The sequence below is a fragment of the Nocardiopsis sp. iso_25 genome (genome assembly GCF_056173305.1).
In genome coordinates, this window is record NZ_CM149667.1 from 3538907 (window position 1) to 4000279 (window position 461373).

380 protein-coding genes, 2 pseudogenes and 1 riboswitch (1 of these 383 running past the window's edge) are annotated in these 461373 nt (G+C 72.8%); of the genes and pseudogenes, 159 read left to right on the forward strand and 223 right to left on the reverse strand.

Annotation, left to right across the window (positions count from 1 at the left end; genetic code table 11):
* Both AC0VX6_RS15380 and AC0VX6_RS15385 read right to left on the reverse strand, forming a co-directional pair.
* Window positions 1-828 carry the 5' portion of a GntP family permease gene (locus AC0VX6_RS15380; RefSeq protein ID WP_475464831.1) on the reverse strand. The gene continues 579 nt to the left of window position 1, outside the view, so 828 of the gene's 1407 nt are visible here — the first part of the coding sequence; the start codon lies at window positions 826-828; its stop codon lies off the left edge, out of view.
* Window positions 829-846: 18 nt separating this feature from the next.
* Window positions 847-2217: a homoserine dehydrogenase gene (locus AC0VX6_RS15385; RefSeq protein ID WP_475464832.1), complete on the reverse strand. Its 1371-nt coding sequence runs from the start codon at window positions 2215-2217 to the stop codon at window positions 847-849.
* Between the two features lie 166 nt (window positions 2218-2383).
* Between AC0VX6_RS15385 and AC0VX6_RS15390 the strand changes: the two genes are divergently transcribed.
* The 3 genes from AC0VX6_RS15390 (at window position 2384) to AC0VX6_RS15400 (ending at window position 5476) form a co-directional block, all read left to right on the forward strand.
* Window positions 2384-3190 carry a DeoR/GlpR family DNA-binding transcription regulator gene (locus AC0VX6_RS15390; protein ID WP_475464833.1) on the forward strand — a complete coding sequence of 269 codons (807 nt, stop codon included), beginning with the start codon at window positions 2384-2386 and terminating at the stop codon, window positions 3188-3190.
* Window positions 3191-3578: 388 nt separating this feature from the next.
* A complete protein-coding gene (locus tag AC0VX6_RS15395; protein WP_475464835.1) occupies window positions 3579-4316 on the forward strand; it encodes a sugar phosphate isomerase/epimerase family protein in 738 nt (245 codons plus the stop codon).
* Window positions 4313-5476 carry a Gfo/Idh/MocA family protein gene (locus AC0VX6_RS15400; protein ID WP_475464837.1) on the forward strand — a complete coding sequence of 388 codons (1164 nt, stop codon included), beginning with the start codon at window positions 4313-4315 and terminating at the stop codon, window positions 5474-5476. The genes AC0VX6_RS15395 and AC0VX6_RS15400 overlap by 4 nt, the downstream gene beginning before the upstream one ends.
* A 142-nt stretch (window positions 5477-5618) precedes the next feature.
* On the opposite strand, the gene AC0VX6_RS15405 is transcribed toward AC0VX6_RS15400, so the two are convergent.
* The 3 genes from AC0VX6_RS15405 to AC0VX6_RS15415 all read right to left on the reverse strand — a co-directional run bounded on the left by AC0VX6_RS15405 (window position 5619) and on the right by AC0VX6_RS15415 (window position 8779).
* A complete protein-coding gene (locus tag AC0VX6_RS15405; protein ID WP_475464838.1) occupies window positions 5619-6347 on the reverse strand; it encodes a TetR/AcrR family transcriptional regulator in 729 nt (242 codons plus the stop codon).
* A 205-nt stretch (window positions 6348-6552) separates the two neighbouring features.
* Complete coding sequence (locus AC0VX6_RS15410) at window positions 6553-7083, reverse strand: hypothetical protein (protein WP_274973392.1); 531 nt, start codon at window positions 7081-7083, stop codon at window positions 6553-6555.
* Window positions 7084-7966: 883 nt separating this feature from the next.
* Window positions 7967-8779, reverse strand: coding sequence for an alpha/beta fold hydrolase (locus AC0VX6_RS15415; RefSeq protein ID WP_274973393.1), 813 nt, complete (start codon window positions 8777-8779; stop codon window positions 7967-7969).
* 203 nt (window positions 8780-8982) lie between these two features.
* Between AC0VX6_RS15415 and rpsR the strand changes: the two genes are divergently transcribed.
* Complete coding sequence (gene rpsR / locus AC0VX6_RS15420) at window positions 8983-9234, forward strand: 30S ribosomal protein S18 (protein ID WP_475464840.1); 252 nt, start codon at window positions 8983-8985, stop codon at window positions 9232-9234.
* Between the two features lie 46 nt (window positions 9235-9280).
* Here rpsR and AC0VX6_RS15425 read toward each other — a convergent pair whose 3' ends face one another.
* A complete protein-coding gene (locus AC0VX6_RS15425) occupies window positions 9281-9592 on the reverse strand; it encodes a threonine dehydratase (RefSeq protein WP_274973395.1) in 312 nt (103 codons plus the stop codon).
* Between the two features lie 240 nt (window positions 9593-9832).
* Here AC0VX6_RS15425 and AC0VX6_RS15430 point away from each other — a divergent pair, with 240 nt between their 5' ends.
* Entirely contained in the window at window positions 9833-10567 is a 735-nt protein-coding gene (locus tag AC0VX6_RS15430) for a class I SAM-dependent methyltransferase (protein ID WP_475464842.1), read from the forward strand.
* Here the strand turns inward: AC0VX6_RS15430 and AC0VX6_RS15435 are convergent.
* Together AC0VX6_RS15435 and AC0VX6_RS15440 are read right to left on the reverse strand one after the other, a co-directional pair.
* A pseudogene (locus AC0VX6_RS15435) lies at window positions 10564-11441 on the reverse strand (IS5 family transposase). The gene AC0VX6_RS15430 and the pseudogene AC0VX6_RS15435 sit on opposite strands and share 4 nt — an antisense overlap.
* Window positions 11442-11496: 55 nt before the next feature.
* Window positions 11497-12546, reverse strand: coding sequence for a LacI family DNA-binding transcriptional regulator (locus AC0VX6_RS15440; protein ID WP_302475359.1), 1050 nt, complete (start codon window positions 12544-12546; stop codon window positions 11497-11499).
* Between the two features lie 148 nt (window positions 12547-12694).
* On the opposite strand from AC0VX6_RS15440, the gene AC0VX6_RS15445 reads away from it, so the two are divergent.
* Genes AC0VX6_RS15445 through AC0VX6_RS15455 form a run of 3 tightly spaced genes read left to right on the forward strand, consistent with a single transcriptional unit; the run spans window position 12695 to window position 15884 of the window.
* The gene (locus AC0VX6_RS15445) at window positions 12695-13969 is read left to right on the forward strand and encodes an ABC transporter substrate-binding protein (protein WP_475464844.1); all 1275 of its coding nucleotides are present in this window, start codon (window positions 12695-12697) and stop codon (window positions 13967-13969) included.
* Entirely contained in the window at window positions 13966-14988 is a 1023-nt protein-coding gene (locus AC0VX6_RS15450; protein ID WP_475464845.1) for a carbohydrate ABC transporter permease, read from the forward strand. Before AC0VX6_RS15445 ends, AC0VX6_RS15450 begins: the two co-directional genes overlap by 4 nt.
* A complete protein-coding gene (locus tag AC0VX6_RS15455) occupies window positions 14985-15884 on the forward strand; it encodes a carbohydrate ABC transporter permease (protein ID WP_475464847.1) in 900 nt (299 codons plus the stop codon). Before AC0VX6_RS15450 ends, AC0VX6_RS15455 begins: the two co-directional genes overlap by 4 nt.
* A 121-nt stretch (window positions 15885-16005) precedes the next feature.
* Here the strand turns inward: AC0VX6_RS15455 and AC0VX6_RS15460 are convergent, their stop codons facing one another.
* From AC0VX6_RS15460 to AC0VX6_RS15525, 14 genes are all read right to left on the reverse strand, one after another.
* On the reverse strand, window positions 16006-16479 hold the full coding sequence (locus AC0VX6_RS15460; RefSeq protein ID WP_475464849.1) for a gas vesicle protein K: 474 nt from the start codon (window positions 16477-16479) through the stop codon (window positions 16006-16008).
* A 33-nt stretch (window positions 16480-16512) separates the two neighbouring features.
* Window positions 16513-16827, reverse strand: coding sequence for a gas vesicle protein (locus AC0VX6_RS15465; RefSeq protein ID WP_274973402.1), 315 nt, complete (start codon window positions 16825-16827; stop codon window positions 16513-16515).
* Complete coding sequence (locus AC0VX6_RS15470) at window positions 16824-17618, reverse strand: GvpL/GvpF family gas vesicle protein (RefSeq protein WP_475464851.1); 795 nt, start codon at window positions 17616-17618, stop codon at window positions 16824-16826. Before AC0VX6_RS15470 ends, AC0VX6_RS15465 begins: the two co-directional genes overlap by 4 nt.
* Window positions 17605-18069 (reverse strand): gas vesicle protein, encoded by a 465-nt coding sequence (locus tag AC0VX6_RS15475; protein ID WP_274973404.1) that lies wholly within the window; start codon window positions 18067-18069, stop codon window positions 17605-17607. Before AC0VX6_RS15475 ends, AC0VX6_RS15470 begins: the two co-directional genes overlap by 14 nt.
* Before the next feature lie 101 nt (window positions 18070-18170).
* Window positions 18171-19394 (reverse strand): SRPBCC family protein, encoded by a 1224-nt coding sequence (locus tag AC0VX6_RS15480; RefSeq protein ID WP_475464853.1) that lies wholly within the window; start codon window positions 19392-19394, stop codon window positions 18171-18173.
* Window positions 19378-20022, reverse strand: a complete 645-nt coding sequence (locus AC0VX6_RS15485; protein ID WP_475464855.1) for a hypothetical protein — start codon at window positions 20020-20022, stop codon at window positions 19378-19380. Before AC0VX6_RS15485 ends, AC0VX6_RS15480 begins: the two co-directional genes overlap by 17 nt.
* Window positions 20023-20043: 21 nt before the next feature.
* Entirely contained in the window at window positions 20044-20292 is a 249-nt protein-coding gene (locus AC0VX6_RS15490; RefSeq protein ID WP_061081336.1) for a gas vesicle protein GvpG, read from the reverse strand.
* A gap of 37 nt (window positions 20293-20329) precedes the next feature.
* The gene (locus AC0VX6_RS15495) at window positions 20330-21061 is read right to left on the reverse strand and encodes a GvpL/GvpF family gas vesicle protein (protein WP_274973407.1); all 732 of its coding nucleotides are present in this window, start codon (window positions 21059-21061) and stop codon (window positions 20330-20332) included.
* Entirely contained in the window at window positions 21058-21471 is a 414-nt protein-coding gene (locus AC0VX6_RS15500; protein ID WP_130398325.1) for a gas vesicle structural protein GvpA, read from the reverse strand. The genes AC0VX6_RS15495 and AC0VX6_RS15500 overlap by 4 nt, the downstream gene beginning before the upstream one ends.
* A gap of 70 nt (window positions 21472-21541) precedes the next feature.
* Window positions 21542-21844: a gas vesicle protein GvpO gene (locus AC0VX6_RS15505; protein WP_274973408.1), complete on the reverse strand. Its 303-nt coding sequence runs from the start codon at window positions 21842-21844 to the stop codon at window positions 21542-21544.
* Between the two features lie 353 nt (window positions 21845-22197).
* Complete coding sequence (locus AC0VX6_RS15510) at window positions 22198-23034, reverse strand: class II fructose-bisphosphate aldolase (RefSeq protein ID WP_475464857.1); 837 nt, start codon at window positions 23032-23034, stop codon at window positions 22198-22200.
* Entirely contained in the window at window positions 23031-23936 is a 906-nt protein-coding gene (locus tag AC0VX6_RS15515; protein ID WP_475464859.1) for a 1-phosphofructokinase family hexose kinase, read from the reverse strand. Before AC0VX6_RS15515 ends, AC0VX6_RS15510 begins: the two co-directional genes overlap by 4 nt.
* Before the next feature lie 82 nt (window positions 23937-24018).
* A complete protein-coding gene (locus tag AC0VX6_RS15520; RefSeq protein WP_475464861.1) occupies window positions 24019-24927 on the reverse strand; it encodes an ROK family protein in 909 nt (302 codons plus the stop codon).
* Entirely contained in the window at window positions 24924-25811 is an 888-nt protein-coding gene (locus AC0VX6_RS15525; protein ID WP_274973412.1) for an SIS domain-containing protein, read from the reverse strand. Before AC0VX6_RS15525 ends, AC0VX6_RS15520 begins: the two co-directional genes overlap by 4 nt.
* 285 nt (window positions 25812-26096) lie before the next feature.
* Between AC0VX6_RS15525 and AC0VX6_RS15530 the strand changes: the two genes are divergently transcribed.
* Window positions 26097-26882: a DeoR/GlpR family DNA-binding transcription regulator gene (locus tag AC0VX6_RS15530; RefSeq protein ID WP_212644414.1), complete on the forward strand. Its 786-nt coding sequence runs from the start codon at window positions 26097-26099 to the stop codon at window positions 26880-26882.
* Window positions 26883-26905: 23 nt separating this feature from the next.
* Here the strand turns inward: AC0VX6_RS15530 and AC0VX6_RS15535 are convergent, their stop codons facing one another.
* Window positions 26906-28486 (reverse strand): beta-N-acetylhexosaminidase, encoded by a 1581-nt coding sequence (locus tag AC0VX6_RS15535; protein WP_475464864.1) that lies wholly within the window; start codon window positions 28484-28486, stop codon window positions 26906-26908.
* 262 nt (window positions 28487-28748) lie between these two features.
* Between AC0VX6_RS15535 and AC0VX6_RS15540 the strand changes: the two genes are divergently transcribed.
* Complete coding sequence (locus tag AC0VX6_RS15540; RefSeq protein WP_475464865.1) at window positions 28749-30734, forward strand: ABC transporter permease; 1986 nt, start codon at window positions 28749-28751, stop codon at window positions 30732-30734.
* Between the two features lie 37 nt (window positions 30735-30771).
* Window positions 30772-32022: an extracellular solute-binding protein gene (locus AC0VX6_RS15545; protein ID WP_274973415.1), complete on the forward strand. Its 1251-nt coding sequence runs from the start codon at window positions 30772-30774 to the stop codon at window positions 32020-32022.
* 28 nt (window positions 32023-32050) lie between these two features.
* Here AC0VX6_RS15545 and AC0VX6_RS15550 read toward each other — a convergent pair whose 3' ends face one another.
* Window positions 32051-32890, reverse strand: a complete 840-nt coding sequence (locus tag AC0VX6_RS15550; RefSeq protein WP_274973416.1) for a helix-turn-helix transcriptional regulator — start codon at window positions 32888-32890, stop codon at window positions 32051-32053.
* A gap of 253 nt (window positions 32891-33143) precedes the next feature.
* On the opposite strand from AC0VX6_RS15550, the gene AC0VX6_RS15555 reads away from it, so the two are divergent.
* Entirely contained in the window at window positions 33144-34088 is a 945-nt protein-coding gene (locus tag AC0VX6_RS15555) for an SDR family oxidoreductase (RefSeq protein WP_475464868.1), read from the forward strand.
* 101 nt (window positions 34089-34189) lie between these two features.
* Here AC0VX6_RS15555 and AC0VX6_RS15560 read toward each other — a convergent pair whose 3' ends face one another.
* Window positions 34190-34855 (reverse strand): hypothetical protein, encoded by a 666-nt coding sequence (locus AC0VX6_RS15560; protein WP_274973418.1) that lies wholly within the window; start codon window positions 34853-34855, stop codon window positions 34190-34192.
* Between the two features lie 468 nt (window positions 34856-35323).
* Here AC0VX6_RS15560 and AC0VX6_RS15565 point away from each other — a divergent pair, with 468 nt between their 5' ends.
* Window positions 35324-36991, forward strand: coding sequence for an MDR family MFS transporter (locus AC0VX6_RS15565; RefSeq protein WP_475483694.1), 1668 nt, complete (start codon window positions 35324-35326; stop codon window positions 36989-36991).
* 78 nt (window positions 36992-37069) lie between these two features.
* Here the strand turns inward: AC0VX6_RS15565 and AC0VX6_RS15570 are convergent, their stop codons facing one another.
* Together AC0VX6_RS15570 and AC0VX6_RS15575 are read right to left on the reverse strand one after the other, a co-directional pair.
* Window positions 37070-38446 carry a sodium/glutamate symporter gene (locus AC0VX6_RS15570; protein WP_274973419.1) on the reverse strand — a complete coding sequence of 459 codons (1377 nt, stop codon included), beginning with the start codon at window positions 38444-38446 and terminating at the stop codon, window positions 37070-37072.
* A gap of 99 nt (window positions 38447-38545) precedes the next feature.
* Complete coding sequence (locus AC0VX6_RS15575; protein ID WP_475464870.1) at window positions 38546-39679, reverse strand: NAD(P)/FAD-dependent oxidoreductase; 1134 nt, start codon at window positions 39677-39679, stop codon at window positions 38546-38548.
* Between the two features lie 72 nt (window positions 39680-39751).
* Here AC0VX6_RS15575 and AC0VX6_RS15580 point away from each other — a divergent pair, with 72 nt between their 5' ends.
* The 3 genes from AC0VX6_RS15580 (at window position 39752) to AC0VX6_RS15590 (ending at window position 42964) form a co-directional block, all read left to right on the forward strand.
* Window positions 39752-40684, forward strand: coding sequence for a MurR/RpiR family transcriptional regulator (locus AC0VX6_RS15580; protein WP_475464872.1), 933 nt, complete (start codon window positions 39752-39754; stop codon window positions 40682-40684).
* Between the two features lie 88 nt (window positions 40685-40772).
* Window positions 40773-41576, forward strand: coding sequence for an SAM-dependent methyltransferase (locus AC0VX6_RS15585; RefSeq protein ID WP_274973422.1), 804 nt, complete (start codon window positions 40773-40775; stop codon window positions 41574-41576).
* A 182-nt stretch (window positions 41577-41758) separates the two neighbouring features.
* Window positions 41759-42964, forward strand: a complete 1206-nt coding sequence (locus AC0VX6_RS15590) for a zinc-dependent alcohol dehydrogenase (protein ID WP_475464874.1) — start codon at window positions 41759-41761, stop codon at window positions 42962-42964.
* A 13-nt stretch (window positions 42965-42977) separates the two neighbouring features.
* Here AC0VX6_RS15590 and AC0VX6_RS15595 read toward each other — a convergent pair whose 3' ends face one another.
* Window positions 42978-43724, reverse strand: coding sequence for a GNAT family N-acetyltransferase (locus AC0VX6_RS15595; RefSeq protein WP_274973424.1), 747 nt, complete (start codon window positions 43722-43724; stop codon window positions 42978-42980).
* 425 nt (window positions 43725-44149) lie between these two features.
* On the opposite strand from AC0VX6_RS15595, the gene AC0VX6_RS15600 reads away from it, so the two are divergent.
* On the forward strand, window positions 44150-44488 hold the full coding sequence (locus AC0VX6_RS15600; RefSeq protein ID WP_475464876.1) for a hypothetical protein: 339 nt from the start codon (window positions 44150-44152) through the stop codon (window positions 44486-44488).
* A 149-nt stretch (window positions 44489-44637) separates the two neighbouring features.
* A complete protein-coding gene (locus AC0VX6_RS15605; RefSeq protein WP_475464878.1) occupies window positions 44638-45978 on the forward strand; it encodes a hypothetical protein in 1341 nt (446 codons plus the stop codon).
* Window positions 45979-46077: 99 nt separating this feature from the next.
* On the opposite strand, the gene AC0VX6_RS15610 is transcribed toward AC0VX6_RS15605, so the two are convergent.
* From AC0VX6_RS15610 to AC0VX6_RS15625, 4 genes are all read right to left on the reverse strand, one after another.
* A complete protein-coding gene (locus tag AC0VX6_RS15610; protein ID WP_475464880.1) occupies window positions 46078-47601 on the reverse strand; it encodes a rhamnulokinase in 1524 nt (507 codons plus the stop codon).
* Window positions 47598-49688 (reverse strand): bifunctional aldolase/short-chain dehydrogenase, encoded by a 2091-nt coding sequence (locus AC0VX6_RS15615; RefSeq protein ID WP_475464882.1) that lies wholly within the window; start codon window positions 49686-49688, stop codon window positions 47598-47600. Before AC0VX6_RS15615 ends, AC0VX6_RS15610 begins: the two co-directional genes overlap by 4 nt.
* Window positions 49676-50854, reverse strand: a complete 1179-nt coding sequence (rhaI, locus tag AC0VX6_RS15620; protein ID WP_274973429.1) for an L-rhamnose isomerase — start codon at window positions 50852-50854, stop codon at window positions 49676-49678. Before rhaI ends, AC0VX6_RS15615 begins: the two co-directional genes overlap by 13 nt.
* A gap of 307 nt (window positions 50855-51161) precedes the next feature.
* Window positions 51162-51782: a LysE/ArgO family amino acid transporter gene (locus tag AC0VX6_RS15625; protein ID WP_475464884.1), complete on the reverse strand. Its 621-nt coding sequence runs from the start codon at window positions 51780-51782 to the stop codon at window positions 51162-51164.
* A gap of 72 nt (window positions 51783-51854) precedes the next feature.
* Here AC0VX6_RS15625 and AC0VX6_RS15630 point away from each other — a divergent pair, with 72 nt between their 5' ends.
* Together AC0VX6_RS15630 and AC0VX6_RS15635 are read left to right on the forward strand one after the other, a co-directional pair.
* Window positions 51855-52751, forward strand: coding sequence for a LysR family transcriptional regulator ArgP (locus tag AC0VX6_RS15630; protein ID WP_475464886.1), 897 nt, complete (start codon window positions 51855-51857; stop codon window positions 52749-52751).
* A gap of 260 nt (window positions 52752-53011) precedes the next feature.
* Entirely contained in the window at window positions 53012-53878 is an 867-nt protein-coding gene (locus AC0VX6_RS15635) for an LLM class F420-dependent oxidoreductase (RefSeq protein WP_475464888.1), read from the forward strand.
* A 143-nt stretch (window positions 53879-54021) separates the two neighbouring features.
* Here the strand turns inward: AC0VX6_RS15635 and AC0VX6_RS15640 are convergent, their stop codons facing one another.
* On the reverse strand, window positions 54022-54930 hold the full coding sequence (locus AC0VX6_RS15640) for a serine hydrolase (protein WP_475464890.1): 909 nt from the start codon (window positions 54928-54930) through the stop codon (window positions 54022-54024).
* The gene (locus AC0VX6_RS15645) at window positions 54927-55865 is read right to left on the reverse strand and encodes a LysR family transcriptional regulator (RefSeq protein ID WP_475464891.1); all 939 of its coding nucleotides are present in this window, start codon (window positions 55863-55865) and stop codon (window positions 54927-54929) included. The genes AC0VX6_RS15640 and AC0VX6_RS15645 overlap by 4 nt, the downstream gene beginning before the upstream one ends.
* Before the next feature lie 209 nt (window positions 55866-56074).
* Between AC0VX6_RS15645 and bla (AC0VX6_RS15650) the strand changes: the two genes are divergently transcribed.
* The 4 genes from bla (AC0VX6_RS15650) to AC0VX6_RS15665 all read left to right on the forward strand — a co-directional run bounded on the left by bla (AC0VX6_RS15650) (window position 56075) and on the right by AC0VX6_RS15665 (window position 59861).
* Window positions 56075-56992 carry a class A beta-lactamase gene (gene bla, locus AC0VX6_RS15650; protein ID WP_475464893.1) on the forward strand — a complete coding sequence of 306 codons (918 nt, stop codon included), beginning with the start codon at window positions 56075-56077 and terminating at the stop codon, window positions 56990-56992.
* Between the two features lie 62 nt (window positions 56993-57054).
* Window positions 57055-58008: a class A beta-lactamase gene (gene bla / locus AC0VX6_RS15655; protein WP_475464895.1), complete on the forward strand. Its 954-nt coding sequence runs from the start codon at window positions 57055-57057 to the stop codon at window positions 58006-58008.
* 321 nt (window positions 58009-58329) lie between these two features.
* Window positions 58330-58680, forward strand: coding sequence for a DUF3817 domain-containing protein (locus AC0VX6_RS15660; RefSeq protein WP_475464897.1), 351 nt, complete (start codon window positions 58330-58332; stop codon window positions 58678-58680).
* Between the two features lie 143 nt (window positions 58681-58823).
* The gene (locus AC0VX6_RS15665; RefSeq protein WP_475464899.1) at window positions 58824-59861 is read left to right on the forward strand and encodes a phosphatidylinositol-specific phospholipase C domain-containing protein; all 1038 of its coding nucleotides are present in this window, start codon (window positions 58824-58826) and stop codon (window positions 59859-59861) included.
* Between the two features lie 24 nt (window positions 59862-59885).
* On the opposite strand, the gene AC0VX6_RS15670 is transcribed toward AC0VX6_RS15665, so the two are convergent.
* A complete protein-coding gene (locus AC0VX6_RS15670) occupies window positions 59886-60362 on the reverse strand; it encodes a hypothetical protein (RefSeq protein ID WP_475464901.1) in 477 nt (158 codons plus the stop codon).
* A 445-nt stretch (window positions 60363-60807) separates the two neighbouring features.
* Between AC0VX6_RS15670 and AC0VX6_RS15675 the strand changes: the two genes are divergently transcribed.
* Entirely contained in the window at window positions 60808-61614 is an 807-nt protein-coding gene (locus AC0VX6_RS15675; RefSeq protein ID WP_475464903.1) for a peptidoglycan recognition protein family protein, read from the forward strand.
* 60 nt (window positions 61615-61674) lie between these two features.
* On the opposite strand, the gene AC0VX6_RS15680 is transcribed toward AC0VX6_RS15675, so the two are convergent.
* Window positions 61675-64860 carry an AfsR/SARP family transcriptional regulator gene (locus AC0VX6_RS15680; RefSeq protein WP_475464905.1) on the reverse strand — a complete coding sequence of 1062 codons (3186 nt, stop codon included), beginning with the start codon at window positions 64858-64860 and terminating at the stop codon, window positions 61675-61677.
* Window positions 64861-64967: 107 nt separating this feature from the next.
* On the opposite strand from AC0VX6_RS15680, the gene AC0VX6_RS15685 reads away from it, so the two are divergent.
* The 5 genes from AC0VX6_RS15685 (at window position 64968) to AC0VX6_RS15705 (ending at window position 68696) form a co-directional block, all read left to right on the forward strand.
* Window positions 64968-65729, forward strand: coding sequence for an SDR family oxidoreductase (locus AC0VX6_RS15685; protein ID WP_475464907.1), 762 nt, complete (start codon window positions 64968-64970; stop codon window positions 65727-65729).
* Window positions 65730-65801: 72 nt separating this feature from the next.
* On the forward strand, window positions 65802-66248 hold the full coding sequence (locus AC0VX6_RS15690; RefSeq protein ID WP_475464909.1) for a MarR family winged helix-turn-helix transcriptional regulator: 447 nt from the start codon (window positions 65802-65804) through the stop codon (window positions 66246-66248).
* A 122-nt stretch (window positions 66249-66370) separates the two neighbouring features.
* Window positions 66371-66880, forward strand: coding sequence for a hypothetical protein (locus tag AC0VX6_RS15695; RefSeq protein WP_274973444.1), 510 nt, complete (start codon window positions 66371-66373; stop codon window positions 66878-66880).
* Between the two features lie 101 nt (window positions 66881-66981).
* Window positions 66982-68067, forward strand: coding sequence for an S-(hydroxymethyl)mycothiol dehydrogenase (locus AC0VX6_RS15700; RefSeq protein WP_274973445.1), 1086 nt, complete (start codon window positions 66982-66984; stop codon window positions 68065-68067).
* A complete protein-coding gene (locus tag AC0VX6_RS15705; protein ID WP_475464912.1) occupies window positions 68064-68696 on the forward strand; it encodes an MBL fold metallo-hydrolase in 633 nt (210 codons plus the stop codon). Before AC0VX6_RS15700 ends, AC0VX6_RS15705 begins: the two co-directional genes overlap by 4 nt.
* A gap of 84 nt (window positions 68697-68780) precedes the next feature.
* Here the strand turns inward: AC0VX6_RS15705 and AC0VX6_RS15710 are convergent, their stop codons facing one another.
* Window positions 68781-69854: a hypothetical protein gene (locus AC0VX6_RS15710; RefSeq protein WP_475464914.1), complete on the reverse strand. Its 1074-nt coding sequence runs from the start codon at window positions 69852-69854 to the stop codon at window positions 68781-68783.
* A 582-nt stretch (window positions 69855-70436) separates the two neighbouring features.
* On the opposite strand from AC0VX6_RS15710, the gene AC0VX6_RS15715 reads away from it, so the two are divergent.
* From AC0VX6_RS15715 to AC0VX6_RS15725, 3 genes are all read left to right on the forward strand, one after another.
* Complete coding sequence (locus tag AC0VX6_RS15715) at window positions 70437-71810, forward strand: multidrug effflux MFS transporter (RefSeq protein ID WP_475464916.1); 1374 nt, start codon at window positions 70437-70439, stop codon at window positions 71808-71810.
* A gap of 59 nt (window positions 71811-71869) precedes the next feature.
* The gene (locus AC0VX6_RS15720) at window positions 71870-72382 is read left to right on the forward strand and encodes a pyridoxamine 5'-phosphate oxidase family protein (protein ID WP_274973448.1); all 513 of its coding nucleotides are present in this window, start codon (window positions 71870-71872) and stop codon (window positions 72380-72382) included.
* 140 nt (window positions 72383-72522) lie between these two features.
* A complete protein-coding gene (locus AC0VX6_RS15725; RefSeq protein ID WP_017567061.1) occupies window positions 72523-72732 on the forward strand; it encodes a hypothetical protein in 210 nt (69 codons plus the stop codon).
* Between the two features lie 159 nt (window positions 72733-72891).
* On the opposite strand, the gene AC0VX6_RS15730 is transcribed toward AC0VX6_RS15725, so the two are convergent.
* From AC0VX6_RS15730 to AC0VX6_RS15740, 3 genes are all read right to left on the reverse strand, one after another.
* A complete protein-coding gene (locus AC0VX6_RS15730) occupies window positions 72892-73611 on the reverse strand; it encodes a DNA alkylation repair protein (RefSeq protein WP_475464918.1) in 720 nt (239 codons plus the stop codon).
* 91 nt (window positions 73612-73702) lie between these two features.
* A complete protein-coding gene (locus AC0VX6_RS15735) occupies window positions 73703-74560 on the reverse strand; it encodes a SigB/SigF/SigG family RNA polymerase sigma factor (protein WP_274973450.1) in 858 nt (285 codons plus the stop codon).
* 499 nt (window positions 74561-75059) lie between these two features.
* Window positions 75060-75218: a hypothetical protein gene (locus AC0VX6_RS15740; RefSeq protein ID WP_274973451.1), complete on the reverse strand. Its 159-nt coding sequence runs from the start codon at window positions 75216-75218 to the stop codon at window positions 75060-75062.
* A gap of 21 nt (window positions 75219-75239) precedes the next feature.
* Here AC0VX6_RS15740 and AC0VX6_RS15745 point away from each other — a divergent pair, with 21 nt between their 5' ends.
* The gene (locus AC0VX6_RS15745; protein ID WP_302475401.1) at window positions 75240-75788 is read left to right on the forward strand and encodes an SDR family NAD(P)-dependent oxidoreductase; all 549 of its coding nucleotides are present in this window, start codon (window positions 75240-75242) and stop codon (window positions 75786-75788) included.
* A gap of 69 nt (window positions 75789-75857) precedes the next feature.
* Here the strand turns inward: AC0VX6_RS15745 and AC0VX6_RS15750 are convergent, their stop codons facing one another.
* Both AC0VX6_RS15750 and AC0VX6_RS15755 read right to left on the reverse strand, forming a co-directional pair.
* The gene (locus tag AC0VX6_RS15750) at window positions 75858-76784 is read right to left on the reverse strand and encodes a cation diffusion facilitator family transporter (protein ID WP_274973453.1); all 927 of its coding nucleotides are present in this window, start codon (window positions 76782-76784) and stop codon (window positions 75858-75860) included.
* Between the two features lie 176 nt (window positions 76785-76960).
* A complete protein-coding gene (locus AC0VX6_RS15755) occupies window positions 76961-77704 on the reverse strand; it encodes a TetR/AcrR family transcriptional regulator (protein WP_274973454.1) in 744 nt (247 codons plus the stop codon).
* 79 nt (window positions 77705-77783) lie between these two features.
* On the opposite strand from AC0VX6_RS15755, the gene AC0VX6_RS15760 reads away from it, so the two are divergent.
* The gene (locus AC0VX6_RS15760) at window positions 77784-79682 is read left to right on the forward strand and encodes a CPBP family glutamic-type intramembrane protease (RefSeq protein WP_274973455.1); all 1899 of its coding nucleotides are present in this window, start codon (window positions 77784-77786) and stop codon (window positions 79680-79682) included.
* Between the two features lie 22 nt (window positions 79683-79704).
* Here AC0VX6_RS15760 and AC0VX6_RS15765 read toward each other — a convergent pair whose 3' ends face one another.
* Together AC0VX6_RS15765 and AC0VX6_RS15770 are read right to left on the reverse strand one after the other, a co-directional pair.
* Entirely contained in the window at window positions 79705-81234 is a 1530-nt protein-coding gene (locus AC0VX6_RS15765; RefSeq protein WP_274973456.1) for an acyl-CoA synthetase, read from the reverse strand.
* Between the two features lie 112 nt (window positions 81235-81346).
* Entirely contained in the window at window positions 81347-82174 is an 828-nt protein-coding gene (locus tag AC0VX6_RS15770; RefSeq protein ID WP_274973457.1) for an alpha/beta fold hydrolase, read from the reverse strand.
* 259 nt (window positions 82175-82433) lie between these two features.
* On the opposite strand from AC0VX6_RS15770, the gene AC0VX6_RS15775 reads away from it, so the two are divergent.
* The 6 genes from AC0VX6_RS15775 (at window position 82434) to AC0VX6_RS15800 (ending at window position 88194) form a co-directional block, all read left to right on the forward strand.
* Window positions 82434-83354 (forward strand): ketopantoate reductase family protein, encoded by a 921-nt coding sequence (locus AC0VX6_RS15775; RefSeq protein WP_475464922.1) that lies wholly within the window; start codon window positions 82434-82436, stop codon window positions 83352-83354.
* Between the two features lie 86 nt (window positions 83355-83440).
* Window positions 83441-84883, forward strand: a complete 1443-nt coding sequence (locus tag AC0VX6_RS15780; protein WP_475464924.1) for a VCBS repeat-containing protein — start codon at window positions 83441-83443, stop codon at window positions 84881-84883.
* A gap of 137 nt (window positions 84884-85020) precedes the next feature.
* On the forward strand, window positions 85021-85440 hold the full coding sequence (locus AC0VX6_RS15785) for a spore-associated protein A (protein WP_212644092.1): 420 nt from the start codon (window positions 85021-85023) through the stop codon (window positions 85438-85440).
* 50 nt (window positions 85441-85490) lie between these two features.
* Window positions 85491-85904, forward strand: a complete 414-nt coding sequence (locus tag AC0VX6_RS15790; RefSeq protein WP_212644091.1) for a spore-associated protein A — start codon at window positions 85491-85493, stop codon at window positions 85902-85904.
* Between the two features lie 54 nt (window positions 85905-85958).
* Window positions 85959-86375, forward strand: a complete 417-nt coding sequence (locus AC0VX6_RS15795) for a spore-associated protein A (RefSeq protein WP_274973460.1) — start codon at window positions 85959-85961, stop codon at window positions 86373-86375.
* A 286-nt stretch (window positions 86376-86661) separates the two neighbouring features.
* The gene (locus AC0VX6_RS15800; RefSeq protein ID WP_274973461.1) at window positions 86662-88194 is read left to right on the forward strand and encodes an AfsR/SARP family transcriptional regulator; all 1533 of its coding nucleotides are present in this window, start codon (window positions 86662-86664) and stop codon (window positions 88192-88194) included.
* 64 nt (window positions 88195-88258) lie between these two features.
* Here AC0VX6_RS15800 and AC0VX6_RS15805 read toward each other — a convergent pair whose 3' ends face one another.
* Both AC0VX6_RS15805 and AC0VX6_RS15810 read right to left on the reverse strand, forming a co-directional pair.
* A complete protein-coding gene (locus tag AC0VX6_RS15805) occupies window positions 88259-88705 on the reverse strand; it encodes a Rossmann-fold NAD(P)-binding domain-containing protein (protein ID WP_475464926.1) in 447 nt (148 codons plus the stop codon).
* A complete protein-coding gene (locus AC0VX6_RS15810) occupies window positions 88702-89823 on the reverse strand; it encodes an IS630 family transposase (protein WP_212642420.1) in 1122 nt (373 codons plus the stop codon). The genes AC0VX6_RS15805 and AC0VX6_RS15810 overlap by 4 nt, the downstream gene beginning before the upstream one ends.
* Window positions 89824-89963: 140 nt before the next feature.
* Here AC0VX6_RS15810 and AC0VX6_RS15815 point away from each other — a divergent pair, with 140 nt between their 5' ends.
* Window positions 89964-91199: an IS701 family transposase gene (locus tag AC0VX6_RS15815; RefSeq protein WP_475464928.1), complete on the forward strand. Its 1236-nt coding sequence runs from the start codon at window positions 89964-89966 to the stop codon at window positions 91197-91199.
* A 214-nt stretch (window positions 91200-91413) separates the two neighbouring features.
* Here the strand turns inward: AC0VX6_RS15815 and AC0VX6_RS15820 are convergent, their stop codons facing one another.
* A complete protein-coding gene (locus AC0VX6_RS15820; RefSeq protein ID WP_274973463.1) occupies window positions 91414-91767 on the reverse strand; it encodes a hypothetical protein in 354 nt (117 codons plus the stop codon).
* A 42-nt stretch (window positions 91768-91809) separates the two neighbouring features.
* Window positions 91810-92202, reverse strand: a complete 393-nt coding sequence (locus AC0VX6_RS15825; RefSeq protein WP_475464930.1) for a hypothetical protein — start codon at window positions 92200-92202, stop codon at window positions 91810-91812.
* Window positions 92203-93034: 832 nt separating this feature from the next.
* Here AC0VX6_RS15825 and AC0VX6_RS15830 point away from each other — a divergent pair.
* On the forward strand, window positions 93035-103786 hold the full coding sequence (locus AC0VX6_RS15830; RefSeq protein ID WP_475464932.1) for a hypothetical protein: 10752 nt from the start codon (window positions 93035-93037) through the stop codon (window positions 103784-103786).
* 874 nt (window positions 103787-104660) lie between these two features.
* Here the strand turns inward: AC0VX6_RS15830 and folE are convergent.
* From folE to AC0VX6_RS15855, 5 genes are all read right to left on the reverse strand, one after another.
* On the reverse strand, window positions 104661-105239 hold the full coding sequence (folE, locus tag AC0VX6_RS15835) for a GTP cyclohydrolase I (protein WP_274973466.1): 579 nt from the start codon (window positions 105237-105239) through the stop codon (window positions 104661-104663).
* On the reverse strand, window positions 105236-105904 hold the full coding sequence (locus AC0VX6_RS15840; protein WP_302475402.1) for a 7-carboxy-7-deazaguanine synthase QueE: 669 nt from the start codon (window positions 105902-105904) through the stop codon (window positions 105236-105238). The genes folE and AC0VX6_RS15840 overlap by 4 nt, the downstream gene beginning before the upstream one ends.
* 325 nt (window positions 105905-106229) lie before the next feature.
* Window positions 106230-106961 (reverse strand): 7-cyano-7-deazaguanine synthase QueC, encoded by a 732-nt coding sequence (gene queC, locus AC0VX6_RS15845; RefSeq protein WP_274973468.1) that lies wholly within the window; start codon window positions 106959-106961, stop codon window positions 106230-106232.
* 152 nt (window positions 106962-107113) lie between these two features.
* Window positions 107114-109903, reverse strand: coding sequence for an AAA family ATPase (locus tag AC0VX6_RS15850; protein WP_475464935.1), 2790 nt, complete (start codon window positions 109901-109903; stop codon window positions 107114-107116).
* A 100-nt stretch (window positions 109904-110003) separates the two neighbouring features.
* Window positions 110004-110903, reverse strand: coding sequence for a class I SAM-dependent methyltransferase (locus AC0VX6_RS15855; protein ID WP_274973470.1), 900 nt, complete (start codon window positions 110901-110903; stop codon window positions 110004-110006).
* A gap of 1326 nt (window positions 110904-112229) precedes the next feature.
* Between AC0VX6_RS15855 and AC0VX6_RS15860 the strand changes: the two genes are divergently transcribed.
* The gene (locus AC0VX6_RS15860) at window positions 112230-112754 is read left to right on the forward strand and encodes a 6-pyruvoyl trahydropterin synthase family protein (protein WP_274973471.1); all 525 of its coding nucleotides are present in this window, start codon (window positions 112230-112232) and stop codon (window positions 112752-112754) included.
* 158 nt (window positions 112755-112912) lie between these two features.
* On the opposite strand, the gene AC0VX6_RS15865 is transcribed toward AC0VX6_RS15860, so the two are convergent.
* Window positions 112913-114403: an MDR family MFS transporter gene (locus tag AC0VX6_RS15865; RefSeq protein ID WP_274973472.1), complete on the reverse strand. Its 1491-nt coding sequence runs from the start codon at window positions 114401-114403 to the stop codon at window positions 112913-112915.
* Between the two features lie 374 nt (window positions 114404-114777).
* Window positions 114778-115227, reverse strand: coding sequence for a hypothetical protein (locus AC0VX6_RS15870; RefSeq protein WP_274973473.1), 450 nt, complete (start codon window positions 115225-115227; stop codon window positions 114778-114780).
* 349 nt (window positions 115228-115576) lie between these two features.
* Here AC0VX6_RS15870 and AC0VX6_RS15875 point away from each other — a divergent pair, with 349 nt between their 5' ends.
* Window positions 115577-116062, forward strand: a complete 486-nt coding sequence (locus tag AC0VX6_RS15875; protein WP_475464938.1) for a phosphotransferase family protein — start codon at window positions 115577-115579, stop codon at window positions 116060-116062.
* The gene (locus tag AC0VX6_RS15880) at window positions 116049-116489 is read left to right on the forward strand and encodes a hypothetical protein (RefSeq protein ID WP_475464940.1); all 441 of its coding nucleotides are present in this window, start codon (window positions 116049-116051) and stop codon (window positions 116487-116489) included. The genes AC0VX6_RS15875 and AC0VX6_RS15880 overlap by 14 nt, the downstream gene beginning before the upstream one ends.
* Before the next feature lie 50 nt (window positions 116490-116539).
* Here the strand turns inward: AC0VX6_RS15880 and AC0VX6_RS15885 are convergent, their stop codons facing one another.
* The 7 genes from AC0VX6_RS15885 to AC0VX6_RS15915 form a co-directional block, all read right to left on the reverse strand.
* Window positions 116540-117697 carry a glycerol dehydrogenase gene (locus tag AC0VX6_RS15885; RefSeq protein ID WP_475464941.1) on the reverse strand — a complete coding sequence of 386 codons (1158 nt, stop codon included), beginning with the start codon at window positions 117695-117697 and terminating at the stop codon, window positions 116540-116542.
* 193 nt (window positions 117698-117890) lie between these two features.
* Complete coding sequence (locus tag AC0VX6_RS15890; protein ID WP_274973477.1) at window positions 117891-119381, reverse strand: aminopeptidase P family protein; 1491 nt, start codon at window positions 119379-119381, stop codon at window positions 117891-117893.
* A 234-nt stretch (window positions 119382-119615) separates the two neighbouring features.
* Window positions 119616-120152 (reverse strand): GNAT family N-acetyltransferase, encoded by a 537-nt coding sequence (locus AC0VX6_RS15895; protein WP_274973478.1) that lies wholly within the window; start codon window positions 120150-120152, stop codon window positions 119616-119618.
* Between the two features lie 107 nt (window positions 120153-120259).
* Window positions 120260-120478, reverse strand: a complete 219-nt coding sequence (locus AC0VX6_RS15900) for a hypothetical protein (RefSeq protein ID WP_248770783.1) — start codon at window positions 120476-120478, stop codon at window positions 120260-120262.
* A gap of 112 nt (window positions 120479-120590) precedes the next feature.
* A complete protein-coding gene (locus AC0VX6_RS15905) occupies window positions 120591-121547 on the reverse strand; it encodes an oxygenase MpaB family protein (RefSeq protein WP_475464944.1) in 957 nt (318 codons plus the stop codon).
* Window positions 121548-121736: 189 nt separating this feature from the next.
* Window positions 121737-122438 (reverse strand): response regulator, encoded by a 702-nt coding sequence (locus AC0VX6_RS15910; RefSeq protein WP_475464946.1) that lies wholly within the window; start codon window positions 122436-122438, stop codon window positions 121737-121739.
* A complete protein-coding gene (locus AC0VX6_RS15915) occupies window positions 122405-123793 on the reverse strand; it encodes a sensor histidine kinase (RefSeq protein WP_274973481.1) in 1389 nt (462 codons plus the stop codon). Before AC0VX6_RS15915 ends, AC0VX6_RS15910 begins: the two co-directional genes overlap by 34 nt.
* 191 nt (window positions 123794-123984) lie before the next feature.
* Here AC0VX6_RS15915 and purB point away from each other — a divergent pair, with 191 nt between their 5' ends.
* On the forward strand, window positions 123985-125415 hold the full coding sequence (purB, locus tag AC0VX6_RS15920; protein ID WP_274973482.1) for an adenylosuccinate lyase: 1431 nt from the start codon (window positions 123985-123987) through the stop codon (window positions 125413-125415).
* A gap of 190 nt (window positions 125416-125605) precedes the next feature.
* Window positions 125606-125830 carry a histidine kinase gene (locus AC0VX6_RS15925; protein ID WP_274973483.1) on the forward strand — a complete coding sequence of 75 codons (225 nt, stop codon included), beginning with the start codon at window positions 125606-125608 and terminating at the stop codon, window positions 125828-125830.
* Window positions 125831-125897: 67 nt separating this feature from the next.
* Here the strand turns inward: AC0VX6_RS15925 and AC0VX6_RS15930 are convergent, their stop codons facing one another.
* Entirely contained in the window at window positions 125898-126857 is a 960-nt protein-coding gene (locus AC0VX6_RS15930; protein ID WP_274973484.1) for a threonine ammonia-lyase, read from the reverse strand.
* A 141-nt stretch (window positions 126858-126998) separates the two neighbouring features.
* Window positions 126999-127178, forward strand: a riboswitch (cobalamin riboswitch).
* A gap of 24 nt (window positions 127179-127202) precedes the next feature.
* On the opposite strand from AC0VX6_RS15930, the gene AC0VX6_RS15935 reads away from it, so the two are divergent.
* The 3 genes from AC0VX6_RS15935 to AC0VX6_RS15945 are packed head-to-tail and all read left to right on the forward strand — an operon-like array spanning window position 127203 to window position 130401.
* Window positions 127203-128243, forward strand: a complete 1041-nt coding sequence (locus tag AC0VX6_RS15935; RefSeq protein WP_475464949.1) for an ABC transporter substrate-binding protein — start codon at window positions 127203-127205, stop codon at window positions 128241-128243.
* A gap of 8 nt (window positions 128244-128251) precedes the next feature.
* A complete protein-coding gene (locus AC0VX6_RS15940; protein ID WP_475464951.1) occupies window positions 128252-129343 on the forward strand; it encodes a FecCD family ABC transporter permease in 1092 nt (363 codons plus the stop codon).
* Window positions 129340-130401, forward strand: coding sequence for a FecCD family ABC transporter permease (locus AC0VX6_RS15945; RefSeq protein ID WP_274973487.1), 1062 nt, complete (start codon window positions 129340-129342; stop codon window positions 130399-130401). The genes AC0VX6_RS15940 and AC0VX6_RS15945 overlap by 4 nt, the downstream gene beginning before the upstream one ends.
* Before the next feature lie 45 nt (window positions 130402-130446).
* On the opposite strand, the gene AC0VX6_RS15950 is transcribed toward AC0VX6_RS15945, so the two are convergent.
* Window positions 130447-131721 carry an MFS transporter gene (locus AC0VX6_RS15950; RefSeq protein ID WP_274973488.1) on the reverse strand — a complete coding sequence of 425 codons (1275 nt, stop codon included), beginning with the start codon at window positions 131719-131721 and terminating at the stop codon, window positions 130447-130449.
* Between the two features lie 262 nt (window positions 131722-131983).
* Here AC0VX6_RS15950 and AC0VX6_RS15955 point away from each other — a divergent pair, with 262 nt between their 5' ends.
* The 4 genes from AC0VX6_RS15955 (at window position 131984) to AC0VX6_RS15970 (ending at window position 135266) form a co-directional block, all read left to right on the forward strand.
* Window positions 131984-132703 (forward strand): class I SAM-dependent methyltransferase, encoded by a 720-nt coding sequence (locus AC0VX6_RS15955; RefSeq protein ID WP_274973489.1) that lies wholly within the window; start codon window positions 131984-131986, stop codon window positions 132701-132703.
* Window positions 132700-133491 carry a Rossmann-like domain-containing protein gene (locus tag AC0VX6_RS15960; RefSeq protein WP_475464954.1) on the forward strand — a complete coding sequence of 264 codons (792 nt, stop codon included), beginning with the start codon at window positions 132700-132702 and terminating at the stop codon, window positions 133489-133491. The genes AC0VX6_RS15955 and AC0VX6_RS15960 overlap by 4 nt, the downstream gene beginning before the upstream one ends.
* Before the next feature lie 92 nt (window positions 133492-133583).
* The gene (locus AC0VX6_RS15965; protein ID WP_274973491.1) at window positions 133584-134606 is read left to right on the forward strand and encodes a pyridoxal-phosphate dependent enzyme; all 1023 of its coding nucleotides are present in this window, start codon (window positions 133584-133586) and stop codon (window positions 134604-134606) included.
* Between the two features lie 66 nt (window positions 134607-134672).
* The gene (locus tag AC0VX6_RS15970; protein WP_248770792.1) at window positions 134673-135266 is read left to right on the forward strand and encodes a flavin reductase family protein; all 594 of its coding nucleotides are present in this window, start codon (window positions 134673-134675) and stop codon (window positions 135264-135266) included.
* 56 nt (window positions 135267-135322) lie between these two features.
* Here the strand turns inward: AC0VX6_RS15970 and AC0VX6_RS15975 are convergent, their stop codons facing one another.
* The 6 genes from AC0VX6_RS15975 to AC0VX6_RS16000 all read right to left on the reverse strand — a co-directional run bounded on the left by AC0VX6_RS15975 (window position 135323) and on the right by AC0VX6_RS16000 (window position 145323).
* Window positions 135323-135991, reverse strand: coding sequence for a maleylpyruvate isomerase family mycothiol-dependent enzyme (locus tag AC0VX6_RS15975; RefSeq protein WP_274973493.1), 669 nt, complete (start codon window positions 135989-135991; stop codon window positions 135323-135325).
* Window positions 135992-136091: 100 nt separating this feature from the next.
* The gene (locus AC0VX6_RS15980) at window positions 136092-137150 is read right to left on the reverse strand and encodes a lytic polysaccharide monooxygenase auxiliary activity family 9 protein (protein ID WP_274973494.1); all 1059 of its coding nucleotides are present in this window, start codon (window positions 137148-137150) and stop codon (window positions 136092-136094) included.
* Between the two features lie 207 nt (window positions 137151-137357).
* A complete protein-coding gene (locus AC0VX6_RS15985; RefSeq protein ID WP_475464956.1) occupies window positions 137358-138722 on the reverse strand; it encodes a cellulase family glycosylhydrolase in 1365 nt (454 codons plus the stop codon).
* Between the two features lie 202 nt (window positions 138723-138924).
* Window positions 138925-140364 carry an endo-1,4-beta-xylanase gene (locus tag AC0VX6_RS15990; protein ID WP_475464958.1) on the reverse strand — a complete coding sequence of 480 codons (1440 nt, stop codon included), beginning with the start codon at window positions 140362-140364 and terminating at the stop codon, window positions 138925-138927.
* A 72-nt stretch (window positions 140365-140436) separates the two neighbouring features.
* Window positions 140437-143121: a glycoside hydrolase family 48 protein gene (locus AC0VX6_RS15995; RefSeq protein ID WP_274973497.1), complete on the reverse strand. Its 2685-nt coding sequence runs from the start codon at window positions 143119-143121 to the stop codon at window positions 140437-140439.
* Window positions 143122-143556: 435 nt separating this feature from the next.
* A complete protein-coding gene (locus tag AC0VX6_RS16000; protein WP_475464960.1) occupies window positions 143557-145323 on the reverse strand; it encodes a glycoside hydrolase family 6 protein in 1767 nt (588 codons plus the stop codon).
* A gap of 502 nt (window positions 145324-145825) precedes the next feature.
* On the opposite strand from AC0VX6_RS16000, the gene AC0VX6_RS16005 reads away from it, so the two are divergent.
* Window positions 145826-146446 (forward strand): FMN reductase, encoded by a 621-nt coding sequence (locus AC0VX6_RS16005; RefSeq protein ID WP_274973499.1) that lies wholly within the window; start codon window positions 145826-145828, stop codon window positions 146444-146446.
* Window positions 146447-146468: 22 nt separating this feature from the next.
* Here the strand turns inward: AC0VX6_RS16005 and AC0VX6_RS16010 are convergent, their stop codons facing one another.
* The gene (locus AC0VX6_RS16010; protein WP_475464962.1) at window positions 146469-147077 is read right to left on the reverse strand and encodes an SDR family NAD(P)-dependent oxidoreductase; all 609 of its coding nucleotides are present in this window, start codon (window positions 147075-147077) and stop codon (window positions 146469-146471) included.
* On the opposite strand from AC0VX6_RS16010, the pseudogene AC0VX6_RS16015 reads away from it, so the two are divergent.
* Window positions 147043-147399, forward strand: a pseudogene (locus AC0VX6_RS16015) (LysR substrate-binding domain-containing protein); the annotation flags it as partial. The gene AC0VX6_RS16010 and the pseudogene AC0VX6_RS16015 sit on opposite strands and share 35 nt — an antisense overlap.
* A 136-nt stretch (window positions 147400-147535) precedes the next feature.
* Here AC0VX6_RS16015 and pdxA (AC0VX6_RS16020) read toward each other — a convergent pair.
* From pdxA (AC0VX6_RS16020) to AC0VX6_RS16035, 4 genes are read right to left on the reverse strand one after another with little or no spacing between them, the layout of a single operon-like run.
* Window positions 147536-148558, reverse strand: coding sequence for a 4-hydroxythreonine-4-phosphate dehydrogenase PdxA (gene pdxA / locus AC0VX6_RS16020; protein ID WP_274973501.1), 1023 nt, complete (start codon window positions 148556-148558; stop codon window positions 147536-147538).
* Window positions 148551-149873, reverse strand: a complete 1323-nt coding sequence (locus tag AC0VX6_RS16025; protein WP_475464964.1) for a four-carbon acid sugar kinase family protein — start codon at window positions 149871-149873, stop codon at window positions 148551-148553. Before AC0VX6_RS16025 ends, pdxA (AC0VX6_RS16020) begins: the two co-directional genes overlap by 8 nt.
* Window positions 149874-149883: 10 nt before the next feature.
* Window positions 149884-151290 (reverse strand): GntP family permease, encoded by a 1407-nt coding sequence (locus tag AC0VX6_RS16030; protein ID WP_475464965.1) that lies wholly within the window; start codon window positions 151288-151290, stop codon window positions 149884-149886.
* 20 nt (window positions 151291-151310) lie between these two features.
* Window positions 151311-152084, reverse strand: coding sequence for a DeoR/GlpR family DNA-binding transcription regulator (locus tag AC0VX6_RS16035; protein WP_274973504.1), 774 nt, complete (start codon window positions 152082-152084; stop codon window positions 151311-151313).
* Between the two features lie 232 nt (window positions 152085-152316).
* Between AC0VX6_RS16035 and AC0VX6_RS16040 the strand changes: the two genes are divergently transcribed.
* Together AC0VX6_RS16040 and AC0VX6_RS16045 are read left to right on the forward strand one after the other, a co-directional pair.
* Window positions 152317-153315, forward strand: coding sequence for a dihydroxyacetone kinase subunit DhaK (locus AC0VX6_RS16040; RefSeq protein WP_475464967.1), 999 nt, complete (start codon window positions 152317-152319; stop codon window positions 153313-153315).
* A gap of 38 nt (window positions 153316-153353) precedes the next feature.
* Window positions 153354-153995, forward strand: a complete 642-nt coding sequence (locus AC0VX6_RS16045) for a DAK2 domain-containing protein (protein WP_475464968.1) — start codon at window positions 153354-153356, stop codon at window positions 153993-153995.
* A gap of 86 nt (window positions 153996-154081) precedes the next feature.
* On the opposite strand, the gene AC0VX6_RS16050 is transcribed toward AC0VX6_RS16045, so the two are convergent.
* The 8 genes from AC0VX6_RS16050 to AC0VX6_RS16085 form a co-directional block, all read right to left on the reverse strand.
* Entirely contained in the window at window positions 154082-155548 is a 1467-nt protein-coding gene (locus AC0VX6_RS16050) for a glycoside hydrolase family 43 protein (protein WP_475464969.1), read from the reverse strand.
* Between the two features lie 595 nt (window positions 155549-156143).
* On the reverse strand, window positions 156144-157430 hold the full coding sequence (locus tag AC0VX6_RS16055) for an HNH endonuclease signature motif containing protein (RefSeq protein ID WP_475469372.1): 1287 nt from the start codon (window positions 157428-157430) through the stop codon (window positions 156144-156146).
* Window positions 157431-158083: 653 nt separating this feature from the next.
* Window positions 158084-158407 (reverse strand): putative quinol monooxygenase, encoded by a 324-nt coding sequence (locus AC0VX6_RS16060; RefSeq protein ID WP_475464971.1) that lies wholly within the window; start codon window positions 158405-158407, stop codon window positions 158084-158086.
* Window positions 158408-158534: 127 nt separating this feature from the next.
* A complete protein-coding gene (locus tag AC0VX6_RS16065; protein WP_475464973.1) occupies window positions 158535-159632 on the reverse strand; it encodes a peptidase C39 family protein in 1098 nt (365 codons plus the stop codon).
* Between the two features lie 37 nt (window positions 159633-159669).
* Complete coding sequence (locus AC0VX6_RS16070; protein WP_475464974.1) at window positions 159670-161772, reverse strand: iron ABC transporter permease; 2103 nt, start codon at window positions 161770-161772, stop codon at window positions 159670-159672.
* Window positions 161769-162824, reverse strand: a complete 1056-nt coding sequence (locus AC0VX6_RS16075) for an iron-siderophore ABC transporter substrate-binding protein (protein ID WP_475464976.1) — start codon at window positions 162822-162824, stop codon at window positions 161769-161771. Before AC0VX6_RS16075 ends, AC0VX6_RS16070 begins: the two co-directional genes overlap by 4 nt.
* Window positions 162821-163711, reverse strand: a complete 891-nt coding sequence (locus AC0VX6_RS16080) for an ABC transporter ATP-binding protein (protein WP_475464978.1) — start codon at window positions 163709-163711, stop codon at window positions 162821-162823. Before AC0VX6_RS16080 ends, AC0VX6_RS16075 begins: the two co-directional genes overlap by 4 nt.
* Window positions 163712-163887: 176 nt before the next feature.
* Window positions 163888-164808 carry a helix-turn-helix domain-containing protein gene (locus AC0VX6_RS16085; RefSeq protein WP_475464980.1) on the reverse strand — a complete coding sequence of 307 codons (921 nt, stop codon included), beginning with the start codon at window positions 164806-164808 and terminating at the stop codon, window positions 163888-163890.
* Window positions 164809-165225: 417 nt separating this feature from the next.
* Between AC0VX6_RS16085 and AC0VX6_RS16090 the strand changes: the two genes are divergently transcribed.
* On the forward strand, window positions 165226-166824 hold the full coding sequence (locus AC0VX6_RS16090) for a BCCT family transporter (RefSeq protein WP_475464982.1): 1599 nt from the start codon (window positions 165226-165228) through the stop codon (window positions 166822-166824).
* Window positions 166825-166934: 110 nt separating this feature from the next.
* Here the strand turns inward: AC0VX6_RS16090 and AC0VX6_RS16095 are convergent, their stop codons facing one another.
* Complete coding sequence (locus tag AC0VX6_RS16095) at window positions 166935-168044, reverse strand: LLM class flavin-dependent oxidoreductase (protein ID WP_475464984.1); 1110 nt, start codon at window positions 168042-168044, stop codon at window positions 166935-166937.
* A 280-nt stretch (window positions 168045-168324) separates the two neighbouring features.
* On the opposite strand from AC0VX6_RS16095, the gene AC0VX6_RS16100 reads away from it, so the two are divergent.
* Window positions 168325-168483, forward strand: coding sequence for a hypothetical protein (locus AC0VX6_RS16100; protein WP_475464985.1), 159 nt, complete (start codon window positions 168325-168327; stop codon window positions 168481-168483).
* 119 nt (window positions 168484-168602) lie between these two features.
* Here AC0VX6_RS16100 and AC0VX6_RS16105 read toward each other — a convergent pair whose 3' ends face one another.
* On the reverse strand, window positions 168603-168977 hold the full coding sequence (locus tag AC0VX6_RS16105) for an ADP-ribosylation/crystallin J1 (protein ID WP_274973517.1): 375 nt from the start codon (window positions 168975-168977) through the stop codon (window positions 168603-168605).
* 644 nt (window positions 168978-169621) lie between these two features.
* Between AC0VX6_RS16105 and AC0VX6_RS16110 the strand changes: the two genes are divergently transcribed.
* From AC0VX6_RS16110 to AC0VX6_RS16120, 3 genes are all read left to right on the forward strand, one after another.
* On the forward strand, window positions 169622-171064 hold the full coding sequence (locus tag AC0VX6_RS16110; RefSeq protein WP_475464987.1) for an amidohydrolase family protein: 1443 nt from the start codon (window positions 169622-169624) through the stop codon (window positions 171062-171064).
* A 138-nt stretch (window positions 171065-171202) separates the two neighbouring features.
* A complete protein-coding gene (locus tag AC0VX6_RS16115) occupies window positions 171203-172222 on the forward strand; it encodes a LacI family DNA-binding transcriptional regulator (RefSeq protein ID WP_475464989.1) in 1020 nt (339 codons plus the stop codon).
* 365 nt (window positions 172223-172587) lie between these two features.
* Window positions 172588-173790 (forward strand): MFS transporter, encoded by a 1203-nt coding sequence (locus AC0VX6_RS16120; RefSeq protein ID WP_274973520.1) that lies wholly within the window; start codon window positions 172588-172590, stop codon window positions 173788-173790.
* 118 nt (window positions 173791-173908) lie between these two features.
* On the opposite strand, the gene AC0VX6_RS16125 is transcribed toward AC0VX6_RS16120, so the two are convergent.
* The 11 genes from AC0VX6_RS16125 to AC0VX6_RS16175 all read right to left on the reverse strand — a co-directional run bounded on the left by AC0VX6_RS16125 (window position 173909) and on the right by AC0VX6_RS16175 (window position 184360).
* Window positions 173909-176167 carry a serine/threonine-protein kinase gene (locus AC0VX6_RS16125; protein WP_475464991.1) on the reverse strand — a complete coding sequence of 753 codons (2259 nt, stop codon included), beginning with the start codon at window positions 176165-176167 and terminating at the stop codon, window positions 173909-173911.
* A 161-nt stretch (window positions 176168-176328) separates the two neighbouring features.
* Window positions 176329-176736, reverse strand: coding sequence for a hydroxyphenylacetyl-CoA thioesterase PaaI (gene paaI, locus AC0VX6_RS16130; protein ID WP_013153503.1), 408 nt, complete (start codon window positions 176734-176736; stop codon window positions 176329-176331).
* Window positions 176733-177836 (reverse strand): 1,2-phenylacetyl-CoA epoxidase subunit PaaE, encoded by a 1104-nt coding sequence (gene paaE / locus AC0VX6_RS16135; protein WP_475464993.1) that lies wholly within the window; start codon window positions 177834-177836, stop codon window positions 176733-176735. Before paaE ends, paaI begins: the two co-directional genes overlap by 4 nt.
* A gap of 2 nt (window positions 177837-177838) precedes the next feature.
* Window positions 177839-178348, reverse strand: a complete 510-nt coding sequence (paaD, locus tag AC0VX6_RS16140; RefSeq protein WP_475464995.1) for a 1,2-phenylacetyl-CoA epoxidase subunit PaaD — start codon at window positions 178346-178348, stop codon at window positions 177839-177841.
* Entirely contained in the window at window positions 178342-179220 is an 879-nt protein-coding gene (gene paaC / locus AC0VX6_RS16145) for a 1,2-phenylacetyl-CoA epoxidase subunit PaaC (protein ID WP_274973524.1), read from the reverse strand. Before paaC ends, paaD begins: the two co-directional genes overlap by 7 nt.
* Before the next feature lie 43 nt (window positions 179221-179263).
* Window positions 179264-179581 (reverse strand): 1,2-phenylacetyl-CoA epoxidase subunit PaaB, encoded by a 318-nt coding sequence (paaB, locus tag AC0VX6_RS16150; RefSeq protein ID WP_061082429.1) that lies wholly within the window; start codon window positions 179579-179581, stop codon window positions 179264-179266.
* Window positions 179578-180552, reverse strand: coding sequence for a 1,2-phenylacetyl-CoA epoxidase subunit PaaA (gene paaA / locus AC0VX6_RS16155; protein ID WP_475464997.1), 975 nt, complete (start codon window positions 180550-180552; stop codon window positions 179578-179580). Before paaA ends, paaB begins: the two co-directional genes overlap by 4 nt.
* Before the next feature lie 98 nt (window positions 180553-180650).
* On the reverse strand, window positions 180651-181460 hold the full coding sequence (locus AC0VX6_RS16160) for an enoyl-CoA hydratase/isomerase family protein (RefSeq protein WP_274973526.1): 810 nt from the start codon (window positions 181458-181460) through the stop codon (window positions 180651-180653).
* Window positions 181461-181464: 4 nt separating this feature from the next.
* Window positions 181465-182358: a 3-hydroxyacyl-CoA dehydrogenase family protein gene (locus tag AC0VX6_RS16165; RefSeq protein ID WP_475465000.1), complete on the reverse strand. Its 894-nt coding sequence runs from the start codon at window positions 182356-182358 to the stop codon at window positions 181465-181467.
* Entirely contained in the window at window positions 182355-183128 is a 774-nt protein-coding gene (locus AC0VX6_RS16170; protein WP_475465001.1) for an enoyl-CoA hydratase/isomerase family protein, read from the reverse strand. Before AC0VX6_RS16170 ends, AC0VX6_RS16165 begins: the two co-directional genes overlap by 4 nt.
* Entirely contained in the window at window positions 183125-184360 is a 1236-nt protein-coding gene (locus AC0VX6_RS16175) for a thiolase family protein (RefSeq protein WP_475465003.1), read from the reverse strand. Before AC0VX6_RS16175 ends, AC0VX6_RS16170 begins: the two co-directional genes overlap by 4 nt.
* Before the next feature lie 240 nt (window positions 184361-184600).
* On the opposite strand from AC0VX6_RS16175, the gene paaK reads away from it, so the two are divergent.
* The 3 genes from paaK to AC0VX6_RS16190 all read left to right on the forward strand — a co-directional run bounded on the left by paaK (window position 184601) and on the right by AC0VX6_RS16190 (window position 187482).
* Window positions 184601-185953 (forward strand): phenylacetate--CoA ligase PaaK, encoded by a 1353-nt coding sequence (paaK, locus tag AC0VX6_RS16180; protein WP_475465005.1) that lies wholly within the window; start codon window positions 184601-184603, stop codon window positions 185951-185953.
* 231 nt (window positions 185954-186184) lie between these two features.
* The gene (locus AC0VX6_RS16185) at window positions 186185-186346 is read left to right on the forward strand and encodes a hypothetical protein (protein ID WP_475465007.1); all 162 of its coding nucleotides are present in this window, start codon (window positions 186185-186187) and stop codon (window positions 186344-186346) included.
* On the forward strand, window positions 186346-187482 hold the full coding sequence (locus tag AC0VX6_RS16190) for an rRNA adenine N-6-methyltransferase family protein (RefSeq protein WP_274973531.1): 1137 nt from the start codon (window positions 186346-186348) through the stop codon (window positions 187480-187482). Before AC0VX6_RS16185 ends, AC0VX6_RS16190 begins: the two co-directional genes overlap by 1 nt.
* A 22-nt stretch (window positions 187483-187504) precedes the next feature.
* Here AC0VX6_RS16190 and AC0VX6_RS16195 read toward each other — a convergent pair whose 3' ends face one another.
* Entirely contained in the window at window positions 187505-187876 is a 372-nt protein-coding gene (locus AC0VX6_RS16195; protein ID WP_475465009.1) for a VOC family protein, read from the reverse strand.
* Window positions 187877-187922: 46 nt separating this feature from the next.
* The gene (locus AC0VX6_RS16200) at window positions 187923-188462 is read right to left on the reverse strand and encodes a class IV adenylate cyclase (protein ID WP_274973533.1); all 540 of its coding nucleotides are present in this window, start codon (window positions 188460-188462) and stop codon (window positions 187923-187925) included.
* A 326-nt stretch (window positions 188463-188788) separates the two neighbouring features.
* Between AC0VX6_RS16200 and AC0VX6_RS16205 the strand changes: the two genes are divergently transcribed.
* A complete protein-coding gene (locus AC0VX6_RS16205) occupies window positions 188789-189286 on the forward strand; it encodes a hypothetical protein (protein WP_274973534.1) in 498 nt (165 codons plus the stop codon).
* Window positions 189287-189326: 40 nt separating this feature from the next.
* On the opposite strand, the gene AC0VX6_RS16210 is transcribed toward AC0VX6_RS16205, so the two are convergent.
* From AC0VX6_RS16210 to AC0VX6_RS16230, 5 genes are all read right to left on the reverse strand, one after another.
* Entirely contained in the window at window positions 189327-190526 is a 1200-nt protein-coding gene (locus tag AC0VX6_RS16210) for an L-talarate/galactarate dehydratase (protein ID WP_274973535.1), read from the reverse strand.
* A gap of 32 nt (window positions 190527-190558) precedes the next feature.
* A complete protein-coding gene (locus tag AC0VX6_RS16215) occupies window positions 190559-191884 on the reverse strand; it encodes an enolase C-terminal domain-like protein (protein ID WP_274973536.1) in 1326 nt (441 codons plus the stop codon).
* Window positions 191881-193530: an aldehyde dehydrogenase (NADP(+)) gene (locus AC0VX6_RS16220; RefSeq protein WP_475465012.1), complete on the reverse strand. Its 1650-nt coding sequence runs from the start codon at window positions 193528-193530 to the stop codon at window positions 191881-191883. Before AC0VX6_RS16220 ends, AC0VX6_RS16215 begins: the two co-directional genes overlap by 4 nt.
* Entirely contained in the window at window positions 193531-194436 is a 906-nt protein-coding gene (gene kdgD / locus AC0VX6_RS16225) for a 5-dehydro-4-deoxyglucarate dehydratase (RefSeq protein WP_274978161.1), read from the reverse strand.
* Between the two features lie 136 nt (window positions 194437-194572).
* Complete coding sequence (locus tag AC0VX6_RS16230) at window positions 194573-195466, reverse strand: LysR family transcriptional regulator (RefSeq protein ID WP_274973538.1); 894 nt, start codon at window positions 195464-195466, stop codon at window positions 194573-194575.
* 158 nt (window positions 195467-195624) lie between these two features.
* Between AC0VX6_RS16230 and AC0VX6_RS16235 the strand changes: the two genes are divergently transcribed.
* The 4 genes from AC0VX6_RS16235 (at window position 195625) to AC0VX6_RS16250 (ending at window position 201105) form a co-directional block, all read left to right on the forward strand.
* A complete protein-coding gene (locus AC0VX6_RS16235) occupies window positions 195625-196632 on the forward strand; it encodes a Bug family tripartite tricarboxylate transporter substrate binding protein (protein ID WP_274973539.1) in 1008 nt (335 codons plus the stop codon).
* 302 nt (window positions 196633-196934) lie between these two features.
* The gene (locus AC0VX6_RS16240; protein ID WP_475465013.1) at window positions 196935-197528 is read left to right on the forward strand and encodes a tripartite tricarboxylate transporter TctB family protein; all 594 of its coding nucleotides are present in this window, start codon (window positions 196935-196937) and stop codon (window positions 197526-197528) included.
* A 9-nt stretch (window positions 197529-197537) separates the two neighbouring features.
* The gene (locus AC0VX6_RS16245) at window positions 197538-199154 is read left to right on the forward strand and encodes a tripartite tricarboxylate transporter permease (protein WP_274973541.1); all 1617 of its coding nucleotides are present in this window, start codon (window positions 197538-197540) and stop codon (window positions 199152-199154) included.
* Window positions 199155-199818: 664 nt separating this feature from the next.
* Window positions 199819-201105, forward strand: a complete 1287-nt coding sequence (locus AC0VX6_RS16250) for an HNH endonuclease signature motif containing protein (RefSeq protein ID WP_475469374.1) — start codon at window positions 199819-199821, stop codon at window positions 201103-201105.
* Window positions 201106-201529: 424 nt separating this feature from the next.
* Here AC0VX6_RS16250 and AC0VX6_RS16255 read toward each other — a convergent pair whose 3' ends face one another.
* The 10 genes from AC0VX6_RS16255 to AC0VX6_RS16300 all read right to left on the reverse strand — a co-directional run bounded on the left by AC0VX6_RS16255 (window position 201530) and on the right by AC0VX6_RS16300 (window position 214360).
* The gene (locus AC0VX6_RS16255; protein ID WP_274973542.1) at window positions 201530-202552 is read right to left on the reverse strand and encodes a transketolase family protein; all 1023 of its coding nucleotides are present in this window, start codon (window positions 202550-202552) and stop codon (window positions 201530-201532) included.
* Window positions 202549-203424, reverse strand: a complete 876-nt coding sequence (locus AC0VX6_RS16260) for a transketolase (protein WP_475465015.1) — start codon at window positions 203422-203424, stop codon at window positions 202549-202551. Before AC0VX6_RS16260 ends, AC0VX6_RS16255 begins: the two co-directional genes overlap by 4 nt.
* 68 nt (window positions 203425-203492) lie before the next feature.
* Window positions 203493-204959, reverse strand: coding sequence for a GntT/GntP/DsdX family permease (locus AC0VX6_RS16265; RefSeq protein ID WP_475465017.1), 1467 nt, complete (start codon window positions 204957-204959; stop codon window positions 203493-203495).
* A 136-nt stretch (window positions 204960-205095) separates the two neighbouring features.
* Window positions 205096-205992, reverse strand: a complete 897-nt coding sequence (locus AC0VX6_RS16270; RefSeq protein WP_274973545.1) for an NAD(P)-dependent oxidoreductase — start codon at window positions 205990-205992, stop codon at window positions 205096-205098.
* 50 nt (window positions 205993-206042) lie between these two features.
* The gene (locus tag AC0VX6_RS16275; RefSeq protein ID WP_475465018.1) at window positions 206043-206765 is read right to left on the reverse strand and encodes a FadR/GntR family transcriptional regulator; all 723 of its coding nucleotides are present in this window, start codon (window positions 206763-206765) and stop codon (window positions 206043-206045) included.
* Between the two features lie 306 nt (window positions 206766-207071).
* The gene (locus tag AC0VX6_RS16280; RefSeq protein ID WP_274973547.1) at window positions 207072-208415 is read right to left on the reverse strand and encodes a transporter; all 1344 of its coding nucleotides are present in this window, start codon (window positions 208413-208415) and stop codon (window positions 207072-207074) included.
* Complete coding sequence (locus AC0VX6_RS16285) at window positions 208412-209317, reverse strand: hypothetical protein (RefSeq protein WP_475465019.1); 906 nt, start codon at window positions 209315-209317, stop codon at window positions 208412-208414. The genes AC0VX6_RS16280 and AC0VX6_RS16285 overlap by 4 nt, the downstream gene beginning before the upstream one ends.
* Window positions 209314-211518: a hydantoinase/oxoprolinase family protein gene (locus tag AC0VX6_RS16290; RefSeq protein WP_475465020.1), complete on the reverse strand. Its 2205-nt coding sequence runs from the start codon at window positions 211516-211518 to the stop codon at window positions 209314-209316. The genes AC0VX6_RS16285 and AC0VX6_RS16290 overlap by 4 nt, the downstream gene beginning before the upstream one ends.
* A gap of 133 nt (window positions 211519-211651) precedes the next feature.
* A complete protein-coding gene (locus AC0VX6_RS16295) occupies window positions 211652-213274 on the reverse strand; it encodes an FAD-dependent oxidoreductase (RefSeq protein ID WP_475465022.1) in 1623 nt (540 codons plus the stop codon).
* Window positions 213275-213286: 12 nt separating this feature from the next.
* Complete coding sequence (locus tag AC0VX6_RS16300) at window positions 213287-214360, reverse strand: LacI family DNA-binding transcriptional regulator (protein WP_274973551.1); 1074 nt, start codon at window positions 214358-214360, stop codon at window positions 213287-213289.
* A gap of 209 nt (window positions 214361-214569) precedes the next feature.
* Here AC0VX6_RS16300 and AC0VX6_RS16305 point away from each other — a divergent pair, with 209 nt between their 5' ends.
* Window positions 214570-215619, forward strand: coding sequence for a hypothetical protein (locus tag AC0VX6_RS16305; RefSeq protein WP_475465024.1), 1050 nt, complete (start codon window positions 214570-214572; stop codon window positions 215617-215619).
* Between the two features lie 164 nt (window positions 215620-215783).
* On the opposite strand, the gene AC0VX6_RS16310 is transcribed toward AC0VX6_RS16305, so the two are convergent.
* Window positions 215784-216584: an SAM-dependent methyltransferase gene (locus tag AC0VX6_RS16310; protein WP_274973553.1), complete on the reverse strand. Its 801-nt coding sequence runs from the start codon at window positions 216582-216584 to the stop codon at window positions 215784-215786.
* 98 nt (window positions 216585-216682) lie between these two features.
* Window positions 216683-217495 (reverse strand): SAM-dependent methyltransferase, encoded by an 813-nt coding sequence (locus AC0VX6_RS16315; RefSeq protein WP_475465026.1) that lies wholly within the window; start codon window positions 217493-217495, stop codon window positions 216683-216685.
* Between the two features lie 240 nt (window positions 217496-217735).
* On the opposite strand from AC0VX6_RS16315, the gene AC0VX6_RS16320 reads away from it, so the two are divergent.
* Window positions 217736-218509, forward strand: a complete 774-nt coding sequence (locus AC0VX6_RS16320) for a nucleotidyltransferase domain-containing protein (RefSeq protein WP_274973555.1) — start codon at window positions 217736-217738, stop codon at window positions 218507-218509.
* Between the two features lie 1379 nt (window positions 218510-219888).
* Here the strand turns inward: AC0VX6_RS16320 and AC0VX6_RS16325 are convergent.
* On the reverse strand, window positions 219889-220746 hold the full coding sequence (locus AC0VX6_RS16325) for a helix-turn-helix domain-containing protein (RefSeq protein WP_475465028.1): 858 nt from the start codon (window positions 220744-220746) through the stop codon (window positions 219889-219891).
* A gap of 116 nt (window positions 220747-220862) precedes the next feature.
* Here AC0VX6_RS16325 and AC0VX6_RS16330 point away from each other — a divergent pair, with 116 nt between their 5' ends.
* The 3 genes from AC0VX6_RS16330 to AC0VX6_RS16340 all read left to right on the forward strand — a co-directional run bounded on the left by AC0VX6_RS16330 (window position 220863) and on the right by AC0VX6_RS16340 (window position 224192).
* Complete coding sequence (locus AC0VX6_RS16330; RefSeq protein WP_302475360.1) at window positions 220863-221672, forward strand: SDR family NAD(P)-dependent oxidoreductase; 810 nt, start codon at window positions 220863-220865, stop codon at window positions 221670-221672.
* Window positions 221673-221852: 180 nt separating this feature from the next.
* Entirely contained in the window at window positions 221853-223664 is a 1812-nt protein-coding gene (locus AC0VX6_RS16335) for a hypothetical protein (protein ID WP_274973558.1), read from the forward strand.
* 354 nt (window positions 223665-224018) lie between these two features.
* Window positions 224019-224192 (forward strand): hypothetical protein, encoded by a 174-nt coding sequence (locus tag AC0VX6_RS16340; protein ID WP_017566809.1) that lies wholly within the window; start codon window positions 224019-224021, stop codon window positions 224190-224192.
* 24 nt (window positions 224193-224216) lie between these two features.
* On the opposite strand, the gene AC0VX6_RS16345 is transcribed toward AC0VX6_RS16340, so the two are convergent.
* The gene (locus tag AC0VX6_RS16345; RefSeq protein WP_368045839.1) at window positions 224217-224795 is read right to left on the reverse strand and encodes a TetR/AcrR family transcriptional regulator; all 579 of its coding nucleotides are present in this window, start codon (window positions 224793-224795) and stop codon (window positions 224217-224219) included.
* Between the two features lie 268 nt (window positions 224796-225063).
* On the reverse strand, window positions 225064-226470 hold the full coding sequence (locus AC0VX6_RS16350) for a GH1 family beta-glucosidase (RefSeq protein WP_274973560.1): 1407 nt from the start codon (window positions 226468-226470) through the stop codon (window positions 225064-225066).
* Window positions 226471-226724: 254 nt separating this feature from the next.
* Here AC0VX6_RS16350 and AC0VX6_RS16355 point away from each other — a divergent pair, with 254 nt between their 5' ends.
* Window positions 226725-228299, forward strand: a complete 1575-nt coding sequence (locus tag AC0VX6_RS16355; RefSeq protein ID WP_475465029.1) for a hypothetical protein — start codon at window positions 226725-226727, stop codon at window positions 228297-228299.
* A 14-nt stretch (window positions 228300-228313) separates the two neighbouring features.
* Window positions 228314-229081, forward strand: coding sequence for a DUF1266 domain-containing protein (locus AC0VX6_RS16360; RefSeq protein ID WP_475465030.1), 768 nt, complete (start codon window positions 228314-228316; stop codon window positions 229079-229081).
* A 13-nt stretch (window positions 229082-229094) separates the two neighbouring features.
* Here AC0VX6_RS16360 and AC0VX6_RS16365 read toward each other — a convergent pair whose 3' ends face one another.
* From AC0VX6_RS16365 to AC0VX6_RS16380, 4 genes are all read right to left on the reverse strand, one after another.
* Complete coding sequence (locus tag AC0VX6_RS16365) at window positions 229095-230114, reverse strand: methyltransferase (RefSeq protein ID WP_274973563.1); 1020 nt, start codon at window positions 230112-230114, stop codon at window positions 229095-229097.
* A gap of 22 nt (window positions 230115-230136) precedes the next feature.
* A complete protein-coding gene (locus AC0VX6_RS16370; protein ID WP_274973564.1) occupies window positions 230137-231309 on the reverse strand; it encodes a magnesium and cobalt transport protein CorA in 1173 nt (390 codons plus the stop codon).
* Between the two features lie 130 nt (window positions 231310-231439).
* On the reverse strand, window positions 231440-232150 hold the full coding sequence (locus AC0VX6_RS16375) for an alpha-ketoglutarate-dependent dioxygenase AlkB family protein (RefSeq protein ID WP_475465032.1): 711 nt from the start codon (window positions 232148-232150) through the stop codon (window positions 231440-231442).
* A gap of 71 nt (window positions 232151-232221) precedes the next feature.
* Window positions 232222-234024: a hypothetical protein gene (locus AC0VX6_RS16380; protein ID WP_274973566.1), complete on the reverse strand. Its 1803-nt coding sequence runs from the start codon at window positions 234022-234024 to the stop codon at window positions 232222-232224.
* Between the two features lie 189 nt (window positions 234025-234213).
* Here AC0VX6_RS16380 and AC0VX6_RS16385 point away from each other — a divergent pair, with 189 nt between their 5' ends.
* On the forward strand, window positions 234214-234636 hold the full coding sequence (locus AC0VX6_RS16385; protein ID WP_475465033.1) for a hypothetical protein: 423 nt from the start codon (window positions 234214-234216) through the stop codon (window positions 234634-234636).
* On the forward strand, window positions 234636-234956 hold the full coding sequence (locus AC0VX6_RS16390) for a transcriptional regulator (RefSeq protein WP_475465035.1): 321 nt from the start codon (window positions 234636-234638) through the stop codon (window positions 234954-234956). Before AC0VX6_RS16385 ends, AC0VX6_RS16390 begins: the two co-directional genes overlap by 1 nt.
* A gap of 10 nt (window positions 234957-234966) precedes the next feature.
* On the opposite strand, the gene AC0VX6_RS16395 is transcribed toward AC0VX6_RS16390, so the two are convergent.
* Window positions 234967-235953 (reverse strand): EamA family transporter, encoded by a 987-nt coding sequence (locus tag AC0VX6_RS16395; protein ID WP_475465036.1) that lies wholly within the window; start codon window positions 235951-235953, stop codon window positions 234967-234969.
* A 92-nt stretch (window positions 235954-236045) separates the two neighbouring features.
* On the opposite strand from AC0VX6_RS16395, the gene AC0VX6_RS16400 reads away from it, so the two are divergent.
* Window positions 236046-236948, forward strand: a complete 903-nt coding sequence (locus AC0VX6_RS16400; protein WP_212643996.1) for a LysR family transcriptional regulator — start codon at window positions 236046-236048, stop codon at window positions 236946-236948.
* Window positions 236949-237042: 94 nt separating this feature from the next.
* On the opposite strand, the gene AC0VX6_RS16405 is transcribed toward AC0VX6_RS16400, so the two are convergent.
* The gene (locus tag AC0VX6_RS16405; RefSeq protein ID WP_274973570.1) at window positions 237043-237972 is read right to left on the reverse strand and encodes a LysR family transcriptional regulator; all 930 of its coding nucleotides are present in this window, start codon (window positions 237970-237972) and stop codon (window positions 237043-237045) included.
* A gap of 284 nt (window positions 237973-238256) precedes the next feature.
* Between AC0VX6_RS16405 and AC0VX6_RS16410 the strand changes: the two genes are divergently transcribed.
* The 3 genes from AC0VX6_RS16410 (at window position 238257) to AC0VX6_RS16420 (ending at window position 242475) form a co-directional block, all read left to right on the forward strand.
* Window positions 238257-238799 carry a GNAT family N-acetyltransferase gene (locus tag AC0VX6_RS16410; RefSeq protein ID WP_274973571.1) on the forward strand — a complete coding sequence of 181 codons (543 nt, stop codon included), beginning with the start codon at window positions 238257-238259 and terminating at the stop codon, window positions 238797-238799.
* Window positions 238800-239020: 221 nt separating this feature from the next.
* Window positions 239021-240262: a hypothetical protein gene (locus tag AC0VX6_RS16415; RefSeq protein WP_475465039.1), complete on the forward strand. Its 1242-nt coding sequence runs from the start codon at window positions 239021-239023 to the stop codon at window positions 240260-240262.
* A 137-nt stretch (window positions 240263-240399) separates the two neighbouring features.
* Window positions 240400-242475, forward strand: a complete 2076-nt coding sequence (locus AC0VX6_RS16420; RefSeq protein WP_274978163.1) for an FUSC family protein — start codon at window positions 240400-240402, stop codon at window positions 242473-242475.
* Window positions 242476-242517: 42 nt separating this feature from the next.
* Here the strand turns inward: AC0VX6_RS16420 and AC0VX6_RS16425 are convergent, their stop codons facing one another.
* A complete protein-coding gene (locus AC0VX6_RS16425; RefSeq protein ID WP_274973574.1) occupies window positions 242518-243168 on the reverse strand; it encodes a cyclase family protein in 651 nt (216 codons plus the stop codon).
* A gap of 238 nt (window positions 243169-243406) precedes the next feature.
* Here AC0VX6_RS16425 and AC0VX6_RS16430 point away from each other — a divergent pair, with 238 nt between their 5' ends.
* The 6 genes from AC0VX6_RS16430 (at window position 243407) to AC0VX6_RS16455 (ending at window position 250291) form a co-directional block, all read left to right on the forward strand.
* Window positions 243407-244105 (forward strand): lysophospholipid acyltransferase family protein, encoded by a 699-nt coding sequence (locus tag AC0VX6_RS16430; protein ID WP_274973575.1) that lies wholly within the window; start codon window positions 243407-243409, stop codon window positions 244103-244105.
* Window positions 244106-244483: 378 nt separating this feature from the next.
* Window positions 244484-245830 carry an FAD-dependent oxidoreductase gene (locus AC0VX6_RS16435; protein ID WP_274978164.1) on the forward strand — a complete coding sequence of 449 codons (1347 nt, stop codon included), beginning with the start codon at window positions 244484-244486 and terminating at the stop codon, window positions 245828-245830.
* A gap of 377 nt (window positions 245831-246207) precedes the next feature.
* Window positions 246208-248574 (forward strand): penicillin-binding transpeptidase domain-containing protein, encoded by a 2367-nt coding sequence (locus AC0VX6_RS16440; RefSeq protein ID WP_475465041.1) that lies wholly within the window; start codon window positions 246208-246210, stop codon window positions 248572-248574.
* Window positions 248575-248967: 393 nt separating this feature from the next.
* Window positions 248968-249276 carry a hypothetical protein gene (locus tag AC0VX6_RS16445; protein WP_274973577.1) on the forward strand — a complete coding sequence of 103 codons (309 nt, stop codon included), beginning with the start codon at window positions 248968-248970 and terminating at the stop codon, window positions 249274-249276.
* Between the two features lie 87 nt (window positions 249277-249363).
* Window positions 249364-249612 carry a hypothetical protein gene (locus tag AC0VX6_RS16450; protein WP_047870821.1) on the forward strand — a complete coding sequence of 83 codons (249 nt, stop codon included), beginning with the start codon at window positions 249364-249366 and terminating at the stop codon, window positions 249610-249612.
* A 103-nt stretch (window positions 249613-249715) separates the two neighbouring features.
* The gene (locus tag AC0VX6_RS16455; RefSeq protein ID WP_274973578.1) at window positions 249716-250291 is read left to right on the forward strand and encodes a CAP domain-containing protein; all 576 of its coding nucleotides are present in this window, start codon (window positions 249716-249718) and stop codon (window positions 250289-250291) included.
* Window positions 250292-250396: 105 nt separating this feature from the next.
* Here the strand turns inward: AC0VX6_RS16455 and AC0VX6_RS16460 are convergent, their stop codons facing one another.
* The 6 genes from AC0VX6_RS16460 to AC0VX6_RS16485 form a co-directional block, all read right to left on the reverse strand.
* Complete coding sequence (locus tag AC0VX6_RS16460; RefSeq protein ID WP_274973579.1) at window positions 250397-250738, reverse strand: DUF3040 domain-containing protein; 342 nt, start codon at window positions 250736-250738, stop codon at window positions 250397-250399.
* A gap of 204 nt (window positions 250739-250942) precedes the next feature.
* On the reverse strand, window positions 250943-252025 hold the full coding sequence (locus AC0VX6_RS16465; RefSeq protein WP_475465043.1) for an ABC transporter ATP-binding protein: 1083 nt from the start codon (window positions 252023-252025) through the stop codon (window positions 250943-250945).
* Window positions 252025-252885, reverse strand: coding sequence for an ABC transporter permease (locus AC0VX6_RS16470; RefSeq protein ID WP_475465045.1), 861 nt, complete (start codon window positions 252883-252885; stop codon window positions 252025-252027). The genes AC0VX6_RS16465 and AC0VX6_RS16470 overlap by 1 nt, the downstream gene beginning before the upstream one ends.
* Window positions 252882-253688 carry a molybdate ABC transporter substrate-binding protein gene (gene modA, locus AC0VX6_RS16475; protein WP_475465046.1) on the reverse strand — a complete coding sequence of 269 codons (807 nt, stop codon included), beginning with the start codon at window positions 253686-253688 and terminating at the stop codon, window positions 252882-252884. The genes AC0VX6_RS16470 and modA overlap by 4 nt, the downstream gene beginning before the upstream one ends.
* Window positions 253681-254082 carry a TOBE domain-containing protein gene (locus AC0VX6_RS16480; protein ID WP_274973583.1) on the reverse strand — a complete coding sequence of 134 codons (402 nt, stop codon included), beginning with the start codon at window positions 254080-254082 and terminating at the stop codon, window positions 253681-253683. The genes modA and AC0VX6_RS16480 overlap by 8 nt, the downstream gene beginning before the upstream one ends.
* Window positions 254083-254286: 204 nt before the next feature.
* Window positions 254287-255906, reverse strand: a complete 1620-nt coding sequence (locus AC0VX6_RS16485) for a glycoside hydrolase family 10-like protein (protein WP_475465048.1) — start codon at window positions 255904-255906, stop codon at window positions 254287-254289.
* Window positions 255907-256231: 325 nt separating this feature from the next.
* Between AC0VX6_RS16485 and AC0VX6_RS16490 the strand changes: the two genes are divergently transcribed.
* Together AC0VX6_RS16490 and AC0VX6_RS16495 are read left to right on the forward strand one after the other, a co-directional pair.
* Window positions 256232-257512: an isochorismate synthase gene (locus AC0VX6_RS16490; protein ID WP_274973585.1), complete on the forward strand. Its 1281-nt coding sequence runs from the start codon at window positions 256232-256234 to the stop codon at window positions 257510-257512.
* Window positions 257513-257677: 165 nt separating this feature from the next.
* Complete coding sequence (locus tag AC0VX6_RS16495) at window positions 257678-258127, forward strand: GNAT family N-acetyltransferase (RefSeq protein WP_475465050.1); 450 nt, start codon at window positions 257678-257680, stop codon at window positions 258125-258127.
* 111 nt (window positions 258128-258238) lie between these two features.
* Here AC0VX6_RS16495 and AC0VX6_RS16500 read toward each other — a convergent pair whose 3' ends face one another.
* The 4 genes from AC0VX6_RS16500 to menB all read right to left on the reverse strand — a co-directional run bounded on the left by AC0VX6_RS16500 (window position 258239) and on the right by menB (window position 264489).
* The gene (locus AC0VX6_RS16500; protein ID WP_475465052.1) at window positions 258239-260263 is read right to left on the reverse strand and encodes a PhoX family protein; all 2025 of its coding nucleotides are present in this window, start codon (window positions 260261-260263) and stop codon (window positions 258239-258241) included.
* Window positions 260264-260772: 509 nt separating this feature from the next.
* On the reverse strand, window positions 260773-262485 hold the full coding sequence (menD, locus tag AC0VX6_RS16505; RefSeq protein ID WP_475465053.1) for a 2-succinyl-5-enolpyruvyl-6-hydroxy-3-cyclohexene-1-carboxylic-acid synthase: 1713 nt from the start codon (window positions 262483-262485) through the stop codon (window positions 260773-260775).
* Window positions 262486-262669: 184 nt separating this feature from the next.
* Window positions 262670-263653, reverse strand: a complete 984-nt coding sequence (locus AC0VX6_RS16510) for an o-succinylbenzoate synthase (RefSeq protein WP_475465054.1) — start codon at window positions 263651-263653, stop codon at window positions 262670-262672.
* A complete protein-coding gene (menB, locus tag AC0VX6_RS16515) occupies window positions 263650-264489 on the reverse strand; it encodes a 1,4-dihydroxy-2-naphthoyl-CoA synthase (protein ID WP_274973590.1) in 840 nt (279 codons plus the stop codon). Before menB ends, AC0VX6_RS16510 begins: the two co-directional genes overlap by 4 nt.
* A gap of 196 nt (window positions 264490-264685) precedes the next feature.
* Between menB and AC0VX6_RS16520 the strand changes: the two genes are divergently transcribed.
* From AC0VX6_RS16520 to AC0VX6_RS16535, 4 genes are all read left to right on the forward strand, one after another.
* The gene (locus tag AC0VX6_RS16520; protein ID WP_274973591.1) at window positions 264686-265942 is read left to right on the forward strand and encodes an AMP-binding protein; all 1257 of its coding nucleotides are present in this window, start codon (window positions 264686-264688) and stop codon (window positions 265940-265942) included.
* A 739-nt stretch (window positions 265943-266681) separates the two neighbouring features.
* Window positions 266682-268088 carry a sigma-70 family RNA polymerase sigma factor gene (locus AC0VX6_RS16525; RefSeq protein WP_274973592.1) on the forward strand — a complete coding sequence of 469 codons (1407 nt, stop codon included), beginning with the start codon at window positions 266682-266684 and terminating at the stop codon, window positions 268086-268088.
* 138 nt (window positions 268089-268226) lie between these two features.
* Window positions 268227-268586 (forward strand): hypothetical protein, encoded by a 360-nt coding sequence (locus AC0VX6_RS16530; protein ID WP_274973593.1) that lies wholly within the window; start codon window positions 268227-268229, stop codon window positions 268584-268586.
* 143 nt (window positions 268587-268729) lie between these two features.
* Window positions 268730-269977 carry an Nramp family divalent metal transporter gene (locus AC0VX6_RS16535; RefSeq protein ID WP_475465056.1) on the forward strand — a complete coding sequence of 416 codons (1248 nt, stop codon included), beginning with the start codon at window positions 268730-268732 and terminating at the stop codon, window positions 269975-269977.
* A 34-nt stretch (window positions 269978-270011) separates the two neighbouring features.
* Here AC0VX6_RS16535 and AC0VX6_RS16540 read toward each other — a convergent pair whose 3' ends face one another.
* Together AC0VX6_RS16540 and AC0VX6_RS16545 are read right to left on the reverse strand one after the other, a co-directional pair.
* A complete protein-coding gene (locus AC0VX6_RS16540) occupies window positions 270012-270374 on the reverse strand; it encodes a GntR family transcriptional regulator (RefSeq protein ID WP_047872006.1) in 363 nt (120 codons plus the stop codon).
* Between the two features lie 112 nt (window positions 270375-270486).
* Window positions 270487-270873, reverse strand: coding sequence for a hypothetical protein (locus AC0VX6_RS16545; RefSeq protein WP_475465057.1), 387 nt, complete (start codon window positions 270871-270873; stop codon window positions 270487-270489).
* A gap of 145 nt (window positions 270874-271018) precedes the next feature.
* On the opposite strand from AC0VX6_RS16545, the gene AC0VX6_RS16550 reads away from it, so the two are divergent.
* Together AC0VX6_RS16550 and AC0VX6_RS16555 are read left to right on the forward strand one after the other, a co-directional pair.
* The gene (locus AC0VX6_RS16550) at window positions 271019-271630 is read left to right on the forward strand and encodes a TetR/AcrR family transcriptional regulator (protein ID WP_274973596.1); all 612 of its coding nucleotides are present in this window, start codon (window positions 271019-271021) and stop codon (window positions 271628-271630) included.
* Window positions 271631-271905: 275 nt separating this feature from the next.
* The gene (locus AC0VX6_RS16555) at window positions 271906-272691 is read left to right on the forward strand and encodes a sporulation protein (RefSeq protein WP_274973597.1); all 786 of its coding nucleotides are present in this window, start codon (window positions 271906-271908) and stop codon (window positions 272689-272691) included.
* A gap of 59 nt (window positions 272692-272750) precedes the next feature.
* Here the strand turns inward: AC0VX6_RS16555 and AC0VX6_RS16560 are convergent, their stop codons facing one another.
* From AC0VX6_RS16560 to AC0VX6_RS16580, 5 genes are all read right to left on the reverse strand, one after another.
* Window positions 272751-274556, reverse strand: a complete 1806-nt coding sequence (locus AC0VX6_RS16560) for an ABC transporter ATP-binding protein (protein ID WP_475465059.1) — start codon at window positions 274554-274556, stop codon at window positions 272751-272753.
* A 73-nt stretch (window positions 274557-274629) separates the two neighbouring features.
* Window positions 274630-275643, reverse strand: a complete 1014-nt coding sequence (locus AC0VX6_RS16565; RefSeq protein WP_475465061.1) for an ABC transporter permease — start codon at window positions 275641-275643, stop codon at window positions 274630-274632.
* Window positions 275644-276144: 501 nt separating this feature from the next.
* Entirely contained in the window at window positions 276145-276312 is a 168-nt protein-coding gene (locus AC0VX6_RS16570) for a DUF397 domain-containing protein (protein WP_274973600.1), read from the reverse strand.
* A 3-nt stretch (window positions 276313-276315) separates the two neighbouring features.
* Window positions 276316-276486: a DUF397 domain-containing protein gene (locus tag AC0VX6_RS16575; protein ID WP_274973601.1), complete on the reverse strand. Its 171-nt coding sequence runs from the start codon at window positions 276484-276486 to the stop codon at window positions 276316-276318.
* Entirely contained in the window at window positions 276479-277294 is an 816-nt protein-coding gene (locus AC0VX6_RS16580) for a helix-turn-helix domain-containing protein (RefSeq protein WP_274973602.1), read from the reverse strand. The genes AC0VX6_RS16575 and AC0VX6_RS16580 overlap by 8 nt, the downstream gene beginning before the upstream one ends.
* A gap of 396 nt (window positions 277295-277690) precedes the next feature.
* On the opposite strand from AC0VX6_RS16580, the gene AC0VX6_RS16585 reads away from it, so the two are divergent.
* Window positions 277691-278143: an ATP-binding protein gene (locus AC0VX6_RS16585; RefSeq protein WP_274973603.1), complete on the forward strand. Its 453-nt coding sequence runs from the start codon at window positions 277691-277693 to the stop codon at window positions 278141-278143.
* Window positions 278144-278308: 165 nt separating this feature from the next.
* The gene (locus tag AC0VX6_RS16590; RefSeq protein ID WP_019608368.1) at window positions 278309-278521 is read left to right on the forward strand and encodes a helix-turn-helix domain-containing protein; all 213 of its coding nucleotides are present in this window, start codon (window positions 278309-278311) and stop codon (window positions 278519-278521) included.
* A 60-nt stretch (window positions 278522-278581) separates the two neighbouring features.
* Here the strand turns inward: AC0VX6_RS16590 and AC0VX6_RS16595 are convergent, their stop codons facing one another.
* The 8 genes from AC0VX6_RS16595 to AC0VX6_RS16630 form a co-directional block, all read right to left on the reverse strand.
* Entirely contained in the window at window positions 278582-279646 is a 1065-nt protein-coding gene (locus tag AC0VX6_RS16595; RefSeq protein ID WP_475465064.1) for a cobalamin B12-binding domain-containing protein, read from the reverse strand.
* Window positions 279636-280994, reverse strand: a complete 1359-nt coding sequence (locus AC0VX6_RS16600) for a PP2C family protein-serine/threonine phosphatase (protein ID WP_475465066.1) — start codon at window positions 280992-280994, stop codon at window positions 279636-279638. Before AC0VX6_RS16600 ends, AC0VX6_RS16595 begins: the two co-directional genes overlap by 11 nt.
* Before the next feature lie 386 nt (window positions 280995-281380).
* Window positions 281381-283192: an ABC transporter substrate-binding protein gene (locus AC0VX6_RS16605; protein ID WP_475465068.1), complete on the reverse strand. Its 1812-nt coding sequence runs from the start codon at window positions 283190-283192 to the stop codon at window positions 281381-281383.
* A gap of 70 nt (window positions 283193-283262) precedes the next feature.
* Entirely contained in the window at window positions 283263-284288 is a 1026-nt protein-coding gene (locus AC0VX6_RS16610) for an ABC transporter permease (protein WP_274973608.1), read from the reverse strand.
* 185 nt (window positions 284289-284473) lie between these two features.
* Window positions 284474-286165 carry an ABC-F family ATP-binding cassette domain-containing protein gene (locus AC0VX6_RS16615; RefSeq protein ID WP_475465070.1) on the reverse strand — a complete coding sequence of 564 codons (1692 nt, stop codon included), beginning with the start codon at window positions 286163-286165 and terminating at the stop codon, window positions 284474-284476.
* Between the two features lie 425 nt (window positions 286166-286590).
* Window positions 286591-287157, reverse strand: a complete 567-nt coding sequence (locus AC0VX6_RS16620; RefSeq protein ID WP_475465072.1) for a TetR/AcrR family transcriptional regulator — start codon at window positions 287155-287157, stop codon at window positions 286591-286593.
* Between the two features lie 586 nt (window positions 287158-287743).
* Entirely contained in the window at window positions 287744-289453 is a 1710-nt protein-coding gene (pgi, locus tag AC0VX6_RS16625; protein ID WP_274973611.1) for a glucose-6-phosphate isomerase, read from the reverse strand.
* Window positions 289454-289638: 185 nt separating this feature from the next.
* Window positions 289639-290487, reverse strand: coding sequence for an ion transporter (locus tag AC0VX6_RS16630; protein ID WP_274973612.1), 849 nt, complete (start codon window positions 290485-290487; stop codon window positions 289639-289641).
* A gap of 162 nt (window positions 290488-290649) precedes the next feature.
* On the opposite strand from AC0VX6_RS16630, the gene AC0VX6_RS16635 reads away from it, so the two are divergent.
* Complete coding sequence (locus tag AC0VX6_RS16635) at window positions 290650-290988, forward strand: hypothetical protein (RefSeq protein WP_475465074.1); 339 nt, start codon at window positions 290650-290652, stop codon at window positions 290986-290988.
* 126 nt (window positions 290989-291114) lie between these two features.
* Here AC0VX6_RS16635 and AC0VX6_RS16640 read toward each other — a convergent pair whose 3' ends face one another.
* Window positions 291115-291822 carry a FadR/GntR family transcriptional regulator gene (locus tag AC0VX6_RS16640; RefSeq protein WP_047871998.1) on the reverse strand — a complete coding sequence of 236 codons (708 nt, stop codon included), beginning with the start codon at window positions 291820-291822 and terminating at the stop codon, window positions 291115-291117.
* Window positions 291823-292135: 313 nt separating this feature from the next.
* Here AC0VX6_RS16640 and AC0VX6_RS16645 point away from each other — a divergent pair, with 313 nt between their 5' ends.
* The 4 genes from AC0VX6_RS16645 to AC0VX6_RS16660 all read left to right on the forward strand — a co-directional run bounded on the left by AC0VX6_RS16645 (window position 292136) and on the right by AC0VX6_RS16660 (window position 296507).
* Window positions 292136-292888, forward strand: a complete 753-nt coding sequence (locus AC0VX6_RS16645; protein WP_274973614.1) for a (Fe-S)-binding protein — start codon at window positions 292136-292138, stop codon at window positions 292886-292888.
* On the forward strand, window positions 292885-294312 hold the full coding sequence (locus AC0VX6_RS16650) for a lactate utilization protein B (protein WP_274973615.1): 1428 nt from the start codon (window positions 292885-292887) through the stop codon (window positions 294310-294312). Before AC0VX6_RS16645 ends, AC0VX6_RS16650 begins: the two co-directional genes overlap by 4 nt.
* Window positions 294309-294950 carry a LutC/YkgG family protein gene (locus tag AC0VX6_RS16655; RefSeq protein ID WP_274973616.1) on the forward strand — a complete coding sequence of 214 codons (642 nt, stop codon included), beginning with the start codon at window positions 294309-294311 and terminating at the stop codon, window positions 294948-294950. The genes AC0VX6_RS16650 and AC0VX6_RS16655 overlap by 4 nt, the downstream gene beginning before the upstream one ends.
* Window positions 294951-295295: 345 nt before the next feature.
* On the forward strand, window positions 295296-296507 hold the full coding sequence (locus tag AC0VX6_RS16660; protein ID WP_475465077.1) for an alpha/beta hydrolase family protein: 1212 nt from the start codon (window positions 295296-295298) through the stop codon (window positions 296505-296507).
* A gap of 99 nt (window positions 296508-296606) precedes the next feature.
* On the opposite strand, the gene AC0VX6_RS16665 is transcribed toward AC0VX6_RS16660, so the two are convergent.
* Complete coding sequence (locus tag AC0VX6_RS16665) at window positions 296607-298109, reverse strand: cytochrome P450 family protein (RefSeq protein ID WP_475465079.1); 1503 nt, start codon at window positions 298107-298109, stop codon at window positions 296607-296609.
* Between the two features lie 614 nt (window positions 298110-298723).
* Between AC0VX6_RS16665 and AC0VX6_RS16670 the strand changes: the two genes are divergently transcribed.
* From AC0VX6_RS16670 to AC0VX6_RS16685, 4 genes are all read left to right on the forward strand, one after another.
* On the forward strand, window positions 298724-300046 hold the full coding sequence (locus AC0VX6_RS16670; RefSeq protein WP_475469377.1) for a DUF2786 domain-containing protein: 1323 nt from the start codon (window positions 298724-298726) through the stop codon (window positions 300044-300046).
* Window positions 300047-300206: 160 nt separating this feature from the next.
* On the forward strand, window positions 300207-300992 hold the full coding sequence (locus AC0VX6_RS16675; RefSeq protein WP_274973619.1) for an RNA ligase family protein: 786 nt from the start codon (window positions 300207-300209) through the stop codon (window positions 300990-300992).
* Window positions 300976-302130, forward strand: a complete 1155-nt coding sequence (locus tag AC0VX6_RS16680; RefSeq protein WP_274973620.1) for an AAA family ATPase — start codon at window positions 300976-300978, stop codon at window positions 302128-302130. Before AC0VX6_RS16675 ends, AC0VX6_RS16680 begins: the two co-directional genes overlap by 17 nt.
* A 317-nt stretch (window positions 302131-302447) precedes the next feature.
* On the forward strand, window positions 302448-304013 hold the full coding sequence (locus AC0VX6_RS16685) for a hypothetical protein (protein WP_475465081.1): 1566 nt from the start codon (window positions 302448-302450) through the stop codon (window positions 304011-304013).
* Window positions 304014-304068: 55 nt separating this feature from the next.
* Here the strand turns inward: AC0VX6_RS16685 and AC0VX6_RS16690 are convergent, their stop codons facing one another.
* Window positions 304069-304524, reverse strand: coding sequence for a GNAT family N-acetyltransferase (locus AC0VX6_RS16690; RefSeq protein WP_274978166.1), 456 nt, complete (start codon window positions 304522-304524; stop codon window positions 304069-304071).
* Window positions 304525-304755: 231 nt separating this feature from the next.
* On the opposite strand from AC0VX6_RS16690, the gene AC0VX6_RS16695 reads away from it, so the two are divergent.
* On the forward strand, window positions 304756-306846 hold the full coding sequence (locus AC0VX6_RS16695) for a hypothetical protein (protein ID WP_274973622.1): 2091 nt from the start codon (window positions 304756-304758) through the stop codon (window positions 306844-306846).
* On the opposite strand, the gene AC0VX6_RS16700 is transcribed toward AC0VX6_RS16695, so the two are convergent.
* The 3 genes from AC0VX6_RS16700 to AC0VX6_RS16710 form a co-directional block, all read right to left on the reverse strand.
* Window positions 306810-308774, reverse strand: coding sequence for an ATP-binding cassette domain-containing protein (locus tag AC0VX6_RS16700; protein WP_274973623.1), 1965 nt, complete (start codon window positions 308772-308774; stop codon window positions 306810-306812). The two genes, AC0VX6_RS16695 and AC0VX6_RS16700, sit on opposite strands and share 37 nt — an antisense overlap.
* A gap of 628 nt (window positions 308775-309402) precedes the next feature.
* Complete coding sequence (locus AC0VX6_RS16705; RefSeq protein ID WP_475465082.1) at window positions 309403-310605, reverse strand: CaiB/BaiF CoA transferase family protein; 1203 nt, start codon at window positions 310603-310605, stop codon at window positions 309403-309405.
* A gap of 59 nt (window positions 310606-310664) precedes the next feature.
* Window positions 310665-312158, reverse strand: coding sequence for a carboxyl transferase domain-containing protein (locus AC0VX6_RS16710; RefSeq protein WP_475465083.1), 1494 nt, complete (start codon window positions 312156-312158; stop codon window positions 310665-310667).
* Between the two features lie 196 nt (window positions 312159-312354).
* On the opposite strand from AC0VX6_RS16710, the gene AC0VX6_RS16715 reads away from it, so the two are divergent.
* Window positions 312355-313059 (forward strand): FadR/GntR family transcriptional regulator, encoded by a 705-nt coding sequence (locus AC0VX6_RS16715; protein WP_302475361.1) that lies wholly within the window; start codon window positions 312355-312357, stop codon window positions 313057-313059.
* 161 nt (window positions 313060-313220) lie between these two features.
* Here the strand turns inward: AC0VX6_RS16715 and AC0VX6_RS16720 are convergent, their stop codons facing one another.
* Both AC0VX6_RS16720 and AC0VX6_RS16725 read right to left on the reverse strand, forming a co-directional pair.
* Window positions 313221-314594 (reverse strand): SLC13 family permease, encoded by a 1374-nt coding sequence (locus tag AC0VX6_RS16720; RefSeq protein WP_274973626.1) that lies wholly within the window; start codon window positions 314592-314594, stop codon window positions 313221-313223.
* Window positions 314595-314728: 134 nt separating this feature from the next.
* The gene (locus AC0VX6_RS16725; protein WP_274973627.1) at window positions 314729-315325 is read right to left on the reverse strand and encodes a histidine phosphatase family protein; all 597 of its coding nucleotides are present in this window, start codon (window positions 315323-315325) and stop codon (window positions 314729-314731) included.
* A 149-nt stretch (window positions 315326-315474) separates the two neighbouring features.
* Between AC0VX6_RS16725 and AC0VX6_RS16730 the strand changes: the two genes are divergently transcribed.
* On the forward strand, window positions 315475-316551 hold the full coding sequence (locus AC0VX6_RS16730) for a hypothetical protein (protein WP_475465086.1): 1077 nt from the start codon (window positions 315475-315477) through the stop codon (window positions 316549-316551).
* A 64-nt stretch (window positions 316552-316615) separates the two neighbouring features.
* Window positions 316616-317815, forward strand: coding sequence for a hypothetical protein (locus AC0VX6_RS16735; RefSeq protein ID WP_475465088.1), 1200 nt, complete (start codon window positions 316616-316618; stop codon window positions 317813-317815).
* 43 nt (window positions 317816-317858) lie between these two features.
* On the opposite strand, the gene AC0VX6_RS16740 is transcribed toward AC0VX6_RS16735, so the two are convergent.
* The 5 genes from AC0VX6_RS16740 to AC0VX6_RS16760 all read right to left on the reverse strand — a co-directional run bounded on the left by AC0VX6_RS16740 (window position 317859) and on the right by AC0VX6_RS16760 (window position 327709).
* On the reverse strand, window positions 317859-318491 hold the full coding sequence (locus tag AC0VX6_RS16740; protein ID WP_475465090.1) for a M15 family metallopeptidase: 633 nt from the start codon (window positions 318489-318491) through the stop codon (window positions 317859-317861).
* Between the two features lie 148 nt (window positions 318492-318639).
* Entirely contained in the window at window positions 318640-322944 is a 4305-nt protein-coding gene (locus tag AC0VX6_RS16745) for an SbcC/MukB-like Walker B domain-containing protein (protein WP_475465092.1), read from the reverse strand.
* Entirely contained in the window at window positions 322944-324437 is a 1494-nt protein-coding gene (locus tag AC0VX6_RS16750) for a DUF2398 family protein (RefSeq protein WP_475465094.1), read from the reverse strand. The genes AC0VX6_RS16745 and AC0VX6_RS16750 overlap by 1 nt, the downstream gene beginning before the upstream one ends.
* Window positions 324437-325966 carry a TIGR02677 family protein gene (locus AC0VX6_RS16755; RefSeq protein WP_248770922.1) on the reverse strand — a complete coding sequence of 510 codons (1530 nt, stop codon included), beginning with the start codon at window positions 325964-325966 and terminating at the stop codon, window positions 324437-324439. The genes AC0VX6_RS16750 and AC0VX6_RS16755 overlap by 1 nt, the downstream gene beginning before the upstream one ends.
* 258 nt (window positions 325967-326224) lie before the next feature.
* Window positions 326225-327709: a sodium/glutamate symporter gene (locus tag AC0VX6_RS16760; protein WP_475465095.1), complete on the reverse strand. Its 1485-nt coding sequence runs from the start codon at window positions 327707-327709 to the stop codon at window positions 326225-326227.
* Window positions 327710-328244: 535 nt separating this feature from the next.
* On the opposite strand from AC0VX6_RS16760, the gene AC0VX6_RS16765 reads away from it, so the two are divergent.
* Both AC0VX6_RS16765 and AC0VX6_RS16770 read left to right on the forward strand, forming a co-directional pair.
* On the forward strand, window positions 328245-328748 hold the full coding sequence (locus tag AC0VX6_RS16765) for a DoxX family protein (protein WP_475465097.1): 504 nt from the start codon (window positions 328245-328247) through the stop codon (window positions 328746-328748).
* 120 nt (window positions 328749-328868) lie between these two features.
* Window positions 328869-329684, forward strand: a complete 816-nt coding sequence (locus tag AC0VX6_RS16770) for a metallophosphoesterase family protein (protein WP_274973635.1) — start codon at window positions 328869-328871, stop codon at window positions 329682-329684.
* A 30-nt stretch (window positions 329685-329714) separates the two neighbouring features.
* On the opposite strand, the gene idi is transcribed toward AC0VX6_RS16770, so the two are convergent.
* The 4 genes from idi to AC0VX6_RS16790 form a co-directional block, all read right to left on the reverse strand.
* Window positions 329715-330314, reverse strand: coding sequence for an isopentenyl-diphosphate Delta-isomerase (gene idi / locus AC0VX6_RS16775; protein WP_475465099.1), 600 nt, complete (start codon window positions 330312-330314; stop codon window positions 329715-329717).
* Window positions 330315-330413: 99 nt separating this feature from the next.
* Window positions 330414-331274, reverse strand: a complete 861-nt coding sequence (locus tag AC0VX6_RS16780) for a geranyl diphosphate 2-C-methyltransferase (RefSeq protein WP_274973637.1) — start codon at window positions 331272-331274, stop codon at window positions 330414-330416.
* 104 nt (window positions 331275-331378) lie between these two features.
* Window positions 331379-332707, reverse strand: a complete 1329-nt coding sequence (locus tag AC0VX6_RS16785) for a family 2 encapsulin nanocompartment cargo protein terpene cyclase (RefSeq protein ID WP_475469379.1) — start codon at window positions 332705-332707, stop codon at window positions 331379-331381.
* A gap of 52 nt (window positions 332708-332759) precedes the next feature.
* The gene (locus tag AC0VX6_RS16790; RefSeq protein ID WP_444960265.1) at window positions 332760-334163 is read right to left on the reverse strand and encodes a family 2B encapsulin nanocompartment shell protein; all 1404 of its coding nucleotides are present in this window, start codon (window positions 334161-334163) and stop codon (window positions 332760-332762) included.
* 757 nt (window positions 334164-334920) lie between these two features.
* Here AC0VX6_RS16790 and AC0VX6_RS16795 point away from each other — a divergent pair.
* The 8 genes from AC0VX6_RS16795 (at window position 334921) to AC0VX6_RS16830 (ending at window position 347641) form a co-directional block, all read left to right on the forward strand.
* A complete protein-coding gene (locus AC0VX6_RS16795) occupies window positions 334921-335964 on the forward strand; it encodes a 2-keto-3-deoxygluconate permease (RefSeq protein ID WP_274973640.1) in 1044 nt (347 codons plus the stop codon).
* Complete coding sequence (locus tag AC0VX6_RS16800; protein ID WP_475465101.1) at window positions 335961-337160, forward strand: four-carbon acid sugar kinase family protein; 1200 nt, start codon at window positions 335961-335963, stop codon at window positions 337158-337160. Before AC0VX6_RS16795 ends, AC0VX6_RS16800 begins: the two co-directional genes overlap by 4 nt.
* A complete protein-coding gene (gene pdxA / locus AC0VX6_RS16805; protein ID WP_274973642.1) occupies window positions 337157-338185 on the forward strand; it encodes a 4-hydroxythreonine-4-phosphate dehydrogenase PdxA in 1029 nt (342 codons plus the stop codon). Before AC0VX6_RS16800 ends, pdxA (AC0VX6_RS16805) begins: the two co-directional genes overlap by 4 nt.
* A gap of 210 nt (window positions 338186-338395) precedes the next feature.
* Complete coding sequence (locus AC0VX6_RS16810; protein ID WP_475465103.1) at window positions 338396-339283, forward strand: GntR family transcriptional regulator; 888 nt, start codon at window positions 338396-338398, stop codon at window positions 339281-339283.
* Window positions 339284-339649: 366 nt separating this feature from the next.
* Window positions 339650-339946, forward strand: coding sequence for a lactococcin 972 family bacteriocin (locus AC0VX6_RS16815; protein ID WP_475465105.1), 297 nt, complete (start codon window positions 339650-339652; stop codon window positions 339944-339946).
* 73 nt (window positions 339947-340019) lie between these two features.
* Entirely contained in the window at window positions 340020-342089 is a 2070-nt protein-coding gene (locus AC0VX6_RS16820) for a hypothetical protein (protein ID WP_475465107.1), read from the forward strand.
* 17 nt (window positions 342090-342106) lie between these two features.
* Complete coding sequence (locus AC0VX6_RS16825) at window positions 342107-342754, forward strand: ABC transporter ATP-binding protein (RefSeq protein ID WP_274973646.1); 648 nt, start codon at window positions 342107-342109, stop codon at window positions 342752-342754.
* Between the two features lie 237 nt (window positions 342755-342991).
* Window positions 342992-347641: a hypothetical protein gene (locus AC0VX6_RS16830; RefSeq protein WP_475465109.1), complete on the forward strand. Its 4650-nt coding sequence runs from the start codon at window positions 342992-342994 to the stop codon at window positions 347639-347641.
* 185 nt (window positions 347642-347826) lie between these two features.
* On the opposite strand, the gene AC0VX6_RS16835 is transcribed toward AC0VX6_RS16830, so the two are convergent.
* On the reverse strand, window positions 347827-348561 hold the full coding sequence (locus AC0VX6_RS16835; protein WP_094803574.1) for an SDR family NAD(P)-dependent oxidoreductase: 735 nt from the start codon (window positions 348559-348561) through the stop codon (window positions 347827-347829).
* 292 nt (window positions 348562-348853) lie between these two features.
* Window positions 348854-349450 carry a TetR/AcrR family transcriptional regulator gene (locus tag AC0VX6_RS16840; RefSeq protein ID WP_475465111.1) on the reverse strand — a complete coding sequence of 199 codons (597 nt, stop codon included), beginning with the start codon at window positions 349448-349450 and terminating at the stop codon, window positions 348854-348856.
* 159 nt (window positions 349451-349609) lie between these two features.
* Here AC0VX6_RS16840 and AC0VX6_RS16845 point away from each other — a divergent pair, with 159 nt between their 5' ends.
* Window positions 349610-350401 (forward strand): SDR family NAD(P)-dependent oxidoreductase, encoded by a 792-nt coding sequence (locus AC0VX6_RS16845; protein WP_274973650.1) that lies wholly within the window; start codon window positions 349610-349612, stop codon window positions 350399-350401.
* Window positions 350402-350561: 160 nt separating this feature from the next.
* The gene (locus AC0VX6_RS16850; RefSeq protein ID WP_274973651.1) at window positions 350562-350855 is read left to right on the forward strand and encodes a hypothetical protein; all 294 of its coding nucleotides are present in this window, start codon (window positions 350562-350564) and stop codon (window positions 350853-350855) included.
* A gap of 133 nt (window positions 350856-350988) precedes the next feature.
* On the opposite strand, the gene AC0VX6_RS16855 is transcribed toward AC0VX6_RS16850, so the two are convergent.
* Window positions 350989-352242 carry a DUF5685 family protein gene (locus tag AC0VX6_RS16855; RefSeq protein ID WP_475465113.1) on the reverse strand — a complete coding sequence of 418 codons (1254 nt, stop codon included), beginning with the start codon at window positions 352240-352242 and terminating at the stop codon, window positions 350989-350991.
* A 325-nt stretch (window positions 352243-352567) separates the two neighbouring features.
* On the opposite strand from AC0VX6_RS16855, the gene AC0VX6_RS16860 reads away from it, so the two are divergent.
* Together AC0VX6_RS16860 and AC0VX6_RS16865 are read left to right on the forward strand one after the other, a co-directional pair.
* Window positions 352568-353536: an NAD(P)-dependent alcohol dehydrogenase gene (locus AC0VX6_RS16860; protein WP_274978168.1), complete on the forward strand. Its 969-nt coding sequence runs from the start codon at window positions 352568-352570 to the stop codon at window positions 353534-353536.
* Window positions 353537-353746: 210 nt separating this feature from the next.
* Complete coding sequence (locus tag AC0VX6_RS16865) at window positions 353747-354241, forward strand: hypothetical protein (RefSeq protein ID WP_475465115.1); 495 nt, start codon at window positions 353747-353749, stop codon at window positions 354239-354241.
* Between the two features lie 82 nt (window positions 354242-354323).
* Here AC0VX6_RS16865 and AC0VX6_RS16870 read toward each other — a convergent pair whose 3' ends face one another.
* A complete protein-coding gene (locus tag AC0VX6_RS16870) occupies window positions 354324-355013 on the reverse strand; it encodes an SMI1/KNR4 family protein (RefSeq protein ID WP_475465117.1) in 690 nt (229 codons plus the stop codon).
* Window positions 355014-355215: 202 nt separating this feature from the next.
* On the opposite strand from AC0VX6_RS16870, the gene AC0VX6_RS16875 reads away from it, so the two are divergent.
* The 6 genes from AC0VX6_RS16875 (at window position 355216) to AC0VX6_RS16900 (ending at window position 360882) form a co-directional block, all read left to right on the forward strand.
* Window positions 355216-356388, forward strand: a complete 1173-nt coding sequence (locus tag AC0VX6_RS16875; protein WP_475469381.1) for an AI-2E family transporter — start codon at window positions 355216-355218, stop codon at window positions 356386-356388.
* Between the two features lie 213 nt (window positions 356389-356601).
* Window positions 356602-357414 carry an alpha/beta fold hydrolase gene (locus tag AC0VX6_RS16880; RefSeq protein WP_274973655.1) on the forward strand — a complete coding sequence of 271 codons (813 nt, stop codon included), beginning with the start codon at window positions 356602-356604 and terminating at the stop codon, window positions 357412-357414.
* On the forward strand, window positions 357411-358745 hold the full coding sequence (locus AC0VX6_RS16885; RefSeq protein ID WP_475465118.1) for a PP2C family protein-serine/threonine phosphatase: 1335 nt from the start codon (window positions 357411-357413) through the stop codon (window positions 358743-358745). Before AC0VX6_RS16880 ends, AC0VX6_RS16885 begins: the two co-directional genes overlap by 4 nt.
* Entirely contained in the window at window positions 358742-359065 is a 324-nt protein-coding gene (locus AC0VX6_RS16890) for an STAS domain-containing protein (RefSeq protein ID WP_274973657.1), read from the forward strand. Before AC0VX6_RS16885 ends, AC0VX6_RS16890 begins: the two co-directional genes overlap by 4 nt.
* A gap of 100 nt (window positions 359066-359165) precedes the next feature.
* Window positions 359166-360449: a DUF3500 domain-containing protein gene (locus AC0VX6_RS16895; RefSeq protein WP_475465120.1), complete on the forward strand. Its 1284-nt coding sequence runs from the start codon at window positions 359166-359168 to the stop codon at window positions 360447-360449.
* A gap of 142 nt (window positions 360450-360591) precedes the next feature.
* On the forward strand, window positions 360592-360882 hold the full coding sequence (locus AC0VX6_RS16900; RefSeq protein ID WP_475465122.1) for a hypothetical protein: 291 nt from the start codon (window positions 360592-360594) through the stop codon (window positions 360880-360882).
* A 124-nt stretch (window positions 360883-361006) separates the two neighbouring features.
* On the opposite strand, the gene AC0VX6_RS16905 is transcribed toward AC0VX6_RS16900, so the two are convergent.
* Together AC0VX6_RS16905 and AC0VX6_RS16910 are read right to left on the reverse strand one after the other, a co-directional pair.
* A complete protein-coding gene (locus AC0VX6_RS16905; protein ID WP_475465124.1) occupies window positions 361007-361360 on the reverse strand; it encodes a hypothetical protein in 354 nt (117 codons plus the stop codon).
* Between the two features lie 450 nt (window positions 361361-361810).
* Window positions 361811-362821: a hypothetical protein gene (locus AC0VX6_RS16910; RefSeq protein WP_475469383.1), complete on the reverse strand. Its 1011-nt coding sequence runs from the start codon at window positions 362819-362821 to the stop codon at window positions 361811-361813.
* Window positions 362822-362937: 116 nt separating this feature from the next.
* On the opposite strand from AC0VX6_RS16910, the gene AC0VX6_RS16915 reads away from it, so the two are divergent.
* Window positions 362938-363594, forward strand: coding sequence for a TetR/AcrR family transcriptional regulator (locus AC0VX6_RS16915; RefSeq protein ID WP_274973662.1), 657 nt, complete (start codon window positions 362938-362940; stop codon window positions 363592-363594).
* Between the two features lie 127 nt (window positions 363595-363721).
* Here the strand turns inward: AC0VX6_RS16915 and AC0VX6_RS16920 are convergent, their stop codons facing one another.
* Window positions 363722-365113: a helix-hairpin-helix domain-containing protein gene (locus AC0VX6_RS16920; protein ID WP_475469385.1), complete on the reverse strand. Its 1392-nt coding sequence runs from the start codon at window positions 365111-365113 to the stop codon at window positions 363722-363724.
* Between the two features lie 178 nt (window positions 365114-365291).
* Window positions 365292-366194: a helix-turn-helix domain-containing GNAT family N-acetyltransferase gene (locus AC0VX6_RS16925; protein ID WP_475465125.1), complete on the reverse strand. Its 903-nt coding sequence runs from the start codon at window positions 366192-366194 to the stop codon at window positions 365292-365294.
* A gap of 95 nt (window positions 366195-366289) precedes the next feature.
* Here AC0VX6_RS16925 and AC0VX6_RS16930 point away from each other — a divergent pair, with 95 nt between their 5' ends.
* From AC0VX6_RS16930 to AC0VX6_RS16945, 4 genes are all read left to right on the forward strand, one after another.
* Entirely contained in the window at window positions 366290-367777 is a 1488-nt protein-coding gene (locus AC0VX6_RS16930; protein ID WP_475465126.1) for an NAD(P)-binding domain-containing protein, read from the forward strand.
* Window positions 367774-369003 (forward strand): MFS transporter, encoded by a 1230-nt coding sequence (locus AC0VX6_RS16935; protein WP_475465128.1) that lies wholly within the window; start codon window positions 367774-367776, stop codon window positions 369001-369003. The genes AC0VX6_RS16930 and AC0VX6_RS16935 overlap by 4 nt, the downstream gene beginning before the upstream one ends.
* A gap of 52 nt (window positions 369004-369055) precedes the next feature.
* Window positions 369056-370105, forward strand: a complete 1050-nt coding sequence (locus AC0VX6_RS16940) for a flavin-containing monooxygenase (protein ID WP_475465129.1) — start codon at window positions 369056-369058, stop codon at window positions 370103-370105.
* Between the two features lie 64 nt (window positions 370106-370169).
* Entirely contained in the window at window positions 370170-370469 is a 300-nt protein-coding gene (locus AC0VX6_RS16945) for a hypothetical protein (RefSeq protein ID WP_475465131.1), read from the forward strand.
* Between the two features lie 182 nt (window positions 370470-370651).
* Here AC0VX6_RS16945 and arsB read toward each other — a convergent pair whose 3' ends face one another.
* Complete coding sequence (gene arsB / locus AC0VX6_RS16950) at window positions 370652-371737, reverse strand: ACR3 family arsenite efflux transporter (RefSeq protein ID WP_475465133.1); 1086 nt, start codon at window positions 371735-371737, stop codon at window positions 370652-370654.
* Window positions 371737-372021, reverse strand: a complete 285-nt coding sequence (locus AC0VX6_RS16955; RefSeq protein WP_274978170.1) for an ArsR/SmtB family transcription factor — start codon at window positions 372019-372021, stop codon at window positions 371737-371739. The genes arsB and AC0VX6_RS16955 overlap by 1 nt, the downstream gene beginning before the upstream one ends.
* Window positions 372022-372116: 95 nt before the next feature.
* On the opposite strand from AC0VX6_RS16955, the gene AC0VX6_RS16960 reads away from it, so the two are divergent.
* Both AC0VX6_RS16960 and AC0VX6_RS16965 read left to right on the forward strand, forming a co-directional pair.
* Entirely contained in the window at window positions 372117-372770 is a 654-nt protein-coding gene (locus tag AC0VX6_RS16960; RefSeq protein ID WP_475465134.1) for an arsenate-mycothiol transferase ArsC, read from the forward strand.
* An 11-nt stretch (window positions 372771-372781) separates the two neighbouring features.
* Window positions 372782-373201: an arsenate reductase ArsC gene (locus AC0VX6_RS16965; RefSeq protein ID WP_475465136.1), complete on the forward strand. Its 420-nt coding sequence runs from the start codon at window positions 372782-372784 to the stop codon at window positions 373199-373201.
* Window positions 373202-373315: 114 nt separating this feature from the next.
* Here AC0VX6_RS16965 and AC0VX6_RS16970 read toward each other — a convergent pair whose 3' ends face one another.
* The 7 genes from AC0VX6_RS16970 to AC0VX6_RS17000 all read right to left on the reverse strand — a co-directional run bounded on the left by AC0VX6_RS16970 (window position 373316) and on the right by AC0VX6_RS17000 (window position 383834).
* Window positions 373316-373798 carry a hypothetical protein gene (locus AC0VX6_RS16970; protein WP_475465137.1) on the reverse strand — a complete coding sequence of 161 codons (483 nt, stop codon included), beginning with the start codon at window positions 373796-373798 and terminating at the stop codon, window positions 373316-373318.
* Complete coding sequence (locus tag AC0VX6_RS16975) at window positions 373779-375743, reverse strand: site-specific integrase (RefSeq protein ID WP_475465138.1); 1965 nt, start codon at window positions 375741-375743, stop codon at window positions 373779-373781. Before AC0VX6_RS16975 ends, AC0VX6_RS16970 begins: the two co-directional genes overlap by 20 nt.
* A 224-nt stretch (window positions 375744-375967) precedes the next feature.
* The gene (locus tag AC0VX6_RS16980) at window positions 375968-377866 is read right to left on the reverse strand and encodes a hypothetical protein (protein WP_475465139.1); all 1899 of its coding nucleotides are present in this window, start codon (window positions 377864-377866) and stop codon (window positions 375968-375970) included.
* 44 nt (window positions 377867-377910) lie between these two features.
* Complete coding sequence (locus AC0VX6_RS16985) at window positions 377911-379506, reverse strand: site-specific integrase (RefSeq protein WP_475465140.1); 1596 nt, start codon at window positions 379504-379506, stop codon at window positions 377911-377913.
* On the reverse strand, window positions 379415-381376 hold the full coding sequence (locus AC0VX6_RS16990; RefSeq protein WP_475465142.1) for a PHP domain-containing protein: 1962 nt from the start codon (window positions 381374-381376) through the stop codon (window positions 379415-379417). Before AC0VX6_RS16990 ends, AC0VX6_RS16985 begins: the two co-directional genes overlap by 92 nt.
* A gap of 350 nt (window positions 381377-381726) precedes the next feature.
* Complete coding sequence (locus tag AC0VX6_RS16995) at window positions 381727-382752, reverse strand: SMI1/KNR4 family protein (protein ID WP_475469386.1); 1026 nt, start codon at window positions 382750-382752, stop codon at window positions 381727-381729.
* Window positions 382644-383834 carry a hypothetical protein gene (locus AC0VX6_RS17000; protein ID WP_475465143.1) on the reverse strand — a complete coding sequence of 397 codons (1191 nt, stop codon included), beginning with the start codon at window positions 383832-383834 and terminating at the stop codon, window positions 382644-382646. The genes AC0VX6_RS16995 and AC0VX6_RS17000 overlap by 109 nt, the downstream gene beginning before the upstream one ends.
* Before the next feature lie 295 nt (window positions 383835-384129).
* On the opposite strand from AC0VX6_RS17000, the gene AC0VX6_RS17005 reads away from it, so the two are divergent.
* Window positions 384130-384609: an NUDIX domain-containing protein gene (locus AC0VX6_RS17005; protein WP_475465144.1), complete on the forward strand. Its 480-nt coding sequence runs from the start codon at window positions 384130-384132 to the stop codon at window positions 384607-384609.
* 281 nt (window positions 384610-384890) lie between these two features.
* Here AC0VX6_RS17005 and AC0VX6_RS17010 read toward each other — a convergent pair whose 3' ends face one another.
* The 7 genes from AC0VX6_RS17010 to AC0VX6_RS17040 form a co-directional block, all read right to left on the reverse strand.
* Window positions 384891-385718 (reverse strand): ABC transporter ATP-binding protein, encoded by an 828-nt coding sequence (locus AC0VX6_RS17010; RefSeq protein ID WP_475465145.1) that lies wholly within the window; start codon window positions 385716-385718, stop codon window positions 384891-384893.
* The gene (locus tag AC0VX6_RS17015) at window positions 385718-386863 is read right to left on the reverse strand and encodes a FecCD family ABC transporter permease (RefSeq protein WP_274973680.1); all 1146 of its coding nucleotides are present in this window, start codon (window positions 386861-386863) and stop codon (window positions 385718-385720) included. The genes AC0VX6_RS17010 and AC0VX6_RS17015 overlap by 1 nt, the downstream gene beginning before the upstream one ends.
* Entirely contained in the window at window positions 386860-387657 is a 798-nt protein-coding gene (locus AC0VX6_RS17020) for a class I SAM-dependent methyltransferase (RefSeq protein ID WP_475465146.1), read from the reverse strand. Before AC0VX6_RS17020 ends, AC0VX6_RS17015 begins: the two co-directional genes overlap by 4 nt.
* Complete coding sequence (locus tag AC0VX6_RS17025; protein WP_475465147.1) at window positions 387657-388688, reverse strand: ABC transporter substrate-binding protein; 1032 nt, start codon at window positions 388686-388688, stop codon at window positions 387657-387659. The genes AC0VX6_RS17020 and AC0VX6_RS17025 overlap by 1 nt, the downstream gene beginning before the upstream one ends.
* 196 nt (window positions 388689-388884) lie before the next feature.
* Window positions 388885-389535 carry a class I SAM-dependent methyltransferase gene (locus AC0VX6_RS17030; protein WP_475465148.1) on the reverse strand — a complete coding sequence of 217 codons (651 nt, stop codon included), beginning with the start codon at window positions 389533-389535 and terminating at the stop codon, window positions 388885-388887.
* 593 nt (window positions 389536-390128) lie between these two features.
* Entirely contained in the window at window positions 390129-392075 is a 1947-nt protein-coding gene (locus AC0VX6_RS17035) for a S9 family peptidase (protein WP_475465150.1), read from the reverse strand.
* A 127-nt stretch (window positions 392076-392202) separates the two neighbouring features.
* The gene (locus tag AC0VX6_RS17040; protein WP_274973685.1) at window positions 392203-392943 is read right to left on the reverse strand and encodes a MerR family transcriptional regulator; all 741 of its coding nucleotides are present in this window, start codon (window positions 392941-392943) and stop codon (window positions 392203-392205) included.
* Between the two features lie 267 nt (window positions 392944-393210).
* Between AC0VX6_RS17040 and AC0VX6_RS17045 the strand changes: the two genes are divergently transcribed.
* Window positions 393211-393444 (forward strand): (4Fe-4S)-binding protein, encoded by a 234-nt coding sequence (locus AC0VX6_RS17045; RefSeq protein ID WP_274973686.1) that lies wholly within the window; start codon window positions 393211-393213, stop codon window positions 393442-393444.
* A gap of 181 nt (window positions 393445-393625) precedes the next feature.
* Here the strand turns inward: AC0VX6_RS17045 and AC0VX6_RS17050 are convergent, their stop codons facing one another.
* Window positions 393626-394387 (reverse strand): SDR family oxidoreductase, encoded by a 762-nt coding sequence (locus AC0VX6_RS17050; RefSeq protein WP_475465152.1) that lies wholly within the window; start codon window positions 394385-394387, stop codon window positions 393626-393628.
* A 102-nt stretch (window positions 394388-394489) separates the two neighbouring features.
* Here AC0VX6_RS17050 and AC0VX6_RS17055 point away from each other — a divergent pair, with 102 nt between their 5' ends.
* Window positions 394490-395353 carry an MmyB family transcriptional regulator gene (locus AC0VX6_RS17055; RefSeq protein WP_475465153.1) on the forward strand — a complete coding sequence of 288 codons (864 nt, stop codon included), beginning with the start codon at window positions 394490-394492 and terminating at the stop codon, window positions 395351-395353.
* 206 nt (window positions 395354-395559) lie between these two features.
* Here the strand turns inward: AC0VX6_RS17055 and AC0VX6_RS17060 are convergent, their stop codons facing one another.
* Window positions 395560-395886, reverse strand: coding sequence for a thioredoxin family protein (locus AC0VX6_RS17060; protein WP_475465155.1), 327 nt, complete (start codon window positions 395884-395886; stop codon window positions 395560-395562).
* Window positions 395887-396255: 369 nt separating this feature from the next.
* Entirely contained in the window at window positions 396256-397449 is a 1194-nt protein-coding gene (locus tag AC0VX6_RS17065; protein ID WP_475465157.1) for a PucR family transcriptional regulator, read from the reverse strand.
* Window positions 397450-397581: 132 nt separating this feature from the next.
* Between AC0VX6_RS17065 and AC0VX6_RS17070 the strand changes: the two genes are divergently transcribed.
* The gene (locus tag AC0VX6_RS17070) at window positions 397582-398925 is read left to right on the forward strand and encodes an MFS transporter (protein WP_475465158.1); all 1344 of its coding nucleotides are present in this window, start codon (window positions 397582-397584) and stop codon (window positions 398923-398925) included.
* Between the two features lie 44 nt (window positions 398926-398969).
* Entirely contained in the window at window positions 398970-400253 is a 1284-nt protein-coding gene (locus AC0VX6_RS17075) for an ArgE/DapE family deacylase (RefSeq protein WP_475465160.1), read from the forward strand.
* A 116-nt stretch (window positions 400254-400369) separates the two neighbouring features.
* Here AC0VX6_RS17075 and AC0VX6_RS17080 read toward each other — a convergent pair whose 3' ends face one another.
* The 14 genes from AC0VX6_RS17080 to AC0VX6_RS17145 form a co-directional block, all read right to left on the reverse strand.
* Window positions 400370-400624, reverse strand: coding sequence for a glutaredoxin family protein (locus AC0VX6_RS17080; protein ID WP_475465161.1), 255 nt, complete (start codon window positions 400622-400624; stop codon window positions 400370-400372).
* Window positions 400625-400803: 179 nt separating this feature from the next.
* Window positions 400804-401523 carry an MBL fold metallo-hydrolase gene (locus tag AC0VX6_RS17085; protein WP_475465163.1) on the reverse strand — a complete coding sequence of 240 codons (720 nt, stop codon included), beginning with the start codon at window positions 401521-401523 and terminating at the stop codon, window positions 400804-400806.
* On the reverse strand, window positions 401513-402859 hold the full coding sequence (locus AC0VX6_RS17090) for an ATP-grasp domain-containing protein (protein WP_274973691.1): 1347 nt from the start codon (window positions 402857-402859) through the stop codon (window positions 401513-401515). Before AC0VX6_RS17090 ends, AC0VX6_RS17085 begins: the two co-directional genes overlap by 11 nt.
* Window positions 402856-404169, reverse strand: coding sequence for an MFS transporter (locus tag AC0VX6_RS17095; protein WP_274973692.1), 1314 nt, complete (start codon window positions 404167-404169; stop codon window positions 402856-402858). Before AC0VX6_RS17095 ends, AC0VX6_RS17090 begins: the two co-directional genes overlap by 4 nt.
* 5 nt (window positions 404170-404174) lie before the next feature.
* The gene (locus AC0VX6_RS17100; RefSeq protein WP_475465166.1) at window positions 404175-405395 is read right to left on the reverse strand and encodes a 3-deoxy-7-phosphoheptulonate synthase; all 1221 of its coding nucleotides are present in this window, start codon (window positions 405393-405395) and stop codon (window positions 404175-404177) included.
* Entirely contained in the window at window positions 405395-406582 is a 1188-nt protein-coding gene (locus tag AC0VX6_RS17105) for a class I adenylate-forming enzyme family protein (RefSeq protein ID WP_274973694.1), read from the reverse strand. The genes AC0VX6_RS17100 and AC0VX6_RS17105 overlap by 1 nt, the downstream gene beginning before the upstream one ends.
* Window positions 406579-406869 (reverse strand): acyl carrier protein, encoded by a 291-nt coding sequence (locus tag AC0VX6_RS17110; protein WP_274973695.1) that lies wholly within the window; start codon window positions 406867-406869, stop codon window positions 406579-406581. The genes AC0VX6_RS17105 and AC0VX6_RS17110 overlap by 4 nt, the downstream gene beginning before the upstream one ends.
* A complete protein-coding gene (locus AC0VX6_RS17115) occupies window positions 406866-407240 on the reverse strand; it encodes a hypothetical protein (protein WP_274973696.1) in 375 nt (124 codons plus the stop codon). Before AC0VX6_RS17115 ends, AC0VX6_RS17110 begins: the two co-directional genes overlap by 4 nt.
* A gap of 61 nt (window positions 407241-407301) precedes the next feature.
* Window positions 407302-409017 (reverse strand): prenyltransferase/squalene oxidase repeat-containing protein, encoded by a 1716-nt coding sequence (locus AC0VX6_RS17120; RefSeq protein WP_274973697.1) that lies wholly within the window; start codon window positions 409015-409017, stop codon window positions 407302-407304.
* Entirely contained in the window at window positions 409014-410300 is a 1287-nt protein-coding gene (locus AC0VX6_RS17125) for a phenylacetate--CoA ligase family protein (protein WP_475465167.1), read from the reverse strand. Before AC0VX6_RS17125 ends, AC0VX6_RS17120 begins: the two co-directional genes overlap by 4 nt.
* Window positions 410301-410323: 23 nt before the next feature.
* Window positions 410324-411334, reverse strand: coding sequence for a hypothetical protein (locus tag AC0VX6_RS17130; RefSeq protein ID WP_475465169.1), 1011 nt, complete (start codon window positions 411332-411334; stop codon window positions 410324-410326).
* Window positions 411335-411702: 368 nt separating this feature from the next.
* Complete coding sequence (locus tag AC0VX6_RS17135; protein ID WP_475465171.1) at window positions 411703-412887, reverse strand: AMP-binding protein; 1185 nt, start codon at window positions 412885-412887, stop codon at window positions 411703-411705.
* On the reverse strand, window positions 412884-413735 hold the full coding sequence (locus tag AC0VX6_RS17140; protein WP_475465172.1) for an ATP-grasp domain-containing protein: 852 nt from the start codon (window positions 413733-413735) through the stop codon (window positions 412884-412886). The genes AC0VX6_RS17135 and AC0VX6_RS17140 overlap by 4 nt, the downstream gene beginning before the upstream one ends.
* A 180-nt stretch (window positions 413736-413915) precedes the next feature.
* The gene (locus AC0VX6_RS17145) at window positions 413916-414638 is read right to left on the reverse strand and encodes an SDR family NAD(P)-dependent oxidoreductase (RefSeq protein ID WP_274973702.1); all 723 of its coding nucleotides are present in this window, start codon (window positions 414636-414638) and stop codon (window positions 413916-413918) included.
* A 776-nt stretch (window positions 414639-415414) separates the two neighbouring features.
* Between AC0VX6_RS17145 and AC0VX6_RS17150 the strand changes: the two genes are divergently transcribed.
* On the forward strand, window positions 415415-416221 hold the full coding sequence (locus tag AC0VX6_RS17150; RefSeq protein ID WP_274973703.1) for a DUF1684 domain-containing protein: 807 nt from the start codon (window positions 415415-415417) through the stop codon (window positions 416219-416221).
* Between the two features lie 55 nt (window positions 416222-416276).
* Entirely contained in the window at window positions 416277-416648 is a 372-nt protein-coding gene (locus AC0VX6_RS17155) for a nuclear transport factor 2 family protein (protein WP_475465174.1), read from the forward strand.
* Window positions 416649-416780: 132 nt separating this feature from the next.
* On the opposite strand, the gene AC0VX6_RS17160 is transcribed toward AC0VX6_RS17155, so the two are convergent.
* Window positions 416781-417989, reverse strand: coding sequence for a PLP-dependent cysteine synthase family protein (locus AC0VX6_RS17160; protein WP_475465176.1), 1209 nt, complete (start codon window positions 417987-417989; stop codon window positions 416781-416783).
* A 343-nt stretch (window positions 417990-418332) separates the two neighbouring features.
* Between AC0VX6_RS17160 and AC0VX6_RS17165 the strand changes: the two genes are divergently transcribed.
* The 3 genes from AC0VX6_RS17165 to AC0VX6_RS17175 all read left to right on the forward strand — a co-directional run bounded on the left by AC0VX6_RS17165 (window position 418333) and on the right by AC0VX6_RS17175 (window position 420206).
* Complete coding sequence (locus tag AC0VX6_RS17165; protein WP_475465177.1) at window positions 418333-418671, forward strand: hypothetical protein; 339 nt, start codon at window positions 418333-418335, stop codon at window positions 418669-418671.
* A gap of 14 nt (window positions 418672-418685) precedes the next feature.
* A complete protein-coding gene (locus AC0VX6_RS17170) occupies window positions 418686-419186 on the forward strand; it encodes a hypothetical protein (RefSeq protein ID WP_475465178.1) in 501 nt (166 codons plus the stop codon).
* Window positions 419187-419315: 129 nt separating this feature from the next.
* Window positions 419316-420206: a hypothetical protein gene (locus AC0VX6_RS17175; protein WP_475465179.1), complete on the forward strand. Its 891-nt coding sequence runs from the start codon at window positions 419316-419318 to the stop codon at window positions 420204-420206.
* Window positions 420207-420264: 58 nt separating this feature from the next.
* Here AC0VX6_RS17175 and AC0VX6_RS17180 read toward each other — a convergent pair whose 3' ends face one another.
* The 6 genes from AC0VX6_RS17180 to AC0VX6_RS17205 form a co-directional block, all read right to left on the reverse strand.
* Entirely contained in the window at window positions 420265-421635 is a 1371-nt protein-coding gene (locus AC0VX6_RS17180; protein ID WP_475465181.1) for a hypothetical protein, read from the reverse strand.
* Window positions 421636-421856: 221 nt separating this feature from the next.
* A complete protein-coding gene (locus AC0VX6_RS17185) occupies window positions 421857-422006 on the reverse strand; it encodes a hypothetical protein (RefSeq protein ID WP_475465182.1) in 150 nt (49 codons plus the stop codon).
* Window positions 422007-422872: 866 nt separating this feature from the next.
* Window positions 422873-423904, reverse strand: a complete 1032-nt coding sequence (locus tag AC0VX6_RS17190) for a ParA family protein (protein ID WP_475465183.1) — start codon at window positions 423902-423904, stop codon at window positions 422873-422875.
* Window positions 423904-425082, reverse strand: coding sequence for an ATP-binding protein (locus AC0VX6_RS17195; RefSeq protein WP_475465184.1), 1179 nt, complete (start codon window positions 425080-425082; stop codon window positions 423904-423906). Before AC0VX6_RS17195 ends, AC0VX6_RS17190 begins: the two co-directional genes overlap by 1 nt.
* 159 nt (window positions 425083-425241) lie before the next feature.
* Window positions 425242-425589 carry a hypothetical protein gene (locus tag AC0VX6_RS17200; protein WP_475465185.1) on the reverse strand — a complete coding sequence of 116 codons (348 nt, stop codon included), beginning with the start codon at window positions 425587-425589 and terminating at the stop codon, window positions 425242-425244.
* A 115-nt stretch (window positions 425590-425704) separates the two neighbouring features.
* Window positions 425705-426268 carry an ATP-binding protein gene (locus tag AC0VX6_RS17205; RefSeq protein ID WP_475465186.1) on the reverse strand — a complete coding sequence of 188 codons (564 nt, stop codon included), beginning with the start codon at window positions 426266-426268 and terminating at the stop codon, window positions 425705-425707.
* A 226-nt stretch (window positions 426269-426494) separates the two neighbouring features.
* On the opposite strand from AC0VX6_RS17205, the gene AC0VX6_RS17210 reads away from it, so the two are divergent.
* Both AC0VX6_RS17210 and AC0VX6_RS17215 read left to right on the forward strand, forming a co-directional pair.
* Window positions 426495-427358, forward strand: a complete 864-nt coding sequence (locus AC0VX6_RS17210; RefSeq protein WP_475465187.1) for a helix-turn-helix domain-containing protein — start codon at window positions 426495-426497, stop codon at window positions 427356-427358.
* Window positions 427355-427534, forward strand: a complete 180-nt coding sequence (locus AC0VX6_RS17215; RefSeq protein WP_475465189.1) for a DUF397 domain-containing protein — start codon at window positions 427355-427357, stop codon at window positions 427532-427534. The genes AC0VX6_RS17210 and AC0VX6_RS17215 overlap by 4 nt, the downstream gene beginning before the upstream one ends.
* A gap of 80 nt (window positions 427535-427614) precedes the next feature.
* Here AC0VX6_RS17215 and AC0VX6_RS17220 read toward each other — a convergent pair whose 3' ends face one another.
* The 5 genes from AC0VX6_RS17220 to AC0VX6_RS17240 form a co-directional block, all read right to left on the reverse strand.
* On the reverse strand, window positions 427615-430038 hold the full coding sequence (locus tag AC0VX6_RS17220) for a UvrD-helicase domain-containing protein (RefSeq protein WP_475465191.1): 2424 nt from the start codon (window positions 430036-430038) through the stop codon (window positions 427615-427617).
* Window positions 430035-436739 (reverse strand): DEAD/DEAH box helicase, encoded by a 6705-nt coding sequence (locus tag AC0VX6_RS17225; RefSeq protein WP_475465192.1) that lies wholly within the window; start codon window positions 436737-436739, stop codon window positions 430035-430037. Before AC0VX6_RS17225 ends, AC0VX6_RS17220 begins: the two co-directional genes overlap by 4 nt.
* Before the next feature lie 2 nt (window positions 436740-436741).
* Window positions 436742-441661, reverse strand: coding sequence for an Eco57I restriction-modification methylase domain-containing protein (locus AC0VX6_RS17230; RefSeq protein ID WP_475465194.1), 4920 nt, complete (start codon window positions 441659-441661; stop codon window positions 436742-436744).
* Between the two features lie 2 nt (window positions 441662-441663).
* Window positions 441664-444492, reverse strand: a complete 2829-nt coding sequence (locus AC0VX6_RS17235) for a helicase-related protein (protein WP_475465196.1) — start codon at window positions 444490-444492, stop codon at window positions 441664-441666.
* A gap of 120 nt (window positions 444493-444612) precedes the next feature.
* Window positions 444613-445662, reverse strand: coding sequence for a serine/threonine-protein kinase (locus AC0VX6_RS17240; protein ID WP_475465198.1), 1050 nt, complete (start codon window positions 445660-445662; stop codon window positions 444613-444615).
* Between the two features lie 328 nt (window positions 445663-445990).
* Between AC0VX6_RS17240 and AC0VX6_RS17245 the strand changes: the two genes are divergently transcribed.
* The 3 genes from AC0VX6_RS17245 (at window position 445991) to AC0VX6_RS17255 (ending at window position 447365) form a co-directional block, all read left to right on the forward strand.
* A complete protein-coding gene (locus tag AC0VX6_RS17245; RefSeq protein WP_475469389.1) occupies window positions 445991-446425 on the forward strand; it encodes a restriction system modified-DNA reader domain-containing protein in 435 nt (144 codons plus the stop codon).
* An 85-nt stretch (window positions 446426-446510) separates the two neighbouring features.
* Window positions 446511-446921, forward strand: a complete 411-nt coding sequence (locus AC0VX6_RS17250) for a restriction system modified-DNA reader domain-containing protein (protein WP_475465200.1) — start codon at window positions 446511-446513, stop codon at window positions 446919-446921.
* A 144-nt stretch (window positions 446922-447065) separates the two neighbouring features.
* Window positions 447066-447365 (forward strand): NIPSNAP family protein, encoded by a 300-nt coding sequence (locus AC0VX6_RS17255; protein ID WP_475465201.1) that lies wholly within the window; start codon window positions 447066-447068, stop codon window positions 447363-447365.
* Here the strand turns inward: AC0VX6_RS17255 and AC0VX6_RS17260 are convergent.
* From AC0VX6_RS17260 to AC0VX6_RS17270, 3 genes are all read right to left on the reverse strand, one after another.
* Complete coding sequence (locus tag AC0VX6_RS17260; protein ID WP_475465203.1) at window positions 447359-450883, reverse strand: nSTAND1 domain-containing NTPase; 3525 nt, start codon at window positions 450881-450883, stop codon at window positions 447359-447361. The two genes, AC0VX6_RS17255 and AC0VX6_RS17260, sit on opposite strands and share 7 nt — an antisense overlap.
* A 207-nt stretch (window positions 450884-451090) precedes the next feature.
* Window positions 451091-453256 carry a tetratricopeptide repeat protein gene (locus AC0VX6_RS17265; protein WP_475465205.1) on the reverse strand — a complete coding sequence of 722 codons (2166 nt, stop codon included), beginning with the start codon at window positions 453254-453256 and terminating at the stop codon, window positions 451091-451093.
* A gap of 195 nt (window positions 453257-453451) precedes the next feature.
* A complete protein-coding gene (locus tag AC0VX6_RS17270) occupies window positions 453452-454495 on the reverse strand; it encodes a sigma-70 family RNA polymerase sigma factor (RefSeq protein ID WP_475465207.1) in 1044 nt (347 codons plus the stop codon).
* Window positions 454496-455145: 650 nt separating this feature from the next.
* Between AC0VX6_RS17270 and AC0VX6_RS17275 the strand changes: the two genes are divergently transcribed.
* Genes AC0VX6_RS17275 through AC0VX6_RS17285 form a run of 3 tightly spaced genes read left to right on the forward strand, consistent with a single transcriptional unit; the run spans window position 455146 to window position 461323 of the window.
* On the forward strand, window positions 455146-458343 hold the full coding sequence (locus tag AC0VX6_RS17275) for a helicase-related protein (RefSeq protein ID WP_475465208.1): 3198 nt from the start codon (window positions 455146-455148) through the stop codon (window positions 458341-458343).
* Window positions 458340-460214 (forward strand): DrmB family protein, encoded by a 1875-nt coding sequence (gene drmB, locus AC0VX6_RS17280; protein WP_475465210.1) that lies wholly within the window; start codon window positions 458340-458342, stop codon window positions 460212-460214. The genes AC0VX6_RS17275 and drmB overlap by 4 nt, the downstream gene beginning before the upstream one ends.
* The gene (locus AC0VX6_RS17285) at window positions 460211-461323 is read left to right on the forward strand and encodes a DEAD/DEAH box helicase (RefSeq protein ID WP_475465211.1); all 1113 of its coding nucleotides are present in this window, start codon (window positions 460211-460213) and stop codon (window positions 461321-461323) included. Before drmB ends, AC0VX6_RS17285 begins: the two co-directional genes overlap by 4 nt.
* The last annotated feature ends 50 nt before the right edge of the window (window positions 461324-461373 follow it).

The following is a 461373-nucleotide window of genomic DNA, read 5'->3' on the forward strand; positions in this document are numbered from 1 at the left end:
CGGGAGCGCCGGACCGGCCAGGGAGGCGACGATGATGAGGACGATGGGGGCCAGGATCGGCACCAGGGAGCCGAAGAGGCCCACGTTGGCGGTGGACGCGGCGCCGTCGGAGGCGGTCTTGGGGCCGGTGTCGTCGGAGACCCCTGGGGCGCCTGTGGAGGGGGCGCCCGGGCCGCCCGCGCCCGCCAGGTGTTCGACGAACTCCGGCTTGGGCGGCACGTAGGTCTTGATGAAGGACAGGTAGACCGTCGCGGCGATGACGCCGGGGACGCCCACCATCAGGCCGTAGAGGATGGCCTCGCCCATGCTGACGCCGAGCAGCGACGCCGACGCGAGCGGGCCGGGGCCGGGCGGGACGACCGAGGTCATGATGTAGGCGCCGAGGTAGAGGATCGGGCCGAGCTTCATCATCGACATGCCCGTGCGGTAGGCCAGGGCGGAAACGATCGGGATGAGCATGACGACCGCGGTGTCGGCGATGAGGGGGATGCCCAGCACGGTCGAGGCCAGGGCGATCGCCCAGGGCACCCTCTTCTCCGCGAACAGGCTCAGGGCGGTCTCGGTGATCTTGGTGGCCGCGCCGCTCAGTTCGAGCATCCTGCCGAGCACGCAGCCGAAGATGACCAGGAGGCCGACGTCGGCGAGGGTGCCGCCGAAGCCCTCGGTGACCAGGCCGATGGTCTCGGTGCCGCCCATGCCCAGGACCAGGCCGAGGGCCACGACCACCATGAACAGCGTGGCCACGGGGTGGACCTTGAAGCGGGCGATGAGCAGTACGAGTACCGCGATGGCGGTGAGGAACGCCAACAGGGTGTAGATGTCCGACATGTCAGTGGGTCCGATCGTTCACAGGTGCGTGCGGGCGTGGCGCCAGGCGTCCAGGAGGGGGGCGCTGGCGTCGGCCAGGTCGTCCAGGCGCACCAGTGCGCCCGCCGCGACGTCGCGGCCCAGGGTGGCGTGGGCCGCCAGGTAGAGCGGTGCGACGTCGTCGGGGGCGTCGGCCGTGTCCAGCAGGACGGGGGCCACCCCCTGGACGTCGTGGTGGTGTCCGCCCATGTCCAGCCTGGTCCCGGCGGGGAGGTCGCGCCGGGCGCGCCCGGCCAGGACCGCGTGCGGGGCCGGGTGCCGGGGGGTCACCGCGCGGCGGCGGTCCACGGCGTCCAGCAGGCTCAGCGGGGTCTCCACGCCCATGAGGTGGTAGGGCAGGTACAGGCAGGCGTAGCGCCCCGAACGCGAGACCACGTGGCCCTTCTGCGCGAGCAGTGCCCAGGAGACGGGGTCGCCGGTGCGGACGACGGCGAAGACCCCTCCGGCGAAGGAGGCCTCCTCGGGCAGGCGGAGCACGCTGAAGACGTCCACGGCGCCGGGCCGGGAGAGGATTCCGCCGTCCTCGGCGAGGGAGTAGACGTCGGCGAGTTCGGCGACGCGCGCGACGGGGTAGTGCAGCGCCTCGGTGTCGGGCACCAGGCCCGTGTGGTTGGCGACGACCCCCATCTCGCAGTAGTCGGCGGCGGCCGAGCGCGACAGGCCCGCCACCGCGCGGGCGCGGGCGGCGAGCGTGGCGGGCACGTCCTCGCCCAGGGTGAGCAGACCGGCCAGGTCGGGGGCGTCGACCTCCTGGTCGAGCTGGCGCACGCGTCCCGTGTCCGGGTCGAAGACCAGGTCGTACTCGCCCGACTTGCCGATCGCGACGACGTCCAGGCCCAGCAGGCGGGTCCGCTCGTACCACTCGACGAGGTTGGCGGGCTGGTCGCCGATCCCGGGGGTGTAGACCACGCCCCGTTCCCGGGCGAGGTCGGCCAGCGCGATCCCGGAGACGGAGTCGACCTCCTTGGAGACCATGACCACGTGGCGTCCGGCCGCGATGGCGGTCCGCGCGGCCCGGGTGCCCGCCTCGGGGCTGCCGGTGGCCTCGACGAGCACGTCGTAGTCGGCGTGTTCGAGGAGGCCGGCGTCGGCGATCACCGCGATCCGCCCGTCGGCCAGCGCGGCCACCTCGTCCGCGCTGGAGCACACCGCCAGCGCGTCGGCGGGGTAGCCGAGTTCGGCGCACAGCGCGATCGTCCCCTCGGTGTCCAGGTCGCACAGGACCGAGGGCCGCAGCCGCTCCATCCGCGGGGTCTGGGCGAGCAGGGTGCGCGCGAAACCGCCGCGGGCTCCGGTGAGCGCGTAGCGCACGGGCGGTGGCGGCGCCGTGGTGGCGTCGGTGGCTTGCATGGGTTCTCCTTCTTCCGGCCTCGCGGGGGGCACGTGTGTGCCAGGCCGCTACGGCAACGCGCCATGTTTAACACCAGCGGAACATTAGAGTCAATAATTATCACGACTGGTACCATCTGGGAACACTCGTTACCATGGTGCCCATGAGCGGAACCGAGGGAGAGCGATGATTCCGGCGCAACGGCGTGAGCTGCTCGTGCGGGAGTTGCGCGGTACGGGCGTGCTGAGCGTGAAGGAGCTGTGCGAGATCCTCGACGTCTCGCACATGACGGTGCGTCGCGACATCATGACGCTGGAGGAGGAGGGGCGCGTCCGCTCGGTGCCCGGCGGCGTCGAACTGGTCTCGCAGGTGCGCTCGGAGCCCTCCTACCGCGACAAGTCGCGGGTGGACGTGGCCGAGAAGCGGGCGATGGCCCACGCGGCGGCGGCCCTGGTCGGCGAGGGGCAGACCGTCTACCTGGACGCGGGCACGACGCTGGGGCACCTGGTGCCGTCGCTGTGGAGCGTCACCGGCCTCACCGTCATCACCAACGACATCACGACCGCCGCCTCCCTCACCGACCACCCCGACGTGACCCTGTTCCTCATCGGCGGGCAGATCGACCGCGAGAACCGCTCCTCGGTCGGCGACATCGCGGCCGCCACCATCGAGGAATTCAACATCGACGTCGCCTTCGTCTCGACGAGTTCGTGGGACCTGAGCCGGGGCACCACCACGCCCTCGCGCGCGAAGGTCGCGGTCAAGCGCGCGGCCATGGCGGCGGCCTCGACGTCGGTGCTGGTCGCCGGGGCCGACAAGTACGGGGCCTTCGGCACGTTCAAGGTCGCCGCGCTCACGAGCTTCGCCTCGGTGATCACCGACGACCGCCTCGCCGAATCTTCCGTGCGCGCGATCCGGGAGCTGGGGGTGGGCCTGGAGGTCGTCACGCCCCAGCGGGAGGCCGATGAGGAGGCGGAGGCCCCTACCGCCTGACCCCCGCTCCGCCGGGGAGTGCCCGGGAGCCGGGCGCGCGTGCGCGTGGCCGGGTCGGCCCCCGCCGCGCCGGGGCGCCGCCCGGTCCTTCGGCGTGCCCTCCGGTCCTCCTGCGCGCGGGGTCGCGCCCGCCCGCGCCCCGTGTGCCGTTCGCGTGCCCGGACCGTGCGCGCCGATCGTGTACCCGGAGCGTGCTCCCCGATCGTGGGTCTGGAGCGTGCGCTCAGATCGTGGACCCCGATCGCGGGCTCGGATCGTACGCCCGGAAAACCCTGGACAAAATTCTTCCAATGTAAGAATCTGGGTGGGCGGCCCCGCCCCGCACCCTCGGGGGCGCGGCCGCGATGTGAGCGACAGGGCGACGCCCCAGCGAACGAAGGAGCCCCCCGTGCCGACAACATCCGTGCAGCTGTACTCGGTCCGTGACGAACTCGCCGACGGCCTGGAGAGCGCCGTGGCACGCCTGGCCGAGATCGGGTTCGCCCACGTGGAGCCGTACGCGTTCCACCTGGACACCGAGGAGTACGGGCGCGTGTTCGCCGCGACGGGCGTCACCGCGCCCTCCGGCCACGCCCCCGTGATCGACTCCCAGACCCCCGAGGCGGTCTTCGACGCGGCCGCCGAACTGGGCATCGCGACGGTCATCGACCCGTTGGTCCCGGCCGAGCGGTGGCAGACCGCCGACCAGGTGGCCGGACTGGCCGAGCGCGTGAACCGGCTGGCGGAGCTGGCCGCCGAGCGGGGCCTGGAGTTCGGCTACCACAACCACGCCTGGGAGCTGAGCTCCCGCATCGGCGACAGGCACGCGCTGGAGGTGTTCGTGGAGCACCTGGAGCCGCGGGTCGTGCTGGAGGTGGACACCTACTGGGCGGGGGTCGGCGGGGCCGACGCCGCGGCGCTGCTGCGGGCCTTCGGTGACCGGGTGCGACTGATCCACGTCAAGGACGGCACCCTGGACGGCGACGTGACACGGCAGCGGCCCGCGGGCGAGGGCGAGGTCGACGTCCGCGCGGTCCTGGAGGCCGCACCGCGGGCGATCCGCGTGGTCGAGTTCGACGCCTACGCAGGCGACGTGTTCGACGGCATCGCGCGGTCGCTGGCCTGGCTCGGGGAGAACGACCGATGACGCGCACCGGGACCGGGACCGCCGGGGTCGGCGGGGTCGGTGGGGCCACCGGGGTGGCCGGGGTCGGCGTCATCGGCGCGGGCAACATCTCGACCCAGTACCTGGAGAACCTGACCCGGTTCCCCGACGTCGAGGTCCGCTTCGTCGCGGACCTGGACCTGGCGCGCGCCGCCGCGCAGGCCGACGCGTACGGTGTTCCGGCGTCCGGGACCGTGGCGGAGCTGCTGGCGCGCGAGGACGTCGAGGTCGTGGTCAACCTGACCGTCCCGGCCGTGCACACCGAGGTCGGGCACCAGATCCTCGACGCGGGCAAGCACGTGTGGAGCGAGAAGCCCATCGCCCTGGACCACGACGCGGCCGCCGGGCTGCTGGCCAGGGCCGGGGAGGCGGGGCTGCGGGTCGCCTGCGCGCCGGACACGGTGCTGGGGGCGGGGACGCAGACCGCGCTGCGCGCGATCGCCCGCGGCGACATCGGGGAGCCGCTGACCGCGACCACGATGTTCCACGTGCCCGGGCCCGAGTCCTGGCACCCGGACCCGGACTTCCTCTTCGCCCACGGGGCGGGGCCCCTGTTCGACATGGGCCCGTACTACGTCACCGCGCTCGTGCACGTCTTCGGCGCCGCGACCCGGGTGCAGGCCGTGGCCTCCACCGGCCGCGCGACCCGCACGATCGCGAGCGGCCCCCGGGCGGGTCAGGTGTTCGAGGTGCAGGTGCCGACGCACCACGCCGCGCTGGTGGAGTTCGGCCCGGGCCGCTCCGCCCAGTCCACGTTCTCGTTCCAGCACGCGCTGCACAGGGCGGGAATGGTGGAGGTCAACGGCACCGAGGGCACGATCGTCCTGCCCGACCCCAACACGTTCGGCGGGGACACCACCCTGTGGCGGTGCGACCGGGACGAGCCGGTCACCATGCCCGCCGAGGGGCCCGTGTACGGGCGCGGGGCCGGGGTCGTCGACCTGGTCCGCGCGGTACGCGCGGGCGGGACCGAACGCGCGTCGGGGGCCGTGGCCTCGCACGTGCTCGACGTGCTGCTGGGCATCCGCGACGCGGCCGCCGGCGGAACGCCGGTGGAGATCACCTCGGCGGTGGAGCCGGTGGCTCCGCTCCCGCAGGGGTGGGACCCGGCCAGCCCGACGCTGGGTGCGGCGGGCGCCTGACGCGGGAGCGTTGGGTGCCTGATGCAGGGGCGGCGGGTGCTTGATGCGGGGGCGTTGGGCGTCTGAAGCAGGGGGCTCGGGTGCCTGACGCGGAGACCTCGGGCGTCGTCGCCGTGGGCGGGCGACGACGCCCGGGGCGCGTTCACGGGGTCTGGGCCGACGGGTCTCCCCCGCCGGCCCCGTCGGCTCCGGTTCCGCCGGTTCCGCTGACTCTGGCGTCTCTGTCCCCGACCTCGTCGCCCCATCCCCCACTGCCCTCTTCCCCGCCGGGCAGCAGCCGTTCCAGGACCTGGAGCGAGCGGTAGACGTCCACCTCCTGCGGGTCGAGCAGCCACTGCAACTGCAACCCGTCGGACGCGGCGATCACCAGGGCCGCCGCGTCGTCGGGGTCGATGTCGGCCGCGATCTCGCCGGAGCGCTGACCGGCGCGGACGCGCTCGGCGATGTCGGCGCGCAGCGCCCGGAACCGGGCCCGGACGAACTCCCGTGTCGCGGGGTGGCGCTGCTCCTGCAAGGCGTCCGTGGTCAGTGTCGCGTACAGCTCGACCAGGCCGGGGATGGAGCGGTTGCGCTCCGCGCTGCGTTCCATGACCGCGACCGCCGAGACGGCGTCCGGATCCGAGGGCTCGCGCCCCGTCGCCTCGTGCTCGCGGTAGACCTCCACCAGGAGTTCGTCGCGGGAGGCGAAGTAGTAGCGCAGCGCCGCGTGGGACACCCCGATGGCCTCACCGATCGCCCGTAGCGACGCGCCCACCCCGTGCTCGGCGAACACCTCGATCGCGCGCGACAGGATCTGTGACCGCCGCTTCTCGGCCTTCCGGTACGTCCGGCCGGAACCGCCCGTACCGCCCACACCATCCGCGCCACCCATGCCATTCGCACCATCCGCACCACCCACGCCATCCGCGCCACCGTTCACCACGCCCTCCTTCGACCCGGACCGCACGGTCGGCCGCCGCTGATGCGCGGCGGGACCGGTGCGGTTCTCTCCCTCGTGGACGCCTACCAGTGTGTCGGCATCGGCGCCGCGGCTCGTCCGTGACCGGGCCCGGGAGCCGGTCGGGACCACCGCCGGTTCAGGGGAGAGCGGACGCCAGGCCCAGGATCAACAGCGGGGGCGCGATCAGCGCCACGACGCGGACGACGGCTCCCGCGGAGGAGGAGAAGGTGACCGCCAGGCAGGCCCGGTGGACGAGGTAGCCGAACAGGCCGATGAAAAGGGAGGTGGCGATGATGAAGGCGTCGGGGCCCTCGGTGATCATCATGGACGCGGGGAGGAGGGCGTAGAGCAGGGCCGCGACGGCCGAGGGAGCGGCCTTGGTGGCCCGAAGCGTGGGGGTACTGCGGTCGGACGCGCGCCCGTGCTCGCACGCGCACCTGCGCTCGGACTTGCGTCTGCTGCCGAACGCGCGCCTGCGCTCCAGGAGGAAGGCGATCAGGCCGGGGAGCGTGGTGACCGTGAGGAGGACGGCGTAGGCAGTCGTGAGCACGGTGACGAGGAACCCGGGGGTGACGCCGTCCGCGATGGAGAAGGGCATCAGGAGGATCAGGAAGGCGTGGACGCCGCCGCCGGAGGCGATCCTGGAGACCGCTTCGGGAGCGGTCATCGCGTGTGCGGGCCCGGAGTCCGGGGACCTCGGCGCGCTACGGATGGTGTACGACAGCGGACGCGCGTTCTCAGGGGGTTTCGACCGCGGAGCCATACCGACATCCCACCACGGCGGAATCCGCTGTCGCCTCCGGCCCCCTGGGGCTCGGGACAACTGGAAGTTCCCCTTCAACCCTCTGGGGCTCGGGACCGTTGGAAGTTCCCCTTCAACCCCCTGGAGCTGAGCATCGCAGGAGACCCGATAACCCCCTGTACTTGCTGACGCAGGGACGCTCTACAACTTGCGGACCCCCTACGACGCGCGGTCACGCGCGGGGCTTCATGGCCGCTCTTGGTCTGAACCGTGTACCCCCGCTCACGGATGGCTGAGGGAGACTCCCGGTGGGCGTTCCCCCCGGCGACCTCCCGAACCCCTCCGTGACGCCCACCAGACACCTGTAATGATCGGCGTGCAGGGATCTCCTTCGGCAAGTTCGCCGGGCGAACTTGCTCTCAGTCGGTCCCCGCCCCCAGCACTGAACCTCGGAGCCAGTGCCCACCACGACCACCCACCCCCCAGGGGCTGACGGGGAACCCGCAACCTCCACGGGCGCGTGGCCGCCTTCACCAGCACGCTCTACGCCAACCCCCACGGGGGAACGGCCACAGGACGTTCCACCCCAACCCCCATGGGTGAACGGCCACCACACGTTCCACCCCAACCCCCACGGGTAAACGATCACCACATATGCGACTCCAACCCCCACGGGGGAACGGCCACCACATATGCCACCCCAACCCCCTGCGGCGCACCGCTGCTGTCCGCTCTACGGGCGGGTGGTTCGGCTTTGCGCAGGGCTCAACCCCTTGGGGACGGCTACAGGGTGCTGTGACGGAGCCGGTCAGAAGCCCTCGACGCGGGCTAGGAAGCGCAGCAGCCCGGCGTTGAAGGCGCCCGGCCGCTCCATGTTCACGGCGTGCCCGGCCTCGCGCACCACGGCCGCACCGGCGCGCGGGTTGGGCTTGGCGGCGGCCGCGGCGTGCTCGGCGGGCCACAGCTCGCTCTCGGCCCCGGCCACGAACAGGGCGGACACGTCGAGCCCGGCGACCGCGTCGCGCCAGTCGCGCCGGGCGTGGTCGCCCAGCAGTTCCAGCTCGGCCGGGGTGAGCTCGCGATCGGCGCCGCGCATCGCGCGCAGCGTCCTGACCAGGCGCACACCGCGCCGCCACAGGGGCGTGCCGTGGCCGGTGGCGGGGATGCCGTCGGCGAAGTAGGTGTCGGCGTTGCCCTCGTCGTAGCCGTAGAAGCCGTACGGCCAGTCCGCGGTGTTGAGCATCTTCGGCGTCTGGTCCACCGAGACCGCGCCCGCCAGGCGACCGGTGCCGTGCCCGGAGGTGTACGCCCAGACGGTGTTGGCACCCATGGAGCCGCCGACGAGCACGACGCCCTCCAGGTCCAGCCGCTCCAGGAGGACGTGGACGCAGTCGCCGCGCCGGTCCATGGTCATGCCCGGAGGCAGGGGCCCCGCGGCGCCGTGGCCTGGCAGGTCCACGGCGAGGACCCGGTATCCGGCGTCCGTGAGCGCGGGGACCTGGTGGCACCAGGAGGTCGCGGGGGCCTTGAACCCGGCCAGGAGCACGACCGGGCGCCCCCGGGGGTCACCGTGTTCGGTGCACTCGATGCCAAGCCCGTCGTCCGTGGTGATCAGCGTCATCGCCCCTCCCGAAATCCGGGGCCATCCTCGCACAGGCCCCGGGGGTCGCGCGCTCCGCCTGCGGAGCGTGTAGGATTTTGGGAACGATAATCGTTTTCAGTCACTGCGGGCGGCGGAGAGGGGGGTGCGCGTACCCGCTGCCCGGCAGAGAGGGCGCGCACGGTCTGTGCGCCCTCGGGAGTGCGAATCTCAGAAAGGTGAACATGCCCTCTTCAGCACGCCGTCAGCGCAAGCCCACGCGGAGTTTCGCCAATCCGCTGGGAGACATGGACTACATCGACTACAAGGACACCACTCTTCTGCGCAAGTTCATCTCCGAGAAAGGAAAGATCCGCAGCCGCAGGGTCACGCGGGTGACCGCACGCCAGCAGCGGCTGATCGCGGCGGCGGTCAAGAACGCGCGCGAGATGGCCCTGCTGCCCTACCCGTCCAACACTCCGACGCACAGGCCCTGAGGACCGGCCGAACCCGTCCGGGGGCTCCCCGGACGGGCCGTCGCGGTCAGGAGCGGTCGGGAGCGTGCTCGTCCCAGTGGCCTTCGTGCTCGCGGTGCAGGTGACCGTCGTGGACGTAGTCCACGTGGTCCTCGTGCGGCACGGCCACGTGCCCGCACCCGTGACCGTGCTCGTGCGCGTGCCCCTCGTGGACGGCGTGATCCCCCGCGGAGCACTCGTCCCAGTGGCCTTCGTGCTCATGGTGCAGGTGACCGTCGTGGACGTAGTCCACGTGGCCCTGGTGCGGCACGGCCACGTGCCCGCAGCCATGACCGTGCTCGTGCGCGTGCCCCTCGTGGACGGAATGCTGTGCGGCCATCTCTCCCCCTCGAAAACGACCAGCGGAAAAAGCGGGAACACATCCAGGACTATTCGATCAGCGATCGCGCATCAAGCGCCGCCGGGGCGGCGCACGGAGAATTTATCCGCCTCCCACCGGAATTTCGCACCGGACCCCGGAAAAACGATTGTGCTTTTCATTTCCGCCGCAGCGGCGGGGACTGCCAGGGTTCAGAAATGATTATCATTCCCTTCACCCACTACGGCGAGGAGACGCGCCATGCCTGAGTACGACGACCCCTACGCCCGCTCCGGGCAGTACCTGGACCTGATGATCGCCGGGTGGTGGGAGCACCACCGGAAGGTCCTGACCGAGGCACTGGCCTCCCTGCCCGGGGACTCCGGGCCCGTCGTGGACGCGGGTGCGGGCGGCGGCCACGGAACCCGGCTCATCGCCGCGGCCCTGCCCACGGCCCCCATCCTGGCCGTGGAGCCCTCCCTCCTGCTGCGGACGGTGCTGCTCTCCCGGATCGCCGACGATCCCGGCCTGCGCGGGAGGGTGACCGTGGACGGCGACGACCTGCTCTCGGCCCACCTGCCCGACCGGATCGGCGGCATGGTGATGGCCAACCTCATCGGCCACTTCAGCCCCCACGAGCGCGACCGGCTGTGGGAGGACCTGGCCCCGCGGCTGGTCCCGGGGGCCTTCGTCCTGCTCAACCTCGCCGCCCCGCTGGAGCCCGAACGCGTGGAGCGGGCGCAGATGAGCGAGGTCAGCGTCGGCGCCCGCTCCTACGTCGGCTGGGCCGCCGCCGAGCCCAGCGGACCCGAACGGGTCGAGTGGCACATGACCTACGAGGTCCACAAGCGGGACCGGGTCCTGGCTCGCGACGAGGTCCGCTACGACTGGTGGACGCTCACCGAGGACGCGCTGCGCGCCGAGACCGAGCCCCACCGCCTGCGGGTCCTGCCCCACGGTCCCGCCGGGGCCGGGCTGTACAAGGTCCTCCCCTAGGCACTGTTTTTTGAACGGGTCAGGTCTCGAAGCCAGATCCGGATCGAGGCCACCTGCACGGTCCCGTCGAAGATCACGGCCCGCTTGTCATAGCGGGTCGCGACCGCCCGGTTCTGCTTGAGCAGGTTGATGCACCGCTCGACAGTGTTGCGGTCGCGGTAGGCCGCCCGGTCGAAGGCCGGGGGCCTGCCGCCCGCCGAACCTTTGCGTTTGCGGTGCTCGCGCTGGTCGCGGGGTTGGGCGATGGTCGCTTTGATCCCACGCCGACGCAGGAGGGCCCGGTTGGCGCGGCTGGAGTAGGCCTTGTCGCCCAGGACCCGGTCCGGGCGGGTCCTGGGCCTGCCCACGCTGCGGGGCAACCGCAACGCGGCCATCAACGGCTCGAACATCGGGCTGTCCCCGCGCTGGCCCGGCGTGGTGGCCAGCACCAGGGGCCGCAGGCGGGAGTCGGCGAGCAGGTGGACCTTGGTGGTCAGCCCGCCCCGGGAGCGGCCCAGGGCCTCGGCCCCGTCCGGTTCGTCCCGCGCTATCTCCCCTTTTTCGCCGCTCCGGCGGCGTGCTGGTGGGCCCGCACCGTGGTGGAGTCGATGCCGACGATGAGTTCCTCGCCGCTGTTGGCGTCGATACGCAGCCGGTCGGCGATTCTCTGCCAGGTGCCGTCGATGGACCAGCGGCGGTGACGGCCCGCGACGGTCTCCCAGGGGCCGTAGCGTTCGGGCAGGTCCCGCCAGGGGATGCCGGTACGGGCGCGGAACAGGATGGCGTTGATGACCTTGCGGTGGTCGGCCCACTTCTTGCCCTTGTGAGGGTCGGCGGGCATGAGCGGGGCGAGCAGGGCCCACTCGGCATCGGAGAGTTCATGACGACCGGCCATGACACAACCCTGTCAGAGCAGGACCTACCACACACCCACTTCTACAAAACAGTGCCTAGCTCTCAGGGGGCGGGGCGCTGCTGCGTCTGACCACCAGGTCGGTGGCCAGGTCCAGGCGCAGGTTGGCGGGGGTGCCGCCGCGCGCCAGGGTGAGCGCCATCCGGGTCGCCTCCTCGGCCATCTCGGTGAGCGGCTGGCGCACGGTGGTCAGCGGCGGCCCCATCCAGCGGGCCACCGGCAGGTCGTCGTAGCCGACCACGCTCAGGTCCTCGGGGATGCGCACGCCCAGCTCGCGGGCGGCCTCGTACAGGCCCATGGCCTGGAGGTCGTTGCCCGCGAAGACGGCCGTGGGCGGGTCGTCCAGCCGGAGCAGCTCCCGGCCCCGGTCGCGCCCGCTCTCCACGTGGAAGTCGCCGTAGCGCACGAGCGCGGGGTCGGCCGTCAGCCCGGCCGAGTCCAGCGCGGAGGCGTAGCCGTCGATGCGGGCCTTGCTGCACAGCACGTGCCGGGGCCCGCCGATGACGCCGATGCGCCGGTGGCCGAGCTCGATGAGGTGGCGGGTGGCGACCAGGCCGCCGTTCCAGTTGGCCGAGCCCACCGAGGGCATGTCCGGCCCCGGGTCCCCCGCCGGGTCCACCACGACGAAGGGGATGCCGCGCGCGGTCAGGCGGGTGCGCTGTTCGGGCGCCAGGTCGGAGAAGACCAGGATGACGGCGGTGGACTGGCGGGCGAGCACGGCGTCGACCCAGTCGTCGCGGGGGGTCTGGGCGCCCCCGGACTCGGTCAGCACGACGCTGAGCCCCTCCGAGCGCGCCACGCTCTCCACGCCCCGGATGACCTCGACCGCCCAGGCGCTGTCGAGTTCGTGGAAGACCAGGTCGACCATGGAGGAACGGCCTCCGCCCGGGCCCCGGCGTCGCCGGTAGCCGTGGCGGCGGATCAGCTCCTCCACGCGTGCGCGGGTCTCGCTGGCCACGTCGGCGCGTCCGTTCAGCACCTTCGAGACCGTCGGCACCGATACGCCTGCGGCTTCCGCAATTTTCGAGATGGTGACCGGCTCCGAAAGGGTGTTTCGGGCGGAGTCGGGGGTCGGGTCTGCGCTCACGACGCCTGATCCTACGCGGTCATGGCAACTCCGTGCGGCCACGGGTGACCCAGCTCTCATCCTCCTATTGACGCTCGGGGTGACGCCGCGTACATTCGGGCGCAAATATTTCGAAATACTTACCGATAGTTTCGAAAGAGGAGTGGCCATGAGAACCCCCCGCCTGGGCTCCGCCGCCGGAGCGACGGCGCTCTGCCTGCTCGCCGTCACCGCCTGTTCCGGTGGCGGCGGCGGAGACGACCGCATGCACGTGTGGATGTACCAGGACACCCTGGTCGTGGTGCAGGAGGGCGCCGTCGAGAGGTTCAACGAGGCCTCCGAGACCGAGGCGGTCATCGACGAGGTCCCCGGGGACAGCTACGAGGAGCGCCTGCGCACGGCGATGGGCTCCAGCGAGAAGCCCGACGTGTTCTTCAACTGGGGCGGCGGCAGCATCGAGCCCTACGTCGAGCAGGACATGCTCGTTCCCCTGGACGACATGCTCGCCGAGAACCCCGAGTTCGCCGACTCCTTCATCCCCTCCATCCTGGAAGCGGGCAAGGTCGACGGCGTGCAGTACGGCATTCCCCTGCGCGGCACCCAGCCGGTCATCCTCTTCTACAACGAGACGGTGTTCGAGGAGGCCGGAGCGGAGCCCCCCGAGACCTGGCAGGACATCCTGGACCTGGTCGACACCTTCACCGAGGAGGGCGTGACCCCCTTCGCCCTGGCCGGGGCCGACCCCTGGACCGAGCAGATGTGGCTCCAGTACCTGGTGGACCGCATCGGGGGACCGGAGGTGTTCGCGCGCATCGTGGAGGGCGACTCCGAGGGCTGGCGCGACCCCGCGGTGCTGGAGGCCGCCCGGATGGTCCGGGAACTGGTGGACCAGGGCGCGTTCGGCAACTCCTACGCCTCGGTCAGCTACACCGAGGGAGCGGCCTCCGCACTGCTGTCCGAGGGCCGGGCCGCCATGCACCTGATGGGCTCGTGGGAGTACTCCACCATCCTGGACCAGAACGAGGAGTTCGCGACGAACGACCTGGGGTACGTGGCCTTCCCGCCGATCGAGGGCGGGGAGGGCGACCCCGCCAACGTGGTCGGAAACCCGACCAACTACTTCTCGATCTCCGCAGAGACCGAGTACACGGACCAGGCGATGGAGTTCCTGACGTACATGTCCCAGGAGGAGTACGTCGCCGACATGGTGGAGAACGGCGAGGTGCCCACCACCACCAACGCCGAGGAGGTCGTCGCCGACAGCCCCAGCCCGGACTTCGCCACCTTCCAGTACGAGATGGTGCGCGACGCGCCGCACTTCCAGCTCTCGTGGGACCAGGCGCTGCCCCCGGAGGTGGCCACTCCGATGGTCACCGAGATCGAGTCGCTGTTCAACGGTGAGAGCACGCCCGAGCAGTTCGTCGACGCGCTGGCGGCCCTGTGACCGGCCGCACCGACAGCCAGGCGACCGGTGGCACCATGACCGGCGACCCGGCGGCCACGGGGGCCGGGGCGGGCGGTTCCGCCTCCCCCGGCCCCCGGCCCGGCCTCCCGCGCGGCGGAGCCGCCGCGCGGGGCGCCGCCCCCCGCACGGGGCGGCCCGGCCCGCTGTGGGCGGTGCCCGGCCTGCTGTACTTCGGGCTCTTCGCCGCCCTGCCGATGGTGCTGGTGGCCTACCTGTCCCTGACCTCCTGGGGCGGGCTGGGCTCGCCCAGCTTCATCGGCCTGGAGAACTGGTCGCGCCTGGCGGGCGACCCGCTGATGCACAACGCCGTGTGGCTGAGCGTGCTGCTGACCGCGCTCTCCTGGATCGTCCAGACCCCCATCAGCCTGCTGCTGGGAGTCTGGGCAGCCGGTCAACAGCGCAACCGCGCGGTGCTCTCCGCCGTCTTCTTCCTGCCGCTGCTGCTGTCCTCGGCGGCGATCGCCCTCGTCTGGCGGGCCCTGCTGGACCCCAACTTCGGCCCGCTGGCCTGGCTGGGTCCCCGCCTGGGACTGTCGTCGGTGGACGTGCTGGGCGGTTCCGACAGCGCGTTCCTGGTGATCGTGTTCGTCAGCGCCTGGCAGTTCATCCCGCTGCACATGCTGCTCTACCAGGGCGGCGCCCGCCAGATCCCGGCGACGCTGTACCAGGCGGCCGAGATCGACGGGGCGGGAAGGCTGCGGGCGTTCTGGTACATCACGCTGCCCCAGCTCAGGCACACCATCACCACGTCGTCGGTGCTGATGGTGGTGGGCGCGCTGACCTACTTCGACACCGTGCTCATCATGACCGGGGGCGGGCCCGGCACCAACACCACGATCGTCCCGTACCTGATGTACCAGGCCGGTTTCCAGAGCTGGGAGCTGGGCTACGCCAGCGCCGTCGCGTTCACCCTGGTGGTGACGGCGACGCTGATCGCCCTGCTCCTGGTCCGCTTCACCGGTTTCGGCGACATGCGCAGCACCCGGGAGGGAATTTGACCGCCAGTACGGCCGAGAGGCCCGCCGCACGGCGGCTCCCGAGCGGCGGCCGTCCCGTCCTCCCGCGGCGGCGGCCGGGCCGCCGACGACCCAACGTCCTGGCCGGGCTGGGCGCCCTGGTGTGGCTGGCCGTCGTGGGGGTGCCGCTGTACGCGCTGCTCGTGGCCACGGTGCAGCGCTCCGAGAACTACACCTCCGCCGGGCCGCTCACCCCGCCCACGGACCCGACCCTGGACAACTACGTCAAGGCGGTCGAGAACGGGGTGCTGAGCTTCGTGCTCAACACCGCGATCGTCACCGTCGCGGTGGTGGCGATCGTGCTGGTGCTCGCCTCCATGACCGGGTTCGCCGTGGTGCGCTCGCGCACCCGGTGGACCACGGGGGTGTTCCGGATGTTCCTGCTGGGGCTGGCGATCCCGTCCCAGGCGGTGATCATCCCGGTGTACCTGATCATCATCGAACTGGGGCTGTACGACACCCTGACCGCGATCGTGCTGCCCACGGCGGCGTTCGCGCTGCCGGTGTGCGTACTGATCCTGGTGGGGTCGATGCGCGACATCTCCGAGGAGCTGTACGAGGCCATGGCCCTGGACGGCGCGGGCCCGGTGCGCACCTTCCTCCAGCTGGTGGTGCCGATGTCCCGGTCGGGGCTGAGCACCATCGGCGTGTACGCCGCGCTCCAGGCCTGGAACGGGTTCCTGTTCCCGCTGATCCTCACCCAGTCGTCGGACAACCGGCTGATCACCATGGGGCTGTTCGAGTTCCAGGGCGAGTACCGCGTGGACGTGCCCGGCATGCTGGCCGCGGTCGTGCTGGCCACCCTGCCGCTCTTCCTCGTCTACCTCTTCGCGCGCCGCTCCCTGGTGCGCGGCATGATGGGGGTCGGTGGAAAGTAGCCCCGGGCCACTCCACTCCCGCCCGGCGGCCGAGGCCGCGCGAGGCCCCGCCGACCCCTCCCCCGGTGCCCGTCCTCTGTCAGGGTCCTCCCCCTGAGACGGGCGCCGGGCGCACGTCCGCCTACTCCCCGTTCCGGGGCAGCAGGGACCCCAACGGGCCCAGGTCCAGGTTGAGGTCGGCGGCGGAGAGCCCGTAGCGCTCGCGCAGCTCGGTCATGCGCTCCTCCAGCAGCATCAGCGTCATGCCGATGCGCTCCTCCTGGTCCTCGGTGAGGTCGCCCTGGTCCACGCGCCGCAGGGCCTGGCGCTCCATGAGCTGGCGCACCAGCTCCACCACGGTGAGCACCAGCTTGATCAGGTCGCGCTCGACCGTGTCGGGCTCGGTCTCGATCCGGTGGCGCAGTCCCCGCGTCTCGGACTCCACAGCCCCCTCCCGGGACCGGTCCGGGTCCGCCGTCCCGTCCAGGGCGTCCTGGAGCCGTCCCAGGATGTCGTTCCCGCCTCCCGGAACCGTGTCGGCGTCGGCCACCCGCACGGGCGCGGGCCCCTCGGGGCCCCGTGCCCCGCGGAGCGGGTTCCCGTTCACCTCTGGCATACCGCCTCCTTCCCCTCCCTCCGGGGCCGGTCCTCACTCCTGCCGGATCCATCCGCTCAGGGGGTGACCGTGCTCCCAGGGCGAGGGCACGTTCTCGTTGATCGACGACACCAGGGCGTGCAGGGAGACCCGGACCAGGTCCACGTCGGCGATGGAGACGGTCAGGTCCCCCGAGACCACCACCCCCTTGGCCAGGACCCGGTCGAGCAGGTCGACCAGGGAGATCTCCCGGTTGGCCAGGGGGTGGTCCTCGTCCAGCATCGTGGTCAGGGAGTGGGCCTGGCCGGGGAAGCCGCCGGTGCCGGGCGGGCCGTCCCCGGCGGGGCCGGTCCCGTTCACCGCGCTCATGCGCCCGTCTCCACAGCTCGGGGGGAGGAGAATGAGTAGGGGGCCCACGGCCCGGAGGCCTCGATCCTGGTGCCCTCGGGCGCGCGGGAGTTCAGCTCGTCCACCGCCGCGAGGAACTCCGCCACCCGGTCCCCGTCCACGAGGTAGGCGTTGTTCATGACGTTCTCGCCGGGGGCCTCGGACAGCGCGGCGTTCTGCGTCTGGTGCTGGGCGCGCGCCCGGGCCATCGCGACCAGGACCTCGTCGGCGCGCTCGCACAGAGCGGAGGCCCGCTGCCAGGTGTCGTCGCGGCGGTCGCGCTGCTCCCTGCGCCTGCGCAGGTAGGCCTTGCCCGGGCTCTCGTCGGCGGGGGCCTGCGGCTCGGGCGGCGCGGCGGTGCGCACGCCCGCCTCGGCGTAGACCTTCACACCGACCTCGACCCGGTCCACGAGTTCGTCCAGGGTCGCCGCGAAGGCTTGCGCGTTCTCGCGCAGGACCCGGCGGACCCGTTCGTCCCCGCGGTAGACGGTGGCCAGCCGCAGCGGCAGGGCCACGGACCGCAGCGCCACCGCGTCCACGACGCCGTGGTGGGCGCGGGCCACCTGCTCCAGCCAGCGCAGGTCCTCCAGCTTGGCGTGGAGCGCCTGCTCGTCGAACTCGTCCAGGGGGACGGTGCTGACCGCGGCGGCCAGGTCGCCCTCGACGACGAGGTGGACGGGGTGGCCGCCCACGCCCGTCAGGCCGTCGGTGGACGCCAGGCCGAAGGGGCGGCACACCGCGTAGACGTAGCTCGCCTGCTCAGGCCGTTCCATGGTCGCCCTCCTCCCGGGTCCGCTCGGTCGCGCGCCGGGCGCCGGAGCCCTCCGAGGCCGGGGTCTCGGTCCCCTCCTCGGCGAGGGGGTCCGCCTCGGCCGCGGTGACCTGCGCGGTGCGGTGCTCCTCCAGGGCCTCGATGCGCTCGCGCAGGCGCCTGTTCTCCTCGGCCAGCTCGTCGTCCTCGCGCCGGGAGGCGCGGGAGGACAGGGCGGGGTCGTGCTCCCACCAGTCGATGCCCATCTCCTTGGCCTTGTCCACCGAGGCGACGAGGAGCCGGAGCTTGACCGTGAGGAGTTCGATGTCCAGCAGGTTGATCTTGATGTCGCCCGCGATCACGACGCCCTTGTCGAGAACGCGTTCGAGCACGTCGGCGAGGTTGGCGGAGGAGGATCCGCCCGAGGAGCGGATCGGCCTCGGCTCGCCCCGCCAGGGCGTGGGTTCACTCATGCGTACCAGTTCCCTCCCGGTCCCGCGGAGCCGTCACGGCCACGGGTCACGCGCGCACCGCCGTCGCGGTGGCGGTCTCCGCTGCGGAGGCGGCCCCCGGCTCAGGAGCGCTCGGCCGCGGGCCGCTCCTCCTCGTCGGGGTACTCGTCCTCCTCTGCTTCCAGGTCATGCTCGTCCGCCTCATCAGCGTCCTGGCCCTCAGCCTCGTCATCGGGGAACTCCTCCTCTTCTTCCTCTTCGCCCTCGTCGTCCTCGGGCTCTTCCTCGAGCTCCTCGTCGTCCTCGGCCTCGGGCCCCTCGTCCTGGGGCTCCTCCTCGAACCCGTCCTCGGGCCCGTCGTCGGAGGCGTCCCCGCTCCCGTCGTCGAGGTCGGCGAGCTCCTCCCGCTCCTCGGGGTCCAGGTCGGCGAGTTCGGCCCGCTCGTCGGGGTCCAGCTCCTCCAGTTCGGCCCACTGCTCCTCGGTGAGGTCCGCCTCCTCCAGGGCGACGGCGTCCTCGTGGGAGAGGACGACCTCGCCCTCGCGGACCTCGCCGCGCCAGCCGCGGAGTTCGGCCGCCTCGTCCCGGGGCAGCATCATGACCTGGCGCCGGTAGTGCTTGAGGTCCAGGCGCAGGCGTCTGCCCTGGGCCCGCCAGATGTTGCCCGTGCGCTCGAAGAGGCCCTTGGGGTAGTACTCCACCACCAGCAGGACGCGGGTGAGGTTCTCCCCCAGGGGGTGGAAGGTCACGACGCCCTTCATGGTGCCCTTGGCGGCCTCGGTCGACCAGGCGATCCGCTGGTCCTGGACCTGCTCGGTGACCTCGGCGCTCCAGCTGCGGCTGGACCAGAAGACCTTGCCCCTCCAGTGGGAGGAGGTGTCCCCGGTGCGCTCCGCGCTCTGCACGCCCTTGGCGAAGGAGCCGAAGTCGGGGAAGCGGGTCCACTGGTTGTAGGCCACGCGGACCGGGACGCCCACGTCGACGTCCTCGACGATGTTGACCATCTTGCCGGGCTTGCCGCCCCCTCCGGAGGAACCCGTGCCCAGGCCCCGGCCGACCTTGTCCTTGAGGCCCTTGGCCCCGCCGGTGACCACGGCGTTGACCGGGTTCTTGCCCTGGGCGAGCTTGCCGCCGACCCCGGCCGCGACGGGGGCCGCGGAGACGCCCTCGCTGGTGAGGCGCTCCACCGTGGCCCCGAGCCTGCGGGCCGCGCCGTTGACCACGCTGGTGGCCTTGGCGCTGAGGTAGTCCTGGAGGGCGTCGGCGAGCTTGGAGGTGCCCTCGTTCCTGTCGGCGGCCGACCGCAGCCGGGCCAGCGGCCCCTGGGACTCAGTCGTCGCGGCCATCGTCGCCCCCCTTTCCGCCGGTGCCCGAGGCGCGCTTGCGCCGGGCGGGCTTGGCGGTGCCCGAGGCGCGCTTGGCGGTGCCCTTGGTCCGCGCGGCGGTTCCCTTGGCCCGGGTGGCGGTGTCCGAGGCGGTGCTCCGGGACGCCTTCGCGGCCTTGGACTTGGTCCGGCGCTCGGAGGCGGGGGCCTCACTCGTCTCCGGTTCCTGCCGGGCCTCGGCGTCGCCGTCGCCTCGGGACTCGTCCGTATCCTCGTCGGTCTCGCCCCGCGCGGCGCCGTCCTCGTCGGCCTCGTCCTCGTCGGAGTCGGCCCCGGCCGCTCCGTCGCGCAGGCGTTCGGTGCGGCTGTTGAGGGAGTCGGCCAGGCCGCCCGCCCACTTGCCGGCGATGTTGCCCGCCGCGCTCCTGCCGACGTTGAGCAGCTGCTCGCGGGACTGGCCCTTGAGCTCACCGACCACCGGGAGCGCGGAGACCTCCTTGAGCAGCCCCTGGGCGAGCTGTCCGGGTTTGATGTCGAGCTTCTTGGCCCCCAGGTAGAGGCCCAGCCCCAGGGCCAGTTTGAACTTCTTCCTCCGGCCCAGGACGTAGCCGCCCACTGCGGCGGCCACGATTTTCGCGGTGTCCCCCACGGGATCTCACCTCAATATCGTCTATCGAAGACCTTGTTGGTACCGCTCTGCTTCCTCCAGCTGGTCCAGCAGCTCGTCCTCCGCCTGGTCGAACTCGCTCTCGGACAGCTCTCCGGCGTCGAAGCGCTCGGACAGTTCCGCCAGCTGCTGTCGGATGCGTGAGGGGTCGTACATCTCCCGCTCCGCCGCGTCCAGGACCTGGCGCGCCGTCCAGTCGACGAACCGGACCGGCGCGGCGGGAGCGGTGAGGATCATGCTGAGGAGGCCCATGCCCCTGACTCCTGTTCGGTGTCCCCGCCCGGCGGGGTCACTGCTGGGGGGACGCCACGAAGCTGTAGGGCGGCAGGGGTCCGTTGACGCGGACCTCCATGTAGGAGGCCAGCTCCTGTTGGATCCGGGCCGCCTCGCTCAGGAACCCCTCGGTGCGGTCACGGTGCACGAGGAAGGAGGCGTTGGCCAGGCCGCCGTCCACGGCGGGCCAGGCGGACACGCGCTCGGCCAGGCCTTCCAGGGGCTTCAGGACGGTCTCGGCGTCGCGGCGCCTGAGCTCCTCCACCGCGTGGGAGACCTGCTCGCCGAAGGCCATCCGCTCGGAGGGGGTGCCGCCTCCGGCCGCCTTGAGCTCCTCGTTGCGGGCCCGCAGCCCCTCGTCGGAGCGCAGCACGGCGCGCAGGGCCGCCTCCTCGTTGTGGCTGGCCTTGACGTTGAACTCCACCCGGTCCTGGAGCTGGTCCAGGAGGACGGAGTAGTGGTCGGCGAAGCGGGCCAGCTCGGCGGCGACCGCGTCGTCGTCCTCGCTCACCGCGCCGAAGCGCAGGGGCAGGACGCCGTGGCCCAGGGCCAGGTCCTGGAGGACGTTCTGGTGCGCGGTCAGGTCGCGCCGCTTGGCGCGCAGGCCCTCGGGGGCGTCACTGACCGCGGCGGCCACGCCGTAGGCGCGCACGAAGCGCACCGGCGCCGCGTCCTCGCCCACACCGGACAGCTTCATGGTGTCGAGGGACTCGTCGTCGCGGACGATCCCGTAGACGTAGGTGCTCACTCCTCGCCCTCCTTCTTGGCGGAGGAGCGGCGGCGGGCGCGCGCGGGCTGCTTCTCCTGCTCGTCGGACTGCCCCTTGGAGAAGGACTCGGAGATGGCCTCGGCCGCCCCGGACAGCGCGCCCTTGGACTTGCTGCGCGCGCCCTTCTCCATGCCGCTGTCGAGCAGGTCGGGGAGTCCGGCCCCGCCGCTGCTGGTCAGGTCGAGGCGGTTGCACGCCTCGGCGAAGCGCAGGTAGGTGTCGACGCTGGCGACCACGATGCGCACGTCGACGGTGAGGAGTTCGATGCCCACGAGGGAGACCCTGGCGAACACGTCGATCACCAGTCCCTTGTCGAGGATGAGGTCGAGGACCTCGTAGAGGTTGCCGGAACTGCGGCCTCCTCCGGATGACTGCTGCATCACCGTCATCGGAATCATGCTCCTTTCGTCGGTGAGGTTGTGGAGGGCAGGGGCCCCGTCCGCCCGGGGTCGGCCGGGCTCAGCCGTCGGAGCGACCGCGGGTGTAGCGCTTGGTGCGCTTGTATCCCTCGATCTCCCCGTCGGCGTCGAGTTCCACGGAATACGTGGCCAGCAGGCTCACCGTGTCCGGAACCCGGCGCAGTTCGAGTACTTCGAGGGTCAGGTCCCAGCCGTCTCCGGACCGTTGGAACCCGGAGACGCCTTCGACCTCCAGCCCGGTCACTTCCTCGAACTGCTCCTGGGCCTCGCGCAGACGCTGCATCATCGTCTTGCGTCGTTCCCCGCGCGGAGGGGAACCGTCGTCCTTGCTGTCCTGACTCATGGATCTCCTGGCCGTCGGCCATTATCCGATTTCTCTTGCCGTGCCCTTGGCTTGACCCACTACCGAGAAAGACCGGGGCAAAACCTCCCCGAGGTCAAGGCGGGGAAAAACGGGCCGGACGGGAACGCCCGGAACCGGGGAATCAGGGGAACGCGGGAACGCCGGGACGCCCGGGGAACTCCGGGGGCCGGGGCTCCGGGTGTTCCACGGGGCGCGGGAAAACGGGGAACAGGAGGGCGTCCCGGCGCGCCGGCCCCGGAAATCACGGCACGGGAAAACGTCCGTGAGAATGTTCAGGGCCGCAACCTCTTAGCAGGAAAGTAAAACCGCGCGGCGGCGCGCCGGAAAGACCCTCACCCCGCGCGCAGGAGGCGGAGCAGGTCGTGCGCCTCGGCCGCCAGCGCGTCCCGGCCGGGGGCCAGGTACGCCCGCGGATCGGTCAGGTCGGGCCGTTCGTCCAGCCGCTCGCGCAGCGCCCCGGAGAAGGCGTCGTTGAGCCGGGTGGCGATGTTGACCTTGGTCATGCCGCTGTCGACCGCCCTGACCAGGTCGGCGTCGGCGACACCCGACGACCCGTGCAGCACCAGCGGCACCGGGACCGCGCTGTTCAGGCGGCCGATGAGGTCGTGGTCCACCCGGGCGTCGCGGGTGCGCATCGCGTGCGAGGTGCCGACCGCGACGGCCAGCGAGTCCACCCCGGTCGCGCGGACGAACTCCGCCGCCTCCTCGGGCCGGGTGCGCGCGCCCGGGGCGTGGACGCCGTCCTTGCCGCCGACCTCGCCGAGTTCGGCCTCCACCGCGACGCCGCGGGCGTGGCAGTACCCGACCACCGCGCGGGTGGCCGCGACGTTGTCCTCGTAGTCCAGCGCGGAGGCGTCGAACATGACGCTGGTGACGCCCAGCTCGACCGCCTCGTGCACGAGCGGGACATCGGTGGCGTGGTCCAGGTGGACGGCGGTCGGCACGTCCGCTTCCCGGGCGGCGGCGAGCGTGGCCAGGGCGAGGGGTTCCAGCGCCCCGTGGTAGCGCACGCAGTTCTGGCTGATCTGGAGGACGACGGGGGCCGCGGCGCGCTCGGCTCCGGCGATCAGCGCCTCGACGTGCTCCAGCAGGACGACGTTGAAGGCGCCGACGCCTCCGCGCCGGGCGACGGCCCGCTCCAGCAGCGTGGTGATCCCGACGAGTGTCATGCGTACTCCTCGACGTGCACGGTGGGCAGGAACGCCTGGTAGGCCCGCGGGTCGGCCTCCCCCGCGGTGGGGGCGAGCACGGCGGCGGCACCGAGCGCGGCGGCGCGGGCCAGGGTCCGGGGCCAGGGGTCGGCGGCGGCCGTGCCCAGGGCGATCGCGGCGGCCGCGGCGTCCCCGGCTCCGGTCGGGTTGCCGGTCACGCCCGGGACCGCCTCCGCCCGCCACCCCCGGTCACCGGAGAAGGCCAGCAGGCCCCGGTTCCCGAGGGAGACGACCACGCTGCGGGCGCCGGCCCGCAGCAGTCGGCGGGCGGCGTCGGCGCCGCACCCGCCGGTGGTGGCGCGCAGCTCGTCCGCGTTCGGTTTGACCACCGCGGCACCGGCCGCCGCCGCTGCCAGCAGCACCGGACCCGCGGCGTCGACGACCGCGGGCACGCGCGCCCGCGCGGCGACGCGCACCAGCTCCGCGTACAGGTCGTCCGGCGCTCCCGGGGGCAGGCTGCCGGAGAGCACGAGCGCGCGGGCGCCGGTCAGCGCGTCGCGCACCGCCTCCGTCAGCGCGGCCAGCTCATCGGCGCTCAGCCGCGGGCCCGGTTCGTTGAGGACCGTGGTGTCGGTGCCCACGACGGTCAGGGTGCGCCGGGTCGTTCCGGGGACGGGTACCGCCCGAAGCCGGTGCCCGTCCCCGGTCAGGGAGCGGGCGATCCACCGGCCGGTCGGTCCGCCGAGGGGGGCGATCGCGAGCGTGGGCTCGCCGAGCCCGCGCAGCACCCGGGACACGTTGAGGCCCTTGCCGCCCGGGCGCTCCCACACGCGCGAGACCCGCAGGGAGCGGCCCGGCACGAGGGCGTCGACCTCGTAGGTCACGTCGACGGCGGGGTTGGCGGTGACGGTGACGATCACGTGCTCCTCCCCGGGACCCGGTGTCCGCGGCCGGGGACGGCCCGGGTCGCGGTCCGGGCGCGGTCGCGGTCGCAGGTCCTGTTCACGTGTGCTCCAGCAGTTCCCGGGCCAGCAGCGCCGCGCCCAGGCACCCGGCCCCGTCGCCCAGCGCGGCGGGGACCACGTCCGGGCGCCGGTGGAAGGTCAGGCGGGCTTCGAGCCGTTCGCGCAGCGGGGCGAGCAGCAGTTCGCCGGACCGGGCCAGGCCGCCGCCGACCACGACGACCTGCGGGGCGAGCACCGCGCTGATCCAGGAGAGGCCGAGCGCCAGGGCGTCCACGGCCTCGTCCCAGACCCGCGCGGCGTCGGGGTCGCCCCGCACGAGGAGGTCGGCCACGTCGCGGGCCTCCCGGGTGGATCGGCCCGTGCGCTCGGAGTAGCGGCGGGCGATGGCCGCGGCCGAGGCGATCGCCTCCAGGCACCCGGTGGCGCCGCAGGCGCACGGCCCCCCGTGGCCCACGTCCACGTGTCCCATCTCGCCCGCGAAGCCGCCCGCGGTGTGCGCCCGCCCGCCCAGGAGCAGGGCCGCCGACAGGCCGGTGCCGATGGGGACGAAGACGGCGTCCTCGTGGCCGCGCGCGGCGCCGAGCCGCTGTTCGGCCAGGCCTCCGGCGGCCACGTCGTGCCCGAGGGCGACGGGCAGCCCGCAGCGCTCGGCGAGCAGGTCGCGTACCGGCACGTCGCGCCAGAGGAGGTTCTCCGACCACACCGCCACCCCGCGCCCGACGTCGACGATGCCGGGGACGACCACCCCGACCGCAGCGACCGGGACGTCCCGGGACGCGGAGCGCAGCCCCCCGACGAGGGCGGCGGCGGTGTCGACCACGGCCTCGGCCACGCGGGGCCCCGTGGGCGTGGGCGTCCTGCGGGCGAGGAGCACCCCGTGGTCGGCGTCCACGAGGGCCGCCTTGGTCAGGGTTCCGCCGACGTCGACGGCGACGACGGCGCTCACGTCCGCTCGTCCGCGAGGACGACCGAACGGGTGAGGTTGCGGGGCCGGTCCGCGTCGAGCCCCCGCCGCTCGGCGAGGGCAACGGCCAGGCGCTGAGCCACGACGAGGTCGGCCAGGGGGTCAAGGTCGCTGGCGCGGAAGGCGGCGCCGGTGGCCTCGACCTCGGCGGCCAGGCCCGCGGGCGGCTCGCCGAAGGACCACACGAGCCGTCCCGGCTCGGCGATGGTGAGGGGGCCGTGGCGGTACTCCATCGCCGGGTAGGACTCCGTCCACATCCGCGCCGCCTCGCGCGCCTTCAGGGCCGCCTCGTGCGCCAGGCCCACCGTCCACCCCCGGCCGAGGAAGGTGATCTGTTCGGCGCGGACCAGGGGGTCCAGCGGGACCTCCAGGGCCCGCTCGCCGTCGCGGGCGAGGCTCTCGGCGTCGTGGCCCAGGTGGGCGCGCAGCAGGGCGAGCGCCGTCGTGGCGTAGCGGGTCTGCACCACCGACCTCTCGTCGGCGAAGTCCAGCACCACGCTCAGGTCGGCGAATCCGGTGACCGGTGAGCCGGGCACGGCGGTGATCACGGTGGTGGGCACGTCCCGGGCCGCCCTGAGCAGGTCCGTGACCTCGGTCGTCGTGCCGGAGCGGCTGATGGCCACGACGCGGTCGTAGGAGCGGCCGGGCGGCACCTCCGAACCCGGGAACGCGTCGGTCGCGCCCTGTCCGGCCCGCTCGCGCAGGGCGGCGTAGGACATCGCGACGAACCAGGACGTGCCGCAGCCGACGACGGCCGTGCGCTCCCCCGGGCGCGGCAGCGCGGGCGCGGCGGACTCCAGAGCGTCCGCGACGCGCCGCCAGCACTGCGGCTGGCTGGCGATCTCCGCGGTGACATGGGTGTTCATCTATGATCTCCCTTGCTGACGGCGGGGCCCTTCGCGCCCGCCGCGGAAGCGGCCCTGCGCCCTCGTCCGGACGCGGGGACACCCGCCCCCGCCCCCGTCGCGGCCCCGTTCGCGGTGTGTCCCGCCGTGCGCCCCGCTCCCGGGTCGGGTAGAAGTGCTCGGACGACCCGTTCTCCGCGTGCGGTGCGCGACGACGCGCACGAAGCATCGTTAGTCTGATTGCTTTTGATCGATATAGTCGGTTATCAGTCAGATTGGATCAACAGTTTGTCCTTGGGGGACGTCATGGACCGCCACCAGCGTTTGACGGCTGTGCTCGAACTGCTCTCCGAGCGCGGGTCCCTCTCCGTCGACGAGGCGGTGGAGGAGCTGGGCGTCTCCCCGGCCACCGTCCGGCGCGACCTGGACCACCTGGAGCAGCAGCAGCTCCTGACCCGCACGCGCGGCGGGGCCCTGGCCTCCTCCGTCTCCTACGACCTGCCGCTGAGCTACAAGGCCGCCCGGCACGCCGAGGAGAAGGAGCGCATCGCCCAGGCGATCACGGACCTGGTCCCCCCGGGCTCGGTCGTCGGCCTCAACGGCGGCACCACGACCACCCAGGTCGCGCGCGCCCTGGCCCTGCACGAGAGCTTCCGCGGCGACGGTCCCGGGCGCGGCCTGACCGTGGTGACCAGCGCGCTCAACATCGCCACCGAGCTGCTGGTGCGCCCCCACATCAAGGTGGTCGTCGTGGGCGGGGTCGTGCGCCCCCGCTCCTACGAGCTGGTGGGTCCGCTCGCCGAACGGGTCCTGGAGGCGCTCTCCCTGAACGTGGCCGTGATCGGGGCCGACGCCGTGGGCGCCGACGTCGGCGCCATGGCCTTCGACGAGGACGAGGCCGCCGCCAACACGCTGCTCGCCCGGCGCGCCGAGCGGGTCATCGTGGCCGCGGACAGCCACAAGATCGGCCAGCGGGCCTTCGCCCGGATCCTGCCGGTCGCCGGGATCGACGTCCTGGTGACCGACAAGGACGCGGACCCCGATGTCGTGGACGGCTTCACCAGGGCCGGGGTCGAGGTCGTCCAGGCCTGAACCGCGTCCCGGGTCCGGGCGCCTCACGGGTCGTTCCTCCCGTCCAGCGGCCGGTAGCCGACCCCGAGGGCCTCCAGGCGCTCCAGGTGCACGCGCAGCCGGGCGAGGAAGTCGGCGCGGTCGTGGCCGCGCTCGTCCGGCTGGCGCCAGACGGCCTCGGCGAAGGCGCACAGGCGCGGGAAGAGCATGTACTCGGTGTGCTCCTCGGTGGCCACGTACTCGGTCCACATCTGGGCCTCGGCGCCGACGACGCGCCGGGCGGCCTCCCCGTCCAGCGCGGCGGGCACCGGCTCGAAGTCGAAGGCGGTGGACAGCGGCACGAAGCCGCCGCCGAAGGCGAGGGGTTCGGCCGCGGTGTCCCCGTCCTGGTAGTAGTCGAGGTACACGTGGCTGGTGGGCGCCATGACCGTCTCGTGGCCGAGCCGGGCCGCGGCCTCGCCCCTCTCCCGCTCGCGCCAGGCCATCACCGTCACGTCGGCGGGGAGCGCTCCCCCGTCCAGGACCTCGTCCCAGCCCACCAGCGTGCGGCCGTGCTCGGCGAGGAACGCGGCGACGTACCCGGTGAACCAGCCCTGGAGCTCCTCCTCGTCCGCGAGCCCCAGTCGGCGGATGTGCTCCTGCACCCGGGGGCTGTCGCGCCACTCGTCCTTGGGGACCTCGTCCCCGCCGCAGTGGACGTACCTGCCGGGGAAGACGTCCATCACGTGCGTCAGGACGTCGCGGCAGAACCGCAGCGCGGTCTCGTCCACGTTGAGCAGGCGGGTGCCCACCCCCCAGCGCTCGCGCACGATCGTCGGTGCGCCGGTGTTGCCCAGTTCGGGGTAGGCGGCGATGGCCGCCTGCATGTGGCCGGGCATGTCGATCTCCGGGACCACCTCGACGCACCGGTCGCGGGCGTGCGCCACGATCTCGCGCAGGTCGGCCTCGGTGTAGTAGCCGCCGTGCGGGGTCCGGTCGTAGACCGGGTCCGGGCTCGTGCCGAGGTCGTTGCCGACCACGGTGCGCGCCCGCCACGCGCCGACCTCCGTCAGCCGGGGGTATCCGGGCACCTCGATCCGCCAGCCCTGGTCGTCGGTCAGGTGCAGGTGCAGGACGTTGAGCTTGTGCAGCGCGAGCAGGTCGATCAGGCGCAGGACGAAGTCCTTGGGCAGGAAGTGCCGGGCCACGTCCAGCATGAGGCCGCGCCAGCGCAGCCGGGGGTGGTCCTCCACACGGGTGCAGGGGATGCCCGCGCCCCGGGCGGACCCGCCCCTCCACAGCCGCGCGGGCAGGAGCTGGCGCAGGGTCTGCGCGCCGTGGAAGGCCCCGACCGGGTCCGCGCCGACGATCTCGACGCGGTCGGTGTCCACGGTGAGCGTGTAGCCGTGTTCGCGGGCCCGTCGGGGGTCCACGCGCACGGTGACGGGGGCCGGATCACCGCCGGGTCCGTCCCCGGACCCCGGTCCGGTCAGCGGGGCCAGCGCCTCGCGTAACAGCGCGCCCGCCAGCGCGGCCTCCGGTTCGACGCGCAGGGAGAGTCCGCGGTCCAGCCGGAGGGTGCCCGGGCGCGGCCGCGTCCGCGTCGGCACCGGGATGATCGCGGGTCGGTCGGCGTCGTCGGGCATACTCGCTCCCCCTTCTCGCCGGCCCCGCCGCCGAGGCCGTCGCGGCGGCTGCCCGCCTGCTCCGGCCAACGGGCGCGGCGCCCGGTCGGGTCCGGGCTCGGGCCGGTCGCACCCAACGATCATTACATGAGCACATGATGATTACTAGTGAACAGAAGGAGGACATAAAGCTTGACACCAATCAACCGGAACGTGACGATGGTCACTCACCGACTACCGGAGGGAGCGCTCACCATGGTTCTCGCGTACGCCCGAAACGGACATGGCTGACACCGCGCGGCCCACCGGCCGGGTCGGTGCGGAGCACGAACGCGCCCCGGCCCCTCCGCCGGACCGCCCGGGCGGTCCCGGCCGCCCCGACGGCCGGTCCGGGGACCCCCCGGCCCGGCTCGGCCTCGGCCTGTGGCGGCGCACGTCGGCGACGCGCTGGCTGCTGCCCGCCACCGCCCTGATCGGCCTGGTCATCGTCTTCCCCGCGCTCTACATGGTCTGGCTGTCCTTCCTGGCCGTGGACCGGATCGGGCAGATCCAGGGGTTCACGGGGCTGGACAACTACCGGCGGCTGCTGGCGGAGCCCGCGCTGCCCGGGGTGGTGGCCAACACGCTGGTGTGGCTGGTGGTCGTCCTGGCGGCGACGATCCTGGTGTCGCTGGCCCTGGCCCAGTTCCTCACCAAGGAGTTCCGCGGGCGCCGACTCGTACGGCTCTCCGTCGTCGTGCCCTGGGCGGCCTCGCTGGTGATGACCGCGACGGTCTGGCGGTTCCTGCTGGAGGGCGGCAACGGCCTGCTCAACCGCCTGCTGATGGACCTGTCGCTCCTCGACGCCCCGCACGAGTGGTACAAGGACCCCGCCACGGCCTTCGCCTCGATCATGGTCGTCGGCGTCGTCACGTCGGTCCCCTTCACGACCTACGTCCTGCTGGCCGGACTCCAGACGATCCCCGCCGAGGTGCACGAGGCCGCCAGGATCGACGGCGCCGGGGCCTGGAGGCGGTGGCTGCACGTCACCCTGCCGCTGCTGCGCCCCTCCCTGCTGGTCGCGTTCGTGCTGAACATGCTGCACGTGTTCAACGCGTTCACGCTCATCTGGGTGATCACCGGCTCGATCGCCGGGAACCACGCCGACACCACGGTCACGTGGATGTACAAGATCGCCTTCAAGGAGCAGCTGGACCCGGGCGAGGCCGCCGCGCTAGCGGTGCTCAACGTGGCCTTCCTCGTCGGGCTGATCGCGTTCCTGGCCTGGCTGCTGCGGCCGGGCCGCCGCGACCGGGCGGGCCGTGCCCTCGCCTCGGCGCTACCCGGCGGCGTCCGCTCGCTCACCGGCCGGGCCGCGCGCTCGTGGTCGTCCCTGCGCGGGCGCGCGGCGGACGCGTGCGCACCGCTCCTGCGCCCGGCGGCCGTCGCGGGCGGCCGGATGTGGCGCCGCGTCAGGGGCGCGGTCCTCCCCCTGGTCGGGGCGCTGGTCGCCCTGTTCTTCCTCGCCCCCTACGCCGCGATGTTCCTCGGCTCGCTCAAGACCGACGCGGAGCTGTTCGCCGTCCCCGCGACCTACCTGCCCCGGGACTGGGCGTGGTCGAACTACGTCGAGGTGTGGAGCCGGATCCCGCTGGCGGAGTACTTCCGGGTCAGCCTCACCGTCGCCGGGGTCTCGACCCTGGTCGTGCTCGCCGCGGCCGCGCCCGCCGCCTACGCCGTCGCCCGCTCCGACTTCCGCGGCAGGGGAGCCTTCCTCGGCCTGATCCTCATCACCCAGATGTTCCCGGCGGTGGCGCTCATCATCGGGCTGTACCGGGAGGCGCTCTTCCTCGGCGCGGTGAACTCCTACTGGTTCATCATCGCCGTCAACTCCGCCTTCAACATCGCCTTCGCGGTGTGGATCCTCAACACCCACTTCCGGGCGGTCCCGAGGGAGACCGAGGAGGCGGCCATGATGGACGGCCTCGGCCGCTTCCGGACCATGCTCAGGATCATCGTCCCGCTGTCGGCGCCGGGGATCATCACGGTGGCCGTCTTCACCTTCATCCAGGTGTGGAACGAGTTCATCGTCGCGCTGACCCTGTTCAACGACCCCTCGCAGGGCAGGGTGCCGCTGACCGTGGGGGTCCAGCAGTTCATCGGCCTGTACGAGACGAACTACCAGTACCTCTTCGCCGCCGGGCTGATGGCCGTCGTCCCCACGGTGGTCCTCTTCGCCCTGATCGAGAAATACCTGGTCAGCGGACTGACCACGGGCAGTGTTCGATGACGCGTCCCCGCACGGGAGCGGAAGGGAAGGTCACGCGATGAGGAGACCCGGGCCGCGGGCCACCGCCTTGGCCGCCGCTCTGTCGGCGGCCGCGCTGCTCGCCGCGGGGTGCGGTGGGGACGGGGGCGGGGACCCGCGCACCATCGAGCTGGTCGTGGCGCAGTACACCGAGGGGACGCAGCCCTACTGGACCGACCTGATCGAGTCCTTCGAGGCCGACCACCCCGGCACGAGCGTCCAGCTGCGGGTGATCGGCTGGGACAACCTCCAGAACCAGGTCAACACGATGGTGCAGACCCGGCAGTTCCCCGACGTCCTCAACACGAACCTCTTCGCCGACTACGCCGAGGCGGGCCTGCTGCACCCCGCGCGCGACGTCCTGCCCGAGGACAAGTTCACCGACTTCGTCCCGGTCCTGGCCGAGAACGCCTCGCTGGAGGGCGAGCAGTACGCCCTGCCGTTCGTCGCGACGGTGAACGCGATGTACTACAACCGGACCATCTTCGCCGAGGCCGGGATCAGCGATCCCCCGCGGACCTGGGACGAGTTCCTGGAGGCGGCGGAGCGCATCAAGGCGCTCCCCGGCGACCACGTCCCCTACGCGCTGGCGCTGGGCTTCGACGGCGGCGACTACGAGTTCGGCACGTGGGCGCGCTCCAACGGCGGCGGCTGGAAGCAGGACGGCGAGTGGACGGTCAACAGCGACCGCAACGTCGCCACCCTGGAGTTCCTCCGGGACCTGGTGGTGGAGCACGGAGCCACCCAGCCCAACCCCGGGCAGACCAACCGCCCCGACGGCACGTGGCCGCTCTTCGCCCAGGGCAGGGCCGCCATGGTGTACGCGCCGCTGGGCGGCAGCGCGTTCCTGGACCCGGTGCACGAGGCGGGCGTCGACTACGGCACGACGACCCACCCGACCAACGGCGGCGCCGAGCCCGCCACCCACGGCATCCAGGACTACCTGGTGGCCTTCGACAACCCCGGCAACCAGGAGCTGGTCACCGAGTTCCTGGACTACTTCTACGAACCGGAGAACTACACCGCCTACCTGGATGTCGAGGGGCTGCTGCCGACCACCGAGTCCGGCGTCGAGGAGTTCCGCGACGACCCCGACGTGGGACAGTACGTCGAGCAGATCCCCGAGGCACGGCTGGACCCCACCTACGAACCGGTCTGGGCCCAGCTGCGCGGCACGATGGCCGGGGAGCTGGGCACGGCCGTGGCCCCGGACGGGGACCCGCGCGCCGTCCTGGACAGGGGCCAGGAGATCACCGCCTCCGGCCCGTGACGGGCGGGGACGCGTGGCGGCGGGCCGCTCAGCCCAGCGCCTGGGCCCCGATGACCGACAGCAGGTGCAGCCTGTCGTGGCTCTCGCTGCCCGGCACGGCGGTGTAGACGAGCAGCGAGTGGGCCTGGCCGGGGTCGACCAGCCTCTGGCAGTTCAGCTCCAGGGGTCCGACCTCGGGGTGCACGAAGCGCTTGACGTGGTGGGGGCGCACACCGATCTCGTGGTCCTCCCACACCCGCCGGAACTCCTCGCTCCGGTCCAGGAGCAGGTCGGCGAGGTGGGCGGCCCGCGAGTCGGGGCCGCGCAGGGTGACGAGCTCGCGCAGCCCCGAGGCGTACATGCGGGTGAGGAACGGGTGCTCCTCGGGCGCGTAGATCCGCCGGGAGTCGGGATCGGTGAACCACCGGTACCCCGCGCTGCGCTCGGGCCCGGTGTAGACGGTCGTGTCGCCGGTGAGCGCGACGCCCATCGGGGACTGGCGCAGGGTCTCGCCGAGTTCGGTGGTGATCTCGGCGGGTGTGTCGTCCAGGCGGTCGAGGACCCGCTGCAGACCGGGGCTGACGTGGTCGCTGACCGTGCCGCGCGGGGGCGGGTTGTGTCCGGCGAGGCGGAACAGGTGGTCGCGCTCGTCCAGTGACAGGTGCAGCCCCTGGGCGATGGAGGAGAGCATCTGGCCCGACGGCCGCGGTCCGCGCTCCCGCTCCAGCCGGGAGTAGTAGTCGGTCGACATGTGGCACAGCGCGGCGACCTCCTCGCGCCGCAGACCGCTGGTCCTGCGGCGCTGCCCGCGCGGCAGCCCGACGTCCTCGGGTTGCAGCGCCTCCCGGCGGGTGCGGAGGAACTCGGCCAGCCCGGTGCGATCGATCACGGCACTCCTTCTTCCCAGTGGTGCTGCTCCGTGTCTACCTTGCGCGCGCGGCGGTAACCACGGATCGCCGATCCCCCTCTACGGTCGAGGAGGTGGAAGGGGCGCCAGGGGCGGCCCGCCGATCCTGGGATCGGGAGGCCGTGGTTACGCCTCCGTCCTGGGCGGAGGATCGTTCCCGCGCACCGTGCACAGGGCACGGAGGGAACGGGGACCGACCGAACGCGCGTCCGTGAGGCCACGAGGGAGCAGAGCCATGCCACGACGAACCATCGACATCACCGTGCCGGACCTGACCGGCAAGCGCGCGCTCGTGACCGGCGCCAGCGACGGGATGGGCCTGGGCATGGCCGAGCGGCTGGCCGCCGCCGGCGCCGAGGTGGTCATGCCCGTGCGCAACCCGCGCAAGGGCGAGGACGCCATCGCCCGGATCCGCCGGAACCAGCCCGACGCCCGGGTCTCGCTGCGCAGCCTCGACCTGTCCTCGCTGGCCTCGGTCGCGGCCCTCGGCGACACGCTGCGCGAGGAGGGCCTGCCGATCCACATCCTCATCAACAACGCGGGCGTGATGACCCCGCCGGACCGCCAGACCACCGCGGACGGTTTCGAGGTCCAGTTCGGCACCAACCACCTCGGCCACTTCGCCCTGGTGGGCCACCTCCTGCCGCTGCTGCGCGAGGGGGGCGCCCGCGTGACGTCGCAGATCAGCGTCGCCGCGAGGCGGGGCGCCGTCAACTGGGACGACCTGAACTGGGAGCGTTCCTACGACGGCATGCGCGCCTACGGCCAGTCCAAGATCGCGTTCGGACTCTTCGGGCTCGAACTGGACCGCCGCAGCAGGGCCCACGGTTGGGGCATCACCAGCAACCTCTCCCACCCCGGGGTGGCCCCGACCAGCCTCCTGGCCGCCCGCCCCGAACTGGGCCGCGACCGGGACACCCTGGGCGTGCGGCTGATCCGCGCGCTCTCGGCCCGCGGCATCCTGCTGGGCACCGTCGAGACCGCGAAGCTGCCCGCGCTCATGGCCGCGACCGACCCGGCCGCCAGGTCCGGCGTGCTCTACAGCCCCAGCGGCCCCGGCAACCTCGGCGGCCAGCCCGCGGAGCAGCGGCTCTACGCCCCGCTGCGCGACGCCGACGAGGCCGAGCGGGTCTGGCGGGTCTCCGAACAGCTCACCGGGACCGCCATCCCCGCCGCCTGACCGCGCGGCCCCCGTCCGGCGCGGCCGGTCCGCGCCGGCAGATCCACGCGGCGGCGGACCCGCTGACCACGCCTGCGTCGGCCGGGTCCGCCAAGCCCTCTTCACCGGGATGCGGCCGAGGGCCTGACGGGAGCGCCGTCCGTCCGGCGCGCGGTGAGGGCGAGCCCGGCGATGAGGGCCACCTCGCCCAGGTTCCCCACCGCCAGCGGCGCCGTGGGCACGGCGGAGACCGCGAACATGACCGCGGCGCCCAGCAGCATCCACCCGCTGCGCGCCCGTACCAGCAGCGCCGCACCGACCACGAGCAGCACGACGACGGTCGCCACGGCCGGGACCGGCAGGGCCGACTCGGCGGCCGAGTAGCGCAGCGCGTCGCCCTCGCGGCCGGGCACCAGGGTGAGCCCCACGAGTTCGGTCACGACGCCGTAGACGATGAGTGCGGCCGTCAGCAGCCAGAATCCGGCGCGCACCGCGCGCGGGCGGGCCCAGGCGAGTCCGGCGTCGCGGGCCGCCCCGGCGGCGAAGACGATCAGCAGCGGCGTGACCAGAGCGTGCACCACGAAGCGCGGCAGGTTCAGCGCGAGCAGGAGGTCCCCGGCGCCGATGGTGGAGCCCAGCGCCACGATCCCGTTGTCGTAGACGAGTCCGGCGGCCACGGCCGCCGCCGGCCAGATGTGCGGGGAGCCTTGGGAGAGCGCCAGCCGGACCAGCCAGACGGTCAGGCACAGGTGGGCCAGCGCGAAGGCGGCGAAGAGGAGGGAGGTCATGCGCGTCCTTCTATCTCGCTTTTCGAGAAGACAGTTTTTCGAGGGTTACCTCGGCAGTCTGCCCCATCGGGGGAGCGCCATGCGCGCGGATCGGCCCCGCCTTCGACCTCCTCCCCCGCCACCGAGGGTCCGCCCTCGGGGCGGGCGCCCAGCGGGAACCGGCGCGAAGGACGCGGCACGCGGGCACGGCGGGGCGCCGACCAGGGGCGACGCGGTCCGCAGACCGGGAGCGGGCGCGCCGCGGAGCGGGGGAGCGGGGCGAAACCGAGCGCCCCGGCGGGCGAGGCGAACATTCCCGGGAGCGGGTGTCGGCTTTCCCACGTTTGACCAGCCCCCGGTTCGTGACCCCGGTGATATTCTACAGTGGGTGCAAAAATTCCTCTTCTGCATATTTTTGGCCACCCACGGCAACCCAGCAGTCCAGCGGCCTCCCGCGCCGCCCCGTCTCCTTCCCTCAGAGGTCCATCCGTGCGCACTTCCCGTCCTTTATCCGACACCGGGCAACCCTCGATCCTGCGCTCCCTGAGCGGCCTGCTCATAGTGCTGGGCGTGACGATGCTCAGCAGCACGATCGTGTCGGTCGCCCTCCCCCAGATCGTCGGAGCGCTGGACGGCAGTCAGTCGCAGTACACGTGGGTGGTGACCGCGACCCTGCTGGCCTCCACCGCCTCCACTCCGGTCTGGGGCAAGCTGGCCGACCTCTTCGACAAGAAGAAGCTGCTCCAGCTCTCGATCGGGCTGTTCATCGTCTCGTCGCTGCTGTGCGGTTTCGCGCAGACCACCGGCCAGCTCATCGCGTTCCGGGCCGTGCAGGGCCTGGGCATGGGCGCCTCGCAGGTCCTGGTCCAGGTGATCATCGCCGCGATGGTCAGCCCCAAGCAGCGCGGCACCCTCAACGGCTACATCGGCGCGGTGATGGCCGTGGCCACCGTCGGCGGACCGCTGATCGGCGGCCTGCTGGCCGACCTGCCGGGCCTGGGCTGGCGCTGGTGCTTCCTCATCGGCGTGCCGTTCATGCTGGTGGCACTGGTGGCGCTGAGCCGCACGCTCAAGCTGGTGGACGTGCGCCGCCCCGACACGAAGGTGGACTACGCGGGCGCCGCGCTGATCGCGGCGGGCGTCAGCCTCCTGCTGCTGTGGGTCACCTTCGTGGGCAACGACTTCGCCTGGATCTCCTGGCAGTCCGGGGCCATGGTCGCCGGAAGCCTGCTGCTGCTCGGCCTGGCCGTGTGGGTGGAGGCGCGCGTGTCGGAGCCGGTCGTGCCCCTGCACCTGGTCATGCGGCGCGAGACCGCCATCGCCATCCTGGCCAGCTCCGCGGTCGGCATGGCGATGTTCGGCGGCGCGGTCTTCCTGGGCCAGTACTTCCAGCTGGCGCGCGGCTACTCCCCCACCGAGGCCGGTCTGCTGACCGCCCCGCTCATGCTGGGGACGATGATCTCCTCGACCGTGTCCGGGCGCATGGTCTCGCGTTCGGGGCGGGTCAAGTCCTACGTGGTCACCGGCATGGTCACCCTGACCCTGGGCTTCCTGGTGCTGGCCACCATCGACGCGACCACGCCGCTGCTCATCGTGTGCGGGGGCATGGTGCTGATGGGGCTGGGGGTCGGCATGTCCATGCAGAACCTGGTCCTGGTGGTGCAGAACTCCGTCCCGCTGCGCGAGATCGGCGCGGCCAGCGGCACGGTCGCCTTCTTCCGCACCCTGGGCGGCACCATGGGCGTGTCCGTGCTGGGCGCCTTCCTGGCCAACCGCGTCTCCACGAACATCTCCGACGGCCTGTCCGAGTCCGGGGTGAGCGCCACCGCCGGGGGCGGGGACGCCGGCACCCTGAACCTGGACGCCATGCCGCCGTTCCTGCGCGAGATCGTCGAGGGCGCCTACGGCACGTCCACCGGCGACCTGTTCCTGCTCGCCACGGGCATCGCCCTCGTCGGCCTGGTGCTGGCGGTGTTCCTGCCCCGGGTCCAGCTGCGGGACAGCCTGGACCTGCCCGAACCGGCCGCGGAGGCCGAGGGGACCGAGGGGGCCGACGAGCTCGCGCAGGCCCCGAGGGCCGGGGCCCTGGCGGAGCCGACGAGCACGGTCGGCACCGCGGGCACGGCGCGGACCGGCCGGGAGCCGTCCGCCGACTGACCAACCCCGCACAGGAGAGGCCCTTCCCGGAATCGCCCCCGGGAAGGGCCTCTCGCGTTCGCGCCCGCAACCGGCGGCTCAGACCCCGGCGTCGGCGCCGACGCCCGCTCCGGGCCGCCGCCAGATCCCCAGCACCCGCGCGAGCACGTACACCGCCGCCGCGGCGACGAGCGCTCCGATGCCCAGCGCCCAGGGTCCGTAGTTCACCGCGATCAGCGGCAGCAGCGCGGTCAACATGCCTCCCCCGGCGATCGGGCTGAAGAAGGGCGCCCGCAGCGCGTAGGCCCGCGCGGCGTCGGTTCTCAGCTCCGGGTCGGCCGTGCGCAGCAGCATCAGGCCGACCGAGGCCACCGCCGTCAGCGTGCCGAAGTTGACGATGGAGTGCTCGAACCAGGAGTCGCGGAACATCCGCGGCCCCGCCCAGTAGAAGAAGCCCACGCAGACCAGCGCGGCGACCGCGACCAGCACCAGGAGCGGCACGATGTTGCCGAGCACGACGGGCACCGCGATGGACGCGACGGCCGAGACCACCAGCAGGTCGAGCGCGACCCCCTGGATGGCGCGCAGGCTGCCGGGGTCCACCGCCTCGCCCAGCCGGGTGCGCGCGATGACCGCCTGCACGACGCCGCCGCCGATCATCGCCAGCGGGAACAGGGGCATGCCGGGGATCACGAGTCCGAGGAAGTACTGGAGCACCCAGCCGATCAGCACCGCCGCGGCGATCAGCGCCCCGTGGAAGGCCAGTCCGTCGACGAGGTCCTTGTTGAGGGTCACGCGCCCCATCGGGGCCCGCGCCTCCTCGGGCAGGACCTCGGGCGCCTCCTCGCCGCGCTCAGCGCCGACGTGGCGCAGGTGGCCGCGGCGGGCACCGATGTTGATCAGCACCATGCCCACCACGATCCCGAACACCAGCCCGGCCGTGGCCGCCGCCAGCGCGAGCGCGCCGCCGTCGGCCCAGCCCAGTTCGGCGTAGACCGGCCCCATCCCGGCGGCGGTGCCGTGCCCGCCCGGCCAGCCGACCTCGATGACGGTGCCGAACATCGCGTTCACGTCCCAGAAGGGCATGAGCAGCGCGGCGCACACCAGCACGGGGACGCCGATCATCAGGAAGTCGCCCATGTAGCCGAAGAGGAGCTGCGGCGCGATGAGGCGGTAGCTCCTGCGCGGGCTGGGGATGCGCACGCCGATGAGCATCGGGGCGAAGACCACGGTGATCAGCACCCCGGGCAGCGCGGCCCAGGTGCCGATCACGCCCTCGGGGAACAGCCCCGCGCCGTAGGGCCCCAGCGCGGCCCCCAGGACGCCGCCGATGAGCGCGGCCGGGACGAACAGGCGGCGCAGCGGGGCGATCAGCAGCCGCAGCACGACACCGGCGAGCACGAGCAGGCCGAGGACGGTGACGGCGAACAGCAGGGTGGTGACGGCGTCGCCGCCGACTTCGTCTGTGGGGAACATGCCGCTCCTTCGTACGCGCGGATCGGGGAGTGGGGTCGTCGGCCGCCTTGGGCGGCCCGGACCGGCGGTCCCGCGCGGACCCCCGGCCCCGCGCCGCGGCTAGAACCTGGCGAACGAGAAGGGGGCGAGGTTGTCGGGGCGCGATCCGGTGCGCGCCCAGAACGCGAGCGACTCGGCCACCGCCGGTGCGATGGCGAAGCCGTGCCCGGTCCAGCCGGTGCCGACCAGTGCGTTGGCGGTTCCGGGGATCCGGTCGATGACGGGGATCTCGTCGGCGCTGCACGACTCCGGCCGGGAGGCGTCGGCGAGGTCGAGTTCGGCGTCGGCGAGGTCGGCGTAGACCTCCGCGGCGGCCCGCATGTTGCCGCGCACGTTCTCCTCCACGGTCCGGCCCCGGCCGTTGTCGGCGTCCCAGCGGCCGCGCCACCCGCCGCTCACCATGACGCCGCCGTCGGGCAGCGGCTTCAGCGACAGCGAGCGGTGGTCGTGGCCGACGAGGTGGGTCATGGGCGGGGTGGAACGGGGGGTCAGCCGCAGCGCCTGCGGCAGGATCCGCCACACCGGCGCCTCCACGTCGAACTGCGTGCGCAGCAGGTCGGCGGCCCCGGCGTTGTTGAGCACCAGCAGCGCCTCCCCCACCTCGTGGCGCTCCCCGCTCGCGGTGCGCACGGCGGTGACGCGGTCCCCGGAGCGCTCCACGGCGGTGACCGGGCTGTGCTCGGCGATCACGGCGCCGCGTTCGCGCGCCGCGTCGGCGAACGCCCTGGTCGTGGCGGTGTGGTCGGCGGTGCCGTCGAGCGGACAGTACAGCGCCGCCCGCACGGACTCCGAGACCCCGGGTTCGCGTGCCAGGACGCCGTCGCGGTCGAGGACCTCGGTGGGCACGCCCAGGCGCCGCTGTACCGCCGCGTGGGTGTGCGCGGCGACCAGCCCGCCCCTGGTGCCGGTGGTCTCCTGCTCGATGAGGAACATCCCGCCCGTGCGCTGGTAGCCCGTGGCCGCGCCCAGGCGCCGGTCGAGTGTGGGCCAGATACGGTAGGCGGCCCGCATCAGCGGAAGTTCGCGCAGGTCGCGCCGGTTGGCGCGCACGCCCCGGCGGCCGAAGCCGCCCGAGGCCCCCGAGGCCACCTCGCGGGCCTCCAGGAGCAGGACGTCCGCCCCGGCCTCGGCGAGCTGCCACGCGGTGGCGCAGCCGTGCACTCCGCCCCCGATAATCACAAACTGGTAGGTCATCGGCCACTCCCTCACTGTGTGGTCGGTCTCACGAAAGCGTAGTTTTAACTACATGATTAGGTCAATGACGAAATGAAAACTTCACCAGAGGAGGACGGCGGGTTCCGTGAGCGGGTGGGCGCCCGGCTCGACTCGCTCTCCCCCCGCGAGCGCGCGGTCACCGACTTCCTGCTCGACCGCCCCTCGGAGGCCGTGACCGCGTCGGCCGCCGAACTGGCCGCCCGCACCGGCACCAGCGACGCCACCGTCGTGCGCACGGCCCGGTCGCTGGGCTACGGCGGCCTGCGCGAACTCAAGCGCGCGGTGATGGACATGCTCACCACCCGGCGCGACCCCGCCCTGGTCCTGGACCAGCGGCTGGAGCGCCTCAGCGGCACGCGCGTGTTCGACCAGGTCCTCTCCGACAGCGTCGACCTGCTGAGGGGACTGCCCGAGGTCCTCGACGCCGGGGCCTTCGACACGGCGGTCCGCCTGGTCGAGGCGGCCGGGCGCACCGTCGCCTACGGCATCGGACCGGCCTCGGCGACCGCCCGCTACTTCGCGGTCGAACTGGGCCGGATGGGCCGCCGGTGCACCGTCCTGGAGGCGACCGGGTTCCGGCTCGCGGACGACCTGCTGGGCATCGGCGGCGACGACGCCGTGGTGGTCTTCGCGCCGCTGCGGCTCTTCCGGGAGATCGACGCCCTGCTGGACCACGCGGCCGAGGTCGGGGCGCCCGTCGTCGTGGTCACCGAGGCCGTGGGCGAGGCCGTGCGCGACCGGGTCGAGGCGGTCCTGACCACCCCGCCCTCCACCTCGGGCGCCGCGAGCGAGAACCTCGCGAGCTGGCTGGTGGCCCACGCCCTCACCATGGAACTGGCCGCCCGCGACCGCACCGGATCGGTCGCGGCCCACCAGCGCCTCAACCGCCTGCGCCGCGCCGTGGCCGGCGCCGAGATCGACACCGACGTCACCGAGCGCGGCGGCGCCGCGGAAGGGCCGGGTGGAGCGCGACGCCCTTCGTGACGGGGTTTTTCGGGTTGCGGGCGGGTCATGGGACGCATGAGACTGCGCGTACCGCTTGTTGCGGTCCGCCCCCACCCGAGAGGCCACCATGACGGACATCCCCATCGACACCGGCGTCGCCCACACCGCGCGGGTGCGGGACTACTGGCTCGGCGGCAGGGACAACTACCCGGTGGACCGCGAGATGGGCGACGCCGTCGGAGGGCTGGCGCCCCAGATCGTCGAGGCCGTCCGGGGGGACCGGCTCTTCCTGCGCCGCGCGGTCGGCCACCTGGCCCGGGAGGAGGGCGTCCGCCAGTTCCTCGACCTCGGCTCCGGACTGCCCGCCGCCGACAACACCCACGAGGTGGCGCGGGCGCACACCCCGGACGCGCGCGTGGTCTACGTGGACAACGACCCCATGGTCCTGGCGCACGCGCGCGCCCTGCTGGTGGGCACCGACGAGAGACGGACCCGGTTCGTGGGAGCGGACCTGCGCGACACCGACCGGGTGCTGGAGAGCGCCGGCGCGACCCTGGACCTGGACCGCCCGGTCGCGCTGTCCCTGCTGGGGACGATGGGCCACTTCGGCGACCTGGATGAGGCCCTGGGCATCGTGCGCGCCTACACGGACGCGCTGGCGCCAGGCAGTTTCCTGGCCGTGTGCGACGGCGTCCTCGCCCACGTGGAGGCCGTCACCGACGAACGCGCGCTGGAGGCGCTCCGGCGCTGGCGGGAGAGCCTCGCGCAGCCGTACCGCATGCGCACGGTGGAGGACTTCACCCGCTTCTTCGACGGGTTGGCACTGGTCGATCCCGGGGTCGTCTGCGTCACCCGGTGGCGGCCCGAGCCGGTCGAGGTCGGAAGGGCGCGCGACATCCCCGAGTACTGCGGCCTGGCCCGCAAGGACTGAGGCGCGGTCCCGCGCGTACGCGGCCGGAGCTGGCCCCGCCCCGTCCGCGGGAGGGCGTCCGGACCGGTTCCCGGGTCCGCGGTCGCCGTTTACGGCCCCGGGGCCCGGGTAGCCGCCGCACCCAACGGACATCCGCCGCTTCGGGCCGCGTCAGCGCGTCCCGCGCTGTTGGGAGGAAGACCATGAAGGCCGTCGTATGGCACGGCATCGGCGACATCCGCGTGGATGACGTGCCGGAACCGCGCATCGAGCACTCCCAGGACGCCATCGTGCAGATCACCACGAGCGCGATCTGCGGCACCGACCTGCACATGATCCGGGGCACCATGCCGGGAATGGTGCCGGGCACCGTCCTGGGCCACGAGGGTGTCGGCGTGGTGACCGAGGTCGGTTCCCAGGTCCGCAACTTCCAGCCGGGCGACCGGGTGGTCATCCCCTCCACCATCGGGTGCGGGGCGTGCAGCTACTGCCGGTCGGGCTACTTCGCCCAGTGCGACAACGCCAACCCCGGCGGCCGACGCGCGGGCACGGCGTTCTTCGGGGGGCCGGAGGCGACCGGTTCCTTCCCCGGCCTCCAGGCCGAACGGGTGCGCGTCCCCTACGCCAACGTGGGACTCGTCAGCATCCCCGAGCGTGTGAGCGACGAGGAGGCCGTCCTGGTCTCCGACATCTTCCCCACTGCGTGGTTCGGGGCCAAGCTCGCCGAGATCACCCCGGGCGACACCGTCGCGGTGATGGGGTGCGGGCCCGTGGGGCTTTTCGCCGTGTTGAGCGCCTTCCTCCAGGGAGCCGGACGCGTGCTGGCGGTCGACGGGGTCGCGAGCCGGTTGGAACAGGCGCGCCTGCTGCACGCCGAGGTGATCGACTACACCTCGGAGGACCCGGTGGCCGCCCTGGTGGAACTCACCGGGGGCATCGGCCCGGACCGCGTGATCGACGCCGTCGGGGTCGACGCGGAGCGGCCCAAGCAGGGACCGGCCGCCCGGGAGGAGATGAAGGAGCAGTTCGCGACGGAGGTCTCCGAGCTCGTGCCCGAGCCCCGGTCCCAGGGAGACACCTGGGTTCCCGGCGACGCGCCGTCCCAGGCCGCGCGGTGGGCGGTGGACGCGATCGCGAAGGCGGGGACCCTGTCCATCATCGGCGTCTACCCGCCGACGATGACGCACTTCCCCATCGGTGCGGCGATGAACAAGAACCTCACCCTGAAGATGGGCAACTGCAACCACCGCACCTACATCCCCGAGCTCCTGGAGATGGTGGCCAGCGGCAGCGTGGACATCACCTCGGTCCTCACCCAGGAGGTGCCGTTCGACGAGGTGCTGGACTCCTACCGCGCCTTCGACCACCGCGAGCCGGGCTGGACCAAGGTGGCCGTGACCACGGCCTGATCCGACGCGCAGCCTACCGGCCGGGGGCCTCGGCGTTCGCCCTCGTGTGGAAGCCGCCCCTGCCCACCTCGACGAAGCCGAGCGAGTCGTAGAGGGGGCGGCCGTCCTCGGTCGGGACGAGGACCACGTCGCGCTCCCGGTGGTGGAGCAGGACCCGCGACAGCACCGCACGCGCGATGCCGCGCGACCGGTGCTCGGGCGCGGTCACCAGCCAGTAGAGGGCGACCACGCCGCCGTGGTCGAAGGTCAGGCAGGCCGAGGCGGGCGAGCCCCGGTACGTGGCGAGCCAGGCCCGCCAGCCTCCCGCGTCCAGGAGGCTGACGGGGAGGAAGCACTGAGGCGTGTGCGGCTGGCGCGACGGCAGCGGAAAGCCGTCCACCACGAGCCGCTCCACCGTGAGCAGGGCCTTCTCCTCGCCCACGGCGGCGATCCCGACCTCCGGCCGGGGACGGGGCGCGGGCGCGGGCGCCGCGGTCCCTTCGCGCACCATGACGGGCCGGGGGGTCCGCGTGAACCCCTCCGGGGACTGGAGCTTTCCGAAGGGGTCGTCCAGGCTCACGCGGCCCGGCGCGGACAGGGCGGACGACACCCGGTCCGGGACGCGCGCCGCGGCACGCGTGAGGTGCACCCTCGCCTCCCGGGGGTCCGCCGTGCGCAGGACGTTGAACCCGTCGTGGGCGTCGGCCTCCTCGGTCCGGCCCGCCAGAAGGTGTCTCCACGCCTCGGCGTGGTTTCGCGCGTACGCCTCCACCGCGTCCATGTTCCTCCTTCTGCGAGCCCGGTTCGTCCTGGATTGAACACGTTCGCGGGCGGCGACGCCACCGCTTTGTCACGGCACCTGTGCGCACACCGTACTGTCCGTAACCGGTCACGGACCTGCCGGGCACCCGGGAAGGCGGTACCGGTTCCCGTGCGGGCCCCGGATCGCGGGGAAGCCGCAGGAAGCGGGCCCCGACGGCTTCCGGGCCGGTGAGCGCGGTCCGGACGGCGTCCCCGGAAGCGTCGTAGGCCGGGCCTAGAGTCGTCCTCGACCGCACGGCGAACGACACACTGTTCTCCCTGGGGTTTCAGAGGTGATCACACGGGCACCTTGCAGAGACATCGGGTCGTCGGTGCGGAGGGCGCAGCGGCCGGAGTGAGCGATCAACGGCCGCGGCCGTCCGGGGAAAAGGGGAGCGGGGGAACATGACGCTGGCGATTTTCGTAGCGGTTGCGGTCACGGTGGCGGTGGTCGTGGACACCCTGGCCCCGATGGGGTCCAGAAGCGGGCTGGGAGTCCGCAGGGGTGCGGCGCGCAGGGCGCTCACGTCCCTGCGGCGCGGTCTCCGGCCCCCGCACGCGCCCGCGCCCGCCGTGGAGGCGGAGGAGCCCTCCGTCAACCGGGCGCCGGAGCCGAGGCGCGAAACCGGACCGGCCGGACCGCGCATCACCGTCACGCCGTCCCGCGCTCGCCGCACCTGGAACCCGGGGCCCGCACGGACCGGCCGACCGCGCCGCGCCGCCGCGAAGGCCTCCCTCTCCTGACAGCCGCCTGACAGCCGAACGAACGGGGCCGGTGCTCGCCTGCGAGTACCGGCCTCCGGAATGACCGCTTACCGCTCGAACCGCTGATCCCCAGGGTTCTCGTCACTCCAGGGAACCGTTCTGTCACCAACCGCGGTTACCTTCGATTCATGAACCGTCATCCCGACAAGCCCCCTCCGTCGAAGCGTCGAACCGGGTGGGGGCGTGAGAAGGTCCGCGCCGCACTGGGGCTGACCGTCTGGGAGATCGAGCTGTCCGTCCGGACCGGTCTGCTCCAGCGCCTGCCCAACCGGCGCTTCGACGACGAATCGGTACGGGCCGCGCTCGCCGACACCGAAACGTTCCGTACCCGCTTAGCGGCCGAGCACCGCCTCAACGCGACCGAGGCCGCCCGTCGCCTCGGCGTCTCGCGGGAGCGGTTCACGCGTGTGGTAGCTGACACCGGTCTCGCGCCCGTGGCCGAGGAGCAGATCAGAAAGTACGGCAGGGACCTTGCCGTGCGCTACTACAGGGCCGCCGACGTCGACTCCCTGCCACCGCGTGTGGGGGCGGACATCGCCCTGCGCGGGGCCGCCACGGCGTTCGGCCGGTCCGCCGCCGCCCGCAAGGCGGCCCAGACGCGCGCCCGCAACCGCGCACGCGCCGAGCGGGCCCGGCTGGAGCTGTACGCCGCGGAGCCCGCACCCGACGACCCCGCCACCCGGGTGTTGGCCTACACGGCGGGGCTGGTCGCGGATCAGGCGTCGGTTCCGGGGTTCCTGTCCGATTTTACGGACGTCCCCGAGGCCCGCCGGATTACGGCCCTGGTCCGCGACTGTCGGCTCTCCCCCGCTGAGCACACCGCCATGGCCCGTGGGTTCCGGGAGCGGGCACAAGCCGCCTACGAGGCCCTGGCCAGCCCTGACGAGGTCCACCGCAGGTTGGGCGTATGCCCGGGTTCGCTGCGCGGCCGCACCGAGATGCTCATGGGGCACGTGCCACGGGGCACGGTGCGGGCCTGGGAGGACGATCCACCCGAGTGGCTGCTGCTGGAGCGTGCCGCGCTGGCCGCCGCCGAGGCCGGGGAGGCTGCCCTCCGTGCCCGGGAGAAGGAGGAGCAGCGCGTCCTGCGCGAGGCGGAGCAGCAGTTGAAATGCACCGACGAGACCGTCGCGGAGCTCTTCGGGCTACCCGTGGACGTCGTGGCCGGGCTGCGCAGAAGCCGCGGCAAGCCGTGGAGGTGGGTCCATGTGGAGCAGCTGCGTGGCCGTCCCCCGACGTGGCTCCGCAGCGAGGAAGCCGCGCGCGAGGAGGTCAGGAGGAGGCGGGAGTCCCGGACGAGGAACCGGGAACGCAGGACCCGGCGGTGGGAGTCGTGGCGACAGACGTGGGCGCGGGAGCTGGACGTGCCCCTCGAACGGGTCCCGGAGAAGGTGCCCAAGCCGACTCCGAAAACGATCCGGTCACTGAAGAGGCACCGGCCCCACTGGAGCAGGCCACACCAGGGATGACCGCCTCTGGTCCGGTGGGCCGCCGGGGTTCCGACGGCCCACCGGACCCGGCAGCCACTGGGATCCGACGACCCCTCGCCCCTCGCACAAGCCTCGGCCTCAGCCGTGGAGCAGGCGCTCGGCGGCCTCCCAGGGGGCCCCCGGCCCGCTCGGGCGGTACCGTCCGACCTCGGTGGAGTCGGCCACGATCCGGCGCAGGTCGGCCAGGCCGCCCTCCACCGCTCCGACCGCGCGTGCCTGCACCAGCAGGTTGCCGATCGCCGCCCCCTCCGCGGGCCCGGCGACCACCTCCAGCCCGACCGCGTCCGCGGTGAGCTGGCACAGCAGCGCGTTGCGCGAGCCCCCGCCGACCACGTGGACCACCTCCACGTCCGTCCCGCTCAGCTCGGCGGCCTGGCGCACCGCCCGGCGGTAGGCCAGCGCCAGCGAGTCCACCACGCACCTCGCCACCTCGGCCTCGCCCTCCGGCGGGCGCTGCCCGGTCTCGGCGGCGAACGCGGCGATCCGCGCGGGCATGTCCCCCGGCGGCAGGAACCGGGGGTCGTCCACGTCCACCACGCACGACAGCGCGGGCACGCGGGCGGTCCGCTCCAGCAGGTCGGCCAGGTCCACCTCCCGCCCCCGCTCCCGCCAGGTGCGCAGCGACTCCTGGAGCAGCCACAGTCCCGCGACGTTGCGCAGGTAGCGCACGGTGCCGTCCACGCCCAGCTCGTTGGTGAAGTTGGCCGCCCGGCTCGCCTCGGTGCGCACCGGGGCCTCCAGCTCCACGCCCACCAGCGACCACGTCCCCGAGGAGACGTAGGCGAAGCGGCGCGTGGCCGCGGGCACGGCCACCACGGCGGAGGCGGTGTCGTGCGAGCCCACCGCCACCAGCGGAGCGCCCGCCGCGGCGCCGAGGCCCGCACCGGGCTCCGGGCCGCCCCGGAGGGCGCCGACGACGGTTCCGGGTTCGACCAGACCGGGCAGCAGGTCCCGCGCCGCGACGCCGAAGCCCGCCTCCAGCAGGTCCAGGCAGGCGTCGGCCCAACGGCGTTCGCGCACGTCGACCAGGCCGGTGGTGGAGGCGTTGGTCAGCTCCGCGACCCGCTCGCCCGTCAGCCAGTACCCGAGCAGGTCGGGCACGAGCAGCAGATCGCGGGCCGCGGCCAGCTGGGCGCCGCCGGAGGCGGCGGCGAGCTGGAACACCGTGTTGAACGGCTGCACCTGCAACCCGTTGACCGCGTACATCCGCTCGGCGGGCAGGTGCGCGAACACCCGCTCGGGCGCCCCGTCGGTGCGGCCGTCGCGGTAGTGCACGGGGTTGCCGAGCAGGGCTCCGTCGGCGTCCAGCAGCCCGTAGTCCACCGCCCAGGAGTCCACGCCGACCGAGGCCAGGCCGCGGGGTCCGGCGGCCCGCCGCAGCCCGCCGACCACGCCCGCGTACAGGGACAGCACGTCCCAGTGCAGGCTGGCGCGGCCGTCCGCGGGCACGGTGACCGGCCCGTTGGGGAAGCGGGCCACCTCCTCGGTGCGCAGCCGCCCGTCCTCGAACCGCCCGGCGATGACCCGGCCGCTGGAGGCGCCCAGGTCGACGGCGGCGTGGACGGCGCCCCCTCCGGCGGCACCCCCTCCGGCGGCTCTCATCGCAGGAACGCTGCGGCGACGCCGCTGTCCACGGGGATGTGCAGGCCGGTGGTGTGCGACAGCTCCCCCGCGGTCAGCGCGAACACCGCGTTGGCCACGTGCTCGGGCAGCACCTCGCGGCCCAGGATGGTGCGCCGGGCGTAGAACGCGCCCAGGTCCTCCTCCCTGACCCCGTACACCTCGGCCCGCTGGGCGCCCCAGCCCCCGGCGAAGATCCCCGAGCCGCGCACCACCCCGTCGGGGTTGACGCCGTTGACCCGGATGCCCTCGCCGCCCAGTTCGGCGGCCAGCAGCCGCACCTGGTGGGCCTGGTCGGCCTTGACCGCGGAGTAGGCGACGTTGTTGGGACCGGCGAACACGGCGTTCTTGGAGGCGATGTAGACGATGTCGCCGCCCATGCCCTGGGCGGTCATCGTCCGGGCCGCCTCGCGCGAGACCAGGAAGGACCCCTTGGCCATGACGTCGTGCTGCAGGTCCCAGTCGCGCTCGGTGGTCTCCAGCAGCGGCTTGGAGATGGACAGCCCGGCGTTGTTGACCACCAGGTCCACGCCGCCGAAGGCCAGGGCGGCCTCGGCGAAGGCGCGGGCCACCGCGCCCGAGTCGCTGACGTCGCAGGCCAGGCCCACCGCCGTGTCGGCGCCGCCCAGTTCGGCCGCGGCGGCGGCCGCCCTGTCCGCGTCCAGGTCGGCCACGACCACGCAGGCGCCCTCGCCCGCCAGGCGGGCGGCGATGGCCCTGCCGATACCGCTGGCCGCGCCCGTGACCAGGGCGACCCGGGTGGCGAGCGGCTTGGGCCTGGGCAGGCGGGCGAGCTTGGCCTCCTCCAGTGCCCAGTACTCGATGCGGAACTTCTCCGACTCCTCGATGGGCCGGTAGGTGGAGACGGACTCGGCGCCGCGCATCACGTTGACGGCGTTGACGTAGAACTCGCCCGCCACGCGCGCGGTCTTGGCGTCCTTGCCGAAGGAGAACATGCCCACGCCGGGGACCAGCACGATCGCCGGGTCGGCGCCGCGCATGGCGGGGCTGTCGGCGTCGGCGTGGCGCTCGTAGTAGGCGCGGTACTCGGCCCGGTACTCCCGGTGCAGTTCGCGCAGGCGCTCCACGGCCCGCTCCAGCGGGGCGTCGGCGGGCAGGTCGAGCACCAGGGGTCGGACCTTGGTGCGCAGGAAGTGGTCGGGGCAGGAGGTGCCCAGCGCGGCCAGGCGGGGGTGCTCGGCCCCGGCCAGGAAGTCCAGGACCACGTCGCTGTCGGTGAAGCGGCCCACCTGGGGGTGGTCGGTGGAGGCCAGTCCACGGATGACCGGGGCCAGGGCGGCGGCGCGCTCGCGGCGCTCGGCCCCGGGCAGGGCGCCGTAGCCGTCCAGGGCGGGGCCGAAGGGCTCGGGGCGGCCGTTCTCCTCCAGGAACCTCTCGGCGGTGCGGATGATCTCCAGGGAGTTGGCCTGGCACTGCTCGCTGGTCTGGGCCCAGGCGGTGATGCCGTGGCCGCCCAGGATCGCGCCGATGGCGTCGGGGTTCTCCTCCGCGATGCGTGCGATGTCCAGGCCGAGCTGGAACCCGGGGCGGCGCCAGGGCACCCACACCACGCGGTCGCCGAAGCACTCGCGGGTCAGGCGCTCGCCGTCCGCGGCGGTGGCCAGGGCGATGCCGGAGTCGGGGTGCAGGTGGTCCACGTGCGCGGCGCGCAGCAGGCCGTGCATGGCGGTGTCGATGGAGGGCGCGGCGCCGCCCCTGCCGAACAGGCAGTGGTCGAAGGCGGCGACCATCTCGTCCTCGCGGTCCTCGCCGGGGTAGACGTCCACGAGGGCGCGCAGGCGGTCCAGGCGCAGCACGGCCAGGCCGTCCTCGGTGAGGGTGCCCAGGTCGCCGCCGGAGCCCTTGACCCAGAGCAGGTCGACGTCCTGTCCGGTGACGGGGTCGGTGCGGGTGCCCGCGGCGGAGGTGTTGCCCCCGGCGAAGTTGGTGTTGCGCGGGTCGGCGCCGAGGGTGTTGCTGCGGGCGAGGAGCTGTTCGACGACGTCGGGCACGGGGTCTCCCTGTTCGGTGCTGCTGTGCTGGGTCGGCGGCCGGTTCACGCGCCCCACCCGGCCTGGGCGCCGCCCTTGCGCTCCTCGGCGACGCGCTCGGCGTAGCCGGAGCGGGCGTGCGCGGCCATGGGGTCGGGGTCCAGGCCCTGCTCCCGGCGCAGGTCGGCGAGCATGGGCCGCACGTCGGTGTTGTAGGCGTCCATCAGGGCGGCGTTGGCGGCCAGGACGTCGCCCTCGCGCTGGGCGGCCGCGAGCGCGTCGGCGTCCACGAGCAGGGCCTTGGCGGTGGCCTCCTGCACGTTCATGACCGAGCGGATCTGACCGGCGATCTTGGGCTCGATGTTGTGGCACTGGTCGAGCATGAACGCGACCCCGGTGTCGGCGGCCAGGCCGCCGCCGCGCACGACCTCGTACATGATGCGGAAGAGCTGGAAGGGGTCGGCGGCGCCGACCATGAGGTCGTCGTCGGCGTAGAAGCGCGAGTTGAAGTCGAAGGCGCCGAGCTTCCCGGCGCGCAGCAGGAACGCGACGATGAACTCGATGTTGGTGTGCGCGGCGTGGTGGCCGGTGTCCACGCAGACCACTGCCCTCTCCCCCAACTCCAGGCAGTGGGCGTAGGCGGTGCCCCAGTCGGGGACGTCGGTGGCGTAGAAGGCGGGCTCGAAGAGCTTGTACTCCAGCAGCAGGCGCTGGTCGGGGCCGAGCCGGTCGTAGACCTCGGACAGGGCCTCGGCGAGGCGGTCCTGGCGGGCGCGCAAATCGTCCTGGCCGGGGTAGTTGGTGCCGTCGGCGAACCACAGCTTGAGGTCGCGCGATCCGGTGGCGTCCATGACGTCCACGCACTCCAGCAGGTGGTCGATCGCCTTGCGGCGCACGCCCGGGTCGGGGTTGGTGACGCTGCCGAGCCGGTAGTCGTCGTCCTGGAAGACGTTGGCGTTGACGGTGCCGACGCCGATGCCCAGGTCGCGCGCGTGGGCGGCGAGCGCGGCGTAGTCGTCGACCCGGTCCCAGGGGATGTGCAGGGCGACCGTGGGGGCGACCCCGGTGAGGCGGTGGACCTCGGCGGAGTCGGCGACCTTCTCCCAGGGGTCGCGGGGGACGCCGGGCTGCGCGAACACCTTGAACCGGGTACCGGAGTTCCCGAAGGCCCAGGAGGGGAGTTCGATGTGCTGGCGCCGCAGGACGGCCAGGGCGTCCGCGCCGCGTTCGGGGAGTGCTGCCACGGTGGGGCTCCGTTCGGGGAGGGCGCGCCTGCCGGTCCGACCGGCGGGAAGGCCCATTGAATCGTTTCACTCAGGTTGCGCTGAAACTACCGCCAGCTCTTCTGATGTGTCAAGGTTCACTTGCCCTTACGCCCGGCCAATCATCCCTCCCCTGCTTGAAACGTTTTATGAACAGGGTGCGCACGGCCCCGAGAGGAAGACCCGCGCCACGCCGGGGCGACGGCGGTGGAAGCGGCCCCGGGGGCGGTTCCGCCGCCCGGACCCCGCCGGGCCGGACGCCCGCCCGGCCCGGCGAAGGGGCCGCGGCTCAGGCGCCCAGCGCCATGCGCACGCCCAGGGTGAGCATGACGGCGGCGATGAGCGCGTCCAGGACCCGCCAGGCGCCCGGGCGGGCGAAGACCGGGCGCAGCAGGCGGGCGCCGAAGCCCAGACCGAAGAACCACGCGAAGCTGCCCGTGACCGCCCCCGCCGTCCACCACCAGCGCGCGTCGCCGCCCTGCTGGTTGGCCAGCGAACCCAGGAACACCACCGTGTCCAGGTACACGTGCGGGTTGAGCCAGGTGAGCACCAGCGCCGTGGTCACCGCGGCCCCGCGTCCGCCGGAGGGCCCGCCGCCGACCACCAGGGAGCCGGGGCGCAGGACGCGGCGCGCGGCGGACAGCCCGTAGACGACCAGGAAGCCCGCGCCGAGCAGGCGGACCGCGGTGACGGCGAGGGGCGCGGCCTCGACGACGACGCCGACGCCGAGGACCCCGGCCGTGATGAGCACGGCGTCGGACAGGGCGCAGACCAGCACCACCGGCAGGACGGTTCCGGTGCGGCCCTCGATACCGACCCGCAGGACGTGGGCGTTCTGGGCGCCGATGGCCACGATGAGCGCGAGCCCGGTGCCGAGGCCGAGCAGGGCGGGGATGAGTGTCTCGTTCACCCCGAAAAGCTAGGTCGGACACCCGTGTGCAGTAAAGCTAAACTTTCTTAGCATCCCTGAGAGAGGCTTAACATGCCGTTCCAGTTCGACCATCTGCGCACCCTGGCGACCCTGGTGGACGAGGGCACGTTCGAGGCCGCCGCGCGGCGGCTGCACGTGACGGCCTCGGCGGTGTCCCAGCGGGTCCGGGCGATGGAGCAGACCGCGGGCCGGGTGCTGGTCCAGCGCACGAACCCCGTGCGGACCACCGCCGCCGGGGACGTGGTCCTGCGCTACGCCCGCCAGGTGCTGCTGCTGGACGAGGACGCCGACGCGGAGCTGCGGCTGGGCGAGCGCGAGAGGGGCCGGGTGTCGGTGCCGCTGGCGGTCAACGCCGACAGCCTGGCCACCTGGTTCCTGGAGGCGCTGGCGGACCTGCCCGCCGACCTGGGCGCGGTGTTCGAGATCCACCGCGAGGACGAGGAGCACACCACGTCCCTGCTGCGTTCGGGGGCGGTGATGGCCGCCGTGACCTCCACTCCCGAGGCGGTCCAGGGGTGCACGGTGGCGGGGCTGGGCGCGATGCGCTACCACGCGGTGTGCAGCCCGGACTTCGACCGGGAGCACCTCGGCGGCCGGGCGGACCCGGAGCTGCTCGCCCGGGCTCCGGTGGTCAACTTCGACCGCCGCGACGACCTCCAGGACCGGTTCCTGCGCGAGTCCCCCGGCGGTGAGCCCTCCGGCCCCCGGCACTACGTCCCGGCCTCGGAGGACTTCGCCCGGGCCGTCCTGCTCGGGTTCGGGTGGGGCGTGGTGCCCGAACCGCAGTGCTCGGAGCACATCGCCTCGGGGCGGCTCGTGGCCCTGGCCCCGGGCCGCCCCGTGGACGTGCGCCTGTACTGGCAGCGGTGGAACCTGCGCTCCCCGGTCCTGGACCGGGTCTCGGAGGCCGTGCGCGCGGGCGCGGCCGAGCGCCTGCACCCGCTGTGACCGGAGTCTTCGCGCCGCGCGGGCGCCGTGGTCCGTCCCGGCGGCCGGGTCCTCGGCCCCGCGCCGGGCGGGCGGCACGGAGCACGTCCCGGGGAGACGCGCCCGGTGCTCCGCGCAGAACGGGGCACGACGGCCCGGAGGACTCCCCTTCCCCCGCCCGGGGGCGCTCGTTCGGGGAGGAAGGTGGGTAGGTCCCCCCGTGTCCGTCCGGCGGGCCGCCGGGGGCGGCACGCCGACACCACCGTCAAGAAAGGCCCGACATGAGCCTGAACGCCACCGCCGTCGACCTGGGGACCTACGGAGTGTGGGTGACGAGGACCGACCTGACCGCCGACGCGGCCGCCGAGATCGAACGGCTGGGCTACGGCGCCGTCTGGGTCGGCGGCTCCCCCGGCGCCGGGCTGGAGGAGGTGTCCACGGCGCTGGCCGCGACGTCGCGGCTCGCGGTCGCGACGGGCATCGTCAACATCTGGACCGCGGACGCGGAGGCGGTGGCCGACTCCTTCCGCCGGATCGAGTCCGAGCACCCCGGCCGGTTCCTGCTCGGCATCGGCGCGGGCCACCGCGAGGCCAACGGCCCCGAGGCGGTCAAGCCCTTCGGCGCGGTGGTGGACTACCTGGACGTCCTCGACCGCGGGGGCGTGCCCGCGGACCGGCGGGTGGTCGCCGCCCTGGGGCCGCGGATGCTCCGCCTGTCCGCCGAGCGCGCCGCCGGGACCCACCCGTACCTGGTCAACCCCGAGTTCACCCGCGGCGCGCGCGAGGCGCTGGGCGGGGGCCCGCTGCTGGCGCCCGAGCACAAGGTGGCCCTGGGCGGGGACCGCGGGGAGACCCGGCGCACCGCCAGGAGGGGGCTCAGCGTCTACGTCGACAACCGGCTGACCAACTACCTCGCCAACTTCCGGCGCCTGGGCTTCTCCGACGAGGACTTCGCCGACGGCGGCAGCGACGCGCTGGTGGACGCCATGGTCGCGCAGGGCGCACCGGAGACGGCGGCGGCGGAGCTGCGCGCGCACCTGGAGGCGGGCGCGGACCACGTCGCGGTGCAGCCGCTGGCCGAGGACGACGACATCCTGCCGGTGCTGGCCCGGCTCGCCCCGGCTCTGGGGCTCACCGCCCGGGGTTGAGGTCCCTCCTCATGGCCGGGCCGCGCATGTCGCCGGTGCGACCCGGGGCCCCGACCCGCGCTGGTCCCGTGCCTGTGGCGGGCCTCGACCGTCGGCGTCGGCAACGGGCACGGGACCGCAGCGGGGGAGCCCGCCCCGCCCGGTCAGCGGACTCCCGCGCGCAGGTGGTCGCGCAGCTCCCGGGCCACGCGCGCCATGAGCGCCTCGGCCCCCGGCTGGTGGTAGGCGGGCACGCGCGACTCGGTGAGCACCGCGACGGCGAAGGCCTGGCCGTCGGCGTGCTCGACCACACCGATCTCGTGGCGCAGGTTGAGCAGGGTTCCGGTCTTGGACGACCACCGGGACAGGTCGGAGGTGAAGTCGGGGGCCAGCCGGTGGCGCAGCAGGTTGTCGCCCATCAGCTCCCGTACCCGGGCGGCCACGTCCGGGTCGATCGCCCGGGGCCGCCACAGCGCCTCCAGCAGGTCGGCGAAGGCCCGGGCCGCACCGGAGCTGGCCCGGGTGACGTCGAGCTGCTCGATGCGGTGCCCCCGCCCGGCGGTGCCCTCGCCGATGGCCAGCGAGTGCGCCAGGTGCGCGCCCTCGGGGCCGAGCCGGTCGGCGGGGGTGTCGCTGAGGCCGCGCATCGTGTGCCGGACGGTGATGCCGCGCAGCCCGGCCGCGCGCAGCGAGGCGGCGACCCGCTCGGGAGGGGTGATCTCGAACAGGGCGTCGGTGGCGGTGTTGTCGCTCAGGCACATGCTGAGGTAGAGCAGGTCCTCGACGCTGACGCGGGCCGGGTGGCGGAACCGGCTCATCCCGGTGGGCCCCGGGGTGGTGACCCGGCCCGGCTGCACGAGGACCTGTTCGGCGCCGTCGACCTCCCCCGCGCGGATCCGTTCGAGCGTGGCGACGGCGAGCGGGACCTTGACGAGCGAGGCCGTCGAGAACTCCAGGTCGGGTTCGATACCCAGTTCCTCGCCCGTGCGCAGGTCCCGTACCAGGAAGGAGCCCCGCAGTCCGCCCTCGTCGAGTTCGCGGCGCAGGTCGCGGACCAGGACGGTGGCGCTCACGCGGACTCCCGTTCGGCGTCGGTGCGTCCGGGCGGCCCGTCCGTACCGGGCCGCCCCTCCCCCTCCGGGGCGCCCAGGCACCGGGCGATCGCCCGCCCCAGGAGGGCGCGCAGCCGCTCGGCCTCGTCCCCGGTCTCGGCGGCCACCTCGTAGCCGCGTGCGAGGCGGACCTCGCCCGCGGGGCGCCAGTACAGCCCCAGGTCCTCGGCCTGGCGGGGAGAGCACAGCAGGAGGTCCCGCGAACCCAGGACCTCGGCGGCGGCGGAGGCCAGGGAGGCGGCGAGGACCACCTGGCCGGGCCGCAGGCCCACGGCGTCGCGCAGGCGGTTGAGGGGGTCGCGCACGTGGGGGACGTCGTCCTCGGGCTGGAGCCAGACGCGGCGGCCGCGCGAGGACGAGCGGTCGCGGGGCAGGCGCAGGGTCTCCAGGTAGACCGCCCCGGCGCGCGGCTCCCCGGTGCCCGCCAGCCCCAGCGGGACCGTCCACGCGGCCTCGCCGGGCGGCACCCCCGTCAGGGCGGCGCGCACCTCACGGGAGCCCAGCAGTTCGGTCCGCGCCACGGGCGCGGCGGAGCGGAAGTCCAGGTGGATGCCCTCCTCGCGGGCCTCGGCGCCCAGGAGGGCGAGGTCGCGCGTGGCGCAGGTGTCGGGCACGGCCAGGCGCAGCGGGCGCAGCGCCGCCCTCTCGGCGTCGTGCTCCATCTCCTCGGCCAGCCGGACCAGGCGCCTGGCCGAGGGCAGCATGTCGCGGCCGAACTGGGTGAGGGTGGCCCTGCGGGTGGAGCGGTCGAACAGGCGGGCGCCCAGATGCCGTTCCAGGGCGGCGATGCGCCTGCTGGCGACCGGCTGGGGGATGCGCGCGGCGGCGGCTCCGAGGGTGAAGCTGCCCCTCTCGCTCACGTTCACGAACGCCTTGCAGGCGCCGACGAGGTCCATGACCCTCATGGTATGCCGTTTTGACATGGAACTGGTCGTTTCTGTCTTGGACAGCATCAGTGCCAGCGGTCAGACTGCTGGTCGAGGCCGCCCGGCAGGGCGGCGCGTGCGGGTTCCCGCACGGCTGACCGGGGGTCCTTCCGTGTCCGGGCCGTCTTCGGGCCCGGCCGAGGACCCGCGCACACCCAGGACAGGAAGAGCAGGCACACATGGTGTTCTCATCCCACCGGCGCACCGGACTCGCGGCCTTGGCCGCGGTCGTCCTCGTCCCCGCCACCGGCTGCGCGGCTGCCAACGGCGCCGCGGCACCCAGCGCGGAGCAGTCGGCCTCTCCGGCGGCCTCCGGCGGACCCGCCCGGGGGTTCGAGCGGCTGGAGGAGGAGTTCGACGCGCGGCTGGGCGTCTACGCGGTGGACACCGGCAGCGGCGAGGAGGTCGCGCACCGCCCCGACGAGCGCTTCGCCTACGCCTCGACGCACAAGGCCCTGACCGCGGCACTGGTGCTCCAGCAGAACACGCCCGAGGAGATGGAGGAGGTCGTCACCTACACCGAGGAGGACCTGGTCGACTACTCGCCGATCACCGAGCAGCACGTGGACACGGGCATGACGCTGATGGAGGTGGCCGACGCCGCCGTCCGCCACAGCGACAACACCGCCGCCAACCTGCTCTTCGACGAACTCGGCGGGCCGGACGCGTTCGAGGACGAACTGGAGGCGATCGGCGACGACGTCACCGACCCGGAGCGGATCGAGACCGAGCTGAACGCCTGGACGCCCGGGGACACCAGCGACACGAGCACGCCGCGCGCCATGGCCGGGAGCCTGCGCGAGTTCACCCTCGGCGACGCCCTGCCCGAGGACCGGCGCGAGGTGCTCAACGACATGCTCGTCAACAACACCACGGGTGACGCGCTGATCCGCGCCGGGGTGCCCGAGGACTGGAGGGTCGGCGACAAGACGGGCGCCGGAAGCCACGGCACGCGCAACGACATCGCCGTCATCTGGCCCCCGGAGGGCGACCCCATCGTCCTCGCCGTCATGTCCAGCCGTGAGGTGGAGGACGCCGAGTACGACGACGCGCTGATCGCCCGGGCCGCCGAGGTCGTCGCGGAGGAGCTGGCCTGACGCCGCTCCGCGCCGACCGGGCACGGAACCCGTACGTCCCCAGGACAGAAGGAGCAGGGAAGATGTTGCTTTCACCCCTACGGCGCACCGGGCTCGCGACGCTGACCGCGCTCGCCCTCGTGCCCGCCGTCGCCTGCGGGGCGGACGGTTCCGGTCCGGCTCCTGGGTCGCAGCCCCCGGCCGGGCCCTCCGCGGAGGGCTCGGCCGGGCGGCCGACCCCGGCCGACCCCTCCGCCGGGTTCGCCGACGAGTTCGCGGACCTGGAGGAGGAGTTCGACGCGCGGCTGGGGGTCTACGCGGTGGACACCGGCAGCGGCGAGGAGATCACGCACCGCCCCGACGAGCGGTTCGCCTACTGCTCCACCCACAAGGCCTTCAGCGCGGCGCTGGTGCTCCAGCGGAACACGCCCGAGGAGATGGAGGAGGTCGTCGCCTACGACGCCGACGACGTGTTCGGCCACTCACCGGTCACCGAACAGCACATCGACACCGGGCTGCCCCTGGAGGAGGTGGCCGACGCCGCCGTCCGCTACAGCGACAACACCGCCGCCAACCTGCTCTTCGACGAACTCGGCGGACCCGACGGGTTCGAGGAGGCGATGGAGGAGATGGGCGACGACGTGATCGAGGCCGACCGCGTCGAGCCCGGCCTGAGCCGGTGGGCGCCCGGGGACACCCGGGACACGAGCACGCCGCGCGCCATGGCCGGGAGCCTGCGCGAGTTCGTCCTGGGCGACGCCCTGCCCGAGGACCGGCGCGAGGTGCTCAGGCGGATGCTCGTCGACAACCTGACCGGGGACGAGCTGATCCGCGCCGGGGTGCCCGAGGGCTGGGAAGTCGGTGACAAGACGGGGAGCGGGAACTACGGCACGCGCAACGACATCGCCGTCCTGTGGCCCCCGGAGGGTGAACCCATCGTCCTCGCCGTCATGTCCAGCCGTGACGAGGAGGATGCCGAGTACGACAACGCGCTGATCGCCGGGGCCGCCGGGGTCGTGGTGGAGGCCCTGGGCTGACGGCGCCGGGCTGAGGCGGCGCGGTCGGAACGGCCCGGCCGGAAGGGCTCGGCCGAAGGAGCCCGGACGAAGGGTCCGGGTCGGGGACCCGGGGGCGCGCCCCCGGGTCCCTCCGCCTTCCCCGGCCCGCGCCCCGACCGCGACGGTCCGAGCCGGAGAGGCCCGTCACCGGTGCGCGAGGGACGTCCGAACGTGCGCTTCCGCACCTTCCGCCCTGGATTCGGCCACTCGAAAACGTGTCCTAGCCTGGGAGCGGTCCGGGCCCGGCGGGCGCCGGAGACCTCCCCTCCCGTCCAGAACCGAGCGAGTCCGAGGAACAGCGTGAGCATCAGTCCCCGTGTCACAGCGACCGTCTTCCGCGTGGTGGCGGTCATCGAGGCCCTGACCTGGATCGGCCTCCTGGGCGGCATGTACGTCAAGTACCTGGGCAGCGGCAGCGAGGCGGGCGTGCACCTCTTCGGCCCCCTGCACGGGGGCGCCTTCATGCTCTACGTGGCGGCCACCCTGGCCGCCGCCCTGCACCTGCGCTGGAACCTGTGGGCGACGCTGGTGGCCCTGGCCGCCTCCGTGCCTCCCCTGGGCACCCTGGTCGCGGACTGGTGGCTGCACCGCACCGGACGTCTGGCCCCCCGCGCCGAGGAGCGGGACCGCGCGCCCGAGCCCGTGGCCTGAACCCCCGGACTCCGCGGGGCCCGACGGGACTTCATCCTCCGTTGGGCCCAGCGCCACCTCCCGGAGCATGACCCTTTGCGCACGAGCGGTGACCTGTGGTTGGTTGACCACCAGCCAGTGACCCCCAGCGCCGAAGGACCCCCATGCCCTCCGCACGCACCGCCGCGCTGACCTGCGCCGCGCTCGCCCTCGCCCTCGCCCTGACCAGCGCCCCCTCCCCCGCCTCCGCTGCCGAGCAGGCCCTCTCCCGGACCACCTCCGTGGGCGTGCACAACGCCTACGAGACGGCGACCTTCCCCCACTTCGCCGACGCCCTCGACTCCGGTGCCGGACTCCTGGAACTGGACGTGTGGACCGACGAGTGGTTCGGCACCTGGCGGGTCAACCACGAACTGGTCGGCCAGCACAACAACTGCGCCGGGGCCACCAGCCCGGACGAACTGCGCCGGGGCGGCGACGGCGACCTCGCCGACTGCCTGCGCGACGTGCGCATCTGGCACGAGGCCAACCCCGGCCACCCGCCGCTACTGCTCAAGGTCGAGATGAAGAAGGGCTACCACGCCGAGGCGGGTCTGGGCCCCGCCGAGTTCGACGCGCTCGCCGACCAGGTCCTGGGCGACGCCCTGTTCCGACCGGACGACCTGCTGGCGGGCGGCCACGCCACCCTGGACGAGGCGGTGCGCGCCGACGGCTGGCCCTCCCGGGAGGCCCTGGCCGGGAGGGTCGTCGTCTACCTGACCCCGGGCACCTTCGAGCAGGGCAACCCCTTCGACGACCTGTGGACCGACGAGGAGCAGGCGTCGCGCCTGCGCGACCTGGCCGCCGAGGGCCGCCTGGAGGAGGCGGCCACCTTCCCGGCGGTGCTCGGCGCCCGCGGCGGCGACCCGCGCGAGCGCTACGCCGAGGAGCTGCGGCCGTGGTTCGTGGTCTTCGACGGCAGCGCCCCGACCTACACCGGGGGCATCGACACCTCCTGGTACGGCGAGAACGACTACCTCCTGGTGATGACCGGCGCCCACGCGGTGTCCCCCGCGATCGACGCGCGCACCCCCTCCCCGGAGGAGGCCGCCGCCCGCGTGCGCGAACTCGCGCAGGCCGGGGCCACCACGGTGACCAGTGACTGGGCGGGCCTGCCCGGGGTGCTGTCCATGGTCGTCCCGCACGGCCCGGGCGCCGGCTGACGCCGGGGCCGTCCGCCGCAGCGCCTACTCGGCCCGCGCCCCGCGCGAGAAGTAGGCGTTGGACGCGGGCAGGAACAGCAGCACGAGGGCGGACAGTCCCAGCAGTCCCGGAACGGCGTAGCCGAGGACGTCGTAGGCCGACATCCCGGCCGGCGGCCACACGATGGCGTCCATGTTCGCGGTGGCCAGGTCCATGAGCACGACGAGGGCAGCGGCGGCGGCGATCAGGAGACGCGCCCAGTTGCGACCCCGGCGCACCAGGACGGCGAGGAGGACACCCACCGCCGCGAACAGCAGCGCGGCGGCGCCGGACACGGCGGCCTGGCGCAGGCCTCCCTCCTCGCCCGCGGCCGCGCGCATACTCTCCAGCCCGGTGGGGGCGACAACGAACACGTTCAGCACCCACAGCACGAGGTCGACGGCGATCAGGGCGAGCAGGAGCAGGAACGCCGCCTCCACCGTCCCGGGGCGCCCGGTCCTCTCGGCGGTCGTACTCGTCATGGGTCCTCTTCTTCCGCTGGTTCTCCGGGTGGGGGGAGAAGGAGCCCGGGGGCACGGGACGCCTGAGTAGTCAGGAACTGTACAGCAAACGCCCGGGGCCGGGCAGCGGCGCAGGCAAGGGCGTCGGCGGCGCTCCGGGAGACACCGCCCGGCCCCGACGGGGGCCGGTTCCGGGCTCGGGCACCGCGGTTCGGAAAAGACCTGTCGAGGACAACGGAAAAGACGCGCAAAGAGCCGGGGATGGAACAGCGGAAAACGCGCATTCCCGCTCTATCGTTTCTCCGCCGTCTTGTACACCAACGACCTACTTCTACCCATGGGGTCAAAGAGTGGCGTTCTGGCCGGTCACGGCCATGAAAATTCACCGCGTCACACTTTGTGCACCGTGGGTGGTCCGTGTTCTCTTATGGACTGGCAAGTCATGACACGAGCCGAAGGATCACCCATGACCAGAACCCACCGGTCAGGTCCGGACAGACGCACCGTCCTGCGCGGGGCCGCGTTGGCCTCCGGCGCCGCCGTTCTCGGCGGGGCGCTCACCGCGGGGGGCGCGAGCGCCTCCTCGGGGGCGGCCGAACCGCCCCTGCACACCCGGGCCGACTGGGGAGCGCGCTCACCCGCGGGCCGGGTCCAGATCCTGACCACCGCGCCCAGCTACATCGTGGTCCACCACACCGCGACGGCCAACAGCACCGACTACTCGCTCAGCCACGCCTACTCCTTGTCCAGGGCGATCCAGAACTACCACATGGACTCCAACGGCTGGCTCGACACCGGACAGCAGCTCACCATCAGCCGCGGCGGCCACGTCATGGAGGGCCGCGACCGCAGCTTCGCCGCCATCCGCGAGGGCAGCCACGTCGTGGGCGCGCACGTGGCCAACAACAACAGCACCTGCATCGGCATCGAGAACGAGGGCCTCTACACGAGCGTGAGCCCGACCGGGGCCCTGACCGACGCGCTGGTGGCCACCCTGGCGTGGCTGTGCGGGGCCTACCGGCTCGATCCGCACAGCGCGATCCTGGGCCACCGCGACTTCAACGCCACCGCCTGCCCCGGCGACGTGCTGTACGCGCTGCTCCCGGAGCTGCGCGACGCGGTCGCCGACGCCATGCTGGCGCCGGTACTGGAACTGGCAGCCCGCCGCGCGCCCGCCGGGAACGGCCCGACCTACCCGACCGTGCCCGCGGACGAACCGGACCGGCTGTTCTACCACGGTCCCGCCCGGGGCCCCGACGACTTCACCCGCTGACCCGCCCGCCGGAGCGCTCCGGGTCCCGCGCCGCCCGCGGCGCTTCGGGCCCGGTGCCGCTCAGGTCGCGTCGCCGACCGCGGTGCCCGTCGCCTCGCGGCGGGCACCACCCGCACCGATCCGCCCGACGACGCGGTCCACGTCCCAGCGCTCGACCGCAGCCAACGGCGCACCCGCCTCCTCCCGCAGGGCCGCGGCCCGCTCCAGCAACCGCGTCGCCCGGCCGTGCCCGCCCGCCAGCGCGTGCGCTCCGGCCAGCCCCTCCGTCGCCAGGGCGACCGCACGCGGGTCGCCGCTGCGCTCGGCCTCACGCTGAGCCCGTCCGTGCAGTTCCAGGGCCGCGTCCGCGTCGCCGCGCTGTTCGGCGACGAACCCCAGCTGAGTGAGGATGAAGGCGGTCCCGATCCGGCCGTCCGCGCGCCGGTTCCACTCCAGGCGGCGCAGCAGCGACCGCTCGGCCAGGTCCAGGTCGCCCCGGCGGCGGGCGGCCAGGGCGATCCCGGCGTCCGCGAACTGCTCGCCCACCGGGTCCGCGTGCTCCTCGGCCACCCGCAGCGCCCGGGCGTGCAGCGCGTCGGCCCGGTCCAGGTCCGCGTTGAGCAGGGCGACCCGCCCCAGGCCGGAGAGCTTGAGGGAGAAGGTGTGCCACAGCCGAAGGCCCTCGGCGATGCGCAGCCCCTCCTCGTGGCGCCGGGCCGTCTCCGCCAGGTCGCCGCGGGCCTCGGCGACCTGGGCCAGGGTGTCGGAGGCGCGCAGGATCCCCCACCGGTCACCGAGGGCACGTAGTGCCCGCTCGGCCTCCAGCGCCTCCCGCCGGGCTCCGGCGAGGTCGCCGCGGGCGAAGGCCGCCCGGGCCAGGGTCTCCCGCGCGACCGCCGCGCCCCACGTGTCCCCCGCCCGCACGCAGGCGTCACGGGCCCGCTCCACCCGGGCCGCGGCCCGGACCGGATCGCCCAGCCCCCAGCGCGTGGACTCCGTGAACCAGGTCAGGCGGGCGTGCGCGACCGGGTCGTCCACCCGGGCCAGGTCCTCCTCGACGGTGGCGCTCCACTGCCGGGCGTCCTCGGAGCCGGGTACCGCCAGGGCGGCCCGCCACACCCGTGCCCGGGCGCGGGCCGCGGGAGGTGCACCGGGCACGGACAGGGCGGCGTCCAGGGCGGTGCGGGCCGCCCCCGCGCGCCCGCGCAGGTACCGGTACCAGCACGCGGCCTCGGCCAGGCGCAGGGCCAGGCGGGCGTCCGCCTCCTCCACCGCGAGGGCCAGGGCCGCGTCCAGGTTCGCCGACTCGCGGTCCAGGCGCCGGAGCCGGTGCTCCTGGTCGGCGCCGCGCAGCCCTTCGTCGGCGCGCTCGGCCAGCTCGGCGAAGTGGGCGGCGTGCCGGGCACGGGTGCGGCGCGCGTCCCCGGCCTCCTCCAGCCTTTCGAGGGCGTAGGCGGCCACCGACTCCCTCAGGAGGTAGCGGGTCGCGCCGGAGCGGTCGGCGGCCACCACGAGCGAGCGGTCCACGAGCGCCCCCACCAGCCCCAGCACATCCCGGACTGGCACGGTGCCGGAATCGGAGCACACCGCCTCGGCGGCGGCCGGGTCGCAGCCGTCGGCGTGCACGGCCAGGCGGGCGAGCACGGCGCGTTCGGCCGCGGAGAGCGGTTCCCAGCTCCAGTCGATCACGGCGCGCAGGGTGCGCTGGCGTGCGGGCGCGTCGCGGCGGCCGACCCCGAGCAGGGCGAAGCGGTCGTCCAGGCGGGCGGCGAGGTCGGCCACGCCCATGTGCCGCAGTCGAATGGCGGCCAGTTCGAGGGCGAGGGGGATGCCGTCCAGGCGTCGGCAGACCGCGGCGACGGCGGGAGCGGTGTCGGTGTCGAGCGCGAACGGGGCCGCGGCGGCCCGGGCGCGCGCGGTGAAGAGCCGTACCGCGCCCGAGGCGGCGAGCGCTTCGGGGTCGTCGGTGCCGGGATCGGGCAGGTCCAGCGGGGGCAGCGCGTACAGGTGCTCCCCGGCCACGTCCAGCGGTACCTGGCTGGTGGCCAGGACGCGCAGGTCGGGCACCGAGCCCAGCAGGCGGGCGACCGCGTCCGCCGCGGGGCCGACGACGTGCTCGCAGTTGTCGAGGACGAGCAGGGCGTCGCGACCGCGCAGGAGTCCGGCGACGCGCTCGTGCGGGGCGGCCCCCGGCTCCGAGGCGTCGTCGCGGGCCCCCAGGGCATCGGCCAGGAGGGGCACGGGGTCGCCTCCGGGGGCGAGCGCGGCCAGTTCCACGAACAGGGCCGTGCCGGGGTCCAGTGCGCGGGCCGCCGCCAGGGCCAGCCGGGTCTTGCCGACCCCGCCGGGACCGGTGAGGGTGACCATCCGCTGGGCACCGACCAGGGAGCTCAACGTCCGCAGGTGGTCGTCCCGGCCGATGAGGTCCCCGACCGGCGCGGGCAGTCCGGCGGCGGGGACGGCCGTCCTGTGCGCGGCGGGGAACGCGGCGGCCCCCGGCGGGGGCGCAGAAGCAGGTACCGGGTCCAAGGACGGGTCCTGCGTCAGGACCGCCCGGTGCAGGGCCGTCAGCTCGGGGCCGGGGTCGATCCCCATCTCCTCGGCCAGACGCGCGCGCAGCCGTTCGTAGGCGGCCAGGGCCTCCCCCTGACGGCCCGCCCCGTAGAGCGCGCGGACGCGGGCGGCGTGCAGGCGCTCGCGGTAGGGGTGGCGGGCGGCGGTCTCGGCCAGCTCGACGGCCAGCACGGCGTGTTCCCCCAGTTCCAGACGTGCCTCGGCCCGGTCCTCCAGGGCGGTCGCCCGCAGTTCCTCCCAGTGGGCCGCAGCGGACCGCGCCGGTTCGGTGTCGGCGAACTCGGCCAGCACGGGCCCGCGCCACAGGTCCAGGGCGCGGGTGAGCAGCTCCGCGCGCTCACGGGGCTCCGCGGCCCGCGCGGCCCGGCGCAGCAGGTCCTCGAACCGTGCGGCGTCCACGTCGTCGGCGTCCAGCAGGTAGCCGGGCGCGCGGTGGCGGACCAGGGAACGGGCTCCGGGTTCGGCGCGTTCCAGGGCTCCGCGCAGTTGGGAGACCCGGGCCTGGAGGACGGCCGCGGGGCGGGCCGGAGGGGTGTCGCCCCACAGGTCCCGCACGAGGCGGTCGGCGGGCACCAGGCGCCCCCGGGCCAGGAGCAGGGAGGTCAGCAGGGCGCGCACCTTGGTGTCGCGGATCCGGACGGGCTCACCGTCGTCGGTCCGCACCGTCAGCGGACCCAGCACCCCGAAACGCATGCGGACAACCGTAGCGATCCCGTAGGACAACCGTGGCGGCCGCCGCCACCGTGATCCTGTGCGGGGCGGTGAGGTGCCGCCCCCGGACCGAAACGGGGTGACCGGTGATGGGGGACTACGCGGGCAGGCGGGCCGTGGTGGTCGGCGGGACGCACGGCATGGGGATGGGCGTGGTCGAGGCGCTGCTCGCCGGAGGGGCCCGGGTGCTGCTGACCGGGCGCAGTGAGAAGAACCTGGAGGAGGCGCGCGGCCGCCTGGGGCCGGAGGCGCACGCGGTGCGCGCCGACGTGGCGGACCTGGCCGACACCGACGCGCTGGCCGAGGCCGTGCGCGCCGCACTGGGCGGGATCGACCTCCTGCACGTGAACGTCGGGACCGCGGAGCTCGGCCCGTTCGGGGAGGTGACGGAGGAGACCTACGACCGCCTGTTCGCGGTCAACACCAAGGGGGCCTTCTTCACCGTCCAGAGGCTGGCGCCGCTGGTCACCGACGGCGGGGCGATCGTGTTCACCACCTCGGTGACGAACATGACCGGTACGCCGGGGATGAGCGTGTACACGGGCGCCAAGGCGGCCGTGCTGGGTTTCAGCCGGGTGCTCGCCTCGGAGCTGCTGCCGCGCGGCATCCGGGTGAACACGGTCGCTCCGGGCTTCACCGACACTCCCACGATGGGGATCGCGGGCCTCGGGGGAGCCGATCGCGAGGAGTTCATGCGGGTGGGCGACGCGGCCACGCCGATGGGCCGCCACGGCACCGTCGACGAGGTGGCCCGCGCCGTGCTCTTCCTGGGCTTCGAGGCCACCTTCACCTCGGGCGCGGAGATCCCCGTGGACGGCGGTCTGGGCCTCGGCCTGAGCACCGGCCCGTAACCGTTCCGGGCCCCGGCCCGGAGGCTGCCGCGCGGGGCGGATCCGCCCCGCGCGGTGGGGGAGACTGGGGAGGTGAGCACCGAGAACAGCCGCCCCGGACCGCCCGTGACCAGTCCCTCGATCATCCTGCTGACCCTGGCGCACGGTATCGAGACCGAACTGAACGCCGCGCTCGCGCCCCTGGACCTCACGGTCGCCCGGCTCGGGCTGCTCGGCCACATCTCCGGGGTCGCGGGCGCCTCGTTCAGCGACCTGGCTCGGATGTCGGGGATCACGGTCCAGAGCGTGCACGGCTCGGTGAAGGCGCTGGTCGCCGCGGGCCTGGTGCGCGACCGCACGTCACGGGCCGGGGCCGCCTCGTCGATCGAGATCACCGACGAGGGTGCCCGCCTGCTCGACGCGGCCAGGCAGGCGGTGGCCTCGGTGGACACCGCGATGTTCGGGCCGGAGGCCGACCCCGTGCAGCGGCGGGTGGGCGAGGCAGTGCGGGCGGCCTTCGGCGCCCCGGGCGGCTCCTGAGACCGGCGGTCCGCCGCCGCTCCCGTTTCCCGGCAGTTCCCGGGGTCGTGAACCGACCCCTCCTTCAGGCTGCCTGAAGCCAGGGGTATCCTTCAGGCAGCCTGAAGGAAGAAGGACATCCCATGGAACACCTGCTGCTCTCGGTCCACGTGCTCGCCGCCATCGTGTTCGTCGGCGGATCCACCGTCGCGGCCAGCCTCTTCCCGCGGTTCGCCCCCGTCGCCGTGCCCGCTGCCGTGGGCGCCGCCGACCCGGGGAGCGCGGACGCGCCCACGGGCGCCCGCTCCCCCGACGAGCGCGACCCGGGCGAGCGCAACACCGCCGTGGCCGCCCTGCTGCACCGCATCACCCGCGGCTACGCCGTCGCCGGAATCGTCGTCCCCGCGGTCGGGATCGCCCTGGCCCTGCTCCAGGGCCGGATGGGCGAGGTCTGGATCATCGTCTCGATGCTGCTCACGGCCCTGGCGGGCCTGATGCTGGCCGCGCTGATCCACCCCCGCCAGCGCGAGGCGCTCCGCAGGCCCGGCGACCCCCGCGCGCTGCGCACGCTGTCGATGATCACCGGGGTCTACAACCTGGTGTGGGCGTCCGTCGTCGTGCTCATGATCGTCCGCTCGGGCTCGGGGGCGTGACCAGCGCCCCGGGAGCGGGATAGGTGTGACGCGGGTGGGGAATGGTGCCGGAAGCGGCGCACACCCGCGCCGCCTCCGGCCACGTGTGGGGGTAAGCGAAAATGTCTCAGCGGGTACAAGGGGTGATCTCCCGGTCCAAGGGGGCTCCGGTGGAGATCACCACGGTCGTCGTGCCCGATCCGGGGCCCGGCGAGGCCGTGGTCAGGGTGCAGGCGTGCGGGGTGTGCCACACCGACCTGCACTACCGCGAGGGCGGCGTCAACGACGAGTTCCCCTTCCTGCTCGGGCACGAGGCCGCGGGCATGGTGGAGTCCGTGGGCGAGGGCGTGACCACCGTCGCGCCGGGTGACCACGTGATCCTGAACTGGCGCGCGGTGTGCGGGGACTGCCGCGCCTGCCGCCGGGGGCGGCACCAGTACTGCTTCGACACGCACAACGCCGAGCAGCGGATGACGCTGGAGGACGGCACCGAACTCTCCCCCGCCCTGGGCATCGGCGCGTTCGCGGAGAAGACCCTGGTCGCCGCGGGGCAGTGCACCAAGGTGGACCCGCAGGCCTCGCCCGCCGCGGCCGGCCTGCTGGGCTGCGGGATCATGGCCGGGATCGGCGCCGCCGTCAACACCGGCGGCGTGGGCATCGGGGACTCGGTCGCCGTCATCGGCTGCGGCGGCGTGGGCAGCGCGGCCGTCGCGGGCGCGCGGCTGGCCGGGGCCGGACGGATCATCGCCGTGGACCTGGAGGACCGCAAACTCGAATGGGCGCGCGGTTTCGGCGCCACCCACACCGTCAACGCCTCCTTCACCGACCCGGTCGAGACCATCCGCGACCTGACCGGCGGTTTCGGCGCCGACGTGGTGATCGACGCCGTGGGCACGCCCAGGACCTACGAGCAGGCCTTCTACGCGCGCGACCTGGCGGGCACGGTCGTGCTGGTGGGCGTGCCCACACCGGAGATGCGCCTGGACCTGCCGCTGCTGGACGTGTTCGGCCGCGGCGGGGCGCTGAAGTCCTCCTGGTACGGCGACTGCCTGCCCTCGCGCGACTTCCCGGTGCTCATCGACCTCTACCTCCAGGGGCGCCTGGACCTGGACGGCTTCGTCACCGAGGAGATCGGACTCGGCGAGGTCGAGGAGGCCTTCGCCCGGATGGAACGCGGCGACGTCCTGCGCTCGGTGGTGATCCTGTGAGCGGCGCGCGGGTGGAACACCTGACCACCTCGGGGGTCTTCGCCCTGGACGGCGGGGAGTGGGAGGTCGAGAACAACGTCTGGATCGTGGGCGACCGGGACCAGGCCCTGGTCATCGACGCCGCGCACGACGCGGGCGCGATCCTGGGCGCGGTGGGCGACCGCGAACTCGTGGCGGTGGTGTGCACGCACGCGCACAACGACCACGTCAACGCGGCCCCGGCGCTGGCCGAGGCCACGGGTGCGCCCATCCTGCTGCACCCGGCCGACCGGGTGCTGTGGGACATGACCCACCCCGACCGCGCGCCCGACGCGGAACTGTCCCAGGGACAGGTCGTCACCATCGCCGGGACCGGGCTGACCGTCCTGCACACCCCGGGCCACGCCCCGGGGGCCGTGTGCCTGTACGCGCCCGACCTGGGCGTGCTGTTCAGCGGCGACACCCTGTTCCAGGGCGGTCCGGGGGCGACGGGGCGGTCCTACTCGGACTTCCCGACGATCGTGGAGTCCATCCGCGACCGGCTGTTCAGCCTGCCGGGGGAGACGGTGGTCAACACCGGGCACGGCCCGTCCACGACGATCGGCGCCGAGGCGCCCCACCTCCAGGAGTGGATCGACCGGGGGCACTGAGGACCGCGGTGCGCGGCCCGCGGGCCGGGCCGCGCCCTCGGCGCCGCGGGCCGCCGCAGGGAACGCACCGGCGCGGCAGCCCGCTCAGGCGGAGCGGGCGGAGGTGAGGCCGGCCCCGTACTCCATGGCGGCGAGCACCGCCGGTACGAACCGCCCGGAGAGCCGTGCCAGCAGGTCCGGGGCGAGGACGACGCGCAGCGCGCCCGGCGCGAAGGTGGCCAGCGCGCGCCCGACCAGGGGATCGTCCCGGCGGGCGCGCAGGCCCGCCACCGTGCCCGGCCAGTGCCGCTCCTGGACCGCGCCGAAGGCGGCGGCGGTGGTCCAGAGCGCGAACAGCGGCCCGGAACCGGTGCCCAGGTGCTCGGCGCAGTCCCGGCGCAGCTCCTCCGGCGACGCGCCCCACTCCGCCAGGACCCGCGGTGTGGGCCGGTGGGCCTCGGGCACGTCGTCGCCGGTGTCGATGACCACGGCCTCCCCGGTGTTCCAGCGCAGGAACGGCAGCAGCGGGGGCAGGTCCAGGACCGTCCCGTCGAAGCGGGCGCCCTCCGCCGCGAAGCAGGCCGAGTGCCGGAGCCCGTGTTCGTCGTTGCCCTTGATGCTGGGCAGGTCCTCGTGCTCGACCAGGTTGGGCGCCGCGACCAGGGCGGGGGTGCCGCGCTCCCGCAGGAACCGCAGGGCGGCGCGGTCGTCGGAGCGGCCCCCGGCGCCGCGCAGGTAGCGGCCCATGTCCAGGGCCAGCTCGCGTGGCAGGAGCAGGGCTGGGGTCGGCATGTACGGGTTGATCACCGGTACCGCTCCGGCGCCGGTGAACACCGCCCACCGGGCCAGGTAGGCGGTGCGCGAACCCCATTCCACGAAAAGGGAGAGCGCGGCATCCGGACGTCCTTGCACCGCGTCGCACACGGAATCGGCGAAATCCGCGCAGACGCGGACGTCGTCCTGGAGGACGAGGTGGTGGGTGGAGTCGAAGCGTTCCGCGCTGGAGAAGGCGACCCGGGAGGCGCGCAGGGAGCTGGGCGGACCGTCGGGCTCGGGGTCCACGGCCAGGCAGGCGTCCGCGATCCCGAGGGAGTCCAGGACGCGGCGTGCGGCGGAGATCCGGCGGGGGTGGGTCATGACGGACGCGGACAGCACGACGGGAGAAAGGGGGTTCGGCATATGCCGAGAATAACCGGAAAACGGTTGGAGGCAAGGCCTGGGGAAATTATTTTCCTTTCCCCATAAACCCTTACCCGGCCAGATTAGCACACGCCTCGGGGTGATTTCCGTTCCGCGGTTCGCGGCGCGCGGCCGCCGGAGGGTGGAACCCCGAACCCGGAGGCCTGTGAGCTGCTGATACGCACCCTGCAGGCCCGCTCCTTTCTTCACAGGACACCTACTGCCGAAAGGCATGTTTCGCCCAGCGGAACTACCATCGGGTAACCAGGGAGATCCGAAGGACACGCGGCCGGGGAATGAGCGGAACACGGCGGCCGGAGGGCTCCCGTCACCGCATGGGCGTCGTCACAGCGGACCGAATCCCTTTACCAGCAGGCCTTTCCAGGACCGTAATTCGGATCACTCGACGTGTTGGGTAAAGCGGGGATTGCCTGCTCCTAGCCTTGTGTTGGAGGCGGAAGTGATCCCGGGACCCTCTGGTCTCTCATGGGACTTCTGTCGGCGCCCCGCCCGAAGGCGGTTCACGGCGCCCCCGCGTACCGCGCACCGCTCGTTGTTACTTCTCCCCGCGTTGGAGCCTCGGTGACCCTTGCTTCCGCACGCCCGAACCGTCGTGCCCAGCTCACCACGGACGTCCAGGTCGTCCCGGACGCCCAGAACGTCCCTACCGCCGACAACCCCCTGAACCACCACGACGTGCCGCCCCAGGCCGGGCCGTCCCGCCAGGAGGCCACGGCCGCCACGGCGCGCACGCGCCGCCGCACGCTGCTGCTCGTCATCGTCCTCGGCGTGCTGTCCGCGATCGGCCCGCTCGCCACCGACCTGTACCTGCCCGCGCTGCCCCAGATCGCCTCCGACCTGGGCACCAGCGAGGCCAGCGTCAAGCTCACCCTGACCTCGGTGATGGCCGGCCTGGCCCTGGGCCAGCTCGTCATCGGCCCGCTCAGCGACCGGTGGGGCCGCCGCGCGCCGCTGCTGGTCGGCATCGGCGTGTTCACCGCCACCACCCTCGCCATCGCGGCGGTCGACAGCGTGGAGATGTTCAGCCTGCTGCGCTTCGGCCAGGGGCTGTCGGCCGCGGCCGGACTGGTCATCTCCCGCGCGATCGTGCGGGACGTGTTCGACGGCGACGCCGCCGCCACCTTCTTCTCCCGGCTGGTGCTGCTCTCCGGCCTGGCCCCGATGCTCGGCCCGATCCTGGGCGGCCAGCTGATCTTCTTCGGGCCCTGGCAGCTGCTCTTCGCCGTGCTCGGCGCCACCGGGCTGGCGACCTTCGCCCTGGTGCTGTTCGGCCTGCCAGAGAGCCTGCCGCCCGAGCAGCGCGAGCGGGTCAGCCCGCGTGCGCAGCTGCGCGTGTTCGGCCGCCTGCTGCGCGACGTCCGCTTCACCGCTCCCACGCTCACGCTCGCGCTGAGCTTCGGGATGAGCTTCACCTACATCTCGACGTTCTCGTTCGTGGCCCACTCGCGCTTCGGGGCCAGTGCCCAGGAGTTCAGCCTGGTGTTCGCGGTGACCACGCTCGGCATGATCATCGGCAACCAGCTGAACGCCTACCTCATCCGCCGGGTCGAGATCCACCGCCGCCTGTTCCTGGGCCTGGCCGGGTCGATCGCCTCGGTGGCCTCGCTGGCGCTGCTGGGGTCCGCGGGCGGAGCGAGCCTGGTGACGGTGACCGTCGCGCTGTTCGTGATGATGGTGTTCACCGGGCTGGTGTCGCCGAACGCCACCGCTCTGGCCCTGGACGGGCAGCCGCCGAGGATCGCCGGAAGCGGCTCGGCCCTGCTGGGCACCCTCCAGTTCGGCATCGGCTCCGGTCTGGCCTCGACCGCCGGGCTGACCGGCCCGGTGACCCTGTCCAGCATGACCGCGGTCATGCTCGCCACGGCCGTGGCCGCCGCGGTGGTTTTCACCGCTTTCGCGGTGCGTACGCGACACACCGCGCCGGCCGCCGCCTGAGTGTCGGTGCGCACGGCTAGTGTGATTCGCTCGTTCAGGCCAGACCCGAGGAGCGCGACGTGTTCCCCAGCCCCCAGGCGCAGTCCCTGACCAGTGAGGTACCCGGCGTGTGGGAGGAGGTGCTCCCCCACCTGGCGGAGTCGGCCGCGACGTGCTGGCTGACCGTGACTCGCGCGGACGACCACCCGCACACCCGGCCGCTGCTGGCGGTGTGGGTGGACGGACAGCCCTTCTTCGCGTCGGGCGAGGGCACCGCCAAGTCCCGGCTGCTGGCCGCGTCCCCGCAGGTCAGCCTGGCCTTCACCACCGGCGTCATGGACGTGGTGGTGGAGGGCGCCGCCGAACGGGTGCTGGACCCGGAGCTGCTGGGCCGGGTGGCCGCGGGCTACGCCGAACGCCACGGGTGGGCCCCGCTCGCCGGGGACGGCGGGCTGACCGGCCCGGAGGGGGCGCCGACCGCGGGCCCGCCGCCCTACCGGGTGTTCACGATCCCCCCGTCCACGGTGTTCGCCTTCCCGGTCTCCGACCTGCCGCACGGGCCCACCAGGTGGCGGTTCGACGTGTGGCCCTGAGCCGCGAACGGCGCGCGTTCTGGGGCGGGAGGGGTCTCCAGGGAAGCGGGAGGCGGTACCGGGTGAAACGTCGCGTCTCGCGGGTATAGGCCCCGGCGAAGACAACCGATCCACCGTCCCCCATCCCCTGGAGGCAGAGCGTGCGAGTACGCATCGTTCTTTCGACCCTCGTCGTCCTGTGGCTGCTCATCGGGCTGATCGCCGCGTTCCAGCGCGGTCTGTTCAGCGACGACGAGACCTCGTGCTCGACGCTGGGCCACACCGTCGGAACCATCTTCGTCGGGCCGTTGAACTACATGGGGGTCAACCCGACCATCGAGTGCCCGCCCCTGCCCGAACCCTCCGAGTAGCGGATCCGGCGCCGCGTCCCCGCGGGGGCGCGGCGCCGCTCATCGCCCGCCCTCCGAGGAGGCGCGCCCGGGTTCGGGCCCCGGCGCGTCCGCCGGTTCCGGCAGGACCCGCGCGTCCCCGGCGAACGGCACCGTTGGCCCACTCGTTCGCCGGCGCGGTCACAGGGAACGGTAGTGGGCGCGCCGGGAGGGGTCGAGCTTCTCGATCGCGGCGCGCAGCAGGGGGCGCGGTGCACGGGCGGCGTGGTCGTCGAGGAAGGCCAGCAGCCGGTCGCGGTCCTTGTCCCCGGCGGCACGGAGCATCCACCCCACCGCCTTCTGCACCAGTTCGTGGTCGTCCTCCAGGAGGATCTGGGACAGGGCGAAGGTGTCTTCGAGGTCGTCGTGGGCGATGAAGTGCGCCGTCGCCACGATGGCGGTGCGCCGCCGCCACGGGTCGTCCGAGCGCGCCAGGGTGTACAGGACCCCGCGGGGGCGCTCCCGCAGGCGGCGGCCGAGGACGTGGTGCGCGGCCAGGTCCACCAGGTCCCAGTTGTTGACGCGGTCGTGGCGGCGCAGGTACAGCTCCGCGAGCGCGGCGACCTGTTCGGGCGTGCTGCGCCGGTGGCGGGCCTTCTTCTCCATGATGCTCATCGCCCCGGCCCGGGCCTCGTGCACGGGGCTGTCCATCAGCTCCTCGACCTGGTCGAGGGGCATGTCCACGAACTCCTTGGCCAGAGCGAACACCGTGCCCATGCGCACGCCGACGAAGTAGTCGTCCTCGGGCTGGCGTCCGGCCTCGAAGCGGAAGTAGCGCTGGTACTTGCGGAGTTCCCCGTCGCTGCGGTGCTCGTCGAGGCGCGACAGGAAGGCTCGGGCGGTCAGCGGTGCGGTGGCCATGGCGGCACGGTAGACGTCCCCGGTGACATTCGGCGTGAACGCCGCAGTGAGGACGGCCCCCCTCGGCGTCCTCCCGGCGGCGCGGTCCCCCTCATCCCCGAGCGCGCCTGTCCTGTTCCATCTCCTCGCGCAGCTGCGCCAGGACGCCGTTGAGGAGCCGGGACACGTGCATCTGCGAGTAGCCGAGGCAATCGGCGATCTCGGACTGGGTGTGGTCGCCGAAGAAGCGCAGCATGAGGATCTCGCGCTCGCGCTCGGGCAGGCGGGCCAGGGCGGGCTTGAGCGACTCGCGCTGGACCACTAGTTCCAGGCCCTCGTCCTCGCTGCCCAGGTGGTCCTCCAGCCGGGTGCCCTCCTGGCCCTCGGAGTCGGCGGCGTCCGGCGCGTCCAGGGACAGGGAGCGGTAGGACTCCGAGACCTGGATGAGCTCGCTGACCTCGGCCTCGGGCAGCCCCATCTCCTCGGAGAGTTCGTGGATCGTGGGCGTGCGCGCGTGGGCCTGCTGGAAGTCGTTGAGCGCCTGGCGCAGCTTGATCCGGTTCTCCTGGTGGCGCCGGGACACGCGCACGGCCCAGGTGTGGTCGCGGAAGTGCCGCTTGATCTCACCGGTGACCGTGGGCATCAGGTAGGAGATGAACGGCTTGCCGCGGTCGGGGTTGAAGCCGTGGATGGCCTTGACCAGCCCGAGCATGGCGGTCTGCTGCAGGTCGTCCAGCGGTTCGCCCCGGCCGTTGTAGCGGCGGGCGAGCTTGTTGACCAGCGGCTGGTAGAGGACCACGACCCGTTCGCACAGGTCGTCGGCCCGCGGGTCGTCCCTGTCCAGGGCGTGGAGTTCGGCGAGCATGTCCTCGGCGGTGGGGTCCTCGTCCCGGACCGGTCTGCGCGGTCCGGGGACGGCTGGTGTGCGGTCGAAGGTCTCGTGCGTCGCGTGGGGAACGTTGATGGACAAGAGGAAGCCCCCGGTGTCGTGTTCCTGTTGGATGCCTGATGTCTGCCTGGACGGCAGTGGGCTGACGGCACGCCCGCGCTGACGATCGAGGTGGGCGGCCGGGATCCGGCGGGGGATGATCGCGATGTGAGGAGTACGTTCCCTGAGAAATGGGCCCAAAAGCCGCCGGGAGGAAATTTTTCGCCATGCACCATAAACCGGTCTGCCGTACGCATGCGGCGGCTGGAAAAGCAGGGGAAAAGCGCCCGGGCCCCGGCAGCACGCCGTACCACCAGGTGGCGCGACGGCCCGTCGCCCCTTGCCCGCACGGACGCGTAAGGGCGCCGCAACCACCGCGGCCCGCGCACCGGCCACGACCGCTTCCGCAATCTTTATTTTACTCGAACGTGCGTTTGGCTGTTTTACCGGTGAATACAAACCTCGCCCGAAGAACCAGGCAACGGGGTCGACCGCTTTCGGCGAAAAGGCGCTCCGGCCCCAGGGGTCGGACCACGGGGAGTCACAGACCGTCGGCCAGGGTCATGCGCACGGCCTCGCGAGCGGCGTCGACGACGTTCGAGCCGCCGGCCTCGATCTCGTGGGTGACCGCTGCCACCGCCGCCCCCGTCACCGCGCCGACGAGAACGCGGGCCCGGCGGGCCGAGATCTCGGGAGCCACGCGGCCCAACTCCTCCCCACCATCCAGACCTTCCTCCCCGCGATGCTGGAGAGGGGAGCCCCCGGACACGTGGTCACCACCGCCTCCGCCGCAGGGCTCGCGGTGTTCCCCGAGCGCGGTTCCGGCTACACCTACCACGCTTCCAAGTACGCCGTCATCGGCCTGACGGAGGCCCTTCGGCGCGGGCTGGACGACATCGGCTCGCCGGTCAGCGCCTCCGTGCTGATCCCGGGCCTCGTCGCCACCCGGGTGGCCGACAACAGCGTCGAGCACGCTCCCGGCGACAGCATCGATCCCGACGAGCGCGACCGGATCTCCGAGATGGTGGCCGCCGGAACCGCGGCGGCGGCCGCCCACGGCCGCGACATCGATTCGGTCGGAGCCCAGACCGCGGCCGCGGTCGAGGCCGACACCCTCTACATCCCCACCGATCGGCTCGCGGAGAAAGCCGTCCTGGCGCGCGCCAAGGCCGTCGTCGAAGCGATGCCCCCGGCCAGCGGCTACGACAGCGGCCTGTCCACCGCGATGCGGTCCCGTCGCGCGGACAGGGCGTCCGACGGAACTCGGTGACCACGCGGCCGCGGTGCGGGCGAGGCGGGTCGGATGTCCGGAGGGGGCACCGCGCGGTCGCGGGGCGCCTCAGTCCGCGGGCCGCGGGCGCAGCAGGTCGGGTTCGATGTAGATGATCGCGGCGATGGGCACCGCCTCGCGGATCCGCCGCTCCGCCTCGTCGATGGCGGCGGTGACGCGGCGGGCGTCGTCCTCGGCGTCCACGGCCACCTTGGCCGCGACCAGGAGCTCCTCGGGGCCCAGGTGCATCGTGCGCATGTGGATGACGGCGTCGATGTCCGCGCAGCCCAGGATGGCCTCGCGGATGAGGCGGATGTGCTCCTCGCTGGCCGACTCACCGATGAGCAGGCTCTTCATCTCCACCGCCAGGACCACCGCGAACACCATCAGCAGCAGTCCGATGGCCCCCGAGCCGAGCCCGTCCCAGACGCCGTTGCCGGTGATCAGGGTGAGGCTGACACCGGCCAGGGCGAAGGCCAGGCCGATGAGGGCGCCGGTGTCCTCCAGCAGGATCACCGGCAGCTCCGGGGCCTTGGTGCGGCGGATGAAGCCGAACCAGCCGACCCGGGCGCGCGCCGTCCTGGTCTGGCGCATCGCGGTGCGCAGCGCCGTCGACTCCAGGACGGCGGCCACCAGCAGCACCACGACGGGGACCCACTGCCAGGAGGTGATCGGGTGCGGGTCGCGGATCTTCTCCCATGCCTCGTACAGGGCGAACAGCCCGCCGAGGGTGAACAGCACGATCGCCACCAGGAAGGCGTAGACGTAGCGCTCGTGGCCGAAGCCGAAGGGGTGTTCGCGGGTGGCCGTGCGCCTGGCCCGCCGCCCGCCGACCAGCAGCAGGAGCTGGTTGCCGGAGTCGGCCACCGAGTGCACCGACTCGGCGAGCATGGCCGACGAGGCGGTCAGGAGGTAGGCGACGAACTTGGTCGCGGCGATCCCGAGATTGGCCGCCAACGCCATGACCACGGCCTTCGTGCTGTCCTCGCCACTCACCGCGTCGCCTCCTCGTCAGCCGCGGACCGCACGGCCCGGGGACACGGGGCGGGCGGTCGGCGCGGCCGCACCGGCCGGGGTCGCCCGAGGCGGTCGGGTCCGCGCCCCGGACTGTCCCAGGTTCGGGGGAGCCCGGTGCCCGTGCAAGCACCCCCGCGGCCGTGTCGGGCCGCGGGCTAGGAGCGCTCGGCCGCGCGGGAGCGCACGCGCAGTTCTATCCCGTCCAGGAGCCAGTCCAGCCCCCGCGCGAAGGCCTCCTCCGGGGTCGGGCCCGCGGTGGTCATGCGTTCGACGGCCGGGTAGCGCCCCGTCGCACCCGCGCGGGCGGCCAGGAAGGCGTCCTGGACCGTGTCCCACGTGCGACCGTCGGGGGTGGTCCAGGCCCCGGCCCGGTCGGCCTGGACGACCAGGGCGACGTGCCCGCGGACGTAGCCGTCCACGGCCTCCACGACGGTGAACACCTCGTGGTCGCTCAGGCCGGTGCCGTCGAAGATCCGCACGGCGGAGTCGACCCAGGCGAAGGTGTGCGGGCCGACCGGCTGCCCGGTGCCCGTGAGTTCGACGAGCCAGGGGTGCTCGCGGTAGGAGCGCAGGTCCTCGTGGGCCCATGCCCGGACCTTATCCCGCCAGGTGCCGGCGCGGGTGTGCGGCAGGACCGCTTGGCCGACCATCGTGTCCACCATCAGGGCGATCAGGGCCGACTTGTCGGGGACGTAGGTGTAGAGCGTGGCGGCGCCCACGCCGAGCCGGGAGGCGACCCCGCGCATGGACAGCGCGTCGACGCCCTCCTCCTCCGCCACCAGCATGGCGGCCTCGACGACGCGCTCCACCGTGAGGTTGTGCCGGGGGCCGCGCCGGGGCCGCCGGGGGCCGTCCCACAGCAGTTCGAGCGTGGCCGTGGGGTCGTGGACGTGGGCCACTCTCGCCTCCTCGGAAAAACTCCGTACACTGTTCGGAAAAGGTCGAACGCCGTACGGAGTTTATCCCGGGAAGGCCGCCATGCCGGACGAGCCCCGCTCCACGCCCCCATCCGACACCGCGCCCCGCGTCCCGGGGGCGGCACGCCCCCGGGCGAACCCCGTGGCCCTGGCCGTCCTGGTCTGCGCCGCCGCAACCCTGGTCGGCGCGCTCGCCGCGGCCGCCTCGACGTCGGTTCCGGGCACGGCAGGGGCCCCCGGCTCCCTGCCCGCCCTGGCCGTGCGGGCCGCGCTGTGCACGGCGCTGGTGCCGCCGCTGCTGTGGGCCGCCCGCCGCTTCCTGGACCGCACGCCGTTCCCCGCGTTCGGCCTCGCGCCCCGGGGATGGTCCGGCCCGCTGGCCGCCGCCCTCACCGTCCTGCTCGCCTCGGCGGTGCTCCTGGGGGCGGCGTGGGCCCTGGGCGCGGCCACCCCGGACACCGGCGCGGTCGGGGACGCCGCCCCGGCCCTGGCCGTGGCCCTGCCCCTGCTCCTGGCGGCCCAGATCCTGCCCGAGGAACTGGTCTTCCGCGGCTACGCGCAGCACCATCTGGGTCTGCGGTACTCCCCGTGGGCGGCCGTCCCGGGTCAGGCCGCCCTGTACACGCTCTTCGCCGCCGCGGTCACCGGCTCGGCGGCGCTCTCCGGCGAGGTGTTCCTCCTGGGCCTGTTCCTCGGGGCCCTGAGAACGACCACCGGGGAGGTGTGGACGCCGCTGGCCGCGCGAACGGCCCTGACCGCCGTCGGCGTGCTCTCCGAGGAACTCGGCCTGCGCCTGTCCTCCGCTCCGGAACCCTGGCAGTCGGTGCTCTCCCTCGGTCCGGGCCTGGCCGCCTTCTGGGTCGTGCACGCGTTGCGCGACCGCGGCCGGGTGGGCGGCCCGTCCCCCGACGCGGGCGGGCCGCGCCGCCCGCTGGCGCAGAAGGGGATCCTGTACGACGTCGGCTCCAGCTACCTGCCCGGTCAGAACTCCCGGCCGCGGTGGCGCCCGGATGTGGTGGACCGGGAGATGCGGGTGATCCGCGAGGACCTGCACTGCACGGCGGTCACCGTCTTCGGCGAGGACCTCGGGCGGCTGGAGGAGGCGGCCCGCCTGGCGCTGGGCCGGGGGCTGTACGTGTGGGTCCAGCCCCGCCTGGTCGACGCCGCGCCGGGCGAGCTGACGGCCAACCTGGGCCGGGCCGCCGAGGCCGCCGAACGGCTGCGCCGCGACCACCCCGAACGGGTGGGCCTCAACGTGGGGTGCGAGATCAGCCTGTTCGCCACCGGGGTGCTGCCCGGCCGCGACCTCGACCGACGCACGCGCGCGCTGGGCCTGCTCTTCCCCCTGCTGCCGTGGTTCGACCGCAGGCTCAACCGGCTGCTGCGCGAGATGGCGGGCACCGCGCGCGGGGGGTTCCACGGGCCGCTCACCTACGGTTCCGGCACCTGGGAGAGCGTGGACTGGGCACCGTTCGACGTGGTCGGCGTGGACTACTACCTGGACGAACTCACCCGCCGCTCCTACCGGCAGGGGCTGCGGCGGCTGCGCGCCCACGGCAAGCCGGTGGTCGTCACCGAGTTCGGCTGCTGTTCCTACGAGGGAGCCCGGGACAGGGGCGGCTCGGGCTCGGACATCCTGGACTGGAGCGACCTGGGGGACCGCAGGGTCAGGGGCGGCCACGTGCGCGACGAGCGCGTGCAGGCCGATCTCATCGGCGACCTGCTGGACGTGTTCGAGACCGAGGAGGTGCACGGGGCGTTCGTGTGCATGTTCATCGAGGGCGACTGCCGTTACTCCCCCGATCCCACCCGCGACCAGGACATGGCCAGTTTCGGGATCGTGCGCCCGCCACCGCTGGAGTCGGGGCTGTCCCCCGACGACGGCCACTGGGAGCCCAAGCTGGCCTTCCACACCCTGGCCGCCCGCTACGCCGAGGAGGCGCCCGACCGCGTGGACTGAGCCGCGGTCGGCGCGGTGCCGGTCAGGCGGTGCGGTCGCGCAGCTCGCGTTTGAGGATCTTGCCGGAGGCGTTGCGCGGCAGCTCAGCCACCACCCGCACCTCCTTGGGAACCTTGAACGCCGCCAGGCCGGCGCGCACGTGCTCCACCAGGTCGTCGGGCAAGGTCTCGGGGTCGGCCTCCCCGGTGGGCACCACGAACGCGGTCACCGCCTCGATCCACCTCTCGTCGGGCGCGCCGACCACCGCGGCCTCGGCCACCCCGGGGTGGGTGTACAGGGCGTCCTCCACCTCACGGGAGGCCACCAGCACGCCGCCGGTGTTGATGACGTCCTTGATCCGGTCCACCACCTCGATGTAGCCCTCGGCGTCGGCGCGCACCAGGTCACCGGAGTGGAACCAGCCGTCCCGGAAGGCCTCCCGGGTCTCCTCGGGCTTGTCCCAGTAGCCCCGGCACAGCTGCGGCGACCGGTACACCACCTCGCCCAGCTCCCCGGGGGCGACGTCGCGGCCGTCGCCGTCCACCACCCTGAGCTCCACGAACAGGGCGGAGCGGCCCGCGGAGGCGGGGCGCGCGTCGTGCTCCTCGGGGCGCAGCACGGTGGCCAGCGGGCCGATCTCGCTCTGGCCGAAGCAGTTGTACAAGCCCAGTCCGGGCAGGGTGGAGCGCAGCCTGTCCAGCACCGGGCCGGGCATGACGGAGGCCCCGTAGTAGGCCTTGCGCAGGCTCGACAGGTCGCGCCGGGTGAAGTCGGGGTGGCCCGCCATCGCCACCCACAGCGTGGGCGCGGCGAAGAAGGCCCGGTGGCCGGACGTCTCGATCCGCTCCAGCAGGTCGGCGGGGTCGGGCGCCTCCACCAGGGTGTTGCGCGCCCCGACCGCCAGCCACGGCATGAGGAAGACGTGCATCTGCGCGCTGTGGTAGAGCGGCATGGCGTGCAGGGGCTCGTCGTCGGCGGACAGGTCCAGGCCCACCACGCAGGACAGGTACTCGTGGACGAGCGCCCGGTGGGTCATCATCGCGCCCTTGGGGCGGGAGGTGGTGCCGGAGGTGTACAGCAGCTGCACCAGGTCGGTGTCGCGGACCTCGGCGTCCAGTCCGGGCACCGGCCCCTCCAGGCTGTCGGCGAGCAGCGAGCCGGGGCCCTCGCGCAGCTCCAGCACCTGTTCCACGCCGGTCTCGGCGCGCAGCGCGTCCACGGCCGGGCGCAGGGCGGGATCGGTCAGGACGACGGTGCTGCCCGACTGCTCCAGCAGGTAGGCCAACTCCTCCCCACGGAGGGCGAAGTTGATCGGCACGTGGACCAGTCCCGCCCGGGCGCAGGCCAGGAACCCGATGAGGTAGGCGTCGGAGTTCCTGCCGTAGGCCGCGACCCTGTCGCCCCGGACGGCGCCGAGGCCGAGCAGGCGTGCGGCGGCGCGGGTGACCGCGGCGTCCAGGTCGGCGTAGGTCCAGTCGCGCCCGCCGAAGACCAGCGCGGTACGCCCCGGGGTGCGTGCCGCGCTGCGCCGGAGGACGTCGTCCACGGTGCTGGATGTCGTCGAACCGGTCATGTCCTGCCTCCCGCCCGTCGGTACGGCCCTTGGAGCCGTCGGCAGGACCCATCCTGTGGTGCACGGACCGCACTGGCAACACCCGGCGGCGGGCCCCGCCGGCCGGAGCGGGTCAGCTCCTGAGGAACTCCAGCAGGTCCCGGTTGAACCTCTCCTTGTCGCCCGGCACGAGGGCGATGCCGTGGGAGCCGCCCTCGTAGACCTTCAGGGTGGCGTCCGGGATGATCCGCGCCGACTTGCGGCCGGTGGCGTCGATCGGCACGACCTGGTCGTCGTCGCCGTGCACCACCAGGGTCGGGACGTCGAAGCGGCGCAGGTCCTCGGTGAAGTCGGTGTAGCCGAAGGCGTCCACGCAGCGCACACCCGCCTCGACGGCCTGGTGCATGGCCATGAACCAGAAGGCGTCCTTGTTGCCCTGGGTGACCTTGTTCCCGGGGCGATCGGCGCCGAAGAAGCCCTCCGCGGTCTCCCTCCAGAACTGCGAGCGCTCCCTGAGGATGCCCTCCTTGATCCCGGTGAGGACCTCCTCGGGCACCCCCTCGGGGTTGGTGTCGGACCTGACCATGACCGGCGGGACCGCGGACAGCAGGACGGCCTGGCGCACGCGCCGGGTGCCGTGGCGCCCGATGTAGCGGGCGAGCTCGCCACCGCCCATCGAGTGGGCCACCAGCGTGACGTCCCGGAGGTCCAGGTGGTTCATGAGGTCGTTCAGGTCGTCGGCGAAGGTGTCGAAGTCGTAGCCGCTCCAGGGCTGGCCGGAGCGGCCGTGGCCGCGGCGATCGTGGGCGAGGCCGCGGAAGCCGTTGTCGGCCACCCACTTCATCTGGTCCTCCCACGCGTCGGCGTTGAGCGGCCAGCCGTGGACGAACACGACCGGTCGACCGCTCCCCCAGTCCTTGTAGAAGATCTCGACGCCGTCGCGGGTGGTCACGTGAGCCATGGGAACCGTTTCCTCCTCCTCGTGCGGACGGGGTGTCACCCCGGGTCGCGCCGTGCCCGCCCCCGGAACGGGGCGCACGGGCCACGACCAGGTTGCCCTCCGCTCCGACCTGCGGAAACCGGGGTTCCCCAAGCATGGGACAGGCTTTGCGGGAGTGCGGCGGAGCCGGGGGCCCGGCCCTGCCGCACCGCGCCCTTGCCAGGCGGGATCCCACGGCCCTAGGTTGTCCGTTGTCGTGCAACCACCGGGCGGGAGCAGCATGAGGATTCTTGTCGTGGGAGCCGGAGCGGTCGGCGGCTACTTCGGAGCGCACCTGGCCCGGGCGGGCCGTGACGTGGACTTCCTCGTCCGCCCCGACCGCGCCGCGCTCCTTCGCGAACACGGTCTGCGCGTGCGCGACGTGCGAGGACGCGTGGAGGTAGTGCCGGTCCGCGCGGTCACCGCCGACCAGGTGGGCCCCGACTACGACCTGGTGATCGTGGCCGTCAAGTCGTACGGGTTCGACAACGCCCTCAAGGACCTGTCCCCCGCCGTGGGCCCGCGGACCACGGTGCTGCCCTTCCTCAACGGCATGCGCCACGTCGACGCCCTGGTCGACCGCTTCGGCGCCGACCGGGTCTACGGAGGCGTGGCCATGGTGATGACGCGCCTGGGCGAACAGGGGGAGATCGTCCAGGTCGGCACCATGGGCCAGCTGATCTACGGACCGCTGGGCGAACACCCCGTCGTCGCGCCGCAGGACGTGCACGCCGCGCTGGACACCGGGGACCACACCGCCACCTCCGCCGCCGACATCCGCCAGGAACTGTGGGACAAGTGGGTGTTCCTGGCGACCCTGGGCGCGTGCACCTGCCTGATGCGCGGCCCCATCGGCCGGGTCAACAGCGCGCCCGGCGGCCAGGAGTTCACCGCCGCCGTCTTCGCCGAGGCCATCGCCGTGGCCACCGCCTCCGGCCACCCGCCGGGCGGGGCGGCCCGCGAGAGGGCCGACGCGGTCATCGCCGACACCACGTCCTCGACCACGACCTCCATGTACTGGGACCTGACCCGCGGCAACCCCGTGGAGGCCGACCACATCGTCGGCGACCTGGTCTCGCGGGGCCGGGAGCTCGGTGTGCCCACGCCGCTGTTCTCGCTGGCGTACACGCACCTGAGCGTCTACGGGGCGGGCCGCGGGTAGGCTGCTCCCGTCCGCCGACCGCCCCGGTGGCGCTGGCCCCGCCCGCGGCACGCCGTGGCCCGGCCCCCGTCACGATCGGAAGTCCCATGGCCCCCCGCCGTCTCGTGCTGCTGCCCTGCGCCCTCCTGCTGTCCGCGTGCGGAGGCGCCCCGGACCCGGGGACGGGCGCGGAGACGCAAACGGCCGCCCCCGAGGAGGTCCGGGAGTACGAGACGGCGCCCGTGCCCGAGGGGGAGGGCAGTGCCGTGCCCGACGACGTCAACGGCGACGGCTTCCCCGACCTCCTCTTCACGACCCGCTACGACCCGGACCCCGAGGCGGGGTCCCCCTCCCAGCGCCTGATGACCGTCCACGGCTCGCCCGGAGGCCCGGATCCGGCCGCCCGCACCGTCTGGAGCCCGTACACGGTGCTCCCCGTCACCTCCTCCGGGACCGGTGGAGAGGGCACCCGGCCCGGGACGGCCGACCTGGACGGCGACGGCTTCGCCGACATCCCGGTCCTGGTCCACGCCGACGGCGAACTGGGGTTCGGGGTGGCCGCCAGCGGGCTGGGCCCCAGGGCGATCGTGTGGGGCGGCCCCTCGGGCCCCGACCCCGACGCCCCTGCCACCCCGGTCACGCTCCTCAACGGGGAGGGGTGGCAGGACACCTTCACGGCGCTGGCGAACGGTGACTTCGACGGCGACGGCGCCCCCGACCTGGCCGCCGCCAGGGCGTCGGCGGACGGTGAGGCCTCGCGCCTCATGGTCATGTACGGTCCCTTCGACCCGGAGGGCGCTCCGGCGCGCAGCGCACAGCGGACGGTGAACGCGGAGGTCGGCGGCCTCGTCGCCGAACCCCCCGCCCCCGACGACAGCACGTCACGGCTGCTGTTCCAGCACGGCGACGACGGAGGACAGCCCGAGAACACACTGCTGCTGACCGGACCAGGCGATCCCGCGCGGTGGGAGTCTGTGGAGCTGGTCTCCGGTTCGCTGGCCGCCTTCGGCGATCTGAACGGCGACGGGGAGGGCGACCTCGCCCTGGGCGACAGCGGCAGCCGCAACGACGAACCGGGGTACCGGACGGAGCCGCCCGAGGTCGACCGGCGGGTGAACGTCTACCCCGGCCCCCTCACCGCCGAGGCGGCCGACCCCCTCACCGCGGAGCTGCCTTCGGACGGGTCCTCCCCCGGCTACGGCGCCAGCCGCGCCCTGGCCGTGTGCGACCTGGACGGCGACGGCACCGACGTCCTCGCGGTCAGCAGCGACGGCCACGGCGTCGACCTGCTGCGCCACACCGGGGACGGGATCGAGGCGGACGGCGCGGAGCCGCTGGTCCGCCGGGGCCCCGAGGACGGCCCGCTCGCCGCCGGAGACGCGGCCGGGCGGGTGGCCGGCCTCTTCTCCTGCGCGGACTACGACGCGGACGGCGCCGACGAACTCGCCCTGGCCCACGACCTCGAAGGCACCCGGGACACGCCCGTGCGCTGGTGGATCACCGGTGACGGGGGCGAGGACGAGGCCTCCTTCGACAGCGCCGCGTTCTAGGGGGCGCTCCGGGCCCGCAAGCGACGCACGAAGCCGGTACGAAGCGGAACCGAAGCCGGATCGAAGCGGCCCGTGCCACAGTCCTTCCCGGCGTCCGCACGGAGCGGACGCCGGCAACCAGGACGGAAAGCTCCCCCATGTTCAAGAAGTTCCGTACCGCCGCACTGCTCACGGCGGCGCTGGCCACAGGCTCGCTGGCACTGGCCTCACCCGCGTCGGCGGCGGCTCCCGTGGCGGACTACAACGGTGTCTGCGGCAGCGGTTACGGCGTGGTCAACTACGCCAACATCGGTTCCAAGGGCACGGTCTTCCTCACCTACAACAACTCCAACGGCTACAACTGCGCGGTGACCGTCCGGGCCAACCCGGGCTCGGCGGTGGAGATGACGGTCGGCCTCAAGCGCACCAGCGACCCCGCCAGCGCGGCCGAGGTGGACAGCGGCCAGTACACGACCTACGCCGGTCCGGTCTACCGCAGCGCGGCCGGTTCGTGCGTGGACTGGTTCGGCAACATCAGCGGCACCAACGAGAACCGCAACGGGACCAACTGCGGCTGACCCCCCGCGCGCCGCGACGGGCGGCGCGCCGACGCACGACTGGGAGCACCATGCGCAACCTCCTGAAGAAGGCCGCCACCCTCGCCGCGGCAGGCGGGATCGCCGCGGCGGGCCTGATGGCCACCGCCGCCCCCGCATCCGCCGCCTCCTACAACGGGGCGTGCGGGTCCGGCTACGGGGTCGTCAACAAGGTCGAGTTCCCCGACAACCGCGGCACCACCTTCCTGACCTACAACAACTCCAACGGCTACAACTGCGTGGTCACCGTGCGCACGAACCCGGGCGCGGCCGCGCCGATGGAGGCGTTCGTCAGGGTCAACGGCACCTCGTCCTGGAAGAGGGACAGCGGCAACTACACGACCTACGCCGGTCCCGTCTACCTGTCGGCGGCGGGCCAGTGCGTCGACTGGGGCGGCACCATCGGCACGATCACCGAGACCGTCTACCGCACCAACTGCGGGTGAGCCCCGCCCCGCTCCCCTGCCTCCGCACACCCCCGAACCACGATCGGACATGACATGAAGAAGCTCGCGCAGAGGGCCGCGGCCGTCGTCGCGGCCGCCGGTATCGGTCTGGGCGGTCTGCTCGTCAGCGCCTCACCCGCCGCCGCGGCCACCTACGGCGGCGAGTGCGGCTCCGGATACGGCGTCGTCAACCAGGACAGCATCGGCTCCAAGGGCACGGTCTTCCTGACCTACAACAGCTCCAACGGCTACAACTGCGTCGTGGCCAAGCGCAACAACCCCGGCTCGGCCGTGCTCATCGAGGCGGGCCTGTCGATCAGTCCCGCCGGAAACCACTGGGACGTCTTCGACGGCGGCTACTACACCACCTACGCCGGTCCGATCTACCTGAACGCGGCCAACAGGTGCGTGGACTGGATGGGGCGCATCACCGGCACCGAGGGCGGCAAGCGCGGCACCAACTGCGGCTGACCGGACCTCTCGCGGGCGGCTCCGGCCGGTGTTCGGCCCGGGGCCGCCCGACCCATGCCCGCCTCAGCAGCGTTTGTGTCGGTTAGCGCAACGAGCCCGGCACGGGCCGAAACCCAAACCCCCAGGTCACCCCAGAGCCGCTCCGGACACTCTCCGCGCTCCTCCCCGCGTAGGTGGACGGTACGCCGACGAGTGCCGTATGCTCCGCGACGTTGCGCAGCGGAGCGTTCATCGTGCGTCAGGGAGTTCATGAGTGGAGACCGATCTGTCAGGGATTCGGTACCGCATGCTCGGTTCTGTCGAGGTTCACTCCGAAGGACGTCCGGTCAGCACAGGAGGGCCCAAAAGGCGCACGGTCCTGGCCGCGCTCCTCCTGCAACCCGGCACCGTCGTCTCCGACAACCGGCTCATCGACCTGGTCTGGAGCGAACGCCCTCCGCGCAGCGCACGGTCCCAGCTCCAGGCGCACGTGCACGGACTCCGCAAGGCCCTGGGCGCGGACACGATCGTCCGGAGCGCCTGCGGCTACCGGATGAGCGTGGCGGCCGAGGCCACGGACAGCGGAGTGTTCGAACGGCTGCTGGTGCGCGCGCACTCCGAGCGCGCCGCCCACCGGCCCGCCGAGGCGGTCCGGACCCTGCGCACCGCGCTCTCGCTGTGGACGGGCCCGGCGCTGGGCGGCGTCACACCGGCACTGGCCGCCCACGCGCGCCCGGCTCTGGAGGAGAGGCGGCTGCACGCCCTGCTGGAACTGTACGGCGCCGAGATCGGCCTCGGCCGCGGAGCCGCCGCCGTCCCCGAACTGCTCTCGCTGTGCGCGGAGCACCCGACCCACGAACGCTTCGCGGGCCTGCTGATGTCGGCCCTGCACGCCTGCGGACGCACCGGGGAGGCGCTGGAGGTCTACGCGACGCTGCGCGAGAGGCTGGCCGAGGAGCTGGGCACCGGCCCCGGCGCCCGGCTCCGGCAGCTGCACCTGGACCTGCTCACGGCCGAGCCGGACGGCGGGAGCACGCGCGCCGGCGCGCCCGTCGTCCACCGGGTCCGCCCCGCCGAACTGCCCTACGGCGTCGGTGAGTTCGTCGGCCGCTCGGCGGAGCTGTCCGTGCTCGACCAGGCGCTGGACGACGACCGGGGGGCCGACCGCTGGCCCGCGGTGTTCCTCCTCACCGGGGTCTCCGGAGTCGGCAAGACCGCGCTGGCCCTGCACTGGAGCCACGCCGTCCGCGAGCGCTTCCACGACGGCCAGCTCTACGTGGACCTGCGCGGCCGCTCCTCCGGGGAGGAGCCCACCCGGCCCGAGGACGCGCTGCGCCAGCTGCTGCGCGGGCTGGGCGCGGACCCCGGGTCCCTGCCGACCGGCGCCGACGAGCTCGCCAAGCTCTTCCGGTCGGTGACGGCCGACCAGCGTCTGCTGTTCCTGTTCGACGACGCCTCCTCGGTCGAGCAGCTCGCTCCCCTGCTGCCCACCGGCCGGGGCAGCGTCGTGCTCATCACCAGTCGGCACCCGTTGACGGGGCTGGTCGCGCTGTTCGGCGCCCGCCCCCTGCCGCTGGACGTGCTGTCGGAGGAGTCCTCGGTCGAGTTGTTCCTGTCCGTGGCCGGGATGTGGGCCCGGGTCGCGGAACTGGCGCTGGTCACCCGGATCGCCGACCGCTGCGGGCGGCTGCCGCTGACGCTGAGGCTGGCCGCGGCAGCCCTCGCCGCCGGGACCTCCGCGGTGGACCTGCCCTGGCCCGACGTCGTGGCCGACCCCGTTCCGGGGCCGTCCGCCGGGCCGCCGCTGACCCTGGCCCCCTCGGACCCGGACTCCGGCTGAGGGGCGGCGGTCCCGGCGGCCCGGTGGACCCGTCCTCCCGTGAGCGGGGCGGACGGGGCGCGGGTCAGAGCAGGGCGCGCAGGGTCTCGCCGACCGGGGTGGTCGGCCGGCCGATGATGCGGGACAGCTCCCCGGTGGTGGCGGGCAGTTCGCCATCGCGCGTGTTGGTGTCCAGCGCGGCCACGAAGCGCGCGGTGCCCTCGTCCAGTCCGGCCCCGGTCAGGGCCGCCACGTGCTCCTCGGTGGTCAGGTCGCGGTAGACGACCTCGCGGCCGAGCAGTTCGCCCAGGGTCGCGGCGAGGCCGTCGTAGGTCCACGCGGTGTCGCCGGAGAGCTCGTACACGGCGCCCGCGTGCGCCGCCGGGTCGCGCAGCACGGCGGAGGCGGCCTCGGCCAGGTCCCGGCGCGAGGCGCCGGCGGTGCGGCCCCGGCCCGCGCTGCCGACGAAGGCGCCGGTGGCGCGGGCCTCGTCTAGTGCCGTGGCCGGGAAGGTTCGCCCGGGTGCCCTCACGCCGCTACGGGTAGCGGTCGGCCTCCCCAACGAACACCCTTCTCGCTGCGTACCCGGGCGCGTTCACGGCGCTGGGCCGCGAGCACGTCCGGGTCGCGGGCGTTGGCGTTGCGCCACCGTAGATAGGCGTGCAGCGCCCGCGTTTGCACCGTGTGGTTGGGGTGGTGGGAGTTGGCGATGGTGAACTGGCGCAGCGGCCCGAAGTGCGCCTCGATCGGGTTGGCCCAGGAGGCGTAGGTGGGGGTGAAGCACAACTCGACCTTGTTGCGCTGGGCCCAGGAGCGGATCGTGGGGCCCTTGTGTGCGGACAGGTTGTCCATGATCACGTAGATGGGGGCGCCGTCCGGGCGGGCGGCCCGGATCGTCTTGAGCGCGGTGAGTGTGTTGGCTGCGCCCTTGCGCCGGTGGTTGATGCCCCACAGGGTGTCGTCTCCCACCGAGTAGCAGCCGTGGAAGTAGGTGACGCCATGGGTGCGCCGGTAGGTGGCCGGAAGGCGGTGCGGGCGGCTCTTGCGGGCCCAGCCCGTCCCGGCGGTGGGCCGGATGCCCAGCGGTCCGAACTCGTCGAAGGCGAAGACCCGGTCGGCGAAGTGCTCCATGACGTGCTCGATGCGGTCGAGTTTGGCATCGGCCTCGGGGTCGGGCGAGTCCTTCCAGGTCGTGGTGCGTTGGAAGGTGATGCCATGCCGGTGCAGGAGCGTTCGCAGGGTCTCGCGGCCCATGCGCAGGCCCGGTCCGGGCCGGTGGGCCAGGTGGGCGGCGAGTTTGCGCAGCGACCAGCGGGTGAAGGGCTGGCCGAGCTTGGTCGGGCGGGTGGTGGCCGTCTTCAGGACGAGGTCTTCCTCGTCGGGGGTGAGTAGGCGGGGACGGCCTCCCGCCCATTTAGGGTCCAGGCAGCTCAGCCCTTGGGTGTTGAAGGCGTGGATGACCTCGCGCACGGTCTTCTCATCAGCGGCGACCAGGCGGGCGATGACGGGGGCGGTGTTGCCGCTGGCCGAGGCCAGGATAATCATCGCTCGCCGGTAGCGGACGGTGTTGGTGCTGCCCCGGCGGACGATGCGTTGGAGTTTTTGGCCCTCGGGGTTGGTGAGTCTGCGGGCTTTGAGGGGTGCGGACACCGCGGCTCCCAGGGTTGACTGCTGGTGTTGCGGTCAACCCTGGCATCGATCACTGACCCGGGCGAACCTTCCCGGCCACAGCACTAGTAGTACTTCGTTAAGTCTATGATTTCGCGGTCTGGTTCCGCCATCATGGACCCGTGGACCTGACCGCTGTAGAAGAACTCCGTGAGGACCTCGACGCGTTCTGCGCCGAGGTCCTCGCCTCCATCCCCCGTAAGGACTCCCGGGCCTGGGGCAGCTGCTACCTGCGCGGATTAATGCTGGACGGGCGACGCAAGTCCATCCAACCCATGGCCGAGCGCCTGCCCGACGGCAACATGCAAGCGCTGCAGCAGTTCGTGGGCCAGTCCCCCTGGGACCACGTCCCCGTCCAACGCCGCGTGGCCACCAAGGCCAGCCGGGCCATCGATCCGGATGCGTGGGTGATCGATGACTCCGGTATCCCCAAAGCGGGCACCGAGTCGGTGGGAGCGGCCCACCAGTGGTGCGGCGCCCTGGGCAAGCAGGCGGTGTGCCAGAGCGCGGTCAGCTTGCACGCGGTCACCGACACCGCGTCGGTGCCGCTGAACTGGCGGCTCTACCTGCCCAAGGAGTGGGCCAACCCCGCCGATGAGCGCCGCGCCAAAACGGGTGTGCCCGAGCAGGTGGGCCACCGGGAGAAGTGGCGGCTGGCCCTGGACATGGTGGATCAGGCCCGCTCCTGGGGGCTTGAGGACCAGGTGGTGGTGGCCGATGCGGGGTACGGGCAGATCCACGGCTTCCGGCAGGGTCTGGCCGAGCGCGGTTTGGACTACGTGGTCGCGGTACGCGGTGATCTCAACGCCCACCCCGGTGGGGTGGTGCCCCAGGCACCCGAGCGGCCTGGTCCGGGTCCGCGTCTGCCGCGCTATCGGACCCCGGCCCGGACGCTGAAGGAGTTGGCGCTGGAGCGGGGGCGTGGGGCCTTGCGCCGGTGCACCTGGCGGCAGGGCTCACGTGGGGCGATGCGGGGCCGGTTCCTGGTCATGGACGTGCGTTTGGCGGGTAAGTCCGCCCGCGAGGCGGCTCTGGCCCGGGCAGGAGGCCGGGGTGGTTGGGACGGGGTGCTGCCCGCTCAGACGCTGATCGCCCAGTGGCCCCCGTATGAGCAGGCGCCGACCGATTACTGGTTGACCAGCCTGGATACGAAGACCGCGCTACGGCATCTGGTGCGGTTGGCCAAGATCCGGTGGCGGATCGAGCACGACTACCGCGAGCTCAAGCACGGTCTGGGGTTGGATCACTACGAGGGACGGACCTGGCGGGGCTGGCACCACCACGTCACGCTGGTCAGCGCGGCCCAAGCGTTCCTGACCCTGCGGAGGCTGGACCCAAAAAGTCGGACGTCGGTCTGAGTCTGTACCAGGTGTTGGAGGAGCTCCAACGGGTGCTGCTGTGCTGGACCGGCGTGTGCCACACCTGTCACCGACCACTCGCACAGCAGCACCCACCCGACACAAGTTAACGAAGTACTACTAGCTGCCGCGCGAAGTGCTCTTCGTACCAGCCGTTGCGCAGGATCGTGTACGCGAGCCCGGAGGCGGGGACCGGACCGCGTGCGTGCAGCCGTCAGCGGCGTCCGCTGTGCGTGCGCGGGTCGAACGAGCCGGAGACGTCGACGTTGAGGTCCTCGGCGGCGGAGAAGCCGCGGGCGGTGCGGACCGCCCCGTCGGCGGCTTGCCTCTGCGCCACGGCCACGTAGTCGAGGAGCTGCCAGAGGATCTTCTCCGCCTCGCCCAGGGTCTCCTGCATCCGCTTCGAGTACTCCCCCTCATCCCCCCAGGGCGCCTCACCGAGGGACATGATCGCGCCGCGCGCGGCGGCCACCATCTCGTCCGTGAAGTCGGCAGCCTCATAAACGAGCCTGTTGTGCCGCCCGATCCCGTCCACGTCGACGGAGAGCCGGTCATGTGGTGCGGACATCGTCCTCTTCCTGGTCGCTGCCTGGTGTCTGCGGTCGGACGGTCACTCCGAACCGTCCGGGGAGAGGCCCCGGGTGCGCAGGCCCTCTTCGACGTCCATCTCGCCGCGCAGCACGGGGGCCGTGTCGACGCCTTCGGGGGCGGCGAAGTCGTACGCCTGCACGGCCCGCTCCACCATCCGCCGATGGGCGCGGTCGATCACCTCGACGACCGTCGCCGACAACTCGGCGGCGGCCATGCCCTGGTACCCGTCGGTGTGGAAGACGAGCCCGACGAGGTCACCGGCCGCGTCGGCCTTCGCGGTCACCAGCCGGTTCCCGGCCGTGGCCTCCTCGGTCGCCGACTCCAGGGCCGCGCCCGTCTCCATGAGCGCCCTCAACGTCGTATCAAGCCGCCGCAGTTCGGCCTCCACCTTCTCCCGTATCGGTGAGCTCATTTAGCCCGATCTCCTTCAAGGTTTTACTCAGATCGTTCACGGCATGAACGGCCCGTGAAAGCGCGCCCCGCCGACGGCGCTTCGCACAGCGGGCGGAGCCACCTGGGCCCCGCCGTCCCCCGACGATGCCCCGGAAGCCCGCCGAGCACCGCCGAGGCGACCGACCGAGCCCGAGCGGGGGCGCAGAAACCGGCACGCCATAAATGCGACCTCGGTCACACAGGCTCGCGCAGCAAAGGGCACCGCACCGGCACGCCTTCCGAATGGGGTGAAGAACTCCGTTCGCAGTCGTCCCCCACCCGTCTCCCCGAGCGCGCGGTGCCGACTCCACCCCCGGAGGACGGAGGCACGCCCGGCCGAACCCCGAACCGCAACCCCCTCACCTGTGATCAATCCGTGTCCCGACAGGAAGCCCTCCCCTGGAGAAGCACATCGGAAAAAGAAACAGAAATGCAATCAGGAGGAACAGAAAAGGAGCCGAGACAAGGGGACTCACCGCACGGAACCGGGTCACCCCTGCGAACCATTCCCCTCTGCCCGACACAACAGGTACCGCACCAGACAGGGGGAATGCAACCCGCAGAGCCGCAACTATACATATCCGAAACCCCCCTTCACCCTCAGCAACCGATCAGAAAAGCTGGAAACGCAGACGCAACAAAAGCCCGCGTCCGCCACCGCGAACACCTTGAAACCCAGGGGGCGGCTTCCGTGCCTCTCCACATTGCTGTTACCCTTGCCGTCGCTTCAGATACGTGTGATTGGAAAGGGGTCGGGCATGCTGTTTGACCCCCAGAAAATGGGTGACTCAGCACACGATTTCGTCAAAGTGGTGCTTGGGATCGACCTGCCCCGGGCCAGTGCACCGGCCATGCGCGCCGTTTCGGAGGTCTACGACCTCCTCGACAAGCAACTGCACGAGCTTTCCGACGTCATGGACACGACGCGCAACAGCGTCCGGAGGAACTTCGGCGGAGCGGCCTCCGACTACTACAACCGCTCCCTAGCAGCCTTCACCAGCGGCGACAGGGACTACATCGGCAACGCGGCGAGCACGAGCCGTATGCTCTCGGCCGAGCTGCGCAAGGCGGCGGCGAACGTCGACTACATGGTGGCGATGGTCTGGGTCCAGGTGGCCCAGCTCATCGCCGAGATCACCTGGGCCATCGCGGCGGCCAAGTTCACCTTCGGCGCCTCTCTGAAGTGGATCCCCGTCTTCAAGGCGATCCGGAGCCTGGCCATCCAGCGGCTCATCGCCTGGTTCATCGTCACCGTTCCCAGCCACCAGGTCGTCAGCCAGGTCTTCGCGAGCTTCGGCGCACTGATCCAGCGCGTCCAGATCGCCAACGGTGACCGGGGCGGGGTCGACAAGCGCTTGGTGCACGACGCGCACGTGGGGGCCGTGATCGAAGGGCTCGTCTCAGCCGGCATCTCCGGGGGCGTCGGGGCGTTCATCAACAGCGGTTTCGCGAAAGCCTTCACCCGTGGCATCGACGACCTGCGCGGCCTGCCGGACCCCGTGCCCCCACCGCCGGTCAGGAACGGCGTGCCGGACCCCGCGCCCCCGCCGGACGCGCTCAACGACGACCTAGCGGACCTCTTCACCCGCCACCGGGACGAGATGCTGGTCCCGTTCCACCCCGGTTCCCCCACCGGGGCGCGCTCCTGGGACAACACGGTCGAACAGAACGTCTTCCGCGTGGAGATGGCGGATCTGTTCCAGCGCTCCTTCGCCGAACGCATGGGCGTCGACCAGGCGCGGCGGCTGGGCGACGACTACGCCGACACCCTGATCCGCTCGTGGGGTGGCGTCGACCTGAGCTCCCAGCTCTCCCGGACGATCGGCGACAGACTGCCCACGCCCCTGCGCGAGCACCTGTCCGACGTCCCGCAGAACCTCGCCGGGTCGCTGCACCGGAGTGCGCAGGGGTTCCTGCCCTACTTGCGGGGTCTGGGGCTGGGCGCGGGGACCGGGGCCGCGGAGGGCTTCCTCAGCGAGGGCCTGGGCAGTCTCGCCAGCGGCCAGGGGTTCGTCGTCACCCCCTGGTCCGCCACGTCCGGCGCGACCATGAACACGACCCACCAGCTGACCACCGACTCTGCTCTGGCGGGCATCGACGCGCTCAGCGGCCCAGGCGGTGTCCTCCTTCCCCCCGAGCTCCCCCCGCCTCCGGAGCCGGAGCTGCCCACCCGGACCGGGAAGGGCCAGGCCCACACGGCGTGGCCCCCCAGCGGCGACGGCGAAGGAGGGCCGACGCCCGCCAGCGGTCCCGACGCCCCCGATACCAGCCTCGTGCCGACCGTCACCGTCGATGGGCCCGCCCCCGCACAGGATGGCGGAGACCGCTCGCGCGGCGGCTGGAACGGGTTTCCGGCGAGCGGCGCGGACGCGCACCGCCCCGGCGGTTCCCCGGCAGCCGGAGAGCAGGTCGCCCCTGCGGTCCGAAGGCAGCGGGACCACATCCCGGACGGGGCGGGCCACACCGACGCGTACCGTCGCGCAGGCACCCCCGGCCCTTTCACCGGTGGCCATGACGCCGCAGGCGCCGGGACTTCACGTGACCGGACCCCGGCACCCCCGCACGAGGAGGGAACCAAGATCCCCCCGCCGCCCCCGGCCGCCGTGACGCCCCAGACCGGTGCCGACCGCGCCGCGCCGCCGCAGGGCGCGGCTCCCCCCGGCCGTCCGTCCGGCGAAGCGGCCCAGCCGTCCCGCCCGGGAGCGCAGGAGACGACGCGGTCCGTTCCGGAACCGGCTCCCGCCGGAAAGACCGGCCCCGAGCGGAACGTCTCCCCCTCCCCCGTCACCGCGGAGCCCCCCGCCCCGGCCGACATCCGGGAGACCGCGGCCCCGCCGACGGAGAGCGCGTCCATCCGTCCCCGGCCGACCCCCTCCGCAGCCGAACGGTCGGGGACGAACGCGCCCCCGTACTCGTTCGACGCCTCACTGAACCCCACCGGCGGCGCCCCGGGCCTCCGGGACGACGCCGACGACAACGCCTCCCTCGGCGACACGGACTCCGACACGTCGTCGCTGTTCGACGACGCCGCGTCCGACACGTCGAGCCTGGACACCGCGTGGCCGGACGCAGAGGACGCATCGCCCGGGGCCGACACCCCTCACCCCGTGGTGAAGGACGCGAAGGCCCCGGAGGGCCTGCCAGAAGCCCCGGGCCAAGCCTCCGGGCCCGGCCTCCTGGCCTTCCCTGTGACCGAGAGCGGTCCGGCGGGGCCCGCTCCCAACGTCTCCGTTCCCTCGGCGGGGCCGACCCCGGCAGCCGTGCGCACCGACCCGCAGGTGCCCCCGCCCGGGGCGACCGAGTCCTCGGCGGACCGCCGCGACGCCACTCGGAGGAACGGGGGCACCGACACGGGCGGGGAGTCCGGAACCGGGCGCGGGCAAGGCGGCGGTGCTCCTTCGGCCCGATCCGGCACCGGGCCCGCACCGTCCGAGGAGGGCGTGCCCGGGACCACGCCCCCGGAGGCGGACGGCGGCGAGTCGCCCCCCGCCGCCGACCCCGCGGACGCACGCGCCGAACACGCCGCTGACCTGGTCGCACAGGCCCGACGGCATCTGGGCGACGGGGACGTCGCGCGTGCCCGGGCGGTGAGCGCGGACATACAGAACCTGCTCTCCCCTCGCCCCGACGACGGCGCCCCGCAGAACCCCTCCGTGCGCAGGGCCCGCAGCCTGGCGCTCGGACTGGTCTTCACCCTGTCCGACCCGGCGAACCTGCGGACACCCGCCGACCCGGACGCCTTCCCGGCGGACAAGGCCGAGGACGCCGCCACACTCCTGCGGGGCGTCGAACGCAACCTCCGGGACCGCCACGACCCGGCGCGCGCCCGGCTCTGGCTCCCGGGCGGGCGGCTCACGACGGACTACGTCCGCTACGCGATGCGAGACCCCGCGGACCGGGGGCCCTCCCCCTACGGTGCACCGGACACGGTGACGACCGTCAACACGGCGCTGGTGGACGGTGGCGGAGACGCATCGGCTCCGCAAGGACGGTCCGGGGAGTCGTCGGCGCCGGACCGGACCGGGAACCCGGGAACGCGTGCGACGGAGGGGGACACCGGGGACCCGCCGGCCCCGCTCTCCCCCTCCGAGGCCGAAACCGTGGCGGATCGGGCCCACGGAACGGCCGAGAACGCCTTGGGGCTGGCACGCGCGGCGGCGGACCGGGTTTCCGCGGCGGCCAGGACGGCGACCGACGCCGCCACCGGAACCGCGGACGCCGTGACCGCCGCCGAACAGGCCGCCCGGGCACGCGAGGAGACCGGCCGCGCGGCCGGAGCGGCACGGGACGCGGCGCGCCTGGCAGCCGAGGCCGTCCGCGGTACGTCCGCCGATCTCGACCGTGCCGGGCAGGCGGTCCGGGAGACGGCTCCGGACACGGACGCCCACCGAGCCGCCGCCGACGCCGAGGCCGCCGTCCGCGCCCGCCACGAGGAGACGGTGCGGCTGCGGGACGGGGCGGAGCGCCACGCGCGGGACGCCGACGCCGCCCTACGCGACGCCGCCGCGACCGCGGACGGCGCCCTGACCGCCGTCTCCCTTCGCGTCGCCGGAGAAGCCGAGCGGACCGCGGGCGCGGCGGAGCGGGCCGCCGCCGGAGCCGCCACCGCCCTGCGTGTCACGCGCGAGGCCGCGGACCGGGCCGCGCGGGCGGCGCGGTCCGCGGACGACACCGCGGCCGCCGTCACCGCGGCGGAACAGGCCGTCCGGGAACGGGACACCGCCGCCGACGGGGCCGGATCGGTGCGGCTGGCCGCAGACCAGGCCGAGGGGTTCGCCGGTCGGACCGCCGCGTCGGTCGCGCTGGCGGAGAGGATCACCCGGGCGGCCGCCCCCGGCACGGACGCCCACCGCACCGCCGCTGGCCACGAGGCGAACGTCCGCTCCGGCCGCGACCGGGCGGACCGGCAGCGGAACCAGGCGCGGGCGCGCGCGGAGGAAGCCGCCACCGCACGCCACGACTCCACCACCGCGGCCGTCGAAGCCCTCATCGCGGCCGCGCACCGCGCGGCGTCCGACTCCGCCGGTACCCGGATGGCGGCCGACGACGCCTACCGGCGCTCCGGGATCGCGCGGAACCGGCTCGCGCGGGCGGAGGACGCCGTCCGCGCCGGGATCCTGGCCGACACCGCACGCCCCCGCCGGTCACAGGAGTCCCGGGACGCGGTCCGGCGCCTCACCGACGCCGTCGGTGAGGCGCGGGAGGCTGCGGACGCCGCGCGGCAGGCGCGTACCGGCGCGGAGGCCTCCGCAGACCCAGCACGCGTCGCCGGTACCACCGCCGCCCTGAGTGCCCTGGGCCGGGTGTCCGCCGCGCTGAACGCCGTCCCGGACAGCGCCCATCCGGCGGCCACGAGGGTCGAGTCGGACCTGAGGCGGACGGACGCGCTGGTGAACGGCGCCCGCGACCTGCTCGGACGCACCGCGCAAGACCTAGCCGACGCCCATCGGCACGCGCAGGACACCGCGCTCTCGGCCGACCGCGCCGAGGCGCTGCTCCCCAGCGACCTCACGTCGGCGTCCCGCCTGCGCGAGAAGACGGACGCACGGTACGACCTGGACTACCTCGTCACCTCGCGGCTGAGCGGCCCCGACCGCCTTTTCACCAGGGCGGTCCACCAAGCGGTCGCGGACATCGTCGGCCAGCGGATCACCGACCCGCCGCCCGGCCTCTCCCGGCTGGTCGACACGGCCCTGAACCGGGTGGCGCACGAACACGGGATGTCCGCCTTCTTCGCGCCCGGGGGCCGGGAGATCACCGTCACCGACCCCGGGACGGACGGCGCCGCCCCCAGGTCCTGGACCGTCCGGGTCTCGCTGGCGTCCGATGACCCCGCCGGGTACCGGCACCTGGACGTCGAGCACCGGGCGTCGGGAGCGCCCCTGGAGTCCCGGGCGGAGGAGCGCAGCCGCTCCGCCGCCACCGGGGGTTCCTCGTCCTACGACCCGCGCCGCATCCTCGCTGCGCGTTTCACGGGAAGCCCTCTGCTGCTCGGCGACGTCACCGGGTCCGCGGCGGGACCGTGGGTGACGGCCGGCGGCAGCTTCTCACGCGGGCAGCGCGCGGCGTCCCACGGCGGGACGACCACCGCCGCCTCCAAGATCGAGTACACGGCCTTCGCCAAGCCCGAGTTCTACGCCAACGACCTGCGGGTGTGGGCCGAGGTGACCGCGCGGCCGGAAGGGGGCGGGACGGCACCGGCCGCGGGCGGGACCAACGGGAGGGACACCGGGGAGGCCCCTGCGCCCGCCGTGGACCTCCCGGTCGGCTCCTCGGTGATCCGTGACGGCATGGTGTTCACCCTGGCCGGCGAGGTCCAGGGGCGGCCCGACGGGATGCCGGGGCACATCGACCTCACCCCGGGCGCCGGGGAGGAGGGCGGCCCCGGGCACCGGCCCCGCAACCTCGGCCCGACGGGCGGCCTGCCCATCGCCGTCCACAGCGTCACGCCGAACGCCTCGGCCGGGGAGGACCCGGCGCACACCGACCTGGGCTCCTGGATCGCCGACTACCTGGTTTCCGACGCCTATCGGCTGAACAGGGAGGCGACCAGCGCCAACACCGCGGCCCAGTGGATGAAGGACCTCACCGGGCCGGGCACCGGCCAGGACATCGCGCGCTGGCAGGACGAGATCCGGCACGTCCTCGACAACGACTCCTTCCAGGAGTACCTCCCCCACCTGGACCGGGGGCCGGTCACCGTGAGCGCCTCCCATCCCCGCCTGGGCGAGGTGATGTTGGAGTTCTCGGCGAGGCCGCGCGACTACCGGATCAAGGACCACAGCCCGCTGATCGACGACGCGACCTTCAAGGAGAGCATCGAGGACGGCACCAGCCTCACCCAGAGCCGCAACACGAGCTTCACCCTGACGGGGGGAACCGGTTTCGGCGTGATGGCCGAGCTCCCCTCCGGAGGGGCCCTGCGTGTCAACGCCCCCCATGTGGAGGCCACCTGGTGGCAGTCGCTCCACTCCGAGAGCCACAACGCCTCCGGCTCGGGCGAGCACCGGTCCCTCAGCCGCTACGTCTCCTCCACGGAGAAGTTCGCCGCCTACGAGGCCTCCCACGACCTGTCCGTTCACGTCCAGGGCGAGGCGGACCCCCACCACTTCACCGTCACCGGTGTGGAGTTGCTCCCCGGCGAGACCGCGGGCCGGCTGGACCGGGCGGCACGGGGCGGGGAGACCCCCGACGACGGGGGCGGGGACGAGCGGCGCCCGCCCTTCCCGCACCTGGACGTCGACAACCCCGTCCACTTCCGCGGGTCCCACTTCCTCGGCCTGGAGTGGGGCGGTCCCGCCCCCCGCGACGGGAGCGACGGCGAGCGGCCGGTCGTCCGGGGCAACGGCGCGACCGGGGACGACGGGGGCACCGGGGGGACCGGTGAGCCGACACCCCCGGTCACGTCGGACGGCCGGCACGGCGTCCTGGAGCGGTACCTGAACGACGTGCTGGCCGGTATCGCGCGGGAGCACCCGGGCCTGGTCATCCCCGAACTGGTCCGCGACAGGGACACCTACGCCCGCAGGCCCGGACGGGAGGGCGCCTCCTACTTCGAGCGTTCGTTCCGTGAGCGCTGGGGGTTCCGCCGCTCCTACGACACCGCCTACAAGAACACGATGCTGGTGCGTGACACCCTCCAGAGCACCCTGGGCAAGGACGACCTGGAAAGGCTCGCCCGCCCCGGGGAGGGCCTGCCCGTCCGGCTCCGGGAGTCGGCGACGGTGGACCCGACCCTGATGGCGAGGTTGAGAGAGTTCATCCGCCCGAACACGGTCACCGTCCGCCTGCACGCCGAGTTCGGCCGACTGTCCCACGACGGGACGAGCACGGCCGAGACGGGCCTTCGGGTGCGCGGCACCGCCTCGGCCTCCACCGAGTCCGCGACCGGGAGCGCGTTCACCCTCGCCGTCTCCGCGGGTTCGGGCATGGTGCGCTCGGCCGAGGGCGACGCCCGCGGGATCGCCCGGCTGCTCGGCGGGTTCATGGCCTCGGCGGGCTGGAACCGGGTCGACCACTTCGACGCGGCGTACGGCACGGGGCACAAGTCCGACGCCCGCCTGTTCTTCCCCGAGGGCTCGGACCGGTGGAGCGGCGAGGTGGTCCTCAGCGCCCGTCTGCACGACCACGACGCCGAGGAGCAGGCCGGCGGGACCAGCCAGGGTACGGACCTGCTGGACCGGCCCGTCAAGGCCGCCTACTCCGTGGTCACGCCCACCACCGTCGGCGACAACCTGGTCTCCGCGCGGCCGGCGCCCGGCCGGGACGGCCGGGCGCCGTCGGGGCTGACCCCCGAAGAGGCGCGGGAGATGCTCGACCCCCGCCCGGGGCGACGCGATTCTCCCGAGGAGGCCGTACCGGAGGCCGAGGGCGGGATTGGGGCAGCACCGCCCGAGGGGGCCACCCGGACCTCCGGGGCGGAGGGTGAGGCCCCTGCCGACCCGCCGACCGACAACACGCGTGTCCTGCTGGACCACGGTGCGGTCATCGAGCACGTCAACCCCCTGCTCCGGGAGGAGGACAACACGGGACCGGGCCGCAACCTCCTGCGCCGCACTCTCGACGTGTTCTCCCGTCCACGCCGGTTCTGGTCCGACGGGGGACGGATGAAGCTCTCCTCCTTCCTGGACGGCGTCGGCGGATCGACCCTTTTCTCCAACCTCATGTCCCCCACCGCGGTGGCCTCCGACCCGGCCTCCTTCTCGGAGTCAGGCCGCCGCAGGCGGATCGAGATGCGGGGCACCTGGTTGTCCCCCAACGACATGCGGGCCACCGGGGTCACCAGGGTCACGGTCGGCGAGATCACCGACCTGAGGCTGGCCAGGGCACAGGTCACCGTCCAGTCCGAGACGTCGTCGACGGCGTCCGCCGCCGTCACCAGGATCAGCGGCTTCTTCGCCCGGTTCACGGGCTTCGCCGGGGGGACCACCAACTCCATCGAGGAGGGCGGGGCCGAATCCGGCGTCGACCGGTCCACCGCCGACGGCGTCATCCCCATGGCGGGCCCCTCCCACAACCGGAGCTTCCTCCGCCGCGGCGAGACCACGGACTCCGGGGTCTCCTCCGCCTCGGGGCTCCTCCTGCTGCCCAAGGCGGCGGCCGTCTACGCCTTCACCGCCGCGGGCTCGATCGCGCAGGCGTGGGAGTTCAAGAAGCACCGCGGCCTCAACCTCCCCAACTGGTGGACCCACAGGTACGCCGGATGGAGGGCACGGGTCGACGACCTCGTCTCCGGCTACATCACCGCACGCGACGCCGAACAGGCCGGCATCATCACCGACGCCGTGGCCCACGGGGACGACGGTGCCCCCGAACCCTCGACCCAGACCAACCCCGCACCACCGCCCCACGCCCGCGTCCGCGCCGGATTCGACAGCGCGGGCAGGCAGAGCCTCCCCGTCGACCCCGCCCGCGCCGTGGACTCATTGGAGACGCGGCTGCGCACCCACGGGCTCACCTTCAGCCGCGGGGGCAAGGAGCGCCTGCTAGTGACCCTGTCCGAGCAGCTGGGGACCGCGACGGACGCACTCCCGCCGATCGCCGTCAACGTGGTGTCGACGGACCGCAACGCCCACTTCTCCAAGCCCGCACGGGTCCTGGTCGAGTTGGAAAGGACCAACCCCAGGGTCGACTACGTCACCTCGGCCGCCGCCACCGTCGAGAGCCACTCCTGGCAGGCCGAGCACTCGCACCAGGACTCCCGGCAGACCTCGAGAACCACGGGCCTGGACTTCCTCCCCTGGCAGTCCAGCGGCATGAACGGCGGCAGCGACCGGCCGCCGGGCAGCAGCCTCCTCTTCGCCTCGCCAGCCGCGGGGACCAGTGGAACCCGGAACGCGTCCGAGGGGCTGTCCTCGTCCTCGGAGACCACCCACACCATCGTGATGGAGTCCTCCGGCCCCTACCTGAAGATGACGGAGGACGCGTCCCTGACCCTGACCATCGAGGTCGACGGCGACGGACTCGTGCCCACCGCGGGAGTCCGGCGGGGAGAGAGGGCGCCGTACCTGGAGTACAAGCAACCGGTCGTGGAGACGGCGACGGTGGACGGCGGACGGGTACGCACCTTCCACCTGGGTTCGTCGCTGGACTTCACCCCGCCTGCTGCCCCCGCCGCACCGCTGGACACGGTGCCCGCGCCGCCCACCGCCGACCCCCGCGCGGGCGACACCCTCGCGGGCGCCGTCACCACCGCCACCGGGGAGCTCACCACGCCGCCGGACGCGCTGCGCGACGCCGTCATCATGCCCACCGCCGTCCACGGCCCCGACCTGCGCGACACCGCGCTGCGGACCGTCGCCGCGTCCCTAGGGTGGGAGCCCCCGGCCGCCCCCGACTTCGGAGCGGACCCGACGGCCGAGCAGCTGGACCGGCTCCGCGCCCACCACGCCCGCGCCACCGACGACGCCCGCCGCCACATCGCCGACCACCTCGAACTCGACCCCCGCTACACCCCCATCGACAACTCCCTCAATCCCGTGGCCCTCAAGGGCCTCCTCTCGCACAACCTCGGCCGCCCCTCCGGTACCGACATCCTGCGAATCGGACGCACTCAGTGGCGTGTCGCCGCCACCCCCGACTTCACCGGCGCCCGTATCGTCACCGCGCGCCCCGACGCCCGGCTCGTCCACAAGGAGGCCGAAGGGCGGAGCGTCTCCCACAGCCGCTCCCAGGGCGGAGGAACCACCGCCACCACGGCCTTCCGGCCCACCGGCCACCACACCGTCGACCCCGACGACAACGACCGCAACGCCCACCTCACCGGCTCCGGAGACGCCACGGTCCGCACCGTCACCGGCGACTCGCCCACCGGCGACGGCCTGGCCAGCGGAGAGCCCTCCGACATGGAGCGCCAGCGGCTCGGCACCGCCTACCTGGTGGAGTTCGACACCACCTGGACCACCGGCGCCCGAACCGACGAGAAGACGTTCTTCGGCGGCACCGCCCCCCGGCAGTTCACCTCCCACCACACCAACAGGACCAGCGCCTGGATCTCCCGGAGCGACGCCGTCGCCCTGGGCGTCCTCACCTCCGGACAGGCCGACGCCGCCGAAGCGCCCATCACCGCCGAGTACGACGCCGCCAAGGCCATGGCCGACGCCGAGGCCGCCTACACCGGGCAGCGCGCCGAACTCCCCGCGCTGGTCAAGGCCTACCTCGACGCGTACAAGGCCCACGCCGCGGACCCCACTCCCGCGAACCGCGCGGCCCTCGACGGCGCCCGCACCGCCTACGGAACCCAGGCCACCGCCTACCGGACCGCCCTGGGCGCCTACAACGACGCCGTCACCGCCTGGACCACCGCGACCAACGCCACCGCCGCCCACCTGGCAGGTATCACCCCGCCCGGCTCCCCGCCGGCGGCGCCCCGCCCCGACTCCAGCGCACCGCTGGGGAGCCAGCTCAGCCCGGTGTTCGGCCTCACGCCCCGGGAGACCCCGACCGCGCCCGACGGAGGGGGCACGACGACGCGACCGGGGGCGGGGCCCGCGGCGGACTCGCTCCTGGAAGCGTTCCACAGCGCCCTGAACACGCAGCCCCGCCCCTCCGGAGCCGACCGGTGACCGATGAGGAGTCCTCCGGTCCCGAGACGGGACCATCCGCGGCCGGTTCCGGACCGGTCGGCGCCCGTGCCGAACACGGACGACGAGACCGCCGTGTTCCTGATGGAGATGACGGACCGGGGACCGGCCGAGGAGAACGGACGCCTCCCCGGACCCGGGTAGACGTGCGGCCGGGAGGACGGGATGGCCGACACCCTGCGGCTGGAGGCGCTCCGGTCCTGTGCCGGAAGGGTCGACGACCCCGGGGGACGGGGGTGGACGCCGACGCCCCGAGTCCCGTGCGGCGGGCCTGGAGGAACTGCGCGCCCCGCACGTAGCCGAGAAATCCACCGAACCCGCCCGCATACGGTTCCTGTTGCGTTCCTGGCGTCGACTGACGCACCTGGCGTAGACAGTTCTCCGGGCTGCGTCTCGCCCCGTCCCCTGCCAGGACGAAGACGGGGACCCGCCACAGCGTCCCGGAACCGCTCTGGAGGGCGTCTGGCGCCGCCCTGAGCCGTGTGCGCGAGCGCCGGGCGAGACGTCCTCCGGGGATGCCCCGGAGAGGGCCCCGAAGGACGTTGCGCGGCACCCAACCGGACGGGCTCCATCCGGGAAACGCCTGTTACGCGGAACTCTTGGCGCGCAGACGTCGGGTTGCGGTGTTTCCCTGGTATGTCGGTCCAGGTGTCTCCCGGGATCGCTCGGAACCACCCCGAGGAGTCTCGATGCCCGCCCCGCCCGAGTCCGACACGCCCCGCCGCCCGGACCGGGCACGGGCCCGGGCAGACGTCGGGGCGGCGGGTGGAACGTCGTAGGGTCCCCAGGTGTGGCGGCCGAGCGCCCGGGGACTGCCCCGGCACCGCTCCGGCCGAACGGCGGATGGACGCGGCGGTCAGTTCCCGGACAGGGCGATCCTGACCAGCTCGTCGCGGGGCGGACCGTAGTCGCGGAAGATCCCGTCGAAGGCCGAGCAGGTCATGAAAGCCGGGGTCCGGATGCCCCGCATGGACATGCACAGGTGCTCACCGCGACCGATGACGGCGACGTCGTTCGTATGGGCCACCTTGGAGACCTCCTCGGCGATGTCGCGTACCAGGCGTTCCTGGACCTGGAGGCGGTGCGCGTGGCGATGGGCGATCCGGGCGAACTTGGACAGCCCCAGCACGCGTTCGTCCGGCCGGTACGCGATGGTGAGCACGCACGAGAAGGGCAGGAGGTGGTGTTCGCACAGCGACCACACGGTGACGTCGGAGACCATGACGATCTGTCCGTCGGTGTGCAGCGGGAAACTGGTCTCGACCCGGCCGGCCTGGTAGTCGCTGAACTCCCTCCACCATCGGGCGAAGCGCTGCGGGGTGTCCCGCAGCCCACTGCGGTCCGGGTCCTCACCGATCTCGATGAGGAGCTGCCGCGCCACGTCCTCCAACGGATCGCGCACGGCGGGGTCATGGGGTAGGTCTGCCAGCGTCATACACCTCTCCGATCGCCCCACAGCATGATGTGCAGCCTGGTGGTCAGATTCCAACCGCGGGCCATGACGGGATCCCGCAACCGGACGAGGGACCTGTCCAGTGCCTCCCGGGTCCGCCCTTCCGGCATCACCCAGACCGGCCCGATGCCGTACCGTTCGACGAGCGTCCCGACCTCGTCGAGGTCGGCCTCGGTACGGCAGACGAACTTGAAGGCGGTCCCCGGCAGCGCGGCGAGGGCCGCCAGGGCCGGGCCGACGATGCGCCTGTCCTCCGGGTCCCCCGAGTGGGCCAGTTTCGGTGACACGTTGAACCTGACCAGCTCCGCCAGACGGGGTTCGGGGATGATCGTTCCGTTGGTCTCCACCTCGATGTCGTGACCCGAGTCCCGCAGGTCCCGCACCAGCGGACGGAGCCTGGTCTGCTGGTTCAGCGGTTCACCGCCGGACACGACTATCAGGGGGACCTCGTAGGCGACCAGGCGGTCACGGACCTGCTGGTAGGGAACCGCTCTCAGCTCCTCCTTGGGGTCGTAGGCGACCTTGGTGTCGCCCAGACCGGTCCAGTCCCAGGTGTAGGGCGTGTCGCACCAACGGCAGGACAGGTTGCACCCGCCCAGCCGCACGAAGGCGCAACGGCGCCCGAGTGAAGGCCCTTCTCCCTGGATGGTTCAAGTAGGGCCGAATATCTCGTTCACTACAAGACTCGGCGTTCCCACGGCCTCACCTCCTTTCGCGTCGCATCCCGTGGCCTCGCTCGCGGCCCCCGCCCCGCCCGCAGCCCGCCCGTCGCGGGAGAGCGCGGGATGCGCGACGCACCCGTGGTCGTGCGAGCGGTGGGGCCGACGGGCGGGGCCGGGACGGTCTATGCGTCGGCCCGCCGAGGGAGCGGACCGTTCCGGGATGCCCGGGGTCGATGGGTCGACCCCCTTGTTCCCAGGTTCGCCGAGGCGGGCACGGAGCGCATCACGGTGGTCACCGAGAGATCCGGGATCAGGGTGCCGAGAAGCGCGTGACGCCGTCGAGGTACTCGGTGGGGTCGGGGAGTCCGGCCTCCTGGAAGGCCTCGCGGCGCTCGTAGCAGGTCCCGCACGTGCCGCAGTGGACGTCGCCCCCCTTGTAGCAGGACCAACTGCGTTCCAGGGGCGCTCCCAGGCGCACGCCGTGCCGTGCGATGTCGGCCTTGGACCACGCCATGAAGGGGGCCTCCACGCGCGGCGCGGCGAACCCCTCGTTGGCCACCCCCACCAGGTGGCGCAGCGCGTCGACGAAGGCGGGACGGCAGTCCGGGTACACGAAGTGGTCGCCGGAGTGCATGCCCAGGGCCACGGTGCCCGCCCGTCTGGCCACCGCCACCGAAGCCGCGAGGTTGGCCAGCACGGCGTTCCGGTTCGGGACGACGGTGTCGCGCATGGACTCCTCCGCGTAGTGCCCGTCGGGCACGTCCACCCGGGCGTCGGTGAGGGCCGAGCCCCTGAGCAGGGGCCCGAAGCCCGTGACTCCCAGAACGTGGTGCTCCGCGCCGTAGTGGCGGGCGACGGCCCGGGCGGCGTCGACCTCCTTCCCGTGCCGCTGCCCGTACTCCACTGTCACCGCGACCAGTCGGAACCGCAGCGCGGCGAAGTGGGCGAGCAGTGTCGTGGAGTCCATCCCGCCGGAGAACACCACGACCACGGTGAAGGGGTCCCCCTCGGTCTCGTCTCGCGGTGTGTCCTGTACTCGCATCGGCGTCTCCGTCCACACATGGGGCGATCCGGCAGTCAGCGCCCCGGTCGGGACGCCCGTCCTGCGGTTCCACTCTCGTGCGCGCACGTCGGCGTGGCATCACGGACGGCGACCGAAGTGTTCGCGCGTCCCACCGCAGTCCCGGGTCCGGCTCACTCCCCGCCGACCAGGATCTCCCACCTTCCGGGGCTGCCGAGGATCTTGCCGAACTCTCCCCTCCCGGAGATGCCCAGCTTGCGGTAGGCGCTCGACAGGTGCAGCTCCACCGTGCGACGGGTGATGTGCCGACGGCCCGCGATCGTCTTGTTGGCCTGCCCCAGCAGCGCGTCGATGAGGATCTGCCGTTCGCGCGGGGTCAGGGCGAGGATGCCCCGCACGGAGACGTCGCGTGAGGTGCACGCCTCCAGGGCCACCAACTGGAGCCGTACCCGGTCGGCGAGGTCGCGTGCGCCCTGTCCGGCGGCCAGGGCGGCCGAACGGCTCAGGGCCGCCGCGGCCTCCCCGTGGCGGCCCATCCGCGCCAGCACCGTGCCCAGCTCCGCCGTGGTCCGCGCGGTTTCGAGGTCGTGTCCGGTGCCCTTGAGCAGGTCCACCGCCGAGCTCAGCGCCTCCGCCGACGCGGGCTCCCGGGCGAGCGCGCCCCACACCCGCAGCGCGCGGGCCCGCTCCTGCGGCGAACCGGTCCCCTCCGCGAACTCCACCTGTCGACGGGCGTCGCGCACAGCCTCGTCACGGGCGCCCGCCTTGGCCAGGAGGAGGGCGCCCTCGCTCCGCCAGCAGAGCGTGCCCGGCCCCCGGACCCCCGCCGCGTCCCGGCGTCGGACGACCTCCAACAGGTCCTCGGCGCCCTGGGACAGGGCGCCCTCCCTGATCCTCAGCCGCGCTCGGGCGAGTGGCACGTCGGCGTCGTGCCACGCCGTCGGCGGGTGGCCGTCGTGGTGGTGTCGGCTCAACAGCGCCTCCGCCGCCTCCGGGTCGCCCAGGTCCAGGTGGACGTTGGCCAGGAGGCCGACGACGCGGGTCCGGAATCCGCTGTAGCCCCGACCACCGTGGGCGGGCAGTTCCGAGAGCTGTTGCGTGAGCGCGTGCCGGGCCGCGGACAGGTCGCCCGCGGCGTAGGACCCCGCCGCCTCGGTGAGCCGGACCGCCGTGCCCACCCAGCGGGGCAGCCGGTCCGGATCGGCGACCAGCGAGCGCCGACGCGTGGACGCCTCCGCCTGGTGCCCGCAGCCGACCAGCACCGACAGGGCGGCGGGCAGGGCGGGCGGTTGGAGCAGGAGCTCGTCGAGGCCGTGGTCCAGGGCCCGCCTCGCGTCGGCGAGCACGGACGACGGCGGCCCGCCCATGAGGTAGGAGGAGAAGGCGCTGACGGCCGTGACGGCGGGAGAGCGCGGCACGTCGGCGGGGCCGGGAGCCCCTTCGGTCGGCTGGGCGGCAGTCGGCTCCGGCGGCAGGGACCGGCCGTGAGCGAGGAAGGTCCGCGGCCAGGCCTCCCGCTCCGTTCCGGCGACGGCCTCCCCCACCGTCCGCAGGACGGCGGACGCGTCGTCGCCGCGTTCGCCCTCGCAGAGCGTCGCGCCGATCAGGCCGAGCAGGCGGCGACGGACCGCGTCGTCGGTGGTGCGGCCGAGTGCCTCCACCGTGGCGCTCAGGCCGCCCCGCCGGTCGAACGCGATCCGGGCGGCCGCCAGTTCGGGGGCGACACCGGGCCACGCGCCCGTTCCCCCGGCCTGGACGGCGTGCTCCAGGTAGCGCACGCGGTCCCGCGCGGTCGTGTCGGGGAGCCGCGCGGCCGTGATCAGGGCGGCGGACGACCACGGGGCGTCCAGGGGCACCGTCGACTCCGTGAGGTGGCGGGCCACCCGCCGCTCCGCGCCGGGTCTGCGGCGCAGGAAGTCGGCGGCGGCCAGGTGCGCCGCGTTGCGGCTCATCACGGTCATGGAGCCGAGCAGTGCGGTGTGGAGCAGCGGGTGGCGCAGCGTCACCGCGTGGTCGTCGGTGACCAGGCGCATCCGCGCCAGGAGGTCGAGCGCGGCCATCGTCTCCCCGAGCCCGGTTCCGCTCAGGTGCGCGACCAGAGCGGGGTCGGCCTCGCCGGAGGCCGTCGCGACCACGACCGCCTCGGCCACCGCCCGGGTCCGCGGGTGGAAGCGGTTCGCCCGGCCGATCATCGCGTCGGCCACGGAGGGGAGCGCGACGCTTCGCAGCTCGGCCGGTGAGCGCACCGGGGACTCGCGGGCCCGGATCCAGTCGCACAGGGCCCGCGTAAGGAACGGGTTGCCGACGGTGATCTCGTGGGAGGCCGTGACGAGGTCCGCGTCGAACCGGCGGCCCAGCCGCTCGCGCATCAGCGCGCCGGTCTCCCGCTCCGACAGCCCGCGCAGGGTGATGGTGCGGGCGCCGGAGAGCAGATCGGCGAGTTCGGTCGGCGCCGCGGCCGGTTCGCCGCTCCGGGTCGAGGCGACGAGCGTCACGGGAAGGTGGGCGACGTCGCGCAGGACGCCCCGCAACCGCACCAGTGACTCGGGCCCCGCCTGGTCGACGTCGTCCAGCGCGATCACCAGGGGGGCGTCCCGGGTCAGCGCCTCCACCAGCTCCCGGGGGCCGGTCGGCCCGCCTCCCGCTCCCCTGGCTCGGGGCGGAGCGGTGGTACCCCCCTCCTCGGCGGGGTGTCCGTCGGCGACCCGGCCGAGGGCGTCGGTGAGAGCGGTGACCAGGCGGTTCACGTGCCGGGAGCACGCGATGTGCACCGCGGGTCCGGTGCTGGACGGTGTGGGGCGGCACACCAGGGAGAGCAGGGTGGTCCGCCCCACACCGGGCTCTCCCGTCACCACGTGACAGGTGAGCCCCGTACGGCGGCTGTGTCGACGGGCCGAGAGCAGCCTCGTGAGCGGTTCGGTCCTGCCCACGATCCCGCTGCGCCGCGTCCGGGGCTCGGGCATCCTCATCCTCGTGTTCGGGGGGAACTGGCCTCGGAGACGGTCCGACCGCCCCGGACGGGTTCCCGTCGGCGGACGTGCCGCGACGGCCCGGTCACCGGGGTCAGGATTCCGGTCGGGCGACCAGAACCGCTGACTGGTCGCCGATCGCGTGGGGCCTGAGCGCGAAGTGGCCGGTCAGGGCGGACTCCAGCGCACTCCTGATCTCCTCGGCCCTGGGGTGCCGCTCGTACCAGAACCCGGTCAGGACGGCCGCCGCGGTCGCGGCCCGCTCCGCCGGTTCCTCCCCGTCGAACCGGATCGAGGACTCGGCGCGGTGCAGGGAGAAGTCGCCGAAGCCCCGGGCGGCGAGCGCACGGGCGGCCTGCGTCAGCAGGTAACCGTGGTGGTCGTAGGGCTCCTCGGCGATCGGCACGCAGACCTCGTTGACCAGCCTCATGAGCTCGTTGCCCGACCCCGCGGCGAACAGCACGATCTTGGACTCCGGGTCGCCCGGGTCGCAGACCCGGACCATCTCCGCGACGGCCCGCTCGATGTCCTCGACGTACTGGAGGACCCACGCGCTGTAGACGGCGTCGAACGAGTCGTCGGGGAAGGGGATGTCCTCTGCGGTCCCGGGGTGGACGTCCACCACACCGCGGGTGGCCTCGTCGCGGATCGCCTCCACCAGTTGGGGGTGGGGCTCGATGGCCGTGCAGGAGCCCGTCCTCGCCGCGACGGTGCGCGCCATCTCCCCGATCCCGCCGCCGACGTCGAGCACGCGGCGGTTGGCTGCCGTGAGGCTCCGGACGAGGGCGAGCTCCTCACCGCGCTCCAGCCGGGTCGCGAACTCCACCCACCCGTCGCCGGTCACGCTCCGCGGCCCCCGGTACCGCGTGGGCATGAGGTCCGCGGGCCCTAGGGCGTCGTGCTCCAGGAGTTGGTCCAGTGACAGCCGTGCAGGGTTCCCGGACCCCTCGGGCGGGTTGCCGGGTACCGGTGTTCGGGTGCGTGCTCGTGCCATGTCTGACTCACCTCTCGTGGTCGCGGGAAGGGGGCGGACGGGGTCCGCCGACGCCGGGGAGCCCCGGTGCGGGCCGTCCGGGGCCGGTGTCCGATGCGGGCTCCAGCCCGAAGGCGGGCTGGCGGCGGCCGTCCCGGCCCGGTGTGTCGGCCGCCGCGGTCGGTACGGGTGGGCTGGGCCGCGCCGTCCCGGGGTTGAGGGGGCGGGCGCGGGGATCGGTGGGCGTCGACTCTCCCGTCCGCCGGAGCCCGTGTTCGCCGTGCGCCTGTCCGGGCCGTGTCGGCTCTCGCCGGGTGGACGAAGTCGATCTCATGGACAACAGGATCTACCGCCTCCCGGAATTCACCCTCGAAAAGATCGTCCCAGGAGCATTGCAGAGAAATCGCCAAGACGCCACCAGAGTACATTCCCGCGGAAACAATCTCCACCCCTCCGGGAAGAATGAAAGGCACCCGGAGCAGGCCGACACGAAAACCTCTGACCATCATGGGAACAGGGCATAAAACAGTCTTTTGTGTGTCATTCAACGTCATCTGACATGACCTTGCGACACGCGCACACCGACACAACCGGTTTCTCACCGACGCGCACAGCTGCCCCCCACGGGAGCGCGGCCGGCCACCGCGACACGGCCCCGGCCCAGGCCGGTACGGCGTTCCCGCACGACCGGAAAAGGGGGTTCTGACCCGTGCGAAAATTCGGGAAGCAGCAGCTCCGGCCCTCTTCTCCACGCAGGGCGTGCGCCCCGCGGAGCCACCGTACCGCGGGTGGTCCGCGTCCCGGGCGCCTTCGGGGGGGCGAACGCCGACGCACGGCAGAGGCGTTCCTGACCTCGCGCTACACGCCCTTGGTGCCGCCGCGGAGCCGCGTGGCCCCCGTCACGCGAACTCGGACCTTTCACCCCGAATTTTCGTTCGCACGATTTTTCCGGACATGGTGATATTCGAAGAGGGCGGCCCGGACCCCGCCGGAAAAACGATCCCGAACGCCCCTCCTGCTGCGCCGGATAATCAACTATGGTTTTCCCGGGAGCGGCGAGGAGATGTCATCGTGTCAGTCGTCGGCGCGAAGGACGGAACCGGGACGGCACGAGCGCACGTGTCATGGAAATGGCCGTCCGCCGGCTTTCGGGCCACCGTCGATGCCGACCCCGCTCCGCCGTACCCGAGCCGCCCACCGTGCCGTCCGCCCCACCCGGCCGGAGCCGGACCCGCCGCCCGGACGGCCGCATGCGGTGCGGTCGGCGCCTCACCCGCCCGGCCCGGCGCCACGCCCTCCCGGACGCCGGGGCACCCGACCCGACCGCGTACGCGAAGGAGAGTCCCGATGACGCACCGCATCCGAGTCCGGCACAACTTCGAGACGGCCCACCGGCTCCCCCACCTGAGCGGGAAGTGCATGAACCTGCACGGCCACTCCTGGTGGGCCGAGGTCAGCGTGAGCGCCCCCGCCCTGGGCGGGGACGGCACCGTCGTGGAGTTCGGCGCCTTCAAGAAGGCGCTGCGCGCCTTCGTCGACACCCACCTCGACCACGGGGCCATGCTCGGCGCCGGGGACCCGCTGGCCGCGGTCCTGGCGGAGCACGGCAGCAAGGTCTACCGGTTCGGGGCGGCCTCGCCCGGCGGCACCGAGCGCTACGCCCGCGACCTGCCCTACCCGACGGTCGAGGCCGTCGCCGTGATGCTGGGCCGGGTCGCACAGGACCTGCTCGACGGCGGGGACCGGGCGGCGGGCGCGCGGGTGACCGGTGTCGAGGTCACCGAGACCCACGTCAACACGGCGGCGTACCACCCCGCGGCCTCCTCCCAGGCCGGTGAGCGCTCCTTCGAGCGCGTCCTGGCCGCCGACTGACCCGCGGCGCGGCGCCGGACGCCGTGGCCGGGAGGGGGCGGCCGTCCGCACGCAGGGCGTGAAACCGACGAGGGGCGCCGGGGAGCCGGTCCGCTGGGACCGGTCCCCGACGCCCCTCCTGCTTGTGCCCACGGCCCTCACGGGCCCCGCGGCGACCCCTAGTGGGCCGGGGTGGGAGCGCCGCCCTCCGGGGCGGCGGCCTGCGAGCGCCGCACGAGGAAGGTCAGCGCGAAGGCCACGACGGAGACCGCCGCGCCGACCAGGAAGGCCGCGTGGACGCCGCCCGCCTGGGCGTTGACCTCGGTGAGGCCGTCGGTGAGCAGGCCCGCCGACGTGCCGGACATGATCGCGACGAAGATCGCTGTGCCGGCCGCGCCCGCGACCTGCTGCACGGTGCCGACCACGGCGCTGCCGTGCGAGTACAGCTCGGGCCGCAGCGAACCCAGCGCGCCGGTGAGCAGCGGGGTGAACATGAAGCCGAGGCCGACGCTGAGCGCCATGTGGGCGGCGATGACGAAGCCGACCGGCGTCTGGGCGTCGAGCAGGGTCATGCCCCACAGCACCAGGGACACCAGCGCCGAGCCCGGGATGACCAGGGGGCGCGGGCCGACGCGGTCGTAGAGGCGGCCGACCACCGGGGCGAGCAGGCCCATGACCAGACCGCCGGGCAGCAGGGCCAGGCCGGTGACGAGCGTGTCGTGGCCCAGGACGTTCTGCATGTAGACCGGCAGCAGGATGAGGGTGCCGAACAGGGCCATGAAGCTGATCAGGACCAGGCCGATCGAGACGCAGAACTGCCTGGAGCCGAACACCCGCAGGTCCAGCAGGGCGCGGTCGCGGCGCTGGAGGCGCAGCTGGCGCCACACGAACAGCACCAGCGCGACGGCGCCGACCCCGATCGAGGCGAAGGGCGGGACCACGGCGGTGGCCTCGCCCTCGCCCAGGCCGGAGAAGCCGTAGACGAGCCCGCCGAAGGCCACAGCCGACACCAGGAGCGAGAGGACGTCGATGCTGGCGGTGCGCGGCTCGGTGACGTTGCGGATGAAGAGGGCGCCCAGGACCAGGCCCAGGATCGCGATGGGCAGGACGAGGCCGAACATCCACCGCCAGTCGAGCACGCTGAGGATGAGACCCGCCAGGGTCGGGCCGACGGCGGGCGCGACCGACATGACGATGGAGATGTTGCCCATGGTGCGGCCGCGGCGGTCCGAGGGAACCATGTTCAGCACGGTGGTCATGAGCAGCGGCATCATGATCGCCGTTCCCGCCGCCTGGACCACGCGGCCCACGAGCAGGAAGCCGAAGCCGGGGGCGAGGAAGCACAGCAGCGTGCCGACGCTGAACAGGGTCATCGCGGTGATGAACACCTGGCGCACGTGGAAGCGCTGGAGCAGGAAGCCGGTAGCGGGGATCACCACGGCCATCACGAGCATGAAGGCCGAGGTCAGCCACTGTCCGGTGGAGACCGAGATGCCGAGGTCCCGGTTGAGCGCGGGCAGCGCCACGCCCATGATCGTCTCGTTCAGGATCACCACGAACGCCGAGACCAGGAGCAGGGGGATGATGAAGCGACCCGCCCGCGCGCTCTTGTCGTCCTGCGGTGGGGCCGAAGCGGTCTCGGCCGTGGATGGAGTGGGCTGCCCGGTCACAGATGTCCTCAGATTGTGGTGTTCGAAAGGGTTCGTCCGGAGGGTTCGCGGAACCTCCCCAGAGGTACCCCAACGCTCCAGACCATCCGCCCGTTCCCGGAACAGCGGTGTGTTCTGGACCATAACCGCGCCGTCGGCGCAGCAAACCCGCCGCGGGGGCCCGGTGCCGGTCCCGGGTTCGTGGCGGGTGGGGTGTGACCGGTGTTGATGTCGGATTCGACCCGACCGTAAACGGAGTGTGCCCGGAGCGGGAGCCGGGTCCGGTCCGACGCCGGGAGGAAGGGGACCGGAGCGCGCACCGGGACAGGCCGGGCGTCACGCCGACCGCGACCGGGGCGCGCGCCCCTCAGCCGCGGGTCCCCGGACGCGGGTCCTCAGCCGCGGGCGGAGCCGTCCGCGGGCAGCCCCCGGCAGGCGGTGCGCGCCAGGGCGAGCGCGCAGGCGTCCTCCACGACGCCGCCGATCCAGGCCGGACGGCCCGTACCGCTCCAGTACCGTCGCCATCCCACCCCCGCCAGGGTGCCGACCGGCGCGGCCGCGGCGGCGAGGACGGTCGCCAAGACGGGTGACGCGCCCGCTCCCCGGGCCAGCAGGGCGCCGCCGGTGCCCGCGCTCACCACCCTGGCCGTCAGGCTCGGCGCGGCGGTGCGGCTGGGGATGCCGGGGAGCTTGTCCCCGGAGAACTCCCCGAGCGCGGCCAGCGCCATGAGCGCGCGCTTGCCCGTCCCCGCGGAGTGCCACAGCGGCGCGCCCCCGAGCGTGCTCCGCGACCCCGCGGCCAGCCCCAGCAGCAGTGCGCGGCCCGCGCCCGATGATGCGCCCATGGTCGGTGTCCCCTCGTTCTTCGGCCGCCGAACGCGGCCGGGTGCTATCCCGGCTATCCCGTTCGGCCCCGGCGAAACCTCGGGGGGACGGGGGCCGCGGTCGCTCGCGGCCGCCGGAACCGCCGGACCGTCCGGGCCCGCGGGGGCGACCTCGGACGACGTCCGCGCGGAGGTGCACGCCTCCTCCGAAGGGCCGTTAGGGAGCGCCGACCAGAAATGTTGACGATGTGGCGTGAGGGGTTTTGCTCCGGCGGCCTTCCGGTCCCCAGCGGTGGTTTCGGCGCGGAGGCGGCCGCGGGCCAACCGGACCGTCCCGCGGGGTCGGGCCCTGCAGGGCTAGGGTGCGGGCATGCCCCTCCCCTCCCCCGCCACCGACCCCGACGACGCCCTCCTGGAGGCGCTCGTGCGCGCGGCCTTCGGCGGCGGGGCCCATGTGCGCGAACGCGCGGTGCTCACCGGCGGCACCTACAACTCCGTGCACCGCGTGGTCCTGGCCGACGGCCGCGGGTCGGTGCTCAAGCTCGCGCCCCCTTCCGACCGGCCCCGGCTCACCTACGAGCACGGCATCACCGCCACCGAGGCCCTGGTCCACGAGCGGACACGGCCCGTGTGCGGCCCGCTCGTGCCCGAGGTGCTGCACCTGGGCGCCGTCCCCGGGGATCCCGGCCGCGCGTACCTGTTCCTCGGCCACCTGCCCGGGGTCCCCTGGACGGGGTCCGCGCCGACCTGGGGCCGGAGCGGACCGCCGGGGTCCGCAGGGAGTTGGGGAGGGCCGTGGCGGCGCTGCACACCGCCACCGGCGACGGGTTCGGCTACCCGGGGTGGGACGGGCTGAGCGCGCCCACCTGGCCGGAGGCCTTCGGCGCGATGGCGGAGGCGGTGGTGGCCGACGCCGACCGGTTCTCGGTCGCGCTGCCCGGCGGCGGCGCGCGGATCCTGCGGCTGGTCTCGGCAGCGGGATCGTCGACGCCGAGCGCGCCTTCTGGGGCGACCCGGCGGCCGAACTGGTGTCCCTGGCGCTCTTGGGCGACGTCCGCGACGACACCGCGCTCCTGGCGGGCTACCGCGAGGCCGGGGGCAGCGTCGACTTCTCCCCCGGCCTGCTGCGCAGGCTCGCGCTCTACCGGGTCTACCTGCACCTGATCATGTTCACCGAACCCACCCCGCGCGGGCACGCGCCGGACGAGGCGGCCCGGACCAGGGCGTTCCTGGCCGGGCACCTGGAGGCCGACCTGGCCCGACTGGCCGGGCCGCTGGACTGAACCCGGCGGACCGGACCGGCCCCGCCGGGGCGAGCGGCGCCCGGGTGCGGTCAGTGGGCCCCGGGCGCCTGCGGCTCCCCGAGCCCGGCCTCGCGGCGGGCGCGGCGGCCGACCCCCTCCACCGCGCGCAGGGCGTCGCGCACGTCCCGGGCCGAGGGCGTGAACGCGAGGTTGTGGATGGTCTCCTCCGGCGCGGTCGCCGCGGCCACGACCCGGTCGAGCACCTCGTCGTCGGCGTCGCCCAGCCCCGCCTCGGTCAGGGTGGTCGGCAGGCCCACGCGCGCCGTGAACCGCGCGAAGTCGTCCACCTCCGAGGCCGGGGCGCCCTCCAGCAGGAGCTGGGTGAGCGAGCCGATGTTGACCTTCTCCCCGTGGGCGAGGTGGTGCGTCTCGTCCACCGCCGTCAGCCCGTCGTGCACCGCGTGCGCGGCGGCCAGACCGCCGGACTCGAAGCCCAGGCCGGACAGCAGCGTGGTGGCCTCCACGACGGCCTCCACGTCCGGGGTCACCAGGCCGCGGTCCACCGCCTCCAGCGCGGGCAGGGAGGACTCCCACAGGATGTCCCAGGACAGGCGCGCCAGGGTCGTGCCCGCACGGGTCGGCAGCCCCTCCACCATGTTCGTGCTGTGCGCCCGCTCCACCGCGCGCGCCTCGATCCAGGTGGCGAGGGCGTCGCCGACCCCGGCGGCCAGGAACCGGGTGGGCGCCTCGGCCACGAACTGCGTGTCGACGACCACCAGCGCCGGGTTGCGGTCGTAGAAGCGGTAGGACTCGAACGCCCCGGACTCGGTGTAGACCACCGACAGCGCCGACGTGGGCGCGTCGGTCGAGGCGACCGTGGCCGCGCTGACCCAGGGAACCCCCGTGTTGTCCCCCGCGGCCTTGGCGGTGTCGATCGCGGCCCCGCCGCCCAGGCCGATGACCAGGTCGTGGCCGCCGTCGCGGATCGTCCCGGAGACGCGTTCGGCCTCGGCCCTGGTCGGAACGCCGCCGAAGCGCTCGAAGACCAGGGGCAGGTCCGCCTCGCGGAAGGAGGCGGTGAGGACGTCCTCGGTCAGCCCGCGGACGACGTCGTCGACCAGGACGAGCGGGCGGGAGCCGTGGTCGGAGACGAGCGGGCCCAGCCGGGCCAGGGCGCCCCGTCCCTGGACGTAGCGTCCCGGCGAGGCGAAGACGCGCGGCCGGGTTGCGTGGGTGTGCTCTGCCATGGGGTGGAACCTCCTCCTCGGTGGATTTCCCTCCCCCTCCCGCTGGCCGCGCATCCACCTGCCCAAACGTGCTGTGGCGAGGCATGGGCCACTCTTGGGCACCAGCAGGGGCGCGGACGCGTTCCTCCCGCCCGCCGCACACGACGACGGGACCGCCCCCGAGGAGGCGGTCCCGTGATGTGTCCGGAGAGGGTCAGTGCGGCAGGCGCTCGGCCAGCCAGGCCTCCACCTCGGCGGAGGAGCGCGGCAGACCGGCCGACATGACCGTGCGGCCCTCCTCGGTGACCAGCACGTCGTCCTCGATGCGCACGCCGATGCCGCGCAGCTCCTCGGGGGCGGTCAGGTCGTCGGGCTGGAAGTACAGGCCCGGCTCGACGGTGAGCACCATACCCGGCTCCAGGTCGCCGTACAGGTGGACCTCCTGGCGCGAGACCGCGCAGTCGTGCACGTCCATGCCCAGCATGTGGCCGGTGCCGTGCAGGGTGTACCGGCGCTGCAGGCCCAGCTCCAGGACGCGCTCGACCGGGCCCTCCAGCAGGCCCCACTCGACGAGGCCCTCGGCCAGCACCCGCTGGGACGCCTCGTGGAAGGCCGTGAACGGCCTGCCCGGGGCGACGGCGGCGATACCGGCCTCCTGGGCGGCGTACACCAGGTCGTAGACGCGGCGCTGCACGTCGGTGAAGGTGCCCGACACCGGCATGGTGCGGGTGACGTCGGCGGTGTACAGCGTGGTGGTCTCCACGCCCGCGTCCAGCAGCAGCAGGTCGCCCTCGCGCACCGGGCCGTCGTTGCGGGTCCAGTGCAGGGTGGTGGCGTTGGCGCCGGAGGCCGCGATGGTGCCGTAGCCGACGTCGTTGCCCTCCACCCGGGCGCGGAGGAAGAACGTGCCCTCGATGAAGCGCTCGGAGGTGTCCTTGGCCTGCGGCAGCGCCTTGACGACGTCGCCGAAGCCGCGCACGGTGGCGTCCACGGCCAGCTGGAGCTGGGCGATCTCCCACTCGTCCTTGACCAGGCGGTGGTCGGCCAGCGTGACGGAGAGGTCCTCGTCGAGCTGGGCGTACTTGGCCCGGGCCTCCTCGTCGGCGTCGGCGCGCAGCCCGTCGACGACCGCGTCGAGGTCGGCGTCGTGGCCGCGCACGATGCGGGTGGTCGCGCCGCCCGCGCGCAGCACGCCGGACAGCGTGGTCACGTCGGCGGTGGCCACGCCCAGCAGGTCGGCGGCCTCGGAGAGGCTGTTGCGGCGGCCGGTCCACAGCTCGCCGTAGCCGCCCAGCCAGAACTCGCCGTTGTCGCGGTTGGAGCGGGGCTTGAGGTAGAGGACCACGTCGTGTCCGCCCTCGGCGCGGGGCGTGAACACCAGGCAGCCGCCGTCGGAGGTGTCGCCGGTGAGGTAGGCGTAGTCGGTGGCCGCCCGGAACGGGTACTCGGTGTCGTTGGAGCGGGTGAGCAGCTGCCCGGCCGGGACGACCAGGCGGTCGCCGGGGAAGGCCGCGCTGAGCGCGGCGCGGCGGCGGGCGGTGTGCCCGGCCTGCTCGACGGGCTCCAGGTCGCGCCGCTCGGTGTCGGCCCACCCGGTGGTCATCCACGCGGCGAGCTCGTCGGAGACCGACTGCGCCTGCCCGTTCTTGCGGGGACTGAACACGGGGGCGTTCGTCTCGTCCTGGGGGCGCTGCTGCTCGCTCACGTCGTGCGTCTCCTCGCGGGTCCGGCGTCGTGGCCGCTTGTGGCGGCCCTGGCCACCCATCGTACGGGGAGGCCCCGGGGTGCGGCCGTCGCGCGGACATACCGGAAGCCATAACGCGACCGGCCCCGTCGGAGGCCGTGGACGCCCCCCGGCGCGAACCCCTCCGGCGGCCGGGCACCGGGCGCGGGCGCCGCTCTCAGGACGAGCCCCTCCTGTGGCCGGTCGCCCGCCTCCTCACACGAGGTCGTGGGCGAAGGGGATGGCCGTGCGGTGGGGCAGCTCGTCGATGTCGGCCGGGTCGACCGGCCGGTAGCCGATCCGCGTGTAGAAGGCGACAGCCTCGGGCTGGGCGGGACCGGTGAACAGCAGGACCCGGGTGTAGCCGAGGTCGCGGGCGGCCTCCTCCAGCGCGGTCATCACCCGGCTGGCCAGTCCGAGGCGGCGGTGGCGCCCCGAGGTCCAGACGCGCTTGAACTCGGCGGTGTCGGCCATGGCCGCCCGGTCCTTCTTGTAGGGGCGCACAGCCCCTCCGGCGACGATCTCCCCGTCCAGTTCGGCCAGCACGAGGCGGCCGTGGGGAGCGGCGAACTCGGTCACCGGGTAGCGCGCGAGCTCGTCGGCCGCGCCCTCGGCGCCGTAGCGCTCGGTGTACTCCTCCAGCAGCCCGTCGAGCAGCCCCCGCACGCGCGGGTCGTCGTGGCGCACGCGCAGCATGCGGACCGCGCTGGTCCGCGGGTCCGCCGCGACGGCCTCGGTACCGGTGTGTGTCACGCGTTCCTCCCCCTGGACGGCGGGGCGTCCCGCAGCGGTGACGGCGTGCGGTGCCCGATTCCGCCGGAATACTACGCGCCGGACCAGCGGGCCCGTGACGGGGGCGGTCAGTCGGCGTTGGGCCCGTACCTGTTGTCGCGGTCCTCCGGGTCGTCGGGGTCGGCGATGCTGCCCAGGGCAGCGGCCACCGGCGGCAGGACGGCCGCCACCGCGCACATGGCCACCGCCCATCCCGCGCCGAAGAGGTAGTAGACGGGCAGCGCACCGGCGAACAGGAGCAGGCACGCTCCCATGACGAGGCTGTACTGGCGTACGCGGCGCTTCATCGCGGCCCCCTCGGTCCACGGGAACCCCTCCACGCTACCCGGGACGCTCCCCCGGCCCGGGCCACCGGTTGCGCGAAGGCGAGACCGCCCGCGGCCGGGCCACAAGCCCGTCTCAGGCCCCCGCGGCGGCCCGGTCGTCCGCGGGCGGCGGGGAGGACGCCGCGGCGGAGGCCGACGGCGCCCGGAAGAGGGTGCGGGCGCGCATGGCCCGGAACCCGTTCTCGACCTCGTACCCGGCCTCCAGCAGCCGCTGTCTGGCCTCCTCGGCGCTGCGCACGGTGGCCTCGTCGAAGACGAGGTTGTAGTAGCGCTCGGGCACCCGGTTGAGCACCGCCCTCAGGGTCCGCAGCGACGCGGTGGCCGCCGCGTCCCCGCCGGGGGCCTCGGGCAGGATCCCGTAGGCGCGGCGCGCCCACGCGGGCAGGGTGGCGTAGGACAGCGCACCGACCGGGAACCACAGGGGCTTGAGCGGGGCCAGCCAGGACAGGCGCTCGGGCACCTTGGGCCACAGCAGGAAGCGCACCGCCTGGCGGGCCTCGGGGGTGGCGCGCAGGACGGGCCGGACCGAGGCCAGGTAGCGGCGCAGGTCGGCGACCGAACGCGGCACGTCCTCGCGCGACAGTCCCACGTAGGCGGCGGTGCGCGACTGCTCGTCGAGGTAGCGGTCCGCGTCGCGGGCGGTCAGCGCGACGCCCGCGCGCACGGCGTTCTCCAGGTAGGAGGAGACCTCCGCGCAGTGCACCCACACCAGCAGGTCGCGCTGGTCAACCCGGTGCGTGCGGCCGGTGTCCGGGTCGGTGAAGGACAGCGCGCGGTGCACCCGGCGGACGCGTTCGCCGAGCGCGTCGGCCTCGGCGGGGCTGCCGTAGGTGGTGACGGCCACGAAGTGGGCGGTGCGCAGCAGGCGGCCGGTGGGATCGGAGCGAAAGTCCGAGCGCTGCCACACCCCCTGCATGGCCACGGGGTGCAGGGCCTGGAGCATGAGGGCGCGCACGCCCGCCACCCACATCGACCGGTCCAGGTGGATCTTCCAGGTGACGCTGTCGGGGGCGGCGACGGTCGGCTGCATCCGGTCTCCTACGGGCTGCGGGGGGGGAGTTCGCACCGTGACGGCTCTGCACCTCCACGATAGGTCCGGTGCTCCCCCGCCCCACGGCGGGTCCGCGGCGCGGCCGGGCGGACCCGCTCGCCCCACACGCCCGGAAGGGCGCGGGCGCGGAGCACGGCAGGCGGCGCAGACGGCCCCGTTCCCGCGCGCTCAGGCGGGGCGGCCGCGCAGGTAGGCCAGGACCGCCTGGACGCGGCGGTGCACGCCCTCGTCCTGGGGCAGGTCGAGCTTGGCCAGGATGTTGCCCACGTGCTTGCCGACGGCGGCGTCGCTGACCACCAGGTGGCGGGCGATCGCCCCGTTGGAGCGGCCCTCGGCCATCAGGGCGAGGACCTCGTGCTCGCGCGGGGTCAGGCGCTCCAGCGGGTCGGCGCGGCGGCGCAGCAGCTGGCGGACCACCTCGGGGTCCACGAAGGTCTCGCCGTCCACCACCCGGCGCAGCACGGAGGCGAACTCGCGGACGTCGCCCACCCTCTGCTTGAGCAGGTAGCCCACGCCCTGGCCGCTGCCGGAGTCGAGCAGGTCGGTGGCGTAGCTCAGCTCCACGTACTGGCTCAGCGCGACCACCGCCAGGCACGGGCGTTCGCGGCGCAGCCGGACGGCGGCCCGCAGTCCCTCGTCGGTGAAGCCGGGCGGCATGCGGATGTCGGTGACCACGAGGCCGGGCTCGTGCTCGGCGACGGCCGACAGCAGCGCCTCGGCGTCGCCGACCGAGGCCACGACGGGGAAGCCGAAGCGCTCCAGGATTCCCGACAGCCCCTCTCTGAGCAGCACGCCGTCCTCGGCCAGGACGGTGGGCACCGGGGGCGCGTCGGGGGTCACGCCAGCGGTGTCGGGGGAACGGGTCCGCACGGAAGCTCCACTCGGATTCGGGTAGGTCCGCCCTCGGGGCTGGACAGCTCCATTGTGCCGCCCATGACGGCGACGCGGTCTGCGAGCCCGGTGAGCCCGGACCCGCGGGCGGGGTCGGCGCCGCCCGCGCCGTGGTCGGTGACCTCCACCAGCAGGGTGTCGGGCCGCCCCGGCCCGCCGGGTGCCGTGCCGGCGTGCACGGTGGCGGTGTCGGCCTCGGTGTGCTTGCAGACGTTGGTGAGGGCCTCGGCGACCACGAAGTAGGCGGTGCCCTCCACGTGCGCGGGCAGGCGTCCACCGATCCGCGTGTGCACCGTGACGGGCACGGGGCAGCGGTCGGCCAGCTCCTCCAGGGCGGCGGGCAGTCCCCGGTCGGTGAGGACCCGGGGGTGGATGCCGCGCACCAGTTCGCGCAGCTCGGTGATGAGCTCGTCGGCCTTGGCCTGCGCGGCGACCACGCGCTGGTCGGCCTCGCTGCCCTCCTCCAGGTCCAGGCGGGCCACGCCCAGGTCCATGGACAGGGCGACCAGGCGCTGCTGGGCACCGTCGTGCAGGTCGCGTTCGATGCGCCTGCGCTCGTACTCGAAGGCGTTGACCAGGCGGGCCCGGGACTCGGTGACCTGGTTGAGCTCGGCGTGCAGGGCACCCTTGGGCGGACCGACCAGCAGGGTGCGGGCCAGCACGGAGTGCAGGCACGCCAGGGCCGCCGACGCGTAGAGCAGGACGACCAGCAGCGGCGGGGCCAGGAGGGTGTAGGGAGCCGCCTCGGCGCTGGAGGTGAGCCTCACGGGGCCGAGGTCGATGACGGAGCCGGGGCTGTCGTCCAGCAGGAGCGGACCGGAGGCCAGGACGATCGCAAGCAGCAGCAGGAAACCGGTGATCATGGCGGTGACCCCCGACAGGGGGAGCATCAGCCCCGCGTAGGCCACCTCCCGCCAGGTGGCGGCCTCGGTGTAGCGGGTGCGTACCCACCCCCACAGCCCGGGGACCGGTTCGCGGTGCCCGCTCCCGCGGGGACCGCCCCCGACCAGGCCCAGGCGCCAGCGCTCCAGCGCTCCCAGGGGGATGGCGACCAGCGGGCCGAACAGGAACGTGAGCGTCAGGCACAGGGCCAGCACCAGGACGATCCCGCCGTAGTCGTCGAAGGCCCGGACCTCGCCGGTCCACGCCATGAACAGTACCGCCCAGGGGGCCAGGACGGGAGAGGCGACGAAGAACAGGACGGAGGCCACCAGGACGGTGCCGCCGCTGTAGGCGAGGCCGCGCCAGGGCCAGGGGGTGAGCAGGAAACGCCTCGTGCCGAGCGCCTGGAACAGGGCGCGCGGCGCGTTCGGGGACTCCGCGGGAGTGGTCATGACCCAAAGTTAGGCAGGCCCGGCGCGCACCGGAATCGGCTGCGCCACCGGGTCGGGGGTGGGGCTGGCCCTACCCCGGGAAGCCGGGTTCCCGGCGTGGAGGGGCCGGGGAGGAGCCGGGGAGGGGGCCCGGGCCTTCGGGGGGAGTGGCCGCGCGCCCGTCGCAGCTCAGGACGATAGGGTCGGACGACGTGAGTGCGAAACCGCTGATCCCTGATGTCCTGGCTGCCCGCTACGCGTCCGCGGAGCTGACCCGGCTGTGGTCCCCCGAGTACAAGGTGGTCGCCGAGCGGCGGCTGTGGCTGGCCGTGCTGCGCGCCCAGGCGCGTCTGGGCGTGGACGTCCCGGCCGGTGTGGTCGAGGACTACGAGAAGGTCCTGGAGCAGGTGGACCTGGCCTCCATCGCCGAGCGCGAGCGGGTCACCCGCCACGACGTCAAGGCCCGCATCGAGGAGTTCAACGCCCTCGCCGGGCACGAGCACGTCCACAAGGGCATGACCTCGCGCGACCTGACCGAGAACGTCGAGCAGCTCCAGGTGCGCGACAGCCTGCTGCTGGCGCGCGACCGGGTGGTGGCGCTGCTTGCCCGGCTGGGGAGGCTGTCGGCCGAGTACGGCGAGACGGTGATGGCGGGCCGCTCCCACAACGTGGCGGCGCAGGCCACCACGCTCGGCAAGCGGTTCGCGTCGATCGCGGACGAGGTGCTGGTCGCCCACGGGCGGCTGGAGGAGCTGATCTCCCGCTACCCGCTGCGCGGGATCAAGGGCCCGGTGGGCACCGCGCAGGACATGCTGGACCTGCTGGGCGGGGACCGCGCCGCGCTGAGCGCGCTGGAGGACGAGGTGGCCTCCCACCTCGGGTTCGAGCGGCGCTTCACCAGCGTGGGCCAGGTCTACCCGCGCTCGTTGGACTTCGAGGTGCTGACCGCGCTGGTGCAGCTGGCCGCCGGTCCCTCGTCGCTGGCCAAGACGATCCGCCTGATGGCCGGGCACGAGCTGGTCACCGAGGGGTTCGCCGAGGGCCAGGTGGGCTCCTCGGCCATGCCGCACAAGATGAACACGCGCTCGTGCGAGCGGGTCAACGGGCTGACCGTGATCCTGCGCGGGTACGCGTCCATGGCCGGTGAGCTGGCCGGGGACCAGTGGAACGAGGGCGACGTGTCCTGCTCGGTGGTGCGCCGGGTGGCCCTGCCGGACGCGTTCTTCGCCTTCGACGGGCTGGTGGAGACGATGCTGACGGTGCTGGACGAGTTCGGCGCCTTCCCCGCGGTGGTCTCCGCCGAGCTCGACCGCTACCTGCCGTTCCTGGCCACGACCAAGATGCTCATGGCCGCGGTGCGCGCCGGGGTGGGCCGCGAGACCGCCCACGAGCTGATCAAGGAGCACGCGGTGGGCTCGGCCCTGGCCATGCGCCAGGAGGGCGCGGGCAACCGGCTGCTGGACCGCCTGGCCGAGGACGGGCGCTTCCCGCTCGGCCGCGAGGAGCTGGACGGACTGCTGGCCGACCGGATCACCTTCACCGGTGCCGCCGCCGACCAGGTGGCCGCCGTGGTGGAGCGGATCGACGCGATCGTGGCCGCGCACCCGGAGGCGGCCGCCTACTCCCCGGGTTCGATCCTGTAGGGCCCGGGGCTCGCCCGGCGAGGGGCCCGGGACGGTGACGCCGTCCCGGGCCCCTCGCCGTGTGCGGCGTGCGGACGTGCGGTGACGCGTGTATGACCCAGCTCACTACCGCTAACAGTCGGTCCGAAAGTTAACGCCTATTACGGTTGTGCTGTCGGCACGTCCAACCCCCGAGCCCCTCGGAGCACCCATGATCGACCCCGATTCCTTCGGTACCGCGCTGTGGACCGTGCTGATCGTCGCAGGCGTCGTCATCGCCTTCGGTCTGGCCGCCCTGGCGGACATGGCCATGCGCCGCCGCGAGGACCGCGCCGCGCGCGCCGCCCGGAGCGCGAACCCCGCGGCGGCGCGCGCGGACGGGCGGGAGCGGGTGAACGGGAGCGGACCCGCCGGCGGCGGGGGCTCCCGCGCCTGAGACCGGCGCCGCCCGCCCCGGCCCCCGGCCCCCGGCGGGCGTCCTCCGCCCAGCCCGGAAACGCGGCTCACGCCACCAGGCGGGCGAACAGCTCCGGGTCGGCGTTGCCCCCCGAGACGACCGCGACCGTCTCCTGCGGGCGTCCGGGCGCGGTGGGCACCCGGCCCGCCAGGACCGCGGCCGCGGCCAGGGCCCCGCTGGGCTCGGCGACCAGACGCGCCCCGTGGGCGAGTGCGGCGACGGCGCGGGCGATCTCCTCCTCGGTCACGGTGACGACCTCGTCCAGGCGGGCGCGCAGGTGGGCGAAGGTCAGCTCGGACAGGCACACGCGCACCCCGTCGGCCATGGTGCGGTGGGTGCGCTCGGGCGGCCAGGCGACCAGACTCCCGGTGCGCAGGCTCTCGGCGGCGTCGGCGGCCAGTTCGGGCTCCACCCCCACGACGCGGACGCGGCGCGGGCCCGCGGCGGCCAGCGCGGCGGTGGCCACCCCCGAGGCGAGCCCGCCTCCGCCCACGGGCACGACGACGGTCGCGACCCCGGGCGACTGCTCCAGGATCTCCAGGCCGACCGTGCCCTGGCCCGCGATGACGCGCGGGTCGTCGAAGGGCGGGACGAGGGTGAGCCCCTCCTCGTCCCGGAGCCGCCGCGCGGTGGCCTCCCGCTCCCGGGGGGCCACCACGACGATGCGGGCGCCCAGGGCGCGCATGCGGTCGACCTTCACCCCGGGCGCGCCCTCGGGGACGACGACGGTGCAGGGCGCCCCCTGCCGGGCGGCGGCGTAAGCGAGCGCCTGGCCGTGGTTGCCCGAGGAGTGGGTCACCACACCGCTGCGGCGCCGGGCGGGGTCGAGCAGGGCGACGGCGTTGGTGGCACCGCGCAGCTTGAAGGCACCGGTGGGCTGGAGGCTCTCGGGTTTGAGCAGGAACGGCGGCCCTCCGGCGGGGCCCGCCGTCAGCGGGGTGCGCACCACCTCCCCGCGCAGGCGCTCCTGAGCGGCGCGGACGTCCTCCACCGTGATCAGTTCCATGCGTTCCCTGTTCCCGGTCCCGGACCGGCCACGCGTGCGGACCGGCGGCCCGCGGGGCCGCGGCCGTCGGCCGGGAGGGGAGCGGGTCTCGCGGAAGGAACGCGCGTGCACTACCGTGGCCGGTTGACTGTCAGCACAAGTCCATATCGTCGACGTCGCAGTGCACGGGAAGCCGGTGGAAGTCCGGCGCGGTCCTCGCCACTGTGACCGGAGGGCGCCTCCCGCACGCCACTGGGCCGGACACGGCCCGGGAAGGGTGGGGGCGCGGGGCAGAAGCCCGACTCCGGGAGCCAGGAGACCGGCTGCGACCGTCCGCGTCATCAGACCACGAAGGATGGTTTGTTCGTGAAGCCCACCGGGGCACGCGCGGTCCGGTACCGCCTGCCCGTCTGCGCCGCCCTCGCCCTGCTCCTGGCCGCGACCGCCTGCGGCGGCGCCGCCCCCTCCCCCGAGGCCGCCGGGGAGACGATCCGCAACTGCGGCGTCGACGTGGCCGCGGACAGCCCGCCGGAACGGGTGTTCGCCGCCTACCAGCCCGCTATCGAGACCGCCCACGCGCTGGGCCTCAGCGACCGCCTGGTGGGGACGGCGTTCCTGGACGCCGCCGTCCTGGAGGAGTACGCCGACGCCCAGGCCGGACAGGAGTACTACCCCAACCTGCCCAGCCGCGAGGAGCTGCTCAACCACAGGCCCGACTTCGTGCTCGCCGGGTTCAACGACGTGTTCACCGACGAGAACCTCGGCACGCGGGCCTCCCTGCGCGAACTGGGCGTCGGCAGCTGGATCCCGGCGCCGCTGTGCCCGAGCGGGGACGGCCGCACCGACGCGACCATCGACCCGGCCTCGGTGACGATGGACAGCGTCTACGCCGACCTGCGGGATCTGGGCGCGCTGTTCGACGCGCGCGAGCGCGCCGAGGAGGTCGTCGCGGACATGGAGGGCACGATAGGCGGGGTCGCCCGGGCCCTGGAGGGCCGCGTGCCTGAGGAGGACCGGCCCACGGTGATGGTCGGCCGCCCCAGCGACCAGGGGTTCCGGGTGGCGGGCGGGCAGGACTTCTCCACCGAGATCATCCGGCTGGCCGGCGGCGTCAACGCCTTCGCCGACCTGGACGGCGGGCGCAACCACGACGTGGCGGTCGAGGACGTGATCGCGCGCGACCCCGACTTCATCCTGGTCGACGTGTGCTGCGACGCCCGGATGACCGCCGCCGACGCCGCCCCGGACGTGGAACGGATCACGGCCGACCCCGTGCTGGCCAACCTGACCGCGGTCACCGAGGGGCAGGTGGAGGAGTTCACCTTCGCCGACCGCTCCGCGGGTGTGCGCAGCGCGGCCGCAGTGGAGACGGTCGCCCGGATCCTGCACCCCGGCCTGTTCGGGTAGGCGGGCCGATGGCCCCCCATACGGCCGGGAGGCCCGTGACGACCGTGCCCTCGGGGGTCCGGCGTCGGCTGCGGGCCGCCGCCGACGGTTCCGGGGTGCTCGTCGGCGCCCACGCCCGCGCGGCCGGGCTGGCGGTGGCCCTGCTGGTCCTGGCCGCGACCCTGCTGGTGTCGGTCCTGGTCGGCTACGAGCGGCTGTCGGTGTCCGACGTGTACCTCGCCTACGCCGGTTTCACCGGTTCGGACACAGACCTGGTCGTGCGGCACCTGCGTGTGCCGCGCACCCTGGCCGGGCTGGCGGTCGGCGCTGCCCTGGGCGTGTCCGGGGTCCTGGCGCAGGGGGTGACCCGCAACCCCCTCGGCGACCCCGGCGTGCTCGGCGTCAACGCGGGCGCCTCCCTGGCCGCGGTCCTGGCGATCAGCGTGTTCGGTGCGTCCTCGCTGCTGGGCTACGTCGGCTTCGCCTTCGCGGGCGCCGCGGCGGCCGTCTGCGCGGTCTACGCCGTCGGGTCGCTGGGCCGGGAGGGCGGCGGTCCGGTCAGGCTCACGCTCGCCGGAGCCGCGGTCTCAGCCCTGCTCGGCTCGCTGACCTCGGCGCTCGTCCTGCGCGACCGCGCGAGCCTGGAGGAGTACCGGTTCTGGGTGGTGGGCTCGCTGGCGGGCGCCGACGGCGCGGCGCTGCTCCAGGCGCTGCCGTTCCTGGCCGCGGGGCTGGTGGCGGCGGTGGCGGCGGCCCGGTCCCTGAACGCGGTGGCGCTCGGCGACGAACTGGCCCGTTCCCTGGGGACACGGCTGTGGCTGGTGCGCGGGGCGAGCGCTCTGGCGGTGGTGCTCCTGGCCGGGACGGCGACGGCCGTGGCGGGTCCGATCGGCTTCGTCGGAGTCGCCGTGCCGCACGTCGTGCGGGCCCTGGTCGGCCCCGACCACCGCTGGGTGCTGCCCTGGTCGGCGGTGCTGGCGCCCGTCCTGCTGTTGGCGGCCGACGTCGCGGGCCGTGTGGTGGCGCGTCCCGAGGAGTTGCAGGTCGGCGTCCTGGCCGCTCTCATCGGTGCGCCGTTCTTCGTCCTCCTGGTGCGCGGGCGAAGGGTGGCGGGGCTGTGACGGCGCGTTCCGGGGTCCTGGGCCCCCGGACGGGGGTGGCCCGGCTGGGCGGGCTGTCGGTGCGGGTGTACTGGCCCTCGGTGCTGCTCGGCGGCCTGCTCACCGCCCTGGCCGCGGCGGTGGCCCTGGTCTCGCTGACCTTGGGGGACTTCGAGCTGGCCGTGGGCGAGGTGGTGGACGCGCTCACCGGCCGTGCCGGTGTGATGGTCACCCACGTGGTGGTGGAGATGCGGCTGCCGCGTGTGCTCACCGCGCTGGGCGTGGGCGCGGCGCTGGCGCTCTCGGGGGCGCTGCTGCAACGGCTGGCGCGCAATCCGCTGGTCAGCCCGGACGTCATCGGGGTCAGCGCGGGCGCGACGACCGGGGCGGTGCTCGCCATCGTGGTCTTCGGCGGCACGGCGGCGGCGATCGCGGCCAGCGCGCTGGCGGGGTCCGTGGCCACCGCGTTCCTGCTGTACCTGCTCGCCCATCGGCGCGGTGTCAGCGGGCAGCGGCTGGTCCTGGTGGGGATCGCGGTCACCGCGGTGCTGGGCGCGGTGACGTCGTACCTGCTGACCCGCACGGAACTCACCACGGCGCAGCGCGCCGTGCTCTGGCTCACCGGCAGCCTGGCGAACCGGGGCTGGCCGCACGTGGTGACGGTGGCGGTGGCGCTGGCCGTCCTGGCGCCGACCGCGTTCGTGCTGGCACGTCAGCTGTCCCTGCTCCAGCTCGGCGAGGACGCGGCGACCGCCCTGGGCGGCCGGGTGCGGCCCGCCCGGGGCGCCCTGCTGTTCACCTCCGCCGCGCTCGCGGCCGCGGCCACCGCCGTCGCCGGTCCCGTCGCGTTCGTCGCTCTGGTGGCCCCGCAGATCGTGCGGCGTCTGCTGGGCGGACGCGCTCTGGGGCTGCTGCCCTGCGCCGCCTGCGGAGCGCTCCTGGCGGCCGGTGCGGACCTGGTCGCGCGCACCGCCTTCGGGGGGAGCGAACTGCCGGTCGGGGTGGTCACCGGGGTGCTGGGCGCCCCCTTCCTGCTGTACCTGCTGGCGCGCGGCGAAGGGGCGGGGCGGGGCCGGTGAGCGCCCGGGGGGCCGCCCCGGCGGGTCGCCGGGGCGCCCTCCCGGTCAGGCGGCCCGCGGGGCCGGGGCCCCGCGGCCCCCCATCGCGAAGTGGCGCGAACCGGGGGCGAGCGCCGCGGCCCCCGGGGCCAGGAAGCACAGGGCGGCGCACACGACCAGGACCGCCTCCGTGCCGAAGGCCTGGGTCGCCGGGGCGATGAGCGCGAGCCCGACCGGGGCCAGGCCGTAGGAGAACAGGAAGTCCAGCGAGGAGACGCGGGCGAGCTTGTCGGGCGCGACCTCGCGCTGGGCGGCGGTGAACCACGGGACGTTGAACAGCTCGATCCCGACCCCCGCCAGGGCGTAGGCGGCGAACACCGCCCACGGGCCCACGGGCAGGAGCAGGCTCAGCGGCGCGAGGCCGTACAGGGCCAGGCCCGCCAGCGCCACCCACCCCTGGGAGGAGGGGCGCCAGCGCCCGATCAGCAGCGCCCCGGCCAGCGCGCCGCCGGTGTAGGCGGTCAGCGCGCCCGCCAGCACCGCCTCGGTGCCGTAGGTGTCGCGGCTGACCACGGGGAGCAGCACGCCCGTGGCGGAGTAGCCGGTGGCGATCACCGCCGTCAGGGCGCCCAGCCCCGCGAGGAACCACGTGTGGCGCCGGGCCTCGCGCAGCCCGTCGCGGAAGTCGGCGACCAGGGAGGGGCCGCGCGGGGGCGCCGTCCCCGGGGCGGGGGCGCCCCGTCCCCCGGGCGGGGCCAGGGCGGCGACCGCCCAGAGCGCGGCGGTGACCAGGAGCAGGGCGTGCACGCCCAGGACCGTGGAGAGCAGCGCCGTCGCCCCCGGGGCGACCAGGGTGGTGACCCGCACGGAGATGGTGAGCGCCGCGTTGGCGCGCTGGCGGCGCGGCTCGTCCACGACCTCGGCGGTCAGCGCCTGGAAGGCGGGTCTACAGGCTCCCTGTCCCGCGCCCACGGCCGCCGCGGCCACGGCCGCGAGCGCCAGGGCGCCGGTCGCCACGCCCGCGGCGACCAGCGGAGTGGCCGCCGCCGCGAGGACCCCGGCCCACAGCACCACCGCGCGGCGGGAGAGCCGGTCGGCCAGCAGGCCGCCGAGCGGCAGGGCCAGGAGGAACCCGCCGGTGCGGGTGGCCAGGAGCAGGCCGAGCCCCATGGCGGTGAGCGTTCCGTCCAGGACGGCCAGGCCGAGGATGAACGGCATGGCCCACGTGGCCAGACCCGAGGCGGTGCTCCCCGACCACAGGCGCAGGAAGGCGGGGTCGAGGAGCACGTGCGCGCGCGGTGGGGCCGTGGGCACGGCGCCGGTCTGCTGGGTGTGGGCCACGTCTTTCCACGTCCTCTCCGCGGGTGGTCACCGGCGCGGCGCGGCTGACGCCGCCCTCGCCCGGGTATGTCCGTCACAGGGCCCGCCCCGCCGGGCGGCGGGCGGTACTGGCCGGACACACCCCGGGGACGCGAACTCCGACCCCACTAATGACAATGGTTATCGTTTTATCTACAATAGCGCGCGGACTCCGGTACTCAGAACATCCGGCGCTCCCCGTTGGTGTCCCGTGTTACTCCCAACCCCTTTTGGAAGGACGACCGTGGACCGCTCCCTCGTGGACCAACTGCCCCCACCGCTTCCCGCCGAACAGATCCTCGCCGTCAACCCGCCGCGAGAGGACCTGCACACCACCCGCTCCTACACCTGGAACGGCTGGGGGTTCGAGGTGCCGCCCGGCGTCTTCCTCCCCGGCGGGACCAGCAGGATGATCCACCAGCGCATCCTGGACGACGACATCGACGTGCGCGGACGGCGCTACGCCGCCATGGGCGTGGGCCTGGGCGTGGAGGCCGTCGCCGCGGGGGCCCGCGGCGCCCGCCGGGTCCACGCCGCCGACGTCCACGCCCCCAGTGTGGAGGCCGCCGCCGACAACTTCGCGCGCCTGCTCGGGGACGGCACCGCCACCGAACTCGTCCCCGTGACCGGCGACATGTTCGAGGGCTTCCCGGACGGGACCGCGCTCGACGTGGTCACCTTCAACCCGCCCGCGGTCAGCCGGACGGTCAGCACCGACCCCGACGTCGTGCGCAACGTGTGCGTGGGCGCGCCGATCACGGAGAAGTTCTTCACCCAGCTGGCCGAGCGCCCGCTCCTGGCCCCCGGCGCGGAGGTCTTCCTCATCGCCTCCAACACCGCCGACCTGCGCCGCATCGTCGGGCACGCGGAGGCCGCCGGCTTCCGGGCCGGGGTGCACCACCGGCACGACTGGGGCGACGGGGTCCTGACCTACCTGTTCCGCTTCCAGGAGGCCGGCAGATGACCCTGGACGACCTCCTGCGCGACACCGCCGACCGGGTCGGCGACACCGTGGCCACCAGCGTCTTCTGGCTCCACCACGGCACCCGCCTGGCCGGGGGCGACACCACCTACCTCAACCACTACGTCGCCGTGCGCGTCGGCGGGGCCTTCGGGGCCTGCGCCTTCGAGGACGGGCAGATCGCGCCGGACCTGTGCCGTGAGGCCTCGGGCGCCCCGCTGGCCGAACTGATCGCACAGGGGCCCCTCCCCCTGCGGGTGGCCGCCCTGGACGCCCACCTCGCCCACACCGCTCCGCACCGCGAGGACCCCCGGGCCGAGCCGGTCGCCCTGCCCGCCGGGACGCCCGAACAGCGCGCGGAGGCCAGGGACGCCGCCGTCGCCGGCCTCGTCCCCATCACCGAGGGCGCGCGGATCGCGCTGATCGGCGTCGTCAACCCCCTCGTGGCCGCCATCCGCGAACGCGGCGGCGAGTGCCTGCCCTGCGACCTGAACCTGCGCACCACCCGCTGGGGCGACCCCGTCTCGGAGTCCATGGAGGAGGTGGTCGACGCCGCCGACGCCGTCGTGGCCACCGGCATGACCCTGGGCAACGGCACCTTCGACCCGATCCTGGCGCGGTGCCGCGGGCGCGACGTCCCCCTGTACGTCTACGCCCAGAGCGCGAGCGCGGTGGCGCGCGCCTTCCTCGGCCGCGGAGTCGACGGAGTCTCCGCCGAGCCCTTCCCCTTCTCCCAGTTCAGCGCCGACCCCACGCGGCTCTACCGCTACCGGGCGACCCCGGCGGTCTGAACACCCACGCCCTCCTCCCCGGGCGCGCGCGTGCACCGTCGCGCTCCGGCGCACGCGCGCGCCCGCCCCAGCCACCAGTAAGGAGAACGACCGTGGACGAGCACGCCTCGGAAGCGATCGGCCGCCCCGACCTCATCGACCTGGGCGGCGGACTGCTGTGCCTGCGGTTCGAGACCCTCAAGGCCCTCTCGGCCCTGGCCGCCGTCCGCCACCTCGTCGAGACCGGCGCCGTCCGCCCCGGCGACACCGTGGTGGACAGCTCCAGCGGCGTCTACGCGCACGCGCTGGCGCTGGCCTGCCACCGGTACGGGCTGCGATGTCACATCATCGGCTCCACCACCGTCGACCGCACCCTGCGCGTACAGCTGGAGGTCCTGGGCGTGCGCCTGGAGCAGATGGAGCCCAGCGACGACCTGCGCCTGGACCAGAGCCGCCGGGTGCGCCGGGTCCGGGAGGTCCTGGCCGCCCACCCGGACCACCACTGGATGCGCCAGTACCACGACCCCCTGCACTACCTGGGCTACCGCGAGGTCGCCGAGACGGTCCGCCGGGAGACGGCGGGCGCGGACCTCACGCTCGTGGGCGGTGTGGGGACGGGCGTGTCCACCGGCGCGCTGGGCACCTACCTGCGCGAGGCCGACCCGGGGACCCGCCTGGTGGGGGTGCAGCCGTTCGGCAGCGTCACCTTCGCCAGCGACGGCGTGCCCGACCGGGACATCATCATCGCGGGGATCGGCAGCGCCATCCCCTTCGGCAACGTCGACCACACCCTCTACGACACCGTGCACTGGACCGGTTTCACCGCGGCCCTGGCCGGGACGGTCGACCTGCTGCGGCGGCACGCCGTGTTCGCGGGGCTCTCCAGCGGCGCCGCCTACCTGGCCGCCCGGTGGGAACTCGGGCTCTCCCCCGGACGGACGGTGGTGTTCGTCGCCGCCGACACCGGCCACCGCTACACCGAGTCGGTGTTCGCCCGCCACCGGGAGGCCGAGGCGGTGGAGGACCTCAAGCCGCTGGACGTCACCGGCACCTCCGAGCTGCGCCTGCCCTGGGCGCGCATGGAGTGGCGCCGGGCCGGGGCGCCGCGGCAGGCGGAGTTCGACCGCACGGCCTGAAGCCGGAAGCGCGGGCGCGGGGCGGCGGTGGCCGCGCCCGCGCGCGGGGCGGGATAATCGATGCCGATGCGTACCGAATGGACACCGCAAGACCTGCCCGGACGAGCGTTCTACCAGCTGATGACGGCCGTGATCCTGCCGCGCCCGATCGCGTGGGTCTCGACCACGTCGGCGGCGGGCGTGGACAACCTCGCGCCGCACTCCTTCTTCACCGTCGCGTGCACACAGCCGCCGATCGTGCAGTTCACCTCGGTGCGGCGCAAGGACTCGCTGCGCAACGTGGAGGAGACCGGCGAGTTCGTGGTCAACCTGGCCCCGGAGCCGATGCAGGAACAGGTCAACGCCAGCGGCACCTCCTACCCGCCGGAGGTGAGCGAGTTCGAGGCCCTGGGGATCGGGCGCGAGCCCAGCGCGTCGGTGCGCCCGCCCCGGGTGGCCGACTCCCCGGTGGCGCTGGAGTGCGTGCTGCACTCGACGGTGGGCCTGGGCGACTCGACGGTGGTGTTCGGCCGGGTGGTGCGGGCGGCCGTGGACGAGTCGGTGCTGGTGGACGGGCACCCCGAGGCGGCCCTGCTGCGCCCGCTGGCGCGGCTGGGCCGCAACGAGTGGTCCACGCTGGGCGAGGTGCGGGCCCTCGACCGGATCCCGTACCGGCCCTGACCGGCGGCGACCTGCGGTCCCTGACCGCGGCCGCGGCCGTCCTCGCCCGCCCGCGGTCAGACCCGCAGGTCGGTCTCCGGGAAGGGAAAGGCCGACAGGCGGTACAGGACGCCGGCGGGGTCGCCGCTCCAGTCCATGGCGCGTATCTGGGCGGCGCTGCGGCGGCCGGTGGCGGCGCGCACCAGCTCGAAGGCCGTGGCCGACCACTCCAGGTCGGCCCGCTCGCCGAAGGCCCACTCCCGGCCGGTGTCCACGGCCGCCACGCGCACGCCGGGCAGTTCGGGGGACCACGCGCGGGCCGTCGCGCCCAGGACGAAGGCGGCCAGTTCGTCGGCGTGCCCGGTCTGGGCGGGCATCCCCAGCGCGCCCCGGACGTCGTTCTCGTGGTGCCACACGTCGATCGCGGGCAGCGAGTAGCGGGCCCGGGTCCGGGTGGCGAACACCTCCAGCAGGGCCGGGGTGTCCGCGCGCCAGGCCGCGCAGAGCGCGGCGATGTCCAGGTGCTCGCGCTCGGCCACCTGGCGGGCGGTGACGGCGTCGTCGGCCGGGGGCGTGACCCGTTCCGCGGGCACGTCGGCGCAGAGCCCGGCCAGGTGGGCGTAGGTCTGCCGGACGGTCCACGCGGGCAGGGCGGGAACGGGCGCGGCGAGCTGCTCGGCGCTCAGGTCGTCGGCGAGCGCGAGCATGCGCTCCTGGCAGGAGGTGTAGATCTTCGCGGTGTCCATGGCGCCACGGTACCGAACGCTGTTCGGTACCGTGGCGCCGGGACCGCGCGGGCCGGTGCGGCCCTCATGTGGGGGGTACGGTCCCTCCGGGATGGTCAGGTCACGGCTCCTGGCAGGACACCCGCGGCTCGATGTTCACGTTCCCCGAGGTGGCGGTGAACCCGAAGCTGGCGCTCTCCCCGGCCGCGAGCGAGCCGTTGTGCGCGGCGTTCGTGGCCTCGAAGTGGGCGCCGTGGTTGACGAGCGAGGCGTTCCAGGCGCTGCTGACCGCCTGGCCGTTGGCGAACACCCAGTCCACCATCCAGCCGTCGGTCCCGTTGTCCCCCGCGGTGACCTCGACCTCGGCCTGGAAGCCGCCCTGCCACTCGTTGAGGACCGTGTACTCGGCCGTGCAGTACTCGCCCGTCGGCGGGTCCGTGGGCTCGGGCTCAGGCTCCGGCTCGGGTTCCGGCTCGGGCTCCGGTTCGGGGTCCGGGTTGCCGCCCGTTCCCCCTTCGAAGACCACGTCGGAGCAGTTGTAGAACGCCTCGGGGCTGTCGGAGCGCTCCCACACCACGTAGATGACGTGCTGGCCCTCCTTGTCGGGCAGGTCCACGTCCCAGTAGTACTCGGCCCCGGCGACGCCGCCGCTGCGCAGCGGCGGGTCGGTGACCTCGTCGATCAGCTCCAGGGAGTCCCAGGTCAGCGCGTCGGTCGCGGGGTCGAACCCGTCCTCGGTGACGTAGGTGTAGAAGGTGCCCGGGTGCGCGGCCCAGGCGTTGTGGTGGAACTCCACCGTCGTGTTGGCGGGCAGCTCGGTGGTCGGCCAGTCGGCGCGGACCGCGTTGAAGGCGGAGAAGCTGTCGGTGGGCCCGCACAGCTCGCCGTCGGCCACGAACTCCTGGTGGCGACCGTCGGAGTTGCTGATGAGGTTGCCGAACCAGTTCCAGAACGGGTAGTTGCCGCCCTCGGCCAGCGCGTCGGCGCAGGCGTCGTTGGTCGGTGCGAGCGCGCCGCCGCTGCTGCCGCCGGTGGCGTCCTGGAAGCAGGCGTAGGTGCGGCTGGCCGGGTAGGTGAACGCGCCGTGGGCCTGGGCCGTGTCGGGCAGCGCGACGACGGTGGTGCCGACGGCGAGGCCGCCGAGCGCCACGGCCATGGCGAGGGTGCTGCGTGACCGCATGGGCCACTCCAATCTCTGTGGGGGGTGCCCGGCCGCACCGGGGCGGCGCGGCCGGGGCGGGTGGTCTGTTCCCTCAGCGGGATCAGCGGGTGCTTCGGATCACGTGGTCACCGGGTTGTGGTGGCACTGGGTTGTAGGGGTTGCGGGTTGTAGTGGCACCGGGTCGTAGGAGTCGCGGGTCGCGGGGGACGGGGGGGTGCGGGCCGGTCAGGAGCCGCTGCACGTGAGTTCGGGGGTCGAAACGCTGCCGCTGGAGTTGCCGACGAACCCGAACGAGGTCGACTGCCCCGCCGCCAGCGCGCCGTTGTAACCCACGTTCGTCGCGGTCACACTCCCGCCACTACCGGACACCGAAGCGTTCCAGGCGTGCGAGACGCTCTCACCGCTACCGAAGGTCCACTCCACGGTCCACCCCGACAGAGCCGCACCCGCCGTCACCGTCACCTGAGCCTGGAAACCCCCCTGCCACTGGTTCGTCACCGAGTACACCGCCTCACACTCACCCGACGGGGGGTCCGTGGGCTCCTCGGTCGGCGGGTCGGTGGGCTCCTCGGTGGGCGGATCGGTCGGGTCGGGGCCGCCGCCGTAGACCGGGGCCTCCTCGGCGGTGGCGGCGATGCCGTTCGGTCCGTTGAAGATGCGCTCGCCCCAGGGGGTCAGGCTGTGGACGTCGAAGCCCTCCACCATGTCCAGGTACTCCACGGGACTGCCGTTGCCGCTCCAGGACCAGCCGATGTAGCCCAGGCCCAGGCGCTCGGCGTGGGACATGATGGCGTCCTCGTCGGGGTTGCCGTCGGAGTGGTCGTGGCCGAACTCGCCGACGATCAGCGGCAGGCCCGCGTCGACGAAGTGCTCCAGGTAGGAGACGACCGTCGACTCCTGCTGGTAGACGCCGTACATGTGCACGGAGAAGACCGTGTTGGCGTGCGGGTCGGAGTCGAACACCGACTGGGCGTCCTCGCGCATGACGCCCGCCCAGTCCTGGCCCCAGTTCGGCGCGTCCACGACCAGGGTGTGGTCGAAGCCCGCGTCGCGCAGGCGGTTGACGGCGTCGCTGGTGTCGGCGGCCCAGTTCTGGTTGATCGCGGCGTCGTTGCCGTAGGGCTCGTTGCCGATGTTGACGAGGATGTGGTCCTCCTCGCCCTCGACGGCCTCCTGGATGCGCAGCCAGTAGTCGACGGCCTGGTCGAGTGTGGCGGCCCCGGCCTGGTCGCCGTAACCGGTGGTGTCGTGCACCTCCAGGACGCAGATCAGCCGGTTGGTCTTGCACTCGTCGACGACGTTGGCCACGTCGGCGGCGGTGTTCTCCGTCCAGCGCTGGCCGCTGCTGAGGACGACGCGGACGGTGTTGGCGCCCAGGGACTTGATGTCGGTGAACGACTGGGTCTCCTGGGCGTACCAGGTGTGGGCGTGGCTGACGCCGCGGATGACGAAGTCGTTTCCGGCGGCGTCGACGAGGCGGCCGTCGCTGACGCGGAAGCCGGTGTCGGCGTGCGCGGGCAGCGAGTGCACGAGCAGTGCGGCCACCAGGGTGATGACCGACCCGAGGGCGATCAGCAGGCGTTTGACCATGGGGGGCTCCAGGTAGAGGGGCGGACAACGTTGTCGTGTTGCGGGGGCTCCCGCCCTGGCGGGCGGGGACCGGGTGGGCGCCGGGGGTCGGCGGCTGCGTTCCCCCGGCGCCCGGTCCTGACACAGGCGCGGCCTGTTCCGGGGCGGTCGCGTCAGCGTCGTTGGGTTCCGGTACTCCCCCGCGGACGGGGTCGGTCGCCGGTCAGGAGCCGCTGCACGTGAGTTCGGGCGTGGAGACACCTCCGCTGGAGTTGCCGACGAACCCGAACGAGGTCGACTGCCCCGCCGCCAGCGCGCCGTTGTAACCCACGTTCGTCGCGGTCACACTCCCGCCACTACCGGACACCGAAGCGTTCCAGGCGTGCGAGACGCTCTCACCGCTACCGAAGGTCCACTCCACGGTCCACCCCGACAGAGCCGCACCCGCCGTCACCGTCACCTGAGCCTGGAAACCCCCCTGCCACTGGTTCGTCACCGAGTACACCGCCTCACACTCACCCGACGGAGGGTCGGTCGGGTCCGGGTCCGGGTCGGGATCGGGGCCGGGGTCACCGCCGAGCGCCTCGTGGATCGACCAGTAGGCGGGCTTGGGATCGTAGTTGTCGTCGATGGGCAGCGCCGCACCCTCGCCCGGGAAGGTGCCGGGGACCCAGGAGTGGGCGTCGGTGACGCCCCACACGATCACGCCGGAGCACCCGTCGACCGCGTAGCAGGCGTTGACCACCTGCTCGTAGTCCCTGGCCTGCTGCTCCAGCTTCTGCTGGGTGGCGGGCGTCTGGATGCGGATGTCCAGCTCGGTGATCATCACCTCCAGGCCCAGGTCCACGAAGCGCTGGATGTTCTGCTGGATGCTGGAGGGGACCTGTCCCGCGATGAGGTGGCCCTGGAAGCCGATGCCGTCGATCGGCACGCCCTGCGCCAGCAGGTCCCGGACCAGCTCGTAGTAGGCGTCGCTCTTGGCGTTGATCCCGTCGATGTTGTAGTCGTTGATGAACAGGCGGGCGTCGGGGTCGGCCCGGTCGGCCATCCGGAAGGCCTCCGCGATGAAGTCCTCCCCCAGCGTCCGGTAGAAGACCGAGTCGCGGAACTGCACGTTGTCCCCGATGGGCTCGTTGACGACGTCCCAGGTGGCGATGTCGTCGCGGTAGCGCCCCACGGTGGTGCTGATGTGGGTTTCCATGACGTCCAGCAGCTGGTCCCGGCTGAAGGTGCCGTCCCTCACCCATGGGGGCAGCTGGCTGTGCCACACCAGCGTGTGGCCGTGGACCAGCTGGTCGTTCTGCTGGGCGAAGTCCACGATGCGGTCGGCGTTGGTCCAGTTGAACTGCCCGGGCTGGGGCTGGACGGTCTCCCACTTGAGGTCGTTCTCGTGGGTGACGGAGTTGAACTCGGTCGCGGCGGTCCGGGCGTAGTCCGCCTGGTTCAGGTGCTGCGACGCGACCGCGGTGCCCATGCGCAGCCCGCGCTGGTCGGCGAGTTCGCGCAGGGTGGCCTGCTGGGCCCGGGCCGCCTCCTGCGCCGTGAGCGCGGTGTCCTCGGCGTGGGCCGCGGCGGTCAGACCGCCCGTGACCAGGCTGAGGGCGAGGGCGACCGCGGCGGCGGCCCCTCCCCGGAGCCGTCTTCGCCCCTTGGTGAGCGACATGGTGTTCCTTTCTCCTGTGGGGGGATCGGGGGCGGGCGCCGTCGGCGCCCGCCCCCGTGCGGCTACGGCCGGTCAGGCGCCGTCGCCGAACAACTCGCCGTGGGTGGCGAGGGCTGTGGCCACGTCCACCTGCGCCCAGAAGCGGTGGTAGGTGAACTCGGGCACCGGCCCCCCGTTGAGGTACTCCTCGACCTGGGGCCAGTTCGGGTCGTCCTCGTAGAAGGACCGGATGGACAGGAACGTGGAGTCGGAGTCGACCGGGTCCCCGTTGGGCATCTGGCCGGTCCATCCCTCGGGGATGTAGAGGCCGCCGTCGGGGGCGCCGAACTCGTCGTCGAAGCGGGCGTAGTCGGCCCGCGTCTCGGGAACGGCGACGCCCAGGTCGTCCTGGTTGGCCAGGAGGGCGTCGAGCAGGCCCTCGGCCGTCGCCCGGGAGTCGGCGTCACCGGTGGCGGCGGCGTAGTGCATGAGGGTCTTGGCCAGGCCCGCGGCGATGCCGACGTCCTGTCCGTGCGAGACGACCTCGACGCTCAGGTCGGGGTTGCCCGTGGACTCGCCCGTCCAGGTGTCGGGCTGTCCGCTCCACTCCATGTCGGCGGGGATGGCGAACTCGCCGTTCTCGCCGACGGTGGTGTTGGCGATCGCCCAGGGCACCCAGTCGTCCAGGATGTCCCCGGCGCGCTCGTCGCCGGTGATGCGGTAGTACTCGGCCACCCGCTCCATGTCCCAGACCTGGAAGCCGAACCAGCGGTTGGACGGCGGGTCGTGCCAGACGGGCTTCTCGTCGTAGAACATGCCGTAGAAGGTGGGCGTGCCCGAGGGCGGCTGGGCGTAGGTGCCCTCCCAGCTGTTGGTCGCGCCGCCCGCGATGGCGCCGTCGGAGGACTGGAGCCACTCCAGGAACTCCAGTTGCCGGTCGAGGCTGGTGCCCCAGTCCTCGGTGCCGGTGGCCGACTCCGGCTGGAGCGCGGACACCTCCGAGAGCGCGTAGGCCGCCATCACGTTCTGGTAGCCCTGGTGGGCGGAGGATCCGCCGATGCGCCAGGCCCAGGGGTACTGGGCGCTCTCCAGCGCGCCGCCCCAGGAGTAGTACCAGGCCATGAGGTAGTGCGCGGAGTCCTTGCCCGATCCGGGCGGGCAGGACTGGGGGTCGACGCAGTCGCCGATCTCCTTGAAGTACTTGTCGAACATGGCGTAGCGCAGGTAGTCGCCCATCATCGCCGCGTTGGAGACGTTCTCGGCGATCGCGCCCTCGTTGCCCTGCTCCGAGGCCCACTCGTGCGCCAGGTAGGCCACCTGGACGGCGCGCGCGTCGGCGTCGGGGGCGTTGGTGTAGCGCCACTGCTCGGAGTAGTTGTCGTCGTCGGTGAACAGGTCGAGGAACCCGTTCTCGCCGCCGTGCTGGAAGGTCTCGCAGGACGGGTGCGGCACGGTCTCCCAGACCGACTCGTTGGAGCCGCGCTGGAAGGTGTTGATGTAGGCGGGGGCCTCGTCGGTCCCGTCGCCGCAGAACCCGTAGCCGTAGGTGTTGTCCACGTCCAGCAGCCAGTGCATGCCGTAGACCTCGTCGGTGCCGTAGGTGCTGCTCAGCTCCTGGGCGAGCGGGTCCTGCCCCGCCTCGACCGAGTCGTCCAGCGCCATCGGGTAGTCGCTCGGGGCGAGCGACTCGGGGATGTAGGTGGCCGGGGCCGACGGGTCGTAGGAGCCGTTCGTGGGCTGGTCGGCCGTGCCCGGGATGATGAAGGCCTCCATGGACTCCCACGCGGAGTTGAAGGGCTCCCAGTCGCCGGTGATCCTGCCGTAGGCCGCCTCCAGCCACAGGTAGTAGCTGTAGGCCTCGGAGGTGGTGGCGTGGCCGTGGTCGGGCGCCTCCACGATCAGGGTCTCCACCGAGTGGTACGGCACGAGGAGGCCGTCGAACTCGCGGAAGTAGCCGCTGTCGGGGTCCTTGATCTTGTCGTACTGGGTGAGGAACTCCTCCTCGTAGGCGTTGGAGGCCCCGGAGAGTTCGCGCGCGGTGACGACCACGGGATCGTAGCCCTCTGCGGAGACGGTGAACTCGGCCCGGGCGGGGTCGCCCGAGCCGTCGCCGGAGGAGGCGACCGTCACCTCCTGCGGGGTGTCCCAGTCGGCGTCGCCGAAGGTCAGCGAGGCGCCCGAGGCCACCGACAGGGTCGAGCTGCCGGAGGTGCGCTCCACGCTGACGGCCACGTCCTCGGCGGGCGCCTCGGACAGGGCCACGTCGAAGGCGGCCTCGCCGCCGGGCTCCAGGGTGACCGAGTCGGGGCCCACGACCAGGGCCGGGTCCTCGGGCTCGGGCTCCTCGTCCTCGCCCGCGCAGTCCAGGCCGTTGAGGGTGAAGTCGGCGGGTACCTCGTTGGCGCCGCTGTAGGTGGCCTGGAAGCCGAACGTCGCGGTCTGGCCGGAGGCGAGGCCGGGTGCCCAGGAGGGGCCGCTGGCGGTCACGGAGCTGCCGCTCTGGGAGACCTGCGCGCTCCAGCTGTTGCTGATGCGCTGGTTGCCGGAGAACTCCCAGCCCAGCGTCCAGTCGGAGACGGACTCGGCCTCGTTGGTGACCGAGACTTCGGCCGTGAAACCCGAGCCCCAGTCGTTGAGCTGGTAGTCGACGGAGCAAATCGGTGCGGCCTGCGCGGGCGCGGCCGGAAGGAGGGCGGCTAAGAGCACCGCGCCGAGGAGCGCGGGCGCGGGTCTGCGCCAGCGCGCCGGGCGGCGCGGGCCGGGACGGGGGGTGGTCACGTGTCCTCCTCGGACAGGTTCTCCGTTCCCCTCCGCGGCCTCGCGCGCCGGATGACGGCGCCAGGGCGGAGCTCTCCGATGGGGGAGGCGGCGGGGTCGGAGTGCGGGTGTGGGGGGAGGGAGCCGGGTACGACGCTGTGACCTGCGGCTCGTTGCCCGGGTCGGGCCGGTGCGCATCCGGTAGGTTTCCGGAATTCGGACGCCTGTTTTGCGCACACCTTGCGGGAGCGCTCCCAGGCATCGTGGGGCGAAGTTAACACCCACGACACACGGAGACAACGGGTGCAACCGTGGTGACTGCTCGTTAAGTTCCCGGGGCCCCGGGGCGGGCCGGACCGCCCCGGGGAGTTTCGGGACGCAGCGCGGAGCGGAGGTGCCCGCCCGTGTAGGACGGGCACCCCTCGTACTCACCGCGCCGGCGGACGGTCGCCGCTCCTACTGGATGGGCGGGTAGGCGTTGGCCAGCAGCTCCTGGAACTGCGCGGAGAACCAGTGCCCCGAGATCGGCGCGTCGGGCAGCGCGCCGCTCATGTTGTAGCCGTTGCGCGGGTTGCCCTCATAGGTGGGGTCGCACATCCGGTCGAAGCCCTTGCCCTCGGGGTTCTCGATGAACTCACTGGACCCGTCGGACTCACCCGGAGGCTTCATCCACACGTAGGCGTCGATGCCCGCCTCGGGCTCGGCCTGGGGACGCTCGCCCAGACCGGCACCCGACTGGTTGCACCAGTTCCCGGACTGGATACGGCGGTCGTAGCGGCCCCCGTCCACGTAGGCGTTCACATCCGTGCTCGGCCCCGGCCCGTCCGGGCGGTCCGGCCCGCCCCACCCGTTACGGGAGGTGTCGATGAGCATCCCGATCCCGGAATCGAAGCCCTGGCCCACCAGCTCCTCACGCAACGCCTGGGAGAAGGACAACTCGTCGGTGAACTGGTTCCAGTCCACCCAGTCCGACTGGCGCACCGGCGTGCCCGCGATGGTCTCACCGATGGCGAAGTTGTCCTCCACCAGCGCCGAGTAGTTCGCGGTGTTGGCGATGAACCCGTGCACATCCTCCGGGCTGGCCCCGGCGGCGTTGGCCGCCTCGTAGAACAGCGCCGCCGAGGCGGTGAAGTTGTCCTGCCAGCCGATCCACCCGTGGTGACCGGCGTCGACGTAGTTGTAGACGTTGTCGATCGCGCCCAACTGCGCCAGGGCGTAGCCCACCCCCTCGACGTAGTTGCCGTTGGCCAGCATCTCGTCGCAGTTCTCGGTCGCGGTCTCGCGGGGGGAGACGTTGGTGACCAGGTTGGGCAGCGAGTCGATCTCGACCGTGGTCACCACCCGCAGTTCGGTGTCCTCGTAGTCGGCCAGGATCTCGGCGATCGGGTCGATGTAGTCGTTCTTGTACCGGTCGATCTCGTCCGGGCCCAGCTCGCCGTTGGAGGCCAACGCGGCGCAGTCACGGCCGGGCAGGTTGTAGATGACCACCTGGAACACCAACGGTTCACCATCGGCCTGCACCAGGGCCTCGTCCAGGTGATCGCGCAGACCCATGCTGCCGGTGGTGGGGCTGTCGTTGCCCTCGATGGCGCTGATGCGGTCCAGCCACACCCCGGTGGGCTCATCGGCCACGGCGTCCCCACCGGGCTCAGCGGCGGCGTTGGCCGACCAGATCGGGTTGACGTAGACGTCAGCGCCCACGTACGGGTTGTCCACCCGCTCGCCCGTACCGGGGTCCGGGTCCGGATCGGGGTCGGGATCGGGGTCCGGGTCGGGTCCGGGGTCGACCAGGCCCTCACAGGCCACACCGTTCAGGGAGAACTCGGCGGGGACGGCGTTGGCGCCCGAGTAGGTTCCCTGGAAGCCGAAAGTGGCCGTGCCGTCCGTGGCGATCGCGCCGTTGTACCCGGCGTCGGTGGCCGAGACGCTCTGTCCGCTCTGGGTGACGGTGCCGTTCCAGGAGTTGGTGACCCGCTGGTTTCCGGCGAAGTCCCATTCCAGGGTCCAGCCGTTGACCGCGTCGCCGAGGTTGGTGATCTCCACGCTCGCGGTGAAGCCGGAGCCCCAGTCGTTGAGTTGGTAGTCGACCTCGCAACCGGCCGCGGCACTGGCGGGGGCGGGCACGGCCGCGGCCAGTGCGGCGCCGACGATCAGGGCCGATGTCGCGGCGAGGCCGCGCCGTGCGCCCGGACGTCTGTCCGGAGCGCGCAGGATTCTGCTCATCTCTTGCTTTTCCTCATGGTTGGGGGGTGGTGCCAGAGGGACGAGAGTGTCGGGGCGCGGAGCCGCCGACTGATGCGTGGAATCCGGATGTGGGGGGTGGTGCGGGTGGTGCGCGGGGCACGTCGTCCTCCGGTGGAGGGTGTGGCGACGCGGGGGTGACCCCATGGGTGGGAGCGCTTCCACAACAGGAGCGCGAAGGGCGGGATGGGATGGGTCGGGAACGCGGACACTCAAGCTCCCCCGCGCGCAACCCGGATCGCATGTGATCCAGATCATGCGGGAGCGCTCCCATGAGAATAACCACCACGGCTTCACATGTAAACACCCCGTAAAGAACAGCGTTCGGTGGCGCGACCCGATCCCGGAGAACGCCTGGCCGCCCGGCACACGCCCGCCCTCCGCCCCGCGGCGCCCCTCGGGGAATAGCCGGGACGGACGCACCGTTCCTCTGGTAGTTTCATCGCGAAACTACTTCTCAAGAAGCTTTTTTCTAGGGGGACAGATGGCGACCCGCACACTGGTGACCGTCTCGGCGGGGATGAGCACGCCGTCCTCGACCCGTCTGCTCGCCGACCGGCTGACCGCCGCCGCCGAGGCGTCCCTGCGCGAGCGCGGCGACGAGGTCCGCGTCCGCACCGTGGAGCTGCGCGAGGTGGCGCACGACATCGTGAACGCGATGACCACCCGGGTGCCCACCGGTGAGCTGCGCGGTGTGCTGGAGGACATCGCCGGGGCGGACGGGATCATCGCGGTGACCCCGGTGTTCAACGCCTCCTACAGCGGCCTGTTCAAGTCCTTCTTCGACGTGGTCGACCCCGAGGACCTGGACGGCATGCCCGTGCTGATCGGCGCGACCGGCGGCAGCCCGCGCCACTCGCTGGTGCTGGAGCACGCGCTGCGGCCGATGTTCGCCCACACCCGCTCGGTGGTCGCGCCCACCGGCGTGTACGCGGCCTCGGAGGACTGGGGCTCGGGCGAGGGCGGCGGCCGCGAGCTGACCCGGCGCGTCGAGCGCGCCGGACGCCAGCTCGCGGCGCTGGCCGCGGACCGCTCCCCCGCCGCCGGGGACCCCTACGAGGAGCCGGTCCCCTTCGCCGACCTGATGTCGGGCCTGGGCGCCTGACCGGCCCGCCGTCCGGCCGGGGTCACCAGGGGACGGCGCCCTCGTCGTCGAAGAAACCGCCGCGCGGTCCGTCGTCGGGCAGGGTGGCGAGCCGGATCGCGATCGCCGCGCCCTGCTCGGGCGTCCGCGGCGCGTTGAACCCGGTGAAGTCGGTCGCCACGTAGCCCGGGCAGGCGGCGTTGACGATGACGTTCGTGTCGGCGAACCGGCGGGCGTACTGCGCCGTGACGCTGTTGAGCAGGGTCTTGGACGGCGCGTACGCGGCCATGACCGGGCCGGTCCGCAGCGTCAGCGAGCCCATGTTGCTCGACATGTTGACGATGCGCGGCGAGCTCGCGCGGCCGAGCAGCGGCAGCATCGCGTTCGTCACCCGCACGACCCCGAACACGTTCGTGTCCAGGACCTCGCGGAGGACGTCGAGGTCGAGGGTGGTCGGGTCCTGGGCGCCGCCGTCGGTGCGTCCGGCGATGCCCGCGTTGTCGACGAGCACGTCGAGCCGCCCCGACTCGCGCTCGATCGTCTCCGCCGCGGCGGGGAGCGCACCCGGCGCGGCACCGGTCGAGGTCCTGCTGTGCGAGGTCGGTGAGCAGGCGGGGCTGCTCCGCGACGGGAGCGCCGACGTGGCGGTCATGCACCTGCCCTTCGACGACGTCGCCGGGTTCGACACCGAGGAGCTCTGCGTCGAGGGCCAGGTGGCGATCCTGCCCGCCGCGCACCCGCTCGCCGCACGCGACCGGCTCACGCTGGCGGAGGTCGCCGACGTGCCGGGCCTGCCGATCGCCCGGTGGCCCCGGCTCGACGGAACCTACCCGGACGGGCCAGGGCCGGAGGTTCGCACCCAGTCGCAGCTCGCCCAGCTCGTGGCGCTGGGCCGGACGCTGCTGGTCATCCCCGCCTCCAGCCGCGCCTGGCAGTGGCCCGAACACGTCGCGGTGCCCGTGGTCGACGCGCCGCCGGTCACCACGGTGCTGGCCTGGCCCTCGGGCAGCCGTTCCCGGGAGGTCGCCTCGCTCGTGCACTCGGCGGACGGGCTCCGCGGCGCCGGGACGTGCGGCGGCTCCGAGCGGTCCGCGGCGCCCCCGCCCTCGGTCAGTTCCCGTACTCGGCGCGGATGCGGTCGGCGAAGCGGGCGAAGTCGGCCCCGTGCAGGAAGGCCGAGCGCATGGTGCCGTGGTCGGCCTCCCCCCGGCCCGCGATGTCGAAGGCGGTGCCGTGGTCCACCGACGTGCGCAGGATCGGCAGGCCCACCGTCACCGAGATCGTCCCGTCGAAGTCGAAGGTCTTGGCCGCGATGTGGCCCTGGTCGTGGTACTGCGAGAGCACCCCGTCGTAGTGGCCGGTCAGCAGGCGGTGGAAGACCGAGTCCGCCGGGACCGGCCCGACCACGTTCGCGCCCGAGGCGCGCGTGCGCTCCACCGCCGGGGCCAGGTGGCGGATCTCCTCGTCTCCGAAGGCGCCGTTCTCGCCGCCGTGCGGGTTGATCGCCGCCACCGCCAGGGTGGGTTCGTCGTGGCCGAACACGCGCAGCGCGGTGAGCGCCTCGGTGATCGCCCCCACCTGCTGCTCCTCGTTGATCATGTCCAGCGCGCCGCGCAGCGAGACGTGCCGGGTGGCGAAGAAGACCTTCTTGCCGCGCACCACGAACATGGTGTTCTGGCGGGTGACTCCGGTCAGCTCGCCGAGCATCTCGGTGTGGCCGAGGTGGCGGCTGCCCGAGGCCCAGATGGCCTCCTTGTTGATGGGCCCGGTGACGATCCCGTCCACGCGCCGCTCCATCGCCGCCCGCGTGGCCACCTCGATCGCGCGGACCGCAGCGGCCCCGGCGCGCGCGTCGACCACGCCCCACTCCAGTTCGGTGCCACCGAGCGCGTCGATGTCGAGGCAGTCGATCACCCCCTCCTGCTCCGGCGGCAGGTCCCAGGAGGACAGGGCGCGCACCCGCACGTCCAAGTCCAGGACGGCGGCCGCGCGGCGCAGCACGGCGGGGTCGGCGACGACCACCCCGCGCGCGGGGGCGGTGGCGCCCACCTCGGCCAGGGTGCGCACGGTGATCTCGGGGCCGATGCCGACGGGGTCTCCGACGGTGACGGCCAGGGTCGGGCGTTCAGTCATCTTCTCGTCTTCCTCCGCTCGGGATCCGCGCGGACACCCCGCGCAGCCTGTCGTTGACCGTGTCGCGCAGCCGCGCCAGGCAGCGCGCGATGGTGTCCTGATCCCCGACCAGCCCGCCCTTGGTGATGATCGGGGTTCCCTCCAGCGGCCCGCCGTCCAGGCGGCCGTGCACGGCCAGCGGGACGAGTTCGCCGCCCACGTCCAGGGCGCGCACGTCCAGGGCGGCGAGCAGGGCGGAGGTGACGTCGCCGCCGCTGGAGAACAGCGCGCTGGGCCGGGTCCGGGCGACGGCCCCGGCGACCAGCGCGGCCAGCATGCCGGGCATGGCGCGGCGCGCCTCGGCCGGAAGGCGCACGACGTCCTCGGCCGAGGCGCGGGTGCGCACGACCACGGCCGCGGGGAAGGAGGTCCTGGCCAGGGCCGCGGCCAGGAGCCGCGCGACCTCGTCGCGGTGCCCGGGGTCGGACGTGAAGCGCCGGGCGTCGACGTCGACGAACTCCGTCGAGGGGTCCTCGGCGACGGTGTCGAGCTGGCGCCGGGTCAGCTCGGTCGCGCTGCCCACCACCGCCAGGACCGGCCCGGGGTCGGGCGCGGTGCCGCGCAGCCCCAGCTCGCGGGCGAGCAGCGCCCCGAACGGGCCGGGGTCGGCGGCCACCCAGACGGTGCCGTCCCGGCGGGAGGCCGCGGCCGCCGCCCGGGCGATGTCGGCCAGGTGGTCCTCGGTCACGGCGTCGCACAGCACGACGGGTTCGTCGCCCGCGAGCAGTTCCCCGACGAGGTCGGCGCGGGTGACCCGGCCCAGGGACAGGTGCCGCACGGCCAGGGCGCTCTGCTCGGCGACGAGGTCGGTCACCACGCTGGTGCGGACCGGGTTCAGCGGGTCCAGGGCCAGCTGGGTGCGCTCCAGCGGGACCCCGTCGAGCAGTTGGACGCCGTCGACGGTGATCCGCCCGGAGGCGGGGTGGGCGGGCGCGAAGAGCAGGCGGACGCGGACTCCGGTCGGCGTGCGCTCGCGCACCGCCCGCCAGGCGGCCTCCAGTTCGGCGCCGACGTTGCCGCGCAGGGTGGTGTCGGTGCGCTTGACCACCAGGTCCACCGGCCAGAGCCGGTCCACGACGGCGGTGACGAGCCCGGCGGCCTCGGGGGCGGCCAGGTGGCGGCTGTCCAGGTTGGCCACGACCGCGTCGTAGGCCGGGGCCGCGTGGTGGGCGTGCCCGGCGTCCACCGAGGCCACGCGCATGCCGGTCTGGGCGAAGCGCGCGCCGGTGGCGTTGGCTCCGGTGAGGTCGTCGGACAGGACGAGGATCTGCGCCACGGGCTTCCCCCTATCCCAGGACCAGGGCGGCGACGCACAGCAGCGGCAGGCTGGCCAGCCACAGCACGGTGGTCATCCCGCTCCACATCTTCATGGCGGCGCCGCCGGACAGGCCGGTGAACCGGGTCACGACCCAGAAGTAGGAGTCGCTGACGTAGGAGAAGACGAAGGAGCCGGCGCACGCGGAGGCCACGGCGAGCGCCGGGTTGATCCCCGCCGCCGCCACGATCGGGGCGCTGAGGGTGGCGGAGGTGATGATGGCGACGGTGCCCGAGCCCTGGGCCAGCCGGACGAAGGTGGCGATCACGAACGGCAGCAGGAACATCGGCACGGGCCATCCCGAGACGGCGTCGGCCAGCGCGTCGCCCACACCGGAGGCGCGCAGGACCTCTCCGAAGGCCCCTCCGGCGCCGGTGATGAACACGATCATCCCGGCCGAGGCGGCGGCCGCGGTGAGCCAGGAGACGACCTCCCGGCGCCCCGTCCCCCGGGGCGGCAGCGTGTAGACGGCGATGACCAGCCCGATGATCAGGGCGATGGCGGGGTTGCCGAGGAAGGCGAAGACGTCGGCGACCGCGCTGCCCCCGGCGAGCGCGCCGGTGAGGGTGTTGCCCACGATGAGCAGCAGGGGCAGCAGCAGCGGAACGGAAGCGGTCAGCGCGCTCACGCCCGGGTCCGGGGGTTCCTGGCTGATGTCGCGTCCGGCGGCCGGGGCGGCGTCTCCGGCCCCGTCGACCTCGCGGGTGGCCGCGCCCGGCCCGCCCGCGGCGGCGTTCTCGGGGACCAGGCCCGACTCCACGCTCGCCTCCAGGCGGGGTCCCATGTAGCGCGCGTAGACCACCACGACCGGGATGAGCAGGATCGACATGGCCCCGCCGAGCAGGACGGTGGTGCCCAGGTCGGCGCCGAGGAGACCGACGGCGGCGAGCGGGCCGGGCGTGGGCGGGACCAGGTGGTGGGTGATGGACAGCCCGCCCGCCAGGGCCAGGCTCATCACGACCAGCGGCCTGCCGTAGCGCCTGGCCAGGGAGCGGGCGAGCGGGTGCAGGATGACGAAGCCGGAGTCGCAGAACACCGGGACGGACACGACCGCGCCGGTGGCGGTCATCGCCACGTCCTCGCGGCCCTTCCCGGCCATGCGGACGAAGGCCTTGGCCAGGGCGTCGGCGCCGCCGCTGCGTTCCAGGACGGTGCCGATCATCACGCCCAGGGCGATGACGACGCCGATCCCGGCGAGGGTGTTGCCGAAGCCGGTGGTCAGGTGCTCCACCAGTTCGGGGGCGGGGACGCCCGCGACCACGCCGGTGACCAGGGCCCCGGCGAGCAGTCCGATGAACGCGTCCAGCCGGGACCACAGGATGAGGGCGATGACGGTGGCCACGCCCAGGAGCAGTGCCGCGAGGAGCTGTACTTCCATACCAGGTGCCTTTCAGGGGGTCACTGCGGTCGCGTGCCCGCGTCGACCGCGACGACGTGGGGGGTGCAGGCGGGATCGGCGTCGAGGGCCTCACGCTCGCGGGCTCCGATCCCGTCGTCGGTGATCAGGCCGTAGGGTCCGGGCACGACCGCCCAGTACGGGTGGGGGCCGGAGCCGACCTTGGTGGAGTCGGCGACCACGAAGATCCGCCGGGCGCTGCGCATCTGGAGTTCCTTGGCGGCGGCGATCTCGGGGCTGGGGCAGTTGAGCCCCCGGCCGGGCAGGAGCCCGTCGGCGCCGATGAAGGCGATGTGCGGGGTGATGCGGTCCAGCACGCCGTGCGCGTAGTCGCCGACGATGGAGCCCCGCCTGCGCCGCACGCGCCCGCCGACGACGACGAGTTCGATGCCCTCGGCGTCGTGCAGCGCCGCCATGGGGCCGAGACCGGAGGTGACCACGGTGGGCCCCGAGCGCCGGGCCATGCGCTCGGCCACGAAGGTGGTGGTACTCCCGGCGTCCAGCAGGACGACGTGGTCGTCCTCGACCAGAGCGGCGGCGTGGTCGGCGATGCGCCGCTTGGCGGGGGCGTTGCGCAGGCTCTTCTGGGTCCAGGACAGTTCGGCGCCCGCGGGCGCGGGGACCGCGCCGCCGTGGGTGCGGACCACCTTTCCGGCCCTCTCCAGTTCGCCCAGCCCGCGCCGCACGGTGGAGGGGCTGATGCCGAGTTCCCTCGCGAGGTCCTCGACCCTCTGCACGCCGTCGGTGACGGCGTCCAGCAGCCCCTGGTGACGCATGACCACTCCTGCTCGTTTCGCGCATGTGAACAGGGACATACTGCGCGCTTTACGCAAGGAAGAGCAAGAGGTCAGCCCCGATGTGCCCATAACGCGCATATAACGTCCGAGGGGCGAGGACGCGGGCACCGGGCCGATAACAGCCCGGCCGGGGACGTTTGGGCGGGGCGGCACACGGCTATGTCGCATACGGCGCCGCAGGGGGCCGCAGCGAGGACTACGGAGCGTGCCGATGCGAAGACAGTTCATCAACGAACCGGGCGACGTGGTGTCCGAGGCGCTGGAGGGGTTCGCCGCGGCCTGGCCGCGGCACGTGCGCCTCAACGCCGACCCCGCCTACGTCGTGCGCGCCCGCCCGGCCGCGGACAAGGTCGCGGTGGTCTCCGGCGGCGGCTCGGGCCACGAGCCCCTGCACGTGGGCTTCGTGGGCACCGGCATGCTCGACGCCGCCGTGCCGGGGGCCGTCTTCGCCTCCCCCACAGCCGTGCAGATCCGGGCGGCCTCGCAGGCGGCCGACACCGGCCGGGGAGTCCTGCACGTGGTCAAGAACTACACCGGAGACGTGCTCAACTTCCGCATCGCCGGGGAGCTGCTGGCCGACGCGGGCGTGCGCAGCGAGATCGTCCTGGTCGACGACGACCTGGCCACCGACACCGGCGACGGCGGGGGCCCGGGACGCCGGGGCACGGCGGCGGTCGTGGCGGTGGAGAAGGTCTGCGGCGCCGCGGCCGAGCGCGGTGCCGACCTGGCGGAGCTGACCGCGCTCGGGCGCCGGGTGGCCGAGCGCAGCCGCACCCTGTCCGTGGCGCTGGCCGCGGGCGCCCACCCGGGCGAGTCGCGTTCCTCGTTCGAACTGCCCGCGGACGAGGTGGAGTTCGGCGTGGGCATCCACGGCGAGCGGGCCCGACAACGGCGGGCCTTCGGACCCTCCCGCGAGTTGGTGCCCCCGATGGTCTCGCCGCTGGTAGAGGCGCTGGGCCTGGGCCGCGGGGACCGGGTGGTCGCCATCGTCAACGGGCTGGGCGCCACACACGACCTGGAGCTGTACGGGGTGTTCCGCGAGGCGCGGCGCGTCCTGGACGCCGCCGGGATCGGGGTGGCCCGCTCCCTCGTGGGGTCCTACGTGACCTCCCTGGACATGGCGGGCTGCTCGGTCACCCTGGTCGAGGCCGACGACGAGGTGTTGGAGCTGTGGGACGCTCCGGCCGCCACACCCGCGCTCACCTGGTAGAACGTCCGTCCCAGCACAGTCCGAACGGGAGCACCGGCATGGCAGAGCAGCTCAGTCCCTCCGACGTCGAGCGGTGGGTGCAGGCCTTCATCGGCGCGGTCGAGGAGGAGGGCGCACACCTCACCGACCTGGACCGCCGCAGCGGCGACGGCGACTTCGGCACCAACATGACCACCGCGCTGCGCCGCACGCGCGAGGCCCTGGCCGACACCGCCGCCACCGGGTCGGCCGGGCAGTCCTTCGAGGTGATGGCGGAGACCTTCCTGGGCCACAGCGGCGGCACCAGCGGCCCGCTGTTCGGCATGTGGTTCCGCGAGTTCGGCAAGGCGGGCGCGGGTGCGCAGGCGTTCACCCTGGCGATGGTGGCCGAGGCCACCGCGAACGGGTGGGCGACCCTGCACCGGCTGGGGTCGGCCGAGGTCGGGGACCGCACCATGGTCGACGCCGTCGCCCCGGCGTCGGAGGCCCTGGCCGGGGCCGTGGACCGCGGCGCGGGGCTGCACGCCGGGCTGCGGGAGGCGGCGCGGGCCGCGCGGGAGGGCGCGGACGGCACCAGCGAACTGCTCGGCCGCCGGGGGCGCACCAGCTACGTGGGTGAGGCCGCCCTGGGCAGCCCGGACCCCGGCGCGGTGACCGTCGCCCTGTTCTACCGGGCAGCGCAGGGGGTCGTCGGAGTCTGAGCCCCGGTCGGCCGGGACCGCGCCCGGGGGCGTGCGGCCAAGGCCCCACGCCCCCGGCCGGACGCGCGGCGAGGGGCCCGGCCCGGTCAGGCGCCGCCGAGGTACTCCACGAAACGCACCCCGGTCCCGCCCGGGCCGCAGCTCACCCCGACCATGCGGCCGGTGAACCCGCCCGCGACCTCGGTCGACAGGTAGCGTCCGTCGATCCGGGCCAGCTCGGTGGCGCCTTCGGGGGTGCGGACCGCGGCGACGACCACGTCCGGTCCCCGTTCGCGGCTGTACTCGGGCGCCGTCGAGGGCTCCACCCGCAGTTCGAGCACCGTGTCGGCGGACGCCGGCGCCTCCCCCAGCACGCTGGTGAGCGGTCCGGTCTGAGCGACGGCACGCACCCGTCCGCCCCCGACCTCCAGGGCGAACCGGTGGACGGGGTCGACGCGGACCTCCAGGGCGCCCGCGTCCCCGTCCGCGTCGATCCCGGCCCGGACAGTCATGGTCGTGTGCTCCTGGCGGCGGCCGACGAACACCCGCCCGTCCCCGGGAGGCGTCATCCGCCACCGGTCCCCCGACCACCGCAGCACCCGGTCGGGGAAGACCCCGGCGCCGACCCAGTCGGGGCCGGGCGTCCCCTCGCCCAGTGAGGCGCGCACCCGCGCCGGCTCCCCCGGTTCGACCGGTCCGCTCACCGTGGGCCAGCCCTCGCGCCAGGCGACGTCGGCGGCGAAGGACTCCCTGCCCAGCACGTGCCAGCCGGGGAAGGAGCCCGAGGGTCGCACTCCCAGGAACACCGCCGCCCACGACCCGTCCGGCCGCTCGACCAGGTCGGCGTGGCCGGTGTTCTGCACCGGGCCCGGCGTCCCCCTGGCGGTCAGCAGGGGGTTGTGCGGGCAGGCCTCGAAGGGGCCCTCCGGCGAGGGCCCCCGGGCGACCGTCACCGCGTGCCCGGGGCCGGTGCCGCCCTCGGCGACCAGCAGGTACCACCACCGCCCGACGCGGTACAGGTGCGGGCCCTCGGGGTCCCTGCCCCCGGTGCCGCTCCACAGCGAACACGGCTGGGACAGCAGCTCGCCGGTGGCCGGGTCGAGGACGGCCTGGCGGATGCCGCCGTCGGACCAGGTGAGCAGGCACCTGCCGTCCCCGTCCCAGGCCAGGTCCGGGTCGATGCCGCCGGCGCCGCGGATCCGCACCGGGTCGGACCACGGACCGGCGGGGTCGGTCGCCGTCATCAGCAGGTGTCCGGGGCCGTCGGAGACGTTGGTGGTCACCAGGAAGAAGGTGCCGTCGTGGTGGCGCAGGGTCGGGGCGTAGACGCCCGAGGACGGCGCGGCGCCGGACAGCACCAGTTGGGAGGGCCGGTCCATGACCGCGCCGACCCGCTCCCAGGACACGAGGTCCCGCGACCGGAACAGGGGGACCCCCGGCGCGTACTCGAAGCTCGAACACGCCAGGTAGAACACGTCGCCCACACGGCACACCGTGGGGTCGGGGTGGAAACCGCCGAGGATCGGGCGGGTCGGCAGGACGCCGCCTCCGGGGGGAACTTCGGGCTCGGTCACCCAACGAGTGTGACACGCCCCACCGGGCCGACCCGGAGCGGGGCGGGCGCCCGCCCGCTCCGTTCCGGTCCGGTCGGACGGTACCGGCCCCACAGTGCCAGCACAGTGCCAACCCCTTGCAACGCCGAGTCCCTGAGCGGTGGAGGCCTGTTGTAGCGGCAGCGAAGGCGGCGGGTGTCCGGGGGCGCCGCTGAACGCTCTGGTCACGGGTGGTGGTCGAGGCAGCGGCGCCTGCTGCCGCGAAGTGGCGCAGGCTGCGACCAACGCCTGAGGTTGTGGGGTGGTGGGGCTTTGCTGCGTTGGCACCAAAGTCGGCGGGTGCCTGGGCACGCCGTTCAACGCCCTTGTCGCGGGTGGTGGCCGGAGGTGGCGGCGCCTGCTGCCGCGAGGTGGTGCGGAGGGCGACCAACGCTTGATGTTGGTGGGTGGTGGGGCTTTGCTGCGTTGGCACCAAAGGCGGCGGGAGTGGCGGGCCTGGGGCAGCGCGACCGGCCCCTGTGGCGGGGGTGGGCGACGGTGGCAGCGACGACGGCTGGCGGCAGGGCCCGGGCCGCCTGGCGGGCGCGGGCATGCCGGGGCCCGGCCCGGCCAGGGGTCACTCCCGGGGCGGTGGAACCGCAACCCTGCCGGGCGGATAATCCTGTTCCCTCCGCTGGTGTGTGCGGAGTTCGCGTTGGTACTTGGCCCGGTTATGCGGCCCACACAAGGGTTGCAGGTTCGCCACCACCGTGCGCCCGCCCCGAGAGAACGACTGCACATGATCGGCCTGGCAGAGGGCCACCGGAACTTCGCACCCGCCCGGGTGGGCGCAGGTGGTGTGCCCGTGGAACGCGGCGGTGCGCTGGCGGGCTGAGGCCAACCGGCGGCTGTGGCCCACATCCAGGACCTGCCCGGTGGGCGGGGCGGTGAGCATCCGCACCACCTCAGAGTCGGCGGCCAACTCGTGCACCACCCCGACCGGAATCACCCGTCCGCGCTCGTCCAGCGCCGGAACTTCCTGGCCCTGGGTGTCCAGGTAGGTCTGCACCGGCACCACGATGCGGATCTGCGCCAACGCAGCGGGGGCGTTGGCGCATCCGGTGTGGGTGGTGGCAAAGCGCAGCGCCGCGATGAGCGCGTCGTGCTCCCGCTGCGACCGCGACCGCGTGTCCTCGTCCGAGGGTGGGGTGGTGAAGGTGTCGATGGCCGCGCGCACGATCAACGCATCCCCACTGCCGCCCCACGCCTGGAGCTGGTAGCTGCCCTGGAACGTGTCATGCACGACCAGCCCACGCGAGGCGTGAGCGGCCTGGTGGTCGCGGTCCAGGCGGTGGGGGTCCAAACGGTGCGCGACCTGGCGGGCCACTGACTGGAGTTGGTTGACCGACAACGCAGGCCGCTCCGCCTTCGCGGCCACCAACGCCGACTCGAACCCCTGCCGGTACTGCGCCTGATCGGGGAAATGCTCGGTGTCGCGGGTCTGGACGGCCTTGTCGGTGACCTTGGCGATCACCACCGCCTCACCCAACCCCACCACGCCCTCAGCCACCGCCTGGGCGGTGGCGGGCAAGGTCTCCTCGTGCACGTGCTGGGCCAGCCGCGCCAAATCCTTGGCCTGGGAGGTGGGCAACTTGCCGTGGTGCACCAACCACTTGTCCAACGTGCTGTAGCCGCTGTAGCGGGCCACCGCACCCCGCGCGTACAAACGCGCCATCCGCGCCAACGCCTGGTACCGGATCTGGTCCAGCTGGGCCCACAGCGCCGCGATCTCCTCAGCGGCGCTCTCGTCCGCCCCGGGCGGCACGTCGGCGTTCAACGCGTGGTCGATGATCTCGCGCGCACCGGCCAGCGCGGCCACGGCCGGGGAACATTCCCCGGGGGCCGCCTCGGGCGCTGCGGTCATCATCTCCATACTTCTTATCATAGGCCGCCGATCGCCCTTTCTCCACCATTCACAGCATCAATTGCCGACTTTCTTTCTGGAGGATGCTTTTGCCTCATGGGTCGCAATGGTGCCGGATTAAAAGGTGTCCGAAAAGGTGCGCCCAGAATGCCATATTGACCTCGGCGATGCCGCCCCCCGACCACAGGGGCCAGGATCGTTGCCCGAGACCGGAGGGCCTGCTGGCCGTTGGTGCTGACGCAGCAGAGCCCGACCACCCCCACACCCCGGGCGTTGGTCGCCCTCCTGTAGCCGCTCCCGCCTTTGGTGCCGCTTTTCGTCGGCCGCCCACGCCCCCACCCGGCGCCCGCCGTTTCCCGCAGCCCGTACCCTTTCGCGGCAGCTGGCGCGCTTTCGTTGCCGCCAGCAATCCCCAGCAGGAATAGCGTAGGGAGGGGCCCTGTGGACGGCCCCTCCCTACCCCTCATTTCTTTATGCCCGGCGAGGCGCTTTAGGGCACACCAAAACGCCCCCTGGGTGGGATCCCCCCTATTTCCAGCAAACCATCACCGCACCACCCACGACCAGCCCCAATCCCCACCTGTGGAAGACACGCGAACGGCCCCGGACGATCGCCCGGGGCCGGAACACTGCCTGGAGGAAACGGAAACCGGTCAGGCGTCGATGGTGAGCTCGCCCATCCGGTCCCAGCCCTCGCCCTCCACGGCCCGGCTGACGATGAGCGGGGTCTCGGTGAGCAGCGGCTTCATGGCGGCCAGCCCGTCGCGGAAGTGGTCGCTGTTGACGTGTGCCTCGGCTGCGCCGTCCTTGAACGCCTCGACGAGCACGAACTCGTTCTCGCGCTCGACGCTGCGGGACCACTCGAACCACAGGTTGCCCGGCTCGGCGCGGGTGGCCGCGGTGAAGTCGGCGACCGCGTCCAGGAAGCCGTCTCCGACCTCGGGCTTGGCCCGGAACTTGACGACGATGAGGATCATCGTCCCTCCTCCCTGTTGCTGCTGTGGGACACGGTGTGCCGCGCCCCGTCCCCACTTTCCCAGAAACGGCGACCTCGGCGGCAACCGGACGGGCCGGGGCGAACCGGTCCACGGACCCGGGACGGTCTCAGGAACGGCGCGGCGGCTCCCCGCCCTCCGGCCCCGCGATGCCCACGGCGCCGCGGTAGCCGTCCCGCTCCAGCGACGACATCGCGTCGAGCGCGGCGTCGGACACGGGCAGCAGGTGGGCGTCGACCCAGGTGTCGCCCGTGGCATCGTTGGTCCAGGGGTCCTCGACCACGAGCGCGCCCGGCACGGCCCCGTGGCAGAGCACCCAGTGCGGCACGTCGAAGCCCTGCATCGCGGCCAGGGAGACCAGCAGCAGCACGCGCTCCCCCCGGCCGACCGCGCCGCGGATGTCGGCCGTGGACAGGCGGCGCGGGTCCACCGGTACCCCGGCGCGCTCCGCGTCCGCCCGCGACGCGCGCTGGAGGACGGCGCGCCACTCCCTCTCGTCCCCGGCGTAGGAGTCGAGCATGACCGGCCGGTCCACGTCGAGGAACACCGTGACGGGCGACGACGGCCACGCCCGGCGCACGGCCACGCCCAGCCCGACGGGCTCGCAGGCGGGGAAGTTCGTCGCGTCGCGCCACAGCGTCAGCTCCGCCGGACGCTCCAGGGACTCGCGGGGCACCGCCCCGGCCTGCACCTGCGCGACCAGGGCGGTGACGGCGCCGCACGTGAAGTTCGTGGACTGGCGGTAGTACGGCGGCTCCTCCACCGACTCCTCCCCCAGCCACCGCACGTGACCTGCAGGCGGACGGTTCCCGTCCCCCTCCTCCCCGCGCGGGGCCTCCAGCGGTGCGAAGCCGGCGGCTGCGGCCTCCTTCGCGCCGACCGTCCACCCCTCCCACTTGACCTGCACGAGCCCCCGGCCCCGCGCGCGGGCCAGGACCGCCGCCGCGGCGGCGGGCACGTCACCGACGGCGTCGACGATCTTGGCGTAGGCCGTGCGCGGGCGCGCCGTCACCAGTGCGGCGGCGGCCCAGCCCTCCCCCGCGGCGTCGGGGACGGCCACGATCTCGGGCGCGTGGGCCGAGCGGTCGACGGCTCCCCAGCGTTCGAGCACCGGGCCGGGGGCGATCCGGGCCAGCGGCGCGGGCACGGCGGCCGGGTCGAAGGGGACGACGACCGGGGCGGGCGCGTCGGGACTGTGGGACGGCATTCGGTACTCCTGGTGCGGATCAGAGGGGATCGGCGGTTCACGCGCGGGAGCGGCGCAGCAGCCAGACGAGGTAGGGGGCGCCGACCAGGGCGATCATGAGCCCGGCCGGCAGTTGGGCCGGGGCCAGCAGCGTGCGGCCCAGGGTGTCGGCCACGCAGACCAGCAGCGCGCCCAGCAGCATCGCGACCGGAACGCTGCGCCCGTGCCGGGCGCCGACCAGCGCGCGGGCCAGGTGGGGTGCCACGAGCCCGACGAAGCCGACGACCCCGACCGCGACCACGCTGACGGCGGCCAGGACTGCGGCGACGGCGAGCAGCACCAGCCGCATCCGCTCCACCCGCATGCCGAGGATGCGGGGCGTGTCCTCGTCCACGGCGATCAGGTCGAGGTGGCGGGCCATGCCGATGATCAGCGGCGCCGCCAGCACGAGCGCCACCGCGACCGGAACGACCTCCGGCAGGGTGCGCCCGTAGGTCGTGCCGGACAGCCACGTGAAGATGCGCGGGGTCTGCCAGGGGTCGGCGCGCAGGAGCAGGAACGTCGTGACCGCGCTCAGGCTGTACCCGCACCCGATGCCGATCAGCACGAACCGGTCAGGACGCAGCCCGCCCCTCCAGGCCAGCACGGCGATCAGCACGAACGTGGCCAGGCCCGTGAGGAGCGCCATGGTGACCAGCGACGGCAGGCCGCTGCCGGGGCTGGCGGTCACCACGATCACCGCCCCCAGCCCGGCTCCTGCGGTGATGCCCAGCAGTCCGGGCTCCGCGAGCGGGTTGCGCACGGTGCTCTGGACGGCGCTTCCGGCCAGGGCCAGCGCCGCTCCGGCGAGCACGGCGGCGGCCACGCGGGGGAACCGTTCGTCCAGGGACCGGCCGATCAGGTCCGGTGCGCTCCCCTGGAGCCACAGGGCGATGTCGCCCGTGCGCAGCCACAGGCTGCCCGCGAGCAGGCCCACGAGCGCCGCCGAGACGAGCAGGGCCGCCGCGACCAGCAGGACGACGAGGAAGCGCCGCCGCGTGCGCGGCCCGGTCCGCGCGCCCGGCGGTCGGCGCACCGGGCCCGCGTCGCGCAGGCGCAGGGCCAGGACCACGATGAGCAGGCCGCCGAGCACGGCCGTGGGCACTCCCGTGGGGATCGAGGCGGCGCCCTCGGCGCCGAGCAGCGCGCGCAGCCCGGCGTCCGCGAGCAGGATCAGGAGGGCGCCCAGGAGCCCGGAGGCGGTCACGAGCAGCAGGTGCCTCCGCAGCGGCCGGATCCACCCGGCGAGCAGGCGCGCCAGCACGGGCGCGCCCAGACCGACGAAGGCGATCGGGCCGGCCAGCGTCACCGCCGCTCCGGTGAGGAGCACGGCGCAGAGCACCGCGGCGGTCCGGGTCGAGCGCAGGGGCACGCCGAGCGAGGCCGCGGTGTCGTCGCCCAGGCCCAGCACGTCCAGCCTTCGGCTCAGCAGCAGTGCCGCGCCCAGCACGGCGACGATGAGCGGCATCGCGCGCAGGGACGCGTCGATGTTGAGCTGGGCCAGGGAGCCGCTCCCCCAGGCGAAGAGGCCGGTGGTGTTCTCCTTGAACAGGATCAGCAGCATCGCGGTCGCCGCGTCCAGGGCCATCGCGGTCGCAGAACCGGCCAGGATCAGCCGCGTCGTGGCCGTTCCGGCGGCGTTGCCCGCCAGTCCCAGCACGAGCGCGGCGGCCAGGAGCCCCCCGGTGAAGGACACCAGGCCGGAGGCCCACAGCGGGACGGCGAACCCGAACGCGGCCACCAGGGTCAGGGCCAGGTAGGACCCCGCCGTGACCGCGAGCGTGTCGGGGGAGGCGAGCGCGTTGCGGGTGACCGACTGCAACAGCGCCCCGGCGACGCCGAGGGCGAAGCCCACGGCCACACCGGCGAACAGGCGAGGAAGCCGCGATCCGGCCAGCACGTCGCCGACCGGCACCCCGTCGACGGCCTCCCGTTCCCCGGCCGCGTAGCGCACCAGGTCCCACCACCCCACGCCGGAGGTCCCCTGCGTGAGGTGCAACACGGCCACCGCGAGGATCGCGGTGACCAGTCCCGCGAGGACCGCCGCCCCGGCGGCGCCGCCGCGCGCGCCGACGCGCGGCAGCGGGGACCGACGGGGCGGGGCCTGAACCGGTCCGCTCATTCCTGGGTGATCGCGTCGGCGAAGGCGTCGACGGCCTGCGCGGTCGAGCGCGGGCCGCCCGCGCCCCAGATCCGCGGGGGGAAGGCGTGGGCCCGCTCCTCCTCCACGGCCGGGAGGGAGTTCCAGATCGGGTTCTCCTCCAGCGCCTCCACGTAGCCGCCGACGCCCTCGTCGTTGGCGTAGAAGAGGTTGGCCCCGCCCACGGCGGTGAGCCCCTCGACGTCGGTCTGCGCCAGGCCGTAGGAGGGGTTGACGCCGCCGTCCCCGTAGGCCTCGTTGATCTCGTCGGTCCAGACCGGGGTCATCCCGAGCTCCTCACCGAGGGCGGTGAACAGCGCGCCCTCGCCGTAGGGCCGGATGGTGAGGTTGCCGCCCTGGAGCCACCCGTCGAAGTACAGGAAGTCCTTCGTGGGCAGGTCGACGGCGGCCACCCGCTCCTTGGCCTCGGCGAGGTGGGCGTCGAACTCCCCGATCACCTGGTCGGCGCGCTCGGTGCGCCCCGTCGCCTCGCCGATCATCTGGAAGACGCGCCGCATGTTCCCGACGGGGTCGGCCGGGTCGGCGCCCAGCGTGACGAGGACGGGCACCCCGCGCTCCTCCAGCTGCGCGATGATCTCGTCGTCGGCGCTGAAGGCCTCGACGATGACCAGGTCGGGGTTCTGCGCGTACAGGGTGTCGAGGTCGGGCTCCTCGCGGTTGCCGATGTCGGTCACGCCCTCGGGCAGCTCCTCCGCGCTCACCCAGGTGCTGTAGCCCTCGGTGTCGGAGACCGCCACGGGGGTGACGCACAGGGTGAGCGCGTCCTCGACCTGCTGCCACTCCAGGACGGCGATGCGCTCGGCGGGCTGGTCGAGCTCGACCTGTCGGCCGACACCGTCGGTCAGCGACACCGGGCCCGTGGACGTGGTCGTGGTGTCCTCGGCGCAGCTCTCGGAGGCGGGTGCGGCGACGCCGCCGGCCTCGGCCTCCTCGACGCTGGTGGTGCCGCATCCCGTGACGGCGAGGGCGAGGGCGGCGCAGGCCGCGGTCGCGAGGCGGGGGAGACGGGTCATGGGTGCTTCTCTCTGTTCTGTTCTGCGGTGTTCGGGTGGTCCGCGTCCGCGGACCGGGGACGGGCCGTGTGGCGGCCCACGGGGTCGATGCGCAGGCGGCCGGTCCGGGGGTCGTGGGCGACCTCGACCCGGATGCCGTAGACCTCGCTGAGGTTTCGACTGGTGAGGACCTCGGCCGGGTCGCCCGCGGAGTGGACGCGTCCGGCGCTCAGCAGCAGCAGCGTGTCCGCGACGCGCGCGGCGTGGTCGAGGTCGTGCAGCACGACGCCGACGGCGACCCCGTGCTCCTCGGCGAGGTCGCGGATCAGGTCGAGGGTCTCGACCTGGTAGCGCAGGTCCAGGTGGTTGGTAGGCTCGTCCAGCAGCACGACGCCGGTGTCCTGGGCCAGGCAGGTGGCGAGCCAGACGCGCTGCATCTCTCCGCCGGAGAGCTGTCCGGCCGCCCGGTCGGCCATGTCCCGCACGCCGGTGGCGTCCATCGCGTTCTCGACGGCGTGCCGGTCCTGGTCGGAGAGCCCCGCGAGGCCGCGCCGGTAGGGGTGGCGTCCGAACGCGACGACGTCCCTGACCGCCAGGCCCTCCGGCGTGGGCCGGGCCTGGGCGAACAGGGTGACCTCCCGGGCGAACCGGCGTGCGCTGAGCAGGGAGGCCGGACGCCCGGGTTCCCCGTCCCCGCCGCCGAGCGTGACCTGCCCCTCGTCGATGCGGTGCAGTCGGGCGAGCGAGCGCAGGAGCGTGGACTTGCCGCTGCCGTTGGGCCCCACCAGGGCGGTCACGCGCCCGGCCTCCAGGGTCAGCGAGGCCCCGTGGACGACCGTGGAGCTGCCGTAGCTCAGGACCAGCCGGTCCCCGCTCAGGGCGTGCGCGCGCGTCACGGCACTGGGCACGCCGGGCGTGCCGGGACCGCGGCGGCCGTGGCGGAGGACGGACGCGGCACTGCGCGGAGCGCGTGCGCACACTGTCCGACCAGCGGATACGGCCGAACACGAGCACGGGCGCCCGATCGGGAGATTAGGTTAGCCTTCACTCACTCAGGATAGATTCGGCCGCTCCGTGGCTGCAATCAGGACTTTCGGACACCGGATACGGAATTCCGGCCAACGACCGCCCCGGAAGAGCCGAAGTACGTCCCCGGGGTGGTGCCCATCACGCGCCGGAAGGCGTCGATGAAGGTGCTGGTCTGGGCGTATCCGAGGAGTTCGGCGGCGTCCTGCACCTCGCGCCCCTCGCCGAGCAGCATGAGCGCCCGGTGGATGCGCAGTGACTGCCGCCACTGCGCGAACGAGAGCCCGGTGGCGGCGCGGAAGGCCCGGCTGACCGTGCGGGGGCTGACTCCCAGGTCGCGCGCCCACTCCTCCAGGGAGCGGTCGTCGGCGGGGTCGCGCAACAGGGCGTCGGCGATCACGTCGGCCCGGGCCTCGCCGGGCAGGCGCAGCGCGAGCTGGGGCAGGGACGGCTCCAGCACGTCGAACACGACCGCCTCCGCGCGCGAGCGCGCCCCGGCGTCCAGGTCGGTGCGGGCCAGACGCATGAGCAGCGACTCCAGCACGGGGGTCATCGCGATGGCCGTGGGGCCCTCGAAGGCGACCGGCGTGCGGCCCGGGGCGAAGAAGGCGGTGTGGAGTTCGGCTCCGGCCGTCAGCCGGCCGGCGTGCACATCCCCCGCGGGCACCCACAGCCCGCACCCCTCGGAGACGGTGAAGACGCGGTCGCCGACGCGGGAGGTCAGCGCCCCGCAGCGCACCCACACCAGTTCGTGCGCGGGGTGCGCGTGCGGCTCCCACTCCGCGGGGGCGCCCGGCGCGTGGGACTCCGCGATGATCACGAAGGGCGCCGCGGCCCCCTCCGGAAGCGGGGCGGCCCGCCGCACCAGGGTGCTCGGCTCGCGCCGCCAGGCCCCCAGGCCCGCGCCCTCCCCGGAGGACGCGGGCGTCCCGGGCGATGCGCTGCCGGTACGCTCCGGAAGCGGAGAAATGGGCGACATGTCCTTATTGTCGCAGTCGGTGCTGGGTAAGGCGTCCGGACTGCCGCGCGCCGACCCGGCGCGGACGGCTCCCGAGCCACAAGAGGCCCCGACCACTCCCGACGAGCCGTCAGCAGTGTTTACCCTCACACGGACACACGCCGTGGCCTGCGATAGGGTGGAACGTCGTCGTCGCGCCGCCCGCGGTGGGACCCGGGGACAGCTCTTCCCCCTCGTCCCCCGCCGTCAGTGCCCGTCGGCGACCGGGCAGGGCTGCGTTCGACGCTCCGCCCCACTCCATGCCGCGCCTGCCGCGCTGGCCGTGAGACCGGGCGGTCGTTCCCGGCGGCCGCCACGCGCGCACAGCGCATGGAGCTTCAGATACCGGCTGCGGCGCGTCCCGGCCGGTGCTTCCATTCGAGGGGCTTCCTCTACTCCATGTTCTCCACTCTGCGCTCACGCGCGTCCGCGCGAGGCAGACGTACCGACTTCTGGGTCATGGGCGTGTCCGGCGTCTTCATGACCGTCTTCGTCACGGCCGCCCTCGTCTCGCCCGGTGCGGTCGGGACCGTCGTGGACACGGCTTTCACCTGGTCCGCGCGCTGGTTCGGCGCCTACTGGCAGCTGCTGATGCTGGCCACCTTCGTCGTCATCACCGTCCTGGCCTTCTCCCGCTACGGCCGGGTGCGCATGGGGGGCTCCGGCAAGCCCGAGTTCAAACGGTTTACCTGGGTCGCGATGATCACCACCACCCTGCTCGCCGCCGGAGGGGTGTTCTGGGCGGCGGCCGAGCCCATCGCCCACTACTCCTCCCCTCCACCGCAGTACGCCGACCAGGTGGACGAGGGCTCCGCCGCCGCCGTCGCGATGGCGCAGAGCTTCGTGCACTGGGGCTTCATCGGCTGGGCGATCGGCGGTGCACTGGCCACCCTGGTCATGATGCGCGGGGTCGAGAAGGGCATGCCGCTGCGCCCGCGCACCCTGCTGTGGCCGCTCATGGGCGAGCGTGTTCGTACGCACTGGATCGGCACGGTCGTCGACATCAGCTGCGTGCTCGCCGTAGTGGCCGGAACCGTGGGGCCCATCGGCTTCCTCGGCCTCCAGATCTCCTACATCTGCAGCCGGCTCTTCGGGCTGCCCGACACCTACGCCGTCCAGGCGCTGATCATCCTGGGCCTGACCGTGGTGTCCGCGGTGTCTGTGCTGAGCGGGATCCACAAGGGCATCCAGCTGCTGAGCCGGGCCAACGTCTGGGTGGCGCTGGTCCTCATCCTGGCCGTCCTCGGCATGGGGTCGCTGCCCTTCGTCGCGGACCTCTACATCCAGGCGAGCGTGGTGCACACGCAGGAATTCCTGCCCATGGCCCTGTACACGGGCGACGAGCAGTGGCTCGGGTACTGGACCCTGTTCTTCTTCGGCTGGTTCCTGGGCTTCGGTCCGATGATGGCGATCTTCTTCGCCCGCATCTCCCGGGGCCGCACCGTGCGCGACATCTACGTCGGGGCGACGGTGCTGCCCACGGTGGTGACCACGATCTGGTTCACCGCGCTGGGCGGCACCGGCATCTGGCTGGAGAAGCAGGACCCGGGGGTCATCACGGGCCCCTACGCCCGGGACGGACTGCCCGCCGCTGCGCTGGCCATCCTGGAGGCGCTGCCGCTGACGGCGGTGCTGGGCGTGCTGACGGTGATCGTCGCGCTGATCTTCCTGGCGTCCACGCTCGACTCGATGTCCTACGCCATCTCGGTCTCCAGCATGCACGAGGGCGAGCCCTCGGGCCTGGTCCGCGCGTTCTGGTGCGTGGGGATGGGCCTGGCCGCCGTCGCGCTGCTGCTGGTCGGGGACGGCGGGATCCAGGCGCTGCAGTCCTTCATCGTGGTGACCGCGGTGCCCGTCGGCCTGATCATGCTGCCGACGCTGTGGACCACGCACCCGCTGCTGCGCGACATGGCGGTCGAGCAGGGCATCGTCGCCCCGTCCCCGTCACGGGACGGGGACGGGGCCGACGCGCAGCGGGCCGAGGAGCCGGTCGGCTAGGGCCTGCCGTCAGCGTTCAGCCGCGCCCGGGTCCCCTTCCGGGTCCCTGACACGGCGGGGCCCGGGCCGCGGACGTACTCGCGTCCGCGGCCCGGGCCGGAGTGGTCGTCCTACCGCTGGCCGTCCCCGCCGGGTGCGGTGGCCGCCTCCTCCTTGGCGGCGAGCAGCGAGGCGTGGGTGGGCGCGTCGGGCACGTGCGCGGGCCGGCTCCTGGCGAACTCCTTGCGCAGCACCGGAACGACCTCCTCGCCGAGCAGGTCCAGCTGCTCCAGGACCGTCTTGAGCGGCAGGCCCGCGTGGTCCATGAGGAAGAGCTGGCGCTGGTAGTCGCCGAAGGAGTCGCGGAAGGTCAGCGTGCGGTCGATGACCTCCTGCGGACTGCCGACGGTCAGCGGGGTCTCGCGGGTGAACTCCTCCAGGGAGGGGCCGCCGCCGTAGACCGGCGCGTTGTCGAAGTAGGGGCGGAACTCCTTCACCGCGTCCTGGGAGTTCTTGCGCATGAACACCTGTCCGCCCAGGCCGACGACGGCCTGCTCTGCTTTGCCGTGGCCGTAGTGCTCGAAGCGGCGGCGGTAGAGCGAGATGAGCTTCTTGGTGTGCGTGGCGGACCAGAAGATGTTGTTGTGGAAGAAGCCGTCCCCGTAGAAGGCGGCCTGCTCGGCGATCTCGGGGCTGCGGATGGAGCCGTGCCAGACGAAGGGGGGCACGCCGTCCAGGGGGCGGGGGGTGGAGGTGAAGCCCTGCAGCGGGGTGCGGAACTTGCCCTCCCAGTCCACCACGTCCTCGCGCCAGAGCCGGTGCAGCAGGTTGTAGTTCTCCAGTGCCAGCGGGATGCCCTGGCGGATGTCCTGGCCGAACCAGGGGTAGACGGGGCCGGTGTTGCCGCGGCCCATCATCAGATCCACCCGGCCGTCGGCCAGGTGCTGGAGCATGGCGAAGTCCTCGGCGATCTTGACCGGGTCGTTGGTGGTGATCAGCGTGGTGGAGGTGGACAGGATGAGCCTGTCGGTCCGGGCCGCGATGTAGCCGAGCATCGTGGTCGGTGAGGAGGCCACGAAGGGCGGGTTGTGGTGCTCGCCGGTGGCGAAGACGTCCAGGCCCACCTCCTCGGCCTTGAGCGCGATGGTCACCATCGCCTTGACGCGCTCGGCCTCGGTCGGCGTACGGCCGGTGGTGGGGTCGGTGGTCACGTCGCTCACCGAGAAGATTCCGAACTGCATGGCCCGCTCCCCTAGGTATCTTCCAAAGAAGTAGTTTCCGATTAAACTATCATGCGGAACGCCCCGGAGCCGCCCCGCATTCCCCTTCGCTTCCCCGCGCGCAACGCCCGGTGGGCCCGCGTTCATCCACAGGCACGCTCCGTATCCACCGAATGTCACTCTCCCCTGGTATCCCTGGAAAAGCCGACAACGGCACGGTCACCGGGCGTCACGGCGACCGGAACGGCTGAACACGTGAAGGAGGAGGGCGCACACCCCCGGCCCGCGCGCCCGCAGCCCCATGGCCACCACCCTCGATCCCCGACGCCGCCTTCCCCACCAGGACCGAGACCGGACCGACCGCGACCCCGTGGTGCTCGCCGACGCGCTCAGCGACGTCATGACCGCCCTCACCGACGTCGACCCCGACCTGCTCGTCGTCACCGACACCCGGGCCTGAGTTCCGGGCCCGAGCTGCGGCCGCACGGCCGCGATGGGCCTCCGCGCCGGGGCGGTCCCCCTCCGGCGGGACCGCCCCGGCGGTCGGCCGTGCGCCGCTTCGTCCCGGCTACGGCCCGCTCAGGCGGGGACCAGGCCCCCGGGGTGCCCGGGCGGGAAAGAGCGCACCAGCTCGATCGGACCGACGATGTGGGCGTCGAACACGGCCAGCTCCCCGGCGGGCACCCACAGCTCCAGGATCGTGCGCCCGTCGGCCCGCCGCACCGGATAGCGGGAGGCGAAGTCCGCGTCCACGCGAAAGCGTGTGACGTGCCCCTCGCCGTCGCGTGGCAGGTTCCACTCGCGGGCGATGCGCACCGCGTAGTCCTCGTTGAGCACGGGGTAGAAGATCGCCTGCCCGGGCAGGCGCGGCGGCCACTCCCGCCAGCCGGAATCCCCGACCAGGGCGAGTTCCGCGGGCCCGGTGGGCCGCCACAGGGTGAGGGTCGCGGGCATGGGAACCGCCTCCTTGGGTAGGGCGTGGTCAGGAGCTTAGGAAGAGCGGGGACAGTCCGCACCCGCTTTTTACCGGACGATCCGAAAATCGGTCCGTCCAGCGGGAACACCTCCTACAGACGAAGCGTTCTTACAGGTGAAGCGCCCCAGACCGACCCCGATCCCCACCACCCGCACCCGACCCGCAGGTCCTGTGAGGCGCACACCACAATCCATGCGCGGATGTCAGCGCTCGTGTCGGCAATGGGGGTTTCCGGCACGTACTCAGCCGCTACATCCGCCTTCCCAGCGGCCAGACCGCACTCAGTGCATCCTGGCCGCGCCCGCTGTGGCCCGCGTTGGGGGACGCGGGCCACAGCCATGTCCGGGGCCTTTCCCCCTCTCCCCCACTGGGCCCGCGGTCCGCCCGCGCCCGAACGGTCTTTGGCACCCCACGGTCACCAGAAGTGACACAGTGGGAGAACACACGCATCCCGCCCCTCCGGGCGCCCGGCCGTCCCCACACGCCGGGCCGCACCGGTCCGTCCCCCTTCCTCCCGGCACCGGCGGCCGCCGAGGGCGTGCCCGCCGCACGACCGCGCGGTGGGCCCCGGCGGCGGAAGCCCGGACCGGTCCGCGAGGGGCACACCGCGAAGGAGCCCTCCTTGAACAGACCGAACGAGTTCCCCCGGGGCCGACCGGTGGTGCTGCGCGGCGGCACGGTGCTGCCCATGGACGAGGCGCGCACGGTCCTGACCGACACCGACGTCCTGGTCGTCGACGACCGCGTGGCCGCCGTGGGACCGCGCCTGCCGGTGCCCGACGGCACCGCGGAGATCGACGCCTCCGGCGGCCTGGTCATGCCCGGCATGATCGACACCCACCGCCACATGTGGCAGACCGCCATGCGGGGCTACGGGGCCGACTGGACCCTCGCCCAGTACTTCGTCTGGTACTACCTCGAACACGGCACGCGGTTCCGCCCCGCCGACGTGCACGCGGGGAACACACTCGCCGCCGTGGAGGCCCTGGAGGCCGGGGTCACCACCGTCGTGGACTGGTCGCACGGACTCCAGACCCCCGAACACGCCGACGCGGCCGCCGACGCGCTGCTGTCGGTCCCCGGCCGCCACGTCCTGGCCTACGGCGACATCCAGCGGGCGCCCGCCGAGTGGGCCGCCAGCCCCGACCTGCGCGCCTTCGTCGAACGCCACCGGAGCAACGACATGCTGGGCCTCCAGATCGCCTTCGACGTCACCGGTGACCCGGAGTTCCCCGAGAGGCCCGCCTTCGAGGCCGCCCGCGACCTGGGGTTGGCCGTCACCACCCACGCCGGGGTGTGGGGCGCCACGGGCGACGACGGCGTCCGGCTCATGCACGAGCACGGCTTCATGGGGCCCGAGACGGTGTACGTGCACGGCGCCTCCCTGTCCGCGGACTCCTACCAGCGCATCGCCGCCACCGGCGGGTCGGTGTCGGTCTCCACCGAGAGCGAGCAGAGCGCCGGTCAGGGCTACCCGCCCACCTGGGCGATGCGCGCGCACGGCATCCCGGTGTCGCTGTCGGTGGACAGCAGCGTGTGGCAGAGCGGGGACCTGTTCAGCGCCATGCGCGCCACCCTGGGCGCCGACCGGGCCCGCGAGCACCAGGAGGCGCACGGGCGCAGCGACACCGTCACCCACAGCGCCCTGCGCGCCGACCAGGTGGTGGAGTGGGCCACCCGGGGCGGGGCCGCCGCCCTGGGCCGCGACGACCTGGGCCGGATCGCGCCCGGCGCCAAGGCCGACCTCGTGCTGATCCGCAACGACGACTCGCCCGTGTCCTTTCCCCTGCTCAACCCCTACGGCCACATCGCCCTCCAGGCCCAGCGCGCCGACGTGCACACGGTCCTGGTGGACGGCCGGGTGGTCAAGCACGAGCACCGGCTGGTGGGCGTGGACCTGGCGGCCGTGCGCCGCGGCGTGGAGTCCACCGTCGAGCACCTGCGCGCCTCGGTCGGGGAGGAGGCCTGGACCGAGGGGATGAACCCCGACATCCCCGAGTCCAAGGTGCTGGACAATCCCTACACCTACACCGACTACCGCGACTCCGGCACCCGCGGGCGGTGAGCGCGGCGCCCGCGCGGAGACCGGCCGGTGCCAGAATGTGGGTCCCGGCCGGTCCGGAGGCGTCGGCGGCCGGGCCATGAGGCGCGGCGTCCTCCCCCCGGGAGGACGCCGGGCGGCGGCGCGAACCGGAGGAGGCAGATGTCGGAGAACGGGGCGGGCGCCCATCGGCACCCGACGATGGCCGACGTGGCCGCGCACCTGGGGGTCTCGCGGCAGCTGGTCTCGCTGGTGCTGGGCGACCGCCCGGGCCCGAGCGCGCGGACCCGGGAGCGGGTCCTGCGCGCCGCCGAGGAGCTGGGGTACCGGGCCGACACCGCCGCACGGCTGCTGCGCCGGGCGCGCAGCCGCCAGGTGGGCGTGCTCTTCGGTCTGGAGTACCCGATGGACGCCCACCTGGTCGAGGAGCTCTACCCGGCCGCCGCCGAACTCGGGTACGGCGTGGTGCTGAGCGCGATGGCCAGCACGCGCAGCGAACGCGAGGCGATCGACGAACTGGTGGGGCTGCGCTGCGAGGCGCTGATCCTGATCGGCCTGTCCGCGGAGGCCCCCGCGGACCTGGCGCGGGTCGCCGAACGGGTTCCCGTGGTGGAGATCGGCCAGCGCACCGGCGCGGAGGGAACCGACAGCGTGGGCACGGACGACGCCGTGGGCGTGGGCCAGGCCGTCGGGCACCTGGTGGAGCTGGGCCACCGGGACATCGTGCACGTCGACGGCGGCGGGCTCCCGGGGGCCGGTGAGCGCTCGCGGGGCTACGCCGAGGCGATGCGCGGGTACGGCCTGGGCGGGCGCGTCGAGGTCCTGCCGGGGGACTACTCCGAGGAGGCGGGCGCGCGGGCGGCGCGGGTGCTCCTGGCACGGGAGGCCCTGCCCACGGCCGTGGTCGCGGCCAACGACCTGTGCGCGTTCGGGCTGCTGGCGACCCTGGTCCGCGCCGGGGTGGGCGTGCCCGGGGACGTCTCGGTGGTGGGCTACGACGACAGCCGGACCGCCCGGCTGTCCTTCCTCCAGCTCACGTCGGTGCGCCAGGACGCGGCGCGCATGGCGCGGCTCGCGGTGGAGTCCGCGTCCGAGCGCCTGGACGGCGGGCGCACCGAGAGCAGGCACCTGCTGCTGGAGCCCTCCCTGACGGTGCGCGGCAGCACCGCTCCCCCGCGCTGAGGCCCCTCCGGCCCGGGACGCCCGTGGCCGGTGGTTCGCTCCGGTACCCGCGCGGCGGCGGGGCACGGCCCGGCGCGCGAGGCCTGTGGGCGGGGTGACCGCGTTCCTCCACGGCAGCGGGTGCTGCCGTGGCGCGTGCGACCGGTGGTCCGCAGCGTTCCCGCGGGTGGGCGCACCGTTAAGAGCCACATCACACGCGCGGACGGTTGGCACAGGTCCGGAAAAGTCCGACACTGGATTTGGCACGTGCCAAATCACCCTCCGCTGTCATCCGGCCCCGCCGGGCCCCGGGAAGCCCGCAACCCCGCGGCCCGCCGCGCCCGGTGCCCGTGAACCCCGACCGACCCTTCGAAGGGGACCCACCCATGCCTCTGGCCCTGCTCGCCCTCGCCGTCGGCGCGTTCGCCATCGGCACCACCGAGTTCGTGATCATGGGACTGCTGCCCGAGGTCGCCGCCGACCTCGACGTGTCGGTTCCGACCGCCGGATACCTCATCTCCGCCTACGCCCTGGGCGTGGTGGTCGGCGCCCCGCTGCTCACCGCGCTGAGCACGCGGCTGCCCCGCAAGACGGCCCTGCTGGTCTTCATGGGGCTCTTCCTGGCGGGCAACCTCGCCACCGTCCTGGCCCCGTCCTTCGGCGCCGTGTTCGCCTCGCGGGTCCTGGCCGGGCTGCCCCACGGCGCCTACCTGGGGGTGGGCTCGCTGGTCGCGGCGCACCTGGCCGGTCCGGGTCGGCGGGCCACGGGCGTCTCGCGGATGTTCCTCGGCCTGACCGTGGCCAACATTGTCGGCGTGCCCGCGGGCACCTTCCTGGGCCAGGCGATGGGCTGGCACGCGGCGTTCCTGGTCGTGGCCGGGATCGCCCTGCTCGCCGTGCTCGGCGTCGCGGCGTTCGTGCCGCACCAGCCCGCGGCCGCCGGTACGGGCCTGCGCCACGAGATGCGCGAACTGGGCCGCTCCCAGGTCGTCCTGGGCCTGGTCACGGCGGTCTTCGGGTTCGCCGGGGTGTTCGCCGTCTACAGCTACGTCTCGCCGATGATGACGGAGCTGGCGGGCATGTCCGCGTCCGGCGTGCCGATCGTCCTGGCGTTGTTCGGCACCGGCATGACCCTGGGTTCGCTGATCGTGGGCCCCCTGGCCGACCGGGCGCTGCGCCCGACGATCTACGGGTCGCTGGCCGCGCTGGCGGTGGTGCTGGTGGTGTTCACGGTGACCGTGCACAACCCCTGGACGGCCGCGGTGACGGTGGTGGTCCTGGGCGCGGTGGGGTTCGGCGTGGCCACCCCGCTCCAGGTGCTGGTGATGAACAAGGCCGCCGAGGCGCCGACGATGGCGGCGGCCTCCAACCACTCGGCGTTCAACCTGGCCAACGCCGCCGGGGCCTGGCTGGGCGGGATCGGGATCAGCGCGGGTCTGGGGTACACCTCTCCGGCCGCGATCGGCGCGGTGCTGGCCGTAGTGGGCCTGGGCATCGCGGTGTTCGCGGGCGCCCTGGACCGCCCGGGGCGGCGGCGCGACCGCGGGGACCGGGCGGTGGCGGCCCCGGAGCCCAGCGCCCTGCACTGAGCCCGGGACCGGGAGGAAGCCCCGTTCCCGGGCCTTCGGCCGGACGTGTCCTCGGGCCGGGAACGGGGCGGCGCAGGACCTCGACGAAGGTCCACGCCGTCCGGGCCCGGCCGTCCGCCTATGCCACCCGGACGAACCCGATGAGGGTCGACTCGGCGAACTCCAGTTCCTCCCAGCCGAACTCGCTCTGGCCGAGGACGGTGGCGGGCGTGCAGCTGATCAGCGACCAGGGGGACTCCGCACCGGGGCGTCCGGGGACCTCCTCCCGCACCCCCGTGCACGCGATCTCGCCGTCCACGAGGTAGGTGACCACGCCGGTGCCGTTGTACCCGATGGGGGTCTCCACCCGTTCGCTCCCCGTCTCCAGCAGCCCCGCCGTCTCCATGGCGCGGTCGCAGGACATCTCCCACGCCTCCGCGCGCACCCGCCACGTACGGCCGTAGAGGCCGATCTCCCCGCAGGCGGGCGCGTGGAGCACCTCCAGGCGTCCGCCGCCGGACTCCTGCCCCTGTTGGGGGTCGGCCACCTCCACGGGGCCGCCGACCCCGGTGAAGTCGGCCCGCACCCGCCACAGGGCTCCGGCGTACTCCATCCGCACCGGGCCGCCCCGCTCGTCGACCTCCACGGAGCCCTCCGCGTCCTCCTCGACCACCTCGCCGTCCACCACGAGCCGGGACGTGAGCGGACCGGTGTACACCCGGCCGCCCTCCTCCCCGGCTCCGCCCGCCTCCAGCTCCTCCGACTCCGCCATGGCGCGCAGGGGGCCGGTGACCAGCTCGGGCCCCAGGTCATCGGCGGTGGCCTCCCACGCGGGGTCCACCGGGTCGGAGGCCTCGCCCTCCGCCAGGGCGGGCCCGTACACGTACAGCCGTCCGCCGCTGTCGGCGGCCGCGACGGACCCCTGCCCCATCACCTCGCCGCTGGCCAGGAAGACGTCGCGGTCGGCCGCGTAGCGGTACTCGACGGTGGCCGTGCTCTCCTCCAGCACCGCCTCGACCGCCTGGCCTGTCCGCGCGGCGACCTCCTCGGCGTGCGCGTCGCTGAAGCGGCGCTCGACCCCGACCACGAACCCGCCGCCCTCCTCCAGGGTGGTCGCGGCGGCGGTGACGGCCTCCGCGGGGGCACCGCCGACCCGGTCGTAGACCACGTACCCGCCGGTCGCGAGCCCGGCGGCGACCAGCACGCCCGCACCGGCCACCGCCGCCTTGGACCCGGCCAGGGCGCTGAGGGCGCCGCCGGTAGTCCCCGCCGCCGTGGTTCCTCCGGTCGCGGCCCCCGCCGCCCCGCCGGTACCGGCCGCGGCCCCGCCCGCGCCCGTACCGGTCCCAGCACCCCCCAGCGCGCCGGCGGTGATCCCGGCCGCGGAGAGCACGCCCACGGCGGTCGCCCACGCGGCGGGGTCGTGCCCCGCGGAGTCGACCCCGCGCCAGTAGCCGCGCAGCAGGGCGCGCAGGGTCTCGGCGGCCGGGACCGGGCCGCCGCGTCCGCTCAGGCCGACCTCCTCGGGTTCGGGCAGCAGGGCGCGCATGAGCTCGACCGCGCGCGGGCGCCGCGCGGGGTCGGTGGCCAGGGCGGCCTCCACCAGCGGCAGGACGTCGTCGGGCACGCCCGCCAGGTCGTGCCGTCCGGCGGTGACCCGCTGACGCAGTTGTTCGGGGGTGCCGCGGCCGAAGGGTTCGCGCCCGGTGGCCGCGAGCGCCACCAGGGCGCCCCAGGCGAACACGTCGGCGGCCGGGTCGGCGGCCGGGTCGGCGGCCGCGCCGGTGTAGCGTTCGGGCGCCACCCAGCCGGGGGTGCCGCAGGAGGCGCCCAGGTCGTTCGCGCGCCGGGTGCCGACGGCGGTGGCGATGCCGAAGTCGACGATCTTGGGCCCGTCCGGGGACAGGATGACGTTGCCGGGTTTGATGTCGCGGTGCGCGATCCCGGCGGAGTGCAGAGCGGCCAGGCCCTCGGCGGTGCCCGACGCGAACGCGCGCAGCATCTCCCCCTCCAGGGGACCGAGGGCGCGCACGTGGGCGCGCAGGTTCCGGCCGGGGACGTAGTCGAAGGCGAGCCAGGGCACGCGCGCCGTGGTGTCGGCGTCGTACAGCCGCGCGGTGCTCACGCCCCGGGCGCGGGCCAGCATGTCCACCTCGCGGGCGAAGGCCTCGCGGTGGCCGCGCCCGCGCGCGAAGCGGGCGTGCACGGTCTTGACGGCCACACACCGCCCGCCGCCGTCGATTCCGCCGTAGACGGCGCCCATGCCGCCCGCGCCGATCCGCCCCACGATCCGGTAGGGGCCGAGCGTTCGCGGGTCGTCCTTCTCCAGGGGCTTGAGGCCGGGCGGGAGGCCGGTGTCGCGGGGCGGCGGGGGAACGGGGGCGGGCGTGACGGTCATGGGGGCCTTCTCGTGCGGCGGAGGACGGCGCCCTCCGTACACCCGTGGGACGCGCGATCGTCCCCGGGTGTTCGCGCCCCCTGCCCGGCGGAAGGAGTGGACGAGGGAGGGGCCGGGACCGCTCTCGCGGACCCGGCCCCGTGCCCGGCTCTCCCCGGCGGCTAACCGCGCGGGGGCAGTGTGCGGCTGCGGCCCCGGAACTCGGCGACGACCTCCTCGCCCCGGCGCACCGTGACGTCGTACAGACCGCTGCGGCCGAACAGCGCCCGCTCCCTCGCGGTGGCCACCAGCACGTCGCCCTCCTTCGCCGGGGCCACGAAGGTCACGTCCGCCCCGGAGGCCACGGTCACCCCTCCCCCGTCCACGTTGCACGCGCACGCGAACGCGGTGTCGGCCAGGGTGAACACGAACCCGCCGTGGGCGATCCCGTGCCCGTTGAGCATCAGCGGCCCCACGGTCATCTCCACGACCGCCAGCCCGTCGCTGGCCTCGACCAGGCGCATCCCCAGGTTCTTGGACGCCATGTCCGCCTCGAACATCCGCCAGGCGGTCTCGTTGCGCGCGCTCACGCGTCGTAGTCCACGGTCACGGCGTCGGTCTCGGGCAGCGCCTGGCAGGACAGCGCGTACCCCGCCTTCACCTCGGCCTCGGTGAGCGCGTAGTTGCGCAGCATCCGCACCTCTCCCTCGCACACCATCACCCGGCAGGTGCCGCACACCCCGCCCTTGCAGGCGAAGGGCAGGTCGGGCCGGTAACGCTGCGCGGCGTCCAGCACGGGCACCCCTCGCGGCAGCGTCAGGGTGGTGGTGCGCCCGTCCAGCACGAGGGTCACCTCGCTGGCGGGCCCCTCCACTCCGGGCTCCTCGTGGCGCGCCTGGGGCGGCGGCTCCGCGCCCTCCACGAAGAACAGCTCCTGGTGGATCCGCTCCCCCGGCACGCCCCGGCCCGTGAGCACCTCCTGGGCGTCGGTGACCATGCCGTACGGTCCGCACAGCCACCAGTGGTCGACGGCGTCCGCGGCCACGACCGTGTCCAGCAGCGCCTCCAGCTTGGCGCCGTCCAGGCGCCCGGTGAACAGCTCGGCCTCGCGCGGCTCGCGGGAGAGCACGTGCACCAGCTCGAAGCGCGTTCCGAAGGCGTCCTTGAGGTCGGCGATCTCGTCGGCGAACATCACCGTGTCGCTGCGGCGGTTGCCGTAGAGCAGGGTGACGCGCGAGTCGGTGCGGCGCAGCAGCGAGGAGGCCATGGACAGCACCGGGGTGATGCCCGAACCGGCGGCGACCATGACGTGGCGTGCGGCGGTGTCCAGGTCGGGGACGAACCGGCCGGTGGGCGCGCCCACCTCCACCTCGTCGCCGGGGCGCACCTCGTTGACCAGCCAGTTGGAGAACAGGCCGCCCGAGACCAGGCGCACGCCCACGCGGGGAGCCTGGCCGACGGGGGCGCACACGGAGTAGCTGCGGCGCTCCTCCACGCCGTCCACCTCCCGGCGCAGGGTCAGCGACTGCCCGGGGGCGAACGCGTACTCCTCGGCCAGGTGGTCGGGGACGTCGAAGGTGACGGCGACGGCGTCGTCGCACAGGCGCTCGACGGCGGCCACGCGCAGCCGGTGGAACGCGCCCCGGCGGCGCGCGGCCGCGGGCGCGGTCTCGGTGACGGGTGTGGTCACGGTCAGATCTCCTTGACGTGCTCGAACGGTTCGAGGCAGGACCGGCATCGGTGCAGGGACCTGCAGGAGGTCGCCCCGAAGCGGGACAGCTCCTCGGTCCGGCCGGACCCGCACAGCGGGCAGCGCGGGGCGGTGCGGGTGGGCAGCAGGGTCAGCGGCACCGGTCCGGCGGCCCGCGCGGGCGCGCCGCCCGGCGGGGAGATGCCGTTCTCGGCGAGCTTGCGCCTGCCCTCGGCGGTGATCCAGTCGGTGGTCCAGGGCGGGGAGAGCTCGGTGCGCACCTCGACCCGGTCGAACCCGGCGGCGCGCACGGCGCGGTCCACGTCCGCGCGCATCTCGGCCAGGGCCGGGCAGCCCGAGTAGGTGGGGGTGATCCACACCGCGGCCGTCCCGTCGCCCTCGACCTCCACGCGGCGCAGGATGCCGAGGTCGGCCAGGGTGAGCATGGGCAGCTCGGGGTCGGTGACCGCGGCGGCGGCGCGCTCGGCGCGCTCGCGTGTGGTGGTCACCATGTCGCCTCCGGGTGCTCGCGGGCCACCTTCTGGAGTTCGTCCAGCAGGGGGGCCAGTTCGGCGGTGTGCTGTCCCCGGCGTCCGGCCAGGGCCGACGCGGGGAAGGGCCCGGGGGCGTCCAGGCTCGCGGTGGTGAGCACCCGGGCCAGGACGGCGTGCACCTCCTCGCGCACGGTGGCAGGGTCCACGCCCACGCCCTGCCGGGCCATGCGGGCCTCGACGGGGTGGGTGGCGAACAGCTCGCCGGTGAGCGGCCACACCTGGGCGACGGCGGCGGTCATGCGCTCGCGGGAGTAGGGGGTGCCGTCGCCCAGGCGCAGGGCCCAGGAGACCGCGTACTCGCGGTGGTAGGCCAGCTCGTTGACCGCCTTGGCCGCGACGGCGGCCAGCACGGGGTCGCGGCTGTCGGCCAGGCGGGCGAACACGGCCAGGCGGGCGCTGGAGAGCGTCAGCAGGGTGACGACGGCGCGGGCGAAGTCGCCGCGGGGCGCCTCGGCCAGGTGGACGTTGCGGAACTCGGCGGGGCCGCGCCGGTAGGCGAAGGCGTCCTCGTCGCGTCCGGTGCCGTCGGCCTGTCCGGCGCGGGCCAGCAGCAGGCGGGCCTGGCCGAGCAGGTCCAGGGCGATGTTGGCCAGCGCCACCTCCTCCTCCAGCTCGGGGGCGTCGGTCACCCAGTGGACGAGCCGCTGGGCCTGGACGAGCGCGTCGTCGCCGAGCATCTGGCAGTACAGCGCCAGGTCGGCTCCGTCGATCCCCTCGGGCAGGGTGGTGTCCACCCCGGCGAGGGCGTCGGTGAAGCCGGTGCCGAAGGCCCAGCGGGTGTCGCCGCCGTGCTCCTCGCTCAGGGCCGAGTAGATGTGGTCGCCACTCAATGTCGTTTCCTTTGGCCTCGTGTGCGCCGGTCGTGCCGCCGCCCTAGATGTGCGGGACGTCCTCGGGGATGGGGTAGAACGTCGGGTGGCGGTAGACCTTGTCCCCGCTGGGCGCGAAGTAGGGGTCCTTCTCGTCGGGGCTGGAGGCGGCGATGTGCTCGGCGCGCACCACCCAGATGCTCACGCCCTCGTTGCGGCGGGTGTAGAGGTTGCGGGCGTTGTGCAGGGCCATGTGGTCGTCGGGGGCGTGCAGCGAGCCCACGTGGACGTGGTTGAGGCCGCGCTTGCCGCGCACGAAGACCTCGTAGAGCGGCCACTCGGGGCGGGCCGCTCCGGAACCGGCCGTGCTGTCGTCGCTCATACCGCTGCCTCCTCGGCGCTGGTGTGCTTGCGGGCGTAGGCGGTGGCGGCCTCGCGCACCCACGCGCCCTTCTCGTGGGCGGCCCGGCGGCGCTGGACGCGCTCGGCGTTCTTGGGCCCGGCGCCGGAGACGACCTGCTTGAACTCCACCCAGTCGGGCTCGCCGAAGTCGTGGTGGCCGCGCTCGGCGTTCCAGACCAGCTCGGGGTCGGGCAGGGTGACGCCGAGTTTCTCGGCCTGGGGGACGGTCATGTCCACGAACTTCTGGCGCAGGTCGTCGTTGGTGTCGCGCTTGATGCCCCAGGCCATGGACTGCTGCGTGTTGGGCGAGTCGGCGTCGGGCGGACCGAACATCATCAGCGACGGCCACCACCAGCGGTCGACGGCGTCCTGGACCATGGCCCGCTGCTCGGGGGTGCCCTCCATCATGCGCATGAGCAGTTCGTAGCCCTGGCGCTGGTGGAAGGACTCCTCCTTGCAGATGCGCACCATGGCGCGGGCGTAGGGGCCGAAGGAGCTGCGGCACAGCGGGACCTGGTTGCAGATCGCGGCTCCGTCCACGAGCCAGCCGATGACGCCCACGTCGGCGAAGGTCAGCGACGGGTAGTTGAAGATCGAGGAGTACTTCTGGCGGCCCTCGATGAGGCGCTCGGTCAGGTCGGCGCGGTCCACGCCCAGGGTCTCGGCGGCGGCGTACAGGTACAGCCCGTGTCCGGCCTCGTCCTGGACCTTGGCCAGCAGGATGGCCTTGCGCCGCAGGCTGGGCGCGGAGGCGATCCAGTCGCCCTCGGGCTGCATGCCGATGATCTCCGAGTGCGCGTGCTGGGAGACCTGGCGCACGAGCGTCCTGCGGTAGCCCTCGGGCATCCAGTCGCGCGGCTCGATGCGCTGGTCGGCGGCGATCCTGGCGTCGAACTCGGCCTGGAGGAGTTCGGCGTCGGGAGACGCCTCCCGGACCGTCTGGGTGCTCACTGGTTCCTCACCTCATTCATAACCGAACGTTCGGTCAGTAATTAGTATCCCCGGATTCCCCCGCCCGGGCAAGTCCGCCGGGCGGGGAAACCGCCAGCTCAGCTCCCGGAGAAGGTCGGCTTCTCCTTGGCCAGGAACGCGCGGACCGCTCCGACGTGGTCGGCGGTCTGTCCCAGCTGGTTCTGGAGCTCGGCCTCCTCCTCCAGCAGTTCGGGCAGCTCGCGCCCGCCCACGGCGGCCGAGCGCACCTCGCGCTTGGCCGCAACGAACGCGCTGGTGGGCCCGGAGGCCAGGCCCGTAGCCACGGCGCGGGCGCGCGCCTCCCAGGCGTCGTCGTCCACGACCTCGGTGACCAGGCCCAGCTCCAGGGCGCGCCCGGCGTCCACGACCGTGCCCAGCAGCATCAGCTCCATGGCCCGGGCCTGGCCCAGCGAGGCCACCAGGCGCGAGGCCAGCCCGGAGTCCGAGGCCAGGCCGATCCCGGTGAAGGCGGTGCCGAACCTGGCCCGGCGGGCCGCGATCCGCACGTCCCCGGCCAGGGCGAAGCCCAGTCCCGCGCCCACGCAGGCGCCGCCGATGCCGACCACGACCGGCACCTGGACCTCCTCCAGGGCCAGCACGATGGGGTTGTAGTGCTCGCGCACGGTCTCCAGCGCCTCCTGGGGGCGCTCCTCCAGGATCCGCGCGTGCTCGACCAGGTTCTGGCCCAGGCAGAAGGCCTTGTCCGAGCCCAGCAGCAGCACCGCGCGGGCGGTGGTGGACTCCGCCGCCCGACGCAGCGCCGCCAGCAGTTGCTCCTTGACCCGCCGGGTCAGGGCGGGCGTGTTCAGCCGCACCGTGGCCAGCCCGTCGGCCTCGGTGAACTCCGCGTCCGCGGGCGCCTGTCTAGCCGCCGTGTCCTCACTCAACGCTCTACTCCCCCTCGTCCCAGGTGTGGAAGCCCTGTCCGCTCTTGCGGCCCAGCCTTCCCTCGGCGACCATACGGCGCAGCAGTTCCGGAGGTGCGAACCGGTCCCCCAGTTCGGCGGCCAGGTACTCGGCGATGGCCAGGCGCACGTCCAGCCCCACCAGGTCGGTCAGGCGCAGCGGCCCCATGGGGTGGCGGTAGCCCAGCTCCATGGCGGTGTCGATGTCGGCGGGCGAGGCCACGCCCTCCTCGACCATCCGGATGGCCTCCAGACCCAGCATGACGCCCAGGCGGCTGGTGGCGAACCCGGGCGCGTCGCGGACCACGACCTCGGTCTTGCCCAGGGCGGCGACCCAGGCGCGCGCCGAGGCCAGGACGGCCTCGTCGGTCTCGGGGGCCACGACCAGCTCCACGAGCTTGGAGGCGGGGACGGGGTTGAAGAAGTGGGTGCCAAGGAAGCGCGCGGGGCGCTTGAGGGCGGCGGCCAGCTCGGTGACCGACAGCGAACTGGTGTTGGAGGCCAGGACGGTGTCCTCGCCCACCGCGGCCTCGGCGGCGGTGAGCACGGCGATCTTCAGTTCGGGCCTCTCCGGCACGGCCTCCACGACCAGACCGGCGTCGGCCGGGATGTCGGCGGGGGTGGTGACCGTGTGCAGCCGGGCCAGGTAGGCGTCCGGTTCGGCGTCGATCTTCCCGCGCTGGCGAGCTTTGTCCAGCCCGGCAGCCACGCGGGCGCGACCGGCCTCGGCGGCCTCGGCGGTGGCCTCGACCAGCACCACGTCGGCGCCGCGGGTGAGGAACTGCTGGACGATCCCGGCGCCCATGGTGCCGCCGCCGACGACGGCGACGGTGGCGGGAACGCCCGGTGCGGCGCCGTCTGCCTGCTCGGTGGTGCTCAACGCTTCTTCCTCTCCAGGAAACGGGTCATGCGCTCGTGCTTGTCGGCGCTCTCGAACAGCACGGCCTGCGTCAGGTCGTCGGCGAGCGGGTGGGGCCCGTCGGCGTCCAGGAGCATCTTGGTCATGCGCAGGGCCAGCGCGGAGGAGGCGGCCATGCGGTCGATCAGGGCGTGGGCGCGTTCGCGCAGCTCCCCGGAGGGGACGATCTCGGCGACCAGGCCGTGGCGCAGCGCGGCCTCGGCGTCCAGGCGGTAGCCGCCCAGCAGCACCTGCTTGGCCACCGAGGCGCCGACCAGTTCCCGCAGCCGCCAGCACGCGCCCGCGCCGGCGATGATGCCCAGGCCCGGCTCGGGCTGGGCGAACACGGCGGTGGGGGTGGCGATGCGGATGTCGCAGGCGTAGGACAGTTCGGCGCCGCCGCCCAGGGCGTAGCCGTCCACGGCCGCCACGGTGGGCGCCCGGAGGCGGTGCAGGCGTTCGAACAGGCGGCTGTTGATCCCGGCCAGCGCCTCCTCCCGGCCGCGTTCGCGCAGCTCGGAGATGTCGGCGCCGCCCGCGAACACGGTGCCGTGCCCGGTCAGGAGCAGGGGCCTGGGTTCGGCCTCGATCCGCTCGCACACCCGGTGCAGCTCGGCGATCATCGTCGCGTTGATGGCGTTGCGGGCCTCGGGGCGGTGGAGCTGGACCACCACGCGGTCCTCGCGCCACTCCACGTCCAGGGTGGTGAAGTCCCCGGCGTCCCGCTGCGCGGCGGACCCGTCGGCGCTCACGGGCGCTCCACCAGCAGGGCGACGCCCTGGCCCACGCCCACGCACAGGGTGGCCAGGCCGCGGGCGGCGTCCTCGCGCTCCATGCGGTTGAGCAGGGTGACCAGGATGCGGGCGCCGGAGCTGCCCAGCGGGTGGCCCAGGGCGATGGCGCCGCCGTCGGCGTTGACGCGCTCCTCCTCCAGCTTGAGCTGGCGCATCACGGCCAGGGACTGGGCGGCGAAGGCCTCGTTGAGCTCCACGGCGCCGACCCCGTCCAGGTCCCACCCGGCGCGGCCGAGCGCCTTGCGGGTGGCCGGGACCGGACCCAGGCCCATGACCTGCGGGTCCACCCCGGCCGAGGCGGAGGCGACCACGCGGGCGCGGGGGGTCAGGCCGTAGCGGCGCACGGCCTCGGCACCGGCCAGCACCAGCGCGGAGGCCCCGTCGGAGAGGGAGGAGGAGTTGCCCGCGGTGACGATGCCGCCCTCGCGGAAGACCGGACGCAGCCCGACCAGGCTCTCCATGCTGGAGCCGGGGCGCGGTCCCTCGTCGGCGGTGACCTCGCTGCTCTGGCCCTTGCGTCCGCGCACGGTGACGGGGACGGTCTCGGCCTCGAAGCGGCCCGCCTCGGCGGCGGCGACCGCGCGCTCGTGGCTGCGCAGCGCGAAGGCGTCGCACTCCTCGCGGGTGAGTCCCTCCAGGAGCGCGACCTCCTCGGCGGTCTCGCCCATGGACAGGGTGTAGCGCAGGTCGTCGGGGCCCGCGTCGGCGGGCGCATCGGCGTCGGCCGCGGCGAAGCGCGGGTTGGTGAAGCGCCAGCCCAGGGAGGTGTCGGCGACCTCGCCCGGCTTGGCCCAGGGGGTTCCGGGCTTGGCCATCACCCAGGGGGCGCGGGTCATCGACTCCACACCGCCCGCGACCACCACGTCGGCCTCGCCCGCGCGGATGGCCTGCGCGGCGGAGGCGACGGCGGTCAGGCCGCTGGCGCACAGCCGGTTGACGGTGTAGCCGGGCACGCTCGGGTCGAGTCCGGCCAGCAGCGCCGCCATGCGCGCGACGTTGCGGTTGTCCTCGCCCGCCTGGTTGGCGGCGCCCAGGACCACCTCGTCCACGGCCTCGCCCGGCACGCCCGCGCGGCGGACCGCCTCGGCCACCGCCGTGGCGGCCAGGTCGTCGGGGCGCACCGCTGCCAGGGCGCCGCCGTAGCGGCCCTGCGGGGTTCGCACCCCGTCGACCAAGTAGACCTCGCTCACGTGCGGCCTCCCGTGGTAAAGACGGTGGTCGGGGCCACCGTCGCCTGTGAAATCATCGACACTTCTCCTTGACACGGCTGCCCGGAGACTGCGTTAATGCATTAGTAACCGAACGTTCGGTCAGTAAGCAAGTCGGTCCGATCCGCGACGGACCGCACCGCCACGAGATCAGCGCACCCGCCCACCCCACCCAGGCGCCCGCGCCCCGGCGGGTCCCGCGCACAGTACACGGAGAGGCCCATGGCAATCCACGACACCACCACGCTGTCGGCCGGAGCCACCGCCCGCCTGGGACGGGCGCCCGAGCCCGGGATCCTGGACCCGGCCGAGCGCATGAGTGTCGACGAGCTGCGCGCCCTGCAGCTCAAGCGCCTCCGGTGGACCCTGGAGCACGCCTACGCCAACGTGCCCCTGTACCGCCGCAAGTTCGACGAGGCCGGGGTGCGCCCCGAGGACCTGCGCGAACTGGCGGACCTGCGCCACTTCCCGCACACCACCAAGGCCGACCTGCGCGACAACTACCCCTTCGGGATGTTCGCCGTCCCCCAGGAGCGGGTCAGCCGCATCCACGCCTCCAGCGGGACCACCGGCCGCCCCACCGTCGTGGGCTACACCCGCGAGGACATCGACACCTGGGCCGAGGTGGTGGCCCGCTCCATCCGCGCCGCGGGCGGACGGCCCGGGCACAAGGTGCACGTCTCCTACGGCTACGGGCTCTTCACCGGCGGGCTGGGCGCCCACTACGGCGCCGAGAGGCTCGGCTGCACGGTCATCCCCGCCTCGGGCGGGCAGACGGCCAAGCAGGTGCAGCTCATCCAGGACTTCGAGCCCGACATCATCATGGTCACCCCCAGCTACATGCTGACACTGATGGACGAGTTCGAGCATCAGGGAATCGACCCGCGTACGACCTCGCTCAAGGTCGGGATCTTCGGCGCCGAGCCCTGGACCGAGAAGATGCGCACCGAGATCGAGGAGCGCTTCGACATCCACGCCGTGGACATCTACGGCCTGTCCGAGGTGATGGGCCCGGGCGTGGCCAACGAGTGCGTGGAGACCAAGGACGGCCTGCACGTGTGGGAGGACCACTTCTACCCCGAGGTGCTCGACCCCGTCACCCAGGACGTGCTGCCCGACGGGTCCAACGGCGAACTGGTCTTCACCTCGCTGACCAAGCAGGCCATGCCGGTGATCCGCTACCGCACCCGCGACCTGACCACGCTGCGCCCGGGCACGGCCCGGCCCATGCGGCGCATGGACAAGGTGACCGGCCGCAGCGACGACATGATCATCCTGCGCGGCGTGAACGTCTTCCCGACCCAGATCGAGGAGATCGTGCTGGGCCTGGACGGGCTGGCCCCGCACTTCCAGCTGGTGCTGACCAAGGAGGGCCGCCTGGACCGCATGGCGGTGCGCATCGAGGCGGCCCCGGACTGCACCGCCGAGCGGCGCGTGGTCCTGAGCGAGCAGATCGTGGCGACGGTCAAGGACAAGGTCGGCGTGAGCGTGACCGTGGACGTGGTCGACCCCGAGCAGATCGAGCGCTCGGTGGGCAAGTTCCGCCGCATCATCGACCAGCGTCCCAAGGAGTGACGGGACGCGCATGACGCACGGCCGCCGCGTCAGCGCACACGCCTCAAGAAACGGCTGTCGCCGACCGGCTGGCTGTGGACCCGCGAGGAGACCCCGGCCTTCCTGTGAACCGCTCCGCCAGAGTTCGTCGCGCGGTTCGGAAGAGGCCGGGACGAAACCTGGTGGCCAGGTCGGGGGTTTCGTGGCCGGATCGCGCCAGTTCCGCGCGCTGGCGCCGAAGGCCGGGTTAGCTTGGCGCTGTCGCTCACCCCCTTCCCCGAGGAGACGGTCATGGGCAAGCACGGCAACCAGGACCAGGACGGACACCAGCCGGGGCGGCCGGTCCCGCCGCCCACCCCCGACAGCGGCGGCAGCGGCGGAGGCCGCCACGAACGCGACGAGGACGACAGGTAGTGCACGCCGACCCGCGGACCCGCCTGGCCGGACTCTTCCCTCCCCCGTGGCGGGCGGAGGCCGGCCGGGTGCCCCGCGACCGGTTCGTGCCCGACACCGTGTGGGTCGCCGACGGAGGCGAGCCAGTACCGGTGGACCGCCGCGAGGAGCCGGAACGCTGGCTGGAGCTGTGCCACGAGAACCGGCCGCTGGTCACCCAGCTCGACGACGGCGCCGGTTCCGGACGCGGCTACATCACCTCCTCGGCCTCGCAGCCGTCGATCGTGGGCCAGATGCTGGAGTCCCTCGACCTTCGACCGGGCCACCGCGTGCTGGAAATCGGCACGGGCACGGGCTGGAACGCCGCCCTGCTGGCCGAGCGCGCGGGAGCGGAGAACGTCACCACCGTGGAGATCGACCCCGCTCTCGCCGACCGGGCCCGGGAGGTCCTCATCGGTTCCGGGTGTCCAGTCGCGGTGGTCACGGGCGACGGCGTCCTGGGGTGTCCCGGGCGCGGCCCCTACGACCGGGTGCTGTCCACCGCAGCCGTGCAGCGGGTTCCGTACGCGTGGGTGGAGCAGACCCGGCCCGGCGGCCTGATCCTGACCCCGTGGGGGACGACGTTCGACAACGGGGTGCTGGCCGGGCTGACCGTGGCCGCCGACGGCACGGCGTCCGGACGATTCACGGGCGACGCCGCGTTCATGTGGGTACGGTCGCAGCGGCGGCCGCACGCGGTGGTCGAGGACGAGGTGCGCGCCGAGCACGACCACGACGAGGGCACGACCTTCCTGCACCCCTACGAGCCGATCGCGGACCCCGACGCCCGGTTCGCGATCGGCCTGGCTCTGGCTCCGGGGGCGAGCGACGTGCTGGTCTTCGACGACGACGATCCGGACCGGCCGTACACGGTGTACCTACTGGCACCGGAGTCGGGGTCGTGGGCGTCGTGGCGGGTGGAGCCGGGGACGCGGGAGTACGCGGTGCGCCAGCACGGGCCGCGCGAGCTGTTCGTCGAGGTGGAGCGGGCGTACAGGAGGTGGGTGGCGGCCGGTCGGCCCGCCCGCGGGCGTTTCGGGCTCACTGTCACCCCGGAGGGCCAGACGGTGTGGCTGGACGAACCCGAGCGGGTGTTCACCGCCGAGGGCGGGACCTGAGCCCCGGTGCCGGAGCGGCGCCTCAGGAGGCGTCGGCGCCCCCGTGCAGCAGGCAGAACTCGTTGCCCTCGGGGTCGGCCAGCACCGTCCACCGGGCTTCCTCGGGCTGGCCCACGTCCACCTTCACCGCGCCCAGTCCCAGCAGCCTCTCCAGTTCCTGGGCCACCGTCAGTCCGTCCGTGACGCACAGGTCCAGGTGCAGGCGGTTCTTGACGCTCTTGCGCTCGGGCACGGCGAACACGTCGACCCCCAGGTCCGCCCCCTCGTGCGGAGCGAGACCGAACCCGTCCTCGGCCTCCTCCACGATCGGCCAGTCCAGCACACGGCTCCAGAACGCGGCCACGGCCTCGGCGTCGAGCGCGTCGATGGCGATCGCGCGGATACGGCTTCCCATGCCCGCACTCTACGGGCTAACACCGACGAGCCGCACCCGCGGCCCGTCAGCGCGTCGCGACGGCGTGCGCGAGGACGTCGTAGCCGTCGGTGGTGCGCTCCAGGTCCGCGCCCAGCGAGCGCACCCACGCGTCGAGCCGGTCCTGGACCGCCCGGCCGTCGCGGTCGTCGTCCACGGTCAGCTCGACCTCCAGGAACACGCCCACGCCGTGCAGCTCGTCCACGCACACGGTGATCCCGCCCGCCCGGCCGACCCGGCGGGTCTTGACGATGCGCAGGGCCGGGACGTAGCCGAACTGGAGGAGGACCCGGTGCATCTGCTCCCGGTCGGCGACCGCGGTCTCGTGCTCCACGTACTCCAGGGGGTTGGCGGCCGGGGTCTTGGCGGTGAGGACGTGCTCGCCGTCCTGGGTGCGCAGCCGGGCGAAGGCGCGCCCCGCCTTGGGCATGCCGAACTCCCACCCGGGCGGGGCGTAGGCCTGGTCGTCCTGCTCGGCGGGCGCGGAGAGGGCCACCCCGGCGGCTTCGAGGGCGGCCAGGAGCGCGGCGGGGTCGGCGACGCGGTACTTGGCCTCGATCTCACGCATGCGTGTGCTCCTGGGCAGAGTGGTACGGGAGTTGCACAGGAGCCTACCGAGGGTGAGGACCGCCCCCGCACGACCGCTTCCCCGGCCCCTCCCCCGCGATCGACCGGGAGGCCGGGGGCCGCCGCGAAGGCCCAGGTCGCCGGGGTGCGCGAAAACCCTGGTCGCGTCCGGCATGCACGACCCCGCACCGGGCAGAGGGTAAAGACAGTCCCCCTGAACGGTGTGCTCCGTCCCATGTGCGGGCCGGTGGCACCGTCCGCGGACCGGGGGACCGCGCCGTGCGGCGCGCGGCGCGGCGCGCCACGCCCCCTGAAGGAGTACACCGGGTGGACGAGACAGTCGGCAGGGCGGGCTCGGGAGGAATGATCGAGGACTACCTGGCCCTGCGTCGCCACAGGTGGTGGCAGCGCGAGGCGCGAAGGCCCCAGGACGCCGTGATGGGCCGGGACTGGACGATCGCTCCGGCGGACGAGGAGACCGAGGTCCCCGTGTCGTCGCTGGTGGTGGAGATGTCCGACCAGGAGGCGTGGTACTGGGGGTTCCGCGCTCCGGACAGCCTGCCCACGAACATGCGCTGGAGGGTGACCGTGCCCTACTCCCTGCCCGGGGGGCACCGGGGACGGACCGCCGTGCAGGTGCTGCTCACCATGGGCAGCAGGGCCGAACTGATGACACCGCTGCACCCGGCGACCGCGCCGCTGGACGTCCCGGTGGAGCGGATCGTGACCGACACCGACGTGCCCGCCGAGGAGCTGCCGGGGATGTGGCTGAGCGTGGCGCTGCTGGGCGGAGCGGACGCGCGGGGGTTTCGCGCGCTGTCCTGAACCCGCGCCGCCGGGTCCGGTGGCCCGGCGGCGCGGCGGGTCAGCCCTCCAGGTCCGTGCGGCCGTCGGCGTCCACCCGGCTGCTCTGGGCGGTCCAGGCGCGGGCCTGCTCGCTGATCGTGCAGCCCAGGCCCGGCCGGGCCGGAACGAGCATGCGCCCGCCCGCGGTCTCCAGGCGCTCCTCGAACAGGGGCTGGAGCCAGTCGAAGTGCTCCACCCAGGGGTCGAGTTCGTAGGCCGCGGCCAGGTGCAGGTGGATCTCCATGGCGAAGTGCGGCGCCATCCGCACCCCGGCCCTGCGCCCCTGGGCCATGACGTCCAGGAACGGGGTGATGCCCCCGACCCGCGGCGCGTCCGGCTGCATGAAGCCCACGGCCCCGGCCTGGATCAGCGCCTCGTGCTCGGCGGGGCTGGTGAGCATCTCGCCGGTGGCGATGGGCGTGGCCAGCTCGCGCGCCAGGTCCGCGTGGCCCCGGACGTCGTAGGCGTCCAGCGGCTCCTCGATCCAGACCAGGTCGAACCGGTCCAGGAGGCGGCCCATGCGCGCGGCCGAGCCCCGGTTCCACTGCTGGTTGGCGTCGACCATGAGCGGGAAGTCGCCCAGTTCCTCGCGCACGGCCTCCACGCGGGCCAGGTCCACCCGGTGGTCGGGGTGGCCGACCTTGATCTTGATGCCGCCGATGCCCGCGGCGCGGGCGGCCCGGGTGTTGTCCAGCACCTCCTCCAGCGGCGCGGACAGGAACCCGCCGGAGGTGTTGTAGCAGTCGACCGCGTCGCGGTGCGCGCCCAGGAGCTTGGCCAGCGGGAGCCCGGCCCGTTTGGCCTTGAGGTCCCACAGGGCGATGTCCATCGCGGCGATGGCCTGGGTGGCCAGTCCGCTGCGCCCCACGGAGGCCCCGGCCCACACCAGGCGGGTCCACAGGCGCTGGATGTCGCTGGGGTCCTCGCCGATCAGCTCGGGGGCCACCTCGCGGGCGTGGGCGTACTGGCCCGGGCCTCCGGCGCGTTTGGAGTAGGTGAAGCCGACGCCTTCGAGCCCCTGCTCGGTGGTGATCTCGGCGAAGAGCATCGACACCGAGGTGAGCGGCTTCTGGCGCCCGGTGAGCACCTTGGCGTCGCTGATGGGGGTGGCCAGGGGCAGGTCCACGCGGGACAGCGTCACCGAGGCGATGGCGTCGGTGGCGGTGCCCCCCGCGGCGCCGGTGCGGGCGTCGCCCCGCGGCTCGGCGGGTGTGTTCATGGGGTCTCCGGAGAAGAGGTGGGACGGGGGGTTCAGCGCACCATCGCGGGGCGCTTGGGGTCGAAGGTCCAGTCGGGGACGATGTGCCGCATGGCAGCGGCGTCGTCGCGTGCGCCCAGGCCGTGCTCCAGGTACAGCTCGTGCGCGGCGGCCAGGGCGTCGCGGTCCAGCTCCACGCCCAGGCCGGGGGCGGTGGGCACGGTGACGGCGCCGTCCTCGATCCGGAAGGGCCTGCGGGTCAGGGCCTGGCCGTCCTGCCAGATCCAGTGGGTGTCCAGGGCGGTGATGTCGCCGGGGGCGGCTGCCCCCACGTGGGTGAACATCGCCAGGGAGATGTCGAAGTGGTTGTTGGAGTGCGAGCCCCAGGTCAGGCCGAAGTCCTCGCACAGCTGGGCCACGCGCACCGAGCCGCGCATGGTCCAGAAGTGCGGGTCGGCCAGCGGGATGTCCACCGCGTTGACGCGCACGCTGTGCGCCATCTGGCGCCAGTCAGTGGCGATCATGTTGGTGGCGGTGCGCAGACCGGTGGCCCGCCGGAACTCCGCCATGACCTCGCGTGCGGAGTAGCCGCCCTCGGCGCCGCAGGGGTCCTCGGCGTAGGCCAGGACGCCGTGCAGGTCGGAGCAGAGCGCGGTCGCCTCGGCCAGCGACCAGGCGCCGTTGGGGTCGATGGTGACGCGGGCGTCGGGGAAGCGCGCGGCCAGGGCGCGGACCGCGGCGGCCTCCTCCTCGCCCGCCAGCACCCCGCCCTTGAGCTTGAAGTCGCGGAAGCCGTAGCGGCTCCGGGCGGCCTCGGCCAGGGCGACGACGGCCTCGGGGGTGAGCGCGGGCTCGGTGCGCAGGCGCTCCCAGTCGTCGGCGGGCTCCTTCGCCTCGGGGTAGGGCAGCGGTGTGCGGTGGCGGTCGCCGACGTAGAACAGGTAGCCCAGCATGGGCACCCGCTCGCGTCGGCGTCCCTCGCCGAGCAGGTCGCAGACCGGCACGCCCAGGTGCTGGCCCAGCAGGTCGAGCAGGGCCGACTCCAGGGCGGTGACCGCGTGCACGGTGGTGCGCAGGTCGAAGGTCTGCTCGCCCCGCCCACCCCGGTCGCGGTCGGCGAAGGCGTCCTGGACGCGGCGCAGCAGGGGGTTGAGTTCGGCGACGGGGCGTCCGACGAGCAGTTCGGCGGCGTCGGCGATGGTGGCGCGGATGGGCTCGCCGCCGGGGACCTCGCCCAGGCCGGTGCGTCCCTCGCTGTCGGTGAGGATGGCGATGTTGCGGGTGAAGAAGGGGCCGTGTGCGCCGCTGAGGTTGAGCAGCATGCTGTCGCGTCCGGCCACCGGCACCACGTCGACGGAGGCGATGGTGGGCGTGCTCATGCGTGGTCTCCTCCGGGCACGACGGTGCCCTCGACTCGTCGGTTCAGCCGCCAGGGGTTGTCCCGGCGCAGTGCGGGCGGCAGCAGGGCGTCGGGCACGTCCTGGTAGCTGACCGGCCGCAGGAACCGGTGCAGGGCCAGGCTGCCCACCGAGGTGCCCCGGCCGTCGGAGGTGGCGGGGAAGGGACCGCCGTGCACCATCGCGTGGGTCACCTCCACCCCCGTGGGCCAGCCCCCGAACAGGACGCGGCCCGCGCGGCGCTCCAGCACCGGCAGCAGGGCGCGCGCCGCCGCCAGGTCGTCGGCGTCGCCGGCGTCGGCGTGCAGGGTGGCGGTGAGCTGGCCCTCCATCCCCTCCAGCGCGGCGGGCAGCGCGGCGGCGTCGGGGTAGCGCACCACCGTGCCCGCGGCGCCGAAGACCTCCTCGCTCAGGCGCGGGTCGGCCGTGAGATCGGCCAGGGACACCTCGGCCAGGGCGGGGGCCGGCGCGTTGGGGCCCTGCCCCTCACCGCCCCTGGCCAGCGGCGTGACCTCCGAACGCCCCTCCAACGCCTCCACCCCGTCACGGAAGGCCGCGGCGATGGGCGCGGTGAGCATCGTCTGGCCGGTGGCGCCGGCCACCAGCCGCGCGGCGGCCTCCACGAACCGGTCCCCGTCCGGGGTGGAGGGGACGAACACCAGCCCGGGGTTGGTGCAGAACTGCCCCGATCCCAGGGTGAGGGAGGCGACGTAGGCCGCGGCCAGGTCCTGGGCTCCCTGCCCGGCGAGCGCGCCGGGCAGCACGAACACGGGGTTGACCGAGGACATCTCGGCGAAGACCGGGATCGGCTCGGGGCGCTCGGCCGCCACCCGCATCAGGGCCAGTCCGCCGCCCCGCGACCCGGTGAAGGCCACGGCCTTCACGCGCGGGTCGGCGACCAGCTCCTGTCCGATGCCGTTGCCCTCCCCGAACAGCAGGGAGAACACGCCGCCGGGCAGGCCGCTCTGGCGCACCGCGTCGGCCACGGCGCGCCCCACGAGTGCGGCGGTGCCGGGGTGGGCGTTGTGGCCCTTGACGATCACCGGGCACCCGGCGGCCAGGGCCGCCGCCGTGTCTCCTCCGGCGGTGGAGAAGGCCAGGGGGAAGTTGCTCGCGCCGAAGACCACCACGGGGCCGACGGGGATGTGCGCCAGGCGCAGGTCGGGGCGGGGCTGGGGGGTGCGGTCGGGCAGCGCCGGGTCGATGCGGGCGCCCAGGGCGTCGCCCTGGGCCACCACGTCGGCGAACATGCGCAGCTGGCCGGTGGTGCGGGCCCGCTCCCCCGTCAGGCGCTGGCGCGGCAGGCCGCTCTCGCGCGCCGCCCGGTCCACGAGCGCGTCGCCCAGGGCGTCGATGTTGTCCGCGACGCGGCGCAGGAAGGCGGCGCGTTCGGCCGGCGACTGGGCGCGGAAGGCGTCCAGGGCCTGCTCGGCGGCGCGGGTGGCCTCCTGGATCTGGGCGGAGTCCACCAGGCCCACGGGCTCGCCGAACTCCTCCCCCGTGGCGGGGTCGGTCGCGCGCAGGGTCCCGGCCCCGCCCTCGACGGGGGCGCAGGCCACCAGCGGCCCGAGGACGTCCGTGGCCGTGCCCGTGTCCGTGTCCTTGGGGTCCGGAGTGTGCTCGGCCATTCAGGCAACCTTTCCGACCAGCGCGGCCAGCTCGTCGCGCTCGGTCCGGTCGAGTGCGGTCAGGGGTGGCCGGACGGGTCCGCCGTGGCGCCCCGCGGCGTCGAGCCCGGCCTTGACGATGGAGACCGCGTAGCCGCGCATGCGGTCGCGGATGTCCAGGTAGGGGATGACGAAGTCGTTGAGCTTGCGGTACACCGACTCCCTGTCGCGGGCCTGCACGTCGGCGTAGAAGCCCAGGGCGAACTCGGGCGCGAAGTTGTACATCGCGGAGGAGTAGGTGCTCACCCCCAGCTCCAGCAGGGGCAGGGCGAAGGTCTCGGCGGTGGGCAGGCCGCCGATGTAGACCAGCCGGTCTCCGACCCGGGCGTAGATGCGGGTCATCGCCTCGATGTCGCCGACGCCGTCCTTGAAGCCGATGAGGTTGGGGTTGCGCTCGGCCAGTTCGGCGACTGAGCGGTCGTCGAGCACGGCGTTGGCGCGGCTGTAGACGACCACGCCCAGGTCGGTGGCCCGGCAGACCGCGCTGACGTGCTCGACCAGGCCGGGCTGCCCGGCCTCGGTGAGGTAGGGCGGCATGAGGAGGATGCCGTCCGCGCCCGCCTCCTGGGCGGCGCGGGCCTGCAGGGCGGCGGCCGCGGTGCCGCCGGTGGCCGGGGCGAGCACCGGGACCCGGCCCCCGACCTCGTCGACCGCCGTGCGCACCACGCGGTCGATCTCGGCCGGGGTGAGGGAGAAGCCCTCGCCGGTGCCCCCGGCGGCGAACAGCCCGGCCACGTCGTGGCCGGCCTGCCAGGCCAGGTGTTCCCGGTAGCGCCCCTCGTCGAAGGCCAGGTCGGCGTCGAAGTGGGTCACGGGGAAGGACAGGAGCCCTGACCTGAGCCGTCCGGCCAGGTCGTCTGGGTGCATCGCGTTCACGTGTCGTCCTCGGTTCTGCGGCTCGGGCCCCGGGGGTGGCGGGCCCGCACGGTGTTGCCGCTACCGTACGGAGCGTCGTTCGATGCTGTCCAAGATTCCTTGGGCATCAACTGATACCCGCCGGGTATCAGGAGCCTGCGCCGTCGGCGGCGGGCCAGGCCTGGAGCACCCGCGGCACGACGGGGTTGGGCGAGTCGTGGGTCCAGATGAGGTGGAGTTCGACGGGGTTCTCGGGCAGCCCCTCCAGTTCGCGGTAGGCCACCCCCGCCACGCCCAGACCGGTCGCCGATGCGGGCACGAAGGCGACCCCGCGCCCGGCGGCCACGAGCCAGACCATGGTCATGACCTGGCTGACCGTGTGCACCACGTTCTGGTGGGCGATGGGCAGCAGCCCGACCACGAGGTCGTAGAAGTAGCGGGCCTTGATCGGCGAGTGCATGATCAGCGGCACGTCCACCAGGTCCTCGGCGGACAGCGGGCCCGCGCGGCGCGCCAGCGGGTGGGCCTCGGGCACCGCGACCAGCAGCCGCTCGCGGAGCTGGACCCGCGTCCCGAACAGGTCGGTGTCCAGGGGCGGCCGGGCCAGGCCCATGTCGATCTCGCCCGACAGCAGGGCCGCGGCCTGTTCCTTGGTGACCATCTCGAACAGCTCGACGGTGATCTCCGGAAGCTGCCTCTCCACGGAGTTGATCATGTCCCCGAGCAGGCCGTAGGAGGAGGCCGCAGTGAAGCCGATCCGCAGCGTGCCCCGCGACCCCTGGGAGATGCGCCGCGCCAGGTCCGGCGCGCTCTCGGCCAGGGACAGCAGGCGCCGGGCCTCGATCAGGAAGGCCTGCCCGGCCGCGGTCAGGACCACGTGGCGCCGGTCGCGCTCCAGCAGGCGCACGCCGACGGCGCGTTCGAGCTTCTGGATCTGGCGGCTGAGCGGGGGCTGGGTCATGGACAGCCGCTCCGCGGCCCGCCCGAAGTGGAGTTCCTCGGCGACGGCGACGAAACCGCGCAGCTGGTCGAAAGAGAACATGATGCACGGAAGGTATCAGCTTATGCCGTATTCGACTTGGACATGCATGATCGCGTGTTCCTATGCTGCCACTCACCGAAGTACGTGACCGCATTCACACAGAACCCTCCGACGTGTGCGGACGGCGGCCACAAGAAAGGCGAGGAACCATGACCCATATGCCGCACAGGAGCCGCGCCCGCCTGGGCGCGGCCTCGGTCCTCGCAGCGGGGCTCACCGTGTCGTTGGCGGCCTGCGGCGGGAACCTGTCCGGCGGGGGCTCCGCCGAGGGCGAGTTCCCCCAGGGGCCGATCACCGTGATGGTCGGACAGGACCCGGGCGGCAGCACCGACCTCATCGCCCGCGCGCTGGCCGACGGGGCGCAGGAGGGGCTCGGCGTCGCGCTCCCGGTCGTCAACACCCCCGGCGCCAACGGCGCCCTGGCCGCCAACGAACTCGCCTCCCAGGAGCCCGACGGCCAGAACCTGCTCGTCATCAACGCCTCCCTCACCGCGATCACCCCCCTGGCGGTCTCGGAGGAGGAGGCGGTCGACATCGCCGACTACGAGGTCGTCACCGGTGTCTCGCGCGACGACTACGTGCTCGTCACCGCGGCCTCCTCCGACTACGACACCCTCCAGGACCTCGTGGACTCCGGCGACGAGGTCGACTACGGCACCACCGGGGTGGGCACCGGCAGCCAGCTGTCCCAGGCGCTGCTGTTCGAGCAGGCCGGGATCTCGGGCACCCCCGTCCCCTTCGACGGCGGCTCCCCCACCCTGACCGCCGTCCTGGGCGAGCAGGTGGACGTGGCCTCGGTCCAGCTCGGCGAGGCGATCGCGCAGATCGAGGCCGGTGAGATCACCCCCCTGGCCACCTTCGCCGAGGAGCGCAACCAGTACCTGTCCGACGTCCCCAGCGCGGTCGAGGCCGGGTACGACGTGCGGGTCTCGCAGTACCGGGCCGTGGTAGCCCCCCAGGGCACGCCCGAGGAGGTCGTGGAGCGGCTGCGCACGGCGTTCACCGAGGTCTTCGCCAGCGACGCCTACCTGGAGTTCAACGAGAACAACCTGCTCACCCCGCACGAACTGGAGCCCGCCGAGCTGACCGAGGAGTGGTCCTCCTTCGCGCAGGAGTACGCCTCCATGGTGGAGGAGTACGGCATCGACATGGGCGAGGGCCGGTGAGCGCGCCCCGCACCCGGCGCGCGCAGGGGTCCGCGTCCGCCGCAGGGGAGCCCATCGCCAGAGAACCCACCACGCGGGAGAACGCCGGGCGGGAGAGCGCTGTGCGAGAGGACGGCGTTCGGGAGGACGGCGCGCGGAAGAGCGGGACTCGGGAAAGCGGGACGGCGCGGGTCACAGCGGAGCGGGACGCAGCGGAGCGGGACGCAGCGCCCACGGGCCCGGAATCCGGCGCGGAGCGGGCCGGTCCGGAGGAAGCCGTTGCGGGGAGGTCCGGTCCGGAGCGGAACGTTCAGAAGGGAGCGATGCCGGAGGGAGCCGTTCCGGAGGGAGCCGTTCCGGAGGGAACCGTCCCAGGGCAGAACGTTCCGGAGGGGGCCGAGCCGCAGGAGGCCCAGTCGCAGGGGGCCCAGTCGCAGGAGGCCGCGCCCGACCCGGAGGACGACGAGGAACCGCCGAAGCCCCTGGGCCCCTGGGCCAACACCGCGGTGGCCCTGACCGTCATCGCCCTGGGCGCGGCCGGGATCGCCGGATCCTGGGCGCTCGGCCCGGGCACCCCCGCCGACCCCGGCTCGGGCACCTGGCCCCTGCTCGTCAGCGTGGCGATCGCCGCGCTGGGCGTGGCCCTGCTGGGACTGGCCCGCCGCACCGCCGACACCGAGGTCTTCTCCGCCTCCTCCTGGAAGGTGCTGGCCGGGGTCGCCACCATGGTCGGCTTCGTCTCCGTGGTCGGCGTGATCGGTTTCGAGATCCCCTCCGCGCTCCTGGCCTTCGTGTGGCTGCGCTTCCTCGGGGGCGAGTCGTGGCGGCTGTCCGCCATCGCCTCGGTCCTGATCGTGGTCGCCTTCTACGTCGTCTTCGTCGGCCTGCTGGCCGTGCCGATCCCCCACCTCTTCTAGGACACAACGATGGATTCCCTGACACCCATGATCGACGGGTTCGGTGTCGTCCTCGAACCGGTCAACCTGCTCTACTGCCTGATCGGCGTCGTGGTCGGCATGCTGGTCGGGGTCCTGCCCGGGCTCGGGCCCGCGGCCACGATCGCGATCCTGCTCCCCCTGACCTTCGGCCTCGAACCGGTGACCGCGATCATCATGCTCGCGGGCATCTTCTACGGCGCCCAGTACGGGGGGACGATCACCTCGGTCCTGCTGCGCCTGCCCGGCGAGGCGTCCTCCGTGGTGACGGTCTTCGACGGCCACATGCTGGCCCGCCAGGGCCGGGCCGGAACGGCGCTGGGCATCGCGGCCGTTGGCTCGTTCGTGGGCGGGACAGTGTCGATCGTGGCCCTGTCCCTGGTCGCGCCCCTGGTGGCGAGCTTCGCCCTGGACTTCGGGCCGCCCGAGTACACCGCGCTGGCGCTGCTGGGCATCCTGCTGGTGTCCACCGTCGGCAACGGCAGCCGGATCAAGGCGATCATCGCCGCCTGCGTGGGCCTGCTGCTGGCCACGGTCGGGCTGGACACCTTCACCGGCGCCGAACGCTTCACCTTCGACTCCATGGCGCTGTCCGACGGGATCGACTTCGTGCCGATCGCGATGGGTCTGTTCGGCATCGGGGAGATCCTGCACAGCCTGGAGGAGCGCCACCGGGCGCCGAAGAAGCCCCTCAAGGTCACCAACACCTGGCCCTCGCGCAAGGACCTGCGCCAGTCGTCGGGCGCGATCGGTCGGGGCTCGCTCATCGGCTTCGCGCTGGGCATCCTGCCCGGCGGAGGCGCCACCCTGTCCTCCCTGGCGGCCTACGCGATGGAGAAGCGGCGCTCACGCAACCCCGAGCGCTTCGGCAGGGGCGCGGTGGAGGGCGTGGCCGCGCCCGAGACGGCCAACAACGCCGCCGCCACCTCCTCGTTCATCCCGCTGCTGACCCTGGGCATCCCGGCGAACGCGACGATGGCGATCATCTTCGGCGCGCTACTCATCCAGGGCGTGCCGCCGGGGCCGGAGCTGGTGACCCAGGAGCCGGAGCTGTTCTGGGGCGTCATCAACTCGATGTACATCGGCAACATCCTGCTGCTGATCATGAGTATTCCGCTGGTGGGGCTGTTCGTGCGGATCCTGCGGGTGCCCCCGACGATCCTGGCGCCCATCACGGTGCTGATCACCCTGGTGGGCGTGTACACGGTGCGCAACAACGTGTTCGACATCGTGCTGGTAGTGGTCTTCGGGCTACTGGGTTACCTGATGAAGAAGTTCGGCTTCGACCCGGGGCCGCTGGTGCTGGCCTTCGTCCTGGGTTCGCTGCTGGAGAGCTCGCTGCGCCGGTCGCTGCTGCTCTTCGACGGGGACCCCACGGGTTTCCTGACCCGGCCGATCTCGGGAACGCTGTTGCTGCTGCTGGCCGTGGTGATCGTACTGCCGCTGGCGCGTGCTCTGTGGCGGTGGTACCGGGGCCGGGTCGGTGGCAGTGCCAGTGGCAGTGGTGGTGCCAGTAGCAGTGGTGGTGCCAGTAACAGTGGTGACGGCAGCGGTAGTGGCGCTGGTGAGGGTAGGAGCGAGGAACCCGCAGGGAGGACGGACACCTGACCGGTTTCCGTTTCCTCCAGGCAGTGTTCCGGCCCCGGGCGATCGTCCGGGGCCGTTCGCGTGTTTTCCACAGGTGGGGATTGGGGCTGGTCGTGTGTGGTGCGGTGATGGTTTGCTGGAAATAGGGGGGATCCCACCCAGGGGGCGTTTTAGTGTGCCCTGAAACGCTCTTCGTTCAATAACGGTAATGGATCAAGGGGCAGGGAGGGGCCGTCCACAGGGCCCCTCCCTACGCTATTCCTGCTGGGGATTGCTGGCGGCAACGAAAGCGCGCCAGCTGCCGCGAAAGGGTACGGGCTGCGGAGAACGGCGGGCGCCGGGTGGGGGCGTGGGCGACCGACGAAAAGCGGCACCAAAGGCGGGAGCGGCTACCGGAGGGCGACCAACGCCCGGGGTGTGGGGGTGGTCGGGCTCTGCTGCGTCGGCACCAACGGCCAGCAGGCCCTCCGGCCTCGGGCAACGATCCTGGCCCCTGCGGTCGGGGTGGGTGACGATCGCACCAACGACAAGCGGGCATTTTAGAGGCACCTTTTCGGACACCTTTTAATCCGGCACCATTGCGACCCATGAGGCAAAAGCATCCTCCAGAAAGAAAGTCGGCAATTGATGCCGAGAATGGTGGAGAAAGGGCGATCGGCGGCCTATAATAAGAAGTATGGAGATGATGACCGCAGCGCCCGAGACGGCCCCCGGGGAATGTTCCCCGGCCGTGGCCGCGCTGGCCGGTGCGCGCGAGATCATCGACCAGACGTTGAACACCGACGTGCCGCCCGGGGCGGACGAGAGCGCCGCTGAGGAGATCGCGGCGCTGTGGGCGCAACTGGACCAGATCCGGTACCAGGCGTTGGCGCGGATGGCGCGCCTGTACGCGCGGGGTGCGGTGGCCCGCTACAGCGGCTACAGCACGTTGGACAAGTGGTTGGTGCACCACGGCAAGTTGCCCACCGCTCAGGCCAAGGATTTGGCGCGGCTGGCCCAGCATGTGCACGAGGAGACTCTGCCCGCCACCGCCCAGGCGGTGGCTGAGGGCGTGGTGGGGTTGGGTGAGGCGGTGGTGATCGCCAAGGTCACCGACAAGGCCGTCCAGACCCGCGACGCTCAGCATTTCCCTGAGGAGCAGGAGTATCGGGGCGGGTTTGAGTCGGCGTTGGTGGCCGCGAAGGTGGAGCGGCCTGCGTTGTCGGTCAACCAACTCCAGTCAGTGGCCCGCCAGGTCGCGCACCGTTTGGACCCCCACCGCCTGGACCGCGACCACGAAGCCGCTCACGCCTCGCGTGGGCTGGTCGTGCATGACACGTTCCAGGGCAGCTACCAGCTCCAGGCGTGGGGCGGCAGTGGGGATGCGTTGATCGTGCGCGCGGCCATCGACACCTTCACCACCCCACCCTCGGACGAGGACACGCGGTCGCGGTCGCAGCGGGAGCACGACGCGCTCATCGCGGCGCTGCGCTTTGCCACCACCCACACCGGATGCGCCAACGCCCCCGCTCCACTGGCGCAGATCCGCATCGTCGTGCCGGTGCAGACCTACCTGGACACCCAGGGCCAGGAAGTTCCGGCGCTGGACGAGCGCGGACGGGTGATTCCGGTCGGGGTGGTGCACGAGTTGGCCGCCGACTCTGAGGTGGTGCGGATGCTCACCGCCCCGCCCACCGGGCAGGTCCTGGATGTGGGCCACAGCCGCCGGTTGGCCTCAGCCCGCCAGCGCACCGCCGCCTTCCACGGGCACACCACCTGCGCCCACCCGGGCGGGTGCGAAGTTCCGGTGGCCCTCTGCCAGGCCGATCATGTGCAGTCGTTCTCCCGAGGCGGGCGCACGGTGGTGGCGAACCTGCAACCGCTGTGTGGGCCGCATAACCGGGCCAAGTACCAACGCGAACTCCGCACACACCAGCGGCGAGGACAGGATCATCCGCCCGACAGGGTTGCGGTGCCACCGCCCCGGGAGTGACCCCGGCCGGGCCGGGCCCCGGCATGCCCGCGCCCGACAAGCGGCCCGGGCCCTGCCGCCAGCCGTCGTCGCTGCCATCGTCGCCCACCCCCGCCACAGGGGCCGGTCGCGCTGCCCCAGGCCCGCCAGCCCCGCCGCCTTTGGTGCCGACGCAGCAAAGCCCCACCACCCACCAACACCAAGCGTTCGTCGCCCTCCCACGCCACTTCGCGGCAGCAGATGACGCAGGAGCGAGCAACCATCCCCGAACGGCAAGCGTTGACCGCCTGCCTCGCCTGCCCCGCCTCCCCGAACAGGTGCGGCGGGGAACCCCGGAGACCTCCCCACCGCACCTTCACGGGCCCCGGCTCTCCTCTCCCTGCCGGGGCCCGCCCATCACCTCACCTCGCACCTCATTCCGCCCGGGCCGGACCGACCCGATCCGTCACAGCGAGGCGCGCACCCTCTCCACGATCCTGGGCACGGACACGCCGTAGCGGTCGTAGAGGGTGGGCAGCGCCCCCGCGTCCAGGAACTCGTCCGGCAGTCCGATGTGCTCCATCCGCCGGGCCACCCCGCGCTGAACCATCGCGGAGGCCACCGACTCGAACAGCCCGCCCACGACCGAGTGGTTCTCCAGCACGAACACCCTGCGGTCCCGGCCCACCTGCTCCAGGACCGTCTCCACGTCCAGCGGCTTGATGGTGGGCACGTGCAGGACCGCCGCACCGATCCGGTCGGCCTCCAGTTCCGCGGCGGCGCGCAGCGCGCGCTCGGTCATCATCCCCGAGGAGACGAACAGGACGTCGTCGCCGCCGCGCAGGAGCGCGGCCTCGCCCAGCCGGAACTCGTAGTCGTACTCGTCCAGCACCGTGGGCACCGCGCCGCGCAGGATGCGGGTGTAGGTGGGCCCCTCGTGCGCGATCAGCTGCGGGACCGCCTGCTCGATGTCCACCGAGTCGCACGGGTCCACGATCACCATGCCGGGGATGCCCCGCAGCAGGGCGATGTCCTCGGTGGCCTGGTGGCTGGGCCCGTAACCGGTGGTCAGGCCGGGCAGCGCCGCGACGACGTTGACGTTCAGGCGCGGTTCGGCGATGTCCAGGCACAGGAAGTCGTAGGCGCGGCGGGTGGCGAAGACCGAGTAGGTGGAGGCGAAGGGCACGAACCCCTCCATCGCCAGCCCGGCGGCGGCGCCCATCATCACCTGTTCGGCCATGCCCATCTGGTGGAAGCGGTCGGGCATGGCGTCGCGGAAGACGTGCATGTCGGTGTACTTGGCCAGGTCCGCCGACAACCCCACGACACGCTCGTCCTCGCGCGCGGCGCGCACCAGGGCGTGCCCCAGGGGCGCCTGGACGGTGCGTGCGCCCTCCTCCGCGATCGAGGCGATCATGGCGTCCGACGTCAGCTTCCTGCCGCCGCCACCGCTTTCCCTGCCGACCGTGCTCGCGCTGGTGGTGCTCATGCCGTGTACCCCTCGTATCCCTGGCGCAGCTGCTCGCGCGCGGTCTGCCACTCGTCCTCGACCACCCGCATGAAGTGCAGTTTCTCCCTGCTCTCCAGCATTGGCACCCCCGCGCCGATCCTGGTGTCGCACACCAGCGCCGTGGGCGAGCCGCGGTGCTCGCGCAGCTCGTCCAGGGCCGCGGCGACGGCGGCCACGTCGTTGCCGTCCACCCGCAGGGTGTGCCATCCGCTGACGCGCAGCTTCTCGTCGGCGGGTTCGGTGCCCATGACCTCCTGGGCGGGGCCGTCGGCCACCTGGCGGTTCATGTCCACGATGGCGGTGACGTTGTCCAGGCGGTGGTGGGCCGCGGCCTGGACCGCCTCCCACGTGGAGCCCTCGCTGAGCTCGCCGTCGGAGAGCAGGTTGTACACGCGGGCGGGGTTGCCCTTGCGGCGCAGTCCCAGGCCGATGCCCACCGCGATCCCCAGCCCGTGGCCCAGGGAGCCGCCGGAGATCTCCATTCCCGGCGTGTAGGTGGCCATGCCCGACATCGGCAGGCGCGAGTCGTCGGTGGCGTAGGTGGTCAGTTCCTCCTCGGGGATGATCCCCGCCTCGGCCAGGGCGGCGTACAGGGCGATGGCGTAGTGGCCGATGCTGAGCAGGCAGCGGTCGCGCCCCTCCCACTCCGGCTCCTCGGGGCGCAGCCGCAGGTGGTCGGCGTACAGGGCGGCGAGCACGTCGGCGAAGCCGAGGGCCTGGCCGATGTAGCCCTGTCCCTGGACCTGGGCCTGGGTGAGGGCGTTGAGCCGGATGCGGTAGGCGGCGGCGCGCAGCCGCGCCAGCCTGGCGGTGTCGACGCCGCCTCCGGGTCTGGTGGCGGTCCGGTTCATGGTGACCTTCCTCGGTGTGTGAAGGGTGTGGGTGCGGGGGGCGACGCGTCCCGTCCGGGACGCGGGGTTCAGACCAGCGCCCAGGTGAGGCCGACGAGGGCGAACCCGCTCGCTCCCAGGACCGTGACGAGCACGCTCCAGGTGCGCAGGGCGTCGCGCACCGACAGGCCCAGGTAGCGCGAGACGATCCAGAAGCCCGAGTCGTTGACGTGGGACAGGCAGATGGCGCCGCAGCCGATGGCGAGGTTGATCAGGGCGATCTCCAGGCCGCTGTACCCGCCCGAGGCGATGGCCTCGGCCAGGAGCCCGGAGGTGGTCAGGGCCGAGACGGTGGCCGAGCCCTGGGCCGCCCGCAGCAGCGCGGCCAGGCAGAAGGCCAGGAGCAGCAGGGGCAGTCCCAGGCCGAGCATGCTCTCGGAGAGCACCTCGCCGATGCCGCTGGCGGTGAGCACCCCGGCGAACGCGCCGCCCGCGCCGGTCACGAACACGACCACCGCCGCCGGGGCGAGCGCGGCGTCCATGACCGAGCCGACCGAACGCATCGACCAGCCGCGGCGCACACCCAGCAGGTACAGGGCCAGCAGGCAGCCGGTGAGCAGCGCGAAGGGCGGGGCGCCGACCATGGTCAGGAAGCGCAGGGCCGTGGAGCCCTCCTCCAGGAGGAGTCCGGCGACGGTCTGGAGCCCGATCATGAGGATGGGGACGGCGATGACCGTGATCACGGCGGCGGCGCTGGGCGGGCGCTGCGGCTCCACCCGGGGGCGGGTGGAGACCTTGGCCGCGCCCGCGCCGTCCGTCCCGCCGGTACCGCCCGCGTCACCCGTGTCACCCGGAATCCCGGTGCCGCCGCCCGTACCCCCGGTTCCGGGCTCGCCGGTGTTCTGCTCGTACAGTTCGGCTGTGGAGGGCAGCATGGCGTACGCGCGCCGGTTGAGCAGCTTCGCCGTGTAGTGGGCGACCACGCCCACCGGAAGGATGAGCGCGGCGCCCAGGAGGGTGACCAGGCCCATGTCGGCGCCGGTGAGCACGGAGCTGCCGACGATGCCGGGGTGGGGCGGCAGCACCACGTGGATGAAGAGCATCAGCCCGGCGATGGGCAGGCCGATGCGCATGGGCGAGGGCAGGCGGGCCGCCCGCGAGAAGGCGTAGATGATCGGGACCAGGACGATGAAGGCGACGTCGAAGAAGATCGGGACCGCGATCACCGACGAGGCGATCAGCAGCGCCACGCCCACCCTGGCCGGGCCGAGCAGCGCGCTGAAGCGCTCGGAGAGCGCGTCCGCGCCGCCGGAGTGCTCGACGATGGCGCCGAGCATCGCGCCCAGCCCCACCAGGAGGGCCACGTTGCCCAGGGTGCCGCCCAGTCCTTCCACGATGGTGGGCACCACGTCCTCGAAGGGCATGCCCGTGGCCAGGGCGGTGCCGACGCTGACCAGCAGGAGGGCGACGAAGGCGGGGACGTTGAAGCGGATGATGAGGACGAGCAGCGCGCCGATCGCCCCCAGGGCGATCACTGCGAGTACGAGGGCGTCCATGGACTCGGGTTCTCTCTGTCGTGGCGGCGCGGGTCCCGCGCACAGCTCCGGAAGACGTTTTCCGGGCATGCTGAGGGGACCGTCGGCGCCGCGCGGGGACGGGGGGCGGTGGGGGCCGGGCAGGGGCCCGGCGGGGTCAGTCCCGGTAGACCCGGATGACCTGGGAGTCGTCGTGGTCGGTCAGACCGGCCTCGGCGGCCCTGGTGTAGGCGTCGCGGGCGGCCAGGAGCAGCGGGGCGGAGAACCCGGCCTCCTCGGCGGTGTCGGCGACGAGCCCGGAGTCCTTGACGAAGATCCCGATGGTGCTGGTGATCTCGTCGGGGCCGTCGGGCAGCATGCGCGGGCCGCGGTCGCCGAGCATCCAGGAGCCCCCGGCGCCGCCGGAGACGGCCTCCAGCACGTCGGCGGGGTCGAGCCCGAGGCGTTCGGCCAGGGCCAGCGACTCGGCCGCGGCGGCGATGTGCACCGAGCACAGGAGCTGGTTGACGACCTTGTAGGACTGTCCGCGGCCGGGCTGGTCGCCGCAGTCGCGCACCGTGCCCATCGCCTCCAGCACGGGCCCGCACCTGCGGAGGGCCTCGGGGTCGCCGGAGGCGAACAGGGTCAGGGCCGCGCGCCGGGCCCCGGCCACCCCTCCGGTGACCGGCACGTCCAGCAGCCGCACCCCGCGCTCGCGCGCGAGGTCGGCGACCTCGCGCACGGGGCCGGGTCCGACGGTGCTCATGACCACGAGCACCGAGTCGGCGCGCATGGCCTCCAGTGCGCCGCCCGGGGCGGTGACCGCGGCGCGCAGCTGGTCGGGGGTGGCGACCATGACGATGACGACGTCGGCCTCACCGATTCCGGCGGTGTCGGGCTGGGTGCGCAGGCCCTGGCCGCGGGCCTGCTCGCGGCGGTGCGGCGAGGGGTCCACGCCGACCACGGTGTGCCCGGCCGCGGCGACCTGCAGGGCCATGGGCAGACCGATGGCGCCGACGCCGACGAACATCACGGCCGTTTTCGGGCACGGCTGTGGAACTGGTGTGGTGTCCATGTGTCTTCCTTCTCCCCCGCGGGGGGTGTCTCGGGCCGGGCGGTGTCCGGCTAGCGCCCGTCGGCGGGCGCGGCTCCCTCGGTGATGCGGCGCCACAGGGTGAAGTGCTCCACCATCGCGGCCGCGGCGGCGCTGCGGTCGTGCGCCTCGACGGCGTCGACGATGGGCGTGTGGACGGTGTCCGTCCTGCGGGGCCCCCCGGGGTCGCCTTCGGCGGCGCGGGCCTCGATGTCCAGGGCCAGGGCCCGCTTGTGGGCGAGGACGTCCTTGAGCGCCAGGCTCATGCCGTCGACGAAGAACTCGATCACCGGGTTGTCGGCGATCTGGAACAGCTTCTTGTGGAAGGCGTAGTCGGCCTCGTGCCCGGCCTCGGCGTCGCCCGCGGCGGTGGCCCGGACCATGTCCTCGACGTGGCCGCGCAGCACGCGCACGTCCTCCTCGTCGGCGCGGTCGGCGGCCTCCTGGACCACGGCGACCTCCATCATCTCCCGGGCGCGTTCGACGCTGTCGTCGTCGATGTGGCCGAACTTGGACATGAGGCCGAACAGGAACTGGACGAAGGAGGCGTCGGGCTTGGTGAAGAACGTCCCCGCCCCCTGGGTGCGGCGCACCATGCCGAGCATCTCCAGGCTGCCGAGGTTCTCCCGGACGGTGGCCCGGCTCGTGCCCAGCCGTTCGGCCAGCTCCCGTTCCGTCATCAGGCGCGACTCGGCGCCGGCGGCCTTCGCCTCCGGCGCCAGCGCCTCGACCAGGGCGTCGAAGTTCGTGTCCACCGCACCTCCTGATTGGCCTGACCAATGTGAGGAAGCGTACAAGTCGCAGGTCGCGGGCGTCAATGGATTGGTAAGGCCAATATTTCCGCCGTGTGAAGGCCCGGTGTCGTACCGCCCCGAAGGGCCGATGCCGTACCACCGCGAAGGGCCGGCGCCCGCCCGGATCCGGGGCCGGGACGCCTCCCCCGCCACGGGTGTCCACACCCCCGGTGCCGCCCTGGACGAGCCCCGCACACACCGCGGCGGGGAGCCCCGAAGGACCCCCGCCGCCCCCTCGGGCCCGGCTCGCGCCCGGCCCCACCGACCTCACACCAGGTACAGGAACACCGTCAGCACCAGACCGGCGACGGCGATCACCCACGTGTAGGGCAGCGTCGAGAGCATCGACCGCTCCGGGCGCACCCCCGCGTACTGCGCGCTCCACACCGTCTGCGTGCTGGTGGGGTCCGACACCCCCAGCACCTGGCCGTAGGAGGCCATCAGCCCCAGCACCGCCGGAGCCGGGTAGATGCCGCCGGAGATGAGCACACCGGCCACACCCGCGCCCAGGCCGAAGATGTTCATCGGCCCCCGGTACAGGGCCAGCGGCACCAGCACGGCGAAGACCAGCACGAACAGCCACGGGCTGCCGGGGCTGATCGCGGTCACCACCGGCGTGAGCGCCGAGACGGCCCCGGGCAGGTTCACCGCCGCCAGCAGCATGCCGATCGCGATGAACAGCACGATGGGCGGCGCGGCCACGTCGAAGGCCCGGTAGAGCGTGCGCAGCGCGGTGGAGGACATCTCCCGCCACGGCACGGCCGTCAACAGCGCGAAGACCACACCGGCCAGCAGCGAGGGCACGATGGGCACGTGCAGCCCCAGCGCCAGCACGATCGGCACCAGCGGTGTGACCAGCGCGTACCAGGGCGCGTCCCCGCGGCGCCTGCGCCGCTCGGCGGCCCGCTGACGGCGGCTCGGCGGCCTCGTCCCGGCGCCCCCGGAACCGCTGCCCCCGGCCCCGGCCGGGACCCGCACCGCCCAGGTGTGCCGGGCTCCCTTGCGGCGCATCTCGATGAGGATGTAGGCCAGCCCGCCCGCCAGCGCGATCGGGAACAGGCGCAGCTGGAAGTGCTGGACGGTGGAGACCGGCACCCCGATGGCGTCGGACAGGAACTGCCAGTTGATCAGCTCCAGGGGCAGTCCGGCGGCGATGCCCACCAGCACGGTCCCGGCCGCGACGGTGGGGGTGACCCCCACCGCGATCATCGCGGGGATGCCCACCACACCGGCGAGCATGGCCGCGGGCGCCGAACCGGTGATGCTGCCGCACAGGATCGCGACGACGAAGACGCCGACCGCGACCAGCGAGGGGCGTTCACCGCCGAACTCCACGATCTTGCGCACCAGAGTGGAGGCGATCCCCGCCTCGGACATCAGCGTGCCCAGCCAGCTGCCCAGGAGGATGGCGATCATGGTCGCGGCCAGGCGCGGCGCACCCTCCTGGATGACCGTCCCGGTGACGCTGCCCTCCTCCCCCGTCAGGGGCGCGCCCGCGATGAGCGCGATCGCGACGGAGAGCAGGACCAGGGCGAAGGCGGTGGGCAGGCGGCGCGTCAGCATCAGGCCGACGCCCACCGCCATGGCGAGGAGGATTGCGAAGGCGGTCACGGGCGTTCTCCGGGGGAGGTTCGCGGGGCGGGCCGGTCGTGGCCCGTACCCCGGTGGGCAAGGGTGGCGGCGATGGCCGCGGTGAGCGCGATCGGACTGCGGCCCAGTCCCGCGCGGCGGCGGGCGTAGGCGTGCGCGGCGATCTCGTCGGCGCCGACCACGTGTCCGCGCAGGCGCAGCGGCCCCAGGCGCACCAGGACGTGGTCGAGTTCGCGCCGCAGCGCGCGGCCCCGCCCCTCGTGCAGCATCCGGTGGGCGTGCTCGTGGGCCAGAGCGGTCTCGCGCAGGGCCGCGCGGGTGAGGTCGCGCCCCCACCCGGCGTCGCGGGCCACGCGGTGGGCGTGGTCGAGGGCGTCGGCGTAGACGACCACCCGGTCGCCGCAGGCGCGGTGCAGGTACTCGGCGAGCAGGACCTCGCCCGGACGCAGCCCGCCGACGGCCCGCTCCTCCACACGCACGGCGTTCCCGGCGTCCTCCACCGCTTCCGTGCCCCCGGTGTCCACGTCCGCTCCGGCCCTGGCGGCGTCCTCCTCGGCCATGCGCTCACCGAAGCGCAGCGCCGTGGCGGCCCAGAACAGCAGCAGGTCGCGGTCGCGGCCCTCGTGGGTGGCGGTCAGCGCGAGCAGGTCGGCGGCCAGCTCCTCGTCGGAGGCGGCGCCGATGCGCGCGTACTCCTCGGCCAGCCCGGGGGCTACGCCGCTGCTGTGCCCGCCGGGCGCCTGCGCCCGTTCCCCCGTCTCCCGCCGGTCCGGGCGCTCCGTGTGCCACGGGGGCTTCGGTCGGCCCGCGCGTCCCGGCGCATCGCGCCGGGACGCGTGCTCGGCGCTGCCGGGGCATTCCGGTGGGCCGGACCCGGTGGAACGCGGTTCGTGGGCCGCGCGCGGCGGCGTGTGCGCGCTCACCGCCGCTTCTCCATGACCGCGACGACCGTCTCGTCGGGGGCGCGGCGGGCGATCTCCGCCGAGGCCAGCGCGACCAGGTGCCCCGGGTCCAGCACCCCCGACAGGTCGGCGAACTTGGGGCCCAGCAGCAACCACACCGCCGGGGGCAGCGCCCCGCCGTCGCCGTAGGCGGTGCGCTCGGCCACCAGGTCCTTGAGCCGCCCCTCGGCCTCGGCGGCCACCAGCGTGTCCACCAGGGCGTCGGCGCTGTGCAGGCGCACCACCCCTTCGGCGTCCACCACGCGGACGTGGGTGCGTTCGCGGGCGAAGCGCCCCAGCCGCCCGCCGGGCCTGCGCACCAGCCCGAACACCCGGTACTGGCCGTTGGCCGCGTACTCGGTCAGTTCGGCCGGTCGGGCTCCCAGACTGGCCGCCGCGGCGGCCCGCGCCCCGGCCTCGGCGTCGGTGGCGGCGGTGCGGTCCTTGGTGCGCAGTTCGGTGGCGCCCGTGGCCACGGCCGCCACCAGGTTGCGCTGGGGGTCCACGGTGACGTCCACCTCGATCCCCGCCGGGTCCGCGCCCTGGCGCAGCACCGCCTGCTCGGCCTCGGCGCGCACCGCGAGCACGTCGGCGTGGGTCGCGCCGGGGATGATGCGCTCCACCGACTCGCGCACCAGCGCCAGCGCCACGCCCAGGGGACTGATGACCTCGCTGTGCGCGGCGATACGCGCGTCCAGCCCGGTGCGCCGACCCAGGTAGGGGGTGACGGTGGCCGCCCCGCCGCCACCGCCGACCAGGGCGCACACCTGCCGGTCCAGGCCGTAGTCGCCCACCATCTCGTCCACGACCGCGGCCACGCGCTCGGTGGCCTTGTGCAGCACCACGCGGGCGGCCTCCTCCACCTCCACGCCCAGGGCCCCGGCCAGCGGGGCGAGAGCGGCGCGGGCCGCACGGGCGTCGGCGCGGGCGTAATCGCCCTCGGGGACGAGCCCGGCGGCGTTGGCGGCGCAGGTCACAGTCAGGGCGAAGCGCCGCCCGCCGCTCTCCAGGACGGCGTGGTCGCCCGGGTCGGAGGCCATGGGGCTGATCCGCACCAGGCGGGCGCCCTCCAGCTCGGCCGGGTCGGCGAAGCAGGCGTAGGGCAGCCCGGCGATGTGGGCGCTGCGCGGTCCCACGTCGGTCAGGCTCGCCCGGCCGGGGCCCTCGCCCCCGCCGACCCGGACCAGGGAGCCGCCGCCGATGCCGACGGTGCGCACGTCCAGCGCCGACAGGTAGGTCTCCCTGCCGCCCAGGCGGGCGTGGCGGATCTGCACCCGCCCGCGCCGGATGACGCTGATGTCGGTGGAGGTGCCGCCGGTCTCCAGGAACACGCCCTCGCTGACCTTCTCGCCCATCAGGGCGCCCGCCACACCCGCGGCGGGACCGGAGAGCACGGTGAGCAGCGGCCGGTGGCGCATCTCGGGCAGCGACATCACGCCGCCGTCGCAGCGCATGACCATGAGCGGGGCGGTGACCCCGGCCTTGTGGATGCTGCGCTCGACCAGGTCGGCGGTCTGGAGCATGCGGGGCATGACCCCCGCGTTGAGCGCGGCGGTGCGGGCGCGTTTGCCCAGGCCGTAGAGCTGGGTGATCTCGTGGGTGGCGGTGACGGGGACGCCCCGGGCGCGGGCGGCCTCCAGCACGGCCAGCTCGCCGCGCGGGTCGTCCACGCTGAAGGGTTCGACGGCGACGACGACCTCGGCGCCCTCGGCGACCACCTGGTCCACGCTGGCCAGGGCCGCGCCCTCCCGGTCGGGTTCGCGCAGCGCGGCGTAGCGCACGGGCAGCGGGTGACCCGAGTCCAGTCTCAGCTTGCCCAGGGAGCGCAGCCTGCGGGTGGCGAAGGCGTCGTACCCGCTGCCGACGCCGACGATGCCGATGGTGGCCACGTCGCCCTCCAGCAGGGCGTTGGTGGCCTGGGTGGTGCCGTGGGCGAGGAAGCCCACGTCCTCGGCGCGCACGCCGATGTCGCCGAGCAGGCGTTCCAGCGCGGTCATGATGCCGTGGGCCACCCCGTCGGCGTGGTCGTGGCTGGTGGGCACCTTGACCTGGCCCAGCAAGGCATAGGTGGTGGCGCTGACGGCCACGGCGTCGGTGAAGGTCCCGCCGACGTCGATGCCGATGCGCACGGGACCGGGGCCGGAACCGGGGCCCGGGGACGGGATCGGGGTCGCGTCGCTCATGGTCACCCCTTCTGTGGGGAGTCGGGCGGTGGGGAGTGGGACTGCGAGGGTGCAGGTCGGGGGCGGGCGCCCGAACACGGGCAGAAGCGGAGGCCCGAAGGAGCACGGCGTCCGTCCCCAGGTGCGGGAGGGGTCAGTAGCCGCGCACGTCGGGCCAGTGGCGCTCGACGCCGGTGCGGTCCAGCACGGCGGTGAAGGCCTCCAGCAGCTCGTCCTTGGCGCGCACGGCGTGCGGCGTGGTGCCGTGCTCCAGGGCGAAGGCGGCCAGCCGCCCGGCGGCCTCGCCGATGTTCCACTCCACCGGGTGCAGCCGGAAGCAGCCGTTGGTGATGTGGGTGGTGCCGACGTTCTTGGCGGCGGGCAGCAGGTTGGTCTCCCGCTCGGGCAGCAGGGCCCCCAGCGGGATCTCGAACGGGACGCTGGCCACGTCCACGTAGTTGTCGCCGCCCGTGGAGGGGTGCAGGTCGATGCGGTAGCTGCCCACGCCCACCGAGTCGTGGCGGCGCACGATGCCGTGCGGGCCCAGCAGGTCCAGGGACACGTCGTGCTCGGTGACGGTGGTGACCGCCCTGATGCGCCGGGACTCGCGCACGTAGGCGGCCTTGGCCAGGCCCGTCTGCGTGCCGGTCACGTCGGGCCGCGGCCTGAGCCCGGGGAAGCCGGTGCCGCCGTCGGCGCGGGGCGCCTCGGTCTGGAGCCAGTACAGCACCGACAGCGACAACTGGCGGGCCTCCTCGTGGGCCTCGCGGACCGTCTGCGCGTCCACCAGCCCCTCGATCTCCAGGGCGGGCTTGAGCCAGTAGTCGTTGAGCGGCCAGTTGGCCAGGGTGATGTCGGAGTCGAAGGCGCCGGGCAGGTGCATGCGCCGGGCCAGGATGCGCCGGAAACACCACAGCTCCTTGTCGCCCGCGTCCGCGCTCTGGTCGGCGGCCACCGCCAGCGGGTCGGTGTCGGGGTTGGGCACGAACGTGCGCGCCACCGGCTCCAGCGTGCGCGGGTCGGGGGCCGAGAAGCCCAGCAGCGGCCCCGGCCAGAACTCGGGCGTGTAGGAGCGCCAGAAGTCGTACATCGCCGGGCGCTCGATGGTGTGGTCCTCGCCGTCGTGGTGCGACATGGCGAAGCAGTAGGTGATGCCCTGGAGGTTGGTCGGGTCGGCCGTCTCGGGCGCGTGCGGCTCGCCGTGCTCGGAGCGCGCCTCGGCGCCGGTGACGTGGTCCAGGCCCGCCATCGGCAGCAGGTCGCCGTTCTCGGTGGCGTCCAGGACGTAGGCGGCGCTCACCGTGCGGCGGCGCCCCCGCTCGTCCTCCAGCTCCACCGCGCTCACCCGGTCGCCGTCGGTGTGGGCGGCCACCGGCCGGTGGCGCAGCAGGACGGTCAGGCGACCGGCCGCGCGGTGCGGGCCCACCATCTCCTCCAGCACCGCCAGGGCCACGCGGGGCTCGTGGCACAGCTTGCTGACCCGGCCCGCGCCGGGGTTGAGGGTGAGCGAGGAGGCTGCCTCGGCCCGCAGCGGGTAGGCGCGCCGGTAGTGGTCGCGGATGCCCTCGCGCAGGCGCCGGTAGGAGGCGGTGGAGCCGAAGCGCTCGATCCACGGGTTCTCGTCGGGCGGCACCGCCTGCGCGGTGAGCTGCCCGCCGATCCAGTCGGTCTCCTCGGTCAGCACCACGCGGCGGCCGGAGTCGGTGGCGGCCAGGGCCGCGGCCACACCGCCCAGTCCCCCGCCGACGACGAGGATCTCCGTGCTGGTCTCGCTCATCTGGAGCCTTTCTCAGGTGTGTCGTGTCCGGGGCGCGGCGAGGGTGCCGCCCTCCACCGGCTCGCAGGGCAGCAGGCGCCGGGGGGTCTCCCCGTGGGCGCCCGCGATCAGTTCCAGCAGCAGGCGGACCGCGTCGCGGCCCATCGCGCGCAGGGGCGCGTCGAAGCCGCCGTAGGCCGCGCCGCCGCCCGGGGCGCGGCCCCGGTTCCCGGTCGGCGCGCCCAGCAGGGCCAGGGAGAGGTCGCCGGGACAGCGCAGACCGGCCCGGTCCACGGCGGCGGCCAGGCCGTCCAGTGCGGCGCCGGTGTCGGTCTGCTCGACCACGACGGCGGTCACGCCCTCCTCCAACCAGCGCCCCAGCAGCTCGTCCAGGTCCGAGCCGTCGGTGCGCACCACCAGGCGCGCGGTGTCGATCCCGGCCGCGCGGGCGCCGCGCAGCACGCCCCGCTCGCGGTCGGTCGAGGCCGGGGCCTGGTCGTGCTCGCGCAGGTAGCGCAGTTCGCGGTGGCCCAGACCGGCCAGGCGCGCCACCACCTGCGCCGAGGCCGAGACGTAGTCGGCGCCCACGTAGGGCACGCCGGGCTCGTCGCGGCGGCCGATGTAGACGAACGGGAAGCCGTCCTCGGCCAGGCGCCGGATGGGCTCGTCGGGCACGTGGCGGCCGAAGAACAGGCAGCCGTCGGCCACCCGCACCCGCCGCACCGCGGCCGGGTCGTCGGCGCTGGCGGCGGCCCGCGCCGACCCGGTGAACAGGATCAGGTCCTGCCCCTGGGCCGCGGCCTCCTCCTCCACCCCGACCAGGACCGGGTAGTAGGAGTGCGCCACGTCGGTGGGGAAGGTGGCGCTGAAGGTGTACAGCCCCAGCATCGCGTTGCTGGCCGAGGCCAGCCGGGTGGCGACCGGGTCGGGAACGTAGCCCAGCTCCTCGGCGGCGTCGAGCACCCGCTGGCGGGTCTCGCGGGCCAGGGACATCCCGGTGGGGGTGCCCCGCAGCACCAGCGAGACCGTGGCCTGGGAGACCCCCGCCGCCCGCGCGATGTCGGACTGGCGGGGGCGCCGCGGCCCCGCCCTCCTGACGTGCGTCACCTGTTTCTCCTCTTGCGTGCCGTGTTAATGCGCATTAGTTGACGACTGTGAGCCGCGCCACGGCAGATGTCAAGGGGATGACGGGCGGATTTCCACCCGCAGGCAGGATCTTTCGTTAATACGTATTAGAACCTTGACCGGCGCATCATCGCTGGTGAAGACTCTGGGCCTCGGAGCCTCCCCCCGACCCGCTCCGGAAGGGAACCGTCATGTCCGACGACGCGCACCCCCGCCGCTCCCCCGCCGCCCCCGGCCGCCGCACGGTCCTGCGGGGCGCCGGAGCCGCCGCGGCGGGCGCCCTCCTGGCCCCGGGACTGCTGACGCCCGCGTCCGCGACCGCCGCCCCGGCCACCACCGCCAACGGCGCCGCGGCGGCAGGCGTCCTGCCCGCCTACCGGTTCCTGCGCGAGGCGCTCGACACCGCCGAACTCGGCTACAACCCGACCGGGGAGCTGATCTTCCCGTGCCTGCGCGGAACCGTTGGCCGCCTGGCCGACGCGCCCGGCCGCTTCCTGCTCTACTACGCACCGCACGAGAGGCCCGGCGGCATCTGCCTGGCCTACGCCGACAGCCCCGACGGGCCCTTCACCGAGTACCCGCACAACCCCGTCGTGGCCAACGTGTGGGACCCCCACTACGACGTCAGCCACGTCTCCTCACCGCACGTGATGTGGAACTCCGAACACCGCGAGATGTGGCTGTACTTCCACGGGGAGAACACCACCACGCGGCTGGCCCGCTCACGCGACGGCATCGACTTCGCCTACGAGGGCGAGGTGCTGACCACGGCCATGGTGCCGGGCACCACCGAGGCCTCCTACGCGCGCGTCTTCGAGTACCGCCTGCCCGACCGGGGCGCGCGCTACGTCATGGTCTTCATGCGCAACGACAGCAGCGACCACCGCTCCATCGGATGGGGGTGGTCGGCGGACGGGATCACCTTCGACTTCGACCCCGACCCGCTCGTGGACCACGCCGACGTGGGGGTGTCGAACCTGTCGGGCCCGCACGTGGTCGAACGCGGCGACAGCACCTACGTCGCCTACCACACCGACCTGGGCGACATCCGCCTGACCGAGGTGGGGCGCGACTTCGGCCTGCGCCGCCACCTGGGCACGGTGCACACCCCCATGGCCGGACCGCCGGACTCGGGCCGCAGCGCGGCGCCCTCCTTCGGCTCCGACGGGGGCGTGCAGTACATGTTCTACGAGGCCGGGCACCGGCTCGGGGCGACCATCGCCATCGCCCGCGCCGACTGAGGCACCGCGGGGACCGCGCCCCGGCGCGGCGGGGACTGTGGCCACCGGCCGACCGCGGCGGGGCGCGCACCGCGCGGGGACCACGGCCGCCCCGGCGGCACCGCCCCGGCGCGGCGCCCCCGCGCCCTGCCCACGGGCGGGCGCCGGGGCCCCTCCCGGCGGGGTCAGACCTTGCGGCCGACACCGCCGTACTGGTCGACCTCGGCCGGAAGCCCCACGCCCTGCCCCCGCACCTGAGGACGCCAGCGCGTGACCGAGACCAGGCCCGGCTCGACCAGTTCCAGGCCCTCCAGGTAGCCGCCGATCTGCTCGGGGCTGCGCGGGTTGTAGGGCACCGCGCCGCTCTCGTTGTACTCGTCCTGGGCCGTCACGTTCTCCTGGCTGTGGACGTTGCTGCCCTCGCTCACCGTCAGGTAGCTGCCCGGGGGCAGGCCCGCCAGCAGGCGCCGCACGATGGAGACGGCCTCCTCGTACTCCTGCACGTGCCCCAGGATCCCCAGCAGCATCAACGACACCGGCTGGTCCAGGTCCAGCAGCTCCGACGCCTGCTCCAGGATCGCCTCTGGCTCGTACAGGTCGGCGTGCAGGTACTGCGTGCGCCCCTCGGGGGTGCTGGTCAGCAGCGCCCGCGCGTGGGTGAGCACCAGCGGGTCGTTGTCGATGTAGACCACCCTGGACTCGGGCGCCACCGCCTGCGCCACCTCGTGGGTGTTGTTGGCCGTGGGCAGACCGGTGCCCACGTCCAGGAACTGGCGGATGCCCACCTCGCCCGCCAGGTGGCGCACGGCCCGCTCCTGGAAGGCCCGCGAGGCGCGCGCCATCCGCGCGATGCCGGGGAAGGCCTCCAGGAACTGGTCGCCCGCCTCACGGTCGACGGGGTAGTTGTCCTTGCCGCCCAGCCAGTAGTTCCACACCCGTGCCGAGTGCGGCACCGTCGTGTCGATCACCGGTCGCTCAACGCTCATCGGTCTCTGCTTTCACTGCTCGTCACTTGCCGGGCCCGGAGTCGTCCGGGCCCCGTCCTCGGTCACGGACGCGCGGCCGCGGCCCGCCCCCGCGGGCATCAGGCCTTGCGGGCCACGCCGCAGTACTCGGCCACCGGGCGCGCCCCGCCCACCTCGGCGGGGGCCGGACGCCACAGGGAGCAGGAGACCACGCCCGGCTCCAGCAGTTCCAGCCCGTCGAAGAGCGCGCTGATCTGCTCGGCCGTGCGGATGGTCAGCTTGGGGGTGCCGCGCTCGTTCCAGGCCGCAGCCACCTGGTGGGCGCGTTCGCGGTCGATGTCGTCGGTGGGGTGGGACAGGACCAGGAAGCTGCCCGGGGCCAGCGCCTCCAGGAGCCGGTCCATGATCGCGCGGACCTCGGCGTCGTCGGCGACGAAGTTGACCACGCCCAGCAGCATCAGCGCCACCGGCCGCTCCAGGTCCAGGGTGCGGGAGGCCTCCCGCAGGATGGCCCCGGGGTCGCGCAGGTCGGCGTCGACGTAGTCGGTGGCCCCCCGGCCGCTGCCGGTGAGAAGGGCGCGGGCGTGGGTGAGCACCAGGGGGTCGTTGTCGACGTAGACCACCCTGGACTCGGGCACCACCGACTGCGCGACCTCGTGGGTGTTGTTGTGGGTGGGCAGACCGGTGCCGATGTCCAGGAACTGCCGGACGCCCTCCTCGCGCGCCAGGTGGGTCACGGCGCGCACGAGGAAGCCCCGGTCGGCGACCGCGTTGTCCACGATCTCGGGGAAGAAGGAGCGGATCTGCTCGCCCATCTCCCGGTCCACCGGGTAGTTGTCCTTGCCGCCCAGCCAGTAGTTCCAGATCCGGGCGTTGTGGGGGACGGAGGTGTCGATCCGGGGGGCGGAAACCTCAGGGTTCTCAGGGGGCACGGGCCTGCCTTCTACGCTCGTTCTGGGGAGAAAAGGGGCGTACCCGGACAAGTAAAGGGCTCTCGGAGCCCACCGGCAAGCTCCCCGGGGAGTGTCCCCCCGGCCACCGGAACACCGGCCCGCCCACCCCCCCACACCACCGAAAAACACTCGTGCCCCCGGCCCCGCGGCCGATACCGTGCCCGGCAGCGCCCCGACCAGCGCACCCAGCACCCCACACCCGGCAGAAGGGAGCCGCGGGTGAAGCACTCCAGCCCCGAGTTCGCGCGGATCGCACACGAGGGAACCGTCCTGCGGTGCCAGGTGGGTTCCGAGGCCCACGGCCTCGCCCTGCCCGGCCAGGCCGACCGCGACGAGATGGGCGTCTGCGTCGAACCCCCCGAACACGTCATCGGCCTGCGCCCCTTCGAGCAGTACATCCACCACACCCGCCCCGAACACACCCGCTCCGGCCCCGGCGACCTGGACCTGACCGTCTACTCCCTGCGCAAGTGGACCCGCCTGGCCCTGGACGGCAACCCCACCGTCCTGCTCCCCCTCTTCGTCCCCCCGAACCAGATCGTCGCCATCACCCCCACCGGACACGACCTGCGCGCCAACGCCGCACGCTTCCTCTCCCGCCGGGCGGGCGAACGCTTCCTGGGCTACCTGCGCGCCCAACGCGACCGCATGGAGGGAACCCGCGGCGGCAAACACACCAACCGCCCCGAACTCGTCGAACGACACGGCTTCGACACCAAGTTCGCCTACCACATGGTCCGCCTGGGCGTGCAGGGCGTGGAACTGATGGAGACCGGCCGCATCACCCTGCCCATGCCCGAACCCGAACGCACCTGGCTGCTCGCACTGCGCCGCGGCGAGCACAGCCGCGCCGACGCCCTGGACCGGGCACGCGAACTCGAAGAGCGCCTGGCCGGGCTGTGCCGGACCTGCGACCTGCCCGCCGAACCCGACCACGCCTGGGCCGACCGCTGGCTGGTCAGCACCTACCAACGGGCCTGGGCCCGACGCTGACCCGCCCCGCGACCCCTCCTCCACGCGCCGCCGCCGCGACCGTGGCCACGACCACGCTGGTCACAGCGGCCACCCGACGCAGGACCAGCGCGGGACCGGGATAGGGTGAACCCCCGAAGAGGTAGGCGCCGCTCCCGGCTCCTCCGGGCGCCACCCGCACGGCGGACGCCGCGCACCGCGCCCGGGAACGACGAACACTAAGGAAACACCATGGTCGGAACCATCGCCTTCGTCCTCATGATCGTGGGCCTGACGATGATGCTCGCCACCGGGCTCATCGCGGCCGTGATCAAGACCCGCTAGGGCAGCACGACCCGGCTCGGTGACGGGTGCGTCCCCACGGCCGCACCCGTCAGACCGTCCCCCCGCAGCCGCCTGTTCCGCCACGTCGGCCGACCACCGGACCACGGCACGCCGAACCCCGACCGGATCCTGATGACCGGTGCGGGGCATCCGTCCACGCTGCCCCGCACCGGCGGTACGGGCGCACCCGCACGGATCCATTTTACGGACTCGGGGGGAAGGGGAACCAGCGGTCCGGGAAATTCGTGCGGTGTTCGGTTCCCCGAAGCGAGGCCGCGCCGTAGGCGCGCGAGACGGAGGGCGCCCGATTCCCGCCGCCTTCTTCCGGTTCCTGCTTCCTTAGACCGAAGACTGTTTTCATTTGCGTTGTCACTGCTTGTCCCCCCTTAGTGACAATACGATAAAGCCCTACCTTTATTATGTAGATTCGTAGTTGCCGAAACCCGGGAGTCCCCACCGGCCCCGGGTTCGCGCCGTGCGGACGCACCGCGGACCTGGGGCCGACCCGGGCCGCCTGGCAGGTGTGCACGCGGCCCGGTCGGCCGTGGTCCGTTCGGGTTCGCAGGGGAAGGTCGGGGCTCGTTGGCGCGGCTGGCGGGGACCCGGGGCGCCCGGGTACGGCCCTGAGGCCGCCACGGGGTTCCCTGGAGCGCGAACGTCGGCTCCGTCTCCGACACGCTCCCCCCGACCAGCCGCGCCGGTCCGGTGGGTGCCGCCAGCATCCAACGGCATGCCCCCGGCAGACAACCCCAACGGCACCCCGGTGCACAGGCGTAGGCATCCTTCCCCCGCGCGGACCACGGTCCCAAGAAGGTTCAGGGCCGGTCGGCGGCATCCGTGTGAGGGCATGGCCGAAAGGACGGCGCCTCCCCCGCTCCCCCTTTCGCGGCGACCCCCGGCCGCGCAATACCCCGACTGTGGAAAGGCCGCGGACCGGAGAGGTCCGGGGAGCGGGTATTCCCGGCACAAAGGACGGAAAACGGTGGACATCGGGCCCGGGTGCGGCCGGTGTCGGCCCCGGAGACGATCGCCGTTCCACTGTCGGCACGCGGTCAGGGGGAAGTCCGATCCGACCTTCAGCGGTCTCCGACCTGCGCCTGTGAGGCAGGCGTCGTCCGACCCGCCGGGGAGGCGAGGCGCCTGAGACGGTCCGCGCTCTCCGGATGCGCGCGGTCGGGGTGGTAGATGACGAGCATTTGCTCGTCGGTGCCGTCGACGGCGAGTTTGGACACGTTCAGGTCCATGGCGCCGACCCGGGGATGGTCGACGCGGATGAGGCCGCCGCGGGGTGGACGGACATCGTGACGTGCCCAGGCCCGCCGGAAGGCCTCACTCGCCAGGGACAGCTCCTCCACCAGTTGTGCGACTCGCGGATCGCGCAGATCCGTTCCCACGCGCCCGCGGAACATCGCGACCATCTCCTGCCGGTCGAGGTACAGGTGATCGTCCGTGTTGAGGAAGGCCGTGCGCAGCAGGTTCACGCCCGGCCTCAGCTCCGGGGAGAGCGCGCGTGCCAGAGGGTTGCTCGCGAGCACGTCCGCGTAACGCCCGGCGACGAACGCCGGTGCGTCGACCGTGCGCAGAAGGTCGAGGACCCGAGGAGCGAGGGTCTCCCCCCGACGGGGTTCACGACGCGAGGGCCGCGGGGCGGTGCCCAGTCCGAGCAGGTACTGGGTGGAGGGTTCGTCCAGTTGCAGCACCCGCGCGATCGACCCGAGCACCTGGGCCGAGGGGTTGCGGTTACGCCCCTGCTCCAGCCGCAGGTAGTAGTCGGAGCTGATGCCCGCGAGCAGGGCGACCTCCTCGCGGCGCAGCCCGGGGACACGGCGGCGGGAGTCCTCGGGAAGGCCGACCGTCCGGGGGGCCACCAGCTCCCGTCGGGCACGCAGGTACCCGCCCAACGGATTCTGGCTGTCGGCTCCGCGTCCTGTCATCACCCCGGATCGTATCCGACCGTACGGGGAGACTGCCTGGTCCTGTCACTCCCAGGATGGAGACGGCCTACCCGGGGTCGGCGGCGATGACGGATCGTCGCCGGGGAGCGCGACGCATGCCGACAGGTACCGGCGCTCGGCCCGTATGTCCGACCCGAACAAGGGAGGTCCTCGTGTCCTCGGATCGAATCGCTCTGGTTACCGGAGCCAACCAAGGTATGGGCAAGCAGGTCGCGAAGGAGCTGACCGCCGACGGGGTGACCGTGTTCGTCGGATCCCGCGACGCCGCCCGCGGCAAGGCTGCCGCCGCCGAGATCGGAGCCGGCGCGACCCCGCTCCAACTCGACGTGACGGATCCGGAGTCGATCGCCTCGGCGGCCCAGCGGCTCCGCGAGGAGGCCGGTCGGCTCGACCTCCTCGTCAACAACGCCGCCGTCTCCACCACTCGACCGGGTGTCGACATGGCCGAACTGCGCTCCCTGGCGGCGGCGAGCACGGTCCCGCTGGAGGAGGTGCGGGCTGTCTGGGAGGTGAACGTCTTCGGGCCCGTGGCGGTGTACCAGGCCGTGCTCCCGCTGCTTCGCCTGTCAGCGGACGCACGCATCGTCAACGTCACGAGCGCGCTCGGTTCTCTGACGAGCGTCACCGACCCGGCTCTCCCCTACCACTCGCTCTTCGAGCCGGTCTACGCGGCGTCGAAGGCGGCGCTCAACGCCGTGACGGTGGCGATGATGACCGAACTCCGGGACTCCGGTGTCAAGGTCAACCTCGTTTCGCCGGGGTTCGCGAACACCTCGCTGGTCAACTTCGAGGGCATGGAGTCGGTCGAGGACGCCGCTCGTGAGATCGTGCGTGTTGCCCGGCTCGGGCCTGAGGGACCCTCCGGCACCTTCACGACGTGGAAGGGGGCGGACCTCCCGTGGTGAGTCCACAGGGCTGGTCCGTCAGTGCCGCGTGCTCTCGGCCGTACGGGCACGACCCGCCGATGACAGGGGCAACGCCTGTCACACGGGACTTTTGGGGCATAGGTGGCGGCTTTCGGCGTTTCCCGGGTGCGGCGGTCCAGGCCTCCCTAGGCTCGCTCGGAACCGTCCCGAGGAGTCCCGATGCCCGCCCTGCCCGAGTCCGAGCCGCCCCGCCACCCGTACCGCAACCTCGTCCTTCTCTCCTTCCTGACCCTGTCCGGCAGCCGTCCCCCGCACGGCCTGCTCGAACACGCGCACCGGCTGGTCACCGGAGCCCTGCCGCGCGGGCGGCGCCGCCCGCGCCCCCAGGCCTACCCGCGGGTGCGCCGCCGGGTGCTGCGCCGCTCCCTGCGCCCGCGCCGATGGCACCTCAGAGGCGGCGCGGCGGGGCTGCACCTGTCCCCGGTGGACGGCTCGGGCGGCGAGGCCCGCCTCCTGGAGGGACTGGAGGGCCTGGACACGCGGGAACGGGCGGCCTACGGGCTGCTGCGGGTGGAGGGCCTGTCCGCCGAGGAGGCCGCCGCCCTGCTCTCCTCGGTCGGCGTGCGTGACGCGTCCGGTGCCGTGGCGCGGGCCCTGGAGGCGGGGGGCGAACACCGGCTCCCCGACCCCACGGTGGTCCGGGTCAGCGGCCGGGGCCCGCTCCTGGAGCGGCGCGCGCTGGCCGCCGTCGCGGTCCTGGCCGGGCTGGCCCTGGTCGCGCTGTCCCTGGGCACCGCCAGGACGGTCGCGCCCGTGCTGTCCCCGGGCCCGGCGCCGGTGGCCCTGGCCGACGCCCCCGACGGGCAGGTCTGGCGCGAACGCTTCCGGCTGGACCTGACCGCCTGGCACCCGCGGGGCGACGCGGTCGGCGACGAACAGCTCGTCCAGCGGGCCCTGCGCGCGTGGTCGGCGCACAGCGCCGAGGGCGGCGCCGACGCGGGCCCGGTGCGGGGCCGGACGGCGGGGGTCGCGGCGCGGGCCGCGGGCGACTCCGCGGTCCCGGCGCCGCGCGCGCCCCGTCTGGTGTTCGCGGGCGACGTGGACGGGCAGGAGGTGGTGCTCCTGCACGACGCCCCGTGGGTGGCGCGCTACACCGACGACGGATCGCGGGAGCGGGTGGAGGTGTTCGACGAACCCGGCAACGGCGTGGCCAACTGGCCCGCCCTGCGCTTGGCCGACACCGCTGAGGGCACCCGCTACCTGCTGCCGCCGTGGGTGACCGAGGCCGCCTACGCCCCGCTGGGCGGGCAGGAGCCGGACTGGACGGACCTGGCGCACGGGGACGGCGTGACCGGGCCCGTGCCGAGCGACGAGCGGTGCGGTGTGGGACCGGCGCTGCGCCTGCGCGCGCCGGAGGTGGCGCACGGGCAGCCCTACACCGCGATCGACCTGGGCGGTCAGGACACCGCCCACCTGGGGTACATGCCGCCCCCTCCCGGTGAGATCCGCCGCCTGGGCCCGCACGAGGTGCTGGACGCCGACAGCGGCTTCGGACTGTGGGGGCTGGCGGCCTGCGCCGGGGAGCCTCCCGCCGAACCGGTCCGCACGGCCACGGCCTGGGAGTTCGCCCGCCAGGAGCTGCCCGGCGGCGGCACCGGCCGGTGGGTGTGCGTGCGCTACGGGGCCCACGACGGCGGCGGCCTGGCCCGCACCCTGCTGGTGGCCGACACCGACGCGGGCACCGACACCGTGGTCGCGGGCGAGCGCGAGGGCGGCTGGGAGTGCAGCAACCTCGACCGGCAGGTGGCGGCGGGCACCTGGTGGCAGGACGGGGACGAGCGGTGGCACTACCTGGCGGCGGCCTCCCGGGAGGCGGACCGGATCAGCGTGCGGGGCGCCGCCAGCGGCAGCGCGGAGGGCGGCGAGGCCCTCGCCGTGGAGGGGCCCGAGGGCGGGGAGCCGCCCGCCGAGGAGGTCGGGCTCGTCGCCGTGGACGCGCGCGGGGAGGAGATGACCGTGCTCGCCCGCTGAACCGGCCGGGGCCAGGGGATGTCCGGGCCGGCCGCGCCCGGCCGGCCGGCCCGGCAGCCGCCCGGGGCCTGGGGGTCCGAACGCCGCCCGGAGCCGTGGGATCGGACGCCGCGCGGCGGTGGCCGGTTCCGGCCAGCACGGGTGTGAGCGTGCGCCGGAATACCCCGGGCCGCCCGGTGGTATCACTGGTCTGGACTCCCCCGCGCAGACCGGAGCCGACTACCGAAGCGCGACAGGGCCGGGTTTTCCGGCCCTGGGAACAGTGGACTGCCCGGCCCCGGCCGTAGTGAGGTGTGACCTATGTCGATCTGGTCCCGTGGTGACCGTACCGGAAGGGTCGAGGAAGCCCTTCTGATGCTGGAGGGACAGGGGATCATCGACGGCCTGGAGATCCTGCCGGGAGAGGCCAAGCCCTACCGTGTGCTCGTGCCCGCGGGCCTGGTGCACATGGACGAGGACGAGGCGTCGATGTTCGCGCTCGGCGCGGTCGTGGGGGCGTTCGGCGCCATCGCCCGACAGCACGCCTGAGGCCGGGCCCCGGCCCGAGCCCCGCTACCGGTCGGCCCGCGTGCGGCCCATGGTGCGCAGCACCGCGTCCAGGAGCAGGTCCCGTACCATCGCGCGGTGCTCCTCGGTGTGCGCCGCGGTCAGCTCGTTGTTGAACGTGGACAGGCACAGGCCCACCACCATCTCGGCGAGCGGGCGGGCGGGGCGGCCGTCCTGGGGCAGCTCCTCCACGAGGCGGGCGATCTCCAGCGCCTCGCGCACGGCCTCCACCCACGGTTCGGTGCGCCGACGCCACCAGTCGCGCTGCGGCCCGGGCTCGGAGCCCAGGCCCGTGGCGGCGGCGAGCAGCCCGCCCGACTCCAGCCACAGCCCCATCCAGGCGTCCACGGCGCGGCCCATGTAGCCGTCGATGGTCTCCATGCGGCCGAAGGTGAGGTCGAGCCGGGAGGCGAACGCGGTCAGCCGCACGTCCACGGCGGCCCGGAGCACCTGGTTCTTGTGGTTGTAGTACCGGTAGACGGTGGAGCGGTCGATGTCCACGCCCTCGGTGATCTCCTTGTAGGTGATCTGGCTGAAGGGCTTGGCGCGCAGCAGCTCGACCAGGCTGTTCTGCAACTGGAGCATGCGCCGCGCGACGCGCGGGCTGCCGCTCGTGCTCCGCTCCGCCTCCTCCGGCGCCGCCGTGCCCGACCCCTGCTCCGCCATCCGTCCCCACAGCCCTCGTCGACCGGACCTCCCCCAGCTTGCCGGACCGGGCGGGCTTTCTCCAACACGGCGTTGGGGAGGTCGGACACGTGGTCTCGCACGGTGCCGCCCCGCGCGGGCGGGTCGGGCGGGGGCGGGCTCACCCCGGGGGACGGGCCCGCCCCCGCGCGGGGGTTCCGGAGGGCGGCTAGCCCTCCCACCTGGTGGCGAGTTCCTGGACCCTGCGGGCGCGGTGCGAGGTCAGGAAGTCGCGGTACCAGTGGTAGCTGTCCTTGGGGTGGCGCTCCAGGCGGTCGTAGTCCACGCGGACCAGCCCGAAGCGGCGGTCGTAGCCGTAGGCCCACTCGAAGTTGTCCAGCAGCGACCACACGAAGTAGCCGCGCACGTCCACCCCCGCGTCGATGGCCGTGGCCAGGGCGTCCAGGTGGTCGCGCAGGTACTCGATGCGGTCGGTGTCGCGGACCCGGCCGGTCTCGTCGGGCTGGTCGTCCTCGGCCGAGCCGTTCTCGGTGATGAAGATGGGCGGCAGGTTCGGGTAGCGCCGGTTGAGGTCGATGAGCAGGTCGGCGAAGGTGGACGGGACCACCGGCCAGCCCATGGTGGTGTGCCGCACCCCCTCGACCTGCACCTGCTCGGTGCGGATGTCCACGGCGGTGCGCGCGGCCGGGTCGGCCTCGCTGTGGGGGGCGTCGCGCAGCATGATGGGCCGGTAGAAGTTGACGCCCACGAAGTCCAGCGGCTGTCCGATGATGCGCAGGTCGCCCTCGGCCCGGTAGGAGCCGTCGGCCATGCCCTCCCAGACCTCGTCCTCGTTGTCGGGGTAGGCCCCGGCGAAGATGGGGTCGAACCACACGCGGTTGTGCAGGGTGCGGGCCCGCTCCACGGCGGCGCGGTCGGCCTCGGAGTCGGTGGCGGGCAGGAAGTGGTCCGGGTTGAGGGTGATGCCGACCTCCCCGGCGGCGGCCGCGCGCAGTTCGCCGGTGGCCATGCCGTGGGCGAGCAGCAGGTGGTGCGCGGCGGCCAGGGCGGGCGTGCCCTCGCGGGTTCCGGGCGCGTGGCGGCCGACGGCGTGGCCGACGAAGGCCGAGCAGAAGGGTTCGTTGAGGGTGATCCACCGGTTGACCCGGTCGCCGAGGCGGTCGGCGACGATGCGGGAGTACTCGGCGAAGCGGTAGGCGGTGTCGCGGACCCGCCAGCCGCCCTCGTCCTCCAGCGCCTGGGGCAGGTCCCAGTGGTAGAGGGTCAGGGCGGGTTCGATCCCCGCGCCCAGGACGGTGTCCACCAGCCGGTCGTAGAAGGCCAGCCCCTCCGGGTTGGGGCGGCCCTTGCCCGTGGGCTGGACGCGCGGCCAGGCCACGGAGAAGCGGTACAGGTCGACGCCCAGGTCGGCGAGCAGGGCGACGTCCTCGCCGTAGCGGTGGTAGTGGTCGCAGGCGACGTCACCGCTCTCGCCGCGGGCGACGCGCCCCGGCGTCCGGCAGTAGGTGTCCCAGATGGAGGGGCCCCGTCCGCCCTCGTGGACGCCGCCCTCGATCTGGTAGGCGGCGGTGGCGGTGCCGAAGAGGAGGCTGGCGGGCAGTCTGGGGTCTTCCATGGTGTTCCTTTCGCGGGAGCGCTCCCAATCGTACAGAAGGCGACCCCTGACACCAATCATCCTTAAGTAGTCGAACAAACACCCTGAGCACGCGAAACGCCGGTGCGCTACCTCCGCCCGCCGCCTCCGCCCGCCTCGGCCCGGTCGGCGGCGCAGCGGCGTCACGCGGACCGGGCGGCCTCCCGTATCGTCGCACTGCACGGCGCGCCCCCTTCCCCCGTCGGCCCCGGCCCCCCTGCGCGAGAAAGGACCCCATGAGCGACTGGATCGACTACTCCCAGAACCGGAAGATCCGGGAACTGGAGGAGAGTCTGGGTTCGGCCCACCACCAGATGGCCGCCGAACGCCGCAGGATGCGCTCGGAGCTGTCCCGCGTCCGGGGCACCCTCGAACAGAGGCTGGACCGCGTCTCGGCCTCCCTGGACGCCTTCATCGAACTCAGCGACGTGCGCGCCGTCCTGGCCATGTTCGACGGAGCCGCCCTGGCCCGCCACCGCACCCTCCAGATGCTGGACGGCGTGCCCCTCCCCGGCCTGGACCTGGAGGACGTCCCCGGCTACTGGCTGGTCCCGGCCGCCCTCGGCCTGCACGCGCTGCTGGAGGGCGACACCGCCGCCGCCCGCCTCCGCTTCGACGAGGCCGCCCGGCGCGATGCGGAGCGCGCGGGCCACTTCGCGGCGCTGGCCACCGCCCTGACCAGCTCGGACCACGCCCGCGCCATGGACGCCGCCGCGACCGCCGGGCTGCTCCCGCGTCTGCCCTCCCCCGGCGAGGAGGTGACCCGGGGCCAGCGCGCCCTGTGGCTGCTCACCGCCGACGGCTCCTTCGGCGACGACGCCCGGCAGCACCTGCTGCTGTCCACGCTGAGCGCCTGGTCCGAGGCGGGGACCGGCGTCCCGGCCTCCGCGGGCCTGTCCGCACTGGCGGCGGACGCCTCCGGCGCCTCCCCCTCCCCGGCCCCGGGGAGGAAGGGGTCCGGCGGTCTGGCCGGGCGCGCCGGGGCCGCGCGGCGCATCACCGCGCTGCGCGAGGGCGTCGCCCGCGTCGTCGCGCTCGACGGGGAGGACGCCTCCCCCTCCGCGCTCGCCCCCGACGAGGTCAGCGCCGCGTTCCTCAACGACACCCTGCGCCTGCTCGTGGAGGAGGGCAGCCCCGAGGAGGCCCCGCTGCTGACCCGCGCCCGCGAACTGCGCGCGGTCATCGAGAGCAGCGGCGAGGGCGGGCTGCCGCAGCGGTGGACCGACCCCGTGGGCACCGTCGCCGCCCTGCTCGGCGACGACCTGGTCCGCCAGGACGCGCCGCCCCACCGCCGCACCTTCGCCCTGGCCCTGCAGCGCCCGACCGTGGCCGGGCTCGCCGAGGAGCTGGTGCGCGAGGCCGCCGCGCCGGTGGAGGACTCCACGACCCTCCAGGCGCAGGGCGTGCGGGTGACGGTCTCCTCGCACGGTGCCGAACCCCGGGAGCTGGAGCGCGCCCGCACCCAGCTGCGCGGGCGCTGGCACGACACCGGCTCCGCCCGGACCTACGCGTGGGGCCTCCTCGCCACGGCGGGCCTGCTGGCGCTGCTGGGGCTGACGTCGGGCAGCGGCCTGGTCTGGTTCCTGTGCGTGGCCGCCGCTGCGGGTGCCGGGGTCGCGCTGGTGGTCGACCACTCCAGGCGCACCGAGGCCCGCGACACCGCCGAGGCGACCGTGCGGCGGCTGGACGTCCAGGTCGCCGAGGCCGCCGAGAGGTGGCGCGAGTCGCTGCTGGCCTCCGAGGAGCACGCCGTCACGGCCAGGAACGAGGCGGGACGGATCGACCGCCTGCTCAGCACCGGAGAAGAGTGAGGACACCAGGGGACATGGGACTGTTCTCCGCGCGGATCAAGCTCCGCAGCGACCCGCAGGGCTTCTTCCAGGGCCCGATGGCGCACGCGCTGGCCTCCGGCGCGCACATGCCCACGGCCAACGGCGGGGTGTGGAACGCGGTGCACTCCTCGTGCTCGTGCTGCGACGCCCAGGACGAGCGGGACAAGCTCCGCGACTCCTGGGGCGTCACCGACCACGCGGGCTGGGACCGGACGCTGCGCCTGCTGACCGACGACGCGCGCCCCGCGACGGCGCTGTCGATCGTGCTGGACCTGCGCGCCCGGACCATGGCGCAGGCCCCCAGGTGGCCCTTCGACGCGGGGATCTGGCCGGATCTGATCGTGCGCTGGTGCCGGGAGCAGGGCGCCGCCCCCGGTCTGTACGAGGAGCTCGTGACGGCGGCCGCGCAGGTCTGGGAGTACGAGGAGCGCATGGTGCGGGACGGGGTGCTGCCCCCGGGCACACCGGTGCGCACGGCGCGCGCCTACGACTTCGGGCGGGCGGTCAACCTCGCGCGGTGGGGCGTCAAAGCCGGGTACGCCGACGAGCGCGCGGCGCACGCGCACATCCTGCGGGCGGGCGCGCAGTCCATGCGCTACCACGGGTCGTGGCAGGAGATGTCCGCCGGGTTCGTGCTGGGGCGGGCGATGGCCTTCGACGAGGGCGCGTTCGGCCCGTACTACACCGACTCGGCGCGGGCGCACGCGGTGCTGGCCGAGGACCCGCGGAGCCCGTGGCTGAACCTGCCCTGGCGCATGTGAGGGGCGGTGCGGGTCAGGCCCCGCCGCGCACCGGTTCGGCCACGAGCAGGCGCATCTCCAGCGGCAGGTCGCGGATTCCCCGGGTGGTCAGCCCGGCCGAGCGCAGCAGCGCCTCGTACTCGCGCTCGGTGCGCTCGGCCCCGGTGGTCATCACCATCATGTGCGCGTCAAGGACTGCCGTGAGCCAGGCGGCGCCCTCGTCGGGCAGGACGCGCTCGGCGATGAGCACCAGCCCGTCGGGGGCCATCGCCTCGCGGCAGTGGCGCAGCACGGTGCGGACGTCCTGGTCGGACCAGTTGTGCAGGACCCGGCTGAGCAGGTAGGCGTCGGCGCCCCGGGGCACGCCCCGCAGGAAGTCGCCCTCCACCAGCTCGCACCGCCCCGCCTCGACGTACGCGCCGAGGCGGGCGCGGGCGGCGGCCAGCGCGGGCGGGCGCTCCACCAGCACCCCGCGGGCGTGCGGCGCCCGGGCCAGGACGGTGGCCAGGAGTTCGCCGTCCCCTCCCCCGAGGTCGACCACCGTGCGGGCACCGGTGAAGTCGTGGACGTCGGGGACGGCGGTGGAGAAGCGGCCGCTCGCGGCCATCCCGGCCGTGTAGCGCGCCGCGTCGGCGGGGTGGCGCTCCAGGTGGGTGAACACGTCGGTGCCGTGGGCGGCCTCGAAGGCGGTGCCGCCGGTGCGCACGCTCTCGCCCAGGCGCGCCCACGCGGCGGTGAACATGTCGCTGTCGTAGAGCAGCGCCAGGTCGGCCATGCCCGAGGGGTGGTCCCGGTGCAGGGCGGCCCCGACCTGCGTGGGCCGGTAGCGTCCGTCGCGGTGCTCCACGACCCCCACGGCCGCGAGCAGGCGCAGCAGGCGTTCCAGGCGGTCTGGGCGCAGGTCCAGTCCGGCGGCCAGGGCCGCGGCGTCGGCGGCGCCCCCGGCGAGGCGGTCGAGCACGCCCAGTTCGACCGCGGTGGCCACCGCCCGGGCCACCCACGGCCCGGTCATGAGCCGCAGCACCTCGCGCTCGGCGGATCCGTCCCCCGTCATCCCCACCTCCGTCAACAGGCCCTCAGAGCCAACCGTTGCGACGGAAGACAAGGTAGAGGCTCAGGCTCGTCAGCGCCATGAGGGCCAAAGACAGCGGCCAGCTGAACGCCCAGTGGTAGTCGCCGCCCGGGGAGATGTTCATGCCGTAGACGGAGGAGATGAGGGTGGGCACGACCAGGATGCCGCCCCAGGAGGAGACCTTCTTCATGGCCTCGTTCTGCGCCTGGTCGATGAGGGCGCTGTTGACCGACATGATGTTCTGCAGCAGCTGGCGGAAGCCGTCCACGCGCTCGCGCACGGCGGCGACGTGGTCGGCGACGTCGCGCAGGCGGTGGTGCAGTTCGCCGCGCCGTTCGGCGGGGATGCGGAAGGGGTCGGCCGAGGCGAAGCCCTGGCGGCGCGCCGGGGGGCGGGTCCCCTCCGGTTCGACGAGGGCGTCGGCGAACGGCCGCGGGTCCGGTGGACCGGGGCGTTCGGGGTCGTGGGCCAGCGGCCCCATGAGCCTGTCCAGGACGGTTCCGAGGGGTTCGACGGCGCGGGAGAGCAGGATGACCTCGCGGGCGAGGCGGTAGGTGCGCCGCGAGGCCCGGGAGTCGCCGCCGAAGACCTGGTTCTCCACCTCGTCGATGTCGTCCTGGAGTTCGGAGACGACGGGTGCGTAACCGTCCACGACCAGGTCCAGGACGGCGTGCACCACGGCCAGGGTGCCGTGTGCCAGGACGCGGGGCTCGGCCTCCAGGAAGTCGCGGACGCTCTCGAAGTCCACGTGCTCGGTGTGGCCGATGGTGACCACGAAGTCCCGTCCGGCGAAGAGGTGGATCTCGTCCACCTCGACCGACTCGCGCACGGTGTCGTAGCGGGCCGGGCGCAGCACGAGGAAGAGCACGCCCCGGTAGACCTCGGCCTTGGGGCGCTGGTGGGCGACGATGGCGTCCTCCAGGGCCAGGGAGGGCAGGCCGAAGAGGCGGGCGACCTCGGTGAGCTGGTCGCGGTGGGGGGCGGTCATGCTGATCCAGGCCATGAGGCCGGGGTCGCGCTCGGCGGCGCCGCGCGCCTCGGCGACGGTGTCGGTCTCGCGCTCGCGGCGCCCGTCGCGGTAGAGGACGGCGCGGACCGGGCCGGGCGAGCCGCGCTCGGGCAGCGCGGCCCTCCTGCGGCCCAGGTCCATGATGCGTTCCGGCGCGGAGTCGCTCATCCGTGGTCTCCCCTCCCGTGCGTGGTCGGACGGCGCGCTGTCCCGTCGGCACCGGACCGACGGGCGAGCGCTCTCAGGAGGGACTGCCCCGAACCGGGCGGGGCAGTCGGGTCGGACCCGGGCGGGGGCCTCAGCCGCGCAGCCCCGAGGCGCGGACCGTGATGTTGAGCCGCCCGTCCAGGCCCAGGCCGGGCGGCGCGGTGCCGGGCCGAGTGCGGGGGACCCCGTGGTAGGCCATGCGGGAGGGGCCGCCGAAGACGAACAGGTCCCCGCTGCGCAGTTCGACGTCGGTGTGGGGGCGGTTGCGGGTCTCGGTGTTGCCGAAGCGGAAGACGCAGGTGTCGCCGAGGCTGAGGGAGACCACGGGCTCGCCGGAGAGTTCGTCGCGGTCCTGGTGCATGCCCATACGCGCGTCGGCGTCGTAGAAGTTGACGAGGGCGACGTCGTAGGAGTCGGCGTCCGGGCCGGGCGGGGCGCCGTAGGCGGCCTCCACGGCCCGCGCGGCCAGGTCGCCGAGCAGGTCGGGGAAGGGCTGGACGGGTGTGCCGTCGGGCAGGAGCCGCGCGTAGGAGTAGGCCTGCCGGTGCCGGGAGTGCCCGGAGCCCCGCCGCTCGGCGTGGGGGTTGGGCCCCGGCGACCAGTGCCAGCCCAGACTGACCATCCGCACGCTCATCACCCCGCCGCGCGGCATGGCGTGGCGGCGCATCCCGGCGGGCCCGCGCGCCCAGCTGCGGCAGCGCCGGACCAGGTCGGCCTGCTCCTCGGGGTCCAGCCATCCGGGCACGTGCACGGCGCCGGGCGCCACCTGCGCGGGCGGGCGGTCGAACAGCGCGTCGCTCATGGGTCCCATGCTGCCCCGCGCGGGCGGTGGGCGCCAGCGCGGGGCGGGGCGGGGCGGGGCGGGCAGAGTAGTCAGCGGCGCAGGAGTTCGCGGACGTTGACCACGAGCAGCAGCACCACGATCACTGCGACGGGGACGGTGATGGCGATGCGCCAGTTGACCACGAACGCGGCCACGACCCCCACGACGAGTCCGACGACCACCGCGATGACCGCCAGCCCGATGAGGTACTGGACGAACTTGCGGCGGGCCACGGAGTCGACCGCGGCGAAGACCACGACCACGCCGATCATCGCGTAGAAGGTGTACTGCCCGTTCAGGACGAACATGGGCAGCGCGAGCGAGATCAGCAGGAGCGGGGTGCTCAGGGCCACCCACAGGTGCAGGAAGCGGGTGGAGCGCTGCGTCCCCGAGGAGTAGGGCAGGTGCGGGGCCTTGAGGTGCCCGGTGGGCGAGGGCACCAGGGGGGTGTCCGCGTCCAGGGCCCGCAGGTGGGTGTCGCGCTCGTCGGCGGTCAGCACGCGGGTCTCGTAGACCTCGCCCAGCTCCATCTCCAGGGCGGCGATGCGTTCGGCGTACTCGCGGGCGCGGGGCCGCGAGTGGGCCTCGCGCTCCAGGACGATGCGGGCCGAGTGGAGCTGGCGCAGGCGGTCGCGGCGGCTGATGACGTCGGCGTCCAGGGTGCGCAGCCGCTCGTCCAGGGCGCGCACGTGGGCGCGCAGCTCGGCGCGGGCGGCGGTTTCGGTGGGGGCGACCTTCTGCAGGCCCACCCACGCCAGCGGGTCGGCCCAGGAGCGGCGGATGGTGCCGTCGCGTTCGTAGCGCGGGCCGCTGGGGGCGCGCTCGCCGTCGAAGAAGTCGCCGGTGTCGCGTCCCCACAGGCCGCGGAACCCCGTCAGCCAGGGGGTGTCGTCGTCGATGAGGACGGCCGACCACTCGCGGTCGCCGCCGGGGCCCAGGCGCATGCCGTCGCCGCGGGCGTAGTCGACGAAGGGGACGCCGATGCCGTGCCGGTTCAGGACGCTGTCGGCGCGGAAGATGCGGTGGGTGATCCACCGCCAGGCGCGCATGGGGCCGCGCAGGAAGGAGGGGTCGACCTGGATGAGGTAGTCGCCGGGCAGCATCTGGTGGGAGTGCGATCCCGCGCCGACGTAGACGATGGGGTGGTAGCCGTCCCGGTGCAGGTCGGGGTCGTCCCAGCAGCGGCGCAGGTCGTCGCCGTGGTACTCGTGCGAGGAGGCGCCCACCCAGACGGGGCGGGTGGTGCCGTCGGGGTTGTCCACGACGTAGACGGTGACGCGCTCCCAGTCGGCCTCGTGGTCGTTGACGCCGCCGTAGATGGTCCGCCAGTCGTTCATCGCGTAGAAGAACCAGTACTGGAGGATGGTGTAGCCGCCCTCGCGGGTGACGCGGCCGTAGTAGGTGACGCCGCCGTTGTCGACGCGCTCGCGGTAGCGGGTCACCGCGGCGAAGGTGAGACCGCCGGGGACGGCACCGCGGATGAGCAGGGAGAGCTTCATCAGGATGTCCAGGACCCGGCCCAGGACGCCGACGGCGGCCAGGCGGCCGCTCTTGGGGATGACGGTGCGGGCCACGCCCTTGTAGCGGCGGGCCTCCTCGCGCAGGGTCTCCTCCTGGACGAAGCGCAGGTGCTTGTGGCGTCCGGGCCACTCCGCCTCGGCCCGGCCGAGGCGGTCGAGGGTGAGTTCCCCGGCCGGGACGAGGCGGCGTTCGCCGCCGCCCGGCTCCTCGATCCACAGGCTGCAGTTGCGTACGTAGGCGTCCACGTCGGTGGGGAAGAAGAGCTCCCCCTTGGTGCACATGAGCACCGGTTCGTAGGCGCGGAGGAGTTCGAGATCAGATTTCGCGGCCATGGTTCGCACCAAGCTAGTGCATTCCGGAGACGCTCCGTACCGGTGCGGCGAAGTGGCGCGGGTGACGGATGTCGCTTGTGGGACGGGGCTTGCGCATGCGTCCCAGTCCTGCCTTCCGGTGAGGCAATCACTTGCCAAGTTGGAAAGTGAGTGTCATGCTGGCAACAGGTTGAGCGAACGGAGAACGGCATGCGCAGGAACGAGGCGCTGGACGCGCTGGAGCGGGCGGAGACGGTGGGGACGCGGGCGCGCTCGCGGGGCGGGTGGTACATGGTGTTCGCGGCCCTTTTCGGGGCGGCGACCTTCACCTTGACCGTGGTAATCGGCTTGTTCCCCTCCCCGGTCACGATCTTCACGACCACGGCGGGATTCTTTGTGTTCCTGACGGCTCTACTGATCTTCGCGTTCCGCCAGCCGGTCACCCCACGACGGTTCGGGATGTTGCACGCGCTGGCGATGTTCGGCTGGGCGACGGTCTACGGTGTGACGCTGTTCGTCGGCAACCGCTTCTTCCCCGGAGACCCCGTGTGGTGGGTCTCCGGAGCCGCCCTGGGCACCGTCCCGCCGCTGGTGGCAGGGTGGCTGGCGGCGCGCCGGAGCAGGAGTGCCTGATGGAGCACCCACGCAGCAGGCTGGACGAGGTGATCCACTCCCCCGTCCGCTTCTCGGTCGTGGCGGCGCTGGCCGCCGTGAACCTCGCGGAGTTCCGCTTCGTGCGCGACACCGTCGAGGTCTCCGACTCGGTCCTGTCCAAGCAGGTCACGGTGTTGGAGAACGCGGGCTACGTGAAGGTGCACAAGACCGCGGTGGGGCGGCGCACCCGCACGTCCCTGTCCCTGACCGGTGAGGGGCGGGCCGCCTTCGACCAGCACGTCCGGGCTCTGCGCGAGATCGCCTCGGGAGCCCACGTCCACGTCCCCGAGGCCGAGTGACCCCGTCTCCTCAGACCGCCCGGCCCGACACCGCTCCGGCCTCCTCGGGCAGGGCCTCCCCGTCGGACCGGTGCGGGTCGGCGGCGGTGGCCGCCGCCCGGTCGGGCACGGCGGGCCTCCGGGAGCCGTCGCCCCGTGCCGCCCCGGCGCCCGCGACCACCACCAGCACCATGCCGACGACCTGGATCAGGGCGGGCGCCTGGCCGATGACCAGCAGGCCCATCACCAGGGCGACCGCCGGTTCCAGGCTGGAGAAGGTGCTGTAGGCGGTGCGGCTCATCCGCTGGAGGGCCACCATCTCCAGCAGGAAGGGCACCATCGGGAACAGCAGCGCGATGAGCAGGGTGAACAGCACCAGGTCGAGGTCGAAGTCGGCGACCAGGCCGGGGGCGCCCAGCGGCGCGCTGACCACCGCGCCCACCGTCATGGTCAGGGCCAGGCCGTGCACGGCGCCGAAACCGGCGCCCACCCGCTGGGTCAGCACGATGTAGCCCACCACGCACACCGCACCGGCCAGGGCGAAACCGACCCCGACCAGGTCGAGTTCGCCCTGCCAGGGGCGGGTCAGGCAGAGCACGCCCGCGACCGCGGCGAGGATCCACACGAGTTCGCGGCGTCGGCGCATGGCGGCCACGGCCACCACGAGGGTGCCGAGGAACTCGATGGAGGTGGCGGTGCCGAGTTCGATCCGCGCCGTGGCCTCGGAGTAGAACAGCATCATCCCCGCGCTCGCTGTGCCCAGGATCACCACGGCGCCCAGTTCGCGCCGCGACGCCGCGCGCACCGCCCGCCACAGGGAGCGGCCGCCCAGGGCCAGCAGCAGGAGCGCGGCCCAGCTCAGCCGGAGCCAGGTGACGGTGGCGGGGCTGGCCTGGGCGAAGGCCGTGACGGCCAGCGCGCTGCCGGTGTGCAGGGTGAACATGCCGATGAGCAGCATGAGGGGCGCCGGGACCCCGAAGCGGGCACGGCGGAGCGAGGGAGCGAGAGAGCGGATCACCCGACCATTGCACCGACGCGGTTCGTTTCTGTCCACGGACCATTGGTTGACGGACCGTGTAGTTCCGGTGGACGGTCGGGTAGTCTCCGCGGATGGACTTCACCCGGTTGCGCCTGCTGGTCGAACTGGAACGGCTCGGCACGATGGCCGCGGTGTCCGAGGTCACGGGCATGAGCACGTCGGCGGTCTCCAAGCACTTCGCCGTCCTGGAGCGGGAGGCGGGCGTGCCGCTGATCGCGCCGGACGGGCGGCGGGTGCGCCTGACCCCGGCCGGTCGTCGGCTGGCCGAGCACGCGGTGGGCATCCTGGCGCGGGTGGAGGCGGCGCGGGCGGAGTTCGACGGCGAGGGCGAGCCGGTCGGCCGCGTCGACCTGGTGATGTACACCACGGCGGCGCCCCTGGTGCTGCCCGCGCTGCGCCGTCTGCGGCGCGACCACCCCGGGATCGACGTCCACCTGACCGAGCACGAGTCCGAGCACGCGCTGGAGCTGCTCCAGGACGGGCGGGCGGACCTGGGGGTGGTGTACCAGTACAGCCTGCTTCCCCGGGATTTTCCGGGGACGCTGACGGTGCACCCGGTCGGGAGCGAGGACCTGCTGCTCGCCCAGCCCTCGGAGGGTGCCGACAGCCGCACCCTGACCCGGCGGCGGCTGCGGGAGCTGGCGGACGCGGCGTGGATCGTCAGCCCCTACCGGCGCGACGAGGAGGCGCTGGTGCAGCGCATGTGCGCCGAGGCCGGGTTCACGCCGCGCGTCGTCCACCGGATCGACAACCTGGAGCTGTTCGAGCAGCTGGCGGCGGAGGGCCTGGGGGTGGGCGTGGTGCCGCGCCTGTCGGCGGTGACCCGGCGCGGGGTGGCGCACGCGCCCCTGGGCGAGCTGGGCGGGGTCCGCCGCGTCCACCTGGCGGGCCGCACCGGCGGATGGGCGTGGAAGCCCATCCGCCTGGTGGCGGAGTACCTGCGCGAGTCGGCCGCGGGCGTGCTGGCCGGGTAGGTCGGGGGCCGGGCGGGCCCGGAGGGAGCGCGGCGCCCGGACGGGACGGGTGGCCGAGCGGAGCGGGCGGCCGGGCGGCCGGGCGGGGCGGTGCTCAACCCGCGATGGCGAAGGGCCCCACCGACGGCACGGGGACCTTGCTGGCGGCCTCGCGCATGGCGGTGAGCAGGGGTTCGGGCGAGGCTCCCGCGCGGGAGAGGGCGACGATGTGCCGCCGGGCGCTCTCGCGCACCCCCCGCACGACGATCCTCGGCGTGCTCAGTCCGGTCCAGGCCAGGCGCGGCATCAGGGCGACGCCCAGTCCCGCCTGCACCAGGGAGAACACGGCGCTGAAGTCGTCCACGGTGTGCGCCACGCGGGGCTGGAAGCCCACCTGGTGGGCGGCGCCGGACACGCACTCGTGCCAGGCGGTGCCGGGCGCGGACAGGATCCAGTCCTCGTCGGCGAGGTCCTCGGCCAGGTGGAGGCTGGTGCGGGCGGCCAGCGGGTGCTGGTAGGGCAGGATCGCGTCGAACAGTTCGACCATGACCGGGTCGACGCGAAAGTCCGGGTCGCCGCTGGCGGGCATGTGGCCGGTGGACATGGTCAGGGCCATGTCCAGGCGGCCCGAGCGCACCATCTCGGCGCTGTGCTCGGGTTCGGCCTGGACGACCTGGAAGGACCAGTCCGGGTGGCTCGTGCGCAGGCGCGCCAGGGCCGGGGCGATGAGGTCGCTGATCCCGGTGGAGAAGGCGCCGATCCGGACGACGCCGCGGTCGCCCTCGGCGTACTCGGCCAGGTCGGCGGTGGCGCGCTCCATCTCCGCGAAGATGACGTGCGCGCGCTTGAGCAGGACCCGGGCGGCGCCGGTGAGCAGGAAGCGGCGGCCGTTGCGTTCGACGAGGGGGACCCCGGCCTCCTTGGCCAGGGCGGCGAGCTGCTGGGAGACCGCCGACGGGGTGACGTTGAGCGCCTCCGCGGTCGCCGCCACCGTGTGGTGGCGGTCCAGTGCCTGGAGGAGCTGTAGCCGCCGAACGTCGATCATGATTTCCAACTTATGGCAGCGCGTACAGATTTCAGGGTGGTTTCGTACACGTTGCGCAGGTTAGGGGCGTGATTCCCTGCACATTGTCAGCGGGCTCCACAACCAAAGAAAAAACTGAGCTTCTTCTCTTTCGACAATCTCCGACACCTCTTTCTCCGTGTCGGGCGCGTTCTGGTCGATACGGACACGTACAGTCGGTTCCACAGCTCAACCAGGGGCGAGCCCCGGGGGGATCAGCACCCAATGCTGGTGAAACGGGTGAGAAAAATATGCAAAATTCGCTGATGACCAAACCTCGACAGTCCGACGTCGGTGTGCTCAGCTTCCGCTACCTGGGAGCCCACGAGGTGGAGGAACTCGCGGACCTGTGGGGCGCCCTCCACCAGCAGCACACCCTGACGGCCCCGCACCTGGCGGACATCATCGGCCCCGTGAGCCTGGACGAGTCCTGGAGGCGCCGCCGCGCCCAGTACAGGGCCTGGCTCGCCGACCCCGAGACCCTGGCGGTCCTCGCCGAGAGCGACGGCGACCTGGCCGGGTACGCGATGGTCACCATCCGCGAGAACGCCCAGGGCAGCTGGGACCGCGGCGCGCGGGGCGCGGTGGTGCAGACCTTCGCCATCGACCCCGAGTACACCGGAAGCGGTGTGGGCTCCAAACTGCTGGAGGAGGTGCGCCGCCAACTCGCGGGCACGGGCGTGCGCGACATCGAGTTCTCCGCGCTGGCCACCGCCTCCGAGGACATCCGCTTCCTGGAGGAGGAGGGCTTCCGCCCCTTCGTGACCACGATGGTCTGCCGCGTGGACGCCTTCGGCGCCCACGACTAGCGCCCGCGGGAGCCCGAGCCCCCTTTCCGGCCTCCGGGGCCGGGAAGGGGGCTCTCGCGTCGGCCCGCGTCCACGGGCCGCGGTCGGCGGTCCGCCCGAGGGGGCTGGCGCGCAACCACCGGCGGCCGTCCAGCCCCGGTGGAGCGCGGGTGCGCGGGTGCCCGGTCGCCGTGCCCGACACACCTCCGCGCCGCGCGGGGGCGAACCGCTACGCTCACCCCGTGGCCTCCGACTCCAACACCTGCAACTTCCCCGGCTGTGACCGGCCCGTGCCCCGCGCCTCCTCGCCCGGCCGCCCGCCGCAGTACTGCGACCTCCCCGAGCACACCCGCTGGCGCGCCTGGAAGGAACGCCAGCGCCAGACCCAGGAGGCCGAACGCCAGGAGGAGCTGGCCCGCGCCGCCCAGGAGCCCTCCACCGCCGACTCCGCCGCGCCCTCCCCCCACGCCGCCGGGTCCTCCCCCTCCTTCAGCACCGAGCCGGTCACCTCCGCCCGACTGCGCGCCGACGACCTGCTCACCCGCTTCGCCGTCCAGAGCGAGCAGCTCACCGCCACCCTGCGGTCGGCCACCGAGGCCTTCTCCACGATGACCGACCCGGCCGCGGCCGAGGCCCAGGTGGAGGCCGCCCGCCTCGCCGGGGCCCGGCACGCCGCCGAGGCCGACGCCGCCCGCCTGGAGGCGGAGAACCGCCGCCGCGAGGCCGAGAGCGCCCGGCGCGTGGCCGAGGACGCCGCCGCCTCCGCCGTCTCGGCCACCCAGGAGGCCGAGCGCATCGCCGAGGAGGCCCTGGCCGCCCGGGACGCCGGCGAGGCCGAGCGCGACCGCCAGCGCGCCCTCGCCGACCGGGCGCGGACCGAACGCGACGCCGCCGTCGCCGAGGCAAACGCGGGGCTGGCCGCCGCCGAACGCCGCATCGCCGAGCAGTCCGCCCGCGCCCGCGAGGAGCTGGAGCACGAGCGGGCCGAGACCTCCCGGCGGCTCCAGCACGCCCGGGCCGAGGTCGAGGGGCTGCGCGCCGAGACCGCCGAGCACGCCCGTCGGCGCGACGAGGCCGTCCTGGCGGCCGAGAGCGCCCGGGCCCGCGCCGAGACCGCCGAGGAGCGCGCGGGCGAGGCCGCCCGGACCCTGGCCGCCGACCGGGAGCGCTTCGACGCCGAACTGGAGCGGACCCGCGAGCGCCTGGAGTCGGACCGCGCGGCGGCCGCCGCCGAGCGCGAACGCCTCACCGCCGAGCTGGAGCGGCTCCGCGCCGACCGCGAGCGCCTGGCGGCCGACCTGGACGCCCAGCGCCGCAACGCCGAGATCACCCTGGCCGAGTCGCGGGAGGCCGCGGCCGCGCGCCTGGCTCTGGCCGAGGAGGCGCGCGAGCGGGCCGTGGCCCGCGCCGAGCTGGCCGAACGGCGCGCGGAGCGGGCCGGGACGCCTCCGGCCGGGCAGGACGCGGAGCACACCGCCACGTAGCGGTCCGCGCCCCGAACGGCCCGGTCCCCGCCCACGGCCCGCCCCACGGATGTTCAGTAAGTCACCTAAGTGCCGGTTCGTCCCGGTCTAGGATGGGAAACGTGCGAGATCTGGGAACCACTGGAGACACCGGACCGATGAACGTGGGTGGTTCCCCCGGCGAAGGGCACGGAGCCGAACGCGTCGAGGTGGCCGAACGGCCCCACCCCAGGGTCGACCTGCGGGCGCTGTTCGGACTCCAGTCCGGCGCCTGGGCGTGGACCACCGCGGTCAAGGCCGCCGTGTCCATGTCGCTCTCCTTCGCCCTGGCCACGTGGCTGTTCGGCTCGGAGGTCGGCACCCTGGCTGCCCTGGGCTCCATGACCGTCCTGTACGAGAAGAAGACGCCCTACGCCTACCGGTCGGCGGCCCTCGCCCTGGTCGGTCTGGGCTTCGTCGCCAGCGTCACCCTCGGCTCCCTGGCCTCGGCCCTGGCCTCCTGGGGGCCCGTGTTCTCCATCGGCCTGACCGCCGGGATCGCCACCTGGCTGTGCGCGGCCTGGCGGGTGGACAGGCCGGGCCCCCTCTTCTTCGTCCTGGTCGGCGCGATCTCCACCATCGCCCCCGGCGGCCTGGCCGACGTCCCCCTGCACGCCCTCGTGGCCGCCCTCGGCGCGGCCATCGGCTGGTCGGTGTCGATGTCGGGTGCGCCCGTGCGCGCCCGCCACCCCGAGTACCGCGCCGTGGCCGGGGCCTACCGCCAGCTCGCCTCCCTGCTGCGCGCCGTGGGCACGCCCGACCTGGACCACGCCCAGCACGAGGCGTCGGTGGCGGTGGCCGAGGCCTGGCGGATCGTCCTGCTGGCCCAGACCCGCGGCTACCGCACCAGCCCCGAGGCCGCCCGGCTGCGGTCCCTGCTGCGGTGGGTCTCCGACGTGCACCTGGCCACCACCCAGGTGTGCATGGCGCGCCCCACGACCCTGCCCGAGAAGGCCGCCGACTTCGCCGAGCGCATGGCCCCGGCCGTGGCCGACCCCTCCCTGGGGCCCGACCCCGACGAGCTCGACGAGCTGCGCCGGGGCCTGCGCCCCCGTTCCCTGGAGGCCCGGCTCTACGGCCAGCTGGCCCGGGCCGCGCAGGCCGCGCGCCGCTCCACCCACGACGACGACGAGCACGCCGCGACCCTGCACGACCAGCGCTATCCGGCGCTGTGGGACGCGCTGCGCTCCAGCCTGGGCTCGGACTCGCTGGTGCGCCCCACCGCGCTGCGCATGTGGATCACGGTGACCGCGGCGGGCGCGTTCAGCCTCCTGCTGGGCCTGGACCACTACTACTGGGTGGGCCTGACCGCGACCGCCGTCCTCCAGGCGGGCAGCGTGGTCCTGACCATGAACCGGGCGCTCCAGCGGTCGCTGGGCACCCTCGTGGGCGTGTTCATCGGCGCCGCGCTGATCGCGACGCACCCGCCGCTGGTCGTGGTCATCGTGCTCGCCGGGCTGTTCCAGGGGCTCACCCAGCTGGTGGTGGGCCGCAACTTCTTCTACGCCTCGGTCCTGGTGACGCCGATGGCGCTGCTGCTGGCCGCGACCGCCGCGCCCGACCCGATCACCGACCTGGCCGGGTCGCGCATCATCGACACCGTCGTGGGTTCGGTGTTCGGCCTGCTGGGCTCGCTGCTGCTGTGGCGCAGGGCGTCGGCGACCCGTCTGCCCCAGGCCATCACGAGCGTGCTGGAGACCTCGCGCGAGTGCATCATGGCGGTCCTGGACCAGGACGTGGAGATCGGCCCCGAGCGGCGCTACCGGCTGCGCAGGGACATGCGCGCGGCCCTGGTCAACCTGCGCGGGGTCTACGACAGCGCGATCGGGGACGCGCCGCGCGCGGCGTCCACGCTGCCGCTGTGGCCGGTGGTGGTGGCCACCCAGCGCACCGGCTACCTGGCACTGTCGGCGCTGGCCCGGGACCGGCCCGAGTCGGCGGGCGTCATCACCCTGCAACGGGTGGACCTGGCCTTCGGCGAGCTCATCTCCTCGATGAGGGAGCGCCGCACGCCCCGTATGGGCGCGATCCCCCGGCTGCCCGCCTACCCCAGGATCAACATGGAGCTGCGGGCACTGTCCAACGCGATGACCAGCGCGGTCGCCCAGGACGAGCGCGCGGCGCGCCAGGAGGCCGAGCGGCGGGCCCAGCGCGAGCACCGCCGGGCCCAGAAGGACCTGGACGCCGACCTGTGACCCCGCTCCGCGCCCGCCCCCGGCCTCCGGTGGCGCGGCCGGTCACTCCACGAGGGCGAAGGCCCGCACGGGGAAGGCGGCCATCCCGCGGATCTTGGCGGGCACCGCGAAGAAGGTGAAGCCCTCCTCGGGGAGCTGGTCGAGCAGGCACAGGTGGGAGACGACGGGGACACCGGCGGCGAGCAGGACGGCCAGCGCCGGGCGGGCGCCCTCGGCGGCGGGAGAGGGGTCGTCCACGCCGACCGCGTCGATGCCCACCAGGGTGGCGCCGCCGTCCACGAGCGCCTTGGCCGCCTCCTCGGTCAGGTAGGGGTGCTCGGGGTGGCCGTAGGACTCGGTGCGCCAGTGCCGGTCCCAGCCGGTGCGCACCAGCACGGCGCGTCCGCGCACGTCCAGTCCGGAGAAGGCCTCGGGGCCGATCCGTGCGGAGCCGACGGCGACGACCACGCCGGGCAGGTCCGCCACGCGGGCCAGGTCCAGGTCGGCCAGGTCCGCGCCGTCACGGTAGCGGTGGGCGGGCGTCTCCACGTAGGTGCCGGTGGCACCGACCATCGTGACGCGGCCGCTGCTGGTGCCGTGGCCGGGGACGGATCCCGGAACGGCGGTGCTCTCCTCGACGGCGGGTTCCGGCAGGCCCGGAGAGGTGGTCATCCCGTCGGTGATCTGGTGGCTGACGTCGACCAGTTTCGGCATGGCTGTTCTTCCTCGCTCGCGCGTCCGGGGAAAGGACCCCTGACCTGCACCAGAGGTCTAGACCATAGCCTAGCGCGTGTGACCGTCGCCACGGCACCCGTGCCCGGCCCTCATCACACCCTCCGGCCACGTCCTGCGCCCCGCGGCCCCGATAGGCTCGCAGGACACGGACACGGGAGCCCTCCGTACGTCCGTCACCCCCGCACGGACCCATCCCACCCCGAGAAGAGGCGACCGAGTGACCCTGTACGGAGCGGCCAAGACCGTCATCGCGCCCGCCACCCGTGTGGTGTGGCCCCAGCGCGTGGAGGGCGCGCACCACGTCCCCCGTCGCGGTCCGGTGATCCTGGCCGTCAACCACCTGGCGCTGATCGACCCGCTCTTCATCGGCGTGGCCTGCCCCCGGCCGGTGCGCTTCATCGCCAAGCAGGAGCTCTTCGACGAGGGGACCCTGCCCCGGCGCCTGTTCACCCGCACGCTGCGGGCCATCGGCCAGCTCTCGGTGGACCGGCGCCCGGGCCAGAGCGCCCAGGAGGCCATGGACAACAGCCTCGGTGTGCTGGAGAGCGGCGAGGTCTTCGGGATCTTCCCCGAGGGGTCGCGCTCCCCCGACGGCCGCCTCTACCGCGGGCAGACGGGGCTGGCCTGGCTGGCGCTGACCACGGGCGCCCCGGTGGTGCCGGTGGCCCTGGCGGGCACCGAGCGGATCCTGCCCCCCGGCCGCAGGGTGCCCTCCCTCAACCGTGTGGGCGTGCGCTTCGGCGAGCCGGTGGACCTGTCGCCGTGGGAGGGCCGGGCGGACCGGGCCCGCCCGCGCCGCGAGGCCACCGACGCCATCATGGCCGCCATCGCCAAGCTGTCCGGGCAGGAGCAGGTGCCCCGGTTCGCCGCCTCGGTCAAGGCCGAACTGGAGCAGGGGCGCCCCTCGGGCGAGTAGGGTCGGCTTTCGGGGGAGTCGGCTCCCCCTCCCCCGGCGCGGCCCCCGGGACGCGGACCGCCCCGGCGGGCGGTGACTTTCTTCACAGCCCGTTCGGAACTGGGGAACCGGTGACAGGGCGTTGACCTTTTGTTGAGGGACCTCTCAGGGCACCGGCGGCAGCCTCCCTACCTGGTCCTACCGGGTTCTGCCTGGGCCTACGGCCCCGCGGGGCCTCCGGGGCCCGCCGTGCGGGCCCGGGATGGGGAGCGGAATTCTCTACCTTTATAGTAGGTTTTCCCGGTGCCGACACCGGATAGATTAGGCAAGCCTTACCTTTTGATGGCGTCCGACTCTGGCGCGAAGACTTGGAGCTGTGCGATGACGCGACCACTGCGAGTGGGAATCGTGGGTGCGGGCCCCGCGGGGATTTACGCCGCGGACCTGCTCACCAAGGACGAGACCCTGTCCGCGTGCGGCACGTCCGTCAGCATCGACATCCTCGACAAGCTGCCCTCCCCCTACGGCCTGGTCCGCTACGGCGTCGCCCCGGACCACCCCCGGATCAAGCAGATCCAGGGGGCGCTGCACAAGATCCTGGACAAGCCGGAGATCACCTTCTACGGCAACGTCGAGTACGGCGTGGACCTCAAGCTGGAGGACCTGCGCCACCACTACGACGCGGTCGTCTTCGCCACGGGCAGCGACCGCGACCGGCCGCTGGACATCCCGGGCGTCGACCTGCCCGGCAGCCACGGCGCCGCCGACTTCGTCTTCTGGTACGACTCCCACCCCGACGTGTCGCCGTCCTGGCACGTGGAGGGCACCAGCGTCGCCGTGATCGGCGCGGGCAACGTCGCCGTCGACGTCGCCCGCATCCTCGCCAAGAGCGCCGAGGACCTGCTGGAGACCGACATCACCGACAACGTGTACGAGGGGCTGCGCGCCAAGCAGATCACCGACGTCCACGTCTTCGCCCGCCGCGGCATCGCCCAGTGCAAGGCCACCCCCATGGAGCTGCGCGAGCTGGACAAGCAGCCCGGCGTCGAGGTCATCGTCTACCCCGAGGACTTCGACATGGACGAGGGGAGCCTCCAGGCCTGCGAGGACTCCAACCAGGTCAAGACCAACGTCAAGGTCCTGCAGAACTGGGCGATCCGCGACCCGCGCGGCGCCGAGCGCCGCCTGCACCTGCACTTCCTGCACAGCCCGGTGGCCGTGCTCGGCGAGGACCGCGTCACGGGCTTCCGGACCGAGCGCATGGAGCTGACCGGCGACGGAGGCGTCCGGGGGACCGGCGAGTACGTGGACCACGAGGTCCAGGCCGTCTACCGCGCCATCGGCTACCTGGGCTCGCCCCTGGCCGACCTGCCCTTCGACGAGGAGCGCGGCGTCGTCCCCAACGCCGGGGGCCGGGTCCTGGACCTGGACGAGAAGCCGATGGACGGCGTCTACGCCACCGGCTGGATCAAGCGCGGCCCCGTGGGCCTCATCGGCCACACCAAGGGCGACGCACTGGAGACGGTCACCAACCTGGTGGCCGACCGCGAGGCCCTCACCCCCGCCTCCGAGCCCGACCCGGTCGCCTTCCGGGCCCTGCTGGAGGCGCGCGGCGTGGACTACACCACGTGGGAGGGCTGGCAGCGGATCGAGGCCCGCGAGGAGGAGCTGGGCGCCGAGCGCGGACGCAAGCGCCTCAAGCTCCTGTCCCGGGACGAGCAGACCAGCATCGCGCGCCAGGGGTGACCCCGGTTCGCGGGCTTCCCGGCCGGTCCCGCGCCCCTCTGCGGGACCGGCCACCGCATTCCCCCCTCCGCCCGCGGATACCGTGAGATTGCGCATGCGCGGCATCCGGCGGTGACGGAACAACGGCCCGGCCCGATGGGTTAGAGTCACTGTTGGTCGGTGTGGTAGCAAGTGTCCCCCGGGCCTCAACAATTGCCTTCGCGGAATACCGCGTCCGGTCCCGCCTCCGGGTGGGTGACCGTACGGCCAGGAGCCCCGTTGTGCCCCGCGCCGAGAGGCGACCGCCATGCCGACCCTCACTCTCGTGCCCCGCTCCCACCGAGGTGGGAGCGGGGCATCGTGGTATCTCCAGCCAACCCAGTGAAGGACGGTCAGGCGTGGACGAACGGTCCCCCCGGCAACCGGATTCCTCCGGGCCGCCCGAAGCATCGCACGAGCCCCCGGCGCACCCCCCGCGCCCCGGTAACCCCTACCGCATCCCCCAGCGCACCCAGGGGCCCCCGCCCGAGGAAGCGGCGGCCCCGTCCGCGCCCGTTCCTCCCCCGCAGCCCGACCCCCCGCAGCGGTCGGCCGGGTCCTGGGACTCCCCCGCCTCGTGGGACGAGCCCCCGCGCGCAGGAGCAGCCGACGACGGATGGGGCGCCCCGTCCGCGCACGCCTGGGAGCCCTCCCGGCACGGGGACTCCGGCGCCCACGGCAACGCGGGGCGCCCGCAGGAGCCCGCCTCCTGGGACGAGCCGCCGCGCGCCCCCGACCGGGGCGGCGCCGAGGACTGGAACGCCCCCTATCCCTCGGCGCAGGGCCCCTCCGGCGGCTGGGACGCCCCCCGAGGCGGCGGGGCGCACGACTCCTGGGACGACGACCCCTACCCGGGTCAGCCCGTCCACCACGGCGGCACCCCCTACCCGGGCGGACCGCACGACCCGGCGCCGGACCGCGGCGGCCGCGGGGAGACCGGCCCCCAGCACGGCCAGGGATCCCCGGACGGCTTCGAGTACCTCTACAGCGGCGGCCCGGGCGCGGGCGGACCGGACGACCCCGACCGCCACGGGGACGACGGCTACGCCCCCGGCCCCCCGCCGCGCAAGTCGCGGCGCGGACTGCTCATCGGCGTGCTCTCCGCCGTCGTGGTGCTGCTGCTCGTGGGCGGCGGCGCGTCCTGGTACGTCCTGACGATGCCCGAACCCGAGGAGGCCGCCGCCGAGTACGAGGCCGCCTGGGAGGCGCAGGACTACGAGCGCCTGGCCGCGGTCACCCGGGGCGGCGACGCCGCCGCGGTGCTCGGCGGGATCGACTCCGGGCTGGGTGTGGACTCCATCGCGGTGGAGGTCGGCACGGTGACCGCCGACGGCGGTGCCGGCAGCGCGCCCTACGAGGTCACCGTGTCGCTGACCAACGCCGACGACTGGGGCTGGGAGGGCGAGCTGCCGCTGGTCCGCGAGGACGGCGAGTGGTGGGTGGAGTTCTCCCCCGAGGTCGCCTACCCCGGCCTGGGCGAGGGCCAGGTCCTGGCCCGCACCGCCGTGTGGGGCGAGCGCGGCAGCGTCCTGGCCGCCGACGGCACCGTCCTGGACGGCACCGTCTCCGGTTCGCTGCAGATGATCGCGGGCTCCCTGGGCGAGGCCACCGCGGAGGACGTCGAGCGGCTGGGCCCGGCCTACAGCGTCGGCGACACCGTGGGCGTCAGCGGCCTCCAGCGCACCTACGAGGAGCGGCTGGCCGGTGAGGCCGCCACGACCGTCCTCATGGTCGACGCGGCCGCCGCCGAGGACCCCGACTCCCTGGAGGCCACCGCGGAGAACACGGTGGCCACCCTGGACGGCGCCGACGGCGAGGACGTCGTCACCAGCATCGACATGGCCGTCCAGAACGCGGCCTCCAACGCCGTCATCGACTCCGCCGACCCGGTGGGTCTGGTGGCGGTGCGCCCCTCCACCGGTGAGATCCTGGCCGCGGCGAACGTGCCCGGCGGGTTCAACCGGGCCTTCGAGGGCCAGTACCCGCCCGGTTCGTCGTTCAAGATCATTACCTACAGCTCGCTGCTGGACAACGGGATGGGCATGGACGCCACGCTGAACTGCCCCAAGGAGTACGACCTGGGCGGGTGGCCGTTCGTCAACGCTGGCGACGCCGAGTACGGCGCCCAGACGGTGACCGAGGCCTTCGCGACCTCCTGCAACACCGCGCTGGTGGAGCAGGTCGGCGACCGGCTCAGCTCGGACACGCTCCAGGCCAGCGCCGAGCAGTTCGGCATGAACGCGCCGCTGGACATCGGCGTGCCCACGCTCGAACCGTCCTTCCCGCCGGTGGACAGCGCCACCATGCTGGGCGCCCAGAGCATCGGCCAGGGCCAGATCCTCACCTCGCCGCTGCACATGTCCACGGTGCCCGCCGCGGTCGCCGACGGTTCCTGGCGCCACCCGGTGCTGGTGACCGAGCCCGCCCAGGAGGGCCTGCCCGAGCCCCGCGCGATCGCCCAGGCCGAGGCGCTGCGGACGATGATGCGCGCGGTCGTCACCGAGGGCACCGCCGAGGACGTGCCCTTCCAGGGCGAGGTGTACGCCAAGTCGGGTACGGCCGAGTTCGGCACCGCCGAGGACGCCGACGAGGACGGGGAGCTGCCCAGCCACGCCTGGATGGTCGGCTTCAAGGGCGACGTGGCCTTCGCCGTGGTGGTCGAGGGCGGTGGCGGCGGCTCGTCCGTGGCCGGTCCCCTGGCCGCCAGCTTCACCAACGGCCTCTGAGGCCGGACCCCGACGCCGACGGCGCGTACCGGCCCCGCCGGTGCGCGCCGTCGGCGTCGGGGCCGCACCGGCGTGGCCGGTGTCGGCGCCGGTTCGCGGCGTCTACGATGCTCCCGGGTTGCGCGGCGTGCCTCGGCCCCGTCCCGGCCTCTCCGGGGACCGGTCGGCCCCGTGTCCCCGGTCGCGGGCACGGTCCAACCTCAAGCAGGAAAAATCCGACCCAAAACAGCCAATTATTACTTTAAGCTATTTAGTGACTACTAAGAGTTAGCGAGCGGGAACCCGGGGCAGATCTACGGATGGCGCCAGGAGAACGGTTCTCCCGAGGGTCGAGCTGGGGGGATCGGTGCCACCGGACCGACAGATCGTCGGTCCGCCTCGAAAGGACACAGGATGAACCGCAAGACTCTCACTCGGATCGCCTTCGCCTCCGTCGCCGTTCCGGCCCTGGCCTTCGGCGCCCCGGCCACCGCAATGGCGGACAGCTTCTTCTCGGGTGAGTCCAGCGCCGCCGGCATCGAGGGCGCCGCGAGCCACAACGTGACCGCTGTCGCCTTCGACGGCAACGGCGGCGGCCACGGCCACAAGGGCGACAAGGGCCACGACCACTGGGACAACGGCGGCTCCTTCTACAAGAAGAGCGCCACCTGGGCGGGCCACGACGGCGCCGCCTCCCACAGCATCGTGAGCGGTGCGAACTAGGCATCCCGTTTCCGTCGGGCGCGGCGGCCGTGTCGGCCGCCGCGCCCGGCGGGCGTGACCCGACCCAACCCGAGGAGGGGAAGGACGATGGTCCGACTACGACGAGCGCTGTCCCTGACCGGCGTGGCCTTCGGCCTGGCGCTGGGTGCGCCCTCGGTCGCGATGGCCGACGCGGTCTTCGAGAAGGACTTCGGCAGCGCAAGCGCCGAGGGCGCCACCATGACCGTGGTCCACAGCCGCGTCGGCGACGACGGCAAGGTCTACTACGAGTACGTGACCTACACCGCCTCCATGCACGGAGCCACGGTGGACAGGACCACCAGCAAGGCGAACTGAGTTCCCGCGAGGTTGCGGGCGGACGGCCTCCACGGCTGTCCGCCCCTGGTGTGCGCGGGCGCGGCGCGGTACACGCGCCCCCGCGCACGGGAGGTGGAAAGACATGCGAAACCTGCTTCGAGGCCGTGCCCTCGCGGGGATGGCCGCGGCGGCCGTGTGCTGCGCGGGTGTGACCGGCGCGGCCGACCCCGGCGACGTGTTCGCCGGCGGCGGGACCCCGTCCGCGGTCCAGGGGACGGGCTCCGGGGGCGGCTGGCCCCCGCCGTGGTCCCAGGAGGAGCCGGCCGACCCCTGGACCGAGGCCGAGGCCGAGGTCGTGCGGCTGGTCAACGACAAGAGGCCCGGGTACGGGTGCGGGAAGCTGAGCGCCCACGAACTGCTCACCCGGGCCGCCCGGGAGCACAGCCAGGACCAGGCGGGCGACAGCGGTTTCCCCGGCGGCGGCTTCTTCGGCGGCAGTTCGTCGGCCAGGGACCGGGCCCGCGGCCTGGGCTACGCGAACCCTTCGGGCGAGATCGTGGCCAGCGGCTTCGAGACGGCCGAGGAGGCGGTGGATGCCTGGACGCGCCGCGGCCACAACCAGGTGCTCGCCGACTGCGGGTCCGAGCACATCGGCGTGGGCGTGGTGAAGGGCGACGGCGGCCCCTACTGGACCGTCGTCCTGGGCAAGGGCGCCTGAGCCGGACCCGCGGTACACGGGGCGCGTGACGGGCGGTGTGCAGCGGACGCACACCGCCCGTCACGCGTCCCGGGCGGTACCGCGCGGCGCGGACCGGGACCGCGGTCAGGAGGTGCCGACGGTCTCGGGCCCCTCCGGCGCGGGCTCCGGTTCCGGTTCGGCTGCCGGGTCCCCGCTGGTCTGCGAGGCGTCGGTCGGCACCGCGGGCGCGGACGGCTGCGGCGTGCTCGGGGTGAGGACGAACAGCATCACGAGCAGGCCCGCGGTGACCGCGGCGATCAGGCCGCACGCCACCCACGGTTTCCATCCGCCCAGGCCGGGGTCGGCCGGAGCGTCGGGGTCCCCCGACCCGAAGGACTCCAGTCGTCCGGCCAGGTCCGGTTCCTCCTCGCTGAGCTGCCGCTCGATCTCCGCGAGGATTCTTCTCTCGTGCTCTCTCAGGGACATGGCACCCTCCTCGGCCACGGGGGGAAGGACAGTCGTCGCCAGACTTACAGTCTCCCCCGGGTGTACCTGAGATATCCAGGTGTGCACAGCTTTTCCGATGTGGGTTTCTATGCCCGATTATGGGTAGAAAAAATCGGTTCTCTCCACAGGGTACGCCGCCATGTCGGACCCGAACGCGGTCCCGCGGGCCGGAGCGGCCGGGGGTCAGCCCGGGTAGCACTCGACCTCGGCGGCCTTGACCCCGGCCCACACCGCGTCCCCCCGGGCCAGCCCCAGCTCGGCCAGGGCCGCCGGGCTGATGTCGGCGGCCAGGGAGGGGCTCCCCGCCAGGTGCACCCGCACCTGGTCGCCGAACCGCTCGATCCCCTCCACCGTCAGCCGCCACACGTTGCGCGGGCTGCCGTGCGGACGGTGCGGGTACAGGGCCACTGCGCGCGGCGGAAAGGCCACCAGGGCCGGTCCCCGGTGCGCCTCGTGCGCCTCCACGCGCACCGGGCCGCGGGGCACGTCGCCGTCCAGAGTGACGGTGGTGCCCTCGGCCGTGCCCCGGAAGAGGTTGAGCCCCACCAGCCGCGCGACGTAGGCGGTACGGGGGCGCCGCGCCACCTCGGCGGGTCCGCCCTGCTGGACGACCCGGCCCTCCTCGATCACCGCCACCCGGTCGGCGAGCACCATGGCGTCGAGCGGGTCGTGGGTGACCAGCACCGTGGCCCCGTCGAACTCCTCCAGCAGGTGGCGCAGCCGGGCGCGCACGTCGATGCGGGTGCTGGCGTCCAGGGCGGCCATGGGCTCGTCGAGCAGCAGCAGGCGCGGGCGCACGGCCAGGGCGCGGGCCAGCGCCACGCGCTGGGCCTGCCCGCCGGAGAGGCGGCGCGGCCGCACGCGCGCGTAAGCGGACAGGCCCATGTGGGCGAGCAGTTCGGCGGCGCGCTCGCGGGCCGCCGTCCGCGACAGGCCCTGGCGGCGGGGACCGAAGGCCACGTTGTCCAGGGCGCTCATGTGCGGGAAGAGCAGGTAGTCCTGGAAGACCATGCCGATGGGGCGGTGCTCCACGGGCGTCCCGGTCTGATCGCGCCCGTCCACGAGGACGCGCCCGCCGGTGAGGGGCACCAGTCCGGCCAGGGCGCGCAGCGCCGAGGACTTGCCCGCGCCGTTGGGCCCCAGCAGGGCGAGGATCTCCCCCGGGCGCACCGTCAGGGCGGCCTCCAGGGTGAAGGCTCCCCGGCTCAGGCGCAGGTCGGCCTCCAGCGCGGGCGCGGTGGCGGCGGGGTCGTGGTCGGGTGCCATCAGGCGTTCGTCCACCTCTCGCGCAGGGTGGCCAGGACGGCCAGGCAGACCGCCAGCAGGATCAGGCTGAGCACGATGGCGGCCTCGGGGTCGCGCTGCATGGCCACGTACACGGCCAGCGGCATGGTCTGCGTGGTGCCCGGGAAGTTCCCGGCGAAGGTGATGGTGGCGCCGAACTCGCCCAGGGCACGCGACCAGCACAGGACCGCCCCCGCCGCGATGCCCGGCAGCACCATGGGCAGGGTGACGTGGGCGAAGACGGCCGCCCGCCCGGCGCCCAGGGTGGCGGCGGCCTCCTCGTAGCGGCGGTCCGCGCCGCGCAGCGCGCCCTCCACGCTGATCACCAGGAACGGCATGGCGACGAACACCTGGGCCAGGACCACGGCGGCGGGGGTGAAGGGCAGGGTGATCCCGAACCAGGCGTCCAGGTACCGGCCCACGATCCCGTTGCGCCCCAGGACCAGCAGCAGCGCCACGCCGCCGACCACGGGCGGCATCACCAGCGGGACGGTGACCAGGGCGCGCACCAGGCGGCGTCCGGGGAAGTCGGTGCGGGCCAGCAGCCAGGCCAGCGGCACCCCGAGGAGCAGGGACACGGCCGTGGCGGCGGTGGCGGTGGACAGGGACAGCCACAGGGCCGCCAGCACCTCGGGCTCGGCCAGGCGGCTGCCCATGGTGGACCAGGGCGCGCTGGCCAGCAGGCCCGCCATGGGCAGCACGAGGAAGGCCGCGCCCACGAGCGCGGGCAGCAGCAGGATCCAGGGCGCCCGGCCGAAGCGCCGGGGCCGCGGCGGGCGGCGGCGCGGCGCAGCGTCGGCGGTCGGCGCGGCTGGTTCAGCGGGGGCGCGGTCGGGCGTCATGGCACCTCGAACCCGGCGGCCCGCAGGATCTCCCCGCCCTCGGGCGAGCGCACCAGGTCCACCCAGGCGGCGGCGAGCGCGGCGTCGGAGGTCGTGGAGACGACCCCGATGGGATAGTCGTTGACCACCTCGTCGGACTCGTCGAACACGACGCCCTCGACCCGGTCGCCCGCGGAGACGACGTCGGTGGCGTAGACGAGTCCGGCGTCCACCTCGCCGAGCTCGACCTTGGTCAGGACCGCGCGCACGTCCTCCTCGTAGGTGTCGGGGGTGATCTCCAGTCCGGCCTCGTCCAGGACCGCGGCGGTGGCCGCGCCGCAGGGGACCTCCTCGGCGCAGAAGGCGACGGCGGTGTCCTCGTCCGCGAGGTCGGCCAGCTCCTCCACACCGGCCGGATTGTCCGGGGGCACGGCGATGCGCAGGGTGTTGGCGGCGAAGACGACGCCCCGCGCGCCGTGCTCCGCGGCCCAGTCGGGCTCCAGCCCCTCGCCCTCGACGACCCGTTCCATGGTGGCGGTGTCGGCGGAGGCGAAGACATCGGCGGGGGCGCCGGAGTTGATCTGGAGGGCCAGGTCGCTGCTGCCCGCGAAGTTGAGGACCACCTCGGTGCCGGGGTGCTCGGCCTCGAACTCCTCGGCCAGGTCGGTGAAGACGTCGGTGAGGGAGGCCGCGGCGAAGACGTTGAGCCGGTCGCCGGATTCCTCCCCCGGGGAGCAGGCGCAGAGGACGAGCGCGGCCGCGGCCAGGGCGGGGGCCAGCCGGAAAGCTCCGGACCGGGGGTCGCGGGGAGCGGGCTCACGCATGGCGCTCCCCGGTGGTCTCCACGACCACGTTGGTGGACTTGACCACCGCGGTGGCGATAGTGCCCACCTCCAGGCCGAGTTCGTCGGCGGCCTCGCGGCTCATCAGCGAGACCACCCGGTGGGGTCCGGCCTGGATCTCCACGCTGGCCATCACCCGGTCGCGGACGACGTCGGTGACCAGGCCGCGGAAGCGGTTGCGGGCGGAGGACAGGTGCCGGGCCGGGTCCTCGTCGGCCCCCGTGCTCATGAACCCGGCCAGGTCCGCGCCCTCGATCAGACGCCTTCCGGAGGCTTCGCGGGTGGCGGACAGGCGGCCGGAGTCGACCCAGCGCCGGACGGTGTCGGCGCTGACGCCGAGGAGGTCGGCGGCCTCGCTGATGTGGAAGGTCGGCATGGGGCCAACCTACCCCTGGCATCTGCTGGGGCAAAAGGGGCTTTCCGCTAGCAGATGCTTACTTTCTCGCTCTTGTTCCGGGATTCTGCGGCAGACGGGCGCGCCGGACCCGAGCGGCGCCCGAGCGAGTGCCACGGCGCACGGAAAGGGCTCCGGGCCGGGGACGCCTCCCCCGGCCGGAGCCCGCGCGCTCGCCGTCCGCGGTCAGCCGCGCACGTCGGCGGCCTCGCCGAGCGGCCCCTGGGCGCGGTAGTCGTCCAGCGCGGTGACCACGTACCCGGCGCCGTCCTCCAGCGGCTCGGTGTCGGTCAGCGCGGTGCGCCCGGTGAGGCCCACGAGGTTGTCCGCGGTGACCGCGGCGCAGCGCTCCTCCTCGGTCCCGACGGCGGCCGCGTCGACGGGCAGCCGGTAGACGGCGTAGAAGCGGGCGCCGTCCACGGCCTCCCACGCCACGTCGACCCCCTCGTCGGCGGCCCGGGCCGTGACGCCGCCGACCGCGCCGACCAGCGGTTCCCGGCCCTCGGGCGCGTCGGAGAGCGGCGGCAGGGCGGGGGCGCCGTAGTGCTCGTCGGCCAGCGCGGCGTAGGCGTCGGCGGCCTGCTCGCGCAGGTTCTTGATGGAGAAGTAGACGTCGCCGTCCACCTGGGGCAGTTCGCCGGAGTAGTCCAGCTGGGTGCTGAGCGCGTCCTCGCCGGTCCAGCCGTCCTCGCCCACCCGGTAGGCGGCCTGGCCGATGTACAGGTCCACGCCGGTGCCCTCGACCTCCCGGGCCCACCAGTCGGCCAGGACCTCGTAGTCGGCGGTCTCGAAGCCCCGCTGCCAGTACAGCTGCGGCGCGACGTAGTCGACCGTGCCCTCCTGGATCCAGGTGCGGGTGTCGGCGTGCTGGGCGTCGTAGGACTGCAGGCCCGAGCTGGCCGAGCCGCTGGGGTCGGTGGAGTCGTTGCGCCAGATGCCGAACGGGGAGATGCCGAAGCTCACCCAGGGCTTGGTCGCCTCGATGCCCTCGTGGACGCCGGCGATGAGCCGGTCGACGTTGTCGCGGCGCCAGTCCTCGCGGTCGTCGAAGCCCTCGCCGTGCTCCTCCCAGGAGGCGTCGTCGTCGAACTCCTCGCCCTCCTTGGGGTAGGGGTAGAAGAAGTCGTCGAAGTGCACGCCGTCGACGTCGTAGCGCTCGACCACGTCGAGGATCACGCGGGTCACCCACTCGCGGACCTCGGGGTTGCCGGGGTCGAAGTAGGCCTCGACGCCGTAGTCGACGAGCCACTCGGGGTTCTCCCTCGCCGGGTGGTCCTCGGCCAGGTTCTCGACGTCGGGGTCCTGGAAGCCCACGCGGTAGGGGTTGAACCAGGCGTGCAGCTCCAGGCCGCGCTCGTGCGCCCCGGCCACCGCGTACTCCAGCGGATCGTAGCCGGGGTCGCCGCCCTGCTCTCCGGTGAGGTAGCGCGCCCACGGCTCCAGGTCCGACTCGTAGACGGCGTCGGCGGTCGGCCGCACGTGCAGGAAGACCGCGTTGAGCCCCATGGCGGAGGCGTCGTCGAGGTAGGCGTCGAGCTCGGCCTTCTGCTCCTCGGCGGACAGGCCCGGCTCGGAGGGCCAGTCGATGTTGCGGACCGTGGTCAGCCACGCCCCGCGCATCTGCCGCTGCGCCCCGCCGTCCCCGCACCGGACGGGGGCGGCCGCCCCGGACCCGCCGTCGGCCGGCGGCTCCTCCCCGGAGCCCCCGCCGGTGCAGCCCGCCAGCAGGACGGTGGCCGCGGCGGCCGTCGCGGCCCACCGCAGCGCGGCGCGCGACGGGGTCACGGCACGGGCCACTGAATCCATGGAACAGGTCTCCTCTGAGGGGGAATCGGGACGCGCACCGCCGTCACCGTGACGTCGCACCGCGAACCAGAGTAGGCCAGACAGTCGATTTTCGGACACGATCGCGGCAATCTGTGGACAACCTCGCAGCCCCGGCGCCGGGGGCCGTCGCAGCGGGTCCACGGAGCGCCCGCGCGGGCGGCGGCGGAGCACGATCCCCGCCGTGCGGCGGCGGAGGCCGGGGTCACCGCGGCGGCCCCGGCCCGGGTGGGGGCACGTGCGCACCCCGGCCACCACGGCCGATACCGGACACACCGTCCCAGACGAGGTCCTAGACTCGGGGACCGTGAACGCCCTCCTGAGCCCGCCCCGTCTGTCCGTCCGCACCGTCGCCCTGCGCGACGACACCGCCAGCCTGGTGGACCGCCTGCCCGCGGACTCCCCTCTGGCCTGGCTGACCGGCGACGAGGGCATCGTGGGCTGGGGACGGGCAGCGCGGCTGGACCTGGCCGGTGAACCCGAATCCGCCGAGCCCACCGACACCACCCGCTTCACCGAGGCGGCCCGCTGGATCAACGCCCTCACCGAGCGCGCCGAGGTCCACGACGAGGTGGGGGTGCCCGGCACCGGCCCGGTCGCGTTCGGCACGTTCGCCTTCTCCCCCTCCTCCGCGGGATCGGCCCTGGTGGTGCCGCGCGTGCTGGTCGGGCGGCGCGACGGCCGCGCCTGGCTGACCACCGTCACCGAAGCGCCCGGGGAGCACCCGGCCGAGCCGCTGGGCCCCACGTCGGCGCGGCGGCCCGTGGGTCCGCTCTCCTGGAGCCGGGGGTCGCTGACCGGCGAGCAGTGGATGGGCGCCGTGGCCGGTACCGTCGAGCGCATCCGCGCGGGCGAGCTCGACAAGGCCGTGCTGGCGCGCGACGCCCTGGCCGAGGCCGACGCCCCCATCGACGTGCGCACACTGCTGGAGCGGCTGCGGCTGCGCTTCCCCGGTTGTTTCACCTTCTCCGTGGACGGCATGGTCGGAGCCACCCCCGAGCTGCTGCTGCGCCGCGAGGGCGACCAGCTCTCCTCGCTGGTGCTGGCCGGGACCCGCCCCCGGGGCGAGGACCCCGAAGGCGACCGGCTCCTGGCCGAGGAGCTGCTGGCCTCGGCCAAGGACGTGGACGAGCACCGCATGGCCGTGGACTCCCTGCGCACCGCGCTGGAACCGCTCACCGAGGAACTGGACGTGCCCGCGCGGCCACGCCTGCTCGCGCTCGCCAACGTGCAGCACCTGGCCACACCGGTGCGCGCCCGCCTGTCCCCCGGGGTGTCGGCGCTGGACGCGGTCGCGGCCCTGCACCCCACGGCGGCCGTGGGCGGCACACCCACCGCGGCGGCCATGCGGCTGATCGCGAAGTCCGAGGGCATGGACCGGGGAGGCTACGCCGGTCCGGTCGGGTGGCTGGACGGCGCGGGCAACTCCGAGTGGGGCATCGCCCTGCGCTGCGCCCGCGTGGAGGGCGCGCGCGCCCGGCTGTTCGCCGGAGGGGGCATCGTCGCCGGTTCCGAGCCGGAGTCGGAGCTGGCCGAGACCGAGTCCAAGTTCCGGGTCATGCGCGAGGCCCTGACCGACCCCGTCTGAGCCGGGGCGGGAGCGGGGCCCGCGCTCCGGTCCGGGCTCCGCGGCGCGCACGCGGGCGGCGGTCGGTACGGGGCGGCGTTCCGCAGGGGGTGGCGATGCGCACAGCGGCCGCCGTCCGTGCGGGATTTCACGGCCGCGAAACACGGCGCCGCTAGCGTGGCGCCCATGCGTGTCCACGAGGTTTCCTGGGACGATCCCGACGCCGCCGCCCTGCGGGCCGGTCAGCGGGCGGAGATCGCCGAACGGTACGGCACCACCGACTCCGAGCCGGGGGTGGCCCCCTCCGCCGGGGACATCGCGGTGTTCGTGGTGGCCCGCGACGCCTCGGGCGCGGCCGTGGGCTGCGGCGGCCTGCGCGACCTCGGCGACGCGGCGGGCGAGGTCAAGCGGATGTACGTGCGGCCCGACCGGCGCGGCTCGGGCGCGGCGGCGCTGGTCCTGGCGGCCCTGGAGGAGTGGGCCCGCGAGCGGGGCTGGAAGTGCCTGCGCCTGGAGACGGGCGACCGGCAGCCCGACGCGGTGCGCTTCTACACCCGTTCGGGGTACACGCCCATCCCCGCTTTCGGCGCCTACGCCGACGAGCCCTCCTCGCTCTGCTTCGAGAAGACCCTCTGAGGCCCGCGCGCCCCGGGCGGGGGCCCGAAAACGAGGAACCGGCCCCGGCAGCCCCCACGATGGAAGCCGGGGCCGGTGGTCTTCGTCCCTACCGGCGGGAGGAGGGCAGGGCTACCTGCCGACCTCGCGGCCCGCGGTGTGCCAGATGCACACCACGGAGGGGCGCGGGAACTCGCCGTCGGGCCAGGTGCTGGTGGGCGCCTCGAAGGTGCCGCCGTCACCGGGGTGCTGGGGGCCCAGGAAGACCGTCTTGCTGTCCTCGGTGACGAAGGGGCCGCAGGCCTCCGCGCCGACCGGGACGGTGGCGAAGGTCTTCAGCTCACCGCGGAAGCGGCCCTCGACCGGCATGACGTGCAGGCCGTCGTTGATCCCCAGGGCGCCCGGCTGGCCGTCCGTGGAGATCCACAGGTTGCCGTCCTTGTCGAAGGTCAGGTTGTCCGGCGCGGAGATCGGCATGACCTTGGACTTGTCGAAGCCCGCGTAGTAGGTGTCGTCGTCCTCGGGGTTGCCGCACACCAGCGGCACGTTCCAGGCGAAGGAGGTGGCGGCCGCGTCGTTGCCGGACTCGACGATCTCCAGGATGTGGCCGTGCCGGTTGGGGCCGCGCGGGTTGGGCTCGTCGGCCTGGCCGGGCTCGCGGGAGGAGTTGTTGGTCAGCGCGCAGTAGACCTTGCCGGTGACCGGGCTGGGCTCGAAGTCCTCGGGGCGGTCCATCTTGGTGGGGCCCACGACGTCGGCGGCCAGACGGGTGTGGATGAGCACCTCGGCGACGCTGAAGCCGGGGACGAAGCTCTCGGTGTCGGTGCACAGCGCGACCCACTCGCCGGAACCGTCGAACTCGCCGTCCGCGGGCAGCGCGCCGGAGCCGTCGAACTCCTCGGCGGGGCTGTTGCCGGACAGGCGTGCCACGTACAGCGTGCCGGTGTCCAGCAGGGAGAGGTTGTGGCGCCGGGAGCCCTCGACGTACTTCTTGGCGCTGACGAACTTGTACATGTAGTCGAAGCGCTCGTCGTCGCCCATGTAGGCCACGACCCGGCCGTCGTCGGCCAGGCGGGTGGTGGCGCCCTCGTGCTTGAAGCGGCCGAGCATGGTGCGCTTGACCGGCTCGGACCCGGGGTCGAGCGGGTCGACCTCGACGATGTAGCCGAAGCGGTTGATCTCGTTGGGGTGCTTGGAGAGGTCGAAGCGCTCCTCGAAGCGCTCCCAGCGGCGTCCCGTGGCACCGGTGCCGACGCCGTAGCGCCTGGTCTCGGCGGACCCGGAGCCGTTGGCGAAGTACTGGTTGAAGTTCTCCTCGGCGGTGAGGAAGGTGCCCCACGGGGTCATGCCGCCCGCGCAGTTGTTGAGCATGCCCCGGACCAGGGTGCCGGTGGGGTCCTCCGCCGTCTTGAGCAGGTCGTGCCCGGCGGCGGGGCCGGTGATGCGCATGGGGGTGTCGGCGGTGATGCGGCGGTTGAAGGAGCGCTCGCCCGTGGAGAGCACCCACTTGCCGGTGCGGCCCTCGCGCTGGAGCTCGACGATGGAACCGCCGTGGGCGGCCATGGCGATGCGGACCTGCTCCTCGGTGGCGGCGTCGCCCCCGGCGTACCCCGGGAACATGAGTTCCTCGTTGGTGTACTCGTGGTTGACCCACAGCAGGGCGTGGTCGTCGTCGAGCTGGTGGAAGCCGACGTAGTCGCAGTTGTAGCCGAACTGCTGGGCCTGCGCCTCGGCGGTCTGGTCGTACACGTCGAACTCGGGCGCGCCGGGCAGGACCGGCTCGCCCCAGCGGATGATGACGTGCTGGTCGTAACCCCGGGGGATGGTGATCTTGTCGTCGTTGTTGGGCTGGACGCTGGTGAAGGTGGGCCGCGGCGAGGGGTGGGGGCGGTCGGGACCGCGGCGGTCGGCCGAGGCCGGGCTGAGCGCGGCGAGTCCGAGCGCGCCCGCTCCGGCGCTCACGGCACCGGCCTGGATGATGGAGCGGCGGGAGAGCGCCTTGGCGAAGATGTCCCCGAAGTAGGGGTTGTCGCTGGTGTTGGGAGCCGGGTGGAAACAGGCGTCGCCGCAGCGCAGTCTGCATGTCGCACGGGAACGGCCGCCACCGACCTGGCCGATCAACGGCAGCTGGCGGCGGCGGGGCGCGGATTCGGGCACACCTTCTCCTTGGGGATCGTGCTGCTCACACGCGCTCCGTCGGTGCGGGGTCTGACCGGGGCGCGCGGATTGTCTCCTGGTCCGGCGGGGTGCTCCCCCGGACGCTCTCGACCTTGGCCGAAATTCCGAACGCGCAGGTGAAACCAAGGTGAACGCGCCTACAACTCCGGCGCATGCCCTGGTAGGTCACGCTGGGAATCCGGAGGGACACACATCGTCGGGTTCCGGTCGTGATCATGGCGCACCGTACCCGCCGGGTCCACGTGACACGCCCGTAACCGTCACCGGAGTTGTCGCCCCTCCCGTGATTCGGCGCAGGGCGAAGCGGCGCGCCGCGGGGGCGGGACCGGCGCGGTGGCGGGAAAACGGTTGCCGGTCGAAGGGGTTTTAGGGCATGCCGACAGCGGGACGCACGGGAGGTCGAAAAGGGGCGGGCGCGGTGCCCGGCGCCGCGGCGGACGGCCCCGGCCCGCGCGGTGGCCCCGCCCGCTTCTGTCAGGGGCGTGCGCTCAGAGCGCCTCGTCCACCGCGGCGTCGACCGCGGCCTGGATACGGCGGCGCAGCGCGGCGCTGCCCGCGCGGTGGGTGCGCACCTCGATCAGGCGCGGCCCCTCGCCCAGCAGCGCCTTGGGCAGGTCGGTCGCCCACTCCAGGCGGGTGTAGGGCACGTCGGCCACCGCGGCCACACGTTCCATCGACGCCCCGTGCGGGGTGCCGAACACCCGCTCGAAGTCGGGGTGCCCGGCCTGCTCCAGACCGGAGAAGATCCCGCCGCCGTCGTTGTTGACCACGACGATCGCCAGGTCCGGGCGCGGCTCCCCCGGGCCGATCAGCAGCCCGTTCTGGTCGTGCAGCATGGCCAGGTCGCCCAGCAGCGCGTAGGCGTGCCCCCCGCCCCCGGCCTGGTGGGCCAGCGCCGCGCCGATGGCCGTGGAGACCGACCCGTCGATCCCGCTCACGCCCCGGTTGCCCACCAGGCGCACGCCGCAGCGCGCCCGCATGGTGGCGTCCAGGTCGCGGATGGGCATGCTCGAACCGGCGAACAGCAGCGAACCGGCGGGCATGTGCGCGACCAGGTCGCGGGCCAGCCTCGGCTCGCTGAGCACCTCCTCCTCGTCCAGCACCGCGTCCAGGGCGGCACGGGCCACCGCCTCCGCCTCCGACCAGGTCCGCGACCACTCGGTGCGCCGCGGAGCGCCCGGGTCCGCACCGGCGGGCGGAGCGACCGCGGCCACCACGTCGGTGGCGGTGCGCACGGGGTCGGAGAAGGCGTTGAGCGCGCTCGCCGACGGGTCGCCCAGCGCGCCCGCGCTGACCACCACGTGCCGCTCGGCCCGGCGCAGGTAGGCCAGGATCTGCCGGGACAGGTTGGGGCGGCCCACACTCACCACCAGCTCCGGCGCCGGCCGCGCGGCCACGCGCGGCGAGGCCAGCAAGTGCCGGTAGGTGGACAGCGCGTCCGCGCGGCGGGCGTTGGAGGTCGGTTCGGCCAGCAGCGGCCACCCGGTCGCCTCGGCCAGCGCCAGGAACGGCACCGGGTCGTAGTCCCCGTCGCCGCACACGATCACACCGCGTTCGACGTCGGGCAGCGGGAACAGCGCGGGTTCGGTCAGCGGCCCCGGGCGGCCGATCCACGCCCGGCCGCCGTCGCGCCCCTCCAGGGGCTCGGGCCAGGCGCCCGTGTCGGCGTCGGGGGTCAGCGGGTCGCGGAAGGCCACGTTGAGGTGGACCGGGCCGGGGCGCCCGCCCAGCGCCGAGCCCCACGCGCGGCAGGCCAGCGACCGCCAGTAGGCGACCATGCCGGGAACCGGGTCGGGGGTGCCGACCTCGGCGAACAGGCGGACCGCGCCGCCGTACAGGCCGATCTGGTCCACCGTCTGGTTGGCGCCGGTCCCGCGCAGCTCCGGGGGCCGGTCGGCGGTGAGCACCAGCAGCGGCACACCGCTCTCGTCGGCCTCCATCACCGCCGGGTGGAAGTTGGCCGCGGCCGTGCCGGAGGTGCACACCACCGCGACCGGGCGGCGCGAGACGCGGGCCATGCCGAGGGCGAGGAAGGAGGCCGAGCGCTCGTCGATGCGCACGTGCACCCGGATTCCGGGGTGGGCGACCAGGGCCAGGGCGAGCGGTGTCGAGCGCGACCCCGGCGCGACGACGGCCTCGGCCAGGCCGCAGCGGGCCAGCTCGTCGACCAGGACACGCGCCAGGGCGGTGGACGGATTCATCAACTCTCTCGATCGTCTCAAGGTGTACCCAGTATCACCATGTGGACCCGGCCCCTACAGTCAACCCCCACCTGGGACCCGCGGAGGACGAACACGGCTGTTACACCTCACACACGCCGACAGGACATCCGGCACCCCGTCACCGTGCGCCCCGGGCGTAACACCAACGCCGGTGGCCGCGCGGTCATCCGGCGCCGGGGACCTCGTCGGCGGCCGACCGCGCGGCCTCGGCGCGGGCCCGCCAGGCGGCGGGGTCGACCTCCACCGCGCGCAGGCCCGCCTCGTCCACCGCCACCGGGCGCACGGGCAGGAACCCGTTCTCGGGCAGCAGGGGGTCGGCGGTCACGTCGGCGGTCAGCATCTGCACGGTGGCCAGGCCGCACGCGTGGGGCAGCTCAGGCAGCGCGGCGGCCAGGGCCACCCCCGCCGCCAGGCCCACCGAGGTCTCCACGGCGCTGGAGACCACCACCGGCAGGCCGCACGCCTCGGCCACGCGCAGCGCGGCGCGCACCCCGCCCAGCGGCTGGACCTTGAGGACCACGATGTCGGCGGCGCCGGCGGCGCGCACCCGCAGCGGGTCCTCCGCCCTGCGGACGGACTCGTCGGCGGCCACGGGGACCGACACCCGGCGGCGCACGGCTGCCAGCTCGTCCAGGGTGGCGCACGGCTGCTCGACGTACTCCAGGCCGAAGCGGTCCAGTTCGCGCACCATCCGCACGGCGGTGTCGACGTCCCAGGCGCCGTTGGCGTCCACCCGCACCAGCCCGGAGGGGCCAAGGGCGTCGCGGACCGCCTCGACGCGGGCCAGGTCCTCGGCGGGGTCCTGCCCGCGTTCGGCCACCTTGACCTTGGCGGTGGCGCAGCCGCCCGCGGAGACGATCGCGTGGGCCCGCTCGGGGTCCACGGCGGGCACGGTCACGTTGACCGGCACGCGGTCGCGGACGGGCGCGGGCCAGCCGTGGTGGGCGGCCTCCTCACAGGCGGCCCACCAGCGGGCGCACTCGCGCGGGCCGTACTCGGCGAAGGGGGAGAACTCCCCCCATCCGGCGGGCCCGCGCACGAGCATGCCCTCGCGGACGGTGATGCCGCGGAAGCGGTTGCGCAGGCCGACCGCGAAGGCGCGTCCCCCGGCGGGCGTGCCCGCCGGGTCGGGTTCGGCAGCGGTCACGGACGACGCGGGAACTTGTCGAACTCCGGGCGGCGCTTCTCCTTGAAGGCGTCGCGGCCCTCCTGGGCCTCCTCGCTCATGTAGTAGAGCATCGTGGAGTCACCGGCGAACTGCTGCATCCCGGCCGCGCCGTCGCTGACGGCGTTGATGGCGCCCTTGAGCATGCGCAGCGCCAGCGGGGACTTCTCCAGCATCTCCCGGGCCCAGGCCACGGTCTCCTTCTCCAGGTCCTCCAGCGGCACGACCGTGTTGATCATGCCCATGTCCAGGGCCTCCTGCGCGCTGTACTGGCGGCACAGGTACCAGATCTCGCGGGCCTTCTTCAGGCCGACGGTCTCGGCGAGCAGCCAGGAGCCGTAGCCGCCGTCGAAGGAGCCGACCTTGGGGCCGGTCTGGCCGAACTTGGCGTTGTCCGCGGCGATGGTCAGGTCGCAGCAGACCTGGAGCACGTTGCCGCCGCCGATGGACCAGCCGGCGACCATGGCGATGACGGGCTTGGGCAGGCGGCGGATCTGCACCTGGAGGTCGAGCACGTTGAGGCGGCCGATGCCCTGGCGGGCCACGGCGTCGTCGCCCATGTAGCCGTCCTCGCCGCGGATCTTCTGGTCGCCGCCGGAGCAGAACGCCTGGTCACCGGCGCCGGTGAAGATGATCACGCCGACCGAGGAGTCGTCGCGGGCGAGGTTGAAGGCGTCCTGGAGCTCGAACAGCGTCTGGGGCCGGAAGGCGTTGTGCCGCTCGGGGCGGTTGATCGTGATCTTGGCGATGCCCTCCGCGGTCTCGTAGATGATGTCGGAATACTCGCCCGACCGCTGCCAGTCGATCACGCTGCTCACGGCTACTGCTTCTCCTCAACAGGGACACTGTGGACGGCGCGGACGTGTCACCACGTCCACGCGACAACCCTACGCATTGTGCCAGGCGGGCGGGGACGCGCGGGCGGGGCGGTGCTCCTTGCGCCCGGGTCCGCCGCCCGGCGCCGGACCCGGCCCCCGGGGCGGACGCGCCGGACACGGGCGTACCCTTGCCGTCGTGGCACGCGAGAGACAGGTCGAGGCAGGCGGAACGCACCCCCGCGACCTGGAGGGGCGCCCCCTCCAGGCGGTGCGCGGACTGGCGCCGGAGCGCCTGGGCGACCTGTTGGCCCGGGCCCTGGACGGGCACGGCCCCGCCCTGCTGCCGATCCCGGACGGGACCCCCGACGCGCGCGTGGACGAACTCCTGGCCGCCATGCGCCCGGCCTCCCTGCGCACCCCGGACGGGGTCGCCGCACTGGACGGCGCCCGCCCTGCGGGCGGGGACACCGCCCTGGTCATCACCACCTCGGGCTCCACCGGCGCGCCCAAGGGCGTGGAGCTGTCGGCCGCCGCGCTGCGCTCCTCCGCGCGGGCCTCGGTGGCGCGGATCGGCGCCGCTCCCGGCGACGCGTGGCTGTGCGTGCTGCCCGCCGGGCACATCTCCGGCATCCAGGTGATCATGCGCGCCCTGGCCACGGGCGGCCGGATCGAGCACGCGGCCTTCTCGGTGGGGGCGGTGGCCGAGCTCGCGCGCGGATCGCGACCGCACGTGTCCCTGGTGCCCACCCAGCTGCGGCGCCTGCTGGCCGCCGGGACCGACCTGTCGGTGTTCGGGACCGTCCTGCTCGGCGGCGCCGCCGCCGACCCCGCCCTGCTGCGGGAGGCGCGCGGGGCCGGGGGCCGGGTGGTCACCACGTACGGCATGAGCGAGACCTGCGGCGGGTGCGTCTACGACGGCGCCGCGCTGGACGGGGTGCGGGTGCGGGTGGAGTCCCCCTCGGCCGACGGGGCCGGGCGGATCCTGCTGTCGGGGCCGGTGCTGCTCAGCGGCTACCGCCTGGCGCCCGGGGCCGGTGCCGATCCGGGCGCCCTGGTCACCGACACCGACGGGACGCGGTGGCTGCGCACCAACGACCTGGGCCGTCTGGACGGGGCCGGGCGCCTGAGCGTGCTCGGACGCGTGGACGAGGTGGTCAACACCGGCGGCCACAAGGTGGTGCCGGGGCAGGTCAACGCCCGTCTGCTGGAGCACCCCGCCGTGGCCGACTCGGTGGTGGTGGGCCGGTCCGACCCCGAGTGGGGCGAGCGGGTGAGCGCCGTCGTGGTGCCCGCCGACCCCGACGCGCCGCCCTCCCTGGAGCAGCTGCGCGCGTGGGTGCGCGAGCGCCTGCCCGCCTACGCCGCGCCCCGCGAGCTGGAGGTGCGCGCCTCCCTGCCGATGCTGGCCTCGGGCAAGCCCGACCTGGTCTCCCTGCGCGGCCCGCGCGGCTGACCGGCGGGCCCGGCCCGGGGGCTCCCGCCGAAGGGCGCACGCGCTCCGCGCGGCTGAGCGGCGGCAGCGTCCCCGCACGGTACCGCTGCTGAGGACCCCCGCGTTCCCGGCCGACGCCCGTCCGGGCGGGGGCGGGCGTCCCGACGCGGTCCGCGGCACCGGCCGCGGGAGCCGCACCGGCGCGGACCCCCGCGCCCCCTCCGGCGCCGCCACCAGCGCCCCGCGGTCCGGGCGCGTGTACCGGCGCGCCTTCGACCCGTGGGACCCTGGGGCGCGTCGGGTGCCGCGCCCCACCACGTCGGTGCCCGTCGAACAGCAGTGACGGCCCGGGGCCGGGCGGTCCGGTCGCTCCGTGCGGAGCGGCCGGTCACGGACGTGTCGGACAAAAGACGGGGAACTTCCCCGGGCGCTCCGACGTCTACCTGAGTAATCCGGCCCCTCGGCCCCTCTCCCAAGGAGGTCCGCAGTTGGTGACAGCCCTCGGCCCACACGTTCGTGCCCCTGCGCTCTCCCCCCAACCGGCCCCCCTTCCCCGCCCGCAACGGTTCCGGGCACGCTCCTTTACCCGCTCCCCACAGCGTTTGGCCACTTCCGTCGCAGTGATCTACGCCACTTCGGCTGATATCCAATCGAGACAGGGAACATTTGACTCCCCAACACGTTGGACATATTGGCGCGTCCAGCCGGCGGGAACCGTCCGCCGCGTGCCACACGTCTTGGAAGGGAGGGAGGTGCCCCGATGACGAGCACTGCCCCAGCCGCTCCGGCACCCACCGCCGGAGCCCCCGCTGACACCGCTCGCAGCGACGACGCGTCCGCCGACGCGGTCCTGACCGACCTGCTCGACCGCGGACGCGCCCAGGGGTACCTGTCCCTCTCCGAACTGCGTGCCGCTTTCACCGCGGCCGCCGTCTCCACCGGCGACGGCCGTTCCATCCTGCGTGAACTCACCGAGAACGGGGTCAGGCTCGCCAACGGGGGCGACGACTCCGCACCGGTGGCCGATCCCGACGCCGAGGACGACGTGCTGGAAGACACTCTCATCGCCACGGTGCCCGACACCGACGAGGCACCCAGGGCCGAAGGCAAGACCGCGCCGCGCAAGGGCCCCTCCCCCCGGAGGAAGACCCGCTCCACACGGCGCGTCAAGAAGGCCGAGCCCGCCCAGACCACCACCGACACGGAAACCGGCGAGGCCGACCTCGACGACCAGTCCCCCGCCATGGGCGACTCGGTCCACACCTACCTCAAGGCCATCGGCCGACGCCAGCTCCTCACCGCGGAGCAGGAGGTCGACCTGGCCAAGCGGGTCGAGGCCGGGCTCTACGCCGAGTACCGGCTCGGCCTGCACGGCGAGGTGGACGGCTCCGCACCGCTGGCCGAGGTCGAGGCCGAAGAGCTGGAGTGGGTGGCCGAGGACGGCCGCAAGGCCAAGTCCCACATGCTGGAGGCCAACCTGCGCCTGGTGGTGTCGGTGGCCAAGAAGTACAGCGACCGGGGGATGTCGCTGCTCGACGTGGTCCAGGAGGGCAACCTCGGCCTGATCCGCGCCGTGGAGAAGTTCGACTACACCAAGGGCTTCAAGTTCTCCACCTACGCCATGTGGTGGATCCGCCAGGCCATCCAGCGCGGTTTCGCCGACTCCGCGCGCACCATCCGCCTGCCCGTGCACGTCCTGGAGCTGCTGAGCAAGGTCAGCCGCCTGGAGCGCGACATGCACCAGGCGCTGGGCCGCGAGCCCACGCCGGAGGAGCTGGGTCTGGAGCTGGACAAGACCCCGGCCCAGATCGAGGAGCTGCTGCGGGTCACCCGCCAGCCCATCAGCCTGGACTCCACCATCGGCGAGGACGGCGAGACCCGCATCGGCGACCTGATCGAGGACGTGGACGCCTCGGAGGCCTCCGAGGTGGTGGACCGCCAGCTCATGGCCGACCAGCTGCGCAACGCGCTGTCGGACCTGGAGCCGCGCGAGGCCACCATCATGTCCCTGCGCTTCGGCCTCATGGACGGCCGTCCGCGCACTCTGGACGAGATCGGCAAGCACCTGGGGCTGACCCGCGAGCGCATCCGCCAGCTGGAGAAGCAGTCGCTGTCCAAGCTGCGCCACCCCAGCCGTGCCCAGCAGCTGCTGGACTTCGCCAGCTAGGGCCCGGCGCGACGGGCGACACGGGGCCGCTCCCCACAGGGGGCGGCCCCGCGCCGTGTCCGAAACCCTCAGGGCGAACCCTGGTTCGTCCCCGGTATCGCGTCCGTTCCGGCACGCCGCCGACACCGCGGTGCGACGATGGTGACCATGAGCGATCACCCCCAGCGCCACAGCGACGAGATCTCCGCCGCGCTGCGCGCCAGCCGCGAGCTCGGCCCCGAGTACGACGAGGCTGTGGCGGCCTCCCTGGTCGAGCGCATCGACGGCACCGTCGAGGCGCGCGTGCGCCACCACCTGGCCGCGCAGGCGCGCACGGAGACGGCCAAGGTGGGCATGCCCTCCAACACCGTGCGCTTCGTGCTCTCCCTGGTGTGCCTGGGCGTGAGCATCCCGGTCTCCGCGATCACCGCGGCCGTGGGCAGCCCGGCGGCGCTGCCGCTGGTCTGGCTCGGGCTGATCCTGTTCTACGTCGTCTCGGTCGTGGGCCTGCGCCGCTGACCGGTCTCCGGACGTGACCTGGAACATATCGATTCCGCCACGGATCACCTCCGTCGCTTATCTGCCCGTATGCTCCTTGTGTCCGAAGCCCTACAGTCGTGCCCACCACGGACCACACCGGTCCCACCAGGGGGAAGGACACGATGGTAGCCATCGAGCAACGCAGGACGACGTGGAAACAGATCGGTCCGGGCATCGTCGTCGCGGCCACCGGCGTGGGCGCTGGCGACATGGTCGCCACACTCATCGCGGGCAACCAGTTCGGCTACGCCCTGCTGTGGGCCACCGTCGTCGGCTGCCTGGTCAAGATCTCCCTTGCCGAGGCCACCGGGCGCTGGCACCTGGCCACGGGGACCACCATCTTCGCCGGCTGGAGCAGCCTGGGTAAGTGGACCACCGTCTACTTCGCGCCCTACATCGTGATCTGGGGCTTCGTCTACGGCGCCAGCGCCATGTCCGCCACGGCCCTGCCCCTGGCCGCGCTGATGCCGGGCGTACCCCTGGAGGTGTGGGCGGTCCTGGCCGGGATCTCCGGCCTGGTGATCGTCTGGTTCAACCGCTACGCGGTGTTCGAGAAGATCATGACGGTGCTCGTGGGCGTCATGTTCGTCACCGTGGTCGGCCTGGCCGTCTACGTCGTCCCCGACATCGGCCAGACGCTCCGGGGCCTGGTCCCGATGCTCCCCGAGGGCTCGGTGTTCTACACCATGGGCCTGGTCGGCGGCGTCGGCGGCACCATCACCATGGCGGCCTACGGCTACTGGGTCAACTCCAAGGGCTGGCGGGACTCCTCCTGGATGCGGATGATGCGGCTGGACAACCGCGTCGCCTACGTCACCACCGGCATCTTCGTCGTGGCGATGCTCATCGTGGGCGCCGAGCTGCTCTACGCGAGCGGCATCACGCTCCAGGAGAGCGACCAGGGCCTGATCCAGCTGGGCGACGTCCTGCGCGAGCGCTTCGGCGGGTTCGTGGCGACGGCCTTCCTCATCGGCTTCTTCGCCGCCGCCTACTCCTCCATCATCGGCGTGTGGAACGGCGTGAGCCTGCTGTTCGCCGACTTCGTCAACCACCTGCGGGGCAGGACCAACACCGACCCCGGGGAGAACCAGAAGAGCTGGGCCTTCCGCGGCTACGTGCTCTGGCTGACCTTCCCGCCGATGCTGCTCCTGCTGATCGGCAAGCCCTTCCAGCTGGTCATCGCCTACGGGGTGCTGGGCGCCTTCTTCATGCCGTTCCTGGCCTTCACCCTGATGTGGCTGCTCAACTCCTCGCGCACCCCCCGCGAGTGGCGCAACGGCTGGATCAGCAACGCGGGCCTGGCGCTGGCCGGATCGCTGTTCGTGGTGCTGTGCGTCTACGAGCTCTACGGGATCGTCGCCGGGGCCTGAACCGGCGGGCGGCGCGGCGGCGCGCGGGGCGGCCTCAGCCCCGCAGCGCCGCGCGCAGGATCTCCACCGCCTCGTCGTGGTCCAGCCCCACCCGGGAAATCACCTCGGCGTAGGCCCGGGCGGCGGCCAGCGCCTCGGCGCGCTGGTCGTCGCGGCCCGCCGCGACGAACGTCCCCGAGCGGCCGCGCGTCTCGACCACACCGGCCTGTTCCAGCTCCCGGTAGGCGCGGGCCACGGTGTTCACCGCCACCGACAGCTGACCCGCCAGCGCGCGCACCGTGGGCAGCCGGTAGCCCACCGGGAGTTCACCGTTGGCGACCGCGATGGCCACGATCGACCTGATCTGCTCGTAGGGCGGGACCCTCGACGTCGGATCGACACGGATGAAATCCGCCATGTGCCACTGCGCTCCCCACCGTCGCGTGCTGCGGTGTCCGGCCGCGGACCGGACCGGACACCAAGTTACCGTGCGTGTACCGACCACAGGTCGCGGGTCGGAGCCGCCGGTGTCAGACCGCCTGGCGCGGCACCCGCTGGATCCCGTGCAGGCGGTGGGCCTCCCGGGCGGTGAGCAGGCGTTCGGCGACCCGGGTGGCCTCGCGCACCCGCGGGCGGGCCAGCCGCTTGCGCCGGTGGATCCGGTCCTCGTACCCCTTGGGTCCCACCAGGGTGCGTTCCCGGGCGTAGGCGGCGCGCATCGCCTCGGTCAGCACCGCGTCCAGGTCCACGCCCCGCTGGTTCAGCTCCTCCACGGGCGCGTTCCGGGTGCGGGCCCGCTCCAGCGCCTCCTGCGCCTCGGCCACCGCGCGCAGGAGTTCGGGCAGGCGCTCCGCGCGCTCCTGGTCGGAGGCCAGGCTCTCCCGCGCCTGAGCCGTGCTCTGCTTGGCAAGTCCCATGTGTGTGCTCCAGACCACGCGTAACGTCGGACGGGGCCACTCTAAGGGTGACCAATATCATCTGGCGAGCCGGGCCGCGCGTCGGTGGTGGCCGCGCGGCCCGCGATCTGCCACCTTTACGGCGCACACCCCCGAAAGGACCACCGTGAGCAGGAACTACGCCGGACTCAGCCGCGAGCGCATCATCCTCGAAGCGCTCCGCATCATCGCTGGCCGCGGGCTCGGCGGCCTGTCCATGCGCCGCCTCGGCGACGCGCTGGAGGTGGAGGCCATGGCCATCTACCACCACTTCCCCCTGGGCAAGGAGCAGCTGTTCAACGCCATCGCCGCCTACGTCACCTCCCCCGCGGCCACCGGCACCGTCCCCCTCGACGACGGGGAGGCTCCGGAGGACGCGGAGGGGGCGAAGGAGCCCGAGGAGGACACCCGGCCCTGGGACGTGCGCCTCACCGAGTGGGCCGAGGCCTACCGGGAGCGGCTGCTGGAGTTCTCCGGGGCGCTCTCCCTGCTGGTCCACCGCGCCCCGCGCACGCCGAGCAGCGACGCCACCCGGGCCCTGGTCCACGACGCCCTCGCCGAGGCGGGGCTGGAGGGCGAGGACCTGGAGCGCGCCGCCGACGCCCTGCACTCCTACTGCGTGGGCGCGGTCGTGCACCAGGTGCGCCACCAGGACGAGGAGGAGGCGCCCGACGCCGCCGAGTCCCTGGCGCGATTCCGGCACGGGCTGCGCGCCCTGCTGCGCGGACTCACCTCCTGAGCCGCGCCCGGGCGGGCGGCAGGACGCCTTCAGGGGCCTGCGCGCGCCGGTCCTGAGCCGCGTCCGGACAGGGCGGGGGTCCGCCGGGGTGCGGCAGCGTCCCGCCCGGGCGGGGCGGGCGCCGCCCGGCCCCGGTGTGACCAGCGCTCGGGCCCCGCCGGGCGAAACAGGGACCCTGGTCCGGGAACCGAGTGCGTCCTCCCGGCGTCGTTACCAGAAGACAGTCCCCGACCCCGCTCCCCCTCCCGGCGCGGGGCGGTACAGAAAGGTCATCCATGGTTCTCAAGCGTCTGCTCGCCGGTATCGGATTCGGCGGGGCCTCGGTGGAAACCACCCTGCACTCCTCCGTGGCCACCCCGGGCGGCGCCCTGCGGGGCACCGTCGTCATCGAGGGCGGCAACGTCGAGCAGCAGGTCGAGCGGCTCACCGTCGGCCTCCAGGCCCGGGTCGAGGTCGAGAGCGGCGACCACGAGAGCACGCGCGACCTGGAGTTCCACCGCGTCCAGATCGGCGGCGGCGTGACCCTGGCCCCCGGCCAGCGCTTCGAGGTGCCCTTCGAGCTCTTCGTGCCCTGGGAGACCCCCGTCACCGTCCACCGGGGCCGCCACCTGCACCGCATGAACGTCGGTGTGAACACGCGCCTGCACGTGGCGGGCGCGGTCGACCCGGGTGACCTGGACCCGGTGGCCGTGGAGCCGCTCCCCTCGCAGCTGGCCGTGCTGGACTCGCTGGCCTCCCTCGGCTTCTCCTTCAAGCAGGCCGACCTGGAGCAGGGCCGCATCCTGCGCACGCGCCAGCAGCTGCCCTTCTACCAGGAGATCGAGTTCTTCTCGCCCAGCCGCTACCGGGGCCTGAACGAGCTGGAGCTGTCGCTGGTCACCGACGAGCGCGGCATGGACGTGGTGCTGGAGCTGGACAAGAAGCCGGGTCTGCTCTTCTCCGAGAGCCGCGACACCTTCCACCGCTTCAGCGTCGACCACAACGAGGGCGCCGGGCGCGACTGGTCGGGCCACCTGCACCAGTGGATCGACTCGCTGGCGGGCAAGCGCAGCATGTTCTGAGCCCGGCGGGGCCCCGGGGACGGGCGTCCCCGGGGCCCGCGGCGCGGTCGGCGCTCGGCTCACCCGGTCCGCTGGCTGGCGCGCTCGGCGCGCAGTTCGCGGGCCTGGTCGGGGTCCAGCACGGGCGCCGCGTTGAGCAGTTGGCGGGTGTAGTCGCTGGCGGGGTTCTCGTACACCGCGTCGCTGTCCCCCATCTCCACCACCTCACCCGCACGCATCACCGCGACCCGGTCGCTCACCTGACGCACCACCGCCAGATCGTGGGCCACGAAGATGTAGGTCAACCCGAAGTCGTCCTGCAACTCCGACAACAACCGCAACACCTGGTCCTGCGTGGACACGTCCAACGCCGACACCGGCTCATCACAGATGATCAGCTTCGGCTTGAGGATCAGCGCCCGCGCGATCGCGATCCGCTGACGCTGACCACCCGAGAACGCGTGCGGGAACCGGTTGTAGTGGTTGGGCTCCAACCCCACCCGCTCCAACAGCTCCTGCACCTGACGGCGCACCTTCTTGGTGTCCCTCTCCCCCTGCACCCGCAACGCGGTCCCGATCGCGTCCCCCACGGTCACCCGCGGGTTGAGCGAGGAATAGGGGTTCTGGAACACCATCTGCACGTCCCGGCGCAGCGGACGCAAAGCCCGCTCGGGCATGTGGGTGATGTCGCGGCCCTCGAACTCCACCCGGCCCCGCGTGGGCTCCAGCAGACGCATCACCATCCGCGACAACGTCGACTTACCCGACCCCGACTCCCCCACGATGCCCAGGGTCTCACCGCGGTGCAGGTCGAAGGAGACCCCCTTGACCGCCCAGAAGTCCGTGGCCTTGCCCCACACGCCACCGCGCACCCTGAACCGCTGCGCCAGATCCTCCACCCGCAGCAGGGGCTCGCCCCGCTCCTCCTTCGGCTCGGGGGTGAAGGGGCGGAAGACCTCGTCCGGCCCCTTGCGCCCCGCCTCGCCCGCCGCGGTCGACCCCGACCTGCGGCGCTTCTCCTGGTCCTGGCGCTGGCCGCGCTCGGCCCGGTCGCGTGCGCGCCGATGGGCCCGGGAGACCTCCACGCGCGGCACCGCGTCCAGAAGTCCCTGCGTGTAGGCGTGCTGAGGTGCGGACAGCACCTCGCGCACGTCGCCGCGCTCGACCGCGACGCCGCGGCGCATGACCACGACCTCGTCCACCGAACCCGCCACCACCGCCAGGTCGTGCGAGACCAGGATCAGCGCCATGCCCAGGTCGCGGCGCAGCTCGTCCAGCAGGTCCAGGATCTGCGCCTGCACCGTCACGTCCAGCGCCGTCGTGGGCTCGTCGGCCAGCAGCACCTTGGGCTCGCACATCAGGCCCATCGCGATCAGCACGCGCTGGCGCATGCCGCCGGAGAACTCGTGCGGGTAGGAGTTGACCCGCTTGCCGGGCTCGGGGATGCCCACCCGCTCCAGCGACTCCACCGCGCGCTCGCGGGCCCGGGACCGCGACACCCCGGACCGGTGCACGCGCAGCGCCTCCACCAGCTGGTTGCCGACGGTGAACTGCGGGTGCAGCGACTGCATCGGGTCCTGGAAGACCATGGCGATGTCGTTGCCGCGCATCCGCCGCAGCCTCTTGTCCGGGGCGCCGACCACGTCGGTGCCCGCCACCTCGACCTCCCCGGTGATCCGCGCCCGGCTGCCCCGGTGCAGGCCCATGAGGGCCAGCGAGGTCACGCTCTTGCCCGAGCCCGACTCGCCCACGATGCCCAGCGCTCCCCCGACGGGCACGGCGAAGGACAGACCGTCCACCGCCCGGACGTCGCCGTCCATGGTCGGGAACACCACCCGCAGGTCCTCCACCCGCACGACCGTCCCCGACGCCGCGGACTCGCTCACACGACCCCTTCCTTTCCGTTCCCCGGGCGCGGCGGCCCGGGCCGTGTTCGGTACACGTGTGCGCCCGACACGGTTATCCGTGGATGCGCACGCGCGGGTCGATCAGCGGGTACATCAGGTCCACCACCAGGTTGCAGAGCACGATGAAGAACGCGCCGAACAGCGTCACGCCCAGGATCACCGGCAGGTCGCTCTGCATGATGGCGGTGACCGCGTACCGGCCGATCCCGTTCAGGGAGAAGACCTGCTCGGTCAGGACCGCGCCGCCCAGCACGAGCCCCAGGTCCAGGCCGAAGATGGTCACGATGGGCGTCAGCGTGGGGCGCAGCGCGTGCTTGAGCACCACGCGGCGCTCGCTCAGCCCCTTGGCGCGGGCGGTGCGGATGTAGTCCTCACCCAGGGTCTCCAGCATGCCCGCGCGCGTCTGGCGTGCGTACATGGCCGCGTGCAGGAAGGCCAGCGTCAGCCACGGCAGCAGCAGTCCCTGCGCCCACCTGGACGGGTCCTCGCTGAAGGGGACGTAGCCCGGGGTGCCGAACAGCCCCCAGGCGTGCACGAGGAAGGCCAGGGACAGCAGACCGGTGAAGAAGATCGGCAGCGACACCCCCGCCAGGGCGACGGCCATCGCCAGCCGGTCGAACAGGCTGCCCTTCCACACCGCGGAGACCACGCCGACCAGGATGCCGCCCACCAGCCAGATCACTCCCGCGCCGAGGGCCAGTGAGGCCGTCACCGGCAGCCGCGCCACGATCTCGGGGAAGACCTCCTGGTAGGTCTGGAAGGAGTAGCCCAGGCACGGTGCCGCGCACTCGATCGTGTCGTTGCCGAAGCGGTACTCCGCGCCCAGGAAGAGGCCCCGGACGAACTCCCCGAACTGCACGACGACGGGCCGGTCCAGGCCCAGGCGGTCGATGGTGGCCTGGATGGCCTCGGGGGTGGGGGCGCGGCCCACGTACATCGTCGCCAACTGTTCGACGGTGCGCCCCGCCCACCGGGGCACCACGTAGAAGATGGCGAAGGTGACCATGGTGACCACGGCCAGGAGCAGGAGTCCGGCGCCCAGGCGGCGCAGGATGTAGGTCAGCAACGCGCGTGCTCTCTGTCGTCGGGGCCGGGGCGGGGGCGGGACGGGTCCGCCAACGGTACCCGCCCGCAAGCAGACAGTAACTCAGTGTGGTCACTTGGTCGCGTTCAATCGCCCGGAGCACGCCTTCCGTGGCGCTGGAGATCACGGATCGACCGAGTCGGTCACCTTCCGCTCTTGACTGATGCACTGCCCCGGACGGGTCGTGGGCGCTCGGAGAATATGTTCCGGCCGGTGGTCCCTACAGCACGAAGCGGGCCGGGCCCCGAGACCTGTGGTCGGAGATCGGTGCCGCGTGGGAGAAATGGACGCGGTATGGGAAGCCGGGCCGTGACCGGCTCGGCGTGACCGTGGACCAGGAGGGAACGCGACTGTGGGCGGACGCCCCGGCAGGGGTCCTTCGGCCTATGGGCACGGCCGCCGCTGTGGGGTAGCCTCACCCCGTGTCAGCACGAAACCGACCCCGCCCAATGTGTCTGGGCGGGGTCGGTTCGTACTTGGCTACTAGCTGCGGACTACCGCGAGCAGGGCCGTCCACTCAGGGGCCGGTGCCGACAGGTGGCCCAGTTCCCGGTTCTGGGTGTCACGCACGTCTGTGAAGGCGCCCTCTCGGACCTCGACGCAGTGCCCGGTGTTGCCGCTGTAGCTGGACTTGTGCCAGGCAGAACTCACTGTTCATCCCTTGGTGACGGCGAGAACAGCAGTCCACTCCAGCGTGGACACCGTGAGGTGGCCCAGCTCCCGGTTCTGGGTGTCGCGGATGCCGGTGACCGGGCCCTCCGCGACCTCCACGCAGTTGCCACCGCCAGCGCTGTAGGTGGACTTGTGCCAGGTCTTCTCAGACATCTTCAACAGCCTCTTTCAGCATGTCCAGGCTTTGGTCGCCGGAAAGCGCCTCCCCCTGGAGCAACCCGAACACGGTCATGCAGTGCTGGACGAGCTTCGCATCGTCGATCACGGCCTCCCCCGTCATGTGCTCAGCCGAAGCCACAGAGGGGCGGTCCGCGAACGTGTGGATGCGAAACGGTCCAGTGCCCCCATGGTGCCGGGGAGCACCCCAGGGGATGATCTGCAACCGTAGGTTATCCCGCTCGATCTCATGGACCAGTCGGCGGATCTGCTCGCGGTGCTCGTCACGACTCAGCCCACCCACCCTGCGGCGAATCACCGGCTCCTCCACGATCATCAGGATGAACGGCTTATCGATCCGGTCAAAGATCGCCTTCCTGCGCATTCGTGACTGGACCAGGCTTTCCACCGAGTCCGCTCCCCGCCCCGGCCACACGTCGCGGGTCAACGCGCGGGCATATGCCTCGGTTTGTGTCAGGCCAGGGAACACCAACGGCTGATAGTCACGGATCTCCACCGCTGATTCTTCGAGGTCTGAGAGCTGCTGGAACCACGGGTCGAGCCCGGTTTCCTGTTTCGCTTCGTGCCATTTGCGGATGAGTGCCTGGTTCGCGTTGTAGAGCTCGTCCAGTGCAGTGACGGCGTCCAGCTCGATCTTGCGGGTGCCCCTCTCATAGGAGGAGACCGCGGTCGGCACGACGCCCAGGACTTCGGCTGCGTCGGACTGGAGGAGACCTGCGGCTTTGCGGGCGCGAAAGAGTTCACGCCCGAACTTTTTCCAGGCTGGGGGTGCTTTCTCTGCCACTAGCTTCTCCCGAGGGGTACACACAACTACACACTGATAGTCGACAAGTACACGCTACAGAACGCGATCGCCATTTACTACACCTATGCGTGAAAGCTATTGCGCAGCCTCTGACCTGCAAGCGATGGTGTGACTACGGAAACATTCCGGCGAGTCACTGCGGAAGAAATGTCCGTTGTGGCGTCTCATGTGTAGTTTCCCGCTGTCGTTCCCATCTCACTCAGGGAGAGGTCGGCCCCGTGAACTCCCGCCCCTCACTGGGCGGGCACCAGCGCCGTCCCGTCCGTGCCCATACACGGGCGGAACAGCCCAGCAGGACATGAGAAAGCCCCGACGGTCGAAGTGGAGAGCGACCGCCGAGGCAGAGTGCCCCACCCCGAAACCCCGAGGTGAAACATGAACAAGCCTATCCTCCAGGTCCCAACGCTTCCACGCCGACTGTGCGGAACCGCCACCAACTCAGGCATCCTGCTCGGCCCCGAACTCGGCCACGTCAAAATCGCCCGCCGCTGGGCCGCCCAAGCCACCCGCTCCCGCCCCAGCCTGGCCGAACCCGTCGGCATCGCCGTCTCCGAGATGACCACCAACGCGCTGCGTCACTCGGCGTCCGGGCTCCCCGGCGGCAGCATCCGCGTGGAGATCGAACGCACCTCACGCCACCTCGAACTCCGCGTCACCGACAACGGACCCCGCCCCGGAGAACAACCCAGCTTCCCGGCCGTGCCTGCGGCCGAACCCCTGCGCCCCAGCGGCAACGGCCTACGCCTGGTCGAAGCCCTGTGCTCCTACTGGGACTGGAAACAGCACTCCTGCGGCGCGATCACCGTCCGCGCCGTCTTCCCCTGGTAACCCACGCGCCCCTGGCCACCCTTCGGCCTCCGCGCCCTCCCCCGTGACGGCGCGGACCAGGGCCGGTGCCCTGCGCACCAGCCCGAAGCCCCGCCCTCCCCTTCCCCGGGGAGGCGGGGCCACCCGATCGACCACTCACACAACACCGGACACGGAAAGCCCCTCATGCCCGACTACAGCTACCTCCTCGACGGCCGCCCCGACGTCCTCACGCCCAGCGAAGTCGCCGCCCTGTTCAATATCCGCCCCCGCAGCCTCCACCGAGGCCAATGGGACAACGTCCTCAAACCCTTCCGCACCCCCGGCGGAGCACGCCGCTACCCCAAAGAACACATCGCCACCCTCCTCAACCAACCAGACCCCCCGACCTCACCCTGAGCCGGTACGGCGCTGGTGGCGCTGGTACGGCGGCGGAGGGTGCCCGACCAGGCGGACACCTCAGCCGAGCACGGCCCGCCCCGCGCGCAGCGCCGCGCACGTCTCGGGGTAGTCGAACAGCTCCCCTTCGAGGAGTTCCAGGACGCGGGCCACCCCCACCGCCGGAACCCCGCGCACCTCCAGCACACCCCGGGTCCACGCCAGGAAGCGGGTGAAGACCGCACCGTCGCCCACGTACAGCGACGTCAGCAGGAAGTCGATGATGTGCCCCAGGTCCTCGACCGTCCGGTCCAGGTCCGCGCCCTCCAGGCTGGCGCCCCGGGCCTCGTAGAGGGCGCGCGCGTGCTCCACGCCGGTCCGCACCAGGTCGCGGCGGCGCTGCACCAGGCTCGCGTACTCGGCGGCCGGGGTCAGCGCCTCCTCCCTGGGCCGCAGGGACGACAACGGCATACGCCGCTCCAACAGATCGGCGGCGGAGCGGGCGTCGGCCGCCCACAGGCTCGCGCCCAGCCGGAGCGCGAGGGAGGAGTCCGGCCCGAAGCCGCGCCCCCCGGCGATGACGGGCACCCCGGTGCGCGCGGCGGCGGTGATCATGGCGTGCGCGTTGACCAGGTGCGAGGGCAGGGAACAGCTCAGCGCCACCACGTCGGGCGCGGTCTCCTGAAGGTGCAGGGTCAGGTGGTGGGCGGGCACGCTCGCCCCGAGGAAGGTGACGCTCCAGCCGCGCAGACGCAGCACGTCCCCCAGCAGCCGCGCGGGCAGGCCGTGCCACTCCCCCTCGACGCAGGCCACCACCACCGAGCCCAGGGGGCGTTCCCCGGCGACGCGCCCCAGGCCGTGTTCGAGGACCAGGCCCAGGGCGAGTTCACCGATGTGGGTGGCTGCGTGCTCCCGGGCCACCGAGAGTTCGTTGGCCTGCCACATCATGCCCACGCGCATCTGGGACACCGCGATCACGTCCAGGACCAGTGACTCGTGGTCGACCCCGGCCGCCAGCGCCTCCCGCACCACGGCCAAGGCCCCCGCGTCGTCGATGTCGCGCACGCGCGCGAAGAAGTCGTCGGCGACGACGGCGGGCGACACGGGGGCGACCGCGTCCGGAAGGGTGTCGTGGTCAGCGGTCACCGGGGACGCCTCCCCGGGTGGCGCGGGCCTGCACGGTGAGCACCGTGATGTCGTCGTGCTCCCCTCCGTCGAGCCAATCGCCGACCACCTGTACGATCCGGTCCGAGACGGCCGGGGCGGGCATGCCCCCGCACTCGGAGAGCAGCCGGGCCAGGCGCTCCTCGCCGAGCATCTCCCCGCCCAGCAGGGGGTTGCGCGCCTCGGTGACCCCGTCGCTGAAGACGACCATCGTCTCGCCGGGGGCCAGGGTGAACTCCGTCTCCCGGAAGACGGCCTCCTCCACCGCGCCCACGAACAGGCCCCCGATGGACACCTCCCGGACAGTGCCGTCCACACCCACGACGAGCGGGGGCGGATGGCCTCCCCCGGCGGCGCGGACGCGCAGCCCGCCGTCGGGCAGGGGGCTGGCGAGTCCGAGGAGCATGGTGCTGAACTTCTCGGGGTCGGTGCGCAGCAGCAGGACGTTGAGCAGTTCCAGGAGCCGCCGGGGGTCCTGTTCGACCAGCCGCAGCGCCTCCAGGGACTGGCGGATCATCCCGGTCAGGAGGGCGGCGTCGTTGCCCTTGCCGCACACGTCCCCGAAGGAGAAGTCGAAGCCCTCCTCCAGTTCGTTGACCTGGTAGAAGTCGCCGCCGATGCGCTCGGCCTCGACGGCGGAGCGGAAGGCCGCGCCCAGCACGGCGTGCGCGACGCCGGGCAGGGGCGCGGGGACCAGCGCGGCCTTGAGGGTGGAGGCGGTGCGGGCCTGGTACTGGTACATGTGGGCGGCGCTCAGGGCCGAGCCGACGCGTTCGGCGTACTCGGTGAGCGCCTCGGTGTCCGCCGCGTCGAAGTACCCCCGGGTGCGGTGGAACAGCAGCGCTCCGGCGGCTCCGGACAGGCCGGGGACGGCCACGGCGCACAGCGCGCCCCGGGCGCCGCCGTATCCGGCCAGTTCCAGGAGGAGCTTCTCGACGGGGTCTCCGGGGGTGGGCTCGGCCACCGTGCGCGCCCCGTCCACGACCTCCTTCAGCCAGGCGGCGCCGTCCACCGTGCCGCGGTCCCAGACGCCCTCACCGGTTCCGACGCGGCGGCGGCCGCCCTCGGAGGTGAACGCCGCGGTCCAGCGCACCGAGCCGTCGGGCTGGGCGAGGAAGAGCACGCACGTCTGGGCCGCCTCCGGTACCGGGAAGCGCACCGTCTGCTCCACGAGGCGGACCGGATGCAGGATGTTGCCCAGCTCGCGGGCGGCGTGGCGGAGCCTGGCGACCGCGGCGGAGGCCGGGACCGCACGGGCCCGTCGCCCCCCGACCGGTCCGGCCCCGTCGTCCTCCAACGGAGCGCGGTCGCTGGTCCCCGAAGCAAGCACTGGTGTTCCACTCCCCCACGCGTAGCGGCGCACGGCCCGCGCCGGGCCGTACGGGCGGCTCCGCCGTGCGCGATCGCGCACGCGCGCTGCACGCGCGGGCGTGGGCGGCGCAGACGGGTGCCGCGGGGCGTCGGACCACCGCTGGCGCGGAGCACACCGAGAACGGGAAGGGCCACCGACAGCGGGGAGACGACGCCCGGTATGCCACGCTACCCGCCACGATCAGCGGACACACGGATCGGAAGACGAAAGTTGTCACCTGGCAACCTTCCGGTGCCGCATGTCACACCTCCGGGCCGGTGGGCCGCGGTTTCGCCCCGCAACCGCCCCGCAGGGGGCGGAGGAAGCCCACCGACCCGCACTTCACGGGCTCCACCTGTTGTTCGTCACTCCCGGGTGGTGCCGAGTGCCATGTAGTCGTACATGGAGTAGCCCGAGTGGTAGTACACGTTGGTCAGGTTCGGCGGCCGGTAGAGCACCGTGCGCTCGAACACGGCGGGCAGGATCGCCGCCTGCTCCATCGCCCGCCGATCGATCCGGGTGTAGATCGAGGCGCGCTCCTCGGGGTCCTCCATGGTGACGACCTCGTCGAACCAGCCGTTGATCCGCTCGTCGTCCAGTTCCGAGATGTTGGCGTTGCCCGCGTCCTGGATGGCGTCGCCGTCCAGGATCTTGCTCATGAACCCGTAGCCGCTCGACCAGTCCGGGGCCCACCCGTACACGGTCAGGCCCAGGTCGTTGTCCTCCACGAAGGACGGCGACCCGGCCTGGGTGTTGGTGTAGGTGTCCGAGGGGTACTGCTTGATCCGCGTCTCGATACCCACCCGGGCCAGGGCCTGCTGGAGCGCCTCGGCGGTGCTCACGTCGGAGGGGCGGTCGGCCCGGACGCCGATGGAGGTGGAGAACCCGTCGGGCTCGCCGCACTCCTCCAGCTTCTGCCGGGCCTTGTCCAGGTCGCCCTGGTTGTCCTGGGAGGGGTACAGGTCGATGCCGGGATCGGCCCCCGGCAGCGACGCGGGCATGATCTGTGTGGCGATGTCGCCGCCGGTGTCGCCGCCCCAGGCCCGCTGGAGGGCGTCGCGGTCGGCCGCGTACATGACCGCCTCGCGGCAGGCCAGGTCGTCCATGGGTTCCAGGACGGTGCTGATGTTGACGTAGCGCAGGGTGTTGCTCTGCGGGTTGTCGACGCTGTTCTTGCGCGCCTCGTCGGTGAGCAGGGTGCCCCGCATCGCGGGCCCCACCCCGGCGCCGGCCAGGTCCACGTCCAGGTCGCCGTTGGTCAGGCGCTGGTCGATCTCGTTCTGGTCCACTCCCAACTGCACCTCGATCCGGTCCGGCAGCGCCTCGCGGGTCGGGTCGGTGGCGGGGTCCCACTGGTCGTTGCGCACCAGGTTCAGGGAGACGCCGGGGCGGTACTCGCCGTCGAACTTGTAGGGCCCGGAGGAGACGACGCGGCTCTGGTACTGCTCGCCGCGGTCGGCCTCGGGCGGGACCGGCGCGGTCTGCGGCTGGATGAGCAGGTACGGGAACTCCGCGAAGGGGTCCTTGAGGTGGAAGACCAGGGTGTGGTCGTCGGGGGTCTCGATCCCGTCGAACCCGGCCAGCGGGTCGGCCTCGTCGGCGTAGGGGCCCTCGTAGTCGTCGCTGTCGGCCAGCAGGTCCTGGAAGTACTTGGGGCCGTTGGGCAGGGCCTGGTCGCCGAAGTTGCTGCGCGCGATGGCGTACTCGATGTCGGGCGCGGTGATCTCGGAGCCGTCCTCGTAGCGCAGCCCCTGTTTGATGGGCACCGTCCACTCGGTGAGGTCCTCGTTGGGCTGGGGCATCTCCGCGGCCAGGTCGGGCTGGAGTTCGGTGCCCTCCTCGCCGGGCGCGCCGACGTAGGTGAGCAGGGTGCGCGCGTAGTAGCGGCTGAAGTTCCAGCTGAACGCGTAGTAGGTGTTGCCGGGGTCGGGCGAGTCGAAGTCCGAGGAGATGGCGTAGCGCAGGGTGCCGCCGGTCTGGTCGGAGGGGTTGACCACCTCGGTCTCGCCCTGGTTGAACTCGGCGTCGACCGGACCGCCTCCGCCCCCGCCGCCGCCCGCGCCCCCGCAGGCGGCCAGCAGCAGCGCCGCGGCCGTGCCCGCGGCCAGGGACGCGCTCGCCCGGCGGCGTCCGCGGCGCCGGGAGGGCGCCGCGCCCGTGTGGTGGTCGGTGGTCAAGCTTGCCTCCTGGTCGGTTTGGCTGGTGGGGGCCGGTGCCCGGCCCGGGACACGCGACGGGCGCGGCCCGTCAGTCGGAGGATCGGGGGTCGAAGGCGTCGCGCAGTCCGTCGCCGAAGAGGTTGAAGGCCAGGACGGTGATGAAGATGGCCAGCCCCGGGATCAGCACGAAGTGCGGCGCGATGGTGTAGAAGCGCAGGGCGTTGTCGAGCATGCCGCCCCAGGTGGCCATGGGCGGGTTGATGCCCACGCCCAGGAAGCTCAGGGCCGCCTCGAACAGGATGTTGGTGGGGATGAGCAGCGTGGAGTAGACCAGGATCGGTGTGACGAGGTTGGGCAGGATCTCGCGGAAGACGATGTGGGCGCTGCCCGCGCCGAGGCTGCGGGAGGCCTCCACGAACTCGCGCTCCCGGAGGGTCAGGGTCTGTCCGCGCACGATGCGGCCGATGTAGGGCCAGTTGAAGAACCCGATGATGAAGACCAGCACGCCGATGCGCAGGCCGTTGCCGCTCAGGCCGAAGGAGCCGTCGGGGATGACGCCGACCAGGGCGATGGCGAAGAGCAGCAGCGGGAAGGCCAGGAAGATGTCCATGGCCCGGCTGATGACGGTGTCGACCCAGCCGCCGAAGTACCCGGCGACCATGCCCAGGACGGTGCCGATGACCACGCAGACCAGGGTGGCGACCGTGGCGACCAGCAGGGAGGTGCGGGCGCCGTGGACGATGCGGCTGAACAGGTCGCGCCCGTTGACGGGTTCCACGCCGAGCAGGTGGTCGGTGCTGATCCCGCCCCAGGGGTCGAGCCCCAGGGAGGGGTTGGCGGGGTCGCGCAGGACGCCGCCGGTGAGCGGGTCGATCAGCTGCTGGTTGAACTGGTTGGGCGGGTAGCCGAACCAGGAGGTGAGCAGGGGCGCGAAGACCGCGACCAGGATGAGCAGGATGACGACGACGCCCCCGGCCATGCCGAGGCGGTCCCTGCGGAAGCGCCGCCAGGCGATCTGGCGCAGGGACCTGTTCGCCGACCCGCGTCCTCCGGCGGCCGCCGCCTCAGGGTCGGCGTGCTGGGAGGACTCGGGCGCGTCCATCGGCACGGACATGTGCACCCCTGCCAGTTGACATGACTTTTCGTATCTGTGGAAACACGAAGAGTTTGCACGAGCGGCGCGGGGGTTTCCAGCCTCCGCGCCGGTGTCCCCGCACGGTGTCGGGCGCGGCCTTGACCGGAGCGGTCAGCTGATCCCGGGCCGCGCGCGGGGCGGTGGCCCGGGATCGGCCGGAAGGGCTACACGGGTCCGGCCGTGTCCTGCCCGGCCACGGCACCGCCGACCAGCCGCAGCTCCGACCAGACCCAGTTGCGGCGCAGCCACCGGTCGTGCGAGGCCACCACCACCGCGCCGGGCGCGGTGCCCAGCGCCTCCTCCAACTCCTCGGCCAGCGCCAGGGAAAGGTGGTTGGTCGGCTCGTCCAGCAGCAGCACGTCAGGGGCGTGTCCCACGAGCATCGCCAGTGCCAGGCGTCGCCGCTGCCCCACGCTGAGCCTGCCCACCGGCCGGTCCAGGTCGCGCGGTGCGACCAGGCCCAGGTCGGTCAGGCGGGGAGCGCCGGGCAGGGTTCCGTTCAGCCCGTCGTAGAGCGAACGCGGGGTCCGCTCGGAGTCGGGGAAGACCACGTCCTGTTCCAGCAGGGCGACCGCCGCCCCGCGCCGCCACAGCACCTGGCCCGACGCCGGGCGCAGCCGGTGCCCCAGGGCGTACAGCAGCGTGGACTTGCCCGCGCCGTTGGGCCCGGTGACCAGCAGGCGCCCGTCCGAGGGCACGTCCAGGCGGTCCAGGCGCAACCGGCCCGGCACGACCAGGTCGCGCACGGTGATCGCGTGGCCGTCGGCCGTGCCAGGGTCGCGGGTCAGCGAGGCGCTGAACTCCAGCGGCCTGGGCGGTTTGCGCACCTGGTCGCGCTCCAGTTCCTCCAGTCTGTTCCGGGCGTTGCGCACCCGGCGCGAGACCTGCTTGTCCACGCGCCCGCCCAGGAAGTCGTAGCCCATCTTGTCGTTGTCCCTCGGGGCGCGGTTGTGCGAGACCTGCCGGGAGGTGGTGCGCACCGACTCGCGCAGGCCCTTGAGGGCGTCCTGCTCGTCGCGGTAGCGCTGCTCCCAGCGTTCGCGCTCCAGTCGTTTCTCCCTGAGGTAGAAGGAGTAGGCGCCGCCGTAGTAGGCGGGACCGTCCACGGCCGGGTCCAGGTCGAGCAGGCCGGTGCACACCGCGTCCAGGAACACCCGGTCGTGGCTGGCCAGCACCACCACTCCCGGCAGGCCGCGCAGGTACCCCTCCAGGAACTCCAGCGCCTGGTCGTCGAGGTGGTTGGTGGGCTCGTCCAGCAGCAGGGCGCGCGGGCGGCGGACGAGCAGGGCCGCCAGGCCCAGGCGTCCGCGCTGGCCGCCCGACATCCGCCCCACCGGCCGGTCCGGGCCGATGCCGTCCAGGCCCAGTCCCGCGACCACCAGTTCGGCCCGGCGTTCGGCGTCCCACACCTCCAGCAGTTCGGCCTCGGCCAGGGCCTCGGAGTACTCCCGCAGGGCTTCGGCGTCCTCGGGTGAACCGTCCAGCGCCGCCGCGCTGGCGGTCAGCCGCCGCTCCACCCGCCGGGCCGGTTCGAGGGCCTGGGCGATCACCCGGGCCAGGGTCGTGTCCGGGGCGTGGGGCAGCTCCTGGTACAGGAATCCGGTGTCGGCGGGGCGTTCCACCCGCCCGGCGTCGGGTTCCTCCTCCCCGGCCAGCAGCCGCAGGAGGGTGGACTTGCCCGAGCCGTTCTCCCCCACCAGGCCGAGCCGCTGGCCGGGGGCGACGTCGACGTCCACGCCGTCGAACACCACGTGGTCGCCGTAGGCCCTGGCCAGGTCGCGGGCGCGCAGCAGGGGCGGGCCGGTCGGGGCGGTGTGGGTCGCGGAGGCGGCGCCGGTCGTGTTGCCGAGGGTCATAAGGGGTGGTCCACCCTTCGTTTCGGGGCGGGCCTCGATGCGCGGGACCGGTGCGCCTGCGCGGCGCGGTCCGGGGACGACACGGAGGTCGTCGACATCGAGACCGCACCGGGGACGGTGCCAGTACACGCCGAGCGGGGATCCGGCTCCAGCCACGGTGGGCGAGCCCCGCGCACTCGGCGGTCTTCGGTCTCGATGTCACATGCGCATGTTGCGCTCAGGTTAACCCGCCGGGGCGGCGCGGGCAACGGAATTACGCGGGTGTCCGGTGCCGCGCGGCGGACCGGCCCGGACGCGCGGCGCCGTGCGCCCGGAAGGGTTCTCCCGCCCCTTCCCCTGGCACCTCGGGCGGACCGACTGTCGCGGACCGGCCCCGCCAGTCCCGGAGGGACACGGGGTTCCTGCGGGACGGGCGGGGCGACGGGTCAGGCCGAGGCGCGGGCACCGTCGAGGAAGAGCCCGACCAGGGTGTCGGCGGCCTGTTCGGGGTCACCCATCATGTCCACGGCGCGGGCCAGGTGCAGGAAGGCGTTGCACAGCACGGCCGGATCCCGGTCGGCGACCTCGCCCCCGGCCACGGCCGCACGGAAACGCGCGGTCATGGGGTCGAGCAGGGTGGAGACGTAGGCGTCGCGCAGCTCCTTCTGCACGTCCTCTTCGAGCTGGTCCAGCGAGTCGAACAGGTGCTGCTCGAAGGAGGTGGTGGCTCCGGTCGGGTCGGCCACGGCGGTGGTGACGACCGCCCGCAGCTGCTCGGCGAGCCCGCCGGGTGTGTCCAGGGCCAGGGCGAGCTGTTCGCCGCGCCGGGTGATGAAGTCCAGGGCGACGAGCTTGTGCAGGGTCTCCTTGCCTCCGGGGAAGTGGTGGTACAGGGACGGCTTGCGCACGCCGACCTCGCGGGCGACGGCCTCCAGGGAGGCGCCGCGGTAGCCGTGCGCGGCGAAGTGCGCGGCGTAGACGTTCATGGCGCGGACTCGGGTGTCGGTGGTCACGGAAGGCGACCTCTCGTGTGGTGGGGTGGACGCGGGCGGAGGTCCCGCCCACGCACATCACCCTACCTACCGTTAGGTAGGCAAGCAAATCACGCCTGTCCCCCGCTCAGCGGGAACCGGACAGCCCGGTGCCGCGCGGGGCGCGAAAACCCGTTCCCCGCTTCGAAGGGTTCCCCTGACCGGCCCGGGTCGGCCGGGAGTGGGGCGGCACCCGATCCCTGCTCGCCGGATGCACTGGTGCGCGGGCGGACCGCTCCCCCGACCTCGCAGGCCCTCGGCGGAGTTACCCGGAAGCGTCCGGAACGGTTCTCTCCGCCCTCTCCCCCGGTCCCACCGGCCGCGTCAGCGTACGCAAGGACCGGGCCGGGCGCTCCCCGCCGCCGGGGACGTCCGTGGAGAAGCGGCCCTGGAACGCGCGGAGGGCCCCTCCCCCGCTCAACCGCTCCTGCTCTCCGGACGCGCTGGCGGTCTCGCCACCTCAGCCCCGTCCGCTTCCGAGTGGCACAGGGCCCCTCGGAAAGAGGAACCGGGCCCACGGGGCAGTGCGACCGGCGGGACCCGCCGGTCGCACCACCCCCGGCCGTGGTCAGTCCCTGCCGCGCATGGAGCGGTAGCGCCGCACCAGGGAGGTGGTGGAGGCGTCCAGGCCGGACACGTCGGCGCCCTCGGTGAGGGCGGGCTCGACCCGCTTGGCCAGCACCTTGCCCAGCTGCACGCCCCACTGGTCGAAGGAGTTGATGTTCCACACCGCACCCTGGACGAACACCTTGTGCTCGTAGAGGGCGACCAGCTGCCCGAGCACCGACGGGCTGAGCCGGTCGGCGAGGATGGTCGTCGTGGGCCGGTTGCCCTCGAAGGTCCGGTGCGGGACCAGGTCGGCGGACACGCCCTCGGCGGCGACCTCCCGCGCGGTGCGGCCGAAGGCCAGCGCCTGCCCCTGGGCGAACAGGTTGGCCATGAGCAGGTCGTGCTGGGGCACCAGGTGCTCGGGCAGGTCGGGGGCCGGGTTGGCGAAGCCGAGGAGGTCGGCGGGCACGAACCGGGTGCCCTGGTGCAGCAGTTGGAAGTAGGCGTGCTGGCCGTTGGTGCCCGGGGTGCCCCACACCACCGGACCGGTCTGCCAGTGGACGGGGCGCCCGTCACGCTGCACCGACTTGCCGTTGGACTCCATGTCGAGCTGCTGGAGGTAGGCGGTGAACTTGGACATGTGGTGGCTGTAGGGCAGCACCGCGTGGGTCCGGGCGTCGTGGAAGTTGCCGTACCACACGCCGAGCAGGCCCAGCAGGAAGGGCAGGTTGCGCTCGACGGGGGCGGTCGCGAAGTGGGTGTCCATCAGGTGGAATCCGGCGAGCATCTCCCGGAACCGCTCGGGACCCACCGCCACCATCAGGGACAGGCCGATGGCGGAGTCGTAGGAGTAGCGGCCGCCCACCCAGTCCCAGAAGCCGAACATGTTGCGGGTGTCGATACCGAACTCGGCCACCGCCTCGCCGTTGGTGGAGACGGCGGCGAAGTGCCTGGCGATGGCGCCGTCGTCATCGTCGCTCTTGAGGCCCAGCCCGTCCAGCAGCCAGGTGCGGGCCTCGGTGGCGTTGGTGATGGTCTCGATGGTGGTGAAGGTCTTGGAGGCGACCACGAACAGCGTCGTGGCCGGGTCGGCGTCCACCAGCGCCTCGTGCAGGTCGGTGCCGTCCACGTTGGAGACGAACCGGAACTCCAGCCCGCGGTCGGTGTAGGGGCGCAGCGCCTCGTAGGCCATGGCCGGCCCCAGGTCGGAGCCGCCGATGCCGATGTTGACGATCCGGCGCACCGGTCGGCCGGTGTGGCCCAGCCACTCCCGTGCGCGTACCCGGTCGGCGAACTCCGCCATCCGGTCCAGGACCTCCTGGACCTCGGGGACGACGTCGCGGCCGTCGGTGCTGACCACCTGCCCGCGCGGCGCGCGCAGGGCGGTGTGCAGGACGGCGCGGTCCTCGGTGAGGTTGACGTGCTCGCCGCCCAGCATGGCGTCGCGCAGGTCGGCGACCCGGGTGGCCCCGGCCAGGTCGGCGAGCAGGCGCAGGGTCTCGTCGGTGACGAGGTTCTTGGAGTAGTCCACGTGCAGGTCGCCGACGTCGAGCGTGTACCGTTCGGCCCGGCCGGGGTCGTCGGCGAACAGCTCGCGCAGGCCGGTGGAGCCCCACCGCCCGCGGTGTTCGCGCAGCGCGGTCCACTCGTCCCGCTGGTCCAGGGGAACGCCCGGGCGGGCGCGTTCTCCGGTGTCCTCAGCGCGCGGAAGAGGTGTACTGGCAGACATCCGGCGGCTCCTCGTCGGTCGGCGCTCCGGCGGCACGGCGCGGGTGCTCGGTCCGCGCGCCGCCCGCGGTGCGCGGCTGTGCTTCCGAACACAAGAGTCCCACGAAAAACCGGGCCCGCGGCGGTTGTCCACAGGCCCGGTCGCGGACTTTCGCGCGCGGCGCGGGACCGGTTCGGGCGCGCCGCTCAGCGCAGGCCGCTGGCCTCCTCCTCGCGCTCCCGCCGCAGCACGGCCACCTCCGCGCGCAGCGCGCGCAGTTCGGCCAGGATCACGGCCTGTCCCCCGTCGGGGCCGCCGTCGTCGGGGTCCCCGCCCGTCCAGCCCGCGGAGCCGCCGCCCCCGCCACCGCCGCCGTTCTCCTCGTCGTCCTTCTCCAGGGCCTCCACGGCCACGGCGATGAACAGATTGAGCGCCACCAGCGTGGACACCAGCACGAAGACCACGAAGAACACCCACGCCATGGGCTTGTGCTCCATCACGTCCTTGGCGATGGTGCCCCAGCCGTCGGCGGTGGCGATCTGGAACAGGGTGAACAGCGACGAGGGCAGGTCGGCGAAGTACTGCGGTGAGACGTCGGCGAAGAGTTCGGTGGCCATGACCGCCGACACGTACAGCAGCAGCATCACCAGGAACAGGATGGACATCATGCCGGGCAGGGCCCGGAACAGGCCCGTGACGACGTGGCGCAGGGTCGGGATCACCGACAGCAGGCGCAGGACCCGCAGCACGCGCAGGACCCGCAGCACCGAGAAGGGGCCGGAGGCGGGCAGCAGCGCGATGCCGACGATCACCAGGTCGAACCAGCTCCAGGGGTCGCGGAAGAACGCCCGCCGGTGGGCGTACATCCGCATCCCCAGTTCCAGGACGAACAGGGCGAGGATGGTCAGGTCGACGGCGCGCAGGAGGCCGCCGTAGGAGTCCGTCACACGGGGTGAGGTCTCCGCGCCGAGGATGACGGCGTTGACGAGGATGAGGGTGATGACGCAGGCCTGGAACCAGGGGGCGTCGACGATGGCTCGAACGCGCTCGCGCACGACAGAGGGGGCTCCGTTCACATATCGGACAGCGCGGCAGAAGCCTACCGTGAGTCACCTTGTCCGGTTTCGCACCCGCCTCTGCCCTCGCATCAGCCCCTGGCGTCCTCCGGCCGGAGCGGGCATGATCGGAGTGGGGAACCGAGCGTGAGGGGGACGCCGGTGACAGAGTCAACCGAGGGCTTCGACGAGTTCGACACGGGGTCCTGGGACCCCGGCTACGACGACGACGTGGAGGCGGACACGGACGTGGGGGCCGCGGACCAGGACTCCGCGGTGGCCGACTTCCTGCGCTACTTCCCGGAGGGCCACCGGATCGAGGAGATCGAGGACCACGACGTCCTGGGCATCGACGCGGAGCTGGACCAGGAGATCCCCGAACGGGCGCCAGAGGCCGCTGGGGAGCGCCCGCCGACCGCCCGGCGCGAGGACCTGGCGCGGCTGCTGCGGGCCGAGGAGTTCGCCGACAGGGTCCGCGACCGCGGCAGGCGGCCCGGCTGAGCCGCGAGGGCGTCGGCGCCACACAACGGCGGAACGGCAGCGCGGCGAAACGACAGCCCGGCGGCGCGGTTGAGCCGAAGGCGTGTCGGCGCGGTGCAACGGGGAGGCGCGGCGGAACGGCGGCGCTCAGTCGGCCAGGTCCGCGCTGAGCCAGCGCTCCACGCGCAGGACGTGCACGGTCGCGGCGGCCCGGGCGGCGTCGGGATCGCGCGCCACCAGGGCCTCGTGGATGCGCAGGTGGTCCTCGCGCAGCTTGGCGGTGAGCCCGGCCTCCCGGTGCCCCGCCCACACGCGGGCGTGGAAGGTGCGCGAGGACAGGCCGTCGTTGACCGCGGCCAGGGTGGCGTTGCCGGTGCTGGCCACGATGGCCTGGTGGAAGCCCAGGTCGGCGGCGACGGTGTCGGCGCGGGAGGTGTCGTCCCCGCCCTCGATCCGCTCCAGCAGGGCGCCGATGCGGTCGAGGTCCTCGGCGCTGGCGCGCGCGGCGGCCAGGGCGGTGGCGGCGGGTTCGAGCATGCGCCGCACCTGGAGGACCTCCAGGAGGGTGTGCCCCTGGGAGACCTCGGCCAGGACGGAGAAGGTCTCCAGCAGGTCGGCGGGGCGCAGCGCGGTGACGTAGACGCCCGCGCCGTGGCGGGACTCCAGGACGCCGAGCGTGGTCAGGGAGCGGATGGCCTCGCGCATGGAGCTGCGGGACACCCCGAGCTGCGCGGACAGGTCGCGTTCGGTGGGCAGGCGCTCCCCCGGTCCGACCCGCCCGTCGGCGATCATCGCCTTGATCCGGTCGGCGGCGCGCCGGGTGACGGTGGTGCGCCCGGCGTCGGGGTCGCTCACGGAAGATCCCTCCAGTCTGCGCAGTGGCCCGGGTCGTCCGTCGGCCAGACGGGGCCGGGACGGGGCGGGAGCGGGGCCGGGTGTGCGCGTGACCCGCGTCACCTCCGCCGCCAAGAGATCATACCAATTCTCCACCACCTCGCCCCGCATCACCCTTTTCACCCTCCTTATTGCCCAGATGCTTTCCGGCGTGCGAAAGTGGTCCGACCACCCCAGGCTCGTGGCGAGCAGTTCCGCCATGGCAGCGCACCGCGTGGGCCGACCCTGCGGGGTCCGCACGCGCGCGCCGGTCGGCGGGGCACGAAGGAGGCACATGCGGATCGCGCTGTTCATCACCTGCGTCAACGACACACTGTTCCCCGACACCGGGCGGGCGGTCGTGCGCCTCCTGGAGCGCCTGGGGCACGAGGTGGTCTTCCCCGAGGGCCAGACCTGCTGCGGGCAGATGCACTACAACACCGGCTACCGGCGCTCGGCGAGCCGTCTGGCCGTGCGCTTCGTACGCACCTTCGAGGGCGCCGACGCCGTCGTGGTCCCCTCCGCCTCCTGCGCGGCCATGGTCCGCGACAACTACCCGCGGCTGGGCGCGAGCGGGAGCCGCCTGTCGCGCAAGGTGGCCGACCTCGCCCCGCGCGTGTACGACCTCACCGAGTTCCTGGTGGACGTGCTCGGCGTGACGGACGTGGGCGCCTACTACCCGCACAAGGTGGCCTACCACCCCACCTGCCACGGGCTGCGCATGCTGGGCCTGGGCGACCGCCCCTACCGGCTGCTGCGCGCCGTTCGCGGCCTGGAGCTGGTGGAGCTGCCCGGGGCCACCGAGTGCTGCGGCTTCGGCGGCACCTTCGCGGTCAAGAACGGCGACGTGTCCTCGGCCATGGGCGCGGACAAGGCCCGCCACGCCGTGGAGACCGGTGCCGAGGTGCTGTGCGCGGTGGACAACTCCTGCCTGATGCACATCGGCGGCACCCTGTCCCGGCAGCGGTCGGGGATGAGGGTGGCGCACCTGGCCGAGATCCTGGCCAGCACCGAGAAGGCGAACGAGAAGGAGGGCGCATACCGATGAGCGCGACGTTCCTGGGCATCCCGCCCTTTCCCGAGGCCGCCGCGGGCGCGGTCAACGACGCCCGGCTGCGGCACAACCTGCGCAGGGCCACGCACACCATCCGCGACAAGCGCGCCGCCGTCGTCGACGAGCTGCACGAGGACTGGCAGCGCCTGCGGGCGGAGGGAGCGGCGGTCAAGGAGCACACCCTGCGCCACCTGGACCGCTACCTGGAACAGCTGGAGGAGTCCGTCCAGCGGGCGGGCGGACGGGTGCACTGGGCCTCGGACGCGGCCGAGGCCAACGAGATCGTCACCCGGCTGGTCCGGGACACCGGCGAGACCGACGTGGTCAAGGTCAAGTCGATGGCCACCCAGGAGATCGAGCTCAACGACGCCCTCGCCGCCGCCGGGATCACCGCCTACGAGACCGACCTGGCCGAGCTGATCGTGCAGCTGGGCGAGGACCTGCCCTCGCACATCCTGGTGCCCGCCATCCACCTGGGCCGTGCCCAGATCCGCGAGATCTTCCTGGAGCAGATGGCCGAGTGGGGCGTGCCCGCGCCCCGGGGCCTGACCGACGACCCCCGGGCGCTGGCCGAGGCGGCCCGCGTGCACCTGCGCGAACGCTTCCTGCGCACCCGCACCGCGATCTCGGGGGCCAACTTCGCGGTGGCCGACAGCGGCACGCTCGTGGTGCTGGAGTCGGAGGGCAACGGGCGCATGTGCCTGACGCTGCCCCGGACGCTGATCTCCGTGGTCGGCATCGAGAAGATCGTGCCGACCTGGTCGGACCTGGAGGTGTTCCTCCAGCTGCTGCCGCGTTCCTCCACCGGCGAGCGGATGAACCCCTACACCTCCACCTGGACCGGGGTGACGCCGGGCGACGGCCCCCAGGAGTTCCACCTGGTGCTGCTGGACAACGGCCGCACCGACGTGCTGGCCGACACCGTGGGCCGCCAGGCGCTGCGCTGCATCCGCTGCTCGGCGTGCCTGAACACCTGCCCGGTCTACGAGCGCACCGGCGGGCACTCCTACGGTTCGGTCTACCCGGGCCCGATCGGCGCGATCCTCACCCCGCAGCTGCGGGGGATGTCCTCGCCGGTGGACGAGGCGCTGCCCTACGCGTCCTCGCTGTGCGGGGCCTGCTACGAGGTGTGCCCGGTGGCCATCGACATCCCCGAGGTGCTGGTGCACCTGCGCGAGGAGGTCGCGCAGCGCTCCGGGCACGCGGCGGAGAGGGCGCTCATGGCGGGCGCCGAGGTGGTGCTGTCCTCCCCGCGGACGCTGGGCGCGGTCCAGCGGGCGGCGGGGCTGGGGCGCCGCGCGGTCCCGCGCCACCTGCCGGGCCCGGCCGGAGCCTGGACCGACACCAGGGACGTGCCCGACGTTCCGGCCGAGTCCTTCCGCCAGTGGTGGGACAGGCGCGATGGGGAGGGCCGATGAGCAGCCGCGAGCGGATCCTGGCCAGGGTCAGGAGGGCGCTGGCCGACGTGCCCGCCGACGAGTCGCCGGTGCGGGAGGCGGGGCGCGGCTACGCCGACAGCCACGGTGTGGGTCCCTCGTTGGAGGTGCTGGAGGACCGGCTGCTGGACTACCGGGCACTGGTGCGCCGGGTGGGCTCCGACCGCCTGGCCGTCGAGGTGGCCGCCGCGCTGGAGCGCCGGGGGGCGCAGCGGGTGGTCGTCCCGGCGGACGCGCCGCCGGAGTGGTTCGCGCACACCCGCGCCGAGCGGCTGTCCGACTCGCGTGAGGAGCCGCTGTCGGTCACCGACCTCACCGGCGTGGACGGCGTGGTCACCGGCTGCGCGGTGGCCGTCGCCGAGACCGGCACGATCGTCCTGGACGGCGGTCCGGGCCAGGGGCGCCGGGCCGTCACCCTGGTGCCGGACTACCACCTGTGCGTGGTGCGCGCCGACCAGGTGGTGGACGGGGTTCCGCAGGCGGTGCGGCTCCTGGACCCGTCGCGCCCGCTCACCTGGATCAGCGGCCCCTCCGCGACCAGCGACATCGAACTGAACCGGGTGGAGGGGGTGCACGGCCCGCGCACGCTGGAGGTGCTGCTGGTGGAACCCGCTTCCTGAACCCGGTGACGGGGGCGGAGGCGCGGGCGGCCCCGCGGGTGGAGGCGCGGCCCGGCGGACGCGGCCCCCGGACCCGGTGGGGAGGGCCGCCCCCGGGGACGCGAGCGCACTCCGGCGGAATCGGCCTCCCGAATCCGGCCGGCCGAGACCGGGCGGCAGGCGGGACCGCGGTCCGGTGGGTCCCAAGCCCCCAACCCGCTGATGGGAGCCCCGGGGGTGGGGCTTTCCCCACCCCCCTCCTCCGGGGCACCCCCGGGGAAGGGGGGTGGAGGTCCCGATGGCGCCGGGCGGGCCGCCCTTCCTAGCGTGGGCGGTGACCACGAAGGCACCGAACGACGGGACACCATGCCCCCTTCACCGCACCCCTCCCCCTCCTCGCGGGCGCTCCGGTCCGGTACCGCGCTCGCCGCGGCCGCCGCGCTGGCGCTGCCGCTCTCCCTGGCCGCGTCCGGAACGGCCGCGGCCGACACCGGCCCCTCCGGCGCCTCCGCCGACGCCCTCCGGGCCGCCCTGCCCGAGCCCACCGGGGAGCACCCGGTGGGCAGGACGACCCTGCACCTGGTGGACGGGGGGCGCGAGGACGTGTGGGTGGGCGGACCCCGCCAGCTGATGGTCACCCTGTGGTACCCGGCACGGGTGGACGCGGGCCGCCCCGCGCCGTACATGACCGAGGCCGAGTCCGCCGCCATGGTCGCGGGGCTGGGGCTGGACCTGCCCGCCGACCTCCTGCACAGCGGGGTGCGCACCTCCTCCCGCCTGGACGTGCCGCCCGCGCGCACCCGCGACGGGTTCCCGCTGGTGGTGCTGTCCCCCGGCGCGGGGCACAACCGGATCGAGCTGTCCTCGCTGGCCGAGGAGCTGGCCAGCCACGGCTTCGTGGTGGCCGGGGTGGACCACGCCCACGAGGCCGCGCCCGTGGAGTTCCCCGACGGGCTGGTCACCGAGTGCACCGGGTGCCAGAGCGGCGAGTGGGCCCTGGGTTCGACCAACCGGGCCGAGGACGTCTCCTTCCTCCTGGACCGCCTCACCGGCCCCGACCCCGCGTGGCGGTGGTCGCGGGTCATCGACGCCTCCCGGATCGGGATGGCCGGGCACTCCTGGGGCGGCACGGCCACCGCCGAGACGCTCCGGTCCGAGGATCGGGTGGACGCCGGGATCAACCTGGACGGCCCCTACTACCCGCCCGCGGTGGAGGAGGGGCTGGACAAGCCGCTGGCGCTGATCGAGAACGGCCAGGGCAACACCTGGGACGGCGTCGAGCAGATGTGGCCGCGCCTGGAGGGCTGGCGGCAGTGGATCCGCATGGAGGGATCGGGGCACTCCAACAGCATCGACCGCGGCGTGCTGATGGAGCAGCTCGGCCTGACCGGCGTCCTCACCCCCGAGCAGTGGCGGGCCGTGTTCGGCGACGTCGGGGTCGAGCGCGGCCTGGAGCTGGTGCGCACCTACAGCCTGGCGTTCTTCGACCACCACCTGCGCGGCGGGGACCAGCCCCTGTTGGAGGACCCCGGGGCCTTCCACCCCGAACTGGTCGTGGTCGACCCCGACGAGGGGTAGCCGACGCGGGGCGGGCCGCCAGCGCCACCGCGACCGGTCGCGGTGGCGCGCACTCGAACGCCCCCGGCCGTCCGCGCGGCCGGTCGGTCCGGCGGCCGGTCAGTCCCCCGGTCGCCAGGCCGCCAGCAGCCGCTCCAGGGCGTCGGGGTCGGCGCGTTCCGGCGCGAACGGCGCCTGGTAGCGGGCCCCGGCGCCGCGCGCGGCCCTGCGGGGCCGCGGGGCGGAAGCGGGCACGGGCCGCTCCTCCCGTGCCCGCTCGCCGTCCTCCCCCGCCAGGGGCGCCTGGTAGCGCGCCCCGCGCGGGGCGGGACCGCGCTTCCTGCGCAGGCGCCGCAGCACGGGGGCGCGCTCGCGCACCGGCTCCACGGGCCCGACCCGCTCCCCGGTGGCGGTGAACCAGACCGGCAGCTCCTCCAGTCCGTGCACGGCCACGGAGTCGCGCCAGCGCAGGTCCTCGGGTTCGACGGCCAGGACCATGCCGCGCAGCCGGTCCACGGCGGTGTCGATGGCGGTGCGCGCCAGCTCGCGGGTGAGGCCGGTGGCGGGGCAGCGGTGTGCGCCCGCGCCCCAGGACAGGTGGGAGCGGTCGCCGGCCCGGGCCATCGCGTCTTCGCCGCGGGCCACCGACGGGTCGGTGTGCGCGGAGGCGAGCCCCAGCAGCAGCGGCTCGCCCCTGCGGACGCGGACCCCGGAGAAGCTCAGATCCTCGACCGGGTAGCGCCCGCCGAGCATGCGGATCGGGGAGTCGGTCCACATCACGTAGTCGATGAAGTCCTCGGGGGTGAGGGTGCCGCCCAGGTAGGCGGTCCACACGGCCGGGTCGTCCAGCAGCCGGAGCAGGGCGTTGCCGATCAGGTGGGTGGTGGGCTCGTGCCCTGACTCCCACAGCAGCGTCAGCGCCCCCGCCGCCTCGTCGTCGGTGAGCCCGGAGGGGTGGGCGAGCAGCCGGCTGGCCATGTCCTGCCCCGGGTCGGCGCGCTTGCGCGCGACCAGGCCCGCGAAGTAGGAGCGGATCGCGGCGGCGGCGGGACCGGCCCGGTCGGGTTCGCCGCTCCACAGCCTCGGAGCCAGGTCGGCCAGCAGGCGGCCGTAGGCGTCGGGCAGGCCGAAGAGCTCGTTGAGGACCAGGGCGGGCAGCGGGGCGGCGAACCCGCCGATGAGGTCGGCGGCGCCGTCGGCCGCGACCCGGCCGAGCAGGTGCACGGCGGCGCGTTCGACGACGGGGACCAGACGGGGCGTGCCCACCCCGGCCAGGGTGTCGACGAGGGCCGCGCGCAGCCGCCGGTGCTCCTCGCCGTCGCGGGCCAGGGCGGCGCTGCGGGCGGGCGCGGCGGGCCCCGCGCCCCAGGGGCGCGGGTCGGCGGAGAAGAGGGTGTGGTCGCGTAGGGCCTGGAGGTTCTCCCGGTAGCCGAGCAGGAGCCATCCGGGCACGCCCGGGCCCACCTCGACCGGGACGAGGCCGCCGTGGCGTTCGCGCAGCGCGTCCCAGGGCGCGTCGGCGCCGGTGCTCCCGTGCGGGGGGAGGGCGACCGGGCAGCGGGCGCCGCCGGACCCCGCTGCCTGGGGGTCGTCGCGGCCGTCGGTCCCGGTTCCCTGGCGCATGGAGACTCCTCAGTGGCTGCGGATGCGAGGCGACGGTACGCGCCCCGTGTTTCCGCCGTGCTTCGGACAGGAAAGCTCCGCCTTTCCGGACGGGGCACCCGGTGCCACGGAGGGTCAAGGCGGGATTACCGCTCACCGCGCCCAGAGGAGCAGGTGTCGGCGCACCGGTGACGTTCGCGCCTCTTCCTCCCCCGGCCGGGGCGCTCCCGTTCCGGTGGTGCGGTCCGGGCCCGCCCCTTCGGCCGGAGAACGCCTCGGGCCTTCGCCCTTCCGACCGGGGCGAAGGCTGTCCGTGCCCCCGCGCCGAGGAGTGCCCGGCCCCGCCCCGGTCCCGGCTGCGGAGGAGCGTCTCCGGTCCCTCGCTCCTGCGGGCGCGGCGGGCGAAGGGGTGCCCGTGCCTCCCCGCGCCTGTGCCCGGCCCCGCCCCGGCACCGGCGGCGGCGTACTCCCCCGCGCCTGTGCCCGGCCCCGCCCCGGCACCGGCGGCGGCGTACTCCCCCGCGCCGGGGAGTGTCCCCCGCCACCTCTCCCCGGGGCTCGCGCCCGCCCGCCGCGGACCCGCCGGTCGGTAAAATGGCCCGTTGGTCGCACACCAGCGCCGAACGGAGGACCACGTGGGCAAGAAGGGCCGCGGGCGACAGCGCGGCGGAGACCGCCGGACGGCCGGGCAGGGCGCCCGGCCCTGGGCCGGTCCCGCGCCCGACGACTTCCCCGAGCAGGTCGTCTCGGAGGCGGTCGACGCGCTGGTGCTCGGCCGGGAGGGCGGCGGCGTGGACCTGGCCGCCGCGCGGCTGGCCGACGCCGAGGACCCGGCGCGTGCCGGGGCGGCGGACCGCGCCGTCCGCGACGCCCTGCTGGCGGGGGTGGCCTCGGCCTGGGCTCGCGGGTGGCAGCCCGCCGAGACGGTCCGCCAGGCGGGCCGGGTGCTGGACCCGGTGGCGGCGGCGGTGTGCGCCGACGCGGTGACGGCCGACCTCGACCGCCACTCCCCCGCCGCGGTGGACCCGAGATGGGCCGCGCAGGTGCGCGAGCTGGGGGCAGCTCCGTCCTGGGGCGGCACCGGGGACTACCTGGCGCACGTGGGAGCCGGGCACGGGCTGCTGCGCTTCGAGGCGGTGGAGACGGCTCTGCGGCTGCTGGCCGCGCTGCGCGTGCTGCCGCCGGTGCACCGGCTGTGCCCGCCGCCGGGTGAGTTCCGTCCGCGCCCCGAGGGCGCCGCGCGGACCGCGGAGACGGTGGACCAGGGCAAGCTGGCCCGCGTGCGCGCGCTGCTGGCCAAGGCCGAGTCCACGGAGTTTCCCAGCGAGGCGGAGGCGCTGAGCGCCCGCGCGCAGGAGTTGATGGCCCGGCACAGCATCGACCGCGCACTGCTGGCCGAGGAACCCGGGCAGGCGTCGGAGGCCGCCTCGGGGCGGCGGCTGCCGGTGGACGCGCCCTACGACGAGCACAAGGCGGTGCTGCTGCACGAGGTCGCCGAGGCCAACCACTGCCGGGCCGTGTGGGACCGGGAACTGGGGCTGTGCACCGTGATGGGCTTCCCGGGCGACGTGGAGGCGGTGGACCTGATGTTCACGTCGCTGCTGGTGCAGGCCGAGACGGCGATGCGGGCCAGCGGTTCGGTGCGCGACCGGTCCGGCAGGGCGGCGGGCAAGGCCTTTCGCGCCTCGTTCATGTCAGCGTTCGCGGTACGGGTGGGTGAGCGGTTGGTGGAGTCGGCGCGCGCCGCCGAGGAGGCCGCCGCGGCCGAGACGGGGACGGACCTGGTGCCGGTGTTCGCCGCGCGCGAGCGCGAGGTGGAGGCGGCCGTGGCCGAGGCCTTCGGCGAGCTGACCTACTCGCGGGTGCGCGGGCCCGCCAGTGAGGACGGCTGGTACGAGGGTCTGGCGGCGGCCGACGCCGCGTCCCTGGGCGCGCACCGCCGCGTCGCGGACCGCTGACCCCTGCCCCCTGGGGGCTGGCGGAAGGCCGGTTCCATCGGGGCGGCCCCGGCGGCGAAGCGGCTGATGCGGCGGGCTGCCGACACGGACGGAGGGCTGACCCTTCCGGGCGGCGAAAACCGGTGGCCGCGCGACCGGACGAACCGGTACAAACGTGGCCATGCGCAAGTACCCGCGGACCCGGCACATCCGGGGCTCCCGCCTCCAGGCGGGCGACCACGACCTGGCGGCCGTGCCCTTCTCCGCGCTGGCCGGACGCCACCTGGTGGTGGAGGAGAAGCTGGACGGCGCCAACGCCGGGATCAGCTTCGGCCCCGGCGGCGAGCTGCGCCTCCAGAGCCGGGGCCACTACCTCACCGGCGGCCCCCGCGAGCGGCACTTCGCCCCGTTCAAGGCCTGGGCGGCGACCGTGGCTCCGCTGCTGCGGCCGCGCCTGGGCGAGCGGTACGTGCTGTACGGGGAGTGGCTGTACGCCAAGCACACCGTGTTCTACGACGCGCTGCCGCACCTGTTCTGCGAGTTCGACGTCCTCGACACCCGCGAGAACGCGTTCCTGTCCACGCCGCGCCGCCGGGAGCTGCTGGAGGGCGCTCCGGTGGTGTCGGTGCCCGTGCTCCACACGGGTCCGCTGGAGCGTTTGGCGGACCTGACCCGCCTGGTGGGCCCCTCCACCTGCCGCACCCCCCACTGGCGCGGGGCCCTGGCCGAGGCGGCGGGGGCGGCGGGCGCCGACCCCGGCCGCGCCCTGGCCGAGAGCGACGGCTCCGACCTCATGGAGGGGCTCTACGTCAAGGTCGAGGAGGGAGAGCGCACGGTGGACCGGTACAAGTGGGTGCGCCCGGGGTTCACCTCCGCCGTCCTGGACTCGGGAACGCACTGGCTGGACCGGCCGCTGATCGCGAACGGGCTGGCCGATCCGGAGGTGCTCTATGCGGGTGTTCGCTGAGCTGTGCCCGGCGCCGCCGCGCTGGGACCTGGACTGGGCCCGGGTGCGCGAGGCCCTCCCGTGGGTGCGCGACCTGGCCGGGGTGGAGCAGGATCCGGTCCACCACGCCGAGGGGGACGTGGAGACGCACACCCGCATGGCGTGCGAGGCGCTGGCCGGGCTGCCCGCGTGGCGCTCCCGCCCCGCCGCGGAGCGGGAGCGGCTGTTCGCCGCCGTGCTGCTGCACGACGTCGCCAAACCGCTGTGCACCCGCCGTGGGGAGGACGGCCGGGTGACCGCGCACGGCCACTCGCGGCGCGGGGACCTCCTGGCGCGTCGGCTGCTGTGGGAGGCCGCGGCCGAACCCGGGGCGGCCGCCTCCGCGCTGGAGGCGGTGCGCTGGCGCGAGCACGTGGCGGCCCTGGTGCGCCACCACCAGGTGCCGTTCTGGGCGCTGGAGCGGCCGGACCTGCGCCGCATCGCGTTCCGGGTGAGCCTGGTGGCGCGCAACGACGACCTGGTGCTCCTGGCCACCGCCGACATCCTGGGCCGCCGCTGCGGCGACACCGCGGAGGTCCTGGAGAACATCGGGCTGTACGACGAGTACTGCCGGGAGCAGCGGTGCCTGGACCGGCCGAGGGAGTTCCCCTCCGACCACGCCCGGTTCTGGTTCTTCCGCAAGCCCGACCGCGACCCGGACTACGCCGCCCACGACGACACCCGGATGACGGTGACCGTCATGTCGGGGCTGCCGGGTTCGGGCAAGGACACCTGGATCGCGCGCGAGCGGCCGGACGTGCCGGTGGTGAGCCTGGACGCGCTGCGCACCGAGCTGGGTGTGCGTCCGACCGCCGACCAGCGGCCGGTGGCGGCGGCCGCGCACGCGCGCGCACGCGAACACCTGCGCGCGGGACGGTCGTTCGTGTGGAACGCCACCAACGTCTCGCGTTCGCTGCGCGACCAGTGCGTGGACCTGGCAGCCGCCTACCGTGCGCGCGTGGAGATCGTCTCCGTCGAGGCGCCGCCCAGGGTGCTGCGGGCCCGTCTGGACCGCAGGCCGGCGCCGGTACCGGCCGCAGCGGTGGAGCGCCTGGTACGGCGCTGGGAGTGCCCGGACCCGACCGAGGCGCACCGGCTCCTGCGGTGGACCAGCGCCTGAGCCCGCGCCGGGCCGGGATGTGGGAACGGGTCGGGGTTTCCCCGGCTCCGGGCCGCCTCCGCCGGGCAGGAGGCCAAGACCGGGAATCGGTCAGGGTCTCCTCGGCCCCGGACCGCCTCCGCCCGGCCGGGGGCGGCCCCGTGGGTGCGAGCGGCCCAGGGCCGGTGCTTCGGCGTGCGGAGGCGGCCTCCTCCCCCGCTTCGGACGAGCTTCGCCGCAGGTGAGGGGCGATTTTCGGCGTTCTCCCGCACGGGCCCGCGCCCCGAGGTTAATCTGATCCCGTTTCAGCGGCTCACGGCACTTCGGGTGGTTTGTCAATGACCGAGCGCATCTACTCCGCCGTGCACGCGTGCCTGGACTGGGCCGAAACGATCGAGCCCCGGCCCGCCCTGGACACCGGCAGCCTGCTCTTCCTGCTGGCCGCCCACATGGACGCCGGCGCACCCGACACCGGGGACTGGTCCACCGCCGACGTCGACGACATCGCCCGCACCGTCCGCGACTGGGACAGCGTGCCCGACAACCTCAGGGACACCTGGCTGACCTGGTGCGACTTCCTGGTCGACCAGGACCGGTTGCTGTCCGCGGAGAGCCCGCGCCGCCTGCGCGCCGCCATCGCCACGGTCGACCTGGCGCCCGGCGGCCCGCCGCCGACCGAGGACCGGACGACCGACAGCGCCGCCCTGCCGCTCCTGGACCGGCTCGGCGGCGGCGCGGACGGCGCTCCCGAGGCGCTGCCGACGGTCGTCCCGGCGGACCCGGCCGACCTGGACGCGGCGGCGCGCCGGTGCCGACCCCTGTCCGAAGCCGCGCGGCTGGCGGCGTGGACGGGCGGGGGAAGGCCCCTGTGCGCCGAGGGGGACGACGCCCTCACCGCCGACGACACCGCCGGGGCCGCCGCCGACCTGGGGATCGCGCCCGCGAGGGTGGCCGCGCTGTTCGCCGTGGCCAGGGACGCGGGTCTGCTGCGCACCACCTACACCCGGGTGCTGCCGGGCCGGGCGGCGCGGGCCTGGCGGGACGGTGTGCCGGGGGCGGCCGCCGACGCCTGGGCCGACGCCCTGCTGACCATGACCGACCTGCGCGGGGTGACGGCGTTCCTGCTGCTCACCGAACTGTTCGTGCACGGGGACGCGCGCACGCCCGCGCAGCTGGCGGCCGTGTACGGGCCCGGGATCGCCCTGCGCGGGGAGGACCCCGTGGAACACGTGCGCCAGGTGCTGGAGACGCTGGAGGGTCTGGGCGCGGTCCGCGGGATCGGCGGCGGCCGGTTCCGCGTCACGGGCCTCGGCGACCACTTCATGGTGCGCCAGCTGCGCCAGACGGGGGCCGACCTCGCACTGACCCCGCCCCTGTCCGGGATGGACGCCGAGGAGGTGCTGGCCCTGGCGGAGCGGGGCCGTCCGGTGGACACCGAGGGCCTGCTGGAGCGGTGGGTGGCCGCCCGCGACACCGAGAGCGCGGTGTGCGGCCTGCTGGAGGCCTGCGACGCCCCCGGTTCCTGGCGCCTGCGTGAGCGGGTGGCCCGGGTGCTCGCCTCGCTGGAGGAGGACCTGGGCCCGGTGCTGGGTCTGTACGTGCACCACCCCGTCCTGGGCGGGTGGGCCCGGCGGCTGCGCGGCGGAGCCGCGGGGGCGCCCACGTCGCACCAGGAGGTCTGGGCGGTGCTGGACGACTACGCGATCCTGCTGGAGGGCGGCGGGCTCCTCCCCGGCCGGGACCGGGACAGGTACGCCGGGTGCGCGGAGCGGTTCGTCCGCACGGTGTGGCTGACGGGTCACCCGGCCTCGGACACGGTGCTGGACCTGCTGGCGGAGGGGGCGCTGGGCGCGCCCCTGGCCGAGGCCGTTCGGCAGCTGCGCCCCGCCCCGCTCATCCCCTGAACAGCGGCCCCTCCCCCGCCCCGGTCCGGGGCGGGAGGACGGGCGCGCGCGGGCTTCAGGCCTTGACGACCAGTTCGTGGACGAGCGTCTCGACGCCGGGCAGTGCGGGCCAGTCGCGTTCGGGCGCCCGCTCGAAACCGCGGGCGCGGTAGACGTACTGGGTCGAGACCATCTCGGGCAGGGTGGCCACCAGCAGCCGGGAGACCCCCTCCTCCCGGGCGCGGTCGACGAGCGCGTTGACCAGGTCGCGCCCCACGCCGCGCCCCCGCGCCTCGGGGGCGACGGCGAAGGCGCGGATCTCGGCCTCGTCGGCGTTGCGGGCGATCTCGCTCTCCGGAGACCAGGGCTCGAACACGGCCGTCCCCAGGAGCCGGTTCTCGTCGGCGGCGACCAGGATCTCGCCGCGGCCGTCCGTGCCCAGGAGCCGGAGCGTCTCGACGTAGGCCGGGTTCACGTCCATGAGGCCGTCGGCGGTGTAGGCCGTCACGCGCAGCTCACTGACGGCGTTCATCTCATCGGGAAGTACTCGACGCACGATCATGGACGTCATTCAACATGATGGGAGGGCTCCCCACCGTTGATCGCCGCACCACCCGGAGCGTCGAAAACGTCACCGTGAGTGACTCTTTACGGAGGTTTATCCCCCGGTCCGGACACGCCGAGCACCCCCGAACGGAGTTGTCCACAGGCCTCCGGCGGCGCGGCCGCGATCGTGCCACCCTTCTGGTGAGGGGAGGCGCCCATGTCCGACCGCACCAGCGGGGAACCCGTCCCGGCACCGACCGTCCGCGTCTTCAGCGGCTCCGCGGCGCTGGCTGAGGGGGGATGCCCGGCGCACCGCCGGTTCAGCGCCGACCCGTCCCCGGGCGCGGATCCGCCGCCGCGCGACGCTCCCGGGGCGGTCCTGGACGCCGTCCTGGACCTGGTCGAGCACGCGGGCATGGCGTTGGAGGAGGCCTGCGCGCGCCTGTCCGTGCCGGAAAGTCCGGGAGGTCCGGGAGGTCCGGGACGCGCCCTCCCGGGCGGGCGTCCCGTGCCGCCGCACCCGGGGGTGCTGCTCTGGGTCCGGCACGCCGCGCGGTGCTACCTGGAGGGCCTGGCCGGGGACCGCGGGCGCGACGGCCCGCACCGCGCCCCGGTGTTCGACTTCTGGGTCCGCCAGTACCTGCCCGTGCCCGGCTCCCCCAACTCCCGGCCCTACGAGCTGTGCGCCCGGGGCCGCAGGTACGCCTACGCGCAGGGGCCGGAACGGGTCCGGGAGCTGCGCGTCCCGGTCACGGGCGCGGCCGGTGCGCAGGCCCGCTCGCGGGCCGAGGTGGCGGTGGCCGCGTACGTGCTCGCCACCGGCACTCTGGTGGACCGCGACGCCTGCGCGGCGCGTCCCGGGCGGTACCGGGGCGGCGCCCCCTACCCGATGCGCGGACAGCGCGGCGGCGCCGACGTCAGGCCGCCGGACCGGGTGCGCGTGGTGGAGGCCTCCTGTCTGGACTCCTCCACCGCCGTCCTCTACGACGGTTCGGCCGCCGAGGCCGGGGAGGCCTTCGCCTCGGCGGGCCGCGAGGGGCTGCGCTCGGCCCTGGTGGGCGGGGCCCGCTCCCCCGGCGGGGACTGCCTGTCCTGTGCGGGGCGCCGCGGCTGCGGTCGGCTGCCGCGCGCGCCGGGGCTGCTCGGCCCGAGCGGCGGCCCGGGTGGCGGGCCGTGGCCCCGGCGCTCCTGGTCGGTCTCCCTGGGGCTGCGCCACCGGGGCTGTCCCGCCCGGGCGCACTTCCACGCCCTGGGCCTGCCCGCGGACCCCGGCGTCGAACCGGTGCGGCTGCGGCGCGACCGCGCCGTGCGCGCCTGGCTGGAGCGACTGCACCGGCGCCTGCCCCGAAGGCCCTGCACGGCCGGGGACCTGCCCGGGGACCGCTCGTCCTGGTCCGCGGGGAGGTGGCAGCTGGAGGGTGGACAGGCACGTCTGGGCGCCGCCATGATCGCCGCGCACGTCGGGGTCTGCCCGCTGCGCGGGCTGGCCTCGGGCAGCCACGTGCGGGTGGGCCACAGGCTGGCCGCCGACGACACGCGGGCCGACGTCCTGGTTCTGGCCAGGGCCGACGTGCTCCACCACCGGGGCCGGTCCTGGGTCTACCGCGCCGTCACCACCACCGACGACGCACCCGCTTCAGGCGAAGGCAGGCCCTCCTCGGAGGACGGCGCGCTCTTCCCGGCCGGAGACACCCTGCTCAGAGACGGGGGTGCGGGCCCCGCGAGCGGCGGCAGACCCTTCCCGGGCGGGAACGCTCTCCTGGAGGACCGGAACCGGCCTGCTCGGGGAGGGGATCCGCCGCCTCGGGGAGAGGACGTGCCTCCACCGGACGGGAACGCTCCTTGCCGGAACGGGGGCGCTGCTCCCGCCCCGCCCGGAGGCGCGCTCTTCGGGGACGAGGAGGCACTGCTGGCGGCGGAGCCCCGGCTGGCCCTGGCGGTGGGGCTCTTCGCCTGCGGCGCCCTGCCCGCGGGTCCGGACTCGGCCGTGGAACTGGAGGTCCTCGGCCCCCGGGGCGCGTCCGTACGGTCGCTGGATCCGGGGTCGGCACGGGTCCGTGCTACGGCCCGGCGGGTGGTGCGCGGGCTCGCCGGACCCTGGCACGGCGACACCTCCCACCCACCTGCTCCGGGCGAGGGCTGCCTGGACTGCCCCTACCGGCGCTGGTGCCCGGCGACCGACCTTCCCGACACCCTCCACGGCCCGGGCGCACGGGCCCGGGACCGGCGGGGCGGCGCCGCTCCCGGACCCGTGCGCGACCCTCCCCCGGGTCAGGCCGCCGGTTCGCCCTCCTCGGCGAAGCGGTAGGCGCTGGCCTGGAGGTCCCACAGCTCGCGGTAGAGCCCGTCGGCGGCCAGGAGTTCGGCGTGGCCGCCCTGTTCCACCACCCGGCCCCGGTCGAGCACGACGATGTGGTCGGCCATGCGCACCGACGCCAGCCGGTGGGTGATGAGGACGACGGCGGCACCGGTGCGCCCGGCGTGGGCGTGCAGAGAGGAGAAGAAGGCGTGCTCGGCGCGCGCGTCCAGCGCGGCGGTGGGCTCGTCGGCGATGAGCAGCGGCGTGCGCTCACCGTCGTCGCCCCGGTAGAAGCCCCGGGCGGCGGCCAGGCGCTGCCACTGCCCTCCCGAGGGCTCGGCGCCGTCCACGAAGCGCTTGTCCAGGAGGGTCTCCCACCCCCGGCCGAGTTCGGCGACCACCGCGTCGGCCCGGGAGGCGCGCGCGGCGCGTTCCAGCCGCCCGGGGTCGGCGCCGGGGCTGCCCATGACGACGTTGCGGCGCGCCGTCAGCGGCCAGTGGGTGTGATCCTGGGCGATGACCGCGATCCGCTCGCGCAGGCTGGTGCCGTCCACCGAGGCCAGGTCGGTGCCGTCCCAGCGCACCCGTCCGGAACCGGGCAGGTACAGGCCCGACAGCAGTTTGGACAGCGTGGTCTTGCCCGACCCGTTCTCCCCGACCAGGGCGACCGTGCGGCCGCGCCGCAGAGTCAGGTTGACGTCGTCCAGGGCCGGGCGCTCCCCGTCCTGCCCCGGGTAGGAGAAGGTGACGTGTTCGACGCGGATCTCGTCGAAGCCCTCCGGCGCGGGGGCCAGTCCCGCCCGGGGCAGCCGCCGCCGGGCCTCCTCGTCGAAGGCGACGAAGTCGGAGAAGTACAGGCCCGACTCGTAGACCAGGGTGAGGGAGGACAACGCGTTGCCCAGGGCGCCCTGCGCGACCCGGATGGCGACCACGGCGGCGCCGGCCACGGCGATCTCCACGACCCCGTCTACCAGCAGCAGCGCCAGGGCCGCGAAGACCGCGCCGGTCACCAGCCCGCCCGCGGTGTCCCCGGCCAGCCGGATGAGGGACTGGCGGGTGGCCAGGCCCAGCTGGATGTCCAGTTCCCGGCCGCCGACCCGGTCGAACTCGGCGAGCAGTCGGCCCTCCATGGTGAAGGAGCGGACCTCGGCCGCGCTGCGGCGGTCGGTCATGAGGTTCTCCAGCAGGATCTTGCGGCGGCGCCCCTCGGTGAAGGCCATGAGCATCCTGTAGCGCATGCGCGCCGCGGCGGCCGAGCCCCACCACTGGGGGACCACGGCCAGGGCCAGCAGCGGCAGCAGGACCGGGTGCAGCACGCCGAGCACCCCCGCGGCGGCGACCAGGCCCGCCGCCCCGGTGAGCACGTCGGCGGTGTGCCGGACCAGCGCCCCCGCCTCGTCGCTGCCGCGCACGTAGCACCGGTACAGGTGGTCGTGGAACCCGCTGTCGTCGAAGGCCCGCAGCTCGACCGCGGTGCAGCGACGCAGCAGCTGCTTCTCCGCGGTGAGCACGACCTGGGGTTCCAGGCGGGCCTGGGCGCGTCCGGCGGCGGCCGAGCAGACCCCGCGCAGGACCAGCGCCGCGCCCAGCAGCGCCAGGGAGGGCAGGGCGGCCAGGACACGGTCGGGGGTGGGCACGGCGGCGAAGAGCGCGCCGAGCACGTCGGTGGTGGCCACCAGCGCCCAGGCCGTGGCGGCGCCGACACCCGCGTTGAGCGCGGCGGTCGCGACGACGTCGCGCGGGCTGCTGCGCCAGGCCAGCGCGAAGGCCTGGCGGACCAGCGCGGGCATGCGGCGCCCGATCACGCCCCAGGTGGCCTTGGACGCCTGGTCGCCGAAGTGCCACCACCTGGGCGTGGTGAGTTCGGGCAGGGACAGTCCCTCCCCGACGTCGTCGGTGTCGCTGCCGGTGGCGGTGGGAAGTGGTGTGTCGTGCATCCTCGGCGTCCTCCGGTGGTGTCGTGGACCTCGGAACCCGTACGCGGACATGCGAGGGGGAGCGACGCCAGGTGATGGCATCGGTCCTCTCGGTGACCGTTGCGCGGATGGTGCCGATCATGACCCCGGCGCACGACAGCCGGAAGCGACTTTCCCCGTTGCGGTCGGACCGGATACCGGCGCCCTCCGTGCGGGACGCCCGCCGGGGCCTGTCGGCCGGGGCGGCCGGGCACGGCACCGGATTCGAAAACCTGTCGGATAGCTGCCGCCCGGATCGGCCCGGGATACGGACCGCCCCGAAGCGGGCCGGGACGCCGCCGTTCACTCACCGGCACCGGCCCGAATCCCCGGAGCAGGACGCGGACCCGGAGCCGCGGTCGGCAGAACCCGGGTTCTTCGCGTTCCCGGTCCACTCACCCGAAGCCGGAGGACTGGTGCGGCGGTCCCGCCCGGAGCGGCGGACGCACCCTCGCGAACACCGCGGGGCGGGAACGGCGGACCGGCAGCGGGTCCGGTCCGGCGGCCCCGACCACGCGCGCCGAGGGGCCACGACGCCGGACGGCCGCGCCGGTGCCCGAGGGCTCCGGCGCGGCCGTCCGCATGGCTGTCGCGGTGGTCGGCGCGCGGTCTATCCGGCCGGTCGGGCCTCGACCTCGTCGAGCCAGGCCCGCACCGCGTCGTTGTGCTCGCCCAGGGCGGGCGGCGGCAGGTGGCCCGTCCCGGGGGGCTGCGGCGCCTCGTCGGCCGCGGGGTCGAAGCGCAGCGCGGACCCGGGCAGCTCGATCGGGCCGAGCACCGGGTGCTCCACCTCCAGCAGCAGCCCCTGGGAGCGCGTCTGCTCCCACTCGTAGACCTGGTCGATGGTGCGCACCGCGCCGCAGGGCACCCCCACCTCGCCGATCCGGCGCAGCCACTCGTCGCGCGTGCCCTGGCCCAATACCGCCTCCACCTCGGCGATCAGCTCCTCCCGGTGCTCCACCCGGGAGGCGTTGTCGGCGAACCTGGGGTCGCGGGGGTCCAGGCCGAGCAGTCCGGCGAAGCGCTCCCACTGCGCCTCGCCGCCCACCGCCACCTGGAGCATGCCGTCCATGCAGGCGAAGGCGCCGTAGGGGGCGATGGAGGGGTGCTGGTTGCCTAGAGCGGTGGGCACCTCGCGCCCGACCGTCCACCGGGTTCCCTGGAAGGCGTGCACGCCCACGATCGAGGACAGCAGCGAGGTGCGCACCACCCGGCCGCGCCCGGTGCGCTCGCGCTCCAGGAGCGCGGCGAGCACCCCTTGGGCGCCGTTCATCCCCGCGAGCAGGTCACTGATGGCCACGCCCGTCTTGGTCGGTTCCTTGGGCGAGGGGCCGGTCAGGCTCATCAGACCGGCCTCGCCCTGGGCGATCTGGTCGTAGCCCGCCCGTCCGCCCTCGGGCCCGTCGTGCCCGAACCCGCTGATGGAGCAGACCACCAGGCGGGGGTTGAGCTCCTCCAGGCGGCTGGCGGGGAACCCGAGCCGGTCCAGGACGCCGGGGCGGAAGTTCTCCACCAGGACGTCGGCGGCGCGCACGAGCCGGGTCAGCTGCTCCGCGCCGTCCTCGGACTTCAGGTCCAGCTCGATGGACTCCTTGTTGCGGTTGCAGGACAGGAAGTAGGTGCTGATGCGCTCCTCCTCCGGCCCGACGAACGGCGGGCCCCACCCGCGCGTCTCGTCCCCCCTGCCGGGCTGCTCGACCTTGATCACCCGCGCGCCGAGGTCTCCCAGCAGCATGGCCGCGTGCGGTCCGGCCAGCGCCCGCGACAGGTCGATGACCACGATCCCCTTGAGCGGCCCTTGCGAGCGGTCCACGTTCCCTACCTCCTGGTGATTGGTACTGATCCGGTGTTCGTGTCCTGGGCGGCGCGCGCTCAGCCCGCGGCGCACAGGCGGCGGTAGCGCGCGGCGCGTCCGGCGGGCGGTTCGGCGCCCCCGTGCGGCTGCACCGCGGCGAGTTCACGGGCGATCGCCTCCCCCATGCGCGCGCAGAACGCGCCGTCCTCGTCGGCCGCGTCGCCGAATTCGGGGACCACCCGGTCCACGAGTCCGCGGGCGCGCAGGTCGGCGGAGCCGATGCCCTGGGCCCGGGCCAGTTCCCCGGCGCGGTCGGGGGTGCGGTGGACGATCGCGCTGGCCCCCTCGGGCGGCAGCGGGGCGAGCCAGGCGTGCTCGGCGCACAGGACGCGGTCGGCGGGCAGGAGCGCGATCGCGCCCCCGCCGGTGCCCTGTCCCAGCAGGACCGAGACGGTGGGGGCGGCCAGGGAGGTCATCTCGGCCAGGCAGCGGGCGATCTGACCGGCCGTCCCCCGCTCCTCGGCTTCGGCGGAGAGCGCGGCGCCGGGGGTGTCGATGACGGTGACCAGGGGCAGCCGCAGTTCGGCGGCCAGGCGCATGCCCCGGCGGGCCTCGCGCAGCGCGTCCGGGCCCATGGGCTGTTCGGCGCTCTGGCGGGAGCGGTCCTGGCCGACCAGGACGCAGGGCCTGCCGCCGAACCGGGCCAGTGCGGTGACCAGGGCGGGGGAGGACTCTCCCTCGCCGCTGCCGCGCAGGCGCACCACGTGGCTGGCCGCGTGCCGCAGGAGTTCGCGCACGCCGGGGCGCTCCTTGCGGCGGGATCGGGTCACCGAGTCCCAGACGGGGGCGGGCGAGCGGGGTTCTGCGGGCGGTGACGGGGGCGCGGCGGCGGCCGGGCGGTCGAGCAGGACGTCGAGGGCGAGCCCGGCGGCGTCCCTGAGCTGGTCGGGGGGCAGGACGGCGTCGACGAGGCCGTGCCGCTGGAGGTTCTCCGCCCGCTGGACGCCCTCGGGGAACGGCTCGCCGTGCAGCACCTCGTAGACGCGGGGGCCCAGGAAGCCGACGAGCGCCCCGGGTTCGGCGGCGGTGAGGTGGCCGAGCGATCCCCACGAGGCCAGGACGCCTCCGGTGGTGGGGTGGCGCAGGTAGACGAGGTAGGGCAGCCCGGCGGCCTTGTGCGCGGTGACGGCGGCGGTGATCGCCGCCATGGCCACGAAGGCGGGGGTGCCCTCCTGCATGCGGGTGCCGCCGGAGGCCGGTGCGGCCAGCAGGGGGAGCCGCTCGGCAGTGGCGCGTTCGACGGCGGCGACGATGCGCCCGGCGGCGGCGAGCCCCACGGACCCGGCGAGGAAGCCGAACTCGCTGGCCACGACGGCGACGCGGCGGCCGTGCAGCCGCCCCTCCCCCGTCAGGACCGCCTCGTCGCATCCGGTGGCGGCCCGCGCCCGGGTGAGCGCGTCGGCGTAGGCGGGGTCGGGGCCCACGTCCAGGGGCGCCTCGTCCCAGGAGACGTGGGATCCCGCGTCGAGCGTGCGGTCCAAAAGCTCCCGGGCGGTGTCGCGGGTCTCCACAGCAACCTCCAAATGGTTCAGTGGCTAGGCCACTAGGCCTCACGTCAGGGTGGCACGAAACCACACGTTTTGTGAAGCCCCCGTCGCACCCGATCGCGGGGCGTCCGATGCGCCGGTCCCGGGGGCCCGCCGACCGGATGCTCTAGCCTGGAAGTCCCTCACCACAGTCAGATCCGAGGATCAGGAGCCAGCGAGCGTGCCTACCAAGCCCCGACCCCGGCCCCCGGCGCGCCCGCGCCTGTACGAGCAGCTCGTGGAGCGCCTCGTGGAACACATGCGGGACGCCGGTCTGGGCGTGGGCGACCGCCTGCCGCCCGAGCGCGAGCTGGCCGTCGCGCTGGAGGTGAGCCGGGCCTCGGTGAGCCAGGCACTGGTGGCGCTGGAGGTCCAGGGGGTCATCGAGGTGCGGCACGGGGACGGCGCGATCATCCGCCAGACCGTCTCCGAGCAGGGGGTTCTCGCCCTCCTGCGCGACCGGGCCAACCGGCGCGCGGAGATCATCGAGGCCCGTCAGGCGCTGGAGGTCAAGCTGACGGAGCTGGCCGCCGTGCGCCGCACGCCCGAGGACCTGGTCGCGATCGACGCCGCCCTGGAGCTGATGCGCCAGGAGGTGGCCAACGGCGACCGCGGCGTCACCGGTGACGAGCGCTTCCACGCGGCGATCACCACGGCCGCGCGATCGCGCCTGCTGGCGCGGATGATGAACGAGATCGCCCCGATGATCCGGGAGACCCGCCTGGAGTCGCTGTCGCAGCCGGACCGGCCCCGGGCCTCGCTCGACGGGCACGAGCGCATCGCCTCGGCCATCCGCTCGGGCGACCCCAAGGCGGCCGCCGACGCGATGCGCGACCACCTCCTGCTGGTCTCGGCCGTCAACGGGGACGCCCCGGTCGCCCCCTGAACCGGCTCAGTGGCTCACAGGCCTGGCCTTCAAACCGGCTGGGCCCCGCCGCCCCGGCCACGGGGCGGCGGGGCGGGCGCGGAGGGTCCGGAAAACGAACCGGACCCTCCGCGTTCCCGGGGCCGCCGGACGGCCCCGACTGCCCTTGAAAGGCACTGCCGTCACAGCAGTCCCGGCACCACCAGCACACCCCAGGCGACCAGCGGGCCCACCACGACCACGATGCCGCTGTAGACCAGCATCTGGCGGTAGAAGCGGGACGGGTCCACCCCGGTCGCGTTGGCCAGCACCAGGGCGCCGTTGGTGGAGAAGGGGCTGACGTCGACGATGGTGGAGGAGATCGCCAGGGCCACGATCACGCCGGTCGCGCTGATGTCGCCCATGAGCAGGAACGGGATGGCCAGCGGGATGGTCGCGCCCAGGATCGCGGTCGAGGAGGCGAAGGCCGACACCACGGCGCCGATGTAGCACAGCAGCAGCGCCACCAGGAGCGGGGCGCCCAGGCTGGCCGCCCCGTCGCCGACGTACTCGATGGTCCCCGCGCTCTCCATGACGCCGACGAAGGTCAGCATGCCGGTGATCAGCAGGACCGTGGACCAGCTGATCTGGGAGAGCACGTCCTTCTGCGACTGCGGCGCGATCAGCGCCAGCACCACGCTGACGGTCAGGGCGACGAAGCCGACGTCCAGGCCCACGCCCAGGGCGAGGACGCCCAGCGCGACGATGCCCACCAGGGTGGCGATCTGCTCGAACCGGACCGGGGCGCCCTCGGAGGCGGTACCGCCGCTCCCGGCCGCCGCGCCGTCGGCCGCTCCGCTCGCGGCGGGGGCGTCGGCGGGACCTCCGGTGGCCAGTGCGACCGATCCCGAGTCCGAGCCGCCGGAGGTGCGGGCGGCCTCGGTGACGGCCTCGGCCTCGTGCGAGCGGACGCCGAAGAGGCGGTTGCCGCCCAGCGCGACGAACAGGATCAACGCGATGCCCAGGTTGAAGAACAGGCTGCCGAGGAACAGCGTGATGGGGGAGACCGAGAGCCCGCTGTCGGCGACGATGCCGTTGACAGTCACGCCGTAGACGCTGACCGGGGAGAACCCGCCCCCCTGGGCGCCGTGGACCACCATCATGCCCATCAGCAGCGGGTTGATCCGGTACCGGGCGGCGAAGCTCAGCGCGATCGGCGCGACGATCGCCACGGCCGCCGGGCCGAGCGCGCCCACACCCGTCAGCACGGCGGAGATGCCGAACATGATCCACGGGATCGCGGCCACCCGGCCGCCGACCATGCGGGTGGCGCCGCGTACGAGCAGGTCGATCGTCCCGTTGTTCTTCGCAATGGCGAAGAGGTAGGTGACGCCCACCAGGGTGAGGAACAGATCGGCGGGGAACCCGCCGAGGACCGCGTCGGCGTCCATCCCGAGGACCAGGAGCCCGACCATGAAGGCCGCGACGAAGGCCAGCGCGCCGATGTTGATCGGCAGGACGGTGGCGATGACGAACATCGCCAAAAGGACGAGGATGGTGAGAAGCTGAGGGGTCATGACATACCGATCAGAGGGACAGTTGGGGCTGTGATCTGGGCCATAAGGCTAGTGGCCTAGCCAATAGGCCTTTGTGACTTCTGTCAAGTCCTCCGACCACGGGATCCCCGGTCCCGGCGCCTGGAGCCCTCCGCTCAGGTCGGCACGTTCCACGAGATGAGCGCGGGACGGCCGTGCTCGCGGCCCAGCGTGCTCACCGTGGCCGTCTCCAGCCGGAACAGCGCCCCCTCGGCGGGCGGCAGGCCCAGCCAGCGCGCGGTGAGCACCCGCAGGACGTGGCTGTGCGCCACCAGCACCACGTCGGCCCCTCCTCCTCCGTCGAGCAGGGGCGTCAGCCGCCCCAGGACCCGGTCGACGCGCTCCCCGACCTGTTCCACACTCTCCCCCGGATGCTCCGGGCCGCCCGGCACGATCCCGTCGTGCCACAGGTACCAGCCGGGACGCCCGACCTGGATGTCGGCGGTGGTGATCCCCTCGTAGCCGCCGTAGTCCCACTCGGTCAGGTCGGGATCGGTCTCGCTCACGCGCAACCCGGCCAGTTCGGCGGTGCGCGCGGCCCGCCGCAGCGGGCTGGTCACCACCCGTCCCACCTCGCGCGCGGCCAGCAGCGGGCGCAGCGCCCGCGCCTGCCGCTCCCCCTCCTCGGTCAGGGGGATGTCGGTGAGTCCGGTGTGGCGCCGCGTACGGCTCCACTCGGTCTGTCCGTGCCTGATCAGCACCATGTCGCCCATGGCCCTCTTCCTGCCCCGGGAGGGGGCGGGAAACCCCTCCGCCCCGGCCGGGGCCGGTCCGCCCGCGGCCTCCCGACCAGGCGGAGCACGGGGGAGCGCGGCGGACGGCCACCTTTGACAGCCCCACCCGTTTCGAGCACGATGTCCGGATGAGGAAGCCCCCCAGGACGGTCGCCGCCGTCAGCGCCGCCGTGGGCGCGGCGCTCGCCGTCGCGGGCGGCTACCTGGTGTACGACGCCCGCCCGCGCGAGGATCCGGCCGAGGCGCTGCTGCGGGCGGCGGCCGCGGTCGAGGCGAGCCCCGGTCTGGTCGTGCGGATCACCCGGACCCCCGCCGGGGGCGGCGACGAGGGGGCCGACGCGGACGCCGTCCACCAGGTGTGGCCCGAGGGCGCGACCCGCTTCACCGTGCGCTACACGGCGGTCAGCGGCGCCCTGAGCATCGAGCCGGAGGACGCGGACCTGGGGTACGGCCTCATCGTCAACGGCGACGGCCCCTTCCTCCACGTCGAACCGGGCGGCTCCGCGGCCGTCGAGGAACTCCTCGCCGACGCCGGGCCCCGGGAGCGGGCCGCCCTGTTCCCGGCCGAGGACTACGGACCCCGGCTGCTCTCCGGTCTGCTGACCTCCCTGGCCGCGGACCCGGACCTGACGCGGGCCCCTTCCGGGAGCGCTCCCAGAACGGACGCGGACGCCGGCCCGGTCCTGGAGGGCGACCTGGCCGCCTGGGACCTGGACCTGGGCCGCGTCCTGCCCCGGGAGGGCACCGGCCGCGTGGAGCTGACCGGGGACGGCCTGCCCGCCCGCGTGGAGTTCACCGTGCCCGGGGCCCGCCTGGAGCTGGAACCGACCCTGCTGGACCGGCCCGCCGATCTGCCCGTTCCCCGGACCGCCGCTTCCGGGCGGAGCGCGGACGGCACGGGCCCGTGGTGGCCCGACCGCACCGAACAGCTGGTCACGCCCGTCTGCGGCCGGGTGGGCGAGGAGGGGGGCCAGTGGTGGGTGGTCACCGTGTCCTGGACCATGCCGTGCGCGCGGGCCGTGCCCGTGGCCTCGACGCTGCTGACGGCGCGCCCCCGGCTCACCCCCGGAACCGAGGAGTTCTTCTCCGCGCCGGTCGGCGTCGGCGGCATGGCCTGCCGGTGGGCGACCGTCGGCGGCGCCTCCTGGCGCCCGCACGGCTGCACCGGGCCGGGGTCGGCCGCCTTCGAACTGCGCTCCTGGTGAGCCCGGGGGCGCGAATCCGCCGGACGCCGGACACGGGGGAGCTTTCGTCGCTACGCTCCTGACCATGACGCAGCACACCGCCACCAGCGACGTGCGGGATCCCCTTCCCGACGAGATCCCCCAGCCCCGTTTCCACCGGCCCAACGAGGACCTGGCCGCGGCCATGGAGTGCGCGCGCTGCAAGGAGCAGGGCATCAGCGTGCCGCCGGGGGGCGCGCCCGAGCGGCTGACCAACTCCGAGGCCAAGAAGGCCAAGAAGGCGAGGAAGCGCGCCCTGGAGGAGGCCAGGCGCAGGCCCCAGGAGAAGATCCCGGCCGACCGCAGGCGCGTGCCGCGGATGGGGCCCCACCACGCGGAGTTCTTCCGCGAGCTGTGGGAGCGCGTGGCCTCCGAGGGCGCGGGCTCCTTCCCCGACAGCCGCCTGCTCGCCCTCACCTTCACCCTGCGGGGCGCGCTGAAGGGCTGGGCGAACTTCACCGCCCAGGACCTGCGCATCCTGCGCCTGGAGGACCCCCACGCCGCCCTGAGCGACCTGACCTCCCCTGGATGGCTGGGCACGACGCCGGAGACGGTGATCGGGTCCGACGCCGCGAACCCGGCCCGGTGCGACCTGCCGAGCCTGGACGGCAACACCTGGAAGCTGGGCAACGGCGTCCGGTCGCGGGCCTCGGGCTGGCTCTCGCGCACCCTCGCGCACAAGAAGATGCGCAAGAAGCCCAACCGGCTCCGCCTCGTGGGGGCCTACCTCGCGCTGTGGGCCGAGCCCGACGGCCGCATCCGCGTCCCGGCCGCGGACATCGTGACCTCCTGCGCCCTGTCCGGCACCGACGAGCTGGCGGAGCTGCTGGCGTGGCTGACGGAGATCTCCTGGGTCGAGGGCCTGGGCGTGGACGGCGGCGCCGTGGTGGCCCGCCTCACCGAGGTCACCCTGCCGCTGGCCTACGTGCCCCTCCCCGAGCCGACGCCGCCGGACACCGCACCGGCGACCACGCCGCTGGACGTGCCCGTGGCCGACCGCGCCCGGGATCTGGTCTCGGGCCGCGGGGAGCGGGTGGCCCGCTGGGTGGAGGGCTACCGGGAGGAGCACGGGCACGGTCCCAGCTGGTCGGCGGTGGCCGGGGCCTTCGGGTGGCCGCCGCGCCAGGCGCCCGACCATGACGTCACCCACGAGGTGTTCCGTCTGCTGGCCGAGGACGGCTGGCTGACCGGTTTCGGCGTGCCCTTCGGGCTGCGCTCGGGGCCGGGCGGCCAGGCGGAGGGCTGATCCGGCGCGCGGGCGGGGCGCGGCGCCCCGCCCGGCCCCGCCGCTAACCCGCGGCGTCGGACAGCATGGCGGGGCAGTCCCCGCCGGGCTCGGTGAGCAGTTCGAAGTGCCACATCTCATTGGCGTAGACCTGGCACAGCCCGTAGGCCGAGCCGCGGCGGACGACCCAGTCGGCGGCGTCGGTGGGGCCGATGTCGATCGCCTCCCCGGTCACGTGCCTGGACTCCTCCGGGGTGCTGACCAGCCTCCTGGCCTCCTCGCGCGAACCGTAGTTGAGGACGGCCTGGTCGAGCAGGTGCCGCTGGTACTCCCCGCTGCGCCAGCCCGACGTGACGTGGAGGACGATCCCGTCCTCCAGGGCGTCGCGGGACGCCTCCTGCACGGCCTCCAGCAGCGCGCCGTCCAGGCGGGCGATCGAGGGGTGGTGCGTGTCGAAGGCGGTGACCGACAGGTCGTCCGGAAGGGCGCCGTCCTCAGCGGTGAAGGGCCTCTCCTCCCGTTCCGGCACCAGCGCGTTCACCGACCAGGCCGCCAGCGCGAGGGCCGCCGCGGCGCCCAGGGCCGCGGCCAGCCGGTACCGGGGCCGCCAGCCGCGGCCGAGCGGGCGGCGGGGACGCCCGTCCGCGTCTTCGGCGGGGAAGCTCTCCAGCGCCTCCCGCTTCGTCACTGCGCTCATCCTTCACCTTCCGGGCATCGCCTGCGCGATGTGTGGGGTCCTTGTTCCCCCCGAGTGAAGTACGAGCGGTGTTGCACGGATGTGTCGTTTCCCGGCACGGCCGCGGCGGGCCTTCGGGAGGAGGCGGCCGGGGCCGTGCCGGGACCGCTCAGGCGTCGGCGTCCTCCAGCAGGGTTCCGGCAGAGGACAGCGGGGCGAACCGGCTGGGGGTGATGCCCAGCAGCTGCGCGGCCAGCTCCTCGTTGCCGGAGAACCCGGCGTCTGCGTCGACGGTCTGGGCGCCGTCCCAGAGCATGAGCATCGCCGAGACGGTGTGCGCCCCCTTGTCGTGGTGCATGTCGTAGTGGGCGGCCATGGGCACGCTGTCGTAGTGCACCCACAGGTCGTGCCCGGTCATGAACATGTCCAGGTCGAAGGTGACCGTCAGCCCCATGAGCTCGGGCTTGTAGCGGTCGTCGATCCCGGCGAAGGCCTCGTCCAGGGCCACCATCCGGGGGCAGGTGGGCGCGGCCGAGGTGTACAGGGCGTTGGCGGCGGCGAACAGCGGCAGGTGGATCGCGGCGGACTTCTCCCCGCCCGACATCTGCTCGTGCTTGTTCCTGGTGAGCTTGACCTCCTCCTGGCCCGGCACGGCCAGGCGCAGCTCGAAGCGGTACCAGGTGCGGTAGTCCAGCACCGCCGACAGGACCTGCTTGTAGGTGGCGCGCGGGTGGGCGGCGTGGTGCTCGCGGATCATCTCCCGCAGGACCTCGCGCAGCCGGGTCAGCCCCGAGGCGCCCAGTTCGTCGGTGTCGCGCCGGACCAGGCGGGCGGCGGCGGCCTGGTGCTCGGTGACGCGGTCCGAGCGGCTCCAGCGGATACCGATCCGGGTGCCCGAGGACATGGGCCGCGAACGGGTGTCTCCGTCCATCCTGACGACCAGGTCGCGTGCCACCCGCACCCGCTCGTGGATCTGCTGGGCGATGCCGGTGAGCAGTTCGTCCTCCAGCACCCCGCGCTCCTCCTCCCGCAGGAGCGCGCCCTGCTCCCCGACGCGTTCGGCGATGACGCGGGCGAAGGCGGAGACGGGGTTGCGGCCGGTCTCGTCGTTGACGAACACGGTGATGACGCCGCTGGCCCCGAGTTCGTGGTCGACCCGGTAGCCCTCGGCGTCGCCGCCCAGGGTGTCCTGGAAGACGCGCAGGGCGTTGGAGATGCGCGTGGAGACGGTCTTGAGGTCGCCGTCGGTGACCGCGGCCCCGGAGCCGACGGCGGCGGTGAACGCGTCGAGCAGCTGCCCGGCGCGGCCGGGCAGGACCGCGCGCACGGCGGCCTCCGGGTCGGCCGGGGCCGCGGCCAGGACCTGCTCGGCGGCCTCCTCGGGGGCGGGCCAGGAGCGACGGTCCGGCCAGGCGTGCGCGGTGTCCACGCCCAGTGTGGCGCGCAGGTCGGGGTGTGTGAGGGCGGCGAAGGCGTCGGCCTGCTCGAACAGGGCGGCGAGGGAGTCGGTGAGGGCCCGCTGCCCGCCCTCCAGCTTCTCGTCGGCCCGGATCATGGCCTCGTTGGCGGCCGCGGCCTCCTTCTGGGCGGCCTGGTGCTCCTCACGCGCCCGGTGCAGCTCCTCCTTGACCTGTTCGAGCTCGGCCATGAGCTCGCGGACCGGGGCGTCGATGCCCTCCTGCTTGGCGGCCAGCTCGGCCGCGGCGCGCTCGTGCTCGCGGGTGCGCTCCTCGTGGCGCTCCCGGTCCTCCTCCAGCCGTGCGCGCAGGCGGTCCAGGGTCTCCTTCCGGCCGTCCAGGTCGGCGGTGTGCCGGTCGACCTCGGCGCGGGCGGAGTGCAGTCGGCGCGCGGTCTCCAGAAAGTCGTCCACAGCGCGGGCGACGGCGTCCACCGCCTCGGGCTGGGCGGGCATGGCGCGTTCGGCGGCCACCGCGCGCACCTGGTGGCGGTGGGCGTCGGCCTCGGCGACCGCGGCGTCCAGATCGCGGCGGCGCTCCTCGGTCTCGGCCCGCGCCGAGGCCAGGAGGGTGGACTGCTGCTCGACCCGGCGCACGGCCCGGTCGATCGCGGCGGTCTCGGGCAGGGCGGTGCGGGCCCGGGTGAAGGCCTTGAGGAGTTCGCCCGCACGGTCGAGCTGTTCGGCGACCCGCGCGCGCCGCTCGTCGAGTTCGGCGATGCGCGCGTCGCACTCGGCCAGGCGTTCGCGGCGGCGGTGGGCGCGGTTGGTGGCGCCGATGAACTCGGGGGCGGCCTTGGGGCTGACGCCCACCAGCATCCCCTGGGCGAACCGTGCGCCGGTGCTGACGGTGTGCGCCGCCGCTCCCCCGGCACCCGCGGCGTCGGCGGCACCCCCGGCACCGGCCGCCCCGGGAACCTGGACGGCGTCCGCGAGGCCGGTCGGGGCATCGCCGTCGCGGACCAGGCGCACCGACGCCAGGACGCGGGCGATGACGTGCTCGGGGACAAGGTCCTGCTGCTCGGGCACCAGCACGTCGGCCAGGGTGGGGCCCTGGGGCGCGGCCGTACCCCCGGCGGGCAGCAGGTAGGCGTCGGCCCCGCCCGAGGCGAGCGCGGCGCGGGTGGCGTCGGCGTCGGGGTGCACCCAGGCGGTGAGCAGGCCCGCACCGTACAGGGCGCCCTCGACGGCGGCGGCCTCGTCCTCGCCCACCGCGTCGGCGAAGCGGACCAGCTGCCACAGCGGGGCGCCGGGGCGCCCCTCGCGGGAGGCGGTGCGCAGCGCGTCGGCGGGCGGGGCGTCGTCGCGTTCGGCGGCGATGTCCGCGCGCTCGCGGGTGAGGCGGTCGATCTCGGCGCCGAGCCGGTCCCGGTCGGTCTCCAGGGTGCGCGTGTGCGCGGCGGCGTCCAGGCGCTGCTGGTCGGTGTGCTCGCCGTAGACCTCCGACACCGTGGGGGTGCCGGGGCGGCCGACGCCCTCCAGTGCCCCGGTCAGGGCCGCGACGCAGGCGTCGTCGGTGACCGGCGCGGCGCCCTCGACCCAGTGCGCCGCCCAGGCGGTGAGGGCGTCGGCGGCACTGGCGCGGGCGGCGGCCAGGTCGTCGGCGGCGCGGGCGCACTCCGCCTCGCCGCGGCCGAGCCTGTCCTCGGCCTGGGCGGCGGCCCGTTCGGCGGCGCCGCGCGCGATCTCGGCGCGGGCGAGTTCGGCGAGGCGCTCGCGGACCGCGGCCACGTCGGCGCGGCGGGCGGTCGCGCGCGCCCGCGCGGTGGCGGACAGGTCGTCGCCGGTGTCGGCGGGGCCCTCCCCGTCGTGGTCGAGCCCGGCCTGGGCGGCGTTCTCGGCCAGCTCCGCGGCCAGTTCGGCGGCGCGCGCCCGCCCGTGTCCGAGGTCGGCGGCGACCCGGTCGGCCTCGCGGTGGAGGGCGGTGACCTCCCCGGCCTGGTCGTCCAGTCTGGCCCGCTGTTCGGCCAGGGCGCGGGCGTTCTCGGCGCTGTGCGCGCGTTCGATCTCCAGGGCGGCGTGGCTGCGGAAGGCCTCGTTCGCCTCCAGTCCGCCCCTGCGCGCGGCGAGCCGGCGGATTCGGGCGTCGTGCTCCTCGGCCCGGTCGGTGGCGGCCGCGTGCGTGAGCGTGGCGCGCTCGCGGGTGTCGCGGGCCTCGGCGATGGCGCGGGCCTGCTCGGCGGTCTGGCCGGTGGCGGTGTGCACGCGGGCCAGGCGGTGGCGGGCGTGGGCGGTGAGGTAGGCGGCGTACTCCCCGACGAAGGCCGTGGTCGCGGTGTGCGCTGTGGTGGCCTGGTCGAAGCGGCGCTGGACGGCGGCCAAGTTGGTGAAGTCGCGGGCGGCCTGGTCGACGAGTTCCTCGTCCAGGGGGCTCAGGCCGCTGGTGAGGGTCTCGGAGACCTTCTCGGGGTCCAGGTCCTTGGCCAGCAGGGGGCGGCGCAGCGCCAGGAGCAGGTCGAGCAGCTGGACGTAGCGCTCGCCCAGGCCGAACAGGCGCGCGTCCACGGCGCGGCGGTAGTCGGCCGCGGTGGAGCGGAAGGCGTCCTCGCCGAGCACCCCCTTGAGCTGGCGCTCGGTGAGCGGACGGCCGTCGGTGGCGAGCAGGCCGAAGTCCACGCCCAGGCGCTGGTCGGTGACGAAGAAGGAGGGGGTCACGCCGTCGCGGTGGCGGTGCGCGCGCAGGCCGATGACCAGGGTGACCGTCTCGGTCCCCTCCCCCTCCGCGCCGGTGCGGGCGAACTCCGTCCACACGTACCCGTACTCGGAGTCCTGGCCGCGGTAGAGCAGGTTGGACTTCATGGTGCGGTTCTGGCCGCTGAAGGGGTCCAGGCGGCGGGCGTCGGTGTACCCGTCCAGGATGAACGGGAAGAGGACCTCAAGCGCCTTGGTCTTGCCCGAGCCGTTGTGTCCGCGCAGGACGAGGCGCCCGTCGGCGAACACGAACTCCTCGTCGACGTAGTCCCAGACGTTGATCACGCCGGCGCGGCTGGGCCGGAATCGGTCGCTCCTGGGGGACATTACTTTCCTTCCGCGAAGGTGGAGGCGGCTGCGGGGGCCGTGTCGGGCGAGGGGTTGGAAGAGGGGTCTGAGGAGGCGTCCGCGGTGCCCTCGGTGTCGGCTGCCCCGGTGGGGCCCCGCTCCCCCGGCGGGGGTTCGGTCAGCCCCAGGGGCAGCTGTCCCCCGTCGGCGCGCTCGGGCAGCGCGCCCTGGATGTTGCGGTAGCGGGAGGCGGCGGGGAGCACCAGGGCGCCGCCGGGGACCGGCCGGATGAGGGAGAGTTCGGCGAGCAGGGTCAGGGCGGCGTCCAGCAGGCCGTAGGGGTCCTGCTGCCAGGCTCCGCCGAAGGAGGCGGCGCCGAACTCCGCGTAGAGCTCGTGGATCATGGTCTCCCAGCGTCCGCGTTCGACCAGGGGAACCTCCAGCAGCGCCGCGGCCTCCTCCCGTTCCCCGGCGGGCTCCAGCGTCCAGGCCAGGTCGGCCACGACGCCTTCGCGGGGCAGACCGGCGTCCACGAGCCGGACGAGTTCGGCCTGGTCGTCGGCGTGCGGGGGCACCTGGAGCCGGACCAGCGCGGCCAGGGAGGTCTCCAGCAGGTCGGCCACCTTGGCCAGCAGCAGCCCGGCGGTGCGGTTGACCGCCCCGCCCCGGCCCGGGAAGGGCCGGTCGGTGAAGGTGCCCGCCGGGTCGGCCAGCAGGACGCCCTCGGCGCGGCGCTCCACGCTCAGCCCGGTGGCGCGGGCCAGGTCCTCGGCCACGCCCCGGCCGCTCAGGACCGCGGCCACGGCCGGTTCGACGTCGGCGTAGTACACGACCGGCCGCTCCACCAGGAGCCGCCGCGCCCGCCGGGCCGCCTGCTCGCGCGGCGAGGCCTCGGTGAGCGGGTCGGCGAGCAGTCCGGCGACGCTGCCCAAGTGCTGGACCGGGCGCGCCGGGCGGAACAGCAGCTCGCACACCTCGTGGTCGATGTCGAACAGGGCGTCTCCCTGCTCGCCGCCCACCGCCCACGCCTCCAGGGAGCCGTCGGACAGGTGGAGCGCACCGCGGTCCACCAGCCAGTGGGCGACGTCGACCAGCGCGGCCTTGTGGGCGCCGTCGGTGGGGTCGTAGCCCAGTCCGGCGACGGCGTTGGCCGCGGGGGTGAACCGGGCGACCAGGTCGGCGAGGCTGATCTCGATCTGGGAGCGCTGGAAGGCGGCCAGCACCAGGCACAGGTAGGCGAGTCTGCGCCGGTCGAAGGGTTTGCCCCGGCGCGAGAAGGTCTGGCGCTGGGTGGGGTCCAGAGCGTCGAGTTCGCGGACCAGGCGCACGTGGTCGGTGGTGGCGACCAGGGTGTAGCCGAAGAGCCGCTCCAGGTCGGAGGCGAGTTCGTCGGCCCAGCGCAGCACCTGGTCCAGTACTCCCGGACGCGGGCGCGCGGCGGTGATGAGGTCGCAGGTCAGGACGCGGCGCATGGCCTGTTGGTAGGAGCCCAGGTCGGCGGGTGCGACCGTGCGGGCGAAGAGTCGGGGCATCAGGTGTTCTTCGTTCGGGGCCGGTGGCCGGTGGCCTCCAGGCGCAGGCCCGGCAGGTGGATACGGCCCTGGCTGGTGTGGACGGTGCTGCCCGCCGGGTCGGGGACCAGGCGGACCATGGTGCCGTCGCCCTCGCCGCTGGCCGAGGACAGGCGTCCGGCGACGACGCTGCGCGACTCCAGGGCGCGGGTGACCAGGCGCAGCAGGACTCGGGTGTCGGTCTCGTCCAGGACCCGGCCGTGGGCGCCCAGGTCGACCAGGCGGGCCGCGGCCTCGCGTTCGGCGGCCCGGCCGGCGGCCTGCTGTCCGCGCAGGCGCGCCTGGGCGCCGGGGTTGCGCCGCACCGGCTTGGGCACACCCGCGTTGGGGGCGTTGCCGCTGCGGAACAGGGTGACCGACACCTCCACACCGGGGGCGTCCCACCAGGTCGTGTTGGGCGGGATCTGTTCCTCGTCGTCGTGGGCCGCGCCCAGGTGGCGGGCGGAGCGGACGTTGAAGGCGGCGCCCATCAGGGCGTGCGCGGCGCCGTCGTCGGGGGTGTGGAACACCCACTCGGCGAGGTGGCGCAGCTGGGTGGAGCGGTTGACCCCGCCGCGCTGGGCCTCGGTGATCTGGCGCAGCAGGGCGATGACGCCCGAGACGGCCGACCGGGTGGCCGCGTGGAGTTCGGCGGCCCGCGCGGGGATGGCGTCGTCGGAGGCGAACCAGGCGCGCAGGGCCCGCCAGCGGCGCCGCCAGTCGGCCAGGCGCTCGTCGCGCTCCATGAACAGGCGCTCGTCGGAGTCGGCGGCGCGGGAGAGCAGCGTGGCCAGCCCGGTCTCCTCCACCTCGCGCACGGCGCGGTCCAGGCGGGGCAGGTAGCGGTCGAGTTCGGCCATGAAGTCGCTCATGTGCACCAGCAGGGCGTTCTTGTGGCGCAGGAAGATGTCCGGGGAGGTGTCGGTGGAGCGCAGGATCTCACCGAGGGTGACGTGGAACTGGGCGGAGCGGCGCCCCATGTCCTCCATGACCGCGTCCAGGCGCGCGAGCCTGCGGTAGACCTGTTCGGCCCGGCCGGTGCGGTTGGCCTCGGCCAGGGCGCGCAGGTCGTCCAGGACCTCGGAGAAGACCAGCCGTGACAGGTTGACGTCCTCGATGCGGGCGCCGAGCAGGTTCTCGACCGACTGGTAGGCGCGGTAGCCGAGCTCGCTGAACTGGTAGACCGACTGGCGGTTGCGGTAGCGGGCCAGGTTACCCGCCCTTGAGGCGTCGTCGAAGCGGTGCACGACGCGGTCGGCGTGCAGCTCGTCCAGGCGGTCGCGCAGGCTCCGGTCGGGCACGGGCACCCCGTCGTGGGACCGGGCGAGCTCGCGCAGGGCCTCGGCGACGTCGTCGGGGGCCACCTGGACCTGGTGGACCTCGCGCAGGCGGTCCATGGCCCGCAGGATCCACAGGTAGGTGACGTGGTCGTCGCGACGGGTGAAGTTGAACAGACGGAACCGGTCGCTGACCGCGAGCGAGTCCATGTCGAGGGCTCTGCGTTCGACCACGGGCCGCCCCTTCGGTTGGTGTGCGCGTCGGCGGGGCGGACCTCGGACCGGTCGCGCCTCCATCACTAACGCTAGGTGACCGAAGGGACGGTACACCCGTTTTCCACAGGCCCGGTTCGGGAGGAGGTCCGGCGCCCCGGCCAAAGCCGCGTCCGGCGCCCGGACCGCCTCGCGTCACCGGAGCACCGGACCGGCCCCGACCGCTGGGCCCCGCGCCCCGCTCCGCCGTGGCCGGACCGGCGGGCGTGTGTGCCGGGGTCAGGACACCGTCTCGGCCTCCTCGGCCTCCCGTTCGGTGTCGGCGGCCCCGCGCGACCTGCGGCGGAGCACGAACAGGCCCGTGGCGAGGCTGGCCGCCAGGACCACGGCCATGATCGCCAGGAAGCCCACCGCTCCCACCTGCGGGCTGATGATCAGCGGGATGGCGGCCGCGGTGACCAGGCCGCCCCCGAAGAACGGTTCGAAGATCAGCTGCTTGTAGCCGAACGCGGGGTAGGCGGGCGACTTCATCTCCGGGTCGACGACGCGCATCAGCACCAGGCCCGTGGCGGTGACACCGAGGGACTGGCCGAACTCGCCGATGCCCCGTTCGAACCAGTGGCCGGGCATCATCCGCGGCGCCAGGAACAGGAAGCCGCACAGCGACCACAGGATGCCCGCCACGGCGAGGATGGTGAAGGCGGCGAGGTTGTCGGCGATGGCCTGGAGCGAGAGGGTGGCCATCGCCGCGATGATGAGCACGTCCAGCGACAGGCCCTGGATCCGCTCGACGGTCCCGTGGTCCACCACCTCGTCGCGGTCGAAGCGGTCGATGAGCACCTGGAGGACGATGCCGCCGATCATGGCCAGCGGGAACAGCGGCACGTAGGCCATGATCTCGATGGTGTCGGACCACAGCATCCGCTCCAGCCACTGCAACCCCATGAGGATGAGCTGACCGATCAGCACGGCGAGGGCGACCAGCCCGAAGTGGAGCGTCATCGGGTCCATGGACGAGGGGTGGACGGTCATGGTCGAGCCCGCCGAGCGCTTGCCGGGTTCGACCAGCCCGGCCTGCTCGGTGTCGCTGCCGCGCGCGTCGTCGCTGATCACGTTGGACTTGCCTCGGCGCACTCCCCAGTTGATGAGGACGATGCCGACGATGATCCCCGACAGCAGTCCGACGGTGGCCATGCCCAGGGCCAGGTCCTGCCCCGCGGCCCAGCCCGCCTGCTCGAAGGTGTCGCCCAGCCCCGCCGCGGTCCCGTGCCCGCCGAGGAAGCCGATCTCGATCAGGGCCCCGGAGATGACCGGCACGCCGAACAGGGGTGCGAGCACCAGCAGGGCGAGCACCAGGCCGATCACGTACTGGCCGCTGGCCATGGTGACGCCGAAGGCGAGGTTGGGGCCCGCCAGGGATGCGGCCTCGCGGAAGCGCGGCAGGGGCTTGCCGAGGAAGAGGCTGGCGAAGACCACCGAGATCAGCAGGCCGGGCAGGGACGACCAGACCGCCATCACGTCGGTGCCGAAGAGCCCGCCCTCGGCCGTGCGCTCGGCGAAGCCCCCACCGACGCCCCGGTCGGCCAGCCAGCCCATGAGGCGCCCGAACACGTCGGGGCCCAGGAGCAGGGCGACACCGCCGCCGATGATCGACGCGGGCAGGTAGAGCCTCTGCGTCAGCTTCCACCTGACCCGTACCAGCTTCGCTGTCAGCAGCAGCACTCCCAGCAGCAGGAGTGCGAGGCCGACGGTCTCAGGGCTCATCCTCTACCTCTCGTGTTTCGGTTCCGCGAGCGCGTGCGCACCCGGACACGAGCGGGTCGGGGGCGGCACGCCTCGGCTCGGCGCCGTGGCGGGGAGGTAGGGGGGAGGGCGCCACGGCTCGGGTGACCGTGTCGTCACGATCACCCGCGGCATCCTACACACGCTGTAGTGGTGTCGAACACGGACTCAACGTGACCGGAGCGGACGCGGTACACGGGTCCGCTCACACCGTGGGAGCCGCGGCGGCCGGGGCCGCCGACGCCCCCGCCCGCGGCAGGACCCGGACGCGGTTCACGGACGGCTCTGCGGCGGCCGGGGGACGGGGGTTCCGCCGTCGGGGTTCGGTCCGCTCTACCCGGGCCGGTCCGCCCGGCGGTCCGCCGCCGGGATGGGAAGTGTCACGCGGGGTCCGCGGGCGGCCTCGGGCCCCGTCCTCCGCCACCCTTCCATCTTTCCATTGACAAGTTTCGTCGGCGGGAGGAATATTGCCAATGGAAAGATCTCTGGACGGGAGAACGGACCGGGAGGAAGCACCATGGAACCGCTCATCGCCCTCGTCGGCGTCACGGCGCTGCTGCTCGTCCTCGGCGCGGCGGGCGTGCGTCCGCTGCGCTCCTGGCCGCTGGCCCTGCGGGGCGGGATCGCGGCCATGTTCACCCTGACCGGGGTGTCGCACTTCGTGGGCATGCGCGAGGACATGATCGCGATGGTCCCGCCCGCGCTGCCCGCCCCCGCCCTGCTGGTCACCGTCACGGGCGTCCTCGAACTGGCCGGGGCGGCGGGGGTCCTGTGGGCGCGCACCTCGCCCTGGGCCGCGGCCGGGCTCAGCGCCCTGCTGGTGGTCATGTTCCCGGCCAACGTGTACGCGATCACCGCCGGGACGGTCGCCGGAACGACCGAGAGCCTGCCGGTGCGCACCGCCGTGCAGGCGGTGTTCCTGGCCGCGACGCTCGCCGTGCTGGTCCACCACCTGCGCGCCCGGCGGCGCGCGGCGCCGGACGTCCCCGCGCGGGCGCCCCGCGCCGGGACCGCCGCGTGAGCCGCCCGGCGGCACGGCACGGTGAGGGCCCTCGCTTCCGCTCCAAGGCGGAGGCGGGGGCCCTCACCCGTTTCTGTGTAGGGTGGCCGCGGACCGGTGCCGACACGGGGAGACGGTGGGATGGGCCTGTTCGCCATCAGCGACCTGCACGTACGGCACGGTGACAACCGCGCCTTCACCGAGGGGCTGCGGCCGGAGTCCGACGACGACTGGCTCCTGGTGGCCGGGGACGTCGCCGAGACCGGCGAGGACGTCCTCCGGGCGATGGAACTGCTGGCCGACCGGTTCGCCACCGTGGTCTGGGTTCCGGGCAACCACGAACTGTGGACCACGCCCAAGGACCCCGTCCAGCTGCGCGGGGAGGCGCGCTACCGGCACCTGGTCGAGGGCCTGCGCGGACTGGGCGTGCACACCCCCGAGGACCCCTACCCGGTGTGGCCGGGACCCGACGGACCGGTCGCGGTGGCCCCCCTGTTCGTCCTGTACGACCACACCTTCCGGCCCGAGGGGACGCACACCAAGGAGGAGGCGCTGGCGGTCGCCCACGAGACGGGCGTGGTGTGCACCGACGAGTACCTGCTGCACCCCGACCCCCACCCCGGGCGCGACGCCTGGTGCCGCGCCCGCCTGGAGTACACGCGCGAGCGGCTGGACGCGCTGAACGCCGACCTGCCCACCGTGCTGGTCAACCACTTCCCGCTGGTGCGCGAACCCACCCGGATCCTGCGCCACCCCGAGTTCGCCCAGTGGTGCGGGACCGAGGCCACCGCGGACTGGCACGTGCGCTACCGGGCGCGCGCCGTGGTCTACGGGCACCTGCACATCCCGCGCACGATCGTGGTCGACGGCGTGCCCCACGTGGAGGTCTCGCTGGGCTACCCCCGTGAGTGGGGCGCCCGTCCGCACCCGCCCGAGGGACCGCGCCGCATCCTGTAGGCCGCGGGGCGCGAGGGGCCCCGGACCGGACTACCAGCCCGCGTCGGGTGCCAGCTCGCGCACCGCGGGCAGCGCGGCGTCGAACACGGTCGCGAACCACGCCGAGACCGGGTGCTCCCCGCGCAGCCGCACGAGTCCGTCCGGGTCCACGAACGCGGTCCCGGCGATCTCCCCGGGGTCGGGGTTCAGGTCGTCGCGCACCAGGCCGACGAAGAGGTGGTTGTACTCCTGCTCCACCAGCCCGGAAACCGGGTCGGGGTGGTTGTAGCGCACGGTTCCGGCCTCGCGCATCAGCGCGGGGGCCGCGCCCAGCTCCTCGCCGGTGCGCCGGGCGGCGGCCGCGAAGGGCGTCTCGCCGGGGTAGGGGTGGCCGCAGCAGGTGTTGGACCACACGCCGGGAGAGTGGTACTTGCCCAGGGCGCGGCGCTGGAGCAGCAAGCGGCCGCGTTCGTCCAGCAGGAAGACCGAGAAGGCCCGGTGCAGCTGCCCGGGGGGCAGGTGGGCGGAGAGCTTCTCCGCGGTGCCGATCGTCGTCCCGGCCTCGTCGACCAGTTCGAGCATGACCGGCCGCGCGGCGGGGTCGTCCCGGTCGGCGGCGGAGCGGTGGTCGGTGTCCGTTCTGGCGGTCATCGGTGTCCTTCGTGTTCGGCGTCGGGGTGCGGGCGCCCGTAGGGGTACGGACGCCCGGAGGGGCGGCGCGGCCGGTGCCCGCGCCGCCCCCCGTGAGGTTCAGACGCGGTCGGCCGCGATGAGCAGGTAGTGGAAGCTGTTCTCCTTGTAGGCGGTGAGGAAGGGCTCCTCGATGCCGGTGGCCACGGAGGACTTCGCTCGCAGCTCCCAGTAGGGGATCGTGGCCGCGGTGAGGTCCACGACCTCCATGGGGACGAGTCCGTTGGCGGCCATCGCCCGGAAGTACTCGCTCCGGGGGTGGATGTTGCAGGTGTAGTGCTCGTCGATGCGGCTGACCGCCTTGGAGCGGCCGCCGGTCACGTCGTTGTAGCAGCCGGTGATGGTGACGTAGCGGCCGCCGTACTCCAGCAGGCGGGCGTGCTCGCGGAAGAGCTCGAACAGGTCCACGTACATGGTGGACTCGTTGTTCCAGCTGGCGCGCAGGGAGCCCGTCTCGAAGCCGGTGTCGAGCATGTTGCGGAAGTGGAAGCGCACGCGGTCGGACACGCCCCGCTCCTCGGCCTGGCCGTTGGCGAAGGCGACCTGCTGCTCGGAGATGCTGATGCCGTCCACGTGGCAGCCGAAGCGCTGGTTGGCCATGAAGCTGGTGCCGCCGCGGCCGGAACCGGTGTCCATGATCCGGTCGCCGGGCGCGACCGGGCCCAGGTGGTCCAGCAGCACGTTGGCCTGCGCGGTCTCCAGGCGGTGCATCTCCTGGATGATGCGCTCGTCGCGGGTCTCCTCCGGCCCCTCCAGCACGGACGGGTCGTAGTCGCCGATCCCGTAGTGGTGGTGGTAGAGGCCGTCGACCTCGCCGAGGCGGATGTTGACGGGGTCCTTCTCGGCGTTCCAGTACGCCGCCACGGACTCCTGGTAGGCGGTGCGCAGGACGTTGGCCGATCGGCTGAGGGTCTCGGTCATCGCGGAGGAACTCCTTGTCGTGGTGTGTCGGTCGGGACCGGCCCCGGCCCGGGGCCGGGCCGGTCCGCTGCGGAGGGAGGGGCCGCGCCGGGCGCGCGGCCCGTTCAGTCGGTGCCCGCCCCGTGGTAGCGGGGGCTGCGGGCGTGCCATTCGCGGCTGCCGCCGAGCCAGGCCCACAGGCCCCACAGGAAGCGGCGCAGCTCCGGCGAGCCGGTGAGAGCCAGGGCGGCGGCCTCGGCCTCGAAGGCGTGCATCAGCTCGTCGTGGATGTCGACGGTGCGCCGCACGGCCTCACCCAGCGAGCACTCGTCCTCGGTGGCGATCAGCCGGGGCAGGCTGAGGTCGGTGACGTCCTCCTTGCCCATGGAGTACAGGTCGTTGACGATCACGCTCGCGCTGCCCGCCAGGGTGAACACGCGGCGCACGCTGGGCTCGGAGAACACCTGGTGCGGCAGCTCGTACCCGGCGACCGCGTCGATGAGCGCCATGCACGGCACGAAGCTGTTCTCGTGCCGGTGCATGAGGAACTCCCAGACCGGCGGCCGGTGGCCGGTGGCCAGCCAGTTGCCCTCCTGGTTGTAGGCCACGAACATGATCGCCAGCTCGTGGCGGAGCCTGCGCACCTGCGAGGCGGTGCCGTAGAGGCCCAGGTTGTCCAGGCTGGAGCGCAGGGCCCGCATCACGGGGTCCGCGCGCACGACCTCCTCCAGCTGGGGCGCGTAGCGCAGCGGCAGGTGCGCCTGGTCGATGACCGAGTGGGCGATGGCCAGGCGCTGGCCGAGCAGTTCCGGCTGCGCCTCCTCGGCCTCGCCGTCGACGTAGTGGTCGTCCACGGACCACTCGGCCAGGGCGCACTTGGCCGCCGCCAGCAGCCGGTCGGGGTCGTCGGTCTCGGGGTGGGCGAGCATGATGAGGCGCCCGAACCCGGCCGAGCGGACCCGGTCGAGCTGGCCGGGGTAGACCCCCATCTCCTCGGCCCACACCAGCAGCCGGTCGTCGACCTCGTCCCCCAGGGCGGGGTCGTCGCGGACGGCGGGCGGGCAGTACAGCGCCGGGATCCGCTCCCCGCCGACCTCGGGCCCCTCGGGTTCGGAGGCGACCGCCGACCCCTCGGGCGGTGCGCCGGTCCCCGGGCGCTCGGGCGCCGGGGCGGTGGGGCCCGGGGCGCCCGCTCCGCCGGGGTGGCCGGGGAGGCGGAGTCCGGTGCGCACGGCGAGGGCGCCGGGGCTCTGGTCGGCGACGTGGGATTCGGGCAGCCGGAGCCGCAGCGCCGACGTGCCGACCTCGCGGGAGCCCACGGGCAGCCGGGGCGCGGGAGGCGTCCGCGGGGCGGCCGCGGACGCCAGCAGGTCCGGTCTCCCGGGGCGCCGCGAATCACGGAGCAGGCGGTCCACCAGGGCCGCCACCTCGGGAGAGGCGGCGGAGGCGGACATCCTGGGCAGCGGTGGCACCGTCTAGACCTCCTTCCCTGACGGTGTCGGGTGCTCAGCCACGCGGGTGGACCTCGGCGTTCTCCAGGATTCCGATGGCGTCGGGGACGAGCACCGCGGCGGAGTAGTAGGTGCTGACGAGGTAGGAGATGACGGCCTTGTCGTCGATGCCCATGAAGCGCGCGTTGAGGCCGGGCTCGACCTCGTCGGGCAGGCCGGTCTGGTAGAGGCCGATGACGCCCTCGTTGTCCTCGCCGGTGCGGACCGCGATGATCGAGGAGGTCTGGTGCTCGGTGACCGGGATCTTGCCGCAGGGCAGGAGCGGCACGCCGCGCCAGGCGGGCAGGTGGTGGCCGTTGACCTCGACGGTGCCGATGTTGAGGCCCCGGCTGTTGCACTCCTTGCCGAAGGCGGCGATGGCGCGGGGGTGGGCGAACATGTACTGGGTGTTGCGGCGCATGCTCAGCAGGTCGTCCAGGTCGTCGGGGGTGGGCGGCCCCGAGTGGGTCTGGATGCGCTGCTTGAACTCGGCGTTGTGGAGCAGGCCGAACTCGCGGTTGTTGACCAGTTCGTGCTCCTGGCGCTCGCGCAGGGCCTGGATGGTCAGCCGCAGCTGCTGCTCGGTCTGGTTCATCGGCTTGTTGTAGAGGTCGGCGACCCGGCTGTGCACCCGCAGCACGGTCTGGGCCACGCTCAGCTCGTACTCGCGCGGCCTGAGCTCGTAGTCCACGAAGGTGCTGGGCAGCTCGGCCTCGCCGACGTGGCCCGAGGACAGGGCGATCTCGGCCTCGCCGTGCTTGTTCTGCCGCTCGCCGGGCAGGGACAGGTACTGCTGGACGTGGGCCTGGAGGGCGGGCGAGTCGTCCAGGATCGCGATGAAGTCGCGGCGGGGCAGCTCCAGCAGCGTGCCCGCCGTCGCGGCCTTGACGGTGTACTCCCACGCCGGTTCGGTGCCGAGCAGGTGCTGGTCGCCGAACCTGTCGCCGTCGGCCAGCACGCCCAGCCGGACGACCTCGCCGTAGGGGCCGGTGCCGGTCTTGTGCACGCGCCCGTGGGCCAGCAGGAACAGGCTGTCGACCGCCGTGCCCTCCTCCACCAGGACCTGGCCGGTCTCGAAGTCGCGCTGGACGAAGCGGTTGGCCAGGGCCGCCAGCACCTCCTCGTCGTCGAAGCCGCGCAGCAGGGCCAGCTCGCCGAGTTCGTGGGGGATGACCCGGACCTGGGCGCCGGTCTGCTCGAACTCGATCCGCCCGTCGCCGACGGTGTAGGTCAGCCGCCGGTTGACCCGGTAGGCGCCGCCGTCGGTGTGCACCCACGGGAGCATCCGGGTCAGCCAGCGGGAGCTGATGCCCTGCATCTGCGGTGTGGACTTGGTGGTGGTCGCCAGGTTCCGCGCGGCCGCGGTACCCAGGCTCTGCTGCTTGCTGCTCCGGACCTCAGGAGCCGAGTCGATCGACATCCGCCGTGTCTCTCCTCATGGTGGTGGCGCGCCCGTCCCGCAGGGCCGGGGGAGGTGGCCCCGCGGGCGGGAGCGCGCCGGGAAAGGTTGCGCGTATTCGGATACATGGCGCGACCTGGGCAGTTGACGCACGGGTCGGCTTTCTCCGTAAACCGCTGATCACCCTAGGAGCGCCCGTTCGGGCTTCGCAGGGAAACGAGAATTTTTCTCAGCAGGACCGGAGGGCCCCCTGTCCCATATCCGCGTCGCCTCCACCGGACCCGGGGTCGCACACCCCGCCGAAAGGCACTTCTCGACCACACCACAAGCCCACGAACAGGGCACACGACCCCAAAAACACCCGCGCCCCTCACTGCCGAGTACAACCAGAGCCACGAACAGAAACCACGAATTCAGGACATTTCGTGATGTGAATTTCCAATGAGGAAGGACTGGGCGCGCCGCCTCCCGGTCACCGAAGAGGAGAATTACGGCCAACCGATGCCACGCCCGCACCGCGACTCCGACGCGCCCCACGGGAGGACACCCGGGCATTCAGTGGCGCGGATCACACCGACCCGGCCGCACTCCCCCGCACACGCCCGCACGCCGCCCCCGCGGCGCCTCCGCAGCCCGACCCGCCGACGCCCCGATGTGAATTCGTGTGCCCGGATCTGACATCATCCCAACTTGTACGTACACTCTGTACGGACAACATGTGTTCCGGCCTCCGACCTCCACGGGCCGCCCGCCGGGCCACCCCTGCGAACGGATACTTATGCGCGACGACCACGGGTCCCTGGTGCCCCTCTACCACTGGATGAACAAGATCCCCGGCGGGGCGATGCTGATCCCCCTGGTCCTGGGATCGGTCATCGGAACCTTCGCCCCCGGGGCGCTGGACATCGGCAGCTTCACCACCGCGCTGTTCAAGGACAGCGCGATGCCCCTGATCGCCCTGCTGATCTTCGCCACCGGCACCCAGGTGACCCTCCGCACGAGCGGCCCCGTCCTGGCCACGACCGGTGTCGTGCTCCTGGGCAAGAGCGTCATCCCCGGCCTGCTGATCATCGCGCTCGCCGCGGTCACCGGCCCCGAGGGCCTGCTGGGCGTGTCGATCCTGGCGATGATCGCCGCCGCCACCAACGCCAACGGCGGACTGTGGCTGGCCATCACCGGCCAGTACGGGCGCGCCCGCGACCGCGGCGCCTACATCGCCGGAGCGGTCAACGACGGCCCCTTCTTCACGCTGCTGTTCATCGGCGCCTCGGGCCTGGGCCAGATCCCGCTGACGACCCTGCTCGCCGCGATCATCCCGTTCGTGCTCGGTGTCATCGTGGGCAACGTGGACGCCCAGTGGCGCGACGTGCTCAAGCCCGTACCCGGCATCGTCATCCCGTTCTTCGCCTTCTCCCTCGGCACGGGGATCAACCTGGCCGACGTGGCCCAGGGCGGGCTGACCGGCATCCTGCTGGGCGTGGTCATCACCCTGGTCACCGGCGGTTTCGTCTACCTCGGTTACAGGTTCCTGCTGCGGCGCGGCAAGGAGTCCGGCGTCGGCTTCGCCGCCGGCACCGCCTCCGGCAACGCCGTGGCCACCCCGGCCATCGTCGCCGCGGCCGACCCGTCGTTCGCCGCCTACGTGGGCACCGCGACCTCCCAGGTCGCCGCGAGCGTCCTGGTCACCGCCCTGCTGGCCCCGCTCGTGACCACCTGGGTCCTGCGCCGGGCCGGGGCCTCGCCCGCCGAGGCCGAGAAGGAGGAGCAGGCCCGCGCCGCCGCTTCGGCCGCGCCCGCCCAGGCCAAGGAGGACAACCCGTGAGCACGCCCGAAGAGCCCCGCGTGGCCGTGGTCGCCGACGACCTGACCGGCGCGGGCGACACCGCGGTGCAGTTCCTGCGCGCGGGGTGGAGCACCGAGCTCCAGCTCTCCCCGGCCCCCTCCACCGCCGAGGTGGTGGCGGTCAGCACCGACTCGCGTGCGCTGCCCGCGGAGCTGGCCGCCCGGGCCGCCGACGAGGCCGTCCGGCGCCTGCGCGGGGCGGGCGCGGCCCGCCTGTACAAGAAGGTCGACTCCACCCTGCGCGGGCCCATCCGCGCGGAGCTCGACGCGACGCTCGCGGCCTGGTCGCCCGGCGCGGTCGCCGTGGTCTGCCCGGCCTTCCCGGCCACGGGGCGCACGGTCCGCGACGGGGTCCTCCTGGTCGACGGGGTCGAGGTGCACCGCACCGCGGTCGGCCGCGACCCGGTGACCCCGGTGACCGAGAGCCGGATCGCGGTCCTGCTGGGCGCCGAGCACGTGCGGCTCACCGGCGCCGACGCCCGCGCCGACGCCGAACTGCTGCGCGCCGGCGGCCCGGTCGTGGTCGCGGACGCCGAGACCGAGGAGGACCTGGACCGCCTCGCGGCGGCCGTCACCGCCCTGGGCCCGGACGCCGTGCCGGTGGGCTCGGCCGGGCTCGCCTCCCGGCTGGCCCGCTCCTGGGCCGGGCAGGAGGCCCCGGCCCCGGCGCTGGTGGTCGTCACCTCGCTGCACCAGACCGCACGCGGCCAGGTGGAGGAGCTGGTGGCCGACCCGCGCACCCGCATCGAGCAGCCCGCGCCGGGCGACCTCGCCGACGAGGAGGCCTGGCGCTCCTGGACCACCGGGGCGCTGGAGCGCTTCGACCCCTCGACGGCCCACACGGCGCTGGTGGCGCCCGAGGACCGCGACGGGCAACTCGATCCGGCCGCCGTGGCCCGCCGCATGGGCGAGTTCGCCGCCGCCCTGGCCGGACGGCACGAGCTGTCCGGGTTCGTCGTCACCGGCGGCGACGGGGCGCGCGCCCTGACCCGGGCGCTGGAGGCCCGCGCCATCGCCCTGACCGGCGAGGTCGCGCCCGGCATCCCGATCGGCACGCTGTCCGGCGGACCCCGGCACGGCCGCGCCATCGTCACCAAGGCCGGGGGGTTCGGATCCCCCACCGCACTACTGGAGGCCGCCGAGGCGGTCCGCCACCCGAAAGGCAGGAACTCATGAGCCGCCCCACACTGGCAGTCACCCTGGGCGACGTGGCGGGGATCGGCCCCGAGATCACGGCCAAGGCGCTGCTGCACCACCCCGAGGTCCGCGAGTACGCCAAACCGGTCGTGGTCGGTGACGCCGACGCGCTGCGCAACGCCGTCGCCGCCGTCGGCGGGGACCCGGAGGCGGTCAACACCGTCGCCTCCCCGGCCGAGGCCGCCGACCGGCCCGACGTGATCGACGTCGTGCAGACCGGCCCCTCGCTGGGCCACGTCCCCCCGGGCGAGCTGAGCGCGGAGGCGGGCGACGGGGCGGCCCGGTTCGTCATCGCCGCCGTGGACCTGGCCAAGCGCGGCCTGGTGGAGGGCATCGTCACCCCGCCGCTGAACAAGGCCGCGATGCACCTGGGCGGGCACGCCTGGCCCGGGCACACCGAGCTGCTCGCACACGAGTTCGGGGTGAAGGACTACAGCCTGGTGCTGTCGGCGGACGGGCTGTCCTTCTTCCACCTGACGACGCACGTGTCGCTGCGCCGGGCCATCGAGGGCGTCACCCAGGAGCGGACCCTCCAGGTGCTGCGCCTGATGAGCGCCTTCGCCCGCGCCCAGGGCAGCCCGGACGAGCCCATCGGGGTGGCGGGCCTGAACCCGCACGCGGGTGAGAACCGCCTGTTCGGCGACGAGGACGCCGACGTCCTGGCTCCCGCGATCGCCCGCGCCCGCGAGGAGGGCATCAACGCCCACGGCCCGCTCCCCGCCGACGCCCTGATCCCGGCGGCGGTCAAGGGCAAGTGGAAGCTGGTCGCGGTCTGCTACCACGACCAGGGGCACGCGCCCTTCAAGGCGGTCTACGGGGACGACGGGGTCAACATCACCGCGGGCCTGCCCGTGGTGCGGGTCTCGGTCGACCACGGCACGGCCTTCGACATCGCGGGCCGGGGCATCGCCCGCGAGGCCAGCCTCGTGCTGGCGATCCGCCGCGCGGCCGAGCTGGCCCCCGGCTGGGGCCACGTCTGGCAGGCCACCCGCTCCGAGGGGTAGCCGGTCCGGGGGTGTGCGCGCCCGTGCGCACACCCCCCGCCTGTGGTGGGCGCCCCGCCCGTCCTGCGGGGCGCCCACCAGAGGCGGCCACGTTCCACGGGCCCCGCCCCGGCCGACGCGTCGGCCGCGCGGTCCGGAGAGCGGACGCGGGCCCGGCACACGAGGACCCCGCTCCGGGGCGACCGCCCCGGGAGGAGGGACGACCCTAGAATGTTGCGCATGCCCGTGGACCGCACCGACCCCCGACCGCTGCACGCGCAGATCGCCGGAGCGCTGCGCGCGGAGATCCGCGACCGCTCGATCGCCCCCGGCGACACCCTGCCCAGCGAGGCGGCCCTGCGCGAGCGGTTCGGGGTGTCGCGCAGCGTCGTGCGCCAGGCGCTGGCCACGCTGGAGGACGAGGGCGCGGTCCGCCGGACCCGGGGGCGCGCGGCGGTCGCGGCGGTGCCCACCGAGCACCACCGGTTCGTGCAGCGGGTGACCGGGCTGTTCGACCAGTTCTCCACCGACGGCCTGCGCCTGTCCACCGCCGTGCTCTCCCTGGAGGCCACCCGGTCGGGCGTGCCCTCCGCGACGCGCCACCTGGGCACGCGCGAGCTGCTGCGCCTGGAGCGGATGCGCTCCCTGGACGGCGACCCCCTGTCCTACGTGCGCACCTGGCTGCCCGCCGGGCGCTTCGCCGCGCTGGACGCCGCGATGCTGCGCGACGCCTCCCTGCACCGGTTGATGGAGGAGCGCTTCGCGGCGGTGCCCACGAGCGGGCGCAGGCAGATCCGCGCCGTGCCCGCCGACCCGCGCATCGCCCGGGAGCTGGGCGTGGCCGCCGACGCGCCGCTGCTGCTGCTGGAGGGCGGGACCTTCGACCAGCAGGGCGCGCCCCTGGAGTGGTTCGAGAGCTGGCACCGCTCCGACCGGGTGGTCTTCGACATCGAGGCCGAGGGCGCCGCCGACCAGGTACGCATCGCCCCGGACCCGTCGCTGACCGCATCCCGCCCCGGGGCCCCGGCGGGCGCGGCCCGCGAACCGGGTCTGGAGCGCGCCGTGGAGCTGGCCGAGGAGCTGCGCGCCGAGCTGGCCCGCCTGCGCCGGGGGGACTGAGCCCCCGCCTATCCGAACGGGCGGGGCCGCGCAAGGGCCGTCCGTCGTGTGTACGCCGTCCTCCGGTCATGCGGGTGGCCGGGGCGCGGAACCGGCAGGTGACGGCGGCGGGCCTGTCCGCAACCGGTCAGCGGGCTTTCGGCCGGATCGGGGCGGGGTATCTCCATCTCCCGCGCTCCGGCGAGCGGAGGGGGCCGTGGGCGCCGGGGTACCCCCCGCCCCGGCGCCCACGGTTCCTCCCCCGCCGCCTCCGGCGACCCTGCGCGCGGGCGGGGCGGTGTCCCCCGCCGTTCGGCACAACCCCTCACAGCGGACCGCGAAGGACCTCCCCCGAGAACCCCGGCGAAGGCCAGGAGAGGAAACACCATGCCCCACACCCTCAAGCGGGCGGCCGCGACCCTGGCGATCGCCGCCGGGCTCACCGCCGGGACCGCGGGCGTCGCCGCGGCGGCCGTCAGCTACGTCGGCGGCGGGACGTGGTACCACGGGCTCACCTCCTCGGTCGTGTACTCCGACTACTTCCACGGGTCGCGCTGCCACGGCTCCACGGCGGTGGGCAGGTACACCGTCACCTCCGCGGCGTACCTGCCGGGGTACACCTCCCGGGCGTCGGCCCCGCGTGCCCTGGCCAACAACGAGAGCTACTGGAGGCACTGCGGGTAACCGACCGCGACGGACCCGCTGACGTCCCCCCGTCAGCGGGTCGCCCCCGTGTCCGCGACCGCGCCAGGAGACCATGCCCAACCGGACCATCGCCTTCGCCCACACCGCGTTCCCGCTGCTCGCCGCGCTCATCGCCGCGCTGCTGCTGGCCACGTGGGAGCTGACGATCCCCACCGCGCAGCACTCGGCGGTGGTGTGGATCGTCGAGGACGAGGGCACCTCCGACAGCGGCCGGGTCGCGGAGACCGTCGAGCGCGTCGCCGCCGAGCAGGGCGTGGCGATCGGCTTCACCGCCCCGGACGTGCGCACCCCCGAGTCGCTGTCGCACCTGTACCTGGCCGTGGGCGACCCCGACTCCCGGTACGCCGACTGGCTCACCGAGGGCTACCCGTCCTTCAACCCGGCCACGGAGCTGCGCGTCCATCCCGTCGAGGCGCTCGCCGAACGCAGTCCGCGCGGCTACTACCTGGTCTTCGGCCCGCCCGAGAGCGCGCGGGTACTCACCGACGCGCTCGCCGAGCACGGCCTGCGCCCGGACGAGGGCGGCAGCCAGGCGCGGCTGTGGCAGTCCTTCCTGGGCGGCCCGCTGTTCAACGTCCTGGCCCTGGCGCTGCTGGCGTGTGTCACCTCGGTCGGCGCGGGAGTGCTGCTCGGGTCCCGGGACTACGCCGTCCAGCGGCTGCTGGGGCGCTCCTACGGGCGGATCCTGCTGCGCGACCTGGGCCGGGTCGCCCGGCTGTGGGGCGCGGCCCTGCCCGGCGTCGCCCTGGTCACCCTGGCCTGTCTGGGTCTCTACAACGGCTGGAACCAGCTCGGCTTCTTCGCCCTGATCGCCCTGGCGTTCGCGGGGGTCTTCGCCGCCGTGGCCGTGGCCGTGCACGCCGCGGTGCTCGGTCTGGTGCACACCACCGCGATCCTGCCCGCGCTCAAGGGCCGCATCCCCGTGCGCACGGCCCAGGCGGGCGCCTACCTGGTGCGCGTGCCCGTGCTGCTCCTGGTGCTCGCCGTCCTGGGGTCGGTGGTCCACCTGGCGCAGACCACCCGGGAGCAGCGGGCCTCCCTGGAGGTCTTCGCCCGGACCGGCCAGACCTCGCACGTCACCCTCAACGGCAGCGTCGGCATGGCGGACTCCGAGGCCGCCGACTCCCTCCTGGGTCCCTGGCTGCGCCGGGCCGACCGGGAGGGCCGGGTCGTCATCGCCGACCAGCACGCGCCCGAGTCCGTGGTTCCGGTCGGGTCCGGGCGGCCCGGCTTCGACGTGCTCGTGGTCAACGACACCTACCTGGAGGAGCAGGAGATCGTGTCCCCCTCGGGCGAGCGCTACGGCCCCGCCGCCTCCGAGGACCGGGTCCGGGTCCTGCTCCCGCGGGCGCACGCCTCCCACCGCGAGGACATCGAGCGGACGATGCCGGACTGGCTGCGCCTGCAGAACGGCGGCGAGGGGTCCGGGACCGACGTCGAGGTGCTGCCCGCGGCCGACGGCCAGACGGTGTTCACCTACGGGTCGCGCGCCCCCTTCGCCCAGCGGGAGCTGCCCTTCCTGCGCGACCCGGTGGTCATCGCCCTGCCCAACGGCTCCGTGCTCTCCGACAGCGCCTACGTCGCCTACATGACCCACGAGGCCGTGCTGTTCCCCGACCCGGGCGTGGTGGAGCGGGCGCGGGAGGCCGACCCGCGGATGGCCGAGTACGTCAACGCGGTCCAGCCGATCCTGAACAAGGCGGCCGCGGCCCACGCCGCCGACCTGAACCTGTTGCGGATCGAGGCGTTCAACCTGGCCGCCGGTACCGCTCTGCTGCTGCTGACCGGCATCGCCTCGTGCGTCATCCACGCGCGCACCCGGGCCCAGACCGTCTTCGCCCGGCACATCAGCGGTTGGGGCTTCCTCGCCACGCACCGGCGCTTCCTGGCCGTCGAGGCGGGGATCGCGCTGGGCTTCGCGGGCTGGGCCGCGTGGGACTCGCTGACCACGTTGCGGGCGCTGCGCGACCCCGCCAGGATGCTGCCGCCCGAGACGGTGCCGACCAGCGGCCTCGAACCCCTCTACGCCGCGGCCATCGCGGCGACCGGACTCACCCTGACCCTGGGCGCGCTCGCATTCTTCCACCGCCGTATCGTCCGCGAGGGCTCCTCGCAGGCCTGAGAACCCCGGGAGGCAGCATGATCACCGTCGAGAAGCTCACCAAGTCCTTCGGCTCCCGCGTGCTGTGGCAGGACCTGGACCTGACCGTGGAGGCGGGGCGGATGCTGGCCCTGGTGGGCGCCAGCGGATCGGGCAAGACCACCCTGCTCAACTGCATGGGGCTGCTGGAGAGGCCCAGCGCGGGCCGGATCCTCTTCGGGGGCACCGACCTCACCCGTCTGGGACCGGGCGGGCAGCGGCGCTTCCGCGCCGACGAGCTCGGCTACCTGTTCCAGGACTACGCCCTGGTGGAGAGCGCGTCCGTGCAGGCCAACCTCGACATCGTCAAGCGGTACGGCACCAGGTCGCGCCACGCCGCGGCGTTGGAACGGGTGGGCCTGGCGGGACGGGAGCGGGAGAAGGTGCACCGGTTGTCGGGCGGTGAGCAGCAGCGCGTGGCGTTGGCCCGCGTGCTGGTCAAGCAGCCCTCCCTGGTGCTGGCCGACGAACCCACGGGCGCGCTGGACCACGACAACGGCGCGATGGTCGTGGAGGTGCTGCGCCAGATGAGCCGGGAGGGCTGCGCGGTGGTGATCGCCACGCACGACGACGCCGTCCGGGACGCGTGCGACGCCGCCTTCGACGTGGGCACGGGACGGGAGGCGCAGGCGACCGGCGGCCGGTAGCGGCAGGGACGGGCGCCGCCCGCCCGTCGGGCCGGGGGTCCGGGCGGCGGCGGGGGTTGCGGCGACCGTTGGCGGCGGGACCGGGGAGGTCGCGCGACCGGGGGCCGACAGCGGCAGGACCGGCAATCGGCGGCGAGCGCTCCCCGGTCGGTGGCGGCGGGCGGTCCGGCGCCCTGCCGGAGGCGCTCCCACCTCGGAGGAGCGCGACTGTCCGCGACCGCTGGAATACTGCCGCCCATGCCCCTTCCCCTCCCTGCGCATCCCTCCTCCTCGACGCTCCTGCTGGACCGGGCCCGGACCCGGGGCCCCGACCGCCTACGGCGGGCCCGCGAACTGCTCGACGCGGTCGAGGCGCGGCTGGCCCTGCGCCACCGCGCCCGGGGACGGCTCATGTCCGACCTGGCGGAGCACTTCGCCTCCTCCGGCCTGCCCGAGGCGTACCTGCCCTGGTTCTGGGACACGGTCGGCCACCGCCTGGCCGAACCGGACAGGAGGCGCGCGGGGTCGGCCTTCACCCGGGCGCGCGAGGCGGAGGCCGCGCACACGCTCCCCGTCGATCCCCACCACACCGTGGAGAACGCCCTGCTCTTCGCCCGGCACGGCGCCCTCCCCGCCAAGGAGTTGGGCGCCCACCGCACCAGGCTCGCCGCGCTCCTGCCGCCCCGGGAGGCGCACCGGGAGTTCCTGCGCTTCCTGGACTCCTGGACGGCCGGTGGCGCACCGCTCCCCGCCGGGCTGCCCTCCCGGCTGCGCGCCTCGGCCGGGGCGGCGGAGCTGGGGAGGGCCGAGGAGGCGCGTGCCCTGGGCCGGGTGCTGGCGGCCTCCGGGGGACGCGAGATCCCGGTGAGCGTGCTGGAGGCGGCGGACCGGGTCTTCGCCGAGGCACCGCCGTCCGAGGAGGACCGCCCCGGCCTGGCCGTCCTCTTCCCCGCCTCGATCACCGACGGCGCCCCGTGGCTGCGTCTTCTGGAGACCACCGGCGTCGCCGAGGACATGGCTCAAGGGCGCCTGCTCCCGGAGGGCGGCTACGGCGCCTGGCTGTCGCGCTACTTCTTCATGTACGGCTACCGGTGGGTGGGCCAGGGCGTGACCCGGCAGCGGATGCCCGGGGAACTGTACGCGCTGCTGGGGCGCATCGCCCCGCGGATCCGTGAGGAGAAGGCCCCCGTACGCCTCTACGAGGGCCGCTACCGGCACGGCCGCGTGGACGGCGAACTCGTGAGGGCCTGCGAGTCACACGGCATCGTGGTGGACCTGCCCGCGGGGGCCGGGCGCCCCCTCCGCGGCCCCCGGAACACCGAAGGCGGGACGAGGCCGCACCCGCGGTTCCTGGAGCAGATGAACGCCGAGGTCGAACGGGTCCGGAGCGGTCTGCTGGAGTCGGCGGGCAGGGGCCTCACCGAACTCGACGCCTGCCTCTCCCACGATGTCATGCGCAACCTGGACGAGGTCGAGGAGATCCTGGACGGACTCGACCTGGCCGCGCCCCTGGCCCGCACCCTCCGGTTCGGGGTGCCCGGCGAGTACGGCTGGCGGGCCTTCGAGGAGGCCGTGGCCGAGATCGGCGCCCGCGACGGCGGCGTCCGGGGCATGACCTCCACGTGGCCGGTGCTGACCGTCTACGGCAGGGACGCGGCGGTGGCCGTGGACCACCGGGAGAGGCGCGGGTCCTGTTCCTTCACCCTGCCCGAGGACGCCGACAGGTACACCGTGCACTTCGTGGGCGGGGACTTCCAGGTGTCCTGGACCACCAGCGGGAAGACCGACGGCCACCGGTCGCAGCGGGCGCTGTGGTGTTCGGCGCCCGAGGACGTGTTCGACACGGCCTCCTCCCCGGCCCTCTTCGACCACGGCAGCGCCCACTGCTACGACCTCGGCCTCGTCCTGGCCTCTCCGGACGGGGGCCGCTACGACCAGGACGGAGTCCTGCGCCCCGGGGACCGCAGGGGCGTCACACAGGTCCACGACCACCTGGGCGACGGCGCACGCGTCTGGTCGAACATCCACAAGGGCGACAGCGGTTTTCCGGAGGTGGACGCGGCCACCGGCGTCAGCGGGGGCCTCACCTGCCCCGGCTTCCTCACCCCGGACCCCCGGCTGGATTACGTCGACTACCTGGACACGCGCCTGCACCTGGTCGGCCTGCCGGAGGGGGTGGACGGCTCCCCGCTGGGTTCGGCGGACGGGCTCGCGGGCTTCCGCGTCGTCTGGACCGGCCCCGGCGCGGAGGGGGTCCGGAAGGCCCAGCGGGCCCTGGAGGGCACCGACGGGCGGCGCGCTCCGCTCCCCGACCACCCGGGTCTGACGTACTGGGGTGTGCTGCGCATGCCCAGCGGCACCGCCGAAGGGCTGCTGGCCTACCGCTGGAAGGAGGGCCACACGGTGATCCAGTGCCGGGACGCCGACGACCGTTCCCTGCTCTGGGAGACCTGGGCCTACCCCAAGGCCCGGCTGAGGAACCACGAGGACAACGGCCTGCTCCCCCTGATGCCGCCGCCCGCCTTCTGGCACTTCCTGTCCCCGCGCGACCCGGCCGCCTCCCGCGCCCTGCGCCGGGTGGACGAGGCCACCGCACGCCGACTCATCGAGGCGGCCCTGCACGCGCCCGGCGCCGAGGACCCCTCCTCCCCCGAGGCGCTGCTCGCATCCTCGGCCCGGACCTCACCCGTCCGCGCGGCCGCCGTGCGCGAGGCCCTGTCCCGGCTGCTGCCCGAGGTCACCGACGAGGCACTGACCGACGGCACGGGCGGCCTGGTGTGGGCGGTGCTGTGGGCCGCCGAACTGCGCCTGCGCCGGGAGGAGATGTCCCGGCGCACCGCGCTCGTGCGCGCCGGCGCCCTGCTGAGCCCCCTGGCGGAGGCCATCGACGCGGATCTGGAGAAGGCGCTGGCGGGACTGTTCGACTCCCCGGAGACAGCGTTCCGCTCCTCCTCCCGCGACCTGGCGGCCACGGTCACCGCCCTGACCGCCGACGGCGCGCGGCTGCGCGGCCGCACCGACGAACACACCCGGAGACTGAGCCCGCCCGGCGCGCCCGCGCGCTGGGACCCCCTGCTCGGCCGCACCGACGCGGTCCTGTGGCGCCTGGCCACCGGCGGCGCGGGCCCCCGCGAGCGCGAGGCGCTGGTGGCGCTGCTGCGCGTGTGGGCCGATCAGCCCTTCGCCGAACGGGGGACGGCGTGGGTGTGCGGCCTGGCCACCGGCGCCTCGCTCGCGCCCCTGCTGGCCGCCGGGCGGGCCGTCATCGTCGAACCGCCCTCTCCCCTGCTGCGCAGGCACGGCAGGGAGGCGCGGCACTGGTCGGGCCGCTACCTGCCGGAGCGGCGCTATGTCTACGTGCGCGCGGACTCGGCCCCCGCACCGGAGGGGGCCGAGGAGCAGGACCCGGTGCGGATCGAACGCGACGAGGCCGCGCGGCTGCACCGCTTCCTGGAACTCCTCGACCGGCGGGGCCCCGTGGTGTTCGGTCCCGAGGCGGTCGCGGCCTTCCGCACGACCACACGGGTCGCCGGGGCCACCGCCGAGTTCGTCCTGTCCGGGGAGTTCGGCTGCCCCAGGGCCGCACCGGAGAAGGGCGCCGCCCGCGCGGAGTACCGCAGAACGGGCGCGAGGCTGAGCAACGAGCAGCGCCGCGGGATGCTTCTGGCAGCCGTGCCCGACGACCCGGCCGACCTGTGGGAGCCCGACGGCGCCGTCGCCGCGGCCGAGCGCATGGCCCGGGTGTGGGTGGAGCTCCTGGGGGCGCAGCCGACCCGGGCCGAACGGGCCGCCGCGAAGGCCGAAGCCGAGGTGCCCGACCTGTTCGCGGCGGACCTGTCCATGGACCCCTCCTGGACCGGCCTGCTCGCCGACTCCTCCGGGGAGGGCCACGCCGCCGCCGACCAGCCCCGCCATCTGGTCCAGAACTCCTGGGGGAGCCTGGAGGTCCGCCGCGACGACACCAGGGAGAGGATCCACGGCGTCGGCGCCCTCGCCCTGCCCTTCCGCGACCCGGCCACTGTGCTCTCCTGGGCCGCGCTCCAGCTTCCGGTGGGCCATCCGGCCGTGGCGGGAGCGGCGCAGCTGCACGCGCGCCTCTCGGCGGGGCTGCGCGGCCCTGGGTCCTACGTTCCGCTGTCCTGTGACGTGCCCGCCCCCGCGGTCCGGGCGTGGGCGGAGCGGACCGGGGCCGTCCCCGTCCGGGTCGGGCCGCGGCGCGCCCTCGAACCCGGCTCCGCCGCGTGGCCGATGCACAGCGACGGCGTCCTCGTCCTCCACGAGCCCAGGATGGACCGCCCGGTCGTGCCCGTGCTGCTGACCGCGGGGCTGTTCGACCCCGCCGCCGTCGAGCGCACGGTGGAGGCGCTGGCCGGACTGGACCTGCGCGACACCGTCCGGGAGGTCCGCAGGGCGGCGGCGCTGTACGGCGGGCTGGCCCGCACGGCCGCGCGCGCGGCTGACACCCCGGTTCCGGCGGGCGGCTTCGAGGCCGACCCGCGCCTGAGCGTCCCGGATCTGGTGGAGGAGGTCGCGGGCAGGCTGGACGTGGACGCCGACGCGGCGGCGCTGTACCTGCAACTGCTCACCCTGTCCCGGCCCACCGACCGCAACGTGCGCCGGTGGAACGGCTGGGCGCCCGCGCACCACAGGAGGACCGCCGCCCGCCTCCTGGAGACCGGCGCGGTCGAGCAGGGCAGGCGTTCACGGGCCGGGCGGACGCTCTTCGCCCCCGGCGACTGGACGGAGCTCAAGGCACCGCACCTGCCCCTGGAGACGGCCAAGCTCGGCTCCCACCTGGTCCGGGCCAGGTTCGACAAGCAGATCGAGGGGCCCCTCAACGGAGTGTGGCCCGTGGCGCCCGCGCACGAGATGTTCGCCCGGGTGTGGAGGGAGCGCGGCCCGGCGTGAGGGCGGTTCCGCCCGGGTCCGGCCACGGGGGAAGGCCGCTGCCGCGCGCCTGGGCGACCGGCGGCGCGCACACGCCGGACAACGCCGTCGACGACGAGTCCTGCCGCCGCCTCGTCCAGCGCGCCGAGGGCCGCGAGGAGGACGTACGGGCCGGGGCAGGAGCCCCGGCCCGTACGCGCGGCCGCTCACACCTGGGCGTATCCACCGTCGGCGTGGAACTCGGCGCCGTTGACGTAGCTCGACGCGTCCGAGGCGAGGAACGTCGTCAGGGCGGCGATCTCCTCGGGCTCGGCGAGCCGGCCCAGGGGGACGGAGGCTTCGGTCTGTTCGAGCGCCTCGGGTGTGAGGAGTTCCAGCAGACCCTCGGTGCGTGTGCCGCCGGGGGACACGACGTTGACCCGGAAGCCGTGCGCACGCGCACTGTGGGCCCAACCGCGAGCGAGGTTGCGAATCGCGGCCTTCGAAGCACCGTAGACCTCAAGTCCCGGGTTGGGCCGGGACGAGGCGGTCGAGCCCGTCAGGATCACCGAAGCGTTGTCGCTGAGCAGCGGTAGCGCCTGCTGGAGCGTGAAGATCGTTCCCTTGACGTTGGTGGCGAACAGCGAGTCGATCAGCTCCTCGGTCACCTCGCCGAACGGGGCCGTGGCGCCGATACCGGCGTTGGCGACCAGCACGTCGATGCGTCCGGCCCGGTCCCGCACGGTGCCGTAGAACGCGTCCAGCTCGGAGCGCACCGAGACGTCGCAGACCACGCCGGTCACGCGGTCGCCGAGCTCGGCGACCGCTGCGTCGAGCACGTGCTTGCGGCGACCGGTGACGAACACCGTGGCGCCCGCGTCACGGAACGCGCGAGCGGTCGCGAACCCGATGCCGGTGCTCGCCCCGGTGACGACGGCGATCTTGCCTTCCAAGACGGCCATGCCGCCCTCCCTCCAGTTATGGACTGTTGCGTCAAGAATCATAGCCCCATTATGGACCGTTCAGTCAATATTTGGCTCGCTACGAAGCCCCCCGGCTCCAAGTCCCGAGCTCACCCCGTCCGCGGCGGCATCCCGAACCCGCCGGTCGCGGACCGGTCCGACCGGCGGCACACGGAGGGCCCGCGGGCGAAGTGCGCTCCCCCGGAGGCCGCGGCGCCGGGTTTGAGGGCACGCCGCGGAACGCCGCGCCGACCGCGGACCGCGGCGGTACGGGTTCGTCGGCGGGGCGCCGCTACCGGGCCGGGGCGGGCAGCAGCCGTGCCAGGGCGGAGTGGGCGATCACGGTCAGCGCACCGACGTCCATGCCGGTGCGCCCGAGGGCGACGAGACCGAGCTGCGCGACGAGGGCCGCGCGGGCGGTCTCGGCAGGGGCGGCGCCGGGATCGAGGTCGCCCTCGCTCCGGGCGCGCTCCAGCGCCGCCGTGAGGACGGACGTGACCGCGTCGTAGCTGCGGCGGGCCTCGGCGGCCACGTCCGGTGTGCTGGCGGCGAGTTCGGCGTTGCTGTTGGCCAGCAGGCAGCCCCGGCGCGCGACCGCCCCGGTCGGGTCACCGGTCATGCCGAGGACGAACTCGCGCACCACGTCGACGCCCTTCGCCGCGGAAGCCAGGCGCTCGCGCAGTGCCAGCAGGTTCGCGTCGTCGTACTCCCGCAGCACCCGAAGAAAGAGGCTCCTCTTGTCCCCGAACGCCCCGTAGAGGCTGCCCTTGCCCAGCCCGCTCACGCGCAGCAGGTCGTCCATAGAGGTCGCCGCGTACCCCTTGTCCCAGAACTCGTCGCGGACAGCGAGAAGCACGCGGTTTTCGTCGAACTCACGAGGTCGCGCCATCCGTTCAGCGTACTGGTTCTGGACCATGCGGTCACGATGAGGGGATCCGCGTCGTCCGGCGGTTCGTGCCCGGTGCACGGGGGCCGAGACCGGTGGGGGCCGTGGGCTCCGCGGCACCGGAATCCGCGCACGGCCGGGCGAGGGGCTAGAGTGCCCCGCATGCCATCGGATGACCTCTCCCAGCCCGGCCGCCGCGACCAGCGGGAAGGCCGTGCGGGCCGCGCCGTCCTGGTCACCGGCGCCGCCCGGGGCATCGGCCGGGCCGTGGCCGCCGCGTTCGCGGAGCTGGGCGACCGGGTCGCCGTGCACTACGCGACCCGCCGCGCCGAGGCCGAGGCCACCCTGGCCGGGCTCCCCGGTCAGGGGCACGTCGTTCTCCAGGCCGACATCGCCGACCCCGACGCGGCCGCCGACCTGGTCGGGCGGGCGAGCGCACAGCTGGGCGGGCTCGACGTGCTGGTCAACAACGCCGCGGTCAACACCGCCCACCCCCTGGCCACGACCACCTACGAGCAGTGGCAGCGGGCCTGGCGGACCACCATGGACGTGAACGTGTTCGGCGCCGCCAACACCAGCTACCTGGCCGCCCGGCACATGATCGACCACGGGGTGCGCGGCCGCATCGTCAACGTCGGATCGCGGGGCGCCTACCGGGGCGAGCCCGACCACCCGGCCTACGGCGCGAGCAAGGCCGCCCTGCACTCCCTGGGCCAGTCGCTGGCCGTGGCCCTGGCCCCGCACGGCATCACCGTGGCCTCCGTCGCTCCGGGGTTCGTGGAGACCGAGCGCGTGGCCGAGCGCCTCACCGACCGGGTGCGCGCCGACAGCCCGTTCGGGCGCGTGGCCTCCCCCGAGGAGGTCGCCGCGGCCGTGCGCTACCTCGCCTCGCCCGAGGCCGTGTGGTCCTCCGGCGCCGTCCTGGACGTCAACGGCGCCTCGTACCTGCGCTGACCGGCGCGGCCGCGGGCGGGAGCCCTCCGAGGGGCCTCCGCGCCCGCGAAAGAATTCCGCGAAACACCTGACGGGGCGGCGGCGCGGGTCTAGTGTGCTGGGTGCCAGCCGCACGACCCGCTTCCGCACAACGGTTCCCGGATCGCCCCCAGGTGAGGCCATGCCCGATCACACCGAACCCCGCACCTTCGACGCCGTGCTCCAGGAGTTCCAGCGGACAAACCCCGGCTGGACCTTGCGCTGCAACCCCGGTGCCGTCCCCGGCCGCCGCTGGGCGGCGGACAGCATCGAACTGCTGACCGCCGAGGAGATCCACTGGGGTTTCAGGAACACGATCCTCGGCCCCGAGATCGCCACGGTGCAGAAGCGCCTCACCCGGGAACGGGAGGCCCTGGAGCGGTGGGAGCGGGCCCAGCGGGAGGAGCTGGAGGAGTGGAACGACTGGGAGGACTGAAGGGACGGCAGGTCTGCCCCCTCGTCCGGTGAGGCGCGTCCCGAGGAGACCCTCCCGGAGCCGCCGCACTCGTGCGGTGAACGCGTCTCCGGGGAGGGCCGCCCCCGGTTCCCCGCCCCGCGCGGCCTGAACGTCAGTCGCAGCAGTTGCAGCACTCACAGCAATTACAGCAGTTGCAGCACTCACAGGCTTCACACCAGGAGTTCCGCGGTTTGCCCGACCACGGCCCGGGGTGGGGATCGCGGCAGCAGAACTGGCACGTTCCGCACATGAACAGCGCCACCGCGCAACCCGCCAGGACGCCCCGCTGCTTGGGCGGGTGCCGGAGTTCGGGGGTGTCGCACGAACAGGAGTCGCAGCAGCCGCTCTTCTTCCGCGCCCCGCCCGAACCGCCGGAGCCCTCACCGCCGGAACCGCCGCCGTGGTGGCCGCCGTGGGCCCCGTACCCGTCCCCTCCCCACTGGTGGGGCGGCTGCTGATGATGGTTCTGGTGGTGGTGCTGGTGGTTGTGGTGCTGACCCGGGTGCGGATATCCGCCTTGGGCGAAGACGCGGTCGACGGCACGGTGCAGCTCCCCCACCAGAAGCGCCCGGACCAGGCGGTCGTCGACGAACTCGGCCTCCTCCAACGCCAGCCGCACGCCCAGGACGGCGTCGTCACACAGCTCACGGGCCCGGCCGAGCCCGGTGCCGGTGGCCGTCAGCGGGTTCCAGGCGCCCTTGCGCCCGTCCTCCTCGCGGTCCTCCACCGCGTCCAGCAGGTGGGCGACGCGGCCGAACAGGCGGCCCGCCTCGCGCAGGGGTCCGGCGTTGGCGGGCCGCCCCGCCAGGACGGCGGTGTGCGCGAACGCCTCGCCGGTGGCCTCCTCGGTCGGCCGGGTCACCGCCAGGACGTCGGTGCCCGGTCCCGCCGAGGACTCGGCCTCCCGCTGCCGGTCGACCACCGCGACCAGCCCCGCGCCGTCGAACCCGAGCCCGGCGCCCGCCTCGCGCGCGTCGCGCCGCCAGCGCTCGGCCACCCGTCCGGCGAGCGCGCGCACGCCTCTGCGGGCGTAGGGGCCGTCGCCGTCCTCGATGTGGTCGGCGATCTTGGCCGAGGCCAGCATCAGCGACACCGCCGCCGCCAGGCGCGCGCCGGAGCCGTCGGCGACCTCGGCCCCGCGCATACCGCGCAGCGGGCAGCGGCCCGCCCGGCGCGTGCCCGCGCACTCCTCGGACTGCGCCGCGGCCAGGACCGACACCACCAGGCCGTCGTAGTTGGTGGCGATCCGGGACGCCTGGCCGTGGTCGTCGCGCAGGGCCAGGCACAGCCCGCACATGTGCGACATCCACTCCTCGGCCAGCCCGTCGGACAACGTGTGCCGACAGGGACGCAGAATTCCGAACACGTGCTGACACCTCGTCTTCCGACGCCACGGCGGTGGCGGACTGTGCTGAACACCGGGGTTCGATGCCCGCGCCGCGCGGGAGGTTCCGGCCGTTCTGACGCCTTCGGCACGGCTTCGGCGGCACGGTCCCGTACGCACGGCCGGACTCCGGCCGCCGGGGGCAGCCGCGGTCCGGCGGGGCGATCCGAGATGAATGAACGGCACTGTCTCTCACATCGGCCCTAAGTGGAGAATGGCGTCCGTTTACGCCGTAGCGTGCACGACGAGGACCCCGCACGGACCCGACGTGCGGCGGCTGACGAAGGGGACCACAACAGTGAGTCAGATGCGCGCGGCCCTGTACGACCGGTACGGCGGCCCGGAGGTCCTGTACGAGGGCACGGTCGCCAAGCCCGGCGCCGGTCCGGGGAAGGTGCTGGTGCGCGTGCACGCCGCCAGCGTGAACGGCGGCGAACTGCTGGGCCGTGCGGGCAGGGTGCGCCCGGTGACCGGGCTGGTCGAGAGGGGCTTTCCGAAGCGGACCGGAATCGACTTCGCGGGCGAGGTGGTCGAGACGGGGTCCGGCGTCTCGGAGTTCGCGCCGGGGGACCGGGTGTGGGGCGGCCTGCCCAGGGCGTTCGGCAGCGCGGCCGAGTTCGTGGCCGTCGCGCCCCGGCAGTTGGCCCCGGCACCGGCCGGGATCGATCTGGTCGAGGCCGCGGCCCTGCCCGGCGTCGGCACGACGGCCGTGACCGCGCTGCGGGACAAGGCCCGTCTCGCCCCGGGAGAGCGGCTGCTGGTGCGGGGCGCGAGCGGCGGGGTGGGCAGCGTCGCCGTCCAGCTCGGCCGGGCCTACGGCGCCCACGTCACCGCGCTGGCCGGGGCCGGGAACCTGGACCTCGTGCGGGAACTGGGCGCCGACGAGGCCTTCGACTACGCGAGCACCGAACCGGAGGACCTGCCGCCGTTCGACGTCGTCCTGAACACGGTGGGGACCGGGATGGGCGCCTACCGCAGGCGGTTGACCCGGAACGGGCGCATGGTCACGATCACCTTCGACATCGAGCGCGCATTCGCGTCGCTCTCCTACGTCGCCGCCTCGGCCGTCTTCGGTCCACGCCGGATCCGGGCGTTCAGCGGCAACCCCGGGCACGAGCTGCTCGCCGAGCTGACCCGTCTGACCGAGTCCGGAGCCGTGCGCCCCGTCGTGGACAGGGTCCTCCCCCTGGCCGAGATCGCCGAGGCCCACCGGGCTCTGGAGGCCGGAGGCATCCGGGGCAAGGTGGTGGTGCGCGCGGTCGGACCGCGGACCTGAGGCCGGCGGCCACGACCGGTCTTCCGTGATCCGTGATCCGTGAGCGTGCCGCCCGTTCGCGTGAGCGGCACGCACATCACTTCCCGGCGCGCTGGCTCGCCTGCCGTACCTCCCGCGAAGGCACGGGGTACCTCGACCACGCCCGCAGAAAAGGTGGTGCGGAGCGGCCGCGCGGAGGGACACTGTGATCCCCGTCGTCAGGAGAGACACGTGTCCACCGGCCACGAGCGCCCGCCCCCGCTGCCGCGACCGGTCACCGGCGTCTACGTCCGCCACATCATGCAGACCGCGTGCCCCGGGTACTTCGCCATGGTCTGGGTCGACGCCGAGCCCCTGCCGGAGGAGGCCGCCGGGGACTTCGCGTTCGTCGACGACCTTCCCCCCACCTGCCGGCACACCGGGGAACCGCTTCCGCGGGAGTTCGCCGAGGCGTTCGCTGAGGGCGCGCGCGAGGCGTGGCGGGAGCGGGGGGAGGGCCGCCCCGCCTTCGCGGCCCGGATGGTGCTGCGCGACGCCGTGTGGCACCGGACCGACTCCAACGCCTGGAGTTTCCAGGCGGCGGGACGGCTCGCCGCGAGGGAGATCCTGAGCTGCGCCGCCGAGGGCCGCGAACCGCGGGCGGTCGGGCGCGGCGCCCGGCGCGACCGGCCGATCCCGCCGATGCCCAGGACGCTGCCGTCCTCCGGCACGGCCCCGTCCGTCTGAGGCGGTCGGCAGCGGTCGGCGGTGCCCGGCCCCGTCCGGTGAGAGCGCCGCCCGTGAGGACGGGCGGCGCACCGGACCCCGGTCAGGGCCGGACCGCCACGGCCCGGTAGGCCTCCTCCAGCCACCCCAGGTACCAGTCCGTGAAGGTCAGGGGCGCGCCGTCCCCGCCGGTGAGCGGCGTGAGGTCCTCGTCGTCGACACGGCCGTCGCTCCACATGCGCCCGGCCTCGGGGCCGGTCACGACCAGCCACTGCCGCAGCGCGCAGCCCAGGTGGCACAGGCACAGGGCGCCGACGGTACGCTCCTCGGCCCACAGCAGGTCGGCCATGCGCGCGTCCCAGGCCTCGTAGACCCGGTCGAACTCCTCGCCGTCCCCGAAGTCCTCCTCGACGGGCTCCTCGGCCCGCAGGGCGGCCAGGGACCGCGGGTCGGGACCGGTGGGCGGGAACGGCTCCGCCAGCCGCGCCGGGGCGACCAGGTCCGCGCCGTCGCCGTGCCACCGCCACCGGCCGTCCGCCCCTCTGACCAGGGGGAAGACGCCGTAGGCGGGCCCCGCTCCGCCCGCGCCCACCCTGAGCAGGAACTCGCGGTACCCCGTCGGCAGGCGCGCGCCCACCTGTTCCTCCACCTCGGCCAGTTCCTCCGCCGTCAGCGGTTCCAGCAGCTCGAAGCGGTGGGAACCCGCTCCGAAGACCTCGTCCGCACCGGGCGCCCGTCCCAGTTCCCGCACCCGTTCGCGGACTCCCGCCCACACATCCGTACTCGTGTCCATGGCGGCATCGTAGGAAGCCCCGCCGACAGTGCGGCGCCGACGGGACGGAGGGACGGCCGGGAGGCGCTATCGTCCGGTGGGGCCGCAACGGTCCCGGCACGCCGCGGAAGCCCCGTCGCGCGGCAGCACACAGTGAGGAAGAACCGGCTTGCACACGAGCACCACACCGCCCGGGTCCGCGCGCCCCGACCGCGGCGGCGGCATGCCGCGCTGGCTCCCCCGGGCCATGCTGCTGGCCCTGTGGCTGGTCACCGCGTTCGGCCTCACCCTGTGGCTGTTCGTCCGGTTGCAGAGCCTCATCATGCTGCTGCTGATCTCGCTGTTCCTCGCCCTGGCGCTGGAGCCGGCGGTCAACTGGCTCCACCGGCACCGCTGGCCGCGCGGGCCCGCCACCGGACTGGTGATGCTGCTGGTGCTGGCGTTGACCGTGGTGTTCCTCAGCCTGCTCGGGTCGATGCTGGTCGGCCAGATCCTGGCCTTCGTCTCCGAGATCCCCGCGATGATCCGCGCCGCGCTGGCCTGGGTCAACACCACGTTCGACACCTCCTACTCCCCCACCACCCTGCTCAACGAGATCTCCAGCGCCAGCGGGCTGATCGAGCAGTACGCCTCCGGCATCGCCAACAACGTCTGGGGCGCCGGGACGACCGTGCTGGCGCTGCTGTTCAACGCGCTGACGATCGCGCTCTTCACCTTCTACCTGTGCGCCGACGGCCCGCGCTTCCGCCGCGTGATCTGCTCGGTCCTGCCGCCGCGCACCCAGCGCGAGGTGCTGCGGGCCTGGGAGATCGCGATCACCAAGACGGGCGGCTACCTCTACTCCCGTGCGCTGCTGGCCCTGGTCTGCTCGGGCGCGCACTACGTGGTGCTGGTGGCGCTGGACATCCCCTTCGCGTTCGCCCTGGCGCTGTGGGTGGGCGTGCTCTCGCAGTTCATCCCCACCGTGGGCACCTACATCGGCGGGGTCGTCCCGGTGCTCGTGGCGCTGCTGGAGGGCGTCTGGCCCGCCGTGTGGGTGCTGGTGTTCATCGTCGTCTACCAGCAGTTCGAGAACTACCTGCTCCAGCCGCGCATCACCGCCAAGACCCTGGACATGCACCCCGCGGTGGCGTTCGGCTCGGTCCTGGCGGGCGTGGCCATCCTGGGGGCGCCCGGCGCGCTGCTCGCGCTGCCGATGGGTGCGAGCATGCAGGCGTTCCTGGGAACCTACATCCGGCGCTACGAGGTCACCGAGCACCCCCTGCTCTCCGACGCCGAGGAGGACGGGAAGGACGGGAAGCCGTCCCCGGCTCCGGCGGCCCCGGCGTCCGGGGGCGACGGGGGCGACGCGCGTCCCCCCGGCCCGCGGGAGCGGGACGGCGGGCAGGGGCCGTGACCGCCCGTTCCCCGGCCGACCCGGCCGCCACGGGGCCCTGACCTGCGGACCCGGGGAAGCGGGGACCGCTCCGACCCGACCGCTCCGGCCGACCCGGCCGCCCCTGTCCGTGCCGCATGAGGAGATGACGGACACGTCGGTTTCCGCACCGGAAACACCCCATGGGATCGAGTACCGTTCTTGTACGGCCCACATTGGGAAAGAGCGGTCGAAATGGACATCCTGCGCAGGAACAACGTCACCGTCACCGGGGCGGCCGAGGGCCCGACGGTCGTGCTGGCCCACGGGTTCGGCTGTGACCAGAACATGTGGCGCCTGGTCGTCCCGGCCCTGGCCGAGCGGTACCGGGTGGTGCTGTTCGACTACGTCGGCTCCGGAGGGTCGGACACCTCCGCCTGGAGCGAGGACAGGTACTCCTCCCTGGAGGGATACGCCCGGGACGTGGCGGAGGTCTGCGAGGCCCTCGACCTGGAGCGGGCTGTGTTCGTGGGGCACTCGGTCAGCGCCATGGTCGGCGTCCTGGCCTCGCGGGCGCTGCCGGAGCGGATCCGGGCGCTGGCGATGGTGGCCCCCTCGCCCCGCTACATCGACGACGAGGGCTACCGCGGCGGCTTCACGGCGGCCGACATCGACGAACTGCTGGCCTCGCTGGAGTCGAACTACCTGGGCTGGTCATCGGTGATGGCACCGGTGATCATGGGCAACCCCGAGCGGCCCGAACTGGGGCAGGAGCTGACCAACAGCTTCTGCGCCACCGACCCCGGCATCGCCCGGGTCTTCGCCCGCACCACCTTCCTGTCCGACAGCCGCGAGGACCTGAAGGGCGTGGAGGTTCCCACCGTGGTCCTGGAGTGCGCCTGGGACGCCATCGCCCCGCCCGAGGTGGGCGCCTTCGTCCACGCCGCGATCCCCTCCTCCACGCTGGTCACCCTGGACGCCACCGGCCACTGTCCGCAGCTGAGCGCTCCGCGGGCCACCGCGGCGGCGCTGCTGGAGTTCCTGGAGTCCCTCCGGGACGCCGGATGAGCGGGGAGACGGGGCCTCCCGGAGCCGACAACGGCTCCGCCACCGACGCGGCCCTCAGCGCGCTGCTGGAGGACAGCGCCGAGGAACTCTACGAGTCCGCGCCGTGCGGCTACCTGTCCACGCTCATGGACGGCACGGTCACCAGGATCAACGCGACGCTGCTGAGGTGGCTCGGCCTGGAGCGCGCCGCCGTGGTGGGCCGTATGCGCTTCACCGACCTGCTCACCGTGGGCGGCAGGCTCTACCACGAGACGCACTTCGCGCCCCTGCTGCACCTGCGGGGCGAGGTCAACGGCATCGCTCTGGAGATGCGGTCCTCCGACGGCGGCCGCCTTCCCGTGCTGGTCTCCTCCTCCGTCAAGCGCGGTGGCGGGGGGCAGCCGCTGCTGGTCCGCACCACCGTCTTCGACGCCACCGACCGCCGCTCCTACGAGGAGGAGCTGCTGCGCCGCCGCAAGGAGGCGGAGCAGGCCCGCGCCGAGGCCGAACGGGCCCGCGAGGAGGCCGAGGAGGCGCACCGGCGGGCCGAGGCGGACCGGGCGCGCCTGGGGGAGGCGCTCGTCATCCTCCAGAGGGCCCTGCTACCCGACACCCTGCCCGACGTTCCGGGCATGGAGGCCGCCGCCTACTACCACACCGCCTCCCCCTACCGGTTGGGCGGCGACTTCTACGACCTCTTCCCGCTCGGTGACGGGCGCTGGGCTTTCTTCCTCGGCGACGTGAGCGGCAAGGGTCCCGAGGCCGCGACCCTGACTTCCCAGGTCCGTTACGTCCTGCGCACCACCGCCCTGCACTCCCCCGAACCCGCGGACGCCCTGGGCACGCTGAACACCGCCCTCCTGGAGCGCTACGCCGACAACGGCGACCCCCGCTACTGCACTGCCGTCTTCGGCGTCCTCGAACCCGACGGCGACGCCGGACGCGTCCGCGCCCGCCTGGCCTTCGGCGGCCACCCCCCGGCCCTGGCCCTGCGCGGGGACGGCCGGGCCGAATTCCTGTTCGCCTCCGGCGGGATGCTCGTCGGCGTGCTGCCCGACGCCCACTTCGCCACCGTCGAGACCACCCTCGCCCCCGGCGACACCTTCGTGCTCTACACCGACGGCCTGACCGAGGCCCGCACCGGTGCCGGGCCCGACACGATGTACGGCGAGGAGGCCCTGCTCTCCTTCGCCGCTCGGCACGCCCCCTCCACGGCCGACGGCGTCGTCGGCGCGCTGACCGAACTTCTGGAGGGTCTCGGCGAGGGCCTGGAGGACGACACCGCCATCCTCGCGCTCGGCGTACCCGCCCCGTCCGGCCCCGGACACCACACGATGAGCGGTCCACCATGAGCAGCCTGACCGTCACCCGCCGAGACAGCGCGACGGGTCCCGTCCTGGACGTGACCGGTTCTCTGGACTACGACCACGCCGCGACCCTGCGCCGTGAAGTCCGGCTCCTGGCCCTGGACTCCGGCCAGTGCCTGTCCATCGACCTGTCCGGCCTGGACTTCTGCGACTCCAGCGGTATCAGCGCCCTCCTGGCCGCCCGTCAGCACGCCCTTGCCGCCGGGGCCGACATGGTCCTGCTCTCCGTCCCGGCCAACACCCTGCGCATCATGACCATGGTCGGTCTGAACCGGGTCTTCACCATCCGCCCCGGCACCGCCTGACCCGGGCACGGGGGGCGGCGCCAGCGGAAGGGGCCGGTTCCCACCTCGTTCTCACCCGAAACACAGGAAACACCAAGGTTCGTTCCCTAGCTTCGTCCCCATGACGAACACCACCGATCGGGAGACCGCGAACGCGCGGCACCGACCGAAACGCACACGGGGAGCGTGGGCCGCGACGGTGCTGCTGACGGCCGTTCTCGCACTCGGCGGGTGCGCCGTGCCGGACACCACCGCCCCGGAGTCGGCCGCCGCCATGTCGTCGGCGTCGGAGACGACCGGCTCCGGGGACACGTCGTCCGCGACGACCGGGGAGACGATCGCGGATACCGCGTCCGCCGCGCGGGCCCTCATGGCGACGCTGTCGGACGAACAGCGCGAACAGTTGGTGTACGCCTACGACGACGAGGCCAAGACCACGACGTGGTCGAACTTCCCGGTCACCTTCGTCGACCGGGCCGGGCTCAACTTGGAGGACCTGGACGAGGAGCAGAGGGCGGCGGCCATGGAGGTCCTCCAGGCGCTGCTGAGCGAGGAGGGGTACGAGACCGTCACCGACATCATGGGCGGCGACGAGTTCCTCCTGGAGAACAGCTCCAGCACCGAGGACTCGCTGGGTCAGTACTACATCGCCTTCTTCGGCGCCCCCTCCGATTCCGGTGCCTGGGAGGTGCAGTTCGGCGGGCACCACCTCGGCGTGAACGCCACGTTGGACGGCGCCGACGACTCGATCACGTTCGCGCCCACGCACCTGGGCTCCCAACCCGCCGTCTACACCGACGAGGAGGGCGAGGATGTCCAGCCGCTCGCGAACATGTACGAGACGGCCTTCGCCTTCTACGACAGCCTGACCGAGGAGCAGAGGGCCGAGCTGTACCAGGGGTCGGAGGTCGGGGACCTCTCCTGCGCTCCCGGCGACACCTGCTCCTACCCGACGGCGACCGGGATCTCCGGGGCGGACCTGTCCGGGGAACAGAGGCGGCTGCTGCTCGACGTGGTCGCCAACTGGGTGGGGCTGTCGGACGAGGAGACCACGGCCGAGTCCCTGGCCGAGGTCGAGGCGACCCTGGACGAGACCTACGTGAACTGGTCGGGGGCGACCGAGTACGACATGACCCGGGGCGAGGGCATCCACTTCCAGGTCTCCGGCCCGAACGTCTACGCCGAGTTCTCCAACCAGCGGGGTTCGGCGGGCGCCGACGTGGACGGGTATACCACGGCGGGGTGGGGGCACGTGCACACCATCTACCGTGATCCGAGCAACGACTACGCCGGCAGCGCCACCCAGCAGGAGTCCTCCGGAACGGGCGGCCCCGGCGGCGGGACTCCCCCCTCCGGGGAGGTCCCGTCCGGCGGCCCGAACGGCGGACCGCCCGCGGGCGGCTGACCCCGCGTCCGCGCGGCGTCCCTGACGGGCGTGCCCGCCGACCGGACCGCACCACGGGTGCGCGAGGATCGGCGGGCACGGCGGAACCGCGTCCTCCGTACCCGATGTCGCCTCCTACCTGCACACCCTGGACCGCGAACGGTTGGTGGAGTTGCTGCTGGAGGAGGCCGACCGCTCCCCCGCGCTCGCCCTGGACCTGGAGGCACGGGCGGTGGTGGCGTCCGGGAGCCCCGAGGCGCTGCGGACCCTGTTCGAGGGCGCCCTGCACATCACCGAACCGGTTCCCTGCGAACAGGCGGCCGAGTACGCCCGGGCGGTGTACAGCGCCGTGGACGCGGTACAGGAGCTGGAGCGTTCCGGCCGGACCGAGGACGCCATGGAGCTGTTCAACGCGGTGCTCTCCTTCACCAGTGAGGCGGAGGAGATGGTGTAGGACCCCGACGGCGAGGTCCTGTCAGCCTTGGATCGCCTGCACGGGTAGGGGCGGTCGACTGCGCAGTGTCTGGTGCTGGCCGCCCGCAACGTTCCGCACACGCCCGTCTGCGGGATCGTCAGCCCTACGAGCGGGCGAGGACCTCGTTGATCCGGGCCAGGGCGTGGTCGCGGGCGAAGGTGTTGTCCGCCTCCCACACCGCGCTCCAACGCGAGGCGAGAACCAGGTAGTCGCGGTGACCACCGGCTCTCCTGGTCAGACGCAACCGCAGAGGTCCTATCGCGTCCGCCCGGTGGATCTCGCCGTGTCCGAGGGTGTGTCCGGCGAAGCCGAAGACGGTGTTCATGAGAGGGACGAACACCAGGCGTCGGCCCGTGAGTACGAGGTCCCCACCCAGCAGCGACAGGTCCAGGGAGCCGATCGGCAGCGCGGCGACCCAGGAGCCCAGCACGGTCTCCCCCTCCTGGAACATCGTCATGTCCGCCCGCCCTCCCGCTGTCCGGTTGTGTCGCGGTATCAGACGCCCGCGACGCGGCCCGGGTTCCGCGGCCGCGACACCGCTTTCCCACGGGAACGGGGCCCTGCCCGCTTTCCTGGGCCGCGGATGCGCAGGAAGCAACCCGAGCCCCTCATGGACGCCAGGGCCGTCCCCGCCTGCCCGGGGGGCACCAGCCAGCCCGCCCTCCCCCGCTCCAGCGAACAGGTGGCAGGACACCATGAGTCGGGGCATCGGAACGAACACCCTGGGCCCGCTCTGTCCTGGCCTGTCAGCGCCGTCAACCCTGTTCGCACGCTTAGCCGAACACCCTGGCGAACGCCCTCAGCGAGGAGACCCGCCAGCTCCCTGTGAGCCGGTCAACCTCCGTACACACCGAGCCCGCCCCGCGTTCGTCGGAATACGCACCACGGCCACTGTGCGCGGGGCCCGTCACCTGTGATAGCGCCGCGCGACCGCCGCGAAGGCGGCCTTGGGCTCCCATTCCATGTCCGGGTAGGTCTGCCCACGGCCCTCTTCGAGGAGCTTGACGATGCCCAGCCCGGCCCGGTCCAGGTCGTCCCTGGGGTCGCCGTCCGGACGGTGCGGGTAGCCGGGCAAGGCGAACAGGAACACGAACGCGCTGTCCACGCCCTCGGCCTCGAAGATCTCCAGCAGTTCGCTCAGATATGCGGCCTGACCGGCCTCGTCCCGCTCGTAGACGCCGTTCAGACGCACGGGGTCCCTCGTCAGCGGGTCGTGCTCGACCACGCCCAGCACCCGCCCACCGCGGTCTCCCGCGCCGCGGTAGGCCGCGGTGCCGAACCCGGTGACGGCGAGCGGCTTCGGGCCCCGGGCCAGGGTGCGGACCGCGTCACGGAACAGGTCGGCGACCTCGGCGGAGCGGAGCAGCTCGTACGTCACGATGTCGAAGGGGGTCCAGTCGACCTGCTCGAACTGGATGGATGCGTAGGTGAGCCTGCCCTGGAAGCGTTCTCGGACCGTGGCCACGGCATCGCGGAGGAACGTGTTGACGCGCACGCCGAGCTCGCGCATCGCTTCGACCCGCCGTTCGGGTCGGCTCATCAGCTGTTCGACCCGCTCCTCGGGGCTCTCCCCCGGCAGGAACCCGTGGTTCATCACGCTCAGCTCGACCCCCGCGACGAACACGACGGTGGCCCCCTGACGCCGGAGCCGTTCCGCTCGCGCGGCGCAGTCGCGGAAGAGGGTGAGGATCTGCTCCGGACGCAGTTCCAGCGGATAGGGCGAGAACCAGACCTCCAGTCCGAGCTCGGCGGCGGCAACGGCGGCCGACTCCAGCCGGTCCGGGTCGCCGCCGATGATCTGGACCGCGTTGCAGTGCAGGTCGTCGCGGATGATGGCGAGCTCGCGCCTGACCACCGCGGGGTCGAAGTGCTCGCGGGACATCCGGCCGTGCGTGACGAACCCGGTGTCGTAGGTCATTCCCCTTGCTCGCATGGCGAGGTCCTCTCCGTCGGTCTCGGTCGTTCCGAGGCTGACAGAAAAAGTGCGCGCACGCAATTTTGCGTGCACGCAGCCATGTATGGGATGCTGACACCGTGACGACACCACCACCAGGACTGCGGGAGCGGAAGAAGCAGGCCACACGCGAGGCGCTACGCGAGGCGGCCCTGCGCCTGGCCGTGGAGCGCGGGCCGGACCGGGTGCGGGTCGAGGACATCGCCGAGGCGGCCGGAGTCTCACCGCGCACCTACAACAACTACTTCGCCAGCCGCGAGCAGGCGATCGTCTCCGCTGTCACCGCGGACCGGGAGGCGCGGATCGCGGCGGAGGTCGCGGCCCGGCCCGCAGAAGTGCGTTTGGCCGACGCCGTCACCGAAGCAGTCGTCGAGCAGTACACGAACACCGGTGAGCGCGAACACCGGGCACTGCTGCTGATCACCGCCCAGGCCGCACTGCGCGACGCCTTCCTCGGCACCACCGCCGGTATCGAACCCCCGCTCGCGGTGGTGATCGCCGAACGGCTGTCTGACATCGGAGCGAACACAGCCCGCGTTCTCGCGGCGAGCGTCGCCGCGGCGGTCCGCATCGCGTTGGAAGGCTGGCTCCAGCCGACCGGGAACGCGGGGGGCGGCGGGGGTTCCGTTGCCGGAGGGCTGGTCGTGCCCTCCGGCTCACTGGCCGAGCAGATCCGCGCGGCACTGGCCCCGCTGGCGCCCGCGTTCGACGCCGCCGAGCGACGCACCCAGCCGTGAGGGCGGCCCGGCTGCCCGGAACCGGCCCTGCGGCCCGGGCCACCTCCGCGTGCGCGGAGCTCGGGCCAACGACCTGCACCGGGGTGCCCGCAGACCGCATGGCGAACCGGCGGTGACCAACGCCTGGCTATTCCCGCCCGCCCGAGAACGGGCCGCTCCGACGGGTGCGACGCGTCCTGGTCACCTCTCCCAACGGACGCACGTCGACGGCGTCCACGGTGGCCAGGGCGCCGGGAGCGGCCCGGCGTATCCGGCCGCGCGCCACGAGCACCCCGCCGCCGAACACCGGGGCGGCCGAGTGCCGCTGCGCGCGGCCGGGCAGGGCCAGGTCGACCAGGCCGGTGCGGTCCTCCAGGGTCGCGAACACCACTCGACGGCCCGAACGCGTGGGAGGGGTCTGCACGCTCACGCGCAGCCCCGCCACGGTGACCGTCGCACCGTCCTCCCACCGGTGCAGGTCCCGGGCCAGGGTCAGACGGTGGTGGGCCGCCAGGCGCGCGATGTCCTCGGCGTGGGCGTCCAGCAGGTGCCCCGACAGCTCATAGCCCAGTACCCGCAACTCCTCGGCGACGGCGTCGGCACGGGTCATGGCCACCGCCCCGACCGGGCGGGAGCGCGCCGACGCGTCGGTGAGGGTGAGTTGGCCCCGAGCGGGCCGTGCGGAGTGGGAGCGCCGGAGGGCATGGGCACGCAGCAGGGCATCACGGCGCTGAACGTGGCCGCCGACGAGGCTGTCCAGGCCTCCGGCCAGGATCAGGTCGTCCAGCCCCTGCCCGGACAGGTCGGTGCGCTCCAGCACGTCCTCCAGGCCGGTGAAGGGACGCCGGGCCAGGATCTGCTCCACCGCCGCGGCCGGGAGCGAGGGCACGTCGCCCAGCGGAGGGCGCACCCCCCACCGGGGAGGGCCCGCCGCCTCGACGCGTGCCACGCGCCAGGTGGAGTGGGAGGCGTTGACGTCCAGGCCCAGCACCGGCACGCCCGTGCGTCGGGCGTCCTGGAGCAGGACCCGGCGCGGGTACATACCCGGGTGGTGTTCCATGACCCCCGCGGTGAACGCGGCCGGGTGGTGGCGCTTGAGGTAGGCGGACTGGTAGGTCACCGCGGCGAACGCGGTGCCGTGGGCGCGGCAGAACCCGAACGCGCCGAACGCGCCGACCATGTCCCAGACCTGGTCGGTGACCCGGGCGGGGTGGCCGCGCTGGGCGGCCAGCGTGCGCACCTCGGCTTCGACCTGGGCCCGTCCCTGGTCGGTGGCCAGGGCGCGGCGCATGGCTTCGGCGCGGTCCAGGCCGCAACCGGTGTAGGCGTCCAGGACCTGGAGGAGTTGTTCGTGCCAGAGCAGGGCGCCGCCGGTCTCGGCCAGGACGGGGTCCAGGCTCGGGTGCGGGGCCGGGGTCGGGGTGCCCGCGCGGCCGTCGAGGTAGGCGGCGACCATGTCCACACCCATGGGTCCGGGGCGGAACAGGCTGATGTCGGCGACCAGGTCGGCCAGGTGGCGGGGGCGCAACCGGGTGACCAGGGAGCGCTGCCCCGTTCATTAGTCAAGTCACGTGTCGGTTTTGAAAGTGTCGACTTCGCGGCCTCAACGACACTGGGCACTACCGCACGGCCCTGGAGCGCAATCAGCATCACCTGCTTGGCCACCCTGGGGATCTAGCAGGAGCCATCGACAGAGCGGTCCGTACTCCTGAGAGACCTCACTGGTTCACGGTGCGTACTTTCACTGTGCCGCCCTTCTCACACGACTCGACTTGGATGTCTTCCGGAGGCTTCCTCTCCAGAAGGACGGTGTCGCGCCAGACTCCGTGGTGGCGGGCGATGTGTTCACGCAGGCCCACGGTGCGGTAGCCCGCCTGGTGGTGCAGGGCCAGGCTGGCGCGGTTCTCGGGGAAGATCGAGGTCTGCAGGGTCCACAGTCCAGCGGCGTCCGCCTCGGTGACCTGCCGGTATAGCAACGCCTTGCCCACACCCCGGCCGCGCGCGTTCTCGGCGACGTAGACCGAGGTCTCGGCCACCCCCGCGTACACCGCCCGGTCGGAGACCGGCGAGGCGGCGGCCCAGCCCACCACGGCCCCGTCGAGTTCGGCGACCCACCGGTGCCCCGGGATCCACTTGTTCTTCAGGTCCTCGACGGCGGGCGCCTCGGTCTCAAAGGTGGCGTCGCCAGTGGCGATGCCCTCGACGTAAATGCGGTGCACTTCGACCAGGTCGGCTTCGGCCATGGCGCGGGTAGCGACGTCGGCGGGCAGGTCGGTTGGACAGCACGGCCGCGCGTTGAGCATCCCCATCACCGCGTCGGCGGCGTGCGGCAGGCCCGTGCAGCAGGCCGGGTTGACCGCGACCCGGGTGGAGGTCCCCACCTTGGTGAGGGTCACGAACCCAACATCGGCGAGCTTGCGCAGGTGGTGGGAGACCGTGGGCTGGCGGACCTCCACCATCTCGGCGAGCTGTCCCACGCTGACCGAGCCGGGGGTGGTGGCGATGGCGTGCAGGAGCTGAACGCGCATGGGTTCGGCCAGGCAGGCGAACCAGGCGGCGTAGGTCTCGGCGTCGGGCTGGGGTAGTGCGGAAGTGGTGTGCTCGGGCTGCGTCACGGTCATGCCTCACATTATCGACCACAATCTATGGTTGCGTCCATCGGTGAGCATCGATAGAGTCCCATTTCATAGACACCAGTCGATGAAAGAGGTGTGTCATGGCCGATGAGCGTCCCGTCGTGGTGATCGGAGCCGGACCCGCAGGGTTGGCGGCAGCCGCGGAGCTGGTCGCGCGCGACCTGCCGGTCCTGGTCCTGGAGAAGGGGGACTCCGCCGGTGCCGCCGTGTCCGAGTGGGGCCATGTGCGCCTGTTCTCGATGTGGCGCGACCTGGTCGCCCCGGCCGCGGAGAAGCTGCTCACCGCCACCGGCTGGCAGCGCCCGGACGACGCGGGCTACCCAACCGGCCGCGAGTGGATCGACGCCTACCTCGCTCCCCTGGCCGAGGTCCTGGGCGACCGTGTGCGCTTCGGCGCCGAGGTAACCGGGGTGAGCCGCCTGGGCCGGGACCGGGTCGTGGACGCCGACCGCGCAGAGCAGCCCTTCACCGTGCGCCTACGCACACGCGGCGGCGAGGAAAGGATTCTGGCTCGCGCGGTCGTGGACGCCTCGGGCACCTGGGACTCGCCCAACCCGGTGGGCGGCGACGGGCTGCCCGCGCTGGGCGAAGAGACCCTGACCGAACGGATTTCCTACCGCGTCCCTGACCTGGCCGACCCCGTCGTCCGCGCGCGCCACGCGGGCCGCACCACGGCCGTGATCGGAAGCGGACACTCGGCGCTGACCGCCCTGGTGGCCCTGGCCTCACTGGCCCAGGAGAGCCCGGGCACCAAGGCGGTGTGGGTGCTGCGCCGTACTCAGGTCGGCGACGCCTTCGGCGGCGGGGCCGCCGACCAGTTGGCCGCACGCGGCGCACTCGGACAGCGCGCCGAGGCCGCGGTGAAGGCCGGAGACATCGAGGTGGTGACCGGGTTCCGTACCGCCGAGGTGCGATCAGCGGACGACTGTCTCGTGCTCGTCAGCGAGGACGGGCGCGCACTGGAACCTGTGGACGAGGTGGTGGCCCTGACCGGGTTCCGTCCCGACCTGTCCTTCCTGTCCGAGATCCGTCTCGGCTTGGACTCCGCCCTCCAGGCCCCGGTGGAGCTCGCCCCGCTCATCGACCCCAATGTGCACTCCTGCGGGACGGTGTACCCGCACGGTGCCGCCGAGCTCTCCCACCCGGAGGAGGGGTTCTTCCTCGCGGGGATGAAGTCCTACGGGCGGGCCCCGACCTTCCTGGCCTTGACCGGTTTCGAGCAGGTGCGCAGCATCGCCGCCCACCTGGCCGGGGACCGCGAGGCCGCCGCCCGGGTGGAGCTGCTCCTGCCCGAGACGGGGATCTGTAGCGGCGGAGGTCTGTCCGAGGAGCCGGACGCGGCAGCCGTGAGCGGCGGTTGTGGACCCGTCCCCGAGGCCGCAGGGGAGCCCGCAGCCGAGCAGGGTGGTTGCTGCGGTGGCCTGGCCGTTTCCGAGGCGTCGGTCATCGCCCTTGGCGAGAGCCGCACCGTGCCTTCCGAAGAGGCGGCTGCGTCCGTGGAGAGCGGCTGCTGCTCCGACGCGTCATCGCAGCGGGTCGAGCTGGGTGAGCCGGACCGGGTCTCGTGACGTCTGCGTCCGCTCAGGTCTCCGGCGCGTCCGCGCCCGTCGTGGGCGGGGCGCGCCGGGGCCTGGTAGCCCTGTGCGTCACCGTCACCACCAGCTACGGGGTGCTGTTCTACGCCTTCCCCGTGTTGGCTTCGAGCATCACCACCGACACCGGGTGGTCCCTGACCACGGTGACCGCGCTGTTCTCCGTCTCCCAGGTCATCGCGGGGCTGGCGGGTGTCCCGGTGGGGCGCTGGGTCCAGGCCCGGGGCCCGCGCCCGGCGATGACGGTGGCGGCCTTGCTCTCGGCTCCCGCCGTGGCGGTCATCGCCCTGGCCCCGAACCTGTGGGTCTTCGCCGCCGCCTGGCTGGTGGCAGGAGCGGCGATGGCCGGGCTGTTCTACCCTCCGGCCTTCGCCGCCCTGACCCACTGGTACAGAGAGCGCAAGGTGCGGGCTCTGACCGCGCTGACCCTGGCCGCCGGTCTGGCCAGTACCATCTTCGCTCCCCTTACCGCGCTCCTGGAAGGAGTCTGGGGGTGGCGGGGCGCCTACCTGGTGCTCGCGGCCGTGCTCCTGGTCGTGGTGGTGCCCCTGCACGCCTTCGCCCTGCCACAGGGTTGGGTCTCCGGCAGTGCCAGGCACCAGAGCGGCCCAGGCCACAGCGCACGTGCCGTGGTGCGTAGTCGGGCGTTCTGGGCTCTGACGACAGCTCTGGCCCTGGGGTCCTTCACCGTCTACGCGGTCGTGGTCAACATCGTCCCCCTCCTGGAGGAACAGGGTTTTGGCACAACGGAGGCGGCCTGGGCCCTGGGGGTCGGTGGTGTGGGACAGGTGCTCGGCCGTCTGGTCTACGCGCCCCTGGAACGGTGGACCAGCCCGGTGACGCGCGCCGTGGCCGTGCTGGGTGCCTGCGCGGTGACCACCCTCCTCCTGGCACTGGTACCGGGACCCTTGGGGCTGGTCCTGGCCATCGCGGTGCTGGCGGGCATGGCACGGGGCATCCTCACCCTCCTCCAGGCCACCGCGGTCTCCGACCGGTGGGGAACGACGCAGTACGCCACCCTCAACGGTCTCATGCACACCCCGCTCATGCTGGCCATCGCGGTCGCGCCCTGGGCGGGTACGGCGCTGGCCGGGCCCCTGGGCGGCTATCCGGCGGCGTTCGCGGGGCTGGGAGTCTTGGCGGCTCTCGGTGCGCTGGCCGCCCTGGCCACCCGCACCGAGCGGATTTCCGCCTCTTCCTGAATCTCTCCCCCTGCGAGGGTTGCGTCCTCGCAAGAACGAAAGAGCCTTTGTTATGGACGACGTTCCCCTCACCGTCATCGGCGCTGGTCAGGCGGGTCTGGCCAGCGCCTGGGCCGCCAACCGGCGCGGCCTGCGCCCTCTCGTCTTGGAGGCAGCGGAAGGGCCGGGCGGCTCGTGGCCGCACTACTACGACAGCCTGACCCTGTTCTCCCCCGCCCGCTTCTCCTCCCTACCCGGACACGCGCTGCCCGGGCACGCCGAGCGCTATCCGCACCGGGACGAGGTGGTGGACTACCTGCGCGGCTACGCCTCACGCCTGGACGCCGACCTGCGCTACGGCCAACGGGTGGAACGGGTCGAGCGCGACGGTCACGGGTTCCTCATCACCACCGCTGACGGGTCCCGGGTGCGTTCGGCGGTGGTGGTCTCGGCCACCGGCGGCTTCACCCAGCCCCACCGGCCCCGGCTACCGGGGTTGGAGGAGTTCACCGGGACCGTCCTGCACGCAGCCGAGTACCGTTCCCCCGAGCCCTTCACCGGCCAGCGCGTCGTGGTGGTCGGCGGCGGCAACTCCGGGGTCCAGATCGCCGCGGAACTGGCAGGGGTCGCCCGGGTCAGCTTGGCCACCCGCTCCCCGGTGGCTTGGGCGAACCAGCGGCCCCTGGGCCGGGACATCCACTGGTGGTTCACCCGCAGCGGTCTGGACGCCGCCCCGCTGCGCGGCGTGTGGGAGAAGGGTCCGACACTGGTCAACGACGACGGCCGCTACCGTGCGGCCTTCGCCACGGGCAACCCCGACCGCCGCGAGATGTTCACCCGGTTGGAGGGCGGAAAGACAGTGTGGGCGGACGGCACGGTGGAGGAGGTGGACACCGTCCTGCTGGCCACCGGGTACCAGCCCGCACTGGGTTACCTCTCCTCGACCGGAGCGCTCAACACCCAGGGACGCCCGCTGCACCGGGGCGGAATATCGACCACCGTGCCAGGGCTGGGATACGTGGGACTGGAGTTCCAGCGCAGCTTCTCCTCGGCCACCCTGCGCGGGGTCGGGCGCGACGCCCGACACGTCGTGCGACGACTTCTGGCCCGCGCACACCGTTGACGCAGGCGTGCGCAGGTGCAAGAGGACCGCCCCAACGAGCTCACACCAGGAAGAGAAGACCACCATGCGCCAGGTAGAGGCCACCATGTTCGAGGCCGATAACGCGGACGAGGAGAAGGCGGCCTCCCTGCGCCACCTCAGCGCCGCCAGGCGCCGGGCGCTGCGGACCCTGTGCGACGACGGACCAGCCTCGGCCCAGGACATCGCCGACATGTGGCGGCACAGCACTCCGCTCACGGCCCGCGCCCACCTCATCGCGCGGCTGCTGTGGGTGCTGGAGTCCCTGGACTACGCCGAGCCCACCGGTGTGCCTGGTGTCTACCGGGCCACCGCGCGCGGTGCGCGCGCCCTCCAGTGGCACTGAATCCACACCCCACTCATCGCAGCGCAAGCCCCTGTTCCTCCACAAGCTCGTGGGTGGCTTTGGCGATGCGCGCTGCACCCATGGGAGTCGCCGAGAACCCGCAGCCTCTGAGGAGCGGTGTCCCAGGGGTGGGAGCAGAGGCCGCGCACAACCGTGGCCTCCGCTCTCCAAGATGGCTTTGTCTACCGGCGTGCGGGCACGAAGCGCTTGCGCCAGGCCAGGGACACATAGACCAAGGCGATGAGCACGGGCACCTCGATCAGCGGACCTACGACCCCGGCCAGGGCTTGGCCCGAGGTCACCCCGAACGTGGCGATCGCGACCGCGATGGCCAGTTCGAAGTTGTTGCCCGCCGCCGTGAAGGCCAGCGTGGTGGTGCGGTCGTAGGTCATGCCGATGGCCTTGCCGAAGGCGAAGGTGCCGAACCACATGAGGGCGAAGTAGGCCAGCAGCGGCAGGGCGATGCGCACCACGTCCAGGGGTTGGTTGGTGATCTTCTCTCCCTGGAGGGCGAAGAGCAGCACGATGGTGAACAGCAGCCCGTACAGCGCCCAGGGGCCGATCCGGGGCAGGAAGGAGGTCTCGTAGCGCTCGCGGCCCAGCTTCCTCTCACCGATGCGGCGGGTGAGGAATCCCGCCACGAGCGGGATGCCGAGGAAGACCACGACGTTCAAGGCGATGGTCCACGCGGAGACGTCGAGCCCGTTGGTGTCCAGGCCCAGCCAGCCGGGCAGCAGGTCCAGGTAGAACCAGCCCAGCAGGCCGAAGACCAGTACCTGGAAGACCGAGTTCAGCGCGACCAGCACGGCGGCGGCCTCGCGGTTACCGCAGGCCAGGTCGTTCCAGATGATGACCATCGCGATGCAGCGCGCCAGGCCGACGATGATCAGGCCGGTGCGGTACTCGGGCAGGTCGGCCAGGAAGACCCAGGCCAGCGCGAACATCACCGCGGGGCCGATGAGCCAGTTGATCACCAGGGAGGAGACCAGCAGGCGGGTGTCGCGGGTGACGGTGTCCAGCCGGTCGTAGCGGACCTTGGCCAGCACCGGGTACATCATGACCAGCAGGCCGAGCGCGATGGGCAGGGAGATCCCGCCGACCTCCATCGCGGCCAGGACCTCGTTCAGGCCGGGCACCAGGCGCCCCAGGCCGAGCCCGACGGCCATGGCGAGCAGGATCCACACCGCCAGGAACCGGTCCAGGAACGAGAGTTTCGCGACGAGGGAACCATCCTCCGTGCCGCTGGTCGTCTTGTCGGTCGAGGCCATCAGCAGGGCCTCCTGTTCTCGGCCGCACCGGTGCAGCGGGCCGTGGCGGCCAGGTCGGCCAACCCCTCGGACAAAGCTTCCAGGGCTTGGGGGCGCAGCCGGTAGTAGGTGAACCGGCCGCAGGGCTCGGTCTCCACCACCCCCGCCTCGCGCAGGATCCGCAGGTGGTTGGACAGGTTGGTCTGGCGCGCCCCGGTCTCCTCGACCAGGTGCGTCGTACACAGGGTCTCCCGGGCGAGCAGGGTCACGATCCGCATCCGCAGAGGGTCCGCCAACACCCTCATCAACTCAGCATCGACTGATATCAGCATGTGCTGATAATATCTCATCATCCGCAACTGATGCGTGGCCCCACAGCCCATCTCTCCAGGGAACCGGCATGACCAGACCTGATCCCCATCCCCTCCTGCATGAGCGCACCGAAGTAGGCGCCGCACGCCTGGCCGCACGCCACGAAGGCCGCTTTTCCATCGAGACCGTGCAAGCCCTCATCGACGACTCCCACCAGCGCCTGGCCGCCACCGCCCGGATCACCGCCCACCTCAACGTCCTGGCCGAACGCCTGACCGCTGAACGCCTGGACGCCCTGGCCTCATCCCGAGAACCGATCGGCATGCGACCCGCCCGCGTGCTGTTCGTGTGCGGCCACAACTCCGGCCGCTCCCAGTTGGCCGCTGCCCTGCTCGCCCACCGCTTCGCCGGACCGATCACCATCTCCTCCGCAGGCACCACCCCAGCCGCAGAACTGGACCCCCGCCTGGCCGAGGTCCTGACCGAAGTGGGAGCCGATCTCGGCGACGCCTACCCCAAGCCGCTCACCACAGAGGTCGTCGGAGCCGCCGACATCGTCGTCACTCTGGGATGCGGCGATGCCTGTCCCGTCGTGCCGGGGCGGCACTACCTGGACTGGCCCGTGGCCGACCCGCACGCATCCGATCTGGCCGGGTGGCGCCGCGTCCGCGACGTGATCGACACCCACATCACCGAACTCCTGACCCTGCTGGCCATGCCCGCCGTTCCCGAAACGAAGTAGAGAGCACCACCATGACCAACTCCGCCAAGCCGTCCGTGCTGTTCGTGTGCGTGCACAACGCGGGCCGCTCCCAGATGGCCGCCGCCTGGCTGTCCCACCTGTCCAAAGGGCGCATCGAGGTGCGCTCCGCCGGGTCCGCGCCCGCCGATACCCTCAACCCCGCCGTGGTCGAGGCCATGGCCGAGGTCGGCATCGACATCACCGACCAGCACCCCAAGCTCCTCACCGTCGACGCCGTCGAGGCCTCCGACGTGTGCGTCACCATGGGCTGCGGCGACACCTGCCCCATCTTCCCCGGCAAGCGCTACCTCGACTGGGAGCTACCTGACCCCGCCGGTCAAGGCGTGGCTGCCGTCCGCCCCATCCGCGACGAGATCAAGAAGCGCATCGAGGAGCTCATCACGGAACTCGCTGCGCAGGAGGCTCCCTGAACCTTCAGGTCAGGGGTGAGGGGCTCTCGTCCCGGTCGCCGACAGCGGCCGGGCACACGTGGGCCTGTGCCCTCAACGGCCCACCAGTATCACCACGATGCCCTGGCCTCTTCCCTAGCTATCAGGACTCTGCTGAGGTTCCCCCGGACCCATCGTGGAAGCTCGGCGTCTGGGACCGCGCCGCCGGGGCATCTGTACCACCGTGGAATCGAGGGAATCCTCGTGGTCGCGGCGTAGGTTCTCCACCTCGACCGACAGTTCCACAGTGATCCGGCGAAGGAACGCGTTCGTCTGCCGTTCCGTTGCGAGCTGCTGCTTCACATCTTCCAGCTCCTCGACCGCAGCCGCATACCGTTCGGCGAGTTCTTGGGCAACGGTGGGCACTTTGCCTTGGGCCTGGACCTTCAGCCGGAACTCGTCGACCAGATCCTGGTGGCGTGGATAGACCACGTCACGACGCAGCCCCGACTCAACGATCAGCTCGGTGGCAGTCAGTTTCCCCGAGGTCGAGCGCAAGGGCGTGCCCGCCAGCAGCCGGTCGGCCGCTGTCTTGATGGCGGCAGCATCCCGGTCTCGGTCACGAGGTCTGCGCCCCATCGAGCCGCTCCCTCCTTGGCTTCTGTCGGTTGTTGCCGCGCCGTCCTTGGTCATGTGCGGCGATCACTGCGTGTGCCTGGGCGGCCTTCGCCGCCTCTCTGTCTCTCAGGGGCTTGGGTGACAGTGGGTCGGCTGCGGCGGTCTCGTGTCGGGTGAGCTCTCTTCTCTTGTTCTCGATGTCGCGGTCGGTGTAGGCGAGGTTGGTGCATGTGGTGCGGCAGAGCTGTGGATCTGGCCCTCGCACATCCAGCCCGGCCGCCTCTCGCTCTTGTCGACAGGCCGCGGTCTCGGGGCGCCACACGCAGGTCATGCCCAGCCCGTGATGGATGTGAGGGTGCTTACCGGCCAGCAGGCGTTGGGCGTTGCCGGCCTGATTGACGACGCGACCTGTGAACGCGGCCCCGGCCTTGCGGACTCTGCGCTGGTACTCCTGCGCGGAGGGCCCACTGACGTATTCGCCTTCGGCCAAGGCCCGCAGGTCCTCATCCATCTGCTCGCTGATCATCTCCAGCTCCTCAACAGCGAGGCTTTCCATCCATCTGGTGTCGGCGTCTCCGGCGTAGCCGAGGGTGACCTTCGCGCGCACATGCCCGTATTGTGCTTGTGCCGCGGCGAGTCCGCCTGGGCGCCGCACCACGAAGTAGGCGAGTGTGCGGCGAAAGCGCGCCGCGTGGATGGCCTTGGCCGGGTCCGGCGGGATGGCGGGATCATCTCGGCCGGAGAATTGCGTGTTCACCCAGTCCACAAACTCCCGGATGTCGTCGTTCATCGTGCCCCAGGGCTTGGACTGGTTCCTGCGTGCGCGGACTGTGGTGGTGCGTTGTCGGCTCGGCGGGAAGAGCAGATCGGCGTCGGAGAGTGATTCCAGCATCTCCACAGCCGGAACGACCGCGCTGACTACGGCCCAGGGCCGCTCCTGGGTCTTCTCAGGCTCGGGTGCGGGATCGTGGCCAGAGCCTTTGCTGCGCCGCCCGACGAGCATGAGCCCACCGTGTTCGTCCTCGCGCAGGCATCCACGCCGCAGCTGTAGGACTTCCCCGCTGCGCATGCCGGAGAGGTAGCAGATCACGACAAAGCACGCGGCCGTCAGGTGTCGCACCAACGAGTTGACCTCACGTACACCGATTGGACGGTCGCGCCAGGGTGCACCTTGGAAGGTCGCGGTGATCGGACCGAGGAAGTAGGCGTCGGATTCCAGTTCAAGGCCGTAGTTCTCGGCCATGGACAGCAACAGGCCGTCATACGGCTTCACATGGGGACCGCTAGAGGCCACCATGCGGGCGACATGCTCGTGGTCTACTCCAAGTTGTCCGCCGTGGCGCTCGCGGCGTCTCGTGCCGGGCAGCCCTCGGTTCGCGCGTTGCAGTTGGGCCAGGTAGGACGCGAAACGCTCCTTCAAGGGGGCATGGCCGAAACGCTCACGAGCTGCCAGAGTCGCCGGATGCCGTCCGTCCAAGAGCAGTCGTACTTCCTGGGCGGCGTCGCGTATGTCGGGCCCGAAGTCCTCGATCATCCGAAGCGCCCATGCCAGCAGGGCTTCCATGGTCGCGGGGTCGATGCGAGGTGTTGTGTTGTACGGGCTCTGAGCGCGCTTGGCGCCGACCAGGTCATCCGTTGAGGCCATGCCCCAGGGCCTGCGGCGTGGGAGCCGGTGTTCCTCGGGTAGCGCGTCCCGGTAACCCCAGAGGATCCGGACCGCATGCAGCAGGCGTCCCTTGTCCTGCGTGGAGTTGGACAGGTCGAGTACGTGGTTCTTGTAACTGCTTAGGTCCTGACTGCTGACATCGCACAGGCGCGTGATGCCGCAGGAGTCCAGCCACCGGGCGAAGACCGACATCGACATGATCCACTTATGGACCGTGAGGACCTCGGGTTGTTCATCGATCAGGCTCGGCTGTAGTTGAGCGGGCCAGTTGGTGTTCAGCGCGACCCAGGCGCATGTCATGAAGCCTTCCCGTAAGGGGCCAGGTACCAGCCGCGGCCAGTTCTCGCTGACCGGGCACAACTGGTCGTCGAGCAGCCCCGGACCCAGGTGCCAGACCGGCTCCCCGAAGCGGGACAGTGCGGCCGTGTCCGTTGAGGCACGGAGCGGCCGGTGGGCCAGGACCAAGGTGTCTGGGCAGGGTAGAAGGTCCGCCCTTGCCGAGGACCGAGACGTCGACACGGTGCTCATCGCAGGTCCATCCTTCCGTTGACGAGATCGTCGACGAGCGCCCGTTCGGCAGCCGTGACGCGGTCGCGGGCATCAGCGCGCTCGGCCGAGGTGTAGTGCCCTAGTAGGTGGGACAGACGAGCGAACGACTCAGCATGCAGGTAGGCCCACAGGCCCGGATCGAGGTCGCGCTGCAGGTACCTGAGTCGTCTGTGAGCTTCGACCTGGACCGGCAGATGACGGGGCAGAGCACGTGCGTTCTCACACCGCAGGCAGTCGTCGAGAAACGAGGCTCCGCACGGTTTCCCGGGCCCGGTGATCGGGCTGTTGTCCGGTTCGGTGCAGCCCACCAGCACCGTGTCCTGCTCTCCGGAGATCAGCCGGGCGAGGGTCTGCGTATCCACGCCGACATCGGACGCGGCCCGCTCCGGGTCCTTGGTGGCACGCGCGAGGAACGCCTTCGTCAGCACCGGAATCTCCTGTGCTGCTCGCGCCTTGGTGACCTCCTCCTCCAGCGTCTGGCGCATGACGGTGCGCCCGCGCTCAAGCGCTGGTCGGCTCGTCCGCAGGTAGTCGTGGTACGTCTCCCTGGTGTGTGCCACAGGTTTTCCCCGGCGCTCCAGCGCCGCACGTCGAAGCCGGTGTACGTTGACCGACAACCCCTTGTGCTCTGCTTCTTCGCCCTGCTCGGTCCTCGCACCACCCTCAGGGAGTTCACCGGGTGAACCACCCTTTCTTGCCGGATCACCGGCTCTCTTCGTAGGACCAAAGCCATGTCCCGCAGCCCAAGCATCAATCCCGCTCCGGTGGACGCCGTGACCCCACGCCAGCCCTCCCCGAGCGCGGACTTTCGGATAACAGAAAGCGTGTGTCTCTGCGCTGTGGCGTCGCGCGAGCTCCGTGAGATCCAGCAGGAGTTGATAGACGCGCAAGGCGGAGCGGAACAGGTACTTGTCGTCATCCTCCGCCCTCAGCACGTCGACAAGCGAGGCAGGCACGTCCTCCAGCGGGGTCACCATGAACTCCAACGACGGCCCGCGACGTGGCTTCACTGCGTCCACAAGGGCCAGTGCGGGCCCACCAAGGTCACCATCTGGCCGGAAGTGCGCCGCTGGCCATTCTCCAATCGTTCCACGGTTCTCGCCGGTCAAATCGACGAGCATCAAGCAGAACGCCGCCATCTCCTTACGTGTCAGCGTCAACCGGGAAACGAGATCGTGGACCCCGCCCAATGCCTGCACCCAGAAGGGGATACCACCACGCGGCGACGACGGCGTCACGCGTCGTGGCACATCCCCGGTCCGGTCGAGGGTGTCCAACACTCGACCGATCTTCTCGACATGGTTGAAACGGCTGGGCGAGCCCAGATCGCCGCGACGGTACGCAGCCAGGAGCTCCCGCCCTGCCTGAATACGATCGCGGGCCAGGCGAATGTCACGACGGACCGCGGTCATGAGCTTCTGGTGCTCGGCGCGGCTGTAGGGCTGCACCTTCGATTCGTACGCGGGCAACCGCCCGTGCAGGATGGCGTTTCGAGCCTCGGCCACCAACTCCTTGTCCGCTCGGAAGATCGCACGCAGCCGTTCAACGTGGACCTTCTTGGAGCCCGGCGGTACGGCGAGCAAACTCTCCTTGATGTGTACGGCCGTGATGTGCGTCGGCTGGTGTACAGGCGGGTGCACTTTCCCGAGATGCCCCGCCAAGACCCGCACGCTGTCCCAAAGACTTTCGGCAGCCCTGATCCGCTTGACTCCCGAAGTCGGCCCCGTGGCCCGTGCGAACGACCGAGCCAACCACTGCTGGATACCCACACTGACCTGCAATTTCGCAAAGTCGAAGACCTTGCTGCGCCGCCCCTTCTCCTCAACGAAGAAGACACTGCACTCGTCCTGCGTGAGGACAAGCCGCTCCAGCACCTGCCAGTCCCCAGGAGGAACACTCGCCTTACGGCCTCTCCTACTCACCCATGATCCTTCGGGTCGTCGAGGATTTCCCCATCCGCGGGAACGGGAGACAGAACCAACGCACTGTCCCCGGTGATCCTCCCCAGCAGGACGTCGACAGCTTCCCGCTGGTCACCGTCGATCAGCGCCATCAGGTAGTCGACCTCCAAAGCCGTGAAGGGCGCCAGGTACCAGTCCCGGGTGGTCTGCGGGTTGCGATGCCCGAGCATCGTCGCCAACTGGTACCAGACATCGCCGAACTGCTCGCGGAACGCATGCTTGTCCACCTCGGTGAACCCATGAAGACGCTGTTCCCACACAGCGCTCAGGACGGAGTACCAGGCCAGTGCATAGGAGTGCCGCAGCATGTGCGGACGAACCCACAGGGGGCACTGGTCCGTCCGCCTCTTGCGCTCCTCCAGATCCAGGTCGCCGAACCCGGGCCATCGTGACCGCGCCCACGCCTCGGCCACCCGGGAGTTGGCGGCGGCGAACGTGTTCTCCCAACTGTGAGCCCGATGCGGCATCCCGTCGACGCTCAGCCAGACCGCCAGCGGATCCAGCCCATCCTCCGTCTCCCGGAACAGGCGCAGCCGCTCCTGTGGTCCCAGCACGTCGAGGGACATTGTCGCAACACCCCGGTGCGGGGTACGTACTGTGAGCGTCCTCGTCCGCGGATTGTGCCCGGTCACGATCACGAGGCCCTGCACACGCTCGTATCGGCCGGCCAACTGTGCCCGCCTGACCGCCTCTACTCGCGATCCCTCCATCGGGTCCATGTAGCCCGCCATGGCTTTCACAACCGTCCGGGGGATCCGGTAGTTACGTCCATAACGGCGCCCCTTCGCGCAGGACTGCGACAGCCACGCCTTCGGGTACCGGCTCGTCACAGGGCTCGATGGCAGCTCGACATCCAGCACACTCGCCCACTCCTCCAGCCTCAACCCCGTGCCCCACAGCCCTTCGACGAACGCCGCGTTGCGATCCTCGTTGAAGCCGTTCCACCCCTGTGGTCGGAGGCCGTCGAACCCGTACCCCCTCAGGCCCACGTCCCGCCACTGCTCAAAGGCCTTCCGAAGCAGCCACTTCACCTGACGTCGAGGAGCGCCAGCAGGACGGGAAGGATCCCGCCGCTGCGCACCCTGACCAAAGTTGCCACCGGACTGGGCAGCTTGCGACGGGATCGGGTTGAAGACCTCGTACTCACCAGAGGCCCATGCATAGAACCGCTTCAACCCCGCCCGGTCGGTGTCGAACGACGTCCCCTCCACTCGCCAGTAGTTGCGGGGATCCGCCATCCGCCAGTGCTTGAAGTCGCTGTAGTCACGCTTGCTCGCCTCGTACCAGAACCTTCCCCGCTGCTCCAAGAAGTTCAACCAAACAACGAGGGCGTAGGCGTACCGGCGCCACGTGGTTCGCTGCTTGGACACGATCTCGTCAGCACGGAAGAAGAGGTTGATCCACGGATCCGTGCCATGCCGCCTCGACCAAATGATCGGCGTTCCATCCCGCGCGCCGTTCTCACGTGCTCTTTCGTGTACGTCGCCCAACTGCCCCAGAGCCACGTCGCCCGCAGGAACAGGGAAGTCCCGGCTGAGGTCGTAGAACTCCACAGCCCAAGAGCCCTCGGATTCCTCCATGCAGATGTCTCCATACCGATGTCCGGGTCAAAAACCGACAGTGACTCAGACAGTAGAGAAGACCGGGGGATTCGATCTGGTAGCAGGACAGGGTGTTGCCGGTGGCGATCATGCGGGCGGTGGCCGCGTCCGCGTCGGGCAGGGCCTCCAGGTCCGGGGCGGTGCGGGTGGTGCGCGCGATCTCGGCCTGGGCGTGGGCCAGGGTGGACTGCATCCGCACGCCCAGGATGTCGAGTTTGAGCAGGCCCCAGGGTTCCACCCCGTCCTTGTCGGCCTGGACCATCGGGTACCCCGCGCCGGAGGGCTGGGTGGGAACGCGCGAGGTCAGCTCGGCGCCGGTGAGCACGAGCCCGCAGGGGTGCATGGCCAGGTGCCGGGGCAGACCGTCCAGCCGTTCGGCCAGGGTGAACAGGCGCTCCACGTGCTCGCCGGTCAGGGGGGCGCCGCCGACCCGGGACAGCTCCGGTAGTTCCCGGGCGGCCTGGCGGATACGGGCGGCGCGCACCCGGGGGAAGGCGGCGGCGATGCGTTCGACCTCCGCCGCGGGCAGGGACAGGGCGGCCCCGGCGTCGCGCAGGGCCGAGCGGGCCCGGTAGGTGTCGACCATCGCGACCGCCGCAGCGGCGCCGGGGTGGGCGGCGATGACCGCGTCGTAGGCCTCCAGGCGCCGCGCGGACTCCACGTCCAGGTCGATGTCCGGCTGGCCGGGTCGGGAGGGCGTGAGGAAGCGTTCCATGAGCAGGCCGTGCTCCAGCGGGTTGACGGCGCTGATGCCGAGCAGGTGCACGACCAGGCTTCCGGCGGCCGAGCCGCGCGCCGAGACCCGGATGTGCTTGGCGCGGACGGCGTCGGCGGCGTCGGCCACGGTCAGGAAGTAGGACCACAGGCCCAGGCGGTCGATGACGGCGAGTTCGGCCTCCAGACGTGCCGGGGCGCGGCCGTCCCGGTCCACGCCCAGGCGGGCGGCGCCGGAGGCGCACCGGGCCCGCAGTTCGGCGGCGGCGCCGGGGCGCGGGGGCAGGTGCAGGCGTCCCATGCCCAGGTCCGCGGCCGGGTCAAGGGCGCAGGAGGCCGCCAGCGCGGCGGTGTGCGCGAGCAGCCGTCGCGCCCGGGAGCGGTCTCCCGCGCACACCGCCGTGGCCACGGTGAGCATCTCGGCGCCGGTGGCCAGGTGTGCCCGGTCGGTGGGCGGGTCGGGGGTGTAGCCGCCGGGCGCCCACTGGCGGATCCGGTCCAGGGACCGTGCCAGGGAGGCGTCGGCCGGGGTCGGGTACCGGACGGCGTTGGTCAGCACCGCGAGCACCCGGTGGTCGTCGGCCAGGCGCACCAGGGCGCGGACCGTCTCGCGCTGGCCCGGGGCGCCGTGGTCGTGCGGCGCCAGAGCGATCTCGGCGCCGGTGGAGCGCCAGGCCCGCAGCAGGGCGCGGGCGCGGCTCGCCTCTCGCCCGGCCAGGGCCCGTCCCACGTCGGAGTCCGGGCCCAGCAGCACGACCAGGCCCCGGGCGTGCTCGGCGACCTCGCCCGGAGTGGTGGCGACCGGGCCGGGGCGGTGGTGGGCGGCGGTGACCAGGCGGCACAGGGACGCCCATCCGGCCGGGCCCCGGGCGAGGAGGACGGCGCGGCCGCCGCCCGGGGCGGCCAGTGCCAGGTCGGCGCCGAGCACGGGTCGGATTCCGGCCTCGCGGCAGGCGTGGACGTGCTCGGCGGCGCCGAAGAGGCTGTCGCGGTCGGTGAGCGCCGCGACCGGCTGGTCGTCGGCCGCGGCGCGGGCCACGAGCGCGGCCGGGGCGGCGGTGCCGTGCCGGAACGAGTAGTTGGACGCCGTCCGCAGGTGCGCGAACACCGACACCCCTCCCCTGGCCGTGCGGCCGGGGAGGAAGACACCGCATTCGAACTGTCGTACGAAAACTGTAGCGTAGAGGAGGGGCCCTCGCAGCCTTGAACTGGAACTACGCCCCGAGCGACCGGGCGGCACCTTTGGCAGGGCCGGAACCGGCTGCCGCGCCAAAGCGGTTCACCTCCGCGTGCGCGGAGCTCGGTCGTGCTCGCTGGGGTCGATGGCCACGGTGGTCGGTTCACCCCCGCGTGCGCGGAGCTCGGGAGCAAACGACATGCGGAAACACAGGCCGTTATCTCCTCGCATTCTGTACCGAGAACCGCGTCAGACCCGCACCCGCGCGGAGCGCACCCGCCTCAACCAGCGGTGCGAACCCCCCGAGCGATGAACGCCGCCTCCCTGGCACGGGCCCGGGTGACCACGCCGCGCAGGGCGGGGTCGGTGAGCAGCACCACGGGAGCGATCCGGTTCGGCGCGGTGGGGTACCACCCGGGCAGGGCCGCCTCGATCACGGCCCAGGCCTCGTCCCGGACTCCCCGCGCCGCCAACCCCCGTGCGGTCTCCAGGGCCTCCTCGAACTCCGGGGGTTCGGGCGTGCGGTGCGCGTCCAGCCACGCCTGCCAGACGGGGCCCTCCACCTCGTTCCCCTCGGGCAGCCCCGGCACCGCCCCGCGCAGGGCCTCCAGCGCGGGGCCCACGTACCCAGTGGTGTCGAGGGAGAGGCCTCGCAGAGCCAGCGGGACCGCCTCGGCCCGGACCTGCTCCGCACCGACCTCGTCCACCACCCGGGACGACAGGGTGTTGCGCAGGTCGTGGTGGACCCACCGCTGCTCCAGGAAGGCGGACAGGACCACCTTGAGGTAGGCGGCAGCCGCCGACCCCCGGGTCTCGGCCCGGTCGAAGGCCGTGAGCGCGGGGTCCACGTTCCCGGCCAGCGCCTCACGGCGCCCCAGCTCCAGCAGTTCCCCGGCGTCGTCGGAGCGCACCGGGTGCCCTCCGCCACCGCTGAGTTCCTCGAAGGAGACGCGTTCGGCGTGGACGAGCGAGGCGAAGGAGCGGTGCCGATCGCCCAGGCCGGGGTACCAGCTCGCCCAGATGTAGGCCGCCCACTCCCCGTCGGGGGAGGCGTCGCCCGCGTCCAGGATCCAGTACTCGGCGTCGGTGTCGGAGGACACCAGCAGCAGCGGCCCGACGAGCCCCTCGTCCTCCATGTCCTCCTCGTCCAGACCGAGCATGGCGGCCAGACCGGACCACTCCAGGTCGGCGGTGGAGCTCAGCGCGTAGACGAACGCCCCCATCCTCCCCCAGCCGTCGGACGCGGCGAGGAAGGAGCGGTAGCTCGGCGGCAGCCGACGGCCCAGGCGCTCCTCCAGCGCCGCGATCCGCTCCTCCGGGGCGCCCTCGTTGCCAAGCCAGGAGGAGGCCCGATCCTCCCCGGTGACCTCCTCCCCCTCCGCCTCGGCCACACGCAGCATGTCGGCGCTGTACTCAGTGAGGTAGGTCCGCCACTCTCCGACAGTCGCCGGGAGCACGGGCGCGTCCTCGTCAGGAACGGTTCCGGTCCGCTCCGCGCAGTGTGGCGCAACCCGTGGAAGGCCTCGTAGGCGCGGTCCTCGGCGAAGAACCGCACCCGGTTGAGCTGGGTCTCCCCCGCTCCCGCGTTGCGGGTGACCTCCAGCCGCAGGTACCGCCAGGGCGTGTGCGCGCCGGGGCCGGTGACGGTGAAGTCGCGCGCCAGATGACGGCCGGGGAAGAACTCGTCGGACCGGGCGTCGAGGAGGGTCCACTCCTGCCCGTCCGAAGACCCCAGCAGGGACCAGTCCGCGGGGTCGCGGTCGGGGAAGTCGTCGGCGGAGCCGAGCACGTAGCGCCGGACGGTGACGGGCTCGGACATGGTGAAGTCGAGCCGGTCGGCGCGGCGCCGTGACAGCCACTTGCCCCTGGTGGGGTCGAGCAGGTTGAGGGCCTCCTCGCCCGCCTCGGTGTACTCGTCACCCGCGCGCACAGAGCGCACCACGCGGATGAGGCCCTCCGGGCTGGGGCCCCCGACCGGCTCCAGCTCGACGGCGCGCAGCAGGACCGTTCCCCCCGCGCCCTCGCGGTCGGCCCAGTCGACCCGCGCGAGCGGGGGTCCTCCGTCCTCGACGAGCAGGCGCAGCTCCCGGTCGCCGCCCTGGATGCGGAACCGGTGGCCGGAGCGTTCGCAGGGTTCGTCCAGGCGGGTCCCCCGCCACTCGTACTGGACCCCGTCGGAGGTGACGCGGGTGCCGGTGAACCCGCCCATACGGGGGTCGAACACGGCCACGGCCTCGCCGCCCTCGCGGTCGCGCCAACCGATCCGGGCCGGTGCGACCGGCTCCCCCGGTTCGATGAGGACGTTGAGCCGGGGGGTTCGCGTCCACTCCTGCGCACCGACGCGTCGGCGCTCGGTGGAGAAGGCGAGTGGGGTCGTGTGTTCGGTCATCGGGTTCCCAGCGGTGAGGGGGTGGGGATCGGCAGGAGGGGGACGGGCGTCGCCGCCCGCGCGTCCGCAAGGAGGGTACGGGCGCCCACCGACGTTCCGGTCCCCGGCGGATCCCCGGTCTCCGTGACGACGCCCGGGCCCGGGAAGGCGCACAGATCACCGGCGTCAAGGCCCCCGGCGCGGGGAGGGCTTTCCCGACCGCGGAGTCCGGGGCGGCCCCGGACCGGGTCGCCTCCGGGACAGAGTTCTCTTGCCCACCGGGACAACCGGCTCCGACCACGGCAGGATCACGGACATGCCCGAGATCATCAAGCAGAAGGCCCGAGCGATCCTGTTCGACCGGCAGCGGCGGCTGGTGCTCATCAAGCGGACCCGCCCCGGCCGCGCCCCCTACTGGATCACGGCCGGGGGCGGTGTCGAACCGGAGGACGCCAGCGTGGAGGCCGCCCTGCACCGCGAGGTCTTCGAGGAGCTCGGCGGACGCGTCGACCGGGTGCGCGAGGTGGTGGTCATCACCGACGAACGCCCCGAGGGGACCCTCGTCCAGCACGTGTTCGTCGCCCGGTTGACGGAGATGGACCCCTCCAGCCGTACCGGGCCGGAGTTCTCCGATCCCACGCGGGGAACCTACGAGACCGTCGTCCTCCCCGGTACCGCCGAAACCCTCAGGAGCATCCGTCTGCTCCCGGAACCACTGGCGCGGTTCCTGGAGGACAACCTGCGCGACTTGCACGCCCTGGTGGCCGACCCCGGCGCGGAGACGCCCCGCGGGTGAATCCGCCGGCCCGGGCCGACCGGACGACGGTGGAGAACCGGCCCGGGGAACACCGCTGGCGGATCGGGGCCACCGTACGTCGCGGAACGCGAACGGGGAGGTCCCGGGCCCCGCGTGCGCGGGGCCCGGGACCTCCCCCGTCCTCCCTCCGGTGTGCGGTCAGGTCATGGAGCCATGCCCTGGCCGGGGCCGCCCGCACCGTCCCGCCGACGGTCGCTGCCCGCCTGGCGGGTAAGCAGTGGGCCCTTCACGCACGGCCGCGAAAGGCCGCGCGAAGCGGCTCACTCCTCCTGCCGCCGGCGGTGCGGCCCGGGAGCGGGCATCGGCGAGGAGCCTGCGGACACACCGCCCAGGTAGGTCACGACCGGCGCTCCCGTGTGCGGGGAGGTGTCGACGACGGCTTCGACCCCGTAGACGGAGCGGACGAGCCCGGGTGTCAGCACGGCGGCGGGCGGTCCCGTCGCCGCGATCCGTCCGGCGTGCAGGACCGCGACCCGGTCGCAGTAGCGTGCGGCCAGGTTGAGGTCGTGCAGGGCGGTCACCACCGTCATGTCGAGCGAGCGCAGCAGGGTGAGGACGTCGAGCTGGTAGCGGATGTCGAGGTGGTTGGTCGGCTCGTCCAGCACGATCACCTCCGGCTGCTGCGCGAGCGCGCGGGCCAACTGGGCACGCTGTTGTTCACCGCCGGAGAGCGTCCGCCACGACCGCGACCGGTAGGCGCGCATCCCGGTGAGGACGAGCGCCTGTTCGATCGCGGCGCGGTCCGCACCGTCCAGTCCGGCGAAGGTGCCGCGGTAGGGCGTCCTGCCGAGCGCCACGGCGTCGTCGACGGTGATGTCGGTGTGCACTTCGGGTGACTGCTCCACGATGGCCACCCGCCGGGCGACCGCGCGCCGGGGCAGGGAGCGGACCGGTTCCCCGCCCAGGAGCACCGTTCCGGCGTCCGGCCGCCGGAGCCCCGCCAGGATGCGCAGCAGCGAGGTCTTGCCCGCCCCGTTGGGCCCGAGCACGGCGAGCACCTCGTCGGAACGCGCCCGGATCGAGACCCCGTCGAGGATGCGTGTCCTGTCGACCGACCACGTGATGCCGTCCGCCTCCAGTGCCGTCATCACCGGGCCGCCCTTCCCAGGACGACCGCGAACACCGGTGCGCCGAGCAGCGCCGTGATCACTCCCACCGGGATCTCGTGCGGCGAGAACGCCGAGCGGGCGAAGGTGTCGACCCACACCAGGAAGATCGCGCCCCCGAGCCCGCTGAGAGGGAGCAGCAGGCGGTGCGCGGGCCCCGCCAGCAGACGCACGACGTGCGGTACGAGCAGCCCGATGAACCCGATCGCCCCGGAGGCCGCGACGGCCGCCGCCGTGACGAACGCGGTGAGGACCATGAGCGTCACCCGTGCCAGGGTCACGTTGATCCCGAGCGAGGAGGCGGTGTCCCAGCCGAAGGTGAACGCGTCCAGGGCCGGGGCGAAGAACAGGCAGCCGACGGCTCCGAGCACGATGACGGCGGACGCCACGAGCAGCGGCTCCCAGCGTGCGCCTCCGAGCGATCCGAGCAGCCAGTACGTGAAGCCCCGGGTGGCGTCCGCGTCGCCGTCGAGCATCAGCACGAGCGAGGTGATCGCGGAGAAGAACTGCGACACCAGCACACCGGTGAGCACCACGCGGGCGGGGTTGGAGACGCGTCCGCCCCCGATGAGGACCAGCACGATCGCGAAGGCGGCCAGCGCCCCGGCGAAGGCGCCCGTGGAGAGGGTCACCGCGCCCGAGCCGAGCCCGAGCACCATGATCGCGACCGCCCCGGTGGACGCCCCCGAGGAGACCCCGAGCAGGTACGGTTCGGCGAGCGGGTTGCGGGTGATGGACTGCAGCACCGCGCCCGAGACCGAGAGCCCGAGACCGACCACGGCGGCGAGGAGCACGCGCGGCAGACGCGACTCCCAGATGAGGGCGTCGATGAGCGGCGGTGCCGCCGGAACGGGGGCGAGCGCGCCCAGCCCGATGTTGCGCAGGATGATCCCGAGCACGTCGAGCGCCCCGATGTTCGCCGTGCCGATGAAGGCCGCGACGAGGATCGTCACGCACAGCGCGAGGACGAAGACGGCGACGACGAGGGACGAGCGCAGCCTGCCCGGTGTGCGTGTCGCAGGGGCCTCGGCGCCGCCCGCCGCCGCCCGCGCCGCCAGCGGGTCGGCGTCGGGGAGAGCGTCCGCGTGGGGCGGGCCGGTCCGCGAAGGATCGGTGAGTCTGGTCATCTCCGCGCGAACACCACGACATCGTCGTAGTACCGCCAGATGACCCCGGTCTCGGCGAACCCGGCGGTACTGAGCGCCTGCAGGTGCAGTTCGAGCGGTGCGTGCGGTGTGGGCGGGCGGTCGGCGAAGCGGCGCTCGCGCTCGGCGTGGTGCTGTCCGAACGCGTCGTGCGCGACGGCGTCCGACCACCACTCGTCCCAGGTCCGCACACCCCGCGAGTGCGCGTCGCGCTGGGTGCGTTCGTCGTCGGCGGCCGCCGCCCCGGTGAGGAACGGCTGCGAGCGCGGGTCGTAGCGCAGGTGGTCGGCGTTCATGAAGACGCCGTCGGCGGGGAGCAGGGCGCCCAGGGCGCCGTAGACGGCGACGAGCTGGGCCGGCTCCAGCCAGTGCAGCGCGGTCGAGGAGACGGCGACGTGCACCGGTCCCTCGGGCAGCCGGGCGCTCCAGCCGGGCGCGGCGAGGTCGACGTCGACCGGCGTGAAGCGTGAACCGTGGCGCTGACCGAGCCAGGAGCCCGCGATCGCGAGCAGCACCGGGTCGTAGTCGACCCCGATCACCCGGGCGCCCGGGAACCGGTCGAGGACGCGCTGGGAGAGACTGCCGGGGCCGCACGCCAGGTCGAGAACGGTCATGCCGGTCCCGTCGGCCCCGAACGCTTCCGAGGAGGCGCAGGTCCGCGCGATGACGTCGAGCATGATCTCGAACCTCTGCTCGCGGTGGGTGATGTAGGCCGCCTGCTGGGCGTCCCAGTCACCGATGAGCCGTTCGAGGGTGTTCGTGGTCGTGGTCGTCATCACTCGATCTCCATGTCGATGAGGCCCTGCGCGATGGTCGGGACGGCCTGCACGCTGTGGACCGACGGGTCCATGTGCTGACCGGGGACGACGATGAAGCGGTCGTTGACGACGGCGTCCATGGTCGAGGTCAGGGGGTCGTTCTTGAGGAACTCGATCTTCTCCTCGGCCGTGTCGCCGGGGTATCCGCGGCTCAGGTCCGCGAGCACGAGCACGTCGGGGTCGCGCTCGGCGACCTCGTCCCAGCTGACCTCCGGCCATTTGGTGGAGGCGTCGCTGAAGGCGTTCTCGGCGCCGAGCATCTCGGTCACGGTCTGCGGGAGCCCGCCGGGTCCGGCGACCGACGGGGTGGAGGAGGACGACGCGGTGGAGTAGAACCAGACCAGGCTGGGCGTGCCCTCGATCTGTTCGGCGGCCTGGAGTCCCTCCTCGACCACGGCCCGCTGCTCGGCGACGAGTTCTTCGCCCGCGTCGGGCACGTCGAAGATCCGGGCGATCGTCTCGATCTCATCGAAGAGCATCTCGAAGGTCGCGCCGCCCTCGACGGCCTCGTGGTAGGTGCAGTCGAACTCGCTCAGGTAGGTCGGAACGCCGAGCTCGTGCAGTTCGGCGCGTTCACCGGCGTTCTCGGCGGTGAGGAACGAGGCGAAGGACGAGTAGACGAAGTCGGGCTGCGCTTCGAGCAGGGTCTCGTGCTTGAGCAGGCCGTCCGTGAGCAGGGGGATGCTCTCGTAGGCGTCGGCGATGTCGCTGGGGACGGGGTCGGTCTCGTACGAGGTGCCCGCCATGCGGTCGGCGAGGCCGAGCTGGACCATGATCTCGGTGGCCGACTGGTTCAGCGAGACCGCGCGCTCGGGGGCCTGCTCGACGGTCACCTCGGTGTCGCAGTTCTGGATGCTGAGGGGGTAGGAGGTCGTGCCCTCGCCCGCGGCCGCCGCGGAGCCGGTCTCGGAGGCGGGCGCCGCCGCGCACCCGGCCAGGGTGAGAGCCGACACGACCCCCACGGTTCTGATAATGATTTTCAGATTCATGTCGGTAGGCTACAGCGCCTCCACCACCAGCCCGTACTCCACTGCGTGACGGCCGAGGGGGCGCCCACGGCATCCCGCGGGCGCCCCCTCCAGGGCGCGGGACCCCGGACGGAACCCGAAAACGCGACTCCGGAAGAAACGGGACAAACCATCCGGGACGCCCGCTTCCCCACGGGCGCCCCGGATTGCGGGACCGTCAGGCGGAGTGGCGGCGGACCACGATCACGTTGTCCGTGACACCGGCCGTCGTGCCGTCGGGGCCGTTGGCCACCCGTTCCGAGCTCTCGCAGCGTTCGGTGGTCCAGCCGTCCCCGAGCATCAGTGTGACAAGGGTCTCCTCCGGCGTGGGGAACGTGGGCTCCTCGTCCCCGAAGCGCCAGGACCAGGGCGCGGTGGACGCGTGGTCGACGAGGATCAGGCGTCCGCCGACCGCCACCTGCCGCGCGGCGCGGCGCAGGACTTCCTCCCGGCCGAACGCCACCGGGCTGTGGAAGTAGCAGGCGTAGACCAGGTCGAACGGTCCGGCGGGCAGCGAACGGGACAGGTCGTGCCGCTCGGCCCGCAGGCGGTCCAGGCCCTGCGCGGCGGCCATGTCGGCGATGCGCTCGACCGCCGTGGCCGAGACCTCGGTCGCGGTGACGTACCAGCCCAGGGAGGCCAGCCACCGGGCGTCTCCGCCGCGACCCGAACCGAGGTCACAGGCGCGGCCCGGCGCCAGTTCGAGGTCGCGCACCAGCTCGGTGAGCCGGACGTTGGGCGGGGGCGCCGTGGCGGGCTCGGCCGACCGGTACAGCGGTTCCCAGAACTCGGCGCTGGGTGAGGTGGGGCTCTGAGCGTCATGTGTCATACGGCGATGCTCGCCGACACCCGCGATTCCGGGCAAAGAGTTTTGCCGGAGCAGCAAACGCGCAGGCCCTGCGCGGGCGGGCCGAAGCCGCCCCCGGACGTCGGCGCCGCCCGAGCGACCCTGCGGGATCTCGCGGCACCGAAGTCGCGTCACGGTCGATGACGACGGCGTCTTCCCCGGTGGACCGTACCGCCCGGAGAGAGAGGGCGACCCGATGCGCGGGAACCCCGCGACCGGCCCGCGGGTACGACCCCTGCCGACCTCGGCGCTCCCGCCCCCTCCGGGGCGTACGTCCCCGCACCCTCCACAGCCCTTCCCCGAGTGAGCCAGGTCACCCGCATTTACCTAGAAAACGATTATCGTTTTCACATAGCATCGCAGGTGACCGCGCGGGCCCGAGGCATGACGGACAGATCACACCCTGCCGTCTTGGAACGCGCGGTCACCACACGCCCCCGACCGGACAGGTGGGCACCCGACCCAGCCCCCACCGGCCTCTCGCCCGGCCCAGGGAGCGGGTCGGCGCCCACCTGTTCACCCCGGAGGGCCCCCGCGTCCACCGCAACGCCTGCGCACGTCCGCGCCGCCGCGGGTCAGGACCCGGTCGCGGACCGCCCGCCCAGGTGACGGGCCAGGAAGCGCTCCAGTCTCCCGTACAGCTCGATGTTGCTGTCCGGGTTGGTGAACCAGTGGCCCTCGGTCTCGTTCAGCAGGTACTCGACCTCGGCGCCGCGGGAGCGGAGGGCATCGACGACTCGGTCGGAGTTGCGCCGGTGGACGCGGACGTCGTTGGCGCCGTGGATCAGCAGCACCGGCGCGGTGATGTCGTCGACCCGGCTGATGGGTGAGCGGGCGAGCATGTCGGCCCTCTGGCGGGGGTCGTCCGGGTCGCCGATGTAGCGCAGGTAGCTGTTCTCGACGGTGCGGCGGGCGAACGGGACGACCGACTCGACGAGGTCGACCAGGTCGGACATTCCGGTGTAGCTGACAGCGGCGGCGAACCTGTCCGGGGTGAACGCCGCTCCGACGAGCGCCGCGTAGCCGCCGTAGGAGCAGCCGTAGACGGCGACCCGGTCCGGGTCGGTGTAGCCCTGTTCGACCGCCCAGTCGAGGGCGTCGATCAGGTCGTCGTGCATGCGCCCGGCGAACTGGCCGATCGCGGCCTGTGTGTGGGCCTTGCCGTAGCCGGTGGAGCCGCGGAAGTCGACCTGCAGCACCGCGTAGCCGCGGTTGGCCAGGAGCTGCACCTCCGGGTCGTAGCACCAGCTGTCGCGGTACCACGGTCCGCCGTGCACCAGCAGCACGGTCGGCAGGCCGCGCGGTTCGACCCCGACTGGCAGGGTGAGGTGGCAGGGCAGGGTCAGGCCGTCGCGGGCGCTGACGGTGACCGGGGTGACCGGGGCCAGTTCGGCCGGGTCCAGGTGGGGGAAGGGCCGGAACAGGCGGCGCGCCCGTCCCGTGGCGTGGTCGTAGAACCAGGTGACGCCGGGGTCGCGGTCGTGGGTGAAGTCCACCACCCAGCGCCGTGCCGCGGTGTCGCAGGAGACGTGGGCCAGGTCGCCGTCGGACAGCTCGGCCAGCCGCGGCAGGACCTCGGCGAAGTGCGGGTCGAGCGCGTGGATCTCCTGGCGGGCTCCGAGGTAGCGGGCGCCGAGCAGGTCCCCGGTTCCCGGGTGCAGGATCAGCGAGGACGGGAAACGCGGGTCGGCCTCGGGGCGCGGGGTGTCCAGGTCGAACACGGGGTGGCTGTCCACACCGGTCTGCTCGCCGGTGTCCAGGTCGAGCCGGACCAGGCGGGTGCGGTCGGAGCCCCGTGACGAACCGATCCACAGTCCGTTCCCGTCCGGGGTGAGCGCCGCCGGAAGGATGCCGAAGAGGGCGTCGGTGCCGGGGAAACGGGCGATCGTGCGCCGCGCGCCCGTGGTGTGCTCCGACAGCACGTGGGCGCCTCCCTCCTCCATGGTGAACGCCAGCAGCCGGTCCGGGGTGCGCAGCCAGGAGAGGACGTCGCCGGGGTTCTCCGCGGCGGTGGTCAGGCGGCCGGTCTCCAGGTCGAGTTCGAACAGGTCGGCCAGGTCGGGGCGGCGCAGGTTGAGCTGCACGAAAGCGGTGCCCGGGCGGTCCGGCGGGAGTTGCGCGCCGAGCAGCCGCACGCCCTCGAAGGGGGTCAGGTCGACGGCGGGCTCGTCGGGCCGGTTCGGGTCCGCGCGGTGCAGGTGCCAGTTCTCGTCGCCGTCGGTGTCCTGCTGGAACAGCAGGTAGCGGCCGTCGGCGGTCCAGAAGAAGGCGTCGATGTTGCGCCGGGTGTCGGAGGTGACGCGCCGGACGCCCGGGGCGTCGGCGCCGTGCACCCCGTCGGCGCCGTGCACCTGGTCGGGGTCGGTCCAGTCCGAGTCCGGGTCGCGGATGAACACGTTGAGCCGGCCTCGCCACGGAGCGAGGTAGGCGACCTTCGCGCCGTCCGGGGACAGCAGGGCCCGGCTGCAGGCGGGCGGGCCGAAGAACTCCTCGACGGTGATCAGCTTCGACGGAGCGGTCATGGAAGTTCCTCGTGGTCGACGGGTTCGTGCACGCCCGAGTCCACTCCCCGACGTCGCGTCACACTCAAGGCCGAAGGGAGTGACCCGCACCACACCCGCTCATCGGCCAGGCGCCCCGGGGGGCCGGTCAGGCTCCGGCCGCCGGAGCCAGCCGCCGCTGAACCCGGCGCAGGACGCGGTGCTGTACGGGGCGGAGGGTCCGCCCGCTCAGTTCGTCCATCAGGGTCGAGGCCCGCGCGTCGGACGGGAACAGGCCGACCAGTCGCGCCACCACCGGTTCGAGGCGCGCGACCAGATCGTCGACCAGTGCCGCGACCTCCTCCTCCGGGGTGTCGGGGCCCAGGGCGTAGAAGCGTTCCGTCAGCGGTGCGAGCGCGGCCGTGCCGTCGTCCACCTCGCCGAGCAGGGCGGCGAGTGCCGCCGGACCGTCCCCGCTGAGCAGATGTGCGACCAGGACGAGCTGTTCGTGCTCGTAGCGGGCCATGTCCTCGGGCATGTCCGAGGCGGGGTCGGAACGCAGCGCCGAGAACTCCGGCGGCAGGTCGGGCGGGGCGCCACTGCGGCGCAGCGCGGCGATGTCCGCACGGCGGGCGAGGAGCCGTTCGACCTCGGCGGCGGCCCGGCGGTCGAGTTCGTCGAGCAGTTCCTCCGCGGCCGCCGGATCGTCCAGCAGCGCGGGCAGCTCGGACAGCGGTACGCCGAGCGCGGTCATCCTCGTGATGCGCAGGAGCCGGACGAGGTGGCCCACGTCGTAGCGCCGGTAGCCCCCGGCCGAGCGGGGCGGCTCGGGCAGCAGCCCGATCTGGTGGTAGTGGCGCAACGTGCGTACGGTGACGCCCGCCAGTTCGGCGAGCTCGCTGCTGAGCATCGGTGGGCTCCTTCGGCTCCGGTTCGCGCGGGTGGCCCGGTGGCCCCGGACGGCTGTTCCGCCCCGCCGCGTCGACGACGGTAGCGCGGGCCCGGGGGTTCCCCGGTCGCCACGGGGACGGGAAAGGAAGCGAGGAGCCGCGCGGGGGCCCGCCCGTCGCGGGTCTCCGCGTTCTCGACATATGCCCTCGGAGCGGATAGCATCCCCAACCTAGTTGATACATCACCTAGATTGAGCGGCTGCGAAGCCTGGGCGGAGGAGACCGGAGTGAGCGGCGGACACGGCAAGAAGGCGTACGAGGGGAAGTCGATCACGGTCACCTTCGAGGCGGAGCGCTGTCAGCACGCCGCCGTGTGCGTCAACGGCCTGCCCGAGGTGTTCGACACCCGGCGGCGCCCGTGGATCCAGCCGGACGGCGCCGCCGCCGACCGCCTGGCCGAGGTGATCCGGCGCTGCCCCTCCGGCGCGCTGCAGTACCGGCTCGCGGACGGCGCGAGGTAGGCCCCCGGCCGGTCCGCCTCCGCGTGCGCGGAGTCCGGGCGTGCCGGGGCGGACGAAGCAGGCGGGCACGTCGGCGGCCCGCCTGCTTCGACGACCTGGCGGCACCTCGGATGCGTCAGCGGTCCGTCGAAGACCGCTGACACGGGGACGGCGCACCGGTGAGCACACCGGCCGCCCGGAGTCAGACGGGCTGGCCGATCGGACGGATCGTCACCGTGTTGAGGTCGACGCCTGCCGGCTGGTCGAGGGTGAAGGCGATCGTCTCGGCCACCGCGTCCGGGCTCATCGCGATGGGGGGAGCCTGGCCGTGCCAGAACGCGGTGTCGATCATGCCCGGGTTCACGACCGTGACCCCGACGCCGCGGGTCGTGGCGTGCAGGCGCAGGTTCTCGGCGAAGCCGACCACCGCCCACTTCGTGGCGGAGTAGAGGTTGCCCGGGCTGTTCTTGGTCCCGGCCACGCTGCCGATGAGCACCAACCGGCCCCGGGACCGTTCGAGGTGGGGCAGGGCCGCCTTGGCCAGCAGGGCCGGGCCGAGCACGTTGACGAGTACCATCGGCGCCCACAGTTGCGGATCGCCGCCGCCGATGACGTCGGCACCGCCCGTCCGGAAGTGATCCGCGGACGCGCCGCCCGCGTTCGCGATCGCCGCGTCGAGCGACCCGAAGCGCTCCACCGTGCTGGCGACCGCCGTGTTCGTGGCCTCCCAGTCGGAGGCGTCCGCCACCAGTCCCAGGACGCGGTCCGCGTGGCCGACCTCGTCGAGGAAGGCCTTGAGCCGACCGGGGTCGCGCCCGGTGACGGCGACCCGGTGGCCGCGCCCGAGCAGGAGCCGGGCGGTGGCGGCGCCGATCCCGCTGGTGCCGCCGGTGACCAGGACCGTCCTCGCGGCGGCCGGTGATGCGTCGGAGCCGGTGAGCGTGTCGGTGAGTGAGGTGTTCATGGCGTCCACTCTGGAGCGCGGCGCAAAGGCGCGACAGCTGCTTCCGAAGGTGGGGACGCCGTCCCCTGGCACCGACGGCACCTCTCAGGGGATGCTGAGCCCATGTCGAACACGAGGTACTCCGAACTCGGCGGCTTCCTGCGTTCGCGGCGCGAGCGGATCCGCCCCGAGGAGGTCGGGCTCTCGCCCGGCCCACGGCGCCGCGTCCCCGGTCTGCGCCGCGACGAGGTCGCCGTTCTGGCCGGTGCCTCGGTGGAGTACTACACCGAGCTCGAACGAGGTGCCGGCTCGCAGCCCTCCGACCAGATGCTCGCCGCGCTCGCCCGCGCCCTGCGCCTCAGCCTCGACGAACGCGACCACCTGTACCGGTTGGCGAACCGTCCGCTCCCGCAGCGGGGCGGGGCGACCTCACACGTCTACCCCGCGATGCTCGACCTGCTGACACGGATCGACGGCTCCCCGGCGATGGTGAGCACCGATCTGCACACCGTTCTGGTCCAGAACCCGCTCGCCGTCGCGATGCTCGGCGACCTGTCCGCGCACCGCGGCCGCGCGGCGAGCTTCATCCACCGGTGGTTCACCGACCCGGCCTCGCGGCAGATCTATCCGGAGGAGGACCTCGCCCCGCAGTCACGCTCGTTCGTCGCCGACCTGCGGGCCGCGGTCGGGCGACGCAGCCCGGGCGACGCCGAGGCGGCCGAACTGGTGGACGAGCTGCTGCGGCGGTCGCCGGAGTTCGGGGCGCTCTGGGCCGACCAGGACGTGGAGGTGCGCAGGGACGAGCGCAAGCGGATCGTCCACCCCGCCGTCGGCGTGCTCGACCTCAACTGCCTCAGCCTCTTCAGCGAGGACGGCCGCCAGCGGTTGCTCTGGTTCACCCCGCGCGCCGGGACCGACACCGCCGAGAAGCTCGCGCTGCTGGGCGTCGTGGGCACACAGGCGATGGGGACCGAACCGGTCCGGTGAACCGGTCGAGAAGGCGGGGACGCGGCATCGCCCGCGCGCCCCGGCCACACGCGGAAGTCCTTCCCGCGGCAGGGCTCCACCGTGCGCGCGTCAGGCCCTCCGGGGTTGGAGGAACGCGGGAACCCGGAGGGCGGGCCAGCGCACCGCCGGGTCCCGCGCCCTTACGGGTGCGGGACCCGTGTCCCGGCCCCGCTCCGGGCCGGTGGTCACAGGTGCGGGGTGATCAACTCGATGACGTTGTTCTTGGAGGAGGGCCCGATCCGGGTGGCGACGATGTTTCCGTCCTTGAAGACGTGCAGGGTGGGTATCGCTGTGACGTCGTACACGGGAGGCGTCTCGGGGCTCCGGTCGATGTCGAGCCGGACGACGGTCACCCGGTCCGCGTACTCCTTGGCGACATCGGCCAGGACCGGGTCGAGCGCCCTGCACACAGCGCTCCACTCGGCCCGGAAGACCGCCAGAACGGGTCCCTGTGCTCGGACGACCTTCGCTTCGAAGTCCGCGTCGGTGACGTCCAGGACGGTACCGCTCATGTGCTGTGCTCCTTCATGGACAAGAGGCGGGAACGACACCACCCATCGTTCCCGCCCCGCGGACGATTCCGTGGTGGAATGGCGCGAACACCGTTGTCCTGTGGGGTTTCGTAGTGGTATGTCCAGCCCAGCGGGCGGACATCCGGAGCACCGCAAGGCGGGTTTCGGATACGCCGATGCGCGGGAACGGCGGCCGAACCCGCGCTCCGGAGCGCGGCGCCCTGGAAGGGTTCAGCTCCCGCGACCGGGGAGCACGCCCGGCAGACCCCCGAGGCCTGAGCCCGACCGGGCGGCCCGCCAACCGTTCACGGAAGCGGCCGCCACGGGGCGACCGGCGCGGTCGGGGTGCGCGTCGGTGACCGCCATCGCTCACCCGCTCACCAGGCCGGGTGCCACATCCTCCCCGGCCGACCGCTCGCGGGAGGGAAGGGCCCGGCGGAAAGTGGTCAGGGCGAGGTGGGCCGCGGACGCGTCGACCGGTCTGGTGACGTCGAGCCCGGTGGCCTCGGCGAAGCGGCGCAGGCGGTTGATCACCGTGTTGCGGTGGCAGAACATGGCCTGCGCGACCTCGGTCACCGAACCGGTCCGGTAGTAGGCCTGGACCGTCTCGACCTGCAGGTCGACCTCGCGTTCGGTGAACCCGCCGAGCGCCTCCCGCACGTCGCGGGCGAAGGCCTCGGCGGCCGGACCCAGGCGCGCGCCCGCCAGCCGGGACCAGTGGCCCTCGACCGTGGCCGCCGCGCCGGGCCGCGCCCACTCCGCCAGCTCGCGGGCGAGCCGCCACATCGGGGCGATCTCCCCGATACCGTGGGCACTCGGGGAGAGCCCGACGGGTTTGCCCAGCAGCGCCTCCCGGGCGGCGCCCTCGGCGTCCCCGGCCGGGACGATGGCGAACTCCACCCCGTCCAGGCGGAGCAGGACGGCCCCGGGAAGCACCTCGCCGACCCAGCCCCGGAAGTCGCGGGCGTGGTTGCCGTTGGCCACCAGGACGAGGTGGACGCCGTCGGGGCGCAGGCCCAGCGCCCGCGCCGCCTGCTCGTTCAGGCGCGGGTCCCCGCCGGAACCGCTCAGCAGGTGCCGCAGGAGGAAGGCGTGCTCCAGCTCCAGTTCCGCGCGCATCCGGGCGATCTCGTCGGTGTAGCCGGTCTGCACGTGGGTGGTGTGCACCTCCACCGCCTCCCAGATGGAGATGACCTCCTCGGAGAAGTCGCGGAAGTCGGCCTCGGCGACGTGGGCGCGCATCGCCTCCCAGAGGAAGCGGAAGTCCATGCGCACGGCCCGCAGCAGCGACTCCAGAGGGATGCCGCGGCGGGCGCGGGAGCGTCCGACCTCGACCGAGTGGGCGCGCAGCTCGCCGTGGCGGTCCCGCCCCCGCAGGAGTTCCAGGAGGAGTTCGAGCGTGGCCCGGGCCGTGCCGTACAGCTCGGCGTCGTCGATGACGGTCTCGGCGTACCCGGTCAGCTCGCGAACCCTGCGCACATAGGTCCGGGCGACGGTCTCCAGCTCCTCCAGGCACGCCTGTGCGGCGCGGGGGATGACGTCCGACGGCGCTGCTTTGTGCATGTGCACATTCTAGGCGGCGTTCTCGTTGGGTTTTGCGCTTGTGGGAGTGCGTTTTTTCCAAGACGATGATCGGCATCACACCTGGTCACCGACGTCCCGTCCGGCCGGTGCACATCTCCCGGAGGATTCCCCATGCCACAGCCCGACCCGGCCCCGGCCGGCGCGAGAGCGCCGAAGGTCGAAGCGGCCGACGCCAGGCGCATCGCCTTCGCGGCCTTCGTCGGAACAGCCCTGGAGTGGTACGACTACTTCCTGTTCGGCACGGCCGCCGCGCTGGTCTTCAACCGCCTGTTCTTCACCGAACTCGACCCGGGCGCGGGCCTCATGGCGGCGCTGGCGACCTTCGGCGTGGGCTTCGCCGCCAGGCCTATCGGGTCCCTGATCTTCGGCACCATCGGGGACCGCTACGGGCGTCGTCCCGCGCTGCTGATGACCATCGTCATGATCGGCTGCGCGACCGGGCTCATCGGCGTGATCCCCGACTACATGGCCATCGGGATCGCCGCGCCGATCCTGCTCGCGGTCCTGCGGCTCCTGCAGGGACTGGCCGTGGGCGGCGAATGGGGCGGCGCCATCACCATCGCCATCGAGCACGCCCCCGAACGCCAGCGCGCCCGCTACGCCGCCCTGGTCCAGATCGGCTCCCCGGTCGGCACGCTCATCTCCTCGGCCGCCTTCGCCGCCGTGCTGACGCTGCCCGCGGCCGACTTCGACGCCTGGGGGTGGCGCCTGCCGTTCCTGGCCGCGTTCCCGCTGCTGGGCATCGCCCTCTACATCCGCTTCAAGGTCGAGGAATCCCCCGTCTTCCAGGAGCTGGTGCAGATGGAGGACCGCGCCAAGGTGCCCGCACTGGCGCTATTCCGCGAGGCCGGGGGCCGCCTGCTCGTGGCGGTGGCCGCGGCGCTGCTGGGGGTCGGCGGCTTCTACGTGATGACGACCTTCGTGGTCTCCTACGCCTCCACGGTGTTGGAGGTCGACCGCCAGGCGGTCGTGAACGCCACGCTCGTCGCCGCCGTCTTCCAGATCGCCACGACCCTGGTCGCCGGGCGCGCGGCCGAGCGCTTCGGCCCCGGCCGGATGACGGTGATCGGCGCCCTGGCCACCGCCGCAGCCGCGTTCCCCCTGTTCTGGCTCATCGACACCGCCGACCCGTGGGCGATCACCGCGGCGGTGACCATCGGGATCTGCCTCATCACCCTGGCCTACGCCGTCACCGGCACCCTGCTGGCCGACCTCTTCCCGCCCCGGCTGCGCTACAGCGGCGTGTCCCTGGGTTACAACCTCGCCGGAACCCTCAGCGGGTTCCTCCCGCTCATCGCCACCGCGCTCCTGGCCGTGGACGACGGCGCGTCCTGGCCCGCGGTGCTGGTCCTGATCGGCATCTGCGCCGTCACCGCGCTCGGCGGCCTGGCCGGTGAGCGGATCAGGGCCGCGGACACCCGCGCCGCCGCCGACGACGCCCGGGCCGCGGCGTGAACCGCCCGCCCGCACCGACCACAGCCCCGCAGGAGGAGAACCGCATGAACCTCGCACCCGACGTCGCCGCGCGCATCGAAGCGGCGGTCGACGACGCCTTCGACGCCCAGCTGGACTTCACCCGGGAACTGGTGCGCCACCCCTCCCTGCGCACCCGGGAGTCCTCGGCGCAGGACCTGATGCACGAGGCCATGGAGCGGCGGGGGCTGGCCGTGGACCGGTGGGAACTCGACCCGGAGGAGATCTCCGCCCACCCCGGCGCGGGGAGGATCACGGTCTCCTACGAGGGCGTGGAGAACGTGGTGGGCACCTACACCCCGGCTCAGGGAGGAGGCCGCTCGCTGATCCTCAACGGCCACATCGACGTGGTCCCCGAGGGCCCCGTCGGGGAGTGGTCCCGCTCCCCGTGGGACGCCCCCGTCATCGACGGCTGGCTGCACGGCCGGGGCAGCGGCGACATGAAGGCGGGACTGGCGGCCAACCTGTTCGCCTACGACGCCGTGCGCGCGGCCGGGTTCGCCCCCGCCGGGCGCATCCACTTCCAGTCCGTGGCGGAGGAGGAGTGCACCGGCAACGGCGCGCTGGCGACGGTCCAGCGCGGGTACACCGCCGACGCCGTCCTGATCCCCGAGCCCGAGGAGGACATGCTGGTCCGCGCCAACGTCGGCGTCATCTGGTTCACCGTGCGGGTCGCGGGCCACCCCACGCACCCCAGGGAGATGGCGTCGGGGTTCAACGCGATCGACGCGGCGCACCACGTGATGGGGCGGCTGCGCGTCCTCGAACAGCGCTGGAACGACGAGAGGGGCAGCCACCCCCACTTCGAGGACCTGGACCACCCCATCAACTTCAACCTCGGCGGCATCAGCGGCGGCGACTGGCCGTCGAGCGTCCCCGCCTGGTGCGAGCTCCAGGTCCGGGCGGCGATCTACCCGGGGGTGAGCGCCGACGACGCCTGGGAGCAGATCCGGGAGGTGCTGCGGGAGACCACCACCGACGACGCGGGCAACCCCATAGAGGCCGTGGGCGAGCGGACCGGCTTCTACGCCGAGGGCTACGTCCTGCCCGAGGGCACGGACGCCGAGAACGTGCTGCGCCAGGCCCACCGGACCGTCTTCAAGGACGAGCTGCGCACCTTCACCACCCCCGGTTACCTCGACGGCCGCGTGTACGCCCTGTACCAGGGGATTCCCGCGCTGGTCTACGGGCCGGTCTCGGAGGCCATCCACGGGTACGACGAGCGCGTGGACGTGGAGTCCGTGCGGCGGATCACCAAGTCCATCGCCCTGTTCATCGCGCAGTGGTGCGGTCTGGAGGAGGCCGCCTGAGGCCGGGGCGCGTTCGATCAGGTCGTCCCGGGCACACGTGGCGCGCACCGGGCGCGGTCGGGGCGGGATGGACCGGGGCGCACACGATGCGCGCACGTGCGCGGGCGGCACCGCCGTCAGATCAGCGACAGCTCGCGGAGCTTGGCCTCGACCCGCACGTTGTCCGGTTCGACGTGGTGGGTCCCGTCCGGGTAGACGACCACCGGGATGTTCGTGCGCCCCGAGATCTCCCGGGCCCGTTCCGTGGCCGCCGGGTCGTGCTCGACGTCGACGTACTCGAAGGGCACCGCCAGCTCGGTCAGCTGCTTCTTGGTGCGTCGGCAGTCCCGGCACCAGTCGGCCCCGTAGACGCGGATCGCGGCCTCGTTCACTCGTCCTCCCCTGGGGTGGTCACCACGCCAGTGTGCCCGACGGTCCCGGAGCCTGGCCGTTGGGAAAGCACTCCGACCAGCCGTCAGCGGCTACACGGAGGGACCATAACGGCCCGGCCCCGGAAGGTCGCCAGCGAACAGGCGCGCCGAACGCGTTCACCAGGGGTGGATTTCCCGCTTCACTCGAAACGCACACCGGAACGGGTATCCCGCGCCAAAGCCGCAGCTTGGCGCATAAAAGGGTTCACGTCCCGCTCCACACCAACCGTGCTGTCTTGACCGTGCCCAGTCAGCAGGATTGTCGCATCATCTTTTGTCAGCACTTTTTCCCGGAGGGACCTGAGGGTCTGCTGTCGGCTTCCGCCCGGCATGTCGGTGCGGCCGATGCTTCCAGCATACAATACGTCCCCTACCAGGCAATAGGAAGCGTCATCCGTACCCCTGGGCAGATTGAAGATGACAGATCCAGGCGTGTGTCCGGGCGCGTGTTCAACAATCAATTCCAACCCAGCCAGGTTCAACTCTTCCTCGTCCTTCAGATACAGGACATCGTTCGGTGGCTCCCAGCGCCACTCCGGCCCCAGGATTCTCCTGAACTGCGGAGAGAACTCTGGGCCGAGGCCCGCGTGGGGGTCCGCCAACATCTTCGAGTCACCAGGGTGGATGTACGCGGGTATACCGTAGGCGGCGCACACGGCAGCGGCCGAGCACGTGTGGTCCAGGTGCCCGTGGGTAAGCAGGACCGCGCGCGGAGACAGCCCGTACGCCTCCACTTTCTCTTTCAAACCCCCGACGACACCGATGCCCGGATCGACGACGACGCAATCTCCGCCGCGCTGGTTCGCCAGCAGACGGCATTTAGTTCCGAAAGCATCAGAGACCACCTCCTCAAGGAACACGGGTGTCCTCCTTCACTCGTATGCTGATCGCCGACCGCACCCGCGCCTCTAGCTCATCGAGTTCCGCCTCGGTATCGGCATCGACAAGGAAGCTCACCGCCCGGTCATCAGACGAGGCCAGATCACCCAGCAGGGTTCCCCGCTCCTTGAAGACCAGCACTCCCCGCAGAGCAGGCGCGTCACCGGGCACGCCCGGACGGACACGGGGCCACAGGTCGGCCCTCCCCAGCCAGGTGACCCGGATGCCGGACCAATCCAGGGTCACGTCCTCCAGGACTCCGTGCGGATGCTCCAGGTACACCTGGCGCGCCACACGCCGGGGGTGCGGATAGGAGGCCGTCTCCCCTAGTGCGATGCGGACGATCGGTGCTTCCATGGGCTTGCCGCAGGCCAGCTCGTACAGTGCCGTGATCCCGTCTCCGGGCGTGCGTGCGGCGACCTCCATGAGGCGGGGCTGACCATTCCCGTCGATACGCCATTCCGAATGGGTCACACCGTTCTCGAAGGACAGATCGCCCAGAAGTGAAGCGTTGGCCTGGAGAATCTTTTTCGACAGGGATGCGTCTGGGGCAGCGCCCGGTACCGTATGTGACAGCTCGACGAACCCGCTCCCGCTGCCCGTGGTCTCCTTCCGGGTCAGTGAGGAGAACACGGTCCGGCCTTCCTGGACCAGGGACTCCACCGAGTACTCCTGCCCGTTCACCCGTTCCTCCACCAGGAGGGTCTCGTGGTCCGGGTAGGAGGTCATCACGGACGCCGCCTCCTCGGGTGTGTCGCAGGACACCACACCGGAACTGGCGTGTCTGGTGGCCGGTTTGACCACCACCGGGTACCGGAGGGCACCGAGGCCGCCGCTTCCCCTGCCTCCCGGAGGCACGGTCAGGGTCCGGGGCCCCAGGGCTTCGAGGTAAGCCCGCTGGAGATACTTACTGCGGCAGACCCTGCCCGCACGCAGTCCCACTCCGGGCAGGCCGAGCACATCGCACACCATGCCGGTGGGCTCGACGAGGGTCTCCTCCATCGCGAAGACGCCCCTGACGCGGTACTGGTCCCGCCATCGCTGGAGGACCGCGAACACGCCAGGAGTGAAGGACGACTCCCGGTCCAGCGATCCGGACACGTAGGCGGTCTCCGAGATCCAGGAGGCGGGGTTGTCCGGGTCGGCCATGGCCTTCTCCGCCTGGTCACGGCAGGAGTCAAGGGAAATCACCAACACGGCCAGGCCTCTGTCCGCGAGCTCCTGAAGATAACGGGAGTTGCGACAGATGACGCGAAAGGCCCCGGTCAGGATAAAAGCCTCTCGGGAAGCGTGCGGCACAGGCGTGTTCTGTGTCACGTCTTCTCCTCTTCTCTCGGAGAGGAGGGTTCCTCCTCCGCCAACTGCTCCGGCATGGTGCGGAGTCGCGCGACGGGGGAGAGCGCGATCCACAGGGCTGACAGGAGGAACCCGGCAGCGGTGACGAACAACGCCTCTCGGATCCCGATAATCGAGCCGAGCGCTCCGCCCAGTAGAGCACCGAGGGGCATACTCCCCCAGGTCACCGTTCGCATTCCTGCGACCACCTTGGCCAGACGTCGCTTGGGAATGAGCATCTGCTGGAACGTCGCGACATTCGTGTTTCCGATAGTCATGAAGAGACCACCGAAGAAGAACATCACCACCATGATTCCCAAGGCCACGGCAGGCGGCCCCATGGCCAGGGGAAGCATGATCTGGAAGAGCGAAGACGCGCCGTAGGCGACCGCGATGACCCGACCGGGGCCGAACCAGTCCGCCATCCGCTTGGCGAGGGCGGCTCCGACGAGCGCACCGACCGCTCCCATTCCCAACACCAAACCCAGGGCCGAACTGCTCAGGCCCAGCACCTGAAGCACGAAGAGCGGCAGCACGGTGTTGCGTGCCAGAAAGAACAGGTTGTTGACCCCGGAGCGGAGCGTGAGGAAGCGCAGGTACTTGTCCTGAGCGATGAAGCGGATCGAGGAGCGGATCTCCGCGAAGGTGTTTCCACGCTGTGTGGAGGGTTTGGGCTGCTCTTCGCTGCTGGACACCGACAGCAGGGCCACCACCGACATGAGACTGGCGAAGGCCCCGATCAACAGTGTGAACGGCGCGGTCATCACCTGCACGAGCACGCCGGCGGCTGCTGGGCCCCCTGACTGGGAGACGACGATACTGGCCTGGAGCTTGCTGTTGCCGTCCAGGAGCTGGTCCCTGTCCACCAGGGAGGGCAGGTAGGCGGTTCCTGCGACATCGAACAGCACAGCGAAGGTGCCCAGGGTGAAGGCGATGAGGTACAGGTGGTGGATTTCCAGGAAACCGGCCAGAGCGAGAAGTGGAATCGCCGCCAAGGTCAGGAATCTTCCCAGATCAGCGGCGATGAGGACCGTACGTTTACGGCGACGGTCGATCCACACACCGGCCAGGAGCGTCACCACGAGGTAGGGGGCGAAAGCAGCGGCGTTGAGGAGGCCGAGCTGTCCCGCTGTCGCCCCGAAGACTTCTATAGCGGCCAGGGGGAGAGCGAGCGTGGCGAGTTGGGCACCGAAGCGGGAAACACTCTGGCCCGCCCAGTACTTAAGGAAGTCGAAATGGCGCCACAGGCTCGCGGCCCCTTCTCGCTCCCGTCCCGTGGTGTTCTCCGGCACGGTACTCATTCTCTTCTCCTGCCCTGCGCGGAGGGGGTATGCCGTCCTGCTTCGGCGGCCGTCCGCACCACCAGGGCAGCCTGATCCGCGTTCAGCCGGGGATCACAGGCGGATGTGTAACGCTCCAGCCGCGAACGCAGGTCGTCCGCCGTGTTCACGCATTCCGTTATCGAGTCGGGTGAGGTCTCCAGATGGAGGCCCGCCAGACGCAGTCCATGCTCACGGAGCACAGACGCACACTCGCGCGCCTCATACAAGATATCCGGCATCAGCCTGGTCTTCTGCCCGTAATGGTTGGATCGTGTGTTTCCGTGCATCGGGTCGCACACCCACAGGACCGTATTAGCGGCTTCTCCCAGCTCCGACAGAAGACGAGGCAGTTCTTCTGTGACACGCTTTCCCATTCTGATGATCAGGCTCAGCCTTCCCGGAGGCCGCCCCTCGGCGAGGAGGCGGATCAGAGCAGCGACATCTGGTCCGTCCGCGTCCGGCCCCACCTTGACTCCGACGGGGTTGCTGATCCGCGCGGCGAAGGCGATGTGCGCACCGTCCGCCGCGCGAGTGCGCTCACCCACCCACAGGAAGTGGGCTGATGAACCGTAGACCTCGCCGCCCCTGTCAGGACGGACCAGGGCCTCCTCGTAATCCAACAGCAGGGCTTCGTGGCTGGTGAAGGTCAAGGAGAAGGAGGCGTCGGCCGTTGCCGGCAGAAGAACGTCCTTCGGTACGATTCTGCTCAGTGCCAGGGCCGTATGGTCATAAGCGGCGACCAGTCGGCGGGCGTCGTGGAGGCGGGCACGGGCCGTCCGCTCCGGCGAGTTGACGGCGTCTCCTCTGTAGACGGGGATAGGGGGTCCGTCAGCGACCTCCTCAACAGGATTGGACCGGGGTTTGGCGTACTGCCCCGCGAATCGGCCGACACGCACAACAGGGACACCGGTGGTCTCCTCCATCAGGTCGGCGAGGTCGGCCAGGAGCTCCGCCTTCTCCATCACCCTGTCGGGAGAGGAATCCGCGAAGCGCTCGGCGCAGTCACCTGCCTGGAGCACGAGAGCCTCTCCGGCGGCTACCCGGGACAGCGCGCGCAGAAGGGAACGACAGGCTCCGGGACTGACCAGTCCGGGTCTCGAAAGGAGCGTGGCGACGACGCCGTCGATGTCTGTGGAGGGCTCCCAGACAGGTTGCTGGGGCGTGCGGGGGCGGGCGGCTGCGAGACTCTGCGGCATCAGTTCTTCCGCTCGTCGGGCAGGGGCGGGGTGACGTGACCGGCCGGGGCCCGGAACAGGCCCTCCGGCTGGGACGCGAGAGACGCCGCTTCTGAGGCCATGGGACGGTCAGCGGGCTGGCCGGCGTCCCCTACCAGGTCGTTCCGCAGGGCTTCGTGCACCGCAGGAACGGTCCCAGGGGACACGACGTGGTCGGCGGCCAAGAGCAGGTCCAGACGCACCTTGCCCGTCATGCTCCGGGGGATCCTTCGGACCCGGTGTACGCCGCGGGGCTGCGGGGCGTCCGGAAGCGCGGCAGCCATGCCCTTGCGCACCTCTGCTTCTCCGACCGTCGAGCCGACGTAGTAGAGGTCGTAGTGCTCAGCCCGGATGGCGTCACTCCTGGGCACGCACACCACATCGAGACGGGGCATCTCCTTTCGCAGGGCGGTTTCTATCCGGCTCAGGTACAGTCTCCTGCCGTTGACCTTGACAAGGCTGGTCGAGCGCCCCACCAGTGAGAAGCCGCCACCCTCCAAGGGGCGCACGACGTCGTCGAGAGCGATCGCCTCGGGTGCACACGCCCGGCCACGAGGGCGCGCCAGCCGGGGGCTGCTCACGACGAGGGGCTGTTCTCCACCGGGGACGGGCGCTCCTTTGAGGTCAACGTCGGGAAAGGGCGTCCAGCGCTCCGGGTCGGCCGGGCGGGGGGCCAGGGGACGGTAGGCGACAGCGCCTGTCTCCGTGGCCCCCAGGAGTTCCGTGGCCTGGAAACCGCTGCTCTCCAGTACACGTGCGGTCCTGCCGGTCTCCTCTGTCACCGGGCCGGCACCGTGGAACGCGAAGACACCGGGCAGGGAGCGCAACCGACCGGAGAACCTGCGCACCACCGCCCAACTGGAGGGGAGGCACGCCAACAGCACGCGTTTCCCGCTGGTCAGGTCAGGCGGGGTGAACGGGTCCTCCCACAGGTGTTGGACGGGTACGTCGAGGATCGTCGGCAGGACCTTCCCCATGAGGTAGCCGTACAAGTGCCTGGGCGGGGCGTAGTTGACCACCGTGTCCACGGCTTCGGGCAGGAGGGCGGCGAGCAGCAGCCCTTCCGCGCGCAGTTGTTCTCCCGTCCTGGCCCATACGGCGGGCTCTCCGGTGTGACCGGAGGTCGAGAAGAGGACCTCCTCCTCCGGGGCGGGGAGAGCCGCGCTCATCGCCCGTGCTCCAGCAGGGCACGGTCCTCCTGCTCATCGCGGATGAAACGGGCCATCCTCTCCACCGTGGAGAACCAGTACCGAACGTCATGCGCGACGAAGTCGACCTCGACGTCGAAGGCGGCCTCGATGGCGGTGATGCACTCCATCGCGGTCATGCTGTCGTAGCGCTCACCGAGGACCTGAGCCAGGTCCTCCTCCGCTCCGACGGTCATGACCTCTTCGCCCACACGGGCACTGAGCACGCTTCTGATGCGCTCCTGGAGGTCAGTGGGTACGGTGCTCATACTCGTTCATCTCCTTGGCCGTGCAGGGCGGTGCCGTCAGCCCGGCGCAGCTCGCCCTGGCGGGACGTGTAGGTGTAGACGTGGCCGGGTGCGGTGGTGCGGAACTCGATGTAGAGGAAGGGCGTGTCCGGTTCCAGGCCGAGGGCTTCGGCGATCTCCTCGGCCAGACCGTCCCGGAACCTCTCATCCCGGTCAGGGCCCACGTGGCACACGACGGAGGCGTGTTGGAGGACGCCCCTGCCCCGGGGCAGCGCTTCCAGGGGAAAGCCGCCGCTGAAGACCGTGGAGTCGGGGGCGTCGGCGAAGCGGACAACGGCGTGGGAGGGTGCGACACCGTGCCGGGAGAGCCAGCGGGTGACACGGACAGCCACGGCTCTGCGGGTCGCGGGGCGTGGAAGGGGGGTCGTGATGGTGATGGTCGGCACGAGAACCTCAGGAGAGAGTGAGCGCGGGCAGGCGAAACGAGGGGTCCCCGGCCCGTCTGCGCAACAGACCGTGCAGGCATACGGCGAGAGGGTCCTCCGTGGCCGGGGCCAATGGAGACCATGCCGCTCCCGCGGGGGACGCCGTGCGATCGAGGTAGGCGGTCAGGTGCGCGGGCTCCACGTCCAGTCTGTGGAGATCAGAGGTGACCACCGCTTCGTAGGTGGAGAGCAGGTCGGGCACCCGATTGCCCTCGTTGGCCCATCCGCCTCCGCGGACACGGTGCCGAGCCAGGAGGGCGTCAGCGGTGGAGGGGTCCGCCCGGTCCAGAGCGTTGAGGATCCGGAGGGCGTGCAGACCGGGGCGGAGGGCGGGTCGTGCCCGTGGAACGTTGGCGTAACCGTCACCGGAGGCGCACTGGTCGACGAAAGCGGCCAGTGCGGACGAGGAGAAGGGGGTAGGGCCTTCGGCCCCGGCGAGCCGGTGTATCTCCACCGCCGCAGCGGAGGAGACCATGTCAGAGCCGCGCCCATGCCAGTAACCGAACCCGCCGTCGGGGTTCTGGAGTTCCGAAAGCCAGCGCAGTATGCGTGACAGATCCCGTGGGCTGTCTCGAAAGGCTCCCGCGGCCAGGGCCCAAGCCGTGCAGCGGATCTCCGCACCACGCCCGGGCATGTACATCACGCCGCCCTCGTTGGGCAGTAGACAGCCCTCCAGCCAGCGACGCAGTCGGGAGGTCAGGGGGTCGTCGTCTCGTGCCACGAGCGCGGCCGCGGCCGTGGACAAGGCGTCGGCCGCATACCCTGGCTCCCGGTAGGTGAATCCGCCCTCCGGGCACGCCATGGCAGCCAGTCCCTTGTCGACCGCGTCCGCCACGGGTTCGATCGGCGCGTCGAGTGCCTTCAGCGCGCCCACCGCGCAGAAGGACGCCCACACATCGGCCACCGCGTACCCCGGCCAGCGCAAGAAGGCTCCCGAGGAATCGCGCTGGGCCAGAATCCATTCCGAGCACGGCCGAGCGGGTTCCTCTCCCAAGGCGGCCAAAGCTCCCACAGCACGGTAGGTGGCCCACATGCAGGGCACGTCCGCGCCCGGGGAGAACCGGAACCCTCCACTGGTGTCCTGTCGTTCCCTCAGCCAGGCCACCAGGGCCGGCACGTCCCAGGGAGCGTCGGTGGAGGCCAGGCGACACAGGGCACGCCATGCGGCTACCCCGTAGTAGCAGGCGCGCACATCGGCCTCCCCCGCCCGGGCGTGGCCGATGGACCAGGCCAATCCGCCGTCCCTCGTCTGGAGGCGGCCGAGCCATTCGAGCAGCCTTTGACGATCGGGCACGTCGGCGCCGCAGATCTCGACGGCGGTCCGGGTGGAGAAGTGGGTCGCCCACACCTCGGCCTCCTGCCCGGGCGTCATCGCGTAGGCGTCACCCGTCCAAGTGGTGCGCAGCCAGTCGAGAGTACGGTCCGGGTCGGGGAGTCGGTGCCCTAGATCGGTGAGGGCGGAAGCGCTGTAGAAGGTGGCCCACGCGTCGGAGGGCATGCCACGGCTCCACGCGAAACCCCCGTCGGGGTTGCCGCGGCTCAGAACATAGTCGGCGGTGGCGTCAGCGCCCACGACACCGTCAGCCCTGCCGAGCCAGGTCATGGTGCGTACAGCCGCGTAGGTGCACCACAGGTCCGGCCAGCCCTGGGCGGGGACGTCCGGCAGTAGTCCGAAGTCGCTCACCGCGCCTCCACCACACGGATGTTGGAGCGCTTCCAGCTCTTCTGGGATCCGCCGCTCTTGGTGTTGGTCGGCAGGGAATTGACGAAGGCCACCCGGTCCCATGTGAGACCGCTCCGCTCCCGGGAGAGCGCTTGCACGGCATGCGTGTACCGGGGCTCCTCGGACCGGTCGGCACCGGGAAGGCGTTCGAGCAGCAGCCGTGCCCAGCTCCCCTCCTCGGCGGTCTCCAGCAGATAGCCGGTGACGGGAGCGGCCTCGTAGACGATCTCCTCCACCGCTCGCGGTGACAGCACGGTGCCGTGCACGCTTATGGTGTCGGTGGCCCTGCCGAGGACGCGCAGCACGGGTGTCGCCCTGCCGCAGGAGCATCCCTGCTCGATTTCGACCCGGTCGCCCGTGTCGTAGCGCAGCAGGGGCCTGGCGTACAGGTTGAGAGGTGTGACCACGAGGCGGCCCCTGGAACCGGGGGCAAGCGGTTCCACCGCTCCCTCAGTCGCCACCTCGGCGTAGTTCGCGGCGGTGAGCATGTGCAGTCGGTCCCTGCCGCAGGCAGCGGCCAGGGTGCCGGTCTCGGTACTGCCGTAGCTGGCGTCGTAGGCGGTGGCACCCCACCAGTCACCGAGGCGGCGGCGCATGGCGGGCACACTGACCTCCCCCAGCAGCATGAGGGAGCGCACCGACGCCCTCAGCTCCTCCAACAACCCGCGTTGCTTGAGAAGACGCGTCAGCTGCAGGGCCACCCCGGGGGCGACGAGAAGGACCGTCGGCCGCAGTTCCCTCCACAGACCGATGACGCGGTCCCAGCCGGTGATACCGGTCGTGAAGGGATAGGCCCGGGTGTACGGCAGGTCGAGGTACTCGCAGACCGAGGCGACCAGGTCGCCGACGGGGACTATGTCGGAGGGCAGGAGGTTGAGCACTCGATCACCGTGTTCGAGCACGTCTCCCCAAGCGTGTGCGACTGAGACGGTGTTCCATACGACGTCCTCCGCCGTACGGGGCGTCGGGGTCGCGCCGCCGGTGGTCCCGGTGGTCTCGTGGTACCGGATGCAGGCGCCCAGCGGCACCGCGGTGAAGTTCCACGGTTCGGACTTGAGGCGTTCCTTGGGGGTGACGGGCAGGGAGTCGAACGCTTCCGGGGAGTATCCCCCGATCCCCCGGTAGGCGGGTGAGGCCAGAGCACGCCGCCAAGCCGCGGCGATCTTCTCCTCGTAGAAGCCGGTGGTAGGAACGGCGCTCTGGAACTCGCTGAACTCGTTGCGCGCTTCGAGAAGTACTTCCAAGCGTTCTTTGGAATGGATGAACATCAGGTAGAACTTTCATGGAGGGTGGCGAGTGAGGGATCCGCGGTATGGAAGACACAGCCGACCCGGGAGCCGTCTCCCAGGAAGCGGATGTCCTGCTCCTGGTCGAGCAGTCCCTTGACAAACCCCCCGCTGAGGCCGGCCTTCGTGACGAACAGTCCCCAGTGGAGGAAGCACGTGGAGGCGGGCTCCGATCCGCCCGGCGGAAAGAAGCGCTCGGCGACCGAGGGCGCCCGGCGCTGGACGATGAAGTCACCCCCGAGGGCCTCCTGCACCAGGCCCCGCCACTCCTCGTTCGAACACATCCAACCGGCGCGGACTCCCCGGCCGGCGTGTCCGACGCTGGGTTTGAGCACCAGGTCCCCACGATGGGCGAGGACGTGTTCCAGCAGACTCCCCTGTCCCTCCTCGCGCGTGCGGGCGTCCCGCAGGGATCGGGTCCAAGGCAGCAACCGCTCCACCGCGCCCCGTTCGTCCGGTGGGAGGAGCTGACGACCGGCCGGTTCGCTGAGCATCGCCATAGCGGCCTTCGTGCCGTACAAGTCGGCGTTGAGCGGGGAGAAGAGGCCTACCGCGTCGTCTCGGACCGCTGCGATCAGCGGGGCCAGGAGGTCGAGAGCCGCTGGGTCCGCGGCGACGGTCTTGAGCAGGAACGTACGGTAGACGACGTCGATCTTCGTGCCGTGCGCGGTGAGTCCCCCGGCGCCGTATTCCAGGTCGGCGACGGTACAGTTCACCAAGCGGAAACCCAGCTCCGTGAAGAGGTCCGAGAAGAGTGAGGCGTCGACGGCGACCGGAGAGGTCGTCCAGTGCACGAGGGCGACCGTGGGGCGGTCCCCGCGCCCGGCTCCCGCGGTGGCCAGGAGGGTATCGGCCATGCAGGCGAGAGGATCGACATAGTACAACCCCTCCTCCTCGGCGAATTTCCGGAAGTGGGGGTCGGCCAGGACTGCTCGGCACAGTTCCCCGAACTCGAAGGAACCGAGGGAGCTGGAGGTGTTGAACTCGACCATGCGGAATCCGCGGGGGCTGTGTACCAAGTCGGCCCGGCCGAGAGGAATGGTGGGCCCCGACAGGGCTGCCAGGAGCGGGGGTACCGCAGGCTGTATCCAGCCCAGAGCCCGCGTGAACGCCTTCTCGTCCCCGTCGAAGAGCCTGCTGGGCAGAGAGTGCAGAGCGCGTAGGACCAGTGGTAGGTCCCGGTCCAGACTTCGGGTCTGTTCAGCGTCGAGAATGGCCGGACGGGACAGCAGGGTTCGGGGAAACCAGGAACGGAAGCGGTCATGGGAGGGGGTGTCCGGGTCCAAGGCCCGGTGAGAGGACCTCGCGGAGGCCAGGAAGGCACGGGTCGGCCCGTTCTCGTGAACGGGGACAGGGGAGGTCATGTGTTCATCCCTTCCCCCGTCAGGGAGAGCCCGGCCTCGCGGCGCACCAGCGGCAGGACCTTGTGGCTACTGGGGCTGCGCTCGACGTCCTCCACCCGGAGGAACCTCAGGGCTTCGGGCGTGTGCCGGTCCAAGATGCCAATCCCGTCAATCCGCGAGGCCATTTCCGCCCTGACCGCCTCCTCGTCGGCGGGGCCGGTGAAGCGCAGTTCCATCAGGAGGGCCGCGGCAGGCGCTCCCCGCTCGTGGTGCAGTACCACCTGGGCCTCGCCGATGTCCTTGACCTGCTCCGCCTGCCGCAGGACATCGCTCGCGCGCAGCATGCTGCCGTAGAGCTTGAAGCTGTCGTCGGCACGGCCCAGGACGGTGAAGCCGTCAGGTGATCCGCAAGCGCACGCGGCCGGACCGATCCGGTCCCCCAGGCGGAAACGCACGGCCGGGACCGGCCAGCCCTCACCGACCCGGGTGAGCAGAGCACCGTCGTGGTCGGTCTCGAGGAGTTGTCCCGGTAGAAGGTGCAAGGTGCCCGGTTCGCACAAGGGGTTGCTCACACCGATGACGAAAGTCTCGATGGAGCCGTAGTTGCCCCACAGTCCTGCTTGAGGGAAGACCTTCGTGATGGCCGTGTGCCTGGCCGGGGTCATGGGTTCCCCGGTCCAGATCACGGTGCGTACGGGGAGCCGGATTCCCGCGGTGTGCAGGGCCGTGCCGAAGCGGGCCAGGAGGTTGGGGGTCCCGCAGAGCGCGTTGACTCCCATATCGACGATGGTGTCGGCCCACTCCTCAGCGTCTTCGGGTGTGAGCCCCCCGATGGGCGCGACGGTGCTCCGGGAGTGGAGGGCCAGGGCGTTGTAGAAGTACTGCGCTCCCCACATCCGTCCGGTGGAGAACATGTTGAGCAGTACGTCCCCCTCGCCGAGGGGACTCCAGTGGGGCAGGATCCGGGGCAGGCCCATGTCAGGTGAGATCACCGTCAATTTCGGCGTACCGGTGGTTCCACCGCTGGAGACGACCAGACCTCCCTTGGAGGCCGCCAGGGTTCGGGCAGCGGACCGTATCCGCGCATGGGCCCAAGGGGTCAGGTCGTCCAGGCTTTGGGGCGCCTCGTCGGCACCCATACCGAAGGCCCACCTCCTGGCCTCCTCCAGAACCGACTCCGTGTCGATGTGGCCGATACTCACAGCCCTTCCCTTCGTCGCAGGTGGGCATCGTGGCGGCGCCCGTAGGCTCGGAAGCGTGCACCGACCACTCGTTCGACGGTCGCGGGCTCCTCGAACAGGGCCGAGACCGCACCGTCCAGTTCGATTTCGGAGAACCACATGCGCCCGTCGGCGGTGCGCAACAGATCGACGCACACGTAGGGCAGGTCGAAGCGCTCCTGGACCAGGGCGAGGAGGTCGAGCACGGCGGCATCGACCCGTGTGCGGCCAACGGTGGAGCCACCGCGGCTGACGTTGGCGACATGGGCTCCCTGATCGGGAATGCGGTCGTAAGCCGCGACGACCTCCCCCTCCACGGCGACCACACGCGTGTCCGCGACGACCTCTCCCACCGAGGGTTGGACGAGCATGGCGGCTCCGCTGCCCGAGGCAAGCCCCAGAACGGCATCGAGCGTGGGCCTGTCCGGGCAGAGCACGCAGCCCAAGCCTCTGCCCCAGGAAGCGGGTTTGACGAAAAGGGGAAACCAGTCGTCCGGCACCAGGCCCTGGTAACCGAGTCTGTGTACGTCACGGCCCGCTGTCAGGCGCAACGACGGAATGAGTGGCAGGGGCGAGCCCACCAGCGCCTTCGCGGTGGCGTACTTGTCGTTGAAGACGATGGCCGCGGACAAAGGAATAGCAAGCCAGAAACCAGCCGCCTCCAGAGAGGCGACCGCGGTCATGTTCTGCCAGATGTCAACGGCATGAGTCGGACCCGAGCGTATGTCGTAGACAATAATATCCCGCTCAGGCAGGAGCTGTTCGTCCTTCCACCGAACGCAGTCGTCTTCGAAAATTATATGCTCGGGATCGATCACCCCGAAGTCCATGCCCACAGCCTCGGCAGCCTTGGCCTACTGGGGCCAGAAGACACCGGACTCCCACTCGGAGTCCGTTTTTGAGCCACGATCGGGAAATAAGTAAGTTATCCTCTTCCGCGCATGCGGAATAGGCGATTTCGATTTCACTCAAAAACCCTCAGAGCTACTCGTCTCCGGGCCGCACCGAGATCAGCGGCCCAGGAGGGATCCGCCGTTGACACCGAGGACCTGCCCCGTGATCCACGACGCCTCCGGCGAGGCAAGGAAATGGACTATGGAAGCGATGTCACCGGGAACACCCGCTCGCTTGACGAGCGACTCCGCCACCAGACGGTCATGTCGGGCCGAACGGCCCTGCTCGTTGAAGAACTCCGTGTCCTGGACATAGCCCGGGCTGACGGTGTTGACGGTGATCCCGTCGGGTCCGCCTTGGCCGGCGAGTCCGAAACCCCATCCCACCAGCCCGGCCTTGGCCGCGCCGTAGGCGCCTCCTCCACGGTGAGCGGCGATGGAGCTGATATTGACCACCCGCCCTCCGGGTCGGGAGATGCTCTTCCACAGGGCTTCGGTGATCATCATCGCCGACAGGAGATTGGCGTCGATCGTGCGGCGGTAGGTTTCGAAGACGCCCTCCAGGCCGGTCGTTCCGTTCTTCACGATCCCGCCCGCGTTATTGACCAGGACGTCCACGGAATCGTCGGCGATCTCATCGGCTGCACGCAGTACCTCGTCGGGTCGGGTCAGATCACAGGCCACCGCCCGGATCTGGCGTTCGCGGTTTTCCTCGACCACACGATCCAGGACGTCCTTACGGCGCCCCAGGATGAACACCGAACTCCCGTCCTCGGCGAACCTCTCCGCGATCGCCCTGCCAATACCGGTACCCCCACCGGTCACAACCACCCTGCGCACAGTTCTCCAGACATAAAAAATGGAACAAAAAGAGGAATTACTTCCGAAAGCACACCACGTGGACATCACAACCCCATGGGCGCCACAACCGGAACAACCGGAGACATTACTATCAGCCGCACACAGGGCACGCAAGAGCATCGATAATCATTCACTCACGGAAAGTAACCGGGGTAGTGGTTCCGAGGGAACCGGCGTCGACACACTTCTGTTCAGATAAGCAGGTTCCAACTGGCCAGGCACATGGGGCGCGAAGGGCCATCCGAAATACCGGGGGCACCGGAGGCCCGAACTGCCACAGAGGGTGAAGGCTGGCCACATTAGGCCATTGAGCCCATACATGGGGTCAGAGGACCATTGGATATATGCGAAAGGGCATCAGGTCCGATGCGGGCGAGCCCCTGCCATCGACAGCGTGGACAGAACCGCGCTCTCAAGCCAGATGGTGTTGGCGGCGGTTCTGGCCAGCGGCATCCGGAGTGGCTTGGCCGCGTTGCCCACGCACAGGGCCGCCCAGCAGTCCGTCCGAGCCCGATGTTTTCGGCAGGCGGGATGCCGTCGAGGGCCGTAGAGCTGTGCGTGGCGACAGCCGGGGCGTTGCGGGAGTGCCGCTGTCGGTCACGACGCCCGAGGGGCGCGAGCGGGCCGGCATCAGCGCGCCGTTCAGGCCGTGTCGCGACGGGCGGCATTGCGCGGCGGGCAGCGGGCCGGGCCACCTTCTTGCGCAATAAGCAAAAAGCCGTGCTTCAGAGGCATGGCGAGGCTACAGTGACGCCATGACCACACCGAAGATGCCCGCAGAACACGAAGCCTGGCGCCGGAGCCGGTGGGAGGAGATCGCCGGAGCCGACGGCAAAGCCAAGGTCGTCGCCAACGCCAGGATCACCACACCGGGTCCCCACACGATCCCCGGCGTCCCCGGCCGATGGCGCACCACCGAGGCGGGAGCCCTGACCGTGACGGCCGAGGCCGCCGACGGCGTGCGGGTGGATGACAATCGGGTCGACGGGACGAGCCCCGTCCCCTCCGGGAGCTCCCTGCGGTTCCCCGACGACCGAGTCGGCTTCGCCAGCGGTGCGGACGGCTCCTACGGCCTGGTCGTCATGGACCAGAACCGCGTCGCGCGCACCGGGCTCACCGGCGTCGACACCTTTCCCCACGACCCCGCCTGGGTCCTCACCGGCCGGTACCGGGCGGCTCCCGAAGGGCGCCGGATCGAGGTGCCGCGGCTGACCAGCCCGCGCAGCACCGAAGCCATCCTGGCCCCCGTCGACCTGGCCGTGACCATCGACGGCACCGAACACGTCCTGGCCGTCCTCCAGGACTTCCCCGGCCAGCGGCTGGTCATCTTCACCGACGAGACCAACGGCGATTGGACGCCGACGATCGGCCGCTGGCTGGTGCTGCCGCTGCTGGAACCCGGCAGCACCCTGACGGTCGACTTCAACAAGGCGACGCTCTCGCACCACCACCTGAACCCGGACGTGTTCGTCTGCCCGCTCTCACCGCCCGGCAACCACCTGCCGATGCGCGTCGAGGTCGGCGAGCGCGCCCTGGTTCACTCCGCGACCGGCCAGAACTGACACGACCCATCCCCGCCAGGACCCGTCAACCCACTCACACCGAGGGAAGACCCGTATGAGCCAGGACCTGAAGGACAGAGCCATCAGATACCTCCGCGCGCTGGAGGACCGCGACTGGAAGAGCGCCCGAGCCCTGTGCGCCGAGACGGCCACCGTCTGGCACAACGACGGCAAGGGCGAGCAGTCCATCGAGGAGAACATCGCCGGAATGGAGGGACAGATCGCGTCCATCGAGTCGATGCGCTACGACGTCCTGCGCCAGCTCTCCCAGCCGGGCGAGGTCCTCCAGCAGCATGTGGTCCACGTCGCCACCACCGGCGGCACGCGTGGCGAGGTCCACGCCGCGGTCTACTTCGGCTTCGACGACGCCGGGCGGATCAGACGCATCGAGGAGTACGCCAACTTCGTCCCCGTCGGCGGCGGCTGACGGCGGCAGACAGCACACGCCCCCAACGCCGCGGTGCGCAGCGCGCGGCGCGGTGTTGAGGGGCGCCTTCGTCCACCGTCGTCGCTGAGGGCGACAACCGGGTGGAACCATCCCCGCGTGCGCGGGGCTCACTCAGGCCTTCCTCGCCTTGGGAACGCCGGGGGCCGCGGGCTCCTTCCAACGGCCGGTCGAGAGGAAGTCCTCCAGCACCCTGGTGTAGGGCTTCAGGTCGAGCCCGAACTCCTTTTCGACCCACCCTTCCTTGTAGTAGTTGTTCATGTACCGCTCGCCCTGGTCGCACATGAGCATGACGACACTGCCCTTCTCCCCGTCGGAGAGCATCTCGGCGAGGATCCGCAGCGCGCCCCACAGGTTGGTCCCGGTCGAGGGCCCCGCGCGGTGGCGCAGCCGGGAGAGGAGCAGGCGCATGGCCGCGATCGATGCGGCGTCGGGTACCGAGATCATCCGGTCCACGACGGCGGGCAGGAACGAGGGCTCCACCGTCGGACGCCCGATCCCCTCGATGTGGGAGGGCTTTCCCTTCATCCAGGTCGAGGGGTCCTTGGGCCACTGGCTCTTGGGACGGCCCTCGTTGACCGTCCAGTTGGGGAAGAACGCCGAGTTCTGCGGGTCGACCACGCACACCCGGGTGTCGCGGCGGCTGAAGCGGATGTGGCGGCCGATGGTCGCGCTCGTGCCCCCGGTGCCCGCTCCCACCACGATCCACTTGGGGTCGGGATGCCGTTCCTCGGCGATCTGCCGGAAGATCGTCGCCGCCACGTTGTGGTCGTCGCGGTAGTCGTAGGCGCGCTCGGCGTAGGTGAACTGGTCCATGAAGTGGCCCTTGGGGGGCTCCGCGGCCAGGCGGGCGGCCTCCTTCTCGATGTCGCCGTCGGGTCCGGGGTTCCTGACCTCTCCCCCGTAGGACTTGATGAGCTCCACCTTCTCCCGGCTGGTGCTCTCGGGCACCACGGCCGTGAACTTCAGTCCCAGGAGCTTGGCGAAGTAGGCCTCGGAGACCGCCGTGGAACCGCTGGAGGCCTCAAACACGTGCGTGCCGGGTTCGATCCACCCGGTGCACAGCGCGTGCAGGAACAGCGCGCGGGCCATGCGGTGCTTCAGGCTGCCGGAGGGGTGGACGGACTCGTCCTTGACGTAGAGGTCGATGCCCCACTCCACGGGGAGCGGGAACTGGAAGACGTGCGTGTCCGCCGAGCGCGTGGCGTCGGCGTGCAGCAGCCGGACCGCCTCCTTCACCCAGGCCCGTTTACGGCTGTCGTAGTGGTCGACGATGCGCGTGGTGACGGCTGCGGTGTCCTGCTGGCTCTGTGTCGTGGTCATGAGCCGGAGCTACCCCCGCGCAGGTCACAGGGACCGGCGCGGAGGAGAAATCGCTGCTCAGGCTTCCGATTCCATCCTGTTTCCCAGTCTTGGTCCCCGGCTTCGGGAGCGATTTCGGCTCCTCCGCTTCGAGTAATCGGGGAGGGCCGCCACACGGGGGCACAGGCCACGGCCTTCCACACGAAGGAGCGGCGATCGCGTCCGTCCACCGCCGGTGGGAGGCCGGGTAGAGCATGGCCGGAAACGGCCACACCACACCCGAGCTGGCACAACAACTGTGCGGTGCTGGCCCGACACGCGCCGCGGAGCCCGTTCGTCACCGGGCCCGTGCATGATCGGGACCATGGAACGCTGTGACTTCTGTGAACTCCCCATCGGTGGCGGCTGCGCGTGCTCGCTCGTGCGCGAGAACAGGAGCAGCGCCTCCGGACAGGGCGGCGACCCCTCCCCGGGCGACGCGCACTTCCCCGGGAGGACCATCCTCATCTCGCCGCGCGGCGTGGCCCACCGCCCGGGCTGCCTGCACCAGTCCGACTCCGAGATCAGGGCGCCGCTCTGGGGCTGGATCCCCGAGCCCGACCCGCAGCTGTGGCGCCGCCTCAGCGAGGGCTCCCCGGCCCGGGCGACGCACGGCAACACCGAGCGGGTCGCCACACGCCGCTGCCAGAGCTGCGACAGCTGAGGAAGGAGGTGCCCGTGACCGCCAGTCACCAGCGTCCGCCCGTCCTGCCCCGTCCGGTCACCGGTGTGTTCGTCCGCCAGATCATCCATACCGCGTGCCCCGGCAACTTCGCCGTCGTGTGGCTGGACGCGCTGCCACCCGCGGAGGACGTGCTGCCGGACGAGGGCGTGGAGTTCGTCGACGACCTGCCCGCCGTGTGCCACCGACCGGGGGAGCCGCTGCCCGCGGAGTTCACCGAAGCGTTCGCGAACGGGTTCCGTCAGGGTTGGCGATCACGGGGACGGGGCGTCCCTCCCTACACCGTGCGCGTCGTCCTGCGGGACGCGGCCTGGCACGAGAACGACTCCAACCACTGGAGCTTCGAGCAGGCGGGGCGCGTGGCCGCCCGCGAGGTCCTGGACTGCGTGCGCGAGGGCCGTTCCCCCCGACCGGCCGGACGGCCCGTCCGGCCCGGCTCCTCCATCCCTCCACTGCCCAGGACGCTGACGCCTCCCGACGGCTCCTCATCCGTCTGACTCGTGAGAATCTCCGCACCCGGTCCGGTATGGAGGCCGTAGCATCCGACACGCGGTGTAATGACCCGAAAGCACCGCGTGCTCTTCCAGTCGCCATGTGGCGTATCCATGGTCTCCCTGAAAGGTCCCATGCGCGAGAACAAGGCCACGGAGCTTCACCGGAGCCGGACGGAGTGGTTCGCCAACGTGAGCACCGCGGTCCTGGACGGCACGGGTCCTCATCCGGCTCTGGACCCGCACCTGTTCCGGCGCGATCTGGGCGACGTGGACCTGCTGCGGGCGGCTCTGGTGGTACACGCCGCCTTTCGGCTCACCACCGGGGAGGACACCGCACGGCTCGTGGACTGGCTGCGTACTAGAAGGCTCTTCGCCCCTTTCCCACCGGCTGACCCGGAGCTGCAATCCCTCGTGCAGTTGGTGGCCCACCTTCTGGAACACCGATGTCTGTGGAGTGACGCGGTCCCGGCGATGTCCGCGGTACGCCCGTGGGAACTGCCGCAGTTCTCCTCCTGCCTCATCGAGTACTGGACCTCCCAGCGCGGCGCCGTCGTGCCTCCGGCCCAGCTCCGACGCGACCTGCCCTCGGTCTGGGGCATCAAGGCACCCGGACTCGTCGATGCCTGGACGGCTCATCCCGCGGATCCGTTCACCCACGTGGTGGACTTCTTCGACGTGCTGATCGGCGAGGAGCCCATCGTGGCCAATCTTGCGGTCATGTGCCTGTCCCACGACACGGTGTACGAGGACATCGACCGTTGGACGGAATCGCTCTCCTGGGACGGCCTCGCCGTGGGACACCTGTCCTCGTTCGGCCGCGACCTTCGCCAGCTCAGGAGTGCGCGCACCGTCCTGGAACGCTTCGCGGCCAGTTCCGCCATGCCCGAGGAGGCCCAGCCCTTCGCACAGCGCATACGTGAACTGATGGACGGGCAACAGTCGCGCCACCAGCAGGCCATGAGCGGTCTGACCGCCCACGAGATCATCCTCCTGGGCGGTCCGAACGAGGGTCGGACGTCCTGAGTCAGCGCCCGGATGTCCACACGGCATGGACACCCCGATCCGGCCACCCGTCAGTGGATCAGAACAGGGGTTGGGTCGTAGGTCGCCTCGACAGGTTCGGCCCGCCTCGAGAGCGGTTACGGGCCTGGCGTTGGGAGGCGGTCTCATAGCTGCGTTCCACCGCCACGACGACCCCCTGACGGCTCTCCAGCCTTTCCCTCACCAGACGGTCGAGGGCTTCCACGGTCGTCCCCACGGTTCCCACCAGGCCCGCCTTGACGAGGTCGATGAACTCGGTGTTCGTCAGGTAGCGAGGAACCGTGTCGTATCCCAGACGCGCGCCACCGCGCGCCCCGAGGATGCGCGGATCGTTCATGAGCAGCCGCACATAGGAGACCGGGAGGTAGAGGCCCTTCCCCGGGGTCATGCCGACCGGCTCCTCTCCGGGCTCCCACTGGGCCAGCTTGACGAAGCGCGGATCACTGCTCAGGCGCCAATCCTCCGGAGTCCTGGGCGGCCTGCTCAGGGCGGCCGCCTTCTCCATCCTGTCCAACTGGCTCCTCAGACGGTCGTCCACCCGAACGTTCTTGTCCCCGTAAGGGATTCTCTTGTACTGAACGAAGACGAAGCTCTGGGTGCTGTGGTGGTAGTAGATGAGGTCCGTCCCCAGCCTGGCCTCCACCGTTGTGGCGTTGACGTTGACGATCTCCAATCTACGGTCGCCCTCGACGAGAACTTCAATGTCCCTCCGGCGGCCCTCCACACCCTTGCCGAAGTCGACGATCGGATGTGTGTCCGCTTCGATGAGAGCCTGCTCGTTCGGCTCCCTGATCAGTCCCGCCAGGTAGGGTGCGTTGGCATCTTCAGGACGTTTCCAGACTTCGAGCCGTGATCCGGTGAATCCGCCCATCCTCGCGGCGACGCGAACGGCGTCGCGTTCCTCCTGGCGAAAGGCGTCCTCCGGACGCTGCTCGTCAAGCAGGTCCCGTTCCAGGACCGCACGAAAATAACCGAGTTGCTCGGCGATTTCCGAGGACGTGTCCCTCAAAGCGTCGAGGACGACTCTTCCGTCCTCTTCGGACATCGGGTGAGCTCCCTGCCTGACTGCGTGCGCGAGCTTGTCGGCGGAGTCGCTGGCAAGCTTAGCCCGCAAGGCATCCAGGGGAAGAAGACCACCGAAGGAACGCACGAGGTCCACCTTGATCCGGCGGCCGACCGTCGCGACCTTGTCTCCCGACGGGTGAAGGATGACTCCGACCTTCTCCAGATAGATCCCTGGCCGCACACCCCGTTCCTCTGTTTCGTGGTGCACGAACAGCAGAGCGATGTTCCCTTTGGGATAAGGGGTGGGTATCCCCGGAGGAAGAGTGTGGGTGAAGTACTTCTTGGTGTCGAGGTTTCCGCGGATTTTTTCACGCAGGGAGGATTTCATGGAGAAGACGTAAATCACACAGAGAACCCTAGCGCTAGAAGCTTTGAGAGCGTGCGGTGGGACCGAATTCGGACCGGCCGCATCTCCCCCGCGGGCGGCTCCAGATTCCCAGGAGTAGAAGACGGCACCACGTTCTGCCACGCGTTGTCGAACCGAGGTTACACAGATGGTGCTCGGTCGATCATCCCGGAGTTGGGGCTGGCCCCGACCAGGGTGTTGTCCGGGCTGTCCCACGGACGCTACGACCGCAGCGTCTCAGTCCGTACCGGCTCGTCGAGTACCGTGCGCGCACCGTCGAAGTCCGCGAGCTGTGCGACCACGGTCGTGACGGCCAAGCGTTCGGGCAGGACGGCCGAGAACTTCAGACCGCGGACGGCTCTCGGATCCACGTCCGGGAGCACCAGCGAACCGTCCTACCGCAGGGCGGGCACCGGGGATGATCGAAGGGCAGGCACGGTCGTCCTCCGGGGTTCCACTACCAGACACCACAATGATCGCGAAGTCCGTCCGGCCGGAGCTACCCCAATCCGAACTGTCCATACGACACCGAAATATGAACGGTTCCTGATCGGGATCGAGCCCGACGCGGTACCTCTACAATCCGGTCGTGCACTCAATTCCCCCCGGAAGACTTCTCCAACTCGTCCTTGCATGCGCCGCGGCATGCCTACTCACAGCATGTGGAAGCGCCGGAACAGAAGCTGGATCATCGCCGTCAGCGGACGGCCCGTCAACGTCCGCGACGCCGACAGACGGTCTTCCATCACTCTGCGGCACCCTGCCGCTCTTTCTCACCGCCGCTGACCAGCTGGCCGATGGCACGATGGTCAACGGCTTGGAACCCCTGCCCGAGGAGACATCCGTGAGCCGCGCGCGCGCGACAGCACCGGAAGCGTCGACACCTTCGGGATCATGATCGGTGACAACCTGCCCCACGAACTCGAGGATGACGTCGCCGTCATCATGGAAGCAACGGCCTCTTCGACGAATACCTCCAAGCAGGCGGCGAACCGGCCGACGTCTACGACTTCACCGACAACGACGAGTTCGAGCAGACTAGGGAGGGTTTGCGGACCTTTCTCGACGATGACAGCGGCTGCTGACCGTCTGCGTCCGCTGCTGACCTCGAGTGCGCGGGCGAGGAAGCCATCGCGAAGGCCATATCTCCATAGCAAGATCCACATCCGAGCGTTTCTGGATGTAGAGCGAGCCCAGGAATCTCATAGACAAGAGCACGGCCGAACCCTTCTCTCAATTACTCCGCCATGGTCTGGGCAAGGCGTGCGTCGATCTTTGCCACCAGGTCTTTGAAGTCCCGGTAGCAGGTCTGGACGAAGGTCTGGGTACTGCCGAGGGCACCGTCCGCGGCCCGCAGGTCGAACATGGGCTTGCGGGCGTCATGTGCGAGTGGCATGAGGCTGCGGTAGTTGCGAATGGTGGCGATCTCGTGCTCGGCTTCCGCTGACGGCGTCGCCCGGTCCAGGACGAACCGGTCATAGACCACAGGGATACGTTCAAGCCAGCGCTGGTAGGCCTGAACAGGTCGGTCCAGCCGCATACCGGGCTGCATGATGACATAACCGATCGGCAGCATGTGTCCGCTCGGCACCTCCAGATCCCGCGGCGCCCGGGGGAGCACGATGTCCTGCCAGTCCCCGCGCCAGGCACGCAGCGTCGGACCGAGGTTGCGCAGGCCGCGCAGCGAGAACAGGTCGGCGGCCAGGGGCATCAGGACCGTGTCGGATGACAGCAGGGCGGCCCTGTTGATCGCTCCCAGATTGGGGCCCACGTCGATCAGGGTGATGTCCGGCTCGATGCGTCGGCGAACGCCCTGAATGATGCGGTAGAACGCCGTGGTGGTGCGCAGTGCCTTCTCGTCTCCGCTGAAGCCCTTGGCCCAGTTCGTGGACAGCTCGTCCTCGAACCTGCTCAACTCCAGGTCTCCAGGGATCAGCCACAGGTTCTCGGCCGTCTCGATGGGGTCGACCTCCCTGATGTCCCCCGTCCCCTTGACGATCGGTTCGACCGCCTGGGCGATGGTCCACACCCCTCCGAGATCGAACCTGGAGAAGAGCCTCTCTTGGCTCTGGGGGAAGGTCGGCTCGGACTCGTCCCAGAGAAAGGACAGGTCTTCCTCGTCCAGGAAGGAGGAGGTGAGGTTGGACTGCGGGTCGAGGTCGACTGCCAGGACCCGTTTGCCCTGCCGCTGGTACATGTGCGCGAGGTGGTAGACCAGCGTCGTCTTACCGACACCGCCCTTGTTGTTGAACAGCGCGACGGACGTCATCAGCCTCTCCTCAGCACGACGGCCCAGTGGGATTCTCCGACCTCGAACTCCGGCGGCGGGTTGCCGTTGCGCTTCAGGGCCTCCCTGATCCTGTTGATGCCCCGGCCGAAGCGGTTCACGTAGCCGAGGTTCTTGAGCGCACCGGCCAGGGAGGGGTTGCGGTAGTCGTTGACCCGGTCGTAGTTGTCCTCCCGTACCGCGCCGTGGGGCCCGCCCGGGTTGCTGATCTCCACCCGGTCGCTGAACCAGAGGATCCGGATGGGCGCGTTGGACGACTCGTAGTTGCGGTGCATGACCGCGTTCATGATGGCCTCGCGGAGCGCGGCGAGCGGGTAGTCTGGACGGCTCTCCTCACGGAATCCGCCGGTCTCCGCGAGCCTGGTATGGATGTGCCCGCGCAACAGCGCGTCCAGCCGTTCAGTGGTGTCGACGACGTTGGCCCGCAGCTCCTGGTCGTCCACGACCGCACTGTCCATGTGATCGCCCTCGTAGCGGACGAACTGGGTGTAGGCGCCGGGGAGGGCGGCGGACGGGTCCAGACCGATCAGAAGCAGACCCAGGACGGTCGCCTGCCCCGAGTCGGGATCGAGGAGACGCAGTGAGGCCAACTGCTGCTCTTCGGGGCGATGGTTCTCCTCCAGGACCTCTTCGGAGACCGCGTTGGGCAGGTAGGTACCCCGAAAGAGCTGTAGGTCCAGATCGGCCGCGGTGCAGCCGGGCCAGGCATGACTGTCGAAGGGCAGGGACTTGTGTCGCCTGCGCTCGGTGAGGATCCACTCGTCGTCGGAGGTCGCCTTCCTCGTCGTCGGACCGGGGCGCACCCAGGCGATGCCGTCGAGCCGCACGGGCGGCGCCGGTGACGCTTCGACGTGGATGTGGATGACGGGTTCGCCGTTGAAGCGGGCTTGTTCGACCGTGAAGGAGGGACGGTCCAGGATCTTGCCGTCGTCGCGGAGGTTGGCGAGGTTCAGAAGGGCTTTGTCTGAGGTGTCGAGGTCGGGCTCGACCGTGCCGTCGTCGCAGACCCCGATGAGGATGTCGCCGCCGCCCTTACCGGTCAGGTCGTTGGCCATCGCGCAGACGGCCTTGCGGATGACGTCGAGGTTCCTGACCACTCGCTTGAACTCCAGGACACAGGTCTCCTGGGTACCCAGCTCGGAGGCGAGTTCGCGTTGCATCGTGTCCGTTTCCATGTGTTCCGCGCACCGGTCGCGGTGTGGTGGAGAAGCGTGATCAGGCAGTCCCGGTATGACCGTACAGCCGAGCATCCTACGCAGGTGCGACGGTGGCCGCCTCGTCTTCAGGAGGCGGCCACCGCCGGGGGTCGTGGGTGATGCTCAGGTGAGGGCGGGCGCCGGGTCCAAGAGGCGGACGAGGGCTCCGATGTCGGGAACCTCGGTCAGACCGGCGGGCGAGGCCACCCAGTAGGACATGGTGCTCTCGCCGAACCAGATGACCAGGTGTGGGTGGCGGGCCTGGAGGGCGGCGGCTCGGGTGTGTTCGCGGACGAACTCGGAGCGGTGGCCGCCCAGGCGGGGCAGGCGCGCGGCGCGGCGCCGACGGCACGAGGGGTGCTCGCATGCCGGGCAGAAGGGACCGACCAGCGGGTGCCGTCGGGGCAGCGGCGGAAGCGGTCGGTGCAGTGGGTCGCTGGCGGGCCGGGGTACGGGGATAGGATGCGTCACTGATCCTGCTTTCTGAACATGTGGAAGTGTGCGGATTTCAGGGTTGTTGTGGGCCCGGGAAGAGCGTTGCCGCGCTCTCCTGGGCCCTTCTGCGTGCGTGCAGCGGTGCGAACGTCTACGCGGTGGTGTTCCAGAGGCTGTCGGTCAGGTCGTAGGCCAGGAAGAACCAGACCTGACGGTAGTTCGGGACGCCGTTGTCGCCCCAGGAGGAGGCGAAGGCGTCGATCATGGCCAGGCCGCGCCCGGACTCGGCGGCCGGGTCCAGTCCGTTGGGGTCGGGTGCCAGATACGAGCGCTGCCCGAGAACGGTCTTCCCTCCGTCGCGGGAACCCTGGTCGCGGCAGGCGAGGCGCAGGCCGGTGCGGGTGCGCTGGCAGGTCAGGGTGTAGACGCCGAAGGGTTGGCCCGAGCGGGAGTGGCGCAGGGCGTTGTTGGCGAGTTCGCTGCCCAGCAGGGTGAACAGGTAGCGGTAGTCGCGGTCGCGTTCGGCGGCGCAGGTACTCAGGAACGCGCGCACCAGGGGCATGTACTGGACCGAGCCGCCGAAGTCGTAGCGGCGCGTCTTGTAGTGGGCGCGGTCGGACCGGCCGGTGAAGTAGTGGCGGCACCGGGGCGGAACCAGCTCAGCGAGGGGCACGGTCACCTCGGGCAGCGCAGGCATGGGTGCGGTTGCGGGCATGGCGAACAGACTCCTTGCACGTGTGGAGCGACAACAGGGGTTCGGTGTGCCCGCAGGTGTGAGACCTTCGCGTTTCCCGATCAGCGGGAAGGGGCACGGCGTAGCCTGACCACCAGAGACTCTGCGTGAAGCCCTGGTCACTGACTACACCTTCAAGTTAGTAGTGAATCTCACTACCGTCAAGCAAATGAAGGAAGTTTCACCAGGAAAGAGATACACTGTCACCATGCAGCGTCCTCACAGCCCCACCCTCCGCCGTCGACGCCTGTCAGCTGAGCTCAAGCGAGCTCGCAACGAAGCGAATCTGACCACTACACAGGTGGTGAAGACGCTCAAGTGGGCAGCTGGCAAGCTGAGCAAGATCGAGACCGCCGAGACACAGACGATCAAGGCTGACGATCTCGACAAGATGCTGGATCTATACCAGGTCACCGAACCCGACAAGCGCGAGGCTCTTCACGCTCTCGCCAGGGACGCCAAGGTTCGGGGCTGGTGGTCGAAGTACCGAGAGGTGTTCGGACCTCAGTCACTCCCGGACTTCGAAGCGGAGGCATCCGCCATCCGTACCTTCGAAGGGCTGGTGATCCCCGGCCTTCTCCAAACACCTGACTACGCTCGCGCCGTATTCCAAGGTGGTCGCTACACCAGCGTGGAGGAGAGCGAACGCCGTGTCACGGCCCGTATGGAACGACGCGACATCCTGACACGGTTCAAGCCCGCGAGCCTACGTGTCGTCTTGGATGAAGCAGCGCTGCACCGCGGGGTCGGTAGCGCTGAGGTCATGGCTGAGCAACTGCATCACTTGCTTCACATGGCCAAGCTTCCCAACATCGACCTTCAGGTATTGCCCTTCAGCGCAGGCGCCCATGCCGCGCTTACAGTTCCTTTCAGCATCTTGGACTTCCCAGACCCGCTTGACGCCCCGATCGTGTTCGTGGACACCGCCTCGGGTGGTCTATTTCTGGAAGAATCTGACGAAGTGGAAGCGCACAGCGTCACCTTCGGTGACGTTCAAGGCTCTGCGATGAGCGCAGCTCAGTCCGCCAAGGTCATTACAGAAGTTCTAGAAGCCCTAGAGAGCAAACCGTGAACGACGAGCTGATTTTCAGGAAAAGCAGCTACAGCACTGCTCAAAGCCAGAACTGCGTCGAGGTCGCCGACCTGCCCCACGGCACCGCCGTCCGGGACTCCAAGAACCCCGCCAAGGGCCACCTCCCCTTCCCCGCAGACGAGTGGGACGCCTTCCTCACAGCCGCCCGCAGCTGACGGCTGTCCCCGCGAGAACACGTGGGCCCTGGCACCTGGAGTCTCACCAGGTGCCGGGGCCCACTCACATCCCACGTCCCTTACAGCAGCGCGCCCGGGGGTTTGAACAGGCCCCCGTCCTCGAAAGCGTCGCCCTCGGCCTTCTCCGCCGCTTCCGCCTTCTCGGCCTCGGCGGCCAGCTCCGCCGCGTTCGGGGGCAGGAACCGGCTCGGCTCCCCGTGCCAGGACACCACCAGGGAGTCCCGGGCACGTGTGGCCGCCACGAACAGCAGCGAACGCGCCTGCTGCATCTCCTTGCGGTAGCGCGGCCCGTCGCTGTCCCGGTACCGCTCCACCCGCTCGTGCGGCACCAGTCCCTCGGTGATACCGGCGATGAGCACGTGCTGGTACTCCAGCCCCTTGTACCGGTGCAGGGTGCCCACGTGCACCGACTGCTCCTTGCCGGGCGGCGGCCCCTCACGCCCCAGGGAGGCGGCGCTGATCCCGCCCCGGACCAGTTCCCGCTCCATCTCACTGACCATCTCCCCTGTGGGCACGGCCACCGCGATAGAGGGCACTCTTCCCTCGGCCTCCGAGCGCTCCCGGATGGCCCGGATGCGGCCCACGAGGGCCCGCATCTCGGCCTCCCAGGTGTCGGCTCCGCGGAAGGCCGGCCGGGGACCGCGCAGCACCGACCGGTAGCCCCGCAGGGTGTCGGTGCCCTCGTCCAGATCGTCCCAGGTCTCCTCCCCCAGCAGCCCCAGCGCCGAGCCCAGGATCTCCCGGGTAGTGCGGTAGCTCAGGGTCAGGCGGGAGGCGCGACCCACGATGTTGATGCCCAGGCTGCCCAGGGACACCTGGTTGCCGTAGATGCGCTGGTGGGTGTCGCCCACCAGGAAGATGTCGTCGTCCTTGTGGTCGACCATCGCGCGCAGCAGCGTCCAGTGGGCGGGATTGAGGTCCTGGGCCTCGTCCACGACCACGTGTTCGTAGCGGAACCGCAGGCTGGCGAAGGACTGGTCCTGGCGGTGCAGCATCGGACCGCCGTGCTTGGCCTCCTGCTCGCGGTTGTGCCGGATCTTGGCGGCGCGGTCCACCTCCACCCGGGCGGCGGCCTCGGCCACCTGGCGGAAGGTCCACACGCCCCTCTCCTCCAGGCGCATGGTGAAGCGCTCCACGAGCTGCCAGATCTCGGCGCGCTGGGCGCGGCTGACGCGCTGCCCGCGCCCGGCGCGGCGGGCCCGGAAGTACTCGGAGCGGCTGCGCACGCTCTGGCCCAGGATCACCTGGCTCCACTCGGCGTTGAGGAAGTCGGCGTCCCAGTTCTGCTCGCCGAGCTCGACGAGCATGTCCTCCCACTCGCGGGCGGCCTGCTGGTCGTTGACCGTGCGGCGGCGCTGCCTGCCCTGGCCGCTCTCGCTGACGATCCTGGAGGCGAGCTGGTCGATGTTGACGATGTCGACCCGGTCCAGGAGCTCCTGCCCGCCCAGGTCCAGCATGCGGCGGCGCAGGTCGGCGGCGAGGTTCTTGTTGAAGGTGGTCAGCAGCACGGGCTTGGTGAAGCCCTTGGGCAGCCGCTCGACCAGGTACTTCACCCGGTGCAGAGCGACGATGGTCTTGCCGGTGCCGGGGCCGCCGCTCACGCGCGCCGGGCCCTTGTAGACACGATCGACGAGCTTGCGCTGGGTGGGGTGCAGGAACACCTTCCACGCGGCGAAGTCGTCCTCCAGCACCTGTTGGAGTTCGGTGTCGGAGGTGGTGACCCGGGTGGCGGGACGCGCCAGGGCCGCGGCGTAGTCGGTGGTGTCGACGGGCTCGGGGGCGACGACCGGGCGGGTGACCTCCTCCATCACCTCGTCGAAGCCGCGTCCGTCGGCGAGGGCGAGCAGGACCTCCTCGGTGTGGCGGGGGGCGTACTCGACCAGGCCGAGGAGCCTGCTCTCGGAGGTGATCGTCAGCGCGAGGGAGACCAGCCCGTCGGCCACGCCCAGTTCGCGCAGCTGCTCCTCGCTGTAGTCGGCCAGGAGGGGGCGGGGGCCCGGGTCGGCCGGTTTCGCCGCCTCGATCGACTCGACCGGTTCGACCGGCTCGGCGGGGGCGGCCGGTTCCGGGGCCGGTGGCGCCGGGACCTCCTGGGTGGAGGCCGGGGCCGGTTCCTCCTCCGAGGCGCTCGCCTCGGCCGAGGCCACCACGTCGAAGATCTCCAGGGCGCCGGTCACCGCGTTGATCTCGAAGCGGAACCGGTCCAGGTGCTCGTAGACCTCCCCGCGCGGACGCAGGGCGACGAGGATGTAGTCCTGGTTGCCGACGTGGAACAGGATCACCCGGTAGTCCTGGATGAGCCTGGCAGAGAAGAGCCGGTCGTGTCCCTTGAGCGCCTTGAAGTGCAGTCCCGGGGCCGTGGGGTTCTCCCGGAACTTGTACTGGAAGTCGTAGAGCGCCCCCTTCACGTTCCGGGGGAGTTTGCGGATCTCCTTGTCGGCCTTGTCCAGCAGCCTCAGCGTGGCCTTGTCCTGCACGCTCATCCCTTCACCGTCGTCGTGTCGTCGTCGCCCCTGCCGGAGCCCGCGCCAGCGTCACCGTCGTCACCGGTCAGTATCCGGGCCAGCTCCGACACATCCCACTGGTTCGCCTCCCGCACGTGCCAGCCCGCCCGGGCGTAGGCCTCCTCCCCGCGGGCGCGGTCCTCGGCGTTGCCGATCAGTTCGGCGGACAGCAGCACGGCCACCTTCCGATCGGGCCAGGCCAGTTCGGCGGGCCACAGCCCCGGGCCTTCGAGTTCGTAACCCGCCTCCGGAGCGGGGACGCCCCGCCGGGCCAGTTCTCCCGCCAGGGTGACCAGGCCGGGTTCGTCGGGCTCCATCAGGTCCCTGACCTGGTCCCAGCCGGGGTCGACGGTGATCTCCACGGTGTGGGCGCCGTCGGCGGGGACCTCCGGCCCGGGCCCGGTGGCGGAGGGGACCGGGGTCGGCTCGGCGGCGGTGGCCGCCAGGGTGGCCAGTCCCAGTTCCAGACCGCTCTCCTGGAACCGGGTGCTGACGAGGGTGTCGCCGAACAGCTCCTCCGCTTCGGCCGGGTCCAAGGGCTGGCGGGCGAGGCTGTCGTCGAGCCCGTCGCCGCCCACGGCCGAGAGCACGGTGGCGTCGAGGGCGTCCAGGGCGCTGATCGCGAACTGGCCGGCGTCGCCGCCCTCGCGGGTGAGGAACTGCACGAGGTTGCCCCAGTACAGCCAGGACTTCCAGCGGCGCCGGTGCGCGTCGGGGTCGGCGGTCAGCGCCTCGTCGCGGTCGTCGAGGACCGTGAAGGCGCTGATGGTCTCCTCGGCCTTGTTGGCGACCAGGACCATCCGGCATCCGGCGTCGTCGGTGGCCCGGATGAGCACGCAGCCCCGGCCCGGGATCCGCTTCGGCAGGGGGGCGCCGCGCAGGGCCGGGACCACGTGCGGGGTGAGTTCGACCGCCCCTCCCCCGGCGTGCTCCACCCCGGTGGTGCGCATGGTCCCGGTGACGGCGGCCGTGGCCCGCTGGACCCAGGCCTTGGGGTCGGGGTCGCCGAGGTAGGAGAACAGCATCCGGGAGGGGCTGTCCCAGACCGTCTCGTCCAGGTTCCTGGGGTCGCCGCCCTGTGCTCGGTAGGCGTCCTGTGCCTGCCTGCGCCCGTTGGGCCCGTAGGGTTCCCAGGCCGGGTGCGGGACCCTCTTGCCGTCCAGGTGGTCCAGGTCGTCCCAGTTGAGCTGGAAGACCGTGATGCCGTGGGCGCGCAGCCGGGCGCGCTTGTCGGCGTCGTCGGCGATCCGGTTGTGCTCGGGCGAGGCGTGGTAGGTGTAGCCGTCCAGGTAGAGGGCGACCTGGTCGCCTCCGGTGTCCAGGCGGCGGAAGACCACGTCGGGGCGGGTGCCCTTGATCGTGTTCTGGAACAGCACCTCCCAGCCGATGACGCCGCCGTTGGGACCGATCAGGCGCAGGACCGCGCTGCGGCGGCCGTTGACCCTGCCGCCCAGCTCGAAGGAGCGCCCCGCGTCGGGGGCCTTGGCCCAGCGCTGGAGCGCCTGGAGGAAGCGGGCCTCCAGCTCGCTCTCGACCTGGTCCCACAGGGAGATGTCGTCGGTGCGGGCGATGCTGTCGGTCTGCCAGTCCTCCAGCAGGTCCTCCAGCATCTCCTGGGCGAGCAGCCGGTCGGCGTGCGGGAACTCGCGGTCGCTGACGTGGGCGAGCAGACAGCGGTGGCAGGCGGCCCTGCCCTCCTGGTCCTTGCAGGAGCAGTCCGCGACGACCTGGTGGGCCGCGGTGAGGACCTCGCGGATGCCCTCGTCCCCGGAGCGGGGGTTGAGGTAGCCGCTGCCGCCGGGCAGGGTGTCGTGGATGACGAGGTAGCGGCGGCGGTGGCCGGTCTGCTCGTCGGGCATGGTGGCCACGGTCGCGGCCAGGTGGTCCAGGGCGCCGCCGTAGACGCGGGCGAACCCCGCCATGAGCGCGGCCTTGAAGCTGACGATGCGCTCGGCGGTGTGCACGGTGGCCACGGGCAGCAGGATGCGCAGCGCCTCGGTACGCAGCGTGTGCGCGAGGATGATCCGCTCGTGTTCGACCTCGTCGCCGCGCCGCTGCGGGCACCAGGGGCGGTGGTAGCCGGGCCTGGCGTCGTAGGAGCTGCCGAGCAGGCTGCTGGTGGCGTTCACGGCCTCGTCGGCGGTGGCTCCGCCGCAGGCGCGGCAGACCTGGAACGGGGTCGGGGTGACCTCGCTTCCGGCGAAGGTGACCGTGGCGGGCCGGTTCATGCGCAGCGCGCCGAGGTTGAAGCGGCGGATGACCGCCTCGCGGGTGAACTCCACGCCGAACACCCGCCCGGAGTGGCGCCAGGCGCCGGGCTCGATCGCGTCCTCGGGGATGTCCACGGCCGTGGCGGTCTCATAGAAGACGCGCTGGCGCTCGTCGTGCTCGTCGCGGATCAGGGCGTCCTCGCGGCGGTCGCGGGCGTACACCCGCGTTGGCTCCAGGACCCGGTACAGGCTGCTGCGGTCGGCGATGACGGTGTTGTCGCAACGGGGGCAGGGGGAGGTGTCCACGGCGGCGTTGTCGGTGCGCACGTACCCGCAGCCGGGGCAGACCCGCCAGTCCCGCCAGGCGGGGCGGGTCATGGAGCCGATGTCGAGCCCGTCCACGGTGTGCCGGTAACCGCGCACGTAGTAGTGGTTGCCGGGGGCGAACTCGGTGAGGGCGCGCGCGGCGGGGCGTTTGTACTCGCGCACCTCGGTGCGGAAGTCGCGGTCGCCCTCGGCGCTGCGCTCCTCCCAGGTGAGGGTGGCCTCCAGCTCGGTCGCTCCGTCCACGAGCGAGTAGTTGGGCAGCACGCCCAGGTCGACCAGGGCGCCGTGGGCGCTGGTGCGGCCGATCTCGCCGATGCGCTTGCGCACGGCGGTGCGCTCGGCCTGGAGGGCCCGCTTGCGGCGCTTCTGCTCCTTGTCGGAGTCGAGCAGGGCGTCGATGGAGCGGGTGACGGTCTCTACGCGTTCGCGCAGGTCGTTCAGGCGCGCGGCCCAGACCTCCTCGGTGCGGGCGACGGTCTCCTTCAGGCCCGCGGTGGCGTAGTGGCGCAGTTGGGCGGCGGCGTCGGGGTCCACCTCGGCCCCGGCGCCGTCGAACAGGTCGAGGAAGCCCGTGACCAGCCGGTCCCCGGAGGCCAGGGCGCTCTCGGTGAAGCCGCGCAGCCAGCCCAGGTCGCCGAACAGGTCGGCGGCGCGGCCGGGCAGCGCGGGCACGCCGGTCAGCTCGCCGCGCGCGGCCAGGTCGAGCAGGTGGGCGGCGTACTGGCGGCGCAGGATCTCCACCGCCGAGGGGAAGCTGCCGGGCGGGGCGATCTGCCCGGCGATCATGTCCAGGGGCTCCTCCAGGTAGTACCGCTCGCGGGCGCGGCGGCCGACCAGGGTGAGCAGGAAGGCGTTGCCCGATCGGCGTCCGGCCCGGCCGGCGCGCTGCACGTAGTTGGCCGGTCCGGTGGGCAGCGAGCCCAGCAGGACGGCGGACAGGGCGCCGATGTCGATGCCCAGTTCCAGGGTGGGGGTGGCCGACAGGACGTTGGGGTCGGTGTAGCGGGTACCGCGCTTGAAGGAGTCCTCCACGCGTTCGCGCTGGGCGCGGGTGAGCTGGCCGGTGTGCTCGGCGGTGGTGATCCGGAAGGGCTGGGCCTCCCGGTAGAGGCGGCGGTAGTAGTCGTCGCTGAAGCGGCGGTCCTCGTCGACGGTGAGGCGGCCGGTGCACCGGTAGCGGGGGCAGGCCGCGGCCTCCCAGTCGGCGCTGTGGTCGGGGTGGACGGTCTGGCGCCAGTTGCACACGTGGCAGCGCAGACCGCCGGTGACGACGGCGTCCCCCTCGGTCAGCGCCCGGACCTGGACGTGCCCGGGGGTGAGGCCGTAGATCCGGGTGGAGCCGTCGGCGGCAGTGGTGCGGGTGAGCAGGCCCTCGTCGTGCAGCACGTCCAGGAGCCGGCCCAGGTAGCGGGGCACGGTGTCGGCCTTGACCTGGAGGCAGCGCACGGTCCAGTCCTGGTACCAGGTGCCGCTTCCGGTGATGGAGTCGAACTCGCTGCGTTCCTTGCGCTGGTCGGTGACGAAGCGCGGCGCGGGCAGGCCGGAGCCGCCCCGGGGCTTGGGGAAGGCGGGCATGCCGTCGGGGCGCTGGCCCCAGATGGTGCCGAAGCGCCTGGTGCCCGCGTTGTGGACCCAGGGGTCGAGCCAGTGGTGGCCGATACCACCCCGAGTGCGCACGCGTTCCAGCAGGCCGCGCACGTACCCCCGGAAGACGGACAGGTCGAGGCGCTCGCCGAGCTGGTCGCCGCTGTGCTGGAGGATGTCGCGGGCCAGCGCGGCGATGCGGTCGGGCTCGTCCAGTCGGACTTGGGCGGCGGCCGTGCGGGTCAGCTCCAGGGTGCGACCCTGGCGGGAGCGCAGCCCGAACTCCAGGACGGCGGTGAAGGCCAGGCGCTCACCGACCAGGTCCCACTCGCGGGTGCCTCCGCCGCTCTCCCCCGCCAGCAGCCGGTCGACGCCGGGCAGGTCGTGCATGTCCGGCGGGACCACGCACGCCAGGTAGGCGGGGTCCCCGGCGTGCTCGACGGTGTCGGCGATGAGGTCGTTGAGGTCGATGGGCGAGCCGTCGGCGGGCAGGCGCGAGGCCAGCAGGGCGCGCGCGGAGAAGGTGTAGGACCGGTTGGAGACGAACCCGGCCCGGTGGGCGGCGTCCTGTACCGAGTCGCTGAACATCAGCGTCTTGGGGACCTCGCCGTCGTGGGCGAGCTGGCCACCGGTGAACAGCTCGGTGACGGCCACCGAGGCGAGCGCGGCCAGGCCCGAGCCGAGGAAGCGGGTGCCCTGGTCGGCGTCGCAGGCGGGGCAGCGGTCGTTCTCGGCGGCCCGGAAGGACTCCTTGGTGTGGCCGAGGTCGGCGAGGACGAACACCCCGTCGAGCTGCCCGGTCTCGTGCTTGGTGATGTCGGCGGCGTCCACCGGGCGCAGGTGCGTGCCCGCGGCGTTGAGCACCAGGGTGCCGGCCGGGCGCTCCTTGGCCTCGGCGCGGCTGGCCCGGATGAGGGGGCGCACGTACTTCTTGCTGGAGATGGCGCCCCGGTAGACCTTGTCGGGGTCGGTGACCAGGTCGGAGGGCGAGGACTCCGGCGAGACGGCGGCCCAGCCCGAGCGTCCGCAGTGGCGGCAGTACACGGCGGGCAGATTGGCTCGGCCGAGGTCGGCGTTGGTGGTCTCCGCGCCCAGCGCGGGCAGGGTCTCTCCGTGCCAGGCGAAGGAGGGCCTGTCGGCGACGGCGCGCAGCAGGCGCGAGACCGAGCGGACCCACAGGTGGGTCTCGACGGTGACCAGGGGGCGATCGGGTCCGTCCTCGGGGGCGTCGGGATCGCGGGCGGTGGAGAGCAGGGCGACGTAGCGGGCCAGGGCCTCGGCGGCGTGCTCGGGGGCGCTGCTGAGCGCGCGGCCCCAGGCGTAGGCGCCGCGGTCCGGGATCTCCTCCAGGACCCTGTCCATGGGCGCGACCGTGCCGTCGAGGATGTGCAGGACGGCCTTGGTGAGGATGTGTGTGCGCAGGACGGCGCCGAGTTCGCGCGGGGTGAGGTCGTCGCGGTCGGTGAAGGCGGCCATGATCCGGCCCATGGCGGTCTCGTCGCTGTGCGGGTCCCGGATCTGGGCGACCACGACCGGATCCGGCACCGGCAGTTTGTATTCGAGTTTGGGGATGAACTCGTCGACGGACAGGCGGTCCTCGCCCACCACGGAGTCGGGGCCGAACTCGGTGGCGAAGACGGTCGCGGCGACCTCACGGATGCGGTCGGCCGGGGTGGGGGTGTCGCTTCCGGGGGTGTTGGTGCCGGGCGTGTGGGCTCCGGGGCTGCTGGCGCCGTCCTTGCCGTCCTGGCCGAGGGTGGCGCTGGTGGCCACAGGGCAGATGTCGCCCAGCGGGCGGCCCGGCCGGGCGTTGCCGGTGGCGGCGGACAGGCGGCGCAGCAGCATGGCCACGTCGGTGCCCTGGGCGCCGTCGTAGGTGTGGAACTCGTCCACGACGACGTAGGTGAGGGCGGAGTCCTTCCACAGGGGAAGGTCCTGCTCGCGCTGGAGGAGCAGGTCGAGCATCTTGTAGTTGGTGATGAGGATGTCGGGGCGCTGGCGGCGGATCTGCGCGCGGGCGGTGGTCACGCGCGGGTAGCCGGTCTCGGGGGTGTCGCCGATGTAGAGGCCAGCGGTGACCTGGGACAGGGCCGGGTCGGAGAGGTATTCGTTGAGGCGCTGGGCCTGGTCGGTGGCCAGGGCGTTCATCGGGTAGAGCAGGACGGCCTTGATGCCGGTGTTCCCGGAGGCGCGCTCGCGGCGGCAGTGGTCCAGGAGGGGGATGAGGAAGGACTCGGTCTTGCCGGAGCCGGTGCCGGTGGTGATGAGGGTGGGTTCGGCGGGACCGTGGAGGGTGGACAGGCGCTGGAAGGCCTTGGCCTGGTGGAGGAAGGGCCTGAACCCGGCCGGACGCCATTCCAGGTGCTCGTGCCAGGAGTCGTCGGCGTGGCGGAAGGGCGTGCGGACGCGGAGGTAGGGGCCCCGGAAGATGCCCTGTTTCGAGTCGTTGAAGAAGGCTTCGAGTCCTTCACGGACGGGTTCGTCAGCGAGGGCGAAGGTCGTGGAGAGGTACTGGGTGATGTTGCGCTTGACCTCTGCGGCGGCGAGCGTGGGCTGCATGGTCAGACCTCCCCGTCCCAGGTACCGTCGCGCTTGGCGCGCTCGACAATTTCCGTGAAGTGGGCGTGGGCCTCGCGGTACTCGCGTTCCCGGTCGGTGTCGTAGAAGGGAGCGGCGTACCCGTCAGGGACGGTGTCCGTGGGGTCGTCCTTGTCCAGGTACTTCTTCAGGTGGAGGAAGTCTTCCTTCGTCTGCCCGTAACCGTAGGTGTTGTGGTTCTTGGCGATCTTGCGACCGTTGGCATCGAAGTGAATATCCGCTTCGTAGTCGTGCAGGACCGGGTAGCGAGACTTGTAGACGGCGGCCAGCTCGTCAGCGCTGATACCAAGCCAGACGGAAACCAGGGCATCGAGTTCCACGAGGGCGGCGCGACGTTCGTACTCGGTGCGCAAAGGTGAGGCGTACTCCCACTCGGGGCCGACCTCGCCGAGAGGAGCCAGGCGCGGCCAGTTCACCGCCCACGCTTCCTGCTGCCAGGACTCGTCATAGAGCTCCGCCCAGAGCGGAGTGTAAGCGTTAGTGAGGCAGTTAAGCCGCATAGTGCGAACGAGCAACGCGGCCTCTAGTGGGTGCCCCGCACCAGGAGCGGGCATTTTCAAAGCATCACCCATTTGCAAATGCCCACGACCGGTAACGCGCAACAAATAGTCCAAGGGAAGTGCATTCCAGAAACCAGCATTCAAGACCGTAGAAGTATTATCACCCATAGACAGAGCATGAACACCATTAACATGAGAAGGCCCCGGAGCAATGAGCGCAGCAAAGAGACTGCGTTCATTGGCTGGCGGAATCATCATTCGCCAGGCCAGGCGATAGTACTCCGTACAACGTTTCCCGTTCCATACATCCTGAGCATCTAGGAAGTCATGTTCATATCCCGCTCGCTCATAGTTAGCCACCGGAACTGCATCAACGGGAAGCCGAGTCAGATCCCACGCAGACCAGTCCCTGTTAGTCTTACAAGGAATATTGGGCCTCTTTGCAAATGGTGTCCCTTGAGAGAAATGAGGACCCTGAAGAATCACATCTTGCAAGGATGTTCTTTGAGATGTATTCCATCGAATCAAACCATCTTTTTTAGCACCCATCTCATGATATCCACTAGATACCATTGGACGACCATCACCCAAGCGACGATCAGCCTGCGCCAACCCTTCGATAGCACCAGCCTCCGCATTAGTTACCGGATACAGAAGAGGAGCCATCTCTGGAGCTTCACCTGAGGAAGCCGTCAACTCGCTCCAACGTGACAGGACCTCTCGATTAACACGAACCAGCCGCTCCCAATGTGGACGAACATCCCAGGACCCCAAATGCTTCACACCTGGAATATCCTCACCTCCTCTCCCATCAAGGGATCCCAAGAGAGTTTCAGCGATAAACAACCAGCTCACATGCAGAAAATTAACGGACTTTTTTGACCCATAAACATGAACGCCAAATTGAGCATTTCGGTCAATTTCACTAAAAACTTCAAGCTTATTAATAAAATGACCATGGATTCGCAAATGCGAATAAGAACTCGACCGGAGGGCACCTTCTTTAGCTCCACCAAAGTGGCTATCTGGATGAATCAATCCAGATTTTCCAAACTCTCCACCATTTGACCAAACTCTACACATGAAGGCTCGATAGAGATCAGGCTGCGTTCCGACAAGAAGTGGGTACGTGGCCTCATCAGACAAGAAGTCGCTGACCCCTGCAACACCAGCAAGCTCTGCAAGAAAGTAGCCCTGCGAAGTCTCAGATCCAAGGACCTGACGCTTCCGATCATATCTAACTTCAATCGGCGATTTTTCCACGAGCTTAAACCAAGGCTCCAACTCGGAGAGAACACCATCATCATCCCATGTTGGGCGAACCCAGGGAGGGTTTCCCACCTGGATATCAAAACCGCCCCGGCTCTTAAACAGATGAGCGAACTGGAGTTCCCAGTGGAAGAATCCGTGCCGCTCGGCGAGGTTCTCCACCTCGTGGAGCCAGGGGAAGCTTTCACCCAGACGGAATTCGTCCTTCATCGCCATGAGAGGAGCGAGAGAGTCCTCAACAGCGTCGAGATCTGCCAAGGTCTCAATCTCGCTGAACAGGGTCCCCTCCGGGATGTCCTGGGAACCCAACAGGGCCTCGGCGAATTTGAGCCACTTCTCCAGGTCCGCCAGGTCCAGGCTTTCCCGGGCTGAACCGAAGAGCGAGTCGTTACCACCAGCGCTGCTCAACTCCAGAGTGTTCCCGAGCCGCTGGTACACCTCATCGCTGCCGTCCAGCAGCCCTGCCTTCTGCACCGGCCAGAACCACAACGCGCACCAGGCGTCCATCAGCGTCTTGAGCCGCCAGTACGGGGTGCCCTTCTCGGTGAGGTTCGCGAGCACCTCTTCCCTCGGGATGGCGTGCTCGGGCTGGTCGATCCAGTCAGCGCCATAGACATCAACCCGCCGACTGATCTCCCGCTCGGACAGCTCCAGCCGCCGGATCACCAGCCCCCACAGGAATTCGGCCCGGCGAGACAGCGCCTGCAAGCGCCGGAACTGCGAGTTCTTCCCGCTCGTCTTGGGCTTGCGGCGCATCGCGCGCCGCCACGCACCCAGCTTCGCGGTGTCCTCCGGCGCGAGGTTCTTGGCCTCCTTCTCCGCCGCGACACTCCCCCACCCCTGTGCGGGCAGCAGGAAGTGGTGGATGTACCCCTCCGAGATGTCCCCGTCCCGGAACGGCTGATCCACCGGCGCGCTCTTGAGCCACTCGCCTTTCTTCACCGTCTCCGGGTCGTACAGCCTCCGCCCGGCACCGATCAGCGAGTTACCGCGCCGCAGGTGCAGGCCGAACCACGGGGCCTGCAGCCCCGGGTACATCACGTTCAGCCACAGCGACACCTCCGCCAGCTCCACGGCGGTGCCGTTGAGGTCCACCCCGTACGCCCGGTGCAGGGCGATGTAGGCCTTGGCCTTCTGGAGCTCCACCGCGTAGCGCTCGGGGTCCAGCTCCTCACCGCGCTCGGCCTGCGCACGCTTGAGGTACTCGGCCGCCACCTGGTTGATGGCCTCGTTCAGGAACGCCCCCGAACCCAGCGCGGGCTCGCAGATGGTCCACTCCAGCAGTTCCTTCGCCGGGGTGGTCGTTCCGTCCTGGTCCAGCCTCTCCCGCAGCGTGAGCTGCACGGTCAGCTGGGTCAGCGACTCGGGGGTGTAGTACGACGCGCTGGTCTCCCGGTCGCGCCCGGCCAGGCGGTACACGAACGACCCGGGCTTGTAGACCACCATGGGGCTTTCCCTGGTGGACTTGCCGTTCTCGTCCTTGACGCGCACCCACACGTCGTCGCTGTAGTCCTCGACCTTCGAGTGCGGCACCATCCACGAACCGCCGGACGGGTCGCCGTTCTTGGCCGCCTCGTACAGCTCCTCCTTGGCGATGAACCCGGTGTAGGACATCAGCCCCTCGTACACCGCGCCGAGCTGGTTGATGCCGAGCTGGGCGTAGGAGATGAACCCGCCGCGCCCCCTCCTGGTGCCGCGGGAGATCATCAGCCTGCGCAGCACCTGGTGCAGGGCCTCGTTGCGCAGCCGGGTATCCAGCGGCTCCATGGTCGGCTCGTCGGGGTCGTCGTCCGGGTGCGGCAGGCGGGTGCCGATCAGCCGTGTCCGCTCGGGGTCGAACAGGTCGGCCCTCAGCGGTTCGAAGCGCAGCCCGTCCCCCTCCGACAGCCCCTCGGCCTCCTCCCGGTCCAGGACGTGCCCGCGCGGGTTGTGGCCCTCGTTGACCATGCGGAACAGCAGGTCCAACGACTGGTACAGGTGCGTGCTGTTACGGGCCTCCTCTCCCACCAGGTCGTTGACGACCAGGTCGCCCAGGCGCGCCATGCTGTACCCGCGCACGTACGCCTCGTCCTTGGCGGGCACCACGCCCAGTTCGGGGCGGGCTTCGGCGTAGAGCAGGAACAGGATCCGGTAGAGGTAGCGCAGCGACTGGCGGGCCAGCTCGTCGGCGAAGGTGCGGTTGGAACGGGTGTCGATCCGCTCGGGGTCCACGCCCTGGTCACGCAGCCGGGCCAGGACCTCGTTGGCGATGATCTCGACCGAGCGCTGCAGGCCCTCGCGCAGTTCCTTGGACACGCCCACGGCGTGCTGGCGGGAGGCGTCGACGAGGGTGGCGATGGCCTCGGCTCCGCCGTCCTCCGAGGGCAGGAGCGCCTGGGCGCCGAAGAGCGCGGCGATGGTGCCGAGTTCGTCGTTGTCGCCCCGGCCCAGGGCGGTGTCCAGGCTGACGGCCAGGTAGCGGCCCTCGCCCCACACCGAGCGGTCGGCGAGGACGACCACGCCGCCCGCGAGGACGAGGACGTAGCGCAGCTTCTCGTCGCGGGCGAAGAGCCAGGACACCAGCTTGGTGCCCAGGGTGATCCGCTCGCGTCCGCCGAGGTCCACCGGGTCCAGGAGCCATCCGGCGCCGTCGGGGTCCATGGCGGCGTCGGTGTCGGGGGCCCAGCCGCACTCGACGGCGGCCACGGTGGTCTCGTGCAGGGCCAGGCAGACGGGGACGGGCTGGTCGCCGTGCTCGAAGAGGCTCTCGGCGGGCGCGTCCTTGGGGGTGAAGCCGAGCGCGGTGAGCACGTCGCGGTGCAGGGCGTGCAGGCGTTCGGTCTGGGCGGCGACCGCGGCGGGGCCCGGCGTTCCGTCGCCCTCGCGCAGCCGCTCGGTGAAGTCGGCGAACGCCTGGCGGTCGGCGAAGTAGCGCCCCTTGAGCTGGCGCAGTCCCTGGCGCGGGGTCACCGGCCAAGGCGAGCGCTCCTCCCTGGGCAGCTTGTTCTCGGCGCTCTCGCGCTCGGCCCACTCCTTGAAGGGGCCGTCCTTGCCCTTGAGGTGCTTGGGCAGCACCTCGGCCAGGTAGTGGGCGGAGAAGTACTCTCCCCGGTTGACCAGCGAGTCGTAGCCCATGCTCAGTTCTCCCCCTTCACCACGGCCAGCACGCGCAGCAGCGGCTCGCCCGACGTGCGCATCCTGCGCATCAGCCGCTCCTGTTCGGCGACGGTGTCGTGCACCCGTCCCCGTTCCTTCTGTCGGCCCTCGCCCAGGCCGTCCAGGCTGAGCTGCCGCCACTCCTTCAGCCGCTGCTCGGGTGCGGCCAGGTCCTGTTCGATGCGGGCGTCGTATGCGGCACTGCGCTCGGCCAGGTGGACACGGGCGGCCCGGACCGCGTCGGGCACCAGTTCCTGGAGGGCGGACAGGTCCTCGGCGCGGCCGGTGTTGACCATGCCCGACCCGACGCCCGTACGCTGGAGGGCCTCGAACATGTCCTCCACGCGCGGGGCTCCGGGCAGGCCGGTGACGGCCATCCACTCCACGACGGTGGGCTGTCCCAGTTCGTTGGAGTAGGTGCCCTGGACGAGGAAGACGGGTTCGGTGGCCCGGGGCGCCCGGATGACCCAGGCCTGGTTGCGCTGGGTGCGCACCTGCACCTTGTCCACCAGCCACTCCACCAGCGGGTGCAGGTCGCTGACGTAGCCGGTGTCGGGCCAGGTGGTCTTGGTGGCGCGGGCCTCGTCGAGCCGCTTCAGGGCGTGGTCGCGGTCGAAGGTGACGCGCAGGCGCTCCTTCACCTTGAGCTTGCGCAGGTAGTCGGTGGGCAGTGCGCTGAGGCGGTCGGCCAGGTCGCGGGGCGGTTCGAAGGCGAGGATGCGCCCGTCGTCGTCGACGGCCACGTCACCGGCGACGGTGTCCAGGGCGGCGCGGACGAACTGCTCGGTGGAGTCGAAGAGCTGGGGTTCGGGGGCGCGCTCGGGGGCGGCGGCCTCGTCGGGCACGCCCACGTCGCCGAAGAGGATGTCGCCGATCCAGCCGCCGTCGTCGCCGTCCGCGGAGGTCGCGTCGATGGACTCGTCCACGGTGCGCCCCTGGAGCAGGTCCTGGACGAGGCGGTCCTCCTCGTCCTTGGCGTTGTGCAGGCCGGTGACCGTCTCGGCGGTGCCCATGGCGCGGTGGGCCTCGGCTTCCCTGTGCAGCAGTCTCTCAGCCACCGAGGTGTCGTCCATCGCGCCCTCGGTCGCCGTCTCCAGGATGAGCGCGCGGAACTGGGGCTCGTGCTTCTGGCCGAAGCGGTCGATGCGGCCGTTGCGCTGTTCGATGCGGATGAGCGACCAGGGCAGGTCGTAGTGGAGGAGGTGGTGGCACTGTCGGTGCAGGTTGACGCCCTCGGATGCCACGTCGCCGGTGACGAAGACCCGGACCCTGCTGTCCTCCAGGGCGAAGTCGCTGATGAGGCGCTGCTGTTCGGTGTCGGACAGGCCGCCGTGCATCAGCGCCACCTGGTCCTCCTTCAGGCCCAGCGCCTTGGGCAGGTTCTCGCCCAGCCACTCCAGGGTGGGCACGGACTCGGAGAAGACCACGGCGCGGGTGTCACTTCCCTTACCGACCCCGATCTCCTTGAGCTGTTGGACGAGGGTGGTGAACTTGGCCGAGCTGGATTCGTCGATCTCGGCGGCCAGGTCGCCCAGGGTGCGCAGGGCCGCGTGCTCTCGCTCGTCCTCGCCGTCCTTGAGGCGGCCGGTGTCCTTGTGCGTGATGGTCTTGAGCCGGTTGGCGACCGTGGTGGACAGGGCCACGTGCGAGGACAGGAAGGCCTTGAGCAGGGTGTAGGGAAACAGGTGGTCTTTCCCGCGCACCACCGGTCCGCCCTCGCGGGCGTCCCCGGCCATCCACACCCGGGCGAGTTCGGCGAAGACGGCCTCCTCGGCGGGGGTGGCGGCGCAGCGCACCGACAGGGAGGGACCGCGCTCGGGCCAGTCGTCGCCCATCTCCGCGCGCACCTCGGGGTGGATCTTGGTGCGGCGGATGTAGAGGTGTTCGATCTCCTCGGCGCCGTAGTTCTCGGGGTCGGCGATGGCGGCCGGGTCCAGCAGGCGGATGAGTTGGGCGAAGGATTTGGAATTGCCGTTGTGCGGGGTGGCCGAGGCCAGCAGCAGGGCGTCGGTCTGAGCGGCGAGCAGCCGGGCGAGCTGGTTGCGCAGGTTGCCCTCGTTGATGAGGTTGTGCGACTCGTCGATGACGACCGCGTCCCAGTGCATGTTGCGCAGGTGCTGGCCGTACTTGCCCTGGTTCTTGAGGGTGTCGACGGAGATGATGGCGCGCTTGAAGTACAGGAAGGGGTTGCGTCCGGCGGGGATGTCGCGCTGGATGCGCTCCAGGCCCACGGAGTCCAGGCGCACCAACGGGATGGCGAAGCGGGTCCACAGCTCCTGCTGGAACTGTTCGAGGACCTGCTGCGGGGTGACGACGAGGATGCGCTCGCCGCGTCCGCGCCGGATGAGCTCGGCCAGGGTCAGGCCGATCTCCAGGGTCTTGCCCAGGCCCACCACGTCGGCGACGAGCACGCGCGGGCGCAGGGCCCGCAGGGCGAGTTCGGCGGGGCGCTGCTGGTAGACGAGGTCCTTGAGCAGGAACTTGCCGGGCATGGCCAGGCGGCGCTCGGACTGGGGCAGCGGGGTGCGGCGCAGCACCGACTCCAGGTACAGGCGGCTCTGCGCGTAGCCGGAGGAGTCGTCGTGGACCAGACGCGTCTGTTCAGGGTCCAGGGGGTCGACGCTCTCGATGCCGGTGAAGAACACCGCGTCCTCGCCCCGGACGAACTCCGAGACCCCGACCGCGCGGACCATGTACCCGTCGGAGGCCGCGGGGGTGCAGGTGCGCACCATCCACTCGGCGTCGCGCACCTCCACACGCGCCCCGGGGGCGAAGGGGCTGGTGCGGGCGGTGTCTGCTTCTGCGGTCAAGGGGAGACCCTCACTGTCCACTGCGGTGTTCTCGTTGCTTTCGATTACACGCGCCGCCGCCGGCGGCGGTTGGCGTCGTTCTCAGATGGTGACCGGCCCGGCGGCGGTCCGGCGGGCCCCTCAGGCGGCGGGACGCGCGTAGGCCTTGCGCAGCCGGGCGGCCGTGCGGGCCGCGAGCCGGGGTCCGGTCCCGGTCCCGGTCCCGGTTCCGGTGGGCAGCGGAGCCGTGGCGGGCCGGGTGACGGCCGCGGGGCGGGTGGCGGCCGGGATCGCGTCGGCGATCCCGGTGCCCTCGACGTGGGTGTGCTCGGCCAGCCGGGACCGGGCGGCGCCCGGGGAGAGCCCCGCGGCCGCGAGGAACTCGGTCAGTCGGGCGCGCACGTCGGCCAGCGCCGGTCGGCTCGCGGGGTCGACCGCCATCAGCTCGGTGACCAGCGGGAGCAGCCCGGCCGGGACCTTCGCCAGGTCGGGGTGAATGTCGGGATTGACCGCCGCCATGCCCAGGGCTTCGGCGGTGGCGCCGTTGTAGGGGTAGCGTCCGGAGGTCGCGTAGGCCAGGATCACGCCCAAGGCGTAGAGGTCGGCCGCTGCGGTCACCCCGGTGGGGTCGGTGAACTGCTCGGGCGCCATGAAGCGGGGGGTGCCCAGCCGCATGTTGGTCATCGTCAGGTCGCCGCCCGCTCCGCCGATGGCCACCAGGCCGAAGTCGACGACGCGGGGGCCGTCGGAGCCGAGCATGACGTTGGCGGGCTTGAGGTCGCGGTGCAGCAGCCCGGCGGTGTGGATCTCGGTCAGGGCCGAGGCCAGGACCAGGCCCAGGGCCGCGCCGTCGACCTCGTCCAAGGGGTCGTTGCGCTCCAGATAGGTGGCCAGGTCCAGGCCGGAAACGTACTCCATGGCCAGCCACGGCGTCTCGTCGTCCCGCTCGGAGACCGCCACGAGCGCGGCGACGCCGGGTCCCTGGACCATACCCAGGGCGGTGGACTCGCGGTCGAAGCGCTCGCGTAGGTCGTCGCGGTCCAGGTGCGCCGCGTGCAGGGTCTTGACCGCGACCGGGGCGTCCTCGGAGGTGCGGCCGACGTAGACCACGCCCATGCCGCCCTGCCCGAGTCGGCCGAGGAGTTCGATGCCGCCGAGGGCACGGGGGTCTGAGGGGGTCAGGGGTTTCACTGCGGACCTGCCAATGCCACCGGGGGCCGCGCGCGGTGGAGCGGGGGAACGCGCGGTCTGCGAACACAGGCTATCGCCGCTGACCTGCACGCAGACCCGGGACCAAAGTCCCTTTCGGGACTCTGTCCACATGCGGCCACGCCAGCCTCAGAAGCGCTCCCACCGCGGGCTCTTGCGAACCAAGCACAGCCGGTCAGCTGGCACACGCCGCCCACAACATGGGCAACAGCGGTGGCGGCCTGGCCCCGCGCATCCTATACTGGGACCTGTAGCGCCCTTGGCCAGTCGAGTTTAGAGAGTTTTCGATATGCCCGAGCCCACATTCCAGATGGAGATCACGACCACCCTGAGGTTCACCACCTCGTTGGCACCCCATCCGACGCGGGGAACCGGCGCGAAGAGTCCGGACCACGCCGGAGTCGCGTCGGTGTCCTCAACCGTTGTACGGCACACCCCGCCAAAGCCGGAACGTCCGCAAGCGCTCCGGGGCCAGGCCCTGATACGGGCCCTGTACGCACACGGGCTCCTCCGGCCCGGAGACACACTCGTCTGGAACCGACCCATGGCCGGAACCTCCCATGAGGCAGTACTGACCCCGAACTGCCGCCTTCGCCCGGAGGGGCACACCGGGGAGTTCTCGCCTTCCGGCGCCGCGCTGGCCCTGGCGGGTGGATCGTACGACGGGCTGAAGGTGTGGCACACGGTCGACAGCGGAGTCTCCCTCAAAGAACTACGGGAACGAATCCCCCGCTCTGTGGCCTGACCCGCTCGCACTGTGGTCCCACTATGAGCTCCACGGGAGCCAAGTCCATTACAGTTTGAGAGAAAAAGGAGAGAGGAAACAGCCGATGTCCCAGGTCATCCGCGTCGATGACGAAGTCTACGCCGCCCTCCAGGAGCAGGCACAGCCTTTCGTCGACACCCCGAACGACGTACTGCGCCGTGTTCTGGGCCTGACCTCCACGACCACGGACGGACTGTCGAACGACCGCTCCGAGAACGACCGGGGCGCGCTGGCGGGCATGATCGACAGCGGTGCCCTCTCCGCCGGGGAGAAGCTCGTCTGGGAGCGTTCGCGGATAGGCACCACACACACAGCCACCGTCACAGCGGGGGGACGCGTCCGGCTCGACGAGGGCGACGCACCGCCGTTCAAGACCCCCTCCGGAGCCGCCCGTGCCCTGTGCGGGCACGAGATCAACGGATGGAAGCAGTGGCGCCGTGCCAGCGACGGCGTACTGCTCCAGGACCTGCGCTGAGACATCGCCGCACCACTCGAAGCCCGAAGGCAAAGAAAGAGGCACGACGCGCCACACACGACGGGTCGCCTCTTCCGTTCCTGTCCTTGCCGAGACGCTACGGGCAACTGATACCGCATCAACCCGCTCCAGAAAGGCAGCACCGTGCCCGTCACCACCCAGGTACGCACCTACACCGTTCGCGAGGGTCTGCTTGATGAGTGGGTCCAACGATGGAAGGAGGAGATCGTTCCCCTGCGCCTGGAGTTCGGCTTCTCCCTCGGCGGCGCCTGGGTCGACCGGGAACGCCACCACTTCATCTGGGAGATCTCCTACGACGGTCCCGAGTCCTTCGCTGAACGCAACCGCCAGTACTGGGCCTCCCCCAAGCGCGAGGCGATGAGCCTGGACCCCGAGGACTATCTGGTCTCCACCGACGTCCGCGAGGTCAACCGGGTCTACTGACCCCGCCCCTCCTCCTCACCGACCGCGAGCAGGTGCGCGCGGCGCTCCTCCGGTGTCAGGGCCCGGAAGGTGCGCCGCCGCGCCACACGCGTCAGCTCCTCCAGGGGCATGTCGGCGTCCCACACCCGCACGGTGCCGTCAGCCGAGCCCGAGGCGACCAACCGTGATCCCCCGCTCCAAGCGACGCTCAGGGCACGATCGCGGTGGACGCCAACCGTCAGGGGTTCGCCCTCGCCATGCGCGTCCCAGACCCGAACAGTACGGTCGTGAGAGGCGGTGGCCAGACGCGCGCCGTCGGGCGACCAGGCCACGGCGGGCACGCGACCACTGTGTCCGGTGAGCACCCGTTCGGCCTGCCCTGTGGTCAGGTTCCACACCCGCACCGTCCAGTCAGCCGAGGATGTGGCCAGGTGTGTCTCCTCAGGAGCCCAGGAGACGGCGTCCACCCAGTTCTCATGCCCGGTAAGCACGATGCGCTCACGACCGGTGGTCAGGTCCCACACCCGGGCAGTGCGGTCGTCGGAGCAGGAGGCGATCATCCGTCCACTCGGCGACCAGGACAGGCCCACGACCCAGTCCTGGTGGCCGCGCAGCACGGTCAGCAGGGAGCCGTCGCGGGCGTCCCACACGCGGATGCTTCGGTCCTGGGCGCCGGTGGCGACGCGGTCGCCGTCGGGCGACCAGGACACCGACTCCACGATGGCGCCCTCGTGGTCCAGTTCGAGCAGGGTCTCGCCGGTCTCCAGGTTCCACAGCAGGGCTCGCCGATCGATGCCGCCCGAGATGAGGACCTTGCTGTCGGGGGACAGGGCGGTGTCGCGCACCGTACCGGTGTGGCCGCGCAGATGCGCGGGCCGGTCGGCGCCCCTCTCCCATATGCGGACGCTCCCGTCCTCGCCCGCCGCGGCCAGGATGCCTCCCCTGGCGGCCAGGGCGTTGACCGCTGCGCCCTCCGCGTCGTGGACGACCTCTTCGACGGTTCTGGGCTCCATCTCCCACAGACGCGCCGTAGCGTCCTCTGACCCCGTGGCCAGGCGCGTGCCGTCGGGCGACCAGGCCACACCCCAGACCGCATCGGTGTGGCCGCGCAGGACCACGCGCTCCTCGGCATCGTCGGCGGTGAAGACACGCGCGGTGCGGTCAGCCGAGGCTGTGGCCAGCAGACGGCCGTCAGGCGACCACTCCACGTTCCACACCCGGTCGCGGTGGCCACGCAGCAGGAGGGTCTGTTCGCCCGTGGCGGCGTCCCAGACGCGGACGGTGTGGTCGCCCGAGGCCGTGGCGATTCGCTTCCCGTCGGGATGCCAGGACACTCCCTCGACGAAATCGCGGTGGCCCATGAGCCTGACAGCCTCTCGGGCGTCGACAACATCCCAGATGATGACGGTGCGGTCATGGGAGGCGGTGGCCAGACGCGTACCGTCGGGTGACCAGCGGATGCCCAGGACGTTGTCGGTGTGTCCGGTGAGCTGTGTGCACAAGCGGCCGGTATCGGCCTCCCAGACCCGGACCACGCGATCACGGCAGGCCGCGGCGAGATAACGGCCGTCGGGGCTCCACGCCACGCCCCGCACCACGTCGGTGGCGTCGGTGAGGCGCATGAGGGCCTGGCCGGTGCCGGAGTCCCATACCCGCACGGTGTTGTCCCGGGAGGCTGTGGCCACACGCAGGGAGTCCGGTGACCAGGCCGCCATCTCCACCATGCCCATGTGGCCGCGCAGTTCCCGGAGCAGCCCGCCCCGGGTGTCCCACAGGCGTGCGGTGCCGTCGCGGGACGCGGTGGCGATCCGGGTGCCGTCGGGTGACCAGGCCAGGTTGCGGACAGTGTCGGTATGACCGTTCAGGATCGCGGAGCAGTGGCTGTGGGCGAGCGCGGACAGCAGGGCGCCGCGCACGATGGGGACCGGTTCGCACTCCTCCAGGGCGGCCAGGGTGAGCAGGACGGCCAACTCGGGATGCTCCTCGACACCGGCCAGGACGTACTCGGCGATCGAGAGCGAGACGCGGCGCAGGAACCGGTGGTCACGGCGCCGGGAGGCGTCGATGAAAGCGGTGAGCGCGGGAGTGTCCTGGCCGTTCTCGCGCAAGGCCTCCAGCCAGCGCTCGGCGGTGCTCAGACGGGCTCCGCTGAGCAGGTAGTCGGGGTGGCGTCCCGAACTCTCCCAGTCGCCCGCCCAGCGTTCCAGTTCGGCTCGCTGCCGCAGGCGTTCGGTGTGCGCTTCCACCTGTTGGCGCAGTGGGGCCCACTGGCGAAAGAGCGCCTCGTGGGTGACCTGTGCGACGGGGCCGCCATCATGGACGTCACTGACCAACAGGCGTGCGTCGACGAAGGCGTCCACGATGTGGCGGTCGCGCTCATCGAGTTCGACCAGGCGCACCCGGCGGCGGGTGGCGTCGCCGCTGGTGACGGTGACGAAGTGCAGCAGGACCCTGAGGATACGGTCGAGGTCGGCCTCCGTGCGCAGTTCGGCGGTGACTTGGTCGGCGTGGCGGGTCAGCGCCCCCTCCACTCCGCCGAGTGCCCGGTAGTCGGCTTCGGTAGCGGTTCCGCGGGCGCCGGCGCGGATGTGGAGTTCTTGGAGGAGGTAGGCGAGCAGGGGCAGGGCGTCGCCGCTGCCGGTGTCGGCGGCGATGTGTTCGACCAGGCCGTCCTCGAAGCGGAAGCCCGCCGCCTCGGCGGGGCGCTGGATGATCTCGACGAGGTCCTGGCGGCTCAGGGCGCCCAGGGCCAAGGGGTTGGTGAACAGTTCGGCGGCCTCGCCGTTGAGGAGGTCGCCGAGGAATTCCACACGCAGGGTGGCTACCACCCGCAGGTGGCGGTCGCCGTGCAGGGCCTCGCGCAGGGTGCTCAGGAAGAGGGTGCGGTCGTGGTCGCCGCTGAGGGTGACCAGTTCCTCCAGTTGGTCGACGACCAGGACGGTACGGCGGGCTCCCCCGCTCTCACGGCGGATCGTTCGCAGGAGGGTCAGGAGTTCGCCGCCGTCGCGCCGGATCCGGCGGGCGTAGGCGTCGGCCTGGGTCTGGTCGGTGGCCAGGGCTTTGGCCAGGGCGCCGACGGGGTCGGTCCCGGGCACCATGACGGGCAGTACGTTCCAGCGCTGGCCCCGCAGCCGGGGCAGGATCCCGGCCTGGACGAGGGAGGACTTACCGCTGCCGGAGGCGCCGATGACGGCCAGGAAGCGTTCGTGGGGATCGGCACCGACACCGTTGAGGCGGCGCATGGCCTCGGTGGTCTGGGCGGCGCGGCCGAAGAAGACGGCGGCCTCGTCCTCGTGGAAGGAGGCCAGGCCGGGGTAGGGCGAACGTCCCGGTTCCCAGGCGAACTCGGGCGGGGGCGGGTGTTCCAGGCGGTAGGCCACGAAGTGGCCGACGAGCAGGACCAGAAGAATGAGGACCAGGCCCGGTACGGCGGCCTGCTCCATCACCTGCAGCGGAAAGGAGGTCTGACGTCCGTCGGTGGCGAAGTTGGTGACCACTCCCAGCAGCCCGGCGGCCAGCACGAGAAGCAGTTGCAGCATCAGGGCGAGTCGTTGGCGTCGCCGCACATTGTCTCCGAGGGGTCGCGTATTCCCGAGTTCGTGGGACGCCCGCGCCCCCGGTGAGCCTACGGTGACGGGTAGTCGGGGTAAAGCCGCTGTCCCCTTCCGGCCATCCGGAAACCCCTGTGGCGCGGGCCTTGCGCGGCAGCAGCGGATGCCGTCCGGGAATCTGGCCGTCTCTCCGGATCAGCGGGCCGTTCGTAGGAGGGCATCCGCCTTCCGTTTGATCTCGGCCGCTACTTCACGCCTGCCGGTCTGCTGATAGAGCTGGGCCAGGAGCGACACGACCCGACGTGTGTTATCGACATCACCCAGGCTTTCGAAGATTCCGAGCGCTTCCACCCAGGCCATCTCGCACTCGTGGACGCGACCCGACTGACCGAAGAGCGTTCCCAACCCCATGTAGGCGCCTCCGAGAGTCGCGGGGTCTCCTCCATCCGCGGAGTAGTCGCGGGCCATGCTGAGGTGGGCGAAGGCCTCAGCACCGTTTCCCAGACTCAGGTACACCCCGCCGAGGTTCATACAGGCTCGGGCGAGAGAACGCATCTCCTTGTGCTTGACGAAGATGTCGGTGGCAGAAAGCAGACGGCGAACCGCCTCTTCCGAACGTCCGAGCTCGTGTAGGGCGTTGGCCGTGTTGACGTAGGACCTGGCCATATGGACTTCGGCACCCGCGCTCGCGAACACTCGAGCCGCCTCCTCATGACAGACCAGAGCGTCCTCCGCTCTCCCCAGTCGACGCAGCACCATCGCCCGGGTGTCCGTGGAGCTCGCGGCCAACTGCCAGTCCTGGGCCAGAACGGCATGGTCACGGGTCAGGTCGCTCATGCGCATGGCGCGTTCCAGCTCCCCGACCTGCCAGGCGTTGATCGCCAGCAGCAGCGCGAGCCTGGCCATCTCCCGCTGGTCTCCGCTCTCCTCCGCCGCCTGGTAACCGATTTGGGCTATGTCGTCGAGTTGCGCGTACCTCAGCCGACTGCGGAGAAAACCGGTCAGGATCCTCGGCAGGTTCACGGCGTGGTCCAGCTCCCCGATCTCCTTCGCGCGAAGGACCGCCGCGGTCAGGACGTGCTGCTCGCGCTCCAACCACCGCAGCGCCTCGCCCATGTCCGAAAACCGTGACGTGCGGGACACCGAACGATCCACCAGAAGACCGGTCGCGGCGTCCTCGGCCCTGTATCTCAGGTAGGTGATCAACCGGACGAGATCCTTCCGGTCTCCGGGGTGGTTCCGGGGCTCCTCCGCCTTCTCTGAAGCGAACTCCCGTGCGAGGTCGTGCATCCGCCAACGCTCGTGGCCGGAGGCGTCCACCAGGCTCGCCCGGGCCAGGGCCGTCAGTAGCCTGCGGGTCTGCGGCTCCAGCACGTTGAGCAGAACCGCCGCGCTCCGTGTCGACGCGTCCGGCCCCGGAGCCAGTGCCAGAATCCGGAACAGGCGGGCCTGTTGCTCGTCCAGGCGACGGTAGGACAGGTTGAACGCCGCTCGGACGGCGCTCTCTCCCCTTTCGAGGCCGTCCAGCCTGCTCGTCTGGAGGTCGTCGGCCATCTGGGAGAGTCCCAGCGTCGGCTCGTCGGCGAGGATCGCCGCGACGATGCGCAACGCCAGAGGCAGGTGACCGCACAGGCGAGCGAGCCGCTCAGCCTCCCGGGGTTCGGTGTCCGTCCGTTCGTCCACCACTCCCCTGGTTTGCACAAGACCACGGCGCAGCACCTCCACCGCGCCCGCAGTGTTCAGTTCGGCCAGATGGTGCACCCGCACCCCGAGGTCCAATCGGTGGCGGGAGGTCACCAGGAGGGCTGAGCGGCAGTCCCCGGGCGTCAGGGGACTCACCTGCTCGACAGAGGAGGCGTTGTCCACGATCACCAGGAGTGGTGAGCCCCGGTCGGACCGCCGTTGGAGCTCCGAACGGTACAGGGCCGCCTTGCCCTGTGTACTGGGCGGGATATCCTCCGCGTCGATGCCCAGGGCGCCCAGCCAGTCATGGAGTACGTCACCGGGGTCGACCCACCGCTGGGGGTCGTAGCCGAAGGTGTCATGGTGGAGGACTCCGGCGAACCAGCCGTACGCTTCCAGGGCCTCAACAGCCACCTGGCAGGCCAGTTCGCTCTTACCCACGCCGGGCATACCCGCCACGAGCACGGCCCGGCGCTGTCCATGGTCTGGGCCCAAGGCCTCCAGCACCACCGCCATGTCCGTGCCGCGCCCCGTGAACACCGATGACAGCGGCGGTAGTCCCCGCAACGCCTCCGGTTTTGCTCTGGCCGCGTGGTACGTAATGTCCCGGCCCTGAATCAGGGTGCCGTAGACGTCACCGTGGACCTGGTTGTGTACTTCCGACCGGTCGTCAGTCATCGGGGGGTTCCTCGGTTCACCAATCAAGCCACAACATGGCAGCGCGCACAGGGACCGCACCTGCACCGGGACCATACTGACGGCCCTGAAGTCCGCTCCCTCCACTGGGAGGACATCTCAGGGCTGTGTGTCCGGCCGGAACTCGACGCTCCGACGAGGCACGGGGGCAGCGAAGACGCACTACCGACCAGGGCGTCAGCGCTCTTCGGTGGGCCGAGAGGAGCCCGGAACCGGGTCGGGACGTCGCGTCCGCCTCTTCCTCCTCTTCTTGCCCTTCTTCCCCTCCGCAGACGCGGACTGTTGAACTCCGTGCACGTGGACCTCTTGCAGGGTCTTCAGAGCCTTCTTCTCGATCTGACGGATGCGCTCACGGGTGACCCCGAAGTGCTCACCGATCACGTCCAGGGTCTGCCTCTCCCCGGTCGTCCACCCCATGCGCCGTTCGATGACCTCGCGTGCACGATCGCTGGTCAGGCAGGACAGCAGCTCCCGCGCCTCCCTCTTGCGCTCGTCCTCCAGCAGCTGTTCCTCCGGAGAGGGCAGCGCACGGCTCTCGTCCTCACCCACGAGGGTGAGCAGGGTGGTGTCACCCCGGATCTCCCGGTCGAGCGAGTCGGTCCGGTAGGTGAGGCGGCGGACCTGGTCGATCTCGGAGACCGTCAGTCCGCTGTGCACCGCCACCTGCGCCGCACCGGTGCCCCTGCCCTGGATCGCCAGGGCACGCTCGGTGGCCGCGACCTTGGCCATCTTCTCGTGCATGTGCACCGGGATGCGGATCAGCGCTCCCTCGTCGGCGATGGCGCGGGTGATGGCCTGGCGGATCCACCAGGTGGCGTACGTGGAGAACCTGAAGCCCCGGCTGCCGTCGAACTTGACCACCGCGTGCATCAGGCCCTGCATGCCGTGCTGCACCAGGTCCTCCGTCTCCAGCCCCTGACCCTCGTACTTGAACGCCAGGCTGTAGACGAGGCGCTGGTTGTGCAGCACCATCGCCTCGTAGGCCCGGCGGCGCTCGTCATCGGGCTCCAGAGCCGCAAAATCCGCCTCCTGGAGCTCCTGTTCCGGGAACTCTCCTCCCCTCATCAGTGTGGACAGTCCCGTCTCCGCCCGCGCGGCGAGGAGGCGTTCGCCGGGACGTCCCAGGACGCGGTCCTCGGCCAGCACCCGGCGGGCCTCCGCGATCGCCTCGCACAGTCTCGGGTTGACGGGGGCCGCGCTCGTATCAGGGGCGGCGTCCACGGGATCGCGCGAGCCGACCGTTTCGCTCTGGGAACTCCCGTGTACGGATTCCGATCCTCCTTCGGGTTCCACGGCACCCGCATCTTTCGAATGCGTGATCGATACACCTGACTCTCGCAGGTGAATCGCAAAATCGTCGACCTCGTTCTCTCCCAGCCCGGAGATGCGAACGACACCGTCGAAAACCTGCGGGGAGATTCTCCCTCCGAAGACATAACGGTGCGCCAGGCGGGCGACGGCTCCCAGCCGAGAATCCTCCTGCTGCTTCCCTGCCGGCGACCGGTGGGCAGTCGCCTGCGTCGCGTCGTGAGAGGTACGTGCTGCGGGCACCTCCACCGGGCTGACCACCGTGATGCCCATCCCCGGAAGGGTCGCTTCGATCCGCCCGCGAGCCTCACTCTCGATTCCCAACTCCTCGCACACATATTCGATTTTGTCGGAACTGATGCGGCCTTTTTCCGCGCCCTCGCGAATCCTCGCGAGAACGGCTCTGACCAAGCCGCGACGGTCGGGGTGCGGCGTCGACGAGGTGAGGTTCGGCATGCTTCGGATAATGTCACCTACCGCTGACAGAATCCCCCACGTACCGAGGGGACCGAAGCACCGCCGGAATTTCTTTCCCCCAGCCTCCGTATCAGAACAGGACACGGATGTCCGAGCGCTCCACCAGTCAGGACGAGGCACGCAGCCTCCTCGCGTCAGCCCTGCGCCGACAACTCATCGGCCCAGCGGATGGACAGCACGAGGTGCTCTCCGTACCTCCGGACCGCCGCTACCTCATGGGCACCCTGTACCCCCAGGAAGCCGATCTGTACTCACGTATCCTCGCGGCGGGCGAGGAGCCCGAGGGACCGGGCACCGAGCCCCCGACCGAGGAGAGCGGCTTCGCCGAGGACCCGACCTCCGACGCCAACGTCTGGCTGCCCTCGTCACTGGGCCTGTCACTGTTCACCGACGCCCGCTCCCTACGCATCGCCTGCCGAAGCTCGCGCTACGCGGTCGAGAGGAACGAGGGGCGACGCCTGTGGAGGCGCGTCCCCCTCGACGAGGAAGTCATCGAGGTCTCCGAGAGCGTCGACGTCCCGGTCCACGAGGGCCGCGCCGTCCTGCGTGTGCGGCGACGCCCTTACGCGGGTGCGTGGCTGGTGACCGTCGCCCTGGTCAACGCGGCCGTCGCCGAACCTCCGGACTCCCCGGGGGCGACCGGCCACCGTCCCCCGCGCACTGACTGGGAACGGATGCTCTTCCAGGCCTCGTTCAGCGCGGAGCCTCTGGGTGGCGCATTCCTGGAGTATCCCGACGTCCTGCTCACCAGCCGTGATCCGGAGGAGGAGGAACTACGTCTGCAGTACCAGCACGTACGGACCTTCACCGTCGGCCACGGCTGCGCGGTCACGGAGGAGCGGTCGGCCTCCGCACCTGACGGCGGCCCACCCGACAGGGTCAGCACGGAGGTCATGCCCGCGGAGGAGGTTCTGCGGGTCCGGCACGCAGGTCGGAGCGATTCCCGTGCGCTACGACTGTCCTTCCTCAGCGACGCGTCCCTCCACCCCTCGCGTCTCCATGATGAACTGGCCGGCTTCACCCGCGGTTACCGGAGCTGGTACGAGGAGCGCATGCGGGAGGCCGCCACAGAGGTTCCGCGCTGGGGCCGCGCAGCCGCCGAACGTATTCTGGCGCGCGTCCACACGGCCGTCAGCAGGATGGAGGCCGGGGCACGCCTGTTGTGCGAGGACCCCGTCGCACTGGCGGCCTTCAGGACAGCCAACCAGGCGATGGCCCTCCAGATGCGCCACGGGAAGGCGGATCTGGCGGGTGCCCCGCGCACACGCCGCGACCCCCTGCCGCAGGGCACCACGCCCGACGACGCATACGCCTGGCGCCCCTTCCAGCTCGGCTTCTTCCTGCTGTGCGCGGCGGGCCTGATCGATCCCGCGCACCCCGACCGCGAGAGCGCTGACGTCATCTGGTTCCCCACCGGCGGCGGCAAGACCGAGGCCTACCTGCTGCTGTCCTGTTTCGAGATGGTCCTGCGGCGGTTGCGGCACGGGGCCGCCGGCGGCGGCACCGCCGTACTCAGCCGGTACACGCTCAGCCTGCTCACCACGCAGCAGTTCCAACGAGCCGGCACCACCGTGTGCGCCCTCGAATACCTCCGGCAGCATCCCGAGGAGCAGGCCTGCTCCGACCTCGATCTGGGTACGGAACCCTTCTCCATCGGCCTATGGGTGGGCCAGGCCACCACACCCAACAGCTACGACAGGGCACACGAACTGGCCAAGCAACAACGAGCGGCGGCCCAGCCCACCGATGCCTTCGTCCTGGACCGGTGCCCCTGGTGCGGTACCCGGATCATGCCCGCGACCAAGTCGACCGATTCCGGCGACTACGGTGTGCGAACCTCACCGTCCTCGTTCTCCTTCTTCTGCCCGCGCGAGGAGTGCGCCTTCCATTCGGAACTTCCGGTGCGCGTGGTCGACACGCACCTGTACGACGCCCCGCCCTCGTTCCTGCTCGGCACCGTGGACAAGTTCGCCCGCCTGGCCTGGGAGCCCAGGGCCGGGCGACTGTTCGGAGGCGGTGACCGGCTGCGGCCCTCCTTGATAATCCAGGACGAGCTGCACCTGCTCACCGGTCCGCTCGGCACCACCGTGGGCCTGTACGAGTCCGCGGTCCTGCAACTGTGCTCCTGGGACGGGACACCTCCCAAGGTCGTGGCCTCCACCGCGACGATCCGCCGTTCCAGTGAGCAGATCCGCGCGATGTACGGACGCGACGTCCAACTCTTCCCTCCGCCGGGACTCGACGCCCGCCATTCCTACTTCGCCGAACCCGACACGCACACTCCCGGCCGCCTCTACGTGGGCGTCATGGCCCAGGGACACACGTCCGGACGTGCGACGGTCGCCACGGCGGCCACCATGCTGCACGAGGCGGCGCGCCTGCCCGAGGAACACCGCGACGACTACTGGACACTGGTCGCCTACCACCACAGCCTCCGCGAGCTCGGCCGGACCCTGACCTCGGCGCGCGACGACATCCCAGCCCAGCTCATCGGGATGGGCCAGGACGGGGCGGACACACGGGAGCTCACGGAACAGTCCGTCCAGGAGCTCACCAGCAATCTGGACCGCGAGGAACAGCCCCGGCTGCTCGCGCGTCTGGAGGAGGGCTGGCCCGCGTCCGCCGCGGTCTCCTTCCTCGCCTGCACGAACATGCTCTCCGTGGGCGTGGACGTCGGACGGCTCGCGCTCATGCTGATGCTCGGCCAGCCCAAGGCCGCCGCCGAGTACATCCAGGCGACCAGCCGGGTCGGGCGGGACCGGGTCCCCGGTCTGGTCGTGGCGTTCTTCAACGCCACCAAACCACGGGACCGGTCTCACTACGAGACCTTCGGAGTGTTCCACCGCTCGCTGTACCGACACGTCGAGCCGTCCAGCGTGACCCCGTGGTCGATCCCCTCCCGCAAACGTGCTCTGCATGCAGCTCTGGTGATCCTCCTGCGCCACGGCCACGGGTGGTCGGGAGAGGACCAGGCCTCCCTCATCCTCGACCGACCCGAGGCCGCGGCCGACGCCGTCGGTCGGCTGGTCTCGTGGGTGGAACACGCAGTCCCTGACACCGCCCCGGAGGTGGACGTCGAGTTGAAGGAGCTCATCGCCGACTGGCAGGACCTGGCCACTGCGGCGCGCCGGGCCGGGGCCCGTCTCTACTGGAGTGGTCAGGGCCGTTCGACACGGCACGTGCTCAAAAACTTCGACCGCAGGAACGGCCTGTGGGAAACCCTGAACTCGATGCGTTCCGTCGATCGGGAATGCCAGATCACCGTGAAGGGAGCACAGGCATGACCCGCACCCGCAGGCTGCGTGTCCGCCAGGCCCAGACCATCGTTCCGTTCGGCGTAGGCGCCATCATGGAGACGCAGGGTGAGTCCTTCGTCGCCGCCGACATCTCCCACTGGCCCGTGTCCATTTGCCCCTGGGTCGACTCACCGAGGCTCGCGGAGCGGTTGAAGGTCTCGGGTTTCAAGGCGCTGCCCCCGGCCACCAACGATTTCTTCGACTCCCCCGATGCCCAGGGAGCGCCCTGTGTCCGGTTCCCCGCATGGCTCTTCTGCGGTGCTTGTCGCGCTATGAAGAGGTGGGCGACGGCGGACGAACAGCCGGGCACCGCACCGGTGTGTCCCGCCTGCCCCACACCGCAGGTCATGAGTCCCATGAGATTCGTACAGATCTGCTCGGCCGGACACATGGACGACGTGGACTGGTGGTGGTGGGCGCACAGCCGTTCTGGTGCCCGGGACTGTGAGCGTTCCGCAAAGCGGCTGTCGTTCCTGGTGGACCGCTCCTCGACCGGGTTGGAGGCGCTGTCCGTCTCCTGCCGGGCCTGTGACTCCTCACGAGACCTGCTCCAACTGCTGGACCGGGGCCGTACACGTTGCACAGGCCGCCACCCCTGGCAGGGGCCGGGCGAGGCGGTGGACTGTGACGAGCAGGCTCGGATCGTCCAGCGCAACGCGGGCAACGTCTACTATCCGATCACCCTCTCGGCCCTGGACATCCCCGAACCCGAGAGCACCGGCTCCCATCAGGTGGATCCCCAGATCGCCGCGCGTATCCGGGAAGACGCCCTGTGGACGGGCCTGTGCCGGGCCCAGGATCCGGTGCGGGCGGAGACGATCACCACGATGATCTGTGACGCCAACGAGGGGGTCACCGCCGAGGACGTTGCTGCCCTGCTGCGCCAGGAAACCGGTGAGGACGCCTCCGCCGCCGTCTCCACAGGCGACGGCTCCGCCTCTCCTGCAACGGACCTGAGCTGGGGCGAATGGTCGGCTCTGAACACCGACACCGCAGTGAGCCAGCGGCATTTCACGGTCCGCCCCGTCCCCTTCGGCTCGCTGACGAGGCACAACGAGGCCGAACGGCTTCTACGCGCGCGTATCGGGAGGGTGGTGGTCGCCGACCGGCTGCGCGAGGTCCGCACCCTGCGCGGATTCTGCCGGGTGCAACCGTCGACGAAAGGCATGGTGGGGGCTGACGCCACAGGTCGCCGCGGCTGGCTTCCCGCGACCGAGGTCTTCGGTGAGGGGGTGTTCCTGTCCTTCTCCGAGCAGGAGCTCACCCGTTGGGAGGCACAACCCGGAGTCCGTGAGCGGGTGGAGAGCCTCGCCCACGACCTGGACTCCGCCTTCCAGAGGGACCGGCTCACCGGAACGGTCGGTGAGCGCCTACTCCCCCGCCTGCCGCTCCTGCACACCTTCGCCCACCTGCTGATCCGCCAGCTCTCCTTCGAGAGCGGCTACGGGATCTCCTCCCTCCAGGAGAGGGTGTACGCGCGCCCGGGCGCGGACGGCCACCAGGCCGGGGTGCTCGTCTACACGGCCGCCGGTGACGCCGAGGGCACTCTGGGCGGGCTCGTCCGCCAGGGTGCCTCCGAGCGGTTGGTGGATACCCTGCTCAGACTCCTGGAGTCAGGTGCGTGGTGTTCGGCCGATCCCCTGTGCGCAGAGCACGGTGCGCGCGGGTTCGCCAATCTCAACCGTGCGGCCTGCCACGCCTGTGCCCTTCTTCCGGAGACTAGTTGCGAGGCGGGTAACGCGCTGCTGGACCGGGTGCTTCTCATCGGCGGCCCCGGAATCCCCGGGTTCTTCGAGCCGGTGGTCGAAGCCGCCCTCGGTCAGGCGGCCCGTGTCGCACGTGCGGAGGGGCCGCTGTGACCGCTTCGGGTGCCGACCCCACGGTCCTGCGCTATCTGGACCTGATGACCGGGCAACGGCGGGTCCTGGACGAGCTGCCGTTCGACGGCAACCACCTGGTGTGCGGTCCGCCGGGGTCGGGCAAGAGCGTGTTGGCGGTCCAGCGCGCCGCGATGACAGCCCTCACCGGCACTCCCACCACGCTCGTGTGCCGCTCCAACCTTCTTCGCCAGTACGTGGAACCGGCAGCCGCCGCACTGAGTCCGGGCCTGAGTGTGGCGACCGTCCATTCCTGGCTGGGGACCTGGTACGCACGTGCGGTGGGGGGCCGACCGCCCACTCTCACGCCCGGCGGGTTCGACATCGACTGGACCGCGCTGCTCACAGAGGTAGCGGAGGCCGATGGCCTTCCCACCCCCGGTGCCCTGGTCGTCGACGAGGGACAGGATCTGCCGGTGGGGTTCTACCGGCTGTGCCGTCTGGCGGGAGCACAGGTGACCGTGTTCGCGGACGAGTACCAGACCATCACCGAGACCAGGAGCACGACCGCGGAGATCCGGAGCACGCTGGCCGCTGGCGAGACCCGCATGGCGGGGAACCACCGCACCACACGGCAGATCGCCGAACTGGCCGAGCGGTTCCGCCTGGGCGGCCCCGAACCCCTTCTCCCGAATCGGGACGGGCCTGTGCCGGTCCTGGCCCGATACCGTGCCTTCGGTGAACTCACGACCGAACTGCGCGATCGCGTTCGCCAGCATCCGGAACGCACCATCGGCGTGGTCGTACGGTTCACGGAGTTCCAACTGCGGCTTCTGGAGGCGTTGGAGCGCTCCAAAGTCCCCGTGCAGGCCTACACCGGTGGCGGTCGCGGCCGGTACCGCGATATCGACGTCGGCCGCCCGGGTGTCCACCTGGTGACCCGCGCCAGCATGAAAGGGTTGGAGTTCGACACGGTCATTGTTCCCGACTGCCATCATGACACCGCCGACGTCGCGGACCCCGATCAGAGGATGGCGTACTACGTCCTGGCCACCCGGGCTCGCCACGAACTGTGCCTGGGCTTCGCAGGCGAGCGACCACCCGCGCACCTGGCCGACCTTCCGCGTCACCTCTTCCAGCCACGACCGTGAGGAACTCAGGGTTCGCTGAGACCGTCCCTCCTCACCGACCTTGAGCAGGT

Bases quoted from the DNA above. Each gene is read 5' to 3' on its own strand.
- AC0VX6_RS15385 (WP_475464832.1), bottom strand. From the start codon at position 2,217: ATGCAAGCCACCGACGCCACCACGGCGCCGCCACCGCCCGTGCGCTAC.
- AC0VX6_RS15390 (WP_475464833.1), top strand. From the start codon at position 2,384: ATGATTCCGGCGCAACGGCGTGAGCTGCTCGTGCGGGAGTTGCGCGGT.
- AC0VX6_RS15400 (WP_475464837.1), top strand. From the start codon at position 4,313: ATGACGCGCACCGGGACCGGGACCGCCGGGGTCGGCGGGGTCGGTGGG.
- AC0VX6_RS15405 (WP_475464838.1), bottom strand. From the start codon at position 6,347: ATGGGTGGCGCGGATGGTGTGGGCGGTACGGGCGGTTCCGGCCGGACG.
- AC0VX6_RS15410 (WP_274973392.1), bottom strand. From the start codon at position 7,083: ATGACCGCTCCCGAAGCGGTCTCCAGGATCGCCTCCGGCGGCGGCGTC.
- AC0VX6_RS15415 (WP_274973393.1), bottom strand. From the start codon at position 8,779: ATGACGCTGATCACCACGGACGACGGGCTTGGCATCGAGTGCACCGAA.
- rpsR (WP_475464840.1), top strand. From the start codon at position 8,983: ATGCCCTCTTCAGCACGCCGTCAGCGCAAGCCCACGCGGAGTTTCGCC.
- AC0VX6_RS15425 (WP_274973395.1), bottom strand. From the start codon at position 9,592: ATGGCCGCACAGCATTCCGTCCACGAGGGGCACGCGCACGAGCACGGT.
- AC0VX6_RS15430 (WP_475464842.1), top strand. From the start codon at position 9,833: ATGCCTGAGTACGACGACCCCTACGCCCGCTCCGGGCAGTACCTGGAC.
- AC0VX6_RS15445 (WP_475464844.1), top strand. From the start codon at position 12,695: ATGAGAACCCCCCGCCTGGGCTCCGCCGCCGGAGCGACGGCGCTCTGC.
- AC0VX6_RS15460 (WP_475464849.1), bottom strand. From the start codon at position 16,479: ATGCCAGAGGTGAACGGGAACCCGCTCCGCGGGGCACGGGGCCCCGAG.
- AC0VX6_RS15465 (WP_274973402.1), bottom strand. From the start codon at position 16,827: ATGAGCGCGGTGAACGGGACCGGCCCCGCCGGGGACGGCCCGCCCGGC.
- AC0VX6_RS15470 (WP_475464851.1), bottom strand. From the start codon at position 17,618: ATGGAACGGCCTGAGCAGGCGAGCTACGTCTACGCGGTGTGCCGCCCC.
- AC0VX6_RS15475 (WP_274973404.1), bottom strand. From the start codon at position 18,069: ATGAGTGAACCCACGCCCTGGCGGGGCGAGCCGAGGCCGATCCGCTCC.
- AC0VX6_RS15480 (WP_475464853.1), bottom strand. From the start codon at position 19,394: ATGGCCGCGACGACTGAGTCCCAGGGGCCGCTGGCCCGGCTGCGGTCG.
- AC0VX6_RS15490 (WP_061081336.1), bottom strand. From the start codon at position 20,292: ATGGGCCTCCTCAGCATGATCCTCACCGCTCCCGCCGCGCCGGTCCGG.
- AC0VX6_RS15500 (WP_130398325.1), bottom strand. From the start codon at position 21,471: ATGACGGTGATGCAGCAGTCATCCGGAGGAGGCCGCAGTTCCGGCAAC.
- AC0VX6_RS15505 (WP_274973408.1), bottom strand. From the start codon at position 21,844: ATGAGTCAGGACAGCAAGGACGACGGTTCCCCTCCGCGCGGGGAACGA.
- AC0VX6_RS15510 (WP_475464857.1), bottom strand. From the start codon at position 23,034: ATGACACTCGTCGGGATCACCACGCTGCTGGAGCGGGCCGTCGCCCGG.
- AC0VX6_RS15525 (WP_274973412.1), bottom strand. From the start codon at position 25,811: ATGAACACCCATGTCACCGCGGAGATCGCCAGCCAGCCGCAGTGCTGG.
- AC0VX6_RS15530 (WP_212644414.1), top strand. From the start codon at position 26,097: ATGGACCGCCACCAGCGTTTGACGGCTGTGCTCGAACTGCTCTCCGAG.
- AC0VX6_RS15535 (WP_475464864.1), bottom strand. From the start codon at position 28,486: ATGCCCGACGACGCCGACCGACCCGCGATCATCCCGGTGCCGACGCGG.
- AC0VX6_RS15540 (WP_475464865.1), top strand. From the start codon at position 28,749: ATGGCTGACACCGCGCGGCCCACCGGCCGGGTCGGTGCGGAGCACGAA.
- AC0VX6_RS15545 (WP_274973415.1), top strand. From the start codon at position 30,772: ATGAGGAGACCCGGGCCGCGGGCCACCGCCTTGGCCGCCGCTCTGTCG.
- AC0VX6_RS15555 (WP_475464868.1), top strand. From the start codon at position 33,144: ATGCCACGACGAACCATCGACATCACCGTGCCGGACCTGACCGGCAAG.
- AC0VX6_RS15560 (WP_274973418.1), bottom strand. From the start codon at position 34,855: ATGACCTCCCTCCTCTTCGCCGCCTTCGCGCTGGCCCACCTGTGCCTG.
- AC0VX6_RS15570 (WP_274973419.1), bottom strand. From the start codon at position 38,446: ATGTTCCCCACAGACGAAGTCGGCGGCGACGCCGTCACCACCCTGCTG.
- AC0VX6_RS15575 (WP_475464870.1), bottom strand. From the start codon at position 39,679: ATGACCTACCAGTTTGTGATTATCGGGGGCGGAGTGCACGGCTGCGCC.
- AC0VX6_RS15580 (WP_475464872.1), top strand. From the start codon at position 39,752: ATGAAAACTTCACCAGAGGAGGACGGCGGGTTCCGTGAGCGGGTGGGC.
- AC0VX6_RS15585 (WP_274973422.1), top strand. From the start codon at position 40,773: ATGACGGACATCCCCATCGACACCGGCGTCGCCCACACCGCGCGGGTG.
- AC0VX6_RS15590 (WP_475464874.1), top strand. From the start codon at position 41,759: ATGAAGGCCGTCGTATGGCACGGCATCGGCGACATCCGCGTGGATGAC.
- AC0VX6_RS15595 (WP_274973424.1), bottom strand. From the start codon at position 43,724: ATGGACGCGGTGGAGGCGTACGCGCGAAACCACGCCGAGGCGTGGAGA.
- AC0VX6_RS15600 (WP_475464876.1), top strand. From the start codon at position 44,150: ATGACGCTGGCGATTTTCGTAGCGGTTGCGGTCACGGTGGCGGTGGTC.
- AC0VX6_RS15605 (WP_475464878.1), top strand. From the start codon at position 44,638: ATGAACCGTCATCCCGACAAGCCCCCTCCGTCGAAGCGTCGAACCGGG.
- AC0VX6_RS15610 (WP_475464880.1), bottom strand. From the start codon at position 47,601: ATGAGAGCCGCCGGAGGGGGTGCCGCCGGAGGGGGCGCCGTCCACGCC.
- AC0VX6_RS15630 (WP_475464886.1), top strand. From the start codon at position 51,855: ATGCCGTTCCAGTTCGACCATCTGCGCACCCTGGCGACCCTGGTGGAC.
- AC0VX6_RS15635 (WP_475464888.1), top strand. From the start codon at position 53,012: ATGAGCCTGAACGCCACCGCCGTCGACCTGGGGACCTACGGAGTGTGG.
- AC0VX6_RS15645 (WP_475464891.1), bottom strand. From the start codon at position 55,865: ATGGACCTCGTCGGCGCCTGCAAGGCGTTCGTGAACGTGAGCGAGAGG.
- bla (WP_475464893.1), top strand. From the start codon at position 56,075: ATGGTGTTCTCATCCCACCGGCGCACCGGACTCGCGGCCTTGGCCGCG.
- bla (WP_475464895.1), top strand. From the start codon at position 57,055: ATGTTGCTTTCACCCCTACGGCGCACCGGGCTCGCGACGCTGACCGCG.
- AC0VX6_RS15665 (WP_475464899.1), top strand. From the start codon at position 58,824: ATGCCCTCCGCACGCACCGCCGCGCTGACCTGCGCCGCGCTCGCCCTC.
- AC0VX6_RS15670 (WP_475464901.1), bottom strand. From the start codon at position 60,362: ATGACGAGTACGACCGCCGAGAGGACCGGGCGCCCCGGGACGGTGGAG.
- AC0VX6_RS15675 (WP_475464903.1), top strand. From the start codon at position 60,808: ATGACCAGAACCCACCGGTCAGGTCCGGACAGACGCACCGTCCTGCGC.
- AC0VX6_RS15680 (WP_475464905.1), bottom strand. From the start codon at position 64,860: ATGCGTTTCGGGGTGCTGGGTCCGCTGACGGTGCGGACCGACGACGGT.
- AC0VX6_RS15685 (WP_475464907.1), top strand. From the start codon at position 64,968: ATGGGGGACTACGCGGGCAGGCGGGCCGTGGTGGTCGGCGGGACGCAC.
- AC0VX6_RS15695 (WP_274973444.1), top strand. From the start codon at position 66,371: ATGGAACACCTGCTGCTCTCGGTCCACGTGCTCGCCGCCATCGTGTTC.
- AC0VX6_RS15700 (WP_274973445.1), top strand. From the start codon at position 66,982: ATGTCTCAGCGGGTACAAGGGGTGATCTCCCGGTCCAAGGGGGCTCCG.
- AC0VX6_RS15710 (WP_475464914.1), bottom strand. From the start codon at position 69,854: ATGCCGAACCCCCTTTCTCCCGTCGTGCTGTCCGCGTCCGTCATGACC.
- AC0VX6_RS15730 (WP_475464918.1), bottom strand. From the start codon at position 73,611: ATGGCCACCGCACCGCTGACCGCCCGAGCCTTCCTGTCGCGCCTCGAC.
- AC0VX6_RS15760 (WP_274973455.1), top strand. From the start codon at position 77,784: ATGCCGGACGAGCCCCGCTCCACGCCCCCATCCGACACCGCGCCCCGC.
- AC0VX6_RS15765 (WP_274973456.1), bottom strand. From the start codon at position 81,234: ATGACCGGTTCGACGACATCCAGCACCGTGGACGACGTCCTCCGGCGC.
- AC0VX6_RS15770 (WP_274973457.1), bottom strand. From the start codon at position 82,174: ATGGCTCACGTGACCACCCGCGACGGCGTCGAGATCTTCTACAAGGAC.
- AC0VX6_RS15775 (WP_475464922.1), top strand. From the start codon at position 82,434: ATGAGGATTCTTGTCGTGGGAGCCGGAGCGGTCGGCGGCTACTTCGGA.
- AC0VX6_RS15780 (WP_475464924.1), top strand. From the start codon at position 83,441: ATGGCCCCCCGCCGTCTCGTGCTGCTGCCCTGCGCCCTCCTGCTGTCC.
- AC0VX6_RS15785 (WP_212644092.1), top strand. From the start codon at position 85,021: ATGTTCAAGAAGTTCCGTACCGCCGCACTGCTCACGGCGGCGCTGGCC.
- AC0VX6_RS15790 (WP_212644091.1), top strand. From the start codon at position 85,491: ATGCGCAACCTCCTGAAGAAGGCCGCCACCCTCGCCGCGGCAGGCGGG.
- AC0VX6_RS15795 (WP_274973460.1), top strand. From the start codon at position 85,959: ATGAAGAAGCTCGCGCAGAGGGCCGCGGCCGTCGTCGCGGCCGCCGGT.
- AC0VX6_RS15800 (WP_274973461.1), top strand. From the start codon at position 86,662: ATGCTCGGTTCTGTCGAGGTTCACTCCGAAGGACGTCCGGTCAGCACA.
- AC0VX6_RS15820 (WP_274973463.1), bottom strand. From the start codon at position 91,767: ATGTCCGCACCACATGACCGGCTCTCCGTCGACGTGGACGGGATCGGG.
- AC0VX6_RS15825 (WP_475464930.1), bottom strand. From the start codon at position 92,202: ATGAGCTCACCGATACGGGAGAAGGTGGAGGCCGAACTGCGGCGGCTT.
- folE (WP_274973466.1), bottom strand. From the start codon at position 105,239: ATGACGCTGGCAGACCTACCCCATGACCCCGCCGTGCGCGATCCGTTG.
- queC (WP_274973468.1), bottom strand. From the start codon at position 106,961: ATGCGAGTACAGGACACACCGCGAGACGAGACCGAGGGGGACCCCTTC.
- AC0VX6_RS15850 (WP_475464935.1), bottom strand. From the start codon at position 109,903: ATGCCCGAGCCCCGGACGCGGCGCAGCGGGATCGTGGGCAGGACCGAA.
- AC0VX6_RS15855 (WP_274973470.1), bottom strand. From the start codon at position 110,903: ATGGCACGAGCACGCACCCGAACACCGGTACCCGGCAACCCGCCCGAG.
- AC0VX6_RS15860 (WP_274973471.1), top strand. From the start codon at position 112,230: ATGACGCACCGCATCCGAGTCCGGCACAACTTCGAGACGGCCCACCGG.
- AC0VX6_RS15870 (WP_274973473.1), bottom strand. From the start codon at position 115,227: ATGGGCGCATCATCGGGCGCGGGCCGCGCACTGCTGCTGGGGCTGGCC.
- AC0VX6_RS15875 (WP_475464938.1), top strand. From the start codon at position 115,577: ATGCCCCTCCCCTCCCCCGCCACCGACCCCGACGACGCCCTCCTGGAG.
- AC0VX6_RS15885 (WP_475464941.1), bottom strand. From the start codon at position 117,697: ATGGCAGAGCACACCCACGCAACCCGGCCGCGCGTCTTCGCCTCGCCG.
- AC0VX6_RS15900 (WP_248770783.1), bottom strand. From the start codon at position 120,478: ATGAAGCGCCGCGTACGCCAGTACAGCCTCGTCATGGGAGCGTGCCTG.
- AC0VX6_RS15905 (WP_475464944.1), bottom strand. From the start codon at position 121,547: ATGCAGCCGACCGTCGCCGCCCCCGACAGCGTCACCTGGAAGATCCAC.
- AC0VX6_RS15915 (WP_274973481.1), bottom strand. From the start codon at position 123,793: ATGACCACTCCCGCGGAGTCCCCGAACGCGCCGCGCGCCCTGTTCCAG.
- AC0VX6_RS15925 (WP_274973483.1), top strand. From the start codon at position 125,606: ATGATCGACCCCGATTCCTTCGGTACCGCGCTGTGGACCGTGCTGATC.
- AC0VX6_RS15930 (WP_274973484.1), bottom strand. From the start codon at position 126,857: ATGGAACTGATCACGGTGGAGGACGTCCGCGCCGCTCAGGAGCGCCTG.
- AC0VX6_RS15940 (WP_475464951.1), top strand. From the start codon at position 128,252: ATGGCCCCCCATACGGCCGGGAGGCCCGTGACGACCGTGCCCTCGGGG.
- AC0VX6_RS15960 (WP_475464954.1), top strand. From the start codon at position 132,700: ATGACCCTGGACGACCTCCTGCGCGACACCGCCGACCGGGTCGGCGAC.
- AC0VX6_RS15970 (WP_248770792.1), top strand. From the start codon at position 134,673: ATGCGTACCGAATGGACACCGCAAGACCTGCCCGGACGAGCGTTCTAC.
- AC0VX6_RS15975 (WP_274973493.1), bottom strand. From the start codon at position 135,991: ATGGACACCGCGAAGATCTACACCTCCTGCCAGGAGCGCATGCTCGCG.
- AC0VX6_RS15980 (WP_274973494.1), bottom strand. From the start codon at position 137,150: ATGCGGTCACGCAGCACCCTCGCCATGGCCGTGGCGCTCGGCGGCCTC.
- AC0VX6_RS15985 (WP_475464956.1), bottom strand. From the start codon at position 138,722: ATGGTCAAACGCCTGCTGATCGCCCTCGGGTCGGTCATCACCCTGGTG.
- AC0VX6_RS15990 (WP_475464958.1), bottom strand. From the start codon at position 140,364: ATGTCGCTCACCAAGGGGCGAAGACGGCTCCGGGGAGGGGCCGCCGCC.
- AC0VX6_RS16000 (WP_475464960.1), bottom strand. From the start codon at position 145,323: ATGAGCAGAATCCTGCGCGCTCCGGACAGACGTCCGGGCGCACGGCGC.
- AC0VX6_RS16005 (WP_274973499.1), top strand. From the start codon at position 145,826: ATGGCGACCCGCACACTGGTGACCGTCTCGGCGGGGATGAGCACGCCG.
- AC0VX6_RS16010 (WP_475464962.1), bottom strand. From the start codon at position 147,077: ATGACCGCCACGTCGGCGCTCCCGTCGCGGAGCAGCCCCGCCTGCTCA.
- pdxA (WP_274973501.1), bottom strand. From the start codon at position 148,558: ATGACTGAACGCCCGACCCTGGCCGTCACCGTCGGAGACCCCGTCGGC.
- AC0VX6_RS16030 (WP_475464965.1), bottom strand. From the start codon at position 151,290: ATGGAAGTACAGCTCCTCGCGGCACTGCTCCTGGGCGTGGCCACCGTC.
- AC0VX6_RS16035 (WP_274973504.1), bottom strand. From the start codon at position 152,084: ATGCGTCACCAGGGGCTGCTGGACGCCGTCACCGACGGCGTGCAGAGG.
- AC0VX6_RS16040 (WP_475464967.1), top strand. From the start codon at position 152,317: ATGCGAAGACAGTTCATCAACGAACCGGGCGACGTGGTGTCCGAGGCG.
- AC0VX6_RS16045 (WP_475464968.1), top strand. From the start codon at position 153,354: ATGGCAGAGCAGCTCAGTCCCTCCGACGTCGAGCGGTGGGTGCAGGCC.
- AC0VX6_RS16055 (WP_475469372.1), bottom strand. From the start codon at position 157,430: ATGACCGCAGCGCCCGAGGCGGCCCCCGGGGAATGTTCCCCGGCCGTG.
- AC0VX6_RS16060 (WP_475464971.1), bottom strand. From the start codon at position 158,407: ATGATCCTCATCGTCGTCAAGTTCCGGGCCAAGCCCGAGGTCGGAGAC.
- AC0VX6_RS16065 (WP_475464973.1), bottom strand. From the start codon at position 159,632: ATGCCGTCCCACAGTCCCGACGCGCCCGCCCCGGTCGTCGTCCCCTTC.
- AC0VX6_RS16070 (WP_475464974.1), bottom strand. From the start codon at position 161,772: ATGAGCGGACCGGTTCAGGCCCCGCCCCGTCGGTCCCCGCTGCCGCGC.
- AC0VX6_RS16075 (WP_475464976.1), bottom strand. From the start codon at position 162,824: ATGACCCGTCTCCCCCGCCTCGCGACCGCGGCCTGCGCCGCCCTCGCC.
- AC0VX6_RS16085 (WP_475464980.1), bottom strand. From the start codon at position 164,808: ATGTCGCCCATTTCTCCGCTTCCGGAGCGTACCGGCAGCGCATCGCCC.
- AC0VX6_RS16090 (WP_475464982.1), top strand. From the start codon at position 165,226: ATGTTCTCCACTCTGCGCTCACGCGCGTCCGCGCGAGGCAGACGTACC.
- AC0VX6_RS16095 (WP_475464984.1), bottom strand. From the start codon at position 168,044: ATGCAGTTCGGAATCTTCTCGGTGAGCGACGTGACCACCGACCCCACC.
- AC0VX6_RS16100 (WP_475464985.1), top strand. From the start codon at position 168,325: ATGGCCACCACCCTCGATCCCCGACGCCGCCTTCCCCACCAGGACCGA.
- AC0VX6_RS16105 (WP_274973517.1), bottom strand. From the start codon at position 168,977: ATGCCCGCGACCCTCACCCTGTGGCGGCCCACCGGGCCCGCGGAACTC.
- AC0VX6_RS16115 (WP_475464989.1), top strand. From the start codon at position 171,203: ATGTCGGAGAACGGGGCGGGCGCCCATCGGCACCCGACGATGGCCGAC.
- AC0VX6_RS16120 (WP_274973520.1), top strand. From the start codon at position 172,588: ATGCCTCTGGCCCTGCTCGCCCTCGCCGTCGGCGCGTTCGCCATCGGC.
- AC0VX6_RS16125 (WP_475464991.1), bottom strand. From the start codon at position 176,167: ATGACCGTCACGCCCGCCCCCGTTCCCCCGCCGCCCCGCGACACCGGC.
- paaD (WP_475464995.1), bottom strand. From the start codon at position 178,348: ATGGTGACCACCACACGCGAGCGCGCCGAGCGCGCCGCCGCCGCGGTC.
- paaB (WP_061082429.1), bottom strand. From the start codon at position 179,581: ATGAGCGACGACAGCACGGCCGGTTCCGGAGCGGCCCGCCCCGAGTGG.
- paaK (WP_475465005.1), top strand. From the start codon at position 184,601: ATGGCAATCCACGACACCACCACGCTGTCGGCCGGAGCCACCGCCCGC.
- AC0VX6_RS16195 (WP_475465009.1), bottom strand. From the start codon at position 187,876: ATGGGAAGCCGTATCCGCGCGATCGCCATCGACGCGCTCGACGCCGAG.
- AC0VX6_RS16200 (WP_274973533.1), bottom strand. From the start codon at position 188,462: ATGCGTGAGATCGAGGCCAAGTACCGCGTCGCCGACCCCGCCGCGCTC.
- AC0VX6_RS16210 (WP_274973535.1), bottom strand. From the start codon at position 190,526: ATGAACACACCCGCCGAGCCGCGGGGCGACGCCCGCACCGGCGCCGCG.
- AC0VX6_RS16215 (WP_274973536.1), bottom strand. From the start codon at position 191,884: ATGAGCACGCCCACCATCGCCTCCGTCGACGTGGTGCCGGTGGCCGGA.
- AC0VX6_RS16220 (WP_475465012.1), bottom strand. From the start codon at position 193,530: ATGGCCGAGCACACTCCGGACCCCAAGGACACGGACACGGGCACGGCC.
- kdgD (WP_274978161.1), bottom strand. From the start codon at position 194,436: ATGCACCCAGACGACCTGGCCGGACGGCTCAGGTCAGGGCTCCTGTCC.
- AC0VX6_RS16230 (WP_274973538.1), bottom strand. From the start codon at position 195,466: ATGTTCTCTTTCGACCAGCTGCGCGGTTTCGTCGCCGTCGCCGAGGAA.
- AC0VX6_RS16235 (WP_274973539.1), top strand. From the start codon at position 195,625: ATGCCGCACAGGAGCCGCGCCCGCCTGGGCGCGGCCTCGGTCCTCGCA.
- AC0VX6_RS16240 (WP_475465013.1), top strand. From the start codon at position 196,935: ATGCCGGAGGGAGCCGTTCCGGAGGGAGCCGTTCCGGAGGGAACCGTC.
- AC0VX6_RS16245 (WP_274973541.1), top strand. From the start codon at position 197,538: ATGGATTCCCTGACACCCATGATCGACGGGTTCGGTGTCGTCCTCGAA.
- AC0VX6_RS16250 (WP_475469374.1), top strand. From the start codon at position 199,819: ATGACCGCAGCGCCCGAGACGGCCCCCGGGGAATGTTCCCCGGCCGTG.
- AC0VX6_RS16255 (WP_274973542.1), bottom strand. From the start codon at position 202,552: ATGAGCACCACCAGCGCGAGCACGGTCGGCAGGGAAAGCGGTGGCGGC.
- AC0VX6_RS16260 (WP_475465015.1), bottom strand. From the start codon at position 203,424: ATGAACCGGACCGCCACCAGACCCGGAGGCGGCGTCGACACCGCCAGG.
- AC0VX6_RS16265 (WP_475465017.1), bottom strand. From the start codon at position 204,959: ATGGACGCCCTCGTACTCGCAGTGATCGCCCTGGGGGCGATCGGCGCG.
- AC0VX6_RS16270 (WP_274973545.1), bottom strand. From the start codon at position 205,992: ATGGACACCACACCAGTTCCACAGCCGTGCCCGAAAACGGCCGTGATG.
- AC0VX6_RS16290 (WP_475465020.1), bottom strand. From the start codon at position 211,518: ATGAGCGACGCGACCCCGATCCCGTCCCCGGGCCCCGGTTCCGGCCCC.
- AC0VX6_RS16295 (WP_475465022.1), bottom strand. From the start codon at position 213,274: ATGAGCGAGACCAGCACGGAGATCCTCGTCGTCGGCGGGGGACTGGGC.
- AC0VX6_RS16305 (WP_475465024.1), top strand. From the start codon at position 214,570: ATGTCCGACGACGCGCACCCCCGCCGCTCCCCCGCCGCCCCCGGCCGC.
- AC0VX6_RS16310 (WP_274973553.1), bottom strand. From the start codon at position 216,584: ATGAGCGTTGAGCGACCGGTGATCGACACGACGGTGCCGCACTCGGCA.
- AC0VX6_RS16325 (WP_475465028.1), bottom strand. From the start codon at position 220,746: ATGACAGGACGCGGAGCCGACAGCCAGAATCCGTTGGGCGGGTACCTG.
- AC0VX6_RS16330 (WP_302475360.1), top strand. From the start codon at position 220,863: ATGCCGACAGGTACCGGCGCTCGGCCCGTATGTCCGACCCGAACAAGG.
- AC0VX6_RS16335 (WP_274973558.1), top strand. From the start codon at position 221,853: ATGCCCGCCCTGCCCGAGTCCGAGCCGCCCCGCCACCCGTACCGCAAC.
- AC0VX6_RS16340 (WP_017566809.1), top strand. From the start codon at position 224,019: ATGCTGGAGGGACAGGGGATCATCGACGGCCTGGAGATCCTGCCGGGA.
- AC0VX6_RS16345 (WP_368045839.1), bottom strand. From the start codon at position 224,795: ATGCTCCAGTTGCAGAACAGCCTGGTCGAGCTGCTGCGCGCCAAGCCC.
- AC0VX6_RS16350 (WP_274973560.1), bottom strand. From the start codon at position 226,470: ATGGAAGACCCCAGACTGCCCGCCAGCCTCCTCTTCGGCACCGCCACC.
- AC0VX6_RS16355 (WP_475465029.1), top strand. From the start codon at position 226,725: ATGAGCGACTGGATCGACTACTCCCAGAACCGGAAGATCCGGGAACTG.
- AC0VX6_RS16360 (WP_475465030.1), top strand. From the start codon at position 228,314: ATGGGACTGTTCTCCGCGCGGATCAAGCTCCGCAGCGACCCGCAGGGC.
- AC0VX6_RS16365 (WP_274973563.1), bottom strand. From the start codon at position 230,114: ATGACGGGGGACGGATCCGCCGAGCGCGAGGTGCTGCGGCTCATGACC.
- AC0VX6_RS16370 (WP_274973564.1), bottom strand. From the start codon at position 231,309: ATGAGCGACTCCGCGCCGGAACGCATCATGGACCTGGGCCGCAGGAGG.
- AC0VX6_RS16375 (WP_475465032.1), bottom strand. From the start codon at position 232,150: ATGAGCGACGCGCTGTTCGACCGCCCGCCCGCGCAGGTGGCGCCCGGC.
- AC0VX6_RS16380 (WP_274973566.1), bottom strand. From the start codon at position 234,024: ATGGCCGCGAAATCTGATCTCGAACTCCTCCGCGCCTACGAACCGGTG.
- AC0VX6_RS16385 (WP_475465033.1), top strand. From the start codon at position 234,214: ATGCGCAGGAACGAGGCGCTGGACGCGCTGGAGCGGGCGGAGACGGTG.
- AC0VX6_RS16390 (WP_475465035.1), top strand. From the start codon at position 234,636: ATGGAGCACCCACGCAGCAGGCTGGACGAGGTGATCCACTCCCCCGTC.
- AC0VX6_RS16400 (WP_212643996.1), top strand. From the start codon at position 236,046: ATGGACTTCACCCGGTTGCGCCTGCTGGTCGAACTGGAACGGCTCGGC.
- AC0VX6_RS16405 (WP_274973570.1), bottom strand. From the start codon at position 237,972: ATGATCGACGTTCGGCGGCTACAGCTCCTCCAGGCACTGGACCGCCAC.
- AC0VX6_RS16410 (WP_274973571.1), top strand. From the start codon at position 238,257: ATGACCAAACCTCGACAGTCCGACGTCGGTGTGCTCAGCTTCCGCTAC.
- AC0VX6_RS16420 (WP_274978163.1), top strand. From the start codon at position 240,400: ATGAACGTGGGTGGTTCCCCCGGCGAAGGGCACGGAGCCGAACGCGTC.
- AC0VX6_RS16425 (WP_274973574.1), bottom strand. From the start codon at position 243,168: ATGCCGAAACTGGTCGACGTCAGCCACCAGATCACCGACGGGATGACC.
- AC0VX6_RS16445 (WP_274973577.1), top strand. From the start codon at position 248,968: ATGAACCGCAAGACTCTCACTCGGATCGCCTTCGCCTCCGTCGCCGTT.
- AC0VX6_RS16450 (WP_047870821.1), top strand. From the start codon at position 249,364: ATGGTCCGACTACGACGAGCGCTGTCCCTGACCGGCGTGGCCTTCGGC.
- AC0VX6_RS16455 (WP_274973578.1), top strand. From the start codon at position 249,716: ATGCGAAACCTGCTTCGAGGCCGTGCCCTCGCGGGGATGGCCGCGGCG.
- AC0VX6_RS16460 (WP_274973579.1), bottom strand. From the start codon at position 250,738: ATGTCCCTGAGAGAGCACGAGAGAAGAATCCTCGCGGAGATCGAGCGG.
- AC0VX6_RS16465 (WP_475465043.1), bottom strand. From the start codon at position 252,025: ATGGCACCCGACCACGACCCCGCCGCCACCGCGCCCGCGCTGGAGGCC.
- AC0VX6_RS16470 (WP_475465045.1), bottom strand. From the start codon at position 252,885: ATGACGCCCGACCGCGCCCCCGCTGAACCAGCCGCGCCGACCGCCGAC.
- modA (WP_475465046.1), bottom strand. From the start codon at position 253,688: ATGCGTGAGCCCGCTCCCCGCGACCCCCGGTCCGGAGCTTTCCGGCTG.
- AC0VX6_RS16480 (WP_274973583.1), bottom strand. From the start codon at position 254,082: ATGCCGACCTTCCACATCAGCGAGGCCGCCGACCTCCTCGGCGTCAGC.
- AC0VX6_RS16485 (WP_475465048.1), bottom strand. From the start codon at position 255,906: ATGGATTCAGTGGCCCGTGCCGTGACCCCGTCGCGCGCCGCGCTGCGG.
- AC0VX6_RS16495 (WP_475465050.1), top strand. From the start codon at position 257,678: ATGCGTGTCCACGAGGTTTCCTGGGACGATCCCGACGCCGCCGCCCTG.
- menD (WP_475465053.1), bottom strand. From the start codon at position 262,485: ATGAATCCGTCCACCGCCCTGGCGCGTGTCCTGGTCGACGAGCTGGCC.
- AC0VX6_RS16525 (WP_274973592.1), top strand. From the start codon at position 266,682: ATGACGAGCACTGCCCCAGCCGCTCCGGCACCCACCGCCGGAGCCCCC.
- AC0VX6_RS16530 (WP_274973593.1), top strand. From the start codon at position 268,227: ATGGTGACCATGAGCGATCACCCCCAGCGCCACAGCGACGAGATCTCC.
- AC0VX6_RS16535 (WP_475465056.1), top strand. From the start codon at position 268,730: ATGGTAGCCATCGAGCAACGCAGGACGACGTGGAAACAGATCGGTCCG.
- AC0VX6_RS16540 (WP_047872006.1), bottom strand. From the start codon at position 270,374: ATGGCGGATTTCATCCGTGTCGATCCGACGTCGAGGGTCCCGCCCTAC.
- AC0VX6_RS16545 (WP_475465057.1), bottom strand. From the start codon at position 270,873: ATGGGACTTGCCAAGCAGAGCACGGCTCAGGCGCGGGAGAGCCTGGCC.
- AC0VX6_RS16555 (WP_274973597.1), top strand. From the start codon at position 271,906: ATGGTTCTCAAGCGTCTGCTCGCCGGTATCGGATTCGGCGGGGCCTCG.
- AC0VX6_RS16575 (WP_274973601.1), bottom strand. From the start codon at position 276,486: ATGTCTGAGAAGACCTGGCACAAGTCCACCTACAGCGCTGGCGGTGGC.
- AC0VX6_RS16585 (WP_274973603.1), top strand. From the start codon at position 277,691: ATGAACAAGCCTATCCTCCAGGTCCCAACGCTTCCACGCCGACTGTGC.
- AC0VX6_RS16590 (WP_019608368.1), top strand. From the start codon at position 278,309: ATGCCCGACTACAGCTACCTCCTCGACGGCCGCCCCGACGTCCTCACG.
- AC0VX6_RS16610 (WP_274973608.1), bottom strand. From the start codon at position 284,288: ATGTCCGTGCCGATGGACGCGCCCGAGTCCTCCCAGCACGCCGACCCT.
- AC0VX6_RS16615 (WP_475465070.1), bottom strand. From the start codon at position 286,165: ATGACCCTCGGCAACACGACCGGCGCCGCCTCCGCGACCCACACCGCC.
- pgi (WP_274973611.1), bottom strand. From the start codon at position 289,453: ATGTCTGCCAGTACACCTCTTCCGCGCGCTGAGGACACCGGAGAACGC.
- AC0VX6_RS16645 (WP_274973614.1), top strand. From the start codon at position 292,136: ATGCGGATCGCGCTGTTCATCACCTGCGTCAACGACACACTGTTCCCC.
- AC0VX6_RS16650 (WP_274973615.1), top strand. From the start codon at position 292,885: ATGAGCGCGACGTTCCTGGGCATCCCGCCCTTTCCCGAGGCCGCCGCG.
- AC0VX6_RS16655 (WP_274973616.1), top strand. From the start codon at position 294,309: ATGAGCAGCCGCGAGCGGATCCTGGCCAGGGTCAGGAGGGCGCTGGCC.
- AC0VX6_RS16660 (WP_475465077.1), top strand. From the start codon at position 295,296: ATGCCCCCTTCACCGCACCCCTCCCCCTCCTCGCGGGCGCTCCGGTCC.
- AC0VX6_RS16665 (WP_475465079.1), bottom strand. From the start codon at position 298,109: ATGCGCCAGGGAACCGGGACCGACGGCCGCGACGACCCCCAGGCAGCG.
- AC0VX6_RS16675 (WP_274973619.1), top strand. From the start codon at position 300,207: ATGCGCAAGTACCCGCGGACCCGGCACATCCGGGGCTCCCGCCTCCAG.
- AC0VX6_RS16680 (WP_274973620.1), top strand. From the start codon at position 300,976: ATGCGGGTGTTCGCTGAGCTGTGCCCGGCGCCGCCGCGCTGGGACCTG.
- AC0VX6_RS16685 (WP_475465081.1), top strand. From the start codon at position 302,448: ATGACCGAGCGCATCTACTCCGCCGTGCACGCGTGCCTGGACTGGGCC.
- AC0VX6_RS16690 (WP_274978166.1), bottom strand. From the start codon at position 304,524: ATGAACGCCGTCAGTGAGCTGCGCGTGACGGCCTACACCGCCGACGGC.
- AC0VX6_RS16695 (WP_274973622.1), top strand. From the start codon at position 304,756: ATGTCCGACCGCACCAGCGGGGAACCCGTCCCGGCACCGACCGTCCGC.
- AC0VX6_RS16700 (WP_274973623.1), bottom strand. From the start codon at position 308,774: ATGCACGACACACCACTTCCCACCGCCACCGGCAGCGACACCGACGAC.
- AC0VX6_RS16720 (WP_274973626.1), bottom strand. From the start codon at position 314,594: ATGACCCCTCAGCTTCTCACCATCCTCGTCCTTTTGGCGATGTTCGTC.
- AC0VX6_RS16725 (WP_274973627.1), bottom strand. From the start codon at position 315,325: ATGGGCGACATGGTGCTGATCAGGCACGGACAGACCGAGTGGAGCCGT.
- AC0VX6_RS16730 (WP_475465086.1), top strand. From the start codon at position 315,475: ATGAGGAAGCCCCCCAGGACGGTCGCCGCCGTCAGCGCCGCCGTGGGC.
- AC0VX6_RS16735 (WP_475465088.1), top strand. From the start codon at position 316,616: ATGACGCAGCACACCGCCACCAGCGACGTGCGGGATCCCCTTCCCGAC.
- AC0VX6_RS16740 (WP_475465090.1), bottom strand. From the start codon at position 318,491: ATGAGCGCAGTGACGAAGCGGGAGGCGCTGGAGAGCTTCCCCGCCGAA.
- AC0VX6_RS16745 (WP_475465092.1), bottom strand. From the start codon at position 322,944: ATGTCCCCCAGGAGCGACCGATTCCGGCCCAGCCGCGCCGGCGTGATC.
- AC0VX6_RS16750 (WP_475465094.1), bottom strand. From the start codon at position 324,437: ATGCCCCGACTCTTCGCCCGCACGGTCGCACCCGCCGACCTGGGCTCC.
- AC0VX6_RS16760 (WP_475465095.1), bottom strand. From the start codon at position 327,709: ATGAGCCCTGAGACCGTCGGCCTCGCACTCCTGCTGCTGGGAGTGCTG.
- AC0VX6_RS16765 (WP_475465097.1), top strand. From the start codon at position 328,245: ATGGAACCGCTCATCGCCCTCGTCGGCGTCACGGCGCTGCTGCTCGTC.
- AC0VX6_RS16770 (WP_274973635.1), top strand. From the start codon at position 328,869: ATGGGCCTGTTCGCCATCAGCGACCTGCACGTACGGCACGGTGACAAC.
- idi (WP_475465099.1), bottom strand. From the start codon at position 330,314: ATGACCGCCAGAACGGACACCGACCACCGCTCCGCCGCCGACCGGGAC.
- AC0VX6_RS16780 (WP_274973637.1), bottom strand. From the start codon at position 331,274: ATGACCGAGACCCTCAGCCGATCGGCCAACGTCCTGCGCACCGCCTAC.
- AC0VX6_RS16785 (WP_475469379.1), bottom strand. From the start codon at position 332,707: ATGTCCGCCTCCGCCGCCTCTCCCGAGGTGGCGGCCCTGGTGGACCGC.
- AC0VX6_RS16790 (WP_444960265.1), bottom strand. From the start codon at position 334,163: ATGTCGATCGACTCGGCTCCTGAGGTCCGGAGCAGCAAGCAGCAGAGC.
- AC0VX6_RS16795 (WP_274973640.1), top strand. From the start codon at position 334,921: ATGCGCGACGACCACGGGTCCCTGGTGCCCCTCTACCACTGGATGAAC.
- pdxA (WP_274973642.1), top strand. From the start codon at position 337,157: ATGAGCCGCCCCACACTGGCAGTCACCCTGGGCGACGTGGCGGGGATC.
- AC0VX6_RS16810 (WP_475465103.1), top strand. From the start codon at position 338,396: ATGTTGCGCATGCCCGTGGACCGCACCGACCCCCGACCGCTGCACGCG.
- AC0VX6_RS16815 (WP_475465105.1), top strand. From the start codon at position 339,650: ATGCCCCACACCCTCAAGCGGGCGGCCGCGACCCTGGCGATCGCCGCC.
- AC0VX6_RS16820 (WP_475465107.1), top strand. From the start codon at position 340,020: ATGCCCAACCGGACCATCGCCTTCGCCCACACCGCGTTCCCGCTGCTC.
- AC0VX6_RS16825 (WP_274973646.1), top strand. From the start codon at position 342,107: ATGATCACCGTCGAGAAGCTCACCAAGTCCTTCGGCTCCCGCGTGCTG.
- AC0VX6_RS16830 (WP_475465109.1), top strand. From the start codon at position 342,992: ATGCCCCTTCCCCTCCCTGCGCATCCCTCCTCCTCGACGCTCCTGCTG.
- AC0VX6_RS16835 (WP_094803574.1), bottom strand. From the start codon at position 348,561: ATGGCCGTCTTGGAAGGCAAGATCGCCGTCGTCACCGGGGCGAGCACC.
- AC0VX6_RS16840 (WP_475465111.1), bottom strand. From the start codon at position 349,450: ATGGCGCGACCTCGTGAGTTCGACGAAAACCGCGTGCTTCTCGCTGTC.
- AC0VX6_RS16845 (WP_274973650.1), top strand. From the start codon at position 349,610: ATGCCATCGGATGACCTCTCCCAGCCCGGCCGCCGCGACCAGCGGGAA.
- AC0VX6_RS16850 (WP_274973651.1), top strand. From the start codon at position 350,562: ATGCCCGATCACACCGAACCCCGCACCTTCGACGCCGTGCTCCAGGAG.
- AC0VX6_RS16860 (WP_274978168.1), top strand. From the start codon at position 352,568: ATGCGCGCGGCCCTGTACGACCGGTACGGCGGCCCGGAGGTCCTGTAC.
- AC0VX6_RS16870 (WP_475465117.1), bottom strand. From the start codon at position 355,013: ATGGACACGAGTACGGATGTGTGGGCGGGAGTCCGCGAACGGGTGCGG.
- AC0VX6_RS16875 (WP_475469381.1), top strand. From the start codon at position 355,216: ATGCCGCGCTGGCTCCCCCGGGCCATGCTGCTGGCCCTGTGGCTGGTC.
- AC0VX6_RS16880 (WP_274973655.1), top strand. From the start codon at position 356,602: ATGGACATCCTGCGCAGGAACAACGTCACCGTCACCGGGGCGGCCGAG.
- AC0VX6_RS16885 (WP_475465118.1), top strand. From the start codon at position 357,411: ATGAGCGGGGAGACGGGGCCTCCCGGAGCCGACAACGGCTCCGCCACC.
- AC0VX6_RS16890 (WP_274973657.1), top strand. From the start codon at position 358,742: ATGAGCAGCCTGACCGTCACCCGCCGAGACAGCGCGACGGGTCCCGTC.
- AC0VX6_RS16895 (WP_475465120.1), top strand. From the start codon at position 359,166: ATGACGAACACCACCGATCGGGAGACCGCGAACGCGCGGCACCGACCG.
- AC0VX6_RS16905 (WP_475465124.1), bottom strand. From the start codon at position 361,360: ATGACGATGTTCCAGGAGGGGGAGACCGTGCTGGGCTCCTGGGTCGCC.
- AC0VX6_RS16910 (WP_475469383.1), bottom strand. From the start codon at position 362,821: ATGACCTACGACACCGGGTTCGTCACGCACGGCCGGATGTCCCGCGAG.
- AC0VX6_RS16925 (WP_475465125.1), bottom strand. From the start codon at position 366,194: ATGACCGTGACGCAGCCCGAGCACACCACTTCCGCACTACCCCAGCCC.
- AC0VX6_RS16930 (WP_475465126.1), top strand. From the start codon at position 366,290: ATGGCCGATGAGCGTCCCGTCGTGGTGATCGGAGCCGGACCCGCAGGG.
- AC0VX6_RS16940 (WP_475465129.1), top strand. From the start codon at position 369,056: ATGGACGACGTTCCCCTCACCGTCATCGGCGCTGGTCAGGCGGGTCTG.
- AC0VX6_RS16945 (WP_475465131.1), top strand. From the start codon at position 370,170: ATGCGCCAGGTAGAGGCCACCATGTTCGAGGCCGATAACGCGGACGAG.
- arsB (WP_475465133.1), bottom strand. From the start codon at position 371,737: ATGGCCTCGACCGACAAGACGACCAGCGGCACGGAGGATGGTTCCCTC.
- AC0VX6_RS16955 (WP_274978170.1), bottom strand. From the start codon at position 372,021: ATGAGGGTGTTGGCGGACCCTCTGCGGATGCGGATCGTGACCCTGCTC.
- AC0VX6_RS16960 (WP_475465134.1), top strand. From the start codon at position 372,117: ATGACCAGACCTGATCCCCATCCCCTCCTGCATGAGCGCACCGAAGTA.
- AC0VX6_RS16965 (WP_475465136.1), top strand. From the start codon at position 372,782: ATGACCAACTCCGCCAAGCCGTCCGTGCTGTTCGTGTGCGTGCACAAC.
- AC0VX6_RS16970 (WP_475465137.1), bottom strand. From the start codon at position 373,798: ATGGGGCGCAGACCTCGTGACCGAGACCGGGATGCTGCCGCCATCAAG.
- AC0VX6_RS16975 (WP_475465138.1), bottom strand. From the start codon at position 375,743: ATGACATGCGCCTGGGTCGCGCTGAACACCAACTGGCCCGCTCAACTA.
- AC0VX6_RS17000 (WP_475465143.1), bottom strand. From the start codon at position 383,834: ATGACCGAACACACGACCCCACTCGCCTTCTCCACCGAGCGCCGACGC.
- AC0VX6_RS17005 (WP_475465144.1), top strand. From the start codon at position 384,130: ATGCCCGAGATCATCAAGCAGAAGGCCCGAGCGATCCTGTTCGACCGG.
- AC0VX6_RS17010 (WP_475465145.1), bottom strand. From the start codon at position 385,718: ATGACGGCACTGGAGGCGGACGGCATCACGTGGTCGGTCGACAGGACA.
- AC0VX6_RS17015 (WP_274973680.1), bottom strand. From the start codon at position 386,863: ATGACCAGACTCACCGATCCTTCGCGGACCGGCCCGCCCCACGCGGAC.
- AC0VX6_RS17020 (WP_475465146.1), bottom strand. From the start codon at position 387,657: ATGACGACCACGACCACGAACACCCTCGAACGGCTCATCGGTGACTGG.
- AC0VX6_RS17025 (WP_475465147.1), bottom strand. From the start codon at position 388,688: ATGAATCTGAAAATCATTATCAGAACCGTGGGGGTCGTGTCGGCTCTC.
- AC0VX6_RS17030 (WP_475465148.1), bottom strand. From the start codon at position 389,535: ATGACACATGACGCTCAGAGCCCCACCTCACCCAGCGCCGAGTTCTGG.
- AC0VX6_RS17035 (WP_475465150.1), bottom strand. From the start codon at position 392,075: ATGACCGCTCCGTCGAAGCTGATCACCGTCGAGGAGTTCTTCGGCCCG.
- AC0VX6_RS17040 (WP_274973685.1), bottom strand. From the start codon at position 392,943: ATGCTCAGCAGCGAGCTCGCCGAACTGGCGGGCGTCACCGTACGCACG.
- AC0VX6_RS17050 (WP_475465152.1), bottom strand. From the start codon at position 394,387: ATGAACACCTCACTCACCGACACGCTCACCGGCTCCGACGCATCACCG.
- AC0VX6_RS17055 (WP_475465153.1), top strand. From the start codon at position 394,490: ATGTCGAACACGAGGTACTCCGAACTCGGCGGCTTCCTGCGTTCGCGG.
- AC0VX6_RS17060 (WP_475465155.1), bottom strand. From the start codon at position 395,886: ATGAGCGGTACCGTCCTGGACGTCACCGACGCGGACTTCGAAGCGAAG.
- AC0VX6_RS17065 (WP_475465157.1), bottom strand. From the start codon at position 397,449: ATGCACAAAGCAGCGCCGTCGGACGTCATCCCCCGCGCCGCACAGGCG.
- AC0VX6_RS17070 (WP_475465158.1), top strand. From the start codon at position 397,582: ATGCCACAGCCCGACCCGGCCCCGGCCGGCGCGAGAGCGCCGAAGGTC.
- AC0VX6_RS17075 (WP_475465160.1), top strand. From the start codon at position 398,970: ATGAACCTCGCACCCGACGTCGCCGCGCGCATCGAAGCGGCGGTCGAC.
- AC0VX6_RS17100 (WP_475465166.1), bottom strand. From the start codon at position 405,395: ATGCCGCAGAGTCTCGCAGCCGCCCGCCCCCGCACGCCCCAGCAACCT.
- AC0VX6_RS17105 (WP_274973694.1), bottom strand. From the start codon at position 406,582: ATGAGCGCGGCTCTCCCCGCCCCGGAGGAGGAGGTCCTCTTCTCGACC.
- AC0VX6_RS17110 (WP_274973695.1), bottom strand. From the start codon at position 406,869: ATGAGCACCGTACCCACTGACCTCCAGGAGCGCATCAGAAGCGTGCTC.
- AC0VX6_RS17130 (WP_475465169.1), bottom strand. From the start codon at position 411,334: ATGGTCGAGTTCAACACCTCCAGCTCCCTCGGTTCCTTCGAGTTCGGG.
- AC0VX6_RS17140 (WP_475465172.1), bottom strand. From the start codon at position 413,735: ATGGACTTCGGGGTGATCGATCCCGAGCATATAATTTTCGAAGACGAC.
- AC0VX6_RS17150 (WP_274973703.1), top strand. From the start codon at position 415,415: ATGACCACACCGAAGATGCCCGCAGAACACGAAGCCTGGCGCCGGAGC.
- AC0VX6_RS17155 (WP_475465174.1), top strand. From the start codon at position 416,277: ATGAGCCAGGACCTGAAGGACAGAGCCATCAGATACCTCCGCGCGCTG.
- AC0VX6_RS17160 (WP_475465176.1), bottom strand. From the start codon at position 417,989: ATGACCACGACACAGAGCCAGCAGGACACCGCAGCCGTCACCACGCGC.
- AC0VX6_RS17165 (WP_475465177.1), top strand. From the start codon at position 418,333: ATGGAACGCTGTGACTTCTGTGAACTCCCCATCGGTGGCGGCTGCGCG.
- AC0VX6_RS17175 (WP_475465179.1), top strand. From the start codon at position 419,316: ATGCGCGAGAACAAGGCCACGGAGCTTCACCGGAGCCGGACGGAGTGG.
- AC0VX6_RS17190 (WP_475465183.1), bottom strand. From the start codon at position 423,904: ATGACGTCCGTCGCGCTGTTCAACAACAAGGGCGGTGTCGGTAAGACG.
- AC0VX6_RS17195 (WP_475465184.1), bottom strand. From the start codon at position 425,082: ATGCAACGCGAACTCGCCTCCGAGCTGGGTACCCAGGAGACCTGTGTC.
- AC0VX6_RS17205 (WP_475465186.1), bottom strand. From the start codon at position 426,268: ATGCCCGCAACCGCACCCATGCCTGCGCTGCCCGAGGTGACCGTGCCC.
- AC0VX6_RS17210 (WP_475465187.1), top strand. From the start codon at position 426,495: ATGCAGCGTCCTCACAGCCCCACCCTCCGCCGTCGACGCCTGTCAGCT.
- AC0VX6_RS17220 (WP_475465191.1), bottom strand. From the start codon at position 430,038: ATGAGCGTGCAGGACAAGGCCACGCTGAGGCTGCTGGACAAGGCCGAC.
- AC0VX6_RS17225 (WP_475465192.1), bottom strand. From the start codon at position 436,739: ATGCAGCCCACGCTCGCCGCCGCAGAGGTCAAGCGCAACATCACCCAG.
- AC0VX6_RS17230 (WP_475465194.1), bottom strand. From the start codon at position 441,661: ATGGGCTACGACTCGCTGGTCAACCGGGGAGAGTACTTCTCCGCCCAC.
- AC0VX6_RS17245 (WP_475469389.1), top strand. From the start codon at position 445,991: ATGGAGATCACGACCACCCTGAGGTTCACCACCTCGTTGGCACCCCAT.
- AC0VX6_RS17250 (WP_475465200.1), top strand. From the start codon at position 446,511: ATGTCCCAGGTCATCCGCGTCGATGACGAAGTCTACGCCGCCCTCCAG.
- AC0VX6_RS17260 (WP_475465203.1), bottom strand. From the start codon at position 450,883: ATGCTGCAACTGCTTCTCGTGCTGGCCGCCGGGCTGCTGGGAGTGGTC.
- AC0VX6_RS17265 (WP_475465205.1), bottom strand. From the start codon at position 453,256: ATGACTGACGACCGGTCGGAAGTACACAACCAGGTCCACGGTGACGTC.
- AC0VX6_RS17275 (WP_475465208.1), top strand. From the start codon at position 455,146: ATGTCCGAGCGCTCCACCAGTCAGGACGAGGCACGCAGCCTCCTCGCG.
- drmB (WP_475465210.1), top strand. From the start codon at position 458,340: ATGACCCGCACCCGCAGGCTGCGTGTCCGCCAGGCCCAGACCATCGTT.